This window comes from Pyrodictium occultum, from assembly GCF_001462395.1.
Classification (GTDB): domain Archaea; phylum Thermoproteota; class Thermoprotei_A; order Sulfolobales; family Pyrodictiaceae; genus Pyrodictium; species Pyrodictium occultum.
This window is the reverse complement of record NZ_LNTB01000001.1, coordinates 278,147-729,630: the sequence shown is the minus strand read 5'-3', so window position 1 is coordinate 729,630 and position 451,484 is coordinate 278,147. Positions and strand designations below refer to the sequence as shown.

Below are 451,484 nucleotides of genomic sequence, written 5' to 3'. Positions count from 1 at the left end.
CCGCCTCGTGTGGTTGATCCCCCTCATTCTCGCTCATCCTGTGGCCGCGCAGCCCCTAGCGGCTCCTCAAGGGTTGAAGGGCTCCTGGGAAGCGCTTATACCTAGGGATCCGGTTTCCTGGCTTTCCTGGTGGTGCATGCACTCCGCCTATTGATGGGGTGGCTGTTATGGGGTATGTGCGCTGGCTTGGTCACTCGGCTTTCGAGCTCGAGATAGATGGTTACCGCCTACTTATCGATCCCTGGCTGACCAATCCTATGTCGCCAGTGGGCGTCAAGGAGTACAAGGGTAAGATTGACTTGATAATAGTTACCCACGACCATGCAGACCATCTGGGTGACGCGCTGGAGCTGCTTAAGCTAAACCCCGATGCAAAGTTCGCCGCGGTCTACGAGCTCGCTAACTACGTGGCCGAGCAGCTGGGCGATAGGAGTGGAAGGATAATTGGCGCTAATATAGGCGGGCCCCTGAAGCTGCCCGGCATCAGCCTAAAGGTTATGTTCTTCCCCGCGACGCACAGCTGCGGGCGTGGGACACCTACGAGCGTTGTAGTGTCGGGCAGGGAGGCCACGGTGTTCCACGCTGGTGATACAGGGCTGTTTGCCGAGATGCAGTTCATAGGCGAGCTCTACCGGCCGGATATAGCTCTGCTGCCAATCGGCGGGCACTTCACCATGGATGTGTATCAGGCCGCTAAGGCTGTCGAGCTGCTTAGGCCGCGTGTAGCCATACCTATGCACTATAACACGTTTCCTGTTATAGAGGCGGATCCACAGGAGTTCGCAAAGTATGTCGCGGAGAGGGGGCTGGAAACCAAGGTGGTGGTGCTGAAGCCCGGCGAGTACTACCGGTTCTAGAGCGCTTGGAGGGCCTAGGGCCAGGCCCTGCTTCCAGTTTTTAACCCCTAGTTGGCCCTGGGCTTGGCGTCCCGGGCCCCTTGTGTTGGGAGCGAGGATACCCGTTTCAGAGTCTGAGTACCGGCTTCTAGAGCGGCTTGTAGGCAGGGTTGAGCCGGGGAAGCCCTACACCACGGAGGCTCTGGCGAGGCTTACCGGCCTCGACCGCAGCCAGGTGGAGGCTCTGGCAAGGCTCCTGGCGGAGAAGGGGCTCCTGCAGCTGGAGGAGCGTGTCTCTGAGCGCTATAGGCTAACCGAGGAGGCTGAGAGGTACCTCCGCGAGGGCTTCCCGGAGGAGAGGCTGGCCCGCCTCCTAGCAGAGCACGGGGGGAGAATGCCTGTAGAGGAGGCCAGGAGGCTGCTGGGCGGTGAGTTCGGCATAGCTATGGCTAACGCCTCCCGGAAGGGTTGGGTACGCGTCGAGTCTGGTGAGATAGTCCTCGCCGCCGAGCCGCCTCTGGTTGCTGAGGAGCGTCGTCTCCTGGAGAGGCTTAGCCGGGGTGAGCGCGTCTCCGGCGATGACCTCAGGATGCTCCGCCGCCGCAGGCTGGTCGAGCCGGTGAAGGAGAAGGCGACGTTTATCACCCTGGAGGAGCCGCCGGAGAAGCTGCTCGGCAGGGTAGAGGTGGAGGTGGGTGCGCTAACACGCCGGATGCTCGAGACGGGCGAGTGGCGTAGGGTTAGGCTGCGCCGCTACAACGTCGCCGCCGAGCCGCCGCGCCTCTACCCGGGCCGCCTCCACTTCTTCCGCCAGCTCATAGAGCATATACGCGATGTCATGAAGGAGCTCGGCTTCGTGGAGGTCGAGGAGCCGCCGGTGGAGCTGGAGTTCTGGAACTATGACGTGCTCTTCCAGCCACAGTACCACCCGGCCCGCTCCCCGACGGACACGTTCTACCTGCGCCAGCCCAGGGAGGGAGAGCCGCCCCGAGAGCTCGCTGAGATGGTTAGGAGGGCCCACGAGGAGGGCCTCGCGGGGAGCCGTGGCTGGGGCTACCGCTGGGACCCATCCCGCGCGGCGAGGCTGATACTCCGGAGCCACACCACGGCCGTCTCGGCCCGCGTGCTCGCCCAGAGGCCCCGGCCCCCCTTCCGCTTCTTCTCGATAGGCAGGGTCTACCGGGTGGAGACGGTGGACCCGCACCACCTGCCCGAGTTCCACCAGGTGGACGGGATAGCTAGCGAGGATGGGGTAAGCCTCCGCTGGCTAATGGGCATGCTGGGGGAGCTGCTGGAGAGGCTAGGGCTCAGGGAGTACAGGTTCCGGCCAGCCTACTTCCCCTTCACCGAGCCCTCTCTGGAGGGCTACGTGCGCGTCGGCAGCCAATGGCTGGAGGTACTTGGAGCCGGCCTCTTCCGCCCCGAGATGCTCGCTGCCCTGGGTATTGACTACCCGGTAGCTGCCTGGGGTATGGGGATAGAGAGGCTGGCCATGGCCCTCTACGGGCTCAGCGACATAAGACAGCTCTATAGCAGCGACGCGCGCTTCCTCTCAACAATACCCTCAAGGTGGCGTCTCTATGCCGGTGCTCCGGTTTAAACCTGGCAGGGTGGAGGAGGTTTTCGGCGTAAGCCTCGAGAAGGCACTAGAGGTTATGGAGAAGCTCAAGATAGGGGTTGAGGTCGACGAGCAGGGCTACGTTGAGGCAGAGATAGAGGTAGATAGGCCTGACATGTACAGCCTAGAAGGCATAGCTAGGCAGGCCAAGGGGCTCCTCGGTGTAGAGACCGGGCTCCCACGGTACACGGTGGTGGAGAGCGGCTACCGCATAGAAGCCGGGGAGGTCTCCTCCAGGCCCTACATAGCCGGGGCCGTCATATGGGACGTCAACGTGGACGAGGACTTCCTGGAGGAGCTTATACAGTTCCAGGAGAAGCTGCATGTAAGCCACGGTGGCCGCCGCAGAAGGGTTGCCATCGGCATACATGACCTGGATAAGCTGCCGTCCAGGAGCCTTCGCTACGAGCTGGCAGGCGTCGGCGAGGTGAGGTTTCGGCCACTTCACCGCGACAAGGTGATGACGCTCAAGGAGGTCCTCTCAGAGACCAGCCAGGGGAGAGAGTACGGCTCAATATCGCTGGTGGACGGTAGGCACCCGGTCCTCTACTCCGGCGGCGAGGTGATAAGCGCACCCCCGGTGATAAACGCTGACTTGACGAAAGTGGAGCCTGGAACAAGGCACCTGTTCATAGATGTTACTGGCACTGAGCTGAAGCCGGTGCTGGACGTGTTATCCATATTGGCTGCGAACCTCGCCGAGAGGAGTAGGAGCCGGAGAATAGGCCTAGTGGAGGTACACGCCCCCTGGGGCAGGCTCAGCGAGCCACGGCTAGAGCCCTCCCGTATGGAGCTCGAGGTCCGCTACGCCTCGAGGATTATAGGCGTGGAGATGGGTGCGGAGGAGGCCGCCGAGGCGCTTAGAAGGATGAGGTTCGGCGCCACGGTGCTCGACGAGAGCCGCGTCATGGCTAGTGTGCCCCGCTACAGGGTGGACATACTCCACCCCGTGGACCTGGTGGAGGAGATAGCGCTCGCCATAGGCCTCGACCGGCTCGCCCCCGTGAAGCCGAGGCTCATGCTCCGGGGCCAGCTGCTCCCCGTAAGGGCCTGGGAGAGGGAGGCACGGCTCATACTGGTGGGCCACGGCTTTGTGGAGATGTACTCCTACAGCCTCACGAGCTGCAGGGACCAGGTAGAGCTAGCGGCCGTGGACCAGTCGAGGCTGGTGGTCATCGAGAACCCTGTAGGAGAGGGGAGCGGCTGCTACCGGGCCTCCCTCCTCCCCCAGCTGCTACGCGCCGCGGCCGCCAACCAGCACGCTGTGCCCCTCCGCGTGTTCGAGGCCGGCGAGGTGCTCCTGGCTGGCGGCGGGGACCCGGAGAGGAGGGTGGAGCACCGGCGTCGGCTAGCCCTGCTCTACATGGCTGAGAAGGCCGGCTACGAGGATATCCAGGCGGTCGTCTACAGCCTCCTAAGGCTCCTGGGCGATGAGATAGCTGAGGTGAGGCCTACGAGCCACCCCCTACTCATAGAGGGCCGGGCGGCGGAGCTGCGTAGCCGTGACGGTGTATACGGGGTCATGGGGGAGGTTAGGCCGGAGGTGCTGGAGAAGCTCGGCATAGTATACCCCGTAGCTGTCGCGGAGCTAGACTACACGGGGCTAGCCGAGCCAGGCGGGCCGGGCGCCGCTGTCCCCCGCCCCTAACACCCGGGCTCATAGCCCCCGCGTGGGGGCCTCGCTCGGGCTCTTCTAGACGGGGGTGACGGGGCGGCGCGGCACCCCGGCCCCTCCAGGGCCTGAGGGACACCCTGCCCAGGGTTTATTGAACAGTCGTCCGGGGCAGGCCCCCGGGGTCTGAGAAGGTAGAGAGGGGAGGCAAGCCGTGACGCCGGAGGAGAGGCTGAGGCTCATAACGCGGAACACCGTGGAGGTCGTCACGCTCGAGGAGCTGAAGGCCAGGCTTGAGGCCGGGGAGAAGCTGAAGGGCTACATAGGTTTTGAGCCCAGCGGCCTCTTCCACATAGGCTGGCTCGTCTGGGCCAACAAGGTAAGGGATATGATTGATGCAGGGGTTGAGTTCTATCTGCTCGCTGCCACCTGGCATGCGTGGATAAACGACAAGCTTGGCGGCGACATGGATCTGATACGCAAGGCCGCCCGCCATGTTATAGATGTGCTGGAGGCTATAGGGGTGCCCCGCTCCCGTGTAAAGGTTGTTGACGCCGAGGATCTCGTGTCGGACAAGGACTACTGGGCGATACTCCTCCGCGTGGCTAAGCACAACACCCTGGCGAGGATTAAGAGGGCGCTCACCATAATGGGGCGTAGGGCCGAGGAGGCTGAGCTGGACTTCTCCAAGCTTATCTACCCGGCTATGCAGGTGACGGACATATTCTACCTGGACGTCGATATAGCCCTCGGGGGCACCGACCAGCGCAAGGCCCACATGCTCGCCAGAGATACAGCGGAGAAGCTCGGCAGGAAGAAGCCTATAGCTATCCACACGCCGCTGCTCACAGGGCTACAGGGCATAGGGAGGATGAATCCCAGCGAGGTGAGCGAGGAGGAGCACGCGGTAAACTTCAAGATGAGCAAGTCAAAGCCCGACACCGCCATATTCGTCTACGACCCGCCAGAGGAGATCGAGAAGAAGCTGCGCCGCGCCTATTGCCCTGCCCGGGAGGTCCGCTACAACCCGGTGCTGGAGATAAACAGATACCTCCTCTTCTCAAGGCCGGGCTTCAAGCTTGTAATAGAGAGGCCCGAGAAGTACGGTGGCACAATAGTTGTTGAGAGCTATGAGGATCTCGAGAAGATTTACCGGGAGGGTAAGCTGCACCCGCTGGACCTCAAGAAGGCTACTGCTAAGGCGCTAGCGGAGATGCTCGAGCCCGTGAGGAGATACTTTGAACAGAACCCGGAGGCCCGGAGGATACTGGAAGAACTAAAAAAGGCTGCCATCACACGATAATGTTTAACGGAGACTGGTGGTTAATGCCTCACAGCCATTGCGGCCAGAAGGCCTCCATGTGAGGCCCGTGTAAGGCTCTCGCCCCAAATGAATGGGTGCTCCACCCCGAGGTGGCGGAGGGAGGAGCGCAGGATACACGAAGCAGCGCCAGGGTGTTGGAGTTGAAGTACCTTATAAAGGCGAAGGTGGAAGTAGAGGGCCTAGTAAACAGGCACGACATAATAGGCGCTATATTCGGACAGACAGAGAATCTTTTCGGAGAGGAGTTCGATCTCCGCGAGCTGCAAGAGAGGGGCCGTATAGGCCGCGTTCAGTTGGAGGTGCGGCACCAGGGCACTAAGACCTACGGCGAGATAACGGTACCCTCCAATCTCGACAGGGTAGAGACAGCGCTCGTAGCAGCGATGCTCGAGCTTGTAGAGAAGGTAGGCCCCTACAAGGCCAGGGTACATGTCTACGACATCATTGACGTTAGGGCGGAGAAGATAAAGAAGATCGTGGAGAGGGCTAAGGAGATACTCCGCATATGGTCCCTCGAGAAGACGCCGGACCTCCGAGAGGTCCTCAGGGAGATAAGCGAGTCGGTTAAGCGCGGCGAAGTCATATCCTATGGGCCCGAGAAGCTCCCGGCGGGTCCCGATGTGGACAAGAGCGACGAGATAATCATAGTAGAGGGTAGAGCCGATGTAATCAACCTGCTCCGCTACGGCTACCGGAACGTGATAGCTCTCGAGGGCGCCAGGGGTAAGATACCAGACACCATAATAAAGCTCGCCAAGACGAAGAAAGCCATAGCCTTCGTGGACGGCGACCATGGAGGCGACTTGATACTCTGGGAGCTCCTCCGCACGGCAGACATAGACTATGTTGCCAGGGCCCCGCCCGGCAAGGAGGTGGAGGAACTAACGGGCAAGGAGATAGTCCGTGCTCTCCGCAACCTTGTGCCGGCGCGCGAGTACCTGGCCATCCTGGAGCGTAAGCTTAAGGGTAAACCCGAGAAGCCGGTTGAGGCTAAGCCCGAGGAGAGGGAGGCCAAGCAGCCCGAGGCGGTTGCCGAGAAGCCTGCACCTCCTCAGCCTCAGCAGCCCTCGGCACCCGCCGCAGCCCCCAAGGCGGAGCCGGTAGTCCAGGTGGAGGTCGAGCGTGTAGAGCTGCCCGCTAACGTGGTGGAGGAGATAAAGAAGCTTAGCGGCACCCTTGAGGCAATCCTATATGACAGGGAGTGGAGGCCCCTGGAGAAGGTGCCGGTGAGAGACATATACAATGTGCTGGAGAAGATAGAGCCGGGCAAGGTCTACGCGATAGTCTATGACGGCATTGTAACCCAGCGCATGCTTGATCTCGCGTCAGAGAAGCAGGTGAAGCTGCTCATAGCCAACCGTCTAGGCTCGATAGAGCGCAGGCCTCCAGGGGTTAGCGTGCTAACCTTCAGCGACGTAGCCTCCTAAGGGATTCTCGCCCCTTGGCGCTCCAGGCACTACCACCCTCACTCTTCTTTTAGGAGCTTGTCTGCGCACCCGCGTTACGGGCTCCGTGGAGGCTTCTTCGGCCTCAAAGCTGTATGTTTGGCAGCAGCATCATCAGTGTTATACCCGACACTATTGATGCTACTAGCCTCCCCCGCTTCTCGCCAAGCCTTTCAACGGCTATGTCCCTCACTATCTGGGCGCCATCAGTTATGAAGAGGGGCGCGGCGTTAATCGCGGCTAGCCCTATGTTCACTAGGGCGGCGAGGATGCTAACGGTCCAGAGGGTGTAGGCAGTGCCGGCGCTCATGCCTAGGCCTAGTAGGGTCCTGGGTATCTCGCTCAGGTAGACGCCCACATGCTCGTAGCGCTCCCTGTCCCGCACATTGGGTGGTGCAGCGGGCTTCACAACAAGTATTCTCGCGCCGCTCGGCTTCACAAACTCGACCTCAAGCGTCACATTGGCCAGCGTGCCGCCGTTGCTCGCTCTCAGCCTACTCACGTACTCTATAAAGCTGCTCACTTTATCGAACTTTGTGCCATTCACTATTATTGCTTGGAACACGTCGCCGCTCTTTATGCCAGCCTTCTCGGCGAAGGAGCCGGGGCTAACCTGGAGTATAACTATGTATGTTCCGCCGTGCTGCAGGCCCGCGTTAACCCCGGCTATAAGGGCGAAGATTAATACGTTGGCTAGGATACCGGCCGCGTAGACCCTAAGCCTGCTTCGGAGAGGCGCCCTTGTAAGTTCCTCCTCGTCGGGCTCCACGAAGGCTGCGGGTAGGATGCCGAGCGCTATGAGGAAGCCGGCCGACTTTACCCTTATACCCTCGTACCTGGCCGCGAGGGCGTGTGAGAGCTCGTGAAGTATTATAGCCACGGAGAGCCCTGGAAGCAGGTAGAGGAAGGTCTTCAGGCCTATAGTTACTCCAGGTATTAGCGGCACAACCGGCGCGGCGCCCTGGGGGCGCCCGGCGAACATTCCGGCTATCCTGGATACCATAACCCGGTAGAACTCTATTGTGAGTGCGAACACTGCCAGCACGCCGGCGTCAAAGAGCAGCCCCAGCCACCTATACCTTCGGAGCCTTTCGAACGGGCTGAAGCCCGAGGGTATACGGAGCATGATCATCAACGGGGTGACTGTGAGTCTAGAGCCTTCCCCCAGTACTCTGGATAGGACTAGGGTGGCTGCCAGCCATGCTGCTAGGTAGTAGAGCAGCAGCTCCCCGGCGGCAGTCATGCCAGCGGCCCTGGCCTGGGTGGGGCGCGCCTTGGAGTTATAAGTAGCTAGGAAGCCATGGCGTCTAACGGGGCTGCGTGGAGCTGCTGCATTGCGCAGTGCCCGCGGCAGTCGTGGAGATGCACGAGGGGTAGCAGTATGCCCCGCGAGAAGGTTGAGAGACGGGGCGAGTACAGGGCCGTAGTCTATACCGAGGAGCACTGGAGGCTCCTTGAGAGCCTCCGCCGCGAGGCTAAGAGCGTGATGGAGGCCCTCGTTAGCCTTGGGCTGGCGCCCCTGGTGCACGGGAGTATCGCACGAGGCGACGTTCATAGGGATAGTGATATCGACGTCTTCATACCCTCGGTGGTGCCCTCCTACATGGTGGAGCTGGGGCTCGAGAGGGCGGGGCTGCGTATATCGCATAAGCTTATAGTCCAGGCCACTCCTCAGAGCACCCCTAAGGCCTACATAGCGCTCGACGCCTACGAGAAGAGAGTAGTATCGTTCCCCCTGGCTAAGCTGTCTAAGAGAGAATACGAGTTCTACTACTTTGGCGGAGCCCTCGACTATGCCGGGCTGGTGGCCGGGAGACGCGTCCCCGGGGTCAATAAGAGGCTAGTGCTGATAGAGCCTACACCGGAGGGGCATAGAGAATCACCCGTTATAGGCCGCGAGGCCGAGGTGGCTAGGGTGGTCGGGGTTAGCGTAGACACGGTGCTGGAGAGGGTCAGGGTGCTCACGCGCCGCGACGCGCTCGGTAGAACGGGTGTGTTTGTCAAGCACGAGCTTGAGCCCTGGGATAGCATAGAGGATGCTGTCCGCAGGCTTGCACGCGAGAACCCCCTGTTCCGCCGCGCCCTCCGGGCTAAAGGTTCGCCGCTGGTGTGAACGGCTTTGAGGAGAGTCAAGCTGGTCAAGGATGTATACTCCCTGGTGGGCTCCCTCCCTCTCGGCTGCATATACTGCGTAAGGGGCTCAAAGATAGTGGTGTTCATAACCGGGCTCTGTGACGATAACTGCTTCTACTGCCCGGTCTCCCCCGCAAAGCTCCACCACGACGTAATTACCGTAGACGAGGAGCCGGTTAAGTCTCTCGAGGACATAGTTCTCGAGGCATACCGTATAGGGGCCGACGGGGCCAGCATAACCGGCGGGGACCCGCTCGTAAGGCTTGACAGGACTGTCAGAGCCATAAGGCTCCTGAAGGACGTGTTCGGCGACGGATTCCACGTGCACCTCTACACGAGCGGCCGCTACGCCACCTCATCGGCCCTGCTCGAGCTCGAGCGCGCCGGGCTAGACGAGATACGGTTCCATGTGGTCGGAGAGTGGGTTTTGAAGCGCATAGAGGCCGCCCTCCACCTTCTAGAGCGGGTGCGGGTTGGCGTAGAGATACCGGTGCTCCCCGACAGGGTCGAGGAGACCAAGAAGCTTATAAAGAGGCTTGATGACATGGGGGTAGAGTTTATTAACCTAAACGAGCTCGAGGTGTCGGAGGCTAATGTGCGTCAGCTCATCCTGCGCGGCTACCTGCCGAGCCACTCGAGGCCCGTGGTCAAGGGCAGCCAGGAGGCGGCTATGGAGATAGTGAAGTGGGCGGCGGCCCATACGAGGAGGATAACCGTCCACTACTGCCCTGCCGTCTACAAGGATAGTGTGCAGATGCGTGTAAGGCTTATCCGTAAGGCCCTCCGCACGGCTAGGCCCTACGAGGAGGTCACGCCGGAGGGTATGGTGGCTGTTGTGGAGGCCGAGCCAGTGGGCCCGGCGCTGGAGCTGGCTAGGCGGGGGTACGGCGAGCTGCTGGGGGGAAGGGTGCTCCTCCACCCCGGGGTGGCGGTCCCCGGCGCGAGGCTGAGGAAACGCTACCCCGCCGTGCTAGGCGCAGGCCTTCCCTCCGAGCTGCAGAGCGTAGCGGAGAATCGCGACAACTCCCCCTAGCGACTTCACCCGCGCTCCGGCAGGGGCCTCGGCGCTCACGAAGTGTATCTCCGCCCTCGTACTATCGGCTAGCCTGAGCAGCTCATCGACCCTCCTCCGGACCTCCGGGTCGGGGTGGTGCAGCATCTCGTCGAGAACCAGCAGCTTCTCCACAGCGCCCATGGAGGCGGCCTCAAGCACCTGGTCGAGCGTGTACGCGACCCTACATGGCTCCTTGGCCAGGAGCCTCTCGAACTCCTCCATGAGCCTCTCGGCCTGAATTGCTGCAGCCTCTCTAAGCGCGCTCCTCATAACCCCCCGCCGGACCTCCTCCAACACCCCCGCGTGGCCCCCCATGGACACGTTGTCCGTGTAGAGCTTCACCCTCGAGGGCAGGAGGGGGTGGAGCCTCTCGGCCACAATATCCTTGAGCGAGCCTGGGCCAGCGACCACCACTAGCAGGGGATTCTCGCGCTCCACCACGCCCGCCACAGTCTTAGCTATAACGGCCACAGACTCCCTCAAAGCATCCTCCCTTGAGGGGTCATCCTTCCCGGGCAGGTGCAGGCTCCCCTCGGCCACCACCCTAACCCCCTGGCCCCGCGCCACCGCTACAGCGTACTCGTCGTAATCCACCGCAACTATCACGGCAGCGGGCTGCGGGCCTCTAGACTCTAGCTTCTCTAGCAGCGACCTCGGCCAGCCCTTGGGCTTTACTATTTCGAGCTCCCTCCCAACATCTATGCTCATGGTATGGTACTTGCCTAGCACACCGTACTTCTCAGGCCCCTCGACAACCACGCCTCTCACACGGAGCCTCGTAGTGAACGCCTGGAACTCCGTCTTCTCAACCCTAATGGTGAGCGTCATGGGCACCCTGCTGCTCCTACCCGAGCCCCTCTCGCCGAAGTGCACCTCGCGCACAGTGCGGGCCCTAACCAGGTCTCCCGGCTGGATGACTGTGTGGAGCACCCAGATGTCGTCAGTCGTCTCCGGCACAACCTTCACCGAGCCCCGTTTGAGATTCTTGGAGAGAATCTTCATTCCCCGCCAGCCCCCCTCTCAGCCATGGTGTCTAGGCCGGAATGACCTGTTGTAAAACAGTCCGGCCGGTGGAGCCCGACGAGCTTGACGAGGTCTACCGCATAGAGGCGGAGTCGTTCGACCAGCCCTATCCACGGTGGTATCTCGATCTGCTCTACGGGCTCAGCGGTGGTGAATACTTTCTCGTGTCCCAGGGCTCTGAGGGAAGGATCACAGGCTACATAATAGGTATACCTCTCTCCTCTGGCGCCTGCCACATAGCCTCCATAGCTGTGGAGAAGAGGTGCCGCAGGAGGGGTGTTGGCACGGCCCTGCTTCAGAGCCTAGTAGAGGTCTGCAGCTCTCGGGGCTACAGCTCCTTCGTGCTCGAGGTGGAGGCCGGCAACTATCCAGCGCAGAGCCTATATGCGAGAAGCTCCTTCAAGCCCGTCATGATAGTGCCCGACTACTATGGCGAGGGCCGGCACGCTGTGGTCATGGCGTTGTTGGGGGAGAGGCCCTGCTGCCTAGACGGCTAGCCGTCCTCATGCGTTAGCGGGCAGAGGCAGGCAATGATATACGATTATGTAGGGGCGGGTGGTGGTAGATTCTCCAGGGCAGAGCCAGCCCATGACAGAGACTATAGAGTTCGTGCTGCTAGACTCTAGCTACGAGATACTGGGGAAGGAGCCGGTAGTAATCCTCTGGGGGATAACGCTTGACGGTAAACGTGTCGTGCTTCTAGACCACCGCTTCCGCCCCTACTTCTACGCCCTCATAGCCCGGGGCTATGAGGATATGGTGGAGGAGATAGCAGCTTCCATAAGGAGGCTTAGTGTGGTCAAGAGTCCGATAATAGATGCCAAGCCTCTTGATAAGAGGTACTTCGGCAGGCCCCGTAAGGCGGTGAAGATTACCACTATGATACCCGAGTCTGTTAGACACTACCGCGAGGCGGTGAAGAAGATAGAGGGTGTGGAGGACTCCCTCGAGGCAGATATAAGGTTTGCAATGAGATATCTGATAGATAAGAGGCTCTACCCGTTCACGGTTTACCGGATCCCCGTAGAGGATGCGGGCCGCAATCCAGGCTTCCGTGTTGACCGTGTCTACAAGGTTGCTGGCGACCCGGAGCCCCTAGCGGATATAACGCGGATCGACCTTCCCCCGATGAGGCTGGTAGCTTTTGATATAGAGGTGTATAGCAGGAGGGGGAGCCCTAACCCTGCAAGGGATCCAGTGATAATAGTGTCGCTGAGGGACAGCGAGGGCAAGGAGAGGCTCATAGAAGCTGAAGGCCATGACGACAGGAGGGTTCTGAGGGAGTTCGTAGAGTACGTGAGAGCCTTCGACCCCGACATAATAGTGGGCTATAACAGTAACCACTTCGACTGGCCCTACCTAATGGAGCGCGCCCGTAGGCTCGGGATTAAGCTCGACGTTACACGCCGTGTGGGGGCAGAGCCCACCACCAGCGTCTACGGCCACGTCTCGGTGCAGGGTAGGCTGAACGTGGACCTCTACGACTATGCCGAGGAGATGCCGGAGATAAAGATGAAGACGCTTGAGGAGGTAGCGGAGTACCTAGGCGTTATGAAGAAGAGCGAGCGTGTGATAATAGAGTGGTGGAGGATACCCGAGTACTGGGATGACGAGAAGAAGAGGCAGCTGCTAGAGCGCTACGCGCTCGACGATGTGAGGGCTACCTACGGCCTCGCGGAAAAGATGCTACCGTTCGCCATACAGCTCTCCACTGTTACGGGTGTGCCTCTCGACCAGGTAGGTGCTATGGGCGTAGGCTTCCGCCTAGAGTGGTATCTCATGCGTGCAGCCTACGATATGAACGAGCTGGTGCCGAACCGGGTGGAGAGGAGGGGGGAGAGCTACAAGGGTGCAGTAGTGTTAAAGCCTCTCAAGGGAGTCCATGAGAATGTTGTGGTGCTCGATTTCAGTTCCATGTACCCGAGCATAATGATAAAGTACAACGTGGGCCCCGACACTATAGTCGACGACCCCTCGGAGTGCCCAAAGTACGGCGGCTGCTATGTAGCCCCCGAGGTCGGGCACCGGTTCCGTCGCTCCCCGCCAGGCTTCTTCAAGACCGTGCTCGAGAACCTACTGAAGCTACGCCGACAGGTAAAGGAGAAGATGAAGGAGTTTCCGCCTGACAGCCCCGAGTACAGGCTCTACGATGAGCGCCAGAAGGCGCTCAAGGTTCTTGCGAACGCGAGCTATGGCTACATGGGGTGGAGCCATGCCCGCTGGTACTGCAAACGCTGCGCCGAGGCTGTCACAGCCTGGGGCCGTAACCTTATACTGACAGCTATCGAGTATGCCAGGAAGCTCGGCCTAAAGGTTATATATGGAGACACCGACTCCCTCTTCGTGGTCTATGACAAGGAGAAGGTTGAGAAGCTGATAGAGTTTGTCGAGAAGGAGCTGGGCTTTGAGATAAAGATAGACAAGATCTACAAGAAAGTGTTCTTCACGGAGGCTAAGAAGCGCTATGTAGGTCTCCTCGAGGACGGACGTATAGACATCGTGGGCTTTGAAGCAGTCCGCGGCGACTGGTGCGAGCTGGCTAAGGAGGTGCAGGAGAAGGCGGCTGAGATAGTGTTGAATACGGGGAACGTGGACAAGGCTATAAGCTACATAAGGGAGGTAATAAAGCAGCTCCGCGAGGGCAAGGTGCCAATAACAAAGCTTATCATATGGAAGACGCTGAGCAAGAGGATAGAGGAGTACGAGCATGACGCGCCTCATGTGATGGCTGCACGGCGTATGAAGGAGGCAGGCTACGAGGTGTCTCCCGGCGATAAGGTGGGCTACGTCATAGTTAAGGGTAGCGGGAGTGTGTCCAGCAGGGCCTACCCCTACTTCATGGTTGATCCATCGACCATCGACGTCAACTACTATATTGACCACCAGATAGTGCCGGCTGCTCTGAGGATACTCTCCTACTTCGGAGTCACCGAGAAACAGCTCAAGGCGGCGGCTACGGTGCAGAGAAGCCTCTTCGACTTCTTCGCCTCAAAGAAATAGCTCCTCCACCCGGCTAGCTTTATTAAACGCGTAGGCACAAGCTCTCCGAGAGGCCTGGAGGGTAAGGGGTGCAATAGAGCCAGCCTCTCCGCCGAGGCCGCTGCGCTCTTGGGTGGCTTGGAATGATCCTCGCATCCTGGAGATCCTTGGCGTGGATAGTAAGGCGTGTCGACGTAGTACTCGAGGTTGTCGATGCGCGCGACCCGGTCTCGACAAGGAGCCTGCGGCTAGAGAGGATGGTGCAGAGCCTAGGGAAGCGCCTCCTAATAGTCATCAATAAGGCTGACCTGGTGCCCCGCGGGGTCGCTGAGAAGTGGAAGCGCATCCTCGAGGATCAGGGTTACCGTACTGTCTACATGGCTGCCCGCGATCACAAGGGTACCAGGGTTCTGCGCCGGGCCATAAGAGATGTCGTTGAGACCTATCCGGCTATAGTGGCTGTTGCTGGGTTCCCCAAGACCGGTAAGTCCACGATAATAAATGCTCTGAAAGGCAGGCATAGCGCCTCGACAAGCCCTATACCTGGGAGCCCCGGCTACACTACCCACGCCCAGCTCTACCGTATAGGCGAAAACCTCTACATGCTTGACACGCCCGGCGTCATACCGGTTGAGGGCGGCCCCCTGGAGGCTATCATACGTGGCCGGCCCCCTGAGCAGCTGGAAGACCCTGTCCGCCCTGCTGTAATGCTCCTCGAAAGGGCGTTGAGGTACAACCCCTTAGCTGTCAAGGAGGCTTACGGTATCGATGAGAAGGATCCATACCGGATACTCGAGCTTATAGCCTTGAAGCGTGGATGGAGGTATAAGAGTGACGGTGAGCCCCTCATAGAGGAGGCCGCCCGCACAGTGATACGTGATTACCACACGGGGAAGCTCCTCTTCTACGTGCCGCCGGAGGAGTACATGGCCAGGAAGAGCAGCTACAAGCTCCATGCTGCACAGAGGGGGCTAAAATAGCGCCATACCCGGTCTAACGGGCTCCCATCCCCGCCGCCCCTGGGGTGCCTAGGCGTGTACCTCTACGCGCTCGTCACGGGGAGGCCTGGTGTGGGCAAGACCACGCTCGTGCGCAGGGTGGCGGAGAGGCTCAGAGAGGAGGGCTATAGGCTAGCCGGCTTCTACTGCCCCGAGGTCCGCCGGGGAGGTAGGAGGGTAGGCTTCAGGATAATGAGCCTCGATGGCCGCCATGAAGCCTGGCTGGCCAGGGTGGATGGCTGCTCCGGCCCCCGTGTAGGCCGGTATAATACGTGTAGAGAGGCCGAGGAGGTTGCAAGCCGGGCGGCCGAGGAGGCGAGCCAGGCGGACTTGGTGGTCATAGACGAGATAGGCCCTATGGAGCTTAAGCTCCCCGGCATCCGGGGGTCAATCCTATCCATCCTCCGCTCGGGGAAGCCGGGGCTGTTCGTGGTGCATGAGAGGCTCTCCGACCGGGAGGTCCTACCCCAGCTCCAGCAGCGCGGCAGGTGGTTCAGGGTAACGCTCGAGAACAGGGACAGCCTCGTAGACGAGGTCTACAGGTTTGTGAAGAGCATAGTCCATGCAGTGAGGGCTTCCCGAGGCCCAGCGGTAAATTAGAGCCCCTACCCCGGCCATCCCCTGGGAGCCTGGAGGGCGGGATGCCCGCGCGTTCCAGCGCTGAAGCCCTCCCCGGGGGCGGTGATGTAGCCTTGTTAACTTCCGCCCCCGGGTACCGCCCCAGCCTGCATATAATGCTTAAACTACCCCGGGAGCCGCATGGCTGCCTCGGGTGCAGCAGGGTATGAGCGAGAAGTGTCGTGAGTACATCATACCCGTGGGTGAGAAGCAGGTATTCATAACGCCGCAGGTGCTCGAGGTTATACACGAGTACCTCCACCGCCCAATGGGCCTTGAGGAGCTTGCCCGCAAGCTTGGGCTGGAGAGCTGGGAGGAGGCTTACGAGTTCATAAAGCGCATCCCTGCATGGATAATGTGGATGCCCATAAACATGTGGAGGATGAGGCTGGAGAGGGAGGGCTGCCTAGAGCTATTCGAGGGCGGTTCTGGAGAGGAGGCCAGCGGGTCCAGCTGAATACTAGAGATAATACATATGCTCGCCGGCCTGCTTTTATGCACTACCTTACCACGGCGTAGCAGCCGAGACTCTTTTCGTATATGACTCCATCCCTGCGGAACGTGCGGATAGCCTCTTCGACGAGGCTTGAGTCTATGCCCTCGCTGGCAGCCCTCTTGACCACTTCCTTAACCTTCGCACACCCGTCCTCGCTCTCCTGCTCAAGCTCCTCTATTATCTCCATTATCCTGGTCAGCTTCTCCTGCTTGCTCCGCGGCTTCCCGGTCATTATAACGTCTATGTCTATTCTCCCACTCTCTATGTCCATGCCACTGCTCTCCAGGAATGTTTTCATAAGCCTTATTGCAGCCTCCGCATCCTCCCTAGTAACCTCGCTACGGAGAGCCATCTTAGCATGGGCCTCGGCGAGGCGTATCAAGGCCTCAAGCTGCCTAGCCGTTATAGCTATGGGGCCTTCAGGGTTCTCACTGCTCATCCGCCTCATTTCCACGTAGAAGTCCTCTATCAGCTTGCTCGCCTCAAGGGTTAGCCTTGGCCTCATGTAGCGGCGGGCATAGCTTATGTACTTCTTCAGCAGCGTAGGGTCTATTTCAGGCTTAGTTTTCTCGGTTTCTCGGTGTACTTCGAGCACGTGCCTAGCTAGTTTCCGGTCCTCCTCCGGATTAGGCTGGTCTCTAAGTATGAATATGAGGTCAAATCGTGAGAGTATCGTGATGGGCAGGTTTATATTATCTGCGAGGGCCCTGTTGGCTAGATAGCGGCCGAACTTGGGGTTGCCGGCGGCTATAACTGTTGTTCTAGCGTTCAGCTTAGCAACTATGCCGGCCTTAGCTATGCTCACGGTCTGCTGCTCCATTGCCTCGTGTATGGCTACGCGATCCTCATCGCGCATCTTGTCTATCTCGTCTATCGCTGCCACGCCCCCGTCAGCTAGGACGAGCGCGCCCGCCTCGAGGTAGTATTCGCCGGTGGTCTTGTCCCTTATTACAGCGGCTGTGAGTCCTGCCGCAGTCGCTCCCTTACCGGTTGTATAGATTCCTCGAGGCGCTATCCTCGCAGCGTATTGGAGGAGCTGGCTCTTTGCGGTGCCCGGGTCGCCTACTATCAGCACGTGTATATCGCCACGTATCCTCACTCCGTCCTCGGTCACCTTGGGGACGCCGCCGAAGAGCGCCAGTGCTATGGCCTCCTTTATCTCCCAGTGGCCGTATATGGCGGGTGCTATGCTGGCTATAATCCTCTTGTGTATCCAGGGGTCCTTGGCTAAAGCCCTTATTCTCTCCTCGTCCTCTCTGGTTATCACTACCTCCTCGAGGATCTTCTGCGATACTTCTATGTGGTTAGCCTCTATGTATAGGTCGTAGATGGCCTTCTTCTTGGCCACCGAGTCGGGTCTAACCCTTACAATACCTACTACACTTATCCTGTCACCTGGTCTAGCAGTGTCCACGAGCTCATCCTGCAGTACCACCTCTATACTCCTCGGGAGCTGGCCCGGAGGCACCTCCTCCGGCCTCTCCTGAAGCACTATCCTCTGCCAGTCTATCAGCTTGGACTCCTCCGGGAGGAGGCGGAAGGTGCCACTGGAGGAGCCGCAGACCGGGCAGGCGGGCGGCCTCTCGAGAACGTCTCCTATAAGCTCGCCCTCCGGGGGCCAGTCAAACTTATGGCAGCCATGCTCCCTTGTACAGTGCATGAACTTTGCCTTAACCACCTTCTCCTTAACGGGTGTAGTCCTAACGAGGATGCCCTCAAGCATAACCAGTTTGCCCAGATACTCGCTCCGGAGCCGGCGGAGCGGCACAGTCCTCGGCAGGGCACGTATGCGTACATAGAAGTGTTCCACAGTCTCCGCGTACTCCGGCGCCTCGCTTTCAACAATCTCCTTCACAACGTTACTAGCCTGGCGGAGTACCTCGTCGGGACGGTCTATCAGCAGCCTGGCCAGCCTATTGTCGAACAAGTAGAGGTCGTTATAGTCAACTATCAAGCTCTTCTGGCCCATAGTTATCATCTGCTTTAGACGCTCCCTATACTTATAGGAGCCGCTACGATCCCTGAAGCCTCTTATGAACTCGTAGAACCTTTCATGTACATCGATAACTTCCTCCCGCTCAATGTTAGTTGACAGGGGCTCCATGGTTCTAGTGTCCCCGGCTCCAGGTCCTGGAGGTAGAGCTGGCGCAGAGCTGCTTCCTTAACCCTTCCCATACATGAATCTATTGATGCTCTGGCAGTATGTTACGCTTCCACTCCTCGATGGTCTTATATAACGTCTCGAGGAGCATAGCCTCCTCTGGGGCTAGCTTTGATGAGACCTCAGCTATCGCGGTGGGGCTTCTCAAGCTCTGAAGCATTATGAGGAGCCTCTTGTCCACAATCTCGGCCAGGTACTGGATCGCCTTCTGCTTCTCCTCCAGTAGGGCGGGGTTCAGCTCGCGTCTAATCCTCTCCTCGAGGCTCTCTATGAGATCCTTTACATTCCTGTAGAAGTTCTGGGGCAGGGGCTCCAGGTCGGCTGGCGTTCTGGCGCTTAGCGCGGAGAAGTGCACACGGGCTATATCCTCTATGGTTATTGGCATCTCGGTAGTGTTGGCGACTTCCTCCTCTATAAGTACTCTTGATAGCCAATAGGGTACTTCCATCTCTATGCCCTTTTGCAGCTCCACCTTCTGCCCGTCGACGGTGAACGGCTTCTCGTCCCGGAGCACCATTACGCGTACTGGCCGGAGTTTATACGCTATCTCGGAGATCTTCAACATGAGGCTAAGCCTGTCCTTGCCCATGTAGGGGCCCGGTGCGGGAATTAGCGTAACCGCTCTAATATAGGCGTTAGCTGGTGTAGAGTCCAGTATACCGGGGTATGGAGGATCCAGCCTTGAGCACGAGCCTCTCCGAGCTACTCTGGGCGGAGAAGTACCGGCCTAGAACGCTGGATGAGATAGTGAATCAGGAGGAGGTAGTTAGGAGGCTCAAGAAGTTTGTTGAGGAAAAGAACATGCCTCATCTCCTCTTCGTAGGGCCGCCGGGTACCGGTAAGACCACAGCGGCCCACGCGCTGGCCCATGACCTCTATGGAGAGAATTATATGCAGTATATGCTCGAGCTAAACGCCAGCGACGAGAGGGGTATAGACACGATAAGGACTAAGGTTAAGGAGTTTGCGCGTAGCAGAACGCCGCCTAACGTGCCCTTCAAAATAGTATTGCTCGACGAGGCCGACAACATGACCGCCGACGCTCAGCAGGCGCTCCGCCGCCTAATGGAGATGTATACTGCCTCCAGCCGCTTCATACTAATAGCAAACTTCCCCAGCAAGATAATAGAGCCCATACAGTCCCGCTGCGCCCTCTTCAGGTTCACGCCGCTCAAGAAGGAGGACGTGGTGGCCAGGTTAAAATGGATATGCGGGCAGGAGGGCTGCAAGTATACAGAGGAAGGCCTGGAGACCATATACGAGATCAGCGAGGGCGATATGAGGCGCGCCATAAACACCCTCCAGGCTGCGGCGGCCCTGGGTGTTGTAACCCCCGAGACGGTGTACAAGGTGGTGGGGCTAGCTCATCCCAGAGAGATAAGAGAGGTTATACAGCTAGCCCTAAGCGGAGACTTCATGAAGGCCCGCGAGAAGCTGAGGGGCCTAATGATAAACTACGGGCTGAGCGGCACGGATGTGATAAAGCAGATCCACCGCGAGATATTCAGCCAGGAGTTGAAAATACCCGAGGAGGTAAGGGTGATGATAGCAGACTACACGGGGGAGATACAGTTCAGGCTTGTAGAAGGAGCCGACGACGAGATACAGCTCAACGCGTTCCTGGCATGGCTGACCCTGCTGGGGCAGAAGCTGCAGGGCTCCTAGCTCCCGTAGACCATGAGCGCATAAGCCATGCCACGTTATTATTACCATGGCCTCCGCTGTCACGGGGGCATCAGCTCCGCGGCGTATCATCCCCTGGCATGAGGGGTTGGTTTTGACGACAAGGAACCTCCCCTGGATCATGAAGTATAGGCCCCGTAGGATAGATGATGTGGTTAACCAGGAACAGGCGAAGGAGAAGTTCATACCATGGTTGCGCCAGTGGCTCTCTGGGCGGCCTCCGGAGAAGAAGGCGGCCCTCCTCTATGGGCCTGCTGGCGTGGGTAAGACAAGCCTCGTAGAGGCAGCCGCTCACGAGTTTGGGCTTGAGCTAATAGAGATGAACGCGTCTGACTTCAGGAGACGCGAGGATATAAACAGGATAGCTAAGGTGGCTGCGACGCAGAGCAGCCTCTTTGGCCGTAGGAGGATAATTCTACTCGACGAGGTGGACGGCATATCTGGTACGGCCGACAAAGGCGGGCTCGACGCTATCCTAGATCTCATAAAGGTTGCTCGTCACCCGATAGTTATGACTGCCAATGACCCCTGGGATCAGAAGCTCCGCCCTCTCCGCGAAGCAGCCCTCATGATACCCTTTAACAGGCTGTCCGAGCGCCATGTGGTGCAGGTGCTGAAGAAGATATGTAGTATGGAGGGGTTGGAATGCGAGGATGCTGCCCTCAAGCTCATAGCCCAGCGCTGTGAGGGCGATCTACGCTCGGCGATAAATGATCTCCAGGCAATAGCTGAGGGCTATGGCAGGGTCACGGTGGACATAGTCAGGGGTGTGATTGCTTCGAGGGATCGCGAGTACACGCCTTGGGAGATGCTGCGCCACCTGTTCATGTCAAGGTATGCCTGGCAGGCTAAGCGTGCAGTCACCCATACTGATCTAGACTATAATACTATGCTGCAGTGGGTGAACGAGAATATCGCTGCGCAGTATAGCGACCCCGAGGATATATGGAGAGCGCATGAGGCCCTGGCCCGGGCCGACATATTCCTCGGCAGGATAATCCGCACCCAGTCCTGGGACCTCCTCTCCTATGTCTTCGACCTGGCGGGCCCTGGAGTGGCGCTGGCTAGGAAGAAGAGCAAGTTCAAGTGGGCTAGGTACCAGTTTCCCCAGAAGATAATGATGCTCGCACGCACAAAGGAAGTACGTGAGATCAGGGATGCGCTGGCCGAGGTTATAGCTAAGCGTCTCCACATATCAAGGGCAAGGGCTAAGAGCGAGGTAATCCCGCTACTCTCTGTCATATTCAGGGAGCGGCCCGACTACGCAGCACGGCTTGTAATAGGCTACAACCTGACCGACAGCATGGTTAAGTATCTGGCGGGCCCCATGTATAGTAGGGTCAAGGAGCATGTTAACATGCTTCTGCTGAGGCTAGAGAAGCCCTCGCCTGCAAGCGCGGGTGCCCGGGCAGCGGGGGGAGAGGCTGCTGAGGGCAAGGGCCCTACTGCTACTGGCTCCGCCCAGCCCGCTGCAGCTACAAAGACGGCTAAGAGGTCTAGGTCTAGAACGAGCTCTAGAAGCAGGCGGCGTAGAAAGGGTGGCGGGTCCCAGACCACCCTCCCAATCTAGCACCAGGGCCCCATAAAACGAGGCTTAATGCCGGAACTGAGGCGCCTTAGCCCTCCTTCTTCACCTTCTCCTCGACAATTATCTTTTCTATAGCCGTCTCCGGGTACAAGCCTCTCTCATCCTTTTCAAGCTTCTTAACCATATCCCATACGTTGAGGAGCGCTACGCTAACAGCAGTAAGCGCCTCCATCTCCACGCCGGTCCTCGCTATAGCCTTAACCCTGGCCCTGCATGCTACGTGATCCTCATCCTCTATGAAGCATTTTACATCGACATTTGTAAGCTCTATGGGATGGCACATGGGCAGAAGCTGGGGCGTCATCTTAGCAGCCTGAATACCCGCTATAGACGCTACTAGGAGAGGGTCGCCTTTCTCCACGAGCCCCTTCCTTATAGCCTCTATGGTGGACCTTCTCAGCTTTATCCTGCCATAAGCGACTGCTTCCCGGTACACGACAGACTTCTGTGATATGTCAATCATCCTAGGGCTCTGGGCCGGGCTGGATACGATCTGCTCCATACCCGCCACGCCCCTCGAGGATAGAGGACTGTGGGCCCCCAGATCTCCGGTATAGCCCCGGCTTGTAAAGCACTCCGAGCGGTTTCCGGCTCTACCGGCTCTACTTGTTGAAGGCTCGGAGAAGCTCGATCAGTACAGCTGTCTTGGGGTTGTCGTATCTAAGACTAAATAGTCTTAGTCTCCCTATGCGCTGTTCCTCTACGAGCCCTGCGTTCTTCAGCTCCTCGAGATGCTGTTCCACGAGACGGTGATGGAGCCCTGTATCCTTAATAATCCTAGTTATGTTGAGCTGTCCGCTTCTGGCAAGCAGGCTAAGGATCTTGATCTTACCCTTGCTGCCGAGTATCCTCGCCAGCTCGTCGCTTTCTATGCTCATTCACCCTCCCTCTTGTACTCTATTATCTCCGCTACATGCTTCTCGAGGAGCTCGAGAGGGCCGACGCTTATGCCTATGAGAGTGCTCTTCCCCCGGTAGCCCTTACCGGATACACGTGCGTCCACAACGCCCCTCTTCTTTAGATCCATGATGTACTCGTAGACCTGGGTATGTCTCCTCGGCTTCTCGCCTATCTCCTCGCAGACGCGCTGATACTCCTCCTCAACTTCGCCTATCCTTGCATAGGCCTCGGAGGAGCGTCTAAGCACCCTTATCGCGGCGAGCAGTATCAGGAGCTCATGGAGGGGCAAGTGCCTTATAACGTCGTTTATCATTATTGATAGGTTAGGGTTTGTCTTGGCAAACGCCTTCCTCACGTGCTCTATGGTGAGCATGGGGGAGCCCTCGTCGTCGGCTTCTGTGCCGGCGAGCATTAGTATCTCGAGGGCGAGTCTAGCGTTACCACTCCCGCCGGTGTCTACTCCAACGATTTCGGCTATGTAGCTGAGTACATCGTCGCTTACAGTACCCTCGTAGAAGGCCTCGACACTCCTATACTTCAATATGTCGAAGAGCTCCGAGCTGGTGTATGGTTTGAAGTGTATAACGTTTCTGACCAGGTAGCTCTCTGTAGCGGAGTCCAGCCTGCTGAGGCTTGTCAGCCCTCTGGTAATGAATATGTAGCTTATCCGCTTGGTCAGCTCTGGGTGCTCGTCGTAGGTGCGTATGAGGAAGTACACTGCGTCGTTCCCAGCAACCTCTATGAAGTAGTCGAACTCGTCAAGGGTGATTATAACATAGGTGTCCCGGTTCTCGAGGTGCTTCAGTATAATCTGGAACATCTCCTGGGCCGAGAGGCCGCGTGGCGGGATAGGTATGTGGAGCTGCCTGGCTATCTCCTGCACGACAAAGTAGAGCGTGCGGTCTCGGTGACAGTTTACATGCACATACTCGAGTTTTATGCCCCTCTGCCTGGCAAGGTGTTTGAAATCGCTTCCAAACCTTCTAGCCGTCGCGCTCTTCCCCGTACCTATGCTCCCGACGAGGAGTACACGCTGCGAGATGGCGCCCGGCTCTAGCAGCAGTGGACGAAAGTATGTTGCCAGGCTCTTTAGCTGATCCTCTCGATGGGGTAGATAGGCTGGCACGTACTCTGGATACAGCTTCTCCTTGCTCTTGAACACCGAGGGATGCTCCAAGACACTTTCGATTATGTCACGTGCAGTAGGCATAGTTTCAGCCTACCCATGTAGGGGGCCCGCTGTACTACCTTTTACTCTCTTCCTCGCCTTCAATGCCCAGCCTGCGATACCTCCACAGCCGCATTCTATCCCATAGATTCCTCATGAGGGCTGCGACAACCCCGTATCGGGTATCCTCAAGCTTAATGCTCCAGGGCGCCTTTCGGAGCACCCTAACCCCCGCCATCCCGCTGACCAGGCGTCCTACTTCACGGCTCCACCTCTTCTCATCACCTCCCAGAAGGAAGAATCCCCTAGGCTTAGCCTCAACTCTGATAGAGTCCACGCCGCGCTTCTCGAGAAGCACCACAAGGGCTTCCACGAGGCTCCGGAGGCCCCTCTTGTCCTCAACCTCCACCTTCACGCCGATAATGAGCTCGGCGGGTACGACACGTTCTACATAGGCTGGTGGCTCCCTCACAACAATCTTAAAGGCGTCGAAAGGTGAGAGTCTAGTGGAGAAGACATATAGGAGGGGTGCCACCTCTTCTCTCTCCAACGTTACGTTATTATCATATCTTATGAGGGCGTCGCCTATCTCTTCTTCAGCCGGCTGAAGATGCCAGGGTTTAGCCGTCGCTACAAGTACCAGCCTTCCCCGGGCCACAATCCTCGGCGCCTCCCGGCCCTAGGCTTGTAGGATACCCCTCGCAGTGTAGAAGTAGATAAGTCCGCGGAGTGCCAGCCTCCCAGCATACACTGCGTCGCCCGCTAGCTCCTCCTCTATTCTCAACAGCTCGTTGTACTTGGCAGTCCTCTCACCCCTTGCCGGTGCACCTGTCTTGATAAACCCGGTTCTCATGCCCACAGCTATATGGGCTATTGCCGTATCCTCTGTCTCGCCGCTGCGGTGGCTCACGATAACCTTCATGCCGCTAGCCGCGGCGGCGCGTGCATAATCCATGGCTTCTGTGAGAGTACCTATCTGGTTAACCTTGAGCAGTGCCGCATTGGTAGCACGCATCTCTACACCTTTCCTCAGCCTCTCCAGGTTAGTGACATATAGGTCGTCCCCTACTATAGCAACCCGGTTTCCGATACGGCTCGTAAGCTCAGCATGAGCCTCGAAGTCTTCCTCGTAGAAGGGATCCTCTATAGAGGCTATAGGGTACTCATCTACAAGCCTCATGTAGTATTCTAGTAGCTCCTCTCTACTAAGCTGCTCCCCATCAACTATGTACGCGTTCCTACTCTTATCGTAGAAGTGGGAGGCAGCAGCATCAAGAGCGAGCAGGACCTCCTGGCCGGGGGTATAGCCTGCCTTAGAGATGGCCTTGATCAAGGCATCAAGAGCCTCCCTGTTCTTCTTCATAGGGGGTGCATAGCCTCCCTCATCGCCGACATTGACGGCCATAGCTCCATACTTCTCCTTGAGCACTCCTTTCAGAGTATGGTACACCTCTACCGCAATCCTGATAGCATCACTAAACGTGTCAGCGCCAACAGGCATGATCATGAACTCCTGGAAGCTGAGCTCATTACCCGCATGAGCGCCGCCATTAATTATGTTTAGGAGGGGGACGGGTAGGATGAAAGTACCTCCTACTCCCCCGATGTACTCGTAAAGGGGTACGCTTGCAGTGTCTGCGGCGGCCTTAGCTACCGCAAGCGATACTGCAACAATAGCGTTGGCTCCAAGCCTAGACTTGTTGGGAGTGCCATCAAGCTGGCACATTAGGGAATCTATCAGTCTCTGATGCCTAGAGTCAAGGCCTCGTAGACGTGGAGCAATCACACTATTGATATTATACACAGCCCGGCTGACACCCTTCCCTTTGAACGCCTTGCCTTCATCCCTGAGCTCCAGAGCCTCATGGGATCCCTTAGATGCTCCTGCAGGTGCAGCAGCCCGGCCGAAACCACCACCCCTTGTAACAACCTCGGCTTCAACTGTAGGGTTGCCGCGGGAGTCGAGAATCATCCTTGCACGCACATCCTCTATTACAAAGTCTCCGTAAAGCTCTGCTGGCAAACCCATATACCGCACCCCCCTCCAAGCCGGCCCAGGGGCTCCTAGGGGATGCGAATACTAATTATTGGCGCTGGTAAGCTTGGCTCGCTTCTAGCCAAGAGGCTATCCGAGAAGGGACATGAAATAATAGTAATCGACAAAGACGAGAAAAAGGCCAGGGAGGTTGCGGAGGAGGCGGACGTGGCATCATATGCTAGGGACGCCACGGACCCATCGACCTACGATGAGGTAAACATAGCTAACATCGATGTCGTCGTGGCGGCCACTAACAGGGATGAGGTAAACCTCTTCGCAGCACTGATAGCCAGAGACTATGGAGTACCGAGGGTAATAGTGAAGGTTAGGGACAGCAGAATAGCCCAGATACTCTCAAGGATAGGAATAGCGGAGCATGTAATAGTAGAGCCCCGCGTAATAGGCTCAATAGTAGAGGGGGTAATTGAGGGCAAGTACAACGTGGTAGAGCTGGTCCCGGTATACGTGGGAGGCTTCCGGCTAGTAACGATAACCATAGCAGAGGGCAGCAGCGTGGAGGGCCAGCTACTCGACGAGGTCAAGTATCCACGCAGCGGGGTCAAGATACTAGCAGTATTCGATGGCGAGGAGTTCCATGATCCGGGCGAGGTGCTTCGCCTCGAGGCAGGCTTCCAGATAATTGCACTAGTACGTGATGATGTGATAGAGGAATTTCTGGAAGCCTTTAGGTAGAAGGATCTGCACTGCATGGGTCCAGGTTAGGGGTGGAGCCCTGCCTTGGCCACCAATACTACGGCAGAAGCATTCTCCGTTAATAACGTGACTAACTTCCTCGGAAAGACAGTAATCATTGTGAGGACGAAGCTAATACCTCCACTGATAGAGGTCATAATCGTATTTGTCATAGTCTACTTGTTCCTCAGGCTAGTGAAGTCTATACTTTCAAGGCTCCAAAGGCGCGAGATACTGCCCAGCGTCCTCTCGGAGCGTATCTACAAGCTTATAGCGCTCATAACATATGTGACTACAGCGATAATCATAGTGTACATGTTTACCAGTGCGCCAGCGGTAATATACACCCTAGTAGCCCTGCTCATCGTTGTATTCCTGTCGAACTGGAATATAATAGCGGACATATCAGCCTACTACGTCATGCTGATATCTAAACAGAGCTTCAGAGGAGCTTCCCTGATAGAGCTGCCAAGGCTGGGGATAAAGGGCAAGATAATAGAAACAAGTCCTTTGTACACGCGCATTAGGACCCTCAGTGGGAAGATAGTATTCATACCCAACCACATAATGGTTAGCGAGCCGGTTACCCAGCTTACCAGCATACAGAGCGTGGTCACACTAGAGGTTGAGGTGAACAAGCCTGAGATTGAGCGTGGGAGCCCTATAGAATATATAGAGAAGGCTATCAGGACCATTCTGGCAGAGAGCAGGCTCGCCACAAGGCCTCAAGACGTAGTCATAACGGTTCTAAGCGCCTCGAGTGATAGGATTAAGCTAGAGGTGCGTATCCCAACAATGGGTGCCGAGCCTAGGCCTGCAACAGTGAACGCCATAATAGATAACCTATACCGTGGACTGGCGGAGTTGTCGCCAGCAATAAGGTTTAAGCCAGTAATCTAAAGGGGCCTGCTGCAGTGCCGTTATTAGACGCCATGCCGCGTGACTAGCAACGGTAATACAGAGATGCATGGTGGTGGCTGTGGCTAGGAAGAAAAGAGACCCATATGTCTGCCCCAAGTGTGGTACAAGAACAGAGCCGGTGAAAACCTGGCAGCTTGTATCGCCCTTCCCCGACTCCAAGGGCCGTGTAACAATAACCGTCATGGGTAGCTTCGTCTGCCCTAACTGCGGGTATCGGTGGAGGGCAGTAGTCTCCAAGATAAAGGTGGGTGGCAGCGAGGTCGAGCTAGAGTCCGGTAAGGGTGCAAAGGCCTCTATAACGGGCGAGAAGGAGGAGAGAAGGGGCGAAGTGATAGAAATCGACATAGACGACATCGACGAGGAGTGAGAGCTAGCTATCCCATTATAACTCGTTAAGGGATGTCTGCTATGCCCGCCGGCCGTTTGAACCCTTACAGCGAGGAGATGAAGACTGTAGCAGTCATAGTAGCAGTTGTAGCTATTGCTGTACTGCTGCGTGCCGGTCTGGGCTCTCGGCTAGGGATATCATCGCCCTTTGTGGTCGTCGAGGGCTACAGCATGCTGCCGACTCTATACAACGGTGATATAGTGGTCATACACAAGCCCCCGCCAACCGATATAAAGATAGGCGACATAATAGTATACCACAGCCTCCGCGGAGAACTGGTAATCCATCGGGTTGTGAAGATAGAGAAAGGCCCCGGCTGCAGACCCCTCTGCTACATAACCAAGGGCGATAACAACCCGGTAGATGATGCCACCATGGGGCTTCAGCCCTGGACGGGAGTAAGCTACAGCGATGTTGTCGGAGTAGTATGCCAGGTCAGCCTGAACATAGATGGCAGGAGGGTCAGTGCACCGCTCCGCATACCCTACCTTGGGCTTCTAAGCTTCATACTCGGCTAGGCCAGGCGGGCAGGCCCCCTTTTTCATAAAGTACTCCGCGGCCTCGCGCACCCACTGCCCTGCTGCACGGAGCCCAGCAATACTCTCTAGGAACTTCCTACACCCTAGGCCGGCCCTCCTACGCCACTCCCCGTACATATTTACGAGCCTCTTAACCGCCTCTAGGTGGAAGCTGCAAAGGCCATCCGCCACCGCCTCGCGGCCACAGATAACGCACCTCCTCGCGGGTCTGACCAAGCCGAGTGCTTTTGCAAGCTCCATCCCTGCATCCCTCATAGCCTCAGCTTTGAACCTTTCCAGCATCTCCCGGAGCACTGCCTTGGCCTCTTCTACCACCTCCCTGCGGCCAGCTCTACGAGCTCTAATAGCTTCGAGCCTCTCCTCGAAGTGCCTGGTCAGAGCCACGCTTGTGAGCTGCGGGAAGTATTTTGAGAGAACCCCGGCCACCGCGTAGCCCAGCTCGGTGGCTTCAACCCTCCTTCCCCTCGCCTCCAGGTAGCCGCGTTCAAAGAGGAGCTCCACAATCCTGGCCCTCGTGGCCTCGGTGCCTATACCGACCCTCTCCATCCACTTAACGAGTGAGGCCTTACTATAGGGTTCTGGGGGGCTTGTGTATGAGATGCTCAGGGATACCCTCTTCACAGGCACTAGGCCTCCCGGCTTGAGACGCGGTATAGCCTTCTCCTCGGGCGCTGCGAAGTAGTATATTCTAAGCCACCCGGGCTCCTCGACCCGCAGGCCCGCCAGCTCCATCGAGCCTATGCCGGGCGCTGCCAGTCTAGCGCTAGCCTTAGCAACCACCCCTGCAGGCGCCATGGAGGCGAGAAACCTCCTCACTATTAGATCGTATATCCTCCGCTCGGCCTTGTCGAGGGCCCCCCGGGGCAGCTCCCCCGTAGGGTGTATCGCGGGGTGTGCGGGGTCATCCTTAGGTCCGTTGCGCGGCCTCAACAGCCCCCGGGTGGCCTTCAGCAAGTAGTCTATGAGCTCCCGGTACTCGTTGAGCCTAGCCAGGCTCCTCGCTATAGATGCCACGTCTACTGTAGGAGGTATTTTCTGGCTGTTAGTCCTCGGGTAGCTTATCAGCCCCTCGAGGTAGAGCTGCTCGGCTATCTTCTGAGTGAACATGGGGCTGTAGCCAAAGAGCCGGGCAGCCTCCGCCTGCAGGTCGCCTAGATTGAAGGGGTAAGGCGGCTGCAGCCTCTCCATCCACTCCCGGTAGTGCTCCACACGGAGCACCCTATTCCTCCTCAGCCTCTCTGCCGCGGCCTCGGCTGCACGCCTCTCCTCGTATGCTGCGAGCGTGCCAGTATAGCTCCGGCCGCCGACCTCTACTGTGACGCGCACCGCAAACCTTGGCAGGGGCACGTGAAGCTTGATCTCCTTGTCCCTGGACACGGCCTCTATGAGCGTGGGCGATTGGACGCGCCCGGCACTAAGCACCACGCGCCTGCCGGTGACGAGTTTGACAGCGTCCATGAGCGCTCTGCTGACGTTAATACCCCACAGCCAGTCTAGCTCATGCCTGGCCAGCCCTGCCTCAATCATATCCCAGTCTAGGGGGTCAAGCTTCCTAAAGGCCCTCCTCACGTCCTGCCGGGTCAGCGCACTGAATTTAGCCCTGTAGGCCCTCCCAACATCCCCAACATTCTTTATAACCATGTAGCCTATGACGCTGCCCTCTATATCATAGTCGCAGGCATTCACGAATATTGCCGCGCTGGTTGCGAGCCTCCCCAGCACATCGAGAAACTGCCTAGTGTGAGAGGCCCCCCTGTCAATGCGCCATAGCGGCACCCAGTAGTAGCTGAACACAGGGAACCCATGCTCATCTGTAGTGAGGCCATAAAGATGCCCGGCGGCCGGCGCGATAACGTGTAGGCGGCCAGCCCAGTAGACCATCCAGAAGGGGATCCGGCCAGAGCGGCAGAGTCTCGCGCCAGACCCATCGGCAAGCGCCTCTGCTATCTTGCGCGCAGCCTTAGGCTTCTCTGCAACTACCAGCACATACCCACGGCCCATAGGACAGCTCTGCTTTGCACCGCGCCGTAGACTCCGCCGCGGAGGCACGCCGGCCACTCACCCACAGCCACGCTAGGACACACCCCTAGCAGGGAGGTTGCAGCAGCGAAGGGGCGCTTAGGGCCCAGAGAAAGGAGGAAGAGCATCCCTAGTGTACACGGAGCTTATCCAGCTCAACAAGCCACTTTAGAGGTATAGCCTGCGCATCCCCCCGCCGTGTATACCTTATAATAGTCAGAGGCAGAATTCCAGCCTCTACCTCCTTCTTGGCTATGAGCACCGGGCTCTCCCGGACATGCTCGGGCTCGCTCTCCAGGTCTATGAGCACAGGGGCGCCCATGCTTATCTGCAGGGCCCTGACCCCTATCACACGTGCCCTCTCGAACCTCGTAAGCCATGGCGGCCCTATCTTAATCTTCTTCCTAAGCTCGCTTACACTCGCCTCTGAGGCAGCCAAAACTCCCGCCCCCGGGGAGACGTCTGCGTGCATACACGGGAGGTATAAAGCGAGATAGTGCGCCTAAGCCCCTGGCGATGTGAGCACATGTGCCTGGAAGTATTAAGAGGCGGCGTGCAGCAACGCAGAGAAGCCCGGAACTAATGTAAAAATAGGATTTGGCTGTATCCAGCCTCTGAGGTCTGGGAGGTTACTCCTCCTCCTCCTTACCCTTCTTGCCCTTCTTCTCCTCGGTCTTGGGCGCAGCGGCGATCACGTCATCTATCTTCAGTATAGCGGTGGCGGCCTCGGTAGCGCTCTTCAGCACCTGCTCCTTCACTAGTATCGGCTCGATCACATTGACCTTGGTCATGTCCTCCTCTATCTTACCCTCCACTGCGTCGATGCCGGCGAAGACCTTGCCCTCAGCGTGCAGCCTCCTCAGGTCCATGAGTGCCTGCAGCGCGTCCATGCCGGCGCTCTCGGCCAGCACCATAGGTATCTCCTCCAGAGCATCGGCGTAAGCCTCTACTGCTAGCTGCTCCTTGCCGCCTAGGCTCTCAGCGTATTTCCTAAGCCTCATAGCCAGCTCCACTTCGACCGCGCCGCCGCCGGGCACGATCAGGGGCTTCCTCAGCACGTTCCTCAGCACGTGCAGCGCGTCATTCAGGCTTCTCTCGGCCTCATCCAGCACCATGTCGTTAGCGCCGCGTAGCAGTATAGTCACCGCCTTGGGGTTGGGGCAGCCCTCTATGAACACCATCTTGTCATTGCCGACCTTCCTCTCCTCAACTAGCTTGGCGAAGCCCAGGTCCTCGGGCTTCAGGTCGCGGAGGCTGCTCACGATCCTGCCGCCGGTGGCGTACTCCAGCTTCTCGAGGTCGCTCCTCTTGACTCTTCTCACGGCCATTATGCCCTTCTTGGCTAGGAAGTGCTGGGCCACCTCGTCGATGCCCTTCTGGGTTATCACCACTATGCCGGCTTTACCAGGCTCCATGCCATCCCTCTTCATCCTCTCAACGGCGATCTCGTATATCCTGTCAACCATCTCGCGGAGCAGCTTGGCCTCCTCATCGAGGAACGCCTTTATCTGGTCGGGGGAGGTTATGTTGATCTTAGCAGTTATCTCCGGCTTCTCCACCTCGAGCGGGGCGTCGAGCAGCACTATGTAGGCGTTCTCAACCCTCTTGGGCATACCGGGGTGCACAACCTCCTTATCGAGCACAATGCCTTCTACCAGCTGGCTGTCGAGCAGGCTACCGCCCTTCTTCTTCTCTATCTTCACCCTGTCCAGCCTCACCTCGTAGGTGCCGTCGCCCCTGGGCTCGGCTACGCGTAGCACGGCCTCCACAGCCATGTCGGTTAGCTTGTCCATGGTGGCACCGCTGCCGACGTACTTGCTGTAGAGGCTGGTGGAGGCTATCCTCTTGAGGAGCTGGCGGTCGTTCACATCGACCTTTACGCCTATCTTTGATAGCTCTCCTAGGGCGTAGTCGAGGGCCTTCTTGTAGCCCTCGATGATGGTTGTGGGGTGTATGTTCTCGTCCAGCAGGTTCTCGGCCCTGTCGAGAAGCATACCTGCCAGTACCACGGCGCTGGTGGTGCCGTCGCCCACCTCGGCATCCTGGGCCTTAGCCACCTCTACCATTAGCTTGGCGGCGGGGTGCTGTATCTCCATCTCCTTGAGTATGGTGGCGCCATCGTTGGTTATGGTTACATCGCCGAAGCTGTCGACGAGCATCTTGTCGAGTCCTCGGGGCCCGAGGCTGCTCTTCAGCACCTCTGCGAGGACCTTAGCTGCTAGTATGTTGTTGCGGAGAGCCTCCCTCCCGTAAACCCTCTGGGTGCCCTCCTTGAGTATGAGTACCGGTACGCCAAGCGCCATAGCCTACACCTCTAGCCATCCCTTTGATGCGCTACGTCCGGGTAGGTTGCCTTCAGAGTGCTTCTATATAAACCTTGCTCTAGGGTTAGAAGCGGAGGGAGATGCCTAGCCTAGAAGGGCTGGTGTTGCGGCTCCGAAGCGCATAGAGTATACCCCTCCTAATGGCGTACCTGTCGCTGGCACTGTTATAGAAGAAGCCTATCTGCTCCCACACCTTCTCCCCATCAAAGTAGAGCTGCAGCCTGGGCACAGACCTTGCATAGCGCCTCACCACGCCGGGCAGCGTAGCGGCGTCAACCCTCGCCACAGCTATCACGGGCTCCACCGCACGGGCAATATCCTCCACTATGCCGGCGAGGTACCTCCCGTTAGGACTGCGCGAGTCGTAGAAGAGGACCAGGAGTATACGCGTAGACCTAATCAGCTCCTCAAGCTCGTTAGGCGCCTGGACCTCTAGCATAGCTCGCCTTCCTCTCCTCCAGCAGCTTTCGCAGCCTATCCCTCTCCGAGCGCGTCAGATGCAGCACTATATCGGTTGGCTCCCGCGGGGCCGACGGGGGCTTGAGAGTATCCCCGACGACTACAACACCCCTCTCAATAGCCTCACGCACATCTGATGCAGGATAGAGCTCCACAAACTCCTCAAGCCTATAGTTAAAGTCGATAGCCTCCTTAGCCTCTCTCTCGGAGAGGGTGTAGCCGCACACCATGCACACCAGGTCAGGCGTCACGGCCCGGAAGCCGCAGCGGGGGCAGGCTATGGGGGTAGGCCTGCCATACTGCTCCCATGCGCTCCTCAGCAGCGGGAGGAGGTCCCTCCTATTACTCTCAACAATCTCCTTGTAGAGCCTCGAGGCATACTTTGCTGCGATGGGGCCCCCGTAGGTGACGACGAACTCGAGCTGCTCCGGGGTGAGCTTTTCAAGCTTCTCGAGGAGGTACGCGGAGGCGAGGATGTAGACATTGTTTACCGCGTTCTGCAGCCTAGACACTATAGCATCCTTGGAGGGCCTGGAGGAGTACCGCTCGACTATACCCTCCACGAGCGGTTTCAGCATCTCCTTGTAAGACTCCCTGTCGAGCCCTAGTATTCCTAGCCCAAGCCTCTGCACGGCCTCATCCACTATTGAGTCGAGCAGCTTATCCGGGTCCACCCTTGGCTGGGAGAGCCTCCTAGCACCCGAGGAGCCGCGGGAGCTGGCCCCGTGTCTACGTCTCGTAGACCCTGCTGACCTGGTGGATCTCCTCCTGCCGCGAGCCACGATGCCCACTCCCTTGGAACCCTGCTCGGAGAGAATTCCCCCCGGGCAGTAGCCCGAGTGGAGGAACTGGAGGCCCCGGGGAGCCTCTATAACTCTCCCCGGGCCCCGAGCCAGTAGCCCCGGGGGATGTTGTGACTTGCCCCCCGCGACCCCGGGATAGGGGATGACGACATTACCGCGAACAGAACCCCATGTAGCCCTCTACGAGTGGCTAGTACTTCTCGTCGTACCAGTCTCCTCCCCGGGGCATATATATGGGCCCGTTTCTGGCCGCGTAGCGGCTCACTAGATAGCTTAGAAGAATCTCCAGCTGGCGCCTCTTCTTGCGCGCGTTCTGCAGGGCAGCCTCAAACTCCTTGAGGGAGACCCCGCGGCCCTTGAACCACGCCTTTACGAGCCTCCGGTATATGTAGCGGAGAAGGCTCTCATACTCGTCCTCGAGATCAACGTTATAATGATACTTATAAACAACGTGTTCTATGATTTCGCCGAGGTATTTGTCTATAAGCATTAGTGCTTCTTCATCCATGGCTCACTCCGTGTTAACTGGTAGTGGCCCGCGGATGCACCCTATAACTTCTCCCCCATAACAGTCCCCGAGGGGATTCGCTGACTGCAAACGGTGGAAGGCGAGGAGGGGCTTCAGCGGCTACCATTCTCAGCACTAGAGGGGCGCTCAGCAGCGGTCAGAGCTCAACACAGCCCCACGAGCTCCTGGATGGCCGAGTACACCAGCCCGGCTTTAAGCTCTCCTCGAGGGAGGGCTCAGAATGCTCGTGCAATGGCATCGGAGCCCTGCCATCACGGGCGCTCATCATAGCCCAGCCTGCCTAGCCTCCGGGTGGTAGCTTAAAGCCAGCGGGCGCAGGGGCGTAGCCGGTGAAGCTCCTATGGAGATGAGGCCGCAGCATATACGTATAAGCCCCGAGAAGGTGGCCAAGAAGGTCGTCGCCGTAGGCGATCCCGCCCGCGCCAGGTTCCTGGCTGAGCACTTTCTCGAGGATGCTGAACTAGTTAACGAGGAGCGCGGCTTCAACATATACACGGGCTACTATAGGGGCGAGCGGGTCAGCGTAGCGGTACATGGCATAGGAGGGCCCTCGGCGGCCATAGTGTTTGAGGAGCTCCACATGCTTGGGGCGCGTACAATCATAAGGCTCGGCACGGCTGGCGGACTCGTACCCCGGCTTGATATAGGCGATGCGGTGGTAGCTACCGGTGCAGCCTACATGCATGGAGGCACCGTGGGCTCCTATGTGCCCGACGCCTGCATGGCTGCGGCCCCCAACCCAGTACTCACAACAATGCTCTACGAGAAAGCTAGGGAGATACACGGCCGCGTCTACCTGGGTCCCGTGTTCAGCAGCGACGCCTTCTACGCCGAGGATCCAGCGTTCGTCGAGAAGTGGTCTAAGCGTGGAATAATCGCGGTAGAGATGGAGGTTGCCACACTCTACGCGCTTGCTGCACTGAGAGGCTTCAACGCCTCCGCGCTGCTGGTGATATCGGACAACCTGGCCGTGCCCGGCAAGGAAGAGCTCAAGCACCACCAGGAGCTAGAGCCCTTCGTAGAGAAGGCTGCAAAAGCTGTACTAGAGACGTTGAAATCTTTCAACCCCTAACCCCCGGAGCCTCTGGGTATATGCGGGACGGCCGGCCTCCACCTCCCCGGCCTCTGAGGAAGCCTTGGACGCCCACGACCCCTTGGGGGGTGACGCGAGCCGTGGCCACCGAGGCCTCCCCATCTAGTATACGCACGCTCTTCAGGAACCGTGGGCTCGAGGTAGCCGAGTCCCGGTCCCAGCAGACAACCCTTCTAGGCGGCATGCTAGAGTACCACTCTGTATCCGGGGTGAGGCAGGGCTCGTACCGTATAACGGTCAGGATAAGGCCGGCGCCCTCGTCCACGCAGCTCGTCATAAACGCTTCTAGCAGGGAGAGCGCCAGGAGAGCGGCTGATATGCTGGAGAAGTTAGGCTTCAAGGTGGACGCCGACGAGGAGGTGGTGAGGGCAAAGGCGAAGGGGGTGAGCATGAGCCTCGTCAGCCGCGCCATAGATATAGCGGAGGAAGCCACAAGGTCTTGAGCAGCCTGGAAGGCCTCCGCGAGACACTCATAGCTATCCTGGCCCCCTTCCTCCGGGCCGCCGCCCTGGAAGGTTCAAGGCTTCGCCTAGGTGCTGGAGAGAGCTGCAGAGCACTGCTGTCGGAGCCCAACGCCCCGGTGCTCCGAGCGGCGGGGGTAGATGCTCTAGACTGCGGCGGCGAGGCCAGGCTGAGGCTGGTAGCGAGGAACGGCACCTGGCTAGAGGCAAGGCTCCCCATACCCGGCTGCAGCTGCAGCCTCGCGGAGCTACCCCTATACCCGCCGGCCCCGGACTACCGTGGCCCCAGCTACCGGGCTGTAAGCCAGGCTCTCCAGGCACTAGCTGGCCCCGGAGAGAGCCCGGCTGTCGTGGCAGACGCCTACACGCCGTCAACAGGTATGGTGTGCAGGCCCCGGCTGGGTTGCAGCCGTCCCGCGAGACCCCCGGCTACGCGGCCCGCCGAGGAGGGCAGCCGCATATACTCCAAGGTCTACCGGCCCAGGATAGTGCAGCCGACAATGCTCTCCTGGGTCAGGAGGAGACTCGCCAGGGGCAGCCGCATATACCGGGTGCCATGGCTCTGCGTGGGCGGAGGAGGCAGCTACCTAGCGCTGGTCTGCACACCCCCATCAGAGCAATGCAGGGTAGGGGTCGACGAGAAGGGGGTCCTGGAGATACTGGAAGGCAGAGGGGTAGCACTGGACGCCAGGAGATGCAGCCCCACGTGGCTCTACACAGCCTATCTCCTAGGAAACCTCCTGGCCGCTGACGGTGCGAGGCCTAATGCCGAGAACCCGCCACTATGGTCTCCCACGGGGCTAATACCGCTCTACGCCTCCGTGCGCCGTGAGGGTAGGAGTCTGGAACTCGTACTATTAGTCTGGAACCCGTCGCCGGTGGCCCGGAGGCACGAGCTTGTAGTCGAGGGGTACAGGCTGAGAAGGGCGCTGCTCTACACGGGGCTTCAGCCAGCATGGGAGGAGCTAATTCCGAGCTTTAATAGGGTGGCTATACCGCTTGCCTCTCTCCAGACAGCGCTGGTAAGAATCGAGGGCGTGGAGCTTCCGCCTCTCTTGCGCAGGAGAGGAAAAGGCGGCATATAGCCAATGCTCTGGGAATACTCCATAGGGATGGGAGAGCGGGAAGCGCTAGTAGGGGGGCTCCGGCAGCACAGCCTTAGGCTCGACCTTAGATCTAAGCTTGCGGCATATCTCGCATATGTAGAGAGGCATCAGCCTCTCATCCGCATTATTGCTTATAATCTGCTCAGCCATCTTCGCGACCATTCCGTATAGCTCTTTGTCCCTGAGGATAACATCTATGTAGCTTCCACCCCTACGCTTAAGCAGATAGTTGGAGACCGCAGCCGGCGTCAGCCGGAGCAGCTTAGCCGCCCGGTATATGGTCAGACCATAATCGCGCAGCAGCACTATGGCTAGTGACGCCCTTATCGATGGCACGTACTTCTTTACAGCTATTTCGCAGGGCGCTGATAGAAAGCCTGCCTGTCCAGCCATAGCTCTCGTGACCCATTTTCACGAATGTTACTGGCCTATCCTTATAACAGCTGCCCCTGGGTTGTATGTGAGGCGTCACCTCCGGAGCCTCCTCCAAAGCACCCAGGAGCATCTGTGATAGGTGTGATGGGAATTAGCGGTAGAAATTAGCTTACGTTCGTTTAAGAGAAAAGAAGAAAAGAACCAAATAGCTAATAGCACGGTCTTGGCGGCACAGAAGGGGCGTTGGGCAAGGGGTGTACGCCATGTCGGATCCGGTACGCATGGAGATAGACCAGGAAACCCGGGAGGCTATACGCGAGGCATTCCAGGATCTAGAAAAGCCCGTTACAATAAACGTATTCATAGGCCCGAACTGTAGATACTGCGACGAGTCGCTGAAGATAGCCAAGGTGCTTGAGGAAGAAGCCCCGGAGAAGAACGGGAAAAAGCTGGTCAAGGTACGGGTCTACGAGAAGGGTAAGGACGACGAGGAGTTTAAGAGGCAGAAGGTTGAAAGAATACCAACAACTACGCTCCTAGAGGGGTCGATAAGGTACACCGGCACCCCCAGCGGCGAGGAGATAAGAGGGCTTGTTGAGACAATTATCAGGATATCCCAGGAGGATAGCGGCCTAGACCAGACCACCATAGAGAAGATAAAAAGCATAGACAAGCCAGTGCATATAGAGGTAATAGTGACGCCTCAGTGCCCCTACTGCCCCTACGCCGCTCTCCTGGCCAACATGTTCGCCTTCGAGGCCTGGAGGAATGGGAAACGCGACTTCATAGCAGACACTGTGGAGGCCTACGAGAACCCCGACATAGCAGACAAGTACAACGTGATGTCGGTCCCTGCTATAGCTATAAACGGCGTACTAGCCTTCGTCGGCGTGCCTTACGAGGAGGACTTCATAGAGAGGATACTAGACATAGTCGAGCGCAGGAAGAAGGTAAGCGGCCCGGAGGTTATATCGGAGAGCGCCACCGGGCTCTAGACACAGTACCAGCAATCATATAGTCGTTCAAGAGGGCCAGGTGCTAGAGGCTCCGACAAATGCCTTTTCATCACGGCCCGTTTTCAGCGTCGGGAGTACTCTTCACCGCCTCCAGCACTATGGAGCTAGGATAGACGCCCCTGGAGGTAAATGGCCGGGTCTTCCGGAAATATGTAGCCGAGTGCTCCTTTATTGCCGCGGGTGGCTGACTACCAGCTTCAGCCCCTCCTTTCCCCCAGCAGCTCACTTATCTTCCTCTTGGCTATCTCAGCCACGGTTCTGCCGTCCACCTTGCCGCGCAGCTTCGGCATAACTCTACCCATCACCTTGCTTAGCGCCGCGTAGCCGCGGCTTCTTATCTCGCCCTCAAGTGCTCTCACTGCCTCCTCCACCATGCTCTCCACCATACTCATGTCTACTGCCTGTATGCCCAGAGCCTTCATGGCGTCGTCGAGCCTTGCTCCGGGGTTTCTAGCCAAGTATGCAAGCACATCAGGCACCGCGTCCTTGGCTAGTCTGCCTTGCGCGGCAGCCGAGACAACCTCCTCAATGCTCTCATCGCTCAGGTTGTCTATCGGCACGCCTTCACGTGAAAGGCTCCTCAATATGTTCGTGAATATCGATGCTATGTAGGATGGGGGGACCTTATCCCCGTACCTCTCTGCGAGCCTCTCGAATAGGTCTAGCCTCACATCCCTCACTATCTGGCGAGCCAGGTCATCGCTTAGCCCGTACCTCTCCTTCAGCTTTCTCAGCTTCTCGCTGGGCTTCTCCGGCACGAGTTTACGGGCTTCTTCAAGTAGGTCCTCTGTGACTTCAAGGGGTGGTATGTCGGTCTCGGGATACATTCTCGCCGAGCCTGGCTGAGGCCTCATGAACCTGGTTGTGCCGTCCTCCTTAGCAGCCCTGGTCTCCTTCGGTATGCCCTCGAGGGCTGCAGCAGCTCTCTCGACCACAGCCTGTAGAGCCTTCCGGGCTTTCGGCTCTTCATCAGCCACTATCACTACTGCATCACGGCCCCGGGCAGCGCCTACGGCTTTGTAGAGCTGCTCTACCTCCTCTTCGGTTATCCCGTAGCCGGGCAGCTCGTCGGTGTGGAATATTCCCCCTACGCCGCCCCAGAACCTGGCGTAGTCCGCCAGCTCGGTTCCGAAGCGCCTCCCCGGCTGCACCTCCACTCCCAGCAGCCCATGGAACCCCGGCAGCTTGACTGCGAGAACCTTGCCGCCCCTCTTGATGGCCCTAGCTATTATCTTCGACCTTGTGCCTCTGAAAATGCCGGTGACGTCAACTATCTCGGCGGATTCGACGTCGCGCCTGGAGACCCCCCGGCTCCGTAGCTCATCCCGTATCTCTAGCAGCCTCTTCTGCCGTATAGCCTCGTAGAGCACTATCTTCGGGAGGAGATCGAGCCTCTGAACACCCTTTATCTCCGTCTTGACACCGCCCTTTATCGAGACGTTGAGATCCTGCCTAATCGTACCTATACCCCTCTTGACCCTCCCGGTGAGGCGGAGCAGCTGGCCTATGGTTAGCGCCGCCTCGTATGCCTCCTCCGGAGTCTCTATGTCGGGCGCGGTGGAGATCTCTATCAGCGGTATGCCCAGCCTGTCGAGCATGTAGTGGGTGTAGCGGCCCTCCTCGCCAAGCTTGCGTGCAGCATCCTCCTCTACGGCTATTGTCTGTACCCCTATCTTCTTCCCGCTCTCTAGCTCTATCCCGCCGCCCAGGGCTATGATCGCTGTGCGCTGGAACCCGGTGGTGTTAGACCCGTCTATCACTATCTTCCTCATAACGTAGATCTCGTCCACCGGGGTGGATCCCAGCGCCAGCGCCACGGCTAGCCCTATCACTACCGCCTCCCGGTTGATCTCGTGGGGTGGCTCCTCGTCCGCCTCGACCAGGCAGGAGGCGGCGCGGGGCGCATGATAGTGGTATAGCCGGCCCTTGCGCCACTCGAAGAGGGCGGCTATATCCACCTCCCCGAGCTCGCTTCTCGTGGGCCTAAGCTGCCTAATGAACTCGTCCTTATCAGCGTCCTCGCTCACCAGCGTGGTCGGGCAGCTGCAGAACAGCTTGCGCCTCGTATCAAGCTGCTGGTGTATCTCCAGGCCTACTCGGAGCCCCAGCTCCCTAGGATCATACTTCGAGGGATCCACCTTAGGCTCGATCAATGCGGCCACCTCGGATAGAGGTCCAGTGTGTGGCGATACGTTATCTCTCCTGCCAGGTTCTCGCGGAGCATCCTACCCGCTTCCCGGGGATCATGGGTATGGGCCAGTATCCAGGAGAGCTTCACAAACGCTACCTCGGGAAGCATATCCTCCCCCGGTATGACACCGGCCTGGAGCAGCTTGCGCCCCGTAGTGTAGACGTTCATGTTAACCCTTCCAAAGAGAGTCTGCGACGTCATTACCACAACTACTCCCTGCTCCACCGCACGCCTTATACTCTCGACAAGCCACTCGCCGACGTGGCCGAGCCCGGTGCCCTCCAGCACTATTCCCCGGTAGCCGCGGTCCACGAGGAAGTCTATCAGCTCCGCCTCCATGCCGGGATAGTACTTCACCAGCGCTACCTTCTCCTCGAACCCGTTTACCACGTGCAGCTCCTCCCTGCCCCTCTCACGGAGCGGTTTGTCCCGCAGCTCTATCCTCCCCTCAAAGGGGTAGATCTTGGCTAACGGCCTTCCGTTTATGGTCTGGAAGGCGTCGCGGCGGCTGGTGTGCATCTTCCTAACCCTGGTGGCGCGGTGGGCAAGGGCATAGGTGTCGCCGGCCTCCCCGTGCATGACCACTACGACCTCCGCGAAGGGCGCCCTAGCGGCCACCAGGGTGGCGGCTACCAGGTTGAAGGCGGCGTCGCTGCTGGGCCTATCGCTGCTCCTCTGGGCCCCCACGAAGGCTATCGGAACCGGTAGCCCCCGGAAGGCGAAGGCAAGCGCCGACGCGGTATAAGCCATGGTGTCGGTTCCGTGCGCTACAACGATGCCCTCAGCCCCCTCCTGGATAGCCTTGGCGGCCTCGTCAACTATCTTCTCCCAGTACTTGGGCCTCATGTTCTCGCTCAGTATATTCATGACAACCCTCGAGGATATGTCGGCTATGAAGCCTACCTCCGGCACAGCCTCCAGTATCTCTTCAGCCGAGAAGGCCGGCCTCACAGCCCCGGTCTCGTACTCTACCTTACTGGCTATAGTGCCTCCAGTCCCGAGTATCGTCACCCTGGGCCTCTTCCCGGGAGGCGGCTGCTCCTCGAGAAGCGGCACAGCCGCGGGAGCGCCGGCCGCGGCCTCATGGAGTATAGCCTCCCTCGTCTTCACAACCTCTATGCGCGTCCCCTCGTCGACCCGTACCCCTATATTGTAGCCGTTATCAAGCTTCACGACTATGATGGGCCTAGCCGAGATAGCGTAGCGGGGCATCAAAACGCCCTCGAAGACGCGGCCATCGCTCCTCTCAATCCTTATACGGTCGCCGGGCCTAGCCCCGGCCCTCCGGAGAAGCCTCAACGCAACACCAGTGTAGCCAGCCTCCTCCATCCCGCCTTGCCCAGGTGAACTAGCACCCCCAAGGGATAAAGCCTATATAAGGTCTAGAGGCGGCCCCAGCCCCCTGGGGAGCAGCACATGCCCAGCCACGGCTCGCTTACAAAGGCAGGTAAGGTTAGGAAGCAGACCCCACGCATACCCGCCAAGCCCAAGAAGAACCCCGCCCCCCGCGTCCGCAACAGGAAGGAGTACCGGCGCCTCCTAATCAGGCTCCAGCAGGGCCAGGCCGGCCGCCGCTAAGGCTTCGGCTCAGAACGCCGTTACCATCCTCTGGCAGCTCTGCAAGGGGCCCTACGGCTGCCACATGCGCGGGTTTTTACAAGCCCTCTCGTCAACAATTCCCGCCTCCCGAGGAGAGAGGGGTGGACACATCCTAGCCAAAGGAATTACGGCGTAAGGAGTATGGGGCTACTCCCCCTCTTCTAGAGACGCGGTAAGGAGCTCCAGCCCGAGCCCCTTCCGAAGCCTCTGATACGCGTTGAAGAGCCTCATGAAGTCCAGGTAGAGGCCGGGAAGACCGTCGCAGACCAGCCTAAGCAGAATACGCGGGTCCATATCGATATAGGAGAGGAGTGCTGCGAGCCTCCTGCAGGCTTCTTCACTCTCGCGGCACTGGCTACAGGGCGGGGCAGAGGTCTTCACCGTAAAAATACCTCATGTGTCCCCGGGAATGTTCGTACGTTACTCCTCCTTCCTCTCTAAGACGATCTCTATGGTGCTGACCCTGCTCTGGCGGCCGTCGGGGTTCTGGATCACCTGGCTGTCGATCTTTATGTCCTTTACGTCGACCTTGCCGGGCAGGAACCTCTTCCTCACTATCTCGACGGTATCGACAGCCTTGCTTATGGCGCGGCCCCTAGCCTTTATCACTACCTCCTTGACACCCTGGTTCAGCAGGGTTAGGGTCGCCAGAACGTAGTTCATGACAGGCTTCTTACCCACGAGAACGACGTTGCTCGGAGCTGCACTCGCCTGCGCCATCGCATGTCCCCTCGCGCATTGGTCATGTGCTGCAGACCGGCCGGGTCCTCTATTTAGGCTTTACTCCCCTCGGGCATGGGCTTCGGGGTGTTACTGGGCCAGCTACTCTAAGTCAATCACAGCAGCCCCATGCTAAGCCTAGCCATCGGGTAGTTCCTCCAGCGCACTTGGATAGGTAGGCGACCCGGCATGGAGTGGACGCTGCTGAGGCCGTTGTATCACGGAGCCTGCCCCAACTGCGGCGGGCCTATAACAGCTGACAGGCTCTCCCAGCGCCTCCCATGCGCCCGCTGTATGCCCGCGGCCCCGGAGAGCCTCCCCCACGACTACTATGGCCTCGTGGAGCGTATCGGCAGAGAGCTGGCTAGTAGGGGTGTCCTCCAGGGCTACCTGTACCTCTACAGCACTGTCACGATGCTCCGGGACTTCGAGGAGTTCTTCCACCGGCTCACGGGTGGAAGGCTCTGGAGCGCCCAGAGGACCTGGGCTAAGAGGCTACTCCAGAACGAGAGTATGGCAATAGTGGCTCCCACCGGTGTAGGCAAGACAACGCTCCTAAGCGTCTATGCCCTCTACCGGGCCAGGTCCGGCGCCCGGGCCTACTACCTGCTCCCCACGGAGAACCTCGCGAGGCAGGTCGAGGAGAAGCTCCGCGTGCTTGCAGAGAGGGGCGGTGTCGCTGCAAGGATTGTCTCCTACTATTCCAGCCTGAGCAGGAGCAGGCGGGAGGAGAGCCTACACCTCATAGAGAGGGGTGACTACGACATACTAGTCACCACTACTGGGTTCCTCTCTCGCCGCTGGGAGCTGCTCCAGGGGACCCGCTTCGACCTGGTGCTGGTCGACGATGTGGATGCTGTACTGAGGAACTCGAAGAACATAGACAAGATATTGATGCTGCTGGGCTTTGACGAGGAGACCCTGGCCACGGCGTACAGCCTGGTTAAGAAGAAGATACTGGCATCCCTAGCCAAGCTCTCCGGCAATATTAGGCGCTACGAGCAGCTCCTACGCGAGATGGAGGAGCTGCAGGCAAGGCTCTCAGCCAAGCTTGTCACGTCCACGCCGGGCCAGCTGGTGATAGCATCAGCCACGGGGAGAGCCCAGGGGCTGAAGCCGAGGTTATTCCGCGAGCTGCTTGGCTTCGACATAGGGAGGGTCTACGACTATACTAGGAGCATAGCCAACTTCTACCATGTGAGCAGCGACCCGGCTGGGGACGCTGTGGAGGCCGTAAGGAGGCTAGGCCCCGGAGGCCTCGTCTTCGTAGCCAAGAGGTTCGGCAAGGACCTCGCCAGAAGGCTTGTTAAAGCGCTAAACGAGGCTGGCGTGAGGGCAGGCCTCGCCCTGGCAGGCCGCAGGGTTCTGGACCGCTTCGCCTCCGGAGAGTACGACGTCCTGGTCGGCATATCCTCCTACTACGGCGTCATAGTACGCGGCATAGACATGCCCAGACGCGTGCTCTATACAGTGTTTGTCGGAGTGCCCAGCCAGGCGGTAAGCGCCGAGAAAGCGCTACAGTCGCCATTCCGCATAGTGAGGGCAGGGGTGGAGCTAGGCATAGAGGGTAGCGAGGAAACCGCCCGCCTCCTCTCGAGGACAAGCCCCGGGGAGCAGACTGCTCTACGCATAGCCCTCGCCTCCGGCGAGAAGCTTGATGGGAGACTGGGCGAGCTGCTGGAAGGCCTCCAGGCTCTTAGAAGGAGGGTGCTGGCTAGGCTCCAGGAGACACTAGAGCCCGGCTCCTCAACCGTTGTCGGGGGCGTGCTCTACCGCCACACCGGCAGCGATATCGTGGCGATAACTCCGGACGCGGCCACCTACCTACAGGCTAGCGGCCGTGCTAGCCGCATGCTGGGCTCGATAATGACCCATGGAGTAAGCATAGTCTTCGAGGAAGAGGAGGAGCTGGTGAAGCTGCTGTCCCAGAGGCTGCGCAGGTACCTGGAGAGCGTTGACTTCGAGAAGCTTGACTGGCGTAAGGTGGAGGAGGAGATGGAGAAGGCCCGTGCCAGCAGGAGCAGCGGCACGGGCCGGAGGGTGGACATAGAGACCTGCCTCATAGTGGTCGAGTCCCCTACCAAGGCCAGGACAATTGCCAGCTTCTTCGGCAGGCCCGTCCGGAGGCGCGTAGGCTCGCTGACAGTCTATGAGACGACCTTCTATAACCACGTGTCCGGGAAGATACACGTTGCGTCGATAACAGCCTCCGCCGGCCACCTCTACGACCTATCGGTTGACGGCGAAGGAGTGCACGGTGTAGAGATTAGTGGAGGTGGGGTGAGCCCTGTATATAAGCCTATCAAGCGCTGCCTAAACTGTGGCCACCAGTTCTCTTCCAGCAGCAGCGTCTGCCCCCGCTGCGGCTCAAGCAACGTGGTTAGCAAGCAGGATGTGGTTGATGCGCTCCGGCAGCTGGCTAGCGAGGTGGAGACTGTGTACATAGCCACCGACCCCGACATAGAGGGGGAGAAGATTGCCTACGACCTAGAGCTGCTCCTGAAGCCTTATGCACGCAGTATAAAGAGGATAGAACTCCACGAGATTACTAGGAACGAGCTGCTAAAGGCTCTCGCATCGCCGCGCAGCGTGGATAAGAGGCTAGCCTCGGCACAGATCGTTCGAAGGATAGAAGACCGCTGGATAGGCTTCGGGCTCAGCCAGCACCTCTGGAGCGTGTTCAACAAGCACTGGCTCGGCGCCGGCAGGGTCCAGACGCCCGTACTGGGCTGGATTATAGACCGCTACCGGGAGTGGAGAGCAAACATAGGCTACAACGTCTACGCCAGGCTGGAGGACGGGCCCCTACTGAGGCTCCACTTTGAGGAGCCCAGCCAGGCTCGGAGGGTGGCCGAGGAGATCACGGAGAAGGGGCTTCTAGTACTGGACGTGGCGGAGGAGCTTGTGGATCTGAACCCGCCCCCACCCTACACCACCGAGTCCCTCATATACGACGCGTCTAGGTTGATGGGCTACTCCTCTCAGAAGACTATGAGGATAGCCCAGGAGCTCTTCGAGGCTGGGCTGATAACCTATCACCGCACGGACTCGACCCACGTGTCAGCGCTCGGCCAGAGCATTGCCAGGGAGTACCTCTCCTCCAAGGGGGGCATCGAGGACTTCCAGCCCCGCAGTTGGGGGCCTCAGGGCCACCACGAGGCGATAAGGCCCACCAGGCCCCTGGACGCTGAGACCCTCCGTAGAATGGTAGCCCTCGGCGAGCTGAGGCTACCCATCACCGTGAGGGAGAGCCACTACCGGCTCTACAGCCTCATCTTCCGCCGCTTCATAGCAAGCCAGCTGCGGCCGGCGAGGCTAAGACGCCTCCGCATACTCCTTGGCCTTGAGGGCTACGGGCCCCTGGCAGAGGTGGAGGCCTACGTCGCAGCGCCGGTGGAGGGCTTCCACCGCTACTACCCACAGCCCCCGCTCTACCCCTCACTGGCGGGCCTACGGAAGGGGGACCGCGTCAAGGCCTCCCGGGTCGTGGTGCGCCGCGGCTCTACAGTATACCTCTACAGTCACGGTGACGTGGTAGCCCTTATGAAGCGCCGCGGCCTCGGCAGGCCCAGCACCTACGCCAAGATACTCGAGGCCCTAACCCGCCACGGCTACGTGCTGGAGAGCAAGTACAGGAAGAGACTTGTACCGACCAAGCTGGGGATAGAAGTCTACGAGTACCTGGAGGCCAACTACGGCGACCTGGTCTCCGAGGAGAGGACGCGCCGCCTCAACGAGGAGATAGAAGCCATAGCGTCCGGCGGGCTGAACCCCCTAACCGTGTTGAGCGAGATCTACAACGAGCTAGAGCAGCTGCTCCGCCATCCAGCAACGGTGCAGGCAGCCGGGAAGGTGGAGGGCCACGCCTAGCGCCTACGGAACCTCCACACAGTATCCCCCGGATCCGGGGCCGGCGGGAGCCTACGCTTGTGCTCGCTCGCCCGGTGCATATCCAGCACTTTCTCCAGCTTTTCCCTGGGCAGCCCAGTGGCCTCAGCAGCCTCCTCGACCCCGAGCCCCAGGTCGAAGAGAGCGTAGAGCGCCAGGTCAATCTCCTCGTACTTCATCCCCAGCTCCTCCTCGGCCAGGTGGCCCGGCCAGAGCCTAGGGCTGCTGGGCTTCAGGGCTATCGACTCCGGCACCCCCAGGTGGAGGGCCAGCCTCCTCACCTGCGTCTTGTAGAGGGAGCCTATTGGCAGGAAGTCCACGGCACCGTCCCCGTACTTTGTGAAGTAGCCTATCAGTATCTCGCTGCGGTCCCCCGTGCCTGCCACCAGCAGGCCCTGCATATTGGCGTAGAGGTAGAGTATGGCCATCCGGGCCCGGGCCCTCAAGTTGCCCAGGCTTCTCCGGTCCGGCTTCTCCCCAGTAGCCTCCAGGAAGCTCCGCACCACCGGCCTTATGTCGATAACCTTGTAGCGGACTCCGAGGGATTCAACCAGCTCACGGGCGTCCTCTACATCGCCTCGTGGTGTCACCTCACTGTCCGGCAGTAGCAGGGCGAGTACCCTCTCGGGCCCCAGGGCTCTGGCCGCGAGCGCAAGTGTGGTTGCTGAGTCTACTCCCCCGCTTACACCCACTACAACACCCCTAGCTCCAGCCTCCCTTACCACGCCTCGAATGAAGTTGGTGAGGGCCCTGGCAATGCCCTCGTAGTCTAGGCTTGTAAGCTCCCCCAGGCCTATCTTTCTCCCCGCCACGGGGCGCCCTCTTCAACCCAGAGGGACTCTTAGAAATAGAGGTTGCCTGGACCTAGGCGGGGGCTTAGGCCTTGGAGGATGCTGAGAAGCCTCAGCTCGGCCTCGGTGACACCATATCATCCCTTGATGTGGCTGTTATAGATGCTAACTCGGAGGCGCTGGGGGTGAGCAGGCTCCAGCTGATGGAGAACGCTGGGAGAAGCGTTGCCGAAGAGCTGGCCAGGCGGGTACCCAACGGCTCCAGGGTGGCTGTGCTCGTGGGCCCTGGGGGCAACGGCGGCGATGGCCTCGCGGCAGCCAGGCACCTGGCTTACATGGGGTACCGGGTGGATGTGATACTCCTGGCCAAGCCCGAGGATATACGCAGTCCGGAGGCGAGATCAATGTACGAGGCACTGGAGGTCATGGACATCACTGTGGATATAACCATAGCCCGGGACCCCCGTAGGATAAGCCTCGAGGGCTATGACGCGGTTGTCGACGCTCTCCTCGGCACCGGCCTCCGCGGCCCGCCCAGGAGCCCTTACGCGGAGGCCATAGAGGCAGTAAACAGAGCTAATGCTCTGAAGCTCTCGGTTGACGTGCCCTCGGGGCTTGACTCGGACACCGGTGAGGCGCCAGGCCCAGTGGTCCGGGCTGATGTGACGGTGACGCTGCACAAGCCGAAGCCGGGGCTCTTTCGCCGTCCCGACCTGGTTGGAGAGCTTGTTGTGGCATCCATAGGCGCGCCGCCGGAGGCCGAGATATATGTAGGTCCTGGCGACGTAGCGTACCGTGTGCCGAGGAGGAGCTGGCGCACCCACAAGGGCCAGGCCGGCCGGGTCCTCATAATAGGCGGCTCCCAGGGCTTCGTGGGAGCCCCCGTGATCTCCGCGCTGGCCGCCCAGCGGGCCGGCCTCGACCTCGTCTACCTCGCGGCTCCTACAAGAGTGGTGGAAGCCGCGGCGAGGTACCCCACGATTATACCCGTGGAGCTCGAAGGCCCCTATCTGAGCCCAGAGCACGTCGACCGACTGCTCGCGGTCGCCCAGCGGGCCGATGCAGTGGCAATAGGCATGGGGCTCGGGCTCGAGGAAGCCACCCAGGAGGCGGTTAGAGAGCTCCTAGCACGACTACCACCCGGCAAGCCTGTAGTCGTGGATGCGGACGCCCTCAAGGCCCTCTCCACGAGCCGCGAGCTTATACGAGGCAACATGGTTCTCACGCCCCACGAGGCCGAGTTCGCCCGCCTCTTTGGTGCAAAGCCCGCACCCGTGGAGAAGATAGAGGCCCGGGTAGCCGACGCGGCGCAGCAGGCAAGACTCCACGGCAATGCCACAATACTCCTCAAGGGCCCCGTCGACGTTATCACCGATGGGAGGCGTGCCAGGCTGAACAAGGCCGGAGCCCCCGCAATGAGCACCGGTGGCACGGGCGACGCCCTAGCCGGCTTAGCCGCAGCCCTCCTAGCCAAGGGTGTCGAGCCATTCCACGCTGCATGCATAGCCGCCTATGTAAATGGAGCCGCGGGTGCTCTGGCCTACCGGGAGTACGGCGAATCCATGACTGCGCTCGACCTCGTGGACCGCATTCACCTGGTGCTGAAGGATCCGCTGGGGCTGGCAGGCAGCTCTATCCTGTACCGTCGTCTCCCCCTCGAGAAGACGAGGTATCAGCCCCCCACCCGGGGGCGGCCCCGGGATAGGGGATTGTAGGCCGCAGCGGCCACAGGGGCAAGGGCTCCGGCCAGCCTACGGCCCTCTCGGGGCCGCCCGGGGTGGGAGAGGGCACTCGCTAGCCCCCTTATCTTGGTTCCCTCCTGGAGACCGTGTCGTAGGATAGGATGCTGCGAGACGGGGGTCGGCGTGAGACTAGGCCAGTCACCCTCCACGCCTGCCTGGAGTCCTAGACTGCCCGCCTCTCCATCCCCCGGGAGGACGTCGGAAGCCTAGCCAGCAGGTTTTAAATAGGATTTTTATACAGGGCTTAAAAGGGTGCCCTGGTGTGGAGTCTTCTGTCACACCGCAGAGGCGTAGCGCTGCAGAGCAGGAGCCCAAGCCTACTGCCAACATAGAGAACATAGTGGCTACAGTATCCCTCGACCAGACTCTAGACCTGAACCTCATAGAGAGGAGCATACTGACGGTAGAGTACAATCCGGAGCAGTTTCCCGGGCTGGTCTACCGCCTCGACTCGCCCAAGGTAACAGCACTGATATTCAAGTCAGGCAAGATGGTCGTGACTGGGGCCAAGAGCACGCGCGACCTCATAGAAGCCGTCAAGAAGATCGTACGTAACCTGAAGAAGCACGGCATCCAGATCTACGGGCGCCCCAAGGTTCAGATACAGAATATAGTGGCCTCGGCCAACCTAAACGTGTGCGTAGACCTTGAGAGGGCTGCCCTGACTCTGGAGAACAGCATGTATGAGCCGGAGCAGTTCCCAGGCCTAATACACAGGATGGATGAGCCCCGCGTTGTCCTGCTAATATTCAGCTCGGGGAAGATGGTGATAACCGGGGCGAAGCGCGAGGAGGAGGTCTACGAGGCTGTTAACAAGATATACGAGAAGCTGAAGAAGCTGAGGGCCATAAGGCCTTGCTAGAGACGATGCACCGTGACCCGGCTAGCCGGAATCCAGTATCCCCATCTTTAGCGCCTGCAGCGCCACCTCCCGGGCGATGCGCCTCGACCTAGTTCTCAGTATCACCACGTCGCCCGCCTCCTCTACCTCTAGGCCATATCCCTTTAGCAGCTTCTTTAGCTCCTCCCAGCTCGTACTAGTTCTCCTCACAACTATGACGTAGCGGCCACTCGGGTCGGGTCTCCGCAGGATCTCATCGACCACTCTCCTTCTGCGACTCGGCCCGGCCATCCCCACCACCCTGAAAGTAGAGCTGCAGGGACGCAAAGGCCTGGTTCTCTTCATCCATATAGGCCGCTATTATCCTCTCGAGCGAGGCGGCTAGGCGCAGTACCTCCTCGCTGGGAAGGCTTGAGATCGCGTACATAGCGGCAAGGTACCGCGCAGCTGCCGCAAATACTAGGGGCTCGAGTATGGAGATGACAGCCTCCAGAGCATCTACCCCCTGCTCCAGGGTGCTGCGCAGCATTGAGGCTGCATAATCTATTAGCCTTATCTCATGCATGGCATACCTCGTAAGGAGTATTGAGAAGGCGGAGTAGACATCGTCCCCGAGTCTTTCAAGGTGTGCAGACAAGGCTTCCATAGATTTGTCTAGTATTAGCCTGTTCAGAGCGTTAAACTGGCTCATGAGGTATGCGTGGTAAGGCTGCCTGGAGGGCCTGCCGCAGGCCCCATGCTCCCTGGCATAGCTTATGGCAGCCTCGACCGTCTTAGCCAGGGTTAGCTGCGGCGTCCCCGCCTCTAGATCCCGCTTAACCTGGAGAGCGAGCCGCTCGATGAAGCCCTGCACTATGCTGGCGCACTCGTTGCCCGCGCCGCCTTCCTGCATTATGGCCACCAGCATGCTTGCACGTGAAGAGGGTGGGTCAGCAACCTACCCTGCAGTCATCGACACATACACATGGAGCCCTCCTCATCGGAGTGTCTCATCACCCATCTAGCTTCTACCCCCGGCTCTAGCCCTCCGGGGGTCTGCCGCCCAGGATCCAGGAGCGGATACGCTGCGCCATAAGCTTTAGAGCCATCTCCTTGCCGGCTACCTCGCCGGGAGGTATGTACTCAACGTGTACCCCCGGTACGAGCCTTGCCTGGTTTGCTAGCCTCTTATCACCGGTGAAGAAGAGTACGCCGCCCCTATACCTGTTAGCCAGCTGCTCTAGCAACTTAAGTATATCATAATCATCCTTGGCGGGCTGCCTGTACACTCTCTCCCCGGCCTTGAGAGGCCTATTTATCCCCCTGCCAAGCACCTCGTGGAACTCCACGCGGGGATCCTCTATCTCGCGGGCCAGTATGTCTGCGAAGCCCTTGTACATCTGGTCAAAAACCACAGCGTACTCGGGGGCTCTCCCGGAGGGCTTGGGCACCTCTCCTATATGCTTCCCTCGGGGCTCTCCTCCCTCCCGGGCAGCGGTGCGTAGGACGCTCCTCAGCTCGTTAAGTTCGCTCTCAGCTAGCTGAAGGACGCGCGTAACACGGTACACCACGGCTTCGCCGCTGCACCGGGACGCCGCTGTCAATAGCGCCTCTGCAAGCCCCGCGGCTTGATAGAGGCCCTCGCTGCACACTACAATGTATACGGCCTGCTCCTCCTCGCCCATGACGAGCGTCCCAGCAGGCCGGGGCTCTCTGTAGCGTTCTTAACAGCTATTCTTCTCCGGGGGCCCTCGTAGGATGCTAGCGGATAATCATAATCGAGGTCGCCGAGTTAACCACCATGGAGAGGGCCACGCTGCCAATGATTATATCCTCGCTAGCGGTGTTACCCCGGGCGCCCAGTATTATGAGATCATAGCCGCCCTCTATGGCTTCGGAGAGTATCTCGCTAGCTACGCTACTCGCGCTGGGCTTGTACTCCTTGACCTTAACTGAAACCTCTACCCCCCTCTCTCCTGCCAGCTTCTTAGCAGCATTAATGATGGGAGTGGCGTCCTCGCTAGGGTGCTTCACGTGTATCACTGTTATCCGCGATCCATAGCGTTGGGCGAAGTCAAGAGCCACCTTGAGAGCCCTCATGCTGGACTCGGAGCCGTCTACAGGTACCAGGATCTTCCTGAATAGAAAGCTCACGGTGTATGTAGGTTCCAAGGTCGAGTCCCTCAGGCTGCTTCATTAGAGGTCCATTGAGGTGTATGGGTCGAATTGCTCTCGAATAAATTATCTGCTGGGGTCCTTAAGGTATGCGGCCATGAGTTATGCCCAACGTCTTATCAGTTATCGACATGGTTTCCTCGGCTGACTTAGCAGTCTCCATCACCGCCCTTATCGCGTCAATGTTCTCCGGGACCACTATTGATTCCTGGTGCACTGCCTGCATCCATATAACCTCCTTGTCGTTAAGCACTGCCACGCTGTCAAGCCATATTACTAGCTCCGGTATGTCGTAGCGCTTCCTTCCGAGATCCCTGGCGTACTCTACCAGGTCTGCAGTGCTGGCCAGCCCCGTGTCAGCGTCGGCGAGCAGTATCCTAGGCGTCTGCTCGAACGCCGAGACCACGTCCTCCCGGGACACTTGCTGCTCCAGCTCTGCAACCACCACGTGGACGTGCATCAGCGTTGTCGGCACCACCACTGCGGCTGTAGCTATGTCGAGCCACGGCAGCACAGTCTTAACGTCAAGCGCGTGGTGGCTGGGCAGCCTAGCGGGGTTCGGCACTATAGCGTTGACGGGGCCCCGTTTCACCTCCTTGGGGTCCGCTGCGCGGCGTACTATAGTGGCGCGTATCCGCCTTATCCTGGCTATCCGGGAGAGACTACATATACTGCGCAGGAGCCCGGTGGTGTTGCAGGAGACCACCCTGACGCTCCTTCTGCCCAAGGCCTCCTCGTAGTTGCACAGCGTGTTGAACGATACCTCGGCTACGTCAGCCTTCTCGCCGCCCTGGAAAATAGCCTTGACACCGTACTTCTCGTAGAGGGGCTTATACTTGGCTCCCATGCCTCCAGGCGTGGCATCAACCACGACGTCTACCTTGCCGAGGAGATCCTCTAGGGACCCTTCCACGGGCACCCTCTTCTCCTGGAAGGCCTCCAGGCGGTCGCTGGGAGCGTAGAGCGGTATGCCTCTCGAAACCGCGTACCTGGCAACATAGTCCGGCTTAGTCTTCACGACACCGACCAGCTCCATGTCCGGCTGCTTCATAACAGCCTCGGCGACACGCTTCCCTATGGTGCCGAATCCGTTCACAGCCACCTTTACCCGGGCCAAGCCGGCCACCTCCACCTCTCTCTAGGGTGCCCGTCTCAAAGAGGTTTAGGGGAGAGCGGCCTGCTTCAGGAATTTGTCGAAGAACTTCTGGGCTGACTTAGCCAGGGCTACCAGGCCTGGCAGATCCTCCCCGGCCAGGAACAGGAGAAGCGCGCCGCCACCCGTGCTTATGTGCAGGTTGGGGCGCTCGCTGAGCCCCAGCTTAGCCGCAATGCTGTTGAGGTGGCCGCCGCCAACTATCACATAGGCGCTGCTCTCTACTGCAGCCCGCAGTAGCTCCTTGCTCCCATCCTGGAACCGGGGATCCTCTATCACGCCGGCGGGGCCTCTCAGGACTATTAGCCTGGCCTCTTTCATGATCTCCACGTACATCTTAATCGTCTGGGGCCCTATGTCTTTTATAACGCCTTTGATGCTGCTGCCTATCGCCTCTACCTCTACATTATCGTTCACAAGTGTCTTGAAGTCCACAGGGGTCTCTATAGGGAGACCCTTTAGCAGCAACCGTCTGGCCCGTGGGAGGAGTGCTAACAGCCCCTTCGACTCCAGCACCTTCATATTAGCTTCGCCGATATCCACGCCCTTGGCGACGAGGAAGAGCTCTGCCACAAGACCCGTGGCGAGAATCCTATCCACAGCCCTATTGCTGTGTAGATACTCGAGAATCCTCAGGGTGTCGTGAACCTTCCCCCCGCCTAGCACGAAGACTCGTGGCCTCTCCTCCGGGTTGTAGAGCTTTGACAGAGCTACTAGCTCTCTCTCCATTACACGGCCGGCTGCAGATGGGAGCTTCATGGGGAAGCCTACAATGCTGGGCTGGCTTCTATGGGCGGTGGCGAACGCGTCGTTAATGTAGTAGTTGAAGAGGGGTGCTAGCCTGCTGACAAAGATGCTCTCAGCATGCTTCTCCGGCGTAGCTTCGATAATCTCCTCGGATACGAGACGCGTGTTGTCTAGGAGCAGTATCTCGCCCGTCCTCAGCTTCTTTATCTCCTCGCGGGCGGCGGGGCCTATGACGTCGTCTATAAAATGGATTGTCATCCCCGTATGCTTTTCGAGCAGCTCGGCGTGCTTATTCAGGCTGACGAAGTCGCTCTCCCCGGGCCTCCCTTGGTGCGACATAGCGACGACAGCGGCTCCTCTCTCGACGAGCTCTCGCAGCGTCTCGGCGTGTGCGCGTATCCTGCTGTCGTCGAGTATCTCGCCGGTCTCCGGCTTTATCGGGCTGTTGATGTCTATCCTTATCAGTATCTTGGAGCCCTTAATGCCGAAGTATTTGTCAAGATCGTCGATGGTGGGTATCAAGTACTTATTGCGCAAGCTGCACGGCAATAAGGATCCCGTGTTCTGGGGAGTAGAGTGCCGGGCCTGGAAGTAATAAGGGAAATGCCTCTCTAGCTAAGCCATGGGGGCGTTGAGGAGATACCCCGGGATCGAGCCGAGGGAAACAGCTAGTGACGAGGTGGTCCTTCGCCGAGCCCCTCCTACTCTCCCCCTACGGCTGCAGCCTCCCCGCTCGCCCTGCCCAGCCTCTCAGCCAACAGCTCCATAACCCGGCTGTGCAGCTCCATAAGCATCTTCTTCCGGTCCTCCATCAGCACTATGTCGCTGTAGCCCTTCACCACTATGTGGTGGGCGAATGGGCTTGGCACGCTGGTTGGCCCGAAGAGCGCCACCTTCACATCGCCGTTGTGGATCCAGCGGAGCACGAGCCTGGCGTTCTCTATATCCATATAGTCTTCCAGTATCTCCCGGTAAGCCTCTCGGAGCAGTGGGAAGTCTGGTATACGCTCCACAGCCTCGAGCAGCGCCTGCGCATTGAGCTGCAGTGAGTGCGGGTCGCGGGTGCGTCCACGGTAGCGGCGTAGTAGCATGAAGCCCCTCTCCGCGCAGTGGCGGAACCTCCTCTTCAAGAGCTCAGTGTTCCGGAGCACCCTCCTCAGTATATCGTCTATGTTCTCTGGGGTTACGCTGTACACGAGGCTGTGCACGTCTAGGTCATTTCTTATCCCCGGCACGGTGAGCATGAAGGCGTTGTCGGTCACGGTTACACGTACATTAGTATTGGTCATGTTAGTGAGCTTGTATGCATATGCTCTAGACAATGCGTCGTTAACCCTCCTGCCGAAGAGCGAGTGGAATATTATCGACGTGGACTCCTCGTCATGGTCGTGGAAGATCTCTACTAGTATCAGCTTGTCGCTGGGTACAAGCCCGTCGGTAAACAGGTACTGTTCCAGTATGTAGTTGTATATGTTCTCGGCCGCGTGGGGCTCAAGGTTATACTCCGATGCTATACGCTTCACGGCCTCGCTCTTCGGCACAGCATTCCTAATCATGTCCGCTACCCGGCGGCGGAAAGCTCCTATTAGGAGCGCCGAGTCGAAGGCCAGTGGCAGCATTTCAGAGAACCAGCTGGGCACGGTAGGCTTCTGGCCCTCCGCGGGCTTGACGTAGACCCTCATACCCTCGGAGCGTATGAACTCGTAGGTACGGCCTCCAAGGACAAATATATCTCCAGGCCCAAGTATCTGGACGAAGGCCTCCTCGAGGTCTCCCACGTAGCGGCCTTCAAGCGTGTAGACCTTCACCTTGACATCGTCCGGTATGGTGCCGCTGTTGAGGTAGTAGATCATTCTCGCCCCACGGCGCCTGCCGAAGACCCCTTCCTTCTCGTCAAGCCAGATCTTAGCGTATACCTTGTGCTCTTCTAGGCCGTAGCGGCCCGCCAGGAAGCGGAGCACCGACATGAAGTCCTCGAACGATAGCGTGTGGAAAGTATAGCTCCTCTTGACCAGCCTGTACGCCTCCTCTATGCTCCACTTCCTCTCTATAGCCATGCCGACGAGGTGCTGGGCCAGCACGTCAAGCGGGTTCCTCGGTATATGAACACGATCTATCTTCCTCTCCATGCCCGCCTTGGCCAACACAGTGCATTCAACAAGGTCGTCGCGGTCAACGACTATTATCCTGCCTTTACTCACCTGGCGTATGTGGTGCCCTGCTCTTCCTATCCTCTGGAGCATCCTGGAGACGCTCTTGGGGCTGCTTAGGAGCACCACCAGATCTATATAGCCAATGTCTATGCCGAGTTCAAGGCTTGTCGAGGATACTACTACCCTCAGCTCTCCCCGCTTGAGCTTCTCTTCCACGGAGAGCCTCACGTCCCGGCTGAGGCTGCTGTGGTGGGCCTCGATCTCATCAATATCTGCTATGCCCTCTTCTTTGAGCATCTTCTTGAGCTTGTACACGACCCTCTCAGTTGCGCTCCGCGTATTAGTGAATATGAGCGTGGTGCGGTGCTCCCGTATCAGCTTAGCGAGGAGCCTATAGATGGCCTCGTTCACTACATCTGCAGGAGTATGTATTAGGTCCTTCACCGGGCAGAGTACGCGTATATCAACCGGCTTAGCGAACCTGGCATCCACTATAACGCAGTCCCTAGGCTCTCCAGTATCCCGGTAGCCCACGAGGAACTTGGCAACCTCCTCCAGCGGGGCTATGGTGGCCGAGAGCCCAATGCGCTGCAGCCTACCCCCAGTTGCGTAGTCGAGCCTCTCCACGGAGAGGCTGAGATGGGAGCCCCGCTTGCTTGAGGCAAGCTCATGGATCTCGTCGATAATTATCCAGCGTGTGGTGCTGAGCCTCTCGCGGAACTTTGGGGCGGCGAGGGCGATAGCCAGGCTCTCGGGCGTGGTTATGAGTATATGGGGCGGGTTCTTGGTCATCCGCTGCTTCTCGGAGGGCGGTGTGTCGCTTGTGCGTACAGCCACTCTTATCTCGGGGAGGCTTAGCCCCATTTCCTCGGCAGTCTTCCTTATACCTTCGAGGGGCTGGAGCAGGTTCCTCCTCATATCGTTGTTGAGTGCTCGGAGGGGTGATACGTAGACGACGTATATCTGCTCCTCCAGCCTACCCTCCTCGGCGAGCCGGTAGAGCTCATCTATAATACCGAGGAACACGGCGAGCGTCTTGCCCGTCCCTGTGGGTGATGATACAAGCACGTTATGCCCCTTCTTTATCAGTGGTATAGCGCAGCGCTGGGGTAGGGTGAAGCTGCCATACCTTCTCCGGAACCACTCAGCCACATAGGGCCTTAGCAGCTGGTACACTTCCTCGTCGCTGGGGCAGCTGGTGACGCGGGTTATCGCCATCGTTCGCAGCACCTCCAGGGGCCTCCCCTTTTTCGCCCGCGCAGTTGTTGCGGTATTACACCTCTGGGCTTAATTCTGAGGCCCTGCACTTCTCTAAGCCCACGGCTCCGGGGAGTGCTTTTGCCGCAGACCGTGATAGTGACCTTCAAGGCGCCGGTGGAGCTTGTGGAGAGGCTTGACGAGCTGGTGCGCAGCGGGGTGTTCCGTAACCGTAGCGAGGCTCTCCGTCGCGCCCTGGTTATGCTGATAAGCAGGTACCGGGGTGCAGAGCTTGACTCGCCTCACGGAGGAGGAGAGGAGGACGCTCTACAAGCTACGTGATCTAATAATAAGGTTTAGCTCTGACGAGCTGAAGGTGTTTAGCTATGTTTGGGACAATATATCAGTCGGAGAGATAATATTTGAGCGGGATCTCAGCCAGATACATGGAGTCCCCAAGCCCATACTAGTAGCCATGAGCCTGCGCGACAAGGGGGTCATAGAGAGGGGGGAGGGTTGCTACAACCTAGCACGCTGGCTCCGCCCCCTCCGGAAGAAAGTGGGGAACTTCCAGGACCTCCGTCTCCTCCTAGATAGGCTGCCCTAGACCATAGCTCTTCCCGCCGGCAGCAGAGGCCGGATAGGGGTGCAGGCTGGGCCATGGGTATAGTTAGTGAGCTCTACAAGGCTAAGCAGCGCGACTTCAGCGAAAGGCTGCGCGAGATGACAGATCCCCGAGTGGTTTATGTGACCGACCTCGTATCATGCAGCTATAAACGGGTAATGAGGCTGCAATTCCCCCTGCTCAGCTTCCGGTTCGAGCCCTCCCTAGTCCTCGGCGATTTAGTCCACGCGGGCCTGGGCTCCCTTCTCGCCAGCCGGGGATGGGAGACGGAGGTGCCCATAGAGAGGAAGTACATTATAGATGGGGAGGAGTATATACTCAAGGGCAGGATAGACCTGCTAAAACGGAATGATGACGGCAAGCCGCACACCATAGTGGAGATCAAGACCTCAAGGGAGCTACCCGAGAATAGCCCTAGGGAGCACCACATAATGCAGCTGAGGATATACATGGAGCTTACAGGGGCTAAACGCGGCTACCTCCTCTATGTAACTCCCGACAGGCTCGTGGAGTTCGAGGTGGAGCCGAGCAGCGTGGATGTAGAGGCTCTGCTGAGAGAAACAATATACAACCTCCGCGCGCCAAGGTACGACTGGGAGTGCAGGTACTGCAGCTACAGGAAAATATGCCCCTTTGCCAGGCTTGGGAGGCACAGCTAGCCCCTCCAAGGCCATGGTGGCGTACTCTATGAGGTTGCGTGCTGACATGCATGTACACACAACGGTCAGTGATGGTAGGAATAGCCCAGAGGAAGTACTGATAGCGGCGGTAGAGAAGGAGCTAGACGTTATTGCCGTGACAGACCATGACACGTTCGAGGGAGGTCTACGAGCCCTTAGAGCGGCCAGGAGTATGAGCCTCGACCTAGTCGTAGTCCCGGGGGCAGAGGTGCGTACCACTGCAGGCGACGTGCTGGTCTACTGTAGTGACGAGCCCCTCGAGAGGATCCCCCGCGACCCCTTAGAGCTGGCCGATGTGGCTCACGATAACGGCTGCCTCGTGGCTCCAGCCCACCCGTTTGACACCCGCCGCGCCGGCATAGGGGAGCTAGTATACCATGGCAGCTGGGACGCGCTGGAGGTCTACAATGCCCGCAGCGACCCGGCCTCCAACCAGCGGGCGGAGCGGGCGGCGCGGGAGCTAGGCATACCAGGGCTGGCCAACAGCGATGCCCACTTAGTGGACGAGCTGGGCGCGGCCTACAGCATAATTGATGCAGAGGAGAAGAGCCCGGAAAGCGTGCTGGAGGCCATAAGGGCTGGGAGGGTTAAGCCGGTACACAGCGGCGCGGGGCGCACCTCCGCGCCCCACCCTCCCCCCTGGGAGCTGGGGCGCAGGGCCAGGAGGGGCGGGCCCAGCAGGCTCGACTATCTAGAGGACCTGGGGCCCGGCGGCTGGCTCTAGAAGCTTGGGGGCTCCACGTACTCTAGCACCCTGTCCTTGGCCTTCTCGAGCTTCCTCTGGTGCTCCTCCAGGAACTTGGCTAGCAGCTCGGCCGCGTACTGCTTGTCAGGGCCGCAGAGGAGGCGCCCCCCTCTGCACTCCTGGTATATTCTCGCAAGCTTCTTGTCGTCCCTGACTAGATGGTATACGTAGAACTCGTAGACTGTGCACTTTTCCGGCTCTCCTCCGAGCCGGCGCTGCTCCTCCACCGTCGCCCGGCCGCCGGTGAGGGCGTTCTTCAGCTTACGCACAGCCACGTCTATGGGGTCGCTTAGAAATATGGTATAGTCCGGCCTAGAGCTGCTCATCTTGTTGCCGTCCAGCCCGCTCTGGAACCGATGGTAGGTCGAGGCCGGCCTCCGGAGCCCTAGCTCGTTCTCAAACCTGTCAGCGATATCTCTTGCAAGCCTTATGTGTGGGTCTTGATCGGCTCCAACGGGTACGAGTACGTGTTTGAAGCCTCCGAAGTAGTCTAGCTGGGGGTGTAGTATGTCTGCAGCCTGGGTGAGCGCGGCCATCACCTTGCCCGGCTCTAGGTCACCGTATATAGCCTCCATCTCGGCCATTGTTATCTTCCTGGAGAACATCTGGATGAGGCGGTAGTAGGGTGTCTCGTAGTTGGTCTGGAAGTATATGTGGGTGTGCCGGTTCTTCTCAAGCCCCAGGGCTATGAGGTTGGCAACGTACTCGTAGAGGCCCGTCTCTATCACCTTCCTACGGTCTAGCTTGCGGACAGCGTAGGCCTCCGCGTCAGCTATAACAATGAATATCTCGAAGCCCAGCTTCTGGTAGTATATTATCTGATCCGCCACCATCTTGTGGCCGAAGTGGAAGCGGCCGCTGGGCATGAAGCCGGTTACAAGGGCTACCCGCTCGCCGGACCGGTATGCTTCAAGCACACTGTCGAAATCCCTATGGCCGAATATGACGCCACGGCGCATGAGGTGGAGGGGCTCGCCAAGCACCTCCGTTACGCGTGGCAGAAGCTCCCGAAAGGGCTTTATCCCGAAGTAGCGGAAGAGCTTCTCATACTCCAGCCTTACCGCCGATGCCCAGGGGTCTAGCCTGAACTCCTCGGCCACAATAACTCTCACCCGGTAGCCCGGCTCTATGCGCCGCCGGGCCGGCTGCAAGGCTTTATTGGTATTAAACATGATGCCGGTGAATAGGGCTGGCCGCTGAATGGTAGAGGTCGTAGAGCTGGGTGACGATATTCACGCGGCTGTGAAAAGAATAGCGTCACGGCTGCCAAGCATTGATGAGGGCCTGCGCCGCCTCGTTGAAGAGAGCATCGGGATAAGGAAGATCAAAGAGCTGGGCACGCGTTTCGAGCCAGTCTATGCTGTAGACTCCGCCTTCCCGCGGTCTCCTCTGAACCTTGTAGGCATATCTATGAGCATGGTTACGGTGGCCCTGGTCAGGTACTCCGATAGGGGCACTAGCATTAGGCGTGGCCGCAAGCTCCTCGTCGAGTATCTTGGGGACATCGAGCAGGACTACGTAGCGGCTCTCGCCAGGCTCGAGGAGCGCCGCTACGCCGTCAGTGTCGTGGACGATGCAGGCCTCATGGTTGTTGATGGCGAGATACTGCCCCGGCGTGGAGCCTCCGACCTCTGGGTCGATGTCGAGAACCTCAGCCTCATGCTTGTAAAAGAGTTGTCCAGGAGACGCGTACCCCTCGTCGGGGTCCTCAAGAGGAGCTACTCGGCCCAGATGGCGGGCGTCCTGGGCGTCAGGATGAGCGATAAGGCGGTAGCCTCTATCGTGCTCCGCCGCGGCGAGTACCTCGAGCTGCCCCACCCCCAGGAGACACTCGCATCCATGGGGTGCAGGATTGTCTTCTACAAGCCCCTCCGCGGCCTCGCGGAGGCGGTGAAGCTAGAGCTCTGCAGCGCAGGCCACCCCGTCGACCAGGTTGTCTCGATGCTGGCTAGGGAGACGGGGCCCACCGGGCTGCCCTGGGTGATAGACCTGGTGGACTCTGTGGTAAAGAAGGAGGTTGCCCGCCTGGCTGCTATACACCAGCTTCTCCTCTCAAGGCTCTCCCGTGGACGCAGGCACCAGCTCGCGTACCCTCTTAACCCGCAGGAGGCTAGAAGCAGGCCCGGCGCGGGCTCCTAGACCCCCCTTCCCCGGTGGCTCGAGCCCGGGTAGTGGAGTGAGAGGGTGTTCGCCCCCGACCCCCAGCCGTGAGGGTCCGCCGCTCATCCGCCTTCCCGGGGCCCCGGCTGCGGGGCTGTCGCGGCGGCGAGCCCCGCCAGCCGGGTCTAGACGGCTAGGCCCCGAGGGGTCTTTAACCCCTCCAGGCCCGGCTCCAGCGGCTAAAACGCCTCCACCTCGCTGGGGGCCAGGCAGCCGGCCATATAGGCGTTGTCGAGAGCCTCCCTGGCCGCCCTCGCCGCTGCCCGGTGCAGCTCCGGGCTCCAGGTGCTGTGGAGTATGCAGTCGAAGGACTCCAGCACCGTGTATGCGAGCCTCCTCACGGTCCTGCAGGGGGGCTCCGGTGTCAGGCTCCGCGCGCGGGCCCAGAATCTGAGCCTCGTAAGGGCTATGAGCAGCTCTATGCTGCACCCTAGGCTCCTAGAGTAGAGGGCCCAGCCACCGCCTTCCTCCACATGGATGGGGTCTAGCCAGAGGACTATGAAGCCTCCCGGGGCTCGTTCCCGGGACGATACTATGGCCTCCACCCTGGGCCCCTCGGCCCTGGGGCAGGGCGCGTGCACCGCCCTGGCGGGCTCCAGTTCAACGCTGTGCTCGAGCACTGCACTGTAGTAGCTCAGCGGGTCGTAGGGCTGGGCTAGGCATGCCTCGTAAACGCTGTAGCCCAGGGGCTGTAGTCTCGTGCCCGGGTAGAGGCGGGCTACAAGCCTGCCTCCCTCGCGCCGTATGCCGAGGGGCGTAACCATGGCCTCGCCGGGCGCCTGCAGCACCGCGAGCAGCTCAACGTACCTGTCGTGGGGGATTAGGGAGTCCATGTTGTTGGCGGAGCTGTTGGACGCTGCGCGAGGGACCATGAGGTACAGCCTCCGGGAGGACTGCCTCGCAGCCCGTGTACTGGAATCCCTGCTCTACGAGGCCCTCTTGGAGGGGAGATATACGGGGGTATCCGAGGCCTGTAGCCTGCTCCGGGACAAGCACGTCTGTCTGGCAGGCGGCGCGGCGGGGCTCGAGGCCAGGCTGGGGGAGTTGGAGGGCTGCGAGAGGCTTGTAGCCGCCGATGGCGCCTCGGCGCTGCTTCTCCAGAATGGCTTCCTGCCCGATATCGTTGTCACCGACCTCGACGGCTCCTGGCACTACCTGCTCGAGGCAGGGCGTGAGGGCAGCATCATAGTCGTACACGCCCATGGCGACAATGTGGCGGCTCTCAAAGCCCTGGTGCCGCGGCTTCAGAGGCTGGCTGGGACAAACCAGTGCATGCCAGGCAGGTACTCGTCGCTGGCGCCGGGATTCACCGATGGAGACCGTGCTCTCGGCCTCGCGGTCCTCTGCGGAGCCGCCCGCGTAACCCTCTATGGGATGGACACCAGGGAGCCGACGGGCTGGTGGTCCAAGCCATGGCTTAGAGGCAGCGTAAAGCCCTGGCCAGAGAAGGCGCGTAAGCTAGGGATAGCAGGTATCCTAGCAAGGTTATTCGCCGCCTACGCGCGTGCGCGCGGTACCCGGGTGGAGTACGCGTGATGATGGAGTATTATGCTGAGCAGAGGCCTTGGTGATGACTCGGTTCTCGGCTGACGTGTGGCGTGCTGCGAGGCCTCTAGGCGCTAGCAGCGCCTTAAGGGTGAATGACTCCGTGGCTGTTCGGGTAAGGGTTGAGACAGGAGCGCGCCTCCACCTCGGCTTCTACGGGCTCTGCAGCAGCGCTGGGAGGCTGCTAGGAGGCATAGGAATAGCGGTGGATGGAGTAGGCTACAGGCTCCTAGCCCAGCTATCGGAGGCCGATGCTGTGAATGGCTGCGACGCTGATAGAGCCCGCGGCATCCTGGAGAAGGCCAAGAGGGCTCTTGGCCTCCGTGAGCCCCTGGAGCTGAGGCTAGAGGAGTGCATACCAAGCCACGTAGGCCTAGGCTCCACCACTCAGCTGACCCTAGCCATATACGCGGCTGTCGCCAGGCTCGCGGGGCTGGACTTGCATGACGCGGTGGAGGCGGCAGGCAGGGGGCCCTACTCCGGCATAGGTGTAGGCGCATTCCTCTACGGCGGCTTCATAGTCGACGCGGGGGTGCAGCTCGCCAACACCGCCCGGCCTGCGAGGCCCGCTCTCCACGGCAGAGTTCCAGAGGAGTGGAGGATCGTGGCCGTTGTGCCCGAGGCCCGCTGGCGCGTGGAGGAGGGACCTGTAGAGGAGGAGCTGATGCAGCTGCCCCGCGGGAGCATGGACATGTGCTGTAAGGCTATGCACGCGCTACTCCGCATGATTGTGCCAGGCATCGCTGAGAGCGACTTCAAGCTCTTCACCCGGGGCGTGGATGAGATCCAGCGGCTGACGGGCAGCTTCTTCGCAAGCGCCCAGTCTGGGCTCTACTGCTGCCCCGAGTCGGAGGAGGCGGCGAGGCTTCTTCGGAGGCTCGGCGCGAGAGGGGTGGGGCAGAGCAGCTGGGGCCCCCTGGTCTACGGCTTCTACCCAGACAGCCGCGAGGCCGAGAAGGCCCATAGAAGGCTCAGAGAAGAGCTCGGAGGACGCGGCCGGGTCCTCCTGCTGAGGCCGAGGAATAGGGGAGCCCGTATAGAGGCGTCGCCTTAGCCGTCTGCCTGGCCGCCCTCCTCACCCTCTCCTCCACCTTCATGATCCTCTTCTGTGCTCTTGGGCTTTCTCCTCTCCTCCCTCTTGCGGGCTTTGCGCACGGTAATAGGCTCTAAGAATATACTTCCCTTATCCAGCTTCTCCAGCAGCTTCTCAGCATCTATACCCACAGGCGACTCTGAGTCAAGCTGATAGTATATCTTCAGCACCTTCCTGGCAACATCCTTTAACGTCACCATCACGCTGTGAGGGCGGGTCTTAAGCTCCTCTGCTACCGCATCCCAGCTCCTGCCCTGCAGCACCTTGGCAACTACTATGTACTCCTCCCTCTTGGAGAGGCTGAGCCCCCTGGTCTTCGGGTACGTGAGCCAGTAGGCCTTGGCGACCTCCTTTATTGCGTCAGCAACAGCCTCGTATGTCATGGGGCCGTAGGCGTATATCCATAGCCGGTCTACCTGGATCGGCGTAAGCCTCGGGTAGTAGTCCTCGAATACCGGGTTCCCGCTCTTCAGTATCTGTATTGCAACCTGTGTCTCGAGGTCCCGGTAGGGATCGTGGAGGCTCTCGAGGACCTTCCTCTTGAACTCGCGGTTGGCGAGATCCACTAGCCTCTTCATCAGATCCTTTATGGGTTTTATTACCAGTATGGTGTACTCGCCGCTGACGGGGTTACGGTCGGGCGACATGTGCACGGGGAGGAACCCGTTTTTCAGCCAGAACCTCAGCAGCTGCTCGTTGACGCCGAAGCCGCTCCCGACCCAGTCAAGCCCCCTCTCCACGGCCTCTTCTGTAACCTTGCTGAGGGCGAAGGAGCCTATCCCCTTCCCCTGTACATCGGGATGGGTTGCTATGCGTACAATCCTCCATCCGCGGGCGCTGCCGAACTCGCGGATGCGGAGATGCTTAAGCATCCTGTCGGGTATAATGTTGCCTGGCGTCTTCCCGCCGCGCAGCAGCTCCTCAATCATCTCGTCGTCCAGGCCGCCCTCGTTAGCTATCTGGAGTGCGCACACTATCTTGCCCGAGGGCACGCGTACCCCGCGTATAATGTGGTGGGGCGCGTCAGCCAGTATAGCCAGGTCGTCGGGCTCGTTGCGGTAGTGGGCTAGGACATAGATGCCGAAGAGCTGGCGCAGCGTCTCCTCCCCTTCGGGGCTGAAGAGCCACTCGGGGTCGAAGCGTACATACTCAAGCCTGCCCTCCTCTATGGCCTTGATATCGTCCTCGCCCAGCTCGGCGGGCTCGGCGTCGAGCAGGAGTGCGTCGAAGAGCCACTTCTCTATAGGGTCGTCGGGCGCATAGCGTATCGGCTCATGCATCTCGACTTCTATAACCTCGGTCCTCGGGTCCTTCTTGAGGGCGGGGAGGAATCTTACAGAGAAGCCTCTCCCGGCACCCTCGTAGCCGTGGATGGTGGTTGCGAATATCATTCTGCGGTGGCTGCGCCATATACGGTGTAGTAGTGGTACATGCATGCCTGCAGCCTCGTCAACTACCACTATGTCTGCCTTCAGCTTCGGCACGTGTATGGGCTCCCAGTACTCTATGCTGAAGCCCTCGCCGTGAAGCTCTAGTATATTGTCTCCACGCTTTACGATCCTGGTCTTCAGCTTGAGCTTCTCGGCAGCCCTGCTTGCCAGGGTGAAGAAGGACTGCACGTTAGACAGGTTGGGAGCGGTCACTACTATCCTGACTCTTCTGCGCTCCTTGGCGAGCCCTACTGCTAGGCCTATCGAGGCTATGCCTACTGCTCCCGACTTGCCTCTACCACGATCCGAGGTTATCACTATTGCTTTCTTCCTCTTCTTTGAGTTCCTCTCTAAGAGCAGCTCTATAGTCTTTATCACGTTTACCTGGTCCTGGGTGAGCGCTAGCTCGTAGAGCTCACGGGGGAAGAGCGTCTCCCTAGGGATCTTTATCTCCTCCCTGCTGTAGCGCTTCATGGGGTAGTCGTCGGCCTTGATAACCTCTTCATCGTCGACGTCGTATATGTAGATCCCGTCATGCTCTATTAGCTTGCGCTTGAACCTCTTTATGAAGATGTGACGGGGCTCCCGGTAGCCGGGCACTAGGAGGTTCTGCTTGAATATGGTCATCCACCGGTCCCATTCGATCCACGGAGGCACCATGAATACTATGAGCCCGCCTCCCTCGACTATCCCCACGAGCCTGCCTACATCGTTTGGCTTGAGATCGTTAACGAGATCCATGACTAGTAGCTTGAAAGTGGTTCCTAGGAAGCGGTCGCTCTCCTCGTACCTTGCTATAATGTGTGTTATCATATTGGCTCTAGATTTTAGAGTCCTCTTTACTATCTCCTTCCTTATTTTGGCGTCCTTAAACTCGTCGTGGAACACGTAGAGTAGTGGCAGCTCTTCTTTACCCTTTACCCTGCGGTACACCCTCTCATAGAAGAGTAGGGCTCTTGCAACGGTGGCGCCTATCTTTACTGGATCGCTGCCAGTGACTACGAGAAGCCTCCTATGCCTGGACACGATGGACCTTTCTATTCCCCTGCTTAGCTTTCTGAGAAGCTTGTTGAAGCTTGCAGGCACGTAATCCTTTAGACGCTCAGCTACGCGCTTACCCAGGTCCTCTATATCCTTCTTCGTAAGGTCCTCGTAGCTGACGTCAATGGCGCCCAAAAGCCCTCTTCCCCTTCAGCCGTAGGGGTTCAAAGGAGAGAGGGTTAATACTGGTAGACTGCCTGGACTCATCACAGAGGCATTGTAGCATGCAATTACCTCATCTAAATTCTAATTCTGTGAGGTTTAGCTCTCTGAGCTCCTCAAGGGTCAGGACCCTCTGCTCCCTCTTCGCCAGATCTCGTAGAACGAGCTTACCCTCCCTGGCCTCCTGCTTGCCTACTATGGCCGCATAGTGGTAGCCCTGCTTGGCCAGCCGGGGGAGCATTTTCTGGAGCTTCGAGCCCGTGTAGAGTGCGGCTGACACGTTATCCTTTGACGCCAGTATGTCTTGCACCTTGGCTGCGTAGGGTGCCAGCGACTCGTCAAGGACTATTACAGCTATCCTCACCGGCTCCTGGTATATTATTCTTGGTCTAAGCCCCGAACTCTCCATAGCTGCTAGTGTGCGGTCAAGCCCTATGGCGAATCCCGTGCCCGGCACCTTCTCACCGCCGTAAAGCTCGATTAGGTTGTCGTAGCGGCCTCCCCCGGCTATGCTCACGGGGAACCCCGGCACCTTTACCTCGAATATTGTGCCGGTGTAGTAGGCTAGTCCGCGCGCGAATGCTAGATCTATCTCTAGATTCAGCCTGCTATTATAGCCCTTTAGCATGTCTACTAGCTTCTTAAGCTCCTCTAGGGATTCTATGATCTCTTCGCCGCTCTTCGAGAGTATGTTCTTTGCTGCGTCTATGTCGTCCCTGGCATTGCTCCATAGTTCTTCCAGTATACTGGCTAGACCGGGGTGCTCCGCCCCCATGAGCGCCTCCAGGGCCTCCTTGTACATGCCTTTATCCATTAGGTGGAGTATATGGTCTTGGATCTCCTCGCTTATCCCATGCTTGGCGAAGAGCCTGCGGTAGAGCCGGGTGTTGCCTATCTTTAACACTATGTGGTCAAGCATGTCTATGCTCTCGTAGAACTTGAGCAGTAACTTTATGACCTCGAAGTCGCCTAATATAGAGGGCTCCCCGAGAAGCTCTACCCCGGCCTGCCAGAACTCGCGGTAACGCGCCCGCTGGGGCTCCTCGTAGCGGAAGCAGTTGACTACATAGTATAGCCTCACTGGCTTCGGCTGGCCCCGGAGGAGCCGGAGGTATATCCTGGCTATGCTGGCGGTTGCCTCTGGCCGGAGTGCTACCTCCCGCCCAGCCTTGTCACGGAACACATACATGGAGCGTCTTATCTCCTCCCCGGATTTCACTGCGAATAGCTGGAACCGCTCGAGCGTAGGTGGCTTCACCTCGCCGTAACCATAGGACCTGGCTATCCTCGCGAATATCTCGGCCAGTCTTCTGAGGGCCTCGGACTCCGGCGGGAGGATGTCGCGGAATCCGCGGAGGGGCTCTAGCGGCACCTTGCTCATGGCTTGCTACCCGCCCTCCTTGGGCAGCCTTGTGAGGCCCGGTCTGAAGACTAATGCTGTATAATATGTTATGTCGCCATAGCGGTCTACGATAGCTAGTAGTGGCTCCCAGTTGTTCTTCGAAGCCTCTTCGACGAAAGAGTACAGGGTGTCCAGCTTCACCGGCCTGCTCTCCTCGAGGACTAGTATGTAGTGTGTGAACTTGGGCTCCTTCTTCCTCTTCTTGAGGAGCAGGGAGTGAGGCCGAGGCCCGGGGACGGGTAGGCGCCCCCTTTTCCTCAGGTCCAGGTAGACTTCGAACTCTACCCAGGCGTACGGGTTCCTAAGGCTGTAGAGCCTTACGAGGTTCTCGAAGCTATACCTCTTCCCCCTCCTGTCAGTGACTGTCGCTACGCCATTGTATACGAGGTAGAGTGCTTCGAGCGGATGCACGCTTTCAGCGCTGCTGCGTGGTAGGTAGCGTAGAGCCTCTTCGACGCCCCTTACTATCCGCAGCTCCAGGGCCTCCGGATCCTCAACTATTATTTCTATGGTCAATCCTGCACCCTCACTGCTCTCCAGCTGGGACTCCCGGGCCTTGGGCTTTCGCCAAGCCTTTTATAGCCGATTATAGGTGTGCTCTGCCTCATAACCGGTTGATGCATCTTGGAGATTCTCGAAAAGCTCAGGATAAGGCCTCTCGAGTGGGTTGAGGATGATCCTGAGGGCCCTAGGCTTAGATGGCTTGATACCAGGCTTCTACCGTGGGAGGAGGTCTATAGAGAGACCCGTGACTACCGCCGGGTCGCTGAGGCCATAAAAGCTATGGAGATCAGGGGTGCCCCTGCGATAGGCGTCGCTGCTGCATATGGCTTAGCGCTGGCGGCATTCTACTCCGGCGCCAGAGAGCCGGGCGCCCTCTGGAGAGTGCTCCAGGAGGCTGAGAAGCTGCTAGCCTCAACCAGGCCTACCGCATACAACCTCTTCTGGGCTCTACGCCGTGTCATGAATAGGGCGAGGGCTAGCCTGGAGAAAGGTGAGGATGTGGATGGAATTATCAGGACAGTTATCGATGAGGCCAAGAAGATACACATAGAGGATATCAGGACTAATATGGAGCTAGGCCGTATAGGGGCTAAGCTTATCGATGACGGCGATACAATCCTTACACACTGTAACGCTGGGGCCCTCGCTACAGCAGGCTACGGAACCGCCGAGGGTATAATGAGGGCGGCTGTGGAGGAGGGGAAGAGGATAAGAGTGATAGCGACGGAGACTAGGCCGCTGCTCCAGGGTGCAAGGCTCACGGTATGGGAGCTTATGAAGGAGGGAATAGAGGTTAGGCTCATAACCGATAACATGGTCGGCTATGTAATGTACCGGGGCCTCGTGGATAAGGTGATTGTTGGAGCCGACAGGATCACGGCCGATGGCTATGTGGCCAACAAGATTGGGACATACATGATAGCCGCCCTAGCCTACAGGCACCGCATCCCATTCTACGTTGCAGCCCCCTCCTCCACCTTTGACCTCAGCATAGAGGGCGACAACATACCTATAGAGGAGCGCGACCCGGACGAGGTGAGGACAGTGCTCGGTAAAGTACTGATAACAGTTAAGGATGTGGAGGTCTACAACCCCGCGTTTGACATAACCCCGCCAGAGCTTGTGACGGCCATAGTGACGGAGAAGGGGATAATCACGCCACCCTACCGTGAGAATATAGCACGTGTACTCCGTGGAGGATAAAGCCTCTCTAGCACCCTGCTCCTAGGAGAGCATGAGGAGTAGCGCGCCGCCAACTATTATAAGCGGTGCAGCGATGTTATAGGCCAGTGCCCCCCATACCGCGTATGCTATAGCGAAGCTGGCTCCAACCCCCGCTATGGCTATAGATTTCACCGCCAGGGTACTATCGATCGACGCCGGTATAGGGGCTGTGGCGAAGGGTGCATAGCTGGCTTCAAACCTGCTGCCAAATACCTTCGAGATATACACAGTCGAGGCAGCTATTACTAGGACGACACTGGCCAGTAGCACGTTAACGACAAGAGCCTTGTTAAACACCATACGAGTGCTCTCATGCAGTGACTCCAGTATCGCGTTAGCGATGCGCGACACCTTGGCAGCATTACTGCCACTCCTTACCACGGAAGCTATTACCTTGGACAGCAGGTAGGCTAGATGCCACTTCTCCGCGTTACCCGGTACGGCTCTTCCAGTCCTAAGAGCGTATATTAGGGGGGACTCGGTGCCGTCGCCCTTCACCATGGCTACAATCGTGTCAATATTGGAGAGCCTTAACGTAAGCCCCTCAGTGACTACATGCACGGCGTATATGAGTTTCGATAGTTTAGTAAGATCCCCCTTAATTCTCACCAGGCTGTATACATGGATGGGAAGCGCTGTGATGGCGAGCATAGTTGCGTAGAGCGGGCTGCCTTTAACCAGCAGTAGGAGGGAGGCTACAGATAGGACCAGCAGTACGGCATCTATCATAGGGCTTATTCGTCGAGGCAACATGACGGAGAGAATCCTCACCCTCGTGGTAAGGGCTATGGCAAATGACATAGCAGCTACCACTACCGCGGCCATATATGCTGCAGCGTAGTTAGCTGATATAGATGAAGACAAGACCACCGTCAAGAGCACCATGACGGTGGCTGTAGCTATCAGCTCTACACCCTGGATAAGAGTCCCTACCTTCTCCCTGAGCCTCTGCTCGAAGGCATCCACAGCCATCACAGCCAGCTGATGAAGCGTATCAAGGGGGTTGCCTCTTAGGATATAGGAAGCTATGTAGGATCTTATAATCCTTGAGAGGGTCGGGCTGGCTACTCTCTCAGCCACCTTTTCGAGCGCCAGGAGGGTATTGCCGTATTTCTTTACGAGCATTTGGTAAAGACTAGCGATTTTAGCCGACTCCCTTAGCACCGTTCTAAAGCCTTCATCCCGGTTGATATCGTTCAGAGCCTCGTGAGGCGCCCTGTTACCCCCCGCATAGGAGAGAGAATAGAGCATGAGCAGCGGAAGCTCCGCTGCCAGCCTCTCATAGTCGACCCGGATTCTCCCATCTCTGGGAGGCATTGTATCAAACCCTTCCTCCCTCTTTAAGGCGGTCGAGGACGCTGAGCAGAGCCCAACGATAGTACTCGTCAACCATGGCCCTTAGTGATCTAAAATCGCAGGTGATGCAAGACCGTAGCAGTGATTCAAGCCTCGTAAGCTTCTCCCTTATATCGCTCCTGCTGAGCCCATAGACATCCATAATGTATTTCAGCCGGTAGCTAGAGTCTATTACCGTGTCTACATCGGTTGGGAGAAGCAGGTCTTCCCGCGGACTCCACTTGAAGACGACGTTGAATGTAACGCTGCCGCCCCGTGGTACAACCTCCACTATCTCAACAACCCTTCTCAACTCTAAGCCTTCAGCATTGCGGACTCTGCGCAGCACTATGATGAGCCATATAAGCTGGAGGAAGCTGTCGCCCAGGCTTATCGGTCTGCTCCTCAGCCTCTGGAGAGCGGACTCCGGAGAATCTGCGTGGAATGTAGCTAGAGCAGCATGCCCGCTTCCAGCGGCGTGTATGAAAACCCGCGCCTCCTCGCCCCTGATCTCGCCTATAACGAAATAGTCTGGCCTTCGACGTAGCGCGAACTTTGCCAGCTTATACACGTCAATATCCTCGCCCTCGTAGTCGTTATAGGTGTATCGTGTAACAAGGCTGTCCCACTGCTCGTAGGGGAGATTCAGCTCCGGCGTGTCCTCTATAGTCACTATCCTCGAGTAAGGCGGTATTAGCGAGAGCAGAGCCTGCAGAAAGGTCGTCTTACCCGATGCAGTCGGGCCTACTATTAGTATAGCGGGCCTATACTCCATGAGGAGCCAGAGGTAGGCGGCGGCGAGTGGCGAGACAGTGTTATTTGCTATGAGAGACGCCATGGAGAGCGGCTCCATGCGGTGCTTCCTAATCACGATTGACGAGCCAAATCTGCTAATCTCATTGGAAAAGGTTGCAGCCACTCTATGACCTTCGGGTAGCAGGGCCTCTAGATAGGGGTGTGCGAGGCTCACGTCTCTACCGCTCCTCCGTGAGAGCTGTATTATGAGACTATCAAGAACATCCTGGCGCAGGGTTATGTTAGTCTTGATCCATCCTACCGGTATATCTCGGTGCACAATATATGCTGGCTTGCCGGGACTGTTGACAGCGATTTCCTCTATCCTGGGATCCTCTAGTAGCGGGTAAAGAGGGCCATAGCCGCTAAGCCCCTTAGCTATAAGATAGCTCATTACGGTGTAATTTGACTTGAGAAAGTCATAATCTATTGCATATTTTTCGGCAAATTTTTTCAGCTCCTCACGCTTTGAGGGCAGGCCCTTCAAGCCCTCAGCTATGACACCCTCGATGACGAGAGCTGCTGTCTCGAGAAGCTCGGCCCCGCCTACCTGGGGCTCGTTGACGCAGTAGACGACCTCGTTATTGGTGGTTACGCCTATACCTACATCCACTACGCCTGCCACAGTATACTCAATAGCCTTCTTCCTGAAAGCCTCGGTGCAGGCAACCGGTCTTATCAGCTCAATGAGTACATCGTCTATGTCAGCCCTTCTCTTAGATAGAGCCTTCTGGAGTCTGGGCATAACTTTAGGACCCTCCCCAGAGCCTGGTAGAGCCCAAATAAGTATTGATAAACTTCCAAAGCATAGTAATGCTAATAGCTTATATAAATAGAAAAAAGATAGAATCGGTCTAGGACACCGATATTCTTATAGGGTCTGTTGTGTATATCTTATCTCCGGCTTTGTAGCTTATTATTAAGACACGGGGGCTCTTGCACTGGCTTGATATCTCAACGGTCCGTGTCTCTCCTGCCTTTATTGTAGGCCCGTTGAGCGTTACTCCTACTTGCTTGTTGTTGGCGTCGTCGCAGAACAGCGTTGCGTTAAGGAGGGTCACGGGCTGTGAGCCGCTGTTATCGATGGTAACGTATATCACACCTAGGTCTGCCATGTATTCGGCGTTGTAGCCGTATACTATCGGCTTTTTCGTCATTACTTGTACGGTGTTGATGAAGTAGTGGTACATTATGGCGCCGGCTGCAAGTGTGGCTAGCAGTAGTATTACGGCCGATAGTATGGGGGATATTGCTCTCATGTTCTCCTCCAGGTCTACTGGATGCATGGGGGAGGTTATGGTCAGCATTTATTGGTGGAAATGCTTTTAAGCCAGAAAACAGTTTCGGGCCAGCTATTTAAGGCCTCTCTGCTTCAAGTAGACGAGGGTTCAGGTTATGTCTAAGAGGCAGCAGGTAGTGCAGAGAGAGAGTTTCCGCAGCATGACGCCATCCCAGTTCTTCTATGAGTACAGGGAGGTCGCCGGATTCGGCAGCCCCTCCAGGGCCCTATACCAGACTGTGAGGGAGCTTGTCGAAAACGCCCTAGACGCTACTGACGTCCACGGCATACTGCCCGAGATCACACTTATCATCGAGCAAGTGCCCACCCACTCAACCTACTACCGTGTAACCGTGGAGGATAATGGGATAGGCATACAGCCCCAGCATGTACCCTACGCCTTCGGCCAGGTACTCTACAGCTCCAAGTATAGGCTACGGCAGGCCCGAGGACGCTTCGGACTTGGCGCAAAGATCGCAATACTCTACGGCCAGATAAAGACCGGAGAGCCGGTTGAGGTGTACACAGCGCCCATAGGCTCGTCTAGGATATACTTCTTCAGATTGAAGATAGACATAGAGAGGAATAAGCCCATAGTGCTTGCCCGGGGCGAGTACCCCAACCCCAGCGGCTGGCATGGGACACGGGTAAGCGTGGTAGTTGAGGGCGACTGGCCCAGGGCCCGGCAGAGGATACATGAGTACATTAGGAGAACTGCTATAGCAGCGCCATATGCTAACATAACATTCATAGACCCTGACGGCAACGTGACCGTGTATCGCCGTACTATCCAGAAGCTTCCAAGGCAGCCTCACGAAGTGAAGCCCCACCCACACGGTGTTGATATAGAGCTGCTCAAGCAGCTAATAAGAAAGTCCAACGCTAGGACACTCCTGGAGCTCCTAGTGGAGTCCTTCCAGGGTGTCGGCAGGAAAACTGCCGAAGCCTTCCTAGAATGGGCGGGCTACGACAAAGACCTGGATCCCCATAAGCTAGATGATAAGAAGCTTGAGAGACTCTCGAGGAAGCTGCGTGAATACCCGCGCTTTAGGCCGCCAAGCGCCGACGCCCTCTCACCTCTAGGACCCGAGATAATTGAGGCGGGACTGAAGACCATATTGAAGCCGGAGTTCGTCGCAGCGGTCACCCGGAGGCCTAAGGCGTACGAAGGACACCCCTTCATAGTGGAAGTAGGCATAGCCTACGGAGGAGAGATACCGCCATCTAATGAGCCCATACTCCTTCGCTACGCCAACAAGATACCCCTGCTCTATGACGAGAAGTCCGATGTGGCATGGAAAGTAGTTGATCCTAGGAACTTCGACTGGCGCAACTATCTCGTGGTATTCCCGGCTCCAGTGGCGGTGCTAACCCACATAGCAAGCACCAAGGTGCCATATAAGGGCGTGGGTAAGGAGAGCGTTGCAGACGTGCCGGAGATAGAGCACGAGCTGCGCAACGCTCTCCGCGAGGCAGCCAGAAGGCTGCGGGAGTACCTGCTCCAGAAGAAGAGAGAGGAAGAGGCTAAGAAGCGCGTAGTAACCTTCATGAAGTATACGCCTGAGGTGGCGAAAAGCCTGGCCACAATACTCAAGGACTATAATGTCGGCGAGAAAGATGTTAGGGAAATGCTTCTATCGGCTATGAAGAGGAGGCTCAAGATAGAGGACGAGAAGTTCGCGAGACTAGTAAAGGGGCTAGAGGTTAACATAGAGGAGTAAGAGGAGGTGAGCAGGACCTATGACGGGGACCGAGAAATACATGGACAAGGCTGACATGGAGGCTAGGAAGAAAGCTCTCCAGGTGTTCCGGGAGCGCTTCCGCGAGATATTCGAGCAGATAAAGAGGAGCGAGAACCCGACACTAATGCTGCCTAAGAGGACACTCTCCAACACCATATACGATGAGAGGAGGAAGCTACTGCTCCTGGGCCCGGAGAAACTGAGGAGAAGCTTCTTCGACCTCAACGAGTCAAAGAAGTTCATGCAAACGCTGCTCATGGCTAGGATAATATACGAGGCGCTGGAGAGGGACGAGTACCCGACAATCCGTGACCTTTACTACCGAGGCAAGCACACCATAGTCTACCGGGAGCCGGGTGGCCGCCGCCACGAGGAGAACACCTGGGATGAGCAGCGCGAGTCAGACGCAGTGATAAGAGACGTTGAGGTGTTCACCGGGCTGCTGCGCGAGGAAATGCTGATACTAAGCAAGGAGAAAGGCAAGGTAGTAGGCAACATGAGGATAAGGAGTGGCAACGATGTCATAGACCTCAGCAAAATGGGTCATGGAGCCTACGCCATAGAGCCCACTCCAGACCTTATAGAGTTCGTAGACGTTGACGCGGAGTACGTGCTGGTCGTCGAGAAGGACGCTGTATTTCAGCAGCTGCACCGGATAGGATTCTGGAGAAGGCATAAGGCTATACTCGTAACAAGCGCTGGCCAGCCTGACAGGGCTACGAGGAGGTTCGTACGTAGACTCAACGAGGAGCTGGGCCTACCAGTCTACATACTGACCGACGCCGATCCCTACGGATGGTATATCTACAGCGTCTTCAAGATAGGCTCGATAACACTGAGCTACGAGAGTGAGAGGCTGGCCACGCCCCAGGCCAGGTTCATAGGCGTAAGCATGACAGACATATTCGGCTACGGGAAGAAGAAGCCCTACCTGACAGAGCAGGAGCGCCGCAACTATATAATCAAGGCCAAGGAGGCGGACATAAAGAGGGCTTATGAGCTGCGCAACTACAAGTGGTTCCAGACTAAGAAGTGGCAGATAGAAATAGACATATTCCTGGAGAAGAAGGCGAAGCTAGAAATAGAGGCCATGACCAGTAAGGGGCTGCGCTTCCTGGCAGACAAGTACCTGCCAGAGAAGATAGAGACCGGCGACTGGATAGAGTAGCGTCGAGGGGCGGGTCATGGGAGAGGGCAGGGGAGCGTTCTGCAGCCTAGCCCCGGGCGAGCTGGCCGCACGGATAGACCACGCAGTCCTCAAGCCGTGGAGCGGGAGGAGCGAGCTGGAAAGGGCTGTAGACGAGCTCGAGGAGCTGGGCCTACGCTGCCTCATACTCAGCCCTACACTGCTCCGCGAAGCCCGCGGCATAACCAGCAGGTGCCTCGGCGCAGTGGTTGGCTTCCCCTTCGGCTACCACACAATAGAGGCCAAGATAAAGGAGATCGAAGACACGATAGCTATGGGCGCAGATGAGATCGACTATGTTGTCAACACACAGCTCTACCTAATCGGCCGCAGAGAAGAGTACCTTAACGAGGTAAAAGCGGCTATAGAGATCTGCAGAAACGCTAAGGTAAAGTGCAAGGTCATAATAGAGGCGCCGGCACTTACGCCCAGCCAGGTAGAGGAAGTCGTAAGGCTGGTTGCCAGCCTAAGCCCCTCCTTCATAAAGACGAGCACCGGATACGGCCCCCGCCCCACCCTGCCGGAGGACGTCGCACTAATAGACCGGGTGTTGAGGAACATGGGGAAGAGGAACAGCGTAGGAATCAAGGCTGCAGGAGGGATAAGGAGCGGCCTCCAGGCAGCAGCCATGATAACAGCCGGCGCGGATATTATAGGCACTAGCACGCCGCGCCAGGTGCTGGAAACCTACCGCGCAGCTTGTACAACGTCCTAGAGCGAGCCAATCAAGATCTAGGATGATGAAACGACGGTCTCGGGAGCCTTACGCGATGAAGAACATTCTCCTTGCTGACGCCTAGTGCATGGGGCGTCAGCTGAGACAGGTGTCCGCATCCCCCAGCAGCCCTCCGGGGGTCGGAACCCCTTCCTCATCACAGCCTTCTAGAGCCCTTAGACGGGCCCGGAGAGAGGCCTACCCTCCCTGCTGCGGGGCTCCGAGAGCCCCAGCTCTGCATCCCCGTCCTCGTCAACCCTCTCGAGTATCTCGTGGAATGTATTGCGTTTACAATACCTGCAATAGTGGTATAGTTTCCCGCTGGAGAGCTTGGTTAGGTCGAAGCTGACCTCAAGCTCCCACGTGTTGCCGCACGTCGTGCATCTTAGCAGCCACTTAGTCAAGGCTTCGTGATCACCTCCTGTTTCTATGCCTCCTGCCTCTATCCCTATCCTTCTCCTCGCTGGGTGGCAGCCCGCTCCTGACCCTTATAAGCCCCTGCTTCACAAGCCCCGATAGGACGCGGCGGAGCACCCTTCGAACACGCCATCGTTTCTCCAATCCTCCATAGAGCCTTACAGCGGTGGAGCGTATACTGTTGGTGATCGTCAAGTCTCTTAAGATCTTGCGCTCCTCCTCGGTGAGCATGTTGGAGAGGTAGCGCAGCCCTAGCCTCGCTATATCAGCCGGCTCGAGCCCCAGGTAAGGGTCCTGAGGCTCGAGGGAGGAAAGATCCTGGACGACCTCGAACTCTATAATGGTTACGTAGTCGTCTTCGCTAAAGTCGCCGTACATGCGTCGAAGAGCTTCTAATAGCTCCTCTCGGCTCCGAAACCCGTCCTTCACAGCATCCTCGTCGGTTAGCTCTGAGACCTTCTTGTAACGGACCCCCGTGACCCTCACCTTGGCTACGGGTCGACCGCCCCCATGTACAATAAGCTCGTTGTACTTGAGCTTCACCTTGCCGAGCCTTATGGTGGCCTTCTTCCTCCCAGACAGTATATCCTTAACGAACTCCCCCTTTACCATCAAGTGTCTTCCGAGGAACTTGCCCCGCTCCTCGTGCTCCTTCACTATGATCCCCCAGTAGTTGCTCCTGGAGTAATGCCGTGGAGGAGACCTTTTTAGCCGCACATAGGCTACCCTACGCTCTCCTCCGGGGCTGTGAAGCTAGAGAGGCACTTGCCCAGATCCCCGGCCCCTACAAGCCTCTTGGCGTCCTGGGAGGCTTCCGGGCCGGGCTGCTGACATGTCGGGTGAGGAGGGGCCAAAGCGCTGAGCCCCCAGGCTTAATACCGTCCTGGCAGCCGTAGCTCTACGCCTCGTCCCCAGGGTATACCGAGGCAGGCCTCAGCACGCTGTGCGGCCTGGTCCTGCTCCCCGCAGCTATCACGGCCCCTATCTTGAGTCCCTCGAGGGGGTGAGTCGAGGTGACAACGATCTCGCCTGCTACGCCGGTGTAAGGTATGTTCTGGGTCACCGTGTACGGGGCCACGCTAGCCCCCTTGCCAACGATGCTATCCGCTATGTAGCTGTGGGACCCAACGCGGGCGGAATTGTAGACGATGCTCCTCTTAACCTCGGCATAAGCCCCTATAACGGTGTTCTCGTAGACAGCCACGCTGTTCCTTAGGAAGGTATGGGCGCCTACACGAGAGCCGGGGCCGACGTAGACGGGGCCCTTTAAGACGGCATAGTGGTCTATGAAGGCCCCGTTATCTATGTAGACGGGAGGCTCCAGGATTGCGGTATCCTTCACGGTAGCCTGCTCGCTTATGTGGATCCCCTTAAGCCTGGCTAGGCTCAGTCTCACCGCGAGTAGATAGTCCCAGGGAGTGTCGAGGTCTACCCACTCGCCGAGCCACGTGTTCGCGTGTATGCGCTGGGACTCGGACAGCTTGCGTATAGCATCATGGAGCGATATGTCTTGCTGGCATATCAGGCTGCGCAGCTCGTTGACGCCTATGCTCATCAGCCCGGCGAACACGTGTTGTCCACTGCCCACAGCATTGATATACATGTCTATGGGGTCCACATCTACGCGGAGGAAAGCGCCGCGCATCATAACGGGCTTTGTGACAGTTATAACAGGCTCATAGTACCTGGCAACAATATTCATGTGGGAGTCCATCATACCAGAGGGCGCATAGATATCGCCGTATAGTATTGTTACAAGCTTCTCCCCCGTATTCATGATAGACGCTATGCCGTCACATATGGCTCCCTCTATCCCTGGCGACCTCTGCTCCACGAACACACAGCCGCTTATCTCCGCGCACCGGCTCCCAACACGTGGATCATCGGATACAACTATGACGCTGTCGAAGTACTTCAACATAGAGCCTACATGCCTGTCAAGAAGCATGCCATCCGGGAACCTCAGCAGGCTACGCGAGCTCGCATCGCCAAGTACGAGCCGCAGCAGCTTAGGGGAGCCTCCTGCAAGCACAATACCTATCATGCCGTCTACACCCTCTGCAAGGACTCATCTCCTCCTATTCAACCGTAACAGTCTTTGCAAGGTTGCGCGGCTTGTCGGGGTCCCGGCCCAGCACCACGGCAAGCCTATATGCTAGCAGCTGGAGTGGCGGCACCAGGGCGTACGGCGCTAGTATCTCGTCAAAGCTGCCGACATCTATAGCGAAGTCCACTCCCTCCAACTCTAGGTAGCTCGACGTCCCAACTAGTATCGTGGAGGCGCCTCTACTCTTCATCTCCATGACGTTGCTCTGTATCTTCTCGAGAAGCTCGGCCTCGGGCGGCGTAGCTACGAAGACGACCGGGAAGTCCTTCTCAACCAGTGCTATTGGGCCATGCTTGCTCTCCCCCGCCGGGTACGCCTCTGCATGTAAATAGCTGACCTCCTTTATCTTGAGCGCCGCCTCATAGGATAAGGGTACGCCGAGGCCGCGTCCGAGAACGTAGATGTTAGTCTTATTCCTCAAGCTGGAGGCGAGCAGCTCGACCTGCCTTATACTGCGGTTAATCCCCGTAGAGGCCGCGCGTCCAGCATCCTTTAGCCTCTCTGTGGCTTCTCTATACTCGCTCTTCGTGAGCGACCCGCTGTATAATGCTGTGGCTAGTGCTATCATGGAGAGTGTGAGCACCTGCGTAAGGAAAGTCTTCGTAGCCGCTACGCCTATCTCTGGACCGGCTCTAGTATAGACAGCAATATCCGACTCCCTCGGTATTGTACTCCCAACCACATTGGATACAGCGACTACTCGTCCACCGCTAGCCCTGAAGCCTCTAAGAGCCTGGAGAGTGTCTATGGTTTCACCGCTCTGGCTTATCGCTATGAGCACCGAGCCCGTGTGATCAATATTCTTAAACACGGCGTACTCGCTGGATATGAATGGTATAACAGGCTTTCCAGCTATCCTCGACATGTAGTAGGCGAATACTAGGCCTGCATGGAAGCTAGTCCCAGCACCCGTGACGAACACGCTCCCGGCCTCGGCTATGAGCTTGGCGGCCTCCTCTACCTCGCGGCTTGAGACGAGGCCGGTATAGGTCTCAAAGAGCACCCGGGGCTGCTCCATTATTTCCTTAAGCATGTAGTGTGGGTAGCCTCCCTTCTCAGCGTCTTCGATGCTCCACGTGGCTGTTATTATCCGGTGGCGCCACTCGACGTGGCTGCCATTCTTTTCTATGTAGAGGTGGTAGGGCTCTATGTACCCGTACTCGCCGTCGTTGAGTGCTACAAACCTCCTCGTGTACTGGAGCATTGACGGTATATCGCTTGACACCATGTTGAAGCCTTCTCCGAGACCTATGATGAGGGGACTAACCCTTCTAGCAAAGTAGATGCGGTGCGGCTCCCTAGCATAGAGCACAGCTATAGCATAGGCGCCGTCTATCACCTTTACGAGCTTTCGGAAGGCATCCCACATGGATTCTGAGGTCTTCAAGTACTCCTCTAGCAGATGCGCTATGACCTCCGTATCGGTTTCGCTCCGGAGCCGATGCCCCTTCTCCTCAAGGAGGCGTCGTAGCTCGAGGAAGTTCCTTATGATACCATTATGCACGACAGCTATCTCGTCTCTACAGTCTACATGGGGGTGTGCGTTAGCCTGGCTAGGCTCGCCGTGTGTAGCCCACCGCGTATGAGCTATACCGCTTATCGAGCAGTAGCGGCTAATACCATAGGCCTTGACGACGTCGTCTATCCTGCCCCTGTCCTTGAAGACGAGGAGTTTCCCGGTGCTGCATTCCACCAGGGCAAAACCGGCGCTATCATAGCCCCTGTACTCGAGCCTCTTCAGCCCCTGTATAAGCATACTTGTTACGTTGTTGATAACTTCTGGATCGGCCACAACGCCCACTATGCCGCACATAGCTTACACGCTCTCCGATGACGCTACTTCCCAGAGGTTTCCTGAGGTCCGCGCCCTGCTACTCCAGGCCTAGCCATGGGAAGCCTATATAATGTTAGCATGAAGGGGATTTTGTGAGACTGGAGCGGTGGATGAAGACTGAACCCCTGTGGCGAGGAAGGCTGGATGAGCGCTCTTCAGCGTGCGGACACCGCCTCCTTCTCCCTACCCACTATCCGGCCCTATACCCTCTTGGCTGCTAGCCCTTGCCCGGCTCTAGCTCTAGGCTTCTCTCGAGGTATACTAGGCTCGGACGCTTGGATACATAACGTGGCAGTGTGGACTGTACTCTTGGATAGTCTTCAATATCTTTGAGAACCATGTCAAGCAGCTCCTCCGGCTTTAGAGCTACTCGGTCGTTGCTACGTCTTATGGTCACGTTTATAGTGCCCGTCTTCACCTCCCTGTCGCCTATGACGCCTATGTATGGTATCCACTCGCGCGCAGCGTCTCTTATCCTCTTGCCGAGGCTGATATCGCGGTCGTCTATGTCTACCCTAATCAGGTTATGTTCTAGCATGTCGGCTACCTTGCTGGCGAGCGCTATCTGGTCCTCGGACTTGGGGTCTACGGGTATTAGGCGTACTTGTATAGGGGCCAGCCAGGTGGGGATATATGGCCTCTTTCCTTGTTGCTCCATCTGAACTGCCGTGTCAAACACCATGTAGATGTATCTCTCTACAGAGCCTATCAAGGCGGTATGGATTATTACAGGATACCGCTCCTGGTTGTTCTCGTCTACATACTTTATGCCGAAGCGCTTAGCATTGCCTATGTCGAACTGGAACGTTGCTATCTCCCGTGGACGGCCCACGCTATCCACTATATGGTACTCGACGTTCACTACCCAGTAGTATATGCCGGCGGGGTATAGTGCTACTACGGCGGGCCTCCCGTCACGTCTTACCAGCTCTAGTAGGAGGTCGCGCTTCTGGCTCCAGAAGTCCTCGGTCACATTGTATACCGCGTAGTACTTCCTGCCTAGTTTGGCTGCCTCACGGTGTATCACTTCCTGCAGCTTCTCGCTGACCTTGACCGCCTCCTCGACGTCACGTGTCAATATATGTAGGTCGGGCATGTAGAATTTGCGGAGGCGGAAGCAGAGTGTAACCTCGCCGCTCTGCTCGAACCGGTAGCTATCAGCTACCTCGAACATGCCTAGGGGGAGATCCTTGTAGCTCAATACATAGTCTTTTAGCATAGCGAACTGCTGGTGGCATGCAGCGTAGCGCATGACTAGGTGCTTCTTATCGGCCCATAGCTCGTATAGCCTGTCTCCGAACAGTGCGGCATGCTCGTAGACAGGCCTCGCGGCCAGGTCGAACATGTTTGTGCCACGTATTCGAAGCACGGGGATACCCAGGCCTCTTGCCAGCTTCCACGCGTACTCCGACACAGCCTCTATCATGAGCGCCGCGTGGGGCTCGTACCTCATATGTCCGTAGTCGGACATGGGCTCCCATTCGAACCCGAACTTGGCGCAGAGCTTGTTTACAGGGTTCTCGACCTCGCCCAGCTCTTTGCCTAGGGCCTCCTTCTCTATCAGTATGCGTAGCTCCTCATCAGCCTTCTCCAAGTATTCTTCGGGCTCATATACATCGCCTTCCGGCGTGAGCACATAATACTTCTTCTCTACATGGGGCTTCTTGGAAGCCTTTGGAGTGTATGTCCTAGATAGCTCTGAGAGTGGATGCCCATAGCAGTGTATCCTAAACTCCTTATACCAGCCGAAGGGCGCCCTGATCACCCTGAACTTCCCGCTTGCACGGCTCCTCACCATGTCCTCTAGGAGCCTCATCGCCTCAATAGCGGCCTTTGGCGGCGCCAGCTTCTGGGAGAGATGGGCGTACGGGTACAGCACTATGGTTGATGCCTTTACCTTCTCTGCCACATTAACTATATCCGCTGCGGCCTTCTCCACGGCCTCGTTTATGCCTTGTGTATCTATGTCCTCGACTGTGGTAAATGCGACCAATGCATTTTCGGCCGAGGCCTCTTGGGGCGCGCTTTCGGGGGGCTCTGCCTCAGCTATGGCTTTGCTCCTAGCCTTGTAGTAGAATTCTTTGGCGTGTATCAGTATTACACGCATAGCGGTGCACCACTCATAGGCCTCTATGGCCAGCCGTAGTCTAGCGGCAAGGCGGCATAAAAAGGTGGTATATACGCCTGCCCCACATAGTTCATGAATTAGTTTCGGTCAACTAAGGAGTCCTATATAAGGGTGCTACTGAACCGCCCTCTCCACGGGATAGAAGGTATGAGCAGGGGAGAAGTGAAGTCGATAACAGACCTTCCGGGTGTGGGCCCCGCGACAGCGAACAAGCTGATAGAGGCAGGCTATGCTACCCTCGAGGCAATCGCTGTGGCCACGCCCCAGGAGCTGAGCGCAGCAGCCGGCATACCAATAACCACGGCCCAGCGGATAATAAAGGCGGCCCGCGAGGCCCTAGACATAAGGTTCAAGTCAGCGCTTGAGGTAAAGAAGGAGCGCCTCCAGACACGTAAGATAACCACCGGCAGCCGTAACCTCGACGACCTGCTCGGCGGCGGCATAGAGACTCGAACGCTAACCGAATTCTTCGGTGAATTCGGGAGCGGTAAGACACAGATATGCCACCAGCTCGCTGTGAACGTCCAGCTACCGGTAGACAAAGGTGGGCTAAGCACGCCGGACCAGGTAGCCAAGGCAGTGTATATAGATACGGAGGGTACCTTCCGCTGGGAGCGTATAGAAGCTATGTCCAAGAGGTGGGGCCTGGACCCGGATGAGGTGATGAGCAACATCCTCTACATTCGTGCCATAAACAGCGACCACCAGATGGCCATAGTGGACGAGCTATTCAACGTGGTGCCAAAGGATAACATCAAGCTAGTAATAGTCGACTCTGTAACGAGCCACTTTAGGGCGGAGTACCCGGGCCGCGAGAACCTGGCGGCGCGTCAGCAGAAGCTGAACCGCCACCTCCACCAGCTCTCAAGGCTGGCCGAGATATACAACGTGGCAGTCATTATAACAAACCAGGTTATGGCCAAGCCCGATGTGTTCTACGGAGACCCGACCCAGGCTGTAGGTGGCCACGTACTATACCACGCGCCTGGCATACGAGTACAGCTCCGGAAGAGCCGCGGGAACAAGAGAATAGCAAGGATAGTCGACGCCCCGCACCTGCCGGAGGGTGAGGCGGTATTCATGATAACCGACTACGGGATAGCAGATCCGGAGGACTAATGCGGGCAAAATAGCTGGCAGCGGCTCCAGCAAGCATTTACAAGCATTTAGATGCAGTATCAGGGTAGGAATACCTTACTTAGCTTGGGGCAATGCGACGACACCTACCACACCTTTCAACAATGCTCCTGGCTAGGACAAACCGGGAGCCACGCCACTCAAGCTCAACCCTGCAATTGTCTATAACAAGTACTGGTGCTTGGACCCACAGCCTCAGCCCACTCAGCTTGTCCTCAACTATCCTCTTTCTGCATTCAAGCCCTATATGGGAGCCTATGCATACGTAGTAGCTCCTGCTCAACCCTTTCCTGTCAAGCAGTATTAGCACCTGGTGTTCACGGCCCCCCGCTTTAACGCGGCTAATCCGCCTCCGAAGCACCTGGCTAAATGCCTGGAGATCACGCGTATCATAGGGTATTTCGAGTACGCCTCCCTTCTCCACAGCCTCAATGCGGTTATGATCGATCAACCGCTCTAGTAGCCTAACTATATCTATCCCCACTCCTGGAGCCCCCGCTGCCGAGGACTTTTAGGGGGCTTATCAAGCCTTGTACACGGAGCTTGCAGCACTGCTGGTCCTAGCAGTTCTATCGCTCCATGATATTAGGGCTAGAGAGCTGCCCCCGAGAATGGTCCACGCCTCCCTGGCCCTGGTGGCGGTGCTCCGCGTAGCTGAGTACATGCTCCACCCGCCAGCCCCTCCAGCGCCGCTATGGCTCTACGCCGCCGTAGACGCCATCATGCTAGCCGCTACCGCTGCTGTGGCCGCCCTAGGGCTCCTCGGATGGGGTGACGTGGCGGCCCTGCTAATAGTAGCGGTAGCATCCCCCCTCCCCTCCGCCAGCTCGAGAATAATGCCTCCGCTCCTACCGACCCTCCTATACTACGTGGCCATGGGTGCTGGGGCTGCGCTGACCAACTTTGCATTAAACCTCATCCAGAGCCGAGAGGAGCTGAGAAAGCTCCCGCCCCGCTACCGCATAGCCTACGCCCTTCTAGCCCGCCCGGTAGAGGCGAGAAAGCTCATGGAGCGGCCGGGCTGGTGGTACCCATTGAACCTATGTGGCCGCTACAGCCTCCGCTTCAATATATACATGAACCCCGAGGACGTGGCTGAGGAGCTGAAGAAAGCCCTAGGGAAGGGCTGCATAAAATATAGGGACCGGCTCTGGGCCTCCTACGCGTTCCCCGGAGTACCCCTGATCACCACCGCCTACGCTCTAGCCCTGGTGCTCGGCGACAAGCCCTTGCTAGCCATAGCATGCACTAGCCTCTAGCACTTGCCCTTCCCGGGAAAGGGTTACAAAACAGCCCCAGCCAGGATAAACATCACCGGCTATCTAGGCACTGTTGGGTGGGTAAGCAGCTATGACTAGTCACATGGGGATACTCTATGCTCCCTGGCGCTACATCTACATAAAATCCACCGTCGAGAAGGGCTCTACTGAATGCGTATTCTGCACCGCACCCAGGAGGAGCGATGACGAATCCCTCATACTCTACCGGGGCAGCCACAGCTACATAATAATGAACCTCTACCCCTACAACACGGGCCACGTAATGGTGGTGCCATACCGGCATGTAGCCGATATAACCGAGCTTGCGAGAGAAGAGCTGGCGGAGATGACGAGCCTTGTACAGCTCTCGGTAAAGCTGCTAAGAAGAGTGTTAAAGCCCCATGGATTCAACATAGGCGTGAACCTGGGCCGCGTAGCAGGGGCAGGCATAGATAAGCACGTACATATCCACATAGTGCCCCGCTGGAACGGTGACACAAACTTCATGCCGGTCATCGCGGGGGTTAAGGTGATATCCCAGGACGTCCGGGAGACCTACAAGGCGTTAAAACAGGCTCTCAAAGAAATGCTCCAGGAGGAGAGGGCTAGCGAAGATAAGCCCGCAGACCATTAATAAACGCTTTTATGTCGGATATATGGCTTAGTACGTCGTCCCTTACGCTGCTTAAGCCACGGAGAGTATGGAACTCCTCAGCCCTCACCCTATAGGCCTTGACATAGCGTGCCAGCAGTCTAGCCTTCTCCGCGTAGGAATAGGCAGGCTCAACACCCATACGCCATATCTCCTCAAGCTGTGAGGCCAGCTTCTCAAGGGAAGCCTCGAGGGCGCCATTGAACAGGTTTTGCTCGAAGTAGAGCAGCTGCTCCGATATCTTATTGAGAGTGCCTAGAATGGTTTCAAGCCTCCTGTCCAGCTCGGGGCTAGCCTTTCCCGGCAGCCCTAAATACCATCTTCCTTCTCTCAAGGTCAGCCTCCCGTACTACTGTCCTACTTCTAATAAGCCGCGCTAATGTCTCACGCACCTCGTCCTGCCCTGCCTTGACCCCGCGCCGCACCAGCGCTCGGTAAAGCTCGTCGAAAGTCATGGGTTTCTCGCTCTCGGATAGAACCTCGACAATAGCCTTCTCGAGATCATTCATAAGCCTCGTCACCCCGGGTCTTCGTAGCCATGCATGGTGTAGATGCGCCAGGCGGGCCTCAGGTTATTAGGCCTCCCTTGCAACCTACAGACGCCGGGCCCAGATGCTATGAGTGTGAAGCCGATTGAGCTTGAGCTTGTTGAAGAGTACGAGCTGCTGGGCGAGAAACGCTACCGCTTTAGGGTGAAGGGTACATCGATATACCTCAATGTGGGCGCTGAGAGCCTTGACGACGCTAAGCAAAAAGCAATCAACATGATAAAGGAGATGAAGCTAGACACTATACTCTCAAAAGTAATGGAGCAGTTGGGCAAGCCCCATTAGATCTTCTTTACAGCCTGTCTGGCTTTCCTAAGCTCCTCAAACTCCTTTACCACGTCTACAGCCGCCCTCTTGAACTCTTTCTCGTCAAGCCTCTCGACGAACAGCCTAAAGAACTTGGCTAGGCATGACTTGCTGTGGAACGCCAGCAGTATGCCGGCTCTCCTAATCATTATTCCCTGGCCTTCGGGGAATACGCGCCCACACACTATGCATGTATAGCGCCTAGCCTTCATAGCGTTGCAGCCATTAAGGTGTTCCGGCACAATTATATTAAACCCTATTGCGCTGTCCGGCCCCCTGCTAGGGTTTAGCCCCAGGGGTAAGGTCCTCGGTAGATGCCCCCGCTGGGGATGCCGCTACAGGTAGTGTCCCGTGAACCCTCCCGGGATGCCAGAAGCAGCGTGGGGTGGAAGAGGTAGAGAGTCATGCCAGCCAAGCCGGTGGGAGTAGGGGCTCCAGGCTCCCTGGAGATGCTCCAGGAGAAGGTTCGTGAACTCATCCGTAAGAAGGGTTGGGAGAGGCTGACAGAGATCCAAGAGAAGGCAATTAAGCCCATACTAGAGGGGCATAACGTAGTAATAGTGGCTCCCACAGGCTACGGGAAGACGGAGGCAGCACTGCTGCCAGTGCTCTCCAAGATGCTGGAGGAGAGAGCCGAGCCGGTAGCGGCTCTCTACATAACTCCTCTGCGCGCCCTCATAAACGATATCTATGAGAGGATTAACTGGTGGGCATCCCAGCTAGGCTTCGTAGTGGCCAGGAAACATGGTGATGTGCCGCACTCGGAGAGGGCTAGGAGGCTCCGCAAGGTTCCACATATTCTAGTGACTACACCCGAGAGCCTCGAGATAGACCTCGACTGGGCGTCAAAGTTCCGGAGCTACTACAGGAACCTCCGCTGGGTTATAATAGATGAGGTTCACGAGATCGTCTCAACGAAGAGGGGAGTACAGCTCGCTATCCTGCTTGAGAGGTTCCGCAGGCTCGCCGGCGACTTCCAGCTCATAATGATATCGGCTACGATAGGCGAGCCCAGCATCACTGGGAGGGCCTTCATAGGGAGCTCTAGGAGGCCTCTCTCCATCGTGAGCATTGACCGTAGGAAGGAGCTAGAAATACTGGTAGACTACGTCGATGCCCCCAGTACTACGTTCTGGCGCCGCGCTGCGGAGAAGCTACTGAGCCGCATGGAGCCGCTCACGCTTGTATTCGTCAACTCTAAGCATGTAGCGGAGCGTCTCCACAGTGAGATAGAAAAGATGGGCATTGAAGGCGTTGTAGTGCACCATGCATCCGTGTTTGGCGAGGAGAGGCGCCGCATAGAGAGAATGGCCAAGGAAGGAAAGCTCAAGATGATAATAGCTACCAAGACTCTAGAGCTAGGCATAGACATAGGATCAGTTAAGCGTGTAATCCTCTTCCGCCCCGCCGGCCGCGTCTCCTCCCTCATACAGAGGCTGGGCAGGAGCGGCCATACTATCGGCGGGAAGATGAAGGGTATAATAATAGCCAGCGATGAACTCGAACTGCTGGAGGCAATAGCTGAGGCCCGCCTAACTCTTGAGGGCAAGGTAGAGGTTCCAGAGATCCCAGCCAAGCCTCTCGACATGGCTGCGAGAGCTGTGCTGGGAATGGCCCTCTCCGGCATGTACACCGTGGACGAGGCCTACGAGGTACTCAGCAACGTCTACTACTTCCGCGGCTTGAGCCGCGAGGAGTTTGACGAGCTGGTTAAGTATCTTATAGAGAACAAGATGATAAAGATCGGGGAGGATTGTAGGATAAGCGCTGGCTCCCAATTCTACCGTATATGGAGGTTCGATGCAGGGGATAGCAGGTTTAGCTGGTGGGTGCACAACTTTTCCGAGTTCTTCACAACTATGGGGGAGAAGACAACCTATATTGTTAAGACCACGGATGGCAAGACTGTAGGCGAGCTGGACTCTGACTATGTTATAAGGATGCTGCGCATAGGCCACGTGATTAGACTCGCGGGGAGAAACTGGCAGGTGATAAACATAGACGAGCACTCAAGCAAGGTTATTGTGACAGAGACGCAGGGAGAAACTACTGCAGTACCCTTCTGGAAGGGCCAGGGCCCTCAAGCCTCAAGGCTTGTCCTCTCCGAGATCGAGAAGGTTATCCAGGAGGTGCATGGTGGCTCTCTCCGGCTACCCAAGGGGCTTATGCTGTCCGACGACGCTAGAAGGGCTCTCGAGAGACTCATGAGCGAGATCAAGAAGTATTATTACCCGGCGCCAAGCCGGGACACTATAATAGTTGAGAGGCTGCCCGAGGAGATAGTCTACGTGACCCTTGCCCCGGAGAAGGTGCTTCGTACGCTGGCCTACCTAGTTATGATGGAGGCTTACCGCAATAGCTCAGAGGTGTATGCTAAGGTATCTCACTACGGGTTTGGGCTCCCGGTAAATGCTCTCGACTTTGACCCGCTGGAGTTCCTTTCCGGAATGGACCGGGAGGAGTTCATGCAGAGGGTCTGGGAGGCTGCTAGCAGATCACCCTTCTTCGTAGAGGTTGCCCACAACATACAGCTGGTCTTTGGTGTCACGAGGAGGCTGCGTAAGAGCGACAAGCTGGTCTACGAGGAAGCTGTGAGGCAGACGCTGCAGGAGTACTTTGACCCAGAGTCTGCCTGGGCACTGCTCGAGGGGCTTCGCAAGGGCCGCGTGAAGGTGAAGGTGAACCAGAGCAGGAGCAGCATATACGCTAGGCTCGTCGCTAGGGAGACGCCGGAGCGCCCCTGGATAGGCAGCGTTGAGGAACTTATAGCCGAGACCCTCCGCGGCATGGCATTCACGGCGGAGGAGCTTGCAGAGGCGCTGAGCCTGCCGGAGAGCCTCATAGAGGTCAAGCTCCGTGACATGCGCAAGCCTACATCGGAGTACAGGGTGTTCAGCTTCATAGACGTCGATACGGGCGAGCAGAGATGGGCGCTCGTAGAGGACGCAGAGACAGTGGCGCGCTCGGAAGAGTTCTCCTCCTCCTTCAACCCGCCGATGAAGGATAGCCTCTACATGCTGCTGATAAAGAATGACACGGGAAGTCTGATACACGCCATAGTGAGACTGAACGATGTTATAGAGAAGCCGGAGCAAGTCGTGAAGCAGATACCCTTCAACGAGGTGTATGAGCTCAAAGTGGTGCCTCTCACAGGCTACTACGAGGGACAGCCACCCAAGTACCAGCATGTACCCAGGAGCATAGTACCCTACCTGGTGCTCAACGCGGCTACGCTGATACAAAAGATGCAGATGAATAACCCTATATTCTAGAACCGCGCCCGAGGGGCCACGAGTCCCCCGGGGCAGCCTCTGGCCTTGCTGCGATGAAGAGCGCCACGAGTTGCTGAGGCACATGGTGATGAGGGTCCGTGTTGCAGAGCAGCCATGTGCACACTTCCCCGGGTTCTTTCCCACTAGAGCCTCTCGATGATGACGAGCGTTCAGCCTACCCCAAGGCCCCAGGGATGAAGATGTTATCCCCGGCTGAGAGGCCTGGGAGCCGTCTTGGAGCTGGAAGAGGGCATAAGGGATGCCACGCTACTACATGTTCATAACCCTGGTTATCCACGTCAAGCTGGGCGCGTCGATGCCTAGCCTATTGGCTAACGTGGCTAGTAACAGTGAGGTAGAGCTAGTTGACCACGATGAAGAGTCTAGAAGAGTGGTACTACGGGCCCCTGCGAGAGAGACAGCTTACCTGCAGCTCCTGGTAATCAATTACGCCGACGCTGCTAGCTTCGAGGTTAAAGCCTCCCTCAAAGGCAGGCTTGACCGCTCTGAGCTGCGTAAGGTGGCTGACGCCTTTAGGGATCTCGGCTCCAGGCTGTTGTTCTACATGAGATGCAGCGGCGGAGGCGCAGTGCTTGGCGAGGTGAGGAAGAGGGGGATTCTGCTGAAGTACTGTAGGAGTGCTGCAAACGTAGACCCTGCGGCGGCGCCTCCAACGCTCTGTAGCTTTGACCCCCGGAGGGAGCCTATCGCTGTTGTTGTGGAGAAGGCCGGGACATGCTTCAACGAGGTCCTCGGCCGGGTAACGGGCCAAGCCTAGTGCCATCCTCAGCCTGCTTTAAGGGGATGCCTGGCGGGGTTCGGACGCCGAGCGAGTGGTTTAAAGAGTTTACAGCACGGGTCAGCCCCGTGGTAGGTGGTAGCGGGAGAGGTGAGGACCTCATGGCGGCCGAGGAAAACATCATCATTATAGGTAAGAAGCCCGTCATCGACTATGTTCTTGCAACGATAGTGCTCTTCAACGAGGGTTATGACGAGGTAATCATAAGGGGTCAAGGCTCTAACGTCAGCAAGGCCGTGGATGTCTACAACGCTCTAGTACATAGGCTGCAAGATAGTGTAGAGCTAGTGGGGGTGAGCATAGACAGTGTCGAGCGCGGCAGAAGGCTGATCCCAGTAATAGAGATAAGGGTGCGCAGGAAGATAGCCTAGCTGCCCCTAACATTCTCAAACCGTCATTCTAGGCTGTTCACATCCTCTGGGATGCTGGAGCCTCTCCCGCTGGGGCACGGCCTCTCTAGGGGGCACACTCCCAGGTGGCATTGATGAGTCTGAGCGCGGCCGGCAGCGTTGAGGCTAGCATGCTTGGCCGCATCATAGTGGCCTTCCTCTCCGGGATGCTGATCGGTATTGAGCGGGAGAAGGCCCGTGCAGCTATCGCGCGGAAAAAACGACGCAGCATGGGTATAGAGGAGATTGTGGCCAAGGAGTTTCCCGGTATACGTACCTTCAGTCTCATAGCGGTCTACGCCGCGGTAGTCGGGGTAATGTGGAGCAGCGGCCTAATAAGCGACTTCCAGATGGTGATGCTGCTCCTAATCTTCGCGGTTGTTGTGGCGGTATTCTCCGCTTACCGGCTTCTAGTATCGAGGATGGCAGGCATAACAACTATTGTAGTCATAATGGTCGACTTCGTTGTAGGGCTTCTAGCAGGCCTTGGAGAGGTCCTGCTAGCCGCGAGTGTGGCGGTGTTAACCACCTTCGTGCTGGCGATAAAGCTGCCTGCGGAGAAAATGGTGGGCAGGATAAGGTATGAGGAGCTACTATGGGCTCTCGAGCTCGGAGTAGTCCTTGTTGTGGTAGGCCCCATACTCTTTAGCTTCAACTACGAGTTCTATGGCATCAGCCTACGTAGCCTATACCTCTTCTTCGCCCTGGTACTTGCAACCTCGTATCTAGGCTACATAATGGCGCGTCTCAAAGGCAACGAGGGGCTAGCCTATGCCGCCCTATTTGGGGGCATGGCCAACAGCGAGGCTACCCTGATGGCGTTGCTCGGCCTGGTGCCTCGGGAGCTTAGGAGAAGCCTAGCCTTCCATATAACGGTACTAGCCAACTCCGCCATGATTATCCGTAACGCTGTCATAGCTGTGGCTGCAGCTTATCTCACCGGAACCGGGCACTCAGCATCATCAGACTTTACACCGCTCCTCTTAGCCACTGCGGCTTCCATCGCGCCAGTCTTCTTCTCCTGGCGTAGCTCCCTAAGGCCTGGAGCCTCTATGCAGGCGGTTAGGATAGAGAACCCGCTGCGCTTCAGCGCGGCGGCTAAGAGCACGCTCTTCTACCTCTTCATAACCTTCCTGGCCTACATAGTGAGGCATAGCGGTGTGGCGAGCCTCCTTCTAGTGATGGTGGTGGGCGGCTTCGTGTCCAGCAGCGCTACTATATTAGCTCTCTTCTCTCTCGGGGGCCTAGCACCCTTCCAGCTCGCCAGGCTCGCAGTGGTAGCGACCATGGCTAGTGTTATGAACAAGGTGCTCTACGCCTATCTTGTGGACAAGGAGCGTGAGACCCTGAGGCGGGTCACCTTGGCCTGCCTCCTGCAGACGGGCCTGATGGTGGTAGGGCTCCTCCCGGGCGTTGGCCCGGGCTCCTGAAGCGGCTAGTAGAACCCGAACTTCTGGAACACCGCCATATACCCTAGGTCCACGAGCACGGTGAGGGTCCTAACACCCCCTGCATGGAGCCCTGCAACCACGTACGGCGGGGCATCGCTCACATCAACCACCTTGGCGGATATCCCCCTTGCTATCTTGGCGACCCTCCTCGCTATATCGCGGGCGGTAGGCCTGGTAGACGCTATGAGTTGCAACCGGTAGACCTCTACCAGGCCATTCTCCTCCATTGCCGAGAGCAGCGTGTTCAGAGGCCCCCAGCCCGGGACGGGCTCGCTTGGCGCTATCACGCGCAGCCTCCTACCCGAGCCCCTAGCATAAGCCATCGCGGCGACGGCGACCTCCAGGGCGGTGCGCACGACAACAGTGTCCGGCACCACTTCGCCGCCAACCCTCTTAGCCACCTCCTGCAGGCCCCCCTCCAGGTCCTCGAGTAGGGCTCTCGCCAGCCGCTCCCGCGCCTCCTCGCTGCCCTCAGCGAGCGCGCGCCGGAAGAGCTCGCCAACACCTAGCTCCGCCATGGCCTGGGCCCTGGATAGACACTGCCCTGGGAGCTGCCCCTACAAAGGCCTAGCAGCTCCCGGTGCCGGGGCACTCGACGAGAGCGTCCACCTCCTCCCCCAGCTCTATGAGGGCGCTGCAGCCCCTGCGGCCGAGGCAGACGTAGAGTATGCCCCCGATGCTGGCGGCGCCGGGGCTGCTGCAGCCTCCTATCACAACTACCTCCGGTCTCCACTTCTCCACTGCTTCTAGCAGCTCGAATAGGCCACGGCTCACGCCCAGCCCTGAGGCGTCGAAGAGCCCGTGGGGCGGGTACTCCGTGGCTAGGATGAGCCTGGCGGGCTTGGCCTCCCTTATCTCCCGGTCTAGAGACTGGAGGTTAGCCAGGGGCTCCCTGCCGCCCACACCAGCTATGTAGACTCCCTGGCCCTGGTAGGCTAGATGCCCCTCGACGCTCACGCTGTGGGCTGAGAGGAGCCTAGCCAGGTAGTGGTCGTCGCCCCGGCCCGGCAGGCTGTAGACCGGGTAGCCTAGCTTCCCCAGCCTCGCTGCCTCCCGGGAGGCTGGAGGCGCCCCCACCAGTATGGCGGCGTCCAGCCCGCCTCTCTCCGGGACCCGGCGCCTGTAGGCCCCAATCCTCAAGCTCCGCAGCCCCTTAGATGGCGAAGGGCCTCAGCGCTACAATGGCGTCCTCATCCCCTGACCCGGGTCCGGCCGCCCATCGCTCTTCACCGGCCGGCCCTGCACTCTACCCGTCTCGCCTCCCCGCCGAGCGCTCGGTTTATCGCGTGCTGCACCGCGTAGGCTAGGTCGCCCAGCCTGTTAAGGAGTCTTGCAACCAGCCTCGCCTCCTCCGTCTCCCCTCTCTCCTCCAGGCACCGCCATAGAGCCCGCTCAGCCCTCCTTATCATGGTACGTGCCAGTGAGGCTGCAGCGGCGGCGGGGTGGCCCCCGTTGAGGGTGAAGACGGGCTCCAGGCCGCTGCTCAGCTTGTCTATCAGCGCCTCGACCTCCTCCACGTCCCTCCCCTCCAGGCAGTCCCTGCCAGCGAGGGTGAAGCCGGCGCGGAAGAGCAGCTCCTGCATCCACCGTAGCGTGTCGGCTAGCCCCTCCACCCCCCGGGCCCCCGTGTAGCGGAGGAGGCTCTCGGCAAGCCCCAGGGTGGCCTCGGCCTCGTCGAGAGCGCCCACGAACTCTACACATGGATGGCTCTTCCTAACCCTCCTGCCCAGCAGCGAGCAGAACGTGTAGCCCCTATCGCCGGTCCTGGTGTAGAGCTTCACAGCATCCCGCCTCGTCTAAGGGGGGTCGGCAGCCCGCTGAGAGTTATGGTATTGCAGCACATAACTTCATATGGTTAAAAGGCCGAGGGCGGCTAGAGCCATGTATGGGATCCACTCCCTCCTTTTATATAGCGGGGTGGCTTCAAACAAGATTCGATCCAGATCTCCGAACATTTCAACTACACAAACCAATATAACAGTCGTTATGTAGCACTCCAGCTTGACGACTCGCCGGAGCCAGAGCTACAGTTACCTAGTGTATTGTACATGCCCCTGCGGGATGTAAAAGTGCTGGCCGGCGGCCCCCAGGGCTCTGGCATCGAGACGGTAGGCCAAGTGCTCAGCGCCGCCCTCGCATACAACGGTTACGGGATACTCGTAAACCGCGAGTACTATTCCAACATAAAGGGGAGGCACAGCTATATCACCCTCCGTGCCTCCGCCCAGGAGCTCCCCAAGAGCTTGACATACCCGGTCGAGCTCGTGGGCGCTATGGATGCTGAAACAGTGTTCATGCACTACAACGATCTTGGTGAGAAGGGGTTCCTCGTATACAATGTTAGAGATGAGGATGTGCGTCTAGACAAGATTGTGAGCATGGAGGATTGCACCCGCCACCGTATCGGGGCAGAAAACTTTATAGGTTTCATTGTGTATTGTTGTGTGTAGGTGTGTAATTTGAGGGCCCTCCAGGGTGATGGGGGCTCTGCTCTAAGCCCTGGAGGGTTTTCCCGTGGATGGGAGGCTCGTGCCGTTAGCCTCGACCGCCACCAGTGAAGCCATCTGGATTTCTCAATCCAGATGGCTGAGGTGGAACTCCCTAAAGTGATACACTCTCACACAAAATGAAGCGGTAGGGAGAAACGGCTTACTGGGGGCAGCTGCAGGCTACACGTTCGACGGTTTAGGCGGCACCCTGGCCTCTGGGAGGAGCGTCCTGAGGGCCCCATGTAGGGCTCCGGCACCCCCAGGGACTCCAGCGCCTTTAGCACCCTGCCGGCATCGTAGCGGACCCGGCCGAGCCTTACTTCGCCAGTCTCGGTGTCTAGTAGCGCGTAGCCCGCCGCGGCTATCCCGTCCCTAGGCTGGCCCACGCTCCCCGGGTTGACTATCCTAGCCGCGTCCACGGTGATGCTGAACTGTACATGTGTGTGGCCGACCAGGTAGAGGCCCTTGGGGCAGCTGCCCGGAGGCCTGGCCGCCAGCCTGGCGCTGCGCCGGAGCATGGCGCATATCTTCTCGCGGCCAAGCCAGGGATAGAGGTAGCCGTAGAGGGGGCTGCTGGGGCCCCGTGGACCGCCCTGGCCTCGAGCCCGTCCAGGTCGAGGCGTAGCTGCTCGGGGAGCTGGGCGAGCCAGGCCTTGTCGTTCCTGGATAGCAGCCTCATGGTTATGTTCTCGCGGAACCATGTGCTGAGCCAGTGCGTGTCCTCGCCGCAGCGGCAGTCGACGCCGTAGGCTACCGCGTGGTCGTGGTTGCCCCTCACAGCTCTTGCCCCGAGGGAGCGGATGTAGTCAATGGTCTCGCCGGGCCAGGGGCCGTAGTCGACAAGGTTCCCTAGGACTACTACCTCGTCCCAGCCCTTGACACCCTCCACGACGCTTCTCAAGGCCTCGAGGTTGGCGTGGATATCACTGACCACTAGGACGCGCATATCTGGGCCCTGGGCACCTGGAGGCGGGCTTGCCGTAAAACTCTGCCGGGCCTCCCAATCCCCGTGGGCCTGCTAGCCGCCTGCCACCGGGGGGAAGAAGGCTACTATGTCCCCGTCGCGGAGCCTCGTCTTCTCCTTGTCGAGCCACTCTATGTTCCTACCGTTCACTAGCACCCTGGCCTCCTCGGATATCCTGTCGCCTTCCACCAGCTGGCCCCGTAGCTTTGGGAACTTCTCTTCGAGCATCCTGGCCAGCTCTAGTATAGTGTAGTCCTCGGGGATCTCCAGCTCCACCTCGCGGGCGCCAGCAGCCTCCTGGTATAAGGCGAAGAACCTCACAAGCACGCGTGGCATGGCCGTCTAGCCCCTCGCACTCTCTCCCCGGGCCCCGGGGGCCTGGTATACTCCGCGCCGGCGGCGACACAGCACAATATAGCGCGGTGCTGCGGCGTGTAACGGCCCCGGGGGTGCTGGACTGGCGGGCGCCGAGGCGCTGCTAGAGGGCTTCTGGAGCAGGCTGGCCAGGGCCCGGGGCGTCTTCATATCATACCATTGGGACGCTGGCGGGGTGGCCTCGGCCGCCCCTCCTCCCCAGGGCCCTTGGGGGCAGGGTGGAGGGCCTCTACCCTCTAAGGATAGGCTACTACAGCCAGGATCCCCTGGGGGATAGAGGGGAGCAGCGCCGACACCATAGCTGTCCTGGACCACGGCATCCCCGGCCCTGGCTACGAGGAGGCCGCGGAGAGGGCCGCGCCCAGGACGCTAGCCGTGCTCGACCACCACAACGCGCCGCCCCCAGGCGGCGGGGCAGGCTCAGGCTGGTGTATGCCAACCCCGTCGCCCTCGGCATGGGCGGGGAGGCGGGCTGGCCCGCGACGAGCCTCCTAGCCTACACGCTGCCAGGGGTCAGGGAGGCATGTGGTGGGAGCCGCTGCGGCTGGATAGCAGCCCTCGGGGTCCTGGGGGCCTGGGCCCCATGCTGCACCGGGTGCCGGGGGCCCTGGAGACGGTGTCCAGGCTACTAGGCGGCCAGGGCCTCGAGGAGGCCTGGGAGGCTGTGGAGGCCCTCGACTCCTGCTACAGGATCCTGGACGAGGAATGCACAGTCCATGCCGTAATAGTGCTGGCTGCTGCCGAGGAGCCCAGAGATCTGCTGAGCGGCGAGAGGCGCGCACGCGCCGCCCGGGAGGCCGGGAGGGCGCTGCGGGAGGCCTTGGAGAGGGTGCGGCTGGTGCTGGAGAGGCCCGGGGTTAAGGCCTACTACCTGGAGTCCGGCGCCTACGTGGCCTCCTACGTGGGGAGGAGGCTCACGGCCGCCAGCCCGGGGGACGTGATGATCCCTCCTCCACTGGGCGCCGGGGAGAGGCAGGGGCTTCGTCTACGCCCCCGCAGCGCGAGCCACCGGCTGGATAGGCTGCTGGAGCTGCTGCGGGGGAGGGGCTGCCGGCCGGCGGGAAGGAGAAGGTGCTAGCCTTCCCGGTGGAGGAGAGGAGCCTGGGCATCCTGGAGGAGCTGGTCTACGGCGCGGGGAGGGGCGGGAAACACCGGGGGACCTAGCTGAGCTGGAACCCGTGTTTGGCAAGGAACTTCTTGACCTGCTTCGGTATCCTCGGCACCGCCCTCTCGTTGACGGCTATGTAGACGGGGCGGCTGAGCCTCGGGCCCTCGACGAGGGCCCCTATCACGCGGTCCTGCTGGTCGTAGAGCAGGGTGACCCTGTACTTTCCCACCTGGTGCTCCTCCCTCCTGGCTATCTGGAGCATCAAGTGCACCACCTCCGGCCCGGGGGTTCCCTCCTGGAGGAGGCGCGGCGCCCTCCGGGGGTGAGTCGTTCTCCTCTAGTGTGGGGCTCCCTGGAGAGCGGCCTATGCCTGGGAATAGTGTGGGCTGGGCCCGCTTATAGCTGCTAGCCCTCCTGGAGGGTGCCGGCACCCTGCTGCGCCTGGGGGCATGCATCGGCGTTGCCCGGCTGCTTCGATGTCGCGAGGGGCTCTGGGCTCTGGGTGTCGGGGCCGGCGAGGGTTGCTGTGGAGAGGGGGAGCGTGTACGCCAGCGGCTACACGCTGGAGGCTGACGGGGAGGCGCTGGTGAGGGGCACCCGCGGGTTCACGTTCTACGCTATCGAGGACTCTAGGCTCTGCGTCCACGCGGGGGCCGGGGCCACAGCAAGGCTGGTGAGAGAGGGCTTCGAGACTGTGGAGGCCTGGAACAGGCTCGTGGAGGAGCTGGCCTCCCGGGGGTTCCGGCGCCTCGTGGTGGCGGGGCCGCCGGACTCGGGGAAGTCGACGCTGACGGCCTGGCTGAGGAACCGGCTGGAGCTGTGCGTCGTGGAGGCTGATGTGGGGCAGAACGAGCTGGGGCTCCCCGGCATGGTGGCGTACGCGCCTTGGAGCGGGCGGGCGCTGGTGCTGCAGGACCTGGAGCCCGCGGGGGCCTTCTTCGTGGGCCACGTCTCCGCCGAGAAGGCGGGGCCTCTCCTGGTCTCCGCCGCCGCGCGGGCCGCCAGGGCGTGCAGCGGCGGCCTCGTCGCCGACACCGACGGGTTCATCCAGGGCAGGGGCGCGTTCCAGAAGGCCGCTGTAGCCGAGGCCGTGGGGGCCGAGGCGGCCGTGGTGCTGGGCTCGGGGCCGGGGGCCGAGCAGCTATCCAGGCTCCTGGCGGGCCGGGGCCTCGAGGTGTTCCGGGCGCCGAGCCCCGGGCTGCTCCGGGAGAGGAGCAGGGTAGACCGGAGGAGCTTCCGCCAGAGACTCTACGCGGCGCTCTTCGCCAGGGGGAGGAGCCTTGTCCTCGATACGCGTCTAGTGGGCAACCTCTGCCCATACCAGGAGGCGGCGGGCCAGATTGTCTACACCTGCGGCTCCCTGGCGGTGGTGGAGTCCCAGAGGAGGGCCGGCCCCGGGGCCTGGGTGAGGCCTGGCTGGGCACGGGGGCTTCTGGCGGGCCTCAGCCTCCGGAGCGGCGTGGATGAGCCCGCCCTGGTGGAGCAGCTGAGCCCCCAGCGGGGCAGGCTAGTGGTCCGGGTCCCCGAGGCATCGCGGGCCCTGAGGGAGGAGGTGCTGGGGGTGACGCTGGGCTGGGTGAGGCTGGGCGAGGGGTTTAGGGAGGAGGAGCATCTCGAGCCTGGATTCTACCCGGAGGCTACGGCTAAAACACGTAGGCGGTAGCCCCAGGGCCTGCTACCTCCGGTCCCTCCGGAGCCGCTGCGCCGACACCACGGGCTGGGCCTGCGTGAGGAGCGCCGCTGCCGGGGGCGCTAGGCTCAGGGCCGCGTCGGGGAAGAGGCGCCGCCTCACCGGGAGACCCCCGGCCGAATCTATTCCCAGGCTGCCGGGCACCCTCCTCCGCCCACGTAGCACCCGGGTAGGCACGAGCCCCAAGCCCAGAAAACCCCGGCCGCGGGCCCCGGGCGAACCCTTAATGCCGCTTGGAGAGGCCTCTCCACAGCATGCAGGGACTGAGAGCCTTGTCCTCGAAGCGTGTGCCCCGCTACCTGGAGAAGCTCACCCCGGCCCCCGAGGCCGTGAGGATAGTGGCCTCCCGGGTCAAGCCGGTTAGCGAGACCTGCGAGCTACCCGTCTGGGAGGCGGTTGGCCGGGTCCTCGCCGAGGACGTTAGGGCGCCCCATGACTTCCCCCCGCGGCCTCGCGCGGCCTATGATGGCTACGCGATACGCTCCTCCGACACGCCGGGCAGGCTCCGCGTGATAGGGGAGGCCACCATAGGCAAGATAGACGTCAAGTACAGGGTGGAGCCGGGCACCGCGGTCTACGTCTCCACAGGAGCCTACCTGCCCGAGGGCGCGGACACCGTGATACCCGAGGAGGCCGTGAAGAGGGAGGGCGACTACATTGTTGTAGACAAGCAGTTCCCCCCGGGCAAGAACTACGACCCGGTCGGCGCCTATGCGAGGAGGGGCCAGCTCCTCCTCCCCCGCGGCTACGTGCTAACAATGCTCGACGTGGCCGGGCTCCTCGACGTCGCAGTAACCAGGGTCAAGGTGTACCGGCCGGTGACTGTGGGTATCATAGCCACTGGGACCGAGCTCTTCGAGCCCAGCGACCCCGCGGAGGCGGAGGAGAGGATCCTCCGCGGAGAGGTTGCGGAGACGACCGCGAAGCTTGTAGAGTGGGCCATAGAGAAGTATACGCCCTGGGCGCTGGTGGCGGAGAGGGTCCTCCTCCCCGACAACGTGGACACGATAGCCTGGTACCTGACCCGGCAGATGAGGGGCCTCGACCTCGTCATACTGACCGGCGGCACCGGGCCCAGCGACGTGGATCCCTTCTACCAGCTGGCGGAGAAGCTGGGCGGGGAGGTGCTGTTCCGAGGCCTCTTCGTCAAGGGCGGCCGCCCCACCTCGGCGATGCTGCTCCCCGACGGGCCCTTGGTGATAGCGCTCTCGGGCCACCCCGTATCAGCGCTCCACGGCTTCATAAGGCTCGTCTACCACGTGCTCAAGCACATGGGGAGCGTTAGGAGGGCCGCCGAGCCGCCGCTCCAGGCCGTGGCGGAGCTCGTCGGCGACATACGGGCGAAGAGGCCCCAGCAGGTGAAGGTGAGGCTCTACAGGGAGAACGGGATGCTCTACGCGGAGCCCCTGCCGCTGGAGAGGCAGCAGAGCTCGGTCATAGTAAGCAACGTGGAGGCCGACGGGATAGCAGTGGTGGAGAACAGGCAGTACAGCCGGGGCGAGAGGGTGCCGGTGATGGTGTACCGGGAGCCTGAGGAGAGGGGCAGCGGGGGGAGCCCCGGCTAGCCCCTCGAGGCCCTCCTAACAGCCTCTATTATCCTCCTGGCGGAGGCCGCCGGGTCGCTGCTCCTGGTTATAGCGCCCCCCACCACTATTATCGAGGCCCCGGCCTCGACCATGGCCGGCGCTGTCTTCTCGTTGAGCCCCCCGGCCACTGCCACCAGGCCGGGGAACCTTTCGGCTATCCTCCTCACCGCCTCCCTCAGGTCGGCAGCGGTCATGCCGAGCGCCCTCTGCGCGTCTATACCGACATGAACCTCTACTATGTCCACGCCGAGGCTGGCCAGCTGCTCCGCCCTCTCAACAGGGTTCCGCACCGCTATCAGGTCGGCCGCCAGGGCTGCCCCGTAACGGTGCGCCTCCCGGGCGGCCTCAGCTATGGTCTCGTCGAGGCTGCAGGCCAGCACGGTTGTCACTGATGCGCCGGCGCGGGCGGCTAGCCCGGCCTCGAGGGCGCCGGTGTCAGCGGTCTTCATGTCCGCCACGACGGGGTTAGGGGAGACCACTCTGGAGAGGAGTGTGATGCTCCTCAAGCCCTCGCTCTTTATCAGGGGGGTCCCGGCCTCGGCGAGCCAGAGGCCTTCCAGGCTCCCCCGCAGCCTCGCTGCGAGCCCGAGGGCGTCGCCCAGGTCGGTGTAGTCGAGGGCCACCTGTAGGACGGGGGCTTCGCTCTCAAGCCTGGAGACTACATCTGGCTTGTACACGTCTAGGCGCCCCGTGTCGGGCAGCCGGGGGCCGCGGACCCGGGTAGATAAGAGCTAGGCCCCCGGGGGGCCTTCCCTGGAGGGCTAGGAGCTGTGCCAGAGAGGGTCCTGGTCTCGGCCCCCGCCCACCTCCACGCCGGCAACATGGACCTCCATGGCGGGCTCGGCAGGCTCTACGGCACAGTTGGCTTCACCATCTCGCGGCCGAGGCTCGTGCTGGAGGCGTGGCGCTGCAGCGGTACCCGGGCCGAGGGCCCCGACGCCGAGAGGGCTGAGGAGCTGGCTGAGAGGCTGGGGGGCCGGCTGGGGCTCCCTGGGCTGTGCGTGAGGATACACGAGTCCATACCCAGGCACGTGGGCATGGGGAGCACCACCGCCCTCGCACTAGCCCTGGCCAGGGCCTACCAGCTCCTCTACGGCGGCGGCTTCAGCCTGGAGGACGCGGCGCTGGCGCTGGGCCGCTCCACGGTCTCAGCGCTCGGGTTCTACAGCTTCACCCGCGGCGGCATGGTGGTTGATGGCGGCTTCCGGCTGGAGGAGAGGGGCCGGAGCATACCCCCGCTCATAGCCAGGTACGAGCTGCCCGCCGGCTGGCGGTTCGTAGTGGCTGTGCCCCGGGAGCCGCTGCCCGCCATACTGGAAGTCAAGGAGAGGGAGGACGAGATACTAGACGCTATGCCCATCATGTCGGAGGAGATGGCTATGAAGGCTTCCCGGATAGTGCTGATGAAGCTTATGCCCGCCGCGGCCGAGGCCAGGCTGAGGGAGCTGCTGGAAGCACTGGAGGAGTTCAACTCGCTCCTCGGCGAGTATTGGGCCGCCAGGCAGAAGGGGCGCTACTGCTGCCCCCTGGTCGAGGAGGGGATAAGGCTCCTCCACCGTCTCGGCGCTGCGGGGGCTGCGCAGAGCAGCTGGGGGCCGACATTCTACACGATAGCCCCGAGCCTCAGCGAAGCCCTGAGAATCGCGGCCGAGCTGGAGAAGTGGCTCTCCAGCCACGGCGGCGGCAGCGTCTACATAGCCGGCCCCGACAACCAGGGAGCCAGAGTGCTCTAGCCCCATGCCCCGGGGCTTGCAGCGGCATAGCGTGTTAAGACAGGCCACGCCGCTACCTGTGTCCGGCGGGATTAGAGCCCCTAAGGGCCCCGCCCCCAGGGGCCTCCGTGGCCCCGTCCTGGCGGCCTAGCTTCCGGCCTAGAGGTGGGAGTGTTGGGGCTGAGAAGCGCTGGAGTGGACTCGGGCACATACAGCGTGGACATTGTGGCGATAGAGGAGAGCGATGGAGGCTTTAGGGTGGTGTACGAGGAGGCTATACCGAGGATGCTTGTTGTCAAGAACCCTGGCATAATAGTTGAGAGGCTTAGTATGCTTGTCCGGGAGAATAATGTCTCCTCGATAGCCGTGTCCAGCGGCTACGGGGTGCCGCTGAAGAGGGCCCAGGAGACGGGCAGGGAGGAGATAAGGGCCGCCACTTTCATCCACCGCGGGGACGAGGAGAGGGGGCTCCGGATACTCGGGCTCCGGAGGGCCATGGAGTTGCTGGCTGAGAGCGATCTACCCGTCTGGTTCACCCCGGGCGTGGTGCAGCTCCCCACGGTGCCCGAGTGGAGGAAGCTAAACAAGATAGACATGGGGACCAGCGACAAGGTATACTCGGCCGCGGCCGCGCTCAGGGAGGAGGTCGAGGACCGGGGCACCCCGGTCGAGGAGGCGGACATAATAGTGCTGGAGGTGGGCTACGCCTACACCGCGGCCCTGGCCCTGGAGTCGGGGAGGATCGTGGACGGTATAGGCGGCACGGCCGGGTTTACAGGCTATATGGGGGCCGGGGCCTGGGACTCGGAGGTAGCCTACCTGGCGGCTTTCATCGAGCCCGGGTTTAGCAAGGAGAGGCTCTTCGAGGGCGGCGCCGCTGCGCTGCTGGGCGGCGGGTGGCCCCCTCCCCCGCCCGAGGAGGTGGCTGAGAGGGCCGCCAGGGGGGATGAGAGGGCCCGGCTCGTGATCGAGGCGCTGGCGGAGGCCGCCGCTAAGGACGTGCTCGCCCTCCTCGCGTCCGTCAGGCCCCGCAGGGTCTATGTTACGGGGCGCTGGTGGAGGGTGGAGGCCTTCCGCCGCGCCCTGGGGGAGAAGCTCGCCCCTCTGCTTTCCAGGCTCGGGGCGGAGGCCACCGGGCTGGGCTACAGGGGCACAGCTAAGGAGGCCGCCCTGGGCGCCGCGTTGATAGCCAACGGGCTTGCCGGCGGCAGGTACGAGTGGATCGTGGAGACGCTCCGGCTCCGGGAGAGCAGGGGGACAGTGTTTGATCACATAGTGGTCGGCGGGCTGAGTGAGAGGGCGCGCCGCTACTACGGGCTACAGCGGTAGCCTCCCAGGGGGCTGCGGGGCCTTGCCGCTCTACATCGTGGGTGCGGGCGTCTCCTCGGAGTACCTCACCCTACGGGCGCTCCAGCTGATAGGGGCCGCCGACAAGGTCTACATAGACGTGTATACAAGCATAGCGCCGGGCGTCGACCGGGAGCTTGTGAGGAGGCTCAACCCCCGCGCGGAGATCGTGGAAGCCACCAGGAGGATGCTGGAGGACGAGGCGTGGAGGCTCGTGGAGGAGGCGAGGGAGAGGAGCGTCGTGCTCCTCGTCCCCGGCGACCCGCTGCACGCCACCACCCACGTGGCCCTGCTCCTGGAGGCTAGGAGGAGGGGCGTAGAGGCCCACGCCGTCCCGGGGGTCTCGGGGCTCCAGGCCGCTGTTGACGCCACGGGGCTGCAGGTATACAGGTTCGGGAAGACCGTCACCCTTGTCTACCCCGAGGAGGGGTTCAAGCCCTACAGCACCGTGGAGACCATCTGGGCCAACCAGGAGAGGGGGCTCCACACCCTGGTGCTACTCGACCTAAGGCTCGACGAGGGCCGCGCGATGGCCGTGCCGGAGGCGGTGAGCATCCTTCTGGAGCTGGAGAAGGAGCTCGCCCGGGAGACGGGGCGTGAGCCACAGATACGGAGCGCGCTCCTAGCTGGGGTGGCGAGGGCGGGGACGAGCGAGCAGCACTGCGTCGCGGGGACGCCGGAGGAGGTGGCCTCCGCCAGCTACCCTCCCCCGCCCCATAGCCTTGTGGTGACTGCGCCCAGGCTCCACCCGGTGGAGGAGGAGGCTCTGAGGCTGCTCTGCGGCTGCAGGAGCTGCGGCAGGGGATAGCCCCTACATGTGGGTCGGGGGCTGCTCCTGCTCCTCTATGTACTCGCAGCTCCTGGGAACCAGCATAAGCATCGGGCCGGCGTCGGTGGAGCTCACGTATACCCCCGCGACGGGTGCCTCGAAGCCGTCCACGTCGAGGCGGAGCTTGTAGAGCTTCACCTCCGCCCCCGTCTCCCCGGCGTAGGCGAGGGCGGCCAGCCCCCAGAAGTGGTCTATCTCCACGTCGCCCACCATCACCCTGCCCTGGGTCACCCGGAGCTCCTGGACCTCCACAGCCGAGCCCGAGTCCAGGAGCGCCTTAACGTTCTCATCCCCGAAGGTGGCCAGGAGGCAGCCCTCGACCACTATAACCGGCACAGCAGCCCCGGGTGACTCGAGGACCGCGACACCTAGGTCGTAGAAGTGGCAGACTATCTGCCCCGAGTCCGGGTCTATGGCGCCCCTCATCTGGAGGAGGACATCGAACACGCTGTAGGGTATGCTGAAGTACCGCGTGGTGGTGAGCCGCAGCCCCATGCCAGGCACCCGGGCTGGAGCCCCCGGGAGGCCCAGGGGCCGAGGGGCTTGGCTGTTAAAACATGGCGGCGCGGCGGCTAGGCCTTGTTGAGCAGGTAGTGTAGGAGTGTATCCACGTCCGCCAGCACGTAGCTCAGGCGGGTGTACTCGTTAGGCTGGTGGGCCGTCTCGTCGCACGTCATCCAGACTATTGCCTGGTAGCCGTGGCGGCGCAGGTAGCGGGCCACCGTGCCGCCCCCTATGCCCACGGGCTTCGGCTCCACGCCCCTAGCCTCCCTTATAGCCTCGAGGAAGCCCTTCACGAACACGCTGTCCGTCCTAGTAGGCTCGCCCGCCTCGTCGAGTGCCACGGGCTCAACCTCCACCCCGGCGCCGGTCTTGGCGGAGAAGCTGTAGGCCACGGCCCTCACCGTGTCGAGGACCTCCTCCAGGCTGTAGCTTGGGAGTATCCTCATATCCCAGTACACCGTGTCCACGCCAGGTATAGTGTTTATGTTGCCTACGTTCTCCTCCTTCCTCGTGGGCTCGAAGGTGGAGACGGGTGGCTCGAACCTCTCGTCGTAGCGGGTGAACCTCTCGTGCAGCAGCCTGTCCAGCTCCAGGCTGAACATCATTCCTAGGCGGTGGGCGTTGAGCCCCGTGTGGGGCATGCTGGCGTGGGCCTGCCTCCCCCTCACCGTGACCCTTATCCAGGCTATATGCTTCTCCGCCACTATCACCTTGGAGCCGTCGGGGCTCCCGGCATCCGGGACCAGGAACCAGTCGGTCTCAGGCGGGCCGAAAGCCCCCTTCTCGAGGAGGTAGATGAGCCCGTACCTGCTGCCCGCCTCCTCGTCGCTCACCAGGGCTATGCCCAGGTTTACCCGGGGCTCGAGGCCCTTCTCCACCAGGTGCTTGGCGGCCGCGAGCGCGAGCACTATGCCCTGACCGTCATCCTCCACGCCTCTGCCATACACCTTGTCGCCCTCCACCACCACGCTGTAGGGGTTGCTCCTCCAGAGACTAGGGTCACCCTCCGGCACCGTGTCCATGTGGGCCACTACCCAGAGGGTGCGGCTCTCGTCGCGGCCGGGGAGGACTGCGAGCAGGTTTGGGCGCACGCCTCCCTCAGCCCTCGGGTCGCTCGCATCAAACCTCTCTACTCTGAGGCCCAGCTTCTCCAGCTCCTCTTGAAGCACCCTGGCCCTCTCCAGCTCGCCTCTGCCCCCGAGGTCCGGGGGGAGCGCCTTCACCGGTATGAAGCGCTTGTATAGATCCACTATGTAGCTTTTGAGCTTATCTACATCTCTCTCTCCGAGCACGCGGGGCATAGCGGGGGCGCCACCCCCTTCTCCGCCAAACCCGGGGCACGCACCTGCTTAAGAGGAGTCGTATGCTCTCCTTCTCCCCTGGAGGGCTCCCCGGAGCCCTTCAGGCAATGCGCCCGGGGAAGGAGGGCCTATGCTCCCGCACGAGCTCGCCGCACGCTATATAGTGCCCTCCATGAGGGCTCTTGTAGCCCATGTGCTCAGGGAGAAGGGGCTAGGCCAGGAGAGGATAGCCAGGCTCCTTGGAGTCTCCCAGCCCATGGTGAGCAGGTACCTGAGGCGGAAGAGGAGTGAGGTGCTCCGCGAGCTCGAGGAGGCCGGCGCCCTCGGAGACGAGGCGTCCTCGGTGGCAGCCGTCCTGGCCTCGAGGCTCCTCCAGGGCGACTATAGGGGCTATATCTCCCTCTTCACGAGCTACATAAACACGCTCCTCGTCCGCGGCTCCCTCTGCCAGCTCCACCAGCGCCTCGACCCCATGGTGCCCCGCGACTGCAGCATATGCTCCAGCCTCTTCCAGCCCGGCAGCGACCCCCTGGTGCTGGAGGTGGAGGAGGCGGTGAGGCTCTTCTCCTCAGCCCCCGGCGCCGAGCAGCTAGTACCCAACGTAGGCTCCAACATAGTCGCAGCGGCCCCCCACGCCTCCTCGTTGCAGGAGACCGTCGGGCTCACCGGGGCCCTAGTCCGGGCCGGGGACAAGGTCGTGGCGGTGGGTAACCCCGCCTACGGGGGGAGCAGGCACACTGCACAGGTGCTTCTCCTGGCCAAGAAGAGGTGGCCCGGCATCCGCGCCGTGGCGGTGATAGCCCACTCGCGGAGCTGCATCGAGAGGCTAAGGGAGAAGGGGCTCCACGTGATCGAAACCGGGCCCCATAGGAGCCCCGAGAGGCTTCTAGAGGAGATAGCGGAGGTGCTCTCCAAGACAGGCGGGCCCGTGGACGCTGTGGCGGACCTGGGCGGCCAGGGCCTCGAGCCCGTGATCTACGTCTTCGGCCCCAACGCCCTAGAGGCCGTGGAGAGGGCGCTCACCTGCCTCCCCCGAGGGCCGCGGAGCCCCGGGCAATCCCCCGGCGGGAGAGAGCCCTAAGGGGGACCGCAGCCTCCTCCAGGCGAGACGCGTGGCCTAGAAACCCGGCCCATGACCGCGGGCCGCTGGGAGGGGCTAGAGCCGGGGGCTCGGCTCCTCCGTGTAGAAATCCTCTCCCCCCACAAGCACCTGCTGGAGCGCTGCGTAGACATCATCGAGCCCGTAGCCCGAGAGTGCTGAGACGAAGCGCAGCGCCGCGGGAGCCGTGGAGCCCTCGGGCACCAGTGCTTCGAGGCTCCTCGCCGCCGCCTCAGCCATCAGGGGGTCGAGGCCCCCAGCTACGAGGGCGTTGTAGAGGTTCTCGGGGCTGTTAACCTGCTCCTGGATCTCCTCCATCTGCTCCGGCTTCAGGAGGTCGGCTTTAGAGACCGCGTTCACTTGTGGGAGGCCGAGGCGGAGCCTGGTTGAGAGGGCCAGGAAGAGGCTGGAGGCTAGGCTGCGCGGGTTGGAGGCAAACACGGCGTCGAATATGAACAGGGCGGCGGCGCGTTCGCCGGCTATTATCTCGCGTACCACGTAGGGCCCGGTGTCGCGGAAGGCAAATAACTCCATCTGGCCCGGCGTGTCTATGAGCACGTAGTTAGCCTTGGTCGCCTCTACCTCCGACCTTATCTTGTCCACGTAGTTCATCAGCATGTCCACCGACGCCACCAGGGCCCCATTGGGGCCGAGCCTGTGCTTCTCCATGATGCTCCTAGCTTCTATGTAGTCGCGCACGTCCACGTCGGGCTCGTAGGGGAGCCACTCCGCCGCCGGGTCCAGGTTTACACGGGCTACATCAAGCTCGTTGAACTCCAGCCAGTCCCCGAGTGCGTCAACTAGATGGGACTTACCGCTGCCCGCAGGCCCCACCACGACTACGAAGAACACGGCCTGCTGCACCTCTCTAGGAGCAGCCTCCCGCCCGCCCGGGGGTAATCTGCTAGGAGCCCGGCAGCGTCGTAGAGGCCTAGTGCTTATTATCGCCACAGTCTTGGCTCTCGCCGGGGGCTCGGGAACCCTTGGCCGACGAGCAGGTTGGGGAGAGGCTCGTACCCGTTAAGGTTGGCTCGCTGAGGGACCTGGCCAGGATAGCGGCGAGCATAGTAACCCTCGGGCAGCCAGCTTACCTTGTCCGGTTCCCCGGCAAGGATGGTGGGAAGGTGTACGGTATCATAGCGGTGCTGCGCGACTACTACAAGCTCTACGGGCTCCCCATGCTCTACTACTATGTCGACAGCGGCAACGAGCTCGGCGACGGGAGCTACCTGCTCGTGAAGCTAGACGACCAGGGAGAGCACATCGAGGTGTCACACGCTACACGCCCAGGCTGGGTGGCGATACCCATCATAAACCTGGCCGAGAAGCCCAGCTTCTTCCCCGAGGAGGTCTAGCAGCCCCCAGGGGCCCCGGGGGAGCTCCAGAGGAGGCAGCGGATTCAGTGGAAGAAGTAACACAGCTCCCCCGGGTTTTAAACCTTACCTCCATGCCTACAGCGTCCCTACCGGTGAGCCTCCGGGATGCGCCTCGTAACCGTGAAGATGCCCGAGACATACCTTGAGGGGCTCGACGAGCTTGTCAAGATGGGCAGGTACAGTAGCCGGAGCGAGGCGATAAGGATAGCCGTCCGCGAGCTGCTCAAGCGCGAGCTATGGGGCGTCCCCGAGCACCCTACCGGCTTCGAGCTCGCCCCGCGGAGGGAGCCCCGCCGCGTAACCGTCTAGCCCCCTCCGGGGGCCGCGGCTAGCCCTTATGGGCAGTTGGTTTTTAGCAGTACACCGCCCCTCGCGGGCCTCTGGGAACGCTATGTCGCTCCTAGCCCTGGCCCTGGCTGGGGGAGTGCTGGGCCTCGCCTACGCCTTCATTAGGAGGGCTGAGCCAGAGAGGGCGCTCAAATACATAGTGGCTGGGGCCATAGGGCTCCCGCTGGTCTGCGTGACAGCCAGTATTCTCGTGAAAATCATAGTGTTCCTCATAGCTGTCGCCGTGATCGCCGCCATACTCTACATCATCTACGTGTTCCTGGCAGAGAGGGGCCTCGAGGGGCATGGGTTTAGGAGGCCCTAGCCCCTTCCACCTGCTGGGAGGGCCTGCAGGAGGGGATGGAGACGCGCTTGTCCCGGGAGTGGCTGGCCGCGGTAACGCTGCTGGCCGTCCTCATGCCTCTCGCCGCCCACCACTCCCTCAGCGCAGGGGACGGGAGAAGCATTGTTGTCGTGGCCCCTGTTAAAGGGGTCATAGACGGGTCCATACGGGACTACGTTGCGAGAGCCCTGGAGTACGCCGAGAAGATGCACGCCAGCGCCGTGGTGCTTGAGCTCAATACTCCCGGCGGGAGCCTGGACGCTGCACTAGACATTGTGGAGATGCTGGAGAGGTCGCCGACGCCGGTCATAGGCTTCGCTAGGGGCCGCTGGGCGGTGAGCGCCGGGACAATGATACTCATGTGCACCAGCTACGCCGCGATGGAGCCGGGCACTGTTATAGGCGCTGTCCAGCCAGTCGAGCTGACCAGCAGCGGGGAGTACCGCCCGGTTAACGAGTCCAAGATACTGAACCCCGTCTACAAGAAGATTGAAGCGTGCATGAGGCTCCACGGCAGGAATACGAGCCTCGCCAGGGAGTTTGTCTACCACAACCTGGTGCTGGACGCCGAGGAGGCGGTGAGGCTCCACGCGGTGGAGGCGGTCGCCAGGAGCCTATGGGAGCTGCTGGAGAAGGCGAATAATACTGTGGTTGAAACCATATACGGGCCCGTTAGGCTCACGCTGATAGAGCCAAGGATAGTCTACTATAGCATGCCTCCAGGCCTCCGGCTGGCCCATACACTCTCGGACCCCCTGGTCAGCTCCCTCCTCACAACCATGGCAGTGCTAGTGATAATAGCCGCTATCGCCAGCGGGCACCCGCTAGCCATAGCGGCCGGGATAGCGCTGATGCTCCTCGGCCTCTTCGGCCTAGGCCTCAGCGCCAGCGTACTGGCAGCCGCTCTGATGCTGGTAGGCGCGATCATGCTGATAGCGGAGCTGGCGCTCATACCCGGCTTCGGCGTGGTCGGGATAACGGGCATACTACTACTGCTCATAGGCGGCTTCATAATGTTCGCCGGCAAGCCTATATACATTGCTGGGGAGAGCCTCCACAGCACCCTCTACACGCTCCTAGCTGCGACCGTGCCTATAGCCGGGCTAACCCTAGTGGTCGTATACAAGGCTGCCAGGGCCTGGAGGCTGAAGCCCATCTACCAGCCCTCCCCCGTGGGGAAGAGGGGGAAAGCGCTCGACGACATCCCTCCCAGCGGCACCGGCTTCGTGCTGGTCGAGGGAGAGTACTGGCAGGCCCGCAACACGGGAGATAAGCCCATCCGACGTGGCGACATGGTGCTGGTCGTAGGCAAGGAGGGGGCAATTCTGCTCGTGAGGCTTGCACCGGAAGCCCCGGGGAGCCGGGGAAGCAGGCTAGGATAAACCCCGGCACCTAGGCCAGGACACTTTCAGAAACCACTATTATCTTAATAGTTATGTTGCCATACTATGATTATTATTGCTGCCTGATAAGAAGGCTGGTCCCGGCACCATCCGTACTATCTTTAGTTGGTTCCTATACCGTCCTGCGGACGAACACTAGGAAGGTTCTAAGTGATAGAATATAATATATGTGAGCACGCTGGGGCTCCAGTGCGGCGGGTGGGTTAGGGGTGGTTGCCCACTACAGACTTACCATGTCACAGCGTGAGGTGCTGGAGGCTCTTATAAAGCTTTATGAGCAGAAGCGGCGGCTCATAAAGAGCAAGGAGATAGCGGAGGTCATAAACCGCGACGAGGGCACAGTACGTAACATAATACTCAGCCTCAAGAGCCTCGGCCTCGTGGAGTCCAAGACGGGGCCCAGCGGTGGCTACATGCCTACCCTCAAGGCCTACGAGGTAATGAGGGGCGCCATGACCCAGGTGCCGGTTAAGCTGCGCAGGGACGGCACAGAGATAGACGTGACTGTTATAGGCATTGAGATACTCGACGTGCTGAACCTTGAGGGCGGTAGGGCGATACTAAGGGTGCACGGCGATATAAGGAGGCATGTGAAGCCCGGGGATCACGTGGAGATAGGGCCTACACCCCTAGCCAACGTCAGGATAGAGGGCACAGTAGTACATATGGATCCTGCTAGCGGCCAAATGAGCATAAAGATAGCCCGTATGGTGAGCGTTCCGAAGGTGCCAGTTATAGAGATTGCTAGCCTTAAGCCGCTCACAACCAGCCCCGAGACGCCTATAAAGGAAGTGGCGGCCATTCTCTCCTCGAAGAGGATACGCGGCATACCGGTAGTCGAGAGGGGGAGGCTAGTCGGGATAATAACCCAGACAGATCTCACGCGGGCCCTGGCCGAGGGCAGGATCGACGCGAAGGTACGCGACTACATGTCAAGCCCCGTGATAACCGTGAGGGAGACCGACGACATTAACCATGCCATAGAGCTTATGAACAAGCATGATATAGGCAGGGTTGTAGTCGTAGACTCTGCGGGGCGTGTAGCAGGCATTGCGACGAGAACGGACATACTGAGGTTCATAGCGGGCATTTCCAGGAAACGAGCAGGCCCTGAGGGCAGCGTTTCCCAGGCTTCCACGAGCCAGGCCGAGGCCTAGGGATCCGTATAGGGCATGTTGCAAAGTCCCTGGAGGGCTTATAGGAGCACGCTCACCCACACCCCGGGTCCCTCCTAGGGGCCGGTGAGGAGTACTCCCCAGCTAGAGCATCCTCCACCTGAGATGACGAGAATTCCTTTAGCCGAGGCCAGCCCTGGGTACGTCAGGGAAAGATAGATTAACGCGGAAGACAATATTAGAGCGGGATTAGGCGCTGTTCCTAGGTTGGAAGAACTTCGGGAGGGGTACTACGGTGGTCGCTGCCAGCGGGAACGTCGAGGAAAGGCTTGTACGGCTGATAACCGAGCTGAGGAGGCAAGGGCTCCGGGTTACTGCTCAGAGGCTCACGATAGCGCGTATAGTGTTCGAGAACATTAAGGATCACCCCAGCTTCATGGAGATACTCGAGAAGGTTCGGCAGGTAATGCCGAGCGTGAGCCCCAGCACGGTGTACAATAACCTCCAGCTTCTCGAGAAGCTAGGGCTCATCAAGAGCTTCGACGTCGCAGGCGAGACACGCTACGACGACACCAATCCCCATATCAATGTGGTGTGCCTTGACAACGGCAAGGTGCTGGACATAGATCATAACGCCACCAGTATAATGGACGAACTCGTGAAGATGCTTGGGGGCGACAAGAGGGTATACGAGGTAGTGGTGTACGCGTACTGTGGTAAGAGGGGGGAGGCCTCAGGGCCAGGCTGACGTCCTCACCGCCCGGCTTCGGTGTGGGCGACAGCTCCTCAGCGGCCCCGAGATGCGACTACCTGTCTAGAGGTGCGGCTCTTAGCCGTTACCTCTTCGGGGCTGCCTAGGATGCTACACCGTCTCCTCGCCGGTATGCTTGCCCTGGAGGGGCTCGGCCAGGTTCAGCTCCTCAAGCACCTTGAGGAGCTCCTCTATCTTTTCGGCTACACGCATACCCTGCTCGGTTAGCTTCACGCACTTGCTGCTACCGCAGTAGAAGAGCCTTATGAGGCCGAGCGTTGCGGCCTCGCGGGCGCTGCGGTAGGTTGTACCAACACCTATACCGTAGCGGGGGATGCGGTGTATCGGCATAGGGCCGTGCTCGTAGAGTATCGCTAGTATGCGTAGTATCCCGGGCCGTGCTAGTAGCCAGTACCTACGCGACATCCCCGTGCTGTTCATGGCTCCTCACCGCTCGCCGGGGGCTGGAGGCATTTCAAAGGCTTCGCGGAGGGCCGGGGTGACATTAGGAGGGCCTCCCTCGGCCTTCTCCCCACGTGAGTAGTGTTAAGGGTTAGGCTTGAACAGTGTTTGCAAGCAGTTTTATTATGCCGGGGCCCCTGCTTCCCGCCGCCTGCTCTCCCTACACCCATTGGCGTAGGACTATCATGGAGTTTGTGCCAGAGACTCCAGGTATCGACCTTATATAGTCTATACACTTGTTTACGTCATCTATCTTCTCGCCGCGCACCATCACCAGTATATCGTAGTCCCCGGTCACCTCGTACACGGCCTCCACGAGGTCGAGCGAGAGTATCTTCTTGGACACCTCCGGCACCGACACCGGGGGCTGGGTTCTCACAAGTATGAACGCTCTTATCTCGCTCCCGGTATCGTAGACTATGGTGAACTTCTTTATCACACCAGTCTTGATGAGCTTTGTTATCCTCTTCCTTACAGCCGACTCGCTCAGCCCCAGCTCCTGGGCCAGCCTCACGTAGGACATGCGGGCGTTGTCGCGGAGGAGGCGGAGGAGCTTCATATCTATCTCGTCGATGCTCGGCTTCTGCTGGCCCTGCATAGCCGGCTCTACACCTCTCCACCACCGGTAGGGGCTGGCTACACCTCTTACAGGGCATCCAGCCCTGTATACATAATCCTTAACGACACATTTGATGCTAGAATAGCTATGTATAGATCCACTGGTTCAACCAAACCCTCACGCAGCATTGCCGAAGCATTTGCATGAGCTATTCTCGGACTCACAATGTATAGGGCTGGAACCGGTGTGGGGGATGGATGAATACCTAGTCTTGTAATCTTAGAAGTTTTAGCTCCAATAAAATTGATCAGGCCTGTCCTGCTCAAAACTCCTGCCAACATGAATCCGAGGAGTACTGAGATGATCGAGGTTAAATAGATTTTTAGAAACATACCTATCAAGAACAGCACCCCATAAACATGGGGAGCGGGAACATATTGGTTTTTAAGAGGTAGAAGAATCCGAGCGCAATAGTGTTTCGAATAATCATTGATATAGCCATAATCCTCAAACCATCCCTAACACCATATAAGCTCGTATAGTATGGGATCAGCCATCTAAGATAATTCACATTAGCAAAGACTGATCCGAGGAGTAGGGAGGCTAATAAGTCTCTCACACTAATTAATCCCCTATCCAGCAAGTTTGCGGCGAGAGTGTAGGCTGCAATATTATTCACCATAGCAGTTGCAACCACACTAATCTCCTGCATGGATAGGGGTAGAAGGGTTGTGATATATTTCATAGTATATGTTAAATATTTGAAAATACTGAAAGATATGAGCAGTGATGTTATAAGTATTGCTGGCACCATAATCTTTAGGATGGGTATTAATAATTTCACAGTCCTAACCAGTGCCTCCCCCACGGTTTTCCTAGAAAACACAACTGAACACATGTGTTTTCGTGGAATATTTCTCCTCCTCAAACTCTTAAACATGATCCTACCAACTAATATGAAGATTACTGTTTGGATAAACCCTATGAGAACTAGTATTCCAAAATAGATTAAGCCTATCCCCCCAAGAGTTGCTAGGAGTACTGGTAGTAGCGATTTCCAATGCCCAACTATTGCGGGGAAAGCGTTTATAAGAGCAGCTACATATAGTTCCCTCCTACTAATCCTATTACCCCTATAGAAACCTGCAAGCATAGCGCTTCCAGCCTTTGGATCAAGAAACGATGCTGTAAAGGATAGAGCACATTCACTTGGAAGATTTGAGAGATTAATAAAGGGTTTGCTTATAATAGAGAATTTATCAATAACCCTACTTACAACTAGGAGCTCAGCTATGAATGTGCCAATGAATAGTGTGGGGATTGAGTGTTCTAAGAAGCTGGAAGCTATTCTTAAAGCTGTTACTAGCTCATTTAACACATAATACCCCCCAACCTATTATATGAGCCTATACCTTGTAGACTTTTGCACCAGCTGCCTCGCTTAAGAGGGGGATATAGGATATCCCTGGATCTATTTCACTAGTCCTTGTATCATATATTGTGAGCTCTATATTACTCCTCCTAATCTCTCTTCCAAGCCTAATGATCTCATCCTTAATATCCCCGTATAATGGGACATTAGCTTTACCATCCGTTATCAGGAATGCTCTAATCCTCAACGACCTATCCCTCAACCTCTCCCTTCTAGCTAGTAGTATTAGGTTGTAGAGTGCTGAGCTTAACGGTGTTTTCCCACCTATTGAAACCTTCTCTATCCCCTCCAACACCTCTACATAGTTCTTAGTCGGTGGAATATATAGTTTCGACTCACTACCCCTAACAATCATTAAAGCTATCTTAGTCTAGGGAGTATACTGGTGTTTCTGGTTTAGATGTGTTTATGGGTTATAGGAGTGGTAGGGAGATTGTTAGGTATAAGTTGTTGTTTCACTGGTTAATCGTGCAGGAGGAGGGTTCTCATATACTCCACTTGATCGCTCCAGGCGATAAAATTGTTTTCTTAGAGAATTATGTAGAGTATTGTCACTGGCATAATGGTCCATTGGAGAGGAAGGAGATAATCTCCGCGGCCGCACCCCCGGGTGTTAGAGGGTGCGGGCCCTGGCCCTAGCCCTCCCCGGCCGGGTCAAGCCCCTGGGCGGCGCGGAGTAGGCCAAGGAAGAGCGGGGCCGGCCTCATCGGTCTGCTCCGGAACTCCGGGTGGGGCTGGCTGCCGACGAAGAACCGGTAGCCCTTCAGCTCTATGAACTCTACGCGGCCTCCCTCCAGGCTGTAGCCGGATACATCCATGCCAGCCGAGACGAGCCGGTCGAGGTACTTGGGGTTGACCTCGTAGCGGTGGCGGTGCCTCTCATAGACTATCTCCTTGCCGCCGTAGACCCTGTGGACCAGGGTGCCGTGTATCAGCTTTATCGGGTAGGAGCCCAGCCTCATGGTGCCGCCTAGCTGGTTCACATAGCGCTGCTCCTCTAGTAGGTCTACCACTGGGTAGGGGGTGTCGGGGTCTAGCTCGGTGCTGTTAGCGTCCTCGAGGCCTGCCAGGTGCCTAGCTATAGCCACCACTGCAAGCTGCATGCCGAAGCATATCCCCAGGAAGGGCTTCCCCTCCTCTATGACCTCCTTTATTACTGCTATCTTGCCCTCCGCACCTCGGGCGCCGAAGCCGGGAAGCACTATTACAGCATCGTTCTCCTCCAGAGGCTTCCTGGGGCTCAGCTTGCCCTTCTCCACCAGCGTCGACTCGTACCAGTTTAGGATGGGCTTCACCCGGAGCGCTGCGCCGGCGTGGCGCAGAGCCTCTATTATGCTGAGGTAGCTGTCCTTGAGCTTGGTGTACTTGCCCACCATTGCTACCCCGACGGGCTTGCTCGCCCCCTTCACCCGGTGGACGAAGTCCTCCCAGGCGGATAGGTCTGGCTTCCTGTCCTCCAGCCTGAGCCTCCGGGCTATGTAGCGGCCGAGGCCCTGCTCCTCGAGTATCAGGGGGACCTCGTATATCACCTCCACGTCAGGGTTGCTGAACACCGCCTCGGGAGGCAGGTTGGCGTAGAGGGCTATCTTGCTCCGGGCCTCGTCCTCCAGCGGCTTAATGCTCCTAGCGATTATCGCGTCTGGCTGTATTCCTATCCTTCTCAGCTCCTGGACGCTGTGCTGGACCGGCTTCGTTTTCTGCTCCCCGGTGGTGGAGAGGACCGGTACCAGAGCTACGTGGATGAATAGGGTGTTCTGGTAGCCCTCCTCCATTCTCATCTGGCGCACTGCCTCAAGGAACGGGAGCCCCTCTATATCGCCTACCGTGCCGCCTATCTCCACGAGCACTATGTCGGCCCCGGTATTCCTCGCAACCTCTCTTATCCTGGCCTTGATCTCATTGGTTATGTGGGGGATTACCTGCACCGTCTGGCCCAGGTACTCGCCGCGCCTCTCCCTCTCTATCACGGTGAGGTATACCTGGCCCGTCGTTATATTGTTCCTCTTGGAGAGGAACGTGTCAAGGAAGCGCTCATAATGGCCCAGGTCTAGGTCGGTCTCCCCGCCGTCCTCGGTCACGTAGACCTCGCCGTGCATGTAGGGGTTCATGGTGCCAGCGTCAACGTTTATGTAGGGGTCTATCTTTATTGCTGTGACGGTGTAGCCGCGGGCCTTCATGAGCAGGCCTATGGAGGCTGTGGTTATCCCCTTACCGACGCTGCTGAGGACACCCCCCGTCACGAAGATGTACTTTGCCATGCCCTGCCCGCTTTTGAGGCTCCACTAGGCCAGCCAGCTATTAAGGAGAGCGGCTCCTCCGGCAGCTCCCAGCCGGAAGCTGCTGGAGAGCTCGGGGTAGCGGGCCAGGCTGTCGGCCGCTATTATCACCACCGTTGAGCCTGGGTCGAGGACTCTCTCCAGGATCAGCCTGGAGGCCGCGGCGAAGGCGGCCCCGGTGGAGGGGCCCGCCAGCAGCCCGGTGGCAGAGGCCAGGGCCTCAACCCCCATGAGAGCCTCCCGGCCGCTAACCTCGACCACCGTGTCCACGAGGGCCCGGTGCCTCTCATAGAGCGGCGGCACGCTGCGGGAGGCGAGGCCCTCTATAGTGTCGCCGCCCTCTCCGCCGGCTAGCCTGGAGCCCCTGGGGGTTACTGCCACCACCAGCGTGCTGCCCTGGCTCTCGCGCAGGCGGCGGGCGACGCCGGTGACTGTTCCACCGGTCCCGACGCCCATCAGGAAGGCGTCAACCCTACCCACTTGCTCCACTATCTCCGCACCGGTGGTCTCGTAGTGGGCCAGGTGGTTGTACTCGTTACTGGTCTGGTCGAGGAGGAGGCAGCCCAGCTCCTCAGCGCGCTCCCTGGCCCAGTCCCTGCTCAGTCCCTCATCGCCTATCTCGACGACCTCCCCGCCCAGCATCCTTATGAGGCTCTTCTTAGTGTTCGATGCCATGCGCTCCACGAAGAGGGTTGGGCGCAGGCCGAGGCTCCACGCTATCCAGGCGACGGAGGTGGCTGTGTTGCCGCTGCTCACCTCCGCCACGCAGCCGCCTGGGCCCAGGTCTCCCCTCTCGACTGCAGAGCGTATCATGTAGAGTGCTATCCTATCCTTATGGCTGCCCGTAGGGTTTACATACTCTAGCTTGACACAGAGCCTATAGCGGCCAAGCTGGAAGCACCTGGTGGGCGTGGAGCCCACTATTCTGGACAGTTTCTCCAGGCGGGAGAGCATCTCCCCTCGGCTCGAGGCGGAGCCGCCATAGAGCCCTGGCACATGAAGGCCCTGCAAGGTCCTCCCGGTCCTCCCTTCATAACCCGGCAGGGCCCTGGATGGGTCCAGCGCCCCCAGCCGGGCGGCGCCACATGGCTATTTAGCCCTAGCCCCGCATCCAGGGGAACCATGGGCAGCGGCTGCTATGGGGCTGCTCGTGGCTCTCGACAGGCCTGGAGGTTACGAGGAGCTTGTCGGGAAGCTCTGCAGCCGGGTTGACGGCTTCAAGCTGGGCCTCCCCCTCCTCATGGCCAGGGGCCCGGGCTACGCCGGGCTGCTCCGGAGGAGGTGCCGGGACGCGCTCTGGGTGGCGGACCTCAAGCTAGCCGACATAGGCTACGTAATGAGGCTTACGGCTGGGCTTGTCGCTGAGCACGTCGACGCCGTGATAGCCCACGGGTTTGTGGGCGTGGAGGGGGCGCTCGGCGAGCTCAAGGACTACCTGGACTCACTGGGCAAGAGGCTGGTGGTAGTGGCGTCCATGAGCCACCCGGGGGCCCGGGAGGCCTACGACCACGCTCTCCCCAGGATACTCGAGACGCTGGAGAGGCTTAGGCCCTGGGGCGTGGTGGCCCCCGCGACGAGGCCCGGGGTGGTCGGCATTGTTAGGAGGAGGCTCGGCCCGGGCGTAGCCATAATGTCCCCGGGGGTGGGCGCCCAGGGGGCTGAGCCCGGCTCCGCCCTCTGCGCCGGCGCCGACTACGAGATAGTCGGCCGCGCCATAACCGGGAGCGGCGACCCCGTGGAGGCCGCTGAGAGGATACGCAGAGAGCAGGAGGCGAGGCTCAGCAACTGCCGGGGGACGAGCCATGGATCCTGAGAAGCTGCTGGCGAGGATACTGGTCGAGACGGGGGCCCTCCAGCTCGGCGAGTTCACCCTGACCAGTGGAGCGAAGAGCCCGGTGTATATCGACCTCCGGAGGCTGCCCAGCTACCCCCGGGCTTTCCGGGCCGTCCTCTCCCTCCTCCACGCTGCATCGCTCGAGGCAGAGTACGACGTAGTGGCCGGGGTGGCTACTGCGGGTATAGCATGGGCGGCTGGCCTGGCGCTCTACGCGGGCAAGCCCATGGCGTACGTGAGGGGCGAGAAGAAGCAGCATGGCCTGGGCAGGAGGGTTGAGGGCGTGGTTGAGGGCAGGACCGTCCTCGTCGTAGATGATGTGGCAACCACCGGGGGGAGCCTCGCCTCGGCCGTGGAGGCGCTACGGGGCGCCGGGGCGGAGACGCGCTACGCCCTCGTGGTTGTCGACCGGGAGCAGGGGGCTAGGGAGAGGCTGGAGGGCATGGGTGTCCGGCTGATGAGGGTGGCGACGCTGCGGGGGGTGCTCAGGGCTGCGGCGGAGGAGGGACTGCTCTCCCGCGAGGAGGCCCGGAGGGTTATAGCCAGCCTCTACGGAGAGGAGGACTGAGGGCCCGAATGCCTGCGCAGGGCTGGCGTGGACGGGACGTTATCAGCATCCTCGACTTCACCCGGGAGGATCTCTGCAGCCTCTTCGAAGCCGCTGAGCGGATGAAGAGGCTGCTCTCCGAGGGCAGGCTGCCGAGGCTCCTCGAGGGCAAAATAGTGGCGCTAGCGTTCTTCGAGCCCTCAACAAGGACGAGGCTCAGCTTCGAGGCCGCCGCCAAGAGGCTGGGCGCAGAGACTATAGGGTTCACCGGCGAAGAGGCGGTGAGCGTCGCTAAGGGGGAGAACCTGGCCGATACGGTTAGGATGCTGGACGGCTACGCGGACGTGATAGTGATTAGGCACCGCTACGAGGGCACAGCCCTCTACGCGGCTGAGGTGGCGGAGAAGCCCGTCATAAATGCCGGGGATGGCAAGCAGCATCACCCAACCCAGGCGATGCTGGACCTCTTCACTGTGAAGGAGCTCTTCGGCGGCATAGACGGGCTCGTCTACGGGGTTCTGGGCGACCTGCGCTTCGGCCGCGCGGCCTCGAGCTTCATCCTCGGCCTAACCCTCTTCAAGCCGGAGAAGGTCTACCTGATCTCCCCGCCACTGCTGCGCACCCGCCCGGAGGTGCGGGTGAGGCTGGAGGAGGCAGGGATACGCTACGAGGAGGTTGACCGGCTCGAGGACGTGCTGGGCGAGCTCGACGTGCTATACGTGACCCGTATCCAGAAGGAGAGGTTCCCGGATCCCAGGGAGTACGAGAAGGTTAGGGGGAGCTACCGTGTTACCAGGGAGCTGCTCGAGAAGCACGCTAAGCCCGGGCTCAGGGTGCTACACCCGCTGCCCAGGGTCGACGAGATAGCCTTCGACGTGGACGAGACCAGCTACGCGGCCTACTTTATCCAGGCTCGTAACGGTGTGCCGGTGCGCATGGCCCTCCTCTCCCTGGTGCTCGGAGCGGAGGTGTAGCCCTCGATGGCTCCCTCCGAGGGGCTGCTCGTACGCAGGATAAGGGAGGGAACAGTCATCGACCACATACCTGCCGGCCGCGCCCTCGCCGTGCTGAGGATACTCGGGATAACCGGGAGGGAGGGGCTGAGGGTTGCCGTGGTAATGAACGTTGAGAGCAGGAAGCTCGGCTGGAAGGACATTGTGAAGGTTGAGGGCAGGCATCTGAGCAGCGAGGAGGTTAACAGGATAGCGTTGATAGCCCCCACGGCCACTATAAACATTGTTAAAGACTATCGGGTTGTCGAGAAGAAGAGGGTCAAACTACCCCCGGTCATAGAGGGGATAATATCCTGCACCAACCCCACCTGCATAACTCGCAAGCCCAGGGAGCCGGTGCGGCCGAGGTTCCGGCTCCTCTCCGAGCACCCCCTACGCCTCCAGTGCGTCTACTGCGGCACCATAATGGAGGAGGAGGACGTGCTTGAGCAGCTCGAGGAGCAGGGGGGCTAGCGGGGATAGACGCTACGACTACTGCAGCCTCAAGCTGCGCAGAATCCTGTGGCGCGGGGAGGGGGTGGCACTCCTCTCATACCAGCCCCTGGGCTGCAGGCCTCCAGTCTTCGAGCCCGCCCAGTTCGCCATGTTCTGGGTCCCGGGGATGGAGGCTGTACCGCTGGCACCGATATACTCCGGCGCTAAGAGGCTCGACTTCCTCGTGAAGGCGCGGGGCCCGACCACGAGGAGGATTGTGGAGGAGCCGCCGGAGAGGGCAGGGATCATAGGCCCGATGGGGAGGGGCTTCAAGCCCAGGGCTGCTAGGCTCCTACTGGCCGCCGGGGGCACCGGGGCCGCCTCGCTGACGCCCGTGGCCAGGTGGGCGGCCGACCAGGGGGCAACGGTAGTCTTCGTCTACGGTGCTCGTAGTGCGGGGGAGCTTGCGCCCGTGGAGGGCTACCTGGGCCCCGGGGTGGAGCTAGTAGTGGCTACCGAGAACGGGAGCAGGGGGCGCCGGGGCACCGTTGTAGACGTCGTCGAGGATCTAGGCCTGGAGGGCTTCGACGCAGTAGCCGCGGCAGGCCCCGAGGCCATGCTCTGCCGCCTATACCGTCTCGCCGCGGGGAAGGGGCTGCTGGGCCGCCTCTACCTCAGCCTAGAGACCATGGTGCGCTGCGGCATGGGCTTCTGCGGCGCCTGCCTGGTGCCCTGCACCGGCATCCTACTATGCCGCGAGGGCCCCGTGCTGCCCGCAGCGAAGCTGGGCTGCTGGGCTGAGGAGTCATGCAGGCAGACACGGTAGTCTGCGGCATCCTCGTAGACCATCGGGGGGTGCTCGGCGAGGGCTGTGTAGCGGCCCGTGGAGGCCTGGTTACGGGCATCCACAGGAAGCCCGTCAGCGCAGAGCGCGTGCTCGACTACCGGGGGATGGGGGTCTACGTGTCCCCCGGCTTCATAGACATGCATGTCCACCTCCGCGGCCTCCGGCTGGACTACAAGGAGGATGAGCGCAGCGGCACAGCCGCAGCCGCCTCCGCAGGGATAACCCTGGTGGCGGATATGCCGAATACGGTGCCCCGCCTCTCCACTCCCGAGGCGCTTGAGAAGAAGCTGAGGGCTCTGCGGAAGAGGAGCCTGGTCGACTACGCCGTCTACGCCGGTGTCCCCGACAGCCCGGGCCTCGTCGAGGAGCTTGCCTCCCTCCCGGTAGCGGGGTTCAAGATCTACCCGGGCGACCTGGAGGAGAGGATGGAGGCTGTCAAGCGTATCCTTGAGCTCCCCGGCGCGCTAGTGGTTGTCCACCCCGAGCTCCCGGAGGCCGAGAAGCCCGTGGCGGAGAGCAATAGCCTCAGAGCAGTGCATCGGGGCTGCCACTGGGAGGCCGCCGCTGTACAGCTGCTGAGGAGCCTGGAGCCCCGGGCCCGGCTCCATATAACCCACGCCTCCTGCCCCTCGACCATAGAGCACGCCCGCAATTCGGGCTTCACCGTGGATGTGGCGCCCCACCACCTGCTGCTCCAGGGCTGGGGCGAGGACTGCCTCTACCGGGTCAATCCTCCACTCCGCAGCTCCATAGAGGAGTGGAGGCTGCTCCAGACCCTCCTCGAGGCCGGGGTCAACGCCGTGGCAAGCGACCATGCGCCCCACGCGGCGTGGGAGAAGACTGAGCCCCTCACCTGCAGCCCGGGCATAGCCTGGCTCGAGGCCTGGCCCAGCCTCCTCTACTGCCTCGTTGAGGCCGGGGCGCTGAGGCTTGAAGAGTTCCTCCGCCTCGCCGGGAAGGGGCCCGCGGATATACTGGGGCTAAGGGGCTACGGCGTGCTGGAGCCGGGGGCTCGGGCGGACCTGGCGGCCTGGCGCCCGGCCAGCACCAGGATAGGGGCGCCCCGGTGGAGCAAGGCCAGGCTAGTACCATACTTCATGGAGAGGGGCTGCATGGAGGTTCTGGCCACCCTGGTGGGCGGGGTACCGGTGTACGTGGAGGGCGAGCTGACCGGGGAGGCGGAGGCGGTGAACCCCTTCGAGAGGAGCCGGCCAGGCTAGCTCCTAGCCGGCTCCCTGCAGCCGCCGCGAGGCGGCGCGGTAGAAGCGGAGCACGTCATCGAACATGTTGCGGCCCGTCATGCAGCCCCGGGAGGCGAGGATGCCGTGTATCATGGCTCCTACCCGCTGCCCCGCGAAGTACATGGCCACGAAGAGGGCTATGACGCCGGCGTAGTCGAGGGACAGCTGCACCCCGGCCCAGTGCCTCAGCACCACTACCACGGGGACTGGGGCGTGGACCGCGATAGCCCACTCTAGCATCCGCCTGCTCCGCTTGGCGAAGGCGCGCCAGTAGCCGAACGGCACGTTCACCAGCAGCGTCAGGGCCAGCGCCGCCAGGAGCATGGACGCGTTCACATCCACGTGCATTGCCCTGACACCCTTGCTGCAGCCCCGGCGCGGGACGCCGCCTAATTTCAGGCGCGGCGTAGCCTACGCCTCTCCTCACGGAGCTTCCTAATCTCGGCCGCTATAGCCTTCAGCGTGTTTAGCTTGGAACCCATCTTGTCCACTACGACGCGCTTCGTGTTCTCCCACCAGCTGCGCGGGTACCGGGCCTCCTCCACCTCCGGGTTGAGCCCGAGCCTCTGGGCCGCCTTAACTATCTCCTCGACTCTCGGCTTCCTCACAGCGTCTCTCAGCGGCACCTTCCGGCCCTCGCCCCGCGAGGCACTGGAGTCTATATAGACGGGCCAGACTACCACTCTGCGGCCCTTATACTCCCTGCTCAAGCATCCCACCCCCTGCCGCCACTCGGCGCCGGCCCCTGTCTACTCGTAGCGGAGCGCCGCCGCGGGAGGTATCTTAGCCGCCTTATATGCAGGTAGAGCCCCCCCGACCAGCCCCACCACTATAGTCATGACTAGCACCATGGACAGCAGCTCCGGGGTTATCGCGGGCTCAGCCTTTATAACTATTGTCTGGGCCCCCCGTATCACCATGCCCCTGCCGGAGAGCACGTAGGCCGCCACAACGCCCAATACTATACCTATGACGGCGCCCAGCACGCTCATCACGAGCGCCTCCGAGAGTATCATTAAGAGTACCTCAACGTTAGTGAAGCCTAAAGCCTTCAATACGCCTATCTCCCTGGTACGCTCCATAACCGATGTTATCATGGTTGCCGCCACGCCGGTCACAGCAACCATGAACGCCGCCCCACCCGCAGCCAGCGTTACAAACCTCATCGCGGCCGTTATGCTACTGACAACCCTAGCTACCTCCACCAGCGAGATGACGCCGGCGCGGTCCTCGTAGATGCTGCGCAGGCGCTTGGTCAGGTTCTCCACAAGCGCCGGGTCACGCACCACTATGATTATGCCGCTCCAGTCGTGGAGGCCCAGCACCCGCCTACCGGCGCTGAGGGGGAGGAACACGGTCTTATCCGGATTCACGAAGAAGGCGTTGCCGAACTCGGCGAGCACGCCGCTGACCACCACGTTTATCCTCCTCTCCCTGATCTGCCCGCCCTTGCCTATCTCGTAGTATGTGAGGGTCACCACGTCCCCGGGGGAGTAGCGGCGGCGCCCCTGCTCATCGTAGGCTACGAAGTGCCCTAGCACCGCCGCTACGCTCTCACCTGGAGAGGGGACGCGGCCCTCCTCGAGCCGGAGCTTCGCGAGCGCCTTGAAGAACGTGTCCAGGTCCACAGCGTACACTGTCACATCTATGCTCTTCGCGCCCTGCCTTACCTTAGCGTGGGCGGTGTAGAAGGGTGTGAGCGCCTCCACGCCGGGAAGCCTCTCAAGGAACGCTAGGTCGTTCTGTGTGAGCTTGTAGCTTGAGCTAGGTACGAGCACTATAATGTTCTGTCCGAGGCCCTGGATCTGCTTGATCACGTAGCCGGAGTAGCCCTGCACCACGCTCATTATAGCTACGAGCGCCAGCGGGCCTATAGCTATCCCTATGATGGTTAGTGCGCTCCTCGCCTTCCGCTCGCTGATAGCCCTTACAGCGAAAACAGCTATGTCAAGAATCTCGCCGAGCTTCAGCATCCTCGCCGCCTCCGGGAGATAGCCCTCTCTACACGTTTCCGGGGAGCCTATGATGCCTCGTATAAGCCACATATCCCAGGACAGCCGCTAGAGCGGCCAGCACGGCCGCCACGCCGCCTACCTCGCTGGGGCTCAGCGGGGGCCTAGCCTCCATACTCTTGCCGGCTGCGGGGGTGTTGCTCGGCACTGCCTCCCTCACCGGCAGCGTCTCGTTCATACTATAGACTATGCCGTAGCTGTCGCTGTAGTAGACCGTGATCCTCGCTTCCTCGGGCCTCCTCTGGAGGTGAAGCTCTAGTCTGAAGGGCGTCTCGCTTGAAGGGTCTAGAGAGCCCAGGAGGATGGAGGCGTGGCCGCCGTCGGCGTAGGCTTCTATTCTTACCGCCTCGGCTGTCTCGACGCCCTCGTTCGCTATTATACCCTTGATTATCAGTGTGCCGTTATGCCACTCTGCATCAAGCTGGGTGAAGCGTAGGATTATAGAGGGCCTCATTATGAAGGCTATGCTGGTGTTCAATGTATTGAGCCTGCCGGCCGCGTCCTCGTAGACTAGCGTCAGCAAACCAGTGAACGTGTAGCTCTTCGAGGAGCCGAAGCTGGCCGGGTTGAATACGACCCGGTAGGTCAAGTTAACGGGCTCCCCCGGCTCGAGCACGGGCAGGTACCTGGTTGAGGAGGCCACGTAGCCTGCCGTGGAGACGGGAGCCAGCACAGCATAGACGTTGTAGACCAGGGAGGGCCCCTCGTTCAAGAGGGTAACGTTGACCGTTGCCACGCCGCCCCGTAGATCGGCGTAGACTGGGGCCCTAACCTCTATGATGCTGGGGGACATAGGCAGGGCTATCTCCAGCTGCTTCACCGCATGGTGGAGATAGCCTAGCTGGTCCACCCAGGCTATGTCGACCACTAGCGCCGCGCTGCCAGGCCTAGTGGTATTGACGCCTACCTGCGCTACATAAACCTCGGCCTCTCCTGCCAGGGCGGCGCCGCTCACTCTGTTGAGCAGCCTTTCCAGGTTAACCCCGGGGCTGCGTCCCCCTGCGGAGCCCGGCGGGAGCTGCGCTAGCGCCTCGGCCTCCGGGACCGCCACCACCATGTCCCCGCCAGTCTGGGGGTTAAAGAGACCCGGCGGGAGCTTGACCACTATGGATGATATGCGGGCGGCCCTGGAGGGGTCTGTGTAGACGCGGAGGAGGAGTACTGCTGTCCTGGTGCCCGGCCTCGGCGTGTAGAGCCAGCCCGCGTCAAGCAGGTACACGGCCTTGTTCGGGTCGTCAACTACCAGGGTTATGTTCCTCCTGGACTCTACCACCACGTGGGCGTTGAACCCGGTGAATATGTAGCTTATCGTTACCTCCAGGCGGTGGGGGCCGGGCTGTGCGCCGGGGGCTACGCGGAGGTAGGCTGTGACCGTGCACGAGGAGCCTGGAGCGAGGGCGTTGCAGGCCTGGGGCTGGCTAGCCACCTCTACCCTCTGGTCGAGGGGCTTTAGCCGGACCAGCACGCCGGTGGCCTGGTAGCGGCCTGGGTTGTATACCTCGATCTGTAGCGGCACAGCCTCGTCGCCGGGGTAGACGTGTACCGGGGCTGTGCCGGGAGCTGTGGCAGGGTAGGCCCTGGCCACCAGCAGCCTTGGGGCATAGTCGCCCACCGGCTCCACTACGAGGGGCACCGTTACCTCCTGGCGGCCGGTGACCACGGTGCCGGCTTCGCCGTGGTAGCTGTACCATATGGTGAGCGGCACACTGTATGCCCCGGGCCTAGCGCTGCTGGAGACGTTCACCTCGAGCCGGAGGGTGCAGACGGAGCCGGGGGCCACGCCTGCTGTCAGGCAGTCGCCCCCGACGAGCCGGGCCTCTACGCCGGGGACGCTGCCAGGGCTGGCGGAGAGTATAGTTACCTGCTCCGGTGCAGTGTTAGCTATCCCCACGTCCACCTCTACGTTGCTCGAGGAGGGGACCAGGTGGGCGGTCGCCACATCAACGTAGCCTAGGCGGAGGGGCTGCTCGCGAAGCGGGCTAAGCTCTATGATCCTCCGGGCTGATATATTGTAGACGCCGCCGCCGGGCGAGGAGATGACCGCAGTCACGTTGAGAGCCATCACCACCCTAGTAGCGTTACCGGCTATGCTCACCCCGGGTATGGATATTGAGGCTATATCGCCTGGGGCGAGGTCGAGCCTCTGGACCACAGTGGCGCTGGGCTTCCCCGCCCTCAGCGCGGCGCCCCTCAGGGGCCTAGCCTCAACGACTAGGTAGCGGAGAGTGCCGTGGCCCCAGTAGCCTATGCTTAGATCAAGGGTCGCCGAGTACGCCTTGTCGCCGGTGACCCAGGTGGCCCAGCGGGCCGAGACAATCTCCACCCTCTCTGCGCGCTTAGGGCTGATGATGAGCACTAAGGGTATTTTCATAGACTTAACGGCCACACTGTTATCGCTCCTCCTGAGCACCAGGACCAGGGTGGCGTTTGCCGTATAGCGGCCCGGCGGGAGGCGGGGCGAAATGTCTAGAGCCGTCGAGAGCTCTACCACGCCCCCATAGCCGGCCGCTAGGTTGCCCGCGGTGATTCTGGCTGTTTGCTGGCCTCTCCAGGTTATACCCTGGGGCAGCTGGATTGTCAGTACCGCGTCGGTCACCGTGGCGTCCTCCAGGTTCTCCACAGCTACGCGTAGGGGTGCCGAGACCTCTCCGGGGTAGGCGTAGCCGTCACTCCAGCCAGCATAGAGGATCTTGGCCTTCAGCGACGCAGGGCTAGCCACCGGGAGGCTGAAGTTGAAGACGGCGGGCAGCGTGGTGGTGGCGCCCTGCCAGGACACGGTGAAGATGAGCTGCAGGCTCGCGTTGTAGACTCCGGGCGCCAGGCTCCCGTCCACGTCGACCCTCGGGGTAAGCGTTATCGTGTCGCCGTAGCCGGCTGCCAGGTTGCTGAGGGCGGTCCGGTATACTCTCTCGCTGCCGCCGGCTATGCTCATACCCTGAGGGAGCTGGAGGACCGCGACGAGCCCCGTGACCGTGTAGGGCTCCCTGTTCACAAGGACTATCCCTATGGGCGTGGAGGCCTCGCCGGGGTAGGCGGCACCCCAGGCCCAGCCTAGCAGGAGGGGCTCGACACGCATCTGCTCCGGCTCATCCACGCGGATGGGGAGGGGGAGCCTGTACTCTACATGCCTAGTTGTGTTGTCGATTGTGCAGTAGTAGTCCATGTAGAGCTTTGCGTAGTAGACGCCGGGGCTCACCCAGGCCGGAACGTAGACCCCTGTAACCTCGTGGCTCGAGGACTCGTTGACGCCTAGCCTATCGATGCTCCAGGATTCGTTGCCGCGGGGCCACCAGCCCCTGGGGAGCTGGATGGATAGGGTGGCATTACTCACCTCCCCGGGGCCCTTGTTATCAAGGGTCACTCTTAGCCGCACATTATTGGAGCCTGGGTAGCTGAACGGGGTGAGCCTGGCGGAGACGGTTAGCCCTGGAGGGCATAGGGACACCTGGAGCCGTAGCGTGTAGTTGAACTCGTATGAGGCGCTGCCGGCTACAGCGTGGAGGGTAACGTTTGCCGTGTAGACCCCGGGCGCTGCATTCACAATCCTAACAGTTTTCTCAACTACTAGTATGTCGCCGGGATGGGAGGGGCCGAGGTGCACCACAAGCCTTTGGGGCGAGAAGCCCTCTGGGAGACTTATAACGGCGTAGACGCTGTCGGCAGCCAGGTAGCCCTCGTGAAGCCATTCTATATGGAGGAGCGCGTCCTCTCCGGCTATCGGCGGGCCTCCCCCGGGACGGGTGAAGCTCTCTGCTATTAGCTCGAAGCCTATGGGGGCCTGGGCGGCAGAGGCCTTAGGGAGGGCTGGAGCTAGGAGCAGCAGCGCCACGGCAGCAGCTAAGACTACCAGCGCCGCACGGATGCGATGCATGTAGCCGCCTCCTAGGCTTTCCCCACCCGGCACCCGGGTATAAATCAAGGGGTTTCGGGCTCCCGTGCGGCGCGCTAGCGTACTGTGTTGATTATACACCTGGAGATGTCTGGCTCCACAACCTCCACTATGTTGCCGTCGCGTATCATGTATATCTTGTGCGTGCAGTTGGCGACCTCGGGATCATGGGTGACGACAACTATCGTCTGGCCACGTTTATTAAGGGAGATGAAGGTATTCACAACGCGCTTTGCAGTCCTCCTATCCAGGGCTCCGGTGGGCTCGTCTGCAAGCAGTATCAGGGGCTCGCCGACTATCGCCCGGGCTATGGCGACGCGCTGCTGCTGGCCGCCGCTGAGCTGAAGGGGCTTCTTGGGGAGCCAGGAGGGGTCTCCCCCAACGCTGACCAGCGCCTCCTCCGCCTTCTTCCGGCGCTCGTGCCTCGGCACGCCGCGGGGGATAAGGGGCAGCTCTATGTTCTCTAGCACTGTGAGCCTGTTTATCAGATTGAACTGCTGGAACACGAAGCCTATGTACTTGTTCCTCAGCCTTGCGAGCTCCCGGTCCCGCAGCCTCGAGACGTCGAGCCCGTCTATGTAGACCTTGCCGCTTGTCGGCCGGTCTAGGAGCCCCGCTATGTTGAGCAGCGTCGTCTTGCCCGAGCCGCTGGGGCCCATGACCGAGATGAACTCGCCAGGGTAGATGCGGAGGCTAAGCCCCCGGAGGCCCCAGGTCACCGTCTCCCCGACCCGGTAGGCCTTAGTGACGTTCACCAGCTCCAGTATGGGTCTTGCAGGCAATGCCGCATCCCCAGAAGGCTCCAGGGCCCCGAGGAGGCGGGGGAGGGCTCTGCCAGAGGGTACTCTCCCCATCCGTCGGCCCGATAATCCGTCTTCACAGCCCCATAGCCGGGCGGCAGCGCCATACCCGGTATTTAGGCTTGCCTGGGAACCCGCCCGCGGGGGTGCCCGGAGGAGTGGTGGTCAAGACCGGGGTGGCGCTGCCCGACCACGTATACCAGCAGCTGCTCGAGGTATCGCGAAACATGGGGTACACGAGCGTGTCCAGGGCTATAAGGGACGCCGTCGAGCTCTTCATAGCGTTCAACAGGTGGTGGAGTCACCGGGGCAGGGTGAGCGGGACCCTCCAGCTACTAGCGCCGAAGTCCAATGAGGCCCTCGCATCCAGCCTCCAGCGGCTCCTCAGCGAGTACAGCGACGTGGTCCACTCGGCCACCCTTATTATAGCCTCGCCGGGCTATATCCTCTATATAATAGCTGTCCGAGGCGAGGGCGGGCGCGTGAAAAGCCTCTACAAGCACCTGGCTAGGCTCCGGGGGGTGCTGAGCATACAAGCAGCGCTCCTCCCCTCCCCGGAGGGGGGTGGCGCTAGCCTAGCTCAACCCCGAGAAGACCTTCGGGGAGAACGCCCATAGCCTTCTGCCACTCCCTCGCGTCATCAAGCCTTCCCGTGACCTCGTTGTACCAGGCCGGCACCACGCCCTCAACCACGGCGAAGTAGTCCATGGTATCCCTGAGAAACCTCACCTCGCCGCCAAGCTCGACGAGGGGCCGCAGCGCCGGGGGAGCATCGTCCACGGGCACAGCCTTGCCCATCAGCGCGAGCCTCTTATGCCAGACATCCACCTCGAAGGTAGACATTAGCACCGCGTGCTGGCCTACAGCGCTGGGGACGAGGTGCACGTTAACCTCCACAATCCTGCCGCCTGCTATCCTCGCGACGCGCACCCCCCAGATGCTGTACTTCTCCGCCGCAAGCGCAAGGTAGTAGGAGCCGTCGCCAGCATCTATAGTACTTGCGAAGAGCGCAGCCTTGCCGTGGCGGGTGCGGACTAGGATAGAGTCGGCTGTAAGCCTCTTCGCGTGAGCGGGGAAGCCCCTCCTAACAGCTTCCCGGAAAACTTCTACAGCATAATCAGCCAGCTGCCTATCATCTGAAACACTCCCTGCAGCGCCCATCCCGGAGCCACACCCTATCCACGAGAGCCAGGGCCGGCAGGCAACCCCCGGATGCCCGCAGGGGGTCCGGAGGCCCAGGCGCAATACAGTGTTACGCCGCCAGAGGAGAGGGGCGGATAAAAATATGAACATGGATGATCGATGATACTGGAGCGGTGAGAGAAACCGTAGGAGGCCTTAGCTGTAGTGGGCTGAGGTTATTATCTTCTTGACGGTCTTTATAGTCTTCCCGTCTCTTACGAGCTGTATGTGGGCGGCGCACGCCAGGCAGGGGTCGAAGCTCCTTATCGCCCTCACGAAGTCTAGGCCGGTCCAATCCTCTGGCTTAACCTCCTCTGTAACGTAGGTGTTGATAGCGCTCTGCTCGAAGGGGCTGTAGCCCCACTTGTCCTGCGGGCTCACATTACCGGTTGTGGGAGCGTGTATCTGTATGTTGAGAGTCCTGCCGGCCTTCTGTACGACCCAGTGCCTCACAGTGCCGCGGGGCGCCTCTGTGAGGCCGACGCCGAAGGTTATCCTGTTCGGGTAGCTCCACGGCCTGCTGGTCCTACTGGCATGGCCTGTCTTCACGTACTCGAGGGCCTTGGTGAGGTTGTTCCAGGCACTCACTATGTCTATCAGTAGGTTGAAGGCGCGCGCCCACAGCCTGTATATCGTGGAGCTGAACTCCGGCACCTTCCACTCGAACGTCATCTCCTCGCACACGCTGGAGGGTAGCTCGTCGGTGCACGCCCGCGGCAGCGTCACCTTGAGGAGGCCGTTACCGCCGCTCTTGTATAGGCCGAGGTAGTCGCTGGCGGGCTGCTTGCTCGCGACCAGGAGCCTAGCGTAGGGGCCTACCTCGAAGGGTGTTATGGTGCCGTCCTTCCAGACCAGGCGAACGTGGGTGACCCAGCTGTACTTGCCGGCCCAGTCCCTGGCGGTCGGGTTCGGTATGGTTATCTTGAGCCAAGGGTGGTAGGCTGGGTTGTACTTGCCCCAGAGCAGCCTGTTGCCTAGAGGATCCTTGAAGTCGTTCTTGGCCAGCTCATCGTACCATGGCAGGTCCCTTACTTTGTTGGCCCAGTCCTTGTAGAATGCTCTCTCAACATGCTCCATAATGCTGGCGTTATACTCCGTGTACTTGTTGGTTACGAGCTGGCCTCGGAGCACTATGCCAGGTCTTAGCAGCCTGGTGGCTGCGGCCTTGTCGATGTTCCTGTAGAACTCCTCCCACTCTACGTAATCACCTATGCTCTCGTAGACCTCGGGGTCATAGAAGATGCCGCTGCTCGCTACAGCGCCTACAGTCGACTTGGCGGGATCGGGATGGTAGCTTATACCGTTCTCGGCGTAGCCTAGGTCCTCGTAGAACTTGAGTAGATCGTGCCAGACGCTGTACATGAACTTGCCCCAGGCGGTTAGCTTGGTTAGGCGGAACATGTAGCCGGTCAGCAGGTACTCGGCGTTGGTGAGGTCGGTGCTTATGCCTCCCGGTATGAGGGTTGAGGGGTGGCTGTGCCTCCCGTATATCAGTACACCAGCCTCGCGGGCGTAGCGCTGGAACTTGGCGGCCAGCTGCCACATCTTCCCAGTTATCGGGGTAAGGGCGTCCATTATCTCTGCTATGGTGGTGAAGCCGTGTATATCGCGGTGCTCGGCCAGGGTCTTCTTAGCCTGGTCGTAGACCTTCGGGGTCATGAGGGCTACCACGGGGCTGCTGAAGTCGGGGCCCTCGAGCATGTTCAATATAATCGTGTGGTCGTAGATGTGGTCGGTCATAGCGAACGCCATGCTGCGGAGAGCTACACCCATCCTATACGGCGTGACGCCGTAAGCCATGTCCACTGCAAGGGTGCTCGCGTTGGCGTGGCTCGCTCCACAGACACCGCAGATACGGCTGTTTATGTGGGGAAGATCCTCCGGGGGCCTCCCTAGGTCGAAGACCTCGAAGCCGCGGAACATCGTCACGAAGCTGCGGACGCTATCCTTTATGGGTCTTCTGGCCTCCGTGTCTACTATAACACGGAGCGCCAGGTGGCCCTCTATACGGGTTATAGGGTCTATTATCATCTCACGGGTGGGCACGGTTCCGAGCCTCCCGGCTATCGTAATAACAATCCTCATAAATCAACAAACTACACTACTCTACTTAACTCTATCCCTTCATCAACGCCTGTGCACAGATTGACCTGCCGCCTTCACTGCCCTACCTTCCTCTCGTCTCCCGGCCCCCAACACTCGCTACATTACTCTGCATACCCGTGACTGTGGCATGCTGTGCCCGCAAGCGCTATGCACGGCCAGGCCTCGGCAGCCCGGATCCCCTAACGCCCTCCCTGGAGGCCTCAGTACCCCCACCTGGTCCTCGGCACAGCCCTACCCAGGGGCTCCGCTCGCCAGCTCCTCATCACCGGCATGGCTCCAGAGGAGAGGGCGGGCTCCGGAGCGGATGGGCCCGTTCATCCCCCAGTAGCCGGGTCACCGGTAATACCAGTCTTCACGGCCCCCGGGGAGTTACCGTGGCCCCGGGCGCCGGGGCCCCTTTTCTCTAGCCCGGGGCGCCCGGGGGGTTCAGTGCTCGTAGCAGCTCCTCCCGTGCAGACGGATACCTCTCCTCTCGAGCCTTGCCTCTAGGTCGGGGAGCCTGGGGGCCAGCTCCTCGGGTGCATTGACGCCGGGGTGGCCGTAGCCCCGGGCCGCCTGGGCCACACTCCAGGCATGGACATGCCCCGTCATGAAGGTTAGTACAGGCGTCTCTATGCCTAGCTCCTCCTGCCTAACATCTATAAGGTAGGATATTGTGGCCCAGCTATCCCCCTTCTCGCCCTCGGCCTCAACGTAGAGTATTACCCGGTCGCCGCTCCTGGGCAGCCTCTCCTCGAGGAGCTTGACCAGCATCTTCCGTGGCGAGGCTGCGCAGCCGGAGGCGACGTGGGGCTTGTCGTCGAGCATGCCTAGGCTACGGAGGCTGCGCAGGAGGTCCACGTGGCCCGGGTACCGGAGGGTATACTCCACCAGGTTTGGCACGCTGCTGAGGCTCCGTAGGAGGGTGCGTAGCCCGTCTGTAGGCATAGCGTCGAACACCCCGAGACCGGGTAGCTCGACACGGGTGGCGTCCCAGATTGGGTCAAGGAGCTTCTCTTCGCCCGCTATCCTGGCCCTAGCCTTCCTCGTATACTCCTCTATGAGGTCGTCAATGCTCCATGACGCCACGAGCCCGAGGGGGCCGGTGCTCTCGGCGGAGAGGCCTCCAACGTATATCGTAACCCTGTTGACCTTGTCCAGCTTGCCTGCCGCACGCACGGCCAGCATGTTGGAGAGCCCTGGGGCTAGGCCGGCGTCCACGAATACGCGGGAGCCGTGCTCTATGGCGGGCTGGTGGAAGGCGAGAGGATCCGGCACGTATGAGACGTCTACTACCGCCTCTGCCCCGGCGTCTACCAGGCTTCTCACCACTCTGGCCGCTGCCCTGCTGGGCAGGGCAACTGCAGCTATGCTGCACTCCGCGGCTATCCTGGAGGCAAAGGCGGGGTTCGAGGCGTCTACTAGGCTGGCACGGAGCCCCCGGCGCTTCGCCTCCTCCACCCGGTGGCCCGAGGAGTCAAATACCATGGGGTCGAGGCCGTACTCCTGGGCTAGCAGCTGAGCCGTTACAGCTCCCACGCGGCCGTAGCCTATGAGGCATATCTCCACGGGGCTCCCCTTCCCCGGTTCCTGCTCGGCGACGGGCCTAGCAGACGCGCCAGCCGGGCTCGGCCTCGTCGCCCACCGTCACCAGTACGGGTCTCTGGCCCTTGTCACAGCCGGCTGCGAGTATCATCCCCTCACTGAGATAGCCGCGTATCTTCTTGGGCTTCAGGTTAACCACCACTACAACCTTCTTGCCTAGGAGGTCCTCGGGCTTGTAATACTCGGCTATGCCGGAGACTATTTGCCTCTTCTCGCTGCCGAGGTCCACTATCAGCTTTAGGAGCCTGGTGCCGGGTATCCTCTCCGCCTCTACCACCTTGCCAACCCTGAGGTCTACCCGGGAGAACTCGTCTATGGTTATATAGCCCTCCTCGCCCGGCAACGCGACTCCTCCCCCAGGCCTCTCGCCAAGCGTCCCCGCAGCTAGGGCTACTCCCTGGGCTTTCTAGGTATCTCAACCAGCCTCTCGCCCGCAACTACCTGGTCGATGCTGTGTATCGCCGCTCCAACCTCCTCGAGTATCATCCTGACCTTCTCGAAGTCTATGTTGTCCCCCTCAACCACTACTGTGAGGCTGAGGGTCTCAACGTCAACCTCATTAACGGTTATGTTAACCCCCTCTACGCCGTCAACCCTGCTGAGCTCGAGCGCAACGTCAACTATGGAAGGGTCTTTGAGGGGCTTTAGAACGTCGAGCACTAGGCGCCGGAGTCCCGCCAACTTCTGGGTGACCCCTCCACCGGCTACCCACCGCGGCCTAAGGGGAGCCTATAGATGCTTCCCCTAGGGCCCAGGCCAGCAGCATTATACCCTGCTTATGCCGGCAGCATTGCTGGCGTGCGGGCCAGCAGCGTAGCGGGGTGCTTAGCCTACTTTGCAGGGAGCCCAGCTTGATGAGATTGATGTTAAGCTGGTAAAGCTCCTGGCTAGGGACTCGAGGCGGAGCATAAGGGAGCTGGCCAGGGAGCTTGGAATGGCAGGCTCTACGATACACGCCAGGCTACACAAGCTCGTGGAGAACGGCGTGATAAAGAGGTTTACTGTGCTGCCTGACTACGAGGCACTAGGCTACAGTGTCACCGCTGTAATACTCTTCCAGGTGGAGGGAGGGAAGATACTCGACGCCGGCGAGTACATAGCCAAGGACCCTAGGGTGATAGCGGTCTACGACATAACCGGCGACTACGACCTTGCCGTGATAGCTAAGTTCCGCAGCGTCAACGACCTCGACAGCTTTGTGAAGAAGGTGAACAAGCTCCCCTACATAAGGAGGAGCGTCACTAGCCTCGCGCTCCGGGCTATAAAGGAGGATTTCACCTCCCCCCTGACCAGCGGCTAGGCCACGGGCCTACCCTTAATTTAACCCGCCGCACCCGCCGGGCGCCTGGGGGTCGACGGAGATGCCGGAGCCGCCGCGTGCTATTGTAAAGAAGCCCAGGCTGCTCAGGTATGGCGGTGCAGACCCTGGCACCAGGGTTGGACGCGGCTTTAGCCTAGCGGAGCTCGCCGAGGCCGGGCTGACCCCGGAGGAGGCCCGGAGGCTGGGGCTGTACGTGGACAAGCGCAGGAAGAGCAAGTGGAGCTGGAACGTGGAGGTCCTCAAGCGCTACCTCGAGGAGATCGGCTACAAGCCCCGCGGCACCCGTAGCTAGCCCTGGGGCGGGAGGAGCCTCTCTTTTCACCGGAGCCTCTGCCCCGAGCCTATGGCTCCCGGGGGCGCCGCAGGGCTGCATCCACGCTCTTGCAGCGCGCCCTAGAGCGCGGAGCGGGGTCCGTGAGGGGTGTGTGGAAGGCGGGAGCCTCTTCTCTCGATCCAGGGCGTGACCAAGGTATACCCTGGGGGCGTTGTAGCTAACGACAATGTTTCTCTGGATATCTATCCAGGGGAGGTTCTGGGCCTCCTCGGAGAGAACGGCGCCGGGAAGACGACGCTCGTGAGCATAATAGCTGGGGTCCAGGAGCCGACGAGCGGCGATATAATCTACCAGGGTAGGAGGGTGCGGTTCCGGAGCCCCAGGGAGGCTGCCAGAGCCGGGATAGCGCTTGTACCCCAGAGCCCCCAGCTTATAGACGCGTTCACCGTGGCGGAGAACATAGCGCTCGCCGCCAGCCTGGCCGGGAAGGGCCTAGGGCTCGGGGAAGTACGCTCCCTGGTAAAGAGTATGGGCAGCGAGTATGGCATCAGTGTTAACCCGGATGCCAGGGTCTGGAGCCTCTCCATGGGGGAGAAGCAGAGGGTTGAGATACTGAAGGCCCTCATTCTCGAGGCGAGGCTTATCCTGCTGGATGAGCCCACCACCCACCTCTCCCTCATGGAGGCGGAGAAGCTGCTGGAGCTCACCAGGCGCCTAGCCTCCGAGGGCCGCTCGGTGGTGCTGATAACCCACAGGCTTCGGGAGGTATTGAAGGCCGCCGACAGGATAGCGGTGATGCGCAGGGGCAGGCTCGTAGGGGTGCTGGAGAGGGAGGAGGCTAGCGAGGAGCAACTGCTCCGCCTCATGTTCGGGGAGCGTGTATCGGGAGGGGGGCCTCTTAGAAGGAGGAAGCCTAGCGGGATACAGGTGCTCCGGGTTAAGGGCTTATGGGTGCATGGAGAGCACGGGGAGATGGCTGTCCGGGGTGTAGACCTCGAGGTACTGCGGGGCGAGATACTGGGTGTGGCCGGCGTCGCGGGCAACGGGCAGAGGGAGCTGTTTGAAGCGCTCGTGGGGATACGGAGGCCCAGCCGCGGCAAGATACTTATCAACGGTGTAGACGTCACAAGGGCCGGGCCCGGAGCCCGTGGGAGGCTCGGGGTAGCTGTAATCCCGGAGGAGAGGCTTGGCTGGGCCCTGGTGCCGGGCAGGAGCTTGGTGTTTAACACCGCGCTGGGCCTCTACAGCTCGCCCCGCGGGCCCTATCGCGGCTCCATCGTGGAGTGGCGCCGGGCCAGGGAGACTAGCGAGGAGATAGTGAAGCGGCTGAGGGTCAAGGTGTCCAGCGTCGACGCACCCGTGGAGAGCATGAGCGGCGGCAATATGCAGCGCTTCATAGTTGGGAGGGAGCTGGCTAAGAAGCCCACTCTCATACTAGCCATGAACCCCACCAGCGGCCTCGACGTGGACGCGGCCATCAAGGTTAGAAGGCTCCTGGCCGAGGCGGCCGACGAGGGGGCTGGGGTGCTGCTGATCTCGGAGGATCTCGACGAGCTGCTGGAGATGAGCGACCGGATAGCGGTAATCTCCCGGGGTCGGGTCACCCTCCTGGCCGAGAGACCCTTCAAAGTCGACGAAATAGCAGCCGCCATGACTATAGGCTAACTAACAGCTATACCCCCGGGGCCGGCCACCGTCCCCAGGGCTTCTAGCCCCCGCTGAGAGGGGCGCCGGGCCCTGCGAGGCCCTACGGTGAAGCGGGGGCGGGGCTTCTCGCCCTGCGCTCCAGCGCTCCTAGGACGCTTCAGGGGCCCTGGGCACCCCCAGGGTTTAAGTCCCGGGGCGCCGGCGGCCCTTGAGGCCCGAGGACCTGGCCTGGGGCCTCCAGATGCAGGGCTTCCTGCCCAGACGTCAGGGTGAGGGTCTAGAGGTTGAGGATAGCGCTGGAGCCTAGGGGCCCGGGTGAGAGGGGGAACCCGGTCCTCTACGGGCTTGCGGGCCTGGCGCTGGGCTTCCTCATATCCATGCTGCTTGGCGTGTTCACCCCTGTAGGCGTCGCGGGAGTCGCTAGGGCCATATTCATCAATCTCTCGCGGCCCCGCTTCTGGCTCTTCTCCCTCCCCTACTTCGTGCCTATAACCGCGTCGGCTGCGGGGCTCGCGCTGGCCTACAGGGCTGGCTTCATAACCATAGGCTCCGAGGGCCAGGTGATTCTAGGCGCTGTAGTGGCATACGGCCTCCTATTCTATGTGCTCTCCAGCCAGCCTCCCCTGCTCGCAGTGGCAGCCGCGCTCGCCGCCGCCATCCTCGCGGGGGCTGCCTATAGCCTGCTCGTCGGCGTTCTCCGCGTCTACCTAGGGGCCAACGAGACTCTCGTAAGCCTCATGCTCAACTACATAGCTATAGCGATTGTCAACTACCTCGTGGCGGGGCCCTGGCAAGCCGGCGCCTTCACGAGAACGGAGCCGCTCCCCCCGCGCATGTGGATCAGCATCCCCGTAGCCGTAGTGATAACCATCGTGTTTACTATAGTCCTCGAGCTGCTCTACATGTACACGAGGCTCGGCGTGGCTGCCGACTCGGTGAGCAGGGCCAGGAAAGCGGCGGAGACGTATGGAGTCGACCCGGGCAGAACTATACTCCTCGTCTCCATCCTTGCCGGCGCAGCTGCAGGACTTGGAGGCGGCCTATACATGGTCTCCGAACAGCACCAGCTGCTTAGCCTGGGTAAGCAGGGGCTCGGCTACGGCTACATGGGTATACTGGTTGCCTGGCTTGCCGGGCTCCGCCCCGCCGCCACAATAGCGGCGGGGTTTCTCACAACGCTCCTCTACAGCATGTTCATAACGCTCCAGCTGGAGGGCGTGCCCGCCAGTTTTGTGCTTGTCTTTGAGGCTGTAATAGTGCTCTCTGTGCTCGCGTTCACTAGCCTCTCCAGATACCGGGTGGTGGTGCGCAATGGTTAACACAGCTGCGCTGCTGGCCCAGGGGGCTCCGGAGGCCGGCGTACTGGCCCTCGGCGCGCTTGGGGAGCTTGTGCTGGAGCGCGCCGGCCTGATAAACCTAGGGCTCGAGGGGATGCTCTACCTAGGCTCCGCGGTGGCGGCCTACGTAGCGGTCTCCACCGGCTCTCTCGCCGCTGGCTTCGCCGCCGCTGCGGCCGCAGGGGCCCTGATGGCCGTGATCTACCTGCTGCTCGTCATAGGCCTTAAGGCTGACCAGGCTGTCACGGGGCTGGCCCTGGTCTTCCTGGGCATAGGGCTGGGGGACGCCGTGGGGGTTGCGACCCAGGGGGCTCCGGCCCCCATGCTCTCCGGCGCGTCCAGAGACGCTTTGCTGACTCTTGTGCTGGTGGCGCTCCCGGTGCTTCTCCATGTGTTCCTCTACAGGTCGTGGATGGGCTACGCGCTGAGGGGACTAGGCGAGGACGAGAAGGCGGCGAGAATGCTAGGGGTTAACGTCACCGCCCTACGTGTAGCCGCCGCCCTCCTGGCAGGCATGGCCGCAGGCGCCGCGGGGGCCCTCTTCCTCGCCGGGCCCTCCGGGGGCAGGTGGAGCGCGGGCCGCGCCATAGGCTGGGGCTGGCTCTCCCTGGGCACGGTGATACTGGGCTACTGGCATCCTCTGGGGATTGCTGTAGCTGCCTACCTGCTAGGCGTGCTCTACGCTGCCAGGCCGTTGCTCGAGGGTCTGGGTATCCACCCAGCCCTGGCCGAGGCCACGCCATACATAGTGGTTGTTATAGCGCTCACAATAATATCGTGGGTATACGAGAGGGCTGGGGTTAGGCCGCCGGCTGCCGTGTGGCGGCGCTAACCCTTGTCCGCCAGCCCGGCTCTCGGCAGCTTCGCCGCTAGCCTCTCCAGCCTATCCAGATGCTCCTTTAGGGGCACGAGGCTGCCGGTGGACATGTCCAGCGTATAGATCTCCACGTTCTCAACGCCCGCGTACTTGCCGGCGAGCACCCGTAGGTGGGGAGCGTATATCGAGGCCTGGAGGGGAGGCACCACCAGCCAGACCCTGTAGCCCATCGCGAGACGGTCTCTTATCACCGAAGAGAGCCTCGCCACCGGGTTGCCGCTGCCGTAGAGGGTCTCAACCTCCACCGCTAGCTTGCTGTACCATCCCCTCCGGGCCAGTATGTCCACTGTTACCGCGCTCGCTACGCGCTCCTCGACGGCCAGCCCCGACTCGTCGAACCCGGCCTCGAGGAGGTAGCTTAGCACAGCCATCTTGAAGGCGTAGTGCATGAAGCCCTCCTCGGGCCTGGCCTCCTCCTCGTCCCCCGCGGGCCTGGCTAGGAGTGCGAGCGTGGGGTCGCTGGCCATAGACTCTAAGTAGCTGTAGTAACGGTGCTCGGCCATCATGACAGCGTCCACAAGGCTTGAGGCTTCTCCCAGGTCGTCGCTGCTGAGCCCATACATAGCCGCTACCATCTCGAACACTGTATCGTCCTCTACTATGCTTGTCTCCAGGGGCGGCGGGAGCCTCGTGTAGAGCATGCCTCTGCTGCCTATCCTGGGCTCCCAGATCCTCTCAATAGCCTTGAGCGCCGGCTGGGAGGCATAGACCACGAGGAAGCCGAATCCCTGCGCGTAGGCCTCTCTGACACGGTCCTCGAGGCTCCTAGCGAGATGGGAGCTTGCAGTTATCTTATCAACGCTGCCCTCCTCGACGCCTAGCTCATCCAGATCGAGCACGTATATAGTCATCCCGGCGCGCATCATAGCGAGCTGGTACTCCGTCAGCCGACGGGCTATGTGCTGGGAGTAGAGGGGCGCCCTCCAGGAGACCCGATAGACCTCCCGTAGAACGCGCTTCAGCAGCTCTATGTAATCGTAGCGGGGGTCCCGCGGCTTACGGGCCAGGATGAGGAAGGGCCTTTCACTGTACACCCTCAGCCTGGGCGTGCCGAAGAGGGCCTCTAGAGGATCCACCCCGGTCTCCTGCACAGCCACCTCTATCTGCCGGAGCTGTGGCTCCTCCAGCCTACGGGCCTCGAGCTTCACCTCCAGGCGCTGTGACAAGGGCTCGGGGAGCTGTCGGTCAAGGGCGGCCATGGCCGCTGCCGGGGCTGAACGGGGCCTTGCTGGAGGCTCCCCGCAGGCTGCGGCGGCTCCCGGGCATCCCTTCCCTGATTGCCGCATGGAGCACCCCTCTGCGTTGCACGGACCTAGTGCACCAGGAGGCGTATGAGCACAGCGGCAGCTATCGAGAAGGGCAGTGTTAATCCTATAGCCTTTGCCACCAGGGTCTCGTCGAGACCGTAGAGGGCGGCGTATACGAGGTTCATAGTGGCGGGAGGCATGAAGGCCTCGATGAGCGCTCCGGCTAGCCACACACCCTGGAGGCCCAGGAGGGTGGATGCCGCAAGCGCTATGGCGGGCTCCACCCCGAGCCGCCAGGCCAGGACCGCCAGCACAGGCTTCTCGAAGCCTATCCCGGCATAGGCCAGCACTGAGCCAACGAGGAAGAAGCTGGATAGCGTGGACTCGGCGGCTACATGGCCCAGGATGCCTAGGGCCTCGGCTAGCCAGGGGTGGCCGCCGGCCAGTAGGTAGAGAAGCGTACCCGCTACAAGGGCGTAGAAAGGAGGGAACCTCGCCAGGCTGGCTGCGAGCTTACCGGCTGTACTTCCGGCTTCTCCCACGGGGCTGTAGGCGCCCGCAACTAGGGGGACCGCTACCGCCGCTATAATATTGACCAGGGTCGAGTAGAGGGCTGCGGGGCCGGCGTCATCGTAGAGGATGAGCATGAGCGGTATCGGGAGGAAGCCTGCATTGTGGAAGCCCGCGGCGAGCACTGCTGCGCCCACTACCTTGCTGGGTAGCCCGCGGAGCAGCCTAGGGATCAGGAGGTAGGCCGAGGCTAGGGCACCCAGCACGCTGGCCGGGACCAGGAGGGCGTACTTGCCCGCAACAACCAGGTCAACCGTGTATATCTTGTACAGGACTATGAAGGGTACTGAGAACCAGAGGAGCATGAGGGAGATAGCCCTCGAAGCCGTGGAGGCGGCCCTGGACCTGCCGGCCAGCAGCCCGGCGGCGAGCAGCCCCACTGCCACCAGGGCCCGGGCGGCAACCGCTGCGCCAGCAGCCACTACGCGGACCCCTCCCCGCCGGCCACACCCTCACGGCCACTGGGCTCACGCAGGCCTCGCTGCCTTAGCGGCTAGCTCCCGGAGGAGCCGCCTCACATGGGGCCCCTTTGGCTCGCCGAGTGCCCTCCTGGTTAGGCGGCAGAAGCCGCACTCGCCGCCGGAGCTTAGGAGGCCACATGTGGGGCATTTCTGCGGCTTCCACTCCTTCTCCGCTGCCAGCCTCTTGTAAACCGTGAGCCTCGACTCCAGCCTCCGTATATAGTTTATCTTGACCCCGGGATGCTCCTCCTCCAGGCGGTTCATGGACTCCTTGATCCTCTGCTCTATCGGGGCGACCGGCCTATAGGGGCACTCATCATGGAGGAAGGGGGTGTTAGACAGCAGGGCGTAGAGGAGGGACTCCCTCTCGGTGACCTCGTAGAGGGGGCGGAGCCTCGCCACTGCCAGCCCCTCGATGCTCTCAGTGGCCGGCCCCATCTTGGCTATCGACTCTAGGTCCTGGTTGAGGAAGAGCTTCAATGTGTAGGCTATAATGTCGTCAGCGTTATGGCCCATGGCTACATAGTCGGCTCTAAGCTCCACCGCGGCGGCGTTTGTGATGTAGCGCTTCACGAGCCCGCAGACGCTGCACACCGGGCGCCGGGCGCGCCTGGCTATGACATGGACGGGGGCTCCCAGGGCCTCCTCGATGCTGATCACTATGCAGGGAACCCCGTTCTCCCTGCAGGCCTTCTCCGCCGTCCCCCTGCTCTTCTCCGAGTAGGCTCCGAAGCCGAGGACCAGGTGTATGCCCACCAGCTCGAACCCATAGAGCTTGGAGAGCTTCGATAGGGCTGTCAGCATCGCAGCGCTGTCCTTGCCCCCGGAGACGGCCACCAGTATCCTAGCCCCCCGCCGGAGGGCGCCCACGCGGCGGAGGACGCGCTCCACCTTCCTCTCAACGAACTCCATGAAGTGGCTTGGGCAGAGGGAGAGCCTGGCATAGGGTATGCGCGCCACCGCAGGGGCGCCGCAGATACTGCACCTAGCCGCCGCTTGCCGCCCGGAGGATTGTGACATTGTCTCCATCCTCCAGCCTGTCCTCCTCTAGCAGGGGGCGTCCATCCCTCAGTACCACCACGTCCTCGGCGCTATAGCCTAGGCGGTGGACGAGCTCCCGCACCGTTCCGGCTGTAAGCTCCACCTCTACGGCTTGGCGCTCCGGCAGTATCAGCGCCGAGACTTTAATCCCCATTCTTCCCACGCCCTGCGAGCCAGGCGGCATGAGCCATGGGAGGGGCTGCGCGCGGGCGGCGTCCGCCAGGGCTCCGGGCTGTGCTCCCCCTTATTGCGGCAAACGCCGCCCGGGGGCTGGCTATACCTCTCTACAATGCTTACAGCTCGGCGCTGCTGGCCCTCCAGGGCTATAGCGGGGGCGAGATGGGTGCCGGGCTCTCGCTGGCCCGGCTTCTCGAGATAGCAGGGTTCCCGGTAGCGGGGCTGCTCACCGACCGGGGGCTCTACGGGGCCTGATAGCCTCCTCCATGATCCTGCTGGGGGCTGCGGGGTTCATAATCTGGCTCCGGGCGGACATACTCGGGGTCTCGGCCGCCTACGCGCTGGTCGGCCTTTCCCTCGCAGTCTGGGTCCCCTCGAGGAACCGTGCTATATCCCTGCCTGCCCTCCAGCCTTCGTGGACGTGGCGTAGCACTGACCAGCATGGCGTTCAACTTCTCTCTCCAGGATAGTCGGGCCGCTGCTATTCGCCTACTACTTCGCCCGCCGGGGCTCCCCGGCTACCGGCTCGGCTTCCTGGCGGCTGGTGTGCCCGCGCTCGCCGCCGCACCGCTCGTCTATGCCGCGCTCCGCCGCGTAGGCGGAGCAGGGGGAGGCGGCGGGAGGCTGCCAGACCTCCTACGGCTCCCGGCCAGGTGGCTTACCCCCTACTACCTCTACGCGGTCATGTCCCGCGCCGGCACCGCGGCGTGGATATCCCTCATGGGCGCGGTGTTCCTGGGGCTGGGGCTGCCGCAGGAGGCGCCGGGCCTCTACATGGCTTCTACCGCCGCCGCGTGGCTTCTACTGGGCTACTTTACGGGGGGCGTTGGTGGACCGGCTAGGGGTCCGCAGGGCCATGTTCCTATCCGAGGCCGGCTTCATGGCCTCCCTCTCCCTGGTTGCTGTCCTCCTTCGCCCTAGCAGCTGGCTCCCGGTGGTTATCGCGGTAGCTGTCGCTGACGCCTTCGCGTTCAGCGGGTTCGTTGCCGCTGCGAACAAGCTGCTCATGTACACGAGAAACGTCGGGGTGGAGGCGGGAAGGCTAAACATGGCTACTAGCGTAGCCTCGGTAGCCACGGTGTACGCTGCAGGGGTTCTCTATGGGCATTCACCCCTCCTAGTCCCGGTGCTCGCGTTGGCTCTCCACGCCTCGGCCGCCGCAGCCCTAGGGGCCGCGGGGAGGGGTGCTGCCCGGGAGCTTGCCGTAGAGCTTCTCCAGGGCCACAGCTAGGCTGCTCAGTGTGTGGCGCAGCGTGGGCCTGGACTTGTCAGCCTCCTGGAGGATGCGCACAGCCTCGTTAGCAACCATTATGGCCTCCCTGACCCCGGCCTCCGGTATGAATTCATCGGTCACCCTGTTAGCTATCACCGCGCAGACGCAGCCGGAGCGGAGCCGGTAGATATTGGACAGCGTGAATATCGTGGCAGCCTCCATCTCGAAGCCCAGCACGCCCATACGCCTCAGATTCTCCATTCTGGCGCGGCTGCCGCTCCACGTGTAGTCCCGATAGCCAGGCCTACTCTGCCCAAGGTGGAACGTGGCCGTGGACGCCACTATGCCTAGGTGGTACCTGGCACCGAGCCTCTCAGCAGCCTCCACCAGGGCCATTACCACCTCGGGGCTGGCCGCTGCAGGGTACTCGGGGGGAGCATACTCGCTGCTGGCGCACTCGTAGCGGACCGCCCCGAATCCTATGACTAGATCGCCCACCTTGATATCGGGCTGTATAGCGCCCATAGTGCCCACTCTTATAAGCGTATGGACACCTATTCTAGCGAGCTCCTCTACAGCTATCGCGGTGGAGGCTCCCCCTATCCCCGTGCTTAGAGCGCCTATCCGGGCGCCGCGGTAGACTCCACGGGCGCTACGGTACTCCCGGTGGAAGGCTACCTCCTCTGCCTCGTCCCACGTCCTCATTATAGCATCTATACGGCCCGGGTCGCCGGGGAGCAGGATGTAGGGCGGTATATCACCGGGGCCGAGGCTTATATGGTACATCTTATTGTTTACGACCGGCGCAGATGCGCTAATCCTCTCCATGCCGTGGCCACACTCCCTCCAGGAAGCCGTGCAGCCGGGTTACCTGGTGCAGAGGCGTGCCGGAATTCTCTAAGAGTTTCCCTTGAGGCAGTGGAGGGGGCAGAGCAGCAGGGATAGCCCGCTATGACGGGGCAGGACGTTGAGAGGGAATACCGAAAGCTGGTTGATGAGATCAAGACGTGCACCAGGTGCAGGCTCCACCGGACGCGCCGTAACCCGGTGCCAGGGGAGGGGCCCCTCGACGCCAAGGTAATGGTGGTGGGGGAGGCGCCAGGGAGGAACGAGGACCTCCAAGGTAGGCCCTTCGTCGGGGCCGCGGGCCAGCTTCTGAACAAGCTCCTGGAGCTAGCCGGGCTCGAGAGGAAGGAAGTCTATATAACTAATGTGGTGAAGTGTAGGCCCCCCGGCAACCGCGACCCCAGGGAGGACGAGGTGGAGGCGTGCCTCCCCTACCTACTCCGGCAGATCCAGCTCATAAGACCCCGCCTCGTGATAGCCGTGGGCCGCCACGCGGCCAGGAGGCTGCTGGAGCTGGCAGGGCACCCTTGGCACAGCATGGGCTCCCAGCACGGCAAGGTGTACCGGGGGAGGATAGCCGGGGTGGACCTGGCTATAGCCGTCACCTACCACCCCGCTGCCGCGCTCTACAAGCCCCCGCTCCGGAAGAAGCTGGAGGAGGACTTCCGGGGCCCCATAGCCAGGATTGTGGCCGAGATCAAGTCGGAGGAGAGGAGGGAGAGACGGGGCAAGGAGAGGGGCGGGCAGTCGACGCTGCTAGACTTTCTCAGCGGCGGCGCGGCGAGAGACCGCGGCTAGCCCGTAGCCCACCACCGCCAGCACCACCGCCTCGGCTGCAATGCCCGCTAGGCTGTAGCTGCTCCAGTCAACCTGCACCGGCGCCGGGCTGACGGCCTGCCGGCCTTCAGCGGTGAGGGCCTTCAGGACCAGCGTGTGTATTAGCCACACCGCGGAGTCCGACTCCAGGCTCACCTTCACGAATGTATCGTTAGTGGCGTTGGCGACGTAGCCGCCGTACTCCTCCGCGTAGCTGAGGAGCAGTGCCGCCGGCAGGCTGGCATCCCTAGACATGCTGATGCCCCGCAGGAACTCTACGTGCCTCTCCACGCAGTGGGCTGGCAGCCCGGAGCTGGCTACCAGCGTGTCCTCCAGCATGGAGACGACGTACACCGCTAGGCCTAGCGCTAAGGGGTAGTTGCCCTGCCTGAGGCTCTGGCGGGCGTCGCGGATCCAGGCCTCGACGGACCTGGTGTCGGGCATCGGTATGTTGAAGCCTACCCTGCCTACCACGCTCTTCAAATAGTCGTATGAGAGCTGCATGTAATTCACCATAAACTCCGCGGACCTGGCTAGCAGGCTGCAGGGCACCAGGGGGCCCAGGCTGGGGTCGGCCAGCTCCGCCCAGGACTTGGCCGAGAGGGCGCGGAGGAGGGCGAGAGCCCTCACATCGGGCTTCTCCGAGCTGGCTGCATGCTGCGCCAGGTAGAGCCGGGCTGAGGCGGAGGCGAGGGCCTCATAGCCCCAGAGGCCGCAGAGGCTCCTATTCGTGAACCTGCTGCTGTGCTCGGCTACGCTCCTATTGGCATCCGCTATTGCTTCGTCAAGGCTTATGCCGATCGCCTTTTCAAGGTAGTTGAAGCCTTTATGCTCCGCCACGTCCTTGGAGAGCACGTATAGGGCCATGAAAGCCATGCTGGCAGCGCTGTAGGGGCTCTTCTCGAGAGCCCTCCTAGCGCCGGTGATAAGCTTCTCCGCCACCATACGGGCCTGCGGGTCCTCCACGTCACCTAGAAGCTTCACAGCCTTCTCAATAAACTCCTGGGCATAGCTGCTGAAAAGCCTCTCCTCCCCTCGTATAGAGGGGAACAGTACAGTCCTGCCGGCGCCGCCGGGCGCGGAGAGGAAGCCCCTAGAGAGCTGGGAGGCCGCATCCTCTATGCTGCAGACGCCTACCACCCCAATGCCGCCCGGCACCCTGCTGATCTCCGTGACAGGGAGCAGCACTCTCGCATAGCCATAGTCCTTGGCTGCCGTGACCTTGTCAGCCACGCCCGCCACCGGAAGCACGAGGCCCGTGAGGGAAACCATACCAGTCATAGTAGTGTTGGGGTCCGGGACCAGCCCACGAAGGGCGAGGAGCGAGGATGCCGCTATGAAGCCACTAGCGCTGGGGCCGCTAACGGGCGTATTGGTCTCAAACTCTACGTCCACATCATAGAGCCGGGGGTTTACCCCGTCAATAATGCTGGCAAGATAGTATGCAACCTCCGTCGACAGGGTCGTGCTCTTATCCACAAGGTCGCCGGGCTCAACGGTAACAGTGCCGCTGCCGGGCGAGCTTATGGTTAGCCACGCGTTCACCACTATCCCCTTCCCGGTCGCGCCGTCCACCGCCAGAAGGCCCAGCCTGACCCTGACCCTATAGTCCGGGGAAGCTGGCTGCGCATAGGCGCTGGCGAGAAGCATGAGGAGCACCACTGCGGCCGGGAGCACTCTTAGACGGGTAGCCCTCCTCTCCATCAAGCCTCTCTCCCCGTTGGACACATTCTTGCCCCGCGGACGGGCATGAGGCGTTCAGCTCTTTATGCCTCCCCACGGACCCCTTATCCATATCTATACTAAGTGTACTAAGTGTCCCAGTAGGATGGGAGCGCTACCCGCCGGGGTAAGCGGAGGTCCCCCGGGGTGTCAGATAAGCCTAGGCTCGAGGAGATAAGAGAGGCCCTAGAGCGTGAGATAGCCGAGCTGGAGTCGAGGCTGCAGCTATACCAGCAGCTGCTCGCCATACTAGATGAGTGCTCCGGCCTGGCCGGCGCCCGCGGGAGGGCGGGGGGCCGGGGTAGGGAGTTCCGGTCGAAGGATGGCCTGGTTGTCGCGAGGCTTACAGCCTCGAGGGATACTATGAGGCTCATGTTTGCGAGGCCCGTGCCGGAGCGCCACCCCTACGTGAGGTACATGCTGAATGCTCTTGAGAGGCTCGCCTCCGAGTACGAGGGGCTGGAATACACCGTGGATAGGGACGAGGAGGGCCGGGTCTCCAGCGTTATTGTGACAGGGGTGCCCAGGGATGCGCAGGACGAGGTCCACGCTGTACTGGAGTTCACCGCTAAGAAGGTGGCCGAGATTCCTCCCCGCTAGGCCTCGACGTAAACGTCTACCACTACCTGGCTCTTCCTGGGCCCCACTGTGCGCACCACCCTGGCATGCTCAACCCGGTACCGGGCCCCGAGCTCCTCGAGCCTGCTGGATAGCAGGTCCACGGCCTTCCTCTTCGGGTCTTCCCCCTTCCCCGCGAAGACGTGGAGGTAGACGTGGATCCAGCCGCTTCCCCGGAGGCCGTGGAGCGCGTGGGGGAGGTGCTGGAGGGCCAGCTCGGGGAGGGGCATTAGCACGCGGTCGGCAACGCCCCGTAGCCTCTCCTCCACAATCCTGGCGGCGTCGCCCAGGATGGGTACCACTATACCCTCTACCCTGTTGAGCTTCACGTTCTCCACCATCATCCGGTAGGCGTCCAGGTTTATGTCTATACTGTAGACCCTGGCCGGCTTGGAGTGCCTCGCCATTATTATGGAGAAGAGGCCGGCGCCGGCATACATGTTTATCACAGTCTCGCCGGGCTTGACGAGCCGCGCTATCCTCTGGTGCTCGTAGGAGAGGCGGGGCGATATGTAGACCCGTGTTATGTCTATCTTGAAGACGCAGCCGTGCTCACGGTAGAGGGTCCAGCTCCTCTTCTCGCCGGCCAGGTGGGTGTAGCTCCGCAGCCTATACTCGCCCTCCACCGGGCTGGAGGCTGCCCAGATGCTCTTAACATAGGGGAGCCTGCGGAGGAGGGCCTCGGCCAGAGGCTTCAGCTCCTCAACGTCTACATCGAAGGGCTTGCGTATAACAGCTATATCGCCTATGATGTCTATCCTCTTCCAGAACCTGGCAGCCTTCTCGGGCCCGTAGACCTCCTCTGCTATCTCCCTCAGCAGCTTCCTCTTAGCCACCACTCCTCCCCCAGGGGGCCAGGCACCGCGCCAGGCTGGTATGAACATCATAGTCTATGCTGCAGCGGCCCCGGGCCGCCGCGTGGCAGGCCGTCGCGAGAGCCATGCGCCAGAGGGGCTGGAGGACCCGGGCCGCCCTGGTGAGAATGCGCTGCGCCTCCAGCTCCCTCCGGAGCCGGGCCCACTCCGCGAGAAGCCTCCCGGCGCCACGGCCCTCGAGGGCCTCGGCGAGAGGCTCAGCGAGCAGGGAGACCGCGTAGAGCCCGCCCCCCGTGAAGGGCTTGGAGGCGCAGAGCACATCCCCTATACCGGCGGCGCGGCCCGCCAACGGGGTCTCGGCGGGCGGGCCCAGCACTATCCTCCCCGCCCTATGGCTGATGATAGAGGAGGCCTGGACTCCTATCCTCGCGAGCCTGGGGAGTAGAGCCTGGAGCCTCTCTACGGGCCTCTCGTCGGCAACCCCTATGACAGCCTCCCGGCCCCCAGCGACGGGCACCACCCAGGCGAAGAACTTGGGGGCAGTACGACGCCCGTGAACAGTGTAGAAAGCGTCCTCCCCGAGGCGCAGCGCGAGGCGGGCGCGTACCTCGAAGCCGGGGATGTAGCCGCAGCGCCCTGCACCGAAGAGCCTGGAGAACCCTGGCTTGGCGCCCACCGCGGCCACCACCCAGCCGCCGCAGACCCTGCCCCCGCCGGCCAGCCGAGCACAGCCATTCGGGCCCACGCCCACAACCCTGGAGTGGTAGGCTATCCGGTGGCCCAGCGCCTCCACCCTGGAGGCCAGGACCTCCTCGAGCAGTGGCCGCGAGAACCGGACCGCCAGGGGAGAGCCCTCTACCCGGCACACTTCGCGTAACCCGTCGTCTAGAAACACGGCCTCCCGGTAGCTCTCGGTAACCGCCTCGGGGGCGCCAAACCTCTCCGCGGTCGAGGGGCTCACCAGGCCGGTGCAGTGAGGCGGCCAGCCAGGCCTCCCGGAAGCCTCGAGAACCAGCGCGTCCACGTGCCTCAGCCTAGCAGCTGTCAAGAGGCCCGCGGGGCCGGCCCCAGCAATGACTACGAGGCTGCGGTCAGTCAAGGCTGAACTCATCACCACCCTCAGCTCCGCCTGAGCCAGTCATCCCGCAGGAGCCACACGCGCCTGCAGTGGGCAAGAAACCCGCAAGCCTCCCCCTTGAGCAGCTCCTAGCCCGATGCTTTAATAAATCCGGGACCCGGCAGCCAATATGAATGGACGCCGGGGTGGCCGAGCGGTCAAAGGCGGCGGGCTGCAGTGGCCCGGGCACGGCTACCGCCCATCGCGGACACCCGTTGATCCCGGGTTCGAATCCCGGCCCCGGCTCCACGCCTCTCAGCCACTGGTGTCCCCTACCACGTCCTCCTCGCCCTCAGGTGGAGCCTCAATAGGGGGCGCCGCTCCTCCTCCTAGCCACGGGGCTGGGTGTCGTGGCCTCTACCGAGGAGATCAGGAGGATACTCGAGCCCCTGGCTAGGAGGCGTGGCTACAGCATCAGTGTAGAGGGCGGCTCGGTCTGGATGCTGCATCCGGAGGCGCCTTTCTATGTGGAGGCTAGGCCGACTGGCCAGGGGGTGCTGGTTAGGGTCGGGTACCGGGGGCTCCGCGACTACGTGAGGGAGCTGGTCGATAGCGTGGCTGACCCTAGGTCCGTTCTGGAGGATGTGCTGGACGAGGTTGCAATGGTGGCTCACGAGGCCTACACGGCTCTCCGGGGGGCGGGGATCGCCGCAAAGCTGGAGGCCCGGGAGGCTGTGCTCGACGCGCTAGAGGAGCTGGAAGAGGCTGAGGAGGAGGAGTGAGGAGTGCCGGGGGCCCGGGCCGGGGCTGAGTTGTTGAGGGCGGGGATAAGGCTATAGCGGCTCTATCTAGGGCTGGGGTTTCAGCCAGGTGTAGAAAATGGGCTATCTTGACAGCCTTGTTGAGAGGATAGAGGAGCTGAAGAGGCGTAGGAACGCTGTGATACTCGCCCACAACTACCAGCTGCCGGAGGTGCAGGACATAGCAGACTATGTGGGGGATAGCCTGGAGCTCGCTAGGAAGGCTATGGAGGCCAGCGCCGACGTGATAGTCATGGCTGGCGTCCGGTTCATGGCTGAGACGGCTGCGATACTCAACCCGGACAAGGCCGTGCTACATCCAAGCCCCGAGGCGGGTTGCCCCCTAGCATCCTTCCTCAGCGTGGATGTCATCAAGAGGTACCGGGAGAAGTACCCCGGCAGGCCGCTTGTAGTCTATGTGAACTCCTACGCCGAGGCAAAGTACTATGCGGACTACATAGTGACTAGTGCCTCCGCGGCCAGGCTGGTCTCCAGGCTCGAGGAAGAGGAGGTCCTCTTCGCGCCCGACCGCAACCTCGCCTCCTATGTGGCGGAGGTCGCCGGGAAGAGGGTAATACCGGTCCCCGTGGGCGGCCACTGCCCGGTCCACGAGTACCTTGTGAACGAGTACTATGTGAGGAGGGCGCTGGAGGAGCACCCTGGGGCTAAGCTGCTTGTCCACCCGGAGGCGCCGCCGGCCGCGAGGAGGCTAGCCGACTTCGTGGGTAGTACTAGCCAGATGCTCCGGGCGATAGGCGAGCTTGGGGGCGACGAGTTCCTCCTTGGAACCGAGGAGGGGCTCGTTCACCGTGCTAGGCGGCTCTACCCAGGCAAGCGGGTCTACCCGGTGAACCCCGGGGCTGTCTGCATAGACATGAAGAAGATAACGCTCCAGAATATAGCCCATGCCCTGGAGAACATGAAGCCCGTGGTGAGAGTTGACGAGAGTATAGCTGGAAGGGTTAGGGAGGTGCTGGAGAGGTCCCTCGAGCTGGTGAGGTAGGCCCTGGCCATGTCCGAGTATCTCCTCGAGCAGTTGTTCCTCGAGTGGCTGAGGGAGGACGCGCCCCACGGCGACCTGGCAAGCGAGTTGCTCATACCCCCGGGGCTCGAGGTAAGGGCCGTGGTTAGGGCCAACGAGAGGGGGGTAGCCGCCTGCGTAGAGGATGTGGCAAGGGTGCTGGAGAGGCTGGGCCTGGAGGCGAGGCCGCTGAAGAGGAGCGGCGAGACCGTGGAGCCCGGGGACCTGGTCCTGGAGGTGAGGGGCGAGGCCCGCAGGGTGCTCCTGGTAGAGAGGACTCTCCTCAACCTGCTAAGCTACCTGTTCGGCGTAGCCACTGCCACCAGGGAGCTAGTGGAGAAGGCTAGGCGCGTTAACCCCCATGTCCGGGTGGCTGCAACCAGGAAGATCCCGCCAGGGCTGCGCTACCTGGCCAAGAGGGCCGTGGCTGCCGGGGGCGGGGATACGCACCGGCTCAGCCTCAGCGACGCCGTGCTGATCAAGGATAACCATCTAGCCGTGCTGGGGGACGTGGCGGAGGCCGTGAGGAGGGCCCGGGAGAGGGCTAGCTTCATCCACCGGGTAGAAGTCGAGGTGGAGACCGTGGAAGACGCTGTGAGGGCTGCCAAGGCGGGAGCCGACGTGGTAATGCTTGACAACATGTCGCCCAGGGAGGTGGCGGAGGCGATACGCAGGCTCGAGGAGGAGGGGCTCCGGGGCCGCGTGCTCGTGGAGGTTAGCGGCGGGATCACCCCAGAGAATATCGCCGAGTACGCTCGTGCAGGGCCCGACGTGGTGAGCACGAGCTATATAACGATGAAGGCGCGGCCGGTGGATCTAAGCCTGGAGGTGGTGGAGGTGCTAGGCCGTGAAGAGGGTGGCAGTGATAGGCTGCGGCAACATAGGCACCGAGATAGCCAGGGCCGTGGATAAGGGCGTGGTGAGGGCCAGGCTCGTAGCCCTCTACGACATAGAGCCTGGGCGCTGCAGGAGGCTCGCCTCGGGGCTCGAGAGGGAGAGGCCCCTGATAGCGGAGAGCCTCGGGCAGCTACTGGGTCAGAGGCCGGACCTAGTTGTGGAGGCTGCAAGCCAGGAGGCTGTAAGGCAGTACGGAGAGCAGATACTGAAGAGGGGCATAGACCTAGTGGTGCTGAGCGTAGGGGCCCTCCTAGACAGCGAGACGAGGGAGAGGCTCCGGGGAGCGGCGGAGGCTACTGGAGCCAGGATACACGTGCCCTCCGGCGCGGTAGCGGGGCTAGACGCCCTGAAGTCGATGAGCCTAGTGGGGGTTGACAGGCTTGTTCTCCGCACGAGGAAGCCGCCCAGGGCCCTCGCAGGAGCCCCGGGGGCCCGGGGGGTGGATCTCGAGGGGCTCCGGGAGCCGAGGCTAATCTACCGGGGGCCAGCCAGCGAGGCTGTGAAGCTCTTCCCCGCGAATGTGAACATTGCTGCAGCCCTGGCTCTAGCCGCGGGCAGGGAGCCACTGGTCGAGATAGTTGCAGACCCTACTGTGGATAGGAACATCCACGAGGTGGAGGCCGAGTCCAAGGTCTCCAGGCTCCACATTGTGGTGGAGAACGTACCGAGCCCCCGGAACCCGAGAACGAGCTACCTGGCGCTGCTCTCCATTATAGACCTGCTGAGGAGCCTCACCGGCAGCGTCTACATAATCGCCGGCTAGCCGCCCCCATGGCCTGGGAGGGAGGGGTCGGCACCAGAAACCATCATCACCGGCTCCTTCAGCATATCTAGCCCTCTCCATCCCCCAGCCGCCAGGGATATGGGCCTCCAGGGGGCTCTTTTCCCCTAGCCCTTCAGCCTTCCCTCAACCACTATGGGTACTACGCCCATCTCTCTCAGCCTCCCAACGTAGCTGGCGAGGTCCCTAACCAGCCCCGCATCCAGGATAACGGCTGCCACGCACTCGAAGTGCCTGAGATAGTCCCTGACCTGGCCTATGAGCCTCTGAAGCTGCGTGGACGACCTGGGCACCTTGAGCTCCACACCGCAGGGGCCGACCTGCATGTCTATCCTGTAGCGGCCTACCCTGACCTGCCTCCTGACCGGGACCCTGGTGAGGCGGGCGCGGAGGTACTGGTATAGCTGCTTCTCCAGGTCCTCCTCGCCGCGCACGGGCTCCGGCCTGAACTCCTTCAGGGTATTGACTATGTTCTCTATTCCCTCGCTGATTCTTGCGAGCTGCTTCTTGCTCTCAAGCTGGGCCTTGAACCTGTCAAGCTCTTCAACCACGTCCTTGTACTTGACCTTGTACCTCCTAGCGTACTCTACCACCTTCTTGAGGGAGAGTCTCTCGGCGAGGGCTCTCACCTTCTCCTGCTTGGACCTATACCTTTTGAGGCTGATGCCCTCCCTGACACCTATCTCGTCCAGCTGCCTTGCCTTGAACCTGCTCAGCAGGACCCGTTTGAGCTCGTCGGCCTTCAACTTGTAGGCGATGCTCGCCTGGACCTCTGTGCCTAGGATCTTCGCTCCGCGCACTATCGCATCCATACCCTTCTTCAGCTTGTCGAGAACCAATGCGGGATCCCCGGGATCCCACGCCGGGCCTGAACGCTAGAGGATTAAGTAATACCACTGTTTATATGGTTAGCGCTGAAGATGCGTGGCCAGGTCCCACGCCTTATTACCTGCCGGCTGGGCGGCGTGCACGCCCCGGGCTGATGAGCCTCCTCTCACCCCCATGCCGAGCCGTGGCTGCAGGGCTATGACGTGCCTCACGGTATCTGACCCGGAGCGGTGCAGGGAGAGACGGTTCCGGGAGCTGCCCCGGTACCGGCTTCTCGACATGCTCGAGGAGAGGGGATGGTATAGGCTCGGCAGCCTCATCCACCTTGACCGGTCGAGGGTGAGGGAGAATCCGTTCCAGGAGCTACTTCTCCGCGTCCTGGTCTGGGGCGGGGGCTTCCGCGAGGCTGTTGGCTGGTCTGGCGTGGAGGTGTTTCGGGAGGAGTACTGCGGCAGAGTGTTCCGCTACCTCGCGGGCAGAGGCGGGGAGAGGGCTGACGCTGTATACACACCCTCGGCCGACTGGAGGATGGAGCTGCTCGTGAGGCTGCCGGAGCGCACGCTCCCCCTTATAGTGCTCGACCTGAGCCTCCTCCACCGCCACGTCTCCCTTTCGGAGCTGAGTAGTCTCCGGCGCCAGGTTGGGGCAGTGCTTGGCGTGGTCCGGAGGTTCCTCTGGGACCGCCACCTCCTGGTTGCAGGGGCGCCTCCCGGCGCCTATGAGTGGCTCCGCCTCTTCATGGGGAGGGCTCTGGTGGACTACTCTCCGCTGGCCTCGGACGAGGCTGCCTCGCTGCGGGGGGCCAGGCGGATTATCCTCCTCGACCCCGGCGCCGACCGCGACCTCGATGCCCGCGACGTGCTCGAGGCCGACGCCTTCATACTGGGCGGCATCGTTGACCGGGTGCCGAGGCCCGGTGAGACGAGGAGGCTCAGGCTTCAGGGCCTCGCTGAGCCCCGCAGGCTTGCCCTGCGCGGCAGCGTTCACGGCGTCCCCTCGAGGCTCAACTCCGTAGCGGAGATAGTGCTCCGCGCGAGGTACGAGACCTGCGGCGACGTGGAGGAGGCTATCAGGAGGGTTATGAGCCCGAGGGATGCCAGGCTCCGGGCCTACGTGGAGCTTAGCCGCTGGAGCCGGGGAAGGAGGCGGAAGGTACCCTGGAGCCTCTACGAGGAGCTAGCCAGCTGGCTCCCACTCTCCCCGAGGGATTTCGTGCGGGCCACGCGGATGGCGGGGCTGGAGGTCGAGGGGGAGCCGCCTAGTATATGCGGCCCCGGTCCAGCTCGGAGAGAATGCCGTCTATCTCGGTGACCGCTAGGCCGACGAAGCTGTCGGCGGCGCCATAGCTTATGAGTATCTCTGAGCGGCCTATGGGCACGGCGCCGCATGGGAAGACTACGTAGGGCCTATCCCCGTAGACTTCGTAGGTCTCACGCGGCTCCATAATATACCTGGGGGTGATAGCCTTGACTATGAATCCCTCGCTCCTGCTATACTCGAGCAGCAGGGCGAACACCCGGTAGAAGCCGTCCATATCCACGCCGTGCGCGAGGAGGAGGAGATCCCTGCCGACACGGATGGGAGGCGTAGACCAGCCAACCTTGTACTCGAATGGGGCGGGTGTGAGCAGCACGGTAGGCTTCCTGGCCACCATCCAGCGGAGGCCGCTGCCGGCATCATCGCCCTCCTCCACCCTGCTGGCAACCGCCACGAAGCCCCCATCCCCTACATGTGGGCGGTGGAAGAGTATCTCCGGGCGCTCCTCGCCGTACATGAAGGCGTCCTTGTCGCTCCTCAGCAGGCTCCACGGTATATCCCCGGTTATGTGGACGTAGCGCTTACTCCAGGTGTAGCCGCCGTCCTCGGAGACGGCTGTGACGGGGAGGGTTGAGGGCAGCCCATGAGGCTTGTCGGATTTGAAGTAGTCTATCGTGCGGCCACTGAAGGTCATGTAGAGGCGCCCGCCTATCTCGTAGACCCTGGGGTCCTCTGTGCCCCATACATCGTAGCGGTTCGACGGGTTGATAATTATCTTCGCATCGATCACGGTGGGAAGCTCTCCGGCGAGAACCTGGCTGACTATGAGCCTGCCCAGAGCTATGGCGGAGACGTAGCGGTAGTAGCCAACTATTATGCGCATGTATAGCTTAAGCTCCTTGCCCTCAATATGGGCGGAGGCGTTGAACACTGAGAATGGGTTCCTGCGGGGATAGTTGATAAGCCGGATCGCATCGGGACGTATCACCGCCAGCCGCTTGGCTAGGTCTAGCGTCTCGTAGCGTCTAATCCTCGCGGCCTCAAGGGAGCCGGAAGCGTAGCTGAACCGGGCGGGGAGAGAGGCCACGGGCTCCACCCCGGGAGGCGGTGCATGAAGCCAGGAGCGGGGAGGAGACATGCAGAGTCCCGGGCTCAGCAAAGGCCAAATTCTTCACTGCCGGGTGCGGGGCTCCGCGATAGCTGGTCACATCACCACCTGCGAGGACGTGAACGCCCTGGTCCTTAGGCCTAGGTGCGTAGGCGGTAACGGTCACCTGTTTTCTCCAGCAGCCCGGACTCGACCAGCATCTCTAGCGCATCCTGATAGTAGAACTCCTCCACCTCTATACCGTACCACTCCTTGAACAGCCTCTTTATCTCCTCATAGCTCCACTCCCTCTGGCCCGTCTCTCTGCTGTGCTCCTGGAGCATTCTGCGTATAAACTGGGTCACATCCTCCAGCCTTGTCCACGGGTACTGGAACCACACCCAGTCCTTGACCTCCATGTAGTAGAAGTCTGGCTTCAGCTTAGCTACCGAGCTTATCCACTGGAGCGTCGCTATCCTAAGCTCTTCGGGGCCCCACTCCCTGGCCACGTAGTCGCGGGCCAGTATAAGGGTCTCGCCAGTGTCCACGATGTCGTCCACGAGTAGGGCCCGGTGGCCGCGGAGGTCGACCCTGTACGGGAACTTTAGCACAGCCTTCTCGGATGCCTTGGCAGCCTCCGTCCAGTGCTGGCTCTGGATGCTGAGGAGGTTCTCGACGCCGAGGAAGTCGCAGAGGAGCCGTGCCGGCACATAGCCGCCGCGCGCCACAGCTATGACTACTGTGGGCTTATAGCCGGACTGCTTAATCACCCTGGCCAGGCCACGGCTCCACTCGACTACCTCCTCCCAGGATACTAGCTTCACCGGTACACGGGGCACGGCCCCAGCCCACCCTCGGAGCCCTCCGGCTCCCGGGGGCTTCAAGTCTCTTACTCGCTAACCCTTCTTGCAGGGATTGTAGTCCTCGCCTACGCTAGGCTTGAGGGGTATCATGCAGAGGAACACTACGCCCTTGTCTCCGACGAAGTACTCGTGATGAACGTTGGGCGGTATGTATAGAAAGTCTCCCTGCCCCACGGCGTACTCTCTCTCGCCTATCCTGACCCTCATGGAGCCGCTTAGCACGAATATCTCATGCTCCCAGGGGTGGCTATGCCCGGGTATGTGGGAGCCGGGCTCAGCCGTGAACATCCTCATAGCAAATGTCGGCGCGCCATCCTTGTCGGAGACCAGCCAGCGTATATAGACGCCGGGGAGCTTCTCGCCGCCGACCGAGGCCTCGCTGGCCTCCACGTCTACAGCTCTACCAACCTTCTCGCCGCAGGGGCCACGCTCCACAGCCAAGACGCGGGGCACCGGTAGGACCGCCTGCAGAAGGAGGGGAGGCAATAACTAGCTTGCCTTAGGCACAGGTGGCGAGCCGGTCGCGTCCGGCCCGGTACACGTCACCGGCGCCCCGCCTCGGCGGGCAAGGGGCGCGCGAGGGGGCACGCTCATCCCGGATGGCGGAAGGGTTGGTGTGCCCCGCCTGACCGCCCCGCTTCATAGCCCCGTAGCCGGGTCTCAGCGGGTGTGAGACCGGCGGGGCCCCGGGGTCCCGGTGGACGGGGCCGGCCCGGGTATTAGGGAAGCGGCCGCGCCGGATGAAGGGATATAAACTATGGAGCGGCGCCTAGAGCCGCTATCCCGGGGCCGCCCGGAGCACCTCCACCGACGCCCAGGCTACTGGTCCCCGGAGGGGCCCGCGGGGCCGCGTGCTGCTCGAAGGGGTGGTTGTCTCTGCGCGTGGTCGGCGTCGACATAGAGCCCGGGTGCAGCAGCGGGCCCCGCTGCTACTCGGTAGCTATAGTGGAAGACGGGAAGCTCGTAGCCAAGTACGAGTCTGTACCCATTCACAGGCTTATACGGCTCGTCTGGGAGCATAAACCCGACATTCTCGCAGTGGATAATATACAGGAGCTTGCCCCCAGCCGGAGAGAGCTCGTCAAGATAACATCAATGCTGCCCTCCGAGCTCGTCATAGTCCAGCCCACTCGCATGCCCGACGGCACCCTGGTGAGCGTCCGCAAGCTCGCCAAGCTAGCCGGCCTAGAGGCCGGCGGCTCCGGGAAGCTCTCCCCCAGCCGGACCGCCTACCTTGTAGCCCTTCTAGCCTCGATGGGCTACGGCTCTAAGATACGCTTCGTCGAGGAGAAGACGAGAATAGTGGTGGCTAAGTCCAGGCGGCTGAAGCACGGGGGGATGAGCAGCCCCAGGTACCAGCGCCGTGTACGCTCAGCCATACTCCGGGCCGTGAAGGATATCAAGAGGATGCTGGACCGCCACCGGCTAGACTACGACCTGGTGTTCCGAAAGAGCGGCGGGGGCCTCGACAGCGCCGTCTTCATAGTCTATGCGCCGAGAAGCAGGCTTAACGGTATAGTCAAGCCGCACGAGGACAGCGACGTGAGGATAGAGATACAGCCCGTCTACAGCAGCCGCGTAGTCTTCGAGGACTCCGGGCACGGGGGGCTGCAGCAGGCCAGGCCCTACATCATAGTGGGCATAGACCCGGGGATCTCGACCGGCATAGCCGCCGTGGACCTGAACGGCCGTCTCGTGGTAGCGCTTAGCAGGAGAGGCATAGACAGGAGCGAGGTCATAGAGATCATCATGCGCCACGGAATACCTGTAATGGTGGCCACCGATGTGAAGCCCGCGCCAGAGTTCGTGAAGAAGCTGGCTGCCGCGATAGGGGTGCCCGTCTACGAGCCCCCCACATCGCTTAGCGTCGAGGAGAAACGGTCGATACTCGAGGAGTATGCAAGAAGGTTCCCTGAGCTACGCCGTATTGCAGACGCCCACGTCCGGGATGCGCTGGCTGCTGCAATCAAGGCCCTTCATGTCCACGAGTCTAAGATGAGGCAGGCCGAGTCCTACGCTGCGAAGCTAGGCCTGGACGTAGACATAGACGCCATAAAGGCGGACGTTATAAGGGGCGCCACTATAGCTGAGGCCGTGGAACGCGCTATAAACGCTGCTCTCAACGGGCTCGGAGTCAGAGACTACCTCGTGAAGAGGGTCAGGAGGCGCGGCGGCGAGAAGGCCGAGACCCGGGAGGAGCAGAAGCCTGCCGACAGCATAACCAAGCTGCGCGCAGAGCTGGAGACGCTTAGAGCCGAGAACATCGCGCTGCGCGCCAAGCTCCGGGAACTGAGCGAGCAGCTCCAGCGGCTGGAGGCGGAGTATAGGCTACTCCAGATAGAGAGCCGCGACGCCCTCGAGAGGGACCGCGAGATAAACAAGCTCTCCCACGAGGTTAGGCTGCTGAGAGCAGAGCTCGAGAAGGCCCGGGAGGAGGCGAAGACGCTTAGACACGAGCTACGCGAGCTAGAGGAGGCGCTCTTCCTGGCCGCCGCCGGCGAGGCGATACCCGCCGTCCAGCTCGGCGAGCTAGACGCTGAGGCTGTCGACAGGCTGTCAAGCCTCGCAGCCAATTACGGTAAGCTCGTGGCAGTCGTCAACGCGATCAACCCGGTGCAGTGGAAGAGGCACGGGCCAAAAGTGGCTGGGCTCCTGCTGGCAGTACTGGTACCAAGGGATTCGCTTGACCGCAGAGAGGCAGTCGAGGCCCACGGAGTACCTGTGCTCCCCCTGGAGGAGTACGAGGCCAAGAGGCTCGGCGAACTCGTACTCCTGGACGAGAGGGTGATCATTGATGCCTTCTACCGGCTGAAGCAGATGGAGGAGCGTAAACGGAGCGAGAGGCGCGGACTTGGACTCATGGAGCTGAAGAAGATGCTTGAGGAGTATCGGGCTAGGAGGATGAAAACTCTGCTAGAAGACGCTAATATTGCCCTCAATGAATAGCTTTGTCAGCTTGCTGTAGCTGTCCAGCTCCTCCTCCACTATAGCCTCTATCTCGCGCACAGCATCGCTGGACAGAGGCTCGCCAGGCTTCTCGGCAAGCACCTTAACATTCGCCACCAGGGGGTCGTTGAGCGGCCTCCCTATCTGGCTGAGAAGCTCAACGTAGACTTCACGAACGCCCTTGACGCTCTCATGTACCTTCCTCGCAATGTTCATGGCCATAACGTTGTATATCTTGCCCACGTGGCTGACCGGGTTCTTGCCCGCCGCGGCCTCCAGGCTCATAGGCCGAAGAGGGGTTATGAGGCCATAGCTCCTGTTCCCACGGCCCGTCATGCCGTCGTCCCCATGCTCGGCGCTGGTGCCGGTGACGGTCAGGTACACTATCCCCTTGTCAGGCTTATCACCGGTATTAACATGCACCTCTACATCGTAGTCGGGGGCGATCCTGCTGGCGAGATCCAGCACGGCCTCACGTATGGCGTCCTTGACCGAGAGGTAGTGATCCATGTCGGAGACGAGGCTTGATATCACCGCAGCGGCTATAGTTATGTCTACCCTCCTGCCGCGGCGCAGCCCCATAACCTTAATGTCCTCGCCTACCTCGGGGTTCTTCTCCTTGAACTCCCTGCTGTTGAGAAGCCTCTCAGTCTCATACACCAGCCTCTCGAGGCGGGAGAACGGGGCAAACCCTACGCCAACACTGGTGTCATTGGCTAGCGGTACTTGCCTCTTGCCCAGCTCGAATATGCCGACGAGGTCGGCGCTGCCGTGGCCAATCTTGTAGTCGACTATCACATGCCTCTCGGGGTCTAGAAAGCGGAAGTTGCTTTTTATCCAGCCCTTGACAGCGTCTAGCACTATCGGGCCTATGGGTATCTTCTCAACCCCGCCGTCCTCGAGTCTAACCTCTGTGGTTGCCCTACCCGATACTATGATGTATATGGGCTGTAGTACTTCGCCGCCGCCAAACCTGGGAGCTGCCTGGCCACCGACAACCAGCACCTTGTCGAGATTATGATGCAGCACCGCGCCATAACGGTTTAGATAATACTTGGAGAGAAGCCTGGTAGCCTCTTCAGCCGCGGCATCGGCTATAGTGTCCGGGTGCCCGGTGCCCTTCCTCTCAACGAGCTCTACACTATGCTCCTCTATAGGCTGCCACCTGATGCTCTCGACCACAATGTTCCGCGGCACCGACCTCACCGTCTCGGGGGCGCTGCTGCTGGACCTTAAAGGCGTAGTCGGCTGCCGAGACGGGCGGCTCTAGCCTATGGGCAGCGAGCCGCCGGCCGCAATCTCGTAGTCGACGCTCACGTATACCACGTGGCTTCCGCGTATCAGCACCCTACCATACTTCACCTTAGGCTCCATAGTGCCGGGCTTCAGCTCAACGCATTCGTCTAGAACAAGGTTCATCGTGGAATCGGTTGCATCGAGCTTCCCTATGTACTCGCTGCCATCCTTTAGCTTCACCAGTATAACCCTTCCCACGGCCTCCTTTAGCACCCTTAGAGGGCTGACCATCCTGACGCGCTGGCGCTGCGACATAGCCATAATGCACCTCCGCCCAAAAACGCTCAATAACAGCATGTATTGCCATGCTGCTAGCCCGGAGCGCCCAGAGCTATAAATCTACGCGCCCTCCTGTCCTCTCAGCCCCTCTCCCAGGAGTTCATGGAGTATTGAGCGGTTCAGTGAGAGCTCCAGTAGGTCTATACTGTAGTCCACCAGCCTTTTACTGCTCTCAATAATGTTCCTGACCAGCGCTACTACTATGGGCTTATGCTCCCACTCCCTATCACAGTTAATGGTCTTGAGCAGCTCCTCGTTCCTCCTACGAATCTCCATACCCTTCTCTATCCCCTCATCAGCGCGGGAGGGGCTGGGCTCTAGGAAGGTGGAGGTGGCTAGGCGGTACTGCTCCGCAATCTCTTCAAGATGACCGGGCAGCGGGGCCAGGCATCCCCTGCTAAAGTCTATGCCGTGGTTAAGCAGCTCTATAGCAGTAGACGCTATCCTGGAGACGTGGTCTCCAGACCTCTCAAGGTGCTTAGCGGCCATCATGATTATACTGGCGTCCGCTAGGCTCGAGAGCCCTATCTCGCTCGGCAGCCTGTACCCCGCCAGGACGCTGGTGAGCTGCCTCGAAATGAACATGTAGAACTTGTCTACTACGTCGTCTCTCTCCTCAACCTCGACTAGTACATCACGGAGGCTGCGGCGGAGGCCGGTTATCACGTCCTCTAGCATGAACTCGACGGTCTTTATGAGGCGCCGCAGCGATGTCTCGAGTGGAAGACTCGCTGTGTCGGCTATAACCTGGAGCACTATGGAGGAGGATGACTCCTCGACAACCTCTACCCCGATGAGCCTGCTGCCTATAAACCCGCGGAGCTGCCTGGCTATCTGAGGGCCCGGGGCACTGCCAAAGACCACTTCTATGATATCGGCGCCCGCGATATAGTGGGAGATCACCCTTCTAACTATCTGCCAGAAGCTCCACCCCTCCTCCACCTTGATCCTGGCCGTGACCGGCCGGCGCTGCCGCCCTCCCGCGGGCGCCAAGCGGAGGGATCCATCGGGCTCGAGCCTCATTAGCACCTCGGAGCCCTTGCCTATACCATGGAGCCTTATCCACTCCTTAGGCAGCGTTACCACGTAAGAGCCTCCACCCGTAACCTGCACGCGCCTACGCTCCTGCAAACAGCGATACCCCCTGAGATGATGAGGGCATCCTAGGTGATGAGGCCTAGGGAAGCATCCCCTCCACACAGCGTAGACGTGTGGAGGGCTTCCCGCTCAGCCCCTCATCACGAAGGCTCAGCGGGGTTCGCAGACACCCCGAACGCCGGGTGGCGTAAGCCATTGAAGAGGCTGTAATAAGTATCGAGTCCAGGCCTGGCACGCGGTGAGGGCTTGGCGGGCCGTGGAGGAGGCTGGGGCGATGGTGGGCCCGCGGGGATTTGAACCCCGGACCTCCGCCGTGTCAGGGCGGCGTCCTAACCAGGCTAGACGACGGGCCCGCCCGCTGCCCTGCAGGACCCATGTCTAGGGGGCTGACAGGCTTAGGGCGTTATAAAACTTCATACCAGGCCCCAAGGGCCCTGCCACGCCCAGGGTTATATCAGCCTCCAAGCCGAGGTATGGAGGGAGATCACCGTGGCGCCCGGCGTAAAGTTCGTAAAGGAGATAGGATGCGGTGACCGCAAGATAATTGTGGCTAAGGGAGATATAACCGAGATAGAATGCGACGCTGTAGTAAACCCAGCCAACAGCCTCATGTACATGGGTGGCGGGGTAGCCGGTGCCCTGAAGAGAGCCGCAGGCCCAGAGGTCGAGGAGGAGGCTAAGAGATACGCCCCAGTGCCGGTCGGGAAGGCAGTGGCCACGGGGGCGGGGAGGCTCGAGCCGCGGATAAGAATGATAATACACGCACCGACCATGGAGAGGCCCGCTATGAGGACTACGGTGTCCAAGGTGGTCAGGGCTACCAGGGCAGCGCTCGATACAGCGAAGGAGAAGGGGGCCAGCTGCGTAGCATTCCCCGCTATGGGGGCTGGGGTTGGAGGCCTTGAAGCAAGAGAGAGCATGGAAGCCATGCTCGAGGCCTTAGACGAGCACTGGAAGAAGAGCAGCAACCCGCAGACCGTGGTGTTCGTAGCCTATATGGATAGGGATTTACGCCAGTTCCTCGAGGTGCTGGAGAGGGCCCGGCTGGAGAGCTGCCGGAGGGAGGGCGCAAAAACAAGGTCCTAACTCTCGGGCTCTAGGATTATCCTTATCTCCCGCACCGTTGTTTTCACTACCTTCCTTACCCCTCTCACTCCAGGCTTGTACTCGGAGCGCACTAGGCCTATCTCCTCTAGCCTCCTCACCTGCGTCGACGCGTTAGCCTTGCTCTGGTTTATTATCTCGGCTATCTCTCCTATATCGGCCTCCCTCTTAAGCAGCTCCGTCAGTATCCTAATCCTCGTTGGGCTTGCGAGCGCGCTGCACACCCGATAGATGTACTCCTCCCCGGACACTATGAGAACGCCATCCTTCTCAACTATCCCCTCATGCGATGCCTCAACCGGGCGCCTTACCTCGCTCTGCTCCAACGCAGCCATTCACTCCACCCACGTAGCAGGACTATCGGGGTTTGTACTTTTTAGCGCTTCGCTTCATAGCTAGGTGGTAGCAAGCGCTACTATTTACCGGGAATTTTAGCTATGAAGACAATCTACAATAATGACAGTACGCTATGCATGCTCAGATAGAATCCGCCTCGCCCTTCACGTATTTAATGAGTTTCCTCGTATCAGCCGCAACACCATACCTTTTGCGGAAGAAGCGCGCCACGTACTCTACATCCCTGCGGAGGAGCTGCTCCGCGGAGGGATGATCCCTCTCCACGTACTGGGGCCAGTCTATTATGTAGGGGCGCTCCCGGTCGTCCTCGAGGACGACTAGGATATTGTACTCGCTGAGGTCCCCGTGGACTATCCCAACCTCGAGGTATGCCTTCCTAAGAGTATCCATTATATCCCTGAGCATGGACTCGGGGTCGACAACCTCCTTGTACATGTAGAGCTCGACCCCCTCGATGTACTCGGTGACCACGGCATGGCGGCTGTAGCCCAGGGGCCTCGGCACGAGGGCGCCGACGCGGTACAGCTCTTCAAGGGCTCGGTACTCCCTCTGCCCCGCGAGCTTGGCCAGCTGGAGCCATGAAGAGTAGGGCTTTTCTGCAGCATAGTGCCGGACCCTCACTATACGATGGAAGCTCGTCCTCCCAGCCCGGTGGAACTTCACTATCACCCTTTCCCCGTTGGGGGTCAAACCGGAGTAGACGTCGCTCTCCTTGCCAACACCCAGGGTGTCGCCTAGGGCTTGGAGGATCCCGCGCTCAACGAGGGAGTGAAGGGCAAGCATGTCTAGTCCCATGTAGGTTAGGCGGTAGCCGGTGTACTCTCCAATCCTGCGTTTAACCAGCTTGAGCCTGTTGAGCTTCTGGAGGCTCATGGCCACATGGATTGATGGCATGCGGAGCCGCCGCTCTATGACCTCGACTGGGACGTACTCGTACCTGGGCATCTCCCTCTCTATGACGGATAGTACCTTGAAGTCTCTATCAACGAGCTTTCTGTACGTCAGCGCAAGCAGTACCATCCTGCCTGTGCCCCTCTATGCTTCCTCATCTCGGCCGCCGCTCTTACGGGCCCCTCTCCCACTATGGGCTCCCGGGCCCCGCCGGTAATAGGGTAGCCGGTATAACCCGGGTAGCTGCTGTAGTATTCAGCCCGGGGACTAAGGGTGGGAGAGAAGGGCTGGCAGACGCTGGACCCTGAGATAGAGGAGTGCCTAGAGCGCTTCAGAGGGCTGCGCTCCAGCCTCCCCCGCAGCAGGGAGCCTTTCGACCTCTTCCTCCTGGAGTGGGCGGCGTTCAAGCGCCGGGCCGCAAACGTAGCGGCAGAGTGTCTCTCGAGGCTGCTGCCCGGCTTGGTCAAGAGCGTCTACTACCTAGAACTCGCAGACTCCTATGCGGGCAGGGACGTGGATCTTGTAGTCGACCTCGACGATAGGGCTATGCGCGTGGATCTGGAGGAGGTCGAGGCGACGCTGGAGGCTCTCCTATCCAGGCTGGCCGAGATGGCCGCTATAGAGGTGCAAGTGTATACCACAAGCCCCAGCCTCTTCGAGGTACACATAGCAGCCCGCGGGGTCTACGGCTCCCGGACCCTGCCGGGCCACAGTGTCCAGCTCCTCCCACGGCCGGGGACGGGGCGGGGGAACCTCTAAGCATAGCCAAGAATACCCGCGGAGGACTCCAGAGCCCACGGCTCGGAGAGCTGTGGGCTCTGAGAAGGACCTCGAGAGCTGCATCGCCGGGGAGCTGGGCCGCGCGGCTAAGAGTATAGCCGTCCTCCTAGAGGCCGCCCGCAGGCTTACACACGCATCCACCCTCTGGGAGACCTTTGAGTGGCAGAGGGCTAAGCGAATCATAGCACAGTCGATAGCCTCATGCCTCTGCCGGATCCTGGGCTGTCGCGTCTACATGACCGACCTGCATGGGGGAGAGCCTAGCACCGGCCTCGGGGACAAGGACATAGACCTGATCATAGACTGCCCCCAGGGCCCTAACCCATCCAGCCTCGAGGGGGTAGCGGAGAGGCTTGCAGCCGGCATGCTGAGAAGCTTGTTGGGAGACAGCCCCTACCGGGTCCTCGGGGTCCCCAACATTGTAGAGGTGCATGAGGCTAGCGAGTTCCTGTTCAAAAAGTACCTTGAAAGGGGGGCTCCCTACGTGGCTAGGCTATGCTAGCGCCTAGCAAGCACTGTGAAGGCCGCTAGGACAGCTGCCACCAGGATTGCCACCAACAGCGTGGTGCTGGAGCTCCCCGCCGGCTGCGCGGCCGTGCTCGAGGAGCCCGGGCTGCTTGCCACGAGCTGGGGCACTGTCAGTGTTGGGCTGAAAGGCTGACTGGCCGTCGTATGCGCGGCTTCCTGTGTAGCAGGTGTTGACGCTGTAGCCGATGTGGATGCTGTGCTGGTTTTAGCCGCGGCTGCCGCGGTAGTGGTGCCGGTGTGCATGGTAGATGTAGTTGTTGTAGCTGCTTCATGCGTGGTGGTAGCCCTTGTTACAGACGTGGTGAAGGCCCGGTACTCTATTACACGAGTCAGATACGAGGCTTTGCCGGAGGCGTCGACGGCCACTATTGTGACCTTCACCTTGCCGGCCTTGAGCGGGGGTATGACGAACCGCGCAGTGCCCCCCATAACCATCGGCTTTAGCGTTAAGGTCTTCCCGTCGTACTCCAGCTTCGCGTAGATCTCCTTTATACCCCAGGAGTCGTCGCCGACCTCGACTGCCAGAACCACCGGACGGCCCTGGAGCGGCTTAGAGGGCGTTATCCCCTCCAGCCTGAGTACCGGCGGCTCCTTATCCGGCTTTATGTAGAGTGTTGCCTGGTACTCGAAGCCCTGAACCGGGGGCCTGTTAGCGTAGGCATAGAGCACGCAGCCCAGGGGCGTGCAGCGTAGCTGGTAGTGGTCGAGGCCCCGGAGGTACAGCTCTGCAGTCTTGCCGAGCCAGCTCCTCGGCACGTGGAGGGCCACCATGGTCCTCTTCATGTAGCTAGCTACCTTGGTGTCGCCTAGGAGCAGTGTAGCAGTAACAGCTGTGGGCGTCTCCACGTAGCTCACGTGGACTTGCTCTAGGTTAAAGCTTGAGTGGCGCATCCAGTAGGGCCCTTCACCATGTATCTCGACGCTGCCATCTGGGCTCACGGTTATTATGCGGAATCCGTGGTAGTCCTCCGGCCTCACGCTACCGCCGGTGGCTGTAGTGACTACGTAGCGTATGAGGCTCCCGTCGGGCCTTACTACCTCGGCGTAGGAGTTTAGGTGCACGTGGCCAGAGAGGACTAGCACTACCCTAGCCCTGGCAGAGAATATACCGTCCACGAGTATCCTCAGCGCCTTGGGGCTGGCGAGCCAGCTGGTGTATATGTATCGGTAGCTGCTGTTAGGCTTATTGCTTAGGAGGAGCCTGTAGAGCTGCTCACCGCTGGACACGTTGAACCTGTAGGGTATGTCGCCGAACATGTGGGTGAAGTGGGGGTGATGGAAGGCTACAATCTTGACGGGCTCGCCCGCGGCTGCTAGCACGCTGCTAGCCCAGAGGGCCTGCCCCTCATCTATATAGCCGTCTCCGCCGCTGTCCACAATCACTATACGGTATAGGCCGTAGATACTGAGCGTCTGGTTGAAAGGACCGTAGTACTTCTTGAAGTTCTCCGAGGCTCCTACATGATCGTGGTTGCCGGGCACCACTACCAGCGGCTTGTCGAGCAGCATGTCTGTGAGCACTGCCTGCATATACTCATCGTCCTTAGCCGTGTCCGCCACATCCCCAGTGTCGAACACTATGGTGTTGTTAGGCAGGCCGATGGCTATAATGTCGGCGGCTAAGTCGTAGTTGGCTGCACTCCTACCGTTGGAGTTTATTACCCCGAAGTGGCGGTCCGTAACATGCACTATATTCATCGGCTTGAAATCGTCGGCACTCCCTACATAAACCGCGTGGGGCTCTCCATAGACACCCTCCTCAGCGTATATTATGAGGTCGTAGAGCCCGTGTACAGCCGTGTCTGGAACCCTTACCTCTAGGCTTCCGGGAGCGAAGCTGCACTCGTAACTGTGGCCATAACCGTCATCTATAGCTATCTTCCTTATATGTAGGGGCTTGGAGATTACCAGCTGGAAGGAGCCGCCGGGCTCTACGAAGGCAGGCCTACCTAGCTTGGGCAGCAGCACCAGGCCCGGGACGTACTCAGCGAGGGATTGCGGCCTGGGAATGTTTACTTCCACTACTTTGCCGGCCTGCCCGGTCCCCGCGGCAGCTATGCCACAAGTCTGCAGCAGTACCTCCAGAATCAAGGCTACAAGCATTATCCTGGACAGGTTCTTCATGCCGTCACCTTCACCGTGGATAGGGTGCAGCCGGAGCTATATTATTGAGTTCCTACAGGGGCTCTGCACTACTATAGCGGCTCTGGAGCATACGGCTGCCCACAAAACCTTGCCGCAACACCCCGCGCCCCATACAGCATGGTGCCCCGTGCCGCTACGAAGCCGCCTACACCCAGGGGGTGAAGGGGGTGAACGAGCCGGAGGCCAGAATGCGGTAGGATGAGCACCAATATGGCCCGGGGGGGTAAAACCTTCTACCAGGTGAACCGCCTATACTGCCCCCTTCTACTTGCGGCGCATAGCCAGCCCTGCCGCTATGAGGGCTATTATTGCCAACACGAGGCTGCCCACGGCTATTGACATCGCGCTTGAAGCCTTGGACTCGGCCTGGCCGGCGGCATTGGAGGCAGCGGCCATCCTCTGGTCTACATAGGATTTTAGCTGCTCCACCGCCTTGTTGAGGCCCTGCTGTAGAGCCTGGTTCAGGGATGCCTGCACCTCCGACAGCCTCTTGTCCACGTAGCTCTTGGCACCGGAAGCCGCCTGGCTGGCATCCTCTGCCTTCTTCATAGCCTGCTGCGCGGTATCCATAGCCTGTTCTGCCTTCTTCGCGGCCTCCAGGGCAGCCTCCTTAGCCTTCTCCAGCACTTCCATCTCCTTCTTGAATATCTTTAGCTCCTCGTAGTTCCCGGTCGCCCATAGTATCAAGTTACGGAAGAACCTTGGCCCATCGAGGTGTATCCCGTGATAGTAGTAGGATACTAGCGACTGGTAGCCGAAGTAGGGGGATTCACCACTCACTATGACTATCTTGGTGCCCTTGCTGGTGTTTACTATCTGGGCAGCCATGAGGACGAAGCGGCCCTTCTCCCCGGCCTGGTGGGCATAGCCGAACTCGCCGGGCTCGCCAGGGTTCCTGGGCTGGTGCTCCACCACCACGCCGTTCTCGCTCGTGAAGAGTATGGGTATTATGGTGTCGGGCGTACCGGGGTCTGTGACTTTATGCCAGTTGCCGTTCTCGTCCACCCAGGCCACTGCACCGGGGCCGTGCATTAGCACCTTCTCCGCGCCTAGAGCCAGGAGGTCGGCGTCATAGCGGCTTGGAGGCTGAACGAAGGCTACTACACGGTAGGAGCGCCCGGCATTGCTCTTCGTATCCTCTATGCTGACGTAGTCGCTGCGTAGCTTCACGTCGAAGCCCTTCTGGGCCAGGTAGTCGAGGAGGTCATTACATATGTGCTGTGCGAGCTCGAGGTTGCCCCCCTGGGCTGGGTAGTCGCTATCAGTTGCACACCACAGGGCCTTGCGGCCCTCGCCGCCGAACCAGCTGGCTACAGCGTCCTTCTCAGCCTTGCTGAGAGGCTCCACCGGCTGGCCTATTATCACCATGTCTATGGAGGCCTCCTTAGTGAGGACTGTTAGATCGCCAACCGCTATCCCGTAGGCCCTATTCTTTATGCACTGAGGCAGCTGGTCCACCTGCGCGTTGGACTTAACTAGTATAATCCAGTAGGCATCCGGGACGACACTCATCATCGCACAGACTCCATTATAGTTCTGGCCATGGGCCAAGTCTACCAGTATCGTGGGCAGCTCGAGGCGGGCCGCATGAGCCGCCTGCACCAGGCTTTGGTAGGAGGCCAGTAGAGCAGCTAGGAGAAGCAGGGGAACAATACTCCTTATACTCATTCATGACACCTCGCATTACTGCTAGAACAACTTGTTCCATGTCGTAAGCAGTTAGCGGGCCCTAGGATTTAAATCATGTCTCTCTGTAGAGTATGGCTGGCCCAACAACACTACTTAGGGCTACAACTGGCTTACATAATCGCCTGCTAGCGCCGTAAAAAGAGACTAAAAATACTGTACTATTGCTCCAATAGCTAACACGGTGCTACTGGGATTGGACGCCCGCACCCTTAGCATAATAGCAGCTGTTATCATAGTTGCCGCTATTGTGGCTACCACCATCATAGCCTGGCACCACAAGCCTTCTGGAGCGGTTACAACAACTGCTACCTCAGGTACAGCAAGCGCTACGGGCAAGCCATCTCCCACAGCTCAGACCACCCAGACACAGGCTACGGCGGTCGGCACCAGTACCACAACTATCACCACAACCACGACAACAGCCACCGGGGCTGCAACGGGGACCCCAACGTCCACCAGCGGCGGAGCTGCCACTACGACAGCAGCCGGTACCGCTACGGCTACGCAGCCCCCGGCAGGCAAGTGCAGCAAGAGCATCGAGCTCGTAGTGTTGACGAGGCACCCCGCTGACATCCAGGAGAAGGCTAGGGAAATGTTCCTAAAGTCCGACATAGCGAAAAGATACTGCATAAAAGATATTAGGTTCATAGCCGTGCCCGCGGGCTTCTGGCCCACGTACATCGAGAAGCAGAGCATCGACGTTGCATGGGGCGGTGGCCCCACACTGTTCGACAACCTATACCTTAAGGGTCTCCTCCGGCCGCTCCAGAGCAAGCTGGCGCTCGACGCTGCCAGCCAAGTGCCCGACCGCTTCGCCGGGGTATCTATGAAAAGGATCGGAAAGGATGGAAAGATATACTGGGTTGCCGCAGCAATAGCTAGCTTCGGCTTCACAGTTAACAGGGATGTGGCTAAGCAGCTAGGCTTCAATGTAAGCAGGCTCAAGTCCTGGAGAGACCTGGCCAGCGACGACCTGGGCCTGATACTGGTGAAGTATGGTGTTCCAGCCCTCGCGATAGCTAACCCACTGCAAAGCACCAGCAATACTAGGATATACGAGATTATCCTCCAGGCTTACGGCTGGAAGGAGGGCTGGCGGGTTCTAACACTCATGGCTGCCAACGCCAGGATAGAGGAGGGCAGCGCTATAGTACGCGATGACGTGATAAACGGCGAGGTTATGGTGGGCATAACTATAGACTTCTACGGCTACACCGCCGAGAGGCTTAACCCCGCGTGCAAGTACGTGCTGCCACGGGGCGAGACCATAGTCAACGGCGACCCCATAGCAGTGGTTAAGTCCACGAAGAACCCCGAGGCCGCCGAAGCGTTCGTGGCATGGGCGCTGACAGAGGGGCAGAAGATATGGCTTGACCCCAACATCAACAGGCTGCCGGCCAACCCCAAGGTGTTCGAGACCCCGGAGGGCCAGAAGCGCCCCGACCTCGAGAGGGCGTTCTACGAGGCCATGAGATCCAAGGTTATAAGGTTCAATGACACCCTGGCGCTCGAGACTGAGTATGCTATGCAGCTGTACTTCGTGGCCACGCTGATAGACCAGCACACGCTGCTCCAGAAGGCGTGGACAAGACTGCTTAAGGCATACTATATCGACCATAGTATAGACGAGGCCACTTTCAATGCGCTCAGGGAGAAGCTGACAGACCTGGTTAATTACAAGGACCCCGTCACGGGCAAGGAGGTCGTGTTTACGCTGCAAGACGCTATAAGGGTTAATAAGATCCTGCAGAAGAACATAAACCTGAAGGAAGCCTATATGAATGCATGGCGTGAGGCTGCGAAGCAGAAGTATGAGGAGGTACTAAAAGCCCTTGGCGGCTAGAGAGCGGCCGCTGCTAGAGCGTCTAAGGCCGGCAAGGGCTAGGGCCGACCCGGAGATAGTTATACTGCTCTACACCCCTCTGCTCGCCATTATTTTTGCATTTATAGCGCCGCTCCTCACAGTGGTCCTCGAAGCGTCGAGGATGGATTTCCGGGAGCTCGCTACAAGCTACTATATAAACCCTAGCCTAGACGCGTTCAGCAACTTCATATCTATTAATAGGCTTCCCGGCACTATACGTATAGATGTTAATGGATTTGATATGGGTGTTATAGGTAATACTCTAGTCAACTCTGCCATAGTGACCGCTGCGGCGGCTGCTATAGGAGCCAGCATAGCGGTACTGATAGGGCTATACCGGTTTCCGGGAAGAAGGCTGCTGGCGGTACTCGCCTATGTGCCACTGCTGATAGCTCCCTTCGTAAACGCCTATGTTATGGAGCGCTACTTCGGGAAGAGCTTCACCTTTAACACGCTGTCATACATGATAAGTATGATTACAAGGCCCCTATTCGGCGAGAACGTTGTGATAGAGTTTAGCGGCCAGGCAGGGGTGGCGCTCGCACAGACACTCATGTTCTACCCGATAGTCTATATAAACGCGTTGGCCGCTCTCGGCACTGTAGATGCCACACTCGTCGAGCAGGCCATAAACCTTGGCGCCAGGGGCTGGAGGCTGATAAGAAGCATAATCCTGCCGCTCATAATGCCTGGCGTGCTAGCGGGGTCCGTCCTCGTGTTTATACTTAGCCTCGAGGATGTGGGAGCCCCTATAGTGTTTCGCTTCCACAAGATGATGTCATACCAGATATACCAGTACTTCCAGAGCGTTGGGAGCGAGGCCTCGCGCCCCCTCATAGCTGCCCTCAGCCTGCTCATGCTTCTATTCGCGGCGATCCCGCTGGCGGCGATACGTAGGTACCTCAGCCTACGGTACTATGCCAGGCTCGCCCGGGGAGCTCCCCGGCCCTTCAGGGGGCTCCGGCTGGGGCCTCGGGGCCTCCTACTAGCCTACCTTGTGGCGCTGCCCATAGTCCTTACTGCTGCAGCTCCCCAGATAGGTGTGGTTGTACTAGCCTTCAGCAGGAAGTGGATAGGCCCATTGCCAGATCTACTGCCGCCGGGCAGGCTTTTCGACAACTTTGCTACACTAGCTGACATGGCTGGCGTGGTTAGGAGCATCTACAACAGTGTCACCTACATGCTCGAGGCTATAGTGTTCATAGCGCTGCTCGGGTTCATGGCAGGCTACGCTACCGCGCGTGCACGGCTACCCGGCGCCGCGCTGCTGGATCTGCTCTCATCGCTGCCTCTAGCCGTGCCCGGCCTCGTTGTAGCCTTCAGCTACTACGTGTTCTTTGCCACTTACTTCCATGGCACGTTTCTAGACCCGGTGCTCTTCCCGGGCCACGTGCTGGTACTGGCTTATATCATGAGGAAGCTGCCCTTCACAGTGAGGTCTGTCTTCACAGCTGTGATACAGACACCGAAGGAGCTGGAGGATGCTGCACGGAGCCTCGGGGCCAGACGGGCCATGACTATAAGGAGGATAGTGCTGCCCCTTGTATGGAGGGGCTTATTGGCTGGGCTCCTGCTGAGCGCCATATACGTGCTTAGCGAGGTTAGTGTGAGCATCACGCTCGGCGGGCTTAAGGGGAGCATAGTGTCGCGCGAGCATGCAGGGCCGATAACCTTTGCGATACTCCAGCTAACTACGCAGGCTACAATAGTAGCTGGGGGGACGCAGCCGCAGGCGAAGGCCGCCGCACTAGCGGTGGTATTGATGGCCCTGGAGGCTGGCGTCATACTCGCCGCCAGCAGGCTCACCAGGCGTGGCCAAGCCCTCGTGACTATCTAGCCTGGGCCGGCCCCTTGCCCACCATGGCACCCCGGGTGGTACACCCCTGGAGGGGCGCAGGCTTGTCCTTCATAGAGGTTCGGGGCGTGGTTAAGAGGTTCGGTAGGACTGTAGCGCTGAGGGGAGTCAACCTTAGCATAGGGAAGGAGGAGCTCTTCTCGATACTCGGGCCGAGCGGCTGCGGGAAGACCACCCTGCTGAGAGTTATAGCGGGGTTTGAGGTGCCCGACGAGGGGAGGGTTTTCCTCGAGGGCGATGACGTGACCGAGCTTGCGCCGGACAAACGCGGGACTGTTATGGTGTTCCAGAACTGGGCCCTCTGGCCCCACATGACTGTATACGACAACATTGCCTTTGGGCTCCGGCTGCGCAGGCTCCCCCGCGAGGAGATAGACCGGAGAGTGCGATGGGTTCTAGAGCTGCTCGGCCTTGAAGGCATGGAGAACCGGTACCCGGGGCAGCTGAGCGGGGGCCAGCAGCAGCGGGTCGCGCTCGCCAGGGCGCTGGTGGTGCAGCCGAGAGTGCTTCTCCTCGACGAGCCGCTGAGCAATCTTGACGCCAAGCTCCGGCTCAGGCTACGCGGCGAGCTGAGGAAGATTCAGAGGCAGCTAGGCATAACGATGGTGTATGTTACTCACGACCAGGAGGAGGCTATGTCCCTCTCGGATAGGATGGCTATAATGAGGGACGGGCTCATAGAGCAGGTTGGGAGGCCGGAGGAGCTCTACAGAAGCCCTAAGACGCTCTTCACAGCGGTGTTCCTGGGCCGCACCACCCTCGTGCTAGGCAAGGTGGAGGACGTGGAGGGGGAGACAGTGGTAGTACGGGTGGGCAGCACCCTGCTCCGAGCAATGAACCATGGACTCTCCCGCGGCGATGAGGCGGCAGTCGTGGTCAAAGCGGAGGGGGCCAGGCTCCATCCCCCAGAGGAGGGCGGGTACGAGGCCGTGAAGGGCCGCGTGACAGTGTCCATGTACATGGGCTCCTTCATAGAGATCAGGCTCCTAATCCCGGGCACTCGGTATGAGCTGCTCCTCGACCTCCCCAGCGACGTGGAGCAGCCCAGGGTGGGGAGCGAGGTGAAGGTGTACGTGCCGCTCCCCAATCTGCACGCTTACCCCGTCGAGGAGAGGATAGTCAAGGAGGCAATGGAGCAGGTCTGAAAAGGCGTGGAACCCCGGCCCCGAGAGAATGGCGGCGGGGCTAGTAGGCCTTCAGCGCCTCAACAAGCTTCCTCTTCACGGGCTCTATCTCGCTCAGCCTCTCAGATACTATGCGTTTAGCCTCCTCCTCAAGCCTCCTAGTGTACTCCCTGTAGATCTCCTCTAGGCTCCTGCGGGCCTCGGCAACTATACTCTCAACGTCCAGCTGCGGCACCGCGCTCCCCCTCTCCACACTACAGAAGCGCAGGCCCGTGATTTATAGCTTAGCCGTGCCTCAGGGCTGGGGTTCTTGCCCCAGCTGTTCTCGAGGCGCGGGAAGGTGGGGGTGGATACGGCCGGGAGTGACCCGCCCCCTGCCCATCTAGCCCCGGCGACACGGGGTCGCGTTGCAGGGGACCGGGGTCCGCGTGACAGACAAGACCTCGGGGGCCGGGCTATAAGCGGCTCGGCTCCAGGGGCTAGAGCCCCAGGGCCTCCGCTGCGCTCCTTACAGCCTCGCTGAACTCCCCCAGGCTATAGACTACCTTGTCTATCCTCAGCCGGAGGTGTTCACGCAGCCCTCTCCGCAGGAACCGGTAGTCGCCTAGAACTACTAGCGCACTGTCCTGGGCACTCCGCCTGGCACGGCCCACTGCCTGCCTGGCCCTCACCGCGGCAGTAAAGTCGAAGAGGAGGCGGCGCGCCGCAGCCCGCCCCAGCCTCTTCTCGAGCACCGTGAACTGGTCGCGGAAGTAGTCGTCGGGCTGCGGGTAGGGGACGCCGGCGACGAACACTACTCCTATCATGCTGCGCCCGTTCTCGTCTACAAGCTCTATTCCCTCTGTAAGCTTTCCTCCGGCCACCGCGTTCACGAGCAGGTGCTTCTCCCCTCTCCCAGTCTTCTCCAGCACCTCCTCTATGCTGGTGGACCTGGCCTCAGCCACCATGCTCACCTGCTCTAGACGTGCAAGCTGCTGGAGCTGGTCGAGGACCTGCTGCATGAACTCGTAGCTGGGGTACACCACCATTACCACCCTGGTGGTGGCCCGGTAGGCCTCTAGTATGTAGCGGGCGTAGAGGCTGTACATCTCACGGCTCCTGCTAGTATACCTGGAAGTCAGCTCCGCCGCCACCAGGGTGACCTGGTTCCGGGGCGGGAACACGGGGCCGTGCAGCAGCTCCACATCGTAGACGCGTAGAGGCTTCTCTATGCAGAGGAGGTCCCTCAGCAGCGTGGAGGCTGGGAGAGTGCCGCTGGCCAGCACGGCGGCCCTGGACTCGTTGAGAGGCCTGCGTGTGACAAGGCAGGGCTCTAGGGGGAGCACTGTGGCTCCGACGCGGCCGCCGCTCGTGTAGCTGTAGGCCCCCATGCCCTCTGCCGCGAGCATCTCGGCGAACCTTGCAACCCTGGTGAGGGCTACGCTCAGCCTAACAGGCTGGCCCTCCTCAAGCCTCTCCCTTATTTTGGCCATTCTCACCTCGTGGGCCGCGTCCCACCAGGCCTCGGGGTCGCCCAGGAGCCTTAGGAGCCTCTCCCGGTCCAGGCGGCGTAGCTTCCCCTCTCCGGGCCTGCTCCTCGAGACCAGCGAGGCTAGCTCCTGCAGGGCCTTGCCCATCTCCTCTGGGAGGCCGTACTCTTCCACCTCCCTCTGAGCGCTCCGGAGATCGTCCACCGAGACCCGGGCCTCGAGCAGCCCGGGTATGTTGAGAAGCGAGTGTGCCTCATCCACCACTACCACAAAGTCCCTATAGTCTAGCGGGTCGAATGTGCCCTGGAATATGTCGGGGCGGAAAAGGTAGGGGTACGTGGCCACCACGAACCTGGCCTCCGAGGCGAGCAGCTTGAGGGCAAAGAAGGGGCAGTAGCCCTGGCCGGCTAGGAGTTCCGCCACCCGCCTGGGCATCGGCCCCGCGTGCCCTATGGCCTCCTCCACGTCTGTGGCGCTGATCTCCTCGAGCCGGGCGTAGTAGCTGCACTCGCCTCTTAGGCGTAGGAGCCGGCATGTCTCCCAGAAGTCCTCGTGGCTAAGGCCCTCGCCGGCCAGGGCAGGGCACATTCTCCTGGCGCTGTAGAGGAAGCTGTACCCCTTCACCCCGAACCGTTTAAGCTCCTTGAGCACTGGCTGTATCTCGTTCCTCGTCCTCACAACGTACAGTACTCTCTCCACGCCGGCCTGGAGGAGCCCGTAGATGATGGCCGATGTCTTCCCGAAGCCTGTCGGCGCATGGAGTATGAAGACCTCTCCTCGAGACACCGCCTCTGCTATGCTCCTGGCCGCCTCCAGCTGGCCCCTCCTCGGCTTCTCGTAGGGGAAGCCCCCGTCCTCACCCATACCCTCTCTCCGCCACTACCGCTGCCCGGGGCCCTGGGGGCCTCCTTAGGCTGTCACCGCGCCGGCCTCCACGGCCTTTCCGCGCTTCCAGGGCCCCTCGCCTGTGAATCTTATCCCGTCCACGCTCTTCAATATGGTACCCCGGTAGAGGAACGATATCTGGCGCAGCGCCGCATGGTAGTCGAAGTCGTTAAGCGCGCTGATTCCGTCCATAGGCACGTAGACCTTGTACCAGCGTAGGGCCGCGCTCGCCGCCGTGTGGAGGACGCATATGTTGGCGACAGTTCCTACAACCACTACATGCTCTATGCCGTAAACCCTTAGGAGGTCGTCGAGAGGCGTACCGTAGAACGCGTCGTAGCGCGTCTTCTCAACAACTATCTCACCGTCGACAGGCTTGAGCTCGTCGATTATTTCCCAGCCCCAGGTTCCCCGGAGCACATGCTCGCCCCATATCTTGAACTCCGGGTCGCCGGTGTAGTGAGTGTCCTTTGTGAACACCGTCATTACTCCGTGGCTGCGCGCTCTCTCCAGCAGCCTGCGTATCGCTGGCACCGTGGCCTGCGCTGTAGGCACGTAGAGCTTGCCGCCAGGCTTAACGAAGTCGTTCTGCATGTCTACTATTATCACTGCTGTCCTGTCCGCCGGCAAGTCTACGGAGTCCGTCACCGGTATCTCCGGCACCTCGACCTTTACTCTACCAAGCGTTGTCATAACTGCTCCACCATCATATTATTACTCTGGGCTCCACGCTCTAAAGCTTATAGCCAGAGGCGACACGGGGAGACGCGCCGGGTGGCCTACAGGATGGGAGGGAAGCACGGCAAGTACGCCTACGTGCTCCGGAGCGACGGCTGGTATGTGAAGGTTCGCGTGCTTAAGAGCAGGAAGGAGGACGATGCCTCGAAGTATATAGTTGTTGGCCCCAAGAGGAGGGATGTACCGCCCTCCTTCCCCGTGATAAGGGAGGACGAGGTACCAGAGGAGGTGCGGCGCCAGGTATACGAGGCCTAGCCTCTCCCCGGGGTGCATGGGCCGCCGGGCTTTTACGCGTAGCCAGGTTTAACCTAGTGCACCCCTCCTAACACGCCCCGGTGGGCTCCTCGGGGGAGCCCTATCTCCCTGCTCGGGGCAGGTGGCGGTATTGACCTATAGCGTTCTGGCCTACGATCCCCTGCTGGGCCAGGCAGGGGTCGCAGTAGTCTCGGGAAGCATAGCGGTGGGCTCCAGGGTGCCCTGGGGGAGGCATGGGGTAGGCGTGGTGGCTACCCAGGCCTACACGAACCCGGCGCTTGCCCCCATGGTGCTGGAGCTCCTCACCAAGGCCTCGAGCGCTGAGGAGGCGCTGCGCGCCGCTCTGGCCCGCGACCCTAGTCCCGCCCACCGCCAGGTCGCGGTGATAGACTACCGGGGCGACGTGGCCGTCCACGACGGGGAGTGGGCGCCTAGCTGGCACGGCTACATAGTTCACCCGAGAGAGCCTCTGGTCTGCATAGCGAACCTCGTGAAGGGGCCCGAGGTCTGCAGGGCGGCTATCAACGCCTTCCTCTCGGCCAAGGGAGGGCTTGCAGACAAGCTGCTCGCCGCCATAGAGGCGGGGCACCGGGCCGGCGGGGACCGGCGCGGGGACCGGTCGGCGGCTCTACTCGTGGTGGGGCAGACTGAGTACACGCCCTACTACGACCGGGTGGTGGACCTGAGGGTGGACTACTCTGACAGCCCGGTGAGGGAGCTGAGGCGCATCTATGCCCTCTACACTGAGGGCTACTAGCCTTGAGAGCCCTGGCTCCCACACATGCCGTACCTCTCTACGATCTGGGCGGCTCTGCAGGCTATGCTGGTGGCGCTGCAGAGGCTGCACTCCTTCTTCTCGCTGAGCCTCTCTATCCTGGGGTTCAGCCCCTCCTCGGCCAGGCGCTTCCTTAACCAGTCCTCGCTGGCCCACTGGTCGGGGCCCAGGAGGATTATGTCAGGCCTCAGCTCGCGTATCGGGTCCAGCACGTCCCTCTCGCTGCCGAGGATGGCTTTATCAACGTAGCGTATGGCGGAGACGACCTCCAGCCTCTGCTCCTCCGGCACTATAGGCTCCCGGTTCTTGAACCTGCTCACCGAGCTGTCCCGCGCGACAACCACGTAGACGCGGCCCCTCAGCCAGGCCTGTCGCAGCAGCTCTATGTGCCCTGGATGGATGAGGTCAAACGTGCCGGCCACGAGCACCTTGGGGCGGGCTAGCAGCCTGCTCGCCGGCTCCCAGTCCAGCTCCACGAGGCCGAGCCAGCGGAGCGCGTCGACCAGCCCCTCAGCATAGGCCACATCCGCGAGGGCTGTGAACACGTCGCCACGCTGGAGGTAGTAGCGGGCATCACTGACATACATCCTTGCAAGCTCAAGCAGCCTAGCAGTCCTGCCCGCGAGGCCCCTGGAGCCAAGCTTCTCCAGGGCGAGCTCCACGTTCGCTATATAGGCCTCCACGCGCTCCCCAGGAGGCAGAGCTGACATGTCCTTCAAGGCCGCCGCCGCACCCTAGAAGCTCTTCACCACTCCGGAGCCCTCTCCCGCCCAGGCGCCGTTATAGGGTTCCCTCCCCTGGCACTGCTAAACTGAGCCCAGGCTTGCAAGGTAGTCCAGGTCAGCCCAGCGGGCCCCTCTCTCAGCCTCTTCCCAGGCCTCGTCAAGGGCACGGTAGAGCGCCTCAAGGGGCTCCATCCCCTCCTCCACCACCAGGCGGTGGAGGCGGCGGTAGTGCTCACGCCTCTCCCAGACATACTGCTCTATGAGCCTAGAGGGCGGCCTCCTCTCCGGGCCGCTCCCGACCCCGGGCGAGCGGGGGTCAAGGTAGAGGCTCGGCCGCAGACCCTCCACTAGCAGGGGGTAGAGACGGCATCTCATCGGCCTGGCCGGGTATATGACGCAGAGCTTCACCCCGTCGTGGCGCTCGGCCAGGAAGAGGCACCTACCCCTCTCGTCACCGCGGAGGAGCATGTGGGGCATTATATCAGCTATTATAACCTTCACGTAGCCCCGGAGGAACCCACGCCAGCTGATCCTCAGGAACCTGGCCATACGCACCGCGTCGAACACGGTAAGGGATACATTAGGCCCGCCGCTGCAGCACCGCCCGCACCTGGTGCAGCGGAAGCGGAAAGCGCCCCCAGGCTTCACTGGTATGAGGCGCCTCGTATACTCCTCCAGCTCATCGATACCCGGCGCATCCATGACCTGCCAGCCCCCAGAGCCCCGGGGGGCTTAGCGCCGCGTAACCGTTAAACACCCCGCCAGGGAGAGGAGGCCCCTCACGGACGCGGCCGCCCCCTAAAGAGGGCCGCCCGGTGCCGCCGTAGCTCAGCGGGCAGAGCGCCGGCCTTGTAAGCCGGTGGTCGCGGGTTCAAATCCCGCCGGCGGCTCCACCACGCTAGATCCCCACAGGATCCACACTACATGGTACATACCGCCGCTCCGGCGAGCCCTCAGCGCCCACACTCTGAGACGAGGGCGTACACGAACCCCTAAAGGAGCCACACACAACATACACCATGCTATCAGCTACACCATAATAGCATCCTTACAGCTACGCAATTACTGTATACCAGCGGCAGCTCCAACTCATCAACATCCAACCTATCCACATACACCAGGGCGCGGTGGAGGACTAGCACCAGCCTACCTAGCCTACACAAGACATTCTCCGGCTCTCTAAGGTTAAGGTTGAGGAGCAATAGCACCTATAGCATAGTCACCCGGATAATCTCCGGGCACAGTATGGTATGGTAGAAGAGGAGCCAGCCCCTAGCCCATATGGACGGGCGCCCAGACCCGCTTCACCCACTCATGCCTCCCAAGATGGCCGGCACCGGCGTCACAACGGCTCTCTATATGATGACCCTCAAGCTCCAGGCTGTCCAGAAAAGCTGCCTAAACCCTAGGCGCTATGCCGTGCAGCACCGCGTACTTGCCCTCTATCTCCCAATACCACCCGGTTCTTGCAGGGCTTACGTGGAGGCAATACTACCCTAGGAGGAACCCACCTCCACCGCCTCCTTAGGAAGTCCTTCACGTCTATAGAGGTTAGGGCTACACGGAATAACAGTCATACTAGGCAGTATAAAATAAATCATATACATCCTGCCCCCAAGAATCATGAGCCGGGGATCCTCTGCGCCACCCCCTGCCAGCCCTGCCACCCGGCCCGGTCGAACCGAGAGGTCCTGAAGCGCTATGCTCGTAGACCGGGATGGCTAGACCTCTCTACCGCATGAAGCCCGCCTGTTGAAGAAGCATAGCCAAGCCTTGACACGCCGTCGCAGCCCATGACGCTATAGAGCATGTGTATAGAGTTCCCTAAGGCTAGTACGCTAGGGTTGAACGTGCTCCTGCACTCCCACCGGTGTGCCCTTCGGCCTGACTACTTTTATGACGGCCCCTCGTAAGGGCTTGTAACAATATACGCGCCGCTTAATCCCATACTTTGTATACTGCTTTAACTCTGGCTCATATTTTCCCGTCTAAAGCGTTCTACCTCTGCCTAAATTCACGCCTAGGACCATGCACGTCTATAGAACCCTTACTCCATTATCTACAGACATATGGTTTATATCGTATAATAGATTATAAAGATATATCACTACTTATTGAGGCTTATATACTCTAGCTAGTTGGATCCATTAGCTCTTTATGTATGTATATGTCTTCCCGTCCACAGTCACCTTTATGAGGAGCATGGGGCTTGGTACGCTAGTTTTGAGGGTCAGGGCCTGGCCCGGGAGAAGTACTTGCGGCAGCTTGCCCTCAGCAATCGAGCGGCCGTTGACTGCTACTTTCTCCAGTGATACGGGGTGAGACGCCACGTTTGTTATGTTTATTATAGCAGTGTACGATGCTAGGCCAGACTTCTCAAGGGTAACCGTCACCTTCACCGGCGGCTGGGAGGCTTCCTGGCCCTGGCTAGCGCCACCGCCAGTGCTAGTGCCATGTGTGCCGCTCTGGCCTCCCTGGGACAGTATGCCTAGAAGGCCTGCATGTCCTAGTAGCTTTGTGAGCGCTGTGACCAGCCTCGGGGCCTCGTCGCATACCAATGTGTAGAGCTGCAGTATTGCAGCGGCCTGGCTACTCAGCTTGGGCACATTCACATTTGCTACAGTGATGTTGAAGGGGAGGGTGACTATCTTCCATGTTATCGTGTTGAACGCCTTTAGGTCCACCATTGCGAAGCCCTGCAGAGTGACAGTGACGTTTCTCCTCGTGGCGAGAGCCTTCGCTATACCGCACCCAGCCTTATCCACATCCAGTACCAGTGTTAATCTGTGCTCGCTCCAGCCGGGCGGCAGGGCCAGGTAGGGTATAAGCCCATCACCAGCATAGTAGCCCTGTATGTACACTTTGTAGTAGACTAGCCGGGCGAGGACTTGCTCCCCGGAGGGGTTGTAGATTTTCACGAGGAGGGATATACGTAGCTGAGTCGGGGACGCGAGGCCTATCCGGGGTACATCAACTAGCTCAGCCCTCCACCCGTGAGACGTCGTGTAGAGCTTGTATACGTATAAGGCGACTCCTATAACTATTATCACGTAGATGATATTCTTTATCAGGGATGTTCGTTGCATGCGGCGCAATCTTGACTCTATCTCTGCAACCCTCTTCTCTATATCGGACGTCTCTTTATTATGCAACACTCTCGCCATGCGGCGGGTCCCACCCCTTGCCCATATAGGTACTGCTCATATAGGTAGCGGTAGCTAGACTCGCCATGCAGCATAGTGGTTATAGTTTAGATGCAGCATGACGCTTCCGAGCACTAGTTGATCAGCCGAGGGTACTCACCCCATCGCCCCAGGGCTCGGTCCTAAAGGCCTTCATCACGTGCACCGGAATGCAGGGATTGTACCGGGGGCGCGTGTACTCATGGACGCATCTCTCCCACGGTCTTAGCAAGCAATGATATCTACTACACAACATAAGGTTATTGTACAAGATGCTGTAGAGCCGATCTAGCCCGCTGCCTTCCTCCTATGCAGGTAGTGGTACAGGTACACCACTATGGCTAGTACTGAGGCTAGGAGCGCGCCTAGCAATACCCAGCGGAGCCAGGCTACAGCTCCCTTCCCTGCTGTAATATTAATTTCCTCCCGGATCTCCCTGACACCCAGCGATTGTGACGGCATGCTAGAATATATACGTGCCCTGTAATGCCTGAGTATGCCGTCAACGGTACTGTAGATAGCCTCTATGCTTATGCTTAACGGCTTCGTTGCGTTAGAGTAGGTTATGATTATGTTTCCATCTCTCCTCTTTATCTTGAATCCCCCCTCTAGTGACGCATTATAGAGTTTTGATGCATTACAGTAGAACTGGTCGAGGCTCGGCTGCAGCATAGCCCCTTTTTCTACAAGGCTGCATGACGCTGGGTCTATGCTTGCTTTCAGGGTTTTATTGGTGAATCTTATCGCGTTGGAGTAGCTGCTTGGACTAATAGTGACCTTCTTATGGGTTATTGTCGCATAGAGTGTTATATTACCTCCCTTTCCGTAGCGCTTAGTAATGGTTATGATTGTCACTGCGCTCGCCTTTATAGTTTGGTTTGTTGATGGGTTGACAAGCTCCATGCATGTTGACGCAGTGTATGAGTATGTATAGCGTTGAGCTGGGCTGGCTGATAGATAGGCGTAGGATAGTGCCGACAATAATGCTATGACTACAAGTGCTATGAGCCTATTCTTCCCAGGCGGCATTGGCTGCACCGGCTAGCCGGGGCGCTCTCCATAGTAAAAACCGCTAGTATCTTTGCCGCCGCGTGACGCCATGGAATCCCAGGGAGCTGCCTTGTCAGAGGGCTATCTGGGAGGAGTCCTCCGGCAATGTATTCGAGTCACATTAATGCTGCGGTAGCCTCTCAGCAGTTCCGGGCGGGAGCCATGGAGCTCGAGGAGTTTAGGCTTTCGCTATACCAGCCCGGCGGCCTCATGGGTACTATATATGCTGTTGATGAGGTGCTATATAACTCGAAGTCCCGCTACCAGCATATAATGATTGTGAAGCTGAGGGGATTCGGTAAGACACTGGTGCTCGACGGCCTAATCCAGAGCACCGAGAGTGATGAGCACATCTACCACGAAGCGCTTGTACACCCCGCCATGACAGTCCATCCAAATCCCAGGCGTGTCCTAATTCTTGGCGGCGGGGAGGGAGCTACACTTCGCGAAGTACTTCGCCACAGTACAGTGGAGAAGGCCGTTATGATTGACATAGACGAGGAGGTTATAGAGGTTTCCAAGAAGTATCTGCCAGAATGGCATCGAGGCGCGTTCGACGATCCGAGGACGGAGCTGCACATAATGGATGGCTTCGAGTACGTTAAGAGGGCCTCCGAGCGTGGAGAGAGGTTTGACGTCGTTATAATGGACCTCACTGATCCGTATGGATCTGATATAGCGGCCCAGCTGTATTCTCGTAGCGCGTTCGAGCTGATCTCCCGGGTGCTAAGTAGCGATGGCATAGTTGTGACTCAGGCAGGCTGCTCTACGCTCTTCCCGGACGTCTTTAAGCGTGTGTACAACGCTGCGCGCCAAGTCTTTCAGCACGTTAGAGAATACGCGGTATGGGTCCCCTCCTTCGCTTATGCTAACAGCTTCATAGCTATGTCTAACAAGTATCGTATAGACAGCGTCTCCAGAGAGGAGGTTGATCGTAGGCTCGCGGAGCGCGGTGTTAAGACAAGGTTCTACAACGGACTAAGGCACATAGCCATGATAGGTATGGCTGAGATGCATATTGAGATAAAGGCTTAGGGTCAGCCTTCGGGCAGGCAGCCAGCTTGTTAGCGATCCCGGTGAATCATATGCGGCTCCAAGAAATATTCCGGACAGCCTTGCGCGCTACTGGCATGCTGGAGAGACCGTCAGGGGCTAGCCGGCCCTGCTGCCGCCGTTCCGGTTATTGTTTACCAGCTCTATGACCTCGCCTACCTTCTCGCAGACCTCCGTGAGCGCGGCTACTATGTGGTCGGGCACTTCGTAGAAGTAGGCTCTGCCGCCGCGCCTTAGAGGGTAGGGCCTCCTTACCACGAGGGATTTAGCGTGTAGGCCGCGTAGGGCGCGGCGTACTACCTCGGGGTTGCGGCCTAGGGCCTCGGCGATATCCTTCGCTATGGCTCCACGGCCGCGGGTTATGAGGTATGATAGTACATGGGCCTCCTCCTCGTTGAGTGAGAAGGCGCACTTGAGTATGCACTTTAGGCGTGCAGCATTGGCTTTTGCAAGCATGCTGGCCTGCTCCACTCCGCTTCTATACCATGTGGCGTAGCCGGGGCGTGTTATAGTCTGCAAGATGTGGGCACACCTCCCAGCCGCTTTATCCCGCGTTAAAGGCTGCTGGCCTCTCTAATATCTTTGACGCTCGTTAATGATGGTTGTCGGGGGTGGCTGCACAGCTACCATCCATCGTAAATTGTTGGAAAAATTGTCGTACCTCATAACCCCAGGAGGCGGCTCAGTACAAACTCCCTGTCGAGCAGTGAGAGGAGCGGCGCCGCCCTAGGCCCGCTCTCCCTGCCCACGAATACCAGGTAGAAGTAGCGGTAAAACTCTCTCCGCTCCTTGCTGCTCCAGCCCCTAGTGTACTCCACCATAGTCTGCTTGATGGATTCCTCACTCCAGTCGACGAGCCGGGAGAGCCTCTCGCCGAGGCCGCGGAGCTTCTCGCGCATCCCTGGAGGTATTCTCTCCAGGATCTCGCCGGGCGGCTCCTCGAGGATCCTTATCCTCATATGCTCGGGGGCGTACTGCTCGGCCCACCTCTTGGCCCGGGGGAGGAGGCTCAGCAGCCTCTCGAGATCATGCTTGCTGGGCTTCTCGGGCAGATGGCCGCTCCTCTGGAGCCGGCGGGGTGCCTCCTCCCGCCACCGGTCCTCGGGGAGCACCTGGGCCAGTATTGCAACGTGGCTGTATGGCGGCTGGGCTGGCATCTTCTCCGGCGGGGCGCCTCGGGTGTAGCTAAGCTCGTAGCTGCGGGCTAGGAGAAGGTCTTCCTCTCTCCTCCCAGTAGACTCGGCCCGGTAGTAGATCCTCTCAGCCCGGTAGTACTGGTCGTAGTAGAGGGGCACATCGTGGAGCCCTAGGCTCAGCTTCCTCATGGGGGGCGTGCGGAGGATGAGGAAGCGGAGCACCTCTGGATGCGCCACCTCAAGCCACTCGCGGGGCGTAAAGCCTATGAAGTCGCTACTACTCATATCAGCCTCTCCGTCACGCGTCTTCACGGCGACCCACTCGTAGGGCAGCCCCTCCGGCGGCTCTATCCCATACACCTTCAGCGCCAGCTCGTTAGCACTATCCCTGCTCCCACCCGGGGTCGCGTGGTCCTTGCCGTAGGGCTCAAAATCTACGCCAAGGGCCCACCAGACGCCCACCCACTCTATGCGCCAGTTCAGCTTCCCGTCCCAGAGCGGGGCCCAGCCCTCGTGGCCGCAGCTGCGGCACCGGTAGCGGACCATACCCTTCTCCAGGTTCGCTTCGAGGGCCTCGGTCGAGTCTATCCTGCCGCACTGCTGGCACCGGGGCTCGAAGGGGATCCAGCCAGGCGGGTATGGCCGGCGGCCACGGTACTTGTTCACGACCTCACGTATCTCCTCGCGACGCTCTATAGAGAGCCGCACGAATTCCAGCAGCTTACCACGATACATGTCAGTGGTTTTTACCACCTCTATGCTCCCGTCTGTGAACTCGCCCAGGTAGGGGCCGAAGTCGGCCCAGAACCTGTCGACCCAGCTGGGGAGCTCGCCTCTGGGATCAGGGACATTTATCAAGGGCCAGCCAGTGTAACGCTTGGCGTCCTCGGGGTCCGGGAAGACCCTGCGCTGGCTCTCCTTGCCCTTCCACGCGTCCTGCGTGTACAGGGTTAGGTACTGCTTAACCCGGAGGCCCCTCGCCTCAAGTATGCGGCGGACAACCTCGGGGATAACCACTTCTCCCCGGAGCCTGCCCACATGCTGCAGCCCCGAGACCGAGAGGCCCCCGTTAAACACGTAGACGCTCTTACTCCTGCGGCGGAGCCGCTCCTCGAGCCAGTCTGCCAGAGCGTCTATCCAGTGCTTAAGCTCGCCGCGGGACTCCACCACCGGCTCGCGGAGGAATCTAGCCTTCCTCACGTCATCTATACCCTGCCCGGCCACACCTTAGCCACCGAGGACGTAGAAGCCCGGAAGGATATGGGTTAACAGCCCTTCCCTCGCCCAACGGCCGGTTGGGAGCCTCGGTAGGGAGGGGGAAAAGAGCCCGGGGACGGCGCCCCCGTGCATGGGGGCTACTGGGCTGGGAGCGGTATGTTAAGCTTCTGAACCAGCTCCTTGTAGCGGTTCCTAACCGTAACCTCTGTGACGCCGGCTGCTGCAGCTATCTCCTTCTGAGTCCTCCTCTCCCCAAGCTCCAGAGCGGCTATGTATATAGCCGCTGCCGCAAGCCCCGCTGGATCCTTGCCGGCTGTAAGCCCCATCTTACGCGCCTGGACGAGTATCTCCGCAGCCCTCCTCTCCACGGCAGGGCTCAGCCGGAGGGCCGAGACTATCCTGGACACGTAGCGGACCGGGTCAACTATAGGCATGCGGAGCTTCAGCTCGCGGACTATGAGGCGGTAGCAGCGGGCAACCTCCTTACGGCCACCCTTCACGACCTCCGCTATGTCGTCTATACTCCTGGGTATGCCGCGTATACGGCAGGCAGCATAGACAGCTGCCGCAGCCATCGACTCGAGGCTGCGGCCGCGGACCAGGCCCTTCTCCGCCGCCTGCCGGTAGATCATCATGGCGGTGTCAATAATGCCACGGGGCAGGTTGAGAGCCTCGACCAGCCTGGTTATCTCACGGGCCGCCTGCTCTATGTTCTTCTCTATACTAGTGGTTGCGCGAAGCTTCGCCTGGAGCCTGCGTAGACGGCTGGCCTCAATGCGGAGGCGCGCCTCGAGCTTACGGCCGTTCGCGTCACGGTAGCCGGAGATAGTGGTGAGTATACCATAGTCGGGGAGAGTGTGGGTAAGCGGGCTGCCCACGCGGCTTCTGCGGGTCCTCTCCTCAGGTGTGTAAGCCCTCCATTCGGGCCCTGTATCTATAACCGTCTCCTCAACTACCTCTCCCGTAAGCGTGCAGATGTACTCGCCCCTCTCCTCGTCGAACACTATATATTCGGGGGGACACCCTTCCTCCTTCTCCCCCGAGGCCCTAGGGGCCTGCTCCTTAGTCACCAAGGCCGGGCCACCTGTATATACGGCCTTAGAGGCTGAGGGCGGGCCGCAACTAAGATGCCCGCAACCCTTAAAGCCCCGCCCATACTATTCCGAAAAACATCCTTAAAAAATTTACTCCCAGCCTACGAGTTCCTCAAACAAGTCCAACCCTAAAGCTGTATCCTGTAAGGAGGCTAAGCCTTCACCCTGGGAGGGAGAGGAGCAATACCCACCGACCGGTTCATAGCGCTAAGGATAGTAGCCATACACCACCTGATCCGCATGTACGGCTCCAGGCCCATAGCATGGGCTATAACAGCCTGGCCCATGGAGCAGCTGGCAGGCGAAGATCTCGACGAGAAGCACTCGAAAGCACTCAAAACGCTGCGCAGAAATCTCTACGCCTACCTCTCCCGGAAGGGAGCTGAATGGACGGAAGTGGACGAGGAGACGGGAGGCTTCAACATACTACTCCCGGGAACCTACGAGGACGCGGCAAGAGCGCTCCAGGCGCTCTGGCTCAGCCTCCACCTCGTATACATGGTTAGCTCTAGAGAGCCTTCAGTATGGCCCGAAGCCACAGAGGTCTACGAGATACATAGGTCGTATCTTGAGGTGATTGAACATATAGGGGTGCGGCAGCTCACCTTCAAGCAGGCCAACCAGATTGTTGAGACCGCTTCATATATAGCGCTGCTGAGCACCCCGCTCTTCCCGGAGCTGTTCGAGCTGCTGGCACTCGATAAGCCGGTGGCCGTTGTGCTGCACGCGCTATCGCTCTACTCAAGCTAACCTCGGGGCGCCGGTACGGGAGGAGGACTGAGATGCTACTGGCTCAAGGAGGATGCGTACCTCAGAGAGCATTACTCCACTATTATAATGTTCTCTTCGGGGAACCCCATCTCAACCAGGATCTCTTTAACCCTGTGGCGGTGGTCTCCTTGAAGCTCTATACGCCCCTTCTTATAGGTGCCTCCCGTGGCTAGCTTTGACTTCAGCTGAGAGGCCAGCTTCTTGAGATCAACTTCTCGCTCGTCCAGACCCTCGATTATTGTTACCTCGCGCCCGTAGCGGCGTCTCTCGAGCTTTATCTTGATCACCTGCTGCTCGCGGGCCAGCTGCTCGCAGAGCTCGGGCGGGAGACCGCCACAGAGGGAGGACATATCTCCACTCATAGAGCCCTATCCCTTCCTTCTAGCTTTTCGCCTTCTATGCCTTCAGGGGGATGTGGCTCCATAGTGAGCTAGCTGGAGAGCTATTCTTATAAGGATTTCGCATGCCTGGAGGCCTCTTACCGGGCGAGGCTCTATGGAGCTTTACGAACCCCGCAATGGGGAGGAGGAGACGGGCGTCATAGAGGATAAGGCCATGATACGCTACAAGTGCGGCCGCTGCGGCATGGAGTTCACAGCCCTAGACCTGGAGTACATGCCTAGCGTTAAGTGCCCCTACTGCGGCTATAGGGTAGTCTACAAGGTTAGGCCGCCGGGCCGTAAACTGGTAAAGGCCATATAGGATCGCTTGGCCCTCCACTAGCCTCCCCTGGCCCCGCTCTTCTGGACCTGGTAGGCGGCGAAGAGCTCTAGCAGCGTTTTCGCAGCCAGTATTGAGGTAATCCCGCTGTAGTCGTAGGGCGGCGAGACCTCCACAACATCCACCACCCTTAGCCTTGCACCACTCTCAGCCACTACCTTGAACAGGATATCGAGGAGCATCCAGGGCTCCAGCCCCTCGGGCTCCGGGTTGGCTACACCCGGTGCGTAAGCTGGGTCGTAGCCGTCCATATCTACGCTTACATAGAGCGTCTTGCAGCCTACTCTCCTGATCCATCTGGCAGCCCGGGCGACAACCTCCCTGACGCCTAGCAGCCTCACGCTATGGCTAGTTACATACTCTATATGCTTCTCCCTAGCGTACTCTACCTCCTCCCCCGCAAAGGCCCTGACCCCTATGTAGAAGAGGCGCTCACTACCATAGGCCTCGGCGATCCTTCTCATCACACTAGCGTGGCTATACTTCTCCTCCATGTACTCGTCGCGGAGGTCGAAATGTGCGTCCGCCACCAGGAGGCATGGCTCCTCCTCCACGCGAGCCACGGCCGAGAAGGAGCCTAGAGTTATACTATGCTCGCCTCCTATCAACGCCACAAGCTTCCCTGGATACCTCCCCAGCACCTCAGCCACTACCGCCTCTATCCTCTTCACAGCCTCCTGCGGCCTCACCGGCAACACAATGTCACCGAGGTCCGCCACCCGGTACGCCTCAAGGTCAAGCCCCGCCCGGAGCGAGTAGAACTCTATGTTAGCTGCTGCCTCCCTAACCGTTCGAGGCGCGAAGCGGGAGCCTGGACGATAGCTCGAGGTTGCGTCATAGGGAATACCTATTACCAGCATGTCGGCCTTCTCCGGCTCGGTCTCTACACCGCCGAAGTAGAGAGGTGCTCTGGACACGTAGAGGTCTAGAAGACCCATGCCGAGCCCTCCCCCGGGCGACTGCAGCTGCCCGGGGGAGAACCACTATAACACTCTTCAGACGGGGCTATAGGGCCGCGAGGATGCAGGCTATGGCGGCGAGCAACACTATAGCGAAGGACAGGTATGATAGGGTAATAGAGCTGGCTAAGAGGAGGGGCTTCTTCTGGCCGAGCTACGAGATCTATGGCGGTGTCGCAGGCTTCTACGACCTCGGCCCGCTCGGGGTAAGGCTGAAGGAGAAGATAGTGGCTCTCTGGCGCGACTACTTCATACGCCGCCACAACCACATAGTTGTCGAGATAGAGACACCAGTCATAGCCCCTGCCAAGGTGTTTGAGGCCAGCGGGCACCTAGAGCACTTCACCGACCCAATTGTAGAGTGCCTCCGCTGCCGCCGGAAGTTCAGAGCCGACCATCTTATAGAGGAGAAGACTGGGATAAGGGCTGAGGGACTCACCCTCGAGGAGATGACGAGGATAATACGGGAGCACGATATAAGGTGCCCCGTGTGCGGCGGCCCCCTCAGCGAGGTAAGGGCGTTCAACCTCCTCTTCAAGACTACAATAGGCCCCTACAGCGAAAGCGTGGGCTACCTGCGGCCGGAGACCGCGCAGGGCATGTTCGTATCCTTCAAGAGGGTCTTCGAGGTCAGCCGGCAGAGGCTGCCTCTGGGCATAGCGCAGGTAGGGAGGGTTGCCAGGAACGAGATATCGCCCAGGCAGGGTATTATGAGGCTCCGAGAGTTCACTATAGCCGAGATGGAGTTCTTCTTCGACCCGGAGGATCCCTGGCACGGGGGCGTTCTAGAGGAGCTTCTAGGGAGTGTTGAGCACCGTAAGCTACGCATACTCCGCGCCGAGGCCAAGGCGCAGGGAGAGGAGAAGCCCGAGGAGTACGGGGTCCGCGAGGCCATAGAGGAGGGGGTTGTCAGAACCCCCTGGCTGGCTTACTGGATGGCTATAGCGCGCGACTTCGTCATGGAGTTGGGCGTACCCTACGGGGACATGTACTTCGAGGAGAAGGCGCCGGAGGAAAGAGCCCACTACGCCGCCCAGACCTTTGACCAGCTGGTTAGGGTGAGCAGGCTAGGCTGGGTGGAGGTCTCCGGCCATGCCTATCGTACAGACTATGATCTGCGGAGGCACATGCAGTACAGTGGACATGATCTCCGTGTCTTTAAGCAGTACCAGGAGCCCAAGATAGTCAGAAAGAAGATGGTGCTCCTAGACCGTGCCTGGGTTGGCAGGACCTTCCGGAAGCGTGCCCGCGAGATACTAGAGGCAGCCCGGTCGCTAGACCCCGAGACTGCCGAGAAGGAGCTGAGGGAGAAAGGCTACATAGAGGTGGCCGGCGAGAAAATACCGGCAGAGCACATAAAGATCATAGAGAAGGAGGAGAAGGTTACTGGGAAGCGCTTCCTACCACACGTAGCAGAGCCTTCATTTGGCGTGGAGAGGCTCATCTTCGTAGCCCTCGACCACGCCTACAGCGAGCGTGGCGAGAGGGTTGTGCTCCGCCTGCCCCGGAGAATAGCCCCGATCGAGGCCGCTGTGTTCCCGATAGTGCGTGAGGAGAGTCTTGTCAGGATTGCTAGAGACATATGGAGGAAGCTCCTGGAGAATGGCATGTACGCGATATACGATGATGATGGAAGCATAGGCCGCAGGTATGCACGTGTAGACGAGATAGGAGTGCCGGCCGCGATAACCGTAGACTACCAGACGCTCGAAGACAACACCGTTACGCTGAGGGATAGGGATACGTGGAAGCAGGTGAGGGTCCCCGTAAACCGCATTGCAGAGGCTGTGAAGAAGTTCATAGAGGGGGCTAGCCTAGAGGAGATCGGAACCCCCACGTCCTAGGGGGCTACTTGCACGACACACAAGCACGTTGTAGAATATAGAGTAGCTATTAAACCTGCTACGTGGAACTATCCCCACCTCTTGGAGGTAGAGGCTATGAGCGAGGAGGAGGCTAGGAGAGAAGAAGAGCAGCAGGAGGAGCTTCCCAAGAAGAAGATAGATGTGAAGACTGCGATCTCAATGATACCCCCTGCATCCCAGGTGCTTGGAAGGGAGAAGAGGCAGCGGGAGCGCAGGGTGAGGCTACGCTTCCACAATGAGTTAAAGGAGGGTATAGCCAAGGTTAACCCGGAGCTTCTGAAGGAGATAGGTGAGGGCGAGTACATAGAGGTTGTGGTTGCACGCAGGCATAGATTCCGCTACCGTGTCGAGAAGGATGATAGTGTTCCTCCTAACGAGATATGGGTTAACGGCACTAACCTACCGGAGTACGGGGTCTCCGACAACACCATAGTGACTGTAAGGATAGCCCGGAGCTAGCTCCTAGGCTAGCCATCTTACGCGTTTTTGGGGACAGGGTGCTAGCTCAAGGCTACGCTGTGGAGAGGACGCCTGGAGAGGCAACCGCTTATAGACGAGAGGGCCGGCCCCGTTATAGGAGCCGGGGAGTCCCTTCCTCTCCTCCGGCGGCTCCCAGGGTGGCTTCGGCATGGCCGAGGCTGTAGACCCCTACAAGCTGCTGCGGACGCTTGAAGACGTGGCGGATAGACACGCCAAGATAGTGCGGTCGCTTAACCGAGCCCTCTCGAGGCTTAGGAGGGATACTGGAGACGAAGAACTGCAAGCGCTCGTTCTCACCTACCTAAGGCGGTTGAGGGTGCTGCGCCAGAGGCTAGAGAATAGCCTCCAGGGCCCCGTGAACCTGGACTCTGTGGCGTCAGAGGTTAGGGACAATATAGCGACGCTAAGCGAGTACATGATTATAGTCGGTATGGAGTATGAGCGCGATCTACTAAACAAGGCGCTTCTACTGGCGAAGCGTGGAGCCAGGCTGATAGAGGAGAGCCGGGAGCTGATAGAGGAGGACCTAAACAAGATAGAGGAGCTGGCCAGCAAGCTGCAGGTAATAGTCGACAAGTACTACTAGACGGCTCGGCCCACCATGTTCAGCATAGAGCCCTCTATTATCCTATCAGAGTAGACCCCGGTTATCCTGACATCAACTATGTCGCCGGGCTCTAGCCCCTCTTCCTCCAGCAGGACTACCGGGCCGTGATGCAGCGGGTAGGCTACCCATCTGTGAAGCCTGGGGTGCCTAGCGACCACTATTGCCCGGAGTTTCCAGCCAATCATCCTCTTCTTGGCCCTCTTGTTTATCTCAGCCGCCTTGAGCTTCACGGGGTGGTTGGGCAGGCAGTCTAGCTTTCTCCCGGCCAACTTGCCTAGGGCCGAGCCTGGCAAGGGTGTAAAGCGATAGGCCGTGATCTTCTCCGCGCCAGCACGGTAGAGGGCCTCCATTAGTCTCAGGGTTTTCTCAACGACTCTAGCAGTCTCGCCAGGGAGACAATACATTATATAAACGTAGGGCCTCAGCCCATGGCGTCTGAGCCTCCTGACCGCCTCTATAGTCTCCCTTACAGTGGCTGGCCTCCCCAGCACCTCTAGCAAGCGCTGATCGCCTGTCTCCGCTCCTACATGGACCGGGGTGCCCTTGAGATACCTGCCGAGCGTTCTAGCCGCCTCCTCGGTGACAAGGTTAGGTTTCACATTCTCCACCATGATCGCCGCTTCTCCGGAGGAGATCTCCGGTATCGAGGAGAGCCTTGAGAGAAGGCTCTGTACCGCCTCGAGGTTTGGGCCAGGCCTCCTGGGGTCTACTAGGGGCCCCGGCTCGACCAGCCAGTCCCTTCCATAGTCGAGGAAGTCGGGGCCGCTCAGCACTATGCGGCGGACGCCCTGGTTTATCAGCTCCTTTACCTCCCTATATACTAGCTCGATGCTGCGGCTTCTCGCATAGCCCCATAGGCTTACTACGCTACAGTAGGCGCAGCCCGGCACGGGCCTCGCGGGGAGCAGCTCCTCGGGCAAAAGCCCCTCTAAGCGGGGTATAGTGTAGTTGCTACACCCGCGCACGACTTCCACGTAGACGCGGGCGGCCCAGTAGAAGGGGTAGCCTCGTATTAGACGGGTGCTGGGGAAGTATTTTTCCCAGACCCGTCGCGGCATTACTGGGCAGCGCTTGTTCACCACTACCCTGCCCTCCTCCCGGTATGCTACCCCGCAAAGGCTCCGCAGCTTCTCCTTGTAGAGCACGCCAGAGTCTATTGCTCCCTCGGTGAACAGCTTCTCCACGACGGGCTCGGCCTCGCCGTGGACTCCCACGTCAGCTCCAACACGGGCCAGGAACCATGGGTCGCTGGAGATAGGGCCTCCAACCACTACGGGCCTCCTCCCGCGCCGTCGGCGCCAGGCCTTGACTATCCTGGCCACGCTACCCTCGTCAACACTCATAGCACTTATCATGAGGACATCATAGTCTTCCAGCATACTCGGCTTATCCAAGACGGTTTCAGCAGTAGTTAGCTCAACACCTATTCCGAGCTGCTCGAGTACTCCTGCAACAGTGCGGGGACCCGCACCTATAGCGTCGACTGTAACTATTCTCCTGCCGTAGCTGCCCCTGGCAAGAGCGTCTACCACTAGAACGTCCATGGAGCTGCTACCCTCTGAGCCTGAGGCACTCTCACGAGAGTTGCACGGCCTGGAGCCCTAATAGCGCGTACTACACACGAGGCCGGGGAGCATTATTGTTCTAATACCCCATCCAGTCTAGCTAGGAGGGCACGGGGCCTCCATATGGCAGAGGACTACTATGACTACGACATGGAGAGGCGGCGCCGCCGGTCGCTAGCGGAGGAGAGCCTCAACGAGCAGCTCCTAGGCATAGTGAGGGCCTTGTCTGACAGCATTATTGGGCTAAGGGAGGTGGTAACAGCCCTAACAAACGTCGACGATAGGAGGCTGAGAGAGCTGCATCGGCGTGTAAAAGAGGCTAAGGAGCGCATCGAGTCTATGAAGGAGGACGCTTTAATGTACCTTGCCCGGCTAGGAGACCTGCTTAACACGGGCACGCTCTACAGGGATATATTCCTAGCTCTCACGCGCGTGGCGCAGATGGCCGAGGGAGTAGCATACCGGTCCTACCTCCTAGCGTCTAACACCAATATGTCCAGCTCTACTGTAAACGAGCTACTATCATCTATGGCCGAGAACCTGCAGAAGGAGTTCAACCAGCTCGAGGCAGCTATACAGTCGCTGACGTCCAACCCCAAGAAGAGCTACGAGAATGCTCAGCTCGTGACCAGCGTCGAGGACGATGTGGATAACCTCTACCGGCGGCTCACACTAGCCATGTATAGGGAGCTGCGCGGCGACACCGTGGCGCTCATGCTGCTACGCGACATAGTGGATATGATAGAGGATATAGCTGACATGCTGAGAGATGCCGCGGAGAATGTGAAGTTCCTAGCCCTCTACCGGGTGGCACACTAGCCCCGGTGGTGCCACCGCAGGGTGGTACAGGGGTACAAGGTATGGTGTTCCACGGTGTCCTGCTGGGCTTGCGTGTTGTGGTATTTGATCCCCGGGAGGCCCGCGAGCTGTATAGGCTGGGGTTCTACGGTAAGCCCCTGGGCATCCCAAAGCCCGGGGGCGCTGAGTTCGATGCGCCGCTTGAGCTAGGGCTAGTGGAGGCTGTATACCTGGCCGAGAAGGGGGTTCTAGAGGTCAGGGATGAGGAGGGGAGGCCTGTCGGCCCGGGAGAGCTTGCTGCGCGGGCACGCTCGGCAATACCCCGGTTTGGCCTCGTGTACAAGGTGTATCGAGAGCTACGCGATAAGGGCTATATCGCGCGCTCGGGGCTGAAGTATGGCGCAGACTTCGCAGTCTACGAGAAGGGGCCTGGGATAGACCATGCCCCATACCTGGTGCACGTGGTGGAGGCGGGCGGGGAGATAGACCCGTTAGAGATAGTGCGCGCCGGCAGGCTAAGCCACAGCGTCCGCAAAGCCTTCATCCTGGCCGTGGCGGGGCCCGGGGAGACACCGGTGAGATACCTCATGTTTAAATGGAGTAAGCCCTAATAAGATGCCCTCGTGCCACTGAGCCTGGCGTGAACAACCCCCTCCGGGAGGGGCCAGCGTAATGGCACGCGCCGGGCCGCGCCAGGTAGCCAGCCCTGCACCCCGCTACGAGGTGGCAGGCTATGTCGTTCCGCCGGGGCCGTGCACCGCCTAGAGAGCCCGGGAGGCCGCGTAGGGAGCCCAGAGGCGCCCACGGCGGGAAGCCGAGGCCCATGCCGCTCCCAGACGGCAGGTGCAACCCGCTGTGCCCCCACTTCCGCTGCCTGAACAACGCGCTGACCGTGGTCAGGAAGCCCGTGCACGGCAGAATGCAGCGCGCAGCCTACTGCCGCTGGATAGGCGACGAATGCATAGGCGGCGCCTGCCAGTACGCCGCATGCACGCTGAAAGCTCTGCTGCCGGACGGCACATGCCTCTACGCCAGGGAGAAGCGGCAGAAGGAGGCCGGGACAGAGGATCTAGAGAAAGAGCTCGAAGCCGAGGAGGAGGCCATGCAGCGCGTGGAGAGGCTAATGAGGAAGAAGGGCTACAATATAGACGACGAGCTGCTCTAACCCATGCCAAGACACCTAGCAGAGGTTTCAGCCCCCGCCCAGAGGCCCAGGCTCCTCCAAACGCCACCTCCTGTACAGCCCGTGCTCAATCCCAAGGGCATCCAGAACCTTACCTACTATAAACATCACCATATCCTCTATGGTTCTGGGCCGGTGGTAGAAGGCCGGCGAGGCAGGGAGCACCGTGGCCCCGTTCTCGGCTGCCAGGAGCATGTTGCGTATCTCCGCCAGGCCGAGAGGGGTCTCGCGCACCACTAGGACGAGGCGGCGGCGGAGGCGGAGGGTTGCCAGCGCCGCCCGCGCCACCAGGTTATCGGCGATTCCGTGGGCAACCGCTGCCAGGGTGCGGGTGCTGCAGGGGGCTACGGCCATACCCCCCGCCGGGATCCTGCTACTGCTGGCGTATGGCGCATCCAGCTCGTCATCACGGTAGACTGGGGCATCGAGCCCCCCGAGCAGGTCTACCAGACTACGCCCCATCTCCTCTCTCGCCACGAGCTCCGCGCTGCGCGTATATATCACCGCTTCAAGCATCTTCATCGAGTTGAGGGTTTCCGCAAGCCTTACCCCGTATACTATCCCGCTGGCCCCCGTTATAGCTACCAGCACCCTCCTCGCCGAATATTGCTGCGACATACCCTAATCCTCCGAGCATATACTTGCGCATATGCACAACAGCAGCTCTATTTAGGCTCTGCGAAAGGTGCTCCACGTAGTGCCCAAGCTCCTCTACATCGCACCACCCCCTTATGGTTATGCATAGCCCCCGGTACAGGCCCCAATACCTCCTAGCGAACACGAAGGCGAGGACCGGGACAGCCCAGCATATCCAAGACCTCACAAGTAGCCTCCGAACCAGCTGGCGCGGCAGGAACACGTCTCCTATAACTACGGCCCTTCTAGCAGCAGATATCATCGAGTACAATGCGGAGGATAGCGACCTGAAGTCCCGCGAGGCGTAGAAGCTCGTTACAAAGTCTGCGCCGCCACTACGTACTGGCAGACTCTCCGCTACCGCGGCTACGCGGTCGCAGAGAGGCCCGGTGCACGCTGAGGCTAGAAGCTGGACGGAGGGATCAACGGCTACTACGAAGCTGTGGGGGAGCATCCTACGTATGACTCTTACCGAGGAGCCGGGCCCGCTACCTACATCCACTACAACAGGCTGGCTATGCGCCTCCACGCCTCCAAGCAGCCGGGCTACAAGGTCTACAGCATCATGTCTAACCCTGTCCTCAATGCCTAGCGACATTATCTTATTCATGTAGTCGTATACCTGCTTTATCCTTTCTATCTGGTTTATTATAAGCTGCCACGTAGCGTTGTCTAGACGCCTTTCCTCAATCCTCTCAATCGGATTTGACAGGCTTGTAGCAAGACGTCCCTCGCGGCTACCGGGCTTGCCCAAAGCCGGCCCTCCCAGCACTCAGACAGCGGGGTACACGTTAAGGAATACTAACCCGCTTCTGCGTAATATGTGGGGGCGGCCACATAGCTAAGCCCCTGCTGCGAATACAATATCAGCGGCTCGGATGATCTAGAGTCGGCGGGGAGGGGCATGGTTCTAGGCGTATTCGCTGCGCTGCCACTACCCCTGATAGGGGTCTATGACGTCCCCTGGGTGCCCACAAGGCGGCAGCTGATAGGCCATGTTATGCGCGTAGCTAAGGTTGGAGAGAATGACGTGTTCTACGACCTCGGATGCGGGGATGGTAGAGTCGCGATAGAGGCCGCCAAGAGGGGGGCGAGGGCTGTCTGTGTCGAGATACGCCGCGACTTGATAGAGAAGGCTAAGGAGAATGCTAGGAGGGAGGGCGTATACGATAAAATAGAGTTTATCAACGATAGCTTCTTCAACGTCGAGCTTAGGGACGCCACGGTGGTGTACATGTACCTCCTCACCAGAGTTAACGCCCAGCTTAGGCCGAAGCTAGAGGCCGAGCTGAGGCCCGGGGCACGCGTCATCACGCTAGACTTTGCAGTGCCTGGCTGGAGGCCTGTTCATGTTGATAAGTACCATGTGGGAGGGCTGGCGAGGGTGATCTACCTCTACATAAGAGGTGTGAGCGACCTGCCCAGAGGCTGGCAGGGCCCGCTCCCGTAGAGCTATTCTCTGCAGGGTTTCTCCACACCCAGCCTCCCAGCCAGCTCCTGGAGCACCGGTATCTCTCGGAACTTCTTGCAGGGCAGCATGTCCCAGATTATGCCTGGAGGCTTCTCAGCCGCCTCGAAGCGTATGAGCCTGGTGGGCGTCGCCACTATATCCACCGCTAGGTCGTAGGGCTCCCTGGGTATATGGCTCACCAGCTGGAGGTCGTGTATAGTTGTGGCCACCGGGGTATTCTCGTCTATAAGCCCGAGCCCCCTCATTACGCCATATTCTATCTCGGCATAGCCCTCCCCCTTCCCGACGCGGCGGCCTCTCCGGTCCACCGCCACAGAGCCTGCAACTACGAGGTCTATGCCACCCATTGATCGTAGCTCGTCTATAGTAATCCTTCTCCCGAGCTGGAAGGCGCCTCGTATGGTGGCGGCCTTCTCGTAGAGGGTGCTGGGTATCTCCCCCGGGTCTAGGAGGAGGAAGCCCTCGCGGAGCCTCGGACTAGCCATTACGACTAGCTTGCCCTCGCGGAGAGCCGCGAGCCGGACCCACTTCTGGGGCGCGTCCGGGTTAACCTTCACCACCCGGGCGCGCTTCCACTCCGGGGTCTCGGCCAGGCGGGCGGCAGCCTCCCTGGCGCCGAGGAAGTTTGGTATACGGCCGTACACAGGCCTGGGGAAGGCAGCCACGCCGCGCTCCTCGAGCAGTCTCCACACCTGCTCCCGTATCTTCTGCTTCTCCTTGGACGCTGTGGATGCCACGCCTAGACCCCTAGTCTCCCGAGGAGCGCCTCTATCCTTTCAGCACTACTGCCGAGGCTGTCGAGCAGGGCCTGTAGACGGGACCTCTGGAGGAGTATTGCGGCCGCCAAGCGGGCGCCGCGGTAGCCTCTCCGGGCTAGCGGCGTGAGGCGGCGGAGCCACTCAAGCACACCTGCGACCTCGCGGACGCTCTTCCCAAGCATTGAGGCCGCCTCGGCAATGGTCGGGGCCTCAGCCACGGCCCGGAGTAGTTCAACCTGCTCAGGCTTCACCCGGATCGAGGGGTCTAGGAGGAGTCTAGCAGCCTCAGCCACGGCCTCCATGACGGCCCCATAGACTATGTCCTCAAGCTCCTCGGCGTCTACCAGGAAGATGTCCTCAAGCTCTATAACCTCGACGCCTAGCTTCTCTGCCAGCACGCGGGCGGACTCGTCAGCAAAGCCCTTGCAAACCACCAGCGGCCTGGCGTCCAGGAGCACGGCGTTGCTATAGACCTGGCGTACGCCGTGGACGTCGAGCCGGCCGGCCTTAACCTCCACCACATAGAGCTGGCCGTCGGGGCCCTCAGCCACTGCATCGACCTCGCCGACCTCAACGCCGTCTATGATAACCCGCTTGTGCGTCTCAAGTATCTTGTAGCCCCTCTCCTCGAGCAGCCTGAATGCTATCCGCTCACTAGCCATCCACCGCCTAGCGCCGCCGCGCGCCACGGCCTCTGCACCAGGAGAACCCTCAGCCTCTACCCGCGCCTGGTCTCCAGGCTGGCCTCTAACTCTTAACAGCTGAGCCTGTACCCCTAGGCGCTGGGGGCCCAGCAATGAGCGGGGATCGGGAGAAACTGCTCACAGAGTCGGTAAAGGATGTGGAGATAAACCCGGACCAGCCCCTCTCCAGCATAGTAGAGCTGCTGGACAACATACATGGATTCATGGCAGGCCACGTGGCTAGGGCCATACGCATACTCTCCAGGTGCCTCCCCGAGTCGGATCTACGCGTGATATCCTTCACAGCGAACCTTGTAGCAACCGGCCTGCGCGGTGTGCTAGCCCAGCTGATAAGGGAGGGCTTCTTCAACCTCATTGTAACCACGTGCGGCACCATAGACCATGACGTTGCCAGGGGGACCGGGGGCAGATACTACAAGGGCTTCTTTGAAGCCGACGACCGCATGCTGCAGAGGATGGAGATCCACAGGCTGGGCAATGTATTCATACCGGTGGAGGACTACGGGCCCCGTGTGGAGAAGACGGTCTACAAGGTCCTTGACAGGCTTGACCGCGGCAGGGAGTGGGGGGTCTACGAAATACTCTGGGAGATAGGCAGAGAGCTACGCAGCGACAGGGGGAGCATACTAGCGGCAGCAAGTGAGACGGGCACACCCATAATAGTGCCGGGGTTCCTAGACGGCGCCTTCGGCACAGCACTCTTCACCTACCTGCAGACCCACCGGGACCTCAGAGTAAACCCGTTCAAAGACGAGGAGGTCATTGCCAACAAGTTCTTCACAGCCAAGCGCGCCACCGCCCTCATAGTGGGGGGAGGAATAAGCAAGCACCACACAATCTGGTGGGCCCAGTTCCGCGAAGGGCTAGACTGCGCCGTCTACATGACCACAGCTATAGAGTACGACGGAAGCCTCAGCGGCGCGCATCCGCGTGAGGCGATAACCTGGAACAAGCTTCGACCAGAAGCGGAGAGCGTCGTGGTCTACGGGGATGCCAGCATCCTTCTCCCAGTAATAGCCGCGGGCCTACTAGCGGGTAGAAAGAGCAGAGGCTCAGGAAGGGAGGAAAGAGGCTAGAGCACAGCCCGGGGGTCTATCCCCCTCCTCTTCACTATATTCTCTATGTCAAGGAAGCAGAGCGGATCATCGCCCCACGGGTCGCCAGTCATGGCCAGGGCTCTGCCGCGGCTCCCACCGCCGCAGATACGGCGGAACGGGCAGCTGCCGCATCTGGGGCCGCGTAGGTACTTCTCCGCCTCCAGGAATGGCTTGAGCGCCGGGTTATCGGGGGTCAGTATCTCGCGCAGGCTCTTCTCACGCACATTACCCAGGGTCACCCAGTCTATGAACTGGCAGGGCTTAACAGTACCCTCCGGGTATATGCTTATACTCTTCCTGCCACAGTTGCCCTGGGCGTCAAGCATCTTTATGTAGTCGGCGAACTCCTCATTAGACTTAGCAAGCTTGTCTGCTATATATATGCCCAGGAACTGGCCCCTCACTATGAGTATCTCGAGGCTGTCAGCATACTTTCTCGCTTCGTCTATCAGCGTGTCGGCGAGCCACTTGAGCTGCTCGTGCGTTGGGAGCCAGTCCTTTATCCAGGTGCCGCGGCCGACGGTGTCGAGTAGATAGAGGCTAACCCTCTTTATACCCATGTCGTGGGCCCAGCGGAGTATCTCTGGTACCTCTTTCACGTTGTACCTGGTTATTGTGGTCCTTATGCCTACGTCGAGGCCGGCATCAATACTGTTCTTTATACCCTTGACGGTTGCCTCGAAAGCGCCTGGGACACCGCGGAACTTGTCATGCCACTCCGGCTTTATGCTGTCTATAGATATGCCTACATAGACGAAGCCATAGGAGGCGAGCTTTTCAGCTACGTCACGGGTTATTAGGGTTCCATTGGTGCTTAGGGAGAGCTTTGGCCTCCGCTTGTTAGCCATGGGCTCCATTATCTCCCAGAAATCCTCCCTTACCAGAGGCTCGCCCCCCGTGACAACCACCAGCGGGATACCTATCTCAACCATCTCTTCTGCCAGTCTACGCGCCTCCTCAGTGCTCATCTCGTCAGGCCTCTTGTTAAGCATGGCGTTTATGTAGCAATGAATACACTTTAGGTTGCACTGGTATGTTATATTCCAGAACACTATTGGGCGCAGCGCGTCCGAGAACCTGGAGGGTCTCTTGGGGCCGTAGTGGCCCTTTATACGCGTCGAAACGGTGCCCCTGCCGGTGACCATTACAGTGACTGGTATCATTTTACTCGGCCCCTCCTACGAGGATCGCCAGCTAACCATCCTAATAAATAATGCTTATCTGATCACGCCGGGCAGTAGGTCCTCAAGACTCTTGATCACCATGTAGTCGTCCATGTAGGGGCACCCGCTGAGGCGCTCGAGCACTGGCTTCACCCTTTCCTCGTCCACAGCATGTATCATGAAGTAGCATAGATGCCTCCAGCTGCCCGGCGGGGTGGCAGAGCGCTTGACAACATGGGTAGCCTCCTCGATGTTGTCTACAACCCAGCTGCAGAGGTCCTCCAGCTGGTCCATGTTACGGGGAGCTATGGTCACCATTCCGTTGAATATGAAGCCCAGCCTATGACCGTCGAGAGCGGCGCCGGGGTCGCCTAGTATGCCCTTATCCAGCATCTCCTTCATAGCGGCCACTACCTCGTCTTCCGACATGTTGAATTGCCTTGCTATCACAGCATAGGGGTGTGGCTCCAGCGGCAGAACCCTCAATGCGCGGGCGAGGGCCGTGGTATAGCCGAGGTCTTCCGGCCGAGGCGGACGGAGCGCCACCTTGCTCATAGGCCCGGCCCTGCTAACGCCTCTTTCAAGGTCATACTTCACGCTGAGCCGTAGCGTCTTCTCGCCCCAGAGTACCAGCCACCGGCCGGTGCCGTAGAGCTCGGCGGCGCGCCTGGCAGCCTCCACTATCCTCTCCGGGTCCCTATGCTTACCCACAACCCATAGGTTGTATACTGGGTGGTCGCGGAGATAGCTATGCGTGACATCCTCTAGCATCTCCAGGAGGAGCCTGGTGGCCTCATTCGGCCTACTGGTCTCAATCGCTATGAGGGCTCCGCGTTTGCGGGCCGCGCGGTAGTTGAAGTAGAAGCCGACCCGCTTGAGTATCCTCTTCTCCCTAAGCTCCCGGAGCACCGCCAGCAGCCTCTCCACGCTGACGCCAAGCCTGTCGGCGACGTCACAGTAGGGGGTCGCTGTCAGCGGGAAGCGGTACTGGAGCTCCATGAGCGCTTCTGCCGCCAGCTCGCTCCCAAGCCTCTCGAGGACGCCTGGGGCGAGGCCAGCCAGTGCCATGGAGTACCACCTCCTACGAGCGGCCGGCCATTTATACGCGGGGTAAGGCTAGGAGCCCGGAGATTCGCCGGGTAGGGGAGGGAGCACGTGCCTCAGCCCCTCTATCTCCTCGACAGCCCTCCGGGTGTCTAGGCCGAGCTTTTCAATGAGCCTGGCGAACTCTCCAGGAGTGTAGGGGCACGCGGGGTCCTCACCCAGGGGGTCGGCGCGCAGCACGTAGGCGCGGGCCCTACTGCCACCGCAGATGTCGCGGAACTCGCAGGCGCCGCACCTCCCCCTGAACTCGGCGGCGCGTATCTTCCTGAGCACCGGGTTCTCCCGGTAAATCTTTACTATGCTCTCCCTCCTCACACTCCCCACGGGATAGGGCATGAAGCCGCTCGGGTAGACCAGGCCGTCATGAGAGATGAATATTATGCCCTTGCCGTCGCGCGTGCCGGTGGTCGAAGCCAATGGCTTGCCGCGGGGCTCCCCAAGGAGGCTGCGAAGCCTGGAGACTAGGCGCCGGTAGAGCGGCCCAGGCTTCAACACCTCGTCGGGGTCATAGCCGTGGAGTTCGAGTAGCCTGCGCATTATAGCTACGCGCCTGAACATGGGGCCCTCCGTCGTACGCACTACTATGCCGTACTTAGAGGCCTCGTAGAGGAAGTGGCTTACATCCTCCCACTCCTGGGGTGTTAGATCAAGCTCCCTCTGGGCACGGCCGACGGGTATGAGGTAGAAGACTTCCCAGACGCGTATACCAAGGTCTAGCAGGAGCTTAACCATGTCGGCTAGATCCTCCACGTTGTCACGCATGACGGCCGTGTTTACCTGCACACGTAGACCAAAGCCCATCATCTTCTTTATGACCTCTATGCTCCTATTGAAAACACCTGGAATACCGCGTATGCTGTCATGTATCTCCGGCTTACTCCCATCAATACTTATGCTCACACCGTCAACGCCGAGCTCAACCATCTTACTTATAGCCTCGTTTGTGAGCTTCGGGCTCACAGCAGGAGCCATAGCAACTCTTATCCCGCGCTCCTTGGCCCTCGCTACAAGGCTCCATATATCCTTCCTCATCAAGGGATCTCCACCGGTAAACACTAGTATCGGGGAGGGCTTGCCGAAGCCAGCTATATCGTCGATGAGCCTCACCGCCTCCTCGTGGCTAAGCTCTCCGGGCAGGGGCTCAAGGATCGCGGAAGCACGGCAGTGCTTACAGGCTAGCATGCAAGCCTTAGTAGTCTCCCAGAATATTAGCAGGGGTTTCTCCTCGAAGGGCCAGCGCCGATGAAGCACCACGTGGTGGCTGCTATGCGATTGCCCCATCATTAACCCCGTTTAAATAAGACTGCTCCCGAATAATCATTTATAATCATTCCTCCGTAGCATCCAGGCCGGCGTGATGAGGCTAGACGACGCAGAGGCCAATACCGCCCCGATGAAGAGGCGCTGGGGGCTGACCCAACCCTGCTAGAAGGGTGGACTATGGCACCAGCCTCTCCGGGTCACGTGGAAGCAGCCGTGCCTCACGTATGTTCCCGAGGCCGAGCAGCTGCATTACAACCCTCTCCAGGCCTATCCCCGCGCCTCCATGGGGCGGGGCTCCGAACCGGAACATGTTGAGGTACCATTCGAAGCTCTTAGGGTTCAACCCCTTCTCCTCTATCTGCCTCAATAACACCTCGTAGCGGTGCTCTCGCTGTCCGCCGGTAGCTATCTCGAGCCCACGGAAGAGCAGGTCGAAGCTAAGCGTCCACTCCGGGTCATCAGGCTTTCTCATCGTGTAGAAGGGCCTGGCGCGCCACGGGTACTCGGTAACGAACACCATGGGGGAGCCGTACTCCCTTTCTATTATCTCGCCGAGCCTCCTCTCCGCTTCACTACTCAAATCCTCCCCCCATTCAACCGGTACACCAGCTGACTCCAGGAGCTTGTACGCCTCACGTATGGTTATCCTCGGTATCTCCTTAGGCTCCTCGAGCCTGGCGTCCGGGAAGTACTCCCTTATCCGGTCACCGTAGACCTCTATAACCCGCCTCACCATAGCCCTCACAACGCCTTCAACAGTGTCCATCACGTCCTCAAAGCTGTCTATGAAGCCCATCTCCAGGTCGAGGCTAGTGTACTCTGTCAGATGGCGCGTCGTATGATGAGGTTCGGCACGGAAGGCCGGGCCTATCTCGAAGACGCGTTCGAAGCCAGATATGACGCCCATCTGCTTGTAGAGCTGGGGAGACTGCGCGAGAAAGGCCGGCTTATCAAAGTAAACCAAGCTGAAGACCTCGGCACCGCCCTCTGTAGCTGCGCCGACTATCTTGGGTGTGAATATCTCCACAAACCCGTGCTCGTAGAACCAGTCCCTGGCAGCCCTGGCCATCTCTGCCTCCACTAGGAATATCAACATGTTCCTGGGGTTTCGCAGATCGAGGAATCTCCAGTCAAGCCTCTTCGCCAGTGTAGTCTTCCGATAGTCCCTTATATCTATGGGTAGCGGCTCGGCCTCGGAGTAGACAACTAGCTCGCTAACAACGAGCTCGCGGCCGCCTAGGGCGGCCTTGCTCTCCACCAGAGCGCCTCTCGCAGCTATAACACTCTCCGGGTTCAAGCTCTTGGCGATCTTCCATGACTCCTTTGAGACATTCCTCTTGACGACAAGCTGCATCTTTCCAGTGCGGTCTCTGAGGATAATGAAGACGATGCCTCCATGAGCTCTAACCGTGTCCACCCAGCCGGCTACGGTATACTCTTTCCCCACCTCACCCTTACCGAGGAGATCGGCTATATAAACGCGGTCACGCAGCCTTATCGCCAACCAGGGCTCCCAGGGGAGCCGACGGGTCGGTAGCCTTCTTTTTAAGAGCTATTACCTATAGGTCGTTCGTGAGCCTCACCGGGCTCCCCAGATTCAACCTCGGAAGCGAACTCCTCGAGGCTCCTATACACCTGGGCGCCATATTCCTCTAGGCCCGAGGCACCGCTCCTCCTGGTTATGGCTATCACTCTGGCAAGTACCCTGGAAGCAACCTTGGCTGCCTCGTAGACCCTCTTCTCCAGCCTACGTTCCCTCTTACGCTCTATAACTATCAGCATCTTGTCAGCTCCTATCCTGGCAACCACGTCCGGCGGTATACGCTTAGTCTCCACAGCGTCGCCGCCAGCTCTCGCTATAGCCTCCAGCGCCTTGCCTACATCGCCGTGGGGGCTTCCATGCCTCACTAGCATGTGCCGTCTCGGTTCGGGCTTCTCGCCAAGTATTGGTATAGGCTTGAATACCTCCTCACCGAATATTTCCATAAGCTTCAGCGCCGTGCTCAGCGATACATCCACCTCTTCTTGCTCGTACATGTAGACGCTTCTGCGGCTTACGCTCAGCAGCGATGCTAGGTCGCCTAGGCTGTATCCCTTCCGGGTGCGCTCCTCGCGCAGTCTTTCGCCGTTTATCCTCATGTAGTAGTTGCCCTGTCTCTTCACTACATAGATGGAGTTGTCTAGAGCTGCTTCAAGCCCCTCAGTGTTCACCACGTAGACGCCGGACCTCTCGTGGGCAACCATGTAGTCTAGCTCGGTATCGCCGTCCCTGTCGGCAACCACTAGGCTCGCTGCGTCTAGTAGTAGGCTGCACCCACGAAGCTCACGGAACTCTCTGGGCTGGAGGCTTGCAGCATCCTCGACTACCTTCACCAGCAGCGGGCTGCCGCCGCTACGAGAGGCCACTATGTCTATGCTGCGTCTCCTAGGGTCTTCAGGATACACTATCTTCTCTACGCTATAGCCGTGGGACTGTAGCGTCCTTATGGTTTCCCACATTACCTCATCCAGGCTCCGCATTGACCCCATCCTCCTTGCAGGCCTCCCTTGCTTTACCCAGCACTCATACTGAAATTGATAGGGAGACGATTATAAGGGTTTTAAACGAGGAGAGCAGGCGGGCCATTTCACTCCTGGTAAGCCTCCACTTCTCGACGGTTATGTCGCCGGCGAGGAGTAGGCCCAGGGCCTTGGCGGCCCACTTGTCCGGACCCGCCAGCCGGTATTGGCCCACTTCGCCCACGCGCGAGTATATGAAGTAAAAGGGAAGCTTTACCAGGCTGTGCATGTACCAGGGGAGCCGCTGGCGAAGCCTCTCGAGGTCATCCCGGTCGAGCACGTGGCGGCTGCCTGACGCCAACCGCACGCTGGGCTTCTCCTCCTCGAGCAGGACGCTGAGGGGCTTGTACTCCACGGGGCGAATAGAGCTGAAGAACTGTTTATCCATATGTATCCTACGGTACAGATGGAGATAGAGCTTGTCTGCGGCTGTAGAATCCATAGTCATAACTCCCGAGGCCCCCCGAGGGGTGGCAAGGGCGTAGCAGGTGCTTGGAGGCTACCACCATACAGATAGCAGCCTAGTGGTGCCTCCATGCTAAAACCTTGAGGGGCCTCCTAGGCCCCCTGCTTCTGGGGCCTATACCTTGCATACACCATTGCGTGGTCCCTATCGAAGGGTTCCAGGTGCACCATATCTATTATCTCGAAGCCCCTGTTCTTCAGCTCGTCTATCTGGCTACGGAACACCTCGCTCGGCTCCTTGGTCACATCAATGCTCCTAGCCTTTATAGCCATTAGCAGGTAGCCTCCCTCCCTCAGGAAGTAGTCAGCATTGTCCGCCACTATGGTTGCCTGGTCAGGCTGGGCTACGTCAGCATATATCCCGTCTACGAGTTCAACTATGTGGCGGTACTCGTAGGGCCTCCTAGCGTCGGCGAGCAAGGGGAACATGTTGGGCCTGGTCTCACAGACGGCTATAAGCTCCCTCATTACACGTGGCGCTACATCGAGCGCGTAGAGCTTGCCTCTGGGGCCCAGTAAGTCGGATACATGGCTGGGTGTTGTACCGGTAGCGGCGCCTAGGTAGAGTATCTGGTGCCCAGGCTTTATCGGGAGCTCCTCGATGCCCTTAAGCAGGGCTGCGGCAAGCTTGCTGCGGTAGGGGTTCCACTCGCGCAGCTCCTTGTCTCCCCACTTGAAGAGCCTCTCTCCATAGACCCTCTTCCCTGGAGCTAGGTTGACCGTGGCAAGCCTCGTGGATCCGTCCTCCAGCTCGACCACGTAGACGTTCTTGTAGCGGTCATGCTCATATACATTGACGACCTCAACCATTCCTCTACCACCTCATACTACTCCACGATGGAGCCTGCCCCTGGGCTAGCCGGGGCGTGCAAGGGAGCTACCTCCCCTTTCTTCTCCCCTTCCTGCCCCTGCCCTTACCACCCTTTCCGCCGCGGCTGGGCCGTGCCGGTTTAGCGGGTCTAGCAGGCTTTGCAGGCTTTATCTCCTTCCTCTTGGGCGGCTTCTTATATATCCTCTTTATCTCCTCTATCCTCTTCCTCAGAGCCTCCTTCAGCTTATCGCCGATGTACCTGCCCGTGAAGTAGTCCACCTTAGCTGCTATAGCGAGCTTAGCGGCGAGAGCCCTAGCTATCTTACCACGCTGCCAACGGGGGCTACGATGAATGTCGGGATACTGGAATATCACGCCATGCTTCGGCGGCTTCCCTCCCGTGCGTAGGGCGCGGAAGAGCGCCTTCTCGGCGCCCAGCACCTGGATGGTGCTGGCTGGCATATAGGCTAGCTCCTCCAGGCTGCCTGCAAGGCTTATGAGCCTCGCGCCTAGCAGTGGGCCGACTAGCGCTGTTACATTGGGGGCTACTTCCTTCATTACCTGGGCTATGTAGTCTGAGAGGTCTCTACGCAGCTTATAGAGCTCAAGCGTGATCCTCGCCAGTCTCTGCATAGGCTGTATGTCGAACTCCGGGTAGTCGGCGCCCATGCTCTTAGCGGCCGCCTCTGCAATCTTCTTGGCCTTCTCCTCGCTGAAACCGAGCTTCACTAGGTTTTCAACAGTTATATTGTCACGGTGGCCCAGCTCAGCCACTATCTTCACATAGTCTTCATGCTCGCGGACTAGATCGTCTAGCTCTGGGAAGTGGAGGCTGTACCACTCGCGGAGCCTTGCAGCGAACAAGTTAGTCGTCTTATCTATATCGTCTATGGCTCTTATAGCCTGGGCTGCTAGGAGGTCACGCTTCTGAGCGGCGCGACGTAGCTTTCTCCGGGTCATCTCAATGGTGAATTCATGCAGGAGCTTATAGTACTCGTCTACATCCTTAACGAACCCGGTGCTGGAGGCTATCTCGGCCGCTTGGTTCCTAAAGTGGCGGGCTATCTCATTGGCAGGCCTAACCTCAACCTCAAAGCCCTTGCTAGATGCCACCTTGGCCATCTCAGTGGTCTCAACGACTACGGTGGCGATACCCCTCTCTTTAAGCTTCTCAAGAAGCCTAAGATACGCTGCCGTCGGCTCGCCTCGCTCCACCTTGAGTGCCTCCTCTACTATATCGTCAAGGCTTTTTGACACATGCTCGTATGCCACTAGTTCCCTATCCTCATTGAGGGCGTAGCTGCCGGTAAAATGGTCAACAATATAAACCTTCATGGCCGAAATTACCTCCCTAACGACACCCCTTTAGGGCTAGCCCTACAGAGGAGACTATTTAAGTATTCCATTCCACTATCACCGGGTAAAATCGGTGGTTGGAGCTATGGGTGAGGAGCGTAGAAGCCAGGACACCGGTAATAGTGGGGAGAAGAAACTGGCAATATTCCAGGGGGAGGCACGTATAGGAGAAGTAATGCAGGGCATCCAAGCTATACAGCTGAAGCCGGAGGACTTCAGCAGCCCCGTCGCACTACAGATGGCACTAAGCAGAATATACGACGCTGTGCTCAAGGTGCTTGAGACGGGACCTAAGAAGCGGTACATAGCCGAGGTAAGATTCACGGACAGTATTGGTAACAACGTGGTCTTCGCAGTGGACCTGGGAGAGTCCCCGCCCCCGTTCTCCAGGGACAAGGTGAAGGCACGCATAATGGTGGAGATCTACGAGGAGGACTAGAGCTGAAGCCCCTGGCCCCTGGAGGCTACGGGCACTCCAGCTCTAGTCCGCTCCTCGGTATTATTTGGGCTAGCTTCCTACAATACTCCCTATCCATAACTAGTATGGCTGGCTTGGAGCCGCTGGCAGTTTTGACCTCCGCCTCTACCCCACGGCGGCGTAGCCTCCCGGCAATGTAGCGGGTAAGGGCTTCGTCTAGAAGCTCCTCGAGGCTGCGTATACAGTACACCATGGGCCTGGCCCTCTGAAGAAACCCCTTCCTTACTAGCTGCCGGAGCAGCGATCTCGCAAGCCTCTTGCTCCCAGTTAGTACTGTCAAGACGTCAACCGCTTCTCCCGCGTTTATACACGTGTCCTTGGAGCCGCTCTCTCCCGCATACTTCAATAGCAGGTAGTAGGCTAGGAACTCGCGGCGCTTCGGCCACCGCCTCATCAAGGCTTCTAAGGCCCCAGAATTAGCTGCTCAGATAGGGCGAAGGGTAGATAGAGGCTAGGCTCTCTCATAGCAACTGCCCGATGAGGACCCATGTAAGGGCTGAGCGACGCGATGAAGTGTAACCAGGCTGCTGAGGGGTGCCGATGCCATGCCGCAGATACCTGCTGGCAGCGTTGTATACCTCATAGAGCATCTGCTCTCGGAGCCGGGGAAGCTCAGGGAGGTACTCTCAATAATATCTGGGGGCAAGTGTAAGTGCATGATTGCGGACATGCCGTTCACCGCTGTTCTGGAGAATAACGGGTTCACCGTGGAGCAGGTAGTAGGCGTGGGCAGCATCATATGCCCGCCCGGCTGCGGCGATAGCGGAGTGACAGTCCATGCATCAACATGGGGGTATGGTAGGCTGGTTCCCGGGGATAGGACGTGCATTGTAGCAGCGTCGGAAGAGGTTGCCGCCCTCATACGCTCGCCAGGCATCCGGGTTGTTGAGGTGGATTATGAGGAATTCTTCGAGAACGTGGTAAGGAAAGGCCTGAACGGGGTAATGGTAGTATCCAAGGACTATGGTGGACTCGAAGTGCAGGAAAGGGGTGGCATATGCGGCAACCTGTATTCGCACAACCCGTTGCACCCGGCGGGTGCTGTTGGGAAGCCCAGCCCCAGCTGCTGCATAGAGAATATATACGAGATAGTGGGACCCAGGGCAAGACTTATTAATAAGATACTGTCCGTGAATGACGTCAGCATAATAGGCGAAGTCAAGGGCATTGGGGAAGGGCTGATACTCTTCTTCAACCCCGTAAGGGCCAGCGGCTACGCCTCACTAGCCGCATGGCTAGGTGTAATGTATGCATGTGGCTCCACAGCCGAGTACATGTAACACCGCTGAGTGGCGAGGCCTGCGTAGAAGACTCCTTGAAAGCCTCCGTGAGGCGTCTACAAGAAACGAGCTAGACCAAGACATCATGGATGTTCTTGAAGCTCTGAACTCTATACCATGCATAGCAACATCCAGCTCCTGCAGTGGCCGCATAGCCGTGTTCTCCGCACCCACGCCCGGCGACAAGAGGCATGGAGGTATTGTACGAAAGTGGCATAAGCCCATAGGGCCACAAGAGCTTGAGGAGGCCGTCAGAGAGGCCATGAACGCTAACCATAGCTACCTCTGGGCAGCCGCACAGCCCCCAATACTGGCGCTCCACACATGCAGCATTGCTATGGCAGAGCTTCTAGCCAGCATAGCTGTCAGGGCTGGCTATAAGTATACGGGGTACCGCTATACATCCAGGTCCTACTACATGTTCATATTCGGCACCGAGCGGATAGACATACCTATAATGTTCAGGGGAAGGTTCGTAGCCACGCGGAATTATAGCTTGCTGGCTGAGCTCCTCAACTCCTACCTAGCATTGGGGAAGCGTAAACTGGATAGGCTGCGTAGGGCTATAGCATCGATGCTGGACGTGCTACGCACGGGCTGTGAAGAGGCTACCCTATCCTGAGGCGGTTTATGCTGAGCATCGACCTCTCAGAGCCCGCTTCCTAGGGCCGTAGGTCTCCTCAGGATAAAGGGCTAGAAGAGGCCCAAGGCGAAAGCGAGGCCCCCGGCGAGTAAGCTTATCTTAAGGAGGCTCCTGGCTCTCCTGGAGGCCTCTACTATATGCCGAGCCTCATGACCATTGTAGAGTGCATGTATCGCTAAGATAATGCTCGCGTCCACGACAAGCGCCAGCGCTAGGTAAGCCAGGTTGTACGGCCCTAGCAGAGCTGGCAATGGGCTTATAGCAACTACTACGAGCAGGAGTAGTGCAGCAACACTTCTAGCGCAGTGGACTCCACAGCTGACTGCAAGAGTCATTGCTCCTATGCGCTTATCCCCCTCCACGTCCTCTATGCCCTTCACTATCTCCCTTCCCAGTATGAGCAGGAAAGCATAGAGTGATGGTAGCAGGACGAGGTAGGGTACCGGGGAGTTAGCGTCGAGACTCCTTACGAGGCCTCCGAAGAGTATGGTTGCAGCGGAGTTCAGTGCCACTAGCAGATTGCCTAGAAAACCGGTCTTTTTAACCCAACGCGAGTACTCGTGTGTCAGCACCGCGTTTAGCGCTGCAAATACCGCCGGCCAGAAGCCTAGGACAAGGGAGACCACCATACCAGCCAGGTATAGTATATATGCTAGGAGCCTTGCAGTGGTTGGCGCTACTATGCCAGTCACAAGAGGCCTCCAGGGCTTTGACACCCTATCCGTCTCTACGTCATAGTAATCGTTTATTACATAGCCAGCCGCAGCTACAAATACGACTACAGCTGTAGCGTATATGAATGATGAGGATAGTAAGGGGAGCCCATATATCCTGGACACTAGGCCGTAGCCTATGAATGTAGTGATTATAGCCACAAACAAGTTATGAGGCCTGGTGAGCATTAGGACCCCTTTGAGGGTATTCAAGCTGGTAACTGACATGCTTAGTTACACCCGGGTCCCTTAGGGCTCAGCCTCACTTTCACACGTCCTCCGGGCTACCGGGTATGCAGCAAGTTGTTGCAGCCGATAGGCCGGGTGGGTCCGAGAACAAGCCAGAGAGCTCTAAAAAGAGACTGCTGCCAGAGGCTGCTCGTATAGTAAACCAGGGAAGAATAATATACATGAGGATTGTAGCGCCCGGGACGTACGCTGCAACAGTCAGGGGAAGCACGGCATATACATCGTCTACTACAGTCCAAGGAGAAATTACCTACGATGCACATGCCCAGCATCATACTATGGAAGGCTATGCAAACACGCGCTAGCAGTAAAAACCTACATAGACGCCCTACTGGAGTCCAGGAACAAGGGTCAGCCGAAACCTCCATCACCATACGGCAGCGCGTCAGAGTGAGTCGTGCACATCATCCCCTAGCCTGAGGTAGACACGCCAGGGTAAACACGGGAGACCACGGATCCTCTAAACCCTCGGGTGCCAGGGGAGCCCTTGGAGCCCACGACCTACGGGTTGGAGGTTTATAGGTTTCAGCCACGCAGAGCCGCTGTGCCAGGCTACCTGCTGGTTGACGTGGCAGCAGAGTGCAGTGAGGGGAGAAATGAGCGCATAGAGTGGGGGTACTCCACCGTATCATGTTCCGACGGGGTACTAGAAGTAAGCATCAATGGAGCTATATCAGTAACACTCGATAGTGCTGAGGCCAGGCTCCTGCGGGAAGACTACATGTACATGGTTACGGGAAAGGGGCTCATACCTATTGAGGTTAGGCGGCCAGGAGCCTACATGAGGCTCCACAACCCTCGAGGCCTCAAAACCCCCACATTGATTATCAACGGCATACACATGCACCGCATAGTAGGCATGGACCCCGTGAGCGATGCTAGAGCCAAGGTTGCCGCCGCCCGGGTAAAACGCGGGCACGTGGTTCTTGATGTATGTACAGGCCTAGGCTATACCGCCATAGCCTCGCTAGAGAGGGGAGCAAGCAGAGTCTACACAATAGAGGTTAGCAGGGAAGTGCTGGCACTGGCTGAGTTAAACCCGTCGAGCAAGAGGCTAGCCGACAGGAGGGCGGTAATCATTCTGGGCGACGCCTCCCAAGTAATAGGGCTCCTGCCTGACAACAGCTTCGACCGCGTGATACATGACCCTCCAAGGTTCAACGTGGCCGGGGAGCTATATAGCAGCGTATTCTATCGCGAGATCTACCGCGTACTGAAGCCCGGGGGCGTGCTCTTCCACTATACAGGAGAGCCCATGAAGACCAGAGGCCACGGCCGCGGCCCCATCGTAAGGGGCGTTGTTGAGAGACTGAGGGCCGCAGGGTTCACCAATATACACTTCAACGACAAGGCTCAGGGCGTAGTAGCCCGTAAACCGCGGAGCCTGTAGCCAGAGCCACTGTTAACCATTATATTCCTCCGGTTACTGTCCCCAACGCCTCGACATGGTGTATAAGCATGGCAGAGTTCCCCCCTAAGCCCGAGGCTGTAGCAGACATCGGCATAATAGGTGGCAGCGGCCTCTACGACCCGGGAATAGTTGAGAATCCGAAGGAGGTCAAAGTATACACGCCTTATGGGGAGCCAAGCGACTACATTATAGTTGGCAGCGTGAAGGGGAGGCGCGTAGCTTTCCTGCCGAGGCATGGCAGGGGGCATCGCATACCGCCACACCGCATAAACTATAGAGCCAACATATGGGCGCTCAAGAAGCTGGGAGCCAAGTGGATAATCGCCGTCTCCGCCGTTGGCTCCCTCCGCGAGGACTATAAGCCTGGTGACATAGTGGTTCCAGACCAGTTCATAGACATGACTAAGAAGAGGGATTACACATTCTTCGAAGGCCCCGTGGTAGCTCACGTGAGCATGGCTGAGCCGTTCTGTGAACACCTTAGGCAGGAGATCATAAGGACGGGGAGAGACCTAGGCTACACTATACATGAACGTGGCACGTACATATGCATAGAGGGTCCAAGGTTCTCGACGAAGGCTGAGAGCAGGGTCTGGAAGGAAGTATTCAAGGCCGACATAATAGGCATGACACTGGTGCCTGAGGTAAACCTGGCATGCGAGGCCCAGATATGCTATGCCACGCTAGCACTCGTGACAGACTACGACGTCTGGGCGGAGCGCCCTGTAACCGCCGAGGAGGTAACCAGGGTCATGAGGGAGAACACCGAGAAGGCCCGCCGGCTCCTGTATGAGCTTATACCGAGGCTTCCCGAGAGCCCCGACCCGGCGAGGTGCAGTTGCTGCCGATCCCTCGAGACAGCGCTGCTCTGACGCAGGCAACGCTCTCCAGGATAGAGGCTGATAGCGCCAGCAAGGCTAAGGAGTTAGTAGAGCGCCTGGGCACGTTGAGAACTATATACGTCGCCTTCGCCGGCAGTTTCTACGCCCAGGCCTCGGCTCATCTCCTCTACTGGATTCTACGGCAGCTCACTGACCACAACGTGTACATAGACCCTATAGAGGCGGTAATATATCACACCCTCGCCTATCATGAAGAATCTCCTCTAATAGTTCTCTTCGCAGAGCCCGGCACGGAGAACATTGTAGCGCGAGCAGCCGATGCTGCACGCCTTACCGGCGCTAGGCTAGTGGCCGTAACCCCGCCTCTGCCAGGAATAATCGCTAAACATGTAGGCCGTGACAGCCTGGTGGAGGTTGCCTCGCAGAGGCCATCCCTACACTATTTGCTGATCGCCGCCAAGACTGCAGCAAGCCTGGCGGATAAGCTGAGCAGCATAAAGGTGCGGGTCAAGAGGCTCATTGATGAGGTATCAAACATATCCGCCATATACGAGAGCCTCATAGACGCATACAAGGATACCATAGAATCGATCCGAGAGCTCATAGGAAGGGGGGAGCTGGATGTATACGCGTCAACAACAATGCTCCCAGCTGCCTACATCCTTGCAGGCTATCAGAAGAACACACGCATCTACCCCCTCTCCAGCCTCCTAGTACACCTCTCTACACGGGCACTAGGCCCCCAAATACTAGCCATGCTAACTGATGTAGAGGAGGATGTAATGAGAGAGGTAAGATTCAAAAAGTCCATGTACATGAATGAGGAGGCGCGCGTGATAGAGCTAGTAATGCATACAGATCCCCTGACGGCTCCCATCTATGGCTCCATTATAATAGAGAAGGTGGTTGACGCAACAAGGCGCGGGTAGAGCTGCGGGCTAAAGGAGCGGCGAGGAGAAGGCCCCGGCCGCCTCCTCTAAGGATGATGGGGGATTGGGGCGTGACTAGAGTAGCCATCCTCCACAACTCTCCACAGCCTACATGGAGCTCTAGGAGACTAATGAAAGCGCTCTCCGAGCTAGGGGCGAAACCAGTCTACATGGTATGGGGGTATACTGGGGTGGGAGTAGGCTCACAATGCCCCCTACGCTACCGCGGCCGGTGCCTCGATGTAGACGCTATAATCGTGCGTGGCTTCGGCCGCGGACTCAGCGTTGAGAAGTACATGTATCGCCATGCGTTCCTGAAGGCAGCCGAGTCGGAGGGCATTCTCGTAGTTAACCCCGCAGACGCCATATTTACTGCCCGTGACAAGTTTACAAGCCTCCGCCTGCTCAGCAAGCATGGGATCCCGGTCCCCTACACGGTTGTATCCGAGAACCCCTCCGAGGCCTTGATGGAGGTGGGGAGGCTAGGAAGGGCCGTACTAAAGCCTATCACTGGAAGCCTGGGCCTCGGCTCCTTCATGGTCAGCAGCATTGATACCGCATACTATATTGTGAACTTGCTCCTCTCACTCAACCAGCCCATATACCTGCAGCGCTACCTGGAGAAGAAGGGCAACAGAGACCTCAGGGTATTTGTTGTGGAGGATAGGGCAGTAGCAGCCATTTACCGGGAGGCCCCCCACGGGTTCTGGAAAACCAACATAGCGAGAGGCGCTAGGGCCGTTCCAGCGTCGCCACGGAGCGAGATAGTGGAGGCCGCAGTAAAGTCCTCCCAAATCCTAGGCCTAATATATGCTGGCGTAGATATTATAGAATACGAGGAGGGATTTGCAGTGATAGAGGTGAACGCATCACCCCTCTGGAGGGGACTACAAAGCGCCACGGGCATCGACCCGGCCAGGCACATAGCGGAAGCTGTCCTGAGAAGGGCTAGAAGGTAGGCAGGTGCAGGGGTCAGCTGTCCTGGCCCTCTGCATCCCCCAAGCCATACCGCACCGAGGGGCTACGTCGAGCCGGTGGAGTCTCATCAGCCCCTGGGGCCGTTAAGCCGCCTTGGGCGCTAGGAGGTAGGTAACACCACCACCCGCAGGAAGCTGGAACTTTAGCCGAAGCGGCATGTTCTGCGAGAACTCTATAGTTATGGTATCGGCTACCCTGGTCAGTGATAACACGTGCTTCAAGTACTCGATGCTATAGGCTGACTTGCCGGGCTCTTCCACATGGAACTCCACAACCGCCGGGGAGTCGCTCCTTATCTTCGCCTCAGCGGTGGCAGCACCGACACCTCGTATAATGAACGTGTTTTCATCGGGAGCCTCGAGCTCCACTGTATCCCCCACCGCCTCGGCATCCTTAAGCGCGTTCTTGAACGGGTCTACAACCATTGCAATCCTTATCTTGAACTCAAGCTGTGCCTCGGGCACCTCGGGAACCGGCACATCAAGGTTTAGAAGCCTATAACGCTTTATAGTGGCACCAACTATAGACCATGTTACCCTCTCCTCGTCAACCTCTATATCCAGCTTGTCACCCTTCTTGCCCCTCTTGACTATCTTAGCAGTGTTAGCCACATTGAAACCCAGCTTTACCTCTCCATCCTCAACCTCGTACTCGATGAAGCTCTCGGGGGGCAGCTCTATATTTATAAGTGCTACATGCGCCGGGTCCAGGGCTACCGCCCTCACGCCATCACTTGTTATTATCATAGTTATCTCGTCGACTATCTTGGATATTGCGTCAAGCATGTTGTAGAACGACTTAGCATCGGGGTATGATAGTCTCGCCCTTGCCACTACCCGGTACACCCCAAGCTCTAGGCTAGACATGCGGAAAAGGGTATAAGAGTGCAGGCGCAGGACAGTGCATGCAGAAATGGGCTATATGCTCCTTAGAAACTGCATAGAGAAGCCTACTTGTAAATATCCTTGAGGCCGTAAAGGTAGAGCAGGTATGCGAGATCATAAGCTGCTCGAGCTGTGGCGTACCACTCGCCACGTCATTGACAGGGCTATTGCTAGCTGGCTGGCTAAACTACCCGAGGCAAGTATAATCGAGGCTGCAAAATATATAGCTATGGGCGGTAAGAGGCTGAGAGGCTTCCTAGCAGTAGAAATGGCCAAAACCCTCGGAGCATCAATCGAGGACGCGATAGATGCAGCAGTGGCAGTTGAGCTGGTACACGCAGCAAGCCTAGCACTAGACGACATAATAGACGAGGACTATATTAGACGGGGCAGCGAAGCTGCCTGGGTGAAATATGGGCTTAAAAAGACCGTGATGGTATCCAACATACTCATACCGTTTGCGCAAAGGATAGTCGCTGAGCGCTACGGTGAGCGGGCGCTACGCCGCACAGTGAAGGCCTGGCTTGACATCTCCCGCGGCGAGGTTATAGACGCGTTCACCGTGCCCGAGGAGCTAAGCCCCGACACCTACCTGGATATGATAAGGCTCAAGACAGGTGCTCTCTTCCGCCTGGCCGCGGAGCTAGGCGTTATAGCGGCAGGCCACTACTCTATAATGGATATTGCATCCCAGTATGGCGAGATAATAGGTATTGTATACCAGATAGCAGACGATATACGTGACAGCCGGGACAGTGAGAAAGCCCGCAAGGAGCCGGGGCTACGCCTCTTTCTACGATGGCTTAACGGAGGAGGCATGAACAAAGCCTATAGTGTCATAGAGAGCATGCTGGCCAGGGCTACAGAGCTGTCGGAGAAAATAGCGGGCGGCGCGAACGATTCAGTACTACACTACATTCCACGCTTCATAGTAAACGCCATGCTTGAAGAGGCTGCGCTCGGCCAGAAGTAGAGCACGAGGCTGCATACGAGCACCGGCTTGGAGGCCGCCCGGGGGTCCGAGGCGTTGGAGGAGAAGCCGGACTTCATAGTGGTTGGGGCAGGGCCCGCTGGCGCGGCCTTCGCGTACTACGCCTCTAGCAGCGGCTACCGTGTAGAAGTCTATGAGGGCTCTGAGCCGGGCTCGAAGCCTTGTGGATGGGCCGTCCCCGTCCAGATAGAGAAATACGTGAAAGTGCCAGGTGACACTGTGCTCACAGAGATACGTGGGTTCCGAGTCTACCTTGACGGCAAGCTTGTACACGAGCACTACGGCTCGCTCTGGGGCTACATCATCGACAAGAGGCTGTTCATAACCCGGCTCCTCGAGGGCTCTACGCTATACAAGAGGTATGTAGACATATCAAACCCCTACTCGCCCCGGATAGGCTCCTCGAGGCTGGAGGCACGGGAGAGAGTAGTGCTCGCCCCCGGCCTCGTAGGCCTACCGAGAGCCGCCCGCGAGACCATAATGGCCGTCCAGCAGATATTCCGTACAAGAGACGTGGTAGAGGAGGATGTTGTAGAGATCTGGTTCGACCGAGAGCTTGTCGGCTACTACTGGGTATTCCCCCGCTCGGGGGAGTAGTCGATATAGGAGTAGGCGGCTATGAGGACGTAGATTCTCTTCGCCGGAGGCTCACTCACTTCTCCAAGAAGAGGCTTGGGGACGGCGCCGAGCCCCTCACCCCCGTGAAGGGGGCCAGGATAAACATGTCCGGCGTAGACGAGTCTATGCTGCGCAGAAGCGTGCCCGTGATAGGTGAGGCGGCCGGCTTCGTATATCCACTGACCGGGGAGGGCATACGCCCCTCTGTAGCTTCAGCCTACGCCCTCTTCACCGGGATAATCAGGGGGCATGACCCCGCAGGGGAGGCTCGCGGAGTGATACGCTGGATAGCCGTGCAGCACAGGATACTCGAGAAGGTTAAGAGCGCGTCACCCGAGTCGAGGGCGAGGATAATAACCAGCCTGCCTACAGACGCCTTCACCTCCCTCGGGCTCGGCGAGCTCAGTGTGAGCACGCTGCTACGCCTGCTCCCCAAGCTGCCTAGAGGCATAGCCTCAATACTGAAGGCTGCACTCTAACCCTCCAGCCGTGGAGGGGCTGTGAGGAGTAGCAAACCATGCGACCCCGCCGGGGGATGTGCGAGAGCTCTCACCCCGAGCCCCCAAAGAGGCTGTGAAGACGGTGAACGGTCTGCTGAGCCCGTCAAGGTGATGAAGCCGGACCCCTCTCAGAGCCTACACACCGCTTCCAGCTGCACCTACCATGAGTGCAGTGTATTGTGCCTCAGCATATGCCTCAGAGGAGCCAGGGGATAGTTCATCGCCCTGCCTGCCGTAAGGCTCCTCCACGTCCGACGGCTCTTCATCGGCCTAGTGTTGCGGGGCTTCGGCAAATCGACCCCTCTTCATCCACGGAGCCGTGTACGCATATGTCGGCTTCCACACTGCCCCGGTGGAGCCCTCTCCCGCCGGCTGAGGGATGTATGTTTCCCCAATCCCAGGGGACGGCCTAGCCGCCAAGCCCCAGGAGCTTCTTGATGTGCTCTCTCAACGCGTCACGGCCCCTGCTATAGTATAGCCTGGCGTACTCGAATATAGGCGCCCTCCTCATAGCCTCATTGAAGATCTTTACAGCTTTTACATTGCCCAGCTCCAACTCTATGTCGAGACATACACGCCATATTACATCCTGTATCTGCGAGACCATCTCTGAGTCGGTGGAGTCGGCCTGATGCACTATCTGAGACTCTATAGTGGTGAACGGGACGGTTCCATGAGTCTCGGCCACGGCCCTTATCAGCTTCTCCGGGGCGCCCCTCACCGACAGCTCAGCAACCATTGCGAAGTCGTGGCTGAAGTACCAGTCACTCCTAGGCCTATACCCGCCGGTTAGAGGATCCCGCTCATACTGGTAGTACTTGAAGAGGTCGTGGAGCAGTGCCGCAGCCACAACCAGGTCGCGATCCACGTTGGCCCCGTAGATGCCCTGGTAAACCTCTACGAGCTTCTCAGCTATCTCGGTGACACCTAGCGTGTGGTCTAGGAGCCCGCCAGGATAGGCGTGGTGCTTCTTAGGCGCTGCAGGGCTCTCGTAGAAGCTTATCCTAGGCTCCGCCTTGGTGAAGGTTATGACAGGGTTCTCTAGGAGGCTAAGCGTGACCGAGCGAAGCTCCTCATCCCGTATACTACGGGCTTTGCGGAGCAGCTCTTCGTGAACCCCCCGGGCACGCTCCATGAAGTAGTCCGCCATACCCAACCCCGGAGGGGCTCCAGCCCCTGCCCCAGCTTAACCACAGCGCCCGCAGCATATGACAGCCGTCACGCAGGCCTAGAGCGGGGCTCGGTGCTGGTGTCCATCATCATCGAGGCCCTCTAGGGCCTCTCTGCAATACCAGCCCTCCTCACAGCCGCGGTCCCAGGCTAGCCCGGCGGAGCACGCTCACCCCTATAGGGCCGTAACCGCGACGCCTCTCCGGGGCAGCGGTAATGGGTGCTGCATGCATACTCGGCAGTGTGGAGGAGGATGTTCTAAGGGAGATAAGACCCTCGCCAGAAGAGAGGGACAGGCTAAGAGAGGTTGCCGGCAGGGCAGTGAACCTCGTGCAACACGCGCTCCGGCAGCTGGGTGTAGAGGCGAGGGTAACAATCGAGGGAAGCTACGCCAAGGATACCTGGCTCAGGGGCGACGTTGATCTAGACGTGTTCCTCCTCCTACCGGAGGAGACGTGCCTGGAAACCATAGAGTCGGGGCTCGTGGAGAAGCTCGCCGCACTACTCTCCTCAACGGGGGTGAAGGTGGAGCTACGCTATGCCCAGCACCCCTACCTCCGCTTCATGGTCGACGGCGTCTGGGTCGAGGCTGTGCCCGGCTGCTCGGTAAGCGACCCCTCGCGGCCGCTCACCGCCGTGGACCGCACCCCGTTCCACCGCATCTACGTGATAGAACACACCACCCCCGAGATGAGAGACGAGATAAGGCTGCTCAAGTCGTTCATGAAGGGGGTCGGCGTCTACGGGGCCGAGCTGGCTGTCAGGGGGTTCTCAGGCTACCTGACAGAACTCCTGGTGATACACTACCAGTGCTTCCGCAGAGTCCTGGAGGCGGCCCTCACCTGGAGGCCGCCAGTGATTATAGACGTTGAGGGCCGCCATGGCAGGAGGGAGTTGTTGAAGAAGTTTAGGGGCGCTGCTATGATAGTGCCTGACCCAGTGGACCCGGGACGCAACGCCGCCGCCGCCGTATCGAGAAGGAGCATAGCCCTCTTCATAACAGCCGCCCGGCTCTACCTAAGGGAGCCCAGCAAGAGGTTCTTCCGCGTCCCCGGCGAGGCCCGCGTCTCGCCGCCCCTGCTCCCCGGGAGCGTGGTAGCCGCCTACGGCCCCAGGGCATCCAACACGGTAATCATAGCTATGGAGCCCGGGAGGACTCTGCCCCCCGACAACATGTGGGGTATTGCGCTGAGGGCACTACGCCAGGCCCGGGGCCTCCTGGAGCGCTGGGGCTTCAGAGTGCTAGCAGCCTCCGCCCACGCAGGCGGGGAGGGCAGGATAGCACTGGCGATAGAGCTTGAATCTAGGCTGCTCCCGCGCTACGAGCTCCACCTGGGCCCCCACGCCTGGAACGGCGAGAACGCTGAACGCTTCCTGGAGAAATACCGCCGCGACACCGAGGCCCTAGGGCCCTGGGTCGAGGAGGACGGCCGCCTAGCCGTGGCTAGGCCGAGGCGCTACCGAGACGCCGTGGAGCTGCTTCGCGGAAGGCTAGCCGAGTGGCTCCCAGGCTCCGCGAGAGGCTACAGGGTCGAGATAGCGCCGCTCCCAGCGGCAGCCAGCGAGCTGAGGGGGGAAGAGCTGGAATGGCTAGCCAGAGAGGCGGCGAGAGCGCCGAGCTGGCTGAAGCCAGGGCTATCGAGCTGAGGAAGGCTACACCTGCAGTCTGCTACCCAGACCCCGGCAGCAGGCTCTGCAGAGAACTGCTCGAGGAGCTAGAGGAGGCCGGCGTGACCCACTACGTGAACGCGGGGAGGATACGGCTGCCCGGAGGGTACCAGCTCCTGGGAAGGGGATGGGCCGGCAACGTGTTCCTCGCAATCTGGCGCGGCCGAGTCGCCGCGGTCAAAGCCCTTCACCCGCAATCGCGCCGCAGCACTATACTCTGGGAGGCCGCAGCCTGGGCTGCCGCCGCCTGGCTGGGCGCCGCCCCGAGGCTCTACACCGCAGGCCGCCTCTACCTGGTCGCGGATGCCGTGCTGGGCCCCAGGCTGGACGAGGTGAATGAGATAGGCTGCGGCGCTGCACGGCATCTAATACGCCGCCTCATCTGGAAGGCCTACCGGCTGGACCGCCTAGGCCTCCGACACGGGGAGCTTGCAAGACCCGGGGGCCAGGTCCTGATCGACGAGAAGAGCCTCGAGCCCTACATAGTCGACTACGACTCCAGCACACTGAGCAGAAAGCCTGGCAACCTAACCCAGCTCCTAGCCGGTCTCCGGCGCCTAAGCCTGACGAGGAGATGCACCCGGCTCAGCGGCTCCGGCGAGGAGTTGCGGGAGGCCCTGAGGAGCTACAAGCAGGCCCCCACGCTGGAGTCCCTGGAGAGAGTGCTCTCGGCGCTGGGGCTCGACCCCTAAGAAGGGGCTCCCATAGTGAAGAGGAGAAGACCAGGTGTGATTGTGGAGGCGCATGCGCTCTGCAGCGCCCTCTCCCAGCTGGACCCCGCCACGAGGAGGAGGCTGGTGGAGATCGCGCTGGAGAGCGGCTACGCCGCCAAAGACCTGGCCGAGATAATGGGTGTGAGCCCGGCTGCAGTGTCGCGCTACACCCATGGCAGCCTTAGCCCGGGCGCCCAGGCGGTCTGCAGGCTCATAACCGGCGTGGACCCAGATACCCGTGTGAAGCTACTCGCCGAGGCAGCTAGAAGGGTATGGAGCATGCTGGAGAGCCTTCTCGACGCCCTGCCAGACACCATGGAGAAGCTAGCGCTGGCCGAGCAGATAGCAGATAAGGTATCCGTGATGCTTGCCGAGGCAACCGTCGGGGCCGGAGGCGGGGCACCGGAGAGACCCAGGCAGGGACATAAGCGCATTTAAGCCCCTACCCGGCTCCATGGTGGCGCTTGGGAGGAGCCCCAACCGGGCCCATCACGCCGGGGCGCGGGGGTGCCCGAGCCAGGTCAAAGGGGGCGGGCTTAGGACCCGCTGGCGTAGGCCTGCGTGGGTTCAAATCCCACCCCCCGCACCACCCCTACCTACCCTCCACCTCGTAGCTCTCCACAACCCGCTTATACATCTCGAGAAGTCTGCTGGGGCTGCAGTCGCCCAGCTCAACGTCATACCTTGAGCGGAGAATCCTGCACTCAGCCTCCAGGACTTCCCCCTGCGTCCTGCCACGATACTCCTCGAGTAATCCCCCGTTGATATCGAAGAATGCTGGACCCCACTTGAATACCGAGAGAAGCCTCCACGCCAGCCAGGTGAACCCGGTTATGTAGAGTGCTGCCGCGAGAGCCTCGGCGCTGCTCAGCAGGAAGGGCCTTCCATAGTTGACCGGGTTAGCCGCAAGGAGCAGGGGGAGCCTCCTCCGAACCCCGGAAAGGCGCCGGAGCACCCGGGAGACCCTCCTCCAGGACCCGTCGACAACGCAGACGCCGCCCGTCTTCACTATGCCCCGGTCGCTACCTGAGACAGGGTAGGGGGAGAGGGGATCGAGAACGAGGCTGCCCGGCCGGGGCCTCCTAACCTCCTCGACCAGCCCGAGCCGTATGAGCTTGGCCACAGTGTTGTACCGTGGATTGTCATGCCTCATGTACACGGCATAGAGCCTAGGGCCCCGGCCAACACCATCCAATACACGCGCACGCCCCGGGGGTAGAGCCAAATGCGTGGGCCAGACAGGACACCCTATATACCTATATACCATGCCCTAGTCCCTCCAGGCTACCCGTGGCCCCGCCGCAGCAGGGCCCCAGGGGAGAGTGAGGCATATGCCCAAGGCCATAATACTCATAAACACCGAGATGGGGGCCGATGAGGAGGTATTTGAAAATCTGAAGAGCATGCCGGAGGTCAAAGCAGTCTACATGGTCTACGGCCTCTACGACATAGTGGCTATAATAGAGAGCGAAGACATGAACAAGCTCAGGGACATAGTGTATAAGAGCTTGAGGAGCTCCCCCAAGGTGCGCTCAACACTGACAATGATAGTTGTTAAGGGGCACGAGTCGCGCTAGCCCTTTCCTCTCCACACGGGAGGGCACAAATACAGTTGATAGCCGCTATAGGGCTCGACAGCTTCGACACGGCATTCGCCGGCTGCACCACCCACTTCGCCTCCATAATCCTCCACCAGGCCCTCCGGGAGGGCTACGAGCCCGTAGACTACCCCTGGCTCATCCGCCTCAACCCAGCCGTGCCCTGGAAGACCCGGGGTAACGGCGCGGTAGCACTCCTCCTCCACGTGGACTCACGCAGCGATGCTGAGAGGCTGGCCCAGCTGGTGAGGAAGGCCTCCCGGCTGTACGCCACCGCCCCGGAGGGCAAGGCCGCCTACGTTATACTGGTCCTCGAAGACGCCGAAAGGCTCGAAGACTACATGGAGCATAGGCCTAGGTGCCTAGAGCGCCTCTACCTCAGAGCGGTCCATGAGTCAGTGCCGCTCCGCCTGGCAGAGAAGTGCCTCCGGGAGACGGCCACCCTGACCGCTGGCTATGGAGGGGCCGGCTCCCGCGGCCTCGTAGGCTCCCTAGCCGCGCTTGGAGCTGTACTGAGCGACTACACTTTCGAGCTCCTAGCCTATAGGAGGCTGAAGAACTGGGCCAAGCCCAGGAGGATAGACGAGGAGAGCGTAATAGAGTATGACTTGAAGACAAGGCCCTACACCTTCATGAACTACGACTACGAGGAGGGCAGAGTACTCATAGCACCCCACGGATACGACCCCGTCCTCTATGGCGTCCGGGGGGAGAGGCCGGACATCCTCCTCAAAGCCCTCGACACTATAGAGGCCGGGGAGGAGCCCAGCCACTGGACCATCTTCCGCAGCAACCAGGCCACCGGGGCACACCTGAGAAGGAAGCCGGTAGCCAGGGTGAGGCCATACGACAACCCTGTAGTGGAGGGCAGGATAGAGGACGTCAAGAGGCTCCCGGGGGGACACGTCCTAGCACGTATATGCGACGAGACAGGGTGTATAGACACTGCGTTCTACAGGGAGACGGGAAGGCTCCGCCGGATCGTCCTGCGCCTACCCAGCGGGAGCCTAGTCGAGGCCGGGGGGCAGGCCAAGCCGCATAGAGGAAGGCTGACATTAAACGCGGAGTACCTCTGCGTCCGCGAGACCCCGCCTGTAGAGGCTGGCTGCAGGGCCGCTGAGTACAAGCTCCTAGGGTGCTACACTCCACCCCTCTCCTCCTACCACCACCTGATGCCCCCGCCGGGCCGCGCCCCTGGGGAGAGAAGGCTGGAGCCTCCCCGCACCCCCGTAGCCAGCCCTAGGATTAACCTATAGGTAAACGACCCCTCTGCTTCCACTGGAGCCCACAGTGAGGCCACCGGCCTGGAGAGACACGTGCCGTCCAGCAGCACAGAGCCGCCGAGACACGGCCCCGGGGAGACCCCGTGGTTTCCACTCCGCAAACACTCCAGACGTCATGGGTAGACCGAGGTCGGAGTGGAAAACAGCAAGTCTACATGCTATGAATAGTCTTATATTACCGTTAATTCTATTCCAATAAAGTGTTTGTCTAAACCAAACATTCTAATCCATAAACGTGCCGCCACCCGGAGAGAAGAGCAGCAAGACCCCCGATCCAGGCTCCAGTAGAAGAGCAGGGGTACCTCCCCCCAACAAACATAGTATTGTAAGCAAACAAGTGTACCAGTTAGTCATACAACCCCTAGGGTTCCTGTGGAGCCCACCAGGGAGGCGCCCCCGGAGGGAAGAGGATAAGTTCACAGCCCAGGGCCCACCCCCAGGGGGCCGGAGGCTCGGAGCCATGGCACGCGGCTCCAATAAGAAGAAGAGCAGCAAGGAGGAGAAGTCAAGGGATACCTCGCCTACAGTGTTCACAGCAGCCGGGCTGCTCGCATTCAGCGAGGAGGAGGCACTAGTAAAGCTGAAGCCCACCCATGTTGTAATCATAACGGTAGGCTTCATAGCCGCCGTGGTGCTCCTCAGTATAATCTAGTGCAAGCCACGCTCGGCCACAATTTCCCTGGCGTGCATACCAGGCTTCCATCACGCCCTGAGGGAGGGCTGAGGGGCTGTCTCTTGGACATATCATGTATACAGAGAGCTATGGGAAAGGCTTTCGGCCTCAGGGACGCAGGCAGAGGGGTCTACGCGACCTTTACATGGCTTGTTGAGGAGGTGGGCGAGCTCGGCGAGGCCCTCCTCAAGGGGGACAAGCGCCAGGTCTCCGAGGAGCTCGCCGATGTCATAGCGTGGGTGCTTAGTATAGCATCCCTTGTGGGCGTCGACGTGGAGGAGGCGCTCAGCCGCAAGTATGGCTCAGAGCTGCGCGAGGCGGGCTGCACGGGGTAGGCAGCCTGCACGGCGCATAGCGAGATTATAATTACTTGTACCTGTGCTGTCCGCTGGGAAGTGGTGTAGGAGAGTGGGCAGGCGGAGGAAGAGGAGAAAGCCACAGCTGCTGAGGGCTCCAAGAACCCTTCCAACCGTGTTCGAGTGCCCCCATTGCGGCGCTAAGGCGCTCACCGTGGAGATAAACAAGAAGGAGAGGAACGAGAAGGGCGAGGTAAAGGCGATTATAAGGTGTGGCCGCTGCGGCCTGTACGCCGAGATGTGGGTGCCCGAGATATTCCACCCAGTCGACGTCTACTCGAAGTTCCTCGACGCGTACCTGGAGGGCAAAATAGAGTACAGCTTCACCAAGGAGGAGGCATCAATATCCCTTAGTGAGCTCGCCTCACAGGAGGCCGGTGAAGAGGAGGGCGAGGAGGCGGTCGAGGGTGGCGAGGCCGGGGAGAGTAGAGAGGGAGCTGAGAAGGAAGATAGAGTCTGGTGAAAAGCTCTTCCTACTCCTGTCGGACCCCGAGAAGCCTCTAAGTTTAGAGATCGTGGCCCGCTTCGAGGAGGCAGGCGCCGACGCGCTGCTGGTAGGGGGCAGCCTGAACATAACGCCCTACGATATAGATGAGTATATTGGAAAGCTCCGCAGCGGCGGAGTAAGGCTCCCTACGATACTCTTCCCCGGTGGCGTTAACAACGTGGCTAGAAGCGCTGACGCTATACTGTTCATGTCGCTGCTCAACAGCCTGGACCCGTACTGGCTTATCGGCGCCCAGGTGTCGGCAGCCCTCCTGGTGAAGAGGCTAGGCCTCGAAGCTATACCAACAGCCTACATAATAGTGGGGCATGGGGGCGCTGCAGGCCACGTTGGCAGGGCGCAGCCGATACCACTGGACAACATATATGTGGTATCCTCCTACGCGGCGGCGGCGGAGCTGCTCGGCTTCCACGCTATATACGTGGAGGCGGGCTCAGGCTCTCCGCGCCCGGTGCCGCCGGAGGCTGTGCGCTACGCCAGGACAGCGGCTGAGGAGCCCATACTGATAGCCGGAGGCGGGGTCCGAGAGCCCGAGCACGCCAGGCGCCTAGTGGAGGCAGGCGCCGACGCCATAGTCGTGGGCACGCTCGCCGAGAAGCAGCCCGAGAAGGCCCTCAAGCTACTTTCGTATGTGAAGAGGAGGTGACCCCTTCCCGGGAGGGGCTCCCCCGGGGCCCCGGCTATAACCCGCCTTCTGTACCTTCGGCCGCATCCGACTAAGCGGACCCGGCGCGCCGCTCGCGCGGCCCTCATCGGCGCGCCGCCTTGCTCCCCGGGGGACGGCCGTTTCAACGCACCCGCCCAGGTCCTCTGCGGGTTACTGGCCCGCCGTCGCCGGCGGGCCCTCGCCGCTTCACCGTCCTCCCTGGGCGGGCGTGCCGTTTCTGTGCCGTTGCCGCGGGTATCACCCGCGCCCCTTGCGGGGCCCCGGCGCCGCGGGGAGGGCGGAGTTTCCCCGGGCCTCTGCGGCCCGTCAGCGGCCAGCCGAGGCCTCCGGGGGAGCCCCCGGGTATGACTGGCAGGGGGGCCGGGGATAAGCATCGAGGCCCTCCGGCCCCCCGGGGCTCATGCAGCCCCTGGAGCGCCAGGAGGGTTGGCTAAGGGCGGTGTGTGCCCAGGAGGCAGTGGATTGTAGAGAAGGGCCGGGGGAATCCGCTGGGAGGCTGCCCGAGTGGGGCCGCCGCCGGGATTTGAACCCGGGACCTCGGGGTCCACAGCCCCGCGCTCTACCAGCTGAGCTACGGCGGCCTCTCACACGTCACAGCGCTGCTCCGACGCGAGGCCGCTGAGCCTCATTGCCCGCCCCTCGCCGGGCGGGCTCCCCGGAGGCGGCCCATCCCCGGGACGCGGCGTATGGGGAAGGGCTGGCCTAATATAGGTCTCCGTGCCCAGGGCTCCAGTCTCCGGGAGGTCCCTGCTCCCAGCCCCCGGGGCTGTGACGAGGGAACCCGGGTTGCTCCCTGCCCGTGCCAACCCCGGCCTACCGCCGGGGGATGGCGTCAAGGCCCGCATCGGAGCCCCAGGGGCTCGGCGGGAAGCTTTATAGCCGGTTATTGGGGCCCGGCCGTCTACCACGGGTGGGCCGGTAGCTCAGCCTGGAAGAGCGCTCGGTTCGCACCCGAGAGGTCCCGGGTTCAAATCCCGGCCGGTCCACCACCCCGTTTCTCCCCCGGCTGTGAGGATGCTCTGCCGGACAGCCGAAGGCCCCTCCCGCGTGGAGGGGTGGTGTGGCCCCGGGAGGCCGCGTCCCGAGCCCTGGCCTCTCATTAATCCCCTGGGTGGGGGCGACCCTCCCCAGGGGTGCCGTGGAGCGTCTTGCCCGGGCTCGCGGTATACGCTATGGGTAGCCCGTTCAAGCGGCTACCCCGCCTCGAGTTCGTATACGGCGCGGCGTCGGCCGAGGCCCTGGACCCCCTGGCCGCCCTCCTCGACCCAAACGTGTATGATAACCGGGGGCTCGTGCTGGTCCCCGACGTGTACAGTGTGTGGCCTCAGGTCGGCGCTTTCCCCCGGTCGCAGAGCTACAGGGAGGTGCTCGATAGGCTCCAGGACTACATGGTGAGGCGCTGTGGCCTCCGCCTAGGCACCGTGGCCTGTGCCCGTGCCTCCTACGCCACGGTGCCCTGGAGGGGCCTCATGGGCGGCTGGAGGTTCACGGGCCTACCCGGCGACGCTCACGCCGCGGTGCTCAGCGCGCTGCTCGCAGCCGCCCTGAGGGAGCGGAGGAGGCCCGGCACGGTCTACGTCGTCCTGGGCGAGGAGGGGCACGGCGCGCTTCAAGCAGTTGTGCTCGAGGCGGCCGCGGCGACGGCAGCCCTGCTCGGGGCCAGGCTGGAGGCTGTCGCGGCCGAGCCGCGGCCCTTCCCGGCTGAGACCAGGCAGGTGGTGGAGCTCCACGCCTACAGCTCCACGGGCTGGAGTGGCTGCCTCCTCCACACGCTCTCCCTCGCGCCCGAGGAGCCGCTTCCCTGGAGGCTGCTCGAGCCGAGGACGCCGCGCGGTAGGCCCCCGCCTCCGAGCCGGGAGGAGCTGCTGACGCTCCAGAGCCTCGTCATGGCTCGGCGCCGGTGGCTTGTGGCCCTCGTTTACAGTGGCTGCGGCGCCTGGGACCCCGCCTCCAAGCTCCACGGCATCATTAGCCGCGCGCTCGAGGCCTACATTGACGCCACCCAGCTCTCCAAGAGGAAGGTGGGCGGCACGGTGGCCCACCACCTGGGCTTCAACCACGGCATGGTGAGGGCTCTCGCCGCGGCCGCGGCAGCCGAGGCTGCCGCGCTTCGCAGCCTAGGCGGCCCCGCAGCCTGCGAGCAGGTCTACCGCAGGGGCGTTCCCCGAGAGGCTCTCAAGAGGCTCGAGGCTCTTCTAGGCCCCGACGCCACGCCGAGCGAGTGCCTGGAGGAGGCGCAGCACGGCCCAAAGCTAAGGGATGGCTGCATGAAGAGGCTCCGCGCCGAGGCGGCGGAGCAGGCAGGGCTCCCGGCACCCTAGCCCCCGAAGGGCTGGAAACCCAGATACCCCTCCAGCCCCGGCCCCACCGGTACCTGGGTGCCCCCGGCTTCCCGGCGGCGGCGCAGCCGCGACGCCGGGCAAAGCCCGGCGGGATGGGCGGGCTAGCCTCCAGCCGGGGGCACAGCACCACCGCTCTCCGCACGCTCCCACAGCCGCCGGCGCCCCCTAGCTCTCCCCGCCCGGCCTCCATGGGTTCTATGGAGCTAGTCTCCATTTTCCACCGGGCTCCCACCGCATTACCGGGTAGTGTCCCACATACTTAGGTTCAGGTGCAGCACTACCTGTGCAGCCGGTCACGCTGCAGGGCGGCTGCAGCCATGTCTTGTAGACGCCGGGTCTTCACACTGGGTGTGACGGGGCCTGGGCCAATACGGGGGCGGCTGGCATACACGGTATTGAAAGAATGGTGGTAACACCCAGGCTTACCTGAAAACAGTAGCTCTGATAGAGTAGAGAGACACGACCACGAAATACTTATATCCTTCCCTCGGCCGCTAGCCCTCAAACACGGCGAGCCCCGCTGGGAGGGAACCCCGGCGGGGCCGCGGGACGATCACGCAGCAATAATGGGGGCCCAAGCAAACCCGGGGGCCGTACCCCTGGGACGCTTGGGCCCGACGGGGGCCCAGGCCCCGCCCGCCCACCGGGCCCGGGGCCAGACCCCGGGCCTCCGGGATAACGGGCGGCACGGGGTGGCCCGGCAACGGCCCGCCTTGCGGCCGTGACTCCGGTTGATCCTGCCGGGCCCGACCGCTATCGGGGTGGGACTAAGCCATGGGAGTCGTGCGCCCCCGGACGCGGGGGCGCGGCGGACGGCTGAGTAACACGTGGCCAACCTACCCTCGGGACGGGGATAACCCCGGGAAACTGGGGCTAATCCCCGATAGGCGAGGGGGCCTGGAACGGGTCCCTCGCCGAAAGGGCGCGCGGAGCCTCCCCGCGCGCCGCCCGAGGATGGGGCTGCGGCCCATCAGGTAGTTGGCGGGGTAACGGCCCGCCAAGCCGATAACGGGTAGGGGCCGTGAGAGCGGGAGCCCCCAGATGGGCACTGAGACAAGGGCCCAGGCCCTACGGGGCGCACCAGGCGCGAAACCTCCGCAATGCGGGCAACCGTGACGGGGTCACCCCGAGTGCCGCCGATAAGGCGGCTGTTCCCCGCTGTAGGAAGGCGGGGGAGTAAGCGGGGGGCAAGTCTGGTGTCAGCCGCCGCGGTAATACCAGCCCCGCGAGCGGTCGGGATGATTACTGGGCCTAAAGCGCCCGTAGCCGGCCCGGTAAGTCCCCCCCTAAAGCCCCGGGCTCAACCCGGGGAGTGGGGGGGATACTGCCGGGCTAGGGGGCGGGAGAGGCCGAGGGTACTCCCGGGGTAGGGGCGAAATCCGATAATCCCGGGAGGACCACCAGTGGCGAAGGCGCTCGGCTGGAACGCGCCCGACGGTGAGGGGCGAAAGCCGGGGGAGCAAACCGGATTAGATACCCGGGTAGTCCCGGCTGTAAACGATGCGGGCTAGGTGTTGGGCGGGCTTGGAGCCCGCCCAGTGCCGCAGGGAAGCCGTTAAGCCCGCCGCCTGGGGAGTACGGCCGCAAGGCTGAAACTTAAAGGAATTGGCGGGGGAGCACCACAAGGGGTGGAGCCTGCGGCTTAATTGGAGTCAACGCCGGGAATCTTACCGGGGGCGACAGCAGGATGACGGCCAGGCTGACGACCTTGCCCGACACGCTGAGAGGAGGTGCATGGCCGTCGCCAGCTCGTGCCGTGAGGTGTCCGGTTAAGTCCGGCAACGAGCGAGACCCCCACCCCTAGTTGCTACCCCGGGGGCCACCCCGGGGGCACACTAGGGGGACTGCCGCCGTCCAAGGCGGAGGAAGGAGGGGGCCACGGCAGGTCAGCATGCCCCGAATCCCCCGGGCTGCACGCGGGCTACAATGGCGGGGACAGCGGGATCCGACCCCGAAAGGGGGAGGCAATCCCTTAAACCCCGCCGCAGTTGGGATCGAGGGCTGCAACTCGCCCTCGTGAACGCGGAATCCCTAGTAACCGCGCGTTAGCATCGCGCGGTGAATACGTCCCTGCTCCTTGCACACACCGCCCGTCGCTCCACCCGAGCGGGGGAGGGGTGAGGCCCCGTCCCTCGCCAGGGCGGGGTCGAACCTCTCCCCCGCGAGGGGGGAGAAGTCGTAACAAGGTAGCCGTAGGGGAACCTGCGGCTGGATCACCTCCTGTGGCTGCAGGGGGCCGAACGGGCCACCCCGGGAACCCCCGTTATCCCGGGGCTCGGGGGCCCATACGGGCCCGGTGGGCGGCGCGCAGGGCCCGGGAGGGCCCGGCCAAACCGGGCCCTGGACCCCGCCCTGGGCGGGCTCCCACGGCACGGACGCCGCCCGGTGGATGGCTCGGCTCGGGCGCCGACGAAGGGCGCGGCAAGCGGCGATATGCCCGGGGTAGGCGCAGGCAGCCGTTGAACCCGGGATCCCCGAATGGGGCCTCCCGCCACGGGCGAATAGCCCGTGGCGCTCGGGAAACCGCGGGTTCTCCGCGGGAGTACCGAGCGGGAACCCCCCGAACGGAAACATCTTAGTAGGGGGAGGAAAAGAAACCAACAGGGATCCCCTGAGTAGGGGCGACCGAAAGGGGGAGAGCCCAAACCAATCCTCCGCGGGATAACCGCGGAGGGATGAGGGGTTGTTGGCTCGGCGGCTGGGGCCCCGAGCCCCAGCGGGCCGACCCCGGGTAGCCGAAGTGGGCTGGAAAGCCCCGCCGTAGAGGGTGACAGCCCCGTAGGCTAAACCCGGGGGGGCCCGCGCCGCCGAGCAGAGTACCACGGCTTGGTTCTGCCGTGGGAAGCTGGGAGTCACCGACTTCCAAGGCTAAATACGTCCCGAGACCGATAGCGAACTAGTACCGTGAGGGAACGCTGAAAAGCACCCCGGAAGGGGGGTGAAAAGAGCCTGAAACCGGGCGGCTAAGCACGGGGCGGCCCGAAAGGGATGAGGCCCCTCGAAGGAAACCGGCGCGAGCCGGGAGTACGAGAGGGGCGGACCAGGGTCGCCCCGTCCGTCTTGAAACACGGGCCGGGGAGTTCACGGCCGTGGCGAGCCTAAGGGGTTCACCCCCGAAGGCGTAGGGAAACCGACGAGCCCGCAGCCGGGGGCTTCCCCCGGCGAGGGGCGGGGTCCGTAAGGGCCCGGAGTCACGGCCGTGAGACCAGAAACCGGGCGATCTAGGCGGGGGCAGGGTGAAGCCGGGCGAAAGCCCGGTGGAGGCCCGAAGGGGTTCTGACGTGCAATTCGTTCCCCTGACCCCCGTCTAGGGGTGAAAGGCCAATCTAGCCCGGTGATAGCTGGTTCCCGCCGAAGTGCCTCGCAGGGCAGCCCCGCCGGAGGCCGGGCCGCGGGGTAGAGCACTGATTGGGGGTGCAGGGGGCGTGACAGCCCCCGGCCCCCTATCAAACTCCGAACCCGCGGCCGCCGTAGATGGCGGGAGTGGGGCTCCCCGGGGTAAGCCCGGGGGCCGAGAGGGGAACAACCCAGACCGGGGTTAAGGCCCCCAAGGGCCGGCTAAGTGCCAACGAAAGGGCGTCCTCGGCCTCAGACAGCGGGGAGGTGGGCCTAACAGCAGCCATCCTCTAAGGAGTGCGTAACAGCTCACCCGCCGAGGCCGAGGGCCCCGAAGATATGTCGGGGCTTAAGCCGGCCGCCGAGACCCCGGGGGCGGCCCGCTATGCGGGCCGCATCCGGTAGGCGGGCGCCGGGGCGGCGCAGAAGGCGGGCCGTGAGGTCCGCTGGAGCCGCCCCGGGTGCGGATCCCGGCGGTAGTAACAGCGAAGAGGGGTGAGAATCCCCTCCGCCGGAAAGGGCCAGGGTTCCTCGGCAACGGTCGTCGGCCGAGGGTGAGCCGGCCCTAACCCGGGCCGTAACACGGACCCGGGGAAAGGGAAACGGGTCAATATTCCCGTGCCGCGGGGGTAGGTGCGGCAACGCAAGCCCCGCCTCCGACGCCTCCGGGTAGGCGGACCGGGGGCGGCCGAAGGGCCGCGACCCGGCTAACCGCTGAAGGCCGGGGAGAGCCGTCATGGCGAGAACCGGCCGAAGGCGGGAATGGGGGCCCGTTAGGGCCCTTCCGCCGATCCCGGGGGCCCTTGAAAAGGGGGCGGGGAGCGATCCCCCGCGCCCGTACCGAGAACCGACACAGGTGCCCCTGGGTGAGAAGCCCCAGGCGTCTGGGGGTCAACCCGGGCCAGGGAACTCGGCAAATTGGCCCCGTAACTTCGGGAGAAGGGGTGCCCGCGGTCTGGAGGTAAACCCTCTGGACCGCGGGTCGCAGTGCCTAGGGGGGCCTGACTGTTTAATAAAAACATAGGTCCCCGCAAGCCCGAAAGGGTGTGTACGGGGGCCGAATCCTGGCCACTGGCGGTCCGTGAAACCGGGGTTCAACCCGGCGAAGCGCCGCTGAAGGCCGGGAGTAACTCTGACTCTCTTAAGGTAGCCAAATGCCTTGCCGGGTAAGTTCCGGCGCGCATGAATGGATCAACGAGGTCCCCACTGTCCTGGCCCGGGGCCCCGTGAACCCACGGAGCCGGTGCACAGGCCGGCATCCCCCCGCAGGGCGAGAAGACCCCGTGGAGCTTTACCGCAGCCTGGGGTTGCCCTTCGGGCCTGGGTGCGTAGCGTAGGTGGGAGCCGATGAGCCACCCTCTCCGGGGGGTGGGGAGGCGCCAATGAAACACCACCCACCCAGGCCCGGGGGGCTTACCCCCGGCGGGAGCCGGGGGGACAGCCCCAGGTGGGCGGTTTGGCTGGGGCGGCACGCCCGCGAAAAGGTAACACGGGCGCCCAAAGGTCGGCTCAGGCGGGTCAGAGCTCCGCCGTAGAGTGCAAGGGCAAAAGCCGGCCTGACCGGACCCCGAACAGCAAGGGGTCCGGCCGGGAAACCGCGGCCTAGCGAACGCTCGTGCCCCCCTCGGTGGGGGCCGGGCATGACAGAAAAGTTACCCCGGGGATAACAGAGTCGTCGCGGGCGAGAGCTCACATCGACCCCGCGGTTTGCTACATCGATGTCGGCTCTTCCCATCCTGGGGGTGCAGCAGCCCCCAAGGGTGGGGCTGCCCGCCCATTAAAGGGGAACGTGAGCTGGGTTTAGACCGTCGTGAGACAGGTCGGACTCTACCCGCGGGGGGTGTGGGCCGCCTGAGGGGAAGGTGCCCCTAGTACGAGAGGAACGGGGCGCCGCGGCCTCTAGTGTACCGGTTGTCCGGCAGGGCAGCGCCGGGCAGCCACGCCGTAGGGGGTAACCGCTGAAAGCATCTAAGCGGGAACCCCTCCCCGAAAAGAGGCGGCCGCCCGGCCTCCTCTGGGGGCCGGGCCCGGGCTCCCGTAGAAGACGGGGTTGATGGGGCGGGGGTGTAAGCCCCGAGGGCCTTAGGGCCCGAGGGGTTGAGCCCGCCGCTCCCAATCGCCCGGACGCCGTGGGCTTCTCGCCCAGGGGCGGGCCACGCTGGTTGTAGGGCTGCGTGGCCCGCCAAGGGGTCCAGGGCCCGGGGCTAGGGGCTCTCTCCCCGGGCTCTGCGCGTGCGGGGCCTGGGCCCCCGGCTTTCCTGCTGCGTGGTCGTCTGGTTCTCCTCGCCTCCCTGTCTGTCCTCGGCTCTTCTGCCGTGTGCTTGTCGGCGTGTGTCTCCTCTCCGGGTGTGTTGGCTTCTCTACCTCCGGGGCCCTTCTCCGCCCTGGGGGCTGTGTGAGTGGGCGTTGAGGGGTGGCTGGGTTGGTTTGCTGGAAGCTTGTCCGGGATGGTGTTGCGCGGGAGCTTGAGGGGCGTAGTGATGTGGTGCTCTACCGGGTCTCCGGCAGCGTGTTGGAGGCACTGTTGAGGGCTAAGGTTGTGGAGGAGGCTTTGGAGTTTGCTGGGTCGGGCTCGCTGGAGGAGGCTGCTGACCTGCTGGAGGCGCTGCGGGAGTGGCTGCGCGTCCGGGGTGTGGGCTGGGAGGAGCTTGAGGGGGTTGCGGGGGAGAAGAGGAGGAGGCGTGGGGGGTTCTCCGGCGGGTTTGTGGCGATCTGGCCTGGCAGGGACGCCTGCTAGGGCCACTCCTCCCGGGCCATTATCTGGCGGAGTACCTGGCGTATGCTTATAACCCCTAGCACCCTGCCCTGGTCGTCGACTACTGGTATGTGGCGTACGTTGTGCTCTATCATCTTGTGGGCTATGAGTGGCAGGGGGTCGTCTGGGTGGGCTGTGACCGGGTTGGGTGTCATGGCGTCCTTGAGGGGCTTGTCCAGGTTCTCGCCGCGTGCTACTAGCCTGGTCAGGTCGCGCTCGGTGAATATTCCTAGGAGCCTCTTCTCCTCGTCGACGACGAGCACGCTCCCTACGTTGTGGTCGGCCATTATCTGTGCGGCTCTCCGGACGCTCGTCTCCGGGCCCGTGTAGATGGGGTGGATCTCCCTGACGAGGTCCCGCGCCCTCGTGGGTGCGGTCAAGACCTGTGGCTCCCGGGGCTACCATTTATGTGGTGAGCGTGTTATAGGGTCTCCGGGCGTGTGCCGGCCTTGAAGGGCCTGCGTCTACGCTTCCTCCACGTCGACGCCGGCTCCGGGCGCTACCGGGTTGAGGATGCGGCTGCCCCCGGCGTCCTCGGCCCCGTCGACTACGGTATCGAGGTCCACCTCAGGGCCGGGAGCCAGGAGCACCCGGTGTTCAGCGCCCGTAACCCCGTGGTCGCCGGCTGCGGGCCCCTCGCGGGCAGCAGGGTGTTCGGCTCCCGCCGGATGGTCTTCGTGTTCCGCAGCCCGGTCACCCGCGGGCTGCACGTGAGCGCGCTGGGCGGCGCCTGCTACCGGTTCATCCGCACCGGGGTCCACGGCCTGGTGGTGGAGGGCTGGAGCGAGGAGCCGGTTGCAGTGGTGGTCAGGGGCTCCAGCGGGGGGCTCGAGGGCGTCGAGGTCGTGGAGCTGGGCTGGGAGAGGCTCTGGAGCGTGTGGCGCGAGTACCGGGGGCTCAGGGGCACCTGGGCGCTCGCCGCCTACGCCCTGGACAGGCTCGCCCGGGGGCTCCCGTCCCCCGGCGTCCTCGTCGTGGGCCCGGCGGCCGCCCGCACCATCATGGCCGGGGTGTTCAGCTTCAACGTCGAGGCCGGGTCCCCGGGGAGGGTTGTGGACTCAGCCAGCAGGGGTGGCGGGGGCAGCGTCCTGCTCCAGGGCCACGGGGTCGCGGCGGTGGTCTATGGGGGCTCCTACGACCCCGCCTCCGAGAACCCCCGCCTCCGCGACGTGAGGCTGCTGGACCGGCTGAGCAGGGAGGCCACCGGCAAGAGCTTCATGGAGGCGGTGGAGGCTGCTACTGTGAAGTACCGGTACGACCCGAGGTTCGGGGCCGGCGGCACCTTCGGGGTGAACTACCCCCACTACAGGGAGCTCGTCCCCTTCTTCGGCTACAACAGTGTCTACCTGCCGGCGGGCGAGAGGAGGAGGCTCGCCGAGGAGGTGCTCAGGAGCCTCTGGGAGCCGGTGAAGAGGGAGGTGTTCCCGGAGGGTAAGGGGCCCCGGCCCTGGAGGACCTGCGGCGAGCCCTGCCCCGCGGCGTGTAAGAAGCTCTGGAGGGGCGTGAAGCTGGACTACGAGCCCTCCAACGCCCTCGGCCCCTTCTCCGGCGTGCTCCGCGCCGGGGACATGGCCGGCCTGGTGGAGCTCGCTGACGAGCTGGGGCTGGACGCCATAGAGGCGGGCCATATAGCCGCGTGGTTGATGGACCTCGTCCACCGCGGCATGCTGGATCCGGGGGAGGCGGGGCTCGAGGGGCGCCCGGTCTTCGACCCGGCTGGCTACAGCGTGGAGAGGGACAGCGGGGTCAACGCGGAGGCGGTCCGGAGGATCCTCGAGGGCCTGGTCGAGCACAGCACGCCGCTGCTGAAGGCCGTTGCCGAGAGGGGGCTGCGGGAGGCGGCGGCGTGGCTGGACCTCGTCTACCCCTGGAGGACTAGGATGTACCACGCCAGCCACCGGGACCCCGCGGTCTACTCCGCCTACGGCGAGCGGGGCTACATGACCCCCAACCTCTACTGGAGCCCGGGCGTGGTGGCGCCGGTGCCAGTGCCCGGCCGCTACTGGACAGTCTACAGCCCGAGCTTCGCCGACCCGGAGGAGCTGGCCGAGGCGGTGTACGAGAGGATGAAAGCCGAGTACCTGCTCGACAACGCGGGGCTCTGCAGGTTCCACCGCCGCTGGGCGGAGAGGCTCCTCGAGAGGATGTACAGGGAGCTACTGGGGGTGGACGTGGACCTCTCCAGCCACGCTGCCGAGACGCTGAGGAAGATAGCAGTGTACCAGCTCGAGGCCGGCGCCGAGCCCAGGCCCTGGGAGACCAGGAAGACCGTGGACATGGTGGCGGGTATAGCCTGGGAGGTCGGGAGCCGCGACTGGGCGGAGAGGCTCCTCAAGGACCCCTCAGCCGCCAGGGAGTGGTGGGAGCGGTTCCGCAGGAGGCTCTGGAGCATGATAGGCGTCGAGGAGCCCCGGGCCTCGTAGAAGGGGGCGCCGCCTCCTTTTTAGCAAGCGGCGTGGCCAGCCCGGCCTTCCTCGGGCTGCTGTGGAGTGAACCCAGCCGGGCCGCTGGCGGTTGGCTTCCTCGCCGGCTTCCTGGGGACACTGCTCGGCATAGGCGGCGGTGTGTTCATAGTCCCCCTCCTGGTCCTGGCCGGCGTCGACATCAAGCGCGCTGCGGCCGCGAGCCTCGTGGCGATACTCGGCACCAGCGCCGGGGGGCTCCGCCGCCTCCACCGGGAGGGCCTCGTAGACGTCTGGACTGCTGTCTTCCTCGAGTCGGCATCCACCACCGGGGCCTTCCTAGGCGCGGTGCTCGTCGGGAGGGTGGAGAGCAGGCTCCTGGTGGCGCTCTTCGGCATCCTCCTCATAGCCTCGGCCGCTGGCTTCGTGGTGGAGGAGGGGGTTGGCAGGCGTGGCGGCAGGCGCAGCCTCCGCGAGGTGCCGGGCTCGGGCCGGGCTGTGGGGTGGCTCGCCTCGTTCGCCGCCGGGATGGTCTCCGCCGTCCTGGGCATAGGCGGCGGCGTAATCAAGGTGCCGGTGCTGGTGCTCCTCCTCCGCTTCGACATGAAGGTTGCCGTGGCCACGAGCAAGATGATGGTTGGGCTCACTGCGCTCGCCGGTGTGCTAGGCCACGCCCTCGGGGGGAGGCTCGACGCGGGCCTTGCGCTCCCCCTGTTAGCCGGCACCTATACCGGCGCGACGCTTTCCTCCAGGGTCCTCCTCCGGGTAGGCTCCAGGGCGCTGCGCCGGCTGGCGCTGGCCTACTACCTTGCTATGGGAGCCTATATGCTGGCCCGGGGTCTGGGCCTGGCATAGCCCCGGGAGTGGCCTGGGGTTGGCGAGGCTCCACCCGGTGCTGAGGCTGCAGGACTACGAGAGGCTCCTACGCCGCCGCCGGCTGTGGGTCAGCGGCCCCGTGGTGCTGGAGGAGAAGCTGGACGGAGCCCTGCTGGTGGCCTACGAGGGCCGGATCTACACGGGTGCAGGCCGCCGAGCCCCCGGATGGATGGTGCGCGCGCTGGAGGAGACGGGCGCAGACCCCTGGGGCGCGGTCGGGCTCCTTCTCTACATAGAGCTCTACGGCCGCTGCTTGACCCCCGGGGGCTACCACCGCGGCGACCCGGAGTGCTACCGGGCGGCCCTCGTCGACGCAGCTAGGCCTCCGGCCTCGGCCGGGGTGTTGTGGGAGGCAGTGCTCCAGGCCAGGGTGCTTGAGCCCTGGGAGAGGCTCGCAGCCGCGGAGGAGGCGGGCATGGAGAGCCCGAGGGCGGTAGCCCTCTACGCCGAGAGGCCCCCGGAGCCCGGGGAGATGTTGCGGTGGCTGGACATGTTCCCGGGGAGGGAGGGCTACGTTATGAAGCTCTACGCCGTCCACGGCCACCGGCTGCCGCCGGAGCATGGGGCCAAGCTGCGGGGAGTCCTGGAGGTCAAGGTCAGGCAGGCTAACCGTGGGAGTCGGCTCCAAGCCTAGCGGGCGCCGGTACCCCTGGCTTAATGGCGGGGGGTCTCATTGCGGGCCATGACCGCGGACGGCTGCCTGGGGTTCAAGGGGCCGGGGGCCGTGTCCCTGGGCCGGTACGAGGATTTGGGTGATGGGGGTGGCGCCGCGGCCGGGATTTGAACCCGGGTCACGGGCTTGACAGGCCCGCATACTGGGCCGGGCTATACTACCGCGGCACCATGTAAGGCTGGGGCGACCTCCAGCCCTGTTAAATGTTTTGTCATCCAGTGGCTCCTTCCAGGGGCTAAGCTCTAAAATATGGCAGGTCCTCTTGGCGCTTCCCCCTGGGGTGCTGGACCGTGAGCGTCACCTACGCGACTCTGGGCGAGCTACGTGTCGGCAGCTACATTGTGATCGATGGAGAGCCCTGCAGGATTGTTGAGATGAGCAAGGCTAAGACCGGTAAGCATGGCAGCGCTAAGGCCCACGTGGTTGCTGTGTGCCTCTTCTCGGGGAACAAGAAGACCCTTACAGCCCCGGTCGATGCCAGGGTTGAGGTGCCCATCATCGATAAGAGGATTGGCCAGGTAATAGCCGATATGGGTGACATGGTTCAGATCATGGACATGGAGACCTATGAGACGTTCGAGGTCGAGAAGCCCAAGGACGAGGAGCTGCGGTCCAAGCTGCAGCCGGGCGCTGAGGTGGAGTACTGGGTGGTCATGGGCAGGTACATTATAAACCGGGTTAGGGGCGCCCCCAAGTAGCCCCTGCTCTATACTCGACCCGAGTATTTTCTAACGCAAGGCTTACACCTCCCGGCCGTCCGGCGCCTCAACCCCCCACTGGGTGCATGGAGCTGCGAGGGGCCTGGCGGCGCGCCCGGCTATGGAGCATAAGGCTGGGCGTTGTCATCTCCATGGTATACGCTGTCCTGGGCTTCGTGGCTGCTCCTCTGGGCGACTTCCATGCCCACTTCTCGCTGATGGCTCCCAGCATAGTCGTGTTCACGTCCAGCATGGCCTACGCCTATGCCGTGCCTGCTCTCAGCCGTCTGGGCAGCGCTGCCGAGGCCGCGGGCATCCCTGCTGTGGCCCTGCTAGCCCTCTACCCGGCCGCCCTCTACCTGGGCTACGGGTTCTCCTGGCTCCTCTACTCGGCCGGCGCTCTCCTCCTGGCTACACTGTCCGCGGCCGGCGTGGCGGCTATGCGCAGCAGCCTCCTGAAGGCTAGCTATCTCCACATAGCTCTGAGCTATGCGGTCTCGGCTGTCCTGGTGCCGTTGGCCCTCGGGAGGCTCGGCGCCGGCGCAGCGGGCATGGCCGCTGTCTACGGCTTGCTGCTGCCGATGGTTTATGCCGTATCATACCAGTCGTTCTCAATGACTTGTGGGGTTAAGCCAGTGCTGTGGCTTCTCCCGGTAAGCACGGGCCTCTCCCTGGCCGCCGGTGCCCTGCTGCTCACGGGCCCGGCCGGGCTGTCATCGCTGCTCGCCGCCCTCTCCACGGTACTATACGCCCTGGGTGCCCGCATCTACCGGGCCGGCCGCTGCGCCCGCAGCGGGAGCCTTGCCCACAGCTACTTCGCGGCCGGCTACGTGGGCGTGCTGGCTAGCCTTATCCCTGTCATCTACGCTGCCCTCGCCGGCGGGGACGTGTACACGATGCACATGGTGGCTATAGCCTTTATAGGCATGCATATAGCCGTGCACGCCCCCATGATGGTTCCGGCGGCGGCGGCGGGCATCCCCAACGCCAGGCGTTACAGCATAGCACCCTTCCTGGTAGGCCTCTCGGCCGCCGCTGCCTGGAAGGCGTGCTGCCTCTGCAGCTCAGTATTCCTCATATACTGGCTCGCCCTGGTACTGCTCGTTGCAGCCGCCCTGAGGCGCGCCAGGCAATATTAGACGGCCCGGGGGGCTGCTCTCCTCTACCCAGGGGGACCTGCGGCAGGGTGCATAGAGGGTGCCGGGCCTCGAGGACCTCCGGAGGGCAGTGGGGAAGCTGCTGAAGCGTAGTGGGCCCTACGAGGCCCTGGTAAAGGAGTATGTGAGGGACGTGCAGCGCGCCCTCATACCCGCCGATGTCAATGTGCGTCTCGTGTTCGAGCTAACTAGGAGGATACGGGAGCGGGCTCTGCAGGAGAGGCCGCCGCCCGGGGTGAGTAGGAGGGAGTGGCTGGTCAAGATAACCTACGAGGAGCTGGTAAAGCTTTTCGGCGGGGACGGGGAGCCGGAGGTTAAGCCCCGGTACACCCCCTACGTGATAATGATGGTTGGTGTTCAGGGGAGCGGCAAGACGACTACCGTCGGCAAGCTGGCCAAGTTCTACCGGTCAATGGGCTACCGGGTTGGCGTGGTCGCAGCCGACACGTACCGGCCGGGCGCCTACGAGCAGCTCAGGCAGCTCGCCGACCGAGTGGGGGCCATGTTCTACGGTGAGCCGGGCTCCAAGGATGCTGTGGGTATAGCTAGGAGGGGGGTGGAGGAGCTCCGGAAAAGAGGGGCTGAGATAATAATAGTTGATACGGCCGGCCGCCATGGCTATGGGGAGGAGGAGGCCCTGCTAGAGGAGATGAAGAACATAGCCGAGGCTATAAACCCGGACGAGGTAATGCTGGTCATAGATGCGGCTATGGGGCAGAAGAGCTACGACCTGGCTAAGAGGTTCCACGAGGCGACCCCGATAGGCAGCATAATAGTGACGAAGATGGATGGAACCGCTAAGGGCGGCGGTGCGCTGTCCGCGGTGGCTGCTACGGGCGCTAGAATAAAGTTCATCGGCACCGGCGAGGACGTAGACGAGCTTGAGGTGTTCAGGCCGAAGAGGTTCGTTGCAAGAATCCTCGGGATGGGTGACCTGGAGTCTCTGCTGGAGAAGATAGAGAGGCTCCAGAGCGTCGGTGAGTTCGAGAAGACTATGGAGGAGATGATGGCAGGGAAGATAACGTTCCGCACAATCTACAAGCAGTTGCATCAGATGAAAAAGCTTGGGCCTTTCAGGAAGGTGCTCCAGATGCTACCAGGCTTCTCGGCTATGCTCGACTCCTTCGACGAGGCCGCTAGGGTGAGCGAGGAGAAGATGAAGAAGTGGATAAGTATAATGGACTCTATGACCTTCGAGGAGCTTGACAACCCGGAGCTGCTGGAGCAGAGGAGCAGGGTCCGGCGGCTAGCCATAGGGGCAGGCGTCGAGACCAGCGATGTTAGGGAGCTGTACAACTACTACAAGACGGTTAAGAGGATGATGAAGCAGCTGAGGAAGAGGAAGGATATACTTGAGAAGCTCTCCCGGCTCGGGAAGCTGCCGGGTTAGGGTCCTCTACCGCGACGAAGCCTCCCCCGGCAGCCTGCTCCGCGCCGGCATGGTTGCTGCGGCCGCCCTCCTGCTCTCCGGCGGCATCCGTAGATGGGTCTGTGTAGAGGCTGTTGTGTGGCTCGAGGCGGGGGAGTGGAGGCCGGTCACGGTAAGGATAGACGGGTCTAGAGTGCGCTGGCTGAGGGCGGACGAGCCCACACTGCTCGGCGTGCTCAGCTCGGCCCTTGAGCGGGGCTCCTGGCCGGGGATCGAGGCGAATCCCGGCGACGTGCTCGAGGAGGCCGGGGGCTGTGTGGAGGCCTGGGAGGTGCTTGAGGAGGGCCTCTGCAGCAGCTGCATTCTAGCTCGGGGCCGCGCCGGGTTTAAGCCCTGGTGGCTGCTAGCCGCGGCAATGGTAGCGTATGATGAGCGGTGCCTCGGAGGCTGCGGGCGGGGAGAGGAGGGAGCCGGGAGAGGCCTGGGCGCTGGTTGAGAAAGCCTACCGCCTGCTGAGGGAGTACCCTCTCTGCGACCACTGCCTCGGCAGGATGTTCGCCCTCCTGGGGAGGGGGTGGAGCAACGCTGAGCGAGGCCGGGCTCTGAAACGCCTCCTCGTGATGTCGCTCCACATGTCCCTCCGAGAGGGCCGTGAGGAGGCCAGAGAGGAGCTGGAGAGGCTAGCACCCAGTATAGGCGGTATAGCGGAGGGGCTCTACCGCGAGGTATTCGGTAAGCCGCTGGAGGCTAGGCGCTGCTACATCTGCGGCTCCAGGCTCCCAGGCCTATTCGACGAGGCCGCGAGGAGGGCGGTCGAGCAGCTCTCCGGCATGGACGTCTCCAGCTTCCTTGTGGCAGCGCGCCTAGACCCGGGTCTGAGGGAGCGTGAGGACGAGCTGAAGAGGATGTTCGGCCTGGTGTACGCGGAGTCGATAGCATCGGAGGTGAAGAGGGAGGTTAGTAAGAGGATACAGAGGCTCACAAGCCTAGTCCCCGAGTTCGACAACCCTGACGTGGTTGTGGTAGTCGACATCCCCAGCGGGGATGTGGAGATACGAGTTATGCCTCTCCTACTGCGCGGCCGGTACTGGAAGACTGCCCGCCGCGTCTCACAGACAGCCTGGGTGACCAGGAGGGGCAAGCGCCGCTACCCGTTCAGTGTCGAGGACGCGCTGTTCATCTTGTCCGAGGCGGCAGACGTCGACGACGTCATCCTCCACGGCTCGGGCCGGGAGGATGCAGACGCGAGGATGCTCGGCCTAGGCCGCCCCTTCATAGTGGAGCTGAAGGCTGCCCGGCGCCGCAGCTTCTCCGCCGGCTTCCTGGGGGACTTGGTCAACCGCTACGCTGCTGGCCTGGTCGAGGTGAGGCTAGAGTCTAGGGCCCGCCGCAGAGACGTGGCTGAGATCAAGGGGGAGCACTCCAGGAGGGCTAAGATATACAAAGCCCTGGTGGTGGTTGCCAGGGAGGTCCGTGAGGAGGAGCTACGCGGCCTCGAGGAGTACTTCACCGGGGCCACGATAAGGCAGAGGACTCCCCGCCGGGTGAGGCACCGCCGCCCGGACGTGGTGAGGGAGAGGGCCGTCTTTTCCCTCCAGGCCCGGAGGCTGGCCCCGACAGTGTTCGAGGCTGTAATAGTGGCTGAGGGCGGCCTCTACATAAAGGAGCTTGTGAGCGGGGATGGCGGCGACACTACGCCGAGCTTCGCCGAGTACCTCGGCGCCGACGCCTACTGCGCGGAGCTGGACGTGCTGGGAGTGCTGGAGCAGCCTCCGGCCCGGGCACGCTAAGAGGATATAATACTCGCCCCCACAGCCGCGGGACCCGGGGCTGGAGCATTGAAGGCATCCAGGGGCTTCAGGCACCGCACCAGAAAGCTCCTCCGCAAGCACGTACGTGAGCGCGGCGCAGTACCTCCCCTAAGCCTACTGATGCACGAGTACAAACCGGGAGACAAGGTGTACATAATAATAAACCCCTCAGTGATGAAAGGTATGCCCCACCGCCGCTACCATGGTAAGGTCGCGACAGTTGTCGGGAGAAGGGGGAAGGCCTACATACTTCAGCTGAAGGTCGGCAGCAAGGTAAAGACGCTCATAGTGAGGCCCGAGCATATGCGCCCGGTGCCGCCGGAGGCGCTGACGCCTCCGAAGAAGAAGGAGGGGGTCTAGCCCCTCGGCCTGCAGTAGGCGAAGAGGCTCCAGGCTCTCCGCAGCCTCGAGGCCTCTTTCGCGGCCGGGGAGGCGAGACTGGTATCCCTTCGTGCCTCACTCTCAGTCGAGCACGCCCCTAGGGTGTCAGCCGTGGTGGAAATACTTAGTTCCAGGTACACGCCGATACCTGTAGCGAAAAAGATACTCGAATCCCTCGTCCCAGTGATGGGCGACAACCCTATAGTTATGAGGACCTACGAGTATGTGGGTAAGTTCGCGAAGTGCGGGCCAGACGAGGCCGAGGAGGCTATGAAGAAGCTTAGAGAGATAGGGTTTAGTGAGTTTGCTGCCTCGATCCTCGTGAACATCCTGCCGGAGACTGTGGAGGAGGCTAAAGCTATACTGGGCGATATAGACGGCGGCTATGATGCATCAGACGTGGAGAAGGCCCTGGAGATACTATCCGAGGCGTGCCGGCGCGCGGCTCGGCAGGAATAAGCACGTCCGGTGTCCAGGTCCCCTACGACTGTTCCTCCCAGCGGTGCGGAGGCCGCGTGGGCGCAGTACCTCTTTTGTCCTTTGTCTCGCCTTCTTCCCTCTTCTCCCTAGAGGATGGCGGCGATCCGCCCCGTTTAAATCCCTTCGGGACGGCGTAGTGTATGGGGCTATGCGTTTGAGAGGGAGCTGGAATGCAGCAGCGCAGGCCGAGGCAGCGCCGGAGAGGCGGCAGGCCGCATGAAGAGTACGCCTATGTGCTAGACTACATGCCGATGGGCAACCCTACTGATAGGCATCCATGGCATAAGAACAAGCCGGTGGTACAGCTGATCGGCGAGGACTACTTCATACTCATGGAGGCTTCTCCGAGGCATGGAGTCCAGCTCGAGGTTGGCGAGCGTGTCTATGTAGGCCCTGTTGCAGAGGTGCGTGATAAGATATACCGTGTGGAGGCAGACATAGAGTATGAAGACTTGACGGGGTTCGCGAAGGAGATGTTGCCAAGCATTGTTGAGGAGATAGTGAGGAAGAAAGAGCCCGTGTTCGTCGAGTTCTTCAACATAGCGGGGCCTATAACCCTAAGGTTTCACAGTCTTGAGCTACTGCCGGGCGTAGGGAAGAAGACTGTTATGAAGATTATAGAGTCTAGGGAGAAGGAGCGCTTCAAGAGCTATGAGGATATAAGGAGTAGGATCCACATAGACCCGGTTAAGGTTATCGCGGCGCGTATAGTTGAGGAGCTTAAGGGGGGACAGAAGTACTACCTCTTCGTGAGGCCCCCCAGGCGGGAGAGGGAGCAGCCCGTGAAGCCACTTTACCTGAACTACCTGGAAACTATATACGCGAAGCTGAGCCGCGGACCCACTGGCCAGGGGGAATCAGGAAGCAGTGGAGCCCAGCCCTAGGGCCTCCAGGAGGCTTGGCCAGAACTTTCTCAGGGCACGCTGGGTTGCCAGGGAGTTCGCCCGCTGGGCGTGCGGCTTCACCCGCCTCCTAGAGATTGGCGTGGGCCAGGGCTTCCTAACTTCCGAGATCCTCAGGCGCTGCAGGCCCAGCCTCCTGGTGGGTATAGAGCTCGACCGGAGGCTCATGGAGTGGCTGGGGAGCCTATCCTTCTTCCACCCGGTGTTTGCCCCGGTCCAGGCTGATGCCCTAAGCCCCCCGGTCGTGTTGGAGCGGTTTGACGCTGTCTACGGGAGCATACCCTACAGTATAACGGGGCCCCTCCTCTCGCTCCTCTCAGTGGAGGCGCAGAAGCCGGCTATGCTTCTTCTCCAGAGGGAGGTTGTCGACCGGATAGCGGCTAGACCCGCCGCCAGCAGCTACGGGAGGATAACCGTGCTAGTCCAGCTAGTTTACCGCGTCAAGCCGGGCCCCGTGGTGCCTCCCTCAGCGTTCCGGCCAAGGCCCAGGGTGTACTCGAGGATAGTAGTGCTCGAGCCGAGGGAGGACCGGCCGGGGAGGGAGGAGCTGCGCCGCGTGGAGGAGCTTACACGCTGCATGTTCTCTGGGAGGAACAGGAAGGCCGCCAAGCAGGCCTCCAGGTGCCTCGGCCTTAGCCGTGACGAGGCTGAGAAGCTCCTAGGGGGGCGTAGAGTCTACGAGCTATCCCCTAGCGATTTCTACCAGCTGGCAGTGATGGCGTAGAGGGTCCCGGGGCGCCTTGGAGGAGCTGGGCTATAGCTGTGAAGCCGGCTGCCATAAGCGTGTCTACCTTGATGGTGACCGTGGCGTCTGCGTCTGCCCCCGGGTCTACGAGCCTGCGGAGGATACATGGCTCGCGCTTGAGGCCATTCGGGAGATAGAGGCTGGAGGCCCCGCCCCGCTCTGCGTCGATGTGGGCTCGGGCACTGGCGTGCTCGGGCTCGAGTGCGCCAGCCGGGGCAGCTACACCGTCATGATAGACTTGAGCCCCTGCGCGGCCCGCTGCAGCCTCCTCAACGCCCGCGGCTCCGGGCTCGACGCGCTGGTTGACGTAGTCCAGTGCGACAATGCCTCATGCCTCCGCTGCCCCGACGCCGGCGCTTATATCATGTACAACACGCCCTACCTGCCCGTAGAGGATAAGGGTATAGAGGCTCTGGCCTGGAGCGGGGGTATAGGCGAGGCTGAGAGGCTCGCGGCTCTAGTGGCCGGCTGCCCAGGCTACCGGTGCGTGGTGCTCGTTTACTCCTCTCTCAGTGGAAGCAATGAGAGGCTGCTAGACGCGCTCAGCAAGGCAGGTGTAGCGTTGAAGAAGGGGAGCCTCCACCTCTTCTTCGAGGACATAGTGGTGGTGTATGGTTGCCGGGAGCCGCGAAGGTGAGGCTCGTACTCGTCGGCACCGAGGGGGAGGTGAACCTGGGGCTCATAGCCAGGCTAGCCGCCAACTTCGGGGTGGACGAGTTCTACCTGGTCTCGCCGAGAGTCAGCCCGGGCAGCGAGGAGGCGAGGCGCTTCGCAGCCCACGGCGCCTATATGCTCGATCGCGCCAGAGTGCTAGATAGCCTGGACGAAGCGCTGAAGGGTGTCGATGTAGCCGCATGCACCAGTGCGAAGACGGGGCAGCGCAGCGACGTGCTCCGCCACGCCGTCGCTGCCAGGGAGTTCGCCGAGAGGCTGGCGCCGCGCTACAGGAGCCTGGCCGTGGTGTTCGGCAGGGAGAGCGTCGGGCTCACCAGGGAGGAGCTGTCGAAGTGCCATGTCCTGGTCCATGTGCCGGCTAACCCGGAGTACCCGGTGCTCAACCTCAGCCATGCAGTGGCGATAGTGCTCTACGAGCTGTGGATCTCCCTCAGCGGCCGCCGCGAGCTGCATGAAAGGGCTGATGCGGCGAGCCTGGAGAGGGTCTACAGGCTGCTCCGCAGCGTGGCGGAGGCCCTTGTCAGCAGGGAGAGGCTTGAGGCGGTGGAGGCGGCTCTCCGCCACGTGCTGTGGCGCTCGGGGCTCACGGGTGGCGAGGCGTCAGCATTATACCTGCTAGCTAAGAGGCTCCGCCGCCTAGTGGAGGAGTGCAGAGGCGGTGGCGCCCAGGACGCTGATACTTACGACAAACCCGGGGATAGAGGACATAGTGGCGGAGGAGGCGACGGCTAGGCTCGGGGCCAGGATCCTCGAGACCAGGACGGGTCACGGCCGTGTAATAGTATCCCTGGATGAGGACCAGCTATACCTAGTCAGCTACATGAAGTCGATACACCGGGCTAGGCTCCTTCTCTCCCGCAGCAGTATCTGCGGCGGCCACAGCTGCCTAGAGAAGGTCCGCGAGGCGGTTCTCGAGAGTGGAGTGGAGAAGTACATAACGCCCTACACGAGCTTCGCTGTGAGGGCTGAGCGCGTCGGGAAGCATAGCTTCTCCTCGCTAGACGTGGCCCGCGTGGCCGGGGACGCTGTTATAGAGGCTGTGAGCAGAGCCCATGGAGCCAGGCCCCCTGTGGATCTCGACTACCCTGCTGTAGTAGTAGCGGTGGATGTCATCCACGATGAGCTCTTCGTCTCTATAGAGCTTGGCGGCGAGCTGTCCTGGCACCGGAGGGGCTACAGGATATACGACCACCCGGCGGCGCTCAAGCCAACCCTCGCCTACGCTATGATAATTCTCTCGGGCATACGTGACGGAGAAACATTGATGGATCCCATGTGCGGCGGGGGCACGGTGGCGGTGGAGGCGGCAACCCTGCTGGAGAGCTCCAGGATAATCTGCATGGATAGGAGCCGCAGACACATAGGAGGTGCTAGGCTCAACGCCAGGGCCGCCATGGTGGAGAACCGTATACGCTTCATAGTGGGCGACGCCGCAAGGCTCTCAAGCTACGTGGACAGTGTCGATGTTATAGTGTCTAACCCTCCCTACGGGATACGCATGGGGAGCCCTAGGGAGGTGCGGCGTGTCTACCACAGCTTTCTCCGAGAGGCGGTTAAAGTGGTGCAGAAGAGTATAGTATTGATAACTACAGAGCATAAGACGGTGAGGCAGGTGTTGGAGAGGGAGGGCTGGTCCATAGCCCACGAGCGCCGCGTGGCCCACGGGAACCTCTATCCCTACATAATTGTCGCTAGGCCGGGGTAGCGGCGGAGAAGGCTTCATAAACAGCCACCTCCGGGTCTCTCCCTCGGGGCCCAGTCATGCCGCAGAAGCCCGCGCGCTGCTACACGAAGCGCAGGTCCAAGGCGTTCTCCGGGCCGGCGTATACGAGGAAGGAGTATATCCACGGTGTGCCGCCGCCGAAGATACAGAAGTTCACCATGGGTAACCCGCACGGCGACTATGACTACATAGTTGAGGTATACGTGGAGGAGCGCGGCCAGATACGCCACAATGCCCTCGAGGCAGCCCGTGTAATGGTTCACAAGTACCTGTCCACCACCATAGGTGACCAGAACTACCTCTTCCGCGTAAGGGTGTACCCCCACCACGTGCTCCGCGAGAACAAGATGATGGCCTTTGCGGGCGCGGACCGTCTGCAGGAGGGCATGAGGCAGGCCTTCGGCAAGCCCGTCGGCACCGCTGCAAGGGTATACCCCGGCCAGGCGGTGCTAGAGGTGCGGGTGAGCAAGAAGCATCTCGACCACGCTAAGGAGGCGCTGCGCCGTGGCGCCTCTAAGCTGCCACTGCCAACCCGTATACGCATAATACCCCTGAAGGAGGAGGTGGCCCCTGCGAGCTAGCGTCTTCCTCCCCACACCTCCTCTCTCCAGCTAGCCGGCCCCTTCACCCCCCGGGCCACATTCGGGGCCCTCAGGCGCGGGCAGTGCTATCGGGGTGCTCCCGGGTCCGGGCCACTGGGTGCATGGGCTGTCTTGGCCTGGGAGTGTAGGGGCTGCTGCACGGTCATAGACGGCTACATGTTCGACTTCAACCATGTCGCGGAGGCCGTCAATACCAGGCGGTCCGAGCTGCTCATCCTCGAGGCTCCACAGGGCATGGTTAGGCTTCTCGAGAGGCTAGCCGGCTTCCTGGAAGCCTGTCTCGGCGTGCGTGTCGCTGTAAGGCTGGAGCCCTCGTTCGGCGCTTGCAGTGCCTCCCTGGACGCACTAGACATGTTCGGAGGCCGGGCTATACTGGTGCATATAGGGCATGGCGAGTACGTCTACCCCCTCTGCTGGCGGGGCAGCTGCTCCCAGGGGCTCCCCGGCGGCGTGTATCTCGTCGAGGCAGAGTACCTCGGCGGCGACCCCGAGGCCTTATCCTCCAAGCTCCTAGAGGCCCTGGAGAGGCACGGCTGGTCTAGGGTGGCTGTCGGCTATTCGGTCCAACACCGTAGGCTTGCAGCTATGATTGCTGGGAAGCTCTCCAGCTCCGGCGTAGTGGTTAGGGCTGCCAGCAGCGTGCTCGGCTGCTATTACTACAACCTGACCAAGCTACGGGGAGCCGTGGATGCCTACCTGGTAGTTGCTGGAGGATACTTCCACGCCCTCGGCCTCGGCCTGGCGCTCGGCGGCTCCAAGCCCGTGCTCCGCGTCGACCCCTACACATCCAGTGTCGATGACATAGGCGGCCTTGTCTCAAAGACCCTGGCCAGGCGGTACTGGTTAATGCAGCAGGCCTCTAGGGCCTCAAGCCTGGGCATTATAGTGGGGCTTCTGCCGGGCCAGTACCGGCCCTGGATAGCTGACTACCTCTCCCGGCTAGCGGAGAAGAGGGGTATAAGGCACCGCGTGATACTCGCCAGGTACCTCTCGAGAGAGTATCTCGACAACCTCTCCCCGGGCGACTACGACGCCTTCGTGGTCACCTCTTGCCCGAGACTGGCCATAGAGGATCTGGGAGACTACTACAAGCCAGTGCTCACGCCGGCCGAGGCCAGGATAGTGCTTTCGGGCGGAATCACGTCGCAGGACTACACATTTCCCTGGTGACATGGCCGCCTTGAAGCCCCTAAAGGTTTCGAGGCTTGCCGTCCTCCTGGAGAAGCTTGTTCCCAGGCTCCCCAGGCCTAAGCGCATCTATGAGCAGTACCGTACACCGCCGGAGATAGCGCTAGATATGGCCCTATGCATTGCCCTCGAGGACTGCGGCTTGGCGGTTGACCTGGGCTCGGGAACCGGTATGCTCAGCTATGCAGTATCGCTGGTTACAGCGGCCTACGTTGTAGGCATCGACATAGACTCGGAGGTCCTCGAGGCTGCAAGGGGATCGGCGCTCTACCGTATGAGTCTAGTAGACTTTGTAGCAGCCGATGTTGCCAGCCTGCCTCTACGAAGGCTCGAGGACGCCTGTATTGTCGAGAATCCCCCCTTCGGCGTCTCAAGAAGGAGGGTTGATCGGCTATTTATGGAGGCGGGTATTGACCTGGGAGCGCGCCTGGTCTGCAGCCTCCACTACGCGGGGGAGGGTGTGAAACGCTACCTTTCCCGCCTCTTCTCCTCCGCGGGCTACACGGCGGAGTTCCTTAGGGTTTACCGCTTCCCCATACCCGCTATGTATGATGGCCACGTCAAAAGGATACATTACATACCGGTGCTGCTGCTGAAGGCCCGGAAGGGGACGCAGAGCCATGGCGCTGAGGAGCATCGAGGAGCTGGCGGGGCGTAGAGTGTTCCCCGGAGAGCCCCTCTGCACGGTGGAGGAGTTCATACCAGGCGACGGCGTCTATGTGGACGACGGCTTGATACGGGCGGCGCGCTTCGGGAGAGTAGAGGTAGACATGGCTTCTAGGAGGATAAGCGTGAAGCCTTTCTCAGCAAAGCCCAGGCTACCTAGGCGTGGCAGCGCAGTCTACGGCATCGTGTACGCGGTCCCGCGGGAGGAGCTAGCCCTTGTCAGGATATTCGCGGATGAGCGCATGGTGCCCTATAACGGGTTCTTCAGTGGCGCACTACACATAGTCCAGGTAGCCGACTCCCCCGGCGAGAGGAGCATATACGACTACGTGAAGCCCGGCGACTACATACGCGCAACGGTCATGTCCTCCACCCCGCCCTTCATGCTGTCCATGAAGAAGTCGCAGGACGGCGTAGTGCTGGCCTACTGCTCTGTCTGTGGAGCCCCTCTTTACCGCGTCCCAGGTAGCCCCAGGCTCGTCTGCCTGCACTGCGGCAATGAGGAAGATAGGAGGGTATCCCCACTCTACATACTCACCGCCCGGCGCAAGAGGAGGCACAATGCTGGAGCGTAGCGGCCCTGAGGGTGACGGGCTTGAGGGTGGTAAAGAGGAAGCTCTACGTGGTAAACGCTCCACCTGGTGTGCCTATCGAAAAGCTGTATGAGAAGATAGGCAGTGCCCTCAGAAGCAACTATGCCGAGGTAAGCATTAGGGATGGAAAAGTGTATGTAGAACTCGTAGGCACCGACTATGAGATCAAGGACACCTGGTACCGTGTGAGGCAGGCCTTAGCCGAGCTATGGGAGATCTACAAGCTGGAGACGAGGCGGGAAGCCTCCATAGAGGCCATAGTGAAGGAGGCCGGCAGGACCTTCCCGCCAGAAGCCCTTGTCCATGCCCTCCTGCTCCGCGGTTACGATGCCCGGCTGAGCGAGGACAAATCCATACTCTACACCGACGCTCCGCCGGAGGAGGTGATAGAGCTTGCTAGGAGAATAGCCGAGGTTATAGAGGGCCTCAGGTTCCGGGTAAAAGGGGCGGCGGCCAAGCGGATGATAGCTGCTCTCGCGGCTGGACTGGGGGAGGACCCCGAGAGGGTGATAGAATACGGGCTCCGCTCCAGGGTTCTTGAAGAGACCGAGGAGGGGCTCGTTCTCCGGGAGGAATGGCGCCGCGGCTTGAGGAAGATAGCGGTACTGCTTAAGGGGGCTCAGCTCCCCGGCTAAGGCGGCGGGGGCTGTGGGAGGCCATGGCCGAGAAGGTGAAGCTGCTGAAACGCGAGGGTAATAGCGTGGAGCTGGAGCTTGTGGGCGAGGACCATACCATGGCAAACCTGATCGCCAAGTACGCCATAAGGAAGCCGGGCGTGGTGTACTCGTCCTACATGATACCCCACCCGCTGATAGGCAATCCGGTCATAGTCCTCTCTACTGACGGCAGCAGGGATCCCCTGGACGTGGTAGAGGAGGTTTTGAGCGACATAATCAGAGATGCTAGAGAGTTCCGCCGGGCCTTTGAGGAGGCGCTAAAGTCTAATGCGAAGTGTGAAGCGTGAAGCCCGCCTCCTATACATCCAACAGTGTGGAGACGCGGCGGCAGCGGCGGTTCTGCGGGGGCAGGGTAGGGTCGAGGCCCTCTTCATAGGCGGCTCCCTCGAGGAACTGGTCGAGACAGTTAGATCCAGCAGCTTCTTCGAAGAGCTTAGGGCTGCATGGCCTCCGGGGGCCGCTGCGCGGCTGGGCCTAGAGCCTCTGAGCCTAGAGTCCTACACGCCAAGCTGCCATGCCTGCATCAAGGCGCTCTTAAGGGGTCTCTGCGCTGAAGACCCCCTGCGTCGATGGCTCCAGGGTCGTGGAGAGGACGCGGGCGGCTGGCAGCGCCGCGCGTAGGTGGAAAAGTGTAAGAGAGGCCAGGTGGCTGGCTCTGTGGGCTGGCTCCCGAAGCGTATCAATAGGGCGGAAGGGCGGCGCGGCGCAGTGGATCATAGGGGGTGCCTGGTGCCATGAAGTTCTGTCCTCGCTGTGGTAGCCTAATGGTCCTACGTACCGTTGATGGCAAGCGTGTCTGGGTGTGCCCCAGCTGTGGCTACCAGGAGGAGGTCGATGGTAACAATAGCCCGGCCCTCTCGGTACTCCGGCAGCAGATAAGACACAGTGAGAAGGAGAGGATAGTTGTTGTCAGCAGCCAGCAGAACCTAGAGTCGCTGCCTAAGACGAGGGTTACATGTCCACGCTGCGGCTACCATGAGGCCTACTACTGGGTTGTGCAGACCCGCCGCGCCGACGAGCCCCCGACAAGGTTCTTCAAGTGTGTGAGCTGCGGGTATGTGTGGAGAGAGTATGACTAGCGGCTCGTGCGTGATCGACTATAGCTACTTGGAGTATTTTGCCAGGCTGTTCGGGAAGCTCTACGAGGATGTTTTTGAGGCATACAGCAGGACTCCTCAGCACATATCGTCGAGGCCCCATATGGAGAGAGCCCTTCACCTAGTGCAATCGGGGCTGAGTGCAGCCCAGCAGCTGCTGGCTATGTGCCGTGAAGCCCAGGGCCGGGAAAAGGCCCCATCCTAATTTTACCCCGGTCAAGCCCCCAGCGTACGCTACATCCTGGGATAGGAACTGCTGGAACCCCCCGGGTCCAGGGCAGCGACGAGGTGACACCGGTCTTGAAAATTGTGTTCTTCGATGCCCGTGTCTGGCGTTACCTCGTATCGGCGATATCGAAGGTTATAGAGGAGGGCGTGTTCGTCGCAGACCCGGAGGAGGGGCTCCTCTTCAGGGCAATGGATCCCTCGCACGTAATTATGCTAGACATGCGGTTTCCCAGGGACTCTTTTGAGGAGTTTGATCTAGAGGAGCGTAGGGAACTCGGCCTCAACCTCGACGATGTCGCTAAAGTCTTACGCCGAGCGGGGAAGGAGGACCGGCTAGAGATAAATGCTGACGAGAACTCGGTGAGCTTCAGCTTCATAGGAAAGGGTGTGCGCACATTTACCCTCCCCCTGCTCGACATAACTGCCGAGCAGCTTCCCGAGCCCCAGCTAGAGTTCAAGGCCCACGTCAAGGTTATGAGCGACGTGTACCGTGATACTATAAAGGACGTGGAGCTCATAGGTGACGTGATAAGATTCGTAGCGGAGGGCGACGAGTTCAAGGTATCGTCCTCAAGCGAGCTCGGCGAAGCCGAGATAATATACACGCGTGAGAGCGGAAGCCTTGTAGACCTCGAGGTGGACGGCTCCCAGCAGGCAAGCTACACGCTCGAGTACTTCAGCGACCTATCAAGCGCCTCCAGAGTGGCCGACATGGTTACAATCCACTTCAGCACCGACATGCCGGCTCTGGTGGAGCACGAGCTCCCCCAGGGCGCTAAGTTCAGCTTCCTAATAGCCCCGAGGGTAGAATAACCGATGCCGGAGGAGGGCCTGCGGGCCAAGGCCGCTAGGACTAGGAGGCTGTTAGAGAGGCTCACCCGCGAGTACTATGAGAAGCGGGATCCTAGCCTTCCCAGCGACTTTGCTCTCAGAGAGTTTGCCGCACAGACCTGGACCGGCAAGAGCTATATACGCCACCTCTCCTTTACAAGCGCCTCGCAAGTCAAGCAGTTCCTAGTCGAGAGAGCGCCCCGCCACTTCTACTACTCCTCCGCCCGCTACGACCAGCCGGGGCTGGACGATATGGATGCTAAAGGATGGCGCTCCGCCGACCTTGTATTCGATATAGATGCCGACCATCTGCCCGAGTGCAGCGGTATGACTGTGGAGGTCGAGACCCCCCTGGGGGAGAAGACCTCCTTCATAGACGAGAAGTGCATCAAGCCCGCCGCGCTGAGGAGTGTGCTCCTCTACGACATACTGGTCGATGAGCTGGGCGTTGAGGAGAAGCAGGTGGCGCTAGAGTTCTCGGGGCACCGTGGCTTCCACCTGACGGTCTACCTCCGGGACTCTGACGAGCTGGCCCGGGCCGGGCAGGATATACGCCGCGAGCTGGTCAACTACGTCAAGGCAGTGGGGCTTCGCGAGGAAGTGCTCGAGCCCTGGCGCAGCCTCAGCCTACGCAGAGGGAGACCCTCCCCCATACCCCCGAGCATAGACCTCGCCGGGGCAAGGGGCAGGCTAGCTAGGGTGATGTACAGGCTAGCCGAGGCCGCCGGCCGCCGGGATCTGGCGCGCCGCCTTACGGGCCGTGTCCAGATGAGCTACGAGGAGTACCAGAAGCTCTTCGGCGAGCTTGAAGCCCGGGCCCGTGAGCTGCTGGGCGTGGAGGTAGACGAGCAGGTGACTGTGGATACGCGTAGGCTAATCCGTGCCCCCTGGAGCATCAATGGGAAGACCGGGCTCCCAGTGGTGCCTCTGAGCCTGGACGCCCTCTACGGCTTCACGCTGTCGGAGAGCCTGTCGCCCTTCACAAGCTATGATACGCTGAGGATCGAGATAGTGGCGGATATACCTGCCACTGTGACGGTGCTGGGTAACCGGCTGCGGCTGCGGAGGGGAGATAAGCCTAGGCTGCCGGCTCCCGTGGCTGTCTACCTGCTGGCTAAGGGGGTAGCTGTAGTGGCCTAAGCCCCCGGCAGCCCAGAGGTGGGTAGTATTGTCTGTTGAGGGGGAGTATGGTCTCTCCCTGTTACTGGATGCTTTGAGGAGGGTTCTCGACTCTGGCAAGCTTGGGGAGCTATTAGAGGCCGGCCTCCGGTTCCATGGCATGCTTGCCCGTAGCCTCCTGGATCGGCATGCGCTTGAGCATAAGCGTGTACTTGTCCGCTACTTCGACATGGTAGGGGAGGTAAAGGAGCTTGCTAGAGAGGTGCTGGTGGAGGCTGCAGGAGCGGGCGTCGATGAGGCGGAGACATATGCGAGGCTTCTTGCCGGCGAGCTGGTTTACGGCAGGCAGTGTATGCCGGTGGTGCTCCGCCAGCCCCTGGGCGTTAAGGGCGGTCTTGGTAAGCCTGGCGCCTACACGTGCATGGAGCCCTCTAGGGCGGTTAAGCTGATAGCAGCGGGGCTCGCCGAGCCCGTGGAGACCGGCCTGGCCTTCAGCCAGGCGCGGTGAGGGCGGCAGCCCTAAGGGGCCCATCTATAGAGTATTTAATTTAAGTCTGGGAACCCCCTGGGGCCCGGTATACGGGGTTCGGTAGGGTAGCGGTGCAGCGCCATGAAGGTGCCCAAGGTTATAGTCACCTACTGCCCGCGCTGTAAGACGCATACACCCCACTCGGTGACGATATACAAGCATGGTAAGAGGCGTAGCCTAGCTGAGGGTGAGCGAAGGTATCGTAGGAAGCAGGAGGGCTATGGTAGCAAGAGGAAGCCGGAGCAGAAGCGCTTCGCCAAGGTAACCAAGAAGGTTGTACTCAAGCTCAAGTGCCAGAAGTGTGGCTATATACTGCACCGTAGGGGGATCCGGCTGAAGAAGGTCGAGCTCGTGGAGGTGAGGTAGCCTATGGTGAGCCGGCTGAAGGTACTGGTCCCCCAGCCGAGGAGCAAGTTCCTACTCGTCCGCTGCCCCGTCTGCGGCAACGAGCAAGTGGTGTTCAGCCACGCCACCTTTCCTGTCCGCTGCCTGGTCTGTGGAGCCCAGCTAGTGGAACCCACCGGCGGCAAGGCCAAGATACTCGGCCAGGTGGTCCGCGTCCTGGGCTAGCCCAGCTTTTTCACCCGTGCTCTCGGCCCCCCTTTGCCCTCCCGGCTGCAGCATAGTGTTCCCGGTCTCCTTCTCGCTGCTGATCCGCGCCTCTGCACAAGATGGGTGGCTCTAGAGCTGCTACGTTATATTAGTAGGCCACGCATCCCTCGGGTTCCCGGGGCAGGTGTAGCCCTAGAGGGGTGTAGGGCAGTGCCTATGAGGAAGAAGGAGTTGCCCGACGTGGGAGAGCTAGTGGTGGCGACGGTGCGCGAGGTGTACGATTACGGCGCCTACCTCAACCTGGACGAGTATGGCGGCCTGGAGGCGTACCTACCCTGGAGTGAGGTCGCCTCCCGCTGGGTGCGCAGCATACACGACGTGGTGAAGCCTGGCCAGAAGATAGTAGTCAAGGTTATCAGGGTCAATAGGCGGAACCGCCAGGTGGACGTGTCGCTCAAGCGTGTCAACGATAATGAGCGCCGCCGCAAGATGATGGAGTGGAAGAGGGCCCAGAAGGCGGAGAAGATACTGGAGATAGTGGCGCAGAAGCTGGGGAAGAGCCTGGACCAGGCTTATGAGGAGGTAGGGTGGCGCCTCGAGGAGGCCTATGGGGAGCTGATGGCAGCCTTCGAGGAGGCAGCTATACGCGGCGAGGAGGCTCTCCGCAAGGCCGGCGTCCCGGAGGAGTGGATACAGCCGCTGCTCGAGGAGATAAGGCGCCATGTAGAGGTGAAGAGGGTAAGGATAGGCGGGGTCATAACGGCTAGGAGCCTAGCGGGCGACGGTGTGGAGCGCATAAAGAAGGTGCTACTCGCGGTGAAGAACGCTATAATGAAGTCCTCTGGTGATATAAGCGTCAGGCTCTACACTATAGGCACGCCCCGCTACAGGCTTGAGCTAGAAGCCTACGACTACAAGACCCTCGAGAAGGCTCTAGAGAAGGGCCTAGAGACCGGCAGGGCCGAGGCCGAGAAGTTGGGCGTGAGCTTCGACTTCACTAGGGAGAGGCGGTAGCGCTGAAGCCCCGGGAGGCCCGAGGAGGGTGGCGACAATGAGGTGGCTCATGAGAAGGTGCATGGTCTGCGGCAGGTACACGCTTCGGCGCGACCGGTGCCCCCTCTGCGGTGGCCCTCTAGCGGTTCCCCATCCGCCCCGCTTCTCGCCGGAGGATAGGTACGTTGCCTACAGGTACCGCATGAAGCTGATGGCCGGGCTGATAAAACCTGGGGGCTCCGGCAGCGGGGAGGCGGGGGAGGAGCGTAGCAGGTGAAATGGGGGACCCACGTGGCGGGCCCCTCTGCGGCGGCCTTGGGGCTTCTACCAGGGTACCTGCTTCAGCCTCAGCTTATTGGCCGCAATGTTGGTGGCGCGGTGCAGCATGAACACCGCCGGCGCCAGGAGCACCGCGGTTAGAGGATCCACCACGAGGCCGAGAGTATAGAGGAGCAGCAGGGCCCCGGAGTAGAAGTCCAGCTGGTCCAGCACCGGGGCGGGCGCTCCACGCTCAAGGCCGAGCCTCCTCTTTATGAACGCGGCGAGCATGTCCCCGATCAAGGCTCCCAGAGAGGCGGCGATGCCGCCCCAGAGTATGAGGGGGCGGCAGGTGAGCGAGGCTAGGAGGAGCGCCACTATCGAGCCATACAGGGTGCCTAGCGCCAGCCCCTCCCAGGTCTTCCCGGGGCCCAGCAACGGCCTTCCGTCGATGAACCTCCTGCCCCCGTCGATCGGGGTGCCCCTGTGGCCTAGGAGGACGGGGGAGCCGTTGGCCGCGAGAGCTGGCAGGAGGACGAGCACGGTCTCAGTGGGGGTCAGCAGTCTAGCCACTCCACTCCTCCCTCTACTATGCGGAACTCCGCCTCCAGGCCGCCGGGCCTCTCCAGGTGGAGCCTCCTACGCCCGGGCGAAGCGTATTCAAGCCTTACCATGTTATGCGCCCACATCTCCAGCCCCTTCGCCGCCACAGGCTCGTAGGAGTTGCCCGCGCTGTGTACCTGGGCGGTCTCCACCACGGGTACCCTATAGTCTTCGCTTAGTTTGAAGAGCGCGGCGGCCAGGAGCAGTGTGGTCTCATAGGCCTTCTCCACCCCGCTCCGGGCGAAGAAGTTCACGCTATCCACCACAACTATGTCGTTTAGCGGGAGGCTCTGCTGGGCCAGCAGCTCTAGGAAGTCTGTATGCTGTAGCGCCTCGTACACCGTGACCCGGCTCATATCCACGCCCATCCGCTCGGCGCGCTTCACGAAGTCCAGGCCCTCGGTGGTCAGGTATAGGCATCGCGAGCTGCAGTAGTCCTTTAGGAACTCTAGTGCGAGCATTGTCTTACCTACACCCGCCGCGCCGTACACCAGCACCACGCCGGGCCAGGTAAGGGCTTCCAGGAGCTTCCTACAGACAGGCAAATATTCTCCCCGTAAGCCGGGTCACTGACTCCGGGTTGGCCAGGTCCCCACCGGCCACGCCTGGGAGGCGCACGGTTATTATATGGAGTAGCGAGCCAGTGCTCGCTAAGAGGCTGGTGGAGCTAGCCAGGCTTCTCGGTGTAGGCTACCGGGTCCCCCGGGGCCCGGCCCCCTGCAGCGACGGCGAGATAGTGGTTGCAGACCACCGCTCCCTGGAGAGCCTTGGGGAAGGCTGCGGGAGAGTGGTGATCCTAGACGAGGGGGAGGGGCCGATAGCCGGGCTTCTGGACTTCGTAAAAGCGGTCCAAGGCCGCCTCTACGAGGCTATACTGGGCGTCGACGTGGGCTCCTCGAAACTCGCCTACGTGCTTCTCTCGGCGGGCGCGGTTCTCTATAGCGGCTTCGAGCCGCCGGGCTCCAGGCGGCTGCTTGGCTGGATATGCAGCGCCTCTAGGAGGCATCCGGAGCTCGTGGTAGCTGTGGGCTCCTCTCCCTCGATGGCTGGCCGCGCCCTGGGCCTAGTGGAGGAGCTTAGAGCCTGCGGCGCCCGGGTGTACCTGGTAGACGAGCACAGCTCAAACCGGGCGCCCCTGCTGGGGGTGCGGGGCGCCGAGAAGCTGGCTGCCGACGACCTCCGTGCAGCTGCCGCTATAGCGCTCCGCGCGTTCATCGAGGGATATCGGCTCTAGAGGGGACTTGGCGGGGGCTCCAGGTATGCGTATCAGCATCCGGCTGGAGCCTGGCCAGGTTGTGAGGGCCACCGGCCCCCTCCGGGCGCGCGTATCCTACGGCCAGGTCGTGGTGCTCGGCGCGGTTTTCAACCACGGGGACGAGTTCGTCGTCCACAAGCACCGCAGCTACGCGATAAAGGCCCTTGTAGAGTCTAGCGTCGAGGTCGAGGTGGGCTACGGGGGCTCGCTTGAGCGGCCGGAGCCGGGCGAGGAGGTTGTCGATACCTGGCTCCGCAGCGTGGACGACGCGATCCGCAGGGGCTGCAAGAGCTTCATGGTGCTCGGCCCCGTGGATGCAGGCAAGTCCAGCCTCTCGGCTATGATACTGAACCGTGCCCTCCTCCGCGGCATGAGGGCTGGCGTGGTAGACGCTGACGTGGGCCAGGCGGATGTAGGGCCACCGGCCTGTGTCTCCGCCGCCGAGGCTCGGCGGCCCCTGCTATGGCTCCGCGAGCTGAGGGCCGAGTACATCAGGTTTGTTGGGAGCATAACTCCCCAGCGGGCCGAGCGCAGAATAGTGGCAGGGGCTGTGGAGCTCGCCCTCCGGCTGCGCAGCCGGGGCATCGAGGTCGTCGTGGTTGATACTGACGGCTGGGTACAGGGAATAAACTCCATAGAGTATAAGGCTGAGATAGCCAGGTACATACCCGTTGACATGGTGTATGTGGTTGGCGACGAGAAGCTCTACCACATGGTTGAGAGGCTTTTCTCCGGGCAGCGCTGCGGCGTCGCCTACCTGCCAAGCCCGGCTTCGAGGAGGGAGCGGAGCAGGGAGGAGCGCAGGGAGCTGCGGAGCCAGGCCTACCGCAGGTACCTGGAGCCCCTCTACGAGAGGGACATAGACCTCGCCAGGGTCTCTGTCTACGGGAGCTGCTTCTTCTCCGGCGCCCGGCTCCCCGGGGAACATGTGAAGACGCTCCAGCAGCTCCTCCGGGCCCCCGTGCTAGCGGCTAGCGAGACCCACGACACGCTTTACGTGGTTACCCTGGGGCAGGCGGATCCCGGGGGTATTGAGAGGGCTGCCTCAGTCTACCAGAAGCAGATGTATATACTCGACAAGAACCTGGCCATCAACGCCCTGGTGTCCCTCATAGGCCCCGATGGGGAGGAGAAGGCGCTGGGTCTGCTACGCGATATAGACTTCCAGAGGATGGTGGCTCGTGTGGCTACCCCCTATACCGGCGAGGTTAAGGGATTAGTTCTAGGAGGTGTCCGGCTTAGCGAGGACTACGAGGAAACGGGGAGGCCGCTGAGATGCGTAATATAGATGCTTCCGTGGAGCTGTTCCTTGAGGAGGCCAGAAGCCGTGGAGCCAAGCTTGTGGAGGCTCCAGAGCCCCTCGATCCCCGCTACGAGGCCGCACGCTTGATAAAACAGTATGACGGCCGCGGTATAGTGGTGTATCGTGTAAGGGGCTTCGGGTGGCCCTTCGCTTCAAACCTGATAGCTGGGAGGGAGACACTCTACTGGGCCCTCGGCGCGGGCAGCGATGTGGAGGCCTACTCCAGGCTCTCCCGTGCCCTATCCAGCCCGGGGGGCTTCGAGGAGCGCCGGTTCAGCAGCTTCTTCGAGGAGGCCGGCTCCGGGGTCTCCCTCCTCCCAGCCCTGCGGTTCTACGAGAAGGATGGGGGATCTTACGTCACCTCGTCGATATTTATAGCATGTAGGGGGGATGTGTGCAACGCCTCCATACATAGAATAATGGTGAGCGATGATAAGAGCTATGCAGCTGTAAGGGTTGTACCCCGCCACCTCTACAGGATGCTCCGCGAGGCGGGGGACAAGGGGCTCCCGGTAGCGGTTGTCATAGGTGTCGACCCCCGCGTTCTTCTGGCCGCGGCTTCGAGCCCCTCCTACGGCGTGTTCGAGCTGGGCATAGCCTCTGCCCTCCTAGGCGGCCTGGCTGTTTGCCGTACTCCCCTCCACGGGCTGCCGGTGCCCTGCGGCTCCTCGATGGTTATTGAGGCTAGGCTGGGCCCCGACCGGGCGCCGGAGGGCCCCTTCGTAGACCTCCTCCAGCTCTACGACCGGGCCAGGGAGGAGCCCGTGCTCCATGTGGAGCACGTCTATGTAAACAAGGTCTACAAGCCCTACATGCATGTAATACTGCCCGGCGGCTACGAGCACATGATGCTAATGGGGTTCCCCAGGGAGGCTGCGATATACGAGGCTGTGGCGCGCACTGTGCCTCATGTGAGGAAGGTGCGGCTCACCCCCGCGGGGGGTATGTGGCTGCATGCTGTGATCTCTATCGAGAAGCAGCATGATGGCGATGGGAAGACTGCCGGCCTCGCGGCGCTAGCAGCTCATCCCAGCCTCAAGCACGTGGTTGTTGTAGACAGCGATATAGACCCCGATGACCCGTGGGAGGTCGAGTGGGCCATAGCCACCAGGTTCCAGGCTGACAGGGGGCTAGTCGTTATCCCTCATGCTAGGGGCTCCACGCTTGATCCGAGTGCCAGGGAGGGGCTAACCTACAAGCTTGTCCTGGACGCTACAGCCCCTATACGCGAGCGTGAAAGGTACACCAGGCCTAGGATAGGGGGTAGCAGCTGAGCCATGTACCTCACCCGGGAGGAGGAGCGCATCCTCAAGGGCGAGGAGGGCCCGGCCCGCCAGCTGGCTATGAAGCTCCTCGTCCGCATAGGCGAGGCTCTTGGAGCGGAAAGGCTCATAAGGATAAGCCATGCGCATGTCAGCGGCGTGTCGTACAGCAACATAGGAGACCCGGGCCTCGAGTTCATAGAGGGCCTGGCTTCCGGCGGGAGGGTAGCGGTCTACTCTACATTCAACCCCGCCGGCGCCCCGCTGGGCATGGATCCCCCCTACCCTGTGCCGAGGGAGCATGTGGAGAAGCAGGCCAGGATAGTGAAGGCCCTCCTCCGTATGGGGTTCGAGCCCAGCGGGACCTGTATACCCTACGCGCTGCGCAGGCCTAGGCCCGGAGAGCACCTGGCATGGGGCGAGTCGAGCGCGGTAGCGGTGGCTAACACTCTCTATGGGGCCAGGACCAACAGGGAGGGCGGCCCCGTAGCGCTCGCCGCCGCGCTGGTCGGGAGGACCTACCTCTGGGGCCTTCACCTGGAGGAAAACCGGCGCCCAACTATCACCGTGAGGGTCGAGACCCTGCCGAGGGGCGAGGTGGAGGCAGGGCTGCTCGGTTACATGATAGGCAAGCTGTTCTCGGGCGAGCTCCCCTACCTAGATGCGGGGAGGCTAACAAAGCGCCAGGTCATAGCCATGTGCGCGGCGGCAGCCGCCTCCGGCAGCACGGCGATGTGTGTAGTGCGCCACGTGTCTCCCGAGGATCAGGGGCCGCCGGGGGGCGTCGAGAGAGCGGCGCTAGGCCCCGATGATCTGCGGGAGGCTCGGGAGGAGGTCGAGTCCGCTAGCCTGGATGAGGCCGAGCTATTCTTCACCGGCTGTCCTCACCACCCGGAGCACGTGGTAAACCGCGTCCTGGAGTTGATGGAGGCTCACGGGGTGTCTAGGCTCCGGCGGCCGGTGTGGATAGCAGTGCCTGGCAGGGCTTCTAGGCCTCTGGCGACGCTTGCGGGGGAGCTGGCGAGGCGGAATATACGCATCCTCCCCGGGACCTGCCTAGTGGTGAGCACGCTGGGTAGGAGCGGCTTGAAGGCCATAGCAACCGACTCGGTGAAATCGGCGTTCTACCTGCCGAGGCGACATGGCGTAAGGGTGGCCCTTGCCTCCCTAGAGGATTTCGTCAAGGCTTACGGCGCCTAGCAGGGCTTGGCCCCGCCGGGGTGCGGCGCGGTGCCGGAGAGACGTGTGAAGCTGCGCGGCATCGTCGAGGGCAACGGCTCCGGAGAGACTCTCGTGGTCCACGGCAGGCTCTCCTTCTACGGCGAGGTTGACCCGGAGCGCGGCACCCTGACCGACGGCCGCAGCATAGCCGGGAGGGTGCTCATAATGGAGGGTGGGAGGGGCAGCACGGTAGGCCCCTACATCCTCTACGCCCTAGCCCGCCGCGGCCTAGCCCCCTCAGCCATAGCGGTGGTCGAGGCCGAGCCGATACTGGTCGCAGGGGCGGTGATGGCGTCGGTGCCGCTGGCCTCCGGGCTACCCCCCAGGCTCCTGGAGGAACTGAGGGACGGCTGCCGGGCCAGGCTATACTCCAAGCCGCCCAGCGCCATGCTCATCGTGGAGTGTTAGCGCCTCCCCCTCCTCCTCGGCTCCGAGGGCCCTCTCTCCTCGCCGCGGCGCTCCTCGCCGAGCGACACTGACACCATGCCTAGGATGCGCTCAACCCTCTCCAGCACATCAAGCCACCCACGTATCTCGTCAATCGCTGCAGGCTCCTGCCCAGCCTCCGCGCGCCTCATAGCCTCGCTCAGCCTATAGGCGACAAACTTCTCGAGCTCCTCAAGCACGCCCTGCACTGTGACCTTAGAGGCCTCGCTCTCATCCCTAACAATGTAGACCCTCCCGTGGACCGGGCAGACCACCTCGCCGCTCCGCAGCCGGAAGAGAGGGAGGCCGCAGATAGGGCAGCGCTCCGGGAGCATGGCGGCGCCAGCGCGCAGCAGGTCTGCCATACGGCGTACTACATCCGGGCTAGCCCTCTCGCCCACACCTCTACACCCATAAAGCCTGGAGCCGACAGCATTCACGAGGACAACGTAATAAAGCTGAACCCAGGACTGCTGTTCCAAGACGGGCCCAGGCCCTCCACCCTCGGGACCCGGGGCTAGATGCCCCGGGGCTACGTCTCCGGAGGTGATAGCAGTGGCGGCCCCCCTCTATGACAACGAGGCAAAGCTGAGGCAGGCCATGGTAATGCTCATGAGGATAATAAATGACACTGCGGTGCCGCGTAACATAAGGCGAGCAGCCACGGAGGCGATCAAGCGGCTCCGCGACGAGAGCCTCAGCCCAGGCGTAAGGGCAGCGAACGCTATAAGCATACTCGACGAGATAAGCCAGGACCCCAACATGCCGGTCTACGCCAGGACGATAATATGGAACGTGATATCATTGCTGGAGACTGTAAGGGACTGAGAACCCCCACAGAGAGGCGAGAACCTTACGCAGCACCCGAAGGAGGAAAAGAGCAGCGGACGGAACCCGCTGGGCGTTTTTACCACGCTGCCAGGGCCCGAACCTAGACTGGTACCTCTATCACGGGCGCGCGGGGATCGTACCTTACACTGTTACGGCTCTTGGGCACCTCTATACCCTCGCTCCTTAGAAGCCTCTCTATAGCCTCCCTTATCACCTCGCTTCGGGTCAGCCTACGCATCCTAGCATAGCGGTCTAGCACGGCTAGCACGTCCTCCTCTATCTTGAACGTGACTATCCGCTGCAAGGCCGCGTCCCGGGCTTAAACGGTGTTATCCTCCACGGTGTATATGACGTTGTATGTAACCCGGATCTCCGGGGAGGGGGAGGGGCGGAAGTATTGCGGCCCGGCCTGCATCCCAGGGGCTTGGGAGAGGAGATGTGCGGCAGTGGTGCGGGGGGTGGGATTTGAACCCACGCAGGCCTACGCCAGCGGGTCCTGAGCCCGCCCCCTTTGACCTGGCTCGGGCACCCCCGCGCCCAGCAGGCTCCATGCAAAAGTCTCCCGGCATTATGGGGCTTTATAACGGTTAGTCTCCCAGCGCCTTTCTAGCCTTCTCAAGCGCCTCCCGGTAGAGCTTCTCCGTAACTATCCCCGATTCAAGTGCCTTCTTCAGCTCATCCTCGTCTATGAGGCGTGGCTTCTCCCCCGGCTTCTTCACAACGTCTACTTCTAGGTCTAGATATACCAAGGCATCTTCCGCCACCTCTGGGGGCGTGTTCACGTTGACGTATATGCCCTTTACCCAGCCGTTCCTAGAGTAGTAGGTGTGCTTCACAAGCCAGGAGCCTGTGTCAATCTCCGTTACTATTCTGTCTCCGGGCTCCTTCTCGGCTCCAAGCCCGTCGTAGACGCCGCGGCTCCGTACCCGCCTCTCAATGACGACTATGAGGCGGCCGTTCTCCCGGTAGATACTTCTAACCTCGCCCCGGCCGAGCTCCACCACCCTACCGTCAAGCTTAACATGGATAATCCTGACGCTGCGCCTTGAGGAAAGCATTTCCCCCATAGTGTCGAGCAGGGCCTCCCGGAGCAGCGCCGGGTCCACGCCCCGCGCCTTGAGCTTCTCCGCGTAGTCCACAACAGTGGAGATGCTCGGTGCGAGGCTCTTCACGCTGTGATGCAGCTCTATGGTTGGGGTCACCTTGTCTCTCACCGTGTCCAGCGTAGCCTTGTCCAGGCTGCTCAGCCTCACGACGGCCACCGTCTCGCCCGGCGTGTAGACGCCGGGGCCGCCCCTCTCAGCCCTCTCCCTGGCCTCGAGGAGCGCTTGGTGCAGCTCTTCGAGGTGTCTCCGCAGGGTCTCGGCGTCGGCGTGCTGGCTGCTGCTCCTCCAGTGGACGCTCAGCCCCCGGCTAGTGTACTCCGTGGCCAGAGCCGCTAACTCGGCCCTCTTCTCCTGCATCCTTACATGCTCGCTTACCGTCACCCTAGGCCGGGGGGACTCGAAGAGTATCGCATAATCCCCTATGACGCGCGCCCCCAGGGCGAGGCGTGGCCTCTCCCACGGCTTCACTCCAGGCCTCACAACGGAGGCTACAACCTCCCTCCCAGGCTCGCAGCCCTCTTCGTCCGCAAGCTCGGCTTCAACCCCCTCCACCTCGGCTATGCACGCCTCGCCGCTGGCCCGGCCCCTCACCCTGGCCTTGACGGTGGCGTGGAGCGGTAGGCGGCTGCGCCAGTAGAATGAATAGGGCAGGGTCTCCCTAAGCTTCTCCAGAACCTTTTCGACAGCCCAAGTATAGCCTACAACCACGAGCTCTGATGGGTCGCTATCACTGTTCTTCAGTGTGACGTCGGCAGGGAGCGTCAGCTGGGGTATGCCGAACCGGCCTGCGATAACCCTTGAGGCCTGCACAACCTGGAACCCGTAGTCCAGAGCCAGCCTAGTCAGCGCTGTAGCGTAGATGCCGCGTATCCTGACACGCACCACACCGGCGCCGGTAGTCCTTCCCGCGGCCATTCCCCCAGCCCTGCGGAGGGCTGTGCGGGGTGCATTAGGGGCTCTAAGTGTTCTATCTACTAGAAGACCGAGTGGAGGAGCCCGCCATCGACCGGTATCGAGGCCCCGTTTATGTAGCCGGCGTAGGGGCTCAGGAGAAACGCCACCAGGTAGCCAACCTCCCTAGGCTCCCCGATTCTCCCCAGGGGCACGGAGGCGGCGATGTCACGGAGCACCTCCTCCGGGCTACGCCCCTCCCGCCGGGCCCTCCTCTCAGCCAGCTGCCGGACCCGATCGGTCATAATGTAGCCCGGCATCACGGCGTTAACCCTAATACCGTGCCGGCCGAGCTCCCTGGAGAGCGTCTTGACTAGCCCGTGCACGGCTATCCTGAGCGCGTTTGAGAGCGTAAGCCCCTCCACAGGCTCCTTAGTGGCCACGCTGGTAACATAGACTAGGCTCGGCCTACTGCTCTCCCTGAGGTATGGCAGCGCGTAGTAAGCAACCCAGACGGCGCTCATGACCAGAAGCCTGGCGGCATAATCCCAGTCCTCGAGCCCAAGCTCCTCGAAGACACCGGGCCTCGGAGGCCCCGTGACGTAGACCACTGCGTCGAGGCCTCCTAGAAGCTTGGCGGCGTTGTTTACAAGCCTCTTGACGTCATCCCTCCTGGTGAGATCAGCAGCCACTCCGTAGACCTCGCCTCTGCCCCGGAGCCCCTCCAGCGCCTCCTCAATCCTCTCGCGGTTACGCCCGTTGATCACCACCCTGGCGCCCTCTTCGAGAAGCACCTCCGCTACTCCATGGCCTATGCCCCGTGTGGACGCGGTGACGAGAACCCGTAGGCCCTGGATCCCGAAGGCCATGGATTCTCCCCGCCGGCTCTCCGGGCAGGTATTACGGCTATTATTCGCTGCAGCGGCGGCTTGGAGGAGCACCGGAATAACAACATAGGTTAAAATAATTGATGTAGCGTGTTATGGCATGCCCCGGTGGGCTCCGAAAGATTAGGGATCCAAACATAACTAGTTGTACACTATGGATATTCAACTTATTACCACGGTTGTGTTAGGGAGGGCACCAAGCTATGAGGAGGCTCCTCCTAGCAGGGGTCGCATTAAGCTATACTCTTGTTCGCAGTGGCAGCCCTGGCGCCCGCGGCGCATGCCGAGGACGACAATGTGGTATTCGGCGACCAGCTGGTGAAGAAGGTACAGGAGCTAATGCGGAGCGACAAGGTGAGCCCGCAGACAAAGGCTTGTCTAAGCTTGTCACGTCCAGTACACGCCCGGCATAGTCTACGAGTGGGCTAACAGCAAGCACGCCCAGGCGACCCCCGCGGAGGCGGCAGACCTCTACAAGGCCATTGGAGCCGCCGAGTGGGCGGACAAGATAGCTGCCAAGTTCAAGAACTACCCTTACGTTGTAGGCTGCTATGAGTGCCACGGCATGTTCAAGGTGCAGGATAGGCCCGACGTGATAGAGAACCACTTCGGCTACAGGATAGTAACAATAGTGACCAAGAAGGACTGTAGCCGGTGCCACCCCAAGGAGGCTGCCGAGATAAGCTGGACCTGGCACGTCACTGGCACTCTGCACTCACCGTTCCTACCCTGGTATAAGGGCATACTAGCCTGGGCCAAGAAGCAGGGCGCAAACCCCTTCGGCGACGTCAAGGCCAAGCAGCTGTACCTCAAGTACTTCCCGCCCTACCTGCTCAAGCAGCGCGACAAGGACGAGGTAGACTGGGACTTCTACAAGGACATAGCTAAGGCTGTAATGGAGTACCTTGAAACCGGCAGGGAGAACGATATAGTAAAGATGCTTAAGCAGGCTACCGGCATGGTGACCCCCTACGACATGGACTTCAAGAACTGGATAAGCCCGCTGTGGCCTGCCAGCGGCGTACTGAACACCACAGTCCTCAGCAGGCTTGGCATAAAGATAACTGTCACAACAATGGATGGCAAGGTGAGCAAGTCTATAAGCAACATAATGGAGCACCCGTACTTTAGGAACGGCTACATCTACCACGCCTGTGGCGAGTGCCCGGCACCATAGTGGTGCCCTACAAGAAGGAGACGGTTCAGCTCCGCGGCCTCACAGTCAACAGGGTAGCCCTATGGGGCTGGCCTAACAATGGCGCAGCCCGTGTAGACCCCGACGGCAGCATAGGCACCTGCACCGCGTGCCATGATAGGCACCTCTTCAGCCTCAAGCAGGCTCGCGAACCGTGGACCTGTGGCCGCTGCCACCTAGGCTACGGCCACCCGCACATAGAGATCTACGAGGAGAGCGCCCATGGTAACATAGAGCACGCCTACGGCGAGAAGTGGAACTGGGAGACCCTGCCGTGGCATGCGGGCAGCGACTTCAACGCGCCTACCTGCGCTACCTGCCATATAAGTACAATAGCAACCCCTGACGGCAGGATAGTTGTGAAGGGCACGCACGACCTTGAAAACAGGCTTGTATGGGACGAGATGCACTTCTTCAGCATACCCAAGGGCATAATACCCGACAAGGTGCAGCTGGCGCTCTTCTACGGCTGGAGCCAGCTCGCCGGCAAGGCCGAGGACATAGAGGCCCACAAGAACCCCAACGCCCCGCCGGAGTACCGGTACCCAGTGTTCATGGGCTTCAAGATAGTGGAGGGCCCCGCCCCCGGCGAGACTAAGTTCCCGAGGCTGCTGAAGATAGAGTATAGCGGCGAGCTGGCCAAGCACCGTGAAGAGATGAAGAAGGTGTGCAAGCTCTGCCACAGCTCGCAGTGGGCAGACAACTTCTTCCGCACAGCCGACCAGAACATAATAGACTACGACATAGTGGCTAAGTTCGCATACGGCCTGCTACAGCTGTCCTGGAAGGAGGGCATAGCAGATCCGACCAACAAGCTGGACGAGTTCCCGGAGATAATGTAGTACTACATATGTGGCACCACCAGGGCCGCCGCTGGAGGAACGGTGCCATGATGATGGGTCCCGACTACGCGCACTGGTTCGGCATAGTCGACACAGTGATGGAGGCCCTCGGTAAGATGACCAACTGGATAGCCCTCAACCTGAAGGTAAAGATGCTGCAGACCGAGCTGCAGAGCCTCAAGGCCGCTGCAGGCGGCAAGTATACGCCCGAGCTGGCAGCGAAGATAGCGCAGATAGAGCGTGAGATAGAGACCTTAAAGGCGGAGATAGCTGCCCTCAACGCGCAGGTGCCAGCCCTAAAGAGCCGGCTAGAGAGCGTTGAGGGCGCCGCCGCTGAGGTGGATGTGCTAAAGAGTGATGTAAGCACTCTGAAGACTAATGTGAACGAGCTAGTGAAGCAGCTCGAGGAACTGAGTAAGCAGCTTGAAGCTATAAGCCCCCAGGCCAAGAACATAGAGCAGGTTGTAGAGCAGATAAAGCGGGTGACCAGCCAGCTGCAGACACTAAGCAGCAAGACCCAGGAGGCCAGCGCTAGGGCGGGGAAGGCTAGCAACGAGGCCAAGGAGGCCAGCAGCAAGGCTGGCCAGGCTCTAAGCATAGCCGAGGAGATAAGCAGCAAGATAGACAAGCTGAGCAGCAAGATTGACAGCGTAGCCACAGCATCCTACACGCTAGGCGGAATAGCGCTAGCCCTGGCAGTAATAGCCCTAGGCATAGCCATCGTGTACAGGAGGAGCTAGCAGCCCTCCCGCTAGCCGTCACCCGCGCCAAGGCTTTTTACCTCTCCATACCCGGCCTCTCCAACCCCTCCTCCACCCGCCTTGAGAGCCTCAAGCCCTAGCCCTAGGGCTACGGAGCCCGCGCCTAGGCGTCCTCGGGAAGGGAGTCCAGGATGAGGCAAGCCCGCGCCGCAGCCGCGGCCCTGGCGCTCCTAATGCCTGCGCTAGCTTTCAGCGCAGTCCAGGCCCACCAGGGAAGCTACAGCCTAAGGATAGACTTCCTCAAGCCCATAGACGACTCCTCCTGGAGGGTGCACGTGGAGCTACGGGGCCCCGGCCTGGATGTCGGCTGCACTGGCGTGCTGAGACCAAACATCTACTACATCGAGACACGCGACATCTCCAGAAGCCTCGTGGCAGCACCGCTCTACTACATTCTCGACACGGTTTGCCCCCAGGCCGCTGCCAGGCTGGAGTCCATAAGCCGGGCTAGCGGCGGCGCACCGGCGGTTGTGACGGTTAATGCTCCGAGAGGCTACTTGGCTAGAAGCGCTATGGACTGGCGTGGCTACGGGCCCCCCGGGGGCCCTTACCGTGTGCCCCTGCGCATGCTGGCCAGGTACTACGTCTTCGACAGCGTAGTGGTGGCCGATGCCTCGAGCTACCACGTGGTGGATAACAGCAGCACGGGACTGACAATAATATACTCTAGCAGGCTACCCGGTAAAACAGCTAGCTATGCGGCACACGTGGTAGCCGTCGTCCGCTCCCTCGTATCCCAGTGGCTGGGCCCTAGCCCCCGCTCCCCAGTGCTAGTGGTGCTCGTCGACCCTGAGGGGCAGCCACTGCAGCTCCCCAAGAGCGGCCATAGCACTGGGGGAATGGTCTACATTAAGACGGGCTTACTCCAGGTGGATCTCCCCTGGCTCGTGCACACAGCGGCCCACGAGACGGTGCATGGGTGGCTAAACAGCGGGCTGCTCGGCGGGACTTCAGCTTAGAGGAGGCGGCTACCGAGTTCCTGGCGCTGAAAGCCCTCCACGACGCGGACCCCAGGCTTTACAGCATGGCAGTAAGCTACGTGCGTGGCTCCATAGAGGCCGGGGACGCGTACGCCACCTGGATGAGGATGAATGCCGCCCTCTGGTACGCTGGGGTCCATGCCTGCGGCACGGACCTATACACGAGAGCCCTACGCCAGCTCTTCAACAGCTCGCTGGCGGGCGGCGGTAAGCCCGTAAGCCTGCTGGACCTGATTAGAACAATGCTCTCCCTAGCACCCTCGGGGTGTAGGAAGAGGCTTAAAGCCAGCATAGGCCCGGCTCTCATAGCGGCTGCAAGCAGGGCGGACAGCTGGCCATTCATAGATATAGAAGTCTTCGAGAATAGTAGCACATCTGCCTCAACCCCCGCGACGCGGCAAGCAGCCCTCCACGAACGCAAACTACACGCAACAAGTCCACCGGCTATGCCACCTACGTTACCACCGGTAGCCCGGTGCCAGTAGAGAACCCGGAGAGGAGCCAGAACCCGCACGGGGCAACTGTCCTAACGCACTCTCACGCCCCCGCCAGTGCACCAGGATGGATCGTATCAGGCGCTCTGGGCGTAGCACTGGGCGTTGTGCTTTCTCGCCTACCCCTAGCTAGACGGTCCTAGTAGCCTGTGTCGCTGGCAAGCGCTATAGCTCGACGCCACTCATCAGTAATATTTTATAATTACGATGCTCGATAACACGCGACTAAGCGGGTGGAGCTGGTAGTATGTTTCCCTTCTCATCCTCTCTCATCCTCATACCCTGCTTATTTCTGTGCTTATTTCTGTTTATTTACGTATTCCGCCCCCAGAATTAATGCCCGTATTAGAGCTCCCGGGGTGCTAAGGGATGCATGCTAACAAGCCGCTCGTTATATATTGTATACGTAACATTGACTGCCCATTGCTCAAGGCTATTAGTTCCGTCCCCTCGCTCGGCGGGCATCATGAACTCGATGAAGGCTCTGACGGAGGCACTGGATTTACGGATCTATTCTAATAAGTTTAAGTTTAACAGGATTCTCCGCATACTCGTCTCCAAGAGGAGCTACTGTAGTAAACGCGCGGCAGAGCCGGAGGGCAGTGCGTGCCCGCTAATAGCGGCCCCTATAGGGGCCATGTCTAAGACGGTGGTTCTCATGCCTCTAGGCATCCTGTATGAGTTCATAATAGCCCGCAGCAGCGCTCTCGAGGAGCTACGTAGATGGGGCTGCAAGATAATCCACAGTCATAGCATAGACGAGTACGCCTATATGCTTACGGAGAAGCAGGAGCTCGCGATAATATACGCCTACTTCATGGGCTACTATAGCTTCCCCGTAGGATAAGCCTCAAGCAGCTCGCGGAGAGCCTTGGGCTCTCGGTGTCAACGCTGGCTGAGCTCCTCCGGAGAGCTGAATCAAAGATAATAGACGCCTTCGTACGCCACGAGCTTCCGCAATACCTAGTAGGCAGGATGCTGCAGGGAGAGCACCAGATGAACGTGGTAGAGAAGCGTCTAGGCTCCAAGCACGGGTTAAAGCGCGGGAAGGCGGGTGTCGGAGAGAGTGTCGAAGAACCGGTGGTTGGGGGCGGCTAGGCTAAGAAGGGAGAAGGGTTCGGTGCTCTAGAGCCCCTCGGGGGCTCATGGGCGTGCTGGGCGCTGTAGTAGCCATAGTACACCGGGATGTACTGCTCGACATACGTCGGCGCGTTGAGGCGGGTTCTATGCTGGTTTTCTCCGTCTCTGCAGGCCTGCTCTCAGCCTACGTTATGAGGAGCGCTGCCGGCGTCAACGCGGCTGCCACGAGTATAGCCTTGACGCTGGTCCTAGTGTTTCTCGCGGTGTTCGGAAGCTTGTCGAGCTTTGTGCGTGAGGCCGACCGGGGGACCCTTGATGGGCTCCGCCTAGCCCCCATAGGCGCGGAGGCTGTATTTATGGCGAAGTTCATCTACAGCATGGCTGTGATACTTCTACAGACGCTGGTGTTCCTAGCGTCAATGGGCTTCTTCGCGCAGATTGTGAGCGTTCTAAGGCTTGTCGTGCTGCTCCTAGCCCTGGTCTCCAGCATGTACCTGGCCGCTGTGTCCAGCTTCACCTCCGCGATACTCGTGTTCAGCGAGGCCCGCGCAGTGCTCATGCCGGTTATGGTGCTCGTGCTCGTGCTGCCCTACATACAGTCAGCCGCGCCGAGCATTGTGGCGGCGCTGGCCGGCTCCCCTGTCTCGCTCCTAGAGGTGGGCTGGCTCGCGGCTGCAGCTCTCCTCTTCGCCGGCCTGACTGTGTGGCTCTCCCGCTATGTGCTCGAGGAGGTGTAGGGCTAGCCGGGGCGAAAGGTATAGTCACAAGGTAAATTAGCTGTGACTATTTCTACGAAGCCATGGGTTTGCCACAATCGTTGGCCTAGAGGGTATGGGCTACTGGTGCAGCGGGTATGAGAAGTCCACGTAGGATGCGTCTGGACCTGCGCGGCTTCCAGCGGGCTAAGAGGGCCGGCCTGCTGCTGGCTTCCGTGGTTATAGTCGCCGCCTCGTTCACGGCAGCGCTGATTGAGCATGAGATGCACGTGGCTAACTACTATCTAAGCGTAAGCGGGTACTCGATAAGAAGCTCCAGTGTGTTCGACAGAGTTGTGCTGGGGTCATCAAAGCCTGTAGCGGTTATGTTCGAGTCACCCACGTGCCCTGTATGTAAGAGGATGTACCCCTACTGGGCGGTGCTGGAGCACGAGAGCGATAGGCTCCCCATACGCTTCCTCCACGTCATGTTCAGCCCCGCCACCCAGGACGTGTTTATGCGGTACCATGTGACCGACACGCCGACATTCATAGTGTTTGTTAACGGTAGGCCTGTGGCCAGGCACGTGGGCGCCTTCGGGGGCAGCAACATAACGAATGCTATGCTGGAATGGGCTCTCTTCTCCGTGGGCGCCGCCACGGTATCGGAGCCAGAGAAGCTTGCTCAGGAGGGCTGCGCGTGTTCAACGAGCGGTGCTCGGCCTGCCACGGGGAGGTGAAGGGTCTTGATAAGGCGTCTCTGGAGGCCTGGCTGTCCTCGCGTAGCGGGCAGCCCGACCTGCTGGCGGAGAAGATGAAGGAGGCTCTGGAGAAGAATATGACGCTCCGCAAGCTCTACGGCAGCTATGGAGAATTAATGGCGGCGGTAGCGTCTATGAGGAAGTACCTCCCGGACCTGTCATCCTACGAGATTGACAGGGCAGCCTACTTCCTCGACTACGTCTCGGCGATACTCGAGGGCAAGGCGGCCCCTAGGATAGTGGGCCGCAGGGCGCTAGCTAACACCACTACCGCCGCCCCGGTGCGTGGCGCCTCGAGCCCTCTCGAGGAGGCCGGCACTGCGGGGGCTAGCGCGGTGAGCGCGTTGGCGGCGCTCGCCGCCAGCGTGGTGGTCGCCTTCTCCCCCTGCGTGCTGCCGCTCTTGGCAACCTACGTCAGTGTAGTCGGTGCCTCCGGTAGAAGGGTCAGCGCCTCAGGCTGCGTGGCCTGCGGCGCCGCGTCCTTCGCCGGCGTTATAGCCATAGGGCTCGTGTTCGCCCTGGCCTCTAGCCTGGCCTCCTCGCTGCAGAGCATACTAGTCCCGGTTGTGGCAGCCGCGGTCGTGGCCGCCGGGGTGGCTAGCCTCCTCGGCGTCCCGGTGGAGCTTGAGGGGCTTGTAAGCACTCGCCGCGGCGGGTTGGCGGGGTTCTGCACGGTCTACGGCTTCCTGGCGGTCCAGTGCAACCTGCCTATAGTGGTCGGCGCCTTGCTGCTCGTGGCCAGCTCCGGGAACCTGGCCTCGGGGCTCCTGGTGGCGGGCAGCTTCGCGGCCGGTATCAGCATCCCGCTGGCGGCTGTCTACGCGGTGAGCCGTGTGGGCGGCAGCGTTGTCAGCAGGATCATGGCCAGGTATGACCTGCTAAGCCGTGTTGGTGGCGCGGTGCTTTTAGCCGCCGGCGTCTACCTCCTGCTATACTCCCTCCAGCTCGTCTAGCCCCGCGTATAGCTCCACTCGGCCGTGGATGGGAAGAGGTTGGGTAAGATGGCGCTTCCGCTCCACTATACTGGCGTGCTACCCTTGGCCTCCGGGGTCCTCGTAGCCGCCGGGGTGGCGGCTGCCCTAGGCCGGCGGGACGGCTCCAGGCTGCTGCGCTACGGCCTCCTGGCAGCGGTGCTGGGGTGGCTGCTATACGTCTCTGCTTTTGTCCGCCTCGACTACAGCTTGAAGGAGGTGTTCTGGGAGACTAGTCCAGGGCTGCCGGCCTGGATGAGGATAGCCTCCTCCTGGGCTGGCGGCGGAGGCAGCCTCTACCTCTTCACCGTGCTGGCTTCTCTCGCCGGCCTCTACCTGCTCCAGAGGCATAGGCGCCGCAGCTTCCAGGCGCTCTTGGGCAGCATAGTGCTGGCCGGGCTGGCGGCCGCGTTCCTCAACGATGCCTTCACACCTATGCAGGGGCACCCTGCCAGCGGCGCCGGGCTCAACCCGTTGCTGAAGAGCCCCTGGCTCTATCCTCACCCACTCAGCACCTTCAGCGGCTATGCCCTCCTCGCAGTGGCCGCGGCCGCGATGCTGACGGGGGAGAGGCGCCGCTGCCTGGTGGTGTATGAGCTAGGCTGGGCACTGTTAACCATTGGTATAATGCTTGGCGGCTACTGGAGCTACGAGACCTTCGGGTGGGGAGGCTACTGGGCCTGGGACCCTGTAGAGACGAGCGAGCTCATGGTATGGCTTGTGGCAACAGTGCTGCCCCACCTACTGATGACCCTGCCAAGCCTCTCAGCGTTCAACTCCGCCTGGCTGCTGAGCTCAGTGTTCATGGCTATGTATGTCACGCGTACAGGGCTCAGCCCGCTCCACAGCTTCGCAGCCCCCAGTGCTGGCGCTCTAGTGCTGCTGGCCGCGGGCCTGACCCCCGCAGCCTACGCAGTCTACCTCGCCGCCAGAAGGGGCGGGGAGGCGCTCTCAGAGGCTGCTGCCGTGCTCAGGCGCCGCCAGCCCTACACTGTGGGGCTGCTGGTAGCCGGCCTCGTGCTCGCCGCCGCGGCGGTCTACGTCTACGGCACCCTCTTCCTACCCTCAATACTGACGGCCATCGGCCGTGAGGTAAGCGTGCCGCAGATGGAGAGCGGCATCCGCTACTTCCACCCAGTACTATACCCGATGCTGGTCGTCCTCCTCGCGGCGATCCCGCTAGCCTTCACCGGCGACAGGCTGGGCTGGCGCGGCTACGCCGCCCTCACCGCATCGACCGCTATAGTGGCTACAGCCTTCGGGCTGGCCGCCTACCGCGGCACCTACCTCCTAGCCCCGCTCAGCCCGCTTGCGACAAACGCGATGATGGCCTTCGGCCTCCCATGGGCCCTCGTGGCCGCCGCCTCCGTGCTAGCCTACCTCGCCTACAAGCTGCGCCTCGGTCCCCGGAGGCTGCTGGCAGACCGGCTGACCAGCGTGTCCCTGCTCCACCTGGGCCTCGCCGTCACCGTTATAGGTGTGCTGCTCAGCGGCACCTACGCCTTCAACACCAAGTACACCTGGTACTACCAGCTGAAGCCCGGCGACTCGATAGAGCTGCCCGGAGGAGCTAGGCTAGTCTTCGAGGGCTATAGCTACGGGATAAGCAACTCCACCGTAGACATATACACAGACTACGTGGGCAGGAGCAGCACCTATATGCTAGCCTGGAGCACGATAAACTACATAAAGAGCGATATAGTGAGATTCCTCAACCTCTACAACCAGGGCAAGCAACTGGTAGCCAGGAACAAGACAATAGATTGGCTTCTCGGCATTGCCAGAAAGAGCCCGCTGGCCCTCAACAAGACCCTCGTAGTAAAGGCCAATGCCACGCTCAAGCTCTTCGACCTAGAGAGAAATACTACAGTAGTACTTGCTGGCGGCGAGCCCGTGGAGATAATACTCAGCAATGCATCAATAAACATCAATCTGAACATGAATCCCAACACGGGGATAATGAGTGTAAACCTGCTGCTGGTAGCCGGTAACCTGGCCATAGTGCTGCCTAGGAAGGCCCCACTGGAGCAGAAAATAGGCATACACCGGTTCATAGGCATAGAGCCCGGCAAGCCCCTCAGCATAGCTGTCGACGGGGTAAACATAACGGTGAGCCGCGCCGCCCTGCTCTCCGAAGCCCTGCTCTTCGCGGGCCAGGGCAGACCACTAGACCTGAAGGGGAGGACCATTAGCGGGAGCGACGCAGCCCTCTACATCTACGGCTCGATAGCGGCGCCGGGGGGCGGCGGCATCGAGGTGCCCTCACAGCTGCCGCAGGCGGTCAGCGCCTACATAGTAGCCTCCGCAGACCCTACAATGCGCAGGGTTATCCGGCTGATAGAGCACTCATCGATCTACAGCATACTGACGAACACGAGCCGGCTGGAGGCGGTAATAAGCTCGCCAAAATGCCTGAGAGGAGTCCACAGCTGCATGGGCTATGTCGCCGCCCCGAAGCTCGTGCCGGAGACAGCCTGGCTTGATGTGAAGCTGAGGCTCGACCAGGGCAGCTCCCACAGGGATGTAAGGGTGCGCATCCGCTTCGAGGCCTACGGCGAGGTTCAGGGTATACACGGCCTAGTATCAAAAGTCATACCCATAGCTAACGGGCTCGGCGACGTCTATGTAGTGGTGAGCCCGCCTGTAGTGGAGGGCTACATTGGCGGTAGGGCGGCTTACCACGAGCTGCTCATATACTACCTGCACGAGGCGTTTAAGCAGCTGCCGCCGGAGAAGCGCCTAGCGCTGGCAGCCCTCATGGCTGCTGGCTACAATATTGACGTGCTCCGGGACGGCGTGGTGGATAATAGTGAGAGGCAGCAGCTCGAGGCCACGCTTATGGACCTCTACCTTCTAGCCGAGAACTTCAATCCTGCGAACTCGACTATAGCCAGGGAGGGCCTCCACGTAGAGGTCAAGGTGATACCCGGCGTCAGGCTTGTATGGCTCGGCCCCCTGGTCATGGCGCTAGCAGCCGTCTATGCCGCGGCCTCGAGAGTCGCAGCCTACAGGGAGGGTGGCAGGTGACAAGGTGCCTGCGGAAATGTCGGGCTTGAGCATTAAATACCCTTTTACCGCATCGATTACCCCTTGGTGAAGGAGCAGCTATGCCTCCACGAGGCTTCGCAAGGCTCGCGGCGCCGCTCCTAGCGCTGCTAGCCCTCGTAGACGCTGGCCTCGTGATCTATGCTGTGTACCATGCCCCCTACCCGCTGCGGGTCAGCCTGGGCTCGCCCACAGCCTACCTGAACATCTACATACACATACCCATGGCCTGGGGCAGCTACCTTCTCTACACGCTAGCATTCGCCTCGGCCATACTCTACCTGACACGCGGGAAGGAGAAGCTAGACGCCTACGTGAGAGCCTTCGTGCTTACCGGATCCCTCTACGCAGTGTTCACGCTCGTCAGCGGCATGGCGTGGGCCAGCGAGTCCTGGGGCGCAGCCTGGTCCTGGGATCCAAGGGAGACCGGTGTGCTCCTCCTACTCCTCGCATACATCCTCTACTTCGTGCTCCGCTCCAGTATACCTGACCCCGATAGGGCTAGCAGGCTAAGCGCAGTCTACGCTGTCGCCGCCTACTCCATGGTGCCTATAAGCTTCCTGGCTCCCCGTGTAGCCGCCTCGAGCCTGCACCCCACCGTGGAGAACTTCAGGGATTTCATGGAGCAGCCAGCCGTGCTGAGAGTATTTATAGCCAGGGTCCTCATGGCCTCTGTGATAGCGGTGCTGCTGAGCTATACACTGGCGGAGCGCCTCCGGGGGGAGGAGATCCCGTTTACGCGCAGTCTTCGCTACGTAGGCGCCGGCCTTGTGATGCTTGGCATGGTGATAGGCTTTATAGTGGCCTCCCCCTACCTCGCCGGTGGCGTGGAGCGTGTACTAGGTGCCAGGCTTGTTAACGGCTCCGTGGTGGCGCTCAACCTCTCAGGGAGCGGCTACGTGAAGCTTGCCAAGCCGCTCCACGTGCAGGTGGTTGATGGCAAGCCCAGCATAATCGGTCATATAGTGAGGCTTAATGGAGGAAGCGTGGAGATAGTAATACACTGGAGTGTGGCGCTCAACGCGGCTATGTACATGGTTCTACTAGGCCTACTGATGCTCTATATATCTAGGCTCCGTAACTCTACGAGGTAAGTCTTATACTAACGCAGTCGCCCAGCCCCCAGCATGGGGTCTGTATGGTTAAAGCAGGTAAATACATCGTCTTAGCAGGGGTTTTGTTCGCGCTTCTCTTCGCCATAGGGCTTGTAGGCATAAAATCCTCCGACTACCGGGATGTATCGAGTCTAAAGAACCTCGAGTACAAGGCCTACGTTACGGTCAAGGGGCGGCCGGTCAGCCTGAGCGGCACCTACCTGCTCCGGGTGGGAGACACGCTATTCCTAGTCAAGGGGTATGGCTCCTACGCCGTGGCTAGCAGGGTAAGCGGCCCCCGCTTCGGCAGCGACGATAGCTATGCAGTGTTCATACTAGAGGGGCAGGATGGCCATACAAAGATCCTAGCACTATACAGTGCAACGACCTTCAAGACCCTCTATGGCGGCAGCCCTGCAGTCTCCTCGAGGATAGTGGTAGAGGGTACCTACGACCCAGCCCTGGAGGCGGTCCTCCTGGATCCCTCCACAGGCTCCAGGGTAGCCGGCCCCTATAGTGTGCTCCTAGTGTCCAAGATATTCGAGGGCTGTCACGAGAGCTATAAGGCGCCCGCTGGGAGGGTTGAGGGCTAGACCAGCGCGGCGCCATCCAGTTACATCCTCGAGCCCTTCTCAGAGTTTTCACGCAACCCTTGGTCCCCCTCCTCTAAGCACGTCTCCTGATGCTGGGTCGCGTAGAGCCCCGGTCCTCTCCGCATCTGGGGCCTGGCGGACCCGCGGAGGATCCTCCGGGAACTTCTATCATCCTGTGGCAGGCGTGTATGGAGGGAATTCTTTCGGGCTAATTCTTATTGTAAGCCTCGGCCCTAGCAGATTTAATCATGGCAGAATGCCTGGCGGAGCGCGTCTGGCGTAGCGGCTAGATCATGGAGGTGAATGCGTTGAGAAACGGGTGGCTCCGTGGCTCTAGGGCTGTAGCCATCCTCATGCTGTTGTCCATGGTCGTGTTGTCGCTAGCCCTTGCAGCCAGGGCCGGCGCCGAGCAAGCTGGCCAGCAGCTCTACCAGATATACCCATGCACAAAGTGCCATGCTGCCATGAACTTGCCGGGCAACCGTAAGGTGGTGCCCTTCCACGGTATAAACCTTACAAAGGGCGCCCATCGTGGCCTTGTATGCTCCAACTGCCACCGGCCGCCTACAATGATAAACCTTGTGGGGGGTGCGAAGGTCTACATACCTGGGCCCCATAGCCGGGACAAGCTGATGGAGACCAACAAGGTCTGCGCCGTCTGCCATCCACGCGAGTACAGGGACTACATCAACTTGGTCCACGGCAATAAGACGTTCGTATGCCAGGGCGGCAAGGTGGTTAAGGTTAAGGGCTACAAGGGCGTCATATACAACTTCCACATCTGCCCCAGCTACAAGGACCTGAAGACGGTGCCTGCGAGGGCCTGCGTCGAGTGCCACGACCCCCACAACCCGGTGCTCAAGGCCCTCAACATACTCCCGGAGCCTTCCTTTAGGCCGCCGCCCCCCAATGAGAGCAGCGTCACCTATGGCAACATAGCGGCGGTTGTAGGGGGCCTGATCCTCGTCCTGGGAGCACTCGTTCTGCCCTATGAGCGCTCCCGTAAGAACTCCTCTGGAGCCTGAATCCCGGGGTGTCTCGGCTTGTCGGGCGGGGTGGATAGGTCTAGAAGGGATTTCCTCAAGGCGGCTGCGCTCGCGGCCGGCGCCTCAGCTGTATCGTTCATAGCTGTCGACAGGTCCCACCTAAGGAAGATACTGGTGCCGGTCAAAATCGAGGACCTGGTCGCCGAGGCTGCCGAGGCAGGCTCGCCCCTGGAGAGGAGGGCGCGAGAGAAGGAGGTCAAGATAAAGAGGTGGTGCAGCGCGGAGGCTGAGAAGATATGCAGGGCGAGGGGTGAGAGCTCCGATGCTTGCAGGGAGGCGCGGAAACGCTGCGCGATGATAAGGGTTAAGGCCACCGGGCCCCGGAAGGGAGTACGCTACGCAATGGCGCTCGACGTCAATAAGTGTATTGGCTGCCGCCGCTGCGCCTACGCCTGCGTTATGGAGAACAACCAGGCTAGGAACCTGCACATAGAGTGGATAAAAGTAGTCGAGATGCCCCGGAAGGAAATGGAGATAACGGAGGCCAACATGCACTATAACGATGCGCCGAAGCCGGACAAGGTGTACGTGCCGATAGCCTGCATGCACTGCGAGGACCCGCCGTGCGTCATGGTGTGCCCGGTGCGGGCCACCTGGAAGGAGCCCGACGGCATAGTGGTGGTCGACTACGACCGCTGTATAGGCTGCAGGTACTGTATGGTCGCCTGTCCCTACGGCGCCCGCCACTTCAACTGGGCCAAGCCCTACATACCGGTGACGGAGCTAAACCCCAATATGCATATACTCGGCAATATACCGAGGCAGCCCCACGTGATGGAGAAGTGCACCTGGTGCATCCAGCGCACCCGTGACGGCGGGGTGCCGGCGTGCGTCGAAGTCTGCCCCGTCGGCGCCAGGGTGTTCGGAGACCTCAACGACCCCAATAGCCCAATACGAAGGGTGTTGGAGGAGTACGGCGCCTTCGTGCTTAAGCCCGAGGCGGGTACCAAGCCCAGGTTCTTCTACTTCTTCGGCCCAGCCCGCACGCCTCCACGCAAGCAAGCTGCAGCCGAGGGGCAGGTAGGGGGTGGCCACGCGTGAGCAGGGAGAGCCCTAGTCTCTGGGGTACAATAAAGTACATTGTGAGAGAGGCCCTGGTCTCGGACAACCCGCGCTACTATGCAGCGGGGCTGGGGCTGCTGCTGGTAGCCATCTACGGCCTCTACCTCTGGATATTCGTGCAGCACGCCCCCATATTCCTTGGAAGCGACAAGGGCGGGCTTATACTAACGGCAATGAATGACAGCGTTGCATGGGGGCTCTACATATCCTTCTTCATATTCTGGGTCGGTGTAGCCGCCGCCGGCATAGCCTTCGGCCTGGCTGCATATGTGTTCGGGGACGAGGAGTTCAAGAAGATAGCCCCGTTAAGTGAGGTACAAGCCGTAGCAGCACTCATAACCGTGCTAATGCTTATCGTCGTCGATCTCGGCAGGCCAATACGCGCGCTCATACTGATGCCCCAGCTGCCCAACCTACACTCGATGCTCGACTGGGACTTCATAGTGATAACTGGCTACCTCACCATAAACCTGATAGGGGTGCTAGCATCGGTCCACTACTACCGCCAGGACAAGCCGCTACCCAAGAAGTTCATAGTGCCCTTCATAACAATAGCAGCGCCCTTCGCCATAGGTATACACACGGTAACCGGATTCATCTCCCAGGCGTTAACAGCGAGGCCTATATGGAACAGTCCACTGTTGGCCCCCGAGTACGTTGCCACGGCGTTCGCCAGCGGTCCAGCCATACTGCTGGTAGCCCTCTACATAGCTGAAAGATATGTGGATGGGTTCAAGATAGATGTCCAGGTCTACAGAAGGACGCTCTACGTTATAGTGGGCGGCCTAGTAGTAGGCCTCTACTTCACCCTCAGCGATGCGCAGGAGATATTCTGGTACACCACAGAGCCCCTCAAGAAGGCACAGGCAGCAACGATGTTCCTGGGGCAGCATCTGCCGTACGTGTCGGTGCTGGCATGGCTCTGGATATCTCTAGGCGCCGCCGCTGTCATACTAAGCCTGTTGCCGCGCATCCACAGCACTAAGAGGGGCATATTATTCATAGCATCGCTCACGATAGTAGCTGTCGTGGCCGAGAAGACTATGAGGATAGTGCTGCCAGCCTTCGAGCCCAGCACCCTGGGCGAGGTGAGGCCATACTACCCGACGCCGATAGAGATAGGTATAACCATTGGCGTGCACGCCCTCGGCATACTAGTATACCTGCTGCTCGCCAGGCCAACCCTCAAGGCTGTGATGGCCCACTACTTTAAGACATCTTAGGCCGGCCCCTGCTCTGGGACGGTTTACCGGCTCGGCAAAGTTCATGGATTTTTCAATGCCCCCGCATCCGTATGCTCTGCCCCCAAAGGGTGAAGTGGGTACAAAGAGTGAGTACAAGAGTATTAAATACACATAGGAAACCCATAGGTGAAGCACGGGGTATGAGGGTATGAGGCGTGCTATCCCTCTAGCCCTAGCCGTCGCGGTAATACTGATAGGCGTTGCCTCACCCGTTTTCGCCGCTGGCGTTCTCTCGGATCAGCAGGCTAAGCAGGAGTTCGCATCTAAAGGCTGCAGCAGCTGTCATAACGGCGGGCTCGCACCCACCTTTGAGGGCGTTGTCAAGAAGATTAGAGAATGGGCCTCCACGTACCCTAGCCTCGACAAGGCTGTAGAGTCTGAGGCCCCTCACTTCAAGATGTTCCAGAATGCTAAGACATGGGACCAGCTGATGAGCATGAAGCCGGGCATGACTCCAGAGCTTAAGGCATACTTCGAGCACGTATTCAACAGCGCCAGGGGCGCTGGCGCGGGCCAGGCCGCCACGACTACTATATCGACGGCCTCTGCCACATCTACTACAGCAACCGCTAGTGCAACGACTACGACCTCTACGCAGGCACCCGCCGCTACCACTACAGCCGCGACCACCCCGAGCTACACCACGTTACCCAGCGTGGCCACGCCTAATCCATCCCAGCAGAGCAAGGGACTCGTGAACACCGCCCTGCCGATAGGCATAGCAGTGCTCGTCATAGCCATAGTGGCTCTCGCCGTCGCTCTCCTCCGGGCCCGGCGCTAGGCCTCCTTCTGAACTTAAGGCTTTTTAAATAAGGCCCGGGAGCTCCCGGGCCCATTTCTCCCAGGCCTAGAGTGCGTGAGGGCGCGGATCCCCCTTGCAAGCCTGTGTGCTGGAAGCCATAGACGTCTGGAAACGCTATGACTGGAGCCGTGGCTGGGTGCTGAGGGGGGTGAACCTCTGCGCCGGGGCGGGCGGGGGAGTGCTGATAGTCGGGCCCAACGGGTCTGGCAAGACGACGCTCCTACGTATACTCGTCGGGCTGACCAGGCCGAGCCGCGGCAGGGTACTGGTGGAGGGGCAGCCGCCCAGCCTCCCGGGCGCTAGACGCTTCGTCGGGGTCGTGCTCCACCATAGCCTCCTCTACGACGAGCTCACCGTCCGGGAGAACCTCGAGTACTACGCCAGGCTCTACGGCGTTGAGGGCTACGAGCCGGAGGGCGACGAGGTGGTAGAGGTGCTCGGGCTCCACCGCTATCTCGACACCAGGGCCGGGGAGCTGAGCTTCGGGTGGAAGAAGAGGGCTAACATAGCCCGCGCGCTGCTCCATAGGCCCAGGGCGCTGGTCATAGACGAGCCCTTCACGGGCCTAGACGATGAGGCGTCGGAGTCGCTGAGCAGCCTTCTAGAGAGCCTGCTACGCCGCGGAGTCGCAGTGGTAGCCACCTCTCCTCAGAGAGGTGTGGCGGATGCACTCCCCGGCTTCAGGGTATACAGGATAGAGTCTGGGCGGCTCGTGCCAGTGGAGTAGCCCGGGGGCCCTGCGCTACTGCTATCCATTTCCTAGGGGCTTCTCGGGGCCGCGGCCACCGCCTCCAGCGCCTTCCTCGCGGCCTCGCGGCCGGCTCGGAGGGCCGCCAGGTTGATCTCCGCCGCCCGCGGCCAGGCCTCGCGTATAGCCTCCTCCACGGCTGCCTCGTCAATATAGCCCTCGAACACCCCGGCCTCGAGGGCAGCACCCAGGAGGACCATGTTGGCAACCCTCGAGTCGCCGAGCCTCAGGGCCTCGCTGGTGGCCGGCACGACTACCAGCCTGCCGGCCCTCCTCCCCAGCTCCTCTATGAGCCTCTGGGCCGGGGGCACCTCTACGCCGGGCAGCGGCGGGGGCACGAGGTAGTCGTTGACCACCACCGTGCCCCCGGGGCGGAGGTAGGCTAGGCTCCTAACAGCCTCTATAAGCTCCATGGAGAGTACCGCGTCCGCGGCTCCCCGGGGCACCAGGGGGGCGTCCACGTCGCCCAGCCTAACGTGGACAGTCACTATGCCACCCCTCTGGCTGAGCCCATGGGTCTCCGCCACCAGCGCGTCCACGCCGCGGCGCAGCGCCGCCCTCGCTATTATGGTCGAGAGCGTTATGAGGCCCTGGCCCCCCACGCCGCTTACAAGGATGTTGAGGCTCCCAGCCAACCCTCTACCCCCTCCCTAGCTCGGCTTGGCTGTCCTCATAAGCTTCTCCCACTCCGCCGGAGGCTCATGGCTCGGCTTGAAGGCGCCGAAGGGGCAGACCTGGACGCACTCCCCGCAGCCGGTGCAGAGAGCAGGGTCTATCACAGCCTTGCCGCCCTCGCCCCTCATTATGGCGGGGCAGTTGAACACAGTGTAGCATATCCCGCAGCCGGTGCACTTCTCCTGGTCCACATAGTAGACAGGGGGCCTCACCCCCTGGCGGCGAGCCTGCTGGAGCGCCACTAGTATGCAGGCACCCCTCGCCACCAGCACCGCGGGCTTCCTCTCCTCGACCACGTAGCGCAGCGCCTCGAGCAGCTTCGCCTCCGAGTCCTTTACGTCGAAGGCGTCGCTAACCAACACCTTCTCTACACCAGCGCCCCTAGCCACGTCCTCTATCCTAACCTCCGGCGCCCTGTGGCCCTCCGCGTCAACACCCACCCCTGGGTGGGGCTGGTGCCCCGTCATCGCGGTGGTATGGTTGTCGAGCACTATCACGAGCATGGGCGCCCGGTTGTAGACAGCGTTCATTAGCCCGGTTACCCCGCTGTGGTAGAACGTGGAGTCCCCTATGATGGCTATTACTACCCTCCTATCGTCCCGGAGCGTGTGGGCCATGCCGCTGCCGGCGCTTATACTAGCCCCCATGTCTATAATGATATCCTGCATCTCGAAGGGCGGGAGTATGCCCAGGCTGTAGCAGCCTATATCCCCGCTGTAGACTGGCCGGAGCCTCAGCCTGTTCACGGCGCGGCGCAGGGCGTAGAAGAAGCTGCGGTAGGGGCAGCCGGCGCACAGCACCGGGGGCCTCGGGGGCAGCTTGACGCCGGGCTCCCAGGCCCCGCCCCCGGCCCAGGAGGGGGGCTCCCGGCCGAGGAGCTTCGCGAGCGCGGCCGCCACCACCCCCAGGCCCAGCTCCCCGTGGCGGGGTAGCAGCCTCTCGGGCCCACGCTTGCCCAGTATCCTGGCCCCGGAGCCCAGCTCGGCCGCGGCGGTCTTGAGCTGGATCTCTACAACCGGGTCGCCCTCCTCCACAACGAGTACGGTGTCGTGACTGAGCGCCTTCTCCGCCAGGGGCCCAGGCAGCGGCACTGGAGTGGCCAGGGCGTAGATGGTCACGTCCTCCTCGGCGCCAAGTATCCTTGCAGCCTCCCTGGCGTAGCGGTAGCCTATCCCCGAGGCCACTATCGCCACCGGCCCGTCCCCCTCGACGCGGTTGAGAGGGAACCCCGCGAGCTCCCTCCCAAGCCTGTCCCAGTCCTCCAGAAGCTCCAGCCGGTGCCTCCTGGCATACTCTGGTACCAGCGTCCACCGGGCCGGGTCCTTGGAGAACTCCCCCCGGGGCTCCAGGGCCTCTATGCTCACCGGCCCCGTCTCCACCGCCGCCCGGGTGTGCGCTATCCTCGTGGTGGTGCGGAGGAGGAAGGGCCTCCGGTAGCGGGCGCTGTACTCGAGCGCCAGCCGGGCCGCCTCCTTAGCGTCCTGCGCCCCCGTCGGCTCCACCACCGGCACGTAGGCGTGGAGCCCGTACCACCTATTGTCCTGCTCATTCTGGCTGCTCCACATCCAGGGGTCGTCGGCCGAGACTACAACCAGGGCGCCCCCGACCCCCAGGTAGGCGCTGCTGAAGAACGGGTCGGCCGCCACGTTGAGGCCGACATGCTTCATAGCGGCTATAGCCCTGGCACCGGTTATGGCGGCGCCCAGCGCGGCCTCCAGGGCAACCTTCTCGTTGACGCTCCACTCAACGTACGGCCTGCCCCCGTAGAGCCTTGAGGCCGCAGCCAGCGCCTCCACTATCTCGGTGCTCGGGGTGCCCGGGTAAGCGGCGGCGAACTGGACCCCGGCCTCCAGGAAGCCGCGGGCTATGGCCTCGTTACCCAGCATGAGCAGCCTCCTTCCAGGCGGCGCCGTGACACCCAGGTAGCGCGGCACGTCCTCCACCCAGCTAGGGTCTCGGCCTTGAACGGGTCCCGCAGGGGGCTAGAAGTGGGAGGTTTAAGGGGCTTGCCGCTGCCACTACACCCCTCCGGCGGGAAAACAGCTGGCCAGTGAACCGGGCCCCCGGGGGCGTAATGGCTCTAGGCCCCTCTGCGGGATAGGGCCCGGCCGCAGGGGGCAGCGATGCTAGCCGCGATGTAAGCCGCCAGCGAGGCAGCGATGGTGACGGCGAAGCTGAGGTCTGCGAGCGGTGCGGCAATGTGGGCGGCCCTCGAAGCCCCGTAGGCGAGCGCCACCAGTGCCCCCACCAGCGAGGATGCCACCACGGCTGCCCTGCTACGAGCCCCCATCACGGTGGCTACAACGGGCACCAGGAAGGCGCCGGCTGTGAGAGTCCACCCGGTCTTGAATATAGTTGTAACCGCGCTCGCCAGCTCCTTCGGCAGGGAGAGGGTGGCCACAGCTATGCCGGCGGCCACTATCATTGAGAGGAAGCTGGCTGCACGCAGGGCTCTGGTATCCCTCACACCTAGCACATCGTATATCACGGCGCTCCCTACGGTGAGCGCTATCGAGTCAGCGGTGCTCATTGCGGCTGCGAGCACAGCCGCCGAGAACATGGCAGCCCCCACCGGCCCCATGACAATGCTCGCCAGCGCTGGTATAGCCTTCAAGGGGTCCGAGGGCGGGTGGCTCTGGAGGATGACCGCCGCGGCCAGCCCGGAGAGGAAGCTGCCATACGTCACTATGAAGGCGAAGAGGGTTGCTATCCCCGTGGCGCGGCGCACAACCCTAGGGCCACGGGCGGTGTAGAACCTGTTAACCAGCTGTGGCAGCCCCCAGACAGCGATGCTGGTCAGCAGCGCTAGGTCGAATATGAGCCTAAGGTTTATCTTACTCGGCGGGAGCGCCGGCTTAGCGTTCTCCAGGGCTGCTAGGCCCCCGGCATGCCCGAGGGAGAACGCCAGCAGGACAGCCACGCCCGCGGCCACTATCACGCCCTGGAGGGTGTCCGTCCACGCCACGCTGTACATGCCCCCGAGGGCCACGTAGACAGCCATTATGGCGGCTATCACGAAGGCCGCGGCCGCCAGGTTCACGTGGAACACGGTCCCAACCATTGCCGCCGCGCCGCTTATCACGGTGGCGGCATAGAGCGTGAGACCTACCGCGGCCATTAGGCCTAGTAGCCTCTGCAGCCCCCTGCTCGAGTAGATCCTCCCGAAGAGCTCCGGCACCGTTAGGGCGTTGTGCTCCAGGCTCAGCGTGTTTATCCTGCGCCCCAGGAGCATGAAGGTGGCTAGGGCACCGAGCACAACATTGAAAAGGGGTATCAGGAGGCTCGGCTGGCCCCACATGTACGCCCAGGCGCCGCCGACGACTATAACAACGCTCGAGAAGTAGGTGGCGCCGAAGGTGAAGGCTAGCAGCCAGTCGCCTATCTCCCTATTAGCCACCAGGAAGCCCTCTATCGTATCCGCCTTGGACTTGAAGACGGCGCCGAGGGCTAGGCTGGCAGCCAGGTAGGCCGCGACAACGCTCTCTGAGATCAAGGGGGCTACTCCACCTCTACCCGCCTACTCCTACTCTCATCGATAATGCCTGTGGCGGCCTCCGAGGCGCCGCCGGAGAGGCTGTACGCAAACCCGGCTATGACGGCTGCAAACCCGGCTATGAGGGCTGCCAGAAGCAACGCCATGGCCCGGCCCCCACGCCTCCAGGGGCCGGGCTGCAGTGCTAAAAGTTTTAGCGGTGGGCTTCCAGGGGGCAAGCATTTAGGCTGGAGCCCCCCAGCACTCGGCCTAGGAGCCCCGGTGGTCGCGGTGGCTGGGAAGCCGAGGATCCTGCATCCCATAGAGAGGGCCAGCCGGGAGGAGATAGAGAAGATCCAGCTCCAGCGGCTGCGGGAGACCGTGAAGAGGGCCTACGAGAACGTGCCGTTCTACCGCAAGAAGCTGAGGGAGGCGGGTGTACGCCCCGAGGACGTGAAGAGCCTGGAGGACGTGAGAAAGCTCCCCTTCACAGTGAAGAACGACCTGCGGGAGAACTACCCCTACGGGCTCTTCGCAGTCCCCCTCAGCGAGATCCTAGAGGTGCATGCCAGCAGCGGCACCACGGGCAAGCCGACCGTTGTGGGCTACACTAGGAGGGACCTCGACAACTGGGCCGAGCTCATGGCCCGCAGCCTGGCAGCGGCAGGCGTGACGAGGGAGGACATAGTGTACATAGCGCTTGGCTACCACTGGTTCACCGGAGGCCTCGGCTTCCACTATGGGGCCCAGAGGCTCGGAGCCCTAGCGGTGCCGGCGGGCACGGGGTTCACACAGCGCCACGTGATGATGATAAGGGACCTCGGCGCCACGGTTCTAGCGGCGGTGCCCAACTACGCTCTCCGCCTCGCCGAGGTAGCCCTCGAGATGGGTGTCGACCCGGCCCGCGACACCAAGGCCAGGACGGGGGTCTTCGGCGCCGAGATGTGGAGCGAGGAGCTTAGGAGGAGGATAAACAAGCTGTGGGACATGGACAGCTACGATATCTATGGTATGAGCGAGCTCTACGGCCCCGGCACAGCCATGGAGTGCCACCTTCACGACGGGCTCCACGTCTGGGAGGACCACTACCTGGTGGAGGTCGTGGACCCGAAGACCGGCGAGCCGGTGGAGCCGGAGGAGAAGGGTGTGCTGGTCGTAACCCCGCTCACACACGATGCCATGCCTCTCCTCCGCTACTGGACCAATGACATAACCTTCATCTATGACAGCAGGAGCTGCGACTGTGGAAGGACTATGAGGCGTATAGGCAGGATAGTGGGCAGGGCGGACGACATGCTTGTGATTAATGGTGTGAACGTGTTCCCCTCTGCGGTGGAGGAGGTGCTTCTCAGCGAGCCCCGGGTGAACCACCACTACCAGATAGTGGTTGAGCGCGAGGGCAACCTGGACAGGATGTACGTGTTCGTGGAGGCTGCCAGGAAGATGAGCGAGGAGGAGAAGCAGCGGCTGGCCTCGGAGCTGCAGTACAGGCTACACGAGGTCCTCATGATAAACCCGAGGGTGCGGGTACTGGACCCCGGCGAGCTGCCGCGCCAGGAGGGCGGCAAGGCCAAGAGGGTGATCGACCGGAGGAGGCTCTAGCACTCCGGGGCGGTCACCGCTGCTCCTATCCAGATACCAGATATGATAGGGACCCCTCCCTGCAGTGCCCTCTTCCCGTTCAAGGCCTCCTTCTTGATAAGGGGCCCGGGGGAGCCTAGGCTCCCCGTGGGGGTCCTAGTGGCGTCAACACTGGAGCCGGAGGAGCTACCGTGGCTACGCCGCCACCGGGAGATGCAGCGGCTAGTGGAGACCGTTAGGAGGCTCAGGGAGACCCATGTATACAGCTCAGAGGAGATAGTGAGGATTGTGGGGGAGAGGTACCGGCGTGTCAAGCCGCGGCGCCGGGGGCTGCGGGGCAGGATAGAGCTGGAGCTGCGCAGGCTCGAGGTGGTGTTCAACGTATCCTACTCCCGCCTCGTGCAGGTGGCCCGCCTTCCCTCGACCAGGGAGATGAGCGAGTTCCACCGGGCCCTGGTGCTCAGCTTCGTCGGGGATGAGTATGACGAAGCACTGAAGGCTGTGCGCAGGGCGCTCCGCGTGATAAGGGAGTTCTGGAACCAGTACCGCCTCCTCATAGCCTCCTCCCAGGACGCCCGGGAGGCGGCCCAGCTGAGGAGGGAGGGGAGCGGCCGCATCCTCTCCGTGGTCAGGAGGCTGAGGAGGAGGCTCGAGGTCCTCGAGAGAGTGAGGAGGGAGCTGCTGCGCACCCACGTGGTCTCCGAGGGCCTCCCGATAGTGGTTGTGGCGGGGATACCCAGCGCTGGCAAGTCCACCCTTGTCCGCCGCCTCTCGACAGCGGAGCCGGAGGTGGCGGCCTACCCGTTTACCACCAAGACGGTTATAGTCGGGAAGGCTCGTGTGGGAAGCATCTACTTCTACATGGTTGATACCCCCGGCATACTTGAGAGGCCGGTGGAGCAGCACAACGAGATAGAGAGGAAGGCCTATGCCGCCCTCAAGTCGCTCCCGGACATAGTGCTCTTCCTAGTAGACCCGTCGCCCGAGAAGGTGCAGGACACCGAGAGCCAGATGAAGCTCCTCAGGGAGATATACCATGGCATAGTGGAGGGCCGGGGCGCGGGCCTCCTGGTAGCGGTGAACAAGGTGGATGCCACGCCTAGAGAGTGGCTGGAGGAGACCCTGGACACGGTCTCGGGCGCGCTTCAAGGAATCGGGTCCGCGAGCCTCTGCTCCCCCCGGCCCTTGTTCATCTCAGCCGTTACCGGGGAGGGCCTCGGCGAGCTGCTCGACGTCGTGCAGCGCTGCCTCCGGGCGAAGACGCCCTGGCTCTTCGGCGGCTAGCCCCTGCGCTGGTAGCATATCCCACCGACTCGGAGGAGGAAGGGCTTCTCCAGCTCTCCCCCCTCCATTAGCTCCATGCGGGCCTCGGGAATCAGGCGCTTCACGACCTCTATGTTTGTCCAGGCGTGCATGGTGAGCCTCGCGCCGCCTAGCATGGACTCGCCACAGGCCAGCGCTGCGTAGGGTATGAGCATGTCAGAGGCGTGCCGGTCCAGCGCCATGCCGGTGGATAGGTCCTCGAGAAGCTTCTCCGCGGCTTCTCCGCCGACCTTCTCCGCGGGCTTGCCCTTAGCTCCCAGAGAGTCGCCTCCCAGTACGCTGTTCTCCGTATACGCCCAGACCACTATCCCGCTCCCAGGGCCCAGGTGTGGGTCGCGGCCGGGCTCGTACCACTCGGTCTCGATGCTGACGGGTACACCCGGGTACTTCGACTCTATGAGCTTCTTGGCTGCCCTGGCCTGCCTCTCGGCCACGTGCCTCGGTAGCCGGACGGCGTGGCTCAGTCCCTCGAAAGCCTTCACAGCCCCGGCGCGGTCGAGCCTCGCCGCAGCGAGCCTCCCCGGGGGCTCCGGCACCTCCACCACGACTATCCCGCCTCCCCGGGGATAGTGGCCCCTTCTCCGCAGGATGACGCGGAACCGGTAGCCCATCCTCTCCAGGAGCCTGGACAGCACGAACCTGACATAGTCTATAGGGGGGCTCCAGGGCACGTCGGTGCCTCCCCTTATCTCGAGCTCGACCGGCCCAGGCGCGTAGGCCAGGACCGGGAGGACGGCCTGGAGCACCAGGGTGATGCTCCCAGCCGTCCCTATGTCGAAGCGGAAGCGGCCGCCCCGGAGCCCCCCTGGCAGGAATGTCAGCTCCGTAGAGCCCAGCCGGAGCCCCTCAACCCTCGCCCCGGAGACCTCTGCCACGGCCCTCACGGAGGTGAGGTGCTGACGCTGGAGCCCGGGCCGGGGCCTCTTCGCTCTAATGTTTACTATCCTCACGGGCCTGCCGAGGAGGGCTGAGAGGGCCAGGGTGGTCCGCAGTATCTGGCCGCCCCCCTCCCCCATGCTGCCATCGATTACAACCGGCTCCATGGCGGCCCTAGTCCCTCCTGGATATGGTTGTGAGCCTCTCGACCCCCTTAACCTCGTCTATGAACCTGGCCACGCTCGGGGGCACGAGCATCCTCCAGGACTCGTCGCCCATGAGCATCAGCTCCCGTATCCTCGTGGCGCTGTACTCCCTGCGGCTGAAGGCGGGCGGGGCCTCTACCGGGTAGCCGTACTCCGTGAAGAGCCTCTCCACGAGCGGGTTCCTGGTGAACACTACGTGGAAGCGCGGGAGGAGCAGCTCCAGGTACCTAGGCCATACATGGTTCATAGCGATGTCCGGGACCGGGATTATCATGATGCGCGACGCGTCGACCCCCGCGTCGCGGAGGCCCAGCCGCAGCATCTCGATCCTCTCCCCGGCGGTGAAGGGGTTTCGGAGCGTGTGGCTCTCCTGCGCCGAGCCAACAACCACTACCAGCTCGTCGACGCGGTCGAGGCACCACTTTATAACCTCTATATGGCCCCAATGGGGAGGCTGGAAGCGCCCGACAAAGAGGCCGCGCTTCAAGGCCCCCGCCTCCATCCGCGCCAGGCCGCCCCTAAGGCTCCTCGATCCCTTCTGGGGGTGCCACGGTCCTGGCTGCCGGGAAAACAGTCTACCGCAGGGCTCTGGAGAGGCTGGAGACGCTGCTCAGGGGGCTGGAGCGGGACGAGGAGCTATTGACCCGGGCGAGGGAGCTGGCGTCGAGGTACAGCTTTATCCACATTCACCAGGCCCTCCGCTACCTAGCCCTCCTAGGCGGGGAGGCTGAGAGACTCCTCTCCATAGGCGAGAAGGACGTGATGAAGACTATAAGGGTTAACACTCTGCTCACCAGTGTTGAGGAGCTTGAGGAGAGGCTGGCCGCTAAGGGCGTCGTGACCAGGCGCCACCCATACATATGGTACGGCCTCGTCGTCGAGGAGACACCCTACTCCATAGGTGCGCTCCACGAATATATGCAAGGCCTCTACACTATCCAGGGCCCGGCCTCGATGATGGCGGTGCCTGCCCTCCGGCCCGAGGAGGCGGGCAGGATAGCAGACATGTGCGCGGGCGCGGGCGTTAAGACTAGCCAGATAGCCCAGCACAACCCCGAGGCCCCTATACTGGCCCTTGACATTAATTCAAGGAAGCTGCTAGCATTGAAGAACAATATGAGCAGGCTGGCGGTATTCAACGTGGCAGCACTCCACATGGACGCTAGGCGGCTCCCGGGGCTGGGGCGTTTCGACGCAGTACTCCTCGACGCTCCCTGCAGCGGCGAGGGCCTCCTCCCCTTCCCCCGGGGCCGGTGGAGGAGGAGTTTCAGCGACATACTCTCCAGGGTGGAGCTGCAGCTGCAGCTTCTCGACGCAGGGCTCGACGCCCTGGAGCCTGGTGGAGTACTGGTATACGCCACGTGCAGCATAGCTGTAGAGGAGAACGAGTACGTGGTCAACACCCTCCTAGAGGCCCGCGGGGACTTCGTGGTGGAGGAGCCCCGCGTGCCCGGGGACCCAGGCGTGACTAGCTACATCGGCCTCCGCCTCGACCCCTCGCTTTCAAGGTGCAGGCGCTTCCTCCCCCACCGGCACCGCACGGAGGGCTTCACTATATGCAGGCTGGTGAAGACTGGGTAGCCTGCAGCCCCAGGGCCAGAGGGGAGCTAGAGAAGCTGCTCAGCTGCCTCGGCGTACCCAGGAGCCTCGAGGATCTGGGCCTGGGGCTGCTCTGCAGGAGAAGGGATAACGGTGTAGAGGACATCTACGCCCTGTCAAGGCCCCTTGCCGCGGCGCTCGCGGGGCTGCCCGACGCCGCCCGCGGGGCGCTCGCCTCGGTGGGTGTGCATGTAGCCAGGCTCCGCCAGGGGAGGCTCATCCCGCTTCTCGGCCTCTGCTCGCTCCTAGCTAGGCACCGGCTGAGGCCCAGCCGCGGCCTAGCCGTTGTGGGGGAGAAGGGAGAGAAGCTCTTCCTCTACGGCCGCGACGTGCTCCCCGAGTCGATACTCCGCTACACCCCGATGCCAGGAGTAGAGTGCTCCCGATACCCCGTCCTCGTGGCTAACGCTCGTATGGAGCCACTCGGCTGGGGGCGGTCGCGCAGACGCCGCGACAGAATTTATATCGAGAACATAGTGGACGCTGGCTGGTACCTTAGAAGCGGGGTGTGAAGGCAGCGATGCCGCTAGAGGATGGGGCCTTCGCGCTCATCGAGTACACGCTTCGGGTCAAGGATACTGGTAGGGTAGTCGACACAACCAGTGAGGAGGAGGCGCGGAAGGCCGGCATATACGATCCCAAGGACCGGTATGGGCCGCGCCTAGTCATAGTGGGCGAGGGCCGCCTCATACCAGGGCTTGAGAAGGCAATCCGGGAGATGAGTGAGGGTGAGGAGAGGGAGATCGAGATACCCCCCGAGGAGGCTTTCGGCAAGAGAGACCCGGAGAAGATAAAGATAATACCAAAGGGCCAGTTCATAAAGAGCGGGGTGTTCCCCGAGCCGGGGAAGATAGTGGAGATTAACAGCCAGTTGGCAGTGATAAGGAGTGTGACCGGCGGCAGAGTGGTAGTTGACTTCAACCACCCGCTGGCTGGGAAGACCATAGTAGCAAAAGTCAAGGTAGTAAAGGTGCTCAGGAGCCCGGAGGAGAAGCTCCAGCACCTCATACTGAGGCGCACGCCACCCTCTATAACTCCGGAGGATGTGAAAGTGAGCTACGACGCCGAGGCGAAGACAGCTAGGGTAGAGCTCAGCGAGAAGGTGTTCGGGATAAACGACTTCCAGGTGGTTAAGCGGATAGTGATAATGGAGGCCTACAAGTACATGAAGAATGATCTAAAGGCTATAGAGTTCGTGGAGAGGATGAGGTTCCCCGAAGAAGAGAGGGAGGCCGGCGAGAAGGAGGGAACAACCGCTGGCAGGCAGGGCCAGGAGGCCGGCGGCGAGGCGGGCAGCGAGAAGCCCGGCAAAGAGGCCGGCGGGGAGCAGAAGGAGCAGAAAGAGTAGCCTCAGCTTCTCCACCGGCTATTTTAGGCCAGGACAGGCGGCAGGGGAAACGCCAGCCCCAAGGTTGCTTCTCCCCCCTCTAGCCCTCCCCAGCCAGCCTCTTCACTGCCTCGAGCGCCAGGTCGGCATGCTTCTCGGCCGGCCTTATGTTCTTCAGAACCTCTACTATCCTGCCCTCCTTGTCTATTATGAATGTCACCCGCTGGGCGCTCGGCCTCTTGGTACCCTCCTTGAGCACTCCATAGAGCCGGGCTATCTCGCCCTCCGGGTCGCTAAGCAGGGTGAAGCGCAGGCCCAGCTTCTCGGCGAACCTTCGATTCCTCTCGGGCGGGTCTGTGGAGACGCCCAGCACCACAGCGCCGAGACGCTCGAACTCGTCGAGAAGCTCGTTGAACCTCTGAGCCTCCCTCGTACATCCCGGTGTCATGGCACGGGGGTAGAAGTAGAGCACCACTATCCTGCCCCGGAGCTCGTCGAGCCGCAGCTTGGAGCCGGTGTGCGTGACCGCCTCGAATACCGGGGCCTCGGATCCGGGCTCAAGCACCACGGCTACCAGGCCTCCCCGGGTGCAGGGGTGGAGCCGCTTTAACATGGGTATAAAAGCCGGTGGGCGTGTGGCCCCGGCCCCGTGGGTGGGTGCTGCAGGGCTCTCCGGAGCAGAGAAGAGTGGCCAGCAGAGGTGGGCGCTCCTCTAGGACTCTCTCCGCTCCTCAAGCATCTCCTCTACTTCTCGGAAGCCCTTCTCGAGCTCCTCTGCCTGATCCGGGTCAAGCCGCTTCAGCAGGGCGAGGAACTCACCTACGTGAGTCTTCTCCTCTCTCGCAACATCCTCGAAGACCTTCCTCGCAGCTCTATCCTGGGTGCGCCGCGCCACCTGGAGGTAGAAGCTTATAGCGTCAAGCTCAGCTATAATAGCTAGGCGCACGGCGTCAGCCAGGTCGCCGCCTGCGAGTACATCCCTTGTTACATCTAGCGGGTGCTTCATGAACAAGGCTCGTAGCCTGGTAAGGGTGTAGGAGGGGCTGGCAGTTAATGCATAATCGATTGTGAGAAGCTCTTCAGGAGATGAAACACCGCCACCCCCATTAGATCGGGGCCCTCCAGGACCCCCTGGCGCAAGCCCCAAGGGAGATGAATGAGACGAGTGGGGTGTAGACAGCAATGGCTAGGCTTGAGACGCTGGTAGCCCTCCTGAAGCGGATGGGCCTCAAGCCCCAGCCACTCCGCAAGCCAAGGATACGAGAGATGCACGACGTGGAAGTACTCGCCGAGAACCACCACCTAGCATACATAAGGCTCTTCGAGGGCCGCCCACCCTACTACCGGGGCTGGCTCGAGATCTACGGCATAGACTGGAGCAGAGCCCGTCAAGGTCTGCTAGAGAAGCTTGTAGAGGCAGCCTCTGGGGCTCTAGAGCCCGGCGAGACATTGTTCATAGAGTACGCCGGCGACAGAGACACTGATACGCTGCTAGACAGGGGAGCCAGGCCCGAGGAGACATGGATAGGCAGGATGCTAGCCGCCCATGGGTTCACCGGTATAGCCGACATGTACTTCCCCGAGGGCTTCATGGAGGGAGGCCCGAAGCTTAGAGCAGTGAAACCCCTCAGCGGCCGGAAGTGAGGATCCCTCAGCATGTTCTCCTGAGGACCCAGCCCCCGCCAGTGTAACGGCGTGAACATGTAATGTAGGCCTTGCCGCTGGAGACCTATGCGCGATGCGGCGCCTCATGGGGGTTGGTTATGGGTGGTGCCGCGGCCGGGATTTGAACCCGGGTCACGGGCTCGAGAGGCCCGCATACTTGGCCGGGCTATACTACCGCGGCACGCCGCGCAGCCGCCGTTCCATCCATGCTGATGGCTAAGAGGGCTCCTGGGGGTTTATATTGATTGTTCTCCTTCTCGCCCTAAGATAGCGCTCGTAGAGCAGGTCTACCAGTAAGCCTGCCGCCGAGAGCTGCGCGAGGTCGAGCATAGCTGACGCGTGGCCCCTCCTATCAACGAAGACGTCTAGGCCCGGCTTAAGGGCCAGCTGGAGGCCGTAAGTAGATATGTAGGCCTTCACATAGGCCACGTGCAACAGCGCTATGATTGTAAGGAGTAGCCTCCGCAGCGACGGCGCTATGCCGAGGGCCACTAGTATGAGTACGAGCACTATGTTGAAGAGCTCCAACCCCTGTATAAAAGCGAGTGTGCTGCTGGGTATTAGCATGTACAGCGCGGATGCCAAGGGGGATGCGCCTCCCCATCCAGGCGCTGCGGCCCCTCCAGGGGCCCGGCGAGCTAAATTAGGTTGAGCATGTCCGCTGCTAGGGCTAGGAAGTGGGATACAACGGTCCACGTGTCCAGCGGCTTTCCACGGTATATGCTGTAGATCCTCGTGGCAAGCCTCTTGGTCTCCTCGGTGAAGTCTCCGTGGGGGAATGCGCCGACAACGACGGCGGCTCTGGGGGCCTTCTCCAGAGCCTCCTCGGCCACCTCTCGGAGCCTCCTCGGCTCCCCGTCCTCGGAGAGCAGTATTACATAGCTGGCCCCCACCTCTTCCAGGAGGCGCTCCAGCTTCATTGGCTTCAGCCAGAGGAGCGGCTTGCCCTTGGGGGGCACCCGCCCCAGCTCTAAGAGCTGCTCCATAAGCCCCGTGAACCGGTTGTAGTTTCTGGGCAGCCTGGTGGAGGGGTCTACGAACACTACGTAGTCGTTCAGCGTGTGCACGTATACCTCGAGGAGCCCCTCCCGGTTGAGGGGGCTGCTGAGCGCCTCGAGGAGAGAGAAGTGGACTATATCGGGCCTGCCCCTCTTCTCCGCGCCGGGTAGCTTCTTCATTGCCTGGTGGTGAATGCTCCTGTCGAGCAGGATGCTGCTCGGCGGCTTCCCTCTCCTCCTGGCGCTCTTGTAGACGGCGGGGTGCCCCCAGATCTCCCTCGGCACTGTCTCCAGGGCCGCCTCGGCTAGCACGAGTTTAACTCTGGGCTTCTCCCCGCTACGCTGCATCCTTCACCGGGCACCTCGCTGGGGTGGTGGCCAGAGCGTGGCTCGGAGACCGAGGAGCGCTAAGGAGTTTGCCCGCGACATAGCGATGCAGGCAGTACATAGGCTCTATAGGCTCGCTGTAGACGCTGCTAGGCGGGGCGACGTAGACTACGCCAGGGCACTGGTGAGGGAGGCGGATGAGCTGAGGAGGAGGTTACGGCTCCCCAAGCCCTGGGTGCTCCGCCGCGGTGTCTGCCGTGGCTGTGGTGCACCGCTAGTCCCAGGCATCACCGCGCGTGTCCGCCTCGTCCGGGATGGGAGGGTTACGAGGCTGGTCGTGGCATGCCTTATATGCGGGTACCTGCACCGCTATATCGTAAGGGTCCGGAGGAGCCGTGCGGAGGGGGCATCTATCAAGGCTGAAGGAGCTGGTTCAGCAGGGGCCCGCGGACGTGATCATAGGGAAGAACGGGCTGAGCGAGGGCGTGCTGGGCGAGATAGACCGCCGGCTGAAGGAGAAGAGCATAGTGAAGGTTAAGGCCCTCAAGAGCGCCATAAAGGTCACGGGGCTAGACCGTAGGGAGCTCGCTCGTCGGGTGGCCGAGAGGCTGGGGGCCCGGCTGCTCGACGTGAGGGGCCGCACCTTTGTCCTCTATCGGCCGGAGCCGCGGCGGGAGCGCCCAGAGGCTAATGTAAGGAATAAAATACGGTCCAGCCGGGAGCGGGGCGCAGTGGGGAGGAGGACGGTATGGTCACAGCGCTAGAGGTCCCAGCCGACCTGCTCATAGAGCGTTTGGCCCAGAAGCTGAAGCAGATGCCCCAGATAAGGCCCCCCGTCTGGGCCTACTACGCGAAGACCGGGGTGCACAAGGAGAGGCCCCCGGAGGACCCCGACTGGTGGTACTACCGCGCGGCCTCGATACTCAGGAAGCTCTATAAGCGTGGCACCCCCGTGGGCGTTGAGAGGCTCCGCACCGCCTACGGCGGCAGGGTGAACCGCGGCGTAGCCCCGGAGCACTTCGCCAAGGGCTCCGGCTCCGTGGTGAGGAAGATACTCCAGCAGCTCGAGCGCGCAGGACTCGTAGTGAAGGTGAGGGGTAGGGGCCGCAGCCTAAGCCCCAGAGGCCGCAGCCTGCTCGACAACACCGCCTACGAGATACTGAAGGAGCTTGCTGAGAAGAACCCCGCCCTCCGCAAGTACCTCGCCTAGAGGCGGCATCCCTGTTTCCTGAGAGGCCCTCAGAGCATTCTCGCGGCTCTGCAGCCTCTGGGGGCTGGAGGATACTTCGGGGCCTGCATAGTCTCAGCCCTAAACCCTAAGTAGAACCTGCTCCCTAAAAGCCCCGGGGGGGTGTGTGGGGCAGTGTCCGACTACTACGACGAGGATCTCGAGGCTATCAAGAGGAAGAAGCTGGAGGAGCTGCAGCGCCGGCTCCAGATGGAGGAGGAGATGCGCCGCCGCCGGCAGGAGGAGGCCGCGAGGAGGGAGGCGCTCCTTCGCAACATACTGACGCCGGAGGCTAGGGAGAGGCTCGCCAACGTGAAGCTCGTGAGGCCCGAGCTAGCCAGAGCCGTCGAGGACAATATAATAGCGCTTGTGCAGGCGGGACAGCTGCAGCCGCCAGTCGGCGAGGATGTTGTAAAGAGGCTCCTTGAGGCCATATACGAGAGGACGAGGCGCGAGCCGCGTATAAAGATTAAAAGAAAGTAGCCCCGGGGGCCGTGATGCACGGGGGCTAGGTGGTATGGCTCGCTTCAAGCCGCTGGGTAAGAAGCTGAGGCTCGCCAGGGCACTCAAGCAGAACCGGGCAGTGCCCATATGGGTGGTGATAAGGACTAGCAGGAGGTTCCGCGACCACCCGAAGCGCAGGCACTGGAGGAGGGTGAAGCTCAAGGCCTAGTAGCGCTGATGGGGGTGCGTCCCGGTGCCCAAGGATAAGAAGGAGGCGGTATACACCATACCCCTATCCCGCGTCTACTGGGGGCGCCGCGTTAACCGGGCGGCCCGTGCGGTAAAGCTTCTACGGAGGTTCATAGCTAGGCACTTCGGCGTAGACCCGTCTGACGTAGTGATACATGCAAGCGTCAACGAGTACATATGGTCTCGCGGGATAGAGAAGCCGCCACGCCGCATAACAGTGAAGGCCGTTAAGGACGAGGAGACCGGCAGGGTTAAGGTTCTCCTCCTCCGCAGGAGGAAGGAGGCTGCCAAGGCCCAGGCCTAGAGTTTTGCCCCGGCTCGCTTCATCCTCCTGAGGCAGTACTCCTAATTATCCTAGGCTCGTGGAGCAGCGATCCCAGGGGACGCTGATTGATCGAATACATGAACGTGCATGGGAACCCGAACATAGGTGTCTACATATTTGCTAACAATAAGATAGCGCTGGTCCCGCCTACGATAACTGAGAAGGATAGGAAGAAGGTTGCCGACGTTCTCGGCGTGGAAGTGGTCGCTGTCAAGATAGCCGACATGATTATCAATGGCGTCATGGTGGCGGGGAATGACCGGGGCCTCCTCCTCCCGAGGATTATAAAGCCCGAGGAGTATGATGAGCTGAAGGAATACATTGGTGATGCGGTTAGGCTGGAGATACTCGAGATTAGGCAGACGGCTCTCGGGAACCTTATAGCGGCTAACAACTATGGCGCATTGGTGTCGCCCACTATTGATAAGCCTGCTCTCGAGAAGATTAAGAACGTGTTGGGTGTTGAGGCTGTCTACCAGAGGCATCTAGCAGACATACCTACCGTGGGCTCCATGATCGTTGTCACGGATCGTGGCGGGGTGGTGCATCCGGGAGTCAGCGAGGAGGAGAGGAAGCTTCTCAGCAACATATTCCGCGTGGAGGTATCTACAGCTACCGTCAACTTTGGCCTCTACTTCGTGAAGGCAGGGCTCGTGGCTAATAACAAGGGAGCGCTCGTAGGCGACGAGACTACAGGCCCGGAGCTTATGAGGATCCAGCAAGCCTTAAGACTTGGAGGCTAGCGCTGGCCCACAGACCCCCGGGGGCACGGTATGGGCGAGGTTAAGTTCTTCCTCGTTGAGGGCAGGATGCTAATACGGCCCCATAAGATGCCGGAGTGGTGGAGGTTCCGCAAGTACGTTCGTGCGCTGAAGCCGGAGCATGCTGTGGAGAAGGTGCTATCGGAGCTAGGCAGCAACCACAAGCTGAAGAGGTACCATATAAAGATTGATCGCGTTGTCGAGGTGCCCCCCGATGAGGTTCCGGATCGCAGTCTCCTAGCCCTGGCGAGGCTCACCAGGTGGGTTAAGCCTTGAGTGCCGGCGGGCAGCAGGGGCAGCGTGCTATAACCCTTGAGGAGGCTATCGAGCAGCTCTCCCTCCTCGAGAGCCAGATAAAGCAGCTTCAGACGGCCGCAGCGGAGCTAGAGTCTAGGCTGGCACAGCTCTCTGCGGTAGAGGAAGCCATTATGGATGTTCATGATGGTGCTGAAGACGCCCTAGTGCCTCTCGACACCAGCGGCGAGGTGCTTGTGCGCGCCTCGGTAAAGCCCCTGGAGCAGGTCATAGTTCACGCTGGGCTCGATGTGTTCGTCGAGCTTCCCCGGGATAAGGCCCTGGCCTTTCTAAGGGAGGAGAGGGCATCAGTCTCGAGGCTCCTTGACGCCTATAGGAGGGAACTGGCCAAGCTCACCGAGCATTATGTGGCTCTGCGCTCGGCTGTGGAGCAGGCTCTGCAGGCGGCCCAGCAGCAGAGGGGGGCTCGTGGCTGAGAAGGGCAGCGGCGCTAGCACGTAGCCGTCCCCTCGGAGCTCAGGAGGGCTCTTGCCCCTGGGCTTGGCGCGCCACACTCTTCTCTTTTAGACGCCGGCGCGCTGTCCCTCGGGGTGGTATGTGTGGTCTTCGGGAGGCTTAAGAAGGCGCTGAAGAAGTTCGTTGACAATGTCACAGAGGTTGTAGCTACCAAGGAGATAAGCGAGGAGGAGCTTGAGCCTATACTAGAGGAGCTTGTGTTGAGTCTTGCCGAGAGTGATGTTGCCTTCGAGGTGGCCGAGGAGATAGCGCAGAAGCTCCGAGGGAAGCTTGTGGGCAGCAAGGTCCCACGCTTCAAGAACCTTCGTGACCACGTGGTCAAAGCACTTGAGGAGTCCATACTGGAAGTTCTGAGCCGCAGCTACAAGCCTATTGACCTGCTCGGGGAGGCTTCTCGGCGGCAGCCCGAGAACCCCCTCAGGATAGTGTTCTTTGGAGTCAACGGGGTGGGGAAGACTACTACCATAGCCAAGTTCGCCTACATGCTTCGCAGCCACGGTATAACCCCTGTGATAGCTGCTGCAGACACTTACCGTGCGGGTGCTCAGGAGCAGCTGCGGAAGCATGCTGAGAGGCTAGGAGCCCCCTTCATAGGGGGCCGTTATGGCGCCGACCCCGCCGCAGTGGTATATGATGCCGTAGAGTACGCGCGGGCCCGCGGCTACCGTGTAGTGCTGATAGATACTGCTGGCAGGCTGCACACCGACAGGGACCTCATGGAGGAGCTCCGTAAGATAACCCGTGTGGCTAAGCCCGACTACCGCGTGCTTATAGTGGACTCTCTAACCGGGAATGATGCGGTTGAGCAGGCTAAGTTCTTCGACAAGGCCGTGGGGATAGACTTCATAGTGCTCACAAAGGTTGATGCCGACGTGAAGGGCGGCACGGCTCTGAGCGTGGCGGCGGTGACGGGGAAGCCGATACTGTTCATGGGTGTGGGCCAGCGCTACGAGGACCTGGAGCCCTTTGAGCCGCGCAGATTCGTGGAGAGGATACTCTCAGACATAGTGCAGGGCTCCGGCTAGGGCCTCGGTGTACATATTTTTCTATCCTGGGCTAGACATGGTCTGCCCGGGGGCAGCGCTAATGGCGGCTAGGGAGAGGGAGAGCATCATAGACTATGTAAAGGCTACACTGCACGAGTGGAGGCTGGTGCTGCAGCGTGTCGAGAAGCCCGATAGCTCCGAGTACCTGCAGGCCTCCAAGGTTATCTGGCTCGCCATAATACTCGTGGGCTCTGTAGCCTATGTCATCCATCTAGTGGCTACGACGCTGCTCACCGGCTAGCCCCGTGGGAGCAATGGGGGTGTGGCGTGTGGGGCAGAGCGCGGCGGAGCAGCGCTCCTCTAGGGCGCAGCCCCGCCTCTACGCCGTGAGAACAGTTGCGGGCAGGGAGCTGGATGTAGCGCTGATAATGGAGCAGCGGGTGAAGGACGAGAATATACCCATCTACGCCATAATAGTGCCTCCCCAGATACGCGGCTACGTGATAGTGGAGACATCTGCAGCCTTCCACGCAGCTAACGCTATTCAGGGGATAAGATACGCCAAGGGTGTTGTACCCGGGGTTCTCCGCTACGAGGATGTGGAGAGCCTCCTGAAGCCGGAGGCCGTGGTCGAGACCCTGAAGCCCGGCGACATAGTAGAGATCATATCCGGCCCCTTCCGCGGCATGAAGGCGCAGGTTGTGCGAGTGCAGCCCGGTAAGAATGAGGTAGTTTTAAATGTGCTAGAGGTTGAGTATCCGCTTCAAATCACGGTGCCAGGGGACTCGGTGAGGCCGGCTAGGGAGCGAGGGAGCTAGCAATGGGCGCGATTAGGGTCATCAACGCTAAGGTTAAGGGTGGCGAGGCTTCGCCCGCCCCGCCCCTGAGCGACTCCCTAAGCAAGTTCGGGCTGGATGTCAACAAGGTAGTTGAGGAGATAAACAAGCTGACTGAGCGCTACAAGGGCTTCGAGGTTCAGGTCAAGATAATAGTAGATGAGGACACTAAGGAGTACGAGATAGAAGTGAAGCCCCCGACAACCACGGAGCTCCTGCTAAAAGCCGTTGGCGCCAAGGAGCCCTCCGGGGATCCGATGCACCAGAAGATAGGCGACCTCCCCTTCGAGAAGATAGTGGAGATAGCCATAATGAAGAAGCCCGCTCTCACCGCTAAGACCTTGAAGGCCGCCGTCAAGACGATACTCGGCTCCGCTAGGAGCATAGGGATAACCGTGGATGGCAAGGACCCCAAGCAGGTAACCAGGGAGGTTGAGGAAGGCCTCTACGACGCGGTTCTCTCAAGGTATGAGGAGGAGTGGGAGAAGGCTTAGACCCCTCCCAGGCTGGTACCGCTCAGCTGGGGTGTAGGGACATGTCGTTTGTGCCTCGCGAGGCGGTGGAGAAGGCGGTTAGGGAGGCTATAGAGGCGAGTCCTAGGCGCAACTTCAAGCAGTCCGTTGACCTGGTAGTGGTGCTCCGGGACATAGACCTCAAGAGCCCCCAGGGCCGCATAAGGGAGGTAGTCTTCCTGCCCCATAAGCCCAATAAGAAGGTCAATATCTGTGTCGTCGCTGACGGCGACATGGCTGTCAAGGCGCGCGACGTAGCTGAGAGGGTTATAACCAGGGAGGAGCTTCAGGGCCTTGTGGGCAACCGTAAGGCGGCTAAGAAGATTGCCGAGTTCTGCGACTGGGTGCTCGTCCGCACCGACCTGATGCCCCTGGCAGGCAGGACGCTTGCTCCTGCCCTCGGCCCGCGTGGCAAGATACCGGTGCCGGTGCCCCCGAATGCTGACATAGCTGGCTTCGTCGAGAGGTACCGTGCCGCGGTGATGCTCCGGGCTAAGGACCAGCCTCAGGTTATGTGTCGGGTTGGCACGGAGGATATGAAGGTGGAGGACATAGTGGAGAATATATACAAGGTGCTGGCTACGCTGGAGGGCAAGCTGCCTAACGCGAGGAACAATGTAGCACGTATAATAGTGAAGACCACTATGGGCCCGCCGGTGGAGATAATGGTTAGGTAGACGGGCCCCTGGAGTCCTCCCCGTTTCACAGGCTTCCCTTGCTTTCAGAATGCTTGCAGCCCGGGTGTGTCGCGATGAGCGTTAAGGCTCATACCAGGCGCATACCCGAGTGGAAGGTTAGGGAGGTAGAGGAGCTGGCAGAGCTCGCCAGGAAGTACAGTGTCATAGCTATAGTGGACCTTTCTAACACGCCGACCGCTCAGCTGCAGCGTATACGCAGGAAGATAGAGAGGAAGTTTGGAGACAAGGTTGTGCTCAGGGTAGCTAAGAACACCCTATTCAAGCTGGCCCTCAAGAAGGCGGGTATCGACCCGTCCCCCCTGGAACCCTACCTCACTGGCACCAATATGTTCATATTCACTAATGTCAACCCCTTCGAGCTGGCACTAGCTATAGACAAGATATATGCGACGAAGCCTGCTAAGCCCGGTGACGTGGCTCCGACAGAAATCGTGCTGCCTGCAGGTGATACCGGCTTCAAGCCTGGCCCAATAATGAGCGTCTTCGGCAAGCTCCGTGTGCCTATACGCGTGCAGGGAGGCACAATATGGATAGCTAAGGATACCAAGGTAGCCAAGCCCGGCGACACTATATCGCCCGAGCTGGCCTCTATACTTCAGAAGCTCGGTATAGAGCCGATAATAGTGAAGCTCAAGATCAAGGCTGCCTATGAAGACGGTGTCGTGATACCTGCTGACAAGCTCATCCTCGACCTGGAGGCCTACCGGCACGACGTGGCACAGGCCCATCTAGCGGCATTGATGGTCGGCGTTGAGATAGCGTATCCAGAGCCCAAGGTACTTGAACTGGCAATACCCATTGCTGTCAGGCGTGCACTGGCTGTAGCGGCCGAGGCCGGCTACGTGACGCCAGACAACGCGGAGTATGTGATAGGCCTTGCAGTGGCTAGAGCTATGGCGGTGGCGGCCGCTCTAGGCGATACAGCAAAGGAGCTGGGGATAGAGGTCCAGACGGCCGCAGCCGCTCCTGCCGCCGCCGAGGAGAAGAAGGAGGAGGAAGAGGGGGAGGAGAAGGAAGAGGAGAAGAAGGAGGTCAGCGAGGAGCAGCTGGCCGCCGGCCTCGAGAGCCTCTTCGGGTTCTAGCGCCGCACGCCCCCGGGGGCTCTGTCCCTCTAGTCATCCGGCGGGCAGCCTTCCAGGGGCACCCCCGAGTGTTCTCTCAATCCTCCTGCTTCTGCCTCCTATCCCGGGCTGTTGTGGCCTTGTAACACTAAATAGCTGGCCGCCCTACTCTACCCGACGAGGGGTTATCGGGTAATGCATGTAGACCCTAAGGAGTACGAGCTGGAGTTCTTCAAGGAGAAGGGCTTCATACGCCGTCGCTGCAGGATAGGCGGCGAGTACTTCTGGACCCTGAATCCGGAGCAGGAGCATTGTAACGATGCTCCCTGCGTCGAGTACTATTTCTGGGATGTGCCGAAGAGGTCCACTGATCTGAGCGTCGCCGAGGCTCGGAGGAAGTTTCTCAGGTTCTTCGAGAGAAACGGCCATGAGATTATAGAGCCTAGGCCTGTTGTGGCGCGGTGGAGGGAGGACCTATATCTCACCATTGCCAGTATAGTCGTCTTCCAGCCTCACGTGACTAGCGGGATCGTGCCGCCTCCCGCCAACCCGTTGGTCATAGTGCAGCCTAGCATAAGGCTTGAAGATATAGATAATGTGGGCCTTACTTTAGGTAGGCACTTGACTAGCTTTGAGATGGGCGGGCACCACGCCTTCAACTATCCCGATAAGCGCGTTTACTGGAAGGAGGAGACGGTGAGGCTTGCGTTTGAATTCTTCACGGAGGAGCTTGGGATTCCCCCGGAGCATGTTACCTTCAAGGAGTCGTGGTGGGAGGGTGGAGGCAATGCGGGCCCCAGCTTTGAGGTGACGGTGGGCGGCCTCGAGCTAGCCACTCTGGTGTTCATGAAGTACCGTGTAGTTGATGGCCGCTACGAGCCTATACCGGTTAAGGTTGTCGATACCGGGTATGGTATTGAGAGGATAGCCTGGTTCACTCAGCGGGTCCCAACGGCCTTTCACGCGATATACGGGAGCCTTCTAGAAGACTTCCATAAGCTGCTGGGCGTGGAGCCCCCGCCATCCAAGCTTCTCTGGGCGGCTGCTAGGGATGCAGGGCGCCTTGACCCGGAGGACCCGGAGAGCGTTAGGAGGTTCTACGAGCGCGCCGCCCGTGACGCCGGGATGGAGCCCCGGGAGGCCGAGGAGCTGCTTCGCCGTGCTGCCGCTGTATATGCTCTCCTAGACCACAGCAAGACTATAGCATTGATGCTAGGCGACGGGATAGTGCCCAGCAACACTGGGGAGGGCTATCTGGCCCGGCTTGTGATAAGGAGGGCGCTGAGGCTGATAAGGAGGCTTGGGAGCGATGCGAGCCTTGTAGAGCTTGTTGAGAGGCAGGCCAGGTTCTGGGGCCGCGACTACTACCCAAGGATGCTCGAGAACCTGGACTACATAGTCAAGGTTACGAGGCTTGAGGAGGAGAGGTTCGACCGGAGTATCGAGAGGGGCCTCCGGGAGGTAGCCAGGCTGCTCCGCCGCAAGAAGAGTCTAAGCCTTGACGACCTCATACTCCTCTACGACTCCCATGGGCTCCCTCCGGACATGGTGGCTGAGGCGGCTGCCAAGCTTGGTGTCAGGGTTCATGTGCCGCATAACTTCTACGCCATCGTCGCCAGGCGCCATGGTGCCGGCGGGGGCGTGGCTAGGAGGTCCGAGAAGCCTAGCCTCCCCGAGGACGTGGTTGAGTGGCTCCGCGGCTTCCCAGAGACTGTAAGGCTATTCCACGAGGACCCCTATATGAGGGAGTTCACCGCTAGAGTGCTTGGTGTTAAGGGTGTCTACCTTGTCCTTGATCGTACAGCCTTCTACCCCACGGGCGGCGGCCAGCTCCACGACACTGGCGTGGTGAGGCTCTGTGGCGAGGAATACCGGGTGGTGAGGGTAGAGAAGGTGGATGGCGTCATAGTGCATGTGCTTGACCGGGAGCCGCCTGGTGGCTGCAGCGAGGCCTGGGGGAGGATTGACTGGGAGCGCCGCTACCGGCTTATGAGGCACCACACGGCTGTCCACGTCCTCCTAGGTGCCGCTAGGAGGGTGCTGGGCAATCATGTGTGGCAGGCGGGTGCCGAGAAGACGCCAGAGAAGGCAAGGCTCGATATAACACACTACGAGCTTCCAAGCAGCGAGGAGGTCAGGAGGATAGAGGAGCTCGCCAACAAGGCTATACTTGAGCGCATCCCCGTCGAGGCAAGGATAATGGACCGGAACGAGGCGGAGAAGGTCTATGGTTTCCGCCTATATCAGGGCGGCGTCCCCATGTCGGCTAAGATACGAGTGCTCAGGATAGGGGACTGGGATGTGGAGGCGTGCTTCGGCACACATGTGTCCAACAGTGCTGAGATAGGCTCCGTCAAGATAACGAGGGTGGAGAAGCTCCAGGATGGCGTGGTGAGGTTCGAGCTCGTGGCCGGCAGCGAGGTGGCGCGCTATGCCTCCGAGCTGGAGAGCCGCCTAAACAATATAGCCAGGATGGTGGGTGGCGGCGCCGCTGATGTGGAGAAGCGCGTAGAGAAGCTTATACGCGACTACAATAAGACCAGGCAGAGCGTTAACATCCTCTCAAAATACGTCGTGAAGGATATGGTGGAGAAGGCTAAGAGCAGCCCACTGGCCATAGACGGGCTCCGCGTCTACGTGCTGAGGGATGATATCCCCCTCCGCGAACTCTACCAGGAGGCTGCTAAGCAGCTGAGCCTGGAGGACCCGGAGGGCGTCACAGTAGCGCTGGTGCCAGTTGAGCAGGGTGTTGTGGTAGAGGTTGGCGCCGGCTCCAAGGCCTCCGAGCGCGTCGATCTACGGCAGCTTGCTAGGCTGCTGGCATCTAGAGGGTTCCGTGGAGGAGGTAAGCCCTCGCACGTCACCATGATGGCTAGGGGGCTCTCTGCCGAGGAGGCCCTGGACGCATTGCTCTCGGCGCTCCGCAGCCTGGTCGAGGGGAAGGGCGGGAGTGGCACGGGATAGCCTCGGGGCGCCCCCCGAGGCCTTCTATGATTTGTTCTTCCTACTTTCCCGCGGCTATCCCCGCAGCGAGGCCCTCGAGCTAGTTAAGCGGAGGCACCGTCTCTCAAAGAGAAGTGCGGTCCTTCTCTCAAGATGCATCCATCCCCGCAGAGTGGCTGCTATGGTGGCCTCCAAGCTGGTTCCAGCCAAGAGGCTCAGAGGGGGCAAACTGGTCGTAGACGGGTTTAACCAGCTTGCAACCATATATGCCGCGTTGACCGGCGCTCCGGTACTCCGCTGTGTCGACGGGCTCACGCGTGACGCGCTGCTTGCCGGGCCCCGCCCCGTCGTGGAGAACATAGACAGGCTTGCAGCGCTCCTGGCTTCGGCGCTCAGAATGGTAAACCCGGGGCGCGTGATTATTGTTTTCGACAGCCAGCCGAGCCATAGTGGCGAGGCGGCTGTGGTAGTGCGCAGAGCCCTGGAGGGGCTCGAGGCTATTGTCGAGGTCTCGAGGACGGCTGACAAGAGGGTTATCGAATACGCGGCCTCCGGCTACGTGGCCGCCAGCAGCGACATAGCTATAGCTGCAAGCCCCAGGGTAGCCCGCCTCTTTGACCTGGCAGGCTTCGCCGTGGCTAGTCTCCTTCCCGGGGCCAAGGTAAACAATATACCCCTGCTGCTAGGGGAGATGCACAGCCAGTGGTGCAGGAAGGGCGGCGGGGAGGGGCCCGTAGCCTAGCCAGGATAGGGCGCCGGCCTTCTAAGCCGGTAGTCCGGGGTTCAAATCCCCGCGGGCCCGCCACCATATCCTCAGCTCTCCTCCCGCCGCCCTCTCCAGCAGACAGCCGCGCCTGCAGTCCGGAGGCCTGGCTAAGGGGGCTGCCTGCTGCTAGGAGCGCTGCAGGCTTCGTCATACATGCGTGTAAGCGCTGCCGCAAGCTGGCTCCAAGTGAAGCCAAGCGCCTCGGCTCTCTCTGCCGTCTGCCTCACGGCCTTGGTTATGCAGCTAGTGCTGCTGCAGCCTCTGAGCGCATCCTCCAGCGCTTCAAGGGCCTCGGGAGGGTAGACGAAGAAGTCGCCCGTAATAGATACCTGGCTAACCCTACAGCCGTCGTCCAGCTGGAGTGCTATCTCAAGAGTCTTTCCCCCAGGCGGCCTAACTACCCGCTCCATGCTCCTCAAGACGCTGGACACCCGGGCCCTGCTGGGGGAAGACGCGGCCAGAGAAGGTAGGGGATGGGTGTAGGGGTCCCGGGGGATGCTGCGTGGTGCCGCCGCCGGGATTCGAACCCGGGACCGCCGGATCCCCCAGGGACCCCCGCGGCCGACTCCGGTGGACCGGGGCGTCCCGTATGAGTCCGGCGCTCTAACCAGGCTGAGCTACGGCGGCACTACCCGGCCTTCCCCTCCATGCCCTTTAATCCTCGACACTCTATCGGGGGTTATGATTCTTTCCCCGCCTCTTGTATAATGCCTAGCGAGGCCAGGATTGAGGCAACCCTCCTGACAACCGATGGATCCACGCCGGGATGTGTCTGGAGGTAGTAGTCTACAGGGCTCCTGGGTGGCGGATATAGTCTTGAGTAGGCCGCTAGCAGCGCCGCTACAACGATGCGTTGCCCGCAGTAGTCCCCGCTGCCGCTGCAGAGCCTCGACACAAGCAGCCGTAGCCTCCTTGCCACGCTTCTCGGCGGCCTGGGAGCCCTGCCCGCCGCTAGGTCCTCCTCGAGCCTTCTGCTAAACGGCCCCCTAGGGGTCAGCCTAAAGCTATAGCCATGCCGCCAGCCCAGGAGCCCCGCGATATAGTAGAGCGAGTGAATTGTTGCCAGAGGCGCTACTATCCTCAGCTCCTGCAGCGCCATGGAAGACTCCCAGAGTGTATCTCTGCCCGTGATACCTGCTTAACCACTAGACCAGCATGGCGCCCGAGGGGTGAAGGCACAGCATCTCGTCAATGCTTATACCCGTGTGATACCCGGTAACGCTAAAAACCGCGAGCCATTGGGGGTTGACATGGCTGCGAGGGTGGGTAGCCGGGTCGTCTAGCGGTCAAGGATGCGGGGCTCTGGCCCCCGTGACCGGGGTTCGAATCCCCGCCCGGCTACCATTAACCCGCCCTCCCGCCTCATCCTCCCCGCTCTATAGGGGTCTATAGGGGCATGAGAGCAGTTAACCCCCTGGATCCTGGAGCCCCAGCCTCCGGGGCAGCCGGACGGGGCCGTCGTCTAGCTTGGCAGGATGCGGGGCTTGGGACCGCTCCAGGGCTAGGCGCAGGGCCCTGGACGGCAGGATCCCCCGTGGTCCCGGGTTCAAATCCCGGCGGCCCCACCACCTCTCCGGCCTAGGCTGTAGCCAGAGCCTCCATGGCTCTCGCTATGCCTAGGCACTCCATGACTCTGCGTATGATAAGCTTCATCTTCCTCCTGCCTACCCTGTACTGGCTTGCGAGCATCGAGGCTAGGGGGTAGTCACCCTTTCTCAGAGCCACTGCTGCCTCCAGCGCGGCTTTCCTCTCCTCCGGCTTATGGAGGGACTTCAAGAGCTTCTTGATGCAGGGGGTCTTGTACAACTCGATTATTTCAACCGTATTTGTATTAGCGTAGTCTAGTAGGTCACCGATATCTATCGTGTCGAGCATCCTTGATAAGCGGCGTGTAATGGAGACTTGTAGAACTGTTAGCCTAACTCTGCTTCTCTCCGTCTGCGTTAGCCTAGCAGGCTCGCCCCCTTGGATAGGGGCTGCGTTGTGAGGTGTTGCGTCGAATACGGTATCGTCTATCACGGCGCCGCAGCTGCGGCAGACGAGTATACCCTGCTGGGGGTCGAGGACTAGTTGTTCGGAGCCGCAGTGGGGGCACCTCCTGGTAGTGCTTGCCGTGTAGTAGTTCTGGTACTCGCGGCTACTCAATGAGGGCTGCACCCCGGCTTGGCCTTCGGATGGTGGCTCCATAAGATGGTTGCAGGATTCTGGTACACGTATGGCACCGGGTAAACCGAAAGTATTCTAGTGCTGTAGGGGGGCCACGGCGACGGCGAATACGATTTAAGCTCATGTAGTGGCTCCCGTCCACTGGGTGCTGGGAAGCATGAGTTACCAGGACTACGCTGGCGCAACTGCTGTCGGCATACGGGGCAAGGACTACGTGGTTCTCGCTGCGGAGAAGCGTATAAGCTATGGAGGCTTCATAGTAAGCAAGTCGGGCAAGAAAGTCTACAAGATAACCGATTATATAGGCATAGCCCTGGCGGGGCTGTTCGCCGATATGCAGGCAATAAGTAAGATGCTGAGAGCGGAGATTGAGTACCATAGCCTGGTAGTGGGTAGACGCATGAGCGTTAGAGCGGCTGCCAAGCTCCTAGCAAACATACTATACTCGAACAAGTACTTCCCATTCCTCTCCGAGACGCTGATAGGCGGCATAGAGCCGGACGGCACCCCCCGGCTCTACGTGATGGACCCGCTGGGCTCGCTGATAGAGGACGACTATGCGGCTATAGGCTCGGGCGCCCCGGTAGCTATAGGCGTGCTCGAGAAGGATTACCGCAGCGACCTCGACGCTGACGCGGCCAGGCAGCTAGCCATAGACGCTATAAAGGCCGCCATAGCGCGCGACGCCATATCGGGCGATGGCATTGACCTGCTCGTGATAAAGCGGACCGATAAAGGCGTGGAGTCCAAGGATGAGTCCATAAGGCTCTAGCTCCGGCCCACCGTAGGGGCTATCCATGAGAAACCCGTACCCGAGCATAGAAAGGCTCATGGAGATACAGTATAGGATAGCGAGCAGGGTCTGGAAGACCCTCCAACCGCTACCAAGGCCTCCACGGAGAGCAGTGGGGCTAGACGCGGCTTATTCGAGGAGGTACGGCGGGCTTGCTGTAGCAGCGCTCGTCGACACGGCCAGTGGACGGCTGCTAGACTACTCCGTGGCCCTGGGCGAGCCGGCGCTCGAATACATCCCCGGCCTCCTCGCTTTCCGTGAAGCCCCCCTCTTCTACACGGCCGTCCAGCACCTTAGAGAGGACTTTGACCTAGCAATCGTAGATGGCCACGGGATCTCTCACCCCCGGAGGGCGGGCATAGCGACACATGTAGGGCTGGCGATAGGTAAGCCCACAGTGGGTGTCGCTAAGAAAAGGCTCCACGGCTCCGAGATCCGCGTGCAGGATCCTAGCAGCTGCAGCAGCCACCCCTGTGTTCTAGGCTACCTCGTTGATGATGAGAGCCGGCGTATGGCCTATGTGGTGCTTCCGAGTAGGAGGACGAGGAACCCGATATACGTGAGCCCAGGCGCCTATATAGATCTTGGCTCGGCGCTCCAGGTGGTTCTCAGCCTCCTCCGCGGCACAAAACTCCCGCTCCCAACCCACTATGCGGATAAGATATCGAAACGCCTGGCTAGAATGCTTGACGAAGGCGCCGTGTCGCCTAGACAGCTCAAGAAGGGCCTAAGGAGGATCGAGGACTTCACCGGCGGCTAGTCTATCACACCCGTTACTCTCGCTAGCCTCTCGGCGGCCTCCCAGGTTAGCCCAGTCTCCCCGAGTATTGTGTACCTCTCTGGCCTAAGCTTGTGGGCCATGGTTAGAGCCTTTATCACAGTCTCATCGTCTATGCCGAGATCGCGGGCCCTCACGGGGAGCCCGAGTTTCATAAGGGTTTTCCTTACCTGCCTCCAGTCGCCGCCATGGAGATACATCATCATTATTGTTCCAAGCGCCACCTGTTCCCCGTGTAGCGCCCTGCCTGGCGCTAGCAGGTCGAGTGCATGGCTAAAGAGGTGCTCGGAGCCACTGGCAGGCCTCGTAGAGCCGGCTATACACATAGCTACACCACTACTCACAAGCCCCTCCACCAGAACACGGACAGCCTCCTTAGACCCTCTACCTATCTCAGCAGCGTACTCCATCACATGCTTAGCCGAGAGAAGGGCCAGCTTAGCCGCGTACTCGCCGTAGTACTCGCCCTTCAGCCGGTGCGCGAGCCTCCAGTCCCTTATCGCGGTAAGCTTGGCCACCAGGTCTCCCGCGCCAGCCCTGATAAGCCGTAGCGGGGCCGACGCGATTATATCTATATCCGCGACTATAGCTGCTGGCGTCGCGCTTCGAACCGAGAAGGGCTTATTGAGGCCCCGGAGCGAGGCGAATGGTGAAGCAATCCCGTCATGGGACGGGCTCGTAGGCACACTGATGAGCGGCACCCCTAACTTGTGGGCAACATACTTAGCCAGGTCCACCGACTTACCCCCGCCAAACCCTATGACCAGCCTAGGCGAGCGCTCTGCAGCCTCGCTACTCAGCCGCTCAGCGTAGTCTACACTAGGTTCTCGAGCCTCCAGGGCCTCGAGCTCCACAACGTCCTCGAGGACCGAGCGGAGCCTCTCGCCATACTTTCTCCACACGTTCGGCCCCGTGATGACGACGGCCGCGGCGCCCCTAGCGCCAAACGCCTCTACCAGCTCGCGCAGAGACCTCAGCGCGTTGCTCCCTATGATTATTCTCGAGGGCAGCTCTATGGAGTGCAGCATCCCGCCTCCAGGCCCCGCCTGCAAGCTATAGCCGCCAATCCGCGGATATAGTATTAAACTCCCGGTCTTCACCCACGCTTGTTAGCATGGTAGAGGAGTTTTGCTGCAGCGCCGCCTACCCGGCGAGGAGAGGCTAGCCGCGGCTCTGGAGAAGGGCCTGCACGGCACAACCACTGTAGGGCTACGAGTAAGGGATTATGTGGTACTAGCAGCTGACCGTAGAGCCACAGCAGGCTACTATGTGGCTCATAAGCGGACCCGCAAGATCATTAGGATAGCCGACTACATGGCCGTGACCACCGCAGGGCTCGTCGCCGATGCCCAGATGCTCGCAGAGTGGCTCTCAAGCCACCTCCACTACTACTCAATGGTCACAGGCAAGAGGATGAGCGTGAGCGCCGCAGCCCAGTACCTCGCAGCTATACTCCACTCGTCCCGCCTCTACCCCTACATAGTGCAGCTCCTCCTAGGGGGCTACGACGACAGGCCCAGGCTCTATAACATAGACTGGTTTGGCAGCATGACAGAGGAGAGATACGTAGCCACGGGCTCAGGCTCGCCCACGGCGATAGGTGTTATAGAGGACGGTTATAGAGAGGATATGAGCCTTGAAGACGCTGTGAGCCTGGCGCGCCGCGCCGTGCTGTCGGCCACCCGCAGGGACGCCTTCAGCGGCAATGGTATAGACATCGTGGCTATAGGTAAAGGATTCTATCAGGAGTACCACTACACTATTGAGGAGGCATTGAAACTGGAGAGAGCATAAATGCTCTAGCGCCGAAGCAGCAGCATGCACAAAAAGATTATAAAGGAGGGGTCCGCGACACCTCTACCGTGCGGCCCATATTGTAAGGACCATGTCAATGACACTTTTCGCTTACCATATGGCGCCGTGCTTTACGCAGTCAAGCCGCCTCGTAGTCGTCTTGGGCGGAGAGCGCCCTCCGTCTTCCCTCCGGGTTTACCTAGGCTCGTGCCTTAGTCGCCACGTTGGCCGGTGCCCGGTGTGGAGCCTTCATGAGAGGTGTCGCTCTCTGCGGCACGCATTTGCGGCAAGCCTCTAGGCGCTTTGGTGCAGGCCTCCCTAATGCTTAATGGGGTGCATCTGGTCTTGTACAGGAGGAGTGAGGTAAAGAACATAGTGTTAACCATAATGTCCCAGCTAGCGCCTAGGGATATCCAAATATCCCGTATAGAGTTCGAAGGGCCAGAGATAGCGATATATGTAAAGAACCCCAAGGTGCTTGCTGAGCATCCCGATATAGCTAAGGGTATAGCTAAGAAGCTGAAGAAGAGGATAGTGCTGCGCACAGATCCCTCAATAAGGAGGAGTAAGAGAGAAACTGAGGAGGTGATTAAGCAGCTCGTCCCGGAGGAGGCAGGTATACAGGAAATAAAGTTTGATGAAGTTCTTGGAGAGGTTATAATCAAGGCTCGGAAGGTTGGCCTGGTCTACGGTAAGGGCCGCTCGATATACAACAAGGTGCTGGCGGAGACGGGCTGGAGAATGAATGTCATAAGAGTGCCTCCAGTCGATGAGCGGGACATGAAGACAATAAACAGGATTGTAGACTACATGCTTTCGCAGAGCAGTTATAGGCTAAGCTTCCTACGGAGCAGCGGAGAACGCATACATCGAGGAGTGGTGTTCGAGAACAGGTATGTAAGGATAACAGCCCTCGGCGGCTTCATGGAGGTAGGCCGCTCCGCTATACTTGTCGAGACTAGCGAGAGCCGCATCCTCCTCGACCTGGGTATAAACCCTGGCGGCAGCGGCTATGACCTGTACCCGCGTATAGACGTGGACCAGCTTAAGCCAGAGGAGCTCGACGCCATAGTCGTGACTCATGCCCATCTAGACCATGTAGGCCTGGTCCCCTACCTCTTCAAGTACGGGTACCGCGGCCCCGTCTACGCTACCAAGCCCACCAGAGACCTCATGGTGATTCTCCAGCTGGACCTGCTGGATATAATGCAGAGAAACGGGCAGCGGCCGCCTTATTCCCAGCACGAGGTCAAGAAGATGATTCTCCACACGATTCCGCTCGAGTACGGGGAGGTCACGGACATAGCGCCCGATGTTAAGCTCACCTTCTACAATGCAGGGCATATCCTCGGCTCGGCTATGGCCCATTTGCACATAGGTGAGGGGCTCCATAACATAGTCTACACCGGAGACATGAAGTATGCTAGGACGAGGCTCCTGGACAAGGCCAACACAGTGTTCCCGAGGGTCGAGACATTGATAATGGAGAGCACTTATGGGGATCGTGGCCAGCCTCCCAGGGAGAAGGCTGAGACAGAGCTATTGGAGGTCATAAGCCGGACAGTGTCCCGCGGCGGGAAGGTGCTCATACCAGTGCTGGCTGTAGGCCGTGCGCAGGAGATACTACTTGTGCTGGCTGATGCGCTTAGGAAGAGCCGCCTGCCCAAGGAGACCAAGGTGTATATTGACGGTAGCATTAGGGAGGTTACGGCGATACATCTCACCTACCCAGAGCTGCTGTCCCCCAGTGTGAGGGCTGGGATACTCCGTGACGAGAACCCATTTTATCATGATAATATAATAAAGATTGAGAATAAACGGATGCGCGAGGAGATAGCTAAGTCTAACGAGCCCGCGGTAATACTAGCGCCGTCGGGCATGCTTGAGGGAGGTCCCTCGGTGGAGTATCTCCGCATGCTGGCGGGTGACCCGAGGAATGCGCTGGTGTTCGTCAGCTACCAGGCTAAAGGCACCCTCGGCAGAAGGATACTTGATGGCGAGAGGAATATAGCGATGGTTGGCGAGGATGGCAAGCTCGAGCTGGTGAGGATCAACATGGAGGTGGTGCCCATCGAGGGCTTCTCGGGCCACTCTGACAGGAAGCAGCTCCTCAACTTCCTAGAGCATATGAGGCCGAAGCCCCGCAACATCATACTCAACCATGGCGAGCCCAATGCTATACGCTCTCTGGCAGAGACTATAAGAAGGAGGAGCCGGAAGCTAGGCTTGCCGCCAGACGTGAGGATCTACACGCCCTCAGTGCTCGACTCCCTATACGTGGCGGGCCAGGTCTAGAGGTTTTCAGCCAGCTTCCAGTACCTGTCCCCTAGATGGTGGAGGCTCTCTGTAACGCGCCCCTTCTCCATCTCCTTTATTTCGCTGCTGTTGTAGAGCGCCCTGTGCACTGCAAGGGGCAGGAGCCTCGAAGGCTCCACTATTACCACTATAGCGTCCTTATCGAACTCCGAGGCTATGCTCTCTATCCCGGGCCTCATCAAGTCGGCGCCGCGTGAGATAGGCTTAACGGCGCCCTGATCGACCACTATGTAGGGTAGCCAGTCCCGGTAGCCATGGCGCAGGAGAAGCCGCAGGTGTGGAATCAGGACCCTGCTGGCCTCTATGAAGGCGGGCACCCCGTCGAATACGAAGAGCTTAATACCGTCTTCTACCGCTATCTCTATACTGCTGAACCTGGACACGTCGAAGCGAGGGTAAAGCTCCCGGAGGCGTTGCAGCAGCAGCCGCTTATCCTTCTTGGAGAGCTGCCATCTGCGCATGATATCCTCCACCGGCGTGGCGTGGAATGTAGGGGAATTCCCTATAAAGCCCCCTGGACCTGCTTCGGGCTCCGGGGTGGGCAGGACTATGGCTGAGACGACGCACCGCGTGCTCGGCGACAGCATAGGTAGCATAGTTCTAGTGAAGCTTAAGGGCACCAACGAGGTCAGGGGCAAGCTGAAGAGCTATGACCAGCACCTGAATCTAGTGCTTGAGGATGCTGAGGAAATATACGAGGATGGTAGGACTAGGAAGCTCGGCACTATAGTTATACGCGGCGACACTGTGCTGCTCATATCGCCGGCGCAGTTCTAGTGCCCTAGAAGCCTGCAGCTAAAAAGGGTGATGGCAGTGAGTAAAGGCACCCCCTCGTTCGGCAAGATGAGTAAGAATTACACCCACATACGCTGCCCCCGCTGCGGCCGCCACTCCTACAACGTCGCCAAGGGCTACTGCGCCGCCTGCGGCTACGGTAGGAGCAGAAGGCTCCGCCGCTACTCCTGGATGAACAAGAAGGTTAACAGAACCCGTCTCCGCTAGCCGCCGGGTGTTGGGGCTCCATCGACCCCTCGCCCGCCTCAAGCCCCTCGAGGGGTGTAGCTCGTGGCACGGCAGAAGAAGTTTAACATATTAGAGCATGACCTGGTACCTCGGCATGAGATTGTGCCCCCGGAGGAGGCGGCGCGTATACTGCGTGAGCTGGGTGTGAGGCCGGAGCAGCTGCCTTGGCTTCGTGTCACAGACCCTGTAGCCAGGGCTATAGGGGCTAAGCCCGGTGACATTGTGAGGATTTACAGGAAGAGCCCTACCTCGGGAGAGGTGGTTGTGTACCGCTATGTTGTAGGCTACTAGGCCTTCCGGTGCATTGTCATGCTTAGGCCTTCACTTCACCCTCTGCGCGTCTCCATCCCTGCCCGCTCTCATGCCGTGTGGTGGGGGTGATGTGTTCTGGCTCAGCAGACATTTCCCAGTGCTGAGGATAGATGGCTTGTAATGAAATCCTTTATAGACGAGTTCGGGCTCGTGAAGCAGCATATAGACTCCTACAACAGGTTCGTAGAGAAGGAGCTGAAGGAAATAGTTAAGGAATTTGGCGTTATATCTACACCGAGGAGGGAGTACGAGGTACGTATAGTGGACGTGGAGCTAGGCGAGCCAATGGTCATAGAGAGTGACGGCAGCGAACACCCAGTCACCCCGATGGAGTGCCGTATACGCGACCTCACCTACGCGGCCCCGATAAAGGCCAAGGTGGTGATAGTAGAGAACGGGATAGAGAGGGAGCCGGAGGACGTTATACTAGGCTTCCTCCCCATAATGCTCCGCTCCAAGGCGGATCCGCTGGCCCGCTGCTTCTACGAGGGCAGGCCCAGGGAGGAGTGTGAGCGCATACTCGTAGAGGCTGGCGAGGACCCGCGCGACCCTGGCGGCTACTTCATAATCAATGGCTCGGAACGTGTAGTGGTTATGCAGGAGGATCAGGCGCTCAACAGGATACTGGTTGGTAAGGCCAGGGCCGGCACGGGAAGCGCCGTTTACACCGCTAAGGTGATCTCCTCCTATGCAGGTGCGAGGTACCAGCTAATACTTGATATGCATAAGGACGGCACGCTTCACATATCCATGAGCCGTGCGCTAAGCAAGATACCCTTCGCTATAGTGATGCGTGCCCTCGGGCTCGAGAGCGACCGCGATATAGTGCTGGCAGTTAGCCCTGACCCGCAGATACAGCAGACGCTTATCCCCTCCCTTGAGCAGGCGCGCGCGATAAACACGGTGGAGGACGCGCTAGACTTCGTGGGTAGCAGGTTCCGCGAGGGTATAGGCAAGCCTAGGGACCAGCGTATACGCGTGGCCGAGAGGGCGCTTGACCACATACTCCTGCCCCACATCGGTACCCGGCCGGAGGACCGGCTGCGGAAGGCCCTCTTCCTGGGCCAGATGGCCGCTAAGCTCCTAGAGTATGTGCTGGGCCGCCGCGAGGAGGACGATAAAGACCACTATGCCAACAAGCGTATCCTCCTAGCCGGCGACCTCATAGCTATGGTGTTCCGTATAGCCATGAGAGCCCTTGCCTACGATATTAGGCAGCAGCTGGAAAAGCTCCGTGCCCGCGGCAGGCACGCGACAGTCAGGATGATCATACGCTCCGATATTATAACCAATAGGCTGCGGGAGGCTCTCGCCACCGGCAACTGGCCCGGGCAGAGGACCGGCGTAAGCCAGATACTGGACCGCACCAACTGGCTCTCGATGCTCAGCCACCTCCGCCGCGTAGTATCCCAGCTCAGCCGCAGCCAGCCCCACTTCGAGGCCCGTGATGTGCACGGCACCCAGTGGGGCAGAATATGCCCCTTCGAGACCCCTGAGGGCCCCAACTGTGGCCTTGTCAAGAACCTCGCGCTAATGGCGTACGTCTCGCCTGGCGCCGACGAGAAGGAGGTAGAGAGGCTGCTCTTCGAGCTAGGCGTCCAGGACGCGGTTACGCTGTTTAACGAGGTGCGTAAGGCCGGCTACTACCCGCCGGAGCTGCAGCAGTGGAGCAAGGTGTTCCTCAATGGTAGGTTGATAGGCTACCATCCCGACGGCGAGGCCCTGGCTAGGGAGATCCGGAGCCTGCGGCGCAGCGGCAAGCTCCCGCCCGATGTGAACGTGTCGCTCTACAAGACCAAGTACATCAACGAGGTCTATATAAACACCGATCCCGGCAGGATACTCCGCCCAGTCTTCGTAGCGGAGAAGGGTAGGCTCGTCTACAGCCCCGAGCACGCCGAGAAGCTGCGTAGGGGAGAGTGGAGATTCACCGACCTCCTCCGCCACGGCGTGGTGGAGATGCTGGACGCGGAGGAGGAGGAGAACACCTACATAGCCCTGAACCCGGAGGATCTCACCCCCGAGCACACCCACATGGAGATATGGCCTGCTGCCATCATGGGTGTGACCGCCAGCGTCATACCCTACGCGGAGCACAACCAGTCGCCGCGTAACACCTACCAGGCGGCTATGGCCAAGCAGGCTCTGGGCCTCTATGCTGCCAACTTCCAGATACGTGTCGATACGCGTGCCCACCTGCTCCACTACCCGGAGAAGCCTCTGGTGCAGACCCGCACACTTGACGTGATGGGCTTTAACGACCGCCCCGCCGGCCAGAACATGATAGTTGCTGTCATGTCGTTCACCGGCTACAACATAGAGGACGCCATCATAATGAATAAGTCCTCGATAGAGCGCGGCCTAGCCCGCTCCACCTTCTTCCGGCTATACGCCACTGAGGAGCGCCGCTACGCGGGCGGCTTGAGCGACAGGATAGAGAAGCCCGACACAAGTGTAGAGGGCTCAAAGCCTCCGGAGATGTACCGCAAGCTAGATGCTGACGGCATCATAAGCCCCGAGGTGGAGGTTGCCGGCGGGGAGGTGCTTATAGGCAAAACCAGTCCGCCGAGGTTCATGGAGGAGTACCGCGAGTTCGGCACGGTCTCAGTGAGGCGCCGCGACACCTCGGTGACCATGAGGCACGGCGAGAAGGGCTATGTCGACACGGTGATACTAACTGAGAACATCGAGGGCTCCCGGCTAGTCAAGGTGCGTGTCCGCGATCAGCGCATACCTGAGCTGGGCGACAAGTTCGCCTCCCGCCATGGCCAGAAGGGAGTCATAGGCATGCTCATACCCCAGTACGATATGCCGTTCACGGAGGATGGTATAACGCCGGATCTAATAATCAACCCCCACGCGTTCCCCTCGCGTATGACCCTCGGCCAGCTCTTCGAGGCCATAGCGGGCAAGTACGCGGCCATATACGGCAGGTTCGTGGACGGGACGCCCTTCGCCAAGGAGCCTATAGAGAACCTTAGGATAGAGCTGCTGAAGGCCGGCTATGCCCCCGACGGCACCGAGCTAATGTATGATGGCCGCACTGGTGAGCTGCTCCGGAACCCGATACTGGTGGGCATCGTGTACTACCAGAAGCTGCACCACATGGTAGCGGATAAGATGCACGCCCGCGCCAGGGGGCCGGTGCAGGTGCTCACCCGCCAGCCCACCGAGGGCCGTGCCCGTGAGGGCGGCTTGAGGTTCGGCGAGATGGAGCGCGACTGCCTTATCGGCCATGGAGCGGCTATGCTGCTTCGCGAGCGTATGCTGGAGAGCAGCGACAAGTACGTGATGTACGTCTGCGAGAAGTGTGGCCACATAGCCTGGTTCGACCGGAACAAGAGGAAGTACATCTGCCCGATACACGGCGACAAGGGCAAGATATCCGCGGTTGTTGTCCCCTACGCGTTCAAGCTACTCCTCCAGGAGCTTATGAGCATGTGTGTGATGCCCAGGCTCCGGCTCGCCCCTAAGCACGAGTGGAAGCCGCAGGGTGAGTAACCATGGTAGTCGAGGAGAAGATAATCAAGGAGATAAAGTTCGGCATACTATCCCCCGACGAGATACGCCGGATGTCAGTAACAGCCATAGTCACCAGCGATCTCTACGACGAGGACGGCCGCCCGATACAGGGCGGCCTTATGGACCCGAGGCTAGGCGCCATAGCCCCGGGGCAGATCTGCCTCACCTGCGGCAATGACGCGAAACACTGCCCCGGCCACTTCGGCCACATAGAGCTAGCCCGGCCAGTCATCCACGTCGGGTTTGTCCGCTACATCTATGATGCCCTCCGCGCCACATGTAGGCGCTGCGGCCGCCTCCTGCTCCCGGAGAACGAGCTGCAGCGCTACCTCCGCCTGCTCGAGAGGCTGGAGCAGCGCTGGCCCCTGCTGGCGCAGCTCCTCGTCACCGTTGTTAAGAAGAAGGCCGCCAAGGTCACCGAGTGCCCCCACTGCGGCGAGCGCCAGTACAAGATAGTCCTTGAGAAGCCCTACAGCTTCTACGAGGAGCGCCCGGAGGGCCGTGTACAGCTGAACCCGCTGGAGGTGAGGACACGGCTCGAGAGGATATCCAATGATGACGCGAGGCTCCTGGGCCTGGACCCGCAGGAGGCTAGGCCGGAGTGGATGGTCCTCACGGTGCTCCCGGTGCCGCCGATACATGTGAGGCCCTCAATAGTGCTGGAGACCGGTATAAGGGCTGAGGACGACCTCACCCACAAGCTCGCGGACATAGTGCGTACCAACGAGAGGCTCCGGGAGCTGCTGGAGAGTGGTGCGCCCCAGGCGCTGATAGATGAGCACTGGCTTCTCCTCCAGTACCACGTGGCCACCTACATAGATAACGAGCTGCCCCGCATACCAGTGGCCAGGCACCGTGGCGGTAGGCCGTTGAAGGGCCTGGCCCAGAGGCTCAAGGGCAAGGAGGGCAGGTTCCGCGGCAACCTCAGCGGCAAGCGTGTCGACTACTCCGCCCGCACTGTGATCTCCCCCGACCCGAACATCAGCATCAACGAGGTCGGCGTGCCCGAAGCTATAGCGAAGACCCTGACCGTGAGGGTGCCGGTGACCCCCTGGAACCTGGAGGAGATGCGCCGCTACGTGCTCAACGGGCCTGACCGCTGGCCCGGCGCCAACTACGTGATAACCAAGGACGGCAGGAAGATAGACCTGCGCTACGCTGATAGGAAGCGTATAGCAGAGATGCTTGAGCCCGGCTGGTATGTGGAGAGGCACCTCAAGGACGGCGATATAGTGCTCTTCAACCGGCAGCCTAGCCTCCACCGCATGTCCATAATGGCTCATGTAGTGAAGGTTCTACCGGGCAAGACCTTCCGCATCAACCTGCTAGTATGCCCACCCTACAACGCCGACTTCGACGGCGACGAGATGAACCTCCACGTGCCGCGCACCGAGGAGGCGCAGGCGGAGGCCCGCGAGCTGATGCTGGTGCAGTACCACATACTATCCCCGCGCTACGGCGGCCCGATAATAGGCGGCCTGCAGGACTACATTAGCGGCGCCTATCTGCTCACGAGCAAGGCGACGCTCCTCAGCCAGGAGGACGTGGTAGACCTGCTCTCGGCCGCCGGCTACCGCGGTGAGATACCAGAGCCGGCGATACTCTCCCCAAAGAAGAGGTGGACCGGCAAGCAGCTGGTGAGCCTGTTCCTGCCCAAGGACTTCAACTTCCGCAGCAAGGCGCGCGTGGCTGCCGGCATCTTCCTCTGCGAGGACGAGTGGTGCTGGAACGACTCGTTCATAACCATTAAGGAGGGTGAGCTGCTCACCGGTGTGCTCGATAAGAAGGCTATTGGAGCAGAACAGCCCAAGAATATGATGCACTGGCTTATCAAGGAGTATGGTACCGACTATGCCCGCTACGTGTACGACAACATGTTCAAGATGTTCATAAGGTTCATAGAGAAGAGAGGCTTCACGATGACAGTCGACGACGTGGCGCTGCCCAAGGAGGCCAAGGAGAAGATCCGCGAGATACTCCGCGAGGCCGAGAAGAAGGTATACGAGCTGATCGAGATATACAAGCAGGGCAAGCTAGAGCCCGTGCCCGGCCGCACTCTCGAGGAGTCGCTGGAGCTGCGCATACTTGACGTGCTGTCCGACGCCCGTAAGAAGGTAGAGGACGTGGTGGTAGACTACCTAGACCCATTCAACAACGTATACATAATGGCTCGTACCGGCGCCAGGGGCAACGAGCTGAACATCACCCAGATGGCCGCCCTGCTGGGCCAGCAGTCGGTGCGTGGCGAGCGCATACACCGCGGCTACCGTGGCAGGTTCCTGCCGCACTTTAAGCCCGGCGACCTGGGGCCGGCGGCGAGGGGCTTCGTCTACTCCAGCTTCTATGACGGCCTCTCGCCGCTGGAGGTGTTCTTCCACGCAGCTGGTGGCCGCGAGGGCCTAGTTGACACTGCTGTGCGCACCTCGCAGAGCGGCTACATGCAGAGAAGGCTGGTCAACGCGCTGCAGGACCTGCGCGTGGAGTATGATGGCACGGTTAGGACTCCGCAGGGAGAGGTCGTGCAGCTCGTGTATGGCGAAGACGGGGTGGACCCGATGAAGAGCGCGCACGGGAAGGCCGTGGATATAGACCGGGAGATAGAGCGTGTGATAGGCTGGAGGGTGTAAGCCATGGACGGCCTCATATACTCCTGGGAGGAGTTTAAGCCCCGCATAGAGGGCTACCTGGCCGAGGCCCGCAAGAAGCTGCCCAAGCGCATATACGAGGAGCTTGAGGGGAAGCTGCGCGAAACCGTCGAGAAGCACGGCCTCACGGTGGAGGAGGCTGAGAAGATAATCCGCTATGTGCTGGACGAGTACGAGTATAGCATGGTGGAGCCGGGCGAGCCCGTGGGCACGGTGGCGGCCCAGTCCATAGGCGAGCCCGGCACCCAGATGACGCTACGTACCTTCCACTACGCGGGCATCCGCGAGTTCAACGTAACCCTGGGCCTCCCACGTTTTATCGAGCTTGTCGACGCGCGCCGCGAGCCCTCCACCCCCATAATGTACATCTACCTCGACGAGGAGCACCGCTACGACGAGAACAAGGCCAAGGAGGTGGCGCGGAGGATAGAGTACACCAGGATAGTCAACGTGGCCTCGGAGATAGACATAGACCTGGCCAACCTGCGCATAGTCCTCCGCCTGGACCCAGTGATGCTCGAGGACAAGGGCGTCACTGTGGACCAGGTTAAGAAGACCCTGGAGAGGCTGAAGCTGGGCAAGGTGGACCAGGATCCCTCGAACCCCATGGTGTTCTACATACAGCTCGAGCCTAGCGAGGGCTTTAGCCTCATAGACCTGCAGAAGAAGCGGGAGAAGGTTCTCAATGCGAAGATCAAGGGTATTAAGAAGATAAGGCGTGTGATAATACAGTCTATGACCAACGAGGAAGGCAGGACGGAGTACTTCCTTGTGACCGAGGGCAGCAACCTCAAGGAGGTGCTTGAGGTCCCCGGGGTGGATCCACGGAGGGTGTACACTAACAACATACACGAAATAGAGGAGGTTCTCGGCATCGAAGCTGCCAGGGCAATGCTGATAAAGGAGATGAAGGACGTGCTGGACGAGCAGGGCTTAGACGTGGATATACGCCACATAATGCTGGTGGCGGACATAATGACCATGACTGGGAGGGTTAGGCAGATAGGCCGCCACGGTGTGAGCGGCGAGAAGCCCAGCCCGCTGGCCAGGGCCGCGTTCGAGATGACTACACAGAACCTCTTCGCCGCCGCTACGAGGGGTGAGGTGGACAAGCTCCTAGGGGTGACCGAGAGCGTTATAGTGGGTGGCGTGATACGGGTCGGTACCGGGATGGTAGAGGTACGTATGAACCTCTCCCAGCTCGCAAAGGCCATGGCTCAGGCTAGGATCGAGCAGCGGGGTGGCTCCCAGTGAGCATGGTCCAGGTCACGGATATAGAGAGGGAGCTTGTAAACGCGCTCAAGACGGGTAGGGTTGTGATAGGCTCGAGGAAGACGCTGCGCTACGTTAAGACCGGCAAGGCCAAGGCGGTTATCGTGGCCTCCAACGCCCCGCCGGAGATAAGGAACGATATTATCTACTACGCGAGGCTCGGCGGTATACCGGTCTACGTCTACCCGGGCACGAGTGTAGAGCTCGGAGCCGTCTGCGGTAAGCCATTTACGGTAGCTAGCCTGGCAGTCCTCGACTCCGGCAGCTCCCGTATACTGGACCTCATAGAGGCTGCCCAGGGTAAGCAGGAGAAGTAGGCGGGCGGAGGTGCTGTAGTCGGCCTTGGTGGATATAAAGCTGACGGCTGAAGAGATGCGCTACATGGCGCTCCTCCAGGACCTCACCGGAGCGATAGCACGCGACTGCATAGTGGATAACGAGAACAACCGCGTGATCTTCCTGGTTAGGCCCGGAGACGCGGGCAAGGCTATCGGCAGGCGCGGCTCTAACATCAATAGGCTGCGTAAGCTCCTAGGCAAGGAGATAGAGGTTGTAGAGTACGCCGACGACCTAGAAGCCATGGTGAAGAACCTCTTCGCCCCCGCACGTATACTAGGCGTCAGGGTGGTGCAGCGCAACGGGAGGAAGATACTCTACGTCACCGTGGACCCCAACGATAAGGGCCGCGCGATAGGGAAGGGAGGCCGCAAGGTCTCGGTAGCCCGCATAGTGCTGAAGCGGTACTTCGACATAGACGAGATAAAGATAAGATAACCCCTCGCCCCAGCCTGGCTTCCAGCACCGGGGCTAGACGGGAGGGTGCAGGACCATGACCGGCAAGAAGTCCCCCAACGGGCTGTTCGCGGCGCGGAAGCTCAGGCGCAAGAGGCTCAAGTTCCGCTGGAGCGAGCGCGAGTTCAAGATACGCATGCTGGGCCTTAAGAGGAAGTACGACCCCCTCGAGGGCGCCCCTATGGCCCGTGGGATAGTGCTTGAGAAGGTCGGTGTCGAGGCGCGCCAACCGAACTCCGCCGTGCGTAAGTGCGTCCGCGTGCAGCTCGTCAAGAACGGCCGCGTCGTCACAGCCTTCGTGCCCGGTGACGGCGGGCTACTAGTAGTGGACGAGCACGACGAGGTGCTGATAGAGGGTATCGGCGGCCCCCGCGGCCGCTCCATGGGCGATATCCCGGGTGTACGCTACAAGGTTGTCACCGTCAACGGGGTCTCGCTGAAGGCTATACTCGAGGGCCGCAAGCAGAAGCCGCAGCGCTGACCCCCACACGCCTCCTTGCCTCAGCCTCACTGCATTCAGCGGCGTTTTAGGCTACGCCCTGAGGGCTTACTCCCCGGCTGGGAAGAAACCGAGGGCAGGGTCCTCGAGGGTCTAAGGCTCTACATCCTCGTCCTCCTCTCCCCCTTCCTCGCTAGATGACCTCTCATACATCTCCTGCTCGTCTACGAGCCTCTTGGATACGTAGATGGGTTTCTTGAATAGCCTTGCCAGGAAGATCGCGTGACTGGGCACCATTCTCCGTATCATGTAGAGGCCTCCTAGGTTGAAGCTGGCCTTGGCCGTGTAGAGGAAGGTGCTGTAGTCTATCTCGTCTATAACCACTTGTTCGAGGTGTCTTCCCAGCTCCTCTATCAGCGAGCGGAGGTCGGCGAGGACGTCGAAGACTGTCTCTCTTCTCTCCTGCATTGGAGCGCTGTTCTCCTCCAGCCTGTTGAGCGCCTGCACTATCTCGAAGGGCACGTTGTAGAGCGTGAACTCTCTGCCATCCTCGAGCTCCAGCACTATTACTGGTATGTGTGGCGGGTTCGGCATAACCATGGCGGTTACGCTGCGGGCCTCGAGGAGGACGTCGCTGGAGCGGGGTGGGGGCATTCCGGCTCAACCCCGAGACTCCTGGTGCAGGGCTTCAAGGCTCTATTACTCTTCTACACGGTGCCCGGGTCTAGAGGCCATTGGGGCATGCTCCCCCTCTAGAGGACGGTGTGCTGCAAGCCTAAATTTACCCGGGGGCCGGCTGGGCTGCCCTCTACACGGGTGGTGCTGTGGCTGTAGCCGAGCAGGAAAAGTCTTTCAAGGCTGGCATGGATCCTGCCAGGATCAAGCTGTTCGGGAAGTGGGGCTTCGAGGGCATAGAGATTAGGGACCCAGGGCTCAAACGCTATATAAGCCTGAAGCCTGTCTGGCTACCGCATACCGGTGGCAGGCACGAATACCGCCGCTTCGGCAAGTCCGAGGTACCTATAGTTGAGAGGCTAATCAACAAGCTAATGCGCCCCGGCCGCAATATGGGTAAGAAGCACCTAGCCTACAACATAGTGAAGCAGGCCTTCGAGATCATATACCTCCGCACCGGCGAGAACCCCATCCAGGTACTCGTACGCGCTATAGAGAACTCGGCGCCCCGCGAGGACGTGACAAGAATAATGTACGGTGGTATAACCTACTTCGTAGCGGTCGACGTGGCGCCCCAGCACCGTGTGGACGTGGCATTGAAGCACCTAACCGAGGGAGCCAGGTCTTGCGCCTTCAACAACCCCAAGCCTATAGAGGAATGCCTAGCCGACGAGATAATAGCGGCAGCCAACAACGACCCCAAGAGCTACGCCATACGCAGGAAGGAGGAGATTGAGAGGATAGCGCTAAGCTCCAGGTAGCATCTCGGAGTACTCCACTAAGCATTCTTCACTAAACCTTTATAAGAGCGTTTCCCGGAAGCTGCCCCTCGGCAAGAAAAGGAGAAGGTGCTGGGGGAAGGGCCATGAGCCAGCAGAAGCCCCACATAAACCTGGTAGTAATCGGCCACGTAGACCACGGTAAGAGCACCCTGGTAGGCCACCTGCTATTCCGTCTAGGCTTCGTCGACGAGAAGACCCTCAGGACCCTGGAGGAGGAGGCTAAGAAGAAGGGTAAGGAGTCGTTCAAGTTTGCCTGGCTTATGGACAGGCTCAAGGAGGAGCGTGAGCGCGGTGTAACTATAGACCTCAGCTTCGTGAAGTTCGAGACAAAGAAGTACTACTTCACCATCATTGATGCTCCTGGCCACAGAGACTTCATCAAGAACATGATCACTGGTGCTAGCCAGGCCGACGCCGCCATCCTAGTCGTGTCTGCCAGGAAGGGTGAGTTCGAGGCCGGTATGAGCGCTGAGGGTCAGACCCGCGAGCACCTAATACTCGCCAAGACTATGGGTATTGACCAGATAATAGTGGCCGTTAACAAGATGGATGCCCCCGATGTAAACTACAGCAAGGAGAGGTACGAGCAGATAGTAGCAGTCCTCAAGAAGTTCATGAAGGGCCTCGGCTACAAGGTGGACCAGATACCCTTCATACCGGTATCAGCCTGGACCGGCGAGAACCTGATAGAGCGCAGTCCCAACATGCCCTGGTACAACGGCCCCACCCTGGTGGAGGCCCTCGACAACTACATACAGCCCCCCAAGAAGCCCATTGACAAGCCCCTGAGGATACCCATACAGAACGTCTACACCATACCTGGCGTCGGCACAGTGCCTGTCGGCCGCGTCGAGACCGGCGTACTGAAGGTCGGCGACAAGGTAGTCTTCATGCCGCCTGGTGTAGTCGGCGAGGTCCGCAGCATAGAGATGCACCACCAGCCCATACAGCAGGCTGAGCCCGGCGACAACATAGGCTTCAACGTCCGTGGCGTCTCCAAGAAGGATATAAGGCGCGGCGACGTTGCGGGCCACCCCGACAACCCGCCCACCGTCGCCGAGGAGTTCACCGCCAGGATATTCGTGATATGGCATCCCAGCGCCATCACCGTCGGCTACAGCCCGGTGATACATGCTCACACCGCCAGCGTGGCTGCTAGGATAGTGGAGATACAGGCTAAGCTCGACCCGAGGACCGGCCAGGTGGTTGAGAAGAACCCGCAGTTCCTAAAGATGGGCGATGCCGCCATAGTGAAGTTCAAGCCTATCAAGCCTATGGTGATTGAGAAGTACAGCGAATTCCCGCAGCTCGGCCGCTTCGCTATGAGGGATATGGGTAAGACTGTCGGCATAGGCGTAGTGATCGACGTCAAGCCGGCCAAGGTGGAGATAAAGAAGAAGTAAGGAGCTGCCATGTTTTTAAGCCCCTCCTACAGCCCAGCAACCCTCTCCGCCCACGCGTCCTCTCTTGTCCTTGCCTCCCTTGGCTGGTCCTCTTAGCGGGTATGGCCTGCCCTCCGGCGGCCCCCGGCGTGTAAGCCCTTTAAACCGGTGTAGAGCGAGGCCTAGCTCCAGGGGGCACTAGGCTATGGTGCAGCGTGCCGAGATAAAGCTCTGGAGCACTAACGTGGAGAACCTAAACATGGTTACAGACCAGATCAAGAAGATTGCGCAGAAGTCGGGGGTCCGCATCCGCGGCCCTATACCGCTGCCTACGAAGAGGCTGATAGTCCCGACCCTCCGGCTGCCCCATGGCGAGGGCTCCAAGAAGTGGGACAAGTGGGAGCTGCGTATACATAAGCGCCTAGTGATACTCGATGCGGATGAGAAGGTTATGAGGCAGATAATGAGGGTTCGCGTCCCCGAGGACGTCTATATCGAGATACGCCTCCGCTAGGTTGTTTCCCCTCCAAGCCGGTCCTCCAGACCCAGGGTTTCCTCCCCTCAGCCCGCAGGGCTAACCCAATAATAGCCCCGGGCCTTCCCGACCCTTCTACATGGGCACAGGGGCTCATACACATCCTGGGCGCCGGGGTGCCCGAGCGGTCTAAGGGGCCGGCCTTGAGAGCCGGTGGCCGCGCAGGCCGCGCGGGTTCAAATCCCGCCCCCGGCGCCACACCCTCGGAACAATGGATCCTCCCGCGGCCTCTGGCGGCCTGCGCTCCGCCGGGCTCTAGGGAGGCCCTATCACCCTGGTGCGTGCCAGGCGCCTCCCCCGGGGCTGAGAACGCCATGTTGTGTTTTTAACGCCGCCTCTGCCCTGAAGGCTCTCTTGTACCCGGTGCACCTTTGTGCGGCATGGGCTGCTGCCAGCCCTGGCCCTCCTGGCGTCTTGGCCCCTCGGTGCTGCCGCAGCCACTGTGGGGGAGGTGCGCGGCCGGTGCCTGGCCTGCCACGTTACCCCCGGCGGGCCCTTCCGCTACCCGGTGGTGCAGGGAACTGAGTACAACCTTTTCCGCGGCATTGTAGTCCTGGGCAGCCTACTGGTTTTCCTCTACGGGCTCTACTGTTACCTAGCCCGGTGGACTCGCGGCGGGCAGCGGCTCCCCTGGGACCGTCTCGGGGAGAGGCTGCGCAGGCTGGCTGCCGTGGGGCTGCTCCAGTCGCGCGTGCTCCGGCAGCCCCTGGGTGGCGGGATACACCTGCTGATATACTTGGGCGGCGTCCTCCTGCTCCTGGCCGGTCTGGTCTATCTCGCCGGCCCGCCTGGGACCCGGTACCCCAGCGGCCCGGTATTCACAGTGTTCAGGGTGCTAGTGAATCTCGGCGGCGTCCTGCTCCTGAGCCGGTGTGGTTGCTGCCTGGCTGCGCCGTCTGCTAGGCCTAACCCCGGGGCTGCCCACGGGCCTCGAGGACCATCTGGTGCTTCTCTGGCTTGCGCTCATAGTGGTTACCGGCATGGTTCTCGATGCCGGGACGGCGGTTGCGCATATGCGCCAGGGTATACCCTGGTGGGACTTCTCCGGGCGCCTGCTGGCCCCGCTGCTGGAGCGCCTGGCACCCGGCGGCTTCCTGGAGCTCTACACGCTGACCAGAGTGGTGCACCTGGCCCTAACGGCTCTAATGCTAGCCGCCCTGCCGGGGACCAAGCTGGCCCATATAGTGGTGAGCGGGCTTTTCAACACCCTCTACTCCAGGCTCGACCATCCCGCCGCGTTTAGGCCGGTCCCGGACGCGGAGAAGAGGGTCGAGGAGGGCGGCACCATAGGCGTGGTGAAGCTGTCCGACACTACCTGGAAGCAGAGGATGGACTACGACGCCTGCACTCAGTGCGCCCGCTGCCACAACGCCTGCCCCGCGGTGGCGACGGGCAAGCCCCTCTCCCCGAGATGCTGCGGGAGCTGAGCGAGGCGCTGGACGAGCTGGAGGAGGATGACAGGGTAAGGGTGGTCGTATTGACTGGCAGCGGCCGCGCCTTCAGCGCAGGGGCTGACATCACGGCGTTCGCGGGCATCTCGCCGGTCAAGGCTATGATGTACTCTAGGAAGTTCCAGGAGGTCCTCTTCAAGATAGAGTACTATACGAAGCCCATCATAGCAGCGCTAAACGGCTACACCCTGGGCGGCGGCCTAGAACTCGCCATGGCAGCCGACTTCAGGATAGCCAGCGAGACAGCTATGCTCGGCCAGCCCGAGATAAACCTGGGATTCATACCCGGCGCCGGCGGCACCCAGCGGCTCCCCAGGCTGATAGGCAGGAGCCGCACCAAGGAGCTGATCTACACCGGCGACATGGTGCCCGCCGGCGAGGCCGCCAGGATGGGGCTGGTCGACCGGGTTGTGCCCCCGAGAAGCTGGAGCATGAGGCCCGCCAGCTTGCACTGAAGCTCGCGGAAAAGCCGCCGCTGGCGCTCATGACGGCCAAGTACGCGGTTCAAATAGGCATGGAGACCAGCATATGGGCCGGCATGGCGCTGGAGAGCAGCCTCTTCGGCCTACTCTTCAGCACAGAGGACGTAGTAGAGGGTGTGACGGCATTCCTGGAGAAGAGGAAGCCGAGGTTCAAGGGCCGCTAGCCTTTCCCCCTCCCTCCTCAGCAGGCCTCAATGCAGCCCCCTCTTTGAGTATTCTTGCCAGCCTTGGCTGTCTTGCCCGCGCAGCCTTTCCCCAGAAGCTTATGACCAGTGCAGCCGTTCCTGAGCACCTCTCCCCGGGGCGGAGCTGGGCCCGCGCGGCTATCTGCCCTCCTACTGTTGCTCGTAGAGGCCTCTGGCGGCCTCCAGCACCACGGGGTCTTCGGCTACCGCGTCCCTCTCCCGCCTCAGGCCAAGCCTCTCCAGCGCCAGCATGAGAGCCCCGACCACTGGGTAGACCCTTTTGCCGCTCACCCCTATCCCGTGGGCCTCGAGCTCCCTCCGGAACCTTTCGGCGAACACCCTACTCTTGAACATAGAGCCGGTGGTGTATACGATCTCCGCCCCGGCCTTCTCCGCCGCGACCCGGGCCGCCTCCGCCAGCTCCACGGCGCCCCTCTCGAGGATGCTGCGAGCCTCCATGCAGCCCTCCTCTGCCGCCTCCGCCACGCGTGGCGCGAGCGAGGCTATCTTATCCACCCTTCCCCGGGTGAGGTAGAACCAGTAGGCCAGCTCGTCCCCACTGGTCACGCCCAGGGTAGACGCGAGCACCCTGGTGAGGCAGCTGTGCTCCCCGCGGCCGTCTAGAGCCCGGAGGAGCGTGCGGAGCGCCTCCCTGGCCACCCAGAAGCCGCTGCCCTCGTCGCCGAGGAGCCAGCCATGGTCCCCGACTATTATCCTCTCGCCCCGGGGGGTGAGGGCGTAGGCTATGCTCCCCGTCCCAGCTATCACCAGTGCCCCGGGCCCGCCGCCCGTGGCGTGCACGAGCGCTATATGGGCGTCGTGCTCAACCACCAGCCTGCCCCCGTAGCCGCTCGCAGAGGCTATGAGCCCGGCTAGCTGCCCCGCCAGCAGCCTGCTGTCGAGCCCCGCGAACCCGGCGACCACCAGGGAGACCCTGCTGGCCCGGTGCCCCGTGCCCCGGAGCGCGGCCTCCACAGCCTCCCTCACCGCCGCGCCCGCGGAGGCAGCCCCAACGTTCACCGGGTTCCCGGGCCCGGCGCTCCCGGCCCAAACACCGCCGCTGCCCGTGTCGTAGACGAGGGCCCTGGTGCGTGTGGCGCCCGCGTCCACGCCGGCTACGAGCACACCCTCCCACCAGGGGCTCCCGGGGGCGCGGCCCCTACTGCCTCTTACGGAGATCCTGGTAGAGCGCTAGAAGAGCCACGAGCAGCACTACTAGGAGGAGCGGCACGTGCTGGGCGGCGAGCCTGCCCGGCGCCCCCGTGGGCTCCACCACGCTCCTGGACACCCTTCCCGCGTTGAACCCGGCGAGGGCCACGAGGTAGGGGTAGGTGGCCCGCGAGCCCCTAAGCAGCCAGGCTAGACCAGCGGCGTAGGCCACTGCTAGAACAATGTTCTCCCCCACGAGGAACCTGGGCAGAGGAGCCACGAGGTTGATCCCTACATAGCCTATTATAAGAAGCACTATCAGGCCTGTAAGCACCTTATCCACGGTATCCAGCGTCATCCCCGGCACACCGCCCCCAGGCAGCCTTCTCCGAACCCGAAACGGATCCGGAGAACCCTTCTAGATAAAGCTAGCCACACCGCTCCCCGCGGCCATGCACGGCCTCTGCCACGCTGGCGTGGAGGCTTAAGTTTATCCAGCCCCGACTGCCTGGAGCAAACCCTCGGCTGGCAGCTATGGTGCTCCCGCCCTACCACCCCGTCGTGGAGCGGGCCCGCCTCTACGAGGTCGGCTTCGAGACCATAGTGGACTTCTTCTACAGGCTCGCCGAGGCGGCTGACAAGCTGAGGGAGGAGGGCTTCTGGCTCAACTATGGGCCCGAGAGGCTCCCCGACTACATAGAGGTGCCGGCCCGCGGCACGCTCCGCGTCAAGTACGGGTTCCCCGTGTACCAGAAGGGCGGCGTCTGCATGGACGTCACCAATACCGAGCAGGCCGGGATAGCGGAGGAGGCGGGCGCAGCCTCCGTCATGGTGCTCGACAAGCTGCCCTACGACATCCGCCGCCAGGGCGGCGTAGCGAGAATGGCTGATGTAAGGGTTATACAGCAGGTGATGGACACGGTAACCATACCAGTGATGGCTAAGGTGCGTATAGGCCACTACTACGAGGCCGCGGTGCTCGAGAGCATAGGCGTCGACATGATAGATGAGAGTGAGGTGCTCACGCCGGTTGACGAGAAGCACCACATCAACAAGTGGCTCTTCAAGGTGCCCTTCGTCAACGGCGCCCGCAACCTCGGCGAGGCGCTCCGCAGGATAACCGAGGGCGCGGCGATGATACGCACCAAGGGCGAGGCGGGCACCGGCAACGTGGCCGAGGCGGTGAGGCACATGAAGATAATAGTCGGGGAGATAATGAAGCTGAGGAGCATGACCCCGGAGGAGAGGCTCAGGGCGGCCCGCGAGTACGGGGTCCCCCACCAGCTGGTAGACCTCACCGCCCGGCTCGGCCGCCTCCCGGTAGTGAACTTCGCCGCCGGCGGAATAGCCACCCCCGCCGACGCCGCGCTCATGATGTGGCTGGGCGCCGACGGCGTCTTCGTGGGCTCCGGAATATTCAAGAGCAAGGACCCCAGGGAGAGGGCCGAGGCCATAGTCCTGGCCACCAGCATGTGGCACGACCCTGAGACAGTCGCCGAGGCACAGGCTATGATCAGCGAGCAGAAGAGCATGATGGGGATAGATATACGCAGGCTCAAGCCCGAGGAGCTGCTCCAGGTGAGGGGAGAGTAGCCCTTGAAGATCGGGATAATAGCCCTCCAGGGCGGCTTCTACGAACACCACTACATGCTCCGCAAGCTTGCAGGCGAGACAGGCTGGAGCATAGAGCCGGTGTTCGTCAGGAAGCCGAGCGACCTGCGCGGCGTGGACGCCGTGATAATACCCGGCGGGGAGAGCACCACGATAGGCGTGGTGGCCCGCCGCTTAGGCCTCCTAGAAGAGCTACGCGACCTCCTAGCCTCCGGGCTCCCCGCCATGGGCACCTGCGCCGGCGCAGCGCTCCTGGCCAAGAGCGTCCGCGACCGCGTGGTAGGCGAGACCAAGCAGCCCCTCCTAGCGGTCATGGATATCGAGGTGGTGAGGAACTACTTCGGGAGGCAGAGGGAGAGCTTCGAGGTGGACTTGAGGATACCCGCGATAGGCGGGAAGCCGTTCCGCGGCGTCTTCATCCGAGCCCCCGCGATAACCAGGCTCTGGGGCAGGACCCAGAAGCTCGCGGAGCTAGACGGGGTTGCCGTGGCTGCAGAGGAGGACGGGAAGCTGGCCCTAGCCTTCCACCCGGAGCTGACCGGCGATACGAGGCTCCACCGCTACTTCATGGAGAGGGTTAAGCGCTAGCCCTCTCCTCCCTCAACCATCATCCTTATCTTCCGGAGCTCCTCCTCGAGCTCCCCCATGCAGGGGTCGGAGACGAGCCTCTCGGCGAGGCTCCTGACTGCCCTAGCAGTGTCTATCTCCTGCAGCGCTGCGGCCGCGTCGAGGGTGCCTATGGCCCACCCCACCTCGGTGAGGAGCTTGCTGCACCGGGCCATGAGCGCGTAGAGGCTCTCACTGCCTACGCCCAGGCGCTGCGCGTAAACCGCTAGGTCGCTCATATACTTCAGGAAATCGGCTATCACACCCCTCATGGTCTTGGCGCTCGGCTTCTCGAGACCCGGAATTCTCCTCAGCACCCTGATGAAGTTCTCCAGCTGGATCGTGAGCCTCCGCGCCTCCCTCCTAGGGTCCAGCATCCCCGACGCGCCCCCGCGGAGCCTAGGCCCCCCGGGTCTAGAAGGGTAGTAGGCGCCTCCCAGCCAGGCTCCTCGCGAGCATGTCGGCGGCGAAGGCCAGGAGCAGCACGCCTAGCCCGGCCAGGAGGGCGGCGTAGAGCCCCGTCATCCTCGAGAGCCCGGCCCCGGCGGCCGCCAGGAGGGCCAGCCACGCGTAGTCCATCCAGACGTGGCCGAGGTACATCGCGGCGAACCCCTTGGCGCCGTGGGCGGCTGCGCCCCGGACCAGGGGCAGCGCCACCGTGACCCACCAGGCTAGGAAGTAGGGGTTGAGCCCGGTCAGCGCCAGCCCGGTGGCGATGGCCCCGAGGGCCCCGCCCCCCACGGCAACCCCGGCTCCCTCCATGCCGGCCCCGTGGAGGGCCGCCGCAGCGCTCTGGAAGAGCCCGTAGGCGAAGTAGGCTATGAAGGCCGCCACGGCCACATCTAGGGGCTTCTCGAGCCGGCGGAGCACCCCCTCGAACCTCTCGGCCCACTTGACCAGAAGCGCCACGTAGGGCAGCTCGAACAGCATGTGGCCGAGTGCCACGAGCACGCCGCCCAGGGGGCCGAGGAGGGCGCCCACCGCCACCGCGCTGGCGGAGAGGGGTCCCGGGCTGAGCGCCCCGCTGGGGGTGAGCGCCAGGGTCCTCAGCACCAGGCCTCGTACCCCCTGCTCCCGGGCCACTGAGTCCATCCCTCTGCACCCTCCAGCCGTCTTAGCGGGGCCGCGGCGGCTGAGAGTGCTGAGGAGGCCCCGAGGGGGTTGTATCCCTGCCGCCGGCCCCGGCTACCTCCTAAGCCACTTCGGCACCCCGTTCTCCACCACCCTCCTCGCCCTGCCCAGCGCGGTGAGGGCGTTCAGTAGAGCCCTCACACTCGGCATGTATACCGAGTAGGCCCTCCTGCTCCTGGCCAGCCCGGTGGCCTCGAAAAGCCTCTCTATCACCTCGTCGCCCGCCGCCGGCTCATCGTCCAGCGCGGACTCGGCGAGGCGGAGCATCTCCTCTATCTTCCCCCGGTTGAGGTCTATGAGCCTCCGCGCCTCCCTCCTCTCGACCGGGGCCCCGTGGCCCGGCACCAGTATGTCGAAGTCGAGCCTCTCCAGCATACCCAGTGTCCTCATCCAGGAGAGCGTGTCGGTGTGGTAGAGCACCGGGTTGCCCTTCAAGTACTCCCCGCCGTACACCGTGTCCCCGGCGGCGAGGAGCCTCACGCCGCCAGCCTCTATGATGTACACCAGGTGGCCTGGCGTGTGCCCCGGCGCGTGGAGCGCATCGACGAGGGCTTCCCCGGACACGGCGCGCCCGGGCTCCACGGGCTCGTCCACACGGACGCCCCTTCCGACGAAGTAGGGTGTTATGTAGTTCTCCTCGAAGCCAGCGGCCCAGCCCATGGTAGCCATGTAGTTTATCGACGGGTTCTCGACTAGGGGGAGGCAGTGCCGCGGCGCATAGACCCTGGCACCCCTCTCCCGGAGGGCGCCCGCGTAGCGGAAGTGGTCGGCATGACCATGGGTAAGCAGCACCGCCCTGACGGGCTCGAGGGGCAGCGAGGGATCCACCGCCAGGGCGCCCGGGACTACTACAGTGTTTACCGCCATCTCACCCTCGCATACCAGAACGCCCCCGTACCCAATACAGCCCCCCTCCTCCACGGCCTAGGCCCCTCCCTGGATGGGCTCGGGGTTTACGCCTCCTATACGCGGGGGAGGGCATCTACTAAGCGTCTTGGTTTACGATAGTCCTACACGTCAGAAGCTACTTAAGCAGCCCCAATGGTGGAGGATGACGGTGCTCTGAGAGCTTGGAGGCGCAGCAGCGCCTGCTGCAGGTGCTTGAGCAGAGGCTCCGTAGCCAGGATCTGGCCCGCAAGATCGTGGAGAAGATCCACAAGCTCGCCCCGCTGGCGGCTAAGCGCGTCGGGCAGACCCCGATAAAGATAATGGACTTCTGCGGTACCCACGAGTACACCATAACCCACTACGGTATAAGAAGCCTCATGCCCCCGGAGGTGGAGCTCGTAGCCGGCCCCGGCTGCCCCGTCTGCATAACGCCAGCCTACTACGTGGACGTCGCCATAAAGCTCAGCCTTGAGGGGATAAGGGTCTACACCTATGGGGACGCCTACAAGCTCCCCGGCTCCGGCCGCCGCGGCCACGACATAAGGAGCCTAGAGGAGGCCCGCGCCGCCGGTGGCGACGTCGTAGTGGTATACAGTGTGCTCGACGCGGTAAGGATGGCCCGTAGGGATCGGAAGCCCAGCCTCTTCCTAGCAGTAGGCTTCGAGACCACCGCGCCCGCCACCGCGAGCCCCGTCGTGGCCGGTATGGTGCCGGAGAACCTCAAGATACTCAATGTGCACCGGCTCACACCCCCGATAATGAGGTACACGTTCGCCACCCACCGCGATAACCCCATCAGGGGCGTCATAGCACCGGGCCACGTCTCGACCATAGTAGGCGCTAAGGCCTGGAAATTCGTCGTCGAGGAGTACGGGATCCCCACCGTGGTAGCCGGCTTCGAGCCGATAGACGTTCTCCTGGCGGTGCTGGAGATCTTGAGGCAGCACATAGAGGGCAGGCCGCGGCTCGTGAACGAGTACAGCAGGGCTGTTAAGTGGGAGGGTAATAAAAGAGCCCAGAAGCTGATAGATGAGTGCTGCGAGGTCGTGGACGCCGCGTGGCGCGGCATAGGCTTCGTGCCCAAGAGCGGGCTAGCCTTCCGCGACAAGTATCGCCACGTCGACGCGTTCCACGAGTACGGGATAAAAGAGCTGACCCCCGAGGAGTGGAAGTATGACCTGCCGCCGGGCTGCCGCTGCGCCGAGGTAACGCTCGGAATAGCGAAGCCCACCGACTGCCCGCTCTTCATGAAAGTCTGCACTCCCGGCACCCCCTACGGCCCCTGCATGGTGAGCAGCGAGGGCGCATGCGCCGTCTGGGCCCGGTTCGGCGGCGGCGGCGGGCTAGCCGAGGAGATAGCCCGCAGCCTAGGCATAGCCTAGCTCCACGATGTTTCTCCGGGTTGCGCCTTTGCTCATGGCCTCGCGGTGTATAGTATAAAGCTATAAAGCCCCGTGCCGCCACGCATAGATCCCCGGGGTTCACCCTTCCCATGTGCCTGGGCATACCCGCAGAGGTGAAGGAGGTAAAGGGTAACATAGCCGTGGTCGACTTCGGCGACGGCGTCCTCCGCGAGATAGATGCCGGCGCGCTCGAGGGCTTCAAGCCCGGCGACATAGTGATAGTGCATGCGGGCGTGGCGATCGAGCGACTGGACGAGGACCGCGCTAGGGAGATGATGCGGGTGATAGAAGCTTTCATATCCGACCTGGAGCGCAAGGCCGACGAGCTGGAGCGCCTCTTCCAGGTAGAGGAGATGGTGGAGAAGCAGTAGCCCCGCGGGGCCGGCCAGGGATGACCTGGTACATCAGGCTCTGGAAATATATAACCCTGGCGCACGGTGCAGGCGGGAAGGAGACCGAGGAGCTGGTCAGGAACCTCATAGTCCAGAGTGTGCCGCCCGAGCTGTGGAAGGTTAAGGGAGGGACGGGGCTCGACATACTCGACGACGCCGCCCTCATACCCGTCGGCGAGAACCGCTACATAGCGGTGACCGTGGACACCTACACTGTTAAGCCCCTCTTCTTCCCCGGCGGTGATCTAGGTAGGCTAGCCGCCTCGGGCACCATAAACGACCTCCTCATGGTGGGTGCTAGGCCCCTCGCGGTCCTCGACGGCGTTGTCGTGGAGGAGGGCTTCCCCGTAGAGGACTTCAAGAAGATCATGGACAGCTTCATAAACACGCTAAAGGAGGAGGGTGTGGCGCTGATAGGCGGGGACTTCAAGGTTATGCCGAAGGGCCAGCTGGACGGCGTAGTGATAGCCTCTATGGGCATAGGCCTGGTCGAGGGCAGGCCCATCGTCGACACCGAGGTACGGCCTGGCGATAAGATAATTGTCTCCGGCTACCTCGGCGACCACGGGGCGGCGATACTGGCAGCCCAGCAGGCTATAGGCGCCGAGATGAAGGTTGAGAGCGACGTGAAGCCCCTAACCAGGCTCATGCTCCCCCTGCTGGAGAAGCACCGCGAGAGCATACATGGCGCCGGCGACCCCACCCGGGGAGGGCTCTCAATGCTCCTCAACGACTGGGCGGAGAAGACAAAGACGGTGATAGTGTTTGAGGAGGAGAAGGTGCCCGTGAGGCCGCAGGTACGCGAGTACGCTGAGATGCTCGGGGTAGATCCCTTCAGCCTCGCCAGCGAGGGCGTAGCGGTGCTGGCGGTGGAGCCCTCCAAGGCCCAGGAGATACTAGAGTACATCCACAGCCTTGGCTTCAGGGACGCCGCCATAGTGGGTCAGGTATACGAGCCCAAGGACCCCAGGCACGCTGGCAGGGTGCTCCTGAAGAGCATGGCGGGCGGCGTGAGGATACTCGAGCCCCCCAGCGGCGAGATAGTGCCCCGCATATGCTAGGCAGAGCCTCTGCCCCACCTCCTCCTCTTCCCCTCTCGCAGCCGCTCCGGCTCCAGTGGAAGGTGCCAATAGGCCTTGCACGAGCCTCCTCGGAGGGCGCTGCGGCTGCGCGTCACCGGAATAGTTCAGGGAGTTGGCTTCCGGCCCTTTGTCTACAGGCTCGCCATCTCCCGCGGCGTCTCCGGCTACGTGGTTAACCTCGGCGGCAGCGAGGTCGAGATACATGTTGAGGGCAGCCCCTCCCGGCTCGCAGGCTTCATAGAGGGCCTCTATCTCGAGAGGCCGCCGCCCGCCAGGATAGAGGAGCTCGAGATAGAAGAGGTGAGGCCCCAGGGCTTCAAGGGCTTCACCATAAAGAGGAGCGAGAAGAGGAAGAGCAAGAGAAGCATGATACCCCCCGACTTCGGCATATGCAGGGACTGCCTGAAGGAGGTCCACGACCCATCCACCAGGTTCTACCGCTACTACTGGAATAGCTGTGCCTGGTGCGGCCCCAGGTTCTCAATGATGTACACCGTGCCCTATGACCGGGAGAACACCTCTATGAGGAAGTACTCGCTCTGCAGGGATTGCAGGAGGGACTACGAGGACCCCGGCAACATAAGGAGGTTCCACGCCCAGGGGATCAGCTGCCCCCGCTGTGGCCCCAGGACCTATGTCTACACGATGGACGGGAGGAGGCTCCCCGTCGAGGACCCGGTCGAGTGGGCGGCGGAGAAGATAGAGGAGGGCTATATACTCGCGGTGAAGGGTGTTGGAGGCTTCCACCTGGCAGCCCTCGCTAGCCGGGACGACGTGGTGGAGGAGCTGCGTAGGAGGAAGAGGAGGCCCACCAAGCCCTTCGCCCTCATGGCGAGGGACTGCAGCGTGGTGGAGAAGATAGCTGAGCCCCCGCCCGGCGCCTGCAGTGTGCTGGAGTCGGCTGAGAGGCCCATACTCCTCCTCCCGCGGCGCCCTGGCTCCCCCGTCTCCCCCCTGGTAGCGCCTGGGCTGGACACGGTAGGGGTGATGCTCCCCTACACGGGGTTCCAGGCCCTGCTCCTCGAGAGCGTCCGTGACGGCTTCCTGATAATGACCAGCGGCAACAAGTCCGGGTACCCCATGTGCACTACGCTGGAGTGCGTCTTCACCCACCTGAGGGGGATAGCTGACTACGTGGTGGCGCATGACAGGGAGATAGTGCACCGCGTCGACGACAGCGTGCTCCGCTACACCGAGGGGGAGCTCGTCTTCCTCCGGAGGGCCAGGGGCTACGCCCCCACCTGGCTCTACTCTCCCGAGCAGCTCCCCGACATGGTGGCTGTGGGGGCTGAGCTGCAGACGGCTGGAGCGGTGGCGTTCGAGGACAAGATAGTGCCGACCCAGTATATAGGGGACATGGACGAGCCCGGGCAGGTGGAGGAGCTGGAGAAGGAGCTGCGCTGGTTCATAGAGGTCTACTCGCTCAGGCCGAGAGCCGTGGCGGTGGATATGCACCCCGGCTACCACAACAGGCCGCTCGCGGCGAGGCTGGCCGAGGAGTACGGGGCGGAGCTGGTGGAGGTCCAGCACCACCACGCCCACGCGGCAGCTGCTATGCTGGAGGACAGGGTGCCGCCGGGCGAGAAGAGGGTGGCTATAACAATCGACGGCACCGGCTACGGCACCGACGGCACGGTCTGGGGCGGCGAGGTGCTCGTGGCCAGCTACGCCGGCTTCACCCGCGCCGCCAGCCTCCACCCCTTCAGGCTCCCCGGGGGAGACGCGGCAGCCGAGTGGCCGGTCAAGGCCCTCGTGGGGCTCATGCAGGCCTCGGGCCTCGGCGAGGAGGAGGTACTGGAAATACTCCGCCGCCGCGGCCTCCTATCCCGCGACAAGCTTCCCCACGGCGAGCTGGAGGCGAGGGTGAGCTACCGGCTGGCCGCCGCGGGCAAGGCCCCCCTGGCAACGAGCACCGGCCGCACCCTAGACGCCCTCGCAGCCCTGCTGGGGGTGGCGTGGCATAGGGGCTACGAGGGGGAGCCGGCGATGAGGCTTGAGGCGGCTGCGAGGGGCGGCAGGGACCACGGCTACACGCCCCGGCTAGTACAGATGGAGGGCAGGCTGGTGGTGGACACCCGCGGCCTGCTCGAATGGGTGCTCGATAACCTGGACAGGCTCCCCCCGGCAGACCTTGCAGCCACGGTGCAGCGGGCCCTGGGGAGGGGCCTCGGCGAGGCGGCTGCGAGGGCTGCGAGGGGGCTCAGCGGCCCCGTCTACATCTCCGGCGGCGCCGCGGTGAACACGCTGATAGTCCAGGGGGTGCGCGAGGCGCTGAAGGACCACGGGCTCGAGGCGAGGCTCCCCCACCGCCTACCCCCGGGCGACGGGGGGATAGCGGCGGGCCAGGTGCTTGTGGCGGCTTCCAGGATTCTCGGCTGGGACTAACCTCGCCCCCGGAGTACTACCAGGCCGGGAGGCTATCCCCGGGTTCCCGGGCCCCTACAGCGCCCAGCATGCCGGGCCCAGCCGAGCCCGCGGGGGAGTTGCCCGGCGCCGGTTAATAGCGTCGTGACCGCTCAGCTTTAAACACTCGAATAAGGGCCTTGGAGTAATAACCGGTGTTCCTCCTTGCCCCATGGAAGGCTCCTGCTAATGACCCCGGCCCCACCCCTGTGGACTTTGAGACATTGCTAGCAATGGCTAGGCCTACGGTTAACCATGCATCGCCGGAGTTCGACGAGGTTCACAGCGAGGCTGTGAAGATGCTGAAGGAAGTCTTTGACACCCGCGGCGGTCGTTATACTGCCAGGCAGCGGGACCAGCGCCATGGAGCTGGCCCTGAGAAGCGTCGTCAGGCCGGGGTCAAAGGTGCTGGTGCTGAAGGCTGGCTTCTTCGGGGACTACCTTGAGAAGAGTGTTAAGGCCCTGGGCGGCGAGGCCGCCACCGCTCAAGTTGGGCTGGGCAGGGGCTTCACAGCCGCTGAGCTGGATAGGCTGCCGGAGAAGAATAGAGACGCCGCGGCAGTCGCGCTGCAGCACGTTGAGACCTCGACGAGCGTCGCCAACCCGGTCAGGGAGCTGGCCAGGACTGCGAGGAGCTGGGGCGTGCCGCTGGTTGTGGACGGAGTGGCCCCCGTGGGGCATGGAGGTGAGGATGGACGACTGGGGTGTTGACATCTGCTTCACTGGGTCACAGAAAGGCCCTCGGGGCCCCGGGCCTCGGCCTGGTGGCCTACAGCGAGTCCTACACTAGGGAGGTCGAGTCGAGGGGACAGTGGAGACTCTACTTCAACCCCCGAGCCTCCTCAAGGAGATGGAGTCTACGAGGAACTACTACATAACCCCAGCGGTCAACCTAGTCTACGCTCTGAGGGGGTTCCTCCGGAGCATACTCTCCGAAGGCCTCGAGGAGAGGTACAGGAGGCACAGGATCATGGCTGAGGCGGTTAGAGCCGTCCTGGAGTCCCTGGGAGTCAGCCTCGTCGCGGAGGAGGGCTTCAGAGCCGATACCTTACAGCCGCCTACCTGCCCGAAGGCGTGGACTGGCCCAGCTTCTATAGGGAGATGAGAACCCGTGGAGTCGAGGTGGCCGGAGGCCTCGAGGAGCTTAAGGGCAGGGTATTCAGGATAGGGCACATGGGCCAGGTAGGCTGCCCGGAGCTAGCGGCGACAGTAGCGGCCCTGGAGAGGACGCTCAAAGCGCTCGGAGTCAACGTGAAGCTCGGCCAGGGCCTCACAGTCCTCCAGGAGACGCTGGCAAAGCGCGGCATCTAGCACCGTCCCGCCGGGACGGCCGGTCTCGAGGCCCAAAACCCTCTATGCTCTGGGGCGTTAGGGCCGGGGCCCGGGTAGCCCGGCTCGAACCCGCTCACGACGCGGAGCCCTCAGAGGCCTCCCCGCCCTCCTCCCCCTTCATAGCCTCCTGTATGACCTCCAGCACCTTGCCCTTCTGGTAGGCCTGCTCCAGAAGCTCGAGCCCAGCCCGGTAGACCGCGCAGAGATCCTCCTTGGCCTTCTGGAGCGCCTTCTCCAGGTCCTCCCCCTCTATAGCGTAGGTTGCCGTGAGCCCTACTCCGAGATGGGCTAGTGCCAGCGAGGCGAAGGGGAGGAGCGAGCGCTGGTTGTTAGCCTCATTGAGCAGCGCGCCCCACGCCTTCAGCATACTGGTGGCCCATGCCCGATAGTCCTTCATGTTCTCCAGCCGCCACGCGACGAAGTAGACTATCTCGTTAGCCCTCCTGCCGCAGCCTTCCTCCCCCAAGCGCGCACACCCCATGGCAGTGCCCCTGCACCAGGCTATATAGTGCAGCGTAGCCGGGGCGAATAATTAATGCAAAACGTGTATAAGTATGCGCAACTAGCCTGGAGGTGTGACTGGGAGCTACCTGTGTCTCCCGGGCTACTACGCCGTCTTAGATACTGGTGGCACATCCGCGACCCCGATGTACGCTATATCGTGGAGGTCGGTGTAGACCGGATACCCGAGGCCCTCAAACCGGTGCCCCACACCCTCCCGCCGCCCTACAACTACGCGGCCAGCAGCATAGAGTGGAATAGTAGGCTACTCGACGACCCCGGCCTGGTCCTCCAGCTCCTCGAGGCCGCTGAGGCCCGGGAGGAGTTTGAGGCCAGGCTCCCGGGGCTCCGGGGCCAGGTTAGGCACCTGGTTACCGGGAGGCTCGCGGAGAAGGCGGGGCCTAGGCTGCTGATACTGGAAGGGGAGAGGCTCAGCGCCTGGCTCCTCACCTACGGGGTAGTGGTGACAGCTGTTAGGCTTGAAGAGCCTGGCGTCGGGGTCAGCTATGGGCTCCAGGCGCTCCACGCGCTTGACGAGTGGACCGGCAGTGTCAAAGTTGTGGCGGCTAGGCTGAGGCCCTACGTCTACCACTGGGGCCCCGAGCTGAGCGTCTACATAAAAGGCCTGGATAACCAGCACCGCTACCTCGTTACGGTGCTGAATAACCTCTACATAAGCCTCCTGGCCGGCGAGGAGAAGGAGGTGGTGGATGACGTCCTCAAGAGCCTCGTCGATTATACTAGGTTCCACTTCCGCAGCGAGGAGAAGCTCTTCGACAAGTACGGCTACCCCCGCGCCGAGGCCCACCGCCGCCAGCACCAGAGCTTCGTAGAGAAGGTGACAGAGTTCAATGAGCAGTACGAGGCCGGGGAGAAACAGCTTACGCTCAGCGTGCTCCGCTTCCTCTCCGACTGGGTGAGGAACCACATACTCGTGAGCGACCACGACTACGGGGAATGGTTCTATAGGAAGGGGCTGCCCATAGTCGATGAGGAGGCGGCCAGGGAGTCCAGGCTGGCCAGGAGAAAACTCGGCCTCGACTAGAAGGCTCTAGAGCTAGTCTAGGAGAGGCCTCCCGCAGTTCTCCTCGATCCACTCCATCACGCAGCCCGCTGGAGCCCGGAGCCTGGCGCCGAGCCTCCTCAGGAGCCTCTCCAACTCCGCCAAGGCTTTGGGGACGGCTTTCCTCACCTCCCCGCTGAGCCCCTCCATGAACTCTATGCTGTAGGGCCTTACCCCCACCAGGTAGGCCCTACCCTTGAACAGCTGGGCGGCGTAGGCGAGAACCACGAGCCTCACAGGGTTGAGACTGTGAGGGTCTATCTCCTGCACTAGCTCGGCCACTTCGGCCTCGCTCAGCTTGGCCGGGTCTATCTCCAGCACCGCCACCCGCGCGTCCTCCGGCATGTCCTCGGAGAGGTAGGAGTCTATGAATACGACCGTGTCGTAGCCCTCTAGGATGCTTATATGGCCTGGGCTGAGGTGCTGTATAGCCGCCAGCCTGGCGCCCCCTACCCCGCCACATGCCTCTATGCCGCGGGCCAGGCAGTAGCCTATCCCGTCGTCCCCGTGTAGGGTGTTACCCACGCCAAGCACTAGCAGGCTATGCGCCGCACTCCCTCCGGACCCACTCCCTGGCAAGCCTCCTACACTCCTCCTCTGGGTCCGCCGCATCCCCGGGATCGCACTCCACTAGGATAAAGGGCCGGTTCCAGAGCAGGCTTAGCGCTGCAGCGTAGTCGTCGAGGCCGAGGCTGCCGGTGAGGTTCATCCAGAGCTCCCTTGTAAGCTGCTGGGGCGTCAGCGCACGGGCGTCCCTGGGCTCCACTCGGGCCACGTACACCCCGGCGCCCCGTCCTTCAACGTGGGAGGCGCCTAGGAGGAAGAGCTCGCCTGCGCCCCTCCTCTCAGCCTCGTCTATCAGTGCTAGAGCGTCCATGGACCCGTCTATCACCGTGCAGCTGCCTATCCTCGCCTCTCCCTGCCTCCCCGTCAGCTCCAGCGATAGGGCTAGTATTCCGCTTCCCCCCTTCACTATGGGGTTCGGGACTACCACCACCAGCTTCCCCGCCCCGGCCGAGGCCCCGGAGGTACTCCTCGAGCTGAGATGCATCATCCAGCCCCATGCTCCTCGCGACGAGCCTCCGTAGCTCCTCTAGGCCTGGCTGGGGCGGCGGGTTAAAGCTGTAGAGCCTCCGTAGCATCCTCTTCTCCGGCGTCAGCTCGACCCCCAGCGCGTCCTCCACGGCCCCTATTATCTCGGAGCGTATCTCCTCAACGGTCTTTGCGGCGCGGCCGCCTAGCCTCAGCAGCTCCCGCAGCGTCTCCAGCAGCGCCCTCCTCCTCTCCCCGGGATCCGCCAAGCCGGCACCCCTGTTACTAGGGTAAATTTACGGGCTTATCGTTAAACCCTCCGCAGCCCGAGGCTGGGGGTGAGGAGCTCCCAGGCCTACGGGGGCCGAGCTCCTCGGAGCCCCCGGGGGCTGTGAGGCCCTGGCGGGGTTTGCCGACCCTCCCCATGGATCCTCTTCAGCGGCGTGGCATCACGCAGTTATCGCCGGTTAATTATTGCTGGCCCTCCAATACACGAAACTTATTTATCTATGGACATAAATTGTCGGAGACTTTGGTGGTACCGTAGGGAATAGGGGGAGTCGCGGTGGCCAGGCTTTCTCGTAGGGACTTCCTCAAGCTCGCAGGCACAACGGCGTTCTTCGCCAGCCTTGACTGGGATAAGCTGATAAAGAGGGCGATAGCAGAGGTCAAGTCCGGCAGCATAAACGTCATCTGGTTCGAGGCCCAGGATTGTGCGGGCAATACTACAGCTCTAATCCAGGCCACCAAGCCCGACCTCGTCGATGTCCTCGGCGGCCGCAGCCACATAGCAGGCCCAGGCACCGTCAGGCTGCTCTTCCACGAGACGGTTATGCTCAGCTGGGGCGAGGAGACCCCCAGCTACGCGAAGAAGCTGGCCCAGATGAGCCCCGAGGAGCTTAAGGCCTTCGTGGAGAAGCTCCCCGCCGACGATCCTCTCAGGAAGACGCTACAGGCCTTCCTCGAGCTAGGCTACAACCCCGGGCTGCTACTGACAAGCCCCATAGACGTTCTAAGGCTGGCCTCCCAGGGCAAGCTCGACCCCTTCGTGCTGGTACTTGAGGGCAGCTTCTCGATAGACGAGAAGGCCGGCGGCCCCAAGTATAGCGACTACTTCTGCTACATAGGCGACGAGAACGGGAAGCCTATATCCTGCGTCGAGTGGATGAGGCGCCTGCTGCCACGCGCAGTGGCCGTCATAGCTGTGGGCAACTGTGCCTCCTACGGCGGCCTGGTAGCAAACAAGATAGTGGAGAAGGACTTCATAAAGAAGATGGGCTACGACTTGTTCGAGCAGTGGAGCGGCAAGGGCTGGAGCCCGAGCCCCACCGGCGCCGTGGGCTTCTTCCCCGACCCGATAAGGGGCTACAAGGGGCTTGTAGACCTCCTCGAGGAGGCCAGGCCCTTCCGCAACTTCATCTACGGCAAGTGCAAGCTCGGCCCCGGCGAGATAAGGGGCGACTGCCGCCCGGCCGTTGCCGTGCCCGGCTGCCCCGCCAACGGCAACGGCCAGCTACGCGTAATAGCCAACATTGTGCTCTGGGCGAAGGGCCTGCTACCGCTGCCCGAGCTGGACCGCTACTGGAGGCCAAAGTACATCTTCGGCCGCACGGTCCACGAGCAGTGCCCGAGGGCTGCTAGCTACGCGGCGGGCGACTTCCGCAAGAACCCCGGCGACGCCGACTACCGCTGCCTCTTCGCCGTGGGCTGTAAGGGCCCGGTAAGCAACTGCCCGTGGAACAAGGTGGGCTGGGTCAACGGCGTCGGCGGCCCCACCAGGACCGGCGGCGTCTGCATAGGCTGCACCATGCCGGGCTTCACCGACGCCTACGAGCCCTTCTACAAGCCGCTTAACGCGCCGACCACGCCGAGCCTAAGCACTACCGAGGCCGGCGCAGCGGCCTCAGCAGTGGCTGGCGCGGCCATAGCCTACGGGGTTGCGAAGTGGGTCGAGAGCAAGGCCGAGAAGGCGAAGGAGGAGCAGCGCCGCAGCAGCTAGACGGCCCACCAGCATCACCCTGTGATGCTCCAACCCTGCTCCCTCTTTCGGCTCAAAGCCCGCGGGCAGGCACGTGTATGAGGTGGAGGCGTGGACGTAGGGTGGTAGGATGGTAGGCTACCTAGGCGGTAAGGTGACTGACATCTACAGCTTCGCGGTATACTACTTCTTCTGGGTAGCGTTGCTAGTGTTCAGCTTCGGTGCAGCCTACAGGATAGTGAAGCAGATACTCTTCTGGCGCCGCGTGGTTAAGGCGGAGTCCCGCAACCGCGGCATCGGCGCCAGGATAATAGGGCTGATAAGAACGTTCATAGACCCCATTATATTCAGCATCAAGAAGAAGCCCCACGACTTCCTCGCGGGGCTCGTTGCCCTCCACCTGCTAGGCGTGCTGCCGCTGATATTCCTGCTGGCCCATCACGTGGCGTTCTTCTCCTACTGGTTCCCGTGGTACAAGAGGCTGGTGGCTGACACCGGGCTATGGATACCCCTGAGCGCGACAACATCGACGCTCACAGTGACCTCTCCCGTGAAGGTAGAGTTCGTTAACAGCATATGGGGCCCGCTCACAGCCATACTTAACGGCGATGTGCTGGCTATACTAGCAATAATAGGCGTGACCTTCAAGATAGGCATGAAGATAGCCGAGCAGGCCACTGGGCTGCGGCACGTACGGTGGAGCGACTACTTCTCCCTAGGGCTGCTGCTCTTCATACTGCTCACGGGCTACGCGGCTGCAAGGCACTCCACCGGCGCCAGCATAGTGGATGTAGGAATGTATAGGACCATCCTAGGCCTACACATACTGGGCGCCGAGCTGCTGCTAATGCTGATACCCTTCAGCAAGTTCTGGCACTTCGTGTACGGCTACTGGTACGGCAAGCTGCACGAGTGGTACGATGTCCGCGTGCAGAAGGGGCTCGTCTAACCCCATACCCCTTTTAGCTCATGTTCACAGGGCCTTGATAGCTGTGAAGGCCGGGTACCAAAACCAAATGGGTGCGTGGTAGGGAGGGTGGATAGGCATGTCCCAGGAGCCTCCAGCCTCGGAGCTGCAGAAGCTCATAGAGCAGGTTAAGGCGAGCATAGACTGGGAGGGCTTCGACAAGGAGCGTGTAGAGAAGGCCATCCGCGAGACACTCGCCTCGCTGGACCCGGTCAAGCTCCACTACCTGGAGAACTGTGTGGGCTGTGCTGCCTGCGCCCCGGCGTGCCCCTACTACCCTGTCTCAGAGAAGTACGGGCCGGTGGAGAAGGCGGAGCTGGCCCGCCATATATACAGGAAGGAGGCAACAATACTCGGCAAGCTGTTCGGCCCCCTGCTGAACGCCAGGAAGCCGAAGAGCGCAAAGGATCTCGACGAGATAGTCGAGGCTCTCTACCGGTGCACCAACTGCGGCGCCTGCTACGTCTCCTGCCCCTTCGGCATCGACAGTGGCGCTATTATAAGGAGCATGCTGGGCAGCATAGCCACCAAGTCCGGCCGCGTGCCGACGCTAATAGCTATCTTCGAAGTCGTTGAGCGCGAGAGGCTGTTCCTAAAGATGCCGGCCCTCATGCAGATATGGAGCGACGTCATGAAGAAGGCGGAGCAGGCTATCGGCAAGCCCCTGCCCTACGATAAGAAGGGTGCCGAGTACTTCCTACTGGTAAACCTGTCCGACGTCATGTTCTACCCCGACGGCGTCATAGGCGCCATCAAGATACTCGACAGGGCCGGCCTCGACTGGACGCTGCCCAGCAAGCCACTGGCCTTCCGGCCGCCGATAGCGGCTGTAATAGCCCTCTCCAAGCAGACCAAGGAGACGCTAACGATGCTGGACTCCGACATATCAAGCTACAACCCCAAGAACGTGGTGGTGCTTGACGGAGGCTTCGTCTACCCCTGGATGAGGTTCGAGCTGCCTAAGGCGCTCGGCCGCAGGCCCAGCTACCGTGTCCTCCACATAGTAGAGCTGCTGGCCAAGCTGATCCGGGAGGGCAGGCTCAAGCTAAAGCCCAGCGACGATAAGGTCACCTGGCATGATCCCTGCCAGCTCGCCCGCCGCGGCGGCGTGACGGAGGAGCCCAACCTGGTGCTCAGCGCCGCGAGCAAGGGCTTCAGGAAGCTGCCCCACCACGGTGCTGAGAGCTACTGCTGCGGTGGCGGCGGCGGGATAGGCTGTATGAACCTGCAGATGATAGAGGAGATGGCTAAGCTGGTGGGCATGCCGCCGGAGTACCTGCTCAAGGGCGAGAAGGAGAAGAGGTTCGTCGAGAAGACTATGGAGGCCTGGTCCATAGCCGTCAAGAGGAAGATAGATGACATCCGGAGGAGCGGCGCCAAGATAGTGGTTACAGCCTGCCCGGTCTGTATGCACTCGATAGCAGGCGGCGCCCAGCTCTACGGGCTCAATATAGAGGTGAAGCACATAGCCGCCTACGTCGCCGAGCGCCTGGAGTGAGTCCCCTGTCTTTTTCCCGCCCTCTCCCCCGCGGCCTCCTCCCCATTTACGCCCTGGGGGCTCGGAGGGGCCTAGCGCGCCCCTATCATGCCGGCCGACGCGAGGCTGTACGCGGCCACGGCGGCCGAGGCGGCCTGTAGCAGCTTGTTGGCCAGCGGGTCGCTGCTCCTCAGCCTGGCCAGCCTGTAGAAGCGGCGCTGGAAGGGGTAGAGGAGCGCAACCCCCCGGACGGTGAGCATGTCGAGGAGCAGGTGGCTGGAGTAGCCGAGCAGGAACCCTGCAGCCACCAGCCAGGCGGCCCAGGGCGCGGCGGCGAGGGACGCGGCGTAGGCTAGGATGGTTAGCGCGAGCATGACGGGCACGTTGTGGAGCAGTGCCCTGTGCGCGGTGTGGAGATCCAGGTCGGGTATCGCAGCGGCCAGCGCGGCTACAGTGGAGGCTAGCATGACCGCCCCCGGGGGCTCCCCAAGCTCAGCCATCACGGTGACTGCGAGGCTTACCGCGAACACCAGGTGAGTCGACCTCTCCACCCCTCCCAGCCCCGGCGCAGCCTCCCGGAGGGGCCCTCGGGGCCCCTAGGCCGCCTGGCTGGAGAGTGGGCCCGCCTGCTGCCCCCTTTATCCAGGCCGGCAGGTGTTTCTCCCCCGAGAGGGCTCTCGCAGGGCGCGGAGGGCCAGGGCTATGCCGGCGTCCAGCGTTCTTGCGCATGCTAGACTCGGCTCGGCAGCGGCCACGGAGCGGGACGAGGAGCCGGCGGGCTATGTCCTGGTTACCGGCTCCAGCCGCGGCATAGGGAGGGCTGTGGTGCTCCGGTTCGCCTCCGAGGGCTACGCTGTGGCGGTGACCTACCGCTCTAAGCGCGAGCAGGCGCTGGAGACTGCTGAGAGGGCTCGCCGCCTCGGAGCCCCTGACGTGGTGGTGCTCCGGCTCGACGTGTCCAGCCCGGAGAGCCTCGAGGAGGCCCGCCGGGTCCTCGAGTCCCGCTGGCCTCACCTCAACGTGCTGGTAAACAACGCCGGCATCATACACTTCGGCGGCATAGATGAGACGAGCCTCGAGGACTGGGAGCGCGTCATAAGGGTCAACCTGACCGGCGTCTTCCTGGCGACGAAGACCTTCCTCCCGATGCTCCGTAGGGCGCCCTGGGCCAGCATAGTCAACCTGGCCAGCATAGCGGGGCAGACGGGGAACGTGGTGGCCTCAGCCGCCTACGCCGCCTCAAAGGCCGGGGTGATAGGGCTCACCCGCCGCCTTGCGGTGGAGCTGGCGCCCCACGGGATAAGGGTGAACGCCGTCGCCCCCAGCTTCGTTGAGACGGACATGGTGAGGGAGTTTATAGACACGCCGGAGAAGAGGAAGAGGGTTGAGGAGATGCACCCGCTGCGCATTATAATACAGCCGGAGGACGTAGCTGAGGCAGTCTACTTCCTCGCCACCCCCGCCTCAAGGGCTATAACCGGCCACGTGCTGAGCATAAACGCCGGCCGCTTCACAGCCTAGCCCCGCGGCGGCCGCCGGGAGCCCCTGGGCTTGTTAGCCTCCCTCGTGCCCCCTCTCCCCCGGGCGTGGAGGACGTGGCGGCCTGCTGGTACAGCCTGAGAGTCTCCCGGCACGCCCGGGAGAGGATGGAGGAGCGCCGCGTAAGCCTTGACGAGGTGCTGGAGGCCCTCGAGAACCCGGTGCAGCTCGTCTACGACGAGGAGAAGGACGTCTACCTAGCCCTCGGCGTGAACGATGTCGCGGTCGTCTACGCGGCGCGGGGCAGGGTAGTGGAGATAGTCACTGTCATGCGGAGAGGGGAGTACGAGGCCCTGGTAGGGAGGCTCAGGGGCCGCCGCTACAGGGTGGTATACTAGCCCAGCCCCGCCACGTAGACGGCCACGGCAACCAGCGCGGCACCAGCAGCTATGGAGGCGTAGGGCGCCGCCCGGGTAACAGCGTGCTGCACACGCTCCACGCGGTACAGGGCCGAGACGGCGAGCCCCATGCCTACCAGCGGCGAGACAAAGATAACATTGTACAGCATTAGGAGCGGGAGCACCGCCAGCCCCTGGTAGCCGCTGGCCCTAGCCAACACTATGAAAGCCACCAGGGGGCCGCCGCTGCACGGCAGCAGGGTGAAGGAGAGCAGCAGCCCAAGCCCCGCAGCCCCCAGTAGACCGGCGGTGCGCACAGCCCTCGGGGCCAGCCTGACCCCAGGCCTCTGGAGTCCGGGCCTCCCGCCGCGCAGCTCGTAGAGTCCTACGGCGATGTTATAGACCCCGTAGGCGCCCGCGGCGAGCGATAACAGCCACGCAGAGAGCCGGGAGGCCGCACCCGCTATCCCGAGGCCCAGTAGCGTGTACCCCGCATAGATCCCGGCTACGAAGGCCAGCCCGGCGGCTAGTACTGCCCGGCTGCGCCTCTCCTTAAGGGAGACCGAGAGCAGCAAGACAGCGTATATGTAGAATGTGCAGGGGTTAATACTGTCGAGGGCAGCCAATGCAGCGAGCTCGCCGAGGAGCCTCATAGCCCCTACCCCAGGGCCCTAGCATCAGCCAGGGTTTCACGGCACAGCAGGTTGTAGAGGCTCCCCATGCCGCCGAGCCTGGCGCCGACGAACCCGGCCAGCCTGCCCCCAATGTACACGGGTATGGTAGTGGCATTGCCCGTCGACACGCCATTGCTAAGGATGCTCCTCCACCAGCCTGCATCCTCGTACTCCCCTACAACTATGCCATCAACCCTATGGCTCTCGGCGTCGCAGACAACGATTGTGGGCACGCCGAGCGTAACCCTCTCAGCCACGAGAAGGCTGAAAGCCCTCCAGCAGCTAGACCCTCTAGCGTCTATATCACAGAAGTAGGCTACGCCGGGCAGCTTCTCCTCGAAGAACGCCTCCATGGCGCGGCAGTGGGGGCAGGCCGCGCTGCCCAGGATCACTATATACCTTCCAGGAGGCTCGGCCCCGGCTGCCGGGGTGGCGGTAGGGCCCGGGCCACCATTCCTGGTATGGGCTGCGAGCACTAGTAGCGTGAGGGAAAGGAGGGCGACAGCCGCTCCCAGAGCCACGGCTGCGGCGGCCCTCACCGGGCCTACACCTCCAGCACCCTGCTCCCACCGGGAAGGCGCAGCCGGTGGCTCATGGCTAGCAGGGCGGCGGTGTAGCCGAGGGCAACCAGCCCTAGGACACTATGCGCCTCCAGGAGCCCCGGCGTCTTGTAGGCGGCGGCCCCGGTGGCGGCGAGGAGTGCTAGCAGCAGGTCTCCGGTAGCCAGGAGTAGCTGCCTCGCCTCCCCGGGGCCTAGTGCTAGGCGGGTGTAGAGCCGCATACCCAGCAGGCTAGCGGCGGAGGCCAGCACCAGCCATGCTGCTATAGTCCTGGCATGGATCAACGCCTCCAGGACGCTGGGGGGCGCCGTGTAGAGTCCGCTCCAGGCGCCGGCGAGCACAAGGTGCATAGCCACGGCGGCGGCGAGCCCGAGGTGGAGCATGCTTGCCAGGAGGGCTGTCAGCAACGCTGTAGGATGCCCCAGGGCCGGGAGCACCAGGAGGTCGCGGAGGAGACGCCGGAGAGCCCTGGCCGCAGACCGGTAGCCCCTAGCCCCGCTTAGCCCTGCATAGGCTATAGGGAGCAGCGCAGCGGCCAGTAGGGCGGCGGCCTCGTAGGAGGCTGCCGGGATCGGGGCCACCCCTACCCCCTCTTCTCGAGCACTACGTAGAAGGTTCCCTCCCTCTCGCCCTTCTCGAGGATCCTCGCGATGCCTGCCTTCTCCAGGCTTAGGGCAGCCGCCTCGACTAGGCCGCGGTCCCCAGCCCTAGCCCTGACTACAAGCCTCTCACCGCTGGCTAGCGCCTTCAGCTTGGAGAGTATGTGCACAGTGTAGTCGCCGCATACCGTGGTCAGGGCTGTCAAGTCGAGCACTGCTTCTCCGCCGGCCATGCCCGCCCCCACTAGGCTCTTCCACAAGGCCTACTAATCTACGTAACTAGCGTATATTACGAGATAAAATTAAAAATATCTGGCTACCCCCACCACTCCGCTAGCTCCTCCGGATCCCTCGGCTCACCCACATGCACCCTGCCGCTGGGCGAGATGAAGGTAGGCACACGTCTCACCGGGATCTCTCTACCAGTGGCATAGTAGCCCTCGACGTTGACGACCTCCAGCTCAGCCGTGCTGCAGCAGAGTATATGCAGCGCGTCGTACAATGTCTTAGCGCAGGGTAGGCCCGGCACCACGTAGAGCCTGGCCCGCCCCTTCACGCCGCCGAGCCCCCTGCAGCGACCCGGCCTCCATGCCTCGGCGGATGCTGCGACAGCTAGCAGGAAGATCGGCTTGAGTATGTCAGAGGGGGCCCCGTAGAAGAATATCCTGCCCTCTAGGGTGCCGTCTATGCTTATCAGGGGCGGGGGTAGCTCGGAGCCCCAGCTACTCTTCTCAACGATCCTCGTTTCAACGCCCTCATACCTCTCCAGGAGCTTCTTTAGGTTATCGGCTTCAGCCCTGGCATACCTGGAGTTGTCGATCACTATGACGACCCTGGTGCCCTTCTCGGCTCGCCTCATGATCCTGCCTACTTCGTCTAAGGTAGGCAGCCCTGCTGTACGGAGGAGTACATCGGCTATTGCTGCTCTCAGTGCGGTCTCGTCGAGAGGCATGGTGCCCGCCCCGAAGTCTGAGGAGCAGGACCCTCATATATTTATTTTTGAATTTTATGAATATAAGTAATTAAATAATATAATGTGTTCTCGGGGCACCCGGGAAGCCAGGGCTGAGGTGTGGCCGTGATCCATAGGGATGCAGTGGACGCTATAATAGGCGAGGCAGAGGAGATAGCCCGGGAGGCGCTGGCAGCATGCACCCGGTGCATGATGTGCGCAGCAGGCTGTACATCCTACCGTGCAGTCCGTGATCCGAGGCTGGCACCGCCGCGGCGCCTAGAGGCTGCAGCACGGGTACTCCTGGAGGGCAGGGCCACGAGCGACGACCTTGTCTCGCTCTACACCTGCAGCATGTGCGGCGCCTGCACCCTCCTATGCCCCTTCGGCATAGAGGTCTGGAGGCTAGTCTACGCCGCTAGGGCGAAGCTCAGCCTGCAGGGCAGGGCTCCGAAGAGCCTTCAGCAGGTTGCCGAGAACGCCGCCGTCTCCGGCCACAGCTTCGTAGCTAGGCGGGAGGAGCCCCGCCGTGTCCTGGAGAGGGTGGCTAAAGAGGCAGGCGTAGAGCCCGGCAGCCCGGGCGACGTCCTCTACGTGCCCTCGCCCTTCGAGACCACTTTGTATCCGGAGAAGCTGCGGGAGGTTCTCCTCCTCCTCCGCCTCCTGGGTGCCAAGGTAACTGTATCGCCGGAGGCCCTCGACCTCGGGGGTAATGTAGCATTCGACGCGGCCAGGCCCGACGTGGGGCTAGCCCTGCTCGAGAAGGCTGTCGAGGAGGCTGAGAAGCTAGGAGCCAGGAGAGTCGTAGCTATTACATGCGGCGCCGACATAAAGTTCATACACCTGGCTAGAGCGTATGGGCTCGTCCCGGGAGGAGGCGTCGAGGTAGCTGACGGACTGGCTATGGTAGCAGGCCTAGCGCCTCGAGCCGGCCACGGTAATGGCGGCAGGGGCTCCATGGTCTTCACCAGCTGCGGCTTTTGCCGCTTTGGATACCGCACGGTCTGCCCCCTGGTGCTGAGACTAGCTGGCGCCGGGCAGCCGAGGGACAGGCCACCGTACACGCTCTGCTGCGGGGGTGGAGGTGGAGTCAACTACCTGAAGGAGGAGCCCTTCCCAGGCATCCGCGAGCGGATCTACAGGTGGAGGGTGGAGCGGATGCTGGAGCAGGGAGTCAGGGAGATAGTTACGCCGTGCATAAAGTGCTACACTGTATTCCTCCACGGCGCGGTACTGGCCGGTGCTCTGGGCAGGCTCCGCGTCGAGCTTCTTACCAGCCGGCTCCTGGAGCACGTTAGGGCTGGGGCTGAGACGGGCCCCGGCAAGTGATGAATGATTGTGGGCTCGTCTAACGTAACTTGACTAATTTAGCCTCCACCGGTGCTGTAGATATAATGAGGGTAAGGGTTTCAGTTCACCAACCAGCTAGGCTGGGGTGGTAGGGCGTTGACGGGGGATGTGCTCCTGCTATCCGTGGAGAGGGCCGAGGGCTACAGGGTGCGCGAGCTCAAGGGGCTAGTCTATGCTTCAAGGCCGATAAGCCTCACTGTAGCCGGCCTTGAGGCCGAGCTAGACGCTATAATGGAGCGTGTGAAGCAGGAGGCCCGCAAGCTAGGCGCAAACGCCGTCCTCGGCATCCGTATCGACACCAGGAGAGTCGTCGGCGTTGGCGGCGAGTGGGTGCTCCTCCTAGCCTACGGGACGGCAGCTGTACTAGAGAAGGCGGAGAGCCAGTAGCTCCCACCTACACGGTGATGGGCTTTTTCCCCTCATAGGCTATGCGCTCGGAGGGGCTTGCCGTAGGCCAGCGGGGGTCTCCGCCCACTGCGGGCTGCGGCCCCCGGTCTCCCCAGCAGCCCTCTCGGAGAAACCTGCAGGGGTGCAGCCTCATTGACGTGGATACACCGGCCGGAGCCCTGGATGCTCGACGTGGTAGCTGACGCCCTAGGGCTGCCCAGGGAGCGGGTGGAGGAGCTGGCCTCCCGGAGGACGCTCCGCTTCCGCGAGTTCAGGGGCCTCCTCTACGCCTCCCTCCGCCGGGGGGTGGCGGGGCACCATGAGGGCACCGCTGTGGTCTTCGGCAGGGGCTGGTGGAGGGTGGTTCCCGGCTACCCGCCGATACAGAGGATGGTCCTTCCAAGCGTCGCGCTTCCCCGCCACTTCCTGGACAGGGTTGTTGTGGAGGAGAAGCTCAACGGGTACAATGTCAGGGTGGTCCTGGTCGATGACAGGATACTAGCCGTTACGCGGGGCGGGCTGATCTGCCCCTACACTACCTCCAGGCTCGAGAGGCTCATGGGCGACAGGCTGAGGGAGATGCTCCGCGAGCTGGGCCCCGAGGACCACGTGGCGGCGGGGGAGGTTATAGGCCTCGAAAACCCTTACACGAGGTACTTCTATCCCGAGGCGCCCCGCTTCGGCTACTTTGTCTTCGACATCTTCCGCGGCGGGAGGCCGCTGCCGCCGAGGATGCGGGACGAGGCGGCGGAGAAGCACGGGGTCCCCCATGTCCCGGTGCTGGGGGTGCTGGAGAAGACCGATGTGGAGGCCTTCAAGAGGATAGTGGAGAGGCTTGACCGTGAGGGCCGCGAGGGCGTCGTGGTGAAGGACCCGGACTACCGGGTGCCCCCGCTGAAGTATACGACCTCCTCCACCAATATAGGCGATATAAGGCTGGGCATGAGGTTCTTCATGGAGGAGGGCTGGAGCTTCCTCTTCTCCAGGATCCTCCGCGAGATATTCCGGGTCTACGAGGAGGGGGTGGAGGGCCCGAGGCTCGACGCCATAGCCCTGGAGCTGGGCCGCGCCGCCCTCCAGCCGGCGGTGGAGACCGTCAAGAAGGTCGCCGGCGGCTACATGGTCTACGAGGAGTTCGAGCTGGAGTTCGCCGGCAGGGATGAGCTAGAGGAGTTCATGGACTACATGCAGAGCCTCGGGGTCGACGTCGTCCTGGTCGAGGCCAGGGAGGAGGGCGGGGTCCTAAGGGCCAGGATGAGGAAGATAAAGGAGACCTGGATACGGGTGCGCCGGATCCTCGAGACTGGCGTCTCCCCGATAGACTAGCCTACCGGGGTCCGGGTTAGCTCGCCGCCCCCGCCGCCGGGGTGCTGGCCGCACGACGCCCGAAGGTAGCCGGCGGCCATGTAGACTAGGAGCCCTGCGAGGACGGCTAGCGAGGCCTCCACAGTGTAGCGGCTCGTCCTAGGGTTGAAGAGGAGGGCCAGATAGGCTATGTAGCCCGCTAAGAGGGCTGCGAGTCTAGCCCTACAGCCCCTCCCCGGCACCCTTCCCCTCCCCGTCTACCGGCTCCACGGGCCCCGGGGCTGCCGCTCCCGCATCCTCCCCGGCCTCCGCCGGGGCCGCGCGGCTCTCGAGAGACCTCCTAAGCTCTTCCCCGGCCTCCTCTATGCACCTCAGCAGCCTCCCGTAGCTGGGGGAGGCTATTACAGCCGAGGCGCCGAGCCCGGCGAGGGTTATCGAGGAGACCGCGGCCACGCTGAGCCCCGGCGGGCTTCTGCACGCGGGCTCCGCCCCGAGGCTCTTGGCAAGCCTCAGCAGGGCCGCGGCGCCCCTCCTGGCGATGTAGTATGATAGTATTGAGGCTAGCAGCCCTGACACCCCGGCGCCTGCCGCCGCCAGGGGCCAGAGGCCCGCCACCTGCTCCAGCCCCGCGATGCTCTGGGCCACGAGGGTAGCGTCGGTGGCGCCCCGGGGCCCCAGCTCCGCCACGCCTAGCCTGGAGACGTGTGCGAGGGCCCTAGCCAGTGCCTCGGCGTAGCCCCTCGCCAGCATCCGGGCGGCGGCGGCGGAGACGGCTGAGGCGAGGGCCAGGTAGCCTGCGAAGTGTAGCACTAGCTCCCTGGCCGGAGCGGTGGCCACGGCCAGCAGGCCTATAAGGGTGGTGAAGGCTAGCGCCCCCTGCAGCGCGGCGAGCCTAGAGGCTGTCAAGGCTCCCCCTCCAGCCTTCCGGGCGCTGCGTCGGGGAGGGGAGCGGCTATAACACGTCGGCTCCCGCTTCTTGGGACAAGTGTTATTGGCTTGTCCTGCACGCCCTAGTGGGAGGGCTACGGGGCGCTGTTGATGTGTCCTCCCCGGGGGATCCTTGGCGGCGGCAGCGGTGGTGAGGCGATGAGGGAGAAGCTGCAGAGGAGGCTCAGGGTCTACGTGCTTGACACTAGCGCGGTCACAGACCCCCGGCTCCGTGCAATCCTGGGCGCGGGCAGCCTTGACGAGGCGGTGCGGGTGCTTGCCGGGATGCTTGCCGAGGCCCGGCTCGGCTACGGGCTGGAGATATACATGCCCCCGACGGTCTACGAGGAGGCCCGACGCTTCCTCCAGGCCAACGGGGTGACTATACAGAGCTTCGAGGCGCTAGCGACCTGGATAACCATAAAGCCGCCGGCGAGGCACGAGATAAGCCTCCCAGCGACGGTGCTCAGGGCCTACGTAGAGGAGATGCGCAACAGGGTGACGAGGGGCCTGCGGGTGGCGGAGGAGCATGTCCGCCGCGCCTTCGAGGCCGGTAGCATGTACCCGAGCGGCGTGGCCAGCAGGGAGGCCCGGAGGGAGAAGCTGGGCGCCCTGATACGGGGGCTCCGGGAGCGCTACAGGGAGGCTACCAGGCACGGCGTGCTGGACAGCATAGAGGACCTGGACGCTGTGCTGCTGGCCCTTGAGACCCAGGGTGTGCTGGTGACCAACGATGAGGGTGTCAGGAGGTTCGCCGAGATGCTAGGCGTGGTCTCGATAGACCCGCTCCGGTTCCTCAGCATCCTTCAGGGTCTCATAGAGCGGGCGAGGAGGCGCGCGGAGAGGGAGGCTGAGGCCAGCGTCGAGACCCCGGAGCCGGGGGGCTCTTAAGAGCCCCGGCGGCCTCGGGCCCACAAGGGTGGGCCTCCAGTGGCGCATACACTGCGCATCGGGCTGGCGGGCTTCGGCAATGTTGGTAGGGCGTTTACGCGCATGCTCGCCGAGAGACAAGGGCTTCTCGCTGAGCGCTACGGGCTCGAGCCGCGGCTCGTCTTCATAGCTGACAGCAGGGGCTTCCTCGGCTCCAGCCTGGGCCTCGACTGGGGTAGGGTGGAGGCCGCCCTCCGTGCGCCACGCGGCGGCCTCTCCAGGCTGGAGGGCGGCTTCGAGGGGAGCGTGGCCGAGGCCCTCGAGCGCTTTGATATCGACGTGCTCGTCGACGCTACTCCAAGCCGCTACGACTCGCCGGGCGAGGCCCTCTCCTGGTATGAGCGCGTCCTCTCCTCGGGCGGCGCGGTGGTGGCGGCTGACAAGGCTCCGCTCGCTACTAGCTGCAGCAGGCTCCTCCGGGGCTCCTGGAGCCGCCGGGTCTTCTACAAGGCCACCGTCATGGCGGGCACCCCTCTCATCGATGTGCTGCGCTGGGGGCTTGCGGGCAGACGGGTGAAGAGACTCCAGGGCGTGCTCAACGGCACCACCAACTACGTGCTAGGCCTCGCCGAGAAGGGCATGAGCTTCGAGGAGGCGGTGAGGGAGGCCCAGGCCAGGGGCTACGCCGAGCCGGATCCCAGCGCGGACCTCGAGGGCCACGACCTCGCGGCCAAGGCGGCTATAGTCTCCTGCACCCTGGGGACCCCGAAGACAGTGTTCGAGGTGGAGCGGCTGAACCGCGTGGACGAGGAGGCCTTCCGCCGGGCGGCGGAGGCGGCGGCCCGGGGGAAGAGGCTCAAGTACGTGGCGCTCGTCGAGCCGGGCGCGGGGAGGGCGGTGGTGGAGCTGGTGGAGGTTGGGCCCGAGAACCCGCTCTACAGGGTCGAGGGGGTCTACAACGCGGCGCTCATAGAGACCGCGGAGGCTGAGCCGATAACCCTGGTGGGGCCCGGCGCGGGCCCCTCGGCGACGGCCTCCGCCATGCTGAGCGACCTAGTCTCGGCGGCCTACGCGCTGGGGGTGGTGTAGTATGGCTAGAGGCCTGCTGGTCGCCAAGTTCGGGGGCTCGCTGCTCCGCGACGCCTCCGGCTACATCACTGCAGCGCAGGAGGTGGCTAGGCTCCGGCAGGAGGGCTACCAGGTGGTAGTGGTAGTCTCGGCTATGAAGGGTGTCACCGACGAGCTGATAGAGATCCTCGAGAGCCCCAGCGGCTGGGAGCCCAGGCTCAGGAGGATAATGGAGCGCTACTACTCCGCCGCCAGGGGCGCGGTGAGCAGCGAGAGGGAGCTTACCAGCGTGCTGGGGGAGCTGAGCAGGCTGTTCGATGAGCTGTTCAAGCTCGTCTGGGCGGTGAAGGTTATAGGGGAGGCCACCGGCAACGCCCGGGCAGCTATAGTCTCGTTCGGCGAGCGGCTCTCCGCCGCCCTCATGGCGGCGGCGCTCCGCAGCAACGGGGTTGAGGCCGTCTGGCTCGGCGGCCGCGAGGCCGGGATAATAGCGGAGGGTGACCCCTGGGAGGCGGTAGTCGACTACGAGGCCTCCGAGCCCATGGTGAGGTCTAAGCTCCTCCCGGTCATCGAGCGCGGCGTAGTCCCCGTGGTCACCGGCTTCGTGGCCGGCACCCGGGAGGGCCGTATAGTCCTCCTGGGAAGGGGCGGGAGCGACTACACCGCCACGCTGCTCGCCCGGTTCCTCGGAGCCGACGAGGTGGTGCTCTACACCGACGTACCCGGCGTCATGACGGCCGACCCCGGGAGGCTGAAGAACGCGAGGGTGATTGAGAGGCTCAGCTTCGCAGAGGCCATGGAGCTGGCCCTCCTGGGGGCTAAGAGGATGCATCCCAAGACCTTCGAGCCGGTCATGGGCACCAGCACCAGGGTCAGGATAACTATGCCCGGCTCCAGCCAGTCCACCCTGGTGGACAGCAAGGGCGGGCCGCCGCCCCTGAAGGCCGTGGTGGTGAGTGAGGGTATCTCCCTCGTAACAGTGGTAGGCGGCGGCCTCGTGGGGAGGATAGGCACAGCCGCCAAGATCACGGGAGTCGCGGCCAGGCTGGGAATAAACATACTCGCCATAATGCAGCCTATAACCGAGACGAGGGTAAGCCTCGCCGTTCGCCGCGACAGCGCCGAGAAGCTTGCCAAGGCCCTCTCCGAGGAGCTGGGCCACATAGTATCCGAGGTGGAGGTGGAGGACGCCTCAGCCGTCAGCGTGGTGGGCGACGGGCTCCGCGAGCCCGACGTCTCGGGCAACGTGGTGGAGAAGGCCGCGGGCCTCGGCGGGGTGAAGAGCATCCTCTGGGCCCCTGGCAGCCCGATACTCGTAACATTTGTTGAGCCCGACGAGTCCTGGGCTATAGCCGAGAAGCTCCACGAGGAGGTGGTCTCCCAGTGGCGGATCGACTAAGGGCGGCAGTCCTCGGCGCAACCGGGCTCGTCGGGCAGAGGTTCGTGAGCCTTCTAGCCCGCCACCCCTGGTTCAGCCTCGAGGCGGTCACCGCCAGCGAGAGGAGGGTGGGCAAGCGCTACGGCGAGGCAGTGGAGTGGTATATAGACGAGCCGTTCCCCGATGAGGCCGCTGAGCTGGAGCTGAGGCCCACCAGGCCGGAGGCTGTGCGCGACGCCGACGTGGTGTTTGTGGCTCTCCCCAAGGAGGTTGCAGCCGGGATAGAGCCCGAGCTGGCCCGGATGGGCAAGATAGTGGTGTCCAACGCCAGCGTCTACCGCATGGAGCCGGACGTGCCCCTGCTGAACCCCGAGGCCAACTGGGAGCACATACAGCTGGTCAAGGTGCAGCGCCAGCGCCGCGGCTGGAGCGGGGCGATACTCAAGGTGCCCAACTGCACCACGGCGGTGCTGACGCTCAGCCTCAAGCCTCTCCTGGACCGTTATGGCCTAGAGGAGGTCTACATGACCAGCATGCAGGCGATAAGCGGCGCCGGCTTCGCCGGAGTCCCCGGCTACGCTATAGTGGATAACATAATCCCCTTCATAAAGGGCGAGGAGGAGAAGGTTGTGAGGGAGAGCAGGAAGATCCTCGGGAGGCTTGAGGCCGGCGAGGTCAGGCCCGCAGGCTTCCGCGTGGTGGCCACCGCCACCAGGGTGCCGGTGCTCGACGGCCACCTGGAGAGCGTGGTGGCGAGGCTCTCCAAGGCGCCCGGCGGCGTCGAGGAGGTGGTTGAGGCCTGGGAGGGGTGGAGGAGCCTGCCCCAGGAGCTGGGGCTCCCCACAGCGCCGGAGAGGCCTATAGTGGTGCGCCGCGAGCCCGATAGGCCCCAGCCGAGGCTGGATAGGAGGACGGGCCGTGGGATGAGCGTGGTTGTGGGGAGGGCCTCGCTGCCCCTGGAGGGCGAGCCCCTGCTCCGCTACCTGGTGCTGGGCCACAATACCCTCCGGGGTGCGGCCGGCACCGGGGTGCTGATAGCGGAGCTCTACTACAAGCTGGTGGAGCAGGTTTTCTAGCCGCGGCCTCCCCCGGCCTCCTCTAGGCTCCTCTTCGCAACCTCAATCGCCTCGCGGAGGAGCTGGAAGGCCTTCAACGCGTCGTCTAGGCCTAGGACGAGTATGGTGTCCGTGTAGACGGACTCCACCTGGTATATGTTTATCCCGTTCCTCGCAAGAATATTGGTTATATGCGCCACGAAGCCCGGCGTCTCAACCACCTCCTGCGGGCTAACTATCACTAGCACCGCCTGGTCCGGGTAAACCTCTATGAAGTTCTCCCGGCCCACCTTCTCCTCTATGCGGCCGAAGTACTCGCTGCTAACCGTGACCGTTACGCTGGAGAGGCTCTGCATGAGGAAGAGCAGCCTGCTACGCCCCGCAAGCTCGGCGACAGCCTCCGCAAGCCTGGGCAGGGCGTGGATCTTCGCAGTAGCCACGGTCACCCCAGTGCGGAGCTCCAGCGCGCTCCTCGCCAGGATCTCCAGCAGCTTCCTCTGCGGGGTCCTCGTCCCCTGGCCCCGGAGCCTCGAGGCGTAGCGGACCAGCGCCGCCTTTATGGCCTCAAGGCTGGCGCTCCGCCCGACCTCTCTCTCCGCCACCGGCTTGATACGGCGGGCCAGCTCGGAGTAGTTGGCTATACCGCGGGCCAGGCACTCCTGGATGCAGGGATCGGCGTCCACCAACCTGCGGACTATCTCGGAGAAGCTCGGGGCCGCCAACCCCTCCAGCCCCTCCTGCAACACGCAGTGTCCTGTGTAACGGGTTCCGAGGAGCTTTATCCCTAGCGTGCACCGGCTAGTGCACGTAGTTTAATAGACAGTATCGGCCCAGGAGCCCGGGGGGCAGGAGCTTGAGGGTTGTGCTAGCCTACTCCGGCGGCCTCGACACCTCGGCTATACTCGCGCTTCTCCGGGAGCAGGGCCACGAGGTAATCACGGTCACAGTCTCGGTTGGCCAAGAGGAGGAGCTGCGGGGGGTTGAGGAGAAGGCCTATAAGCTCGGCGCCTACAAGCACTACACTATAGATGCCGTGGAGGAGTTCGCAAACAACTACATATCCATGGCAATAAAGGCTAACGGGCTCTACGAGGACCGCTACCCCCTCGGAACCGCGCTGGCCAGGCCACTGATAGCCGAGAAGGTGGCCGAGATAGCCAAGAGGGAGGGCGCCGACGCCGTAGCCCACGGCTGCACGGCCAAGGGCAACGACCAGGTCCGCTTCGACACAGTACTCCGCTACCACCTGGGCGACGACTTCAAGATCATAGCCCCGGTCCGCGAGCTTAAGCTCACACGCGAGAAGGCAGTCGAGATACTGAGGAGGAACGGCTTCGAGCCTCCAGGGCTCCACAAGACCTACAGCATCGACGAGAACCTGTGGAGCAGGAGCATAGAGGGGGGCCCCATCGACGACCCTCTCGCCGAGCCCCCAGAGGACGCCTTCGCCTGGACCGTGGCGCCGGAGAAGGCGCCCAACCAGCCCCTCTACCTCGAGATAGGCTTCGAGAAGGGCGTGCCGGTCTCGGTCAACGGGGAGAGGATGAGCCTGGCCAAGATAGTCTCTATGCTGAACAAGCTCGTGGGGGCGCATGGCTACGGTAGGATAGACCATATAGAGAACAGGGTGGTCGGGCTTAAGAGCCGCGAGGTCTACGAGGCCCCCGCCGCCCTCACGCTCATAGAGGCCCACCGCGACCTGGAGAAGGCCGTCTATACCCCTAGGGAGCTGAGGTTCAAGAGGCTCCTGGACCAGGAGTGGAGCGACCTGGTCTACCAGGGCCTCTGGATCGAACCCCTCAGGCTAGTGATAGAGAAGGCTGTGGATGAGCTCAACCGCTGGGTGTCCGGAGTAGTCAAGATGAAGGTGTATAAGGGTAGCCTCCAGGTCGTCGGCCGCTGGAGCCCCTACAGCAGCTACAGCCGCGAGGTCATAGACTACAACAAGGGCTGGTACCCGAGCGATGAGGAGGCCCGGGGCTTCATAACCATCTGGAGCCTCCACAGCCTAGCGGCCGCCAAGGCTCGGGGGCTCCGCGGCTGAGGGCTCCCGGAGTCCAGGCCTCCCGAACCCCCTGGGGGCGCTGCGTTGATAAGGGGGTAGCAGCGGGCGGAGGATGGTGGGTTATTGCCGAGGTATCGGGAGGAGGCCGGCATCGGCGAGGGCTCGGGCCTGGTTTACGAGTACACCACCAGCCTCGGCCACGACCATGAGATCTATAGGTATGTTGTCCGGGTCCTCCTCGCCCACACCCTCCACCTGGCGGAGCGCGGGATTATACCCCGGGAGGCGGCGTGCCGCAGTCTCGCCGCCCTCCTAGAGGCGCTCGCCAAGGATCCCGGCGAGCTCCTCCGGCCCGGCTACGAGGACGTGTTCGAGGCCCTCGAGGACTGGCTTGCGGCGAGGACCGGGGGCGCCTCAGCCTACATATGGATAGGGAGGAGCCGGAACGACCACGTATCGGCGGCTCTCCGCCTCTACACCCTCGAGCGCGTCGCCGAGACGCTCCGGTGGATCCTGGAGGCCCGGTCCAGGCTCCTCCAGCTCGCCGAGAAGTACCGTGGCGTGCCCGTGCTCTTCCACACCCACCAGCAGCCTAGCCAGCTGGCAACCCTGGACTGCCTCCTCGAGGCTTGGGAGGAGGCCCTCGCCTCCTCCTACCGGCTGCTGGCCGGCGTCCTGCCCCTCGTGGACCGGAGCCCCCTGGGGGCGAGCGCGGGGGCCGGCAGCCTCGCCGGGCTCGACCCCTCCGAGCTGGCGGGCCTCCTGGGCTTCGGGGGCGTGCTGGGGAGCAGTCTCTACGCGGCCGGGGGCAGGCTAGACGTGTCGGCCGCCGGGCTGGCGGCCGCGGCCTTCCTGGTTGAGGCCTCGAGGATAGCGGGGGACCTGATACTCCTCTCAAGCCCCTACGTGGCGGCCGCCCGGCTCCCCGAGGGCCACGTGGCGACGAGCAGCATAATGCCTCATAAGAGGAACCCCGCCACCCTGGAGGTCCTCCGGGCCCGGGCGGCGCGTGCAGCGGGGCTCGCGGCGGGGCTCCTCGCTGTGCAGAAGGGGCTCCCCTACGGCTACAACCTCGACCTCCAGGAGGCGAACCCGCTCCTCTACAGCCTTCTCCGAGACGCCTCCGAGGCTGCGAGGGTGCTGGCCGACCTCTTCTCCGGCCTAGAATTCGATACGGAGAGGCTCCGCCGGCTCTCCGAGGCCTACATGGCCTGGGGCGCTGAGCTGGCCGAGCTCCTCGCCCTCCGCCGGGGGCTGCCGCTCCGCGAGGCCTACAAGGAGGCCGCCAAGGCCATACGCGAGGGCAGGGGCCGCGAGCTGCTGAGAGAGCTGGGGGTCGAGGACCCCATGGAGCTTGTCGGGATGAGGCGCACCGGTTGCCGCGGCCCGGCCGACCTGGCGGGGGCTAGGGAGAGGCTGGCCCGCGACGCGGGCGAGCTGGAGGAGCTGGCCGGGAGGCTCAGCGGCTCGTGGAGGAGGCTTGTGGAGAGGGCGGAGGAGGCGGCCCGGGGATGCAGGTAGGTGAGATCAGGGTCTACAGGATGCCGCTGCTACGCTGCCGCACGGGGCTGGGGGCTCGGCTGCTGCTAGCCGACGGCCTCGGCGTCGAGGGCTGCGGGTTCGGCGCCCCCGCCACCAGGGTGGGGGAGGTAGTGTTCACGACCGCTATGACGGGGTACCCGGAGAGCCTCACCGACCCCAGCTACCGTGGCCAGATACTCGTAGAGACCCACCCCATGGTCGGGAACTATGGGGTGCCCAGCAGGGCTAGGAGGGTGTACGGCATCCCCCTGGACTACGAGTCCGACAGGATACAGGTGGAGGGCTTCGTGGTCGCCGAGCTGCCGGAGCCGAGCCACTACGCCTCGGCCATGAGCCTCCATGAGTGGCTCCGCGGGGAGGGCGTGCCAGGCATCTATAGGGTCGACACCAGGATGCTCGTGGAGAGGATAAGGGAGCACGGCGTCATAATGGGGGTGCTCTCCGTCTACCCGCTCGACGAGGAGCCCCCCAGCTGGGATGAGCTGGCCCGGGTCCTCTCCAGCTCCAAGTCCTACGACGAGAGGCTATTCGCGCTGGAGACGAGCCCGAGGGAGCCCATAACCCATAGCCCGCCGGGCCGCCCCCGGGCCCGGGTCTCGATGCTCGACTGCGGGGTGAAGTATGGGATACTCCGCCAGCTCCTCCACCGTGGCGTGGAGGTGACACGCTACCCCTGCACGGCGGGGGCGGACGAGCTGCTGGACGGCTACGACGCTGTGGTGCTCAGCAACGGGCCGGGGAACCCCGCGCTGCTCCGGGCCCAGGCCCGGGTGGCGGCGGAGGTGGCCACCTCGGGCAAGCCGGTGCTCGCCGTCTGCCTGGGCATGCAGCTCCTCTCCCTCGGCCTCGGGGCCCGCGCCTACAAGCTCCCCTACGGCCACCGCGGCGTCAACAAGCCCGTGGTGGAGCTGGGCACCGGCCGCTGCATGGTGACGACGCACAACCATGGGTACGCTATAGACTGGGACAGCCTGGAAGGGACCGGGCTGGAGCCCTGGTTCCGGCAGCCCGACGACGGCACCCTGGAGGGCGTGAGGAGCAGGGACGGGCTGGTGCTCGCCACCCAGTTCCACCCGGAGGCGGGCCCGGGGCCCTGGGACTCGTCCTGGGTCTTCGACCTCTTCGTTAAGATGGTCGCGGGGAGGAGGTAGCGGGGTCGACGTAAAGCAGGGGGTGCGTGGAAGTGCCCAGGAGGATTGACGTGAGGAAGGTGCTGGTGCTCGGGAGCGGCGCGATAAAGATAGCTGAGGCGGCCGAGTTCGACTACAGTGGCAGCCAGGCGCTCAAGGCCCTCCGCGAGGAGGGTATTGAGACCGTACTGGTGAACCCCAACGTAGCCACCATCCAGACCAGCTACAGGCTGGCCGACCACGTGTACCTGGGCCCTCTGAAGCCCTGGTTCGTGGAGAAGGTCATCGAGAGGGAGCGGCCCGACGGCATCCTCCTAGGCTTCGGCGGCCAGACCGCCCTGAGCCTAGGGGTCGAGCTGCACCGGCGCGGTGTGCTCCAGCGCTACGGGGTGCGCGTCCTAGGCACCCAGGTGGAGGGGATCGAGAAGGCCCTGTCCCGCGGCCTCTTCCGCGAGGCCATGGTCTCCGCTGGGCTCCCCGTCCCGCCCAGCGTCCCGGCGAGGAGCATTGAGGAGGCGCTGGAGGCCGCCGAGAGGATAGGCTACCCCGTGATAGTGAGGGTGAGCTTCAACCTCGGCGGCGGCGGGAGCCTGGTGGCCCGGAGCCGCGGGGAGCTGGAGAAGTGGCTTGCCCGCGCCTTCGCCCAGTCGGGCTCCGGCGAGGTGCTTGTGGAGAGGTACCTCCACCACTGGAAGGAGATAGAGTTCGAGGTGGTCCGCGACCAGTATGGCATCAGCGTGGCCGTGGCCTGCCTCGAGAACGCCGACCCCATGGGGGTCCACACCGGCGAGTCGGTGGTGGTAGCGCCCTGCCAGACGCTCACCGACCAGGAGTACCAGCTCCTCCGCCAGGCCAGCCTCCGGGTGGCGGAGGCCATAAGCCTGGTTGGCGAGGGTAACGTGCAGCTGGCCCTCAACCCGAGGGACAGCCGGGGCTACTACGTGATAGAGACCAACCCCAGGATGAGCAGGAGCAGTGCCCTAGCGAGCAAGGCCACCGGCTACCCGCTAGCCTACATAGCGGCCAAGCTCGCCCTCGGCTACCGACTGGACGAGCTGCTCAACCGCGTCACCGGCAGGACCTGCGCCTGCTTCGAGCCCAGCCTCGACTATGTAGTCGTCAAGGTGCCGCGCTGGGACCTCGACAAGTTCGACAACGTGGAGAAGAGCATTGGCAGCGAGATGAAGAGCATAGGAGAGGTCATGGCTATAGGCAGGAACTTCGCTGAAGCCCTGCAGAAGGCTATAAGGATGCTCGACATAGGCGAACCCGGCGTGGTGGCCGGGCCCAGGTACGAGGAGCCGGAGAGCCTAGAGAGCGTCCTAAGGCGGCTCCGCAGCCGCGAGCCCTACTGGCCCATATGGGTGGCCAAGGCCCTCCGCCTTGGCACGAGCGTGGGCCAGATCTACGAGGCCACGGGGATTGACCCCTACTTCCTCAACCAGATCCGGGAGATAGTCGAGGTGGCGGAGGCCCTCCGCCGCGCAAGGCCGAGGAGCATGGAGTTCCTCGAGCTGCTCGCCGAGGCTAAGAGGCTCGGCTTCAGCGACGAGCAGGTGTCGCTGCTCACCGGGCTCAGCGTGGAGGAGGTGGAGAGGGCGAGGCGGAGCATAGGCCTCGAGAGGCCCAGGGTGAGGCAGATAGACACCCTCGCCGCCGAGTGGCCAGCGGCGACCAACTACCTCTATATGAGCTACAGCGCGTACGAGGACGATAAGCCTATAACCACTGGGCGGCCGCGGATAATGGTGCTCGGCGCCGGCGTCTTCCGGATCGGCGTCTCCGTCGAGTTCGACTGGGGGGTGGCGAGCTTCGCCGAAGAGGCGCGCAGGCTCGGCTACGAGGTCGTCGTGGTGAACTACAACCCCGAGACAGTCTCCACAGACTGGGATATGAACGACAAGCTCTACTTCGAGGAGCTCAGCCTCGAACGCGTCCTCGACATATATAGGTTCGAGGAGCCCGTGGGCGTGGTCGCCTTCCTCGGCGGCCAGATAGCGAACAACCTGGCCAGGCCGCTCGAAGAGAGGGGGGTCCGGCTCCTGGGGACCCCGGGCAGCAGCGTCGACCGGGCCGAGAACCGGGCGAAGTTCTCCCAGCTACTCGAGGAGCTAGGGATAAAGCAGCCCGAGTGGACGGCGGCCACGAGCGTTGAGGAGGCGCTCCGCTTCGCCGAGGAGGCCGGCTACCCGGTTTTCGTGAGGCCCAGCTACGTGCTCAGCGGCTCCGCTATGAAGATCGCGTGGAGCCCCGAGGAGCTGAGGAGCTATATAGAGAAGGCCGCTAGGGTCTCGCCCAGGTACCCCGTGGTCGTGTCCAAGTTTCTCGAGGGAGCCGTGGAGGCTGAGATAGACGCGGTGGGGGACAGTCGCCGGGCAGTCGGCGCGGTGATAGAGCATATCGAGCCTGGCGGGGTCCACAGCGGCGACTCAACCATGGTGATCCCCTGGTTCAGCCTCCCAGATGCCGTGGTCAGGGAGATGATCCGAGTGGCTGAGACGCTCAACGAGGTGCTGGGGATAAAGGGCCCATTCAACATACAGTTCCTCGTAAAGGATGGGAGCGTCTACGTGGTGGAGCTGAACCTCCGCGCCAGCCGCTCGATGCCCTTCACCAGCAAGACCACCGGCTACAACCTGATGCGCGCAGCCGCCGAGGCGGCGCTCAGGGGAGGGATAAGGTACGGCTTCGAGGCCGGCGAGGAGGGCTTCAAGCTCCTCCGCCCGGCGGGCTGGTGGGGGGTGAAGAGCCCCCAGTACAGCTGGCAGAGGCTGCGGGGGGCCTACCCCGGCCTAGGCCCTGAGATGAGGAGCACCGGCGAGGTGGCGGCGCTCGGCCGCAGCCTCCCAGAGGCGCTGCTCAAGAGCTGGCTGAGCGTGCAGGGCAACCAGCTGCCGCCCCCCGGCGGGGTGATCCTCGTCTACACGCCCACCGGCAGGGGCCGCCGCGAGCTCTCGGAAGCCGTGAGGTTGATGGCAGAGAGGGGCTACAGGATATACACGGTAGAGGGCATGGAGGCCGACGGGGCCGAGCCGCTCCCGGTGGAGCAGGCGCTGCGCCTCATAAGGAGCGGCTCAGCCGGCATGATCATGACCACGGACTACGCGCCCGACCGGGACTACGCCATCCGCCGCCTAGCAGTGGACCTCGGCGTTCCCGTGGTGCTCGACGCGAGGCTCGCCAGGATGCTGGCCGAGGCCATATCCAGGACCGGCCTCGAGGCCATCGAGGCCCTCGAGCTCCGCGACTACTGGGGCCCAGGGGTGGAGGCGTTCTAGCCATGCCCAGGGTGGCTCTCGTAGTGGACGTGGTGCGGATGGAGGAGCGCATGCTGCTCGACGTGCTGCGCTCCAGGGCCGAGACTGAGACGGTGGACGCTGGCTCTATGCCCCTCGAGGTAGGGAGCAACAGCTTCGACGCGGCAGTCATAAGGCCTATAAGCATGTACCGCGCTGCCTACGCCGCTGCGAGCTTCGAGGCAGCCAGGGTATTCACCGTGAACCGTTCCGAGACCATAATGCTGGCTGGGGACAAGATGCTGACCTACGCCCGGCTAGCCGCGGCGAGGGTGCCCACGCCCCGCAGCTTCTACGCCTCAAGCCCCCAGGCAGCCCTGAAGGCCGCGGAGAAGCTAGGCTACCCAGTAGTCATCAAGGCGCCGCTCGGCAGCTGGGGCAGGCTCGTGTCACGCGTCGACAACCCCGTGGAGCTGGAGCAGCTCGCGAGGCTCCGCCAGGGCCTGCCCTGCAGCCAGACGAGGAGCATGATAGTCCAGGAGTACCTCGACACCGGGGGCAGCGACATACGCTGCATAGTGATGGCTGGCAGCCTCCTCGGATGCATAAGGAGGATAGCCGGCAGCGGCGAGTGGAGGAGCAACGTAGCCCTAGGCGCGAGGACCGAGGCCTACAACGCGGACCCCGCCCTGGAGGACCTCGTCCTAAGGGCAGCGGCGGCGGTGAAGGGGTTCTTCGTGTCGATAGACGTGTTCGAGACGCGGGAGAGGGGCTACCTGGTGAACGAGGTCAACGGCGTCCCGGAGTTCAAGGGCTTCTACCGCGCCACCGGGATAAACCCCGCGGTGAGGCTGGCCGAGGCGCTGATAGAGGAGCTGAAACGCTAGAAGCCTTCCCGGGGGAGCCCCTCCGGGCGCGGGGAAAAAGAGGAGCGCCGCTCCCCCGGGGGGCTTAGCTGCTCTCGCGGAGCAGGCGCTCGCTCTCCTCGACAGCCTTCTTGAACTCCTCCCAGGCCTTCTTGATCTCCTCTACGCTGGCCTCGTCCTCCAGAGTGCTTACGTCGCCCAGCGGGGCGCCGGTGGCGACAGCCTTTACCAGCCTCCTCATTATCTTGCCGCTCCTGGTCTTTGGCAGCTTGTTCACGAAGAGCACCCTGCTCGGCACGGCTATCGGGCTCAGTGCCTTGCGGACGCTCTGCTTGATCTCCTCCTCGAGCTCCTTGCTGGGCTTGTAGCCCTCCCTGAGCACCACTACGGCGAGGGGCACCTCGCCCTTGATGGGATCGGGTATACCGACCACAGCGGCCTCGGCCACGGCGGGGTGGGTTAGTATCGCGTCCTCTATCTCCGTGGTGCCCAGCCTGTGGCCCGCTACGTTCAGCACCTCGTCCGCGCGGCCCAGCATCCAGATGTAGCCGTCCTCGTCCTTCACAGCGTAGTCGGCGGGGTAGTAGATCCATATCCCCTTATCGGGCTGGCTGAACCTCTGCCAGTAGGTCCTTATGTAGCGCTGCGGGTCGCCCCAGAGCCCCATCAGCATGCCGGGCCACGGCTTCTTTATCACGAGGTAGCCCTTCTCGCCGGGCTTCGCCGGCTCGCCCTTGTCGTTGAACACGTCGGCGTCCACGCCGGGCAGCGGGTACGTGGCGCTGCCGGGCTTCAGGGGCACCAGGGCTATGCCTGGAGCCGGGGCTATCATCGCGGCGCCGGTCTCGGTCTGCCACCAGGTGTCCACTATCGGGAGCTTGCCGCCGCCGACGACCTCGTAGTACCACTTCCACACGTCGGGGTTTATCGGCTCGCCCACGGTGCCGAGCAGCCTGAGGCTGCTGAGGTCGTGCTTCTTCACCCACTCGTCGCCGTACTTGCGGAACAGCCTTATGGCGGTCGGGCTCGTGTAGAGTATCGTCACCCTGTACTTCTCTATTATCTCCCAGACGCGGTCGGGCTGCGGGTAGTCGGGCGCACCCTCGTACATAACGTTGGTCATGCCGTGCATGAGGGGCGCGTAGACTATGTAGGTGTGGCCGGTTATCCAGCCTATGTCCGCGGCGGTCCACATCACGTCGTCGGGCCTCGGGTCCCAGGTCCACTTGAAGCTCCAGTAGACCCAGACCATGTAGCCGCCGACGCTGTGCATTATGCCCTTAGGCTTGCCGGTTGTACCGCTGCTATAGAGTATGAAGAGTACGTCATCACTCTTCCTGGGCTCCGGGGGCACGTAGACGTTGTGGGGCACCTCCTTGGCTAGCTCGTCGTACCAGTAGTCGCGGCCCTCAACCATGTTCACGTCGAGGTTGAGCCCGCTCCTCTTAACCACCAGTACCTTCTCCACCTTAACGCCCTGCTCCTCGGCCAGCTTGACGCCCTCGTCAGCGTTCTTCTTCAGGTTTATGACCTTGCCGCGGCGGTAGTAGCCGTCGGCGGTTATGAGCACCTTAGCCTTGGCATCCACTATGCGGTCGGCGAGCGCCTTGGGGCTGAAGCCGCTGAACACAACGCTGTGTATAGCGCCTATCCTGGCGGCGGCCAGCATGGCTATGGGCAGCTCGGGTATCATAGGCATATAGATTACCACGCGGTCGTCGGGCTTAACCCCGAGGTTCTTGAGGACCTGGGCGAACCTGTTTACCTCGCGCCAGAGCTCATAGTAGCTTATCACCCTGGTGTCGCCGGGCTCGCCCTCCCAGTAGTAGGCGACCTTGCTCTTGACCTCGGTGTTCATCCAGCGGTCTAGGGCGTTGACGGTTATGTTGGTGACGCCGCCCACGAACCAGCGGTAGAAGGGCGGGTTGGAGTCGTCGAGGACCTTGTCCCAGTACTTGAACCAGATGAGCGCGCGGGCCTTCTCGTCCCAGAACTTCTCGAGGTTATCGAGGCTCTCACGCCTAATCTCCATCAGCTGCTTGATGGCAGGGATGTACTTCTCGCCGAAAGGTAGGCCCTGCTCCTCAGTCATAGCCTCGCCACCCGACGAGCCAGGCTTTCGACTCTACTCCACGCTGCTAATCTATTTAAAGCATAACGCTTCATCTTAAATGTTGGAACGTTAGAATCGCGTAAGCATGTGGGCGGGCCCCGCAATCCCGGCGAGGCCGGGGCGGAGTGTTACCCGGGTAGCTATGGAGCCGCAGCCCGGCGGCCCCGGGACGAGGCAGCAAGCTATAGGGGTGGGCTGCGCGATGACACGCTTCGACCTCCCGCCGCCCCCGCCGGGGCTGCTCGAGAGGAGCAACCGGGAGGCGATGGAGGCCTTCCTCGCAGCGCTCGCCGCCGCCGGCGCCAGCCCGAAGACCGTGAAGGCGTACCGGGCGGCAATAAGCGACTTCCTAGACTTCATAGCCGGGAAGCCTCTCCGCGAGGTGACGAGCAGCGACGTCTCAGCCTGGATATACGAACGTCTCACCCGGGGGCTCAGGAGGCCCAGGAGCCCCGGCGGCGGGTCCCTCGACGAGAGGAGGGAGAGGCAGACAACGATGCACTACTACACGCTCTTCCTCCGTGGCTTCCTCGAGTGGCTGGGCCTCCCGGTTAAGGTCCCCGTGGTGAGGAAGCCCAGGAGCCCCAGGATCGAGGCGCTCCGCCCGGAGGAGGTTGAGAGGCTCCTCAACGCGGCCCGCGACCCGCTGGACCTCCTGATAGTGGCGCTCCTCTTCGAGACCGGGCTCCGCGCCCAGGAGGCGGTAGGGCTCCGGCTACGCGATATAGACACGGCTAGGCGGGAGATAAGGGTGAGGAACGCCAAGTACGGCGAGGAGCGCGTTGTCCTCTACGGGCCCCTAACGGAGCAGGCCCTGGCCCTCTGGCTAGCCCTGAACCCCGGCCTCGGGCCGGACGACCCGCTGCTGGGGATAAGCTACAGTGGGCTCTACAAGAGGCTGAAGAGCCTCGCCCGCCGCGCCGGCCTCGACCCGAGGAGGGTGAGGCCCCACGTGCTCCGCCACACATTCGCCACCGAGGCGCTCCGCCGCGGCGTGCCGCTCCCCGTGGTGCAGAGGCTGCTAGGCCACCACGATATCAAGGTGACCCAGATCTACCTACACCTGCTGGACGAGGACCTGCGCGCCGCTTACCAGCGCGCCTTCGCCGCCCAGCAGCCCCCGCCGCCAGCCACGTGGCAGTACCCGCAGCCATGGCCCGCGGCCCCCCAGCCCCAGCAGCAGTGGTGGACGTCCCCGGCCTACCCAGCCGCCTCCGGTGCAGCCGCCGCCGGCCCCCAGCCCTACCCCTACCCATACCAGCCCCAGCCGCCTCCGGTGCAGCCCGCCTACCCCCAGCAGGCCGGCAGCCAGGCGCCGGGCGCGGCGGGCGGCGGGAAGGGAGACGAGGAGAGGAGGCGCCGCGGCTAGGCCCCGGCCTTCCTGCCCCTCTCCTCCACCACGGCTGCGGAGCCGTAGCCCACGAGCACTATCTTGTCCGGGGCCAGCGCCCTGAGCACCTCCGGCCTGTTGGTGGAGACTATGAGCGTTATCCCCGCGCGGCGGGCTAGGGCGCCGAGCTTCCTAGCAACCCTCTGGGCCGTCAGCCTGTCTAGATGTGCTGTGAACTCGTCCACTATCATGAGGTTGGGCCTCTCCGCCAGGAGGCTTGCGAGCCTCGCCCTCTCCTTCTGCCCTGTCGACAGCTCATCGAACCTCGCCCGGTAGAAGATGGCGTCGCTCAGCCCCACAGCGTTGAGCACCTCCACCGCAGCGGCGGGGTCGCCGATCTTCCTGGCGACGTGCTCCAGCAGGGCCTCCCCGAAGCCGGGCTCCATCTCGCCGGGCAGGAGGACGGCGAGCCTGACGTTGCCTGGCACCTCGACCCTGCCCTGGCTGGGCCGGTACTTCTCGCTGCTCTCCCCCAGCGCGGCGCCGACTATCATGCGGAGGAGCGTGGTCTTCCCGGCCCCGCTCGCGCCCACCACGGCCACCACCTCGCCCGGCCCTATCTCCAGGTTCACGTTGCGGAGCACGTAGCGCTCCCCCTCCTCCTCTCCGCCCCGAAGGCGCGGAGCACCTCCTGCAGCCCCGGGGGCAGCCTGGAGACGTCGAGCTCGCCGCTGTACATCTTGGTCACGTTTACGAGCCTTACTGGCGAGCTTAGGGGCTCAACCCTCCCGTACCTGGGCCTGAACAGCCTGCCGCCGTGGCGGCGGGCGTAGGGGTCCTTCTCGAGGAACTCCTCGATCCTCCTCCGAGCCTCCTGGGTCAGCGGGTACATGAGCACTGGGCGGCCGCTCGCGGTGTCCCACATGTAGCGGAACCCCGCCTTCTCGAAGAACGGGTTGTACCTAGCCATCTGGGCTATGGTCTCTACCACGTGCTTCCTCCTCTTCATCTCGGGTATCCGTCTCTCGGCGATCCACTCGAGAGCCATCCTAACCGCTAGGACGCCGAGGCCGTCGCCGCGGTAGTCGGGGTGCACCACCACCCTCGCGATCCTCGCCGCGGCGGTGTTGGCGCGGCGGAGCGCCTCCTCCGCTATCTCCTCGCCCACGGCCGCCCGGGCTATCCTCCTCGAGCCGTAGAGCTCCGCCAGCTCCTGGAACCTCTTCCTAAGCTCGGCCCTCCTCGCGTAGGCCAGGGGCCAGAAGGTCGGGTGGAACCAGTCCCGGGGGAACATCTTCTCCCCTTATCATCCTCTCTATCTCGACCCTGCCGTCCTCGCGGACTATCCGGCGGTGCATCAAGGGTATCGGCGTGTCGACCCTAACGTACGCCACTATCCTCGGCTCGTAGGGCTCCCTGGAGACGAGCTCGAGCACCATGAAGCGGCTCGAGGGGAGGCTCCCCCTTATCTCCTGCAGCTTCATCGGCACCCCGCATCGGGGGCAGGTGGGCTGCACGTTGGCCTCGGCGTAGGCGCCGCAGACCGGGCACCTCCATATAGCTACGACCTCCTCCTTGCTAGCGTAGTGGTACTGCTCGAGCCCGACAATCTCCTTGAAGTCCTCCTCGCTCTCAGCCTCCCTGGCGACGACGCGGTACTCGTAGACCTTCTCCCCCAGCACGCTCTCCCGCTCGAGCCGGGCCTCCCTCCTCCAGAGGGGCCAGACCTGGATCCTCTCCTCCCCCTCCTCCCCGCCCCAGATCCTCCAAAGCTCGAACGTGTCCCTGGGGGCGACGTACACGCCTCCAAGGTTCTCGGGCTCCTCCAGGAAGCGCACCTCGACCCTCTCGCCCCTCTGCATCCACCTGGCTATAGCCCCGGGCATGAGGAGGTGGACGCGCGCCCCCGTCTCAAGCTCGACCATGAGGCCGCCTAGCCAGCGGGAGCCTACCCTGGGGACCCGGGCGCCGAGCACCCGGCCCCGAAGAAGCAGCATAGCCGGGACGGGCTCCCTCCTAGCCCCAGCCAAGCCCCTGCCCCCCGGGGCCTCAGAGCAGCCCCAGACCTTATCCCCTGGCTAGACGAGGCGGCGCCTCCGCCGGGCCAGCGTCCTGCCCATAATGCTCCTCCTGGCCAGGCGCAGCTGCAGCCCCCGGGCCGCGGCGAGCTGCTCCAGGAGCCTAATGTAGCCTGCAAGCTGGCTGGAGGTGAGGGTGGCGTTCATGTGCGCGGCCACGAGCTGCACGTTATAGTACTCGGGGCCGGCGTAGCCGGCGCGGAGCACCGCCACCAGCTCCTCCTCCCGGGCGCCCGGCTCCTCCAGCACCCTGCCGGGGGAGTAGTAGCAGCCCGGCTCTCCGGGGAACTCGGCGAGGAGCGGGGCATCCCCCGCCCCCAGCCTCACGTAGATCATCCTGCTGCAGGGTAGCTCGTCCAGCAGCCCCGGCAGCCTCTCGGCGAGCGAGCGGAACTCCTCCGCCTCCGGCTCCCCCGCCAGGAGGGCCTCGGCCCGGGAGGCCGCGCGCTCTACCAGGCCCTTGATCCCGCCCCTCGCCAGCGCCCTGCTGAGCCTCAGCGGAGGGGGCATGCGGAGGACCCAGCTGTACCCCGGGCCCTGGCCGGCGGCGTCGGCTATGAAGAAGCTGTCCCGGTAGCTCATATCCAGCGCGGCGTCGAACGCGCCGCGCAGCTCGTGGGGGACGAGCCTCCTCGCCTCCAGCAGCTGCTCCCGGAAGGCTAGCGGGTAGTAGTCGAGCGCCCTCGAGGCGAGGGGCTGGAGCGCCCTCACCCTCTCCGCCACCGCCTCCAGGAGCACCTTCTCCTTCAGCGCCCTGAACCCGTGGTCCTTCGAGACGTAGGCTACCGTTACGCCCCTCTCCCTCGCGGCCCTCACGAGCCCCGCTATCTCGGCGAGCATGTAGCCGCTGAGGAGCGCGGTGTAGACCAGCCCCAGGCTCTGAGCCCCGTGGCTGGCGAGCTTCGCCAGGGCGGTCAGCCCGGCGGTAACCGTGACCCAGAGGCTGCCATCCATTAGCAGCACGCTCCCCGGCGGCAGGCGCAGGGCCAGCCTCACAGCTATCCTGTGCTCCAGCCAGCTCCGGAGCGCGTCCAGCACCCTGGACTCGCGGACGGGGTAGTAGCGCAGCTCCAGCCCCCTCTCCGGCTCCCCCGCCTCCACGTAGCCGTAGGCCCTGGCTATGTAGAGGGCCCCGGCGCCCCCCGCGGGCTCCAGGCCCCCGCCCCCGTCGACGGCCGCGACCCGCCTATTCCCGGCAGGCTCGGGGAGCCCAGGCACCCACCAGTAGGAGGGGAGCCCCTCAAGCTGCCGGCCGCCGCCCCGCAGCCTGATAGACTCTATGAGCTTCTCGGCCTCGCTCGTGAAGAGGTCTACGAACCAGTCGCCGGCCAGCCTTGGCACCGCAGGGCGCCCTAAACCGGGGAGAACAGGGGTAATACTTTATCCCGGTGAGCCTGCCGGGCCCAGGCCTAGGAGCCTCCCAGCCGCCAGCCTGTACGCCGGCGTCTGCCACGCCCACTCCCTGCCGACCCCTGGATCCGGGCCGGGCTCCCGGGGCTCCGAGAGGCTTGCCAGCCTGCTAAGCCTCGTAACCAGGTTCATCTCCTCCAGCCTCTCCCCGCTCCATCCAAGCCCCGCCAGCCGCCCCAGGGGCAGAGGTTGCCCCCGGTCCACCCGCCTGCCGGCGAAGCATAGGCGCCCAGGCGGGAACGCTGTCCTGAAGCCGCAGTCCATCCCGCGTCCCCCAGGGGCGCGGGGATGCGTTCAAGCCTCTAGCCCGCCACTAGGCCGGCGAGCCAGCTGTAGAGCGCTATCGACCCCGCCGCCGAGGCGCCGCGGGCCAGCCCGTAGAGCCCGTAGCCGCCGGCCCCGCCGCGGACCATGGCGCGGGCGACGGTCTCGAACCCGGCCTCGGCGACGCCGCTGAGCGCGGCCGCGGCCAGGGCCCCGGCGGGCGAGCCTCCCACAGCGAGCACCGTGGCGCCGGCCGCCACGCCGAAGAGCGCGGGGAGCAGCGCCGCCGCCCCGGGGCTGCGGTCGTAGAGCACGCCGAGGGGCACGGCGGCCAGCGCGTCGGAGAGCATGGCTACGGCATAGAGTAGGGGTGCAGAGCCCCGCGGCACACCGCCCAGCACCCGCGCCACGTACTCGACCGCGAGGGGGCCTGCTACAAGGGTCCCAACCGCCGCCACGTAGAGGGAGGCCCTCAAGCCTCCCCCGAGCGACTCCCGGAGGCTCCTCCTCGGCCCCGGCACGGCGCTCCTCGGGTAGAGGCGCCACGCGGCGGCGAGCACCGGGAGCGTGAAGGCGGCCGGGACTGCGAGCAGCCAGAGGCCGGCTCCGCGGGCCAGCGCGGCGTAGGCGAGCAGGGGCCCCGCCACAGCCCCCACCTGGTCCATGGCCTCGTGGAGGCCGAAGACGAGGCCCCTCCTCCCGCCCGCCAGTCCTCCGAGGAGCGCGTCCCTGCTGGGGCTGCGCAGAGCCTTCCCGAGCCTCTCCAGGCCGTAGCCGAGGACTAGCAGGACGCCGCCCTGGGAGGCCGCCAGTACCCCCACCGGTATGAGCGCGTAGCCGAGCCCGGTGAACCCCCAGTAGGCCCCCAGCCTGTCTGCCAGCAGCCCCGTGGCGGGCCGGAGGCTCCAGGCGAGCACCTCGCCGAGGCCCACGACGCCGCCCAGCTCCAGCCCGCCCCTCACCAGGACCGGGAGCGCGCTCCGGAACCCCTCGTAGCTCATATCGCCGAGGAGGCTGACGACGCCGAAGAGGAGTACGACAGCCAGCGCCTCCTCCGCCAGGCCGAGCCCCCCGCTGCGCTCCCCGCCATCCCCCACGACGCGGCCCCGAGGGCCAGCCCCGCCCCTGGCTCTTAACCGGTGCGGGGCCGGGGTCAGCCCCCGTCTATGCGCCCATCCTCCCCGAGGCCCGGGGAGGATGGGCAAGGGCCAATCATCATCCCCATCACGGCTTAAAGGCGGCCCCTACGCCACCACCCTGGGGTGGTGCGGGCGTGGCGGCCCGACGCGCCTGGATAGCGGTGGCAGCCGCGCTGGCCGCTATAGCCGCTGTAGCTGCGGCCCTCCTGATCCACGGGGGCGGGCCTGGCGCCCAGGCGCCGGAGACGGGCACAGCGGGCCAGCAGGGCGCCGCCCTGCCGGTAGTGCGTGTCGGCACGCTGCGCGGCGGCATCTCGAGCCTCGACGTCATAAAGGAGCTGGGGCTCGACAGGAAGCATGGTATAGACGTGAGGGTGGTCTACTTCACCAAGACGCTCGACCTCGCCAATGCACTGGCGCGTGGAGACCTAGACGCGGCTGTGATACCGGCGGAGTTCGTGGCCAAGCTCCGCGAGCACGGCAGCGACGTTGTCATAATAGCTGTCGACTTCTACCAGAACCAGGCGGTGGTCGCCAGGCGCGGCTCTGGGATCGAGACGGTCCAGGATCTCCGGGGCCGCAGGGTGGGCATGTTCAAGCCCACCGGCACATACGCCATGTTCAAGGCCTATATGAGGGTCCTCTACGGCATCGACGTTGAGAAGGAGATGCAGCTCGTGGACGCGCCGCCGCCCCAGCTGCTCCAGGCGTTCGAGAGGGGCGACGTGGCCGCGGTGGTCCTCTGGGAGCCCCTGGTCTCTAAGATGGTCGCCGACATGGGCGGCAGGATAGTGGCTACATACAGCGGCTTCTGGCGCAGCTGGAACGGCAGCGTCGGCGACAACGGGGTCATGGTGGTCTACGCCGCCAGGGGCAGCTGGGCCCGGAGCCACCCCGGGCTCGTGGAGCGGCTCCAGGAGGCCAGGGCGGAGGCGGCCAGGAAGTGGAACCGGGATAAGGCCCTGGCGGCCTCCATACTCGTCAAGGGCTATGGGCTCAGCGAGGGGGCGGCGGAGCTTTGCTGGAAGAGGGTAAGGATGAACGAGGAGAAGGGCCTCACCGAGAGCATGGTGGAGAACATTCTGGCAGTCTGGAGGCTGGCCCGGGAGGGTGGCTACATCAGCTCAAGCCCGGAGTCTCTGGCGGAGGGCGCGTTCTGGCAGGCTGGGCGGTAGCGCTCGCGCTTCTAACCCTTTCCTGGCAGCTAGCCCACATAGCCTACCCTGGCCAGGTGCCCGGCGTGGAGGAGTCAATAATCTTCCTGGCGGAGGAGGGCCCGGGGAAGGTGCTCCGGAACACGCTCCTCACACTAGCCAGGTCGCTGGCCGGCTTCACGCTGGGCACGGCCGCCGCCCTCGCGCTGGGCCTCCTCTACACCCTGGGCCCTCTGGCGCGGGAGACGCTGAGGGCAGTCAACACGGTGCTCCAGAGCGTCTCCGTCCTGGTGTGGGTTGTGGTCCTGGTCATGCTCTTCGGCGTGCTGAGCCCCCTGCCCCCGGTGCTGGTAGCCGCCCTCGTAGCGCTGCCGATAATGCTGTCCTCCCTCCTCTCCGGCCTCGAATCCGCCAACCCGAGGCTCCTCGAGCTCGCCGCAGTGCTCGGCGCGGGCCGCTGGAGCCTCTACAAGGACTTCCTCCTGCCGAGCCTCCTCCCGTCCCTCGTGGGCGCCGGCCGCGCCGCCCTCGGAGCGGCTCTGCGGATAAGCGTCGTTGCCGAGGCGTTCGGGAGCAGCGGCGGGATAGGCTACATGATAGCTTCCTACTACAGCCTCGCCGAGCCCCGGGGAGTGTTCGCCTGGGGGCTGCTCCTCGTAACCCTCATGGTGGCCCTGGATAAGCTTGTCCTCGAGAGGCTGGAGGAGTGGGCCCGGAGATGGGCGGCGCTGCCGAGGCAGCAGTAGCGAGGGTCGAGGCCCGGGAGGTATGGAAGAGCTACAACGGCCGCCCCGTGCTGGCAGGGGTCAGCGTGGAGGCTCGCGGCTCGGAGATCGTCGGGATAGTGGGCCCCAACGGCTCGGGGAAGACGACGCTCCTCCGCATAATAGCTGGGCTCGAGAGGCCCGACAAGGGCAGGGTGGTGGTGAGGGGGAGGGCGCTGCTGGTGTTTCAAGAGAACCTCCTCCTCCCCTGGAAGAGGCTCCGCGACAACATAGCCCTGGGGCTGCGCTACCGGGGCGCCCCGCGCCGGGTGGTGGAGGAGAGGATTGCCTGGGCGGCCAGGCTCCTTGGGATAGAGGAGCACCTCGACAAGTACCCCGGGGAGGTGAGCGGCGGCACGGCCAGGAAGGCGGCGGTGGCCAGGATGCTCGTCCTGGACCCGGATATACTCCTCCTCGACGAGCCCCTGGCTGGGCTCGACGTGGAGTCGCGGCGCAGCCTGCTGGAGGCCGTCGATGCTATAGCCCACCGGCACGGCAAGACAGTCGTGATAGTGGACCATATACTGGACGAGGTAGCCTACTATGCTGACCGGGTCTACGTGCTCACCCAGCCCCCGGCGAGGGTCGAGGCCGAGGTGGAGCTGCGCGACGCCCCCCGGGCGGAGCGGCTGGCCATCGTCTACGAGGCGCTGAGCCGCGTCTACCGGGAGCGCGGCAGACTAGCCCTCCCCGAGCGGGTTGAGCGCGACGCCCTCCCGGGCTAGCTTCTCCAGCCGCTCTCTTATGTGGAGCAGCGCCCCCGCCAGCACCCTGTTGTTGTCGTAGCCCTGGACGATCTCCCCCAGCTCACTCCTGGGTCTCCCTCGCAGCTTCTCGATCTCCCCTGCTATGAGGGGGACGGCGCGCACGATGTTATCCACTATCGTCACGTCCGCCATCCTCGCGGTGCGGCTCAGCGGGTTAAGGTCTATCGCTATCACGCGCTTCCCCATCCTCCGGAGCGCCTCGGCCCGGTCTCCGTCCTCCAGCGCCACGAGCACTACGTCTGCCCTGAGGATCCCCTCGGGGCTTACCATGCCCCTGGGGTGGGGGAGCCCCGGTATACGAGCGGTTGCATCCTCCACGCCGAGGACGCGGCGGGCTCCCTTGCGGCGGAGGAGCTCCGCTATCCTCCGGACCCTCTCTTCCGTCCGGTAGAACAGGTTCACCTCCAGCGGCGCGTCGAGGAGCTTCGATAGCCTCACCAGCTCATCCGCGGCAAGGGCGGCGGCGTTACCGTTCACCGATATCACGGGGTGCTCCGCGAGGAGGAGCAGCGCGGCCGCGGCCCGGGCCGCCTCCCGGGCGAACCACTGGGTCTCCTCGCCTATCAGGTAGTCGAAGCACTCGCCCCTCCCATGGGCTATGAGGCCCTGGGGCACTACTATGCCCTCCCGCATGGCCTCCACGAGCCTCTCGCGGAGCACCAGGCTCCAGTACCTGGGGTGGCTCCTCGGTATCCCGTGTCCCCCTTCCTCCATCGAGCCTCCCGAGGGCATCCCGCAGCCGCTCCTCCAGGCGGCTAGCCCCCGGCTTGCTCCGGGTGTTTATCCCTCCCGGCCCCCGGGCCCGGTGAGGGGGCGGGGGAGTCGTTGGGTGGTGCGGCTGCGCCCTGGATACCGGCGCCGGTCAGCGTAGTCTACGCTGCCCTCGAGGCCGCCTGGGCCGGGCCATGCGACACCGTCTACGACCTGGGCTCGGGGGACGGCCGTGCAGTGGTGATAGCCGCCCGAGACTTCTGCGTGGCCAGGGCCGTCGGGGTCGAGATAGACCCCGTCCTGGTGGAGGTCTCGAGGGCCAAGGCCAGGATGGACGGGGTTGCGGACAGGGTGGAGATAATAGAGGGGGACTTCTTCGAGACTAGCCTGCGGGGCGCCACCCTGGTCTACCTCTACCTCTACAAGAGTATAAACGAGAGGCTCCGCCCCAAGCTCGAGGAGGAGCTGGGGCCCGGCGCCCGGGTGGTCACGGTAGACTTCCCGGTGCCCGGCTGGGTGCCGCTCTACACGCGCAGGCTCCGCGACGAGGGCGACATACTCCGCACGGTGCACGTCTACGTGATAGGGCTCAGCGACACCCGGTGGACCAGGCAGGGGGAGCGGCTGCGGGAGCGGCTCCCAGAGCTGGAGGCTCTCGCGGGCTGCAGGAGGAGCCCCCCGCCCGGATGCAGGCCCCGCCGCGGGGCTGGCAGGGCTTGAGGGCCAGGGCCAGGCTCGGGCTCAGGAGAACCGCCTCCTGGGGCCGCCGCGGGGTCTACATGGTGGAGGAGCCGCTGCCGCTAATGGGGGTCATACAGTTCGGGGTCATAGACAGGGGCACCAACGTGCTCCAGGTGAGGCCCACCACGGTGTGCCCCCTCTCCTGCATATTCTGCAGCGTCGACGCGGGCCCGGGGAGCAGGTGGAGACAGGCCGAGTACCTGGTTGAGCCGGGCTGGCTGGCCCACTGGGTGGGGAGGGCTGCCGCCGAGAAGGGCGTGGCGGTCGAGGCCCTGATAGACGGGGTTGGCGAGCCCCTCTCCTACCCCTGGCTCCCCCGGCTGGTGCGCCTCCTCAAGTCCATCCCCCTCGTGGCCAGCGTTGCCGCGGAGACCCACGGGGAGACCCTCACCAGGGAGCTGGTGGACCGGCTGGAGGAGGCGGGGCTCGACAGGATAAACCTCAGCATAGAGACGCTCGACCCCGAGAAGGCCCGCCGGCTAGCCGCGACCCCCTGGTACGACGTGGAGCGGGTTAAGAGGATGGCGGAGTACATTGCGAGGGAGACCAGCATAGACCTCCACGTGACCCCCGTCTGGCTCCCAGGCGTCAACGACGAGGACGTCGTGGAGATCGTGGAGTGGGCCTACAGGATCGGGGCTGGAAAGCGCTGGCCCCCAGTCACGGTTCAGAAGTACATCGCCCACCGGCACGGCCGCCGCCCGCCCGGGGTCCAGGAGCCCAGCTGGGAGGAGTACTGGAGCTGGCTCCGCGAGCTGGAGAGGAGGACCGGCAGGAGGCTCACATGGAGCATGGAGGAGTGGGGCATGAGGCCCGCGCCCCGGGTACGCCACCCGCTCCGGAGGGGCCAGGTGGCCAAGCTGCAGGTAGTCGGCCCGGGCTGGCTCCGCGGCGAGCTGCTCGCAGCGACACTGGACATGAAGAGGCTCGTGACCCTCGTCGGCGTCCGCGGCCTCGAGCCCGGCGACGTGGCGCTAGCCAGGATAACCAGGGACCGGGACGGGATATTCATAGCCAGGCCCGTCTAGGCCCTGACCGCCACCAGGAGCCCCAGCCTCGTGGGCACCACGGTGCTCCTCCACGGCCCCCTCTCCACCGCCTCGAAGAAGGACCCGGGCGGCCTCGGGAAGTAGGCGTTGTGGAACACGGCGACCCCTCCAGGCCTCAGCCTGGACTCGAGCAGCTCGAGCACCCTGGCGTACTCGTGCTTATCCACGTCGACGAACACTATGTCGAGGCTCCCCGGGCCCAGCCTCTCCAGGTAGCTTAGGGCGTCGCCCTGGACCGCCTCCAGCCTCGTCCTCTCCAGCCCCGCCTCCCCCAGCACCTCGCGGAGCCTCCGGGACCTCCAGGGGTCAGCCTCCACGGCTACGACCCGGCAGCCCCTGGTGCAGGCTGCCTCGACGCCCCCGGCGAGCCACAGGGTGGAGTAGCCTATCCCGGCCCCCAGGTCGGCCGCGGCCACCCCTTCCCCGCCCCTGCCGAGGGTGTAGAGGTACGCCACAGCGTAGAGGGCGGAGCCGTCCTCCCTCTCGATGGAGGGTATCCCGGCCCTGGCGGACTCCTCCTCAACCCGCTCGAGCAGCTCGAGGAGACGGGCGCTCGGCCCCACGGCCGGCAAGGCCTCCCTCCACCCAGGGGCGCCCAGGAGGAGCGTAATTGAGGCCTCACCGGGGATGACGGGGCGCCTTCGGAGCCCCCTCCCGGCCAACGAGGCTACACCTATCCCCGGGGCCCGGGGGTCCCGGTCCCTCGGGGCCGCGGGCACGCCCCCGCTCCTCCGCTAGGCCCCGGGGGGCCAGGCCCCGGGCGATGGGCGGAGGCTTCCCCCGCGGCCCACACCTGCCGCGGCGGGGGCTACGCGAGCGTTATAGCTCGCAGTATTACCGCTCCTGGAGCCAGGGCCTGCGGAGCCTTGATCGAGCTGCTGCCGGGGATAGAGACCGTCGGCGACCTGCCAGCGGTGTATGTGAGGAGGCTCAACGCGCTTGTGCTCGCCGACACCCACCTGGGCTTCGAGGAGGAGGCGGCCAAGCAGGGCCTCTACGTGCCCAGGATACAGCTGCTCCGCACCCTCGAGGTGCTCCGCGAGGGCCTCGACTCCACCGGCGCCGACTGGGTAATATTCGCCGGTGACGTGAAGCACAGCTTCTCCAGGCTGCTGAGGAGCGAGCGCGAGGAGCTCTCCAGGGTCTTCCAGTACCTGACGAGGGAGAGGGGCGTGAGGGTGACCATCGTGCGGGGGAACCACGACAACTACCTCCCCCTGGTGGCGAGGGACTACGGGGTCGAGCTGGTCCAGGAGCTCTACGAGAGGGGCATCCTGGTGATACATGGGCACCGGAAGCCGCAGGGAGGCTACCCCGGCCCCGTGGAGGCGGTCATCATGGGCCACGAGCACCCCAGCCTGAGGCTCCGAGACAAGCTGGGCTACGTGGCGAAGCTCCCCGCCTTCCTCGTAGCCCCCTACCCGCCCCTCAGGGCGAGGCTAGTGGTGCTCCCCGCGGTGGGCCAGTACCAGACCGGCACAACAGTCTCCCTCAGCCCCGACACCTACCTCTCACCCATCCTCCGCGAGGAGGTGCCCCTGGGGGAGGTTAAGCCCTACGTGCTCGCAGAGGAGCTGGGCGTCCTCGAGTTCCCCGAGCTCGCCCTCCTCGAGGACCTCCTGGCAGAGGTGGAGGTCTAGCCCGGGGGATGGCGAGCAGGCCGGCTCCCCGGCCCCAGCCGAGCCCCGGGGAGGCGGTGAGGCGGCCGCGGTTAGCCGACCCCTGCTACGCGTGCTCCAGGATGTCGGCGGCCTGGCCCAGGAGGTGCCAGTCCAGGCAGCCGCGGGCCCGCAGCACGTCGGCAGCCTCGCGGAGAAGCTCTGCAGCGTAGGCGGCCTCATCAAGGCCGGCGGCGCCCGAGACGAGCTCCTCCAGTATCTCGAGAGCCTCCTCCATCTCAGCCGTGGAGCCGCAGGCCACCTCTACAGCCCGTACGATCGAGTAGGCCTCCTCGACAGCCCTGCGGTACACCACGCCCAGACGGCACCCTCGGGAGCCCCGGGCAGGGGGCGACAGCCCCGGGATAAACCCGGGGCCCCTCCCCGCGGGGTAATGCTAATTCACGCGCGGCCGGTGTAGATGAGGGAGGGATCTAGCCGGAATGGCTGGTGGGGAGATGGGCGCCGCGGACACCGGCGGGGGCCTGACGCCCAGCCAGGCGGCGGTGCTGCTAGCGGTCTACCGCGGCGTTGACAGGGTTGAGGAGCTAGCGAGGGCTCTGCGGCTCCCGCGGGAGACTGTGGAGGATATAGTAGGGGAGCTCGAGGCCATGGGCATGCTGGAGGAGTACAGGTCCGGGCTCATATTCAAGAGGAGGAGGCTCCGCCTGACCCGTAGGGGGCTCGACGCGGTCCCCGAGGCGATGAGGCTCATGGAGCACGCCGCCCAGGCGGCCAAGAGGCTCGTCGAGGCCAGGCTCGCCCGCCAGGAAGCCCGGCGCCTGGAGGCCCCGGCGGACGCCGGGCTCCCTGAGGAGGAGCTGCTGGCCATCGCGCCCCTCCTCCCGATGCTGGGCCTGCTCTCAGCGGCCGAGGCCCTGATGCTCCTAGACCTGCTCTCCGGCCTGGACGCCGGCGGCGCGGGCGGCGGGGGCTAGGCGGCGCGCCAGGCGAGCAGCCCGCCCCTCTCCACCCTCTCGGCGAGCCCCCGCTCCTCCAGGTGCCTAAGGTGGGCCAGCGCCTCCCCCAGTGCGAAGAACCTCTCGGGGACCGGGTACTCGCTCCAGCTGCTGTACCCAGTCCTCCACCGCATCATCCTCGCTGCCTCGTAGCCGGTGAGGGGCCCGTGGCGCCTGAGGAGGTCGAGGACCTCCCGCAGCCTCTGCTCGTGGTGAGCCCGTATCTCCCTGGCCCTGGCCGCCGTGTCGCGGATCACCCCCCGGTGGCCGGGGAGCCCGGTTAGCGGGCCCAGCTCCTCTATCCTCCTGAGCGTCTCCAGGTAGCTGCCGAGCGGGTCCTCGTCCAGGCTGTGGAGCGTCACGTGGGGCGTTATCCCCGGGAGCACGGTGTCCCCGGTGAAGACTAGGCCGTCCGCCACGAGGACTATGTGGCCCGGCGTGTGCCCCGGCGCCTCCACGACGCGCAGCTCTAGCCCCGAGGCGTTGAGCACGCTGCCCCCGCTCAGGGGCCTCCAGTCCAGCTCGGCGGCGCGGCGGTAGGCCTCGAGCATCCTGGAGGCCGGGTGGTAGTGCTTCATCCCCTCCACCTCCTCCCTGGGGGCCCCGCTCCACGCGTAGAGCTCCAGCACCCGCTCCATGAACGAGTCCACACCCTCCCTGACCACCTCGAGGTCGCGGCGCCCCATGTAGAGGCTGGGCTAGCCCAGCTCGGCCAGGAGGGGCGCCAGCGTGGCGTGATCCACGTGGAAGTGGGTAACAACTATGCCGGCTATGCTGCAGGGGCTCACGCCGGCCTCCCGGAGGCCGTGGAGCAGGCCCCTGGCCGCCTCGGCGGTGTACATCCCCGCGTCTACCAGCCAGGGCTCGCCCCCGTCGCCGGCGACGAGGTAGACGTTAACGCTCCTCAGGGAGGGGATCGGGATGGGCACCTCCACCTGGTGGACGCCGGCCCCCTCCAAGACACCTGCGCCGGGGCCCGGCAGGCCCCGAGGCGGCCATTAGGCTTCCGCCCGGCGTGGCCCTGTCCAGACCCGGAGCGAGGATATGGTGAAGTTGGCTGCGAACCCCGCCAGTATCCCGAGGAAGGCCGCCAGCAGGTAGTGGACCCCGAGCCTGGCGAGAGCCTCGCCAACAGCCAGGTAGGAGGCCATCCCGGCCGCCGCGGCGGCGTGGTAGCGCACCCAGTGGCGGAGCCAGCTGAGCCTCCCCGGGGGCCTCTGGCCCCTGAAGGTCCAGGAGTCGTGGAGCACGTAGTTCCAGGTCAGCGAGGCCTCGTAGGCGGCCAGGAGGCTGGGGGGCAGGGGGAGCCCGAGCCGGCCGTGGAGGAGGCCCAGGACCCCGAGGTTGACCAGGGTCCCCGAGGCCCCCACGGCCGCGAACCTGAGGGGCCGGTAGCCGGAGAGCCTAAGCAGGTGGAGCACGTAGCCGGCCATCTCCCTCAGACCGAGCTTGCTCTCGCCCGCGGCGCGGCGGCGGAAGACGTAGGGGACCTCCGACACCCTCCCCTCCGCCGCCACGAGGAGGTCGAGTAGCACCTTCCAGCTCCTAGGCCTCTCGGGCACCCTCCCGGCGAGCCTCCGGGAGACGAGGAAGAAGCCGCTCATCGGGTCGCTCGTCGCCCGGGACTCGGGGAGGAGGAGGTGGGCTAGGAAGCAGGCGACGCGGGAGATGAGGAGCCGGAGCCTGCTCCACCCCTCCACGCCCCCGCCGCGGGTGTAGCGGGAGGCGACCACCAGGTCGGCCCCGCTCCTCAGCGCCTCCTCGAGGAGCCTCGGCACAGCCTCCGGCGGGTGCTGGAGATCCGCGTCCATGACCACTATGTAGCGGCCCCGGGCCTCCCTGAGGCCCCTGGCTATAGCGCTCCCGAGCCCCCGCTCCCCGACCCTCCGGACAACCCTGACCGGGAGCCCGCGGCGCCTCGCGTACTCCTCGGCGGCCCTCCAGGTCCCGTCCGGGCTGTCGTCATCAACCACGACTACCTCGTAGCTTATACCCCGGCCCCCCAGCACCCGGTCCAGCTCATCTAGGAGCCTGGGTATGTTTTCCCGCTCATTGTACGTGGGGACTACGATGGATACCAGGGGCTCCCCGCCCTCCTCGGCGCCCCCCGCTACCTTACCACGAACACCGGCGGCCAGGTCGCCACCCATTCACCCTTCACCGGGTCCCATAGATGGCCCGTGCCCGCCGGCGGCAGCCAGGCACCATGAGCCTTCACGTAGACGGCTCCAGCGCCCGCGGGGAGCCTATAATTATTCTCCATGTACTCCCTGATGAGATCCGGCACGCTGTCTATGCTGGGGAGCCCCCTGGGGCTGTAGAGGAACATGTGGAGGTAGCAGCCGCTGGCCCGGATGGGCTCTATCCTCACAGTCGAGTTCGCGAATATGGTTACCCTCACTACATGGTCTATGTAGTTGTCGAGGTTCCCGCCGTCAACAGGCTTCCATAGATCCTCCCAGAGCAGCAGCGCGTCTATAACCACCTTGTCCGGGTCATCCACCAGCTTGGGGAGCGTGAATACATGCTTATTGCCATTGATGTCTATGACCGTCACGTTATACTCCTCCCCAGCCCGGTACGGGTTTATGAACAGGACGGCGGGGCCGAGCTTGTGCCTCTCCTCCCAGCTGTCCCTCATGCTATAGAGGTCCAGCACGCTGGAGTCTATGAACACCTTTGTGTAGCCGCTGGCCCCCGCTACGCCGCTGCTGGTGGTGTACCTGAAATCGTAGCGGCCGGTGGCGAGGTCCATGTAGAACCAGTGCATCTGGCCGGGGTCTACGCTGAGGTTGCCGAGGTCGCAGCTCACGTCCTCGCCCGCCAGCAGCCCTATGACCGTAATGGGGCTCCTCGCGGCAGAGGTGTCGACGTAGCCTACGCCGAGCGTGCCAGAGCTTGTTGAAACCACCACGCGCAGCCCGCCGGTGTAGCCTCGGAGCCCCGGAACCAGGATGAGGGGGATAGCCACCGCCGCGGGCCTGCCCGGCTCAACCCTGACGGGCTTGGCGGGCCTGTAGACGCCTAGAAGCCTGCCACCATCATCGTATATGTAGATGTGTGTTATGCTGGTGGGCTCCCCAAGGCTGCGCGCGTAGACCACTATGTAGCCCGGGCCGCCTCCCGCAACCTCGATCCTTATGGCCGAGTACACCGCGTGCCTGGCGTTGGCGGGGCTCCCCGAGGGCCCCTCCGCTACATGCACTGCATAGATGTAGATGAAGGCGATGGATATGACGCTGACTAGCAGCAGGAGCGCGCTTGTAACAAGGTGTGATACCCCCATGGGGCTGGCGGGCCGCCCAGCGGGCTTCAAGGGCCAAGTACCTCGGTACCCGGGTGGGATGCGCCGGGGTAGTGGCCTCTAGATAGTCCTCTCCCGTGCCCCAGCAAGGCTATTGCTGTACCAAAAGTACATATGTATGTTGCCCCATGGCCCCCGGGGCTTCGGGGCATAGGCTTCTCCTACGCCATCCCGCCTGGAGGCGGTAGCTGCAATATCCTGCCCGGGGGGCCTCTAGCCCCGCGACAGCCCTGGGGGCTAGAGGGGCCGCCGTCTTGCCGGCCAGGGATGGGCGTGGCCTGCTGGGGGTGCTCCTGGTACTCGTGGTCTACCTCGCCTCGCTGCTGACCCTCTACGTTGAGGGGCTCAACAAGACCCTCGGGATAGACGACTACATCAGCGACGAGGTGTGGTATATACCTGCCTCGGTCAACGTGGCCAGGAAGGTGCTCGGCTGGAGCATGGTGCCCAGGGTGAACGCCAGCCACGCGGTCTACACTGTGTTCTACAACCCCGGCGACTGCAGCGGCGCCGAGGCCAGCGTCCTGCTGCACAGCCTCCTCCCGGGCTCGGCCATAACCTCCAGGAGGTACGAGAAGATACACGTCCTCGTGGTCGTGGTCCCCGTTGGGGAGCATAGCCTCGCCCTCTCCCTGCCTAGGCGCTCGACCTGCTTCACCGACGTGGTCCCCGGGGTCATGCCCGACGAGGAGAATATAGACAATTACCTGAACACCGAGCACCCCCCGCTGGTCAAGTACATCCTCGCCGCCGTGATGAGGGCCCGGGGGTTCAGCTTCCCCGCCCTCCGCTGGGCCAGCTTCGCCGCGGCGGCGCTGGGGCTGGCGGCTGTGGCCGCCTCAGCCCTCTGGGCGATGCGCCGCTCCCCGCCCGTCCTCGGCGCGCTCGCCGCCCTGGCCCCCCTCGCCCTCGCGGCGCTGGATAGGAGCGTGCAGTCAATGTCGGCGGTGGCCATGCTCGACGTCTACGCCGCGGGCCTCGACGCCGCGGCTGCCGCGGCGCTGCTGTACGACCGCCCCCTCCTCGCGGCGGTCTTCACCGGGCTGGCGGGCTCGGCGAAGTACACTGGGCTCTTCCCCCTCCCGGCCATCCTCGTCTACGCGCTGCTCCGCCGGGAGAGGCCCGGGAGGACGCTGCTGCTCGCCTCCATCCCCATCCTCGTGGTGCTCGCCCTCTGGGCGCCTTTCATACACTGGATGGGGCCGGCGAGGTGGCTCAACGAGATGCTCGGGGCGCTGCGCTGGCACACCACCAGCAGGCCGCCGGGCGGGCCCCCCTCCACCGGGCCTCTGGGCCTCCTCCTCGGCACCCCCGGCTTCACCCTCTACTACCTCGGCGGCAAGCCCTACCTCGTGGCCGCCTCCAGCCCCCTGGTGACGCTGCCCGCCCTCCTCGCAGCGGCGGCCTTGCTGCTGGCAGCGGGGCTGGAGGCCTGCCTGGGCCTCAGGCCGCGGCCGGGCCCCGCCGCAGCCTCCGCCGCCCTGGTCTCCGCCGTCCTCGGCTACGCCGCCGTCTACGCCGCGGGCAACCACACGCTCTACAACTTCTACGGGGTCCAGCTCTCCATGCTCTCCGGCGTGGTGCTCGCCGCCTCCCCGGCGGCCCGCCCGGAGGCCAGGATACTCGGGGTGGAGAGCACCCGCCTCTGCCTCGCCAGCGACACGGGCGTCCGCTGGCTCGCCGGGCTCTCCGCCTCCGTGGGCGCCCTCGCCTCCGCGGCGCTGGCCCACGGGGCGCCCTGGCCCGGCTGGGCTGCGGGCGAGGCGCCGCTCCTGGCGGCGCTCGCCTCCGGGGGCAAGCTGGCCCGCCTCCTCCTCGCCGCCTCCGCCGCCAGCTTCTACCTGGTCCTGGGCTACAGGCTCGCCCCCCTCCACCACCTGCCGGGCAGGAGGAGCCCCCTCCTGGTGGCAGGCTCCTGGCTCGCTCTGGGCCTCCTGGCCTACACGGGGCCCGCCGGGGTCTTCGCCCCCGTGCTGGCCGTGGCGGCCTCCGCCGGGCCGGGGCTCCTCGACGGCCTCGCCGCCGGGCTCCTGGCGCCCAGCCCCCTCTACGCGGGGCTCGCCGGGCTCCAGGGGGACAGGCTGCGCCGGGGCCTCTACCTCCTAGGCATGGCTGCCGGGCTCGCCGCCGCCTCCGCCGCGGGGCCCTTCTCCCCCAGGGCCCTCGCCGCCTCCGCCGCGGGGGCGGGGCTCGCCGTGCTCCTCGAGGGGAGGCCCAGGCTCCTCCTGGCGGCGCTCGCCGCCTACAGCCCCGACACGATGGCGGTGCTCGCGGCCGCTCCCCCGGGGAGGGGCGGTAGGGGCTACAGCCCCTGGCCCTTCATCGCGGCGGCTGCTGCTGGCGTGGTGCTCCAGAGCAGGCTCCTCCTCCGGGCGGCCGCCGTGGCCTCCGCGCTCGCCGCGCTGGTGGACGAGCTGCCGGAGGGACGCTGAGAAGGGGGCCCGCGGCCCCGGCGCTGTAATATTTCGCCTTCCCGCTACCCTGTAAGCCCGGGGGTGGCCGGGCCTGGCTAGCCGTGCCGCCAGGGCAGGGGCGGCCGCCGCGGCCGCCGTGGCGATCGTCCTGCTGGCCGCTCTCCCGCTCTACGTGGCCTACAGCGGCCTCCACCCCGCCCGCTGCAGGCCGGGCCAGCCGCCGGGCTGGACGAGCCACGAGGACTTCAACGTGTCGACGAGGGACGGCGTGGTGTTGAGGGGCTGGGTGCTCAACCCCCAGGGGCCCGGCGACACGGTGTTCATACTGATGCACGGCTATACCGGCTGCCGCAGCTCCCACTACGTGATGCTGCTAGCCAGGCAGCTGGTCTCCATGGGGTACCCGGTGGTGGTCTTCGACTTCCGGGGCCACGGGCTCAGCGGCGGCACCACCACTATCGGGCCCAGGGAGGTGCTGGACGCCGAGGCGGTGGTGGGCTACACAGCCTCCCGCTTCCCCCATAAGAGGATAGCGCTGGTTGGCTTCAGCATGGGGGCGGCGGTGGCGGTGGTGGAGGGCTCCAGGGACCCGAGGGTCTACGCGGTGGTGGCCGATAGCCCCTACTACAGCCTCCGCCTGGTGGTCCCCAGGTGGATCGAGTACAAGACGCCGCTGCCCGGCTGGATCGGCAGCCTCGCCGCCGCCTACGCCTCAGCGCTCTACGGTATAGACGCCGGCTTCGGCCCGGCCGAGGTGAGGAAGCTGGATAAGCCGCTCCTCGTGATCCATGGCGGCCGCGACCCCTGGTGACGAGGGAGGAGGCGGGGAAGATAGCCGGGCTCAGCCCCTGTGGCCGCCTGGTGGAGCTGCCGGGCGCGGGCCACGTGGAGGCGGTGGACGTGCTGGGCCCCGCCCGCTACGCCGCCCTCGTGGTGGAGACCGCCCACCGGGCCTGCGGCGCGGCGGGCTAGGCGGGCCCTGGCGCTGCCACGGGGCCGCTACGTCTATCGTCTAAAAAGGTATTCGACTACTGCTGGAGGGGAAGGGCTCTTCTACCACGCCCCGGCCATGCCCGGCGTGCATGGCGTGCCTGTCTTGGCGCGGGGCAGCGGCATAGCAGGCTGGGGCGCCTACGTGCCCCGCTACAGGGTTAAGGCCGAGGAGATAGCTAGGGTCTGGGGCTGGGAGCCCAGCGTCCCCAGGAGCCTCGGCGTGGAGGAGAAGGCTGTTGCGGGCGTAGACGAGGACTCGGTCACTATGGGCGTGGAGGCGGCGCTCAACGCTATAGCCAGGGCCGGCGTGGAGCCTGGGAGAATAGGCGCCGTCTTCTTCGGCACCGAGTCGAAGCCCTACGCGGTGAAGCCCTCGGCCACCATAGTGGCCGAGGCGCTCGGGGTGACACCCGAGACCATGGCCTCCGACCTGGAGTTCGCCTGCCGCGCCGCCAGCGAGGGGCTCCGCTCCGCCCTGGCCCTGGTGGAGGCGGGCCACGTGGAGTACGCGCTGGTGATAGGCTCCGACACGGCGCAGGCCAGCCCCGGGGATGTGCTGGAGTTCACCGCCGCGAGCGGCGCGGCGGCCCTCGTCGTCGGGCCCTCGGGCGACAGCGTCGCGGTGCTGGAGGGCGTCTACACCTACGTGACCGACACCCCCGACTTCTGGAGGGGCGCCCACAGCCCCTACCCCCTCCACGGCGAGGGGTTCACCGGCGAGCCGGCCTACTTCCACCACATAGAGAGCGCGGTGAAGGGGCTCATGGAGAGGCTCGGGCTGCGCCCCGGCGACTTCGACTACGCCGTCTTCCACCAGCCCAACGGGAGGTTCCCCCTGCGGGTGGCTCAGAGGCTCGGCTTCCCCAGGGAGAAGGTGCTCCCCGGCCTTGTCACCCCCAGGATAGGCAATACATACAACGCCAGCGCCCTCCTCGGCTTCGCCAGGGTGCTGGACCAGGCTAGGCCCGGGCAGAGGATACTCCTAGCCCCCTTCGGCAGCGGCGCGGGCAGCGACGCCTACAGCTTCCTGGTCACCGACAGGATAGAGGAGAGGAGGGGCCGGGCCCCCAGCGTGGACGACTACATGGAGGCGAAGAGGTACGTGGACTACGCGGTCTACGCTAAGATGAGGGGACTCTACACGAGGATAGCTTAGAGGGTGGGAGCGGTGGCCAGGGTGTACGTGGCCGGGGTCGGCGTGACCAGGGTCGGGCGCCACTACGGCCGCGGCCTCCTCGACCTCGCGGCCGAGGCTGCTTTCAGGGCGATCGACGAGGCTGGGGTGGAGCCCGGCGCGGTGGTGGTCACCAACATGCTGGCCAGCAGGCTCCAGGAGCAGGACAGCCTCGGCGCCTACATAGCCTCGGGGATAGGGCTGAGGGGGAGGCCCGCCCTGCACGTGGAGGCGGCCTGCGGCAGCGGTGGCGCCGGCCTCTACACCGGCTACGCCATGGTGCGTTCCGGGCTCGTGGACAGCGTGCTCGTGGTCGGCGTGGAGAAGATGACCGACTACCCCACCTCCACCGTCACCTCGGCGCTGGCGCAGGCGGCGGACGCGGAGTATGAGCTCTTCTACGGGGCTAGCTTCACCGGGCTCAACGCCCTCATGATGAGGTACTACATGGAGCGGTACGGCGTCGACCGGGACACGATGAGCGAGTGGCCGGTGATGATGCACGAGAACGCGCTCATCAACCCCTACGCGCAGCTCCGCAGGAGGATAACCAGGGAGGACGTGGCGAGGAGCCAGGTGGTGGCCGACCCGATAAGGCTGCTCGACAGCAGCCCGATAGGCGATGGGGCCGCCGCCGTCCTCCTCGTCTCCGAGGAGCTTGCCTCGAAGCTCCCCGAGAAGCCCAGCGTCTACATAGCCGGGGCCGGGGCGGCCACCGACACGGTGGAGCTGGGCAGCCGGGAGGCCCTCGACCGGATCCCCGCCGCCAGGATGGCGGCCGAGCAGGCCCTCCGCGCCGCAGGGGTGAGGCCCGAGGACATAGACGTGGGCGAGATACACGACGCCTTTACGATAAACGCTATACTCCTCATAGAGGAGCTGGGCTTCGCCGAGAGGGGCAAGGCGGCCAGGGCGCTGGCGGAGGGGAGGTTCCGCCCCGGGGACCGGCCGACCCTCAACCCCAGCGGCGGCCTCAAGGCCAGGGGCCACCCTGTCGGCGCCACCGGCGTCTACCAGGTGGCGGAGGTGGCGATGCAGATCCGCGGCGACTTCCCCGGGGTCCGGGTCGAGGGGGCCGAGACGGGGATAGCGGTTAACATGGGCGGCGACGGCTCAACCCTCACAGCCTTTATCCTGCGCCACGCCTAGGGGCTGGAGGGAGGCCCGGGAGCAGTGGCCCTGCGCATATCCCCCGCGAGGGTCTGGAGGGAGCGCATACCCCGCTACCGTCTGGCCGGCAGGCAGTGCAGGCGCTGCGGCCGCCGCCACTACCCGCCCCGGCCGGCCTGCCCCTACTGCGGCTCCAGGGAGCTCGAGGAGGTCGAGCTGCCCCGCACCGGCGTGGTCGAGACCTACGCGGTGATATACACTGTGATGGACGGGTTCCGGGACAGGGCGCCCCACCCGGTGGCCGTGGTCAGGCTGGACGACGGCACCAGGGTGCTGGCCCCGCTCACCGACGTCGAGCCCGGCGAGATACGGACCGGTATGAGGGTTGAGGCGGTGCTCCGCAGGATAAGGCGCGACGGCGAGCACGGCCTCATAGCCTACGGCATCGCCTTCCGCCCAGCCCTCCGGGAGCCCAGGACGCGGCGGAGCCAGGGGTGAGCCCCCGGCCCCCGGGGCACGCCTAATACCTCCACGGCGCCCCAGCCAGCCGAGGGTGTGCACCGCTCCTTGGGGGAGGAGCGCTCCCTCCGGGATAGGCTCGAGGAGGTAGTCCAGGGCATAGTGGAGGGCAGGATCCGGCTCCACGAGGCCGACCGGCTGCTGGGGAACGCCAACGCCGCCGCGCTGGCGCGGAGGCTGGCGCTGGAGAGGATGCTGGGCGTCGGGCTCTCGAGCATCGGCAGCACCATCCTCGACTTCGAGGAGCTGGTGGGGAGGAACATAGAGAACCCCATAGGCGCGGTCCAGATCCCCCTGGGGGTCGCCGGGCCCCTCCGGGTCCACGGCGAGTACGCCCGAGGCGACTTCTACATCCCCCTCGCCACCACCGAGGGCGCGCTGGTGGCCAGCGTCAACCGCGGGGCCAAGGCGGTGACGCTGAGCGGCGGGGCCCGGGCCCGGGTGCTCCGCGACGGGATGGCCAGGGCCCCCGTCTTCTGGACCCCCGGGGTGGAGGAGGCGGCCCGGCTCGCCGAATGGGTCCAGGAGCACATGGAGGAGGTGCGGAGGGAGGCCGAGTCCACCACCCGCCACGGGAGGCTGCTCGAGATCCAGCCCTTCATAGCCGGGAACATAGTCTGGCTCCGCTTCGTCTACAGCACCGGCGACGCTATGGGCATGAACATGGCAACCATTGCGACCGACAAGGCGGCCGAGTGGATACTCCGCAACTACCCCGGCGAGGCGAAGCTGATAGCAATAAGCGGGAACCTCTGCACCGACAAGAAGCCAGCCCTCCTCAACGCGATCCTAGGCCGCGGCAAGACAGTGGTAGCAGAAGCCACCATAAAGCGGGACATAGCCCTCAGGGTGCTGAAGGCGGCGCCCGAGGACATAGACACAGTGAACAGGGTAAAGAACCTCCTCGGCAGCGCCAGGGCGGGAAGCCCAAGCTTCAACGCCCACTACGCCAACATAATAGCAGCCATATTCATCGCCACCGGCCAGGACGTGGCACAGGTAGTGGAGAGCAGCATGGGCTACACCTGGACCGAGGTGAGAAACGGAGACCTCTACATATCGGTAACCCTCCCCAGCCTCGAGCTAGGCACAGTCGGAGGCGGAACAAGGCTCCCGACTCAGCGGGAAGCCCTAGCCCTCCTAGGAGCAGCCGGTGGAGGAAACCCCCCAGGCGCCAACGCCAAGAAACTAGCAGAGGTAACAGCAGCAGCAGTACTAGCAGGAGAGCTAAACCTCCTAGCAGCCCTAGCAGCCAACGAGCTAGCCAGAGCCCACCGTCTCCTAGGAAGAGGCGAGGCAAAAACCGGCAACAAAAACCCCACAAACCACGGCTAAGACAACCCCCACCGCAGAGAGGATGAGGAGGCACAGAACCGGCAACACAGCACCCAGCAGAAGCACCAGCCCACACCCAACCCCCTCTCCCAATTCTCTTTGCTTTGCTTGGATTCAGGCGCTGTAGGAACCCGAGATCTGGGTGGAGGCTGGGAGGAGGGCTGGTCCCTATCCTTGGCCCGGCGGCGCGGGCTGCCGGCCCCGCACCCGGCCACGGCGGCTGGGGCGTGAGGCGCGGAGCCCGGCGGGTAGGCAGAGCTATAGAGCAATGAAGCCCCCTTCTGGCAACACGGGCCAACACCGATGCCCGGCGATGGAGCCACGTAGCAAAGCACATGCCCCGAGTACGAGGCCGAGGAGCAACCACCCACAACCCCAAAACACGGGAGTCAGGAGCAGAAACGGAGCGGAGCCTAAACGAAGAGGAATTGATAGAATCGGGAGCACTACGGCTCGGAGGAGCAGGCGCGCTCCTTCTCGCTCTTCGGAATCAAATAAATGGAATTGGAAGCTGGCTGGGGTGGGGGCTGTGGATGGGTTGGGGGTTTGAGCGTTTGGTTTACTAGGGGGCTTTTTGTGGCTCCTGGTGTGGCTGTGGCTGCGGGGGTGGCTGGGTATTATCCCTGGCTGGTCTCGTTAGGGATGGTTTGGCTAGGCTTCTGGGTCTTGGTGGGGATAGTGTTGTTTTTGGGCGTGGTGGCTGTGTTCTTGTTCTAGTTCTGCGTGGTGCTGTGTGGGCTAACGGCTTCTCTCTTGGTGCTGGCTGGCTTGCTGTGAAGCCTCCTGGTATGCGGCTTGTGCTGCGTGGGCGTGGGGAGGTTGTTGTTCTTCGTGCTGCCGGCTGTCCTCTGGGCTTGGGGCGTGTGGTGGGGCCTCCCTTCGAGGTGTCTGCGCCCCCGCTCCGGGTTGCTGTGGGCGGGGAGGCTAGCGGGGAGGAGGGGGCGTGTGGCTGGGGCCGGCTGCTTCTGCTCGCGCCCGTCCCCGATGGGGAGGGCTGGCTGTGGGCTAGGGTTTTGGGCTGAGGAGCTGGGGCCTCCGGCGTAGCCTGCTTCAAGCCCTCGGGGGCGGCGGAGGGGCTGGGCATGAGTGTTGACGAGTACGTGCTCTCCCTCCTCAGCGGCGCGCCCCCGGGGGGTTGCTGCGCGGGGCCTGGTGGAGGCCGCCCGGCTGGCTCTTGGGGAGGCGCGGGAGGCGCTGGCGCGGGGTGACGCGGGGAGGGCTGCGGAGCGGGGTCCGGGCGGCGGGGCTGGCTGTGAGTGGCTACGCCGCGCTGAGCGGGTCTAGGGCCTGGTTGATAGGAGGAGGCCCTGGGGCTCGTGGAGAGGCTCGTCGAGGCGGTCGAGAGGCTGGCCACGGGGCGGTGGAGGGGCTAGCCTCTGCGGGGTAGGCGGGCCCCGTCCCCGAGGACCCAGTAGTCCCCGTCGCTGCGGCGCTCCAGCTTGTAGATGGGGGCCCGGTGCTTCACCTCCTCGAGGAGGAGGGCGGCCGCGTGGAAGGCTACGCCCCGGGTCTCGGCGGTGACGAGCACGTAGACCGTGGGGTCGCCGGGCCGGCGGGGCCCGTAGTGGTGGATGACCGCCACGTCTATCACGCCGGGGGCCGAGGCGTAGCGCTCCGCCAGCTCGCGCAGCCTCCTGGAGGCATGGGGCTCCACGGCCTCGTACTCCAGGCTCGCCACCTCCGCGCCGTCGACGACGCCCTTGACGAACCCCATGAAGGCTACGAGGGCTCCCCCGCCGAGAAGGGCCGCGCGGGCTGCCATGAGGCCGGCCAGCTGGTCCAGGTCCACCCTCTCCCCGGGCCCGGCGAGCCTCGCCACCAGCACCCCGGGCGGGGGCGCCAGCACCGCTACGCCCCTGCAGCCCTCCGGGAGCCTGTCGCCCGGCTCCAGCCTCCTCCCCGAGGCGTAGACCGCGGCCCTCCCCTGGAGCCCGAGGCCCTCGAGTAGCTCCCCCGCGGTGGAGGCCTCGGCGGCCCGCTCCCCGTCCACGGGGCGGCCGTCCACAAGCCCCACAACCCTTGCCCTGCAGCGCATAGCTGCCAGGCCCGGAACCCCCTAGGCGGGGCCGGGGGTTGTTGTGGGCTCCCCCGGCCCGCAGCGCCTCCATGGCAGGCAGACGCCCCCGCGCCCGGCCCAGCCGCAGCGGGGGCAGCGGTGCACCATCCTGAGCCCCCTGCAGAGCCTGCCCCTGTGGGGCTCCAGCCTCCTCTCCAGCCCGGGGGAGAGGCACCGGGGGCACCTCTCGACGGCCACGAAGACCGCTCTCACCCCCTCCACCCTCTCCTCGACGAGGCGCAGGCCCAGGCCCAGCGCCTCCTCGGCTTCCTCGAGGAGCCGGGTGTAGGCCTCCACCGCCTCCCCGGCGAGCCGCTCGCCGGCCTCCCTCGCAGGCCCGGTGCAGAGGTAGAGGCGGGGGTTGAGCGCCACGGTCAGCTCCCTGGGGAGCCCCTCGACCAGCATCTCCGCCAGGCTGCTGCCCCGGGCGGTCCACTTCGCTATGAACTGGGCCACCCCCTGGAGCCCGAGCTTGGCCAGCACATCCGCGTCGCCGAGGACGGGGTCGCGGCGGGCGCCCCTGCGGAGGATCCCGGCCACCCTGCGGGCCAGCTCCTCCGGGGCGCCTAGCACCTCCAGGAGCCCCGCGGCCTTCTCGGCGGTGTACTCGTCCTCGTCGAGCCCCCTCTCACGGGCCTCGAGCTTCCCGTAGTCGTGGAGGAGGCCGGCCAGGTAGTAGGCCACGGGGTCCAGCCCGAGCCTGGAGGCTATGAGGGAGGCGTAGTGCGCTACGAGGAGCGAGTGCAGCCGGAGCGTGCGGGTCCCCGAGGCCAGCTCCTCGCCCCTGTCCAGCTCCTCGAGTATCCTGGAGGCCAGCCCCAGGGCCCCCGCCGGCGCGGGCAAGCCGCTACACCTCCCCGACGCTGCAGCCCCCCTCCCCCAGCAGGCCCAGGACCGCCTCCAGCGCGGCCCCGAGGCAGCCCGGGCAGGCCTCCACCAGCCTCCCCCTGGCCAGGGGCTCGGCCCTGGAGGCGTCTATATAGACCACGCACCCGCCCTTCGAGACGGCCTCGCCTATGTGGAGGCGGAACCCCTCCACCACGGCCACGTCGACCTCCCCGAGGAGCCTGACGGCGTCCCAGAAGCCGAGCGCCGCGGGCTCGACGAGCATGTACTCGCCGGGCCCCGCCGCCACCACCCTGGAGGCCCCGGCCTCGAGGTAGCGGCCAGTGTCCTTCACCCTATAGTCCACGCCGTGGTGGACGTGCTTTACCACCCCCACCCTCAGCCCCCGGCGCCTAAGCTCCTCCACGAGCATCGTGCCCAGCAGCGTCTTCCCCACGCCGCTGCCCGAGCCCGCGAGCAGGACCAGCTGCAACCCCCTTATCCCCGCGGGGCTGGAGGGGCCGCCTACTTGCCGCTGTGGCCCCGGTGCGGCGGCTGGTGGGGCAGCGGCTGCGGGATGAACTCGACGCCTGGCCTGTTGCCCGGCGCCTGGGGATAGAGCTCCATCAGCTCGTAGACCTCCGGGGGCACCTCGGTCTTCACCGGGAGGCCCAGCTCCCTGGCCTTCTCCGGGGTTATCGGATAGTCGTGGGTCCACCTGCCCTCCGTCAGCGTCTTGGCGATCTCCCTGGCCCTCTCCTCGCCCATCTTGTCGCGGAGCAGCTCTACTATTGTCTCCTGCATCTCCGCTATAGCCTTCCTCGCTATATCAGCTATTATGAGCGTTGTGTCGCTGGCCTTGTCGCCCTTAACCTCCGCGGCCCGGAGCACGCTGGGGGCCGGCACCACGGGCCCCTGGGGGCCCAGGGAGAGCTGGGGGTCGAGGGGCCCCAGCACCGCGTTCGGGTCCATCAGTATCTCGTCGGCGGCCAGCGCTATCAGGGTGCCGCCGCTCATAGCGTAGTGGGGGATTATCACTATCTTCCGCCCCGGGTGCCTCTTCAGGGCCATCGCTATCTGGCTTGCCGCCAGCACCAGGCCGCCGGGGGTGTGGAGTATCAGCGCTATCGGCTTGTCGGGCGGGGTCGTCCTTATGGCGCGGAGCACCGCCTCCGAGTCGTCTATGTCTATGAACCTCTGCAGGGGGATGCCGAAGAACGTGACCCTCTCCTCCCTGTGTATCATCGTCACCACGCGCCAGCCGTACTTCCTCTCCATATTCTTTATCAGCGAGAGCCTGGCCGCCTGGAGCCTGCGCACGCTGAGCGCGGGCTCCATCAGCGCTATCAGCAGGAGCAGCCAGAAGAGCAGCGATATGATGCTGCCAGCCGCGTCCCCCTTCAAGGCGAGGCCTACACCGGGGGTGTTAGAGGGCGCTGGGGGAGGGTGAAAAAGAGGCCCCTCCCCGGGCTAGCCGGCCAGAGTGACTATCTTCTCGTAGAACCAGTTCATCGTCTTGGGGCTCCAGAGCTCGTTGCGGCCCCAGCGGGTCCCCGGCGGCACCTTGACCTCCACGTCGCCGGTCTTCTTGCCGCTCGCGGGGTCTATGGTGTAGCCCCTTATCGGGCCCGTGTAGGGCTCGAAGAGCAGCTCCTTCATGTCTTCGTAGAGCCTCTTTATCTCCTCCAGGGCCTTGGCGGGTATCGCCTGGGTATTGAGGGGCGCCAGGTAGACAGCGCCCTCATGCCGGCCGGCCGTGGACTCGCTGACCGGCCTCCTCCACCTTATCGGGACGAAGTCGCCTATCCTGGCCCAGATGTCCTCCTTCCTGGCCGTCCCGGTTATATTCTTGGCCAGGAGGTAGACGTAGATCGGGGTCCAGTCGGCCACCTGGCCGGTGAGGTGGTACTTGGCTATCCTCTTCGCTATAGGGCTCGAAGAGCCCTTCCCCTTGGTGAAGTACTCGAGCATGTTGCTGTAGTGGCTGAAGCTGTAGACCCCGTACTCTGCAGCCGTCTCTAGCACCGCCGTCGAGTCCTCGGTGTAGGCTATAGCGTCTACCTTGTACTGGTTGATCAGGGTCTCGGCATACTGGCGGGCCTTGTCGGGGTTGAACCAGGCGTGCAGGGGCGGGGAGACATAGATCTCCAGCTTCTCCCCGTTCCCGCACTTGCCCATAAGCTTGGCGCCGTGGACGGAGCCCATGGCGTAGGCGTTTATGTGGCGCACCACCTCTGGGGTCAGGAAGGCGGGCACGTAGCCTACCCTGCAGGTCTTGGTCACGGCGCCGGCGGCTATCCCGTTGAGGTAGTAGAGCTGGTAGAACTCGGCGAAGTAGGTCACCACGTTGGGCAGGTCCGCGAACTCCTCCCAGGGCCCGCTGCAGTGGTAGAACGTCACATCTGGGTACTCCCTGGCCAGCCTCTTCACAGCGTCCATGAAGCCGTAGCTGGTGGCGAAGACGGCGTCGAAGCGCTCCTGCTCGAGCGCCTGCTTTATAGCCTGGTAGGCCTGGTCCTCGGCCACCTTCTCCAGGTACTTGGTCTCCACGAGGCCGTGGAGAATCCTCTCAGCGTTCCTCCTCCCGACGTCGTGCGCGTGGGTCCAGCCGTAGTCGCCTATGGGGCCCACGTAGACCCAGAGCGCCCTGAGCCTCCCCCCGGCCCCGCCGGCCTGGGCCCCGGCGGCCGCCGTCCTGGTGACGGTCACCGTCCTGGTCTCGGTCAGCGTCCCGGCCTGGCCGCCCCCGCCGCCCCGGAGCCCGTAGCCGAGCCCGGCGCCTATTATGAGACCGGCTACGCCGGCGCCGAGGGCCTTAAGGAACTCGCGCCTGTCCGTCATCCAGGCCTGCACCCATGGCGGGCCGGGGCCCCGGGGCGGTTATTAAGCGGGTTCTATAACGCGTGGAGCGCTCCTTGTTAAAACAGCCGTGTTAACGAGACCCCGGGGGGCGTGGAGACCGGGATGCCTGGGAAGCGGGGCGGGAGGCTGGAGCGCGCCCAGCTATCCACGGTGGTGGCGGCCGCGCTCCGGCTGGCGAAGAGGAGGTACAGCTACAGGGAGCTCTCCAAGGCGACGGGGGTGCCGGCGCCCCTCCTCTCCCGCTACGTCACCGGGAGGAGCCTCCCGGGCCCGGAGAAGGCGGGGGCTATCCTGGAGGGCCTCTGGAGGCTCGCCGACCCCCGCAGGGCGCTGGCCGAGAGGATGGCTGAGACCGGCGGGGTGCTCGACACCAGCATAGTGCTGACGGACCCCCTCTACCTGCTGCTGGCGACCCTCTACTACACGAGGAGGCTCCAGGGCCGGGGGGTTACGAGGATCCTCGTGCCGGAGGCCTCGGGGATACCGCTGGCGACCAGCCTCAGCCTCGCGCTTGAGACCCCGTTCACGGTCGCCAGGCGCCGCCGCCCCGGGCTGGAGGGCTACGACTGCAGCCCGGGGGAGCCGAGCTTCTGCATACCCAGGGGCACGCTGGGGAGGAGCGACCGGGTGCTTGTGGTGGACGACATCGTGGAGACCGGCCGCACCCTCAGGGCGCTCCGGCTCCTGGTGGAGCGGGCCCGGGCCCGGCTGGAGGCGGTGGCCGCTGTGGCGGTGGTGGGGGAGGAGTGGAGGGAGACGAGCGGCGTCGAGGAGGTTGAGGCGCTGATACACCTCACCAAGCCGGGGATGAGCAGGAGGATGCCGGGGCTCTAGCCCCGGGGGCTCAGCCTTAAATCCTGTGGGCTGGGCGTGGGCTACGCGGAGGCTGGGCGGAGATGAGCCGGGTTCACCGCTAGCCCGGGACTCCTCCCTGTGGCTGGCCTGCCGGCGGCTCTCCAGCGGCCGCTCCAGGGGGTGCAGCGGCTTGACCCTGAGGATAGCGGTGCCTAGCAAGGGCAGGCTGAGGGAGCCCGTGCTCCGGCTCCTCGAGGCCGCGGGGATCGAGCCCCAGTACAGCCCCGACTCCGCCAGGGCGCTGATAGTGCCCACCAACTGGGAGGACGTGACTCTGGTCTACGTGAGGCCCGAGGACATACCCGCGGTGGTCTCCGCGGGGGGCGCCGAGCTGGGGGTGACGGGGCTCGACTATATAGCCGAGCACGGCGGCGAGGGGCTCGAGGTCGTCGAGGGCCTCGGCATAGGGAGGGCCCGGCTGGTAGTGGCGGTGCCGGACGAGGCCCCGGTTGAGAGGGTGGAGGACCTGCCGGACGGGGTGAGGGTGGCCACCAAGTTTGTCAACATAGCGAGGAGGTTCTTCGAGGAGTCGGGGGTCCGGGCGAGGATCGTTAGGATAACCGGCTCCGCGGAGGCCATGCCGAGGCTCGGGGTGGCCGACGCGATCCTCGACGTCTCCTCCACGGGCACGACCCTCAGGCTCCACAGGCTCAGGGTGATAGCCGAGGTTATGAAGACCGAGGCTAAGCTCATCCGGGGCCACCACGTGGACCCGGGCGACCCGGTCGTGGAGGCAGTGGTGGAGGCGCTGCGGAGCGTGGTGAGGGCCCGGGGGTACAAGCTGGTGCTGATGAACGTGCCGGTGGAGGCGCTGGAGAGGGTGCTGGAGGCGCTCCCCTCCATGTCGGGGCCCACGCTGGCCAGGGTGGAGGGCCCGAGGCCCATGATGGAGGTGGTCACCGTGGTGCCCGAGGACCGGCTCGCCAGGGTGCTCGTGGAGGCCCGGAGGAGGGGCGCCCGCGACATACTTGTTCTGAGCGTGGACAGGGTGATACCCTAGCCATGCCGAGGCTGGCCTCGAGGCCCAGGCTGGTGCCCAGCATAGACGTCTCCGGCTGCGAGGCGGTGAAGAGGGTGAGGGGCCTGCCGGGCACCGGGCTCCGGCTCGGCGACCCCCTCCGCCTCGCCCTCCACTGGCACAGCCTCGGCGCCGAGGCGATCCACATAGTGGACCTGGACGGCGCCGAGAGGGGGAGGCCCAGCCGCTGCGTCCTCGAGCTGGTCTCGAGGGTGAAGAGGGAGACCGGGGCCAGGGTGCAGCTGGGCGGGGGGCTGAGGAGCATCGAGGCGCTCCGCGAGGCCTACGCCGCCGGCGCGGACCGGCTGGTGGTGGCCAGCGCCTGGCTCCGCGACCCCGGCTTCCTGGAGGAGGCGGTCGAGGCGCTCGACAGCGGGGTGTTGGTAGCGGCGGTGGAGGAACACTGGGACGCCACCCCTGCCTCCCAGGGCTGGAGGCTCCGGGAGCCCCTCACCCTGCGGGAGGCCGTGGAGAGGGCGGCCTCCACCCCGGGGCTCTGGGGCATACTCTACACCCAGGTCTTCCACGAGGGCGAGGGGAGGGGTGTCGACCTCCACCGCGCCGCGAGGCTCGCCAGGCTCGCCAGGGAGCGTGGCGTGGAGAGGCTCGCCTACAGCGGCGGCGTGGCGGGGCCCAGGGACCTCGAGCTGCTCGCCCCCCTGGGCTACGACGAGGCCGTGGCTGGGATGGCCCTCTACACCGGCGCCCTCAACCCCCTGGGCCTCCTCTAGCAGCACCGGCCGCTCCGGGGCTGCATCCTTAACCCTCGGGGACGCGTCCACCCGGAGGCACCCGTGCGGAGGCTGAGGGAGTCTTGGCCAGGCGTGCCCGAGTCGAGCGCGTCACGGGGGAGACGAGGGTCCTGGTGGACCTCGACCTCGACGCCCGCGAGCTGCGGGGGGTGAGCGTGTCCACCGGCGTGCCCTTCCTCGACCACATGGTTGAGACCCTCGCCTACTACGCCGGCTGGGGCCTGGAGGCCCGGGTCGAGGAGGCTAAGAGGGTCGACGACCACCACGTGGCGGAGGACCTCGCCCTGGCCCTGGGCGAGGCTGTGGCCAGGGCGGTGGCCTCCGGCGGCTACCGCGTCGCCCGCTTCGGCCACGCCATAGTCCCCATGGACGAGGTGCTCGTCCTCGCGGCCGTCGACTACTCGGGGAGGCCCGGGGCCTGGGTCGATCTCCCCTTCACCAGGGAGGAGGTGGGCGGCCTCGCCACGGAGAACATCCCGCACTTCGTGTGGAGCCTCGCCTCCGCCTCGGCGATGACGGTGCACGTGAGGGCCCTCCAGGGCGGGAACAACCACCACCTGGCCGAGGCCGCGTTCAAGGCCCTGGGCATGGCGCTCCGCCAGGCCCTGGCGCCCAGCGCCGCGGTGGTCTCCACCAAGGGCGTGATCCTGCCCCCGGGTGCGGGGGCCAGGGGAGGGGCGGGGGAGGAGTAGCGCCGGAGGCGTGTGGCGCTGCTCCGGCGGGGGCTGCAGGAGCCGGGGAGCTACCTGGCCATGCTCAGCGCCGTGGCCTAGGGGGATTGGGCCGGGCGAGGCGGCGGGCGTGGACCCGAGGAGCGTGCCCCGGCCTCGCCGAGCCGCCGGCCCTTAGCCCTCCCAGTCCCCGGGCGCCGAGAGGGCGGCGAGGGCGGCCTGGACCACTAGGTGCTGGAGCCCCTGGAGCCTGCGGGGCGGGAGCGGGTAGGCAGCGGCGTTGTCCGGGTCGAGGAGCAGCACCGCGTCGAGCCGGGCCTCCCGCAGCATGCCGGCGTCCAGCGGGGGCCTGGTGTAGAACATGTCGACCAGCCTCTTCAGCCACGCTACCTCGTCCACGCTCCTCCTCCACGGGGGCTCCAGGAGGGCCGGGTGGATGGGCGCGGCGTAGCCGAGGGGGATCGCGAGGGCAAACCTGTCCCCCAGCCTGCTGTACCTGGCCGCCTTGGCCGCGAGCCTCGCGGCGTGGTAGGCCAGCGGGGCATGGCTCCACCGGGGCGGGGTGTAGCCGGTCTCGACCTCGACCACCAGCGTCTCCCCGCCGCCGCGGGCAACCACGTCGGCCACAAGCCCCTCCACGGGCTCCTCGACCGACACAGTGTAGCCGTCCCGGTGGAGCCAGAAGGCGGTGAGCGCCTCGAGCACAACGTGGCTGGCGCCGAGGACCCCGTGGGCGTAGAGGCCCGAGAGCCGCTCCACGACCGGCTGAGCCTCCCCCGGCCCCAGCCCCAGCCTCTCGGCCAGGCGGTGGAGGAGGCCAGCCATCCTCTTATACCGGAGGCCGCGGGGCACCGGGTAGCCCGTCCAGGGGGCTGCGGTATCACAGCCTTAGCTCCAACGCGGCCACAGGAGGAAGACGCTGGCTGGAGCGGGGAGCCTTGAGGATCAGCAACGCCGTGCGGGGCCTCGCCTGGCTGGCGATGATAGCCGCCCTGCCCCTCGCCGGCCGCGCCCTGAGGGCTGGATGCTGCTGCCCCCTGGCCTGCCGCGCCGCCGGGGCCCTGCTGCTCCTCGTGGTGCTCCGCGCCGCGGCCGTCACCGGCCGCTACCTGGCCGTCTACGGGAAGAGCAGCCCCGGGAGGGGCTTCGGCGAGCTGGACCGGCTGGTCACCGTGGGGCCCTACTCCTGCATGAGGCACCCCATGCACTTCTTCCTGGCCTGGCTCCCGCTGGGCGTAGCCCTCCTGCTCGCCGAGCCCGGCGCCGTGGCCCTGGCGGTGGCTGAGGCTGTACTTGTCCTCGCCCTGGCCGTGGTGCTGGACGAGAGGGAGAGCCTGGAGAGGTTCGGCGAGGCGTACCTCGAGTACCGGAGGAGGGTCCCCGCCTTCAACCCCCAGCCCCGGTGCCTCGCCAAGGCCCTCGGCCCGAGGCCGCCGAGGAGGGGCCGGGGGAAGGGGTTATAGCAGGGGCTTCCGGTGGGCCCCTGGGCCCGTGGACTCGTCTCCGGCAGGCACCGCTCCACGGGGGTGGCCGCGGCTATTGCATGGGTAGACGCTCTCCTCGCCACCCGCTCCAGGCAGCCCGCCCGCAGGATAATCCCCTGCCTCGACGTCGCGGGGGGAAGGGTGGTCAAGGGGGTCAGGTTCCGGGGGCTCCGCGACGCCGGGGACCCCGTGGAACTAGCGGCCCGCTACGAGGAGGAGGGGGCGGACGAGCTGGTCTTCCTGGATATCAGCGCCACGCCTGAGCAGAGGGAGCCCCTCTACAGCCTCGTCCGCGACGTGGCCTCGGTGGTCTCGATACCCTTCACCGTGGGCGGTGGCGTCCGCGGCCTCAGGGACTTCGACCGTCTCCTCGGCAGCGGCGCAGACAAGGTCTCGGTAAACACGGCCGCGGTGAGGAACCCGGGGCTGGTGGCTGAGGCCGCCAGGGAGTACGGCAGCCAGGCGGTGGTGGTCGCTATCGACGCGAGGCGCACGGGGAGGACGAGGAGCGGCTGGGAGGTCTACGTCTCCGGGGGGAGGGCCGCGACCGGGCTCGACGCCGTCGAGTGGGCCCGGAGGGCCGCCGAGCTGGGGGCGGGGGAGATACTCCTCACCAGCATAGACAGGGACGGGACCAGGATGGGCTACGACATAGAGCTCACCAGGGCGGTGGTGGAGGCGGTGGACGTGCCGGTGATAGCCAGCGGGGGCGCCGGGGAGCCGAGGCACTTCCTCGAGGCGTTCACCCTGGCCGGGGCCGACGCGGCGCTGGCGGCCGGCGTCTTCCACTACGGGGTGCTCAGCATAGGGGAGGTTAAGAGGTACCTGGCCGAGAAGGGCGTGGAGGTGAGGCTCTAGGTGCCGCGCATCCTCTACGCGGAGTGGCCCCGGGGCCCGGGCGCCGAGGAGCTGGAGGAGCTCCTCGGGAGGAGCTACAGCCTCGAGGAGTACGTTGAGAGGGTTAGGCCGATAGTCGAGGACGTCCGGCGCCGCGGCTACGAGGCGGCGAGGGAGTACAGCGAGAGGTTCGACGGGGTGGGCCTCGAGGACCCGAGGCTGGGCAGGGAGGAGATGAGCCAGGCCCTGGACGCGCTCCCCTCCCGGGCGGTGGAGGCGCTGGAGAGGGCCGTCGAGGCCCTCCGCCGCTACCACTCCTCCACCCTCCCCCCGGAGGCCGGGGCGCCCGGCGCCCGGCTCCGCTGGCACCCCGTGGAGAGGGTAGGGGTCTACGCGCCCGGGGGGCTTCACCCCTACCCCTCCACCGTGGTCCACACCGTGGTCCCCGCCAGGGTCGCGGGCTGCCGCAGGGTGGTGGTGGCCTCCCCGCCCTGCAGGAGCGGCTGCGGGGGGAGCCCCGTCCACCCGGCTGTGCTGGCAGCCGCCTACCTGGCGGGGGCCGACGCGGTCTACGCGCTGGGCGGCGCCCAGGCGGTGGCGGCGCTGGCCTACGGCGCCGAGCCGGTGGAGAAGGTGGACATGGTGGTGGGGCCGGGGAGCCCCTACGTGCAGGCGGCGAAGCTCCTGGTATCCAGCGTGGTCGGCGTCGACATGATCGCGGGGCCCACGGAGCTAGCGGTGGTGGCAGACGAGTCCGCCGACCCGGTGCAGGTGGCGCTGGACATGCTTGCCGAGGCTGAGCACGGCCCCCTCAGCCTCTCGCTGCTGGCGACCCCCTCCCGGGGCCTGGCGGAGGAGGTTTACAGGATCCTGAGGAGGGAGGCGGCCGGGGAGATAGGGGGCCTGGCGGTGGCAGTCACCCCGGGGCTCGGGGAGGCGCTGGAGCTAGTCTCCAGGATGGCGCCGGAGCACCTGGTGGCCTACCTCCGGGACCCGGGGCCCTTGCTGGAGGCCCGGCCGCCCGCCGGGCTCGTCAGCCTCGGGGTCCCGCCGGCGCTGCTGGACTACGCCTACGGGCCCAGCCACGTCCTCCCCACCGGGGGCGCTGCAAGGTGGAGGGGCGGGCTCGGCGTCTACACTTTCCTGAGGCCCGTGGCCTACGCCGAGCCGGGGCTGGGCGAGGAGTACGCCGAGGCGGCGGCCGAGCTGGCGAGGCTGGAGGGCTTCACCAGGCACGCCAGGAGCATAGAGTACTACGCGGGGCGGCTGGAGAGGGGCGGGGGGAGGTGACGGGCTGCACCGGGTTCCTGGAGGAGCTCGACCGGGTAATAGCGGGGCGGGCCAGGGAGATGCCCGAGGGCAGCTACACCGCGAGGCTGCTCCGCGACCCACGGCTCGCGGCCAGGAAGCTCGGCGAGGAGGCCGCGGAGGCCATGGTGGAGGCGCTGGCCGGGCCGAGGGAGAGGCTGCTGGAGGAGGCCGCCGACCTCCTATACCACCTCATGGTCGTGCTCCGGCTCAGGGGGCTGAGCATCTGCGACGTGGTGGAGGAGCTGGAGGCGAGGGCCGGGTGGCGCCGAGGGTAGCGGTGGTGAGGTACGGGGTGGGCAACATCTACAGCATCGTCTCCGGCCTACGCCGCGCCGGCGCGGAGCCGGTGGTGGTGGAGTGCATCCGCAACCCCGGCGAGTGGGACGGCATCGTGCTCCCCGGGGTCGGCGCCTACCAGGCCGCCTCCGCCCGGCTCCACGACTGCGCCCGGGAGCTGGGGGAGGCGCTGCGCATGGGGGCCCAGCTGCTCGGCGTCTGCCTGGGCCTCCAGCTGGTCTTCACCGAGGGGAGGGAGGCGGGGGAGCAGGGCTTCGGGCTGGCCCTCCTCCCCGGCAAGGTGGAGCGGCTCGTGGCGGCCAAGCTCCCCCACATAGGCTGGAGCAGGGTCCACCGGGTTCCCGGGAGGGACTGCAGGCTCCTCGAGGGCGTGGAGGACGGCGAGTACTTCTACTACGTCCACAGCTACGCCTACACCCGGGTTGAGGAGCCCTGGGTCTGCGCAGCCAGCCGCTACGGCGAGACCCTGTACGCTGCCGTGGTGGAGGCGCCGCCGGTCTACGGTACCCAGTTCCACCCCGAGAGGAGCGGGAGGCAGGGCAGGAGGGTGCTGGAGAACTGGGTGAGGCTCCTCCGGAGGTGAGGAGGGATGGCTGAGGGCGAGGCCCCCAGGGGGAGGCTGGTACCCGTAGCCGTGGTGGACGCAGTGACCGGCGAGCCCCTCATGCTAGCCTACGCCAGCGAGGAGGCGCTGAGGCTCACAGCCGAGACGGGGCTGGCCCACTTCCACTCCAGGAGCAGGGGCAGCCTCTGGCTCAAGGGCTCCACCAGCGGCGGCGTCCTCGAGGTGCTGGAGGTCATCCTCGACTGCGACCGGGACGCGGCAGCCTACGTCGCCGCGCCGAGGAGGCACGTCTGCCACCTGGGGAGGAGGAGCTGCTTCCACAACCACCTGGCGGACCGGAGGGGGGAGATGCTCGAGAGGCTACTGGAGGAGACGAGGCCATACACGAGGATCGAGGGCGGCAGGGTGGCCCACCCCCTCGCCACCTGGAGGCCCCCGCCCAGCCCCCTCCTGGCAGCCCTGGCGGCAAGCCTCCTGGCCGAGAGGATACGCGCCAGGGCGGGGGCAGGGGTCACGGCGCTCCTCGCCCCCGAAGGGCCCAGCTCGCTCCTAGCACTCCTCGCGGCCCAGAGGCTGAAGGCAAGCCTCCACCTCGCCGCGGGCGGCAGGGTCCCCGAGTCCCTGGGGGAGCTGGACCGCGTCGCAGTCTACGCCCCCGACCCGGCCACAGCCCAGAAGCTGGCGGAGGAGGCGGAGAAGCGCTCGGCGACCCCCGCAGCCGTGACAGCCCTCCTCGCCCCCGAGGGCGAGGCCCCCGAGGGCGTCGACGTGCTCATAGAGGCCAGCCCCGGGCACCCGCCGGGGCTGAGGCTGCGGGCCCCCCGGGCCTAGAGGGCGAGGGCTAGAAGGCGTAGAAGGGGACATTCTCCTGGGGCTGGGAGAGCCCAGCCCTCGCGTAGAGGTGCCTCCCACCCCGGTACAGCATGGAGATGAACAGCGGCTTGTAGCCCTGCCTCGGCGAGGCGAGCCCAGCCAGCCACCCGCCACGCTGGAGAACCAGGGACTTCACAACCTTACTGCTAGCAGGCGGAAGCACCACATCACGGGGAGCAACAAGCCGGAGACGAGCCACACCAGGCCAAACACACAGCCGGCAAACCCCCAGCCCGCAACCCCGGAGGGGCTGGGTTTATGGCCGTATTGGTAGTTTGGCTAGGTCCTCTGCTGCTATTGTCCTGGGGAATATTCTCCGGGCTTCGTCGAGTAGGGGGCGTGTTGTCCTGTAGCGGGCGCTGATGTGGGTTAGTATTAGTAGCTGTGCTCCCGCCTGCTTTGCTATTGTTGCTGCGTCCTTGGCTGTGCTGTGGCCTTTCTCGTGGGCTTCGCGGGCGTATTCGCTGGTGAAGGTGGAGTCGTGGATCAGTATTGTTGTGTGTTTGGCTGCCTTTATCGTTGCCTGGCTTGGCCTTGTGTCCCCGGTGTAAGTTATTGATGCTCTTGGCTTCTCCTCTACCACGTCTTCCGGGTATATTATCTTGGTGCCTATTCTTACTGGCTCGTCTCGCTGTAGTCTTGCTAGCTGGGGTCCTGGCTGTAGGCCTAGCTTCCGTGCTTTCTCGAGGTTTATTCTGGGTTTTCTCCTGGGCTCCTGGATCCTATATCCTAGGGCTGGCACGGTGTGGTCGGCTGGGAAGGTTTTTGCTTCTAGGCCGCTGGGGAGGTGGAGGGTCTGCCAGGGTGCCGGCTCGGCGATGTATATGGGGTAGCTTGGGAGCCAGTGGGTGAGCTTTGACGCTGCCTCGATCAGCTCCTTTAGGCCGGGTGGGCCTGCTACGAGGAGTGGCCTCCTGCGGCCCTGCATGGCCATTGTCTGGAGGAGGCCGGGGAGCCCGAGGACGTGGTCGCCGTGGAGGTGGGTGATCAGCACTGCCTCGACCTTTAGGGGGCTTAGGCCGGCCCTGGCCAGGGTGTGCTGGGTTCCCTCGCCGCAGTCGAGGAGGACTATGCTGCCGCGGTAGACGAGGGCTATGGAGGGGAGGCCGCGGTGCCTGGCTGCCAGGGCGGCGCCGGTGCCGAGGAAGACTAGGCCCAGCTCCATGGCGTCTCCCCTCTCCCTGGCCCCTCGGGGCCCCGGGTGGTATCAAAACCCCTCCCCTGGCCCCTGGGGGCTGGAGGACGCTTGGGATGCCTCTGCCGGGGCGCGAGGAGCTGGTTGAGGAGGCTCGGAGCGTGCTCGAGAGGGCCCTGCTGAGGATCCACGGCCGGGGCGAGGAGGAGCTGGTGCGGGAGGCTCTCGCGGACGCCCCGGAGGCCTACGCGGAGCTGCTCACCGGCTACCTTGAGGACCTGCGCCGGCTCTACCGCGAGGCCGGCGCGGGGGAGCCGGGGGAGGAGGAGCTGGCCGGGCACCTGGAGAGGCTCCGCGGCCTCCTCCGGGCGGCCCTCGACTGCCTGCTGCACCCCAGGCTGGTGGACGGCTTTCTCGCGGAGATCTCCAGCGCTGAGGGGAGGAGGCACGTGCTCATCCGCTGCCTCGGCTGGGAGAACCGCCACCTCCTCATCGAGGGCGGGAGGGACGAGGACATAGCCTACGCGCTGCTCCCCGTGGAGGACCCGGCGCGGCTCTACCGGGAGATGCTCGGCCGCGGGGAGTGAGCCCCCCGGGCGGGGAAAGCCTCTTCTACGTCATACATCACAAACCATATCGAGCGAGTTCATGCTGGAACCCCTGGAGGGGTCGACGCCGTGAGGTACACGACCCTGGCTCTGGCCGGCCTAGTCGCTTCGGCTGCCGCCCTCGCCCTGCTAGCCGGCTTCGCCACCACCCGGAGCCCGCTGAACAGCTTCTACGCGGTGGGCGGCGCCGAGGCGCCCAACGAGCCCGTGAAGATAACCGACAGCCTCATTCACAGCGTCTCCCCCGCCGCCGGCGCCCAGGGCAGCCAGGACATGGGCTACATAATAGTCTGGCGCGAGCCGAACGACGTCAACATCGTGAAGCTGGGGGTAACCCTGGCTAATGCCGAGCAGCTGAAGAACTACTTCGACTACTTCACCGTCATGATAGACCACTGCCGCCACAACAGCACCAAGGGCATGGTGAGCCTCGACAAGCCTAGCACCGTGGTGGTGCTGGACACCGACGACTTCGACGCCGACGGCAACCGGACATCATACCTATGCTTCACCGCCTACTACGAGGCCAAGGAGGGCATGCTGTTCGACAGCGTGCCCGTGGCGTTCAACTTCCAGGTGCTCAGCACCAGCTAAGGCTGGGCGGGGGCGGCCCTACAGCCCTCCCGGGTTTTTCTCCTCGCTCCATCCCCGGTTCTCCACTCCATCACACGGCTCCTGGCCCCCGGGCTCCTCCGGGCCCTCTTTTTACCCCCTGGAGGAGCCCTGGGCAGCACCCCCTGGGGCTGCTGGGTTGGCCCGGGCTAGGAGCCCTGGGAGGGAGGTGGTTAGGGGCTACGACCCCTCCAGGGTAAGGCTGGCTGTGCCGGCGAGCCACTCGGCGCTCCAGCTGCTCCGCGGCGCCAGGGACGAGGGTGTCGAGGCCATCCTCCTCGCCGCCAGGAGGTACTACGAGTCGATATACTCTAGGTTCCCGTGGCTCTACAGCCGCGTGGTGGTTGTGGACTCGTGGGGGGAGCTGCTGAGCGGCAGGGTTGTGGAGGAGCTTAGGGAGGCTAACGCCGTGCTTGTGCCCCACGCCAGCCTGATAGAGTACGTTGGCGCGGAGAGGCTGCTGGAGCTCGAGCTCCCCATGCTGGGGAACAGGTATCTGCTGGAGATAGAGGCTGACTGGGAGAGGAAGCTGGGGCTCCTGGAGGAGGCCGGGATTGAGACGCCGCGGAGGTTCCGGAGCCTCGGGGAGGCGGCCGAGGCCGGGGCGCCGGTTATAGTGAAACTCCCGGGCGCGAAGGGGGGCCGGGGCTACCGGCTGGTCTCGCCCCGGGAGGCCCGGGGGCTTGAGGGGGCGCTGCCCCAGGGGGCTGTGGTGCAGGAGTACGTGGTGGGGGTGAGGCTCTACAGCCACTTCTTCAACAGCCTTGTCCACGGGAGGGTGGAGCTGCTGGGCATGGATTTGAGGCTGGAGAGCAACGTGGATGGGCTCCAGCGGCTCCCGCCCCGGCTGGTCGAGGAGCTGGGCATAGAGCCCAGCTACACCGTGGTGGCCAACGTCCCGGTGGTGGCTAGGGAGAGCCTCCTGGCCAGGGTGCTGGACTACGGGGAGAGGTTCGCCAGGGCGGTTGAGAGGGAGACGGGCTACCCGCTCGTCGGCCCCTACAGCCTGGAGGGGGTGGTGACGGAGAGCCTGGAGTACAAGGTGTTCGAGTTCAGCGGCAGGATAGTGGCCGGCACTAACGTCTACACGGGGCTCCAGACGCCCTACGCCAGCCTCTACTGGAGCGAGCCCATGTACATGGGGAGGAGGGTGGCTAGGGAGCTGAGGGAGGCGGCTGCGAGGGGGATGCTGGAGCAGGTGGTCACCTAGCCGCCAGCGCCTCCGCTATCTCGCAGGGGGCGTCGGTTACGATTACGTCCACGCCCATTCCCGCGAGCCTCCTCGCCCCCGGGGGTCGTTCACCGTCCAGGCGGCCACGGCGAGGCCGCGGCTATGCAGCTCGCCGACCAGGGTGCGGGAGAGGTGGCGGCGGAGCCACCTGGCCGTGTTGGCCCTATGCCCCATCACGATCAAGCCTGCCCTGTCTCCTCGCCAGCCCTCCCATGTGCCCCCGGGGCCCCGGGGATGGGGAGCAGCTCGACCCCGTGCCGGGCGGCGAGCCTGGCCATGCCCCGGTCCAGGGTCGCCAAGGGGAGGCCTAGGCGCCTGGCCACCGAGACCACTAGGAGGTCCTCGTAGCGCCGCGGGTCGCGGAGGGCGAACCACACGTCATCGAGCCTCACGGGCTCCACCCTGACGCCGCGGGCTAGGAGCCAGCCCACCCTGGAGCCAGCCGCGGCGGCGCCGAGGCGGCGGCGCAGGCTCCACACCAGCTCGTGGACGACGCTGCTCGGCACCACGGCCGCTATCCTCGAGGCCAGCAGGGCCGCCGGGCCGTGGTGGGGGTCCTCCTCCACTAGGAGGGCGTGCAGCACGCTGGTGTCGACCACGGCCTCGCGCTCCGGCCCCGTCCTCCCCGCCAACATCCCCCCAGGGGCCCTGTGGCGCGGCGCCGGTGTAGATTACGGTTACCCGCCGTAGGCTCTAGCCGCTGCAGCCGCCGCTAGAGGCGCCCCTGGCCAGCCAGCCTCCCCGCCGCCGCCTGCGCCAGGAGTATGGCTGAGAGGCTCATAGCCTCGAGGATGAGGGCCGCCAGGCAGGCCTCGTGGAACAGCCTCCCGGCCGAGAGGAGCTCGTAGACGAGCACTGTCATGCTCCAGGTGGCCGGCACCGACACCACTATGCTCGCGCCGAACTCCCCGAGGCTCGCGGCCGCCGCCAGCCCGGCTGCCATGGCGGCCACGGGGGCCGTGGCGGCGAGGATGTGGCGGAGGAGCCTGGCGCCCCGGAGCCCGAGGAGGAGCATGGTGTCGCCCACCTCCCGCTGGAGCCTCCCCCAGGCCTCGGCCAGCACCCTGCTGGCCAGGGGGAGCCCCGCAGCCGTGTGGGCCAGCACTATCAGGAGCCTGGAGGCGTTGGCCTCGCCGAGGAGCCGGGAGAGGGGCCGGAAATAGGCGAGGCTGGCCGAGACCCCGTAGGCGACGGGCGCCACCGCCACGAGGGAGAGCGCAGCCACGGCGAGCCTCCCGCCCGAGGCGGGGACCCCCAGAAGTAGGGAGAGAGCGGTGGCGGCGGCCGCGTAGGCGAGGCTGTTAGCCACCGCCCCCGCCAGCCCCGGGCCCGCGGCCGCGGCCTCCAGCAGCCTGCCGGGATCCGCCCCCGCGGCCTGCACGGCGAGGGCGGCCACCGGGGCGTAGAGGTAGGCGGTGACCAGCGCCGAGTAGGAGGCGGCGGCGAGCCTCCAGCCCCGGCTCAGGGGCAGCGAGCCCTCGCCCCGGGCGGCGAGCGGGCTGGAGGGGAGCCCCCGGGCGGCGCGCAGAAGGAGCATCGAGGCGGCGGCAGCGGCCCCCAGCTCCAGGAGGGCGAGGACGGGGACGAGGCCGGCCAGGCCGGGGAAGCCGCGGTAGACGACGTAGAGCCAGGCCTCGAGCGTGTAGTAGCGGTACGCCGCGCCCTCCACGAGGAGCGGCGCCGCGCTGGTGGCGGAGTAGAGGAAGGCTATCCCCCAGGCGTAGAGCGCGACCCTGGCGGTGAGGGGGAGGAGGACGCGCAGCCAGAGCCTGGCGCCCCGGAGCCCCAGCATCCGGGCGTGCTCCGCCACAGCGGCCTCGGTGGAGCCCGCCGCGGCCGCAGCCAGCGCGGCGGCGAGGCCTATGTTGAAGTAGCTGTGGAGCGCCAGCACCCCGGTCCAGCCCCTGGCCAGCGGCTCGAGCCAGGGGAGGAGCCTGGAGGCCAGCCCGCCCTCCCCGTAGAGGGCCCTCATCCCCGCGGCGACGGCCGCTACGGGGGACATGAAGGGGGCTAGGCTGGCGGCCACCGCGGCCCTGGCCGCCCTGGAGCCGTAGAAGCCGGCGAGGACACCGAGGGGCCAGCCCACTGCGACGGCCAGGGTGGCGCTCGCGGCCGCCTGGGCGAGGGTCCAGGCCAGCACCCGGGGCAGGCTGAAGGGAGGGGGCCAGCCCGGGGGCCAGAAAAGGGCGAGGGCCAGGGCTAGGGGGAGGGTGTAGAGCAGCGCCACCAGCCACGCCGCCGTGGCCAGGGCGCCGCCTAGCCTGCCGAGGCTCAGCCGCTCATGATCAGCAGCCAGTCGCGGAGCCACTCCTCAAGCTCCCCCGGCCCGGCCCTGAGCCCAGTGTTAGCCAAGGTGTCGACGCTGCCGAGCCCCATGGCGTAGCGGTAGAAGCCTGGCAGCCTGGCGTCGCCGCGGACGGGCATCATCCACTGGCTGGTGGGTATCCTGTCCTGCACCTCGTGGCTGAGCAGCCAGTCGACGAACCTCCTAGCCTCCTCGAGGGGCGCCCCCTTGATCACCGCCGCGCCCTCCACCTGGACCCAGCCCACCCTGGAGCCGTTGGCCACCAGCACGGTGGCCTCGATGCTGGGCTTCTCGCCGCGGCCCTTCCTGGCGTTGTACCAGGCGCTGTAGGCCGGGTCGGTGCCGTAGCTCACTACTATCGCCCTGGGGCTCCCCTCCCTGTAGAACTCGTCGTAGGCGTCGCCCCAGCTGGGGGCCACCATTACGCCGCGGCTCTTCAGCTGCTTCCAGAGCTGCTTCCAGTCCCTGCCCTCCATCCTGGAGACGGCTATGGTGTAGAGGAGGAAGTTGAGCCCCGTGCTGCTCTGCGTCGGGTCCTCCACTACCAGCCTCGGGGCCAGCTTCACCAGCTCGTCCAGCGTCACCCCGTCGCGGAGCATGGCCTTCTCGGTCTCGTTGAGCCTGGAGGGGTCGTAGACCAGTGCTATGAGCCCGTAGTCCACCGGGGTCGCGCAGCCCTCCGGGTCGAGGGCCCTGACTAGCTGGGCCGGCGCCTGGGGCGAGGCGTAGCACTCCACGAGCCCGCGTGCCTTGAGCTCCGAGAGCAGCAGCGGGTCAACGCCCACCACGACGTCGGCTGTCCTAGCGCCGACCCTCTTCTCGGCTATGACCTGGGCCACCATGGAGCGGGCGCCTTTGAACTTGCGGAGCACCACCTTTATCCCGGTCTCCCGGGTGAAGTTCTCCACGAGCTTGTCGAATAGCTTCGGGTCTTCTCCCCAGGCCATGAAGTCCTCGTAGACGTAGACCAGGAGCTCCCGCGCCGGCTTGGTGGTGGCTGTGCCAGCCGCGGTGGCCCAGGTGCCCGTGGCACCGGTGGCCACCGTCCTGGTCACAGTCCTGGTGACCGTTGCAGTGGTGGTGACGGTGACCGTCTTGGCGGCTGTGCCGGCCTCTCTGCTGGAGGCTGCGTAGTAGGCGGCCGCTATGATTGCTGCTACGAGCACTGCGCCGGCTATTAAGTAGAGGCTCCTAGAGGCCATCGCCGCGCCTCCCTCCGCCGGGTGCTCCACCGCTCCATCCGGGGCCGGGCGCCGTAGAGGAGGCTATTCAACGCTACCATAACCCGGGTATCGCTGTGTCGTGGCCGCCCGGGGGGCTAGCCCCTCCCCCGGAGTCGCTTCAGGTAGTCTACGAAGCCGTGGACCGAGAGTATGAGCATGAGGCGGCCGTAGGGGCTCCTGCCGAGCCTCTCGTAGAGCCTCCTGGTGTAGGCGTCGCGCCCGGCTATAGCCTGGAGCGTCTCCTCGGCCGTGAGCCCCTTCTCCAGCGCCTCCCGGGCCGCCTGCTCCCAGGCATCGAGCTGCCTCTCGTGCAGCTCGAGCACCTCCCCGGGCCCCACGCCTATGTGGGTTGGCGCAACCCTGCCAGGCCCCAGGGCCTTCATGCGGCGGAGGCTCTCCCGGTACATGTCCAGCCTGAGGGGCGGCGGCGTGGTGGGCGCCAGGCCCCCATCCAGGGGGTCGTACATGCCGGCGGAGTCGCCGGTGAAGAGGAGCTTCTCCTCGTCTCCCCCGGAGGCGGGCTCGAGCACCAGGCTCTGGTGATGGCTCGCGTGCCCCGGGGTGTGGAGCACCCGGAGCCTTGCCGCCCCCAGTGCTATCTCCTCGCCGTCCCCCGTCTCAGCCACCACGCCGGCGGGGGCCGGCTCGGGCTCGCCGTAGAGCAGGGCCAGCTCCCCGAGGGTCTTGCGCGCGGCCGGCCAGAGCCTGGAGGCCGGGTCGACCAGGTGGGGCGCGCCCCTGGGGTGGGCCCGGATCCTCGCCTCCAGGCCCCTCGCGTGGAGGAGCCTCGCCACCCGGGCGGCGCCGCCGGCGTGGTCCAGGTGGACGTGGGTAACTATCACCTCTACGCGCCTCCCCCTCGCGGCCCTGGCCGCCGCCTCCGCCACCGCCTCGGCGGTGGAGGCGGGGCCCGTGTCTATGACCGCCACCGCCGGGCCGCCGGCGTCGACTATGTAGGAGCGTATGTAGTCGACTCCGAAGCCCTCGGGTGTCGCATCCAGCACCTGGACGAGGGCGTAGCCCAGGTCTAGGGTCTCCAGCGGCTCCACGGCCCGGGACCCTCCCTAGGCGCTGCGTGGCCGGCCCCCTTAGGGCCTCCGGCGCGGCGGCTCCACGGCCCTCGTCACGCCTCTATATAAGGCTACGCCGCGCCTCTACAGGACGGGCCCAGGGGGCGGCGGCGGTGGCTGTGCTCAGGGCTTCGAGGGAGTATACCTGGCTCCGGAGGCTGGGCGTCGAGGACCGTGACATCATCCGGGCGCTCCGGCTCGCCCGCCGCTCGACGCTGGTCAGCATAAACCGTGAGGCGGTCGTGGCTGTGCCCAGCCAGAGGCTAGGCCTGCTCCCCAGGGAGAGGCTGGTGAGCCACACCGACCTCCTCGAGCTGCTCCGGGGCGGCGGCCACAGGGTGACTGCTGCGAGGGTGGGCAGGCTGCCGGAGGAGCAGCAGCTCTACCTGGTCCGTGTCACTCCGAGCGGCGCCTCCTGCAGCTGCCCGGCGACTAGGCTGGCCGGGGACCCGCTCTGCATCCACAAGCTGGCCGCGGCTGTGCTCCTCTACCGGAGGGGCCGCCTCGACCTCCTCGGCTGGCTCCCCGGGGCGGTGGAGAGGAAAAAACGGTGGAGGCTCCTCCAGGCCGGGGGCGCCCGGGCCTAGAGCTCGAGCACCCTGGCCTCCATGGTCTCTGTGTCCAGTATGGCGGCCGTCCTCCTCCCGGTCAGGCAGCCGCAGGCCTCGCCGGGGTTCAGGACCAGGGTTGAGCCAACCCTCCTCACATCCACCTCGTGCGTGTGGCCGTAGAGGACGGCGTCGTAGCGGCCGCTGCGGGCCAGCGCCTCCACCAGCTCCCGGGTCTCCCCCGCGGGGCCCTTGCCGTGGACCATCACTATCCTCCTCCCCGCCAGCTCGACCACGTGGGGCCAGTCGTGTATCTCGTAGCCCAGGCTCTCAGCGGTCCTCAGCAGGCCCAGCCTCTCGCCGCAGTTGTTCCCGTAGACCGCTATCAGCCTCTTCACGCCCTCCCTGCTGAACCTGCGGAGCGTGAAGGGGGCCACTATGTCGCCCAGGTGGAGCACCAGCTCGGCTCCCTGCTCCAGGAGGAGCCGGGCCGCCTTGGCCACAGCCTCCTGGTCGTCATGCGTGTCGCTCACAACGCCGACTATCACGGGGCCCGCACCCCAGGCTGTACGGGGCCCGGGGGACCAGCGTCCTAAGGTATAACGCTGACCCAGGTGCCAGTGTCTACACGGGGTAGTATGCGGGCCGAGCTACTAGCGGCGGGGAATGGGGGCGAGGAGCCGAGGCTTGTGGAGCCGGGGCTGGATGAGAGGGACCGGAGGATACTCGAGCTGCTCCGGCGCCGCGGCCCCCTGGGGGTCAGCGAGGTGGCCCGGCTCCTCGGTGTGAGCAAGTCTGTTGCCTCCCGGAAGCTCCACAAGCTCCAGTCGATGGGGCTTGTGGAGAGGGCTGTGGTCGATGGGAGGGTCCTCTACCGCGCCGCGCGGATGGAGACGAGAACATGTAAAAACAGGGATTGACATGTTATCTGGTTACCTCTGGATGTAGTACAGTCAGGGTATAATACTCGGCGTGTAGCATCCGGGAGCCCGGGGCGCCGGGGAGTGGTGGACCCGGGCTTCTTCATCGACCGCGCCGGGGAGCTGGAGGCGCTGGAAAGGCTCTGGAGCCGGGGCGAGCCCGGGCTCGTAGTGGTCTACGGGAGAAGGCGGGTGGGGAAGACGAGGCTCATCCTCGAGTGGCTCCGCGGCAGGCCCCACGCCTACTTCCAGGCCGGGCTCTGGAGCAGCAGCCAGAACCTCGAGGAGCTGGCGCGGAGCCTCGAGGAGCAGCTGGGGCTCGGGGGGCTCTCGAGGCTCGGGTTCCGCAGCCTCCGCGACCTCCTCCAGCTCGCCTCCAGGCTCCTCGAGGGGAGGAGGGCCGCTATAGTGCTGGATGAGTTCACCTACTGGCTCCGCGTCTCCCCCTCCGTGGCCTCCGACCTCCAGTGGTTCGTGGACCACGTGCTCCCCGGGACCCGGCTGCTCCTAGTGATCTCCGGGAGCCTGGTCGGGCTGGTCGAGAGGGACCTGCTGGGCGGCGGCGCCCCCCTCTACGGGAGGGCTAGGCTCCGCCTCCGGCTGGGCGAGCTGCCGGCCTGGTGCCTCCCCTACTTCGCGCCACGCTACGGGGAGGAGGACCTGGTGAGGCTCTACGCGCTGCTGGGCGGCGTGCCCCAATACCTCCGGCTGATAGACGACTCCACCGCGCCCGTGGAGGCCTACCTCTCGCTCTTCGGCCCCGGGGGCGCCCTCTCGGACGAGCCCCTCTTCCTCCTCCGCGAGGAGTTCCGCGACCCCCACCCCTACCTGGCCCTCCTCCGCGCCCTGGCCCAGGGCGCCACGGGCGTCGGGGAGGCGGCCTCCAGGGCCGGGATGCCGGCCAGCCACGCCTCCCGTTACCTCCGCGTGCTCGCCGACCTCGGGCTGGTGGAGCGCGAGACGCCCCTCTTCAGCCGCCGGGGGCTCTACCGGGTCGGGGACAGGCTGCTGCGCTCCTGGCTCTACCTGGTGGAGCCCCTCTGGAGCGGCCTGGCCGAGGGCCTGCCCGGGGCCCGCCGCGAGGCGGTGCGGAGGGCCGAGCAGCTGGCCGCCGAGGCCTGGGAGAGGCTTGCCGCCGGCCACGCTGTCTCCAGGCTATCGAGGGAGCTGGGGCTCGAGCCCACGCTGGCCGGCAGGCTCCTCCACCGCGGCCTGGAGGTGGACCAGGTCGTAGTAGACGAGGAGTCCAGGAGGCTGCTGGCGGTGGAGGCTAAGTGGTCCCTGCTCTCGGGCGGGGAGGCCGCCCGGGTGGCGAGGGAGACCCTGGCGAGGCTCTACGCCGCCCTCCCCCGCCGCTACCACGGCTACCGGGCGGAGGTGGCCCTCTACCTCCGGGGGCTCCGGGGCCCTGAGCCGGTGGAGGCGGCCGCGGTGGTCACCCCGAGGGATATGCCGTGGCGGGACGGCTGCCCCCAGGCCGGGGGCTAGTGCCCCACCCTGGCGGCGTTTATCACGGTGTACTTGTGGGTGAGCAGCTCCTCAACGTCCAGCGCCACCCCGGTGGCGTCCACGTGGCTCCTCAGTATCTTGCCCAGCTCCTCGACCTCGTCGCCGCGGAGGTAGCGGTACTCTGCATGGGGGTAGCCCACGTGGAGCACGCCCCAGAGCTTCGCCAGCCTTTCGAACTTCTCCCCCAGGGCCTCCTGCAGCTCGTCCACGGTCTGGCTCTGGAGGGCGCGGCTCATCTGCTCCCTGGATATCTCGCCCCGCTCAGCCATAGCCCTTATGTAGCGCTCCACCTGGCTCCTCGGCGGCGCCTTGCCTATGTGGCTGAGGGGGACGCGGCCACGGATGTAGATCCTCCCGCCCACCATGCCGCTGGCTATGTAGCGGCCGGCCCTGCCGAGGACCACTATTGTGCCCCCCGCCATGAACTCGCCGAGGTAGTCGCCCACGTCGCCCCTAACCACTATCACCCCGCCCTTCATCTGGACCCCCAGCCTGTTGCCAGCGTCCCCCAGTACGTGGAGCTCCCCGCTCCTCATAGCCTGGCCGGCGGTGTCCCCGACGCTGCCATAGACTACCACCCGCGAGCCCTCCATGCTGTCGCCCAGGTCCTCCTGGGCGTCCCCGTAGATCCTGGCGTCAAGGCCCCGGACCAGGTTAAGGCTAGCATTGCCCACGATGCCCCACAGCTCGAGCCTCCCGGGGCCCAGCCCATTGGCCACGTAGCGGTGGCCGGCCAGGTTGTAGGCGGCCGCGTAGCCTGCCCGCTCGAGCATGGCTGCGAGGGCCTGGTTCAGCTCAACCCTGCTCATCCTGCTGGCGTCCACCGCCCAGGCGGGGGGCCTGGGCGGCTCGGGGAGCGGCTTCCCCCCGGCCAGCCCCCGCGCCTCCACCTCGCCGTCCGGGTAGACCACCACGTAGCCCCCGCCGCGCAGCATCCGGGGCCTGGCGGCCGGGTTCATCGCCTTGACCGCCGCCGCCTCGCTGGCCACGTAGACCCGGTCCTCGGTCACGGTCACGTAGAGGGGCCGGAGGTGGTGCTGGTCCACGAAGGCGCCGAAGACGGGGCCCCGGGCCTCACCGTGGATGTATATGACCGCGTGGGGCCCGTCGAGCCGGGCCCAGCGGGGCCCGCGGGCGCCCGAGAGCACCTCGGCCACGTCGGCGGCCGTGTAGCCGTCGCGGAACAGCATCTCTATCAGGTAGGCTATCACCTCGCTATCGTTGCCCGTGAACTTCTTCAGCCCAAGGCGGTACTGGACGAGCCTCCGGTTTGACCCGTAGCTGCTGAGGTCCCCGTTGTGCACTATCACCGTCTCGCCCATGGAGAAGGGGTGGGCGAGCCAGGGCTGGAACCCGGGGCTGTTGGTGGGGTAGCGGGTGTGTCCTATCCACGCCCTCGCCTCGCGGCCCCCGAGCCGGTAGGCGGAGGCCACCTCGCCCGGCCAGCCTATGCTCTTCCACACCTCCAGGTAGCGGGAGGCCTGGAGGACCCAGAGCCCCCCGAGGACCTCCGCCGGCGGATAGTCGGCCAGGAGCCACTCGTCCACCGCCACCCCGTGGCCGAGGTCCACCAGCCTCCTAGGGCCGGAGACGGCCAGGGGGCCTAGGAGCCTCTCCTCCGCCTCCTCGTCCACCCCCACGCGGGTGAAGACGCGGACGCGCACTAGGCCGCGGGGCTCGGGGCTGTAGGCAGCGTAGCCCGCGCCGTGCTCGGTGCCCCTCTCCCTCATAGCCTCCAGGGCCTCCACGACCAGCCTGGAGCTGACCGGCCTCTCGTCGAGGCTGGCCACGCCGGCTATGCCGCACACGCCTGCACCACCCCTCCGGGAGCGTGGCGTCCACCCTAGGCCCTCTCCCCGGGGCCCGGGGGGCGACACTACACCTTGGTGGGAGCCTAGGGGGCTGGATAGGCGCCGGGCAGTGTTATAAAGAGTGGGTCGTGGCGGCCCCGGGCTACTCGCCGGCCACCAGCACCCCGAGCCTCTCGGCCACGGCGCCGTCGAGGCTGCGGAGGAGCCACCGGTTGCCCTGCAGGCTCTGGTAGCTGGTCAGCCCGCCGGCGCCCATCAGCAGCTTAAGCTCCCAGGTCATGGCTATCAGCGTGTTCTCGTAGGCCTCCCTCCTCCTCTCTGAGGGCCAGCCCGAGAGCCTCCTCCGCAGCCAGCGCAGCGGCCTCCTCACAGACACCAGGTCAGCGCCCAGCGCCAGCAGCTTGTACACATCGGCGGCGCTCCTCAGGTCGCCGGCCGCGACGATGGCCACCCTCTCCCTCACACCCCGGCGCCAGGCCTCGTCGTCGAGCCTCACCACCCACTCCTCCAGCCAGGGCTTGGAGCGGCCGCCGCCACCCCTCAGCTCCTCGTCCACGATGACGAGGCTCGCGCCCGCGGGGGGCTCGGCGCCGGGCGGGACAGCCACAGCATGGGGGTGCTCCATCAGCCTACACTCGAGCGGGTAGCCGAGCGCCTCGGCCGCCTCGGCCAGGGGCTCCTCGAGGCAGGGCACTGCTATTGGGGCCTCGTAGACGCTGCCGCCGGGCAGCCTCACCCTGAGGTCTATCTCCTCCCGGTAGGGGTCCACACTCGGCCTCGTCACCTGGGCGGCCTCTATCCGGAGCAGGTCCAGCGGCCTCTCGGCAGGCGTCGTGTAGCCGGGCACGTAGCCGCCCATCCCCAGCACGGGGGTCTTAGCCTCCATGTAGACCTCGCGGGGCACCGGCTCCTCGCTGGGGTCGCCGTACCAGGCCACCTGCCCGGGCTCCGCCAGCTCCACGCCCAGCACCTTGGCTACGCGCTCGTCCGCGTTGTGGAGCTCGAGGAGGTCGCGGCGGCCCACGAGCTTCTGGAGGCTATCCTCGCCGAGCGCGTAGGTTATGAGCTTGAGGCTCCTCTCCACCGCCCTAAGCCAGGTAACCAGCCTGGCCGTTGCCCAGTCTATGTCGAGCTTCAGGGGGCTGTCTACCCTGTTGGTGAGCGCCGTGGGGCAGTTACCCGTGTTGCATATATGGCACATTATGCAGCCCACCGCCAGCAGAGCGGCGGTACCGATATTAGCCATGTTGGCTCCGAGCAGGATAAGCTTAGCTATATCCTCGCCGCTCGAAACCATGCCCCCACCTATCACCAGGAAGCCGTCCCTGAGCCCGTTCTCGCGGAGGAGCCTGTCAGCCACGGGCACGGCGTAGTCGACGGGCATCCCCACGTGGTCCCTCACTATCCTCGGCGTCGCCCCCGTGCCGGCGCCCGCGCCATCGATTATAATCCCCATGGCGGTCGCCCTGGCCGTGCCGAGGGCGACGAAGCCCACCTGGTTGGTCGCAGCTGTCTTCACCAGCACCGGGCGGCCCGTGAGCTCGCGGAGCATCTTCACCCTCTGCGCCAGGTCCTCGATGCTGTAGATGTCGTGGTGGGGCGCGGGGCTCAGCGCCTCGCTCCCCGGCGGGAGCTTGCGCAGCCTGGCGATGTCGCCGACCACCTTCTTGCCGGGCAGGTGGCCCCCTATCCCCGGCTTGGCCCCCTGGCCGATCTTGATGTTCACCGCGAGCCCCCGGCGGAGCATGTCACGGTCCACGCCGAAGCGGCCGCTCGCCCACTGGATCACTATGTTGCGGTGCTTCCCCACCTCGGGGTGGAGGCCGCCCTCCCCGACGCCCACCACGGCCCCGGCCAGGTCGGCTGCCCTGGCGAGCGCTATGTTGGGGTTGCCGGATAGGGCTCCGAAGCTCATGTCCCCGAGGTAGACTGGGACCCGGAGCCTGGCGCCGGCAAACTCGAGGCCCACGTCCACGTCCAGCCTGTCTATCCCCTCCGGGCCCAGCTTCCTGGCCAGCTCGTTGACCTCCCTGGGGCTGAGGCCCCGTATCCCCATCCTGTCCAGGAGCCTGCCCCGGGCCCGGGGCATGCTAACTACTGTCCTCTCCAAGCCCTTGGTGGCGGCGTACCTCACCGCCAGTATCCTGTCGCGGCTCCAGAACTCTGGGGTCCTGCCGCCGCCGACTGGCGGCTTATAGCTTGCCAGCAGCCTTACCTGCGCCACGATGCGGCCCCGGCGCCAGGGCCCACGCGAAGCCCACAGTTAAAGCTATCCGTTCCCCTGACAGCTGCCGGGGTGGAGGGACAGTATATAAGCCGCCCGGGGCCCTGGTATCCAGCCCCTAGAGGGCTGGAGGTAGGCAATAGCGTTGGACATCCTCGGGGCCTACCGGGCCGACACGGGGCTCCTCCTCCAGGACCTTCTCAGGTCTCTCCCCCTGGCAGCCTGGGTGCTCTTCAGCATCCACGGGCTCGCCCGCTGGAGCTACGAGCGGGCCCGCAGCCGCTGGGGCGAGGCGGTGGGCATCTACTTCGCCAGGAAGGTTATCCACATGGCGGCCGGCGGGCTGGTAGCCCTCCTGGTCCCCTTCGTGTTCCGCGAGCCCTGGGTGCCCTTCATCCTCGGCCTGCTGCTCGCCGCCTACGTCTACCTCCCCCACCGCACGGGGAGGCTGATGACCTGGTTCCAGGACCCCGGTAACATTAGCGAGGTCTACTACTGCATAAGCTGGGCTCTAGCCGTCCTCGTGGCCTGGCCCTTCGACGTCAGGATAGCGGTGCTCCCCCTATTCCTCATGAGCTTCGGCGACGGGGTCACCGGGATAATAAGGGGGATAAGGCAGCGCCGCCGGGTGAAGAGCTGGGACGGCACCCTCGGCTTCCTAGCGGTGGGCCTCCCCGCGGGCCTGGCCATGCTGGGCCCCGTGGGCGGCCTCGCCGCCGCCGCGGCCGCGCTGGCCGAGAAGTCCGGGCTCGTCGACGATAACATCAGCGTGCCCCTGGTGAGCCTGGCCATCCTGCTGGCGGCCTACCACGCCGGGCTGCTCCCGGCGCATGGCCCCGCCGTGGCATCATACATGGCTATGCATGGGCTCCACGCCTCTCCATAGATACGAATAAATACTGCACTTATAGGGTGTTACTTCTGAGGGAGCCTCCTGTGCAGATGGCCGACGCCTGCCACGGCGGGACCGGCCTGGACACGGAGGCAGTGATAGCAGGGAGGCTGGTGAGGCTCCCCAAGCACAGCCCGGTGATCGAGCTCTACGGCGCGGTCGAGGAGGCCGAGGCCCTCATAGCCAGGGCCAGGCTGCAGCTGGAGGCCCGCGACCCCGCCACCGCGGAGAGGCTCTACCTCCTCCAGCGCGCCATCCGCCTCCTCCCCGGCGTCCTGGCAGGCGCCGTGGACCCGGGGCAGCCCCTGCGGCTCATAGAGGAGGCCGCCCGGGGCCTCGAGCGGCCCGGCGGCTGGAGCCTCACTGGCTGCAGCCCCGAGGACCCCGACATAGTGCTCGCCATGGCCAGGCTCCGGGCCGGCGACAGGCTGATCGCCCGGGCCCACGAGGAGGGGGAGGTGCCCCGGGAGCTGGCCAGCCGCATCTCCATGCTGCTGGAGGCGGCTAGCTACATGCTCTACGCCATCCACTGGAGCCTCTGCAGCCGTGCCCCTCAGGGAAGGAGGCTCATAGCCCGGAGGACTGCGGAGCTGGCCCAGTAGCCCCGCGGCGGGGCCTGGGACCCAGGCCTGGGCCCCCAGGGGGCTCCAGCTCCACCCTCCCGGCCCGGGCCCGGTACCTGGGCGGGTTCTCCACCGGGTTCTCCCTGAGGAAGAGGGGCGAGTCGAGGTCCACGTACCTGGTCGCGGCGCTCGCTAGGGCCGGGTGGAGCGCCTGGGCGATGCCCAGCCCGGTCTCCACCATGCACCCCCACATGGCCTCCAGCCCGTGGGCCTCTAGGAGCGAGGCCGCCCGGGCCGCCTGGAGCGGGCCGCCCACCTTGGCCACCTTTATGTTGACCACGTCCGCGGCCCTCATCGAGGCAACCCTGGCTATCTCCTCGAGGCTCCTGGCTGACTCGTCGGCCGCCACCGGGGTCTCCACGGCCCTCCTGACCTCGGCCAGCCCCTCCAGGGCCCCGGCGGGCACGGGCTGCTCGACGAGCTCGAGCGCGGTCCCCAGGCTCCTCTCCAGCCTCCGGATAACCCGGACAGCCTGCTTGGGGCTCCAGGCCTGGTTGGCGTCGACCCTTACCACCGCCCTGCCCCCGGACGCCTCGTAGACCGTCTCGGCGAGGAGCACATCGTCCTCAAGCCTGCCTGTGCCGAGCTTCACCTTGAGCACGCGGAAGCCCTGGACCCGGGGCAGGGGAAACGGGGCGTCTCCCGGGGGCTGGGAGCGGGATCCGACAAGGTACTCGACGGCCTCTATGAAGGCCTCCCGGAGCCTGCCCCTCCCCCTCCGGATCTCCTCCAGCGCCTCGCCCCCGGGGAGGGAGACGGTGTAGTCCGTCTCCAGGCCCGAGCGGAGCCTGCCCCCGAGGAGCGTGTAGAGCGGCACGCCGAGAGCCCTGGACGCGGCGTCCAGCACCGCGGCCTCGAGGGCGGCGCGGGCGGAGGAGAAGCCCGGGGCCCCGGCGTGGACCCTGCGGAGCGCCTCCCCCAGCTCGTCGGGGAGCCTAAGGCCCCGGAGCCTCTCCCCAGCCTCCCTGGCGTAGGCCTCGACCGCCTCGAGGCTCTCCCACGTCACCCTGGGCGCGGGCGCGGCCTCCCCGTAGCCTGTGGTGCCGTCGTCCAGCGCGACGGCCACGGCGATGTTCTCCAGCTCCGCGTGGGCGGCGTAGGAGATGCGGAAGACCCCGCGCAGCCCCGCGCGGATCCTCCAGGCCTCCACCCTCTCTATGCGCGGCAAGCCCGCGGCCCCGGGCAGCCCACCGGGCGCCCGCTGGGTTCAAAAAGAGGATGGGCGGAGCCTCCCCTGAGAACCCGCGCAGCCAGGCCCCTGCAGGGTGCCGCGCCGTGCCCATGGTGTACCACGAGGGTAGGAGGAGGGCGGCTGTCTACGCCCCCGGCGCCTACGGCAGGGAGGAGGGGAAGACGGGCCACGACCTGGTAATATTCGACGGGGGCCTCCTATGGAACCTTGTGGCCGTGGTTGACCCATTCAACGCCGGCCGCGACGCCGGCGAGGTGCTGGGGCTCGGGAGGAAAGGCATACCGGTGGTGAGGAGCCTCCGCGAGGCCATCGAGGCCGGCGCGGAGGCGATCATCCTGGGCGCCGCGCCGGTGGGCGGGAGGCTGCCCGGGGAGTGGAGGAGGGACATCCGCGACGCCCTGGAGGCGGGGCTCGACGTCTACAGCGGGCTCCACACCTTCCTCTCCGACGACCCGGAGCTGCGGGAGGCAGCGGAGAGGGGAGGGGCCAGGATTGTTGACGTCCGCAAGCCCGACCCCCGGTACTTCCGGGTCTGGGACGGCAGGGTGCTGGGCACGGAGATGAAGCGCGTCCTCGTAGCCGGGACGGACTGCGAGGCCGGGAAGAATATTGCGACCTACACGCTCTACCGGGCCCTAGAGGAAAGGGGGGCCAGCGCCTGCATGATAGGGACGGGGCAGACCATGCTCCTCCTAGGCGCCCGGGGCCTGGTCATGGACGCGGTGCCGAGCGACTTCGTGGCCGGGGCCCTGGAGCAGGTGATAGTGGAGGAGTATGAGAGGGGCTGCAAGATAGCGGTTATAGAGGGCCAGGCGGCGGTGACCCACGAGGCCTATGGCCACGTCTCCCTCGGCATCCTGCGCGGCGCCTCGCCGACCCACATAGTGGTGGCCCACGTCCCCGGCCGCCGCTGGAGGGCTGCGTTCAGCCACGCCTGGAAGCCCCTCCGCGTCCCGGAGCCCGGCGAGGAGCTGGCGCTCCTCCGGGCCCTCAACCCCTACCCCGACGCCGTGCTGGCCGGGATAACGCTGAACACCAGCGCCTACAGCCCCGAGGAGGCAAAGAGGATAGAGGAGGAGTACACGAGGACCTATATGGCGCCGGCCGTGGACCCGCTCCGCACGGAGGTGGACTCGATAGCCGAGAGGATACTCCGGGGCTAGCCCCTGGCGGCGCGGGCCAGGCCCAGCTCCTCCTCAGCCCTCCTCAGCGCCTCCTCGATGCTGGTATAGGGCCTGACTATTATCACCCGCAGCCCGTGCTTCTCCATGAACTCCCTGCCGCCGGGCCCCAGCGCGGTCGCGACTATAGCGTTGCAGCCCCTGTTCAGCTCGAGTATCTTGGCCCTCTTACCCCCGTGGCCCTTCCCCCCGTGCTCCCCGTGCTCCTCGGAGCCGTGGCCGCGGCTGGCGTAGGGGTTCTCAACCCTCCTCTCCAGCCTCCAGCCCTCGCTGCCGCAGCGGACGTAGTGGAGGTAGTAGCGGGCATCCCCGAAGTGGCCTAGCTTGACCCTCTCCCCGTCATCCGTCGCCACTGATACGCAGACGCACCCCACGATACCACCCCGTACAGTGCCTCCCGGGGGCCAGGCCCTCTTATCCTGGCCCCTGGGGGCTACCCTGGGGGCCCTAGGGCGGCTCCAGAGGCCTGCACTCCACGCCGAGCAGCTCCTCGAGGTTCCGGTAGAGCATCGCCTCTAGCTCGCCGCGCCCCCGGCCCCTCCGCAGTGCAGCCGCCACGAGCCGGGCGGCGCTCCTGGCCGGAGTGTCCTCCTCCACCACCGGGTAGTCGCTGGCGTGCAGTATCTTCCCGGCCGGGAGGCTCGAGACTACTATCTCGAGGACATCCAGGGGCACGGCGCTCGTGTCGAGGTAGACGTTGGGGTAGCGGCGGGCCAGCTTCACCGCCTCCTCGGTGAACACGCCGGGCGCGGCCGCGCTGTAGCCGCCCGCGTGGGCTATTATCACCGGCACGTCCCGGTGCGTGGCTATGGCCCTCTCGAGCCGCTCCGGGTTGCCGAGGCTGCAGAAGGCGGGCAGCTCCCAGAGGCCGGGGTCGCAGCCCGCGTGGACGAGGACGGGCACGGCCTTCTCCTCGGCGGCCTCGAACACCTCCTCGACCTCCTTCGAGTCCGGCCACACCATGTGCATCGTCGTGATCAGCTTGAGCCCCCGGTAGCCCTCCCCGAGCCTCCTCCGGGCGGCCTCATACACCTCCCCGGGGCCCCGGCTCGGCTCCGGGTCGGCGTAGAACACGAGCCTCGCCCCGCTGGGGCTCTCGCGGGGCTCCACGGGGCCGAAGCGCGAGAGGAAGATGAGGGTCTCGGCCAGCAGCCGGTCCGGGGTCTCGTAGTGCTCCAGCAGCCAGGGCGCGAGCCTCCTCAGCACGGGCTCCGCCGCCCTCCAGGCCCTGGCTAGCACGCGCTGGCTCCTCGCCGCCACAAGCTCGGCAGGGGGCCGGATCTCCATGACCTGGGCCAGGGAGACGCGGTAGCCGGCCAGCTCCAGCGCCAGCTCCCAGGGGCTGCGGTTATCAACCAGGTGGACATGGGCGTCGGCTATGCACGGCACCTCCTCGATGAGCTGCAGAGCCTTCTCTAGAAGGGGCAGGGCCCACACCTCACGGCGGGGTCGAAGAGGCCCCAGGGGGCTGCCGGCACCCCTTCCACCGGGGAGCCTTAAAAAGAGGGGATGCGGGTGGGGCCCCCAGGGGATCCTACTCGGCCACCGGGCCTATGGCCTGCTCGCCCACCCAGCGGTTGATCTCCTCCACGTAGTGGTCGACCATCTTCTGGATCTGCTCTATCTCCTCGTCGGTCAGGTGGCGGAACCTGCCCTGGAGCTTGAGGTACTCCCTGACCGGCTTCCTCTTGGGCACCTTTACCGTTACCCTGGGCTTCCCGTTCACTATCTCGAGCTGCACCCACATGCCGGTGAGGACTGCCAGCCGCGCTACATGGATGCTGTGCTCGTTCCTTATCCTCCAGCCAGGGGTGCAGGGCGAGAGCACGTGTACAAGGCTCGGGCCCCGGGTCTCGTAGGCCTTCCGGAACTTCTCCATCATGTCGGTCGGGTAGGCGGGGTTTGCGGTGGCTATGTAGGGTATCCTGTGGGCCAGCGCTATTCCTATTATGTCCTTCTTCGGGTGGGGCTCGCCCCTCATCCTCTTCCCAACCGGGGTCGTGGTGGTCCAGGCGCCGAATGGCGTGGCGCTGCTCCTCTGTATGCCGGTGTTCATGTAGGCCTCGTTGTCGTAGACCACGTACATGACGTCGTGGCCCCTCTCCATCATGCCGCTGAGGCTCTGCAGCCCTATGTCAAAGGTGCCGCCGTCACCTGCTATCGCCACCACCTTTATCCTCCTGTTGGGGTCCAGCACGCCCTTCCTCTGCAGCGCCTTAATCGCCGCCTCGACGCCGCTCGCCGCGGCGCCGGTGTTCTCGAAGGCTAGGTGGAGCCAGGGGTTCCTCCACGCGGTCCTGGGGAACAGGGTGGTGGTTACCTCGACGCAGCCAGTGCCCATCACCACTATTGCGTCCTTACCCGCTACCTTCATCAGCATCCTCATTATGAGGGCCGCGGCGCAGCCCTGGCACATGCTGTGGCCGGGGGCGAACTGCTCCTCGCGGGGTATGTCCCAGACTGTGCGTATGGGCTTAGCTATGGCCATCGAATCCCACCCCTCTAGACGGGCCGGTCCATGAGCGTGGGGGCTAGTGGAGCCTCATCCTGCTCCTAACCCCGTAGAATAGTGTGCGGGGCTCGCTCCTGCCTGTCTCCGCGATGTTCAGGAGCTTCTTGTACATCTCCACCACATCCTTCACGTATATGTCGCGGCCGCCGAGGCCGTGGACGAAGCTCGCCATAGGCTTCGTGATCCCCCTCACGGCGAGCGCCGCCGAGACGTCTAGGAAGAGGGGTCCCTCCACAGCGGCGCCGAATGCGAGGGCGCGGTCGAGCACGCCGACGGCCTTGACGTTCTCAAGCGCCTTGGCCACCTGCTCGGCGGGGAAGGGCCGGTAGACGCGGATCTTCACCATCCCCGCCCTCACGCCCTCCTCGCGCAGCCTGTTGACGGCGGCCTTCACCAGGCTCGCGGTGGCCCCGAGGCTCACTATAGCCACCTCGGCGTCCTCCATCATGTACTCCTCTATGAGGCCGTAGCGGCGGCCGAACCTCTTCTCGAACTCCCTCGCGGCCTCCTCTATCACGCGGGGCGACTCGCGGAGCGCCAGGTCCTGCTGTACCTTGGCCTCGTAGTACCAGTCGGGGCCGCCGACAACGCCGAACGTCATGGGCTTGTCGGGGTCCAGCACCGGCCGGTACCCCCTGGGCCTCTTGGCCGCGTACTTCAGCACCTCCTCCCTGGGTATAGGCTCCAGGGGCTCCACCGTGTGGCTGAGTATGTAGCCGTCGAGCGTCACGGCTACGGGGAGCAGCACGTCCGGGTGCTCGGCTATATAGTAGGCCTGGATCAGGTTGTCGTACACCTCCTGCACGGTCTCGCTAAATATTATTATCCAGCCGGTATCCCTCATTCCCATGACGTCGCTGTAGTCGTTCCATATGTTCAGCGGCGCGCTGAGCGCGCGAGTAGCTATAGCCATGACCACTGGTTGGCGGAGGCCACTGGCTATGTAGAGCATCTCGTGCATGTACTCGAGGCCCTGGCTGCTCGTGGCGGTGAACACCCTGGCGCCGGTGGCGGCTGCGGCGATGACAGCGCTCATAGCGCTGTGCTCGCCCTCGACGGGTATTACCTCGGCGTCGAGCTCCCCGTTGGCAACCATCTCGGTTATCTTCTCGGCTATCTGGGCCTGCGGGGTTATCGGGTATATAGCGGCCACGTCTATATCGACGTCGCGGACAGCGAGAGCGGCGGCGTAGTTACCCTTAGCGGCTATCCTCTGGGCCTGCCGCGCCTCAGCCCGCTCCCGGCTCCTGGCCTCCAGCGCCGCCACTGCCCTCCTCACCTCTCCTCCGGCACCATCTCTATCGCGTTCACGGGGCACTCGAAGGCGCAGATACCGCAGCCCTTGCAGTGCTGGTAGTCAACCTCGAAAGTTATCCTGAACTTCTTGCCCTGCTTGTTGGTGTACTCCTTGTCCAGCTCGAGGATAGCGCTATCCGGGCAGTAGACCCAGCAGAGGCGGCACCGGATACACTTCTCCTGGTTTATCACCGGGCGGAATGTCCTCCAGGAGCTTACGTCAACCTCCTCGGTGCTGCCCGGCCAGGGCACGATAGCCGCTATCGGGAGGTCTTCCATGGTCTCGGGGTACTTTTTACCCAGGTAGCGGTCCATGCTCACAGGCAGACCACCTCCGTCGAGGAGTAGGCCTCCTCCACCGCGCGCAGGTTGGGTTCAATAATCCTGGGCTTATCCTCGAAATACTCCTCTATACTATGCTCGAGCGAGTCGAGCTCCACGACCTTGGAGGCCCGTGCCAGGGCGCCGAGCATCGAGGTATTCACTATCGGCGCCCCCAGGTGCTTGAGAGCTATGCTAGTCGCGTCGACGGTCGCCACGCAGCGGGGCGGGTTCAGTCCATGGCTCCTGATGAACTCGGCGGCCTCCTCGGGGCTCTTCTTAGTATTTATCACCGTTAGCCCGCTCGGCTTAAGCCCCCTCATGTATATGCTGGGCACCAGGCTCGGGTCCAGGACTACAACTATGTCGGGCTCGAGGACCGGCTCCCTCTCGAGGATAACCTTGTCGTCTATCCTGACGAAGGCGAGCACCGGGGCCCCGCGGCGCTCGGCGCCGTACTCGGGGAAGGCCATAGCGTACTTGCCCTCCCGGATCGCGGCGGCGGCGAGCACCTCGGCAGCCGTGACGGCTCCCTGGCCTCCCCGGCCGTGGAACCTGATTTCTACACGCGTCAAGCCTACCACCAGGGCGGTCACACGTGTTCTGGAGAGCCCCAGGCACTACTATACCTTAGGGCTTTGGAGAGGGCTGGAGGAAGCCCCCGGGGCTGCACTGCTACAGTGGTGGGCTAACTAATAACTCCTATCCCTTCCCAGCGCCTGATTGTAGTAGCCAGCTGGCACGATAGTCGAACCACACGGGGGCCGGCGCTGCACAGTAGCCGGGCCCCTCCTAATACCCGGCCGGGGCGCCAGGCCCCCCGGGGTGGCCACGGAGTGGCCGGAGCCCCGCTGGCGGAGGCGCTCCGGAGGGAGCTAGCTCAGGCCCCCAGGCTGGTGGCGGAGCAGGCGTCCTCGACGGAGCCCATACTAGCCGGCGAGGAGTGCATACTAGCAGTGGGGGCCGGCGACAGCTACGCCGCGGCCCTGGCCCTGGAGGCCTGCAGCCGCGGCCGGGCCAGGGCCCTCGACCCCTTCGACGCGGTGACCACCGGCGCCCTGGAGGCCGCGGCCGGGAGGGGCTGCCTCCTCCTGGCGCTGAGCGTCGGGGGCAGGACCCGCAGCGTCCTGGAGGCCGTCGAGGCCTACCGCCGGCTAGGCGGCCGCGTCGTGGCAGTCACGGGGCCCGGCACCCCGCTCGCGAGGCTAGCCGGCAGCGTGGTGCAGCTCACCTATACCGGGCTCGCTGCAGGCGTGGGGGCGGCCCGGCACCTGGCGATGCTCGCAGCCCTGGCGGCCGCCATGGGGGAGAGGGTCTCCTGGCCCGGCCCCGCGGCCGCGGGCTGCGGCGCGCTAATGGCCGGGGTGCACGCGGGCGCGGCGGAGGCCTACAGCAGCGCGCTGTACACCGTGCTCAAGCTCTACGAGGCCTACGCCATGCCCGCCAGGAGCGAGAGGCTTGAGCAGCTGGTCCACGCCCCCGTCTACGCCGCGGATAGCGTGGCCCTCTACCTCTCGAGCACAGCGCCCCGGGGGAGGCAGGAGGAGGTGCTCGAGGCCCTCAGGGAGGCCGGGGTGCCGGTGAGCGCTGTGCCGCCGGGGAGGAGCTGCTGGGAGACGGTGCTCTCCCAGCCGGCCTGGGCCCTGGGCTGCCTGGCGGAGGCGGCGGAGAGGGACGGGGTGAGGGAGCCCAGGTACAAGCTCCACCCGGGCCTCGAGCGCCTCACGAGGCTGATCTACGGGTAGGCCCCCCGGGGGCTGCTCGGTGCCTAGCCTGCTCCTCAGCCCCTCCCCGGGGAGGGTCCGCGTGTGGAGGCCCCACAACTCGCCACCGCAGCCCCGGGGGCCTAGAAGCCTGGCCCCGAGGCTGCGTCCACCGTCGGGCCCAGGGGCTGGGGGTTTGACCGCGGCCCCTAGCCGGCCCCGGGGTCATAGAGCCGCCGGGGCCTCGGCGGCCTCGCCCCCGGGTGTCGGCCGAGGAGGCGCCGGGATAAACGCTCCTGGATTAGTGTAGGCTGCCGGGCGGGATAATAATGGCTGCGCGCCGGGCTACGGGTTCCCCGGCTCCGCCGCCGCGCCCCTAGCGGGGAGGGGCTGGCGGGCGCCCAGGAGGCCGTGGACTCATCGGGCCCCTCGCCGGGGCGTCCTTGCCCACGGGGCTCCGGGGGCTGGTAGGGGGTGCGGGGGGCTTGTGCCTAGCCCCGCTTCTGGGGCTTCTCCTGCTCGTAGCCCGCCACGGCTTCCACGAGCCTGTCGATCGCCGCGGCTACCTGCCTGCTCACGTCCACCTCCTCCACGCCCTCCGGGGGCTTCACGGTGTTGCCGGCTAGTATCCTGGATACCCCTGCCTTCCTAAGCTTCTGGAGGGCGTCGCCCGCGAAGAGGCCGTGGGTGCAGGCTGCTATGACCTCCCGGGCTCCCTGCTGGAGGAGGATCTCCGCGGCCCTGGCCATGGTCCCCCCGGTGCTCACTATATCGTCGACTATCACTACCGTGGCGCCCCTGACGTCGAGCGTCTTGGGCCTCATTGTTATCTCCCCGGTTACCCTGTCCCTGCTCTTCTCAAGGTAGTCGAAGGCCGCCCCCAGCCTCTCGGCGAGCCTGCGGGCCCGGTGGAAGGCGCCCCGGTCGGGGGCGATCACGTAGATCTTCTCGGCGGCCTCCGCGGCCCCGCGGAGCCTCTCGGCGAACGCTGGGCTGGGGTCCACGCTGGCCGCGGGGCCCGGGAACCAGTGGAGGCTCTCCGGCTTATGCAGGTCCACGGCCGCGAAGGCCTCGGCGCCGCTGGACGCTAGGAGGCCTAGGGTGACGCGGATGCTCACCGGCTCGCCGCGGATGAAGCGGCGGTCCTGCCGGCTGTAGGGGGTATACCCCATCACCGCGACCACGTGGCTGGCGCCGAGCCCCCGGGAGGCCTCGGCAAGGAGGGCCGCCTCCCAGAGCCTCCTCGTCGGCTCCGGGTAGCCGGTTGAGGCTACCACCGCCACGGCGCCATCGAGGCCGGCGGGTATCCTGACGTAGCTCTCCCCGTCGGGGAACAGCTTGTGCTCGGCGCGGGCCAGCTCCGCGCCCAGGCTCCTGGCGAGCCCCTCAGCGAAGCTCTCGGGGACGCCGGGCGCGGCTACAACGACGTATCGGGCCGCCACGGCCAGCCCCCAGGGGAGGCGCCTCCCCGGGGAGGCCTCGGTATAAAGGCGGGGCCCTCCCCGGCCGCGGCAGGTTATTACCCGGGGGCGTTCCTTCCTTAGTATGCGTGGGTACGTGCCGCAAGGGAGGAGAGCATGGCTGCTCTAGCGAGGATCACGCGGGGTAGGTATGTATAGTAGGTGGGAGGCTCCGCCTCCTCCTCTACATGGCCCTGGCCCTCCTCTTCGCCTACAAGGCTGCCACGGAGATCCAGGGAGACAAGGTCTGGGGCATAATCTACGCGCTGATAAGCCTCGAGTACCTCTTCGAGGCCCCAGTGCACCCGGCCCGGAGGCACTAGCGCTGCTCTGCGGCTGCTTTTTTCAGCCCCTCCAGCCCCGGCTTTACGCGGTGGCTTTTTAGTGGGCTCAAACCCCTACGGGTGGAGCGGCAGGATCCTCTGGGCCGACCTCTCCCGGGGAGAGTTCCGGGAGTGGCGCTACCCGGGCGAGATGGCCCGGCTCTTCATAGGCGGCAGGGGCTTCGCAGCCAAGATCCTCTGGGAATTCCTCGAGCCGGGCGCCGACCCCCTCGGGCCCCGCAACCTCTTCATCGCCGCCGTGGGCCCAATCACGGGGCTCCCCGGGCCCAACACGGGGAAGCTTGTGGTCGCGGCTAAGAGCCCGCTGACCGGCGGCTACGGGGACGGGAACATAGGGTCCTGGGCGGCCGTCCAGCTGAGGGCCGCGGGCTGGGACGCCATAGTGGTTGAGGGCGCGGCGGAGAAGCCCTCGATACTGGTCGTGGAGGATGACAAGGCGTGGCTGGAGCCCGCCGAGGACCTCTGGGGGCTCGACACCTTCCAGGCCTACGACCGGCTCGTGGAGCGCTATGGCAGGGATGCAGGCATACTCCTCATAGGCCCAGCGGGGGAGAACCTGGTACGCTTCGCCACTGTCGTGGCCCAGAAGGGCCGGAGCGGCGGCAGGCCCGGCCTAGGCGCGGTCATGGGCAGCAAGAGGCTGAAGGCTATAGTCGTGCGGGGCAGCAGGCGCCCCGAGGTGTTCGATAGGGACGCACTGATGAAGGCTGCCTCGGAGGCTATAAGGGCCGTCCGGCAGAGCCCCAGCTACGGGTTCTGGATGCGCCAGGGCACCATGGCCACGGTTGAGTGGGCGCAGGAGGCGAGCGTGCTCCCAGCCTACAATTTCAGGGAGGGCGTGTTCGAGGGCTACCGGGGGATAAGCGGCAGCTACATGGAGAAGATAGAGGTGGACCTCCGCAGCTGCCCCCTCTGCGTCATGCCCTGCGGCCACGTGATAGAGGACGAGGAGGGGAGGAGGGTAGAGCTCGACTACGAGAACGTCGCCATGCTGGGCAGCAACCTGGGGATATCCAGGCTGGAGGAGGCGGCGGTCCTCAACAGGCTTGCCGACCTGTACGGGCTCGACACGATAAGCCTCGGCGGCACTCTCGGCTACGCGCTGGAGGCGGCGGAGAGGGGTAAGCTGGAGCTAGACGCAGGCTGGGGCGAGACCAGGAAGATAGCCGGGCTCGTCCAGGACATAGCACTCCGCAGGGGCGTCGGGGACCTCCTGGCCGAGGGGAGCGCGAGGGCCTCCAGGAAGATAGGGGAGACCTGGTACGCCATGCACGTGAAGGGGCTCGAGGTGAGCGCCTACGACTGCCACGCCGCCCCCGGCATGGCGCTGGCCTACGCCACCAGCCCGATAGGAGCCCACCACAAGGACGCCTGGCTGATAGCCTGGGAGGTGCAGCACGGCCGCATGGAGTACAGCAGGGAGAAGGTGAGGAAGCTTATAGAGCTGCAGAGGCTCCGCGGCGGCCTCTTCGAGACCGCCGTGGCCTGCCGGTTCCCCGTCGTGGAGACCGGGATAGACCCCGAGTACTTCATAAGGCTCCTCCGCGCCGCCACCGGGCTAGACATCACGATGGAGTATATGAACGAGGTGGCGGACCGCGTCTACGCGCTGATAAGGATGATATGGGTGAGGGAGCATGGGGGCTGGAGCATAGAGATGGACATGCCGCCGGAGCGCTGGTTCCGCGAGCCCCTCACTAAGGGGCCGCTGAAGGGCGCGAAGCTGGACCGCGACAGGTTCCTGGAGATGCTGAGGATGTACTACGAGGAGAGGGGCTGGGCGCCTAACGGCGTACCCCTCCCGGAGACCCTCCGCCGCCTCGGCCTAGAGGACGCGGTGCCCCTGGCGGAGAAGCACGCCCAGAGGGGCTAGCCCGCATGCCCCGTTTCCCGCCCCGGGCCGGCGTCGGGGTAACACCCATTCCCGGCCCAGCCCTCCCACAGCCAGCCGGGTCAAGGCTTGGCGAGGCTAGTGGAGCTAATGGAGGATGCAGCCGGGCTCCTGGCCAGCCGTGGCCCCGTGGTGGAGGTGGAGGCTGGGAGGATACTAGTGGTCGGCGACACCCACGGCTACCCCGAGGTCTCTGAGTGGGCGCTGC

484 protein-coding genes, 14 tRNA genes, 2 rRNA genes, 1 other RNA gene and 2 pseudogenes (1 of these 503 cut by a window edge) are annotated in these 451,484 nt (G+C 62.6%); 295 read left to right on the top strand and 208 right to left on the bottom strand.

The window, feature by feature from the left end:
- Positions 1-167: 167 nt before the first annotated feature.
- The 5 genes from CF15_RS03955 to dnaG all read left to right on the top strand — a co-directional run bounded on the left by CF15_RS03955 (position 168) and on the right by dnaG (position 6,817).
- Positions 168-857 (top strand): metal-dependent hydrolase, encoded by a 690-nt coding sequence (locus tag CF15_RS03955; RefSeq protein ID WP_058370634.1) that lies wholly within the window; start codon positions 168-170, stop codon positions 855-857.
- Between the two features lie 85 nt (positions 858-942).
- Positions 943-2,436: a phenylalanine--tRNA ligase subunit alpha gene (pheS, locus tag CF15_RS03950; RefSeq protein ID WP_058370633.1), complete on the top strand. Its 1,494-nt coding sequence runs from the start codon at positions 943-945 to the stop codon at positions 2,434-2,436.
- A complete protein-coding gene (gene pheT, locus CF15_RS03945) occupies positions 2,417-4,102 on the top strand; it encodes a phenylalanine--tRNA ligase subunit beta (protein WP_058370632.1) in 1,686 nt (561 codons plus the stop codon). The genes pheS and pheT overlap by 20 nt, the downstream gene beginning before the upstream one ends.
- Before the next feature lie 178 nt (positions 4,103-4,280).
- The gene (locus tag CF15_RS03940; RefSeq protein ID WP_058370631.1) at positions 4,281-5,369 is read left to right on the top strand and encodes a tyrosine--tRNA ligase; all 1,089 of its coding nucleotides are present in this window, start codon (positions 4,281-4,283) and stop codon (positions 5,367-5,369) included.
- A 161-nt stretch (positions 5,370-5,530) separates the two neighbouring features.
- Positions 5,531-6,817 carry a DNA primase DnaG gene (gene dnaG, locus CF15_RS03935; protein WP_058370630.1) on the top strand — a complete coding sequence of 429 codons (1,287 nt, stop codon included), beginning with the start codon at positions 5,531-5,533 and terminating at the stop codon, positions 6,815-6,817.
- Positions 6,818-6,920: 103 nt separating this feature from the next.
- On the opposite strand, the gene CF15_RS03930 is transcribed toward dnaG, so the two are convergent.
- A complete protein-coding gene (locus CF15_RS03930) occupies positions 6,921-8,078 on the bottom strand; it encodes a site-2 protease family protein (RefSeq protein ID WP_058370629.1) in 1,158 nt (385 codons plus the stop codon).
- 138 nt (positions 8,079-8,216) lie between these two features.
- On the opposite strand from CF15_RS03930, the gene CF15_RS03925 reads away from it, so the two are divergent.
- Entirely contained in the window at positions 8,217-8,948 is a 732-nt protein-coding gene (locus CF15_RS03925) for a nucleotidyltransferase domain-containing protein (protein WP_058370628.1), read from the top strand.
- Between the two features lie 6 nt (positions 8,949-8,954).
- Positions 8,955-10,001, top strand: a complete 1,047-nt coding sequence (locus CF15_RS03920) for a radical SAM protein (protein WP_058370627.1) — start codon at positions 8,955-8,957, stop codon at positions 9,999-10,001.
- Here CF15_RS03920 and CF15_RS03915 read toward each other — a convergent pair.
- The gene (locus CF15_RS03915; protein ID WP_058370626.1) at positions 9,939-11,024 is read right to left on the bottom strand and encodes an mRNA surveillance protein pelota; all 1,086 of its coding nucleotides are present in this window, start codon (positions 11,022-11,024) and stop codon (positions 9,939-9,941) included. The two genes, CF15_RS03920 and CF15_RS03915, sit on opposite strands and share 63 nt — an antisense overlap.
- Before the next feature lie 41 nt (positions 11,025-11,065).
- On the opposite strand from CF15_RS03915, the gene CF15_RS03910 reads away from it, so the two are divergent.
- From CF15_RS03910 to CF15_RS03890, 5 genes are all read left to right on the top strand, one after another.
- Positions 11,066-11,542: a GNAT family N-acetyltransferase gene (locus CF15_RS03910; protein ID WP_083494482.1), complete on the top strand. Its 477-nt coding sequence runs from the start codon at positions 11,066-11,068 to the stop codon at positions 11,540-11,542.
- 91 nt (positions 11,543-11,633) lie between these two features.
- Complete coding sequence (locus CF15_RS03905) at positions 11,634-14,045, top strand: DNA-directed DNA polymerase (protein ID WP_058370624.1); 2,412 nt, start codon at positions 11,634-11,636, stop codon at positions 14,043-14,045.
- A 122-nt stretch (positions 14,046-14,167) separates the two neighbouring features.
- Positions 14,168-15,004 carry a GTPase RsgA gene (gene rsgA / locus CF15_RS03900; RefSeq protein WP_058370623.1) on the top strand — a complete coding sequence of 279 codons (837 nt, stop codon included), beginning with the start codon at positions 14,168-14,170 and terminating at the stop codon, positions 15,002-15,004.
- A gap of 54 nt (positions 15,005-15,058) precedes the next feature.
- A complete protein-coding gene (locus CF15_RS03895) occupies positions 15,059-15,622 on the top strand; it encodes an NTPase (RefSeq protein WP_058370622.1) in 564 nt (187 codons plus the stop codon).
- A 184-nt stretch (positions 15,623-15,806) separates the two neighbouring features.
- A complete protein-coding gene (locus CF15_RS03890; protein ID WP_058370621.1) occupies positions 15,807-16,097 on the top strand; it encodes a hypothetical protein in 291 nt (96 codons plus the stop codon).
- 43 nt (positions 16,098-16,140) lie between these two features.
- On the opposite strand, the gene mcm is transcribed toward CF15_RS03890, so the two are convergent.
- Together mcm and gins23 are read right to left on the bottom strand one after the other, a co-directional pair.
- On the bottom strand, positions 16,141-18,240 hold the full coding sequence (mcm, locus tag CF15_RS03885) for a minichromosome maintenance protein MCM (protein WP_058370620.1): 2,100 nt from the start codon (positions 18,238-18,240) through the stop codon (positions 16,141-16,143).
- 79 nt (positions 18,241-18,319) lie between these two features.
- Positions 18,320-18,886 carry a DNA replication protein Gins23 gene (gene gins23 / locus CF15_RS03880; RefSeq protein WP_168371255.1) on the bottom strand — a complete coding sequence of 189 codons (567 nt, stop codon included), beginning with the start codon at positions 18,884-18,886 and terminating at the stop codon, positions 18,320-18,322.
- Positions 18,887-18,978: 92 nt separating this feature from the next.
- Between gins23 and CF15_RS03875 the strand changes: the two genes are divergently transcribed.
- Entirely contained in the window at positions 18,979-19,962 is a 984-nt protein-coding gene (locus tag CF15_RS03875; RefSeq protein WP_058370618.1) for a replication factor C small subunit, read from the top strand.
- Positions 19,963-20,074: 112 nt separating this feature from the next.
- Positions 20,075-21,550 (top strand): replication factor C large subunit, encoded by a 1,476-nt coding sequence (locus CF15_RS03870; RefSeq protein WP_083494481.1) that lies wholly within the window; start codon positions 20,075-20,077, stop codon positions 21,548-21,550.
- A gap of 46 nt (positions 21,551-21,596) precedes the next feature.
- Here the strand turns inward: CF15_RS03870 and moaC are convergent, their stop codons facing one another.
- The 5 genes from moaC to eno all read right to left on the bottom strand — a co-directional run bounded on the left by moaC (position 21,597) and on the right by eno (position 25,665).
- Positions 21,597-22,070 (bottom strand): cyclic pyranopterin monophosphate synthase MoaC, encoded by a 474-nt coding sequence (gene moaC, locus CF15_RS03865; protein ID WP_236698116.1) that lies wholly within the window; start codon positions 22,068-22,070, stop codon positions 21,597-21,599.
- 100 nt (positions 22,071-22,170) lie between these two features.
- Positions 22,171-22,446 (bottom strand): ArsR/SmtB family transcription factor, encoded by a 276-nt coding sequence (locus CF15_RS03860; RefSeq protein ID WP_058370617.1) that lies wholly within the window; start codon positions 22,444-22,446, stop codon positions 22,171-22,173.
- Positions 22,443-23,678, bottom strand: a complete 1,236-nt coding sequence (locus CF15_RS03855) for an ORC1-type DNA replication protein (protein WP_058370616.1) — start codon at positions 23,676-23,678, stop codon at positions 22,443-22,445. Before CF15_RS03855 ends, CF15_RS03860 begins: the two co-directional genes overlap by 4 nt.
- A gap of 34 nt (positions 23,679-23,712) precedes the next feature.
- Positions 23,713-24,294 carry a hypothetical protein gene (locus tag CF15_RS03850; protein WP_058370615.1) on the bottom strand — a complete coding sequence of 194 codons (582 nt, stop codon included), beginning with the start codon at positions 24,292-24,294 and terminating at the stop codon, positions 23,713-23,715.
- A 21-nt stretch (positions 24,295-24,315) separates the two neighbouring features.
- Positions 24,316-25,665: a phosphopyruvate hydratase gene (gene eno / locus CF15_RS03845; protein WP_058370614.1), complete on the bottom strand. Its 1,350-nt coding sequence runs from the start codon at positions 25,663-25,665 to the stop codon at positions 24,316-24,318.
- Between the two features lie 42 nt (positions 25,666-25,707).
- Between eno and CF15_RS03840 the strand changes: the two genes are divergently transcribed.
- From CF15_RS03840 to CF15_RS03825, 4 genes are all read left to right on the top strand, one after another.
- Positions 25,708-26,367 (top strand): potassium channel family protein, encoded by a 660-nt coding sequence (locus CF15_RS03840; protein WP_058370613.1) that lies wholly within the window; start codon positions 25,708-25,710, stop codon positions 26,365-26,367.
- A gap of 45 nt (positions 26,368-26,412) precedes the next feature.
- The gene (locus tag CF15_RS03835; RefSeq protein WP_058370612.1) at positions 26,413-27,267 is read left to right on the top strand and encodes a mechanosensitive ion channel domain-containing protein; all 855 of its coding nucleotides are present in this window, start codon (positions 26,413-26,415) and stop codon (positions 27,265-27,267) included.
- 79 nt (positions 27,268-27,346) lie between these two features.
- Positions 27,347-27,655 (top strand): CpXC domain-containing protein, encoded by a 309-nt coding sequence (locus CF15_RS03830; RefSeq protein ID WP_058371372.1) that lies wholly within the window; start codon positions 27,347-27,349, stop codon positions 27,653-27,655.
- 41 nt (positions 27,656-27,696) lie between these two features.
- On the top strand, positions 27,697-28,194 hold the full coding sequence (locus CF15_RS03825; protein WP_070807818.1) for a signal peptidase I: 498 nt from the start codon (positions 27,697-27,699) through the stop codon (positions 28,192-28,194).
- On the opposite strand, the gene CF15_RS03820 is transcribed toward CF15_RS03825, so the two are convergent.
- The 6 genes from CF15_RS03820 to CF15_RS03795 form a co-directional block, all read right to left on the bottom strand.
- A complete protein-coding gene (locus tag CF15_RS03820; RefSeq protein WP_058370610.1) occupies positions 28,174-30,216 on the bottom strand; it encodes a DNA topoisomerase I in 2,043 nt (680 codons plus the stop codon). The two genes, CF15_RS03825 and CF15_RS03820, sit on opposite strands and share 21 nt — an antisense overlap.
- A gap of 148 nt (positions 30,217-30,364) precedes the next feature.
- Positions 30,365-30,673 (bottom strand): DNA-directed RNA polymerase subunit K, encoded by a 309-nt coding sequence (locus CF15_RS03815; protein ID WP_236698115.1) that lies wholly within the window; start codon positions 30,671-30,673, stop codon positions 30,365-30,367.
- A gap of 190 nt (positions 30,674-30,863) precedes the next feature.
- Positions 30,864-32,537: a thermosome subunit alpha gene (gene thsA, locus CF15_RS03810; protein WP_058370609.1), complete on the bottom strand. Its 1,674-nt coding sequence runs from the start codon at positions 32,535-32,537 to the stop codon at positions 30,864-30,866.
- 85 nt (positions 32,538-32,622) lie between these two features.
- Entirely contained in the window at positions 32,623-32,997 is a 375-nt protein-coding gene (locus tag CF15_RS03805) for a thioredoxin family protein (protein ID WP_058370608.1), read from the bottom strand.
- Positions 32,975-33,799, bottom strand: coding sequence for a hypothetical protein (locus tag CF15_RS03800; RefSeq protein ID WP_168371254.1), 825 nt, complete (start codon positions 33,797-33,799; stop codon positions 32,975-32,977). The genes CF15_RS03805 and CF15_RS03800 overlap by 23 nt, the downstream gene beginning before the upstream one ends.
- 211 nt (positions 33,800-34,010) lie before the next feature.
- The gene (locus tag CF15_RS03795; RefSeq protein WP_168371253.1) at positions 34,011-34,328 is read right to left on the bottom strand and encodes a hypothetical protein; all 318 of its coding nucleotides are present in this window, start codon (positions 34,326-34,328) and stop codon (positions 34,011-34,013) included.
- A 367-nt stretch (positions 34,329-34,695) separates the two neighbouring features.
- Here CF15_RS03795 and CF15_RS03790 point away from each other — a divergent pair, with 367 nt between their 5' ends.
- From CF15_RS03790 to CF15_RS03780, 3 genes are all read left to right on the top strand, one after another.
- The gene (locus CF15_RS03790; RefSeq protein ID WP_058371370.1) at positions 34,696-35,421 is read left to right on the top strand and encodes a purine-nucleoside phosphorylase; all 726 of its coding nucleotides are present in this window, start codon (positions 34,696-34,698) and stop codon (positions 35,419-35,421) included.
- Between the two features lie 101 nt (positions 35,422-35,522).
- Entirely contained in the window at positions 35,523-35,885 is a 363-nt protein-coding gene (locus CF15_RS03785; RefSeq protein WP_058370605.1) for a hypothetical protein, read from the top strand.
- Entirely contained in the window at positions 35,882-36,988 is a 1,107-nt protein-coding gene (locus tag CF15_RS03780; RefSeq protein WP_058370604.1) for a hypothetical protein, read from the top strand. Before CF15_RS03785 ends, CF15_RS03780 begins: the two co-directional genes overlap by 4 nt.
- Before the next feature lie 45 nt (positions 36,989-37,033).
- Here CF15_RS03780 and CF15_RS03775 read toward each other — a convergent pair whose 3' ends face one another.
- Positions 37,034-37,402: a transcriptional regulator gene (locus tag CF15_RS03775; RefSeq protein ID WP_058370603.1), complete on the bottom strand. Its 369-nt coding sequence runs from the start codon at positions 37,400-37,402 to the stop codon at positions 37,034-37,036.
- Between the two features lie 245 nt (positions 37,403-37,647).
- On the opposite strand from CF15_RS03775, the gene pdo reads away from it, so the two are divergent.
- Positions 37,648-38,379: a protein disulfide oxidoreductase gene (gene pdo, locus CF15_RS03770; RefSeq protein ID WP_058370602.1), complete on the top strand. Its 732-nt coding sequence runs from the start codon at positions 37,648-37,650 to the stop codon at positions 38,377-38,379.
- 218 nt (positions 38,380-38,597) lie between these two features.
- Here the strand turns inward: pdo and gatE are convergent, their stop codons facing one another.
- Together gatE and gatD are read right to left on the bottom strand one after the other, a co-directional pair.
- Positions 38,598-40,553: a Glu-tRNA(Gln) amidotransferase subunit GatE gene (gene gatE / locus CF15_RS03765; RefSeq protein ID WP_083494478.1), complete on the bottom strand. Its 1,956-nt coding sequence runs from the start codon at positions 40,551-40,553 to the stop codon at positions 38,598-38,600.
- Positions 40,550-41,920 carry a Glu-tRNA(Gln) amidotransferase subunit GatD gene (gene gatD / locus CF15_RS03760; protein ID WP_058370601.1) on the bottom strand — a complete coding sequence of 457 codons (1,371 nt, stop codon included), beginning with the start codon at positions 41,918-41,920 and terminating at the stop codon, positions 40,550-40,552. The genes gatE and gatD overlap by 4 nt, the downstream gene beginning before the upstream one ends.
- 87 nt (positions 41,921-42,007) lie before the next feature.
- On the opposite strand from gatD, the gene CF15_RS03755 reads away from it, so the two are divergent.
- Positions 42,008-42,169 (top strand): 30S ribosomal protein S30e, encoded by a 162-nt coding sequence (locus tag CF15_RS03755; RefSeq protein WP_058370600.1) that lies wholly within the window; start codon positions 42,008-42,010, stop codon positions 42,167-42,169.
- 168 nt (positions 42,170-42,337) lie between these two features.
- Here the strand turns inward: CF15_RS03755 and CF15_RS03750 are convergent, their stop codons facing one another.
- Entirely contained in the window at positions 42,338-42,571 is a 234-nt protein-coding gene (locus CF15_RS03750; protein WP_058370599.1) for a hypothetical protein, read from the bottom strand.
- A gap of 39 nt (positions 42,572-42,610) precedes the next feature.
- Positions 42,611-42,910 carry a DNA-binding protein Alba gene (gene albA / locus CF15_RS03745; protein WP_058370598.1) on the bottom strand — a complete coding sequence of 100 codons (300 nt, stop codon included), beginning with the start codon at positions 42,908-42,910 and terminating at the stop codon, positions 42,611-42,613.
- Positions 42,911-43,099: 189 nt separating this feature from the next.
- Between albA and rgy the strand changes: the two genes are divergently transcribed.
- Positions 43,100-46,780: a reverse gyrase gene (rgy, locus tag CF15_RS03740; protein ID WP_083494477.1), complete on the top strand. Its 3,681-nt coding sequence runs from the start codon at positions 43,100-43,102 to the stop codon at positions 46,778-46,780.
- Here the strand turns inward: rgy and CF15_RS03735 are convergent.
- Positions 46,777-47,610: an NAD+ synthase gene (locus tag CF15_RS03735; protein ID WP_058370596.1), complete on the bottom strand. Its 834-nt coding sequence runs from the start codon at positions 47,608-47,610 to the stop codon at positions 46,777-46,779. The genes rgy and CF15_RS03735 overlap by 4 nt on opposite strands.
- Positions 47,611-47,681: 71 nt before the next feature.
- Between CF15_RS03735 and CF15_RS03730 the strand changes: the two genes are divergently transcribed.
- Entirely contained in the window at positions 47,682-49,304 is a 1,623-nt protein-coding gene (locus CF15_RS03730) for a bifunctional ADP-dependent NAD(P)H-hydrate dehydratase/NAD(P)H-hydrate epimerase (RefSeq protein WP_058370595.1), read from the top strand.
- A gap of 289 nt (positions 49,305-49,593) precedes the next feature.
- The gene (locus tag CF15_RS03725) at positions 49,594-50,193 is read left to right on the top strand and encodes a TATA-box-binding protein (RefSeq protein WP_070807817.1); all 600 of its coding nucleotides are present in this window, start codon (positions 49,594-49,596) and stop codon (positions 50,191-50,193) included.
- 21 nt (positions 50,194-50,214) lie between these two features.
- Here CF15_RS03725 and CF15_RS03720 read toward each other — a convergent pair whose 3' ends face one another.
- The 7 genes from CF15_RS03720 to CF15_RS03690 form a co-directional block, all read right to left on the bottom strand.
- Positions 50,215-50,463 (bottom strand): STN domain-containing protein, encoded by a 249-nt coding sequence (locus tag CF15_RS03720; protein ID WP_168371252.1) that lies wholly within the window; start codon positions 50,461-50,463, stop codon positions 50,215-50,217.
- The gene (locus CF15_RS03715) at positions 50,426-51,079 is read right to left on the bottom strand and encodes a hypothetical protein (protein ID WP_058370593.1); all 654 of its coding nucleotides are present in this window, start codon (positions 51,077-51,079) and stop codon (positions 50,426-50,428) included. Before CF15_RS03715 ends, CF15_RS03720 begins: the two co-directional genes overlap by 38 nt.
- A 112-nt stretch (positions 51,080-51,191) precedes the next feature.
- A complete protein-coding gene (locus CF15_RS03710; RefSeq protein ID WP_058370592.1) occupies positions 51,192-51,836 on the bottom strand; it encodes a hypothetical protein in 645 nt (214 codons plus the stop codon).
- A gap of 76 nt (positions 51,837-51,912) precedes the next feature.
- Positions 51,913-52,305 (bottom strand): universal stress protein, encoded by a 393-nt coding sequence (locus CF15_RS03705; protein WP_236698114.1) that lies wholly within the window; start codon positions 52,303-52,305, stop codon positions 51,913-51,915.
- Between the two features lie 103 nt (positions 52,306-52,408).
- Complete coding sequence (locus tag CF15_RS03700; protein ID WP_083494476.1) at positions 52,409-53,443, bottom strand: type II glyceraldehyde-3-phosphate dehydrogenase; 1,035 nt, start codon at positions 53,441-53,443, stop codon at positions 52,409-52,411.
- A gap of 45 nt (positions 53,444-53,488) precedes the next feature.
- A complete protein-coding gene (locus CF15_RS03695) occupies positions 53,489-54,775 on the bottom strand; it encodes a phosphoglycerate kinase (RefSeq protein ID WP_058370590.1) in 1,287 nt (428 codons plus the stop codon).
- A gap of 152 nt (positions 54,776-54,927) precedes the next feature.
- Positions 54,928-57,597: an ATP-dependent helicase gene (locus CF15_RS03690; RefSeq protein ID WP_058370589.1), complete on the bottom strand. Its 2,670-nt coding sequence runs from the start codon at positions 57,595-57,597 to the stop codon at positions 54,928-54,930.
- Positions 57,598-57,717: 120 nt separating this feature from the next.
- Here CF15_RS03690 and CF15_RS08560 point away from each other — a divergent pair, with 120 nt between their 5' ends.
- From CF15_RS08560 to CF15_RS03675, 4 genes are read left to right on the top strand one after another with little or no spacing between them, the layout of a single operon-like run.
- Positions 57,718-57,918, top strand: a complete 201-nt coding sequence (locus CF15_RS08560; RefSeq protein WP_236698113.1) for a ribbon-helix-helix domain-containing protein — start codon at positions 57,718-57,720, stop codon at positions 57,916-57,918.
- Positions 57,860-58,183: a PolB1-binding protein PBP2 family protein gene (locus CF15_RS03685; protein WP_058370588.1), complete on the top strand. Its 324-nt coding sequence runs from the start codon at positions 57,860-57,862 to the stop codon at positions 58,181-58,183. The genes CF15_RS08560 and CF15_RS03685 overlap by 59 nt, the downstream gene beginning before the upstream one ends.
- A gap of 53 nt (positions 58,184-58,236) precedes the next feature.
- Positions 58,237-58,860: a CRISPR-associated protein Cas4 gene (gene cas4 / locus CF15_RS03680; protein ID WP_058370587.1), complete on the top strand. Its 624-nt coding sequence runs from the start codon at positions 58,237-58,239 to the stop codon at positions 58,858-58,860.
- Positions 58,861-58,888: 28 nt separating this feature from the next.
- Positions 58,889-59,605: a CehA/McbA family metallohydrolase gene (locus tag CF15_RS03675; RefSeq protein ID WP_058370586.1), complete on the top strand. Its 717-nt coding sequence runs from the start codon at positions 58,889-58,891 to the stop codon at positions 59,603-59,605.
- On the opposite strand, the gene CF15_RS03670 is transcribed toward CF15_RS03675, so the two are convergent.
- Positions 59,602-60,726 carry a tryptophan--tRNA ligase gene (locus CF15_RS03670; RefSeq protein ID WP_058371366.1) on the bottom strand — a complete coding sequence of 375 codons (1,125 nt, stop codon included), beginning with the start codon at positions 60,724-60,726 and terminating at the stop codon, positions 59,602-59,604. The two genes, CF15_RS03675 and CF15_RS03670, sit on opposite strands and share 4 nt — an antisense overlap.
- A 100-nt stretch (positions 60,727-60,826) precedes the next feature.
- On the opposite strand from CF15_RS03670, the gene CF15_RS03665 reads away from it, so the two are divergent.
- Positions 60,827-61,765 carry a DNA double-strand break repair nuclease NurA gene (locus tag CF15_RS03665; RefSeq protein WP_058370585.1) on the top strand — a complete coding sequence of 313 codons (939 nt, stop codon included), beginning with the start codon at positions 60,827-60,829 and terminating at the stop codon, positions 61,763-61,765.
- 200 nt (positions 61,766-61,965) lie between these two features.
- Here the strand turns inward: CF15_RS03665 and CF15_RS08820 are convergent, their stop codons facing one another.
- Entirely contained in the window at positions 61,966-62,658 is a 693-nt protein-coding gene (locus tag CF15_RS08820; protein ID WP_058370584.1) for a PNPOx family protein, read from the bottom strand.
- Between CF15_RS08820 and CF15_RS03655 the strand changes: the two genes are divergently transcribed.
- Together CF15_RS03655 and CF15_RS03650 are read left to right on the top strand one after the other, a co-directional pair.
- A complete protein-coding gene (locus CF15_RS03655; RefSeq protein WP_168371251.1) occupies positions 62,624-63,322 on the top strand; it encodes a 6-hydroxymethylpterin diphosphokinase MptE-like protein in 699 nt (232 codons plus the stop codon). The two genes, CF15_RS08820 and CF15_RS03655, sit on opposite strands and share 35 nt — an antisense overlap.
- A 112-nt stretch (positions 63,323-63,434) precedes the next feature.
- Positions 63,435-64,385, top strand: a complete 951-nt coding sequence (locus CF15_RS03650; protein ID WP_058370582.1) for a GHMP family kinase ATP-binding protein — start codon at positions 63,435-63,437, stop codon at positions 64,383-64,385.
- On the opposite strand, the gene CF15_RS03645 is transcribed toward CF15_RS03650, so the two are convergent.
- From CF15_RS03645 to CF15_RS03635, 3 genes are all read right to left on the bottom strand, one after another.
- Positions 64,382-67,030, bottom strand: coding sequence for a tRNA(Met) cytidine acetyltransferase TmcA (locus CF15_RS03645; protein WP_083494469.1), 2,649 nt, complete (start codon positions 67,028-67,030; stop codon positions 64,382-64,384). The two genes, CF15_RS03650 and CF15_RS03645, sit on opposite strands and share 4 nt — an antisense overlap.
- A 100-nt stretch (positions 67,031-67,130) precedes the next feature.
- Positions 67,131-68,438, bottom strand: a complete 1,308-nt coding sequence (gene hisS, locus CF15_RS03640; protein ID WP_058370581.1) for a histidine--tRNA ligase — start codon at positions 68,436-68,438, stop codon at positions 67,131-67,133.
- A gap of 6 nt (positions 68,439-68,444) precedes the next feature.
- Positions 68,445-68,975: a hypothetical protein gene (locus CF15_RS03635; RefSeq protein WP_058370580.1), complete on the bottom strand. Its 531-nt coding sequence runs from the start codon at positions 68,973-68,975 to the stop codon at positions 68,445-68,447.
- Positions 68,976-69,083: 108 nt separating this feature from the next.
- Here CF15_RS03635 and mtnA point away from each other — a divergent pair, with 108 nt between their 5' ends.
- Positions 69,084-70,166, top strand: a complete 1,083-nt coding sequence (gene mtnA, locus CF15_RS03630; protein ID WP_058370579.1) for an S-methyl-5-thioribose-1-phosphate isomerase — start codon at positions 69,084-69,086, stop codon at positions 70,164-70,166.
- Between the two features lie 21 nt (positions 70,167-70,187).
- Here mtnA and CF15_RS03625 read toward each other — a convergent pair whose 3' ends face one another.
- The 3 genes from CF15_RS03625 to CF15_RS03615 all read right to left on the bottom strand — a co-directional run bounded on the left by CF15_RS03625 (position 70,188) and on the right by CF15_RS03615 (position 73,624).
- Complete coding sequence (locus CF15_RS03625) at positions 70,188-71,504, bottom strand: hypothetical protein (RefSeq protein WP_058370578.1); 1,317 nt, start codon at positions 71,502-71,504, stop codon at positions 70,188-70,190.
- 4 nt (positions 71,505-71,508) lie between these two features.
- Positions 71,509-73,062 (bottom strand): type II/IV secretion system ATPase subunit, encoded by a 1,554-nt coding sequence (locus CF15_RS03620; RefSeq protein WP_058370577.1) that lies wholly within the window; start codon positions 73,060-73,062, stop codon positions 71,509-71,511.
- A 109-nt stretch (positions 73,063-73,171) separates the two neighbouring features.
- Positions 73,172-73,624: an archaellin/type IV pilin N-terminal domain-containing protein gene (locus CF15_RS03615; RefSeq protein ID WP_058370576.1), complete on the bottom strand. Its 453-nt coding sequence runs from the start codon at positions 73,622-73,624 to the stop codon at positions 73,172-73,174.
- An 88-nt stretch (positions 73,625-73,712) separates the two neighbouring features.
- Here CF15_RS03615 and CF15_RS03610 point away from each other — a divergent pair, with 88 nt between their 5' ends.
- Genes CF15_RS03610 through deoC form a run of 3 tightly spaced genes read left to right on the top strand, consistent with a single transcriptional unit; the run spans position 73,713 to position 77,239 of the window.
- On the top strand, positions 73,713-75,317 hold the full coding sequence (locus CF15_RS03610) for a DNA topoisomerase VI subunit B (protein ID WP_058370575.1): 1,605 nt from the start codon (positions 73,713-73,715) through the stop codon (positions 75,315-75,317).
- Between the two features lie 19 nt (positions 75,318-75,336).
- Complete coding sequence (locus CF15_RS03605; RefSeq protein ID WP_058370574.1) at positions 75,337-76,506, top strand: DNA topoisomerase IV subunit A; 1,170 nt, start codon at positions 75,337-75,339, stop codon at positions 76,504-76,506.
- A gap of 16 nt (positions 76,507-76,522) precedes the next feature.
- The gene (deoC, locus tag CF15_RS03600) at positions 76,523-77,239 is read left to right on the top strand and encodes a deoxyribose-phosphate aldolase (RefSeq protein WP_058370573.1); all 717 of its coding nucleotides are present in this window, start codon (positions 76,523-76,525) and stop codon (positions 77,237-77,239) included.
- Between the two features lie 176 nt (positions 77,240-77,415).
- Here the strand turns inward: deoC and CF15_RS03595 are convergent, their stop codons facing one another.
- The 5 genes from CF15_RS03595 to CF15_RS03575 all read right to left on the bottom strand — a co-directional run bounded on the left by CF15_RS03595 (position 77,416) and on the right by CF15_RS03575 (position 83,704).
- Positions 77,416-77,643: a hypothetical protein gene (locus tag CF15_RS03595; protein ID WP_058370572.1), complete on the bottom strand. Its 228-nt coding sequence runs from the start codon at positions 77,641-77,643 to the stop codon at positions 77,416-77,418.
- A 10-nt stretch (positions 77,644-77,653) separates the two neighbouring features.
- Entirely contained in the window at positions 77,654-78,373 is a 720-nt protein-coding gene (locus CF15_RS03590; protein ID WP_338052271.1) for an ASCH domain-containing protein, read from the bottom strand.
- A gap of 181 nt (positions 78,374-78,554) precedes the next feature.
- Complete coding sequence (locus CF15_RS03585) at positions 78,555-79,700, bottom strand: hypothetical protein (RefSeq protein ID WP_058370571.1); 1,146 nt, start codon at positions 79,698-79,700, stop codon at positions 78,555-78,557.
- Between the two features lie 34 nt (positions 79,701-79,734).
- The gene (gene glmS, locus CF15_RS03580) at positions 79,735-81,576 is read right to left on the bottom strand and encodes a glutamine--fructose-6-phosphate transaminase (isomerizing) (protein ID WP_058370570.1); all 1,842 of its coding nucleotides are present in this window, start codon (positions 81,574-81,576) and stop codon (positions 79,735-79,737) included.
- 238 nt (positions 81,577-81,814) lie between these two features.
- Positions 81,815-83,704, bottom strand: coding sequence for a threonine--tRNA ligase (locus CF15_RS03575; RefSeq protein WP_058370569.1), 1,890 nt, complete (start codon positions 83,702-83,704; stop codon positions 81,815-81,817).
- A 168-nt stretch (positions 83,705-83,872) separates the two neighbouring features.
- Here CF15_RS03575 and radA point away from each other — a divergent pair, with 168 nt between their 5' ends.
- Positions 83,873-84,844, top strand: coding sequence for a DNA repair and recombination protein RadA (gene radA / locus CF15_RS03570; RefSeq protein WP_058371364.1), 972 nt, complete (start codon positions 83,873-83,875; stop codon positions 84,842-84,844).
- Positions 84,845-84,923: 79 nt separating this feature from the next.
- Here the strand turns inward: radA and CF15_RS03565 are convergent, their stop codons facing one another.
- Positions 84,924-85,346: a hypothetical protein gene (locus CF15_RS03565; protein ID WP_058370568.1), complete on the bottom strand. Its 423-nt coding sequence runs from the start codon at positions 85,344-85,346 to the stop codon at positions 84,924-84,926.
- 46 nt (positions 85,347-85,392) lie between these two features.
- Between CF15_RS03565 and CF15_RS03560 the strand changes: the two genes are divergently transcribed.
- Both CF15_RS03560 and CF15_RS03555 read left to right on the top strand, forming a co-directional pair.
- Entirely contained in the window at positions 85,393-86,121 is a 729-nt protein-coding gene (locus tag CF15_RS03560; RefSeq protein WP_058370567.1) for a prepilin peptidase, read from the top strand.
- Positions 86,122-86,224: 103 nt separating this feature from the next.
- Positions 86,225-86,755, top strand: a complete 531-nt coding sequence (locus CF15_RS03555) for an HIT family protein (protein ID WP_058370566.1) — start codon at positions 86,225-86,227, stop codon at positions 86,753-86,755.
- On the opposite strand, the gene CF15_RS03550 is transcribed toward CF15_RS03555, so the two are convergent.
- Both CF15_RS03550 and CF15_RS08815 read right to left on the bottom strand, forming a co-directional pair.
- A complete protein-coding gene (locus CF15_RS03550; RefSeq protein WP_058370565.1) occupies positions 86,727-87,107 on the bottom strand; it encodes a hypothetical protein in 381 nt (126 codons plus the stop codon). The two genes, CF15_RS03555 and CF15_RS03550, sit on opposite strands and share 29 nt — an antisense overlap.
- On the bottom strand, positions 87,064-87,282 hold the full coding sequence (locus CF15_RS08815) for a helix-turn-helix domain-containing protein (RefSeq protein WP_168371250.1): 219 nt from the start codon (positions 87,280-87,282) through the stop codon (positions 87,064-87,066). The genes CF15_RS03550 and CF15_RS08815 overlap by 44 nt, the downstream gene beginning before the upstream one ends.
- 114 nt (positions 87,283-87,396) lie before the next feature.
- Here CF15_RS08815 and CF15_RS03545 point away from each other — a divergent pair, with 114 nt between their 5' ends.
- Entirely contained in the window at positions 87,397-87,606 is a 210-nt protein-coding gene (locus CF15_RS03545; protein ID WP_058370564.1) for a hypothetical protein, read from the top strand.
- On the opposite strand, the gene CF15_RS03540 is transcribed toward CF15_RS03545, so the two are convergent.
- Positions 87,603-87,869, bottom strand: coding sequence for a hypothetical protein (locus tag CF15_RS03540; protein WP_236698110.1), 267 nt, complete (start codon positions 87,867-87,869; stop codon positions 87,603-87,605). The genes CF15_RS03545 and CF15_RS03540 overlap by 4 nt on opposite strands.
- Before the next feature lie 162 nt (positions 87,870-88,031).
- Here CF15_RS03540 and CF15_RS03535 point away from each other — a divergent pair, with 162 nt between their 5' ends.
- The 4 genes from CF15_RS03535 (at position 88,032) to CF15_RS03520 (ending at position 93,517) form a co-directional block, all read left to right on the top strand.
- A complete protein-coding gene (locus tag CF15_RS03535; protein ID WP_058370562.1) occupies positions 88,032-90,899 on the top strand; it encodes a DEAD/DEAH box helicase in 2,868 nt (955 codons plus the stop codon).
- Positions 90,900-91,158: 259 nt separating this feature from the next.
- Positions 91,159-91,677 carry a hypothetical protein gene (locus CF15_RS03530; protein ID WP_058370561.1) on the top strand — a complete coding sequence of 173 codons (519 nt, stop codon included), beginning with the start codon at positions 91,159-91,161 and terminating at the stop codon, positions 91,675-91,677.
- Between the two features lie 122 nt (positions 91,678-91,799).
- Positions 91,800-92,069 (top strand): DNA-binding protein, encoded by a 270-nt coding sequence (locus CF15_RS03525; RefSeq protein ID WP_058370560.1) that lies wholly within the window; start codon positions 91,800-91,802, stop codon positions 92,067-92,069.
- Between the two features lie 113 nt (positions 92,070-92,182).
- Positions 92,183-93,517 carry an MgtC/SapB family protein gene (locus CF15_RS03520; RefSeq protein WP_058370559.1) on the top strand — a complete coding sequence of 445 codons (1,335 nt, stop codon included), beginning with the start codon at positions 92,183-92,185 and terminating at the stop codon, positions 93,515-93,517.
- Positions 93,518-93,522: 5 nt separating this feature from the next.
- Here the strand turns inward: CF15_RS03520 and CF15_RS03515 are convergent, their stop codons facing one another.
- From CF15_RS03515 to CF15_RS03505, 3 genes are all read right to left on the bottom strand, one after another.
- On the bottom strand, positions 93,523-94,056 hold the full coding sequence (locus CF15_RS03515) for a hypothetical protein (protein ID WP_058370558.1): 534 nt from the start codon (positions 94,054-94,056) through the stop codon (positions 93,523-93,525).
- Positions 94,057-94,105: 49 nt separating this feature from the next.
- A complete protein-coding gene (locus CF15_RS03510; protein WP_058370557.1) occupies positions 94,106-94,678 on the bottom strand; it encodes a metallophosphoesterase family protein in 573 nt (190 codons plus the stop codon).
- Between the two features lie 86 nt (positions 94,679-94,764).
- Positions 94,765-95,319, bottom strand: coding sequence for an ATP:cob(I)alamin adenosyltransferase (locus CF15_RS03505; protein ID WP_058370556.1), 555 nt, complete (start codon positions 95,317-95,319; stop codon positions 94,765-94,767).
- Between the two features lie 267 nt (positions 95,320-95,586).
- Between CF15_RS03505 and CF15_RS03500 the strand changes: the two genes are divergently transcribed.
- Positions 95,587-95,988, top strand: coding sequence for a 2-oxoacid:acceptor oxidoreductase family protein (locus CF15_RS03500; protein ID WP_168371249.1), 402 nt, complete (start codon positions 95,587-95,589; stop codon positions 95,986-95,988).
- Positions 95,989-96,155: 167 nt separating this feature from the next.
- On the opposite strand, the gene CF15_RS09275 is transcribed toward CF15_RS03500, so the two are convergent.
- The 3 genes from CF15_RS09275 to CF15_RS03490 form a co-directional block, all read right to left on the bottom strand.
- Positions 96,156-96,446, bottom strand: coding sequence for a metallophosphoesterase family protein (locus CF15_RS09275; protein ID WP_269082805.1), 291 nt, complete (start codon positions 96,444-96,446; stop codon positions 96,156-96,158).
- On the bottom strand, positions 96,428-96,973 hold the full coding sequence (locus CF15_RS03495) for a metallophosphoesterase family protein (protein WP_269082804.1): 546 nt from the start codon (positions 96,971-96,973) through the stop codon (positions 96,428-96,430). The genes CF15_RS09275 and CF15_RS03495 overlap by 19 nt, the downstream gene beginning before the upstream one ends.
- A 72-nt stretch (positions 96,974-97,045) precedes the next feature.
- Positions 97,046-97,327 (bottom strand): ubiquitin-like small modifier protein 1, encoded by a 282-nt coding sequence (locus CF15_RS03490; RefSeq protein ID WP_058370554.1) that lies wholly within the window; start codon positions 97,325-97,327, stop codon positions 97,046-97,048.
- A gap of 494 nt (positions 97,328-97,821) precedes the next feature.
- Between CF15_RS03490 and CF15_RS08810 the strand changes: the two genes are divergently transcribed.
- Positions 97,822-97,998 (top strand): hypothetical protein, encoded by a 177-nt coding sequence (locus CF15_RS08810; RefSeq protein WP_168371248.1) that lies wholly within the window; start codon positions 97,822-97,824, stop codon positions 97,996-97,998.
- Complete coding sequence (locus CF15_RS08545; RefSeq protein WP_168371247.1) at positions 97,950-98,444, top strand: hypothetical protein; 495 nt, start codon at positions 97,950-97,952, stop codon at positions 98,442-98,444. Before CF15_RS08810 ends, CF15_RS08545 begins: the two co-directional genes overlap by 49 nt.
- A gap of 82 nt (positions 98,445-98,526) precedes the next feature.
- On the opposite strand, the gene CF15_RS03480 is transcribed toward CF15_RS08545, so the two are convergent.
- Complete coding sequence (locus CF15_RS03480; RefSeq protein WP_058370552.1) at positions 98,527-98,739, bottom strand: hypothetical protein; 213 nt, start codon at positions 98,737-98,739, stop codon at positions 98,527-98,529.
- 195 nt (positions 98,740-98,934) lie between these two features.
- Between CF15_RS03480 and CF15_RS03475 the strand changes: the two genes are divergently transcribed.
- Entirely contained in the window at positions 98,935-100,137 is a 1,203-nt protein-coding gene (locus CF15_RS03475; RefSeq protein ID WP_058370551.1) for a Clp1/GlmU family protein, read from the top strand.
- Between the two features lie 12 nt (positions 100,138-100,149).
- Here CF15_RS03475 and CF15_RS03470 read toward each other — a convergent pair whose 3' ends face one another.
- Positions 100,150-100,329, bottom strand: a complete 180-nt coding sequence (locus CF15_RS03470; protein ID WP_168371246.1) for a hypothetical protein — start codon at positions 100,327-100,329, stop codon at positions 100,150-100,152.
- A gap of 107 nt (positions 100,330-100,436) precedes the next feature.
- Here CF15_RS03470 and CF15_RS03465 point away from each other — a divergent pair, with 107 nt between their 5' ends.
- A complete protein-coding gene (locus CF15_RS03465) occupies positions 100,437-101,729 on the top strand; it encodes a molybdopterin molybdotransferase MoeA (protein WP_058370549.1) in 1,293 nt (430 codons plus the stop codon).
- Here CF15_RS03465 and CF15_RS03460 read toward each other — a convergent pair.
- Positions 101,726-102,427, bottom strand: coding sequence for an orotidine 5'-phosphate decarboxylase / HUMPS family protein (locus CF15_RS03460; protein WP_058370548.1), 702 nt, complete (start codon positions 102,425-102,427; stop codon positions 101,726-101,728). The two genes, CF15_RS03465 and CF15_RS03460, sit on opposite strands and share 4 nt — an antisense overlap.
- 93 nt (positions 102,428-102,520) lie before the next feature.
- On the opposite strand from CF15_RS03460, the gene CF15_RS03455 reads away from it, so the two are divergent.
- The 3 genes from CF15_RS03455 to dph5 all read left to right on the top strand — a co-directional run bounded on the left by CF15_RS03455 (position 102,521) and on the right by dph5 (position 105,617).
- Positions 102,521-103,483 carry a GHMP family kinase ATP-binding protein gene (locus CF15_RS03455; protein ID WP_058370547.1) on the top strand — a complete coding sequence of 321 codons (963 nt, stop codon included), beginning with the start codon at positions 102,521-102,523 and terminating at the stop codon, positions 103,481-103,483.
- A 153-nt stretch (positions 103,484-103,636) separates the two neighbouring features.
- A complete protein-coding gene (locus tag CF15_RS03450; RefSeq protein ID WP_058370546.1) occupies positions 103,637-104,791 on the top strand; it encodes a DUF1464 family protein in 1,155 nt (384 codons plus the stop codon).
- Positions 104,792-104,813: 22 nt separating this feature from the next.
- The gene (gene dph5, locus CF15_RS03445; RefSeq protein ID WP_058370545.1) at positions 104,814-105,617 is read left to right on the top strand and encodes a diphthine synthase; all 804 of its coding nucleotides are present in this window, start codon (positions 104,814-104,816) and stop codon (positions 105,615-105,617) included.
- 3 nt (positions 105,618-105,620) lie between these two features.
- On the opposite strand, the gene CF15_RS03440 is transcribed toward dph5, so the two are convergent.
- Both CF15_RS03440 and CF15_RS03435 read right to left on the bottom strand, forming a co-directional pair.
- Positions 105,621-106,142, bottom strand: a complete 522-nt coding sequence (locus tag CF15_RS03440; RefSeq protein ID WP_168371245.1) for a hypothetical protein — start codon at positions 106,140-106,142, stop codon at positions 105,621-105,623.
- Positions 106,143-106,210: 68 nt separating this feature from the next.
- The gene (locus CF15_RS03435; RefSeq protein WP_058370543.1) at positions 106,211-107,443 is read right to left on the bottom strand and encodes a M20 family metallo-hydrolase; all 1,233 of its coding nucleotides are present in this window, start codon (positions 107,441-107,443) and stop codon (positions 106,211-106,213) included.
- Positions 107,444-107,573: 130 nt separating this feature from the next.
- Here CF15_RS03435 and CF15_RS03430 point away from each other — a divergent pair, with 130 nt between their 5' ends.
- The gene (locus CF15_RS03430; protein WP_058370542.1) at positions 107,574-108,524 is read left to right on the top strand and encodes a thiamine-phosphate synthase family protein; all 951 of its coding nucleotides are present in this window, start codon (positions 107,574-107,576) and stop codon (positions 108,522-108,524) included.
- Positions 108,525-108,599: 75 nt separating this feature from the next.
- On the opposite strand, the gene CF15_RS03425 is transcribed toward CF15_RS03430, so the two are convergent.
- Positions 108,600-109,406, bottom strand: coding sequence for an ATP/GTP-binding protein (locus CF15_RS03425; protein ID WP_236698109.1), 807 nt, complete (start codon positions 109,404-109,406; stop codon positions 108,600-108,602).
- 119 nt (positions 109,407-109,525) lie between these two features.
- Here CF15_RS03425 and CF15_RS03420 point away from each other — a divergent pair, with 119 nt between their 5' ends.
- From CF15_RS03420 to CF15_RS03395, 6 genes are all read left to right on the top strand, one after another.
- Positions 109,526-109,897 (top strand): hypothetical protein, encoded by a 372-nt coding sequence (locus CF15_RS03420; RefSeq protein WP_058370541.1) that lies wholly within the window; start codon positions 109,526-109,528, stop codon positions 109,895-109,897.
- A 126-nt stretch (positions 109,898-110,023) separates the two neighbouring features.
- On the top strand, positions 110,024-110,227 hold the full coding sequence (locus CF15_RS03415; protein WP_058370540.1) for a ribbon-helix-helix domain-containing protein: 204 nt from the start codon (positions 110,024-110,026) through the stop codon (positions 110,225-110,227).
- An 82-nt stretch (positions 110,228-110,309) separates the two neighbouring features.
- The gene (locus tag CF15_RS03410; protein ID WP_058370539.1) at positions 110,310-110,570 is read left to right on the top strand and encodes a hypothetical protein; all 261 of its coding nucleotides are present in this window, start codon (positions 110,310-110,312) and stop codon (positions 110,568-110,570) included.
- A gap of 35 nt (positions 110,571-110,605) precedes the next feature.
- Positions 110,606-111,970, top strand: coding sequence for an NfeD family protein (locus CF15_RS03405; RefSeq protein WP_083494462.1), 1,365 nt, complete (start codon positions 110,606-110,608; stop codon positions 111,968-111,970).
- 254 nt (positions 111,971-112,224) lie between these two features.
- Positions 112,225-113,148, top strand: a complete 924-nt coding sequence (locus CF15_RS03400) for a CBS domain-containing protein (protein WP_070807814.1) — start codon at positions 112,225-112,227, stop codon at positions 113,146-113,148.
- A gap of 253 nt (positions 113,149-113,401) precedes the next feature.
- The gene (locus tag CF15_RS03395) at positions 113,402-113,854 is read left to right on the top strand and encodes a Fur family transcriptional regulator (RefSeq protein ID WP_058370537.1); all 453 of its coding nucleotides are present in this window, start codon (positions 113,402-113,404) and stop codon (positions 113,852-113,854) included.
- A gap of 114 nt (positions 113,855-113,968) precedes the next feature.
- Here the strand turns inward: CF15_RS03395 and CF15_RS03390 are convergent, their stop codons facing one another.
- The 7 genes from CF15_RS03390 to CF15_RS03365 form a co-directional block, all read right to left on the bottom strand.
- Positions 113,969-114,298 carry a hypothetical protein gene (locus tag CF15_RS03390; RefSeq protein WP_058370536.1) on the bottom strand — a complete coding sequence of 110 codons (330 nt, stop codon included), beginning with the start codon at positions 114,296-114,298 and terminating at the stop codon, positions 113,969-113,971.
- Between the two features lie 181 nt (positions 114,299-114,479).
- Positions 114,480-114,917, bottom strand: a complete 438-nt coding sequence (lysM, locus tag CF15_RS03385; RefSeq protein WP_058370535.1) for an HTH-type transcriptional regulator LysM — start codon at positions 114,915-114,917, stop codon at positions 114,480-114,482.
- Positions 114,918-114,964: 47 nt separating this feature from the next.
- Complete coding sequence (locus tag CF15_RS08805; RefSeq protein WP_168371244.1) at positions 114,965-115,279, bottom strand: hypothetical protein; 315 nt, start codon at positions 115,277-115,279, stop codon at positions 114,965-114,967.
- Positions 115,276-116,256 (bottom strand): hypothetical protein, encoded by a 981-nt coding sequence (locus CF15_RS03380; RefSeq protein WP_070807813.1) that lies wholly within the window; start codon positions 116,254-116,256, stop codon positions 115,276-115,278. The genes CF15_RS08805 and CF15_RS03380 overlap by 4 nt, the downstream gene beginning before the upstream one ends.
- A 28-nt stretch (positions 116,257-116,284) precedes the next feature.
- Positions 116,285-116,665 (bottom strand): vWA domain-containing protein, encoded by a 381-nt coding sequence (locus tag CF15_RS03375; RefSeq protein WP_168371243.1) that lies wholly within the window; start codon positions 116,663-116,665, stop codon positions 116,285-116,287.
- 280 nt (positions 116,666-116,945) lie between these two features.
- Complete coding sequence (locus CF15_RS03370) at positions 116,946-118,568, bottom strand: CTP synthase (RefSeq protein WP_058370533.1); 1,623 nt, start codon at positions 118,566-118,568, stop codon at positions 116,946-116,948.
- Between the two features lie 24 nt (positions 118,569-118,592).
- Positions 118,593-119,540, bottom strand: a complete 948-nt coding sequence (locus CF15_RS03365; RefSeq protein ID WP_168371242.1) for a PLP-dependent cysteine synthase family protein — start codon at positions 119,538-119,540, stop codon at positions 118,593-118,595.
- Positions 119,541-119,724: 184 nt separating this feature from the next.
- Between CF15_RS03365 and CF15_RS03360 the strand changes: the two genes are divergently transcribed.
- The 6 genes from CF15_RS03360 to pyrC are packed head-to-tail and all read left to right on the top strand — an operon-like array spanning position 119,725 to position 124,461.
- Positions 119,725-120,399 carry an orotidine 5'-phosphate decarboxylase / HUMPS family protein gene (locus tag CF15_RS03360; RefSeq protein WP_058370531.1) on the top strand — a complete coding sequence of 225 codons (675 nt, stop codon included), beginning with the start codon at positions 119,725-119,727 and terminating at the stop codon, positions 120,397-120,399.
- On the top strand, positions 120,389-120,988 hold the full coding sequence (gene pyrE, locus CF15_RS03355) for an orotate phosphoribosyltransferase (RefSeq protein ID WP_058370530.1): 600 nt from the start codon (positions 120,389-120,391) through the stop codon (positions 120,986-120,988). Before CF15_RS03360 ends, pyrE begins: the two co-directional genes overlap by 11 nt.
- 8 nt (positions 120,989-120,996) lie before the next feature.
- Positions 120,997-121,941, top strand: coding sequence for an aspartate carbamoyltransferase (pyrB, locus tag CF15_RS03350; RefSeq protein WP_058370529.1), 945 nt, complete (start codon positions 120,997-120,999; stop codon positions 121,939-121,941).
- Positions 121,942-121,947: 6 nt separating this feature from the next.
- Positions 121,948-122,433, top strand: coding sequence for an aspartate carbamoyltransferase regulatory subunit (gene pyrI, locus CF15_RS03345; RefSeq protein ID WP_058370528.1), 486 nt, complete (start codon positions 121,948-121,950; stop codon positions 122,431-122,433).
- Entirely contained in the window at positions 122,405-123,220 is an 816-nt protein-coding gene (locus CF15_RS03340) for an iron-sulfur cluster-binding protein (RefSeq protein WP_058370527.1), read from the top strand. The genes pyrI and CF15_RS03340 overlap by 29 nt, the downstream gene beginning before the upstream one ends.
- Positions 123,202-124,461, top strand: coding sequence for a dihydroorotase (gene pyrC / locus CF15_RS03335; protein WP_058370526.1), 1,260 nt, complete (start codon positions 123,202-123,204; stop codon positions 124,459-124,461). Before CF15_RS03340 ends, pyrC begins: the two co-directional genes overlap by 19 nt.
- A gap of 3 nt (positions 124,462-124,464) precedes the next feature.
- On the opposite strand, the gene CF15_RS03330 is transcribed toward pyrC, so the two are convergent.
- From CF15_RS03330 to CF15_RS03310, 5 genes are all read right to left on the bottom strand, one after another.
- The gene (locus CF15_RS03330) at positions 124,465-124,830 is read right to left on the bottom strand and encodes a hypothetical protein (RefSeq protein WP_058370525.1); all 366 of its coding nucleotides are present in this window, start codon (positions 124,828-124,830) and stop codon (positions 124,465-124,467) included.
- A 47-nt stretch (positions 124,831-124,877) separates the two neighbouring features.
- Positions 124,878-125,192, bottom strand: coding sequence for a signal recognition particle protein Srp19 (locus CF15_RS03325; protein ID WP_058370524.1), 315 nt, complete (start codon positions 125,190-125,192; stop codon positions 124,878-124,880).
- A 39-nt stretch (positions 125,193-125,231) separates the two neighbouring features.
- Entirely contained in the window at positions 125,232-126,455 is a 1,224-nt protein-coding gene (locus tag CF15_RS03320; protein ID WP_070807879.1) for an ABC transporter permease, read from the bottom strand.
- Positions 126,456-126,483: 28 nt separating this feature from the next.
- Complete coding sequence (locus tag CF15_RS03315; protein WP_058370522.1) at positions 126,484-130,365, bottom strand: COG1361 S-layer family protein; 3,882 nt, start codon at positions 130,363-130,365, stop codon at positions 126,484-126,486.
- A 74-nt stretch (positions 130,366-130,439) separates the two neighbouring features.
- Entirely contained in the window at positions 130,440-131,165 is a 726-nt protein-coding gene (locus CF15_RS03310; protein ID WP_058370521.1) for an ABC transporter ATP-binding protein, read from the bottom strand.
- 164 nt (positions 131,166-131,329) lie between these two features.
- On the opposite strand from CF15_RS03310, the gene CF15_RS03305 reads away from it, so the two are divergent.
- On the top strand, positions 131,330-131,800 hold the full coding sequence (locus CF15_RS03305) for a CopG family ribbon-helix-helix protein (RefSeq protein WP_168371241.1): 471 nt from the start codon (positions 131,330-131,332) through the stop codon (positions 131,798-131,800).
- Here the strand turns inward: CF15_RS03305 and CF15_RS03300 are convergent.
- From CF15_RS03300 to CF15_RS03280, 5 genes are all read right to left on the bottom strand, one after another.
- Positions 131,754-132,344, bottom strand: a complete 591-nt coding sequence (locus CF15_RS03300; RefSeq protein WP_058370519.1) for a hypothetical protein — start codon at positions 132,342-132,344, stop codon at positions 131,754-131,756. The genes CF15_RS03305 and CF15_RS03300 overlap by 47 nt on opposite strands.
- A 177-nt stretch (positions 132,345-132,521) precedes the next feature.
- Positions 132,522-134,450 (bottom strand): nickel-dependent hydrogenase large subunit, encoded by a 1,929-nt coding sequence (locus CF15_RS03295; protein ID WP_058370518.1) that lies wholly within the window; start codon positions 134,448-134,450, stop codon positions 132,522-132,524.
- 447 nt (positions 134,451-134,897) lie between these two features.
- The gene (locus CF15_RS03290) at positions 134,898-136,019 is read right to left on the bottom strand and encodes a saccharopine dehydrogenase family protein (RefSeq protein ID WP_058370517.1); all 1,122 of its coding nucleotides are present in this window, start codon (positions 136,017-136,019) and stop codon (positions 134,898-134,900) included.
- Positions 136,020-136,056: 37 nt separating this feature from the next.
- Entirely contained in the window at positions 136,057-136,398 is a 342-nt protein-coding gene (metG, locus tag CF15_RS03285) for a methionine--tRNA ligase subunit beta (RefSeq protein WP_058370516.1), read from the bottom strand.
- Between the two features lie 47 nt (positions 136,399-136,445).
- Positions 136,446-136,736 (bottom strand): DUF211 domain-containing protein, encoded by a 291-nt coding sequence (locus CF15_RS03280; RefSeq protein WP_058370515.1) that lies wholly within the window; start codon positions 136,734-136,736, stop codon positions 136,446-136,448.
- A gap of 154 nt (positions 136,737-136,890) precedes the next feature.
- Here CF15_RS03280 and CF15_RS03275 point away from each other — a divergent pair, with 154 nt between their 5' ends.
- From CF15_RS03275 to CF15_RS03255, 5 genes are all read left to right on the top strand, one after another.
- Positions 136,891-137,355, top strand: coding sequence for an Lrp/AsnC family transcriptional regulator (locus CF15_RS03275; protein ID WP_058370514.1), 465 nt, complete (start codon positions 136,891-136,893; stop codon positions 137,353-137,355).
- Positions 137,356-137,416: 61 nt separating this feature from the next.
- On the top strand, positions 137,417-137,668 hold the full coding sequence (locus tag CF15_RS03270) for a 50S ribosomal protein L13e (protein WP_058370513.1): 252 nt from the start codon (positions 137,417-137,419) through the stop codon (positions 137,666-137,668).
- Positions 137,669-137,836: 168 nt separating this feature from the next.
- Complete coding sequence (locus CF15_RS03265; RefSeq protein ID WP_168371240.1) at positions 137,837-139,315, top strand: ABC transporter ATP-binding protein; 1,479 nt, start codon at positions 137,837-137,839, stop codon at positions 139,313-139,315.
- Positions 139,316-139,581: 266 nt separating this feature from the next.
- Complete coding sequence (locus tag CF15_RS03260) at positions 139,582-140,616, top strand: ABC transporter permease (RefSeq protein ID WP_058370511.1); 1,035 nt, start codon at positions 139,582-139,584, stop codon at positions 140,614-140,616.
- Complete coding sequence (locus tag CF15_RS03255) at positions 140,609-141,466, top strand: ABC transporter permease subunit (protein ID WP_058370510.1); 858 nt, start codon at positions 140,609-140,611, stop codon at positions 141,464-141,466. The genes CF15_RS03260 and CF15_RS03255 overlap by 8 nt, the downstream gene beginning before the upstream one ends.
- Here the strand turns inward: CF15_RS03255 and CF15_RS03250 are convergent.
- From CF15_RS03250 to CF15_RS03235, 4 genes are all read right to left on the bottom strand, one after another.
- On the bottom strand, positions 141,463-142,677 hold the full coding sequence (locus CF15_RS03250) for a hypothetical protein (RefSeq protein ID WP_168371239.1): 1,215 nt from the start codon (positions 142,675-142,677) through the stop codon (positions 141,463-141,465). The genes CF15_RS03255 and CF15_RS03250 overlap by 4 nt on opposite strands.
- A gap of 146 nt (positions 142,678-142,823) precedes the next feature.
- Entirely contained in the window at positions 142,824-143,750 is a 927-nt protein-coding gene (locus CF15_RS03245) for an AEC family transporter (protein WP_058370508.1), read from the bottom strand.
- Between the two features lie 45 nt (positions 143,751-143,795).
- A complete protein-coding gene (locus CF15_RS03240) occupies positions 143,796-144,809 on the bottom strand; it encodes a PP-loop family protein (RefSeq protein WP_058370507.1) in 1,014 nt (337 codons plus the stop codon).
- Positions 144,775-144,984 (bottom strand): MoaD/ThiS family protein, encoded by a 210-nt coding sequence (locus CF15_RS03235; RefSeq protein WP_058370506.1) that lies wholly within the window; start codon positions 144,982-144,984, stop codon positions 144,775-144,777. Before CF15_RS03235 ends, CF15_RS03240 begins: the two co-directional genes overlap by 35 nt.
- A gap of 80 nt (positions 144,985-145,064) precedes the next feature.
- Between CF15_RS03235 and CF15_RS03230 the strand changes: the two genes are divergently transcribed.
- The 3 genes from CF15_RS03230 to CF15_RS03225 all read left to right on the top strand — a co-directional run bounded on the left by CF15_RS03230 (position 145,065) and on the right by CF15_RS03225 (position 146,238).
- Positions 145,065-145,262 (top strand): hypothetical protein, encoded by a 198-nt coding sequence (locus tag CF15_RS03230; protein ID WP_058370505.1) that lies wholly within the window; start codon positions 145,065-145,067, stop codon positions 145,260-145,262.
- An 11-nt stretch (positions 145,263-145,273) separates the two neighbouring features.
- The gene (locus tag CF15_RS08800) at positions 145,274-145,477 is read left to right on the top strand and encodes a hypothetical protein (RefSeq protein WP_168371237.1); all 204 of its coding nucleotides are present in this window, start codon (positions 145,274-145,276) and stop codon (positions 145,475-145,477) included.
- Between the two features lie 356 nt (positions 145,478-145,833).
- Positions 145,834-146,238: a hypothetical protein gene (locus CF15_RS03225; protein WP_058370504.1), complete on the top strand. Its 405-nt coding sequence runs from the start codon at positions 145,834-145,836 to the stop codon at positions 146,236-146,238.
- Here CF15_RS03225 and udp read toward each other — a convergent pair.
- Entirely contained in the window at positions 146,173-147,048 is an 876-nt protein-coding gene (gene udp / locus CF15_RS03220) for a uridine phosphorylase (protein WP_058370503.1), read from the bottom strand. The two genes, CF15_RS03225 and udp, sit on opposite strands and share 66 nt — an antisense overlap.
- A gap of 123 nt (positions 147,049-147,171) precedes the next feature.
- Here udp and udg point away from each other — a divergent pair, with 123 nt between their 5' ends.
- Positions 147,172-147,864, top strand: coding sequence for a type-4 uracil-DNA glycosylase (udg, locus tag CF15_RS03215; protein WP_058370502.1), 693 nt, complete (start codon positions 147,172-147,174; stop codon positions 147,862-147,864).
- Here udg and CF15_RS03210 read toward each other — a convergent pair.
- Positions 147,823-149,586: a S16 family serine protease gene (locus tag CF15_RS03210; RefSeq protein WP_168371236.1), complete on the bottom strand. Its 1,764-nt coding sequence runs from the start codon at positions 149,584-149,586 to the stop codon at positions 147,823-147,825. The genes udg and CF15_RS03210 overlap by 42 nt on opposite strands.
- A 165-nt stretch (positions 149,587-149,751) precedes the next feature.
- On the opposite strand from CF15_RS03210, the gene CF15_RS03205 reads away from it, so the two are divergent.
- On the top strand, positions 149,752-150,204 hold the full coding sequence (locus CF15_RS03205; RefSeq protein WP_058370500.1) for a hypothetical protein: 453 nt from the start codon (positions 149,752-149,754) through the stop codon (positions 150,202-150,204).
- On the opposite strand, the gene CF15_RS03200 is transcribed toward CF15_RS03205, so the two are convergent.
- The gene (locus CF15_RS03200; RefSeq protein ID WP_058371362.1) at positions 150,201-151,058 is read right to left on the bottom strand and encodes a class I SAM-dependent methyltransferase; all 858 of its coding nucleotides are present in this window, start codon (positions 151,056-151,058) and stop codon (positions 150,201-150,203) included. The genes CF15_RS03205 and CF15_RS03200 overlap by 4 nt on opposite strands.
- The gene (locus CF15_RS03195) at positions 151,051-152,136 is read right to left on the bottom strand and encodes an NAD(P)/FAD-dependent oxidoreductase (RefSeq protein ID WP_058370499.1); all 1,086 of its coding nucleotides are present in this window, start codon (positions 152,134-152,136) and stop codon (positions 151,051-151,053) included. Before CF15_RS03195 ends, CF15_RS03200 begins: the two co-directional genes overlap by 8 nt.
- 158 nt (positions 152,137-152,294) lie before the next feature.
- On the opposite strand from CF15_RS03195, the gene CF15_RS03190 reads away from it, so the two are divergent.
- The 5 genes from CF15_RS03190 to CF15_RS03170 all read left to right on the top strand — a co-directional run bounded on the left by CF15_RS03190 (position 152,295) and on the right by CF15_RS03170 (position 155,575).
- Positions 152,295-152,403 (top strand) — tRNA-Gly (locus CF15_RS03190).
- A gap of 101 nt (positions 152,404-152,504) precedes the next feature.
- Positions 152,505-152,876 (top strand): hypothetical protein, encoded by a 372-nt coding sequence (locus CF15_RS03185; RefSeq protein WP_058370498.1) that lies wholly within the window; start codon positions 152,505-152,507, stop codon positions 152,874-152,876.
- 97 nt (positions 152,877-152,973) lie between these two features.
- Positions 152,974-153,897: a quinolinate synthase NadA gene (gene nadA, locus CF15_RS03180; RefSeq protein WP_058370497.1), complete on the top strand. Its 924-nt coding sequence runs from the start codon at positions 152,974-152,976 to the stop codon at positions 153,895-153,897.
- Positions 153,898-153,906: 9 nt separating this feature from the next.
- Entirely contained in the window at positions 153,907-154,827 is a 921-nt protein-coding gene (gene nadC / locus CF15_RS03175; protein ID WP_058370496.1) for a carboxylating nicotinate-nucleotide diphosphorylase, read from the top strand.
- Positions 154,763-155,575 (top strand): aspartate dehydrogenase, encoded by an 813-nt coding sequence (locus CF15_RS03170; RefSeq protein ID WP_058370495.1) that lies wholly within the window; start codon positions 154,763-154,765, stop codon positions 155,573-155,575. Before nadC ends, CF15_RS03170 begins: the two co-directional genes overlap by 65 nt.
- Before the next feature lie 125 nt (positions 155,576-155,700).
- On the opposite strand, the gene CF15_RS03165 is transcribed toward CF15_RS03170, so the two are convergent.
- A complete protein-coding gene (locus CF15_RS03165) occupies positions 155,701-156,432 on the bottom strand; it encodes a hypothetical protein (protein WP_058370494.1) in 732 nt (243 codons plus the stop codon).
- A gap of 187 nt (positions 156,433-156,619) precedes the next feature.
- Between CF15_RS03165 and CF15_RS03160 the strand changes: the two genes are divergently transcribed.
- Complete coding sequence (locus CF15_RS03160) at positions 156,620-157,732, top strand: hypothetical protein (RefSeq protein WP_070807876.1); 1,113 nt, start codon at positions 156,620-156,622, stop codon at positions 157,730-157,732.
- Here the strand turns inward: CF15_RS03160 and CF15_RS03155 are convergent.
- From CF15_RS03155 to CF15_RS03145, 3 genes are all read right to left on the bottom strand, one after another.
- On the bottom strand, positions 157,680-158,765 hold the full coding sequence (locus tag CF15_RS03155; RefSeq protein WP_058370492.1) for a glycoside hydrolase family 130 protein: 1,086 nt from the start codon (positions 158,763-158,765) through the stop codon (positions 157,680-157,682). The two genes, CF15_RS03160 and CF15_RS03155, sit on opposite strands and share 53 nt — an antisense overlap.
- Before the next feature lie 161 nt (positions 158,766-158,926).
- The gene (locus tag CF15_RS03150) at positions 158,927-159,604 is read right to left on the bottom strand and encodes a phosphoribosyltransferase (protein WP_058370491.1); all 678 of its coding nucleotides are present in this window, start codon (positions 159,602-159,604) and stop codon (positions 158,927-158,929) included.
- 57 nt (positions 159,605-159,661) lie between these two features.
- On the bottom strand, positions 159,662-160,063 hold the full coding sequence (locus CF15_RS03145; RefSeq protein ID WP_236698193.1) for a cupin domain-containing protein: 402 nt from the start codon (positions 160,061-160,063) through the stop codon (positions 159,662-159,664).
- A 435-nt stretch (positions 160,064-160,498) separates the two neighbouring features.
- Here CF15_RS03145 and CF15_RS03140 point away from each other — a divergent pair, with 435 nt between their 5' ends.
- Positions 160,499-162,574: a DUF460 domain-containing protein gene (locus CF15_RS03140; RefSeq protein ID WP_168371235.1), complete on the top strand. Its 2,076-nt coding sequence runs from the start codon at positions 160,499-160,501 to the stop codon at positions 162,572-162,574.
- Here CF15_RS03140 and CF15_RS03135 read toward each other — a convergent pair.
- The 4 genes from CF15_RS03135 to CF15_RS03120 form a co-directional block, all read right to left on the bottom strand.
- Positions 162,542-163,771 carry a methionine adenosyltransferase gene (locus CF15_RS03135; RefSeq protein WP_058370489.1) on the bottom strand — a complete coding sequence of 410 codons (1,230 nt, stop codon included), beginning with the start codon at positions 163,769-163,771 and terminating at the stop codon, positions 162,542-162,544. The two genes, CF15_RS03140 and CF15_RS03135, sit on opposite strands and share 33 nt — an antisense overlap.
- A 69-nt stretch (positions 163,772-163,840) precedes the next feature.
- Positions 163,841-164,125 carry a U6 snRNA-associated Sm-like protein LSm6 gene (locus CF15_RS03130; RefSeq protein WP_058370488.1) on the bottom strand — a complete coding sequence of 95 codons (285 nt, stop codon included), beginning with the start codon at positions 164,123-164,125 and terminating at the stop codon, positions 163,841-163,843.
- 84 nt (positions 164,126-164,209) lie between these two features.
- The gene (locus tag CF15_RS03125) at positions 164,210-165,262 is read right to left on the bottom strand and encodes a phosphate signaling complex PhoU family protein (RefSeq protein WP_269082825.1); all 1,053 of its coding nucleotides are present in this window, start codon (positions 165,260-165,262) and stop codon (positions 164,210-164,212) included.
- A gap of 260 nt (positions 165,263-165,522) precedes the next feature.
- A tRNA-Val gene (locus CF15_RS03120) sits at positions 165,523-165,600 on the bottom strand.
- A 136-nt stretch (positions 165,601-165,736) separates the two neighbouring features.
- Between CF15_RS03120 and CF15_RS03115 the strand changes: the two genes are divergently transcribed.
- Positions 165,737-166,333 (top strand): macro domain-containing protein, encoded by a 597-nt coding sequence (locus CF15_RS03115; protein WP_058370486.1) that lies wholly within the window; start codon positions 165,737-165,739, stop codon positions 166,331-166,333.
- Here the strand turns inward: CF15_RS03115 and CF15_RS03110 are convergent.
- The gene (locus CF15_RS03110; protein WP_058370485.1) at positions 166,330-166,686 is read right to left on the bottom strand and encodes an ArsR/SmtB family transcription factor; all 357 of its coding nucleotides are present in this window, start codon (positions 166,684-166,686) and stop codon (positions 166,330-166,332) included. The two genes, CF15_RS03115 and CF15_RS03110, sit on opposite strands and share 4 nt — an antisense overlap.
- 142 nt (positions 166,687-166,828) lie before the next feature.
- On the bottom strand, positions 166,829-167,728 hold the full coding sequence (locus CF15_RS03105) for an RIO1 family regulatory kinase/ATPase domain-containing protein (protein WP_058370484.1): 900 nt from the start codon (positions 167,726-167,728) through the stop codon (positions 166,829-166,831).
- 144 nt (positions 167,729-167,872) lie between these two features.
- Between CF15_RS03105 and CF15_RS03100 the strand changes: the two genes are divergently transcribed.
- Both CF15_RS03100 and CF15_RS03095 read left to right on the top strand, forming a co-directional pair.
- Positions 167,873-168,358, top strand: coding sequence for a hypothetical protein (locus CF15_RS03100; protein ID WP_058370483.1), 486 nt, complete (start codon positions 167,873-167,875; stop codon positions 168,356-168,358).
- 52 nt (positions 168,359-168,410) lie between these two features.
- Complete coding sequence (locus CF15_RS03095; protein WP_058370482.1) at positions 168,411-168,881, top strand: hypothetical protein; 471 nt, start codon at positions 168,411-168,413, stop codon at positions 168,879-168,881.
- Here CF15_RS03095 and CF15_RS03090 read toward each other — a convergent pair.
- Positions 168,878-171,031, bottom strand: coding sequence for a metallophosphoesterase family protein (locus tag CF15_RS03090; protein ID WP_058370481.1), 2,154 nt, complete (start codon positions 171,029-171,031; stop codon positions 168,878-168,880). The genes CF15_RS03095 and CF15_RS03090 overlap by 4 nt on opposite strands.
- Before the next feature lie 285 nt (positions 171,032-171,316).
- Positions 171,317-172,720, bottom strand: a complete 1,404-nt coding sequence (locus tag CF15_RS03085) for a hypothetical protein (RefSeq protein WP_058370480.1) — start codon at positions 172,718-172,720, stop codon at positions 171,317-171,319.
- A 214-nt stretch (positions 172,721-172,934) separates the two neighbouring features.
- Between CF15_RS03085 and CF15_RS03075 the strand changes: the two genes are divergently transcribed.
- From CF15_RS03075 to CF15_RS03065, 3 genes are all read left to right on the top strand, one after another.
- Positions 172,935-174,584 (top strand): ABC transporter substrate-binding protein, encoded by a 1,650-nt coding sequence (locus CF15_RS03075; RefSeq protein ID WP_236698107.1) that lies wholly within the window; start codon positions 172,935-172,937, stop codon positions 174,582-174,584.
- The gene (locus tag CF15_RS03070) at positions 174,574-176,442 is read left to right on the top strand and encodes an ABC transporter permease (protein WP_058370477.1); all 1,869 of its coding nucleotides are present in this window, start codon (positions 174,574-174,576) and stop codon (positions 176,440-176,442) included. The genes CF15_RS03075 and CF15_RS03070 overlap by 11 nt, the downstream gene beginning before the upstream one ends.
- A gap of 62 nt (positions 176,443-176,504) precedes the next feature.
- Complete coding sequence (locus CF15_RS03065) at positions 176,505-177,605, top strand: ABC transporter ATP-binding protein (protein WP_058370476.1); 1,101 nt, start codon at positions 176,505-176,507, stop codon at positions 177,603-177,605.
- Between the two features lie 40 nt (positions 177,606-177,645).
- On the opposite strand, the gene CF15_RS08795 is transcribed toward CF15_RS03065, so the two are convergent.
- From CF15_RS08795 to CF15_RS03055, 3 genes are all read right to left on the bottom strand, one after another.
- Entirely contained in the window at positions 177,646-177,819 is a 174-nt protein-coding gene (locus tag CF15_RS08795) for a hypothetical protein (RefSeq protein WP_168371234.1), read from the bottom strand.
- Between the two features lie 244 nt (positions 177,820-178,063).
- Positions 178,064-179,917, bottom strand: a complete 1,854-nt coding sequence (locus CF15_RS03060) for a helicase C-terminal domain-containing protein (protein ID WP_058370475.1) — start codon at positions 179,915-179,917, stop codon at positions 178,064-178,066.
- 45 nt (positions 179,918-179,962) lie between these two features.
- Entirely contained in the window at positions 179,963-180,631 is a 669-nt protein-coding gene (locus tag CF15_RS03055) for a cysteine hydrolase family protein (RefSeq protein ID WP_058370474.1), read from the bottom strand.
- 81 nt (positions 180,632-180,712) lie between these two features.
- Here CF15_RS03055 and CF15_RS03050 point away from each other — a divergent pair, with 81 nt between their 5' ends.
- Together CF15_RS03050 and CF15_RS03045 are read left to right on the top strand one after the other, a co-directional pair.
- The gene (locus tag CF15_RS03050) at positions 180,713-180,931 is read left to right on the top strand and encodes a DUF5622 domain-containing protein (protein ID WP_338052270.1); all 219 of its coding nucleotides are present in this window, start codon (positions 180,713-180,715) and stop codon (positions 180,929-180,931) included.
- A 130-nt stretch (positions 180,932-181,061) separates the two neighbouring features.
- Positions 181,062-181,688 carry a DUF1028 domain-containing protein gene (locus CF15_RS03045; protein ID WP_058370473.1) on the top strand — a complete coding sequence of 209 codons (627 nt, stop codon included), beginning with the start codon at positions 181,062-181,064 and terminating at the stop codon, positions 181,686-181,688.
- On the opposite strand, the gene CF15_RS03040 is transcribed toward CF15_RS03045, so the two are convergent.
- Together CF15_RS03040 and CF15_RS03035 are read right to left on the bottom strand one after the other, a co-directional pair.
- Positions 181,685-182,416, bottom strand: a complete 732-nt coding sequence (locus CF15_RS03040; protein WP_058371359.1) for a DUF357 domain-containing protein — start codon at positions 182,414-182,416, stop codon at positions 181,685-181,687. The two genes, CF15_RS03045 and CF15_RS03040, sit on opposite strands and share 4 nt — an antisense overlap.
- 96 nt (positions 182,417-182,512) lie before the next feature.
- A complete protein-coding gene (locus tag CF15_RS03035) occupies positions 182,513-183,133 on the bottom strand; it encodes a YkgJ family cysteine cluster protein (protein WP_058370472.1) in 621 nt (206 codons plus the stop codon).
- A 115-nt stretch (positions 183,134-183,248) separates the two neighbouring features.
- Here CF15_RS03035 and CF15_RS03030 point away from each other — a divergent pair.
- Positions 183,249-183,324, top strand: a tRNA-Thr gene (locus tag CF15_RS03030).
- A 132-nt stretch (positions 183,325-183,456) separates the two neighbouring features.
- Here CF15_RS03030 and CF15_RS08790 read toward each other — a convergent pair.
- The 3 genes from CF15_RS08790 to CF15_RS03020 form a co-directional block, all read right to left on the bottom strand.
- Entirely contained in the window at positions 183,457-183,594 is a 138-nt protein-coding gene (locus CF15_RS08790) for a hypothetical protein (protein WP_168371233.1), read from the bottom strand.
- 984 nt (positions 183,595-184,578) lie between these two features.
- Positions 184,579-185,595: a hypothetical protein gene (locus CF15_RS03025; protein WP_168371232.1), complete on the bottom strand. Its 1,017-nt coding sequence runs from the start codon at positions 185,593-185,595 to the stop codon at positions 184,579-184,581.
- A 306-nt stretch (positions 185,596-185,901) separates the two neighbouring features.
- The gene (locus CF15_RS03020) at positions 185,902-186,651 is read right to left on the bottom strand and encodes a hypothetical protein (RefSeq protein WP_168371231.1); all 750 of its coding nucleotides are present in this window, start codon (positions 186,649-186,651) and stop codon (positions 185,902-185,904) included.
- Positions 186,652-186,768: 117 nt separating this feature from the next.
- Here CF15_RS03020 and speE point away from each other — a divergent pair, with 117 nt between their 5' ends.
- Complete coding sequence (gene speE / locus CF15_RS03015; protein ID WP_236698106.1) at positions 186,769-187,698, top strand: polyamine aminopropyltransferase; 930 nt, start codon at positions 186,769-186,771, stop codon at positions 187,696-187,698.
- A 117-nt stretch (positions 187,699-187,815) separates the two neighbouring features.
- Here the strand turns inward: speE and CF15_RS03010 are convergent, their stop codons facing one another.
- The 3 genes from CF15_RS03010 to CF15_RS03000 all read right to left on the bottom strand — a co-directional run bounded on the left by CF15_RS03010 (position 187,816) and on the right by CF15_RS03000 (position 191,143).
- On the bottom strand, positions 187,816-188,235 hold the full coding sequence (locus tag CF15_RS03010) for a MarR family transcriptional regulator (protein ID WP_058370468.1): 420 nt from the start codon (positions 188,233-188,235) through the stop codon (positions 187,816-187,818).
- 143 nt (positions 188,236-188,378) lie between these two features.
- A complete protein-coding gene (gene lysS / locus CF15_RS03005) occupies positions 188,379-190,019 on the bottom strand; it encodes a lysine--tRNA ligase (protein WP_058371358.1) in 1,641 nt (546 codons plus the stop codon).
- A gap of 188 nt (positions 190,020-190,207) precedes the next feature.
- Positions 190,208-191,143, bottom strand: a complete 936-nt coding sequence (locus CF15_RS03000; protein ID WP_058370467.1) for a transcription initiation factor IIB — start codon at positions 191,141-191,143, stop codon at positions 190,208-190,210.
- Positions 191,144-191,449: 306 nt separating this feature from the next.
- On the opposite strand from CF15_RS03000, the gene CF15_RS02995 reads away from it, so the two are divergent.
- A complete protein-coding gene (locus CF15_RS02995) occupies positions 191,450-191,914 on the top strand; it encodes a hypothetical protein (RefSeq protein WP_168371229.1) in 465 nt (154 codons plus the stop codon).
- Positions 191,915-191,985: 71 nt separating this feature from the next.
- On the opposite strand, the gene yciH is transcribed toward CF15_RS02995, so the two are convergent.
- On the bottom strand, positions 191,986-192,285 hold the full coding sequence (gene yciH / locus CF15_RS02990) for a stress response translation initiation inhibitor YciH (protein WP_058370465.1): 300 nt from the start codon (positions 192,283-192,285) through the stop codon (positions 191,986-191,988).
- A gap of 205 nt (positions 192,286-192,490) precedes the next feature.
- On the opposite strand from yciH, the gene CF15_RS02985 reads away from it, so the two are divergent.
- The gene (locus CF15_RS02985; RefSeq protein WP_058371357.1) at positions 192,491-192,637 is read left to right on the top strand and encodes a TFIIB-type zinc ribbon-containing protein; all 147 of its coding nucleotides are present in this window, start codon (positions 192,491-192,493) and stop codon (positions 192,635-192,637) included.
- 17 nt (positions 192,638-192,654) lie between these two features.
- Here CF15_RS02985 and speB read toward each other — a convergent pair whose 3' ends face one another.
- Entirely contained in the window at positions 192,655-193,593 is a 939-nt protein-coding gene (gene speB / locus CF15_RS02980) for an agmatinase (protein WP_070807812.1), read from the bottom strand.
- Positions 193,594-193,685: 92 nt separating this feature from the next.
- Between speB and glyS the strand changes: the two genes are divergently transcribed.
- The 3 genes from glyS to CF15_RS02965 all read left to right on the top strand — a co-directional run bounded on the left by glyS (position 193,686) and on the right by CF15_RS02965 (position 196,545).
- On the top strand, positions 193,686-195,458 hold the full coding sequence (glyS, locus tag CF15_RS02975; RefSeq protein WP_058371355.1) for a glycine--tRNA ligase: 1,773 nt from the start codon (positions 193,686-193,688) through the stop codon (positions 195,456-195,458).
- 96 nt (positions 195,459-195,554) lie between these two features.
- Complete coding sequence (locus CF15_RS02970) at positions 195,555-195,938, top strand: hypothetical protein (protein ID WP_058371354.1); 384 nt, start codon at positions 195,555-195,557, stop codon at positions 195,936-195,938.
- Positions 195,939-196,107: 169 nt separating this feature from the next.
- The gene (locus CF15_RS02965) at positions 196,108-196,545 is read left to right on the top strand and encodes a hypothetical protein (protein ID WP_058370464.1); all 438 of its coding nucleotides are present in this window, start codon (positions 196,108-196,110) and stop codon (positions 196,543-196,545) included.
- Here CF15_RS02965 and CF15_RS02960 read toward each other — a convergent pair.
- On the bottom strand, positions 196,542-198,110 hold the full coding sequence (locus tag CF15_RS02960) for a B12-binding domain-containing radical SAM protein (protein WP_058370463.1): 1,569 nt from the start codon (positions 198,108-198,110) through the stop codon (positions 196,542-196,544). The two genes, CF15_RS02965 and CF15_RS02960, sit on opposite strands and share 4 nt — an antisense overlap.
- A gap of 144 nt (positions 198,111-198,254) precedes the next feature.
- Between CF15_RS02960 and CF15_RS02955 the strand changes: the two genes are divergently transcribed.
- The 3 genes from CF15_RS02955 (at position 198,255) to CF15_RS02945 (ending at position 200,094) form a co-directional block, all read left to right on the top strand.
- Positions 198,255-198,950 carry a DUF47 domain-containing protein gene (locus tag CF15_RS02955; protein WP_058370462.1) on the top strand — a complete coding sequence of 232 codons (696 nt, stop codon included), beginning with the start codon at positions 198,255-198,257 and terminating at the stop codon, positions 198,948-198,950.
- Between the two features lie 41 nt (positions 198,951-198,991).
- Positions 198,992-199,540, top strand: coding sequence for a tRNA-intron lyase (gene endA / locus CF15_RS02950; RefSeq protein WP_058370461.1), 549 nt, complete (start codon positions 198,992-198,994; stop codon positions 199,538-199,540).
- A gap of 122 nt (positions 199,541-199,662) precedes the next feature.
- Entirely contained in the window at positions 199,663-200,094 is a 432-nt protein-coding gene (locus tag CF15_RS02945; protein WP_058370460.1) for a hypothetical protein, read from the top strand.
- A 27-nt stretch (positions 200,095-200,121) separates the two neighbouring features.
- Here CF15_RS02945 and CF15_RS02940 read toward each other — a convergent pair whose 3' ends face one another.
- A complete protein-coding gene (locus CF15_RS02940) occupies positions 200,122-200,703 on the bottom strand; it encodes a UbiX family flavin prenyltransferase (RefSeq protein WP_236698104.1) in 582 nt (193 codons plus the stop codon).
- The gene (locus tag CF15_RS08785; RefSeq protein ID WP_168371228.1) at positions 200,621-201,502 is read right to left on the bottom strand and encodes a methyltransferase domain-containing protein; all 882 of its coding nucleotides are present in this window, start codon (positions 201,500-201,502) and stop codon (positions 200,621-200,623) included. Before CF15_RS08785 ends, CF15_RS02940 begins: the two co-directional genes overlap by 83 nt.
- A 150-nt stretch (positions 201,503-201,652) precedes the next feature.
- Here CF15_RS08785 and CF15_RS02935 point away from each other — a divergent pair, with 150 nt between their 5' ends.
- Positions 201,653-202,198 carry a class I SAM-dependent methyltransferase gene (locus tag CF15_RS02935; protein WP_058370458.1) on the top strand — a complete coding sequence of 182 codons (546 nt, stop codon included), beginning with the start codon at positions 201,653-201,655 and terminating at the stop codon, positions 202,196-202,198.
- A 2-nt stretch (positions 202,199-202,200) separates the two neighbouring features.
- Here the strand turns inward: CF15_RS02935 and CF15_RS02930 are convergent, their stop codons facing one another.
- Together CF15_RS02930 and CF15_RS02925 are read right to left on the bottom strand one after the other, a co-directional pair.
- Positions 202,201-202,956, bottom strand: a complete 756-nt coding sequence (locus CF15_RS02930; protein ID WP_058370457.1) for a 5-formyltetrahydrofolate cyclo-ligase — start codon at positions 202,954-202,956, stop codon at positions 202,201-202,203.
- Positions 202,957-202,958: 2 nt separating this feature from the next.
- Positions 202,959-203,666: a YraN family protein gene (locus CF15_RS02925; RefSeq protein ID WP_058370456.1), complete on the bottom strand. Its 708-nt coding sequence runs from the start codon at positions 203,664-203,666 to the stop codon at positions 202,959-202,961.
- A 107-nt stretch (positions 203,667-203,773) separates the two neighbouring features.
- Between CF15_RS02925 and CF15_RS02920 the strand changes: the two genes are divergently transcribed.
- Positions 203,774-204,757: a deoxyhypusine synthase gene (locus CF15_RS02920; RefSeq protein WP_058370455.1), complete on the top strand. Its 984-nt coding sequence runs from the start codon at positions 203,774-203,776 to the stop codon at positions 204,755-204,757.
- On the opposite strand, the gene CF15_RS02915 is transcribed toward CF15_RS02920, so the two are convergent.
- From CF15_RS02915 to CF15_RS02880, 8 genes are all read right to left on the bottom strand, one after another.
- Positions 204,754-205,941 carry a radical SAM/SPASM domain-containing protein gene (locus tag CF15_RS02915; RefSeq protein ID WP_058370454.1) on the bottom strand — a complete coding sequence of 396 codons (1,188 nt, stop codon included), beginning with the start codon at positions 205,939-205,941 and terminating at the stop codon, positions 204,754-204,756. The two genes, CF15_RS02920 and CF15_RS02915, sit on opposite strands and share 4 nt — an antisense overlap.
- 54 nt (positions 205,942-205,995) lie before the next feature.
- On the bottom strand, positions 205,996-207,009 hold the full coding sequence (locus CF15_RS02910) for an Lrp/AsnC family transcriptional regulator (protein ID WP_058370453.1): 1,014 nt from the start codon (positions 207,007-207,009) through the stop codon (positions 205,996-205,998).
- Between the two features lie 48 nt (positions 207,010-207,057).
- Positions 207,058-208,326, bottom strand: a complete 1,269-nt coding sequence (locus CF15_RS02905; RefSeq protein WP_058370452.1) for a TIGR04053 family radical SAM/SPASM domain-containing protein — start codon at positions 208,324-208,326, stop codon at positions 207,058-207,060.
- 157 nt (positions 208,327-208,483) lie between these two features.
- A complete protein-coding gene (gene aspS / locus CF15_RS02900) occupies positions 208,484-209,812 on the bottom strand; it encodes an aspartate--tRNA(Asn) ligase (RefSeq protein WP_058370451.1) in 1,329 nt (442 codons plus the stop codon).
- A 41-nt stretch (positions 209,813-209,853) separates the two neighbouring features.
- Positions 209,854-210,828, bottom strand: a complete 975-nt coding sequence (locus CF15_RS02895) for a transcriptional regulator (RefSeq protein WP_058370450.1) — start codon at positions 210,826-210,828, stop codon at positions 209,854-209,856.
- A 43-nt stretch (positions 210,829-210,871) separates the two neighbouring features.
- The gene (locus CF15_RS02890; protein ID WP_058370449.1) at positions 210,872-211,309 is read right to left on the bottom strand and encodes a DUF61 family protein; all 438 of its coding nucleotides are present in this window, start codon (positions 211,307-211,309) and stop codon (positions 210,872-210,874) included.
- A gap of 116 nt (positions 211,310-211,425) precedes the next feature.
- Positions 211,426-212,142 carry a fibrillarin-like rRNA/tRNA 2'-O-methyltransferase gene (locus tag CF15_RS02885; RefSeq protein ID WP_058370448.1) on the bottom strand — a complete coding sequence of 239 codons (717 nt, stop codon included), beginning with the start codon at positions 212,140-212,142 and terminating at the stop codon, positions 211,426-211,428.
- Between the two features lie 67 nt (positions 212,143-212,209).
- Entirely contained in the window at positions 212,210-213,478 is a 1,269-nt protein-coding gene (locus tag CF15_RS02880) for a C/D box methylation guide ribonucleoprotein complex aNOP56 subunit (RefSeq protein ID WP_058370447.1), read from the bottom strand.
- A 106-nt stretch (positions 213,479-213,584) separates the two neighbouring features.
- On the opposite strand from CF15_RS02880, the gene CF15_RS02875 reads away from it, so the two are divergent.
- A complete protein-coding gene (locus CF15_RS02875; protein ID WP_058370446.1) occupies positions 213,585-213,938 on the top strand; it encodes a hypothetical protein in 354 nt (117 codons plus the stop codon).
- 25 nt (positions 213,939-213,963) lie between these two features.
- Here the strand turns inward: CF15_RS02875 and CF15_RS02870 are convergent, their stop codons facing one another.
- On the bottom strand, positions 213,964-214,374 hold the full coding sequence (locus CF15_RS02870) for a hypothetical protein (protein WP_058370445.1): 411 nt from the start codon (positions 214,372-214,374) through the stop codon (positions 213,964-213,966).
- A 148-nt stretch (positions 214,375-214,522) separates the two neighbouring features.
- On the opposite strand from CF15_RS02870, the gene CF15_RS02865 reads away from it, so the two are divergent.
- Together CF15_RS02865 and CF15_RS02860 are read left to right on the top strand one after the other, a co-directional pair.
- Positions 214,523-215,257 (top strand): hypothetical protein, encoded by a 735-nt coding sequence (locus tag CF15_RS02865; RefSeq protein ID WP_058370444.1) that lies wholly within the window; start codon positions 214,523-214,525, stop codon positions 215,255-215,257.
- Positions 215,226-215,879 carry a tRNA(Phe) 7-((3-amino-3-carboxypropyl)-4-demethylwyosine(37)-N(4))-methyltransferase gene (locus CF15_RS02860; RefSeq protein WP_083494452.1) on the top strand — a complete coding sequence of 218 codons (654 nt, stop codon included), beginning with the start codon at positions 215,226-215,228 and terminating at the stop codon, positions 215,877-215,879. Before CF15_RS02865 ends, CF15_RS02860 begins: the two co-directional genes overlap by 32 nt.
- Positions 215,880-215,950: 71 nt before the next feature.
- Here CF15_RS02860 and CF15_RS02855 read toward each other — a convergent pair whose 3' ends face one another.
- Positions 215,951-216,841 carry a geranylgeranylglycerol-phosphate geranylgeranyltransferase gene (locus tag CF15_RS02855; protein ID WP_083494451.1) on the bottom strand — a complete coding sequence of 297 codons (891 nt, stop codon included), beginning with the start codon at positions 216,839-216,841 and terminating at the stop codon, positions 215,951-215,953.
- A gap of 178 nt (positions 216,842-217,019) precedes the next feature.
- On the opposite strand from CF15_RS02855, the gene CF15_RS09355 reads away from it, so the two are divergent.
- The 5 genes from CF15_RS09355 (at position 217,020) to CF15_RS02835 (ending at position 221,003) form a co-directional block, all read left to right on the top strand.
- Positions 217,020-217,256 (top strand): SWIM zinc finger family protein, encoded by a 237-nt coding sequence (locus CF15_RS09355; protein WP_083494590.1) that lies wholly within the window; start codon positions 217,020-217,022, stop codon positions 217,254-217,256.
- 93 nt (positions 217,257-217,349) lie between these two features.
- Positions 217,350-218,252: a methyltransferase domain-containing protein gene (locus CF15_RS02850; protein ID WP_058370441.1), complete on the top strand. Its 903-nt coding sequence runs from the start codon at positions 217,350-217,352 to the stop codon at positions 218,250-218,252.
- A gap of 68 nt (positions 218,253-218,320) precedes the next feature.
- Positions 218,321-219,145, top strand: coding sequence for an S-methyl-5'-thioadenosine phosphorylase (locus CF15_RS02845; RefSeq protein ID WP_058370440.1), 825 nt, complete (start codon positions 218,321-218,323; stop codon positions 219,143-219,145).
- A complete protein-coding gene (locus CF15_RS02840; RefSeq protein ID WP_058370439.1) occupies positions 219,112-220,044 on the top strand; it encodes a MurR/RpiR family transcriptional regulator in 933 nt (310 codons plus the stop codon). Before CF15_RS02845 ends, CF15_RS02840 begins: the two co-directional genes overlap by 34 nt.
- A 71-nt stretch (positions 220,045-220,115) precedes the next feature.
- Complete coding sequence (locus CF15_RS02835; protein ID WP_058370438.1) at positions 220,116-221,003, top strand: ATP-grasp domain-containing protein; 888 nt, start codon at positions 220,116-220,118, stop codon at positions 221,001-221,003.
- A 102-nt stretch (positions 221,004-221,105) separates the two neighbouring features.
- On the opposite strand, the gene CF15_RS02830 is transcribed toward CF15_RS02835, so the two are convergent.
- Positions 221,106-221,888 (bottom strand): DNA polymerase sliding clamp, encoded by a 783-nt coding sequence (locus CF15_RS02830; protein ID WP_070807810.1) that lies wholly within the window; start codon positions 221,886-221,888, stop codon positions 221,106-221,108.
- 124 nt (positions 221,889-222,012) lie between these two features.
- Here CF15_RS02830 and CF15_RS02825 point away from each other — a divergent pair, with 124 nt between their 5' ends.
- The 3 genes from CF15_RS02825 (at position 222,013) to CF15_RS02815 (ending at position 223,994) form a co-directional block, all read left to right on the top strand.
- Positions 222,013-222,879 carry a polyprenyl synthetase family protein gene (locus CF15_RS02825; RefSeq protein ID WP_058370436.1) on the top strand — a complete coding sequence of 289 codons (867 nt, stop codon included), beginning with the start codon at positions 222,013-222,015 and terminating at the stop codon, positions 222,877-222,879.
- 54 nt (positions 222,880-222,933) lie between these two features.
- Positions 222,934-223,494 (top strand): NAD(P)/FAD-dependent oxidoreductase, encoded by a 561-nt coding sequence (locus CF15_RS02820; RefSeq protein ID WP_168371226.1) that lies wholly within the window; start codon positions 222,934-222,936, stop codon positions 223,492-223,494.
- Positions 223,495-223,598: 104 nt separating this feature from the next.
- Positions 223,599-223,994: an NAD(P)/FAD-dependent oxidoreductase gene (locus tag CF15_RS02815; RefSeq protein WP_058370434.1), complete on the top strand. Its 396-nt coding sequence runs from the start codon at positions 223,599-223,601 to the stop codon at positions 223,992-223,994.
- Between the two features lie 430 nt (positions 223,995-224,424).
- On the opposite strand, the gene CF15_RS02810 is transcribed toward CF15_RS02815, so the two are convergent.
- Positions 224,425-225,165, bottom strand: coding sequence for an HD domain-containing protein (locus tag CF15_RS02810; protein ID WP_058371353.1), 741 nt, complete (start codon positions 225,163-225,165; stop codon positions 224,425-224,427).
- 236 nt (positions 225,166-225,401) lie between these two features.
- Here CF15_RS02810 and cca point away from each other — a divergent pair, with 236 nt between their 5' ends.
- The 4 genes from cca (at position 225,402) to CF15_RS02790 (ending at position 228,155) form a co-directional block, all read left to right on the top strand.
- Positions 225,402-226,832, top strand: coding sequence for a CCA tRNA nucleotidyltransferase (cca, locus tag CF15_RS02805; protein ID WP_058370433.1), 1,431 nt, complete (start codon positions 225,402-225,404; stop codon positions 226,830-226,832).
- Positions 226,772-227,545: a hypothetical protein gene (locus CF15_RS02800; RefSeq protein ID WP_058370432.1), complete on the top strand. Its 774-nt coding sequence runs from the start codon at positions 226,772-226,774 to the stop codon at positions 227,543-227,545. Before cca ends, CF15_RS02800 begins: the two co-directional genes overlap by 61 nt.
- A 36-nt stretch (positions 227,546-227,581) precedes the next feature.
- Positions 227,582-228,004 carry a hypothetical protein gene (locus tag CF15_RS02795; RefSeq protein WP_058370431.1) on the top strand — a complete coding sequence of 141 codons (423 nt, stop codon included), beginning with the start codon at positions 227,582-227,584 and terminating at the stop codon, positions 228,002-228,004.
- 63 nt (positions 228,005-228,067) lie between these two features.
- Positions 228,068-228,155: transfer RNA gene (locus CF15_RS02790), tRNA-Leu, on the top strand.
- A gap of 3 nt (positions 228,156-228,158) precedes the next feature.
- On the opposite strand, the gene CF15_RS02785 is transcribed toward CF15_RS02790, so the two are convergent.
- Complete coding sequence (locus CF15_RS02785) at positions 228,159-228,761, bottom strand: DUF367 family protein (RefSeq protein ID WP_070807809.1); 603 nt, start codon at positions 228,759-228,761, stop codon at positions 228,159-228,161.
- A 136-nt stretch (positions 228,762-228,897) separates the two neighbouring features.
- Here CF15_RS02785 and CF15_RS02780 point away from each other — a divergent pair, with 136 nt between their 5' ends.
- The 6 genes from CF15_RS02780 (at position 228,898) to CF15_RS02755 (ending at position 232,627) form a co-directional block, all read left to right on the top strand.
- Positions 228,898-229,143 carry an Lrp/AsnC ligand binding domain-containing protein gene (locus CF15_RS02780; RefSeq protein ID WP_058370430.1) on the top strand — a complete coding sequence of 82 codons (246 nt, stop codon included), beginning with the start codon at positions 228,898-228,900 and terminating at the stop codon, positions 229,141-229,143.
- Between the two features lie 35 nt (positions 229,144-229,178).
- On the top strand, positions 229,179-230,420 hold the full coding sequence (locus tag CF15_RS02775) for a TiaS agmantine-binding domain-containing protein (protein ID WP_058370429.1): 1,242 nt from the start codon (positions 229,179-229,181) through the stop codon (positions 230,418-230,420).
- 487 nt (positions 230,421-230,907) lie between these two features.
- Positions 230,908-231,099 (top strand): preprotein translocase subunit Sec61beta, encoded by a 192-nt coding sequence (locus CF15_RS02770; RefSeq protein ID WP_058370428.1) that lies wholly within the window; start codon positions 230,908-230,910, stop codon positions 231,097-231,099.
- 110 nt (positions 231,100-231,209) lie between these two features.
- The gene (locus CF15_RS02765; RefSeq protein WP_201783077.1) at positions 231,210-231,455 is read left to right on the top strand and encodes a MazG nucleotide pyrophosphohydrolase domain-containing protein; all 246 of its coding nucleotides are present in this window, start codon (positions 231,210-231,212) and stop codon (positions 231,453-231,455) included.
- Positions 231,456-231,528: 73 nt separating this feature from the next.
- Positions 231,529-231,939, top strand: a complete 411-nt coding sequence (locus CF15_RS02760) for a zinc-binding protein (RefSeq protein WP_058370426.1) — start codon at positions 231,529-231,531, stop codon at positions 231,937-231,939.
- Positions 231,884-232,627, top strand: coding sequence for a phosphoglycerol geranylgeranyltransferase (locus tag CF15_RS02755; protein WP_058370425.1), 744 nt, complete (start codon positions 231,884-231,886; stop codon positions 232,625-232,627). The genes CF15_RS02760 and CF15_RS02755 overlap by 56 nt, the downstream gene beginning before the upstream one ends.
- 25 nt (positions 232,628-232,652) lie before the next feature.
- Here the strand turns inward: CF15_RS02755 and rnpB are convergent.
- An RNA gene (gene rnpB / locus CF15_RS07845) (RNase P RNA component) lies at positions 232,653-232,974 on the bottom strand.
- 179 nt (positions 232,975-233,153) lie between these two features.
- Positions 233,154-233,229, bottom strand: a tRNA-His gene (locus tag CF15_RS02750).
- Positions 233,230-233,560: 331 nt separating this feature from the next.
- On the opposite strand from CF15_RS02750, the gene CF15_RS02745 reads away from it, so the two are divergent.
- The 5 genes from CF15_RS02745 (at position 233,561) to CF15_RS02725 (ending at position 241,063) form a co-directional block, all read left to right on the top strand.
- A tRNA-Ala gene (locus tag CF15_RS02745) sits at positions 233,561-233,637 on the top strand.
- Between the two features lie 159 nt (positions 233,638-233,796).
- Complete coding sequence (locus tag CF15_RS02740; protein WP_058370424.1) at positions 233,797-234,969, top strand: hypothetical protein; 1,173 nt, start codon at positions 233,797-233,799, stop codon at positions 234,967-234,969.
- Positions 234,970-235,714: 745 nt separating this feature from the next.
- Positions 235,715-237,212: ribosomal RNA gene (locus CF15_RS02735) — 16S ribosomal RNA — on the top strand.
- A gap of 139 nt (positions 237,213-237,351) precedes the next feature.
- Positions 237,352-240,462: ribosomal RNA gene (locus CF15_RS02730) — 23S ribosomal RNA — on the top strand.
- The 16S and 23S rRNA genes sit together here, the layout of an rRNA operon.
- Positions 240,463-240,748: 286 nt before the next feature.
- A complete protein-coding gene (locus tag CF15_RS02725) occupies positions 240,749-241,063 on the top strand; it encodes a nucleoside triphosphate pyrophosphohydrolase family protein (protein WP_058370423.1) in 315 nt (104 codons plus the stop codon).
- On the opposite strand, the gene CF15_RS02720 is transcribed toward CF15_RS02725, so the two are convergent.
- The gene (locus CF15_RS02720; protein ID WP_058370422.1) at positions 241,060-241,461 is read right to left on the bottom strand and encodes a CBS domain-containing protein; all 402 of its coding nucleotides are present in this window, start codon (positions 241,459-241,461) and stop codon (positions 241,060-241,062) included. The genes CF15_RS02725 and CF15_RS02720 overlap by 4 nt on opposite strands.
- Positions 241,462-241,530: 69 nt before the next feature.
- On the opposite strand from CF15_RS02720, the gene CF15_RS02715 reads away from it, so the two are divergent.
- From CF15_RS02715 to CF15_RS02705, 3 genes are all read left to right on the top strand, one after another.
- Positions 241,531-243,504: an aldehyde ferredoxin oxidoreductase N-terminal domain-containing protein gene (locus CF15_RS02715; RefSeq protein ID WP_058370421.1), complete on the top strand. Its 1,974-nt coding sequence runs from the start codon at positions 241,531-241,533 to the stop codon at positions 243,502-243,504.
- 66 nt (positions 243,505-243,570) lie between these two features.
- Positions 243,571-244,338, top strand: a complete 768-nt coding sequence (locus CF15_RS02710) for a sulfite exporter TauE/SafE family protein (protein WP_058370420.1) — start codon at positions 243,571-243,573, stop codon at positions 244,336-244,338.
- A gap of 19 nt (positions 244,339-244,357) precedes the next feature.
- Positions 244,358-244,993 carry a hypothetical protein gene (locus CF15_RS02705; RefSeq protein ID WP_058370419.1) on the top strand — a complete coding sequence of 212 codons (636 nt, stop codon included), beginning with the start codon at positions 244,358-244,360 and terminating at the stop codon, positions 244,991-244,993.
- Between the two features lie 128 nt (positions 244,994-245,121).
- Here CF15_RS02705 and CF15_RS02700 read toward each other — a convergent pair.
- Positions 245,122-245,199, bottom strand: a tRNA-Asp gene (locus CF15_RS02700).
- Between the two features lie 123 nt (positions 245,200-245,322).
- On the opposite strand from CF15_RS02700, the gene CF15_RS02695 reads away from it, so the two are divergent.
- From CF15_RS02695 to CF15_RS02560, 28 genes are all read left to right on the top strand, one after another.
- Complete coding sequence (locus CF15_RS02695) at positions 245,323-245,730, top strand: translation initiation factor IF-5A (protein WP_058370418.1); 408 nt, start codon at positions 245,323-245,325, stop codon at positions 245,728-245,730.
- Positions 245,731-245,816: 86 nt separating this feature from the next.
- Entirely contained in the window at positions 245,817-246,869 is a 1,053-nt protein-coding gene (locus tag CF15_RS02690) for a hypothetical protein (protein ID WP_058370417.1), read from the top strand.
- A gap of 58 nt (positions 246,870-246,927) precedes the next feature.
- On the top strand, positions 246,928-248,277 hold the full coding sequence (locus tag CF15_RS02685; RefSeq protein WP_058370416.1) for a signal recognition particle protein Srp54: 1,350 nt from the start codon (positions 246,928-246,930) through the stop codon (positions 248,275-248,277).
- Positions 248,240-248,752, top strand: a complete 513-nt coding sequence (locus tag CF15_RS02680; RefSeq protein ID WP_058370415.1) for an RNA methyltransferase — start codon at positions 248,240-248,242, stop codon at positions 248,750-248,752. The genes CF15_RS02685 and CF15_RS02680 overlap by 38 nt, the downstream gene beginning before the upstream one ends.
- The gene (locus CF15_RS02675) at positions 248,685-250,046 is read left to right on the top strand and encodes a tRNA pseudouridine(54/55) synthase Pus10 (RefSeq protein ID WP_058370414.1); all 1,362 of its coding nucleotides are present in this window, start codon (positions 248,685-248,687) and stop codon (positions 250,044-250,046) included. Before CF15_RS02680 ends, CF15_RS02675 begins: the two co-directional genes overlap by 68 nt.
- Positions 250,047-250,094: 48 nt before the next feature.
- A complete protein-coding gene (locus CF15_RS02670) occupies positions 250,095-250,427 on the top strand; it encodes a 50S ribosomal protein L21e (protein WP_058370413.1) in 333 nt (110 codons plus the stop codon).
- A 135-nt stretch (positions 250,428-250,562) separates the two neighbouring features.
- The gene (locus CF15_RS02665) at positions 250,563-250,907 is read left to right on the top strand and encodes a hypothetical protein (RefSeq protein ID WP_168371225.1); all 345 of its coding nucleotides are present in this window, start codon (positions 250,563-250,565) and stop codon (positions 250,905-250,907) included.
- Positions 250,908-251,098: 191 nt separating this feature from the next.
- Positions 251,099-251,812, top strand: a complete 714-nt coding sequence (locus CF15_RS02660) for a DUF655 domain-containing protein (protein WP_058370411.1) — start codon at positions 251,099-251,101, stop codon at positions 251,810-251,812.
- Positions 251,796-252,554: a 16S rRNA (adenine(1518)-N(6)/adenine(1519)-N(6))-dimethyltransferase RsmA gene (rsmA, locus tag CF15_RS02655; protein WP_058370410.1), complete on the top strand. Its 759-nt coding sequence runs from the start codon at positions 251,796-251,798 to the stop codon at positions 252,552-252,554. Before CF15_RS02660 ends, rsmA begins: the two co-directional genes overlap by 17 nt.
- A 16-nt stretch (positions 252,555-252,570) precedes the next feature.
- On the top strand, positions 252,571-253,212 hold the full coding sequence (locus CF15_RS02650) for a class I SAM-dependent methyltransferase (RefSeq protein WP_058370409.1): 642 nt from the start codon (positions 252,571-252,573) through the stop codon (positions 253,210-253,212).
- Positions 253,191-253,982, top strand: a complete 792-nt coding sequence (locus tag CF15_RS02645; RefSeq protein WP_070807808.1) for an RNA methyltransferase — start codon at positions 253,191-253,193, stop codon at positions 253,980-253,982. Before CF15_RS02650 ends, CF15_RS02645 begins: the two co-directional genes overlap by 22 nt.
- Positions 253,909-254,955 (top strand): THUMP domain-containing class I SAM-dependent RNA methyltransferase, encoded by a 1,047-nt coding sequence (locus CF15_RS02640; protein ID WP_058370408.1) that lies wholly within the window; start codon positions 253,909-253,911, stop codon positions 254,953-254,955. Before CF15_RS02645 ends, CF15_RS02640 begins: the two co-directional genes overlap by 74 nt.
- A 56-nt stretch (positions 254,956-255,011) precedes the next feature.
- Entirely contained in the window at positions 255,012-255,554 is a 543-nt protein-coding gene (locus tag CF15_RS02635; protein ID WP_058370407.1) for a 50S ribosomal protein L16, read from the top strand.
- Between the two features lie 132 nt (positions 255,555-255,686).
- Positions 255,687-256,745 carry a 2-(3-amino-3-carboxypropyl)histidine synthase subunit 1/2 gene (locus CF15_RS02630; RefSeq protein ID WP_058370406.1) on the top strand — a complete coding sequence of 353 codons (1,059 nt, stop codon included), beginning with the start codon at positions 255,687-255,689 and terminating at the stop codon, positions 256,743-256,745.
- Positions 256,746-256,755: 10 nt separating this feature from the next.
- The gene (locus CF15_RS02625; protein WP_168371224.1) at positions 256,756-257,421 is read left to right on the top strand and encodes an METTL5 family protein; all 666 of its coding nucleotides are present in this window, start codon (positions 256,756-256,758) and stop codon (positions 257,419-257,421) included.
- Positions 257,384-258,004 carry an exosome complex RNA-binding protein Csl4 gene (locus CF15_RS02620; RefSeq protein ID WP_058370404.1) on the top strand — a complete coding sequence of 207 codons (621 nt, stop codon included), beginning with the start codon at positions 257,384-257,386 and terminating at the stop codon, positions 258,002-258,004. The genes CF15_RS02625 and CF15_RS02620 overlap by 38 nt, the downstream gene beginning before the upstream one ends.
- Before the next feature lie 26 nt (positions 258,005-258,030).
- Entirely contained in the window at positions 258,031-258,657 is a 627-nt protein-coding gene (locus CF15_RS02615) for a DUF2067 family protein (protein ID WP_236698192.1), read from the top strand.
- Positions 258,658-258,680: 23 nt separating this feature from the next.
- The gene (locus CF15_RS02610; RefSeq protein ID WP_058370402.1) at positions 258,681-258,986 is read left to right on the top strand and encodes an RpoL/Rpb11 RNA polymerase subunit family protein; all 306 of its coding nucleotides are present in this window, start codon (positions 258,681-258,683) and stop codon (positions 258,984-258,986) included.
- Positions 258,967-259,320, top strand: a complete 354-nt coding sequence (locus CF15_RS02605; protein WP_168371223.1) for a hypothetical protein — start codon at positions 258,967-258,969, stop codon at positions 259,318-259,320. Before CF15_RS02610 ends, CF15_RS02605 begins: the two co-directional genes overlap by 20 nt.
- A 113-nt stretch (positions 259,321-259,433) precedes the next feature.
- Positions 259,434-259,778, top strand: a complete 345-nt coding sequence (locus tag CF15_RS02600; RefSeq protein ID WP_058370400.1) for a transcription factor S — start codon at positions 259,434-259,436, stop codon at positions 259,776-259,778.
- Positions 259,771-260,001 carry a hypothetical protein gene (locus tag CF15_RS02595; protein ID WP_058370399.1) on the top strand — a complete coding sequence of 77 codons (231 nt, stop codon included), beginning with the start codon at positions 259,771-259,773 and terminating at the stop codon, positions 259,999-260,001. Before CF15_RS02600 ends, CF15_RS02595 begins: the two co-directional genes overlap by 8 nt.
- A 104-nt stretch (positions 260,002-260,105) precedes the next feature.
- The gene (gene pcn, locus CF15_RS02590) at positions 260,106-260,837 is read left to right on the top strand and encodes a proliferating cell nuclear antigen (pcna) (RefSeq protein ID WP_236698191.1); all 732 of its coding nucleotides are present in this window, start codon (positions 260,106-260,108) and stop codon (positions 260,835-260,837) included.
- Positions 260,838-260,840: 3 nt separating this feature from the next.
- Entirely contained in the window at positions 260,841-261,995 is a 1,155-nt protein-coding gene (locus CF15_RS02585) for a DNA primase small subunit domain-containing protein (protein WP_058370397.1), read from the top strand.
- A gap of 28 nt (positions 261,996-262,023) precedes the next feature.
- Entirely contained in the window at positions 262,024-262,482 is a 459-nt protein-coding gene (locus CF15_RS02580) for a hypothetical protein (RefSeq protein WP_168371222.1), read from the top strand.
- A 102-nt stretch (positions 262,483-262,584) separates the two neighbouring features.
- Positions 262,585-262,869 carry a 50S ribosomal protein L44e gene (locus CF15_RS02575; RefSeq protein WP_058370395.1) on the top strand — a complete coding sequence of 95 codons (285 nt, stop codon included), beginning with the start codon at positions 262,585-262,587 and terminating at the stop codon, positions 262,867-262,869.
- A 3-nt stretch (positions 262,870-262,872) separates the two neighbouring features.
- Positions 262,873-263,073, top strand: a complete 201-nt coding sequence (locus CF15_RS02570; protein ID WP_201783076.1) for a 30S ribosomal protein S27e — start codon at positions 262,873-262,875, stop codon at positions 263,071-263,073.
- Positions 263,074-263,265: 192 nt separating this feature from the next.
- The gene (locus CF15_RS02565; protein WP_058370394.1) at positions 263,266-264,069 is read left to right on the top strand and encodes a translation initiation factor IF-2 subunit alpha; all 804 of its coding nucleotides are present in this window, start codon (positions 263,266-263,268) and stop codon (positions 264,067-264,069) included.
- Between the two features lie 37 nt (positions 264,070-264,106).
- Positions 264,107-264,325, top strand: coding sequence for an RNA-protein complex protein Nop10 (locus tag CF15_RS02560; protein ID WP_058370393.1), 219 nt, complete (start codon positions 264,107-264,109; stop codon positions 264,323-264,325).
- A 47-nt stretch (positions 264,326-264,372) separates the two neighbouring features.
- Here CF15_RS02560 and CF15_RS02555 read toward each other — a convergent pair whose 3' ends face one another.
- Both CF15_RS02555 and CF15_RS02550 read right to left on the bottom strand, forming a co-directional pair.
- On the bottom strand, positions 264,373-264,879 hold the full coding sequence (locus CF15_RS02555) for a CDP-2,3-bis-(O-geranylgeranyl)-sn-glycerol synthase (RefSeq protein ID WP_070807807.1): 507 nt from the start codon (positions 264,877-264,879) through the stop codon (positions 264,373-264,375).
- A complete protein-coding gene (locus tag CF15_RS02550; RefSeq protein WP_058370392.1) occupies positions 264,864-265,454 on the bottom strand; it encodes an AAA family ATPase in 591 nt (196 codons plus the stop codon). The genes CF15_RS02555 and CF15_RS02550 overlap by 16 nt, the downstream gene beginning before the upstream one ends.
- Positions 265,455-265,552: 98 nt before the next feature.
- On the opposite strand from CF15_RS02550, the gene CF15_RS02545 reads away from it, so the two are divergent.
- The 5 genes from CF15_RS02545 to CF15_RS02525 are packed head-to-tail and all read left to right on the top strand — an operon-like array spanning position 265,553 to position 270,358.
- A complete protein-coding gene (locus tag CF15_RS02545; protein WP_058370391.1) occupies positions 265,553-266,143 on the top strand; it encodes a hypothetical protein in 591 nt (196 codons plus the stop codon).
- A gap of 25 nt (positions 266,144-266,168) precedes the next feature.
- Positions 266,169-267,452 (top strand): Clp1/GlmU family protein, encoded by a 1,284-nt coding sequence (locus CF15_RS02540; RefSeq protein ID WP_058370390.1) that lies wholly within the window; start codon positions 266,169-266,171, stop codon positions 267,450-267,452.
- Positions 267,440-268,741, top strand: a complete 1,302-nt coding sequence (locus CF15_RS02535) for a UbiD family decarboxylase (protein WP_058370389.1) — start codon at positions 267,440-267,442, stop codon at positions 268,739-268,741. The genes CF15_RS02540 and CF15_RS02535 overlap by 13 nt, the downstream gene beginning before the upstream one ends.
- A gap of 3 nt (positions 268,742-268,744) precedes the next feature.
- Complete coding sequence (locus CF15_RS02530; protein WP_058370388.1) at positions 268,745-269,929, top strand: aconitase X catalytic domain-containing protein; 1,185 nt, start codon at positions 268,745-268,747, stop codon at positions 269,927-269,929.
- Between the two features lie 30 nt (positions 269,930-269,959).
- Positions 269,960-270,358, top strand: coding sequence for an aconitase X swivel domain-containing protein (locus CF15_RS02525; protein WP_058370387.1), 399 nt, complete (start codon positions 269,960-269,962; stop codon positions 270,356-270,358).
- Here the strand turns inward: CF15_RS02525 and CF15_RS02520 are convergent.
- Positions 270,355-270,777 (bottom strand): Sjogren's syndrome/scleroderma autoantigen 1 family protein, encoded by a 423-nt coding sequence (locus CF15_RS02520; RefSeq protein ID WP_058370386.1) that lies wholly within the window; start codon positions 270,775-270,777, stop codon positions 270,355-270,357. The genes CF15_RS02525 and CF15_RS02520 overlap by 4 nt on opposite strands.
- A gap of 154 nt (positions 270,778-270,931) precedes the next feature.
- Between CF15_RS02520 and CF15_RS02515 the strand changes: the two genes are divergently transcribed.
- Positions 270,932-271,204 carry a stationary phase-response protein gene (locus tag CF15_RS02515; RefSeq protein ID WP_083494588.1) on the top strand — a complete coding sequence of 91 codons (273 nt, stop codon included), beginning with the start codon at positions 270,932-270,934 and terminating at the stop codon, positions 271,202-271,204.
- A 103-nt stretch (positions 271,205-271,307) separates the two neighbouring features.
- On the opposite strand, the gene CF15_RS02510 is transcribed toward CF15_RS02515, so the two are convergent.
- The 4 genes from CF15_RS02510 to CF15_RS02495 all read right to left on the bottom strand — a co-directional run bounded on the left by CF15_RS02510 (position 271,308) and on the right by CF15_RS02495 (position 274,073).
- Positions 271,308-271,511 (bottom strand): aCcr1 family cell cycle regulator, encoded by a 204-nt coding sequence (locus tag CF15_RS02510; protein ID WP_058370385.1) that lies wholly within the window; start codon positions 271,509-271,511, stop codon positions 271,308-271,310.
- A 143-nt stretch (positions 271,512-271,654) separates the two neighbouring features.
- Positions 271,655-271,742: transfer RNA gene (locus CF15_RS02505), tRNA-Leu, on the bottom strand.
- A gap of 52 nt (positions 271,743-271,794) precedes the next feature.
- Positions 271,795-273,228 (bottom strand): ribonuclease FAU-1 family protein, encoded by a 1,434-nt coding sequence (locus CF15_RS02500; protein ID WP_058370384.1) that lies wholly within the window; start codon positions 273,226-273,228, stop codon positions 271,795-271,797.
- 59 nt (positions 273,229-273,287) lie between these two features.
- A complete protein-coding gene (locus CF15_RS02495) occupies positions 273,288-274,073 on the bottom strand; it encodes an SDR family oxidoreductase (RefSeq protein WP_058370383.1) in 786 nt (261 codons plus the stop codon).
- A gap of 583 nt (positions 274,074-274,656) precedes the next feature.
- Here CF15_RS02495 and CF15_RS09185 point away from each other — a divergent pair.
- The 18 genes from CF15_RS09185 to CF15_RS02405 all read left to right on the top strand — a co-directional run bounded on the left by CF15_RS09185 (position 274,657) and on the right by CF15_RS02405 (position 291,483).
- Positions 274,657-275,268: a hypothetical protein gene (locus CF15_RS09185; RefSeq protein ID WP_058370382.1), complete on the top strand. Its 612-nt coding sequence runs from the start codon at positions 274,657-274,659 to the stop codon at positions 275,266-275,268.
- Positions 275,253-276,128, top strand: coding sequence for a multiheme c-type cytochrome (locus CF15_RS09180; protein WP_058370381.1), 876 nt, complete (start codon positions 275,253-275,255; stop codon positions 276,126-276,128). Before CF15_RS09185 ends, CF15_RS09180 begins: the two co-directional genes overlap by 16 nt.
- 8 nt (positions 276,129-276,136) lie before the next feature.
- Positions 276,137-276,868: an alanine-zipper protein gene (locus tag CF15_RS09175; RefSeq protein WP_058370380.1), complete on the top strand. Its 732-nt coding sequence runs from the start codon at positions 276,137-276,139 to the stop codon at positions 276,866-276,868.
- A 152-nt stretch (positions 276,869-277,020) separates the two neighbouring features.
- Positions 277,021-277,848: a hypothetical protein gene (locus tag CF15_RS02475; RefSeq protein ID WP_058370379.1), complete on the top strand. Its 828-nt coding sequence runs from the start codon at positions 277,021-277,023 to the stop codon at positions 277,846-277,848.
- A complete protein-coding gene (locus CF15_RS08780; RefSeq protein ID WP_168371221.1) occupies positions 277,809-278,354 on the top strand; it encodes a hypothetical protein in 546 nt (181 codons plus the stop codon). The genes CF15_RS02475 and CF15_RS08780 overlap by 40 nt, the downstream gene beginning before the upstream one ends.
- Positions 278,355-278,838: 484 nt before the next feature.
- Positions 278,839-279,210 (top strand): hypothetical protein, encoded by a 372-nt coding sequence (locus CF15_RS02465; protein ID WP_058370377.1) that lies wholly within the window; start codon positions 278,839-278,841, stop codon positions 279,208-279,210.
- Positions 279,207-279,461, top strand: coding sequence for a helix-turn-helix domain-containing protein (locus CF15_RS02460; RefSeq protein ID WP_083494445.1), 255 nt, complete (start codon positions 279,207-279,209; stop codon positions 279,459-279,461). Before CF15_RS02465 ends, CF15_RS02460 begins: the two co-directional genes overlap by 4 nt.
- Positions 279,462-279,508: 47 nt before the next feature.
- The gene (locus CF15_RS02455; protein ID WP_058370375.1) at positions 279,509-280,180 is read left to right on the top strand and encodes a heme exporter protein CcmB; all 672 of its coding nucleotides are present in this window, start codon (positions 279,509-279,511) and stop codon (positions 280,178-280,180) included.
- A gap of 134 nt (positions 280,181-280,314) precedes the next feature.
- Positions 280,315-280,878, top strand: coding sequence for a thioredoxin family protein (locus CF15_RS02450; protein ID WP_058370374.1), 564 nt, complete (start codon positions 280,315-280,317; stop codon positions 280,876-280,878).
- Positions 280,875-281,852, top strand: a complete 978-nt coding sequence (locus CF15_RS02445) for a hypothetical protein (protein WP_058370373.1) — start codon at positions 280,875-280,877, stop codon at positions 281,850-281,852. Before CF15_RS02450 ends, CF15_RS02445 begins: the two co-directional genes overlap by 4 nt.
- Positions 281,853-281,900: 48 nt before the next feature.
- Complete coding sequence (ccsA, locus tag CF15_RS02440; protein ID WP_168371220.1) at positions 281,901-284,897, top strand: cytochrome c biogenesis protein CcsA; 2,997 nt, start codon at positions 281,901-281,903, stop codon at positions 284,895-284,897.
- 80 nt (positions 284,898-284,977) lie between these two features.
- Positions 284,978-286,009, top strand: coding sequence for a cytochrome c biogenesis protein (locus CF15_RS02435; RefSeq protein WP_058370371.1), 1,032 nt, complete (start codon positions 284,978-284,980; stop codon positions 286,007-286,009).
- Between the two features lie 83 nt (positions 286,010-286,092).
- On the top strand, positions 286,093-286,602 hold the full coding sequence (locus CF15_RS02430; protein WP_058370370.1) for a hypothetical protein: 510 nt from the start codon (positions 286,093-286,095) through the stop codon (positions 286,600-286,602).
- 308 nt (positions 286,603-286,910) lie between these two features.
- Positions 286,911-287,627 carry a hypothetical protein gene (locus CF15_RS02425; protein WP_420820192.1) on the top strand — a complete coding sequence of 239 codons (717 nt, stop codon included), beginning with the start codon at positions 286,911-286,913 and terminating at the stop codon, positions 287,625-287,627.
- Positions 287,628-287,645: 18 nt separating this feature from the next.
- Positions 287,646-288,689 (top strand): 4Fe-4S dicluster domain-containing protein, encoded by a 1,044-nt coding sequence (locus CF15_RS02420; RefSeq protein WP_236698102.1) that lies wholly within the window; start codon positions 287,646-287,648, stop codon positions 288,687-288,689.
- Entirely contained in the window at positions 288,686-289,933 is a 1,248-nt protein-coding gene (nrfD, locus tag CF15_RS02415) for an NrfD/PsrC family molybdoenzyme membrane anchor subunit (protein WP_058370367.1), read from the top strand. The genes CF15_RS02420 and nrfD overlap by 4 nt, the downstream gene beginning before the upstream one ends.
- Positions 289,934-290,102: 169 nt before the next feature.
- Complete coding sequence (locus CF15_RS02410) at positions 290,103-290,735, top strand: hypothetical protein (protein ID WP_058370366.1); 633 nt, start codon at positions 290,103-290,105, stop codon at positions 290,733-290,735.
- A 94-nt stretch (positions 290,736-290,829) separates the two neighbouring features.
- Entirely contained in the window at positions 290,830-291,483 is a 654-nt protein-coding gene (locus tag CF15_RS02405) for an ABC transporter ATP-binding protein (protein ID WP_168371219.1), read from the top strand.
- Between the two features lie 32 nt (positions 291,484-291,515).
- Here the strand turns inward: CF15_RS02405 and CF15_RS02400 are convergent, their stop codons facing one another.
- From CF15_RS02400 to CF15_RS08775, 4 genes are all read right to left on the bottom strand, one after another.
- Complete coding sequence (locus CF15_RS02400) at positions 291,516-292,139, bottom strand: indolepyruvate oxidoreductase subunit beta (protein WP_058370364.1); 624 nt, start codon at positions 292,137-292,139, stop codon at positions 291,516-291,518.
- A gap of 15 nt (positions 292,140-292,154) precedes the next feature.
- The gene (iorA, locus tag CF15_RS02395) at positions 292,155-294,065 is read right to left on the bottom strand and encodes an indolepyruvate ferredoxin oxidoreductase subunit alpha (protein WP_070807870.1); all 1,911 of its coding nucleotides are present in this window, start codon (positions 294,063-294,065) and stop codon (positions 292,155-292,157) included.
- A 194-nt stretch (positions 294,066-294,259) separates the two neighbouring features.
- Positions 294,260-295,672: a sodium:solute symporter family protein gene (locus tag CF15_RS02390; RefSeq protein ID WP_058370363.1), complete on the bottom strand. Its 1,413-nt coding sequence runs from the start codon at positions 295,670-295,672 to the stop codon at positions 294,260-294,262.
- Positions 295,673-295,677: 5 nt separating this feature from the next.
- The gene (locus CF15_RS08775) at positions 295,678-295,818 is read right to left on the bottom strand and encodes a hypothetical protein (protein ID WP_168371218.1); all 141 of its coding nucleotides are present in this window, start codon (positions 295,816-295,818) and stop codon (positions 295,678-295,680) included.
- Between the two features lie 115 nt (positions 295,819-295,933).
- Between CF15_RS08775 and CF15_RS02385 the strand changes: the two genes are divergently transcribed.
- Positions 295,934-297,253, top strand: a complete 1,320-nt coding sequence (locus tag CF15_RS02385) for a phenylacetate--CoA ligase family protein (protein ID WP_201783074.1) — start codon at positions 295,934-295,936, stop codon at positions 297,251-297,253.
- A 93-nt stretch (positions 297,254-297,346) separates the two neighbouring features.
- Positions 297,347-298,516 (top strand): NOG1 family protein, encoded by a 1,170-nt coding sequence (locus CF15_RS02380; RefSeq protein WP_168371217.1) that lies wholly within the window; start codon positions 297,347-297,349, stop codon positions 298,514-298,516.
- On the opposite strand, the gene rtcA is transcribed toward CF15_RS02380, so the two are convergent.
- Entirely contained in the window at positions 298,513-299,598 is a 1,086-nt protein-coding gene (rtcA, locus tag CF15_RS02375; RefSeq protein ID WP_058370361.1) for an RNA 3'-terminal phosphate cyclase, read from the bottom strand. The two genes, CF15_RS02380 and rtcA, sit on opposite strands and share 4 nt — an antisense overlap.
- Positions 299,599-299,605: 7 nt before the next feature.
- Complete coding sequence (locus CF15_RS02370; protein WP_058370360.1) at positions 299,606-300,124, bottom strand: nicotinamide-nucleotide adenylyltransferase; 519 nt, start codon at positions 300,122-300,124, stop codon at positions 299,606-299,608.
- A 152-nt stretch (positions 300,125-300,276) separates the two neighbouring features.
- Here CF15_RS02370 and CF15_RS02365 point away from each other — a divergent pair, with 152 nt between their 5' ends.
- From CF15_RS02365 to CF15_RS02355, 3 genes are read left to right on the top strand one after another with little or no spacing between them, the layout of a single operon-like run.
- A complete protein-coding gene (locus CF15_RS02365) occupies positions 300,277-301,218 on the top strand; it encodes an RsmB/NOP family class I SAM-dependent RNA methyltransferase (RefSeq protein WP_058370359.1) in 942 nt (313 codons plus the stop codon).
- Positions 301,194-301,748, top strand: a complete 555-nt coding sequence (locus CF15_RS02360; protein ID WP_058370358.1) for a hypothetical protein — start codon at positions 301,194-301,196, stop codon at positions 301,746-301,748. Before CF15_RS02365 ends, CF15_RS02360 begins: the two co-directional genes overlap by 25 nt.
- A gap of 8 nt (positions 301,749-301,756) precedes the next feature.
- Positions 301,757-302,584: an FKBP-type peptidyl-prolyl cis-trans isomerase gene (locus tag CF15_RS02355; RefSeq protein WP_058370357.1), complete on the top strand. Its 828-nt coding sequence runs from the start codon at positions 301,757-301,759 to the stop codon at positions 302,582-302,584.
- Positions 302,585-302,663: 79 nt separating this feature from the next.
- On the opposite strand, the gene CF15_RS02350 is transcribed toward CF15_RS02355, so the two are convergent.
- Complete coding sequence (locus CF15_RS02350) at positions 302,664-303,176, bottom strand: peroxiredoxin (protein ID WP_058370356.1); 513 nt, start codon at positions 303,174-303,176, stop codon at positions 302,664-302,666.
- A gap of 99 nt (positions 303,177-303,275) precedes the next feature.
- Complete coding sequence (locus CF15_RS02345) at positions 303,276-303,569, bottom strand: ferritin family protein (protein WP_058371348.1); 294 nt, start codon at positions 303,567-303,569, stop codon at positions 303,276-303,278.
- A gap of 176 nt (positions 303,570-303,745) precedes the next feature.
- On the opposite strand from CF15_RS02345, the gene CF15_RS02340 reads away from it, so the two are divergent.
- On the top strand, positions 303,746-304,207 hold the full coding sequence (locus tag CF15_RS02340; RefSeq protein WP_058370355.1) for a DUF1122 family protein: 462 nt from the start codon (positions 303,746-303,748) through the stop codon (positions 304,205-304,207).
- Positions 304,208-304,331: 124 nt separating this feature from the next.
- On the opposite strand, the gene CF15_RS02335 is transcribed toward CF15_RS02340, so the two are convergent.
- The 3 genes from CF15_RS02335 to CF15_RS02325 all read right to left on the bottom strand — a co-directional run bounded on the left by CF15_RS02335 (position 304,332) and on the right by CF15_RS02325 (position 305,574).
- Positions 304,332-304,409, bottom strand: a tRNA-Glu gene (locus tag CF15_RS02335).
- Positions 304,410-304,444: 35 nt separating this feature from the next.
- Positions 304,445-304,756: a hypothetical protein gene (locus CF15_RS02330; RefSeq protein ID WP_168371216.1), complete on the bottom strand. Its 312-nt coding sequence runs from the start codon at positions 304,754-304,756 to the stop codon at positions 304,445-304,447.
- 110 nt (positions 304,757-304,866) lie between these two features.
- A complete protein-coding gene (locus CF15_RS02325; protein ID WP_058370353.1) occupies positions 304,867-305,574 on the bottom strand; it encodes a 16S rRNA methyltransferase in 708 nt (235 codons plus the stop codon).
- An 85-nt stretch (positions 305,575-305,659) separates the two neighbouring features.
- Between CF15_RS02325 and CF15_RS09335 the strand changes: the two genes are divergently transcribed.
- The 18 genes from CF15_RS09335 (at position 305,660) to CF15_RS02245 (ending at position 317,172) form a co-directional block, all read left to right on the top strand.
- A complete protein-coding gene (locus tag CF15_RS09335) occupies positions 305,660-306,091 on the top strand; it encodes a ribonuclease P protein component 4 (RefSeq protein ID WP_236698190.1) in 432 nt (143 codons plus the stop codon).
- Positions 305,973-306,317, top strand: a complete 345-nt coding sequence (locus CF15_RS02320) for a YhbY family RNA-binding protein (RefSeq protein ID WP_338052283.1) — start codon at positions 305,973-305,975, stop codon at positions 306,315-306,317. Before CF15_RS09335 ends, CF15_RS02320 begins: the two co-directional genes overlap by 119 nt.
- The gene (locus CF15_RS02315; protein WP_058370351.1) at positions 306,302-306,763 is read left to right on the top strand and encodes a 30S ribosomal protein S19e; all 462 of its coding nucleotides are present in this window, start codon (positions 306,302-306,304) and stop codon (positions 306,761-306,763) included. The genes CF15_RS02320 and CF15_RS02315 overlap by 16 nt, the downstream gene beginning before the upstream one ends.
- Before the next feature lie 153 nt (positions 306,764-306,916).
- The gene (locus tag CF15_RS02310; RefSeq protein WP_058370350.1) at positions 306,917-307,264 is read left to right on the top strand and encodes a DNA-binding protein; all 348 of its coding nucleotides are present in this window, start codon (positions 306,917-306,919) and stop codon (positions 307,262-307,264) included.
- A 34-nt stretch (positions 307,265-307,298) separates the two neighbouring features.
- Positions 307,299-307,454 (top strand): 50S ribosomal protein L39e, encoded by a 156-nt coding sequence (locus CF15_RS02305; RefSeq protein WP_058370349.1) that lies wholly within the window; start codon positions 307,299-307,301, stop codon positions 307,452-307,454.
- A 24-nt stretch (positions 307,455-307,478) separates the two neighbouring features.
- A complete protein-coding gene (locus CF15_RS02300) occupies positions 307,479-307,778 on the top strand; it encodes a 50S ribosomal protein L31e (RefSeq protein WP_058370348.1) in 300 nt (99 codons plus the stop codon).
- 86 nt (positions 307,779-307,864) lie between these two features.
- On the top strand, positions 307,865-308,542 hold the full coding sequence (locus CF15_RS02295; RefSeq protein ID WP_058370347.1) for a translation initiation factor IF-6: 678 nt from the start codon (positions 307,865-307,867) through the stop codon (positions 308,540-308,542).
- 30 nt (positions 308,543-308,572) lie between these two features.
- The gene (gene rpl18a, locus CF15_RS02290) at positions 308,573-308,836 is read left to right on the top strand and encodes a 50S ribosomal protein L18Ae (protein ID WP_058370346.1); all 264 of its coding nucleotides are present in this window, start codon (positions 308,573-308,575) and stop codon (positions 308,834-308,836) included.
- Entirely contained in the window at positions 308,833-309,291 is a 459-nt protein-coding gene (pfdA, locus tag CF15_RS02285; protein ID WP_058370345.1) for a prefoldin subunit alpha, read from the top strand. Before rpl18a ends, pfdA begins: the two co-directional genes overlap by 4 nt.
- 123 nt (positions 309,292-309,414) lie before the next feature.
- A complete protein-coding gene (gene ftsY / locus CF15_RS02280; RefSeq protein WP_058370344.1) occupies positions 309,415-310,356 on the top strand; it encodes a signal recognition particle-docking protein FtsY in 942 nt (313 codons plus the stop codon).
- Between the two features lie 61 nt (positions 310,357-310,417).
- Positions 310,418-310,618 (top strand): protein translocase SEC61 complex subunit gamma, encoded by a 201-nt coding sequence (locus CF15_RS02275; RefSeq protein WP_168371215.1) that lies wholly within the window; start codon positions 310,418-310,420, stop codon positions 310,616-310,618.
- Positions 310,619-310,646: 28 nt separating this feature from the next.
- Positions 310,647-311,135 carry a transcription elongation factor Spt5 gene (locus CF15_RS02270; protein WP_070807806.1) on the top strand — a complete coding sequence of 163 codons (489 nt, stop codon included), beginning with the start codon at positions 310,647-310,649 and terminating at the stop codon, positions 311,133-311,135.
- Between the two features lie 2 nt (positions 311,136-311,137).
- Positions 311,138-311,647, top strand: a complete 510-nt coding sequence (locus tag CF15_RS02265; RefSeq protein WP_058370341.1) for a 50S ribosomal protein L11 — start codon at positions 311,138-311,140, stop codon at positions 311,645-311,647.
- A gap of 41 nt (positions 311,648-311,688) precedes the next feature.
- A complete protein-coding gene (locus CF15_RS02260) occupies positions 311,689-312,342 on the top strand; it encodes a 50S ribosomal protein L1 (RefSeq protein ID WP_058370340.1) in 654 nt (217 codons plus the stop codon).
- Between the two features lie 74 nt (positions 312,343-312,416).
- Positions 312,417-313,445: a 50S ribosomal protein L10 gene (locus CF15_RS02255; protein WP_058370339.1), complete on the top strand. Its 1,029-nt coding sequence runs from the start codon at positions 312,417-312,419 to the stop codon at positions 313,443-313,445.
- Positions 313,446-313,619: 174 nt separating this feature from the next.
- Positions 313,620-316,388, top strand: coding sequence for an alanine--tRNA ligase (alaS, locus tag CF15_RS02250; RefSeq protein ID WP_058370338.1), 2,769 nt, complete (start codon positions 313,620-313,622; stop codon positions 316,386-316,388).
- Positions 316,375-317,109 carry a DUF434 domain-containing protein gene (locus tag CF15_RS08440; RefSeq protein WP_070807805.1) on the top strand — a complete coding sequence of 245 codons (735 nt, stop codon included), beginning with the start codon at positions 316,375-316,377 and terminating at the stop codon, positions 317,107-317,109. The genes alaS and CF15_RS08440 overlap by 14 nt, the downstream gene beginning before the upstream one ends.
- Positions 317,095-317,172: transfer RNA gene (locus CF15_RS02245), tRNA-Arg, on the top strand. Before CF15_RS08440 ends, CF15_RS02245 begins: the two co-directional genes overlap by 15 nt.
- 68 nt (positions 317,173-317,240) lie before the next feature.
- Here CF15_RS02245 and CF15_RS02240 read toward each other — a convergent pair.
- From CF15_RS02240 to CF15_RS02230, 3 genes are all read right to left on the bottom strand, one after another.
- Entirely contained in the window at positions 317,241-317,564 is a 324-nt protein-coding gene (locus tag CF15_RS02240) for a lipoate protein ligase C-terminal domain-containing protein (RefSeq protein WP_168371214.1), read from the bottom strand.
- 72 nt (positions 317,565-317,636) lie between these two features.
- Positions 317,637-317,760: transfer RNA gene (locus CF15_RS02235), tRNA-Met, on the bottom strand.
- 52 nt (positions 317,761-317,812) lie between these two features.
- Entirely contained in the window at positions 317,813-318,232 is a 420-nt protein-coding gene (locus CF15_RS02230) for a hypothetical protein (RefSeq protein ID WP_058370336.1), read from the bottom strand.
- Positions 318,233-318,401: 169 nt separating this feature from the next.
- Here CF15_RS02230 and CF15_RS02225 point away from each other — a divergent pair.
- Together CF15_RS02225 and CF15_RS02220 are read left to right on the top strand one after the other, a co-directional pair.
- A tRNA-Gln gene (locus CF15_RS02225) sits at positions 318,402-318,477 on the top strand.
- 107 nt (positions 318,478-318,584) lie between these two features.
- A tRNA-Pro gene (locus CF15_RS02220) sits at positions 318,585-318,701 on the top strand.
- Positions 318,702-318,711: 10 nt separating this feature from the next.
- Here CF15_RS02220 and CF15_RS02215 read toward each other — a convergent pair.
- On the bottom strand, positions 318,712-319,278 hold the full coding sequence (locus CF15_RS02215) for a TFIIB-type zinc ribbon-containing protein (protein WP_058370335.1): 567 nt from the start codon (positions 319,276-319,278) through the stop codon (positions 318,712-318,714).
- A 178-nt stretch (positions 319,279-319,456) separates the two neighbouring features.
- On the opposite strand from CF15_RS02215, the gene psmB (CF15_RS02210) reads away from it, so the two are divergent.
- Together psmB (CF15_RS02210) and CF15_RS02205 are read left to right on the top strand one after the other, a co-directional pair.
- Complete coding sequence (gene psmB, locus CF15_RS02210; RefSeq protein WP_058370334.1) at positions 319,457-320,071, top strand: archaeal proteasome endopeptidase complex subunit beta; 615 nt, start codon at positions 319,457-319,459, stop codon at positions 320,069-320,071.
- Positions 320,072-320,096: 25 nt separating this feature from the next.
- On the top strand, positions 320,097-320,852 hold the full coding sequence (locus tag CF15_RS02205; RefSeq protein ID WP_058370333.1) for an endonuclease V: 756 nt from the start codon (positions 320,097-320,099) through the stop codon (positions 320,850-320,852).
- On the opposite strand, the gene CF15_RS02200 is transcribed toward CF15_RS02205, so the two are convergent.
- Positions 320,849-321,898 (bottom strand): NAD(P)-dependent glycerol-1-phosphate dehydrogenase, encoded by a 1,050-nt coding sequence (locus CF15_RS02200; protein WP_058370332.1) that lies wholly within the window; start codon positions 321,896-321,898, stop codon positions 320,849-320,851. The genes CF15_RS02205 and CF15_RS02200 overlap by 4 nt on opposite strands.
- A 100-nt stretch (positions 321,899-321,998) precedes the next feature.
- Here CF15_RS02200 and psmB (CF15_RS02195) point away from each other — a divergent pair, with 100 nt between their 5' ends.
- Both psmB (CF15_RS02195) and CF15_RS02190 read left to right on the top strand, forming a co-directional pair.
- On the top strand, positions 321,999-322,664 hold the full coding sequence (gene psmB, locus CF15_RS02195) for an archaeal proteasome endopeptidase complex subunit beta (RefSeq protein WP_338052268.1): 666 nt from the start codon (positions 321,999-322,001) through the stop codon (positions 322,662-322,664).
- Between the two features lie 321 nt (positions 322,665-322,985).
- A complete protein-coding gene (locus tag CF15_RS02190) occupies positions 322,986-324,959 on the top strand; it encodes a beta-CASP ribonuclease aCPSF1 (protein ID WP_168371352.1) in 1,974 nt (657 codons plus the stop codon).
- On the opposite strand, the gene CF15_RS02185 is transcribed toward CF15_RS02190, so the two are convergent.
- On the bottom strand, positions 324,956-325,441 hold the full coding sequence (locus tag CF15_RS02185) for a DUF1947 domain-containing protein (protein WP_058370330.1): 486 nt from the start codon (positions 325,439-325,441) through the stop codon (positions 324,956-324,958). The two genes, CF15_RS02190 and CF15_RS02185, sit on opposite strands and share 4 nt — an antisense overlap.
- 88 nt (positions 325,442-325,529) lie before the next feature.
- On the opposite strand from CF15_RS02185, the gene CF15_RS02180 reads away from it, so the two are divergent.
- The 9 genes from CF15_RS02180 to CF15_RS02140 all read left to right on the top strand — a co-directional run bounded on the left by CF15_RS02180 (position 325,530) and on the right by CF15_RS02140 (position 335,027).
- On the top strand, positions 325,530-325,757 hold the full coding sequence (locus CF15_RS02180) for an LSM domain-containing protein (protein ID WP_058370329.1): 228 nt from the start codon (positions 325,530-325,532) through the stop codon (positions 325,755-325,757).
- A 36-nt stretch (positions 325,758-325,793) separates the two neighbouring features.
- Positions 325,794-325,982: a 50S ribosomal protein L37e gene (locus tag CF15_RS02175; RefSeq protein ID WP_058370328.1), complete on the top strand. Its 189-nt coding sequence runs from the start codon at positions 325,794-325,796 to the stop codon at positions 325,980-325,982.
- A 63-nt stretch (positions 325,983-326,045) separates the two neighbouring features.
- The gene (locus CF15_RS02170) at positions 326,046-326,294 is read left to right on the top strand and encodes a DNA-directed RNA polymerase subunit H (RefSeq protein ID WP_058370327.1); all 249 of its coding nucleotides are present in this window, start codon (positions 326,046-326,048) and stop codon (positions 326,292-326,294) included.
- A gap of 141 nt (positions 326,295-326,435) precedes the next feature.
- Positions 326,436-329,816 carry a DNA-directed RNA polymerase subunit B gene (locus CF15_RS02165; protein WP_058370326.1) on the top strand — a complete coding sequence of 1,127 codons (3,381 nt, stop codon included), beginning with the start codon at positions 326,436-326,438 and terminating at the stop codon, positions 329,814-329,816.
- 2 nt (positions 329,817-329,818) lie between these two features.
- Positions 329,819-332,464 carry a DNA-directed RNA polymerase subunit A' gene (rpoA1, locus tag CF15_RS02160; RefSeq protein ID WP_058370325.1) on the top strand — a complete coding sequence of 882 codons (2,646 nt, stop codon included), beginning with the start codon at positions 329,819-329,821 and terminating at the stop codon, positions 332,462-332,464.
- A gap of 3 nt (positions 332,465-332,467) precedes the next feature.
- Complete coding sequence (gene rpoA2, locus CF15_RS02155) at positions 332,468-333,736, top strand: DNA-directed RNA polymerase subunit A'' (RefSeq protein ID WP_058370324.1); 1,269 nt, start codon at positions 332,468-332,470, stop codon at positions 333,734-333,736.
- A 2-nt stretch (positions 333,737-333,738) separates the two neighbouring features.
- On the top strand, positions 333,739-334,071 hold the full coding sequence (locus CF15_RS02150) for a 50S ribosomal protein L30e (protein ID WP_058371346.1): 333 nt from the start codon (positions 333,739-333,741) through the stop codon (positions 334,069-334,071).
- Positions 334,072-334,096: 25 nt separating this feature from the next.
- Positions 334,097-334,528 carry a NusA-like transcription termination signal-binding factor gene (locus CF15_RS02145; RefSeq protein WP_058370323.1) on the top strand — a complete coding sequence of 144 codons (432 nt, stop codon included), beginning with the start codon at positions 334,097-334,099 and terminating at the stop codon, positions 334,526-334,528.
- Positions 334,529-334,583: 55 nt separating this feature from the next.
- The gene (locus CF15_RS02140; protein ID WP_058370322.1) at positions 334,584-335,027 is read left to right on the top strand and encodes a 30S ribosomal protein S12; all 444 of its coding nucleotides are present in this window, start codon (positions 334,584-334,586) and stop codon (positions 335,025-335,027) included.
- 111 nt (positions 335,028-335,138) lie between these two features.
- Here CF15_RS02140 and CF15_RS02135 read toward each other — a convergent pair whose 3' ends face one another.
- Positions 335,139-335,639 carry a bifunctional nuclease family protein gene (locus CF15_RS02135; RefSeq protein ID WP_058370321.1) on the bottom strand — a complete coding sequence of 167 codons (501 nt, stop codon included), beginning with the start codon at positions 335,637-335,639 and terminating at the stop codon, positions 335,139-335,141.
- Positions 335,640-335,848: 209 nt separating this feature from the next.
- Between CF15_RS02135 and CF15_RS02130 the strand changes: the two genes are divergently transcribed.
- The 6 genes and pseudogenes from CF15_RS02130 to CF15_RS02105 form a co-directional block, all read left to right on the top strand.
- A complete protein-coding gene (locus CF15_RS02130) occupies positions 335,849-336,421 on the top strand; it encodes a 30S ribosomal protein S7 (RefSeq protein WP_058371345.1) in 573 nt (190 codons plus the stop codon).
- A gap of 104 nt (positions 336,422-336,525) precedes the next feature.
- Positions 336,526-337,845, top strand: a complete 1,320-nt coding sequence (tuf, locus tag CF15_RS02125) for a translation elongation factor EF-1 subunit alpha (RefSeq protein ID WP_058370320.1) — start codon at positions 336,526-336,528, stop codon at positions 337,843-337,845.
- A gap of 184 nt (positions 337,846-338,029) precedes the next feature.
- Entirely contained in the window at positions 338,030-338,338 is a 309-nt protein-coding gene (rpsJ, locus tag CF15_RS02120; RefSeq protein WP_058370319.1) for a 30S ribosomal protein S10, read from the top strand.
- A 131-nt stretch (positions 338,339-338,469) separates the two neighbouring features.
- Positions 338,470-338,557: transfer RNA gene (locus CF15_RS02115), tRNA-Ser, on the top strand.
- A gap of 674 nt (positions 338,558-339,231) precedes the next feature.
- Positions 339,232-339,786 (top strand): hypothetical protein, encoded by a 555-nt coding sequence (locus tag CF15_RS02110; protein WP_058370318.1) that lies wholly within the window; start codon positions 339,232-339,234, stop codon positions 339,784-339,786.
- Positions 339,765-340,456, top strand: a pseudogene (locus tag CF15_RS02105) (enoyl-CoA hydratase/isomerase family protein); the annotation flags it as partial. The gene CF15_RS02110 and the pseudogene CF15_RS02105, both read left to right, overlap by 22 nt.
- Before the next feature lie 171 nt (positions 340,457-340,627).
- Here the strand turns inward: CF15_RS02105 and CF15_RS02100 are convergent.
- Together CF15_RS02100 and CF15_RS02095 are read right to left on the bottom strand one after the other, a co-directional pair.
- Complete coding sequence (locus CF15_RS02100) at positions 340,628-341,602, bottom strand: BadF/BadG/BcrA/BcrD ATPase family protein (protein WP_058370316.1); 975 nt, start codon at positions 341,600-341,602, stop codon at positions 340,628-340,630.
- 34 nt (positions 341,603-341,636) lie between these two features.
- Entirely contained in the window at positions 341,637-341,984 is a 348-nt protein-coding gene (locus CF15_RS02095; RefSeq protein ID WP_201783071.1) for a hypothetical protein, read from the bottom strand.
- 176 nt (positions 341,985-342,160) lie between these two features.
- Here CF15_RS02095 and pdxS point away from each other — a divergent pair, with 176 nt between their 5' ends.
- Together pdxS and pdxT are read left to right on the top strand one after the other, a co-directional pair.
- Positions 342,161-343,219, top strand: a complete 1,059-nt coding sequence (pdxS, locus tag CF15_RS02090) for a pyridoxal 5'-phosphate synthase lyase subunit PdxS (RefSeq protein ID WP_058370315.1) — start codon at positions 342,161-342,163, stop codon at positions 343,217-343,219.
- Between the two features lie 3 nt (positions 343,220-343,222).
- A complete protein-coding gene (gene pdxT, locus CF15_RS02085) occupies positions 343,223-343,825 on the top strand; it encodes a pyridoxal 5'-phosphate synthase glutaminase subunit PdxT (protein WP_058370314.1) in 603 nt (200 codons plus the stop codon).
- On the opposite strand, the gene CF15_RS02080 is transcribed toward pdxT, so the two are convergent.
- The 3 genes from CF15_RS02080 to CF15_RS02070 all read right to left on the bottom strand — a co-directional run bounded on the left by CF15_RS02080 (position 343,822) and on the right by CF15_RS02070 (position 345,841).
- Entirely contained in the window at positions 343,822-344,220 is a 399-nt protein-coding gene (locus CF15_RS02080; protein ID WP_058370313.1) for a hypothetical protein, read from the bottom strand. The genes pdxT and CF15_RS02080 overlap by 4 nt on opposite strands.
- Positions 344,221-344,257: 37 nt before the next feature.
- Positions 344,258-344,935, bottom strand: a complete 678-nt coding sequence (locus tag CF15_RS02075; RefSeq protein WP_058370312.1) for a LysE family transporter — start codon at positions 344,933-344,935, stop codon at positions 344,258-344,260.
- A 93-nt stretch (positions 344,936-345,028) separates the two neighbouring features.
- Positions 345,029-345,841, bottom strand: coding sequence for an MBL fold metallo-hydrolase (locus CF15_RS02070; protein ID WP_168371213.1), 813 nt, complete (start codon positions 345,839-345,841; stop codon positions 345,029-345,031).
- Positions 345,842-346,044: 203 nt separating this feature from the next.
- On the opposite strand from CF15_RS02070, the gene hypD reads away from it, so the two are divergent.
- From hypD to CF15_RS09155, 7 genes are all read left to right on the top strand, one after another.
- Positions 346,045-347,244 (top strand): hydrogenase formation protein HypD, encoded by a 1,200-nt coding sequence (gene hypD, locus CF15_RS02065; protein ID WP_168371212.1) that lies wholly within the window; start codon positions 346,045-346,047, stop codon positions 347,242-347,244.
- 110 nt (positions 347,245-347,354) lie between these two features.
- The gene (locus CF15_RS02060; RefSeq protein ID WP_058370310.1) at positions 347,355-347,636 is read left to right on the top strand and encodes a HypC/HybG/HupF family hydrogenase formation chaperone; all 282 of its coding nucleotides are present in this window, start codon (positions 347,355-347,357) and stop codon (positions 347,634-347,636) included.
- Positions 347,637-347,656: 20 nt separating this feature from the next.
- Positions 347,657-348,718 carry a hydrogenase expression/formation protein HypE gene (hypE, locus tag CF15_RS02055; protein WP_058370309.1) on the top strand — a complete coding sequence of 354 codons (1,062 nt, stop codon included), beginning with the start codon at positions 347,657-347,659 and terminating at the stop codon, positions 348,716-348,718.
- Between the two features lie 75 nt (positions 348,719-348,793).
- The gene (hypF, locus tag CF15_RS02050; RefSeq protein WP_058370308.1) at positions 348,794-351,124 is read left to right on the top strand and encodes a carbamoyltransferase HypF; all 2,331 of its coding nucleotides are present in this window, start codon (positions 348,794-348,796) and stop codon (positions 351,122-351,124) included.
- A gap of 333 nt (positions 351,125-351,457) precedes the next feature.
- A complete protein-coding gene (locus CF15_RS09165) occupies positions 351,458-351,853 on the top strand; it encodes an aminotransferase class V-fold PLP-dependent enzyme (protein WP_236698100.1) in 396 nt (131 codons plus the stop codon).
- Positions 351,854-351,953: 100 nt separating this feature from the next.
- Positions 351,954-352,247, top strand: a complete 294-nt coding sequence (locus tag CF15_RS09160; RefSeq protein WP_236698099.1) for a hypothetical protein — start codon at positions 351,954-351,956, stop codon at positions 352,245-352,247.
- Positions 352,244-352,453, top strand: a complete 210-nt coding sequence (locus tag CF15_RS09155) for a hypothetical protein (RefSeq protein ID WP_236698098.1) — start codon at positions 352,244-352,246, stop codon at positions 352,451-352,453. The genes CF15_RS09160 and CF15_RS09155 overlap by 4 nt, the downstream gene beginning before the upstream one ends.
- A gap of 94 nt (positions 352,454-352,547) precedes the next feature.
- Here the strand turns inward: CF15_RS09155 and CF15_RS02040 are convergent, their stop codons facing one another.
- The gene (locus CF15_RS02040; protein ID WP_058370307.1) at positions 352,548-352,940 is read right to left on the bottom strand and encodes a hypothetical protein; all 393 of its coding nucleotides are present in this window, start codon (positions 352,938-352,940) and stop codon (positions 352,548-352,550) included.
- A gap of 69 nt (positions 352,941-353,009) precedes the next feature.
- Here CF15_RS02040 and CF15_RS02035 point away from each other — a divergent pair, with 69 nt between their 5' ends.
- Complete coding sequence (locus CF15_RS02035) at positions 353,010-354,020, top strand: bacteriohemerythrin (RefSeq protein ID WP_083494437.1); 1,011 nt, start codon at positions 353,010-353,012, stop codon at positions 354,018-354,020.
- 12 nt (positions 354,021-354,032) lie between these two features.
- Here CF15_RS02035 and CF15_RS02030 read toward each other — a convergent pair whose 3' ends face one another.
- From CF15_RS02030 to CF15_RS02020, 3 genes are read right to left on the bottom strand one after another with little or no spacing between them, the layout of a single operon-like run.
- The gene (locus CF15_RS02030; RefSeq protein WP_058370305.1) at positions 354,033-354,572 is read right to left on the bottom strand and encodes a hydrogenase maturation protease; all 540 of its coding nucleotides are present in this window, start codon (positions 354,570-354,572) and stop codon (positions 354,033-354,035) included.
- A gap of 7 nt (positions 354,573-354,579) precedes the next feature.
- Positions 354,580-354,915: a hypothetical protein gene (locus CF15_RS02025; RefSeq protein ID WP_058370304.1), complete on the bottom strand. Its 336-nt coding sequence runs from the start codon at positions 354,913-354,915 to the stop codon at positions 354,580-354,582.
- Positions 354,884-355,339: a hypothetical protein gene (locus CF15_RS02020; RefSeq protein WP_058370303.1), complete on the bottom strand. Its 456-nt coding sequence runs from the start codon at positions 355,337-355,339 to the stop codon at positions 354,884-354,886. The genes CF15_RS02025 and CF15_RS02020 overlap by 32 nt, the downstream gene beginning before the upstream one ends.
- 296 nt (positions 355,340-355,635) lie before the next feature.
- Between CF15_RS02020 and CF15_RS02015 the strand changes: the two genes are divergently transcribed.
- The 3 genes from CF15_RS02015 (at position 355,636) to CF15_RS02005 (ending at position 359,513) form a co-directional block, all read left to right on the top strand.
- The gene (locus CF15_RS02015) at positions 355,636-357,069 is read left to right on the top strand and encodes an NADH-quinone oxidoreductase subunit B family protein (protein ID WP_070807804.1); all 1,434 of its coding nucleotides are present in this window, start codon (positions 355,636-355,638) and stop codon (positions 357,067-357,069) included.
- Positions 357,070-357,178: 109 nt separating this feature from the next.
- Positions 357,179-357,997: a hypothetical protein gene (locus CF15_RS02010; RefSeq protein WP_058370301.1), complete on the top strand. Its 819-nt coding sequence runs from the start codon at positions 357,179-357,181 to the stop codon at positions 357,995-357,997.
- Between the two features lie 97 nt (positions 357,998-358,094).
- Complete coding sequence (locus CF15_RS02005; RefSeq protein WP_058370300.1) at positions 358,095-359,513, top strand: (Fe-S)-binding protein; 1,419 nt, start codon at positions 358,095-358,097, stop codon at positions 359,511-359,513.
- A gap of 71 nt (positions 359,514-359,584) precedes the next feature.
- Here the strand turns inward: CF15_RS02005 and CF15_RS02000 are convergent, their stop codons facing one another.
- Positions 359,585-360,043, bottom strand: coding sequence for a metal-dependent hydrolase (locus CF15_RS02000; RefSeq protein WP_058370299.1), 459 nt, complete (start codon positions 360,041-360,043; stop codon positions 359,585-359,587).
- Positions 360,044-360,194: 151 nt separating this feature from the next.
- Between CF15_RS02000 and CF15_RS01995 the strand changes: the two genes are divergently transcribed.
- On the top strand, positions 360,195-361,013 hold the full coding sequence (locus CF15_RS01995) for an SDR family NAD(P)-dependent oxidoreductase (RefSeq protein ID WP_083494435.1): 819 nt from the start codon (positions 360,195-360,197) through the stop codon (positions 361,011-361,013).
- Between the two features lie 65 nt (positions 361,014-361,078).
- Positions 361,079-361,369: a DUF4258 domain-containing protein gene (locus CF15_RS01990; RefSeq protein ID WP_058370298.1), complete on the top strand. Its 291-nt coding sequence runs from the start codon at positions 361,079-361,081 to the stop codon at positions 361,367-361,369.
- On the opposite strand, the gene CF15_RS01985 is transcribed toward CF15_RS01990, so the two are convergent.
- The 5 genes from CF15_RS01985 to CF15_RS01965 all read right to left on the bottom strand — a co-directional run bounded on the left by CF15_RS01985 (position 361,366) and on the right by CF15_RS01965 (position 364,154).
- Entirely contained in the window at positions 361,366-362,022 is a 657-nt protein-coding gene (locus CF15_RS01985) for a cytochrome c biogenesis protein CcdA (RefSeq protein ID WP_058370297.1), read from the bottom strand. The two genes, CF15_RS01990 and CF15_RS01985, sit on opposite strands and share 4 nt — an antisense overlap.
- A 5-nt stretch (positions 362,023-362,027) precedes the next feature.
- Entirely contained in the window at positions 362,028-362,582 is a 555-nt protein-coding gene (locus CF15_RS01980; RefSeq protein WP_058370296.1) for a glutaredoxin family protein, read from the bottom strand.
- A gap of 5 nt (positions 362,583-362,587) precedes the next feature.
- Positions 362,588-363,184, bottom strand: a complete 597-nt coding sequence (locus CF15_RS01975; RefSeq protein WP_058370295.1) for a hypothetical protein — start codon at positions 363,182-363,184, stop codon at positions 362,588-362,590.
- 2 nt (positions 363,185-363,186) lie between these two features.
- Positions 363,187-363,435: a hypothetical protein gene (locus CF15_RS01970; protein WP_168371211.1), complete on the bottom strand. Its 249-nt coding sequence runs from the start codon at positions 363,433-363,435 to the stop codon at positions 363,187-363,189.
- A gap of 83 nt (positions 363,436-363,518) precedes the next feature.
- Entirely contained in the window at positions 363,519-364,154 is a 636-nt protein-coding gene (locus CF15_RS01965; RefSeq protein WP_058370293.1) for a hypothetical protein, read from the bottom strand.
- A gap of 126 nt (positions 364,155-364,280) precedes the next feature.
- On the opposite strand from CF15_RS01965, the gene CF15_RS01960 reads away from it, so the two are divergent.
- From CF15_RS01960 to CF15_RS01950, 3 genes are all read left to right on the top strand, one after another.
- Positions 364,281-365,483, top strand: coding sequence for a (Fe-S)-binding protein (locus CF15_RS01960; protein ID WP_168371210.1), 1,203 nt, complete (start codon positions 364,281-364,283; stop codon positions 365,481-365,483).
- A gap of 117 nt (positions 365,484-365,600) precedes the next feature.
- On the top strand, positions 365,601-365,891 hold the full coding sequence (locus CF15_RS01955; protein WP_058370291.1) for a heavy metal-binding domain-containing protein: 291 nt from the start codon (positions 365,601-365,603) through the stop codon (positions 365,889-365,891).
- A 153-nt stretch (positions 365,892-366,044) separates the two neighbouring features.
- On the top strand, positions 366,045-367,217 hold the full coding sequence (locus CF15_RS01950) for an RNA ligase (RefSeq protein ID WP_058370290.1): 1,173 nt from the start codon (positions 366,045-366,047) through the stop codon (positions 367,215-367,217).
- Here CF15_RS01950 and CF15_RS01945 read toward each other — a convergent pair.
- Together CF15_RS01945 and CF15_RS01940 are read right to left on the bottom strand one after the other, a co-directional pair.
- Positions 367,214-367,438 carry a hypothetical protein gene (locus CF15_RS01945; protein WP_058370289.1) on the bottom strand — a complete coding sequence of 75 codons (225 nt, stop codon included), beginning with the start codon at positions 367,436-367,438 and terminating at the stop codon, positions 367,214-367,216. The genes CF15_RS01950 and CF15_RS01945 overlap by 4 nt on opposite strands.
- Positions 367,419-368,102 carry a hypothetical protein gene (locus CF15_RS01940; RefSeq protein WP_058370288.1) on the bottom strand — a complete coding sequence of 228 codons (684 nt, stop codon included), beginning with the start codon at positions 368,100-368,102 and terminating at the stop codon, positions 367,419-367,421. The genes CF15_RS01945 and CF15_RS01940 overlap by 20 nt, the downstream gene beginning before the upstream one ends.
- Before the next feature lie 132 nt (positions 368,103-368,234).
- Between CF15_RS01940 and CF15_RS01935 the strand changes: the two genes are divergently transcribed.
- The 4 genes from CF15_RS01935 to asd are packed head-to-tail and all read left to right on the top strand — an operon-like array spanning position 368,235 to position 372,515.
- Positions 368,235-369,014, top strand: a complete 780-nt coding sequence (locus CF15_RS01935; RefSeq protein ID WP_083494434.1) for an RNA ligase partner protein — start codon at positions 368,235-368,237, stop codon at positions 369,012-369,014.
- 39 nt (positions 369,015-369,053) lie between these two features.
- Positions 369,054-370,082: a homoserine dehydrogenase gene (locus CF15_RS01930; protein ID WP_058370286.1), complete on the top strand. Its 1,029-nt coding sequence runs from the start codon at positions 369,054-369,056 to the stop codon at positions 370,080-370,082.
- Position 370,083: 1 nt separating this feature from the next.
- Complete coding sequence (locus tag CF15_RS01925) at positions 370,084-371,460, top strand: aspartate kinase (protein WP_058370285.1); 1,377 nt, start codon at positions 370,084-370,086, stop codon at positions 371,458-371,460.
- Positions 371,445-372,515, top strand: a complete 1,071-nt coding sequence (gene asd, locus CF15_RS01920) for an aspartate-semialdehyde dehydrogenase (RefSeq protein ID WP_058370284.1) — start codon at positions 371,445-371,447, stop codon at positions 372,513-372,515. The genes CF15_RS01925 and asd overlap by 16 nt, the downstream gene beginning before the upstream one ends.
- Here the strand turns inward: asd and CF15_RS01915 are convergent.
- Positions 372,512-373,216: an ACT domain-containing protein gene (locus tag CF15_RS01915; protein WP_058370283.1), complete on the bottom strand. Its 705-nt coding sequence runs from the start codon at positions 373,214-373,216 to the stop codon at positions 372,512-372,514. The two genes, asd and CF15_RS01915, sit on opposite strands and share 4 nt — an antisense overlap.
- A gap of 131 nt (positions 373,217-373,347) precedes the next feature.
- On the opposite strand from CF15_RS01915, the gene CF15_RS01910 reads away from it, so the two are divergent.
- The 5 genes from CF15_RS01910 (at position 373,348) to CF15_RS01890 (ending at position 381,294) form a co-directional block, all read left to right on the top strand.
- Positions 373,348-374,538: an argininosuccinate synthase gene (locus tag CF15_RS01910; RefSeq protein WP_058370282.1), complete on the top strand. Its 1,191-nt coding sequence runs from the start codon at positions 373,348-373,350 to the stop codon at positions 374,536-374,538.
- 84 nt (positions 374,539-374,622) lie between these two features.
- On the top strand, positions 374,623-376,020 hold the full coding sequence (locus CF15_RS01905) for a lyase family protein (protein ID WP_058370281.1): 1,398 nt from the start codon (positions 374,623-374,625) through the stop codon (positions 376,018-376,020).
- Between the two features lie 20 nt (positions 376,021-376,040).
- Positions 376,041-377,192, top strand: a complete 1,152-nt coding sequence (gene carA / locus CF15_RS01900; protein ID WP_058371341.1) for a glutamine-hydrolyzing carbamoyl-phosphate synthase small subunit — start codon at positions 376,041-376,043, stop codon at positions 377,190-377,192.
- Between the two features lie 32 nt (positions 377,193-377,224).
- A complete protein-coding gene (gene carB / locus CF15_RS01895) occupies positions 377,225-380,449 on the top strand; it encodes a carbamoyl-phosphate synthase (glutamine-hydrolyzing) large subunit (RefSeq protein ID WP_058370280.1) in 3,225 nt (1,074 codons plus the stop codon).
- A gap of 2 nt (positions 380,450-380,451) precedes the next feature.
- Positions 380,452-381,294: a RimK family alpha-L-glutamate ligase gene (locus CF15_RS01890; protein WP_058370279.1), complete on the top strand. Its 843-nt coding sequence runs from the start codon at positions 380,452-380,454 to the stop codon at positions 381,292-381,294.
- Positions 381,295-381,358: 64 nt separating this feature from the next.
- Here CF15_RS01890 and acs read toward each other — a convergent pair whose 3' ends face one another.
- Positions 381,359-383,365 (bottom strand): acetate--CoA ligase, encoded by a 2,007-nt coding sequence (gene acs, locus CF15_RS01885; protein ID WP_058370278.1) that lies wholly within the window; start codon positions 383,363-383,365, stop codon positions 381,359-381,361.
- Positions 383,366-383,588: 223 nt separating this feature from the next.
- Here acs and CF15_RS01880 point away from each other — a divergent pair, with 223 nt between their 5' ends.
- Complete coding sequence (locus tag CF15_RS01880; RefSeq protein ID WP_083494432.1) at positions 383,589-384,755, top strand: tyrosine-type recombinase/integrase; 1,167 nt, start codon at positions 383,589-383,591, stop codon at positions 384,753-384,755.
- On the opposite strand, the pseudogene CF15_RS09350 reads toward CF15_RS01880, so the two are convergent.
- The 4 genes and pseudogenes from CF15_RS09350 to CF15_RS01860 all read right to left on the bottom strand — a co-directional run bounded on the left by CF15_RS09350 (position 384,752) and on the right by CF15_RS01860 (position 389,565).
- Positions 384,752-386,713: pseudogene (locus CF15_RS09350) on the bottom strand (GNAT family N-acetyltransferase). The gene CF15_RS01880 and the pseudogene CF15_RS09350 overlap by 4 nt on opposite strands.
- An 81-nt stretch (positions 386,714-386,794) precedes the next feature.
- A complete protein-coding gene (locus tag CF15_RS01870) occupies positions 386,795-388,135 on the bottom strand; it encodes a DNA double-strand break repair nuclease NurA (RefSeq protein ID WP_058370277.1) in 1,341 nt (446 codons plus the stop codon).
- A gap of 39 nt (positions 388,136-388,174) precedes the next feature.
- Entirely contained in the window at positions 388,175-388,468 is a 294-nt protein-coding gene (locus tag CF15_RS01865) for a hypothetical protein (RefSeq protein WP_058370276.1), read from the bottom strand.
- Positions 388,469-388,506: 38 nt separating this feature from the next.
- Positions 388,507-389,565: an MFS transporter gene (locus tag CF15_RS01860; RefSeq protein WP_058370275.1), complete on the bottom strand. Its 1,059-nt coding sequence runs from the start codon at positions 389,563-389,565 to the stop codon at positions 388,507-388,509.
- 176 nt (positions 389,566-389,741) lie between these two features.
- On the opposite strand from CF15_RS01860, the gene CF15_RS01855 reads away from it, so the two are divergent.
- From CF15_RS01855 to CF15_RS01845, 3 genes are read left to right on the top strand one after another with little or no spacing between them, the layout of a single operon-like run.
- Positions 389,742-390,782 carry an ABC transporter substrate-binding protein gene (locus tag CF15_RS01855; RefSeq protein WP_058370274.1) on the top strand — a complete coding sequence of 347 codons (1,041 nt, stop codon included), beginning with the start codon at positions 389,742-389,744 and terminating at the stop codon, positions 390,780-390,782.
- Between the two features lie 56 nt (positions 390,783-390,838).
- On the top strand, positions 390,839-391,507 hold the full coding sequence (locus tag CF15_RS01850) for an ABC transporter permease subunit (RefSeq protein WP_058370273.1): 669 nt from the start codon (positions 390,839-390,841) through the stop codon (positions 391,505-391,507).
- Entirely contained in the window at positions 391,480-392,250 is a 771-nt protein-coding gene (locus CF15_RS01845; RefSeq protein WP_168371209.1) for an ABC transporter ATP-binding protein, read from the top strand. Before CF15_RS01850 ends, CF15_RS01845 begins: the two co-directional genes overlap by 28 nt.
- Here CF15_RS01845 and CF15_RS01840 read toward each other — a convergent pair.
- On the bottom strand, positions 392,206-393,006 hold the full coding sequence (locus tag CF15_RS01840; RefSeq protein ID WP_058370271.1) for a 4-phosphopantoate--beta-alanine ligase: 801 nt from the start codon (positions 393,004-393,006) through the stop codon (positions 392,206-392,208). The genes CF15_RS01845 and CF15_RS01840 overlap by 45 nt on opposite strands.
- Before the next feature lie 111 nt (positions 393,007-393,117).
- On the opposite strand from CF15_RS01840, the gene CF15_RS01835 reads away from it, so the two are divergent.
- Positions 393,118-393,723 (top strand): SAM-dependent methyltransferase, encoded by a 606-nt coding sequence (locus tag CF15_RS01835; RefSeq protein WP_058370270.1) that lies wholly within the window; start codon positions 393,118-393,120, stop codon positions 393,721-393,723.
- The gene (locus CF15_RS01830; protein ID WP_236698095.1) at positions 393,720-394,772 is read left to right on the top strand and encodes a radical SAM protein; all 1,053 of its coding nucleotides are present in this window, start codon (positions 393,720-393,722) and stop codon (positions 394,770-394,772) included. The genes CF15_RS01835 and CF15_RS01830 overlap by 4 nt, the downstream gene beginning before the upstream one ends.
- On the opposite strand, the gene CF15_RS01825 is transcribed toward CF15_RS01830, so the two are convergent.
- Positions 394,769-395,356 (bottom strand): O-methyltransferase, encoded by a 588-nt coding sequence (locus CF15_RS01825; RefSeq protein ID WP_236698186.1) that lies wholly within the window; start codon positions 395,354-395,356, stop codon positions 394,769-394,771. The genes CF15_RS01830 and CF15_RS01825 overlap by 4 nt on opposite strands.
- A gap of 303 nt (positions 395,357-395,659) precedes the next feature.
- Between CF15_RS01825 and CF15_RS01820 the strand changes: the two genes are divergently transcribed.
- Positions 395,660-396,433: a metallophosphoesterase gene (locus tag CF15_RS01820; RefSeq protein WP_070807803.1), complete on the top strand. Its 774-nt coding sequence runs from the start codon at positions 395,660-395,662 to the stop codon at positions 396,431-396,433.
- A gap of 85 nt (positions 396,434-396,518) precedes the next feature.
- On the opposite strand, the gene CF15_RS01815 is transcribed toward CF15_RS01820, so the two are convergent.
- On the bottom strand, positions 396,519-396,767 hold the full coding sequence (locus CF15_RS01815; protein ID WP_058370268.1) for a hypothetical protein: 249 nt from the start codon (positions 396,765-396,767) through the stop codon (positions 396,519-396,521).
- 127 nt (positions 396,768-396,894) lie between these two features.
- On the opposite strand from CF15_RS01815, the gene CF15_RS09265 reads away from it, so the two are divergent.
- On the top strand, positions 396,895-397,389 hold the full coding sequence (locus tag CF15_RS09265; RefSeq protein ID WP_058370267.1) for a MarR family transcriptional regulator: 495 nt from the start codon (positions 396,895-396,897) through the stop codon (positions 397,387-397,389).
- On the opposite strand, the gene CF15_RS01805 is transcribed toward CF15_RS09265, so the two are convergent.
- The 4 genes from CF15_RS01805 to CF15_RS01790 are packed head-to-tail and all read right to left on the bottom strand — an operon-like array spanning position 397,386 to position 400,726.
- Positions 397,386-398,096, bottom strand: a complete 711-nt coding sequence (locus tag CF15_RS01805; protein WP_058370266.1) for an MBL fold metallo-hydrolase — start codon at positions 398,094-398,096, stop codon at positions 397,386-397,388. The two genes, CF15_RS09265 and CF15_RS01805, sit on opposite strands and share 4 nt — an antisense overlap.
- 12 nt (positions 398,097-398,108) lie before the next feature.
- Complete coding sequence (locus CF15_RS08505; RefSeq protein WP_058370265.1) at positions 398,109-398,369, bottom strand: MBL fold metallo-hydrolase; 261 nt, start codon at positions 398,367-398,369, stop codon at positions 398,109-398,111.
- A gap of 39 nt (positions 398,370-398,408) precedes the next feature.
- Positions 398,409-399,560: a glycosyltransferase gene (locus CF15_RS01795; RefSeq protein WP_083494425.1), complete on the bottom strand. Its 1,152-nt coding sequence runs from the start codon at positions 399,558-399,560 to the stop codon at positions 398,409-398,411.
- Positions 399,521-400,726, bottom strand: coding sequence for a hypothetical protein (locus tag CF15_RS01790; RefSeq protein WP_058370264.1), 1,206 nt, complete (start codon positions 400,724-400,726; stop codon positions 399,521-399,523). Before CF15_RS01790 ends, CF15_RS01795 begins: the two co-directional genes overlap by 40 nt.
- Before the next feature lie 242 nt (positions 400,727-400,968).
- Here CF15_RS01790 and CF15_RS01785 point away from each other — a divergent pair, with 242 nt between their 5' ends.
- The 7 genes from CF15_RS01785 (at position 400,969) to hmgA (ending at position 408,259) form a co-directional block, all read left to right on the top strand.
- Positions 400,969-403,146, top strand: a complete 2,178-nt coding sequence (locus tag CF15_RS01785; protein WP_058370263.1) for a hypothetical protein — start codon at positions 400,969-400,971, stop codon at positions 403,144-403,146.
- A 118-nt stretch (positions 403,147-403,264) separates the two neighbouring features.
- Positions 403,265-403,939 carry an alpha/beta hydrolase gene (locus tag CF15_RS01780; protein WP_058370262.1) on the top strand — a complete coding sequence of 225 codons (675 nt, stop codon included), beginning with the start codon at positions 403,265-403,267 and terminating at the stop codon, positions 403,937-403,939.
- Complete coding sequence (locus CF15_RS08770; protein ID WP_168371207.1) at positions 403,936-404,100, top strand: hypothetical protein; 165 nt, start codon at positions 403,936-403,938, stop codon at positions 404,098-404,100. Before CF15_RS01780 ends, CF15_RS08770 begins: the two co-directional genes overlap by 4 nt.
- A 97-nt stretch (positions 404,101-404,197) precedes the next feature.
- Positions 404,198-405,277, top strand: coding sequence for a hydroxymethylglutaryl-CoA synthase (locus CF15_RS01775; RefSeq protein ID WP_058370261.1), 1,080 nt, complete (start codon positions 404,198-404,200; stop codon positions 405,275-405,277).
- A gap of 12 nt (positions 405,278-405,289) precedes the next feature.
- Positions 405,290-406,444, top strand: coding sequence for a thiolase domain-containing protein (locus CF15_RS01770; RefSeq protein WP_058370260.1), 1,155 nt, complete (start codon positions 405,290-405,292; stop codon positions 406,442-406,444).
- 24 nt (positions 406,445-406,468) lie between these two features.
- Positions 406,469-406,903 carry a Zn-ribbon domain-containing OB-fold protein gene (locus CF15_RS01765; RefSeq protein ID WP_168371206.1) on the top strand — a complete coding sequence of 145 codons (435 nt, stop codon included), beginning with the start codon at positions 406,469-406,471 and terminating at the stop codon, positions 406,901-406,903.
- A 69-nt stretch (positions 406,904-406,972) separates the two neighbouring features.
- Positions 406,973-408,259, top strand: coding sequence for a hydroxymethylglutaryl-CoA reductase (NADPH) (gene hmgA / locus CF15_RS01760; RefSeq protein WP_058370259.1), 1,287 nt, complete (start codon positions 406,973-406,975; stop codon positions 408,257-408,259).
- A gap of 1,369 nt (positions 408,260-409,628) precedes the next feature.
- On the opposite strand, the gene CF15_RS01755 is transcribed toward hmgA, so the two are convergent.
- From CF15_RS01755 to CF15_RS01735, 5 genes are all read right to left on the bottom strand, one after another.
- On the bottom strand, positions 409,629-410,294 hold the full coding sequence (locus tag CF15_RS01755) for a molybdenum cofactor biosynthesis protein MoaE (protein ID WP_058370258.1): 666 nt from the start codon (positions 410,292-410,294) through the stop codon (positions 409,629-409,631).
- A gap of 21 nt (positions 410,295-410,315) precedes the next feature.
- The gene (locus CF15_RS09040; protein ID WP_058370257.1) at positions 410,316-411,158 is read right to left on the bottom strand and encodes an HD domain-containing protein; all 843 of its coding nucleotides are present in this window, start codon (positions 411,156-411,158) and stop codon (positions 410,316-410,318) included.
- A 4-nt stretch (positions 411,159-411,162) separates the two neighbouring features.
- Positions 411,163-411,633 (bottom strand): molybdopterin-guanine dinucleotide biosynthesis protein B, encoded by a 471-nt coding sequence (locus CF15_RS09260; protein ID WP_058370256.1) that lies wholly within the window; start codon positions 411,631-411,633, stop codon positions 411,163-411,165.
- A 32-nt stretch (positions 411,634-411,665) separates the two neighbouring features.
- Positions 411,666-412,478 carry an SDH family Clp fold serine proteinase gene (locus CF15_RS01740; protein WP_420820196.1) on the bottom strand — a complete coding sequence of 271 codons (813 nt, stop codon included), beginning with the start codon at positions 412,476-412,478 and terminating at the stop codon, positions 411,666-411,668.
- 132 nt (positions 412,479-412,610) lie between these two features.
- Positions 412,611-413,981: a BMP family ABC transporter substrate-binding protein gene (locus CF15_RS01735; protein WP_058370254.1), complete on the bottom strand. Its 1,371-nt coding sequence runs from the start codon at positions 413,979-413,981 to the stop codon at positions 412,611-412,613.
- Positions 413,982-414,104: 123 nt separating this feature from the next.
- Between CF15_RS01735 and CF15_RS01730 the strand changes: the two genes are divergently transcribed.
- From CF15_RS01730 to CF15_RS01715, 4 genes are all read left to right on the top strand, one after another.
- Positions 414,105-414,836, top strand: a complete 732-nt coding sequence (locus CF15_RS01730; RefSeq protein ID WP_058370253.1) for a phosphoribosyltransferase family protein — start codon at positions 414,105-414,107, stop codon at positions 414,834-414,836.
- Between the two features lie 151 nt (positions 414,837-414,987).
- On the top strand, positions 414,988-415,857 hold the full coding sequence (gene hisG / locus CF15_RS01725) for an ATP phosphoribosyltransferase (protein WP_236698094.1): 870 nt from the start codon (positions 414,988-414,990) through the stop codon (positions 415,855-415,857).
- 2 nt (positions 415,858-415,859) lie between these two features.
- Positions 415,860-416,606, top strand: a complete 747-nt coding sequence (locus CF15_RS01720) for a 1-(5-phosphoribosyl)-5-[(5-phosphoribosylamino)methylideneamino]imidazole-4-carboxamide isomerase (RefSeq protein WP_058370252.1) — start codon at positions 415,860-415,862, stop codon at positions 416,604-416,606.
- An 83-nt stretch (positions 416,607-416,689) separates the two neighbouring features.
- Positions 416,690-417,319: an imidazoleglycerol-phosphate dehydratase gene (locus tag CF15_RS01715; protein ID WP_058370251.1), complete on the top strand. Its 630-nt coding sequence runs from the start codon at positions 416,690-416,692 to the stop codon at positions 417,317-417,319.
- A 153-nt stretch (positions 417,320-417,472) separates the two neighbouring features.
- Here the strand turns inward: CF15_RS01715 and CF15_RS01710 are convergent, their stop codons facing one another.
- On the bottom strand, positions 417,473-418,150 hold the full coding sequence (locus tag CF15_RS01710; protein WP_058370250.1) for a hypothetical protein: 678 nt from the start codon (positions 418,148-418,150) through the stop codon (positions 417,473-417,475).
- An 86-nt stretch (positions 418,151-418,236) separates the two neighbouring features.
- Between CF15_RS01710 and CF15_RS01705 the strand changes: the two genes are divergently transcribed.
- The 6 genes from CF15_RS01705 (at position 418,237) to CF15_RS08755 (ending at position 422,623) form a co-directional block, all read left to right on the top strand.
- Entirely contained in the window at positions 418,237-418,761 is a 525-nt protein-coding gene (locus tag CF15_RS01705) for a methyltransferase family protein (RefSeq protein ID WP_058370249.1), read from the top strand.
- 75 nt (positions 418,762-418,836) lie between these two features.
- Positions 418,837-419,640, top strand: coding sequence for an imidazole glycerol phosphate synthase subunit HisF (gene hisF, locus CF15_RS01700; protein WP_058371335.1), 804 nt, complete (start codon positions 418,837-418,839; stop codon positions 419,638-419,640).
- Positions 419,641-420,909 carry a histidinol dehydrogenase gene (gene hisD / locus CF15_RS01695; protein WP_058370248.1) on the top strand — a complete coding sequence of 423 codons (1,269 nt, stop codon included), beginning with the start codon at positions 419,641-419,643 and terminating at the stop codon, positions 420,907-420,909.
- Positions 420,906-421,205, top strand: coding sequence for a phosphoribosyl-ATP diphosphatase (hisE, locus tag CF15_RS01690; RefSeq protein ID WP_201783070.1), 300 nt, complete (start codon positions 420,906-420,908; stop codon positions 421,203-421,205). The genes hisD and hisE overlap by 4 nt, the downstream gene beginning before the upstream one ends.
- Positions 421,190-421,810 (top strand): imidazole glycerol phosphate synthase subunit HisH, encoded by a 621-nt coding sequence (gene hisH, locus CF15_RS01685; protein WP_058370247.1) that lies wholly within the window; start codon positions 421,190-421,192, stop codon positions 421,808-421,810. The genes hisE and hisH overlap by 16 nt, the downstream gene beginning before the upstream one ends.
- 6 nt (positions 421,811-421,816) lie before the next feature.
- The gene (locus tag CF15_RS08755) at positions 421,817-422,623 is read left to right on the top strand and encodes a phosphoribosyl-AMP cyclohydrolase (protein ID WP_070807802.1); all 807 of its coding nucleotides are present in this window, start codon (positions 421,817-421,819) and stop codon (positions 422,621-422,623) included.
- A 10-nt stretch (positions 422,624-422,633) separates the two neighbouring features.
- Here CF15_RS08755 and CF15_RS08750 read toward each other — a convergent pair whose 3' ends face one another.
- Entirely contained in the window at positions 422,634-422,864 is a 231-nt protein-coding gene (locus CF15_RS08750) for a hypothetical protein (RefSeq protein ID WP_269082798.1), read from the bottom strand.
- 57 nt (positions 422,865-422,921) lie between these two features.
- A complete protein-coding gene (gene rnz / locus CF15_RS01675) occupies positions 422,922-423,830 on the bottom strand; it encodes a ribonuclease Z (protein ID WP_058370246.1) in 909 nt (302 codons plus the stop codon).
- 86 nt (positions 423,831-423,916) lie between these two features.
- Here rnz and CF15_RS01670 point away from each other — a divergent pair, with 86 nt between their 5' ends.
- The 3 genes from CF15_RS01670 to CF15_RS01660 all read left to right on the top strand — a co-directional run bounded on the left by CF15_RS01670 (position 423,917) and on the right by CF15_RS01660 (position 426,230).
- Positions 423,917-424,387 carry a hypothetical protein gene (locus CF15_RS01670; protein ID WP_058370245.1) on the top strand — a complete coding sequence of 157 codons (471 nt, stop codon included), beginning with the start codon at positions 423,917-423,919 and terminating at the stop codon, positions 424,385-424,387.
- A gap of 90 nt (positions 424,388-424,477) precedes the next feature.
- On the top strand, positions 424,478-425,002 hold the full coding sequence (locus CF15_RS01665; RefSeq protein WP_058370244.1) for a hypothetical protein: 525 nt from the start codon (positions 424,478-424,480) through the stop codon (positions 425,000-425,002).
- Between the two features lie 157 nt (positions 425,003-425,159).
- On the top strand, positions 425,160-426,230 hold the full coding sequence (locus tag CF15_RS01660) for a formate--phosphoribosylaminoimidazolecarboxamide ligase (protein WP_058370243.1): 1,071 nt from the start codon (positions 425,160-425,162) through the stop codon (positions 426,228-426,230).
- A gap of 42 nt (positions 426,231-426,272) precedes the next feature.
- Here the strand turns inward: CF15_RS01660 and CF15_RS08745 are convergent, their stop codons facing one another.
- The 5 genes from CF15_RS08745 to CF15_RS01640 all read right to left on the bottom strand — a co-directional run bounded on the left by CF15_RS08745 (position 426,273) and on the right by CF15_RS01640 (position 430,828).
- Positions 426,273-426,434, bottom strand: a complete 162-nt coding sequence (locus tag CF15_RS08745; protein WP_168371204.1) for a hypothetical protein — start codon at positions 426,432-426,434, stop codon at positions 426,273-426,275.
- Positions 426,431-426,883 (bottom strand): PIN domain-containing protein, encoded by a 453-nt coding sequence (locus tag CF15_RS01655; protein WP_058370242.1) that lies wholly within the window; start codon positions 426,881-426,883, stop codon positions 426,431-426,433. The genes CF15_RS08745 and CF15_RS01655 overlap by 4 nt, the downstream gene beginning before the upstream one ends.
- An 80-nt stretch (positions 426,884-426,963) precedes the next feature.
- Positions 426,964-428,559, bottom strand: a complete 1,596-nt coding sequence (locus CF15_RS01650; RefSeq protein WP_058370241.1) for an ABC transporter permease family protein — start codon at positions 428,557-428,559, stop codon at positions 426,964-426,966.
- Positions 428,523-429,788, bottom strand: a complete 1,266-nt coding sequence (locus tag CF15_RS01645; protein WP_168371203.1) for a thiamine ABC transporter substrate-binding protein — start codon at positions 429,786-429,788, stop codon at positions 428,523-428,525. The genes CF15_RS01650 and CF15_RS01645 overlap by 37 nt, the downstream gene beginning before the upstream one ends.
- An 86-nt stretch (positions 429,789-429,874) precedes the next feature.
- Positions 429,875-430,828, bottom strand: coding sequence for an MBL fold metallo-hydrolase (locus CF15_RS01640; RefSeq protein ID WP_058370239.1), 954 nt, complete (start codon positions 430,826-430,828; stop codon positions 429,875-429,877).
- Positions 430,829-430,962: 134 nt separating this feature from the next.
- On the opposite strand from CF15_RS01640, the gene CF15_RS01635 reads away from it, so the two are divergent.
- Complete coding sequence (locus tag CF15_RS01635) at positions 430,963-431,436, top strand: SWIM zinc finger family protein (RefSeq protein ID WP_058370238.1); 474 nt, start codon at positions 430,963-430,965, stop codon at positions 431,434-431,436.
- Here the strand turns inward: CF15_RS01635 and CF15_RS01630 are convergent.
- Positions 431,433-431,945: a metallophosphoesterase gene (locus CF15_RS01630; protein ID WP_058370237.1), complete on the bottom strand. Its 513-nt coding sequence runs from the start codon at positions 431,943-431,945 to the stop codon at positions 431,433-431,435. The genes CF15_RS01635 and CF15_RS01630 overlap by 4 nt on opposite strands.
- Positions 431,946-432,035: 90 nt before the next feature.
- Here CF15_RS01630 and CF15_RS01625 point away from each other — a divergent pair, with 90 nt between their 5' ends.
- Both CF15_RS01625 and CF15_RS01620 read left to right on the top strand, forming a co-directional pair.
- The gene (locus CF15_RS01625) at positions 432,036-432,317 is read left to right on the top strand and encodes a winged helix-turn-helix domain-containing protein (protein ID WP_058370236.1); all 282 of its coding nucleotides are present in this window, start codon (positions 432,036-432,038) and stop codon (positions 432,315-432,317) included.
- Positions 432,318-432,401: 84 nt separating this feature from the next.
- The gene (locus tag CF15_RS01620; RefSeq protein WP_058370235.1) at positions 432,402-433,805 is read left to right on the top strand and encodes an ATP-binding protein; all 1,404 of its coding nucleotides are present in this window, start codon (positions 432,402-432,404) and stop codon (positions 433,803-433,805) included.
- Here CF15_RS01620 and CF15_RS01615 read toward each other — a convergent pair.
- Both CF15_RS01615 and CF15_RS01610 read right to left on the bottom strand, forming a co-directional pair.
- Positions 433,802-435,634 (bottom strand): GltB/FmdC/FwdC-like GXGXG domain-containing protein, encoded by a 1,833-nt coding sequence (locus tag CF15_RS01615; RefSeq protein WP_058370234.1) that lies wholly within the window; start codon positions 435,632-435,634, stop codon positions 433,802-433,804. The two genes, CF15_RS01620 and CF15_RS01615, sit on opposite strands and share 4 nt — an antisense overlap.
- Positions 435,635-435,779: 145 nt before the next feature.
- Positions 435,780-437,861, bottom strand: a complete 2,082-nt coding sequence (locus tag CF15_RS01610) for an FMN-binding glutamate synthase family protein (RefSeq protein ID WP_201783069.1) — start codon at positions 437,859-437,861, stop codon at positions 435,780-435,782.
- A gap of 145 nt (positions 437,862-438,006) precedes the next feature.
- On the opposite strand from CF15_RS01610, the gene CF15_RS01605 reads away from it, so the two are divergent.
- Complete coding sequence (locus tag CF15_RS01605; protein ID WP_058370232.1) at positions 438,007-438,747, top strand: diacylglycerol/polyprenol kinase family protein; 741 nt, start codon at positions 438,007-438,009, stop codon at positions 438,745-438,747.
- Positions 438,748-438,803: 56 nt separating this feature from the next.
- Positions 438,804-439,355 carry a hypothetical protein gene (locus tag CF15_RS01600; RefSeq protein ID WP_464735800.1) on the top strand — a complete coding sequence of 184 codons (552 nt, stop codon included), beginning with the start codon at positions 438,804-438,806 and terminating at the stop codon, positions 439,353-439,355.
- Here the strand turns inward: CF15_RS01600 and CF15_RS01595 are convergent.
- Positions 439,321-440,544: a mandelate racemase/muconate lactonizing enzyme family protein gene (locus tag CF15_RS01595; RefSeq protein WP_058370230.1), complete on the bottom strand. Its 1,224-nt coding sequence runs from the start codon at positions 440,542-440,544 to the stop codon at positions 439,321-439,323. The genes CF15_RS01600 and CF15_RS01595 overlap by 35 nt on opposite strands.
- 113 nt (positions 440,545-440,657) lie before the next feature.
- On the opposite strand from CF15_RS01595, the gene CF15_RS01590 reads away from it, so the two are divergent.
- A complete protein-coding gene (locus CF15_RS01590) occupies positions 440,658-441,731 on the top strand; it encodes an N-acetyltransferase DgcN family protein (RefSeq protein ID WP_070807862.1) in 1,074 nt (357 codons plus the stop codon).
- Here the strand turns inward: CF15_RS01590 and CF15_RS01585 are convergent.
- The 6 genes from CF15_RS01585 to CF15_RS01560 form a co-directional block, all read right to left on the bottom strand.
- Entirely contained in the window at positions 441,728-442,123 is a 396-nt protein-coding gene (locus CF15_RS01585; protein WP_168371202.1) for a NifB/NifX family molybdenum-iron cluster-binding protein, read from the bottom strand. The two genes, CF15_RS01590 and CF15_RS01585, sit on opposite strands and share 4 nt — an antisense overlap.
- A gap of 73 nt (positions 442,124-442,196) precedes the next feature.
- Positions 442,197-443,186: an amidohydrolase family protein gene (locus CF15_RS01580; protein WP_058370227.1), complete on the bottom strand. Its 990-nt coding sequence runs from the start codon at positions 443,184-443,186 to the stop codon at positions 442,197-442,199.
- Positions 443,187-443,283: 97 nt separating this feature from the next.
- Positions 443,284-444,237 carry a pyruvate synthase subunit PorB gene (gene porB / locus CF15_RS01575; protein WP_058370226.1) on the bottom strand — a complete coding sequence of 318 codons (954 nt, stop codon included), beginning with the start codon at positions 444,235-444,237 and terminating at the stop codon, positions 443,284-443,286.
- A 43-nt stretch (positions 444,238-444,280) separates the two neighbouring features.
- On the bottom strand, positions 444,281-445,519 hold the full coding sequence (locus CF15_RS01570; RefSeq protein WP_058371333.1) for a transketolase C-terminal domain-containing protein: 1,239 nt from the start codon (positions 445,517-445,519) through the stop codon (positions 444,281-444,283).
- Between the two features lie 17 nt (positions 445,520-445,536).
- Positions 445,537-445,872 carry a 4Fe-4S binding protein gene (locus CF15_RS01565; protein ID WP_058371332.1) on the bottom strand — a complete coding sequence of 112 codons (336 nt, stop codon included), beginning with the start codon at positions 445,870-445,872 and terminating at the stop codon, positions 445,537-445,539.
- Positions 445,873-445,874: 2 nt separating this feature from the next.
- Entirely contained in the window at positions 445,875-446,453 is a 579-nt protein-coding gene (locus CF15_RS01560; RefSeq protein WP_058370225.1) for a 2-oxoacid:acceptor oxidoreductase family protein, read from the bottom strand.
- Between the two features lie 261 nt (positions 446,454-446,714).
- Here CF15_RS01560 and CF15_RS01555 point away from each other — a divergent pair, with 261 nt between their 5' ends.
- Entirely contained in the window at positions 446,715-447,623 is a 909-nt protein-coding gene (locus CF15_RS01555) for a hypothetical protein (RefSeq protein ID WP_058370224.1), read from the top strand.
- A 449-nt stretch (positions 447,624-448,072) separates the two neighbouring features.
- Here the strand turns inward: CF15_RS01555 and prs are convergent, their stop codons facing one another.
- On the bottom strand, positions 448,073-449,023 hold the full coding sequence (gene prs / locus CF15_RS01550) for a ribose-phosphate diphosphokinase (protein ID WP_058370223.1): 951 nt from the start codon (positions 449,021-449,023) through the stop codon (positions 448,073-448,075).
- Positions 449,024-449,229: 206 nt separating this feature from the next.
- On the opposite strand from prs, the gene CF15_RS09255 reads away from it, so the two are divergent.
- From CF15_RS09255 to CF15_RS01540, 3 genes are all read left to right on the top strand, one after another.
- Entirely contained in the window at positions 449,230-449,364 is a 135-nt protein-coding gene (locus CF15_RS09255; protein ID WP_269082797.1) for a hypothetical protein, read from the top strand.
- A 61-nt stretch (positions 449,365-449,425) separates the two neighbouring features.
- Positions 449,426-451,258, top strand: a complete 1,833-nt coding sequence (locus CF15_RS01545) for an aldehyde ferredoxin oxidoreductase family protein (protein ID WP_058370222.1) — start codon at positions 449,426-449,428, stop codon at positions 451,256-451,258.
- Positions 451,259-451,345: 87 nt separating this feature from the next.
- Positions 451,346-451,484: the start of a metallophosphoesterase gene (locus tag CF15_RS01540; protein ID WP_058370221.1), read on the top strand. The gene runs 761 nt beyond the window's last position; 139 of the gene's 900 nt are visible here — the first part of the coding sequence; its start codon is at positions 451,346-451,348; its stop codon lies beyond the right edge, outside the window.

Bases quoted from the DNA above. Each gene is read 5' to 3' on its own strand.
- CF15_RS03955 (WP_058370634.1), top strand. From the start codon at position 168: ATGGGGTATGTGCGCTGGCTTGGTCACTCGGCTTTCGAGCTCGAGATA.
- pheT (WP_058370632.1), top strand. From the start codon at position 2,417: ATGCCGGTGCTCCGGTTTAAACCTGGCAGGGTGGAGGAGGTTTTCGGC.
- CF15_RS03930 (WP_058370629.1), bottom strand. From the start codon at position 8,078: ATGACTGCCGCCGGGGAGCTGCTGCTCTACTACCTAGCAGCATGGCTG.
- CF15_RS03925 (WP_058370628.1), top strand. From the start codon at position 8,217: ATGCCCCGCGAGAAGGTTGAGAGACGGGGCGAGTACAGGGCCGTAGTC.
- CF15_RS03915 (WP_058370626.1), bottom strand. From the start codon at position 11,024: ATGAAGATTCTCTCCAAGAATCTCAAACGGGGCTCGGTGAAGGTTGTG.
- CF15_RS03910 (WP_083494482.1), top strand. From the start codon at position 11,066: ATGACCTGTTGTAAAACAGTCCGGCCGGTGGAGCCCGACGAGCTTGAC.
- CF15_RS03905 (WP_058370624.1), top strand. From the start codon at position 11,634: ATGACAGAGACTATAGAGTTCGTGCTGCTAGACTCTAGCTACGAGATA.
- rsgA (WP_058370623.1), top strand. From the start codon at position 14,168: ATGATCCTCGCATCCTGGAGATCCTTGGCGTGGATAGTAAGGCGTGTC.
- CF15_RS03890 (WP_058370621.1), top strand. From the start codon at position 15,807: ATGAGCGAGAAGTGTCGTGAGTACATCATACCCGTGGGTGAGAAGCAG.
- mcm (WP_058370620.1), bottom strand. From the start codon at position 18,240: ATGGAGCCCCTGTCAACTAACATTGAGCGGGAGGAAGTTATCGATGTA.
- gins23 (WP_168371255.1), bottom strand. From the start codon at position 18,886: ATGGGCAAGGACAGGCTTAGCCTCATGTTGAAGATCTCCGAGATAGCG.
- moaC (WP_236698116.1), bottom strand. From the start codon at position 22,070: ATGGAGCAGATCGTATCCAGCCCGGCCCAGAGCCCTAGGATGATTGAC.
- CF15_RS03860 (WP_058370617.1), bottom strand. From the start codon at position 22,446: ATGAGCATAGAAAGCGACGAGCTGGCGAGGATACTCGGCAGCAAGGGT.
- CF15_RS03855 (WP_058370616.1), bottom strand. From the start codon at position 23,678: ATGCCTACTGCACGTGACATAATCGAAAGTGTCTTGGAGCATCCCTCG.
- eno (WP_058370614.1), bottom strand. From the start codon at position 25,665: ATGGGTTTGCCAGCAGAGCTTTACGGAGACTTTGTAATAGAGGATGTG.
- CF15_RS03840 (WP_058370613.1), top strand. From the start codon at position 25,708: ATGCGAATACTAATTATTGGCGCTGGTAAGCTTGGCTCGCTTCTAGCC.
- CF15_RS03825 (WP_070807818.1), top strand. From the start codon at position 27,697: ATGCCCGCCGGCCGTTTGAACCCTTACAGCGAGGAGATGAAGACTGTA.
- CF15_RS03820 (WP_058370610.1), bottom strand. From the start codon at position 30,216: ATGGGCCGTGGGTATGTGCTGGTAGTTGCAGAGAAGCCTAAGGCTGCG.
- thsA (WP_058370609.1), bottom strand. From the start codon at position 32,537: ATGGCGCTTGGCGTACCGGTACTCATACTCAAGGAGGGCACCCAGAGG.
- CF15_RS03805 (WP_058370608.1), bottom strand. From the start codon at position 32,997: ATGCTAGAGGTCCAGGCGCCTAACGAGCTTGAGGAGCTGATTAGGTCT.
- CF15_RS03795 (WP_168371253.1), bottom strand. From the start codon at position 34,328: ATGGATGAAGAAGCACTAATGCTTATAGACAAATACCTCGGCGAAATC.
- CF15_RS03790 (WP_058371370.1), top strand. From the start codon at position 34,696: ATGAGGCCGCAGCATATACGTATAAGCCCCGAGAAGGTGGCCAAGAAG.
- CF15_RS03775 (WP_058370603.1), bottom strand. From the start codon at position 37,402: ATGGCTGGACAGGCAGGCTTTCTATCAGCGCCCTGCGAAATAGCTGTA.
- pdo (WP_058370602.1), top strand. From the start codon at position 37,648: ATGTCGGATCCGGTACGCATGGAGATAGACCAGGAAACCCGGGAGGCT.
- gatD (WP_058370601.1), bottom strand. From the start codon at position 41,920: ATGGAGGAGGCTGGCTACACTGGTGTTGCGTTGAGGCTTCTCCGGAGG.
- CF15_RS03755 (WP_058370600.1), top strand. From the start codon at position 42,008: ATGCCCAGCCACGGCTCGCTTACAAAGGCAGGTAAGGTTAGGAAGCAG.
- albA (WP_058370598.1), bottom strand. From the start codon at position 42,910: ATGGCGCAGGCGAGTGCAGCTCCGAGCAACGTCGTTCTCGTGGGTAAG.
- rgy (WP_083494477.1), top strand. From the start codon at position 43,100: ATGGAGTGGACGCTGCTGAGGCCGTTGTATCACGGAGCCTGCCCCAAC.
- CF15_RS03720 (WP_168371252.1), bottom strand. From the start codon at position 50,463: ATGGCCGGGCCGAGTCGCAGAAGGAGAGTGGTCGATGAGATCCTGCGG.
- CF15_RS03715 (WP_058370593.1), bottom strand. From the start codon at position 51,079: ATGCTGGTGGCCATAATGCAGGAAGGCGGCGCGGGCAACGAGTGCGCC.
- CF15_RS03710 (WP_058370592.1), bottom strand. From the start codon at position 51,836: ATGGGCGAGGAGGAGCAGGCCGTATACATTGTAGTGTGCAGCGAGGGC.
- CF15_RS03690 (WP_058370589.1), bottom strand. From the start codon at position 57,597: ATGGCGATAACCCGCGTCACCAGCTGCCCCAGCGACGAGGAAGTGTAC.
- cas4 (WP_058370587.1), top strand. From the start codon at position 58,237: ATGGGTATAGTTAGTGAGCTCTACAAGGCTAAGCAGCGCGACTTCAGC.
- CF15_RS03675 (WP_058370586.1), top strand. From the start codon at position 58,889: ATGAGGTTGCGTGCTGACATGCATGTACACACAACGGTCAGTGATGGT.
- CF15_RS03665 (WP_058370585.1), top strand. From the start codon at position 60,827: ATGGTAGAGGTCGTAGAGCTGGGTGACGATATTCACGCGGCTGTGAAA.
- CF15_RS08820 (WP_058370584.1), bottom strand. From the start codon at position 62,658: ATGGTCCCTCGCGCAGCGTCCAACAGCTCCGCCAACAACATGGACTCC.
- hisS (WP_058370581.1), bottom strand. From the start codon at position 68,438: ATGAGCAAGGTGCCGCTAGAGCCCCTCCGCGGATTCCGCGACATCCTC.
- CF15_RS03625 (WP_058370578.1), bottom strand. From the start codon at position 71,504: ATGCCTCCCAGAGATGGGAGAATCCGGGTCGACTATGAGAGGCTGGCA.
- CF15_RS03620 (WP_058370577.1), bottom strand. From the start codon at position 73,062: ATGCCCAGACTCCAGAAGGCTCTATCTAAGAGAAGGGCTGACATAGAC.
- CF15_RS03615 (WP_058370576.1), bottom strand. From the start codon at position 73,624: ATGCTGACCATAACCTCCCCCATGCATCCAGTAGACCTGGAGGAGAAC.
- CF15_RS03610 (WP_058370575.1), top strand. From the start codon at position 73,713: ATGTCTAAGAGGCAGCAGGTAGTGCAGAGAGAGAGTTTCCGCAGCATG.
- CF15_RS03605 (WP_058370574.1), top strand. From the start codon at position 75,337: ATGACGGGGACCGAGAAATACATGGACAAGGCTGACATGGAGGCTAGG.
- deoC (WP_058370573.1), top strand. From the start codon at position 76,523: ATGGGAGAGGGCAGGGGAGCGTTCTGCAGCCTAGCCCCGGGCGAGCTG.
- CF15_RS03585 (WP_058370571.1), bottom strand. From the start codon at position 79,700: ATGATAGGTATTGTGCTTGCAGGAGGCTCCCCTAAGCTGCTGCGGCTC.
- glmS (WP_058370570.1), bottom strand. From the start codon at position 81,576: ATGTGCGGCATAGTGGGCGTTGTGGCCGATCCAGAAGTTATCAACAAC.
- CF15_RS03575 (WP_058370569.1), bottom strand. From the start codon at position 83,704: ATGCGTGTAATACTGATACACGCCAAAGAATTCTACTACAAGGCTAGG.
- radA (WP_058371364.1), top strand. From the start codon at position 83,873: ATGAGCAGGGGAGAAGTGAAGTCGATAACAGACCTTCCGGGTGTGGGC.
- CF15_RS03555 (WP_058370566.1), top strand. From the start codon at position 86,225: ATGGGGATACTCTATGCTCCCTGGCGCTACATCTACATAAAATCCACC.
- CF15_RS08815 (WP_168371250.1), bottom strand. From the start codon at position 87,282: ATGAATGATCTCGAGAAGGCTATTGTCGAGGTTCTATCCGAGAGCGAG.
- CF15_RS03535 (WP_058370562.1), top strand. From the start codon at position 88,032: ATGCCAGCCAAGCCGGTGGGAGTAGGGGCTCCAGGCTCCCTGGAGATG.
- CF15_RS03530 (WP_058370561.1), top strand. From the start codon at position 91,159: ATGCCACGCTACTACATGTTCATAACCCTGGTTATCCACGTCAAGCTG.
- CF15_RS03525 (WP_058370560.1), top strand. From the start codon at position 91,800: ATGGCGGCCGAGGAAAACATCATCATTATAGGTAAGAAGCCCGTCATC.
- CF15_RS03520 (WP_058370559.1), top strand. From the start codon at position 92,183: ATGAGTCTGAGCGCGGCCGGCAGCGTTGAGGCTAGCATGCTTGGCCGC.
- CF15_RS03515 (WP_058370558.1), bottom strand. From the start codon at position 94,056: ATGGCGGAGCTAGGTGTTGGCGAGCTCTTCCGGCGCGCGCTCGCTGAG.
- CF15_RS03500 (WP_168371249.1), top strand. From the start codon at position 95,587: ATGCCCCTGCGGGATGTAAAAGTGCTGGCCGGCGGCCCCCAGGGCTCT.
- CF15_RS03495 (WP_269082804.1), bottom strand. From the start codon at position 96,973: ATGCGCGTCCTAGTGGTCAGTGATATCCACGCCAACCTCGAGGCCTTG.
- CF15_RS03490 (WP_058370554.1), bottom strand. From the start codon at position 97,327: ATGCCACGCGTGCTTGTGAGGTTCTTCGCCTTATACCAGGAGGCTGCT.
- CF15_RS08810 (WP_168371248.1), top strand. From the start codon at position 97,822: ATGGGCGGGGAGGCGGGCTGGCCCGCGACGAGCCTCCTAGCCTACACG.
- CF15_RS08545 (WP_168371247.1), top strand. From the start codon at position 97,950: ATGCTGCACCGGGTGCCGGGGGCCCTGGAGACGGTGTCCAGGCTACTA.
- CF15_RS03435 (WP_058370543.1), bottom strand. From the start codon at position 107,443: ATGCCCCGCGTGCTCGGAGAGAGAGATGTAGATAAGCTCAAAAGCTAC.
- CF15_RS03430 (WP_058370542.1), top strand. From the start codon at position 107,574: ATGCTCCCGCACGAGCTCGCCGCACGCTATATAGTGCCCTCCATGAGG.
- CF15_RS03415 (WP_058370540.1), top strand. From the start codon at position 110,024: ATGCGCCTCGTAACCGTGAAGATGCCCGAGACATACCTTGAGGGGCTC.
- CF15_RS03410 (WP_058370539.1), top strand. From the start codon at position 110,310: ATGTCGCTCCTAGCCCTGGCCCTGGCTGGGGGAGTGCTGGGCCTCGCC.
- CF15_RS03405 (WP_083494462.1), top strand. From the start codon at position 110,606: ATGGAGACGCGCTTGTCCCGGGAGTGGCTGGCCGCGGTAACGCTGCTG.
- CF15_RS03400 (WP_070807814.1), top strand. From the start codon at position 112,225: ATGTCACAGCGTGAGGTGCTGGAGGCTCTTATAAAGCTTTATGAGCAG.
- CF15_RS03390 (WP_058370536.1), bottom strand. From the start codon at position 114,298: ATGAACAGCACGGGGATGTCGCGTAGGTACTGGCTACTAGCACGGCCC.
- lysM (WP_058370535.1), bottom strand. From the start codon at position 114,917: ATGCAGGGCCAGCAGAAGCCGAGCATCGACGAGATAGATATGAAGCTC.
- CF15_RS03375 (WP_168371243.1), bottom strand. From the start codon at position 116,665: ATGATTGTTAGGGGTAGTGAGTCGAAACTATATATTCCACCGACTAAG.
- CF15_RS03370 (WP_058370533.1), bottom strand. From the start codon at position 118,568: ATGGCAAAGTACATCTTCGTGACGGGGGGTGTCCTCAGCAGCGTCGGT.
- CF15_RS03365 (WP_168371242.1), bottom strand. From the start codon at position 119,540: ATGCTCTCCCGCCTGGAGAAACTGTCCAGAATAGTGGGCTCCACGCCC.
- CF15_RS03360 (WP_058370531.1), top strand. From the start codon at position 119,725: ATGGGGCTGCTCGTGGCTCTCGACAGGCCTGGAGGTTACGAGGAGCTT.
- pyrE (WP_058370530.1), top strand. From the start codon at position 120,389: ATGGATCCTGAGAAGCTGCTGGCGAGGATACTGGTCGAGACGGGGGCC.
- pyrB (WP_058370529.1), top strand. From the start codon at position 120,997: ATGCCTGCGCAGGGCTGGCGTGGACGGGACGTTATCAGCATCCTCGAC.
- pyrI (WP_058370528.1), top strand. From the start codon at position 121,948: ATGGCTCCCTCCGAGGGGCTGCTCGTACGCAGGATAAGGGAGGGAACA.
- pyrC (WP_058370526.1), top strand. From the start codon at position 123,202: ATGCAGGCAGACACGGTAGTCTGCGGCATCCTCGTAGACCATCGGGGG.
- CF15_RS03330 (WP_058370525.1), bottom strand. From the start codon at position 124,830: ATGCACGTGGATGTGAACGCGTCCATGCTCCTGGCGGCGCTGGCCCTG.
- CF15_RS03320 (WP_070807879.1), bottom strand. From the start codon at position 126,455: ATGCTGAAGCTCGGCGAGATTCTTGACATAGCTGTTTTCGCTGTAAGG.
- CF15_RS03315 (WP_058370522.1), bottom strand. From the start codon at position 130,365: ATGCATCGCATCCGTGCGGCGCTGGTAGTCTTAGCTGCTGCCGTGGCG.
- CF15_RS03300 (WP_058370519.1), bottom strand. From the start codon at position 132,344: ATGGGCGCTGCAGGGAGTGTTTCAGATGATAGGCAGCTGGCTGATTAT.
- CF15_RS03295 (WP_058370518.1), bottom strand. From the start codon at position 134,450: ATGAGGATTGTTATTACGATAGCCGGGAGGCTCGGAACCGTGCCCACC.
- CF15_RS03270 (WP_058370513.1), top strand. From the start codon at position 137,417: ATGCCGGAGCCGCCGCGTGCTATTGTAAAGAAGCCCAGGCTGCTCAGG.
- CF15_RS03255 (WP_058370510.1), top strand. From the start codon at position 140,609: ATGGTTAACACAGCTGCGCTGCTGGCCCAGGGGGCTCCGGAGGCCGGC.
- CF15_RS03240 (WP_058370507.1), bottom strand. From the start codon at position 144,809: ATGTCACAATCCTCCGGGCGGCAAGCGGCGGCTAGGTGCAGTATCTGC.
- CF15_RS03235 (WP_058370506.1), bottom strand. From the start codon at position 144,984: ATGGGGATTAAAGTCTCGGCGCTGATACTGCCGGAGCGCCAAGCCGTA.
- CF15_RS08800 (WP_168371237.1), top strand. From the start codon at position 145,274: ATGATCCTGCTGGGGGCTGCGGGGTTCATAATCTGGCTCCGGGCGGAC.
- udp (WP_058370503.1), bottom strand. From the start codon at position 147,048: ATGGAGAGGATTAGCGCATCTGCGCCGGTCGTAAACAATAAGATGTAC.
- udg (WP_058370502.1), top strand. From the start codon at position 147,172: ATGACGGGGCAGGACGTTGAGAGGGAATACCGAAAGCTGGTTGATGAG.
- CF15_RS03210 (WP_168371236.1), bottom strand. From the start codon at position 149,586: ATGGAGAGGAGGGCTACCCGTCTAAGAGTGCTCCCGGCCGCAGTGGTG.
- nadA (WP_058370497.1), top strand. From the start codon at position 152,974: ATGGGCTATCTTGACAGCCTTGTTGAGAGGATAGAGGAGCTGAAGAGG.
- nadC (WP_058370496.1), top strand. From the start codon at position 153,907: ATGTCCGAGTATCTCCTCGAGCAGTTGTTCCTCGAGTGGCTGAGGGAG.
- CF15_RS03160 (WP_070807876.1), top strand. From the start codon at position 156,620: ATGACGTGCCTCACGGTATCTGACCCGGAGCGGTGCAGGGAGAGACGG.
- CF15_RS03130 (WP_058370488.1), bottom strand. From the start codon at position 164,125: ATGTCGCAGCGCCAGCGCGTCAGGATGGTCAGCCCTCTAAGGGTGCTA.
- CF15_RS03110 (WP_058370485.1), bottom strand. From the start codon at position 166,686: ATGGCTGCGTTGGAGCAGAGCGAGGTAAGGCGCCCGGTTGAGGCATCG.
- CF15_RS03105 (WP_058370484.1), bottom strand. From the start codon at position 167,728: ATGGTACTGCTTGCGCTGACGTACAGAAAGCTCGTTGATAGAGACTTC.
- CF15_RS03090 (WP_058370481.1), bottom strand. From the start codon at position 171,031: ATGAAGAACCTGTCCAGGATAATGCTTGTAGCCTTGATTCTGGAGGTA.
- CF15_RS03085 (WP_058370480.1), bottom strand. From the start codon at position 172,720: ATGAGTATAAGGAGTATTGTTCCCCTGCTTCTCCTAGCTGCTCTACTG.
- CF15_RS03060 (WP_058370475.1), bottom strand. From the start codon at position 179,917: ATGGGTGAGGACGGGGGCTTCCCCTACGAGAAGCCGAGGAGGGGCCAG.
- CF15_RS03055 (WP_058370474.1), bottom strand. From the start codon at position 180,631: ATGACAACGCTTGGTAGAGTAAAGGTCGAGGTGCCGGAGATACCGGTG.
- CF15_RS03040 (WP_058371359.1), bottom strand. From the start codon at position 182,416: ATGTCAGCTCTGCCTCCTGGGGAGCGCGTGGAGGCCTATATAGCGAAC.
- CF15_RS03035 (WP_058370472.1), bottom strand. From the start codon at position 183,133: ATGGATGCGCCGGGTATCGATGAGCTGGAGGAGTATACGAGGCGCCTC.
- CF15_RS03025 (WP_168371232.1), bottom strand. From the start codon at position 185,595: ATGGCGAGAGTGTTGCATAATAAAGAGACGTCCGATATAGAGAAGAGG.
- speE (WP_236698106.1), top strand. From the start codon at position 186,769: ATGTATTCGAGTCACATTAATGCTGCGGTAGCCTCTCAGCAGTTCCGG.
- CF15_RS02995 (WP_168371229.1), top strand. From the start codon at position 191,450: ATGGAGCAGCTGGCAGGCGAAGATCTCGACGAGAAGCACTCGAAAGCA.
- yciH (WP_058370465.1), bottom strand. From the start codon at position 192,285: ATGTCCTCCCTCTGTGGCGGTCTCCCGCCCGAGCTCTGCGAGCAGCTG.
- CF15_RS02985 (WP_058371357.1), top strand. From the start codon at position 192,491: ATGATACGCTACAAGTGCGGCCGCTGCGGCATGGAGTTCACAGCCCTA.
- speB (WP_070807812.1), bottom strand. From the start codon at position 193,593: ATGGGTCTTCTAGACCTCTACGTGTCCAGAGCACCTCTCTACTTCGGC.
- glyS (WP_058371355.1), top strand. From the start codon at position 193,686: ATGGCGGCGAGCAACACTATAGCGAAGGACAGGTATGATAGGGTAATA.
- CF15_RS02970 (WP_058371354.1), top strand. From the start codon at position 195,555: ATGAGCGAGGAGGAGGCTAGGAGAGAAGAAGAGCAGCAGGAGGAGCTT.
- CF15_RS02965 (WP_058370464.1), top strand. From the start codon at position 196,108: ATGGCCGAGGCTGTAGACCCCTACAAGCTGCTGCGGACGCTTGAAGAC.
- CF15_RS02960 (WP_058370463.1), bottom strand. From the start codon at position 198,110: ATGGACGTTCTAGTGGTAGACGCTCTTGCCAGGGGCAGCTACGGCAGG.
- CF15_RS02955 (WP_058370462.1), top strand. From the start codon at position 198,255: ATGGCAGAGGACTACTATGACTACGACATGGAGAGGCGGCGCCGCCGG.
- endA (WP_058370461.1), top strand. From the start codon at position 198,992: ATGGTGTTCCACGGTGTCCTGCTGGGCTTGCGTGTTGTGGTATTTGAT.
- CF15_RS02945 (WP_058370460.1), top strand. From the start codon at position 199,663: ATGTCGTTCCGCCGGGGCCGTGCACCGCCTAGAGAGCCCGGGAGGCCG.
- CF15_RS02935 (WP_058370458.1), top strand. From the start codon at position 201,653: ATGGTTCTAGGCGTATTCGCTGCGCTGCCACTACCCCTGATAGGGGTC.
- CF15_RS02920 (WP_058370455.1), top strand. From the start codon at position 203,774: ATGAGCGGGGATCGGGAGAAACTGCTCACAGAGTCGGTAAAGGATGTG.
- CF15_RS02915 (WP_058370454.1), bottom strand. From the start codon at position 205,941: ATGATACCAGTCACTGTAATGGTCACCGGCAGGGGCACCGTTTCGACG.
- CF15_RS02910 (WP_058370453.1), bottom strand. From the start codon at position 207,009: ATGGCACTGGCTGGCCTCGCCCCAGGCGTCCTCGAGAGGCTTGGGAGC.
- CF15_RS02905 (WP_058370452.1), bottom strand. From the start codon at position 208,326: ATGGGGCAATCGCATAGCAGCCACCACGTGGTGCTTCATCGGCGCTGG.
- CF15_RS02895 (WP_058370450.1), bottom strand. From the start codon at position 210,828: ATGCGGAGCCTGGATGAGGTAATGTGGGAAACCATAAGGACGCTACAG.
- CF15_RS02890 (WP_058370449.1), bottom strand. From the start codon at position 211,309: ATGGATTCTACAGCCGCAGACAAGCTCTATCTCCATCTGTACCGTAGG.
- CF15_RS02885 (WP_058370448.1), bottom strand. From the start codon at position 212,142: ATGGTTGAGGTCGTCAATGTATATGAGCATGACCGCTACAAGAACGTC.
- CF15_RS02880 (WP_058370447.1), bottom strand. From the start codon at position 213,478: ATGAAGGTTTATATTGTTGACCATTTTACCGGCAGCTACGCCCTCAAT.
- CF15_RS02875 (WP_058370446.1), top strand. From the start codon at position 213,585: ATGGGTGAGGAGCGTAGAAGCCAGGACACCGGTAATAGTGGGGAGAAG.
- CF15_RS02865 (WP_058370444.1), top strand. From the start codon at position 214,523: ATGCCGCAGATACCTGCTGGCAGCGTTGTATACCTCATAGAGCATCTG.
- CF15_RS02860 (WP_083494452.1), top strand. From the start codon at position 215,226: ATGCATGTGGCTCCACAGCCGAGTACATGTAACACCGCTGAGTGGCGA.
- CF15_RS02855 (WP_083494451.1), bottom strand. From the start codon at position 216,841: ATGTCAGTTACCAGCTTGAATACCCTCAAAGGGGTCCTAATGCTCACC.
- CF15_RS02845 (WP_058370440.1), top strand. From the start codon at position 218,321: ATGGCAGAGTTCCCCCCTAAGCCCGAGGCTGTAGCAGACATCGGCATA.
- CF15_RS02830 (WP_070807810.1), bottom strand. From the start codon at position 221,888: ATGTCTAGCCTAGAGCTTGGGGTGTACCGGGTAGTGGCAAGGGCGAGA.
- CF15_RS02825 (WP_058370436.1), top strand. From the start codon at position 222,013: ATGCGAGATCATAAGCTGCTCGAGCTGTGGCGTACCACTCGCCACGTC.
- CF15_RS02810 (WP_058371353.1), bottom strand. From the start codon at position 225,165: ATGGCGGACTACTTCATGGAGCGTGCCCGGGGGGTTCACGAAGAGCTG.
- cca (WP_058370433.1), top strand. From the start codon at position 225,402: ATGGGTGCTGCATGCATACTCGGCAGTGTGGAGGAGGATGTTCTAAGG.
- CF15_RS02800 (WP_058370432.1), top strand. From the start codon at position 226,772: ATGGCTAGCCAGAGAGGCGGCGAGAGCGCCGAGCTGGCTGAAGCCAGG.
- CF15_RS02780 (WP_058370430.1), top strand. From the start codon at position 228,898: ATGCCCAAGGCCATAATACTCATAAACACCGAGATGGGGGCCGATGAG.
- CF15_RS02770 (WP_058370428.1), top strand. From the start codon at position 230,908: ATGGCACGCGGCTCCAATAAGAAGAAGAGCAGCAAGGAGGAGAAGTCA.
- CF15_RS02765 (WP_201783077.1), top strand. From the start codon at position 231,210: ATGGGAAAGGCTTTCGGCCTCAGGGACGCAGGCAGAGGGGTCTACGCG.
- CF15_RS02690 (WP_058370417.1), top strand. From the start codon at position 245,817: ATGGAGCTGCGAGGGGCCTGGCGGCGCGCCCGGCTATGGAGCATAAGG.
- CF15_RS02675 (WP_058370414.1), top strand. From the start codon at position 248,685: ATGAGCGGTGCCTCGGAGGCTGCGGGCGGGGAGAGGAGGGAGCCGGGA.
- CF15_RS02660 (WP_058370411.1), top strand. From the start codon at position 251,099: ATGCAGCAGCGCAGGCCGAGGCAGCGCCGGAGAGGCGGCAGGCCGCAT.
- CF15_RS02635 (WP_058370407.1), top strand. From the start codon at position 255,012: ATGCCGCAGAAGCCCGCGCGCTGCTACACGAAGCGCAGGTCCAAGGCG.
- CF15_RS02620 (WP_058370404.1), top strand. From the start codon at position 257,384: ATGGCGCTGAGGAGCATCGAGGAGCTGGCGGGGCGTAGAGTGTTCCCC.
- CF15_RS02610 (WP_058370402.1), top strand. From the start codon at position 258,681: ATGGCCGAGAAGGTGAAGCTGCTGAAACGCGAGGGTAATAGCGTGGAG.
- CF15_RS02605 (WP_168371223.1), top strand. From the start codon at position 258,967: ATGCGAAGTGTGAAGCGTGAAGCCCGCCTCCTATACATCCAACAGTGT.
- CF15_RS02600 (WP_058370400.1), top strand. From the start codon at position 259,434: ATGAAGTTCTGTCCTCGCTGTGGTAGCCTAATGGTCCTACGTACCGTT.
- CF15_RS02595 (WP_058370399.1), top strand. From the start codon at position 259,771: ATGACTAGCGGCTCGTGCGTGATCGACTATAGCTACTTGGAGTATTTT.
- CF15_RS02585 (WP_058370397.1), top strand. From the start codon at position 260,841: ATGCCGGAGGAGGGCCTGCGGGCCAAGGCCGCTAGGACTAGGAGGCTG.
- CF15_RS02575 (WP_058370395.1), top strand. From the start codon at position 262,585: ATGAAGGTGCCCAAGGTTATAGTCACCTACTGCCCGCGCTGTAAGACG.
- CF15_RS02570 (WP_201783076.1), top strand. From the start codon at position 262,873: ATGGTGAGCCGGCTGAAGGTACTGGTCCCCCAGCCGAGGAGCAAGTTC.
- CF15_RS02560 (WP_058370393.1), top strand. From the start codon at position 264,107: ATGAGGTGGCTCATGAGAAGGTGCATGGTCTGCGGCAGGTACACGCTT.
- CF15_RS02540 (WP_058370390.1), top strand. From the start codon at position 266,169: ATGCGTATCAGCATCCGGCTGGAGCCTGGCCAGGTTGTGAGGGCCACC.
- CF15_RS02535 (WP_058370389.1), top strand. From the start codon at position 267,440: ATGCGTAATATAGATGCTTCCGTGGAGCTGTTCCTTGAGGAGGCCAGA.
- CF15_RS02530 (WP_058370388.1), top strand. From the start codon at position 268,745: ATGTACCTCACCCGGGAGGAGGAGCGCATCCTCAAGGGCGAGGAGGGC.
- CF15_RS02500 (WP_058370384.1), bottom strand. From the start codon at position 273,228: ATGGCCGCGGGAAGGACTACCGGCGCCGGTGTGGTGCGTGTCAGGATA.
- CF15_RS02495 (WP_058370383.1), bottom strand. From the start codon at position 274,073: ATGGCCTTCGGGATCCAGGGCCTACGGGTTCTCGTCACCGCGTCCACA.
- CF15_RS09185 (WP_058370382.1), top strand. From the start codon at position 274,657: ATGTTCAAGGTGCAGGATAGGCCCGACGTGATAGAGAACCACTTCGGC.
- CF15_RS09175 (WP_058370380.1), top strand. From the start codon at position 276,137: ATGTGGCACCACCAGGGCCGCCGCTGGAGGAACGGTGCCATGATGATG.
- CF15_RS02475 (WP_058370379.1), top strand. From the start codon at position 277,021: ATGAGGCAAGCCCGCGCCGCAGCCGCGGCCCTGGCGCTCCTAATGCCT.
- CF15_RS02465 (WP_058370377.1), top strand. From the start codon at position 278,839: ATGAAGGCTCTGACGGAGGCACTGGATTTACGGATCTATTCTAATAAG.
- CF15_RS02455 (WP_058370375.1), top strand. From the start codon at position 279,509: ATGGGCGTGCTGGGCGCTGTAGTAGCCATAGTACACCGGGATGTACTG.
- CF15_RS02450 (WP_058370374.1), top strand. From the start codon at position 280,315: ATGCGTCTGGACCTGCGCGGCTTCCAGCGGGCTAAGAGGGCCGGCCTG.
- ccsA (WP_168371220.1), top strand. From the start codon at position 281,901: ATGGCGCTTCCGCTCCACTATACTGGCGTGCTACCCTTGGCCTCCGGG.
- CF15_RS02435 (WP_058370371.1), top strand. From the start codon at position 284,978: ATGCCTCCACGAGGCTTCGCAAGGCTCGCGGCGCCGCTCCTAGCGCTG.
- CF15_RS02410 (WP_058370366.1), top strand. From the start codon at position 290,103: ATGAGGCGTGCTATCCCTCTAGCCCTAGCCGTCGCGGTAATACTGATA.
- iorA (WP_070807870.1), bottom strand. From the start codon at position 294,065: ATGCTGGGTAACGAGGCCATAGCCCGCGGCTTCCTGGAGGCCGGGGTC.
- CF15_RS08775 (WP_168371218.1), bottom strand. From the start codon at position 295,818: ATGGCGTTGCTTCTGGCAGCCCTCATAGCCGGGTTTGCAGCCGTCATA.
- rtcA (WP_058370361.1), bottom strand. From the start codon at position 299,598: ATGGAGCCGGTTGTAATCGATGGCAGCATGGGGGAGGGGGGCGGCCAG.
- CF15_RS02360 (WP_058370358.1), top strand. From the start codon at position 301,194: ATGCAGGCTGGTGAAGACTGGGTAGCCTGCAGCCCCAGGGCCAGAGGG.
- CF15_RS02355 (WP_058370357.1), top strand. From the start codon at position 301,757: ATGCCGCTAGAGGATGGGGCCTTCGCGCTCATCGAGTACACGCTTCGG.
- CF15_RS02350 (WP_058370356.1), bottom strand. From the start codon at position 303,176: ATGTTAAAGCGGCTCCACCCCTGCACCCGGGGAGGCCTGGTAGCCGTG.
- CF15_RS02345 (WP_058371348.1), bottom strand. From the start codon at position 303,569: ATGAAGCACCCGCTAGATGTAACAAGGGATGTACTCGCAGGCGGCGAC.
- CF15_RS02340 (WP_058370355.1), top strand. From the start codon at position 303,746: ATGGCTAGGCTTGAGACGCTGGTAGCCCTCCTGAAGCGGATGGGCCTC.
- CF15_RS02325 (WP_058370353.1), bottom strand. From the start codon at position 305,574: ATGCAGCGTAGCGGGGAGAAGCCCAGAGTTAAACTCGTGCTAGCCGAG.
- CF15_RS09335 (WP_236698190.1), top strand. From the start codon at position 305,660: ATGCAGGCAGTACATAGGCTCTATAGGCTCGCTGTAGACGCTGCTAGG.
- CF15_RS02315 (WP_058370351.1), top strand. From the start codon at position 306,302: ATGGTCACAGCGCTAGAGGTCCCAGCCGACCTGCTCATAGAGCGTTTG.
- CF15_RS02305 (WP_058370349.1), top strand. From the start codon at position 307,299: ATGGCTCGCTTCAAGCCGCTGGGTAAGAAGCTGAGGCTCGCCAGGGCA.
- rpl18a (WP_058370346.1), top strand. From the start codon at position 308,573: ATGGGCGAGGTTAAGTTCTTCCTCGTTGAGGGCAGGATGCTAATACGG.
- CF15_RS02275 (WP_168371215.1), top strand. From the start codon at position 310,418: ATGGCGGCTAGGGAGAGGGAGAGCATCATAGACTATGTAAAGGCTACA.
- CF15_RS02265 (WP_058370341.1), top strand. From the start codon at position 311,138: ATGGGCGCGATTAGGGTCATCAACGCTAAGGTTAAGGGTGGCGAGGCT.
- CF15_RS02260 (WP_058370340.1), top strand. From the start codon at position 311,689: ATGTCGTTTGTGCCTCGCGAGGCGGTGGAGAAGGCGGTTAGGGAGGCT.
- CF15_RS02255 (WP_058370339.1), top strand. From the start codon at position 312,417: ATGAGCGTTAAGGCTCATACCAGGCGCATACCCGAGTGGAAGGTTAGG.
- alaS (WP_058370338.1), top strand. From the start codon at position 313,620: ATGCATGTAGACCCTAAGGAGTACGAGCTGGAGTTCTTCAAGGAGAAG.
- CF15_RS02230 (WP_058370336.1), bottom strand. From the start codon at position 318,232: ATGGCGCTGCAGGAGCTGAGGATAGTAGCGCCTCTGGCAACAATTCAC.
- psmB (WP_058370334.1), top strand. From the start codon at position 319,457: ATGAGTTACCAGGACTACGCTGGCGCAACTGCTGTCGGCATACGGGGC.
- CF15_RS02205 (WP_058370333.1), top strand. From the start codon at position 320,097: ATGAGAAACCCGTACCCGAGCATAGAAAGGCTCATGGAGATACAGTAT.
- CF15_RS02200 (WP_058370332.1), bottom strand. From the start codon at position 321,898: ATGCTGCACTCCATAGAGCTGCCCTCGAGAATAATCATAGGGAGCAAC.
- CF15_RS02190 (WP_168371352.1), top strand. From the start codon at position 322,986: ATGCTTAATGGGGTGCATCTGGTCTTGTACAGGAGGAGTGAGGTAAAG.
- CF15_RS02185 (WP_058370330.1), bottom strand. From the start codon at position 325,441: ATGCGCAGATGGCAGCTCTCCAAGAAGGATAAGCGGCTGCTGCTGCAA.
- CF15_RS02180 (WP_058370329.1), top strand. From the start codon at position 325,530: ATGGCTGAGACGACGCACCGCGTGCTCGGCGACAGCATAGGTAGCATA.
- CF15_RS02165 (WP_058370326.1), top strand. From the start codon at position 326,436: ATGAAATCCTTTATAGACGAGTTCGGGCTCGTGAAGCAGCATATAGAC.
- rpoA1 (WP_058370325.1), top strand. From the start codon at position 329,819: ATGGTAGTCGAGGAGAAGATAATCAAGGAGATAAAGTTCGGCATACTA.
- rpoA2 (WP_058370324.1), top strand. From the start codon at position 332,468: ATGGACGGCCTCATATACTCCTGGGAGGAGTTTAAGCCCCGCATAGAG.
- CF15_RS02150 (WP_058371346.1), top strand. From the start codon at position 333,739: ATGGTCCAGGTCACGGATATAGAGAGGGAGCTTGTAAACGCGCTCAAG.
- CF15_RS02140 (WP_058370322.1), top strand. From the start codon at position 334,584: ATGACCGGCAAGAAGTCCCCCAACGGGCTGTTCGCGGCGCGGAAGCTC.
- CF15_RS02135 (WP_058370321.1), bottom strand. From the start codon at position 335,639: ATGCCCCCACCCCGCTCCAGCGACGTCCTCCTCGAGGCCCGCAGCGTA.
- CF15_RS02130 (WP_058371345.1), top strand. From the start codon at position 335,849: ATGGATCCTGCCAGGATCAAGCTGTTCGGGAAGTGGGGCTTCGAGGGC.
- tuf (WP_058370320.1), top strand. From the start codon at position 336,526: ATGAGCCAGCAGAAGCCCCACATAAACCTGGTAGTAATCGGCCACGTA.
- rpsJ (WP_058370319.1), top strand. From the start codon at position 338,030: ATGGTGCAGCGTGCCGAGATAAAGCTCTGGAGCACTAACGTGGAGAAC.
- CF15_RS02095 (WP_201783071.1), bottom strand. From the start codon at position 341,984: ATGACGCTGGATACCGTGGATAAGGTGCTTACAGGCCTGATAGTGCTT.
- pdxS (WP_058370315.1), top strand. From the start codon at position 342,161: ATGGTGCTCCCGCCCTACCACCCCGTCGTGGAGCGGGCCCGCCTCTAC.
- CF15_RS02080 (WP_058370313.1), bottom strand. From the start codon at position 344,220: ATGCTGGACCCTAGGAGGGAGGCGCGGAGGCTCACGATCCAGCTGGAG.
- CF15_RS02075 (WP_058370312.1), bottom strand. From the start codon at position 344,935: ATGGACTCAGTGGCCCGGGAGCAGGGGGTACGAGGCCTGGTGCTGAGG.
- CF15_RS02070 (WP_168371213.1), bottom strand. From the start codon at position 345,841: ATGGCGGTAAACACTGTAGTAGTCCCGGGCGCCCTGGCGGTGGATCCC.
- CF15_RS02060 (WP_058370310.1), top strand. From the start codon at position 347,355: ATGTGCCTGGGCATACCCGCAGAGGTGAAGGAGGTAAAGGGTAACATA.
- hypE (WP_058370309.1), top strand. From the start codon at position 347,657: ATGACCTGGTACATCAGGCTCTGGAAATATATAACCCTGGCGCACGGT.
- CF15_RS09155 (WP_236698098.1), top strand. From the start codon at position 352,244: ATGAGAACCCGTGGAGTCGAGGTGGCCGGAGGCCTCGAGGAGCTTAAG.
- CF15_RS02035 (WP_083494437.1), top strand. From the start codon at position 353,010: ATGCAAAACGTGTATAAGTATGCGCAACTAGCCTGGAGGTGTGACTGG.
- CF15_RS02025 (WP_058370304.1), bottom strand. From the start codon at position 354,915: ATGGACGCTCTAGCACTGATAGACGAGGCTGAGAGGAGGGGCGCAGGC.
- CF15_RS02010 (WP_058370301.1), top strand. From the start codon at position 357,179: ATGGTAGGCTACCTAGGCGGTAAGGTGACTGACATCTACAGCTTCGCG.
- CF15_RS02005 (WP_058370300.1), top strand. From the start codon at position 358,095: ATGTCCCAGGAGCCTCCAGCCTCGGAGCTGCAGAAGCTCATAGAGCAG.
- CF15_RS01995 (WP_083494435.1), top strand. From the start codon at position 360,195: ATGCCGGCGTCCAGCGTTCTTGCGCATGCTAGACTCGGCTCGGCAGCG.
- CF15_RS01985 (WP_058370297.1), bottom strand. From the start codon at position 362,022: ATGAGGCTCCTCGGCGAGCTCGCTGCATTGGCTGCCCTCGACAGTATT.
- CF15_RS01970 (WP_168371211.1), bottom strand. From the start codon at position 363,435: ATGGCCGGCGGAGAAGCAGTGCTCGACTTGACAGCCCTGACCACGGTA.
- CF15_RS01965 (WP_058370293.1), bottom strand. From the start codon at position 364,154: ATGCCTCTCGACGAGACCGCACTGAGAGCAGCAATAGCCGATGTACTC.
- CF15_RS01935 (WP_083494434.1), top strand. From the start codon at position 368,235: ATGTGTCCTCCCCGGGGGATCCTTGGCGGCGGCAGCGGTGGTGAGGCG.
- CF15_RS01925 (WP_058370285.1), top strand. From the start codon at position 370,084: ATGGCTAGAGGCCTGCTGGTCGCCAAGTTCGGGGGCTCGCTGCTCCGC.
- carA (WP_058371341.1), top strand. From the start codon at position 376,041: ATGCCGCTGCTACGCTGCCGCACGGGGCTGGGGGCTCGGCTGCTGCTA.
- CF15_RS01890 (WP_058370279.1), top strand. From the start codon at position 380,452: ATGCCCAGGGTGGCTCTCGTAGTGGACGTGGTGCGGATGGAGGAGCGC.
- acs (WP_058370278.1), bottom strand. From the start codon at position 383,365: ATGACTGAGGAGCAGGGCCTACCTTTCGGCGAGAAGTACATCCCTGCC.
- CF15_RS01880 (WP_083494432.1), top strand. From the start codon at position 383,589: ATGACACGCTTCGACCTCCCGCCGCCCCCGCCGGGGCTGCTCGAGAGG.
- CF15_RS01865 (WP_058370276.1), bottom strand. From the start codon at position 388,468: ATGGACTGCGGCTTCAGGACAGCGTTCCCGCCTGGGCGCCTATGCTTC.
- CF15_RS01845 (WP_168371209.1), top strand. From the start codon at position 391,480: ATGGGCGGCGCTGCCGAGGCAGCAGTAGCGAGGGTCGAGGCCCGGGAG.
- CF15_RS01840 (WP_058370271.1), bottom strand. From the start codon at position 393,006: ATGGAGGAAGGGGGACACGGGATACCGAGGAGCCACCCCAGGTACTGG.
- CF15_RS09265 (WP_058370267.1), top strand. From the start codon at position 396,895: ATGGCTGGTGGGGAGATGGGCGCCGCGGACACCGGCGGGGGCCTGACG.
- CF15_RS01805 (WP_058370266.1), bottom strand. From the start codon at position 398,096: ATGGGGCGCCGCGACCTCGAGGTGGTCAGGGAGGGTGTGGACTCGTTC.
- CF15_RS01795 (WP_083494425.1), bottom strand. From the start codon at position 399,560: ATGGGTGGCGACCTGGCCGCCGGTGTTCGTGGTAAGGTAGCGGGGGGC.
- CF15_RS01775 (WP_058370261.1), top strand. From the start codon at position 404,198: ATGCCCGGCGTGCATGGCGTGCCTGTCTTGGCGCGGGGCAGCGGCATA.
- CF15_RS01755 (WP_058370258.1), bottom strand. From the start codon at position 410,294: ATGCGCTGCAGGGCAAGGGTTGTGGGGCTTGTGGACGGCCGCCCCGTG.
- CF15_RS01740 (WP_420820196.1), bottom strand. From the start codon at position 412,478: ATGGAGCCCGCGCTCAGCGTGCGCAGGCTCCAGGCGGCCAGGCTCTCG.
- CF15_RS01735 (WP_058370254.1), bottom strand. From the start codon at position 413,981: ATGACGGACAGGCGCGAGTTCCTTAAGGCCCTCGGCGCCGGCGTAGCC.
- CF15_RS01730 (WP_058370253.1), top strand. From the start codon at position 414,105: ATGCCTGGGAAGCGGGGCGGGAGGCTGGAGCGCGCCCAGCTATCCACG.
- CF15_RS01720 (WP_058370252.1), top strand. From the start codon at position 415,860: ATGCCGAGGCTGGCCTCGAGGCCCAGGCTGGTGCCCAGCATAGACGTC.
- CF15_RS08755 (WP_070807802.1), top strand. From the start codon at position 421,817: ATGGCTGAGGGCGAGGCCCCCAGGGGGAGGCTGGTACCCGTAGCCGTG.
- rnz (WP_058370246.1), bottom strand. From the start codon at position 423,830: ATGGAGCTGGGCCTAGTCTTCCTCGGCACCGGCGCCGCCCTGGCAGCC.
- CF15_RS01670 (WP_058370245.1), top strand. From the start codon at position 423,917: ATGCCTCTGCCGGGGCGCGAGGAGCTGGTTGAGGAGGCTCGGAGCGTG.
- CF15_RS01625 (WP_058370236.1), top strand. From the start codon at position 432,036: ATGCGGGCCGAGCTACTAGCGGCGGGGAATGGGGGCGAGGAGCCGAGG.
- CF15_RS01600 (WP_464735800.1), top strand. From the start codon at position 438,804: ATGGCCGACGCCTGCCACGGCGGGACCGGCCTGGACACGGAGGCAGTG.
- CF15_RS01590 (WP_070807862.1), top strand. From the start codon at position 440,658: ATGGTGTACCACGAGGGTAGGAGGAGGGCGGCTGTCTACGCCCCCGGC.
- porB (WP_058370226.1), bottom strand. From the start codon at position 444,237: ATGGCCATAGCTAAGCCCATACGCACAGTCTGGGACATACCCCGCGAG.
- CF15_RS01565 (WP_058371332.1), bottom strand. From the start codon at position 445,872: ATGGACCGCTACCTGGGTAAAAAGTACCCCGAGACCATGGAAGACCTC.
- CF15_RS09255 (WP_269082797.1), top strand. From the start codon at position 449,230: ATGGCCCTGGCCCTCCTCTTCGCCTACAAGGCTGCCACGGAGATCCAG.